Source organism: Paenibacillus sp. FSL K6-2393 (assembly GCF_038002545.1).
Lineage (GTDB): Bacteria > Bacillota > Bacilli > Paenibacillales > Paenibacillaceae > Paenibacillus.
Map to the genome: position 1 here is coordinate 3460288 of NZ_JBBOCU010000001.1, position 461373 is coordinate 3921660.

Here is a 461373-nt window from a genome sequence, read left to right on the forward strand (position 1 = left end):
CTCTTGAGGTTCCTGCGTCGCAGAAGCCCAGAATACAAGAAACTCATCTGCCATTTCATCATACACAGCTTCTGGTGCCCAGACACATCCAGCGCCCTCGACACCTAGTGTAACGTTCCATGGGGATGACCAGTATACGAGATCGCTGGATTCCCATACAATTACGTCACGGCTCCCGGCATTAACGGCTTGAGTCCATCCTTTGCCGCTTGCGATGCGGAGATCCGTAGCAATCAGATAAAATTTATTATCCTTGACTGAACGAACCAGAAACGGGTCCCGTACCCCCTTTTCTCCAAGGTCGGAAAACAGCACAGGTGAGCCGCCATTAAGGTCCTTCCAGTGAAGACCATCCTCGCTATAAGAGAAATAAACCTGCTCTCCATCTGGTTGTTCGCCAATAAAATGTACAAAGAGATACCCATCATAATTTGGAGTTGTTTTGGTCAATGGTAAAGAGCCTCCTGAAAATGAAATTGATTTTATATTAACAGTAATATAAAAATGAAAGCGTTCTACTTATGTTGTATCATACTTCAAAAACAGCGGGATGAGTATATTTTTGTAAATTCGCATGTTGCAGATCATGTGAATTTTTCCCCGGAACCATATTGTTCTGATTGCGATGTTTGACTTGCTCCTCATGCAAAGAAATTAAAGTTATCGCCGTATTTGTTTATTTTACCTCAGGTATACAAAATTCTTGGTTTTCATTTACAAATAAATGCTAATCTTCTTAATGATGAACAAATGAATATAGATTCATGCATTCATTTTTGTTGTTGAGATATTATGAGGAGGAATCATTGTGAAATTATCCAAAAGAGTATTACCAGCGGTAGCGCTGACTCTGGCTGTATCGGCTTCCACTCTCTTGTCTGCCGGACAAGCAAGTGCTGTTCAAGCTGTAAGTGTGGAGAAAAAACAAATTAAGAACATCATCTTCCTCATTGGGGATGGCATGGGGACCTCTTATACTTCCGCCTACCGTTACATGAAAGATGATCCTTCAACGAAGGGCATGGACAAAACTGTATTTGACCCTTATCTGGTTGGGGCACAAATGACCTATCCGGATGATGATAAACAAAATGTGACGGATTCCGCTTCGGCAGCAACAGCCATGTCGGCAGGTGTGAAAACCTACAATGCGGCCATTGCGGTTGACCCTGAGCAGAAGGAAGTCAAAACCGTACTTGAGCAAGCCAAAGAAAACGGCAAGTCCACCGGACTCGTGGCTACATCGGAGATCACTCATGCCACACCAGCTGCATTCGGTGCCCATGATATCAGTCGAAAAAATATGGATGCAATTGCGGACGATTATTATGATGAGCTGATTAATGGCAAGCATAAGGTGGATGTACTTCTTGGTGGAGGGAAATCCAATTTTGTACGCGAGGGTCGTGACCTGACGAAGGAGTTCCAGAAGGCCGGATTTAGCTATGTCACGGATCGTTCCTCTCTCCTTGCTGATAAGAATCAACAAGTTCTTGGACTGTTTGCGGACGGAGGTCTGGACAAGTTGATTGATCGTACTGCTGACACTCCATCATTGGCTGAGATGACCAATACAGCGATTGATCGTCTCAGTTCGAACGACAAAGGATTCTTTCTAATGGTCGAAGGCAGCCAGATCGACTGGGCAGGACATGATAATGATATCGTTGGTGCGATGAGTGAAATGGAAGATTTCGCAGCAGCATTTCAGGCAGCTATTGATTTTGCCAAAAAAGACGGTGAAACACTTGTCGTAGCTACTGCTGACCACTCCACGGGTGGACTTACGCTTGGAAAAGACGGAGAATACAACTTCTTCGTAGACCCAATCAAAGCTGCACTTCGCACGCCAGACTTCATGGCAACACAAATTGCAAAAGGTGCTTCGGTTGAAGAAACACTGAAAAGTTATCTGAAACTGGAGTTGAAGCCGGAAGAGATTCAATCAGTGAAAGAAGCAGCCAAAAGTGCGGACGTAACAAAGATTGATAATGCCATTGAAGCAATTATTGATAACCGTTCATTTACGGGCTGGACAACAGGTGGACATACAGGTGAAGATGTTCCGGTCTATGCCTACGGTCCGGCAAGTCATCGCTTCGCCGGTTTGATCGACAACACAGATAATGCCAATATCATATTTGATATTCTCAGCAAGCACCAATAATTCGACAATAATTCAGTAGTATACGATCATCCCTTCTCTTCTTTCATCCGAAGAGAAGGGATTTTTTTCATAAAATCCTTATTGATATGCCACTCTACCTTTTTATGAACATCCTCAACCGTAGCTGTTCTATACTTGGCTTTTTTCATGACCGAAACTTGTCCATTCACTTCGAGTAAGGCGTATGCCTATTCCGAATTTGCTGATATGCATTATATCCCATGGATTTGGTTACCTTATACAAAACCACTTGCATTGAAGGGAGAGAAATCCGATTAATGCAGTTAACGATTGGTTAAGGCAGCTTGCCCACAATTATATTCTCATTGTCATTGCTGCGGTGCTCTTTTTTGCAGTCAAAGCAGTCATTGGATTCTATACGTACAAGCATTATGATAAAAAATTGGATGCACTTACAGATAAGGTGGATCGCCTTCTGGAAGAGAAGACAACGGAGTGATGCGGCTTATGGTTAAACTACAGAAGTAACAAAGCTTTGGAGGAGAATTGCATGTTAGGAAACATTCTGCTGGGTATGGTCATTCCCATTATATTGGGTGTATGGATTCTGCGTCGGAACTTTACAATCCTTATTCTATATTATCCACTTGGTGTGGCTGTAGCAGCATGCATTAACAATATCGGGTTTAATTACTTCTGGAATATTCTTCCGAATACTCATAATCAATCCTTTGCTGCTCTTCCAATGGATCTTGGAGTCTATCCGATCGCCGGCTGTCTGATGATGTATACGATTTTAGAAAAAGGCGCCAAGCCATGGTTGGCGATCCTTGTTGCATCCTTGTCGCTGACATTAATCGAATGGCTTGCCAAAATAATGGGGCATGTCATTTACTTTAATGGATGGAACATTCTTTGGACCTTTTTGTCATACCTCCTGCCATTTGTTATTGCTTATGGTTACAGTAAAATATTGAGGTATACCAAGTGAAGTTTCACTGAAACTTTCGACTAAATAAGGCCGGACATATGATATGGGTTAACGCTGATGGGCATACGTGCATATCTTAACTCATATTTGTCATGGAGGGATTCGTAATGTATGTGGCATATCCTTATGGTTACAGGTACACTTTTACTCCGGTATGGGCAACATCATCAGCCGAAGCACTTGAATTAATCAAAACGGCTGTACAGGGAGAACGAAACGATGAGATGTTCTATGATTCACTGATTCAGTTGTCACCCGATGCTACTCAGGCTGCCATCATCACGAGCATCCGCAATGATGAACGAGGACATAATCAAATGTTCCGCCAAATGTACAAGGATCTGACAGGTCAGGAGATTTCGGGTGTAAGCAGTGAGCCAGTTGAGACGGTCCCCTCTTATCTTTCCGGATTGCAAAAGGCGTTTCAGGGTGAATTGGTGGCCGTGGAAAAGTATAGAAAAATATGGTTTGGTCTCCCTTATGGCATATATAAAGACACGGTGTGGGGAATCATCCTGGACGAACAGAAACATGCGGATAAATATAACAATCTGATTACCTATAATTTGCCAAGATAGTCATGTATGGGATATATAAAGCGCGGATTCTTTTTAAGATGAAAATTGAAATCAACAAAAACCAGTGAATAAGTAAAGCTCACTGGTTTTTTTGTTTTGCCGAGTCTCTCTTAATATAAGCTTGCTATCCAATGCACTCTTTCAAAATATCAGGTTCCACATGAACGTGAACAGTGTACACGTCATGCTCCTCCATCAACTCGTTCTCCACGTCTGTACAGATATCGTGTGCTTGTTGAAGATCCAGCTCAGCATGGACTGTTATGACAACGTCTACTACAACGTTATTGCCATAGTTCCGCGCTCTCACGTCTTTAACTGTCTCTACGCTATCAATTCCGGCAATCGTTTTTTTGTACTCCTGAATCAGTTCAACATCAAAACCGTCCGTCAGATGATGTGTGGCTTCCTTGAAAATGTCCCAAGCGGTCTTGCAGATCAGGAAACCTACAATGACAGCCGTTACAGGGTCCAGCCATGGGAGGCCGAACTGGGAACCCACGATCCCAATGACAGTACCGGTGCTCACCCAGGCATCGGAAATGTTATCACGAGCTGCAGCCATGACCGCCTGACTTTTAATACGTGTAGCAAGTCTCTTGTTATAGCGATAGACCACATACATGACAACCGCGCAGAAAATGCCTGTATACGCAGCGATGATATCCGGAGATTCATATGTACCCTGAAACACTGAACCAATGGCTTCAATCAGTACTTGTAAACCTACTGCCATCATAATGAAAGAAGCAACAAGTGACGCAACGGTCTCTGCTCTCCAGTGACCATATGTATGATCTGTGTCGGCTGGGCGTTGGGCAAGCTTCAAACCGATCAGTACAGCTATTGAGGCCACAATATCGGTGGCATTGTTTAATCCATCCGCCTTGAGCGCTTCTGATCCGGCCATATTGCCAACGATCAGTTTTAATACGGTCAAACATATGTAGGCGATAATGCTGATGATAGCTCCGCGCTCCCCCAGCTTTAGATTATCGTATTTAAGTTGATCCACATGATATCCTCCTGCAATCTTCAATTCAAGCACGTGTATGATGGTACCATTGAAGATTTGTGTGGGTCTAGAGAAACGTTTTGAGTGTGACGAAACATAATCTGAAAGCGGCAATTTTTTTACGAGCATCCAAAAAAGTTGGATTTGGCAAACTTAAGTGATCAATGGGTGGTAAGAGGAAGTTGGCCGACTGCCTTCCCTTGTAACCAAACTTTCTTGCACTTAGACATAAAGAGCCGAATGGATCGTTTTGATCCACTCGGCTCTTGGTGTTATTTTGCAATCATTTGTATAACATCACTTACCGTTGTTCCACTTCCATTCATAAATCACTGCCCTTATTCAGAAAGTGTCGGTTCATCTGGTGCTTCATTGGCAAGCAGTTCCGAATCACCAGAATGCCGTTCGAACATAACAGCGTCAACCCTCGTATAGATCATATCCGCAGGAAGCGTTGGCGGGTCTACCGTTGTAGGCGTAACCCTGGTTAATCGGACATACTCGCTGCCGTCACCCGTAAAGTCGAACATTCCCAGATTAACCCAACCTGATGAGCCGACCGTTGCATCCATATAGATGACCTCGGTACCCGTTTTATGCTTCACTTCCACTTTGACATTATTATCGTTTCCCGTCGTATGGACAAGTTTGTAGATCGAGACCGTATATTTCCCTTCTGGAAACTCGCCTTTCCACGTGGCTGATGATCCTTGAACTGTTGAATAGCGGGATTTAACCCCAATTTTGTATCCGGCTAAATTGCTTTGGCTCCAAGACCCTTCTGTCGTGTATAACCCTGTTGTATTTGTACTATCGACGATAACCGTTAGGTCCCTGATCGTGATGGTCAAAGGCGGTGTGGTTAAGGTCACTCCGTCAATCGTGACAGTAGCCCATACCTCAATGTGATCCGTGTCTCCATCAAGATTAAGAAGGGTCAACACCCCACTGCTATTCACTTCAGCCAGATCCGTACGATCAACGAAATACTGCACATCAGCCTGTGTAAGATCACCGATCAAACCGTTATCTAAATAACCGGTTACGCTCAGTTGTGCGGTTTGAGTCATCTGCAGCTCGTTCCGATCGGACATGATCACAGCAGACTCCAATTGCGGTATCCTGTTTGGGTCCACCCACATGATTGCATCGGCAACGACTCTGGATTTGTTGGCCTTATTGGTTAATTCCACGTACCCGCTATCGCCTGCAGCAAAAGGATAATCTCCCAGGTGCACCCAAGTACCATTCGCTGTTGTCTCATCAACTGTCACCGTTTCGGAGCCGCCGCTGTGATAAACGGTAAATGAGGCATTTGTTGCCCAATTTTCACTCGTTGCAGTTATCTGTGGAAGCTTGTAATACACACTGTAAGTGACACTTTCCGGCAGCTCAGGCCGCCATCTCATTTTGCTTGTCGCTGTGCCGGTCGTAGATTTGGCATACACATAGTTATCATAATAATAATCGTTAGCCGTCGTATCCCTTATCCAGACGCCTTCTGTCTCCGCCTCCGTATTATCCACAATGATGGTTGAACTATCCTGCCCATCGGGTTGGACTGGAGTTTCCGATACCTGATCCGGCAGATAGAGTGTCCGCTTACGGGTCTGTTTCCCCTCCGATTCCACGTAATACGTAAAGGTTTGGGATAATTCATTCACCCGTATCGACCATTCCATCGGATAGATCGTATCTGGGACGCTCGTATACGTGGCCCCGCCATCCAAGGAATAATGGATTGTCGCTGGTTTTGTCGTTTTGGCCTGCACATAAGCATCATAAACCGTTTCGTCAGGCTTAACGATCAGCATGCCTTTAACCGCATCAATTGGACTGTGTGTATCAAAGAAATAACTTGCATCCGATGTATCTGCCGTTCTGACCTGATGCAGCGGTACATCAATATCAAGTCCCTCTACAATGATCGCAGTGATTCCCTTGCCTGAAACCGTAGCTTGAATGATTCCGCCACTCATAACTGCTTGCTCTGGTGTACCATTGTCGCGGATGATCGATACGGTATAATCCTGTGCCGGGTTGAATCCAATGATTTGTTCATTTAATTCAATTGGGGTCTGAACTTCATCTGACGATGCGTTGCTTAACCCGATGTAGAATTTATCCCCGCTCTCACCCGTTATCCAATTCAATTGAGGATGGTTGGTCTTAATAATCCCCTTGGGCATCCATAGCCAAACGTCGGAGTTACCATAAAATTGACCTGGTTTATTCCCATAAAGGTGATATTTGAACCATAAAAAATTCGTTTCAAAAACGGAAGGAAACGTAATGCTCCCGTTTGATTTCAATGATTGTTCGCTGATCAAATAATCCATCGTTTGCCCGAGTTGCCCCGGAATATGGTGATAATAGATGGATGTAGCCCCGCTTGGGCCTTCCAGAGGAAAGTCCGGTTCAAGTTGGCTAACGGCGAAGCCTTTATAATAATAACCTGGATAACTGGAATATCGTCCAATAACCGCATTATGAGCAATATCCTGCAGCAGTTCATCCCCTGTATAAAGCGACAATCTCAGCATGAATGGAGCTTCCTGAGCATTCATCCGATAATAACCGGTTGTACTTCCTGCTTCAAACGTCAGTCCGCTCGGTGAAACAAGCCAACGCTCCGCTTGAACGCCTCCGGCAATATCTTCGGGAAGCTTAAGCCTAGGATATTGAAATTTACCACTTTCCGGCCAATGGAACGACTCCGCGTAATTATATGTCTCCGGCTGAGGAATCGTAACGTTACCTTCAGGAACTGGACGAGCAACAAACATGGTTGCATACCGTTTGGCTTCCTTATAGGCGGCATCCAAGTATTTGGGATCCTGCGTTTCCTCATATAGCTCCAAGATCTCCATCCACAGCTTGCTATAATAATAAATGAACTCATTTTTACTCACATCGACAGATGCAGGCGTATCGATATGTTGCGTGATATAGCTGTCGGCTGCATCCTTCGCAGCTTGCAAATACTTCGCATCTCCCGTCATCCGATACATCATCAGGGGTTGAATGACAGGCCCCCTGTCTTTCTGATCCGGGTCACGCACAAGGTACTCTTCCTGAGCGAGTGCACCAATTCCTGCCGAAGTGCCCATCATCTGATTGACAGCGGCTACGCTTGAAACATCGAACGGCAGAGTAGCCATTTTCCATAACGAAGGCACACCGTATACTTTTTTCTGCGTTGGCGACCAACCGATACCATTTCGCGATATGCCATACTGGACGGACGGCAGTGCTCTCGTATCGTATAGCTGGTCATCTCCAGTCAAATAGTAAGCTCCCAAAAGAACCGCATTTGAGCTTGTTCGGACGCTATCTTCGTTTTCGATATCGATAAAACCCTTGGCACGGCTCCACCACCCGCTGGGTGATGGGACATAATTCACAGAGTCGTCCCCTTGCGGCTCAATTTTAAGTAGATCAATCATATTAAACATCGCGTCAGTAAGCGATTTATTTGAAACATTTTCCCGGTATGCTGAATAATCGTATTCATTGCGAAGAATATCCACGTAGGACTCATACAGATTGCTTTTTTGAGCGATTAGCCCCATATGAAATTGATAGGTGTTTTCTGCGGTCATCTGCGAGTAAGTCCCCAACTGAGGGGCGTAAAGGATTGGCTGTACGCTGCCTTCGTTGTTAACAAGGCTCATACCCAGCCGTTGTTTTGTAACGCCTCCCGTCGGCTCAAATTCAACTGGTAACTCTTCCGAAGGTACAAATACCCCATACGTCAATGGATTTCCCGCACTATCATTCTTCTCAACCAGACTCATCGGAGCGCTCAGCTCTCTCAAGCTTGTTGATTCCACTGTACCTACCATTTTGGCATGTGACCTGAATCCATTTAACACTTCATTGATGCCCGAGGCGGACTCTGTCGTGAAGGACTGATATCCAATCACATAATTGCCGTCGCGGCGAGGTGTAAAGGCAAAGGAAACATCGGGTTTATCCCCTGCCATGGACCAGTTCACTTCAAAATCGTAATCACTGCCATGTGTAGAGTCGGTTAATACCGCGGTCTGGCTGTCGGGAAAATGGACCCCGTCGAATGTAATCCAGCGTTTGTTCATCGTATCATAGTAATTGGTTCGGCTCCCCGCATTCCCGTCCAATAAAACCCATTGTTCCTCAAGTCTTTCCGATTCATTATTGATTGGAACCCAGTTCCCTGTCTCCGTGTTTTTGTAGAACATGTCACGAACGATAGATTTACCTTCATCCCATGCTGCCTCATAAAAGGTTGCCTTGTAATTAGCATTTTCGATGCTGCCTTTCTCTGTGTAACTGAGATTCGCTAAGGTACGGCTTCTTAGCGGGGGCAGCGGTGGTGCTTGTTGCCGGATATTCCCCTCGAACTTGACTGCATCGGCCCGCGTAATAATTGTACCCGTAGAAGGCTGCGTTCGAGTCAGCCTGACAAATTCGCTATCATCACCACTAAACTCATACTCCCCCAGATCCACCCATCCAACCGATGGACCTGACGAAGGTCTAAGATCCATAAACTTAACATCCGTAACCCCGTTATGAACAATCTCAATTTTCACATTACTATCTGCTTTATCCGCCCAATCCAGCTTATAGAACGATATTCTCGCCGTCCCTGCTTCCAAGCGTGGATTCCAGGTGATGCTTCTACCTACAGCGTCTGTAAATTTGGAACTGGAATTATTGTATCCCTTCACTCCTGCACTTGTCGTCCAATAAGGAGCGGAGAACCCGTTACTGACGTTTCCTGAATCAACAGTGACGACATTATCAATTGTGAGGCTCCCATCATCAATGATAATTGTCTTATGTGGCTCTTTCTGCTTTATATTCCCTTCGAACTTGACCGCATCCGCGCGCGTAAGGATTGTGTTTGTGGTGCCGGTAGACCGGGTCAATTGAACAAATTCTTCGCCAACTCCAGAAAAATAGTACTCTCCCAAATCAACCCACCCTGCTGGAGCACCAGATGAGGGTCTTAGATCCATAAAGACTACATCCGTTGTTCCATTATGAACGATCTCAATTTTCACATTGCTATCTGCTTTATCTGCCCAGTCCAGCTTATAGAACGATATTTTCGCCGTTCCTTCTTCCAAGCGTGGATTCCATGTTATCGTCCTGCCTGCTGTACTTGTATATTTGGTGCTGGAAAGATCATACCCTCTCACCCCTGTGCTTGTGGTCCAATTAGGAGCCGAATATCCATTGTTCTCGTTACCTGCATCAGGTGTCACATCATCATTGATCTTGATACTCCCGTCATCGATAATAATTGTCTGATAAGGTAAGGTCTCCGCATAAGCGGCCCTTATTCCGATCAGGCTGAAAGGGACTACGATCGTCAACATGAAAACAATGAAGAAAAACAGCTTCCTTTTGACCATACAATTCACAGCCTCTCCTCGTAATGATAACGCTTCCATAAATGCATTGCCTTTTGCTCGAATGATCGTGAAAAGCACTTAACCTTATCCTTCTGCCTAAATCCCGTTCTGTCGTTTTCATCTTAGCATGTTACGTCACGGTGAAATTTCTTTCATTTTAAGAATTTCTTATACGATTTTAAGTAAAGTAAAAAAAGAGACCTACATCCTAATTGATTGCTCAGTTGCAGCCAAATAGAATATAGGTCTTCCAAGTGTTCCAAGTGAACCAATCAATTATAATGGCGGCTGCACCAATAACAACTTTCCAAGCTGAATGACCGTTTGATCATACCAAGCAGGATGCTGCCGAACATGTTCCATACTTCGTTCATTGCCACTTGCCTCAAACACGGCCGCTTTGTCAGTTTTCTCGTGATCGATCTCGAAGCGAACGGTATGTTTCCCATTTGGTAGCTCTGGCAAGAAAACATATTGATTTCGATTATGATCGTTATATGGTGTGAATCGATCAACAAGGAAGGGTTCCCTTCCATCCACCGACACCTTCAATCGGCCAGAATCCGGCCCCCCGATATCAAATAAGCCGATGTGGGTTCCCTCAAACTCCACTGTGAACGCCTCTCCGGGATCAACTGCTCGCCATAGACCGGGGAACAACCAATCATACTCACGCACTAAAGGAAAATCATCAGAGGTCATGTAAGACCACCCTGCGGAAAAATGAGTAAGACGAGCCAGTGGCAGCATGGTTGCATACACCCAAGGATTGGCCGGGACCAAGGGGTCCTGCGGCAAGTGATGTTCGACCTTTCCCACGTGATCTCGAAGCTCTCTCATTTTCTCAAAAGACCGAATGATTGTATCTGTGTAAATCTGATGTCCTTCGGGAATCGTTGGATGGATCGAATCATGCGTGAAAATAACAGCTCCGGGAATGGCCACGTCTGCCCTTGAGGTGAAAATGAGCTTTCCATCCGAAACCAATTGACTGACCGCTACGCCCAGATGAATGGAAGGAATACCGTAATAGTCGGCGATTTCCTCTTGCATAAGAGCGCCCTTCTGGTATTCGCCGGATTGAAATGAGGTCAAATCCCGCTCCTTAACCGTATATACAAACAGGATATCGGTAAACCGGTTCCGCTTGCGAATCTGTCGGACAATGCCTTCGATCCGCGCCTTGGATTCGGGAACTCCGCCATCGTTGCCAACAAATTCAACAAACACGAGATCAGGCTGATGACGAAGCACATCTGTCTCCAAACGGGCGCAGCCGAGGTCCGATCCTGTCCCATCAATGCCTGCATTCACAGCGCGGATATCGGCATGGGGATATTGCCCTCGCAGCCAATCCGCCGTCATGACCCTATATCCTACGGAACGTGTATTACTGCCGCCGAAATAAACGATGGTCACGCCTTCTCCATTTTCCAACTTCTGAATGACATTAGGCAGCCCTCTTCGTGGGAAAAATTCCTTCATCACGACTTCACCCGCCCTCACTTAGCGTTTTTAGGAGCAAAAAGTTTTACAGCAAACACTTCATAATAAGGCGAACTATACGTTGCACAGAAATCAAACCGGATTTGAGTTACACCTTTTGCAAACACCTGATGTTTGTTCAACGAAAGATAATTCCCACGGACTTTAATTTCACTCTCGGTTCCGTCTTCCAAAGTTAAGGTCACATCATAATCTTGGATCAGTGGCTCGATCGGATCGTCGAAATGTTCCAAATTCAGTTGTGAATTAAAAACAAGATGGATTTCATCCAGATTTTTAGGGCTTGCAAAACCAAATTCCAACCATTCCTGTCCTTCCGTACGTTCCGAAATCCAGCTGTTCGGCAAACCATAAGGTCTGGAAAAACCGTTGACGACATTTGCGGGATTATACATATCCTGGGATGGTATCAGGTCTTTGAAGCAAATGCTCTTATTAAGTTTCTTCAGCTTGGATGGCTCTTCCGGTCTATAAAGGAAGCTAACCGCTCCAGTCATTTTCTCTTCATTGCTGTGTACAGTGAGGTCCGCCGTACCTTCCAATACGATGTAGATTTTGTCGTCTTCTGGCTTCTTGCAGCTGAGGTCCAGTGTAATCCAGTCATCGTGACCCGCTGAAATCACCAAGTTGTAGCCCTTCAGCTCGCTGGTGGGAATATAGTTTTCCTTCCGATCACCGCCATACAGCTTCACTTGCAACGTTTCGGAATGCTCGGATCTATTTTTAATTTTGATCTGCACACTCTCAACCACAGATGTCTGAATCGGCAAGACCAAACATAGTGCTTTGTCCAAGGAGACCTCTTCGGTTGGATGAAGTTGTTCATAGCTTCGCTGAGACGAGGCACGAATCGTTAATCCGTCTGCGAAATAAGGGTCCAACGGCTCTTGAAGGCCTACAATCGTTTGCCCGTCTCGAAGCAGCTGCGCCTGAAGCTCACCCATATGCGCTTTGACTATGGATGCGGGGTCTGTCTCATATTTTGCGCATAACGCAGCAGCCGTTCCTACCGCCTGCCCCATACAACCACAGGTTGCCATGACCCTTGTAGACCCAAAAGCCACATGAGTAGCGCTTATATTACGGCCAGCGAACATGAGATTAGGAATATTGCGTGAAAATAAGCTGCGGAACGGGATATTATACAATCCCGGCACAAAATTCCACGCGGTAGCCGGACCCTCATCGTAGATGCCTTTATTCGCATGGAGATCCATATACCAGCCTCCGACGGATACCGCATCTTCGAAATGAGGCTTTGCTGTAAGATCATTCTGAGACAGCATGTGCTCCCCTATAAACCGCCTCGACTCCCGCTTTCCCGGGATCGGGCATACATGATCCAGGATGAGATTGTCTACATCATCAAACTCACCGCTATTTTTGATATAATCCCATATCCCGTATACCAATTTCCGCAGTTCCAAGGCGATGTCTTCATTATTCTTGATAATATCCATATGTCCGCCGTATTCCAGCCACCACAATCCGCCAAGCCCGTTGATTTTCCTTGGAAAAGATCGATGGTTTAATCCTTTTCTGATACTATCAAAAAAATCCAGCTTCGTAATATCATACGCAAAGCCTGGCCTTTTGTAAGGAACGGGATAGTCTACGTCACGGGCTTGAAACAGAATCGTATCGCCCATGGTGTAATGATCCGCCACTTCTGGAGCGAGCTCCTCCTTGTATTCATGCTTCGCCTCTCTTCCCCATCGGAAGTGAGCACCTGCTTGGTACCCAACAATTCCATCCCCGGAGCAATCGATATAGGTAGGGCTTTCAAAACGAAATTTTCTCTCTGAAGCCAATTGAAGGCCCTCCACCCATTTGATTCTGCCGTTCTCCATGCCCGTTTCATGCACACATGTATTCAGGAATAGAGAAATGTTAGGCTCATCATACACCATGTCGAGCAAAACCGTATCCGAAAGCGAAAGCATAAGTTTTTTGTTGTATAACGGATTATAATGAAAGATCTTCAGCTTGAGTTCTTCCACCAACCCGCCTTCGCGAGCATAATAGGATGGACTGTTTCCAAGATATGCCGACCCGTTGATATGAACTCTGACCTCGCTGCTCGCATTTCCCCCAAGCACCGGCCGATCATTGATAAGTGAAACCTGTAGCCCTTGGCGTGCGGCAGCAATGGCAGCACATATCCCGGCAATTCCTCCACCTATGACGGTTACATCTGCTTTCATAAGCTCCATTTTGATAACCTCCATGATTAGATACTCCTATCATGGTAATGGTTTTGGTCTGTTTTTTTTTACAGGATTTCGCGAAAAAATCATACATTTTTTGCATCCTTAGTTGGATTCCTACCGTGTCATTTTTATCCGATATTGTTTAGGTGTATCCCCCGTATATTCTTTAAACAGTTTGCAAAAATACCCTTCATTGACGATGCCTACTTCCTCGCACAATTCCAATAAAGAATAATCCCGAACGTTTAACAACTCGAGGGCGAGATGGATTTTTTTACGGTTGATGTAGCTGATCACGCCTTCATTCATTGTTTTTTTGAATAAGCTGCTAAAATACGATGGCGCTAAATTCACTTCCTCCGCAATGGTCTCCAACGTTAAACGTTGTTTCAAGTTTTTCTCTATAAAATGCATAGCACTCATAATTTCTGCACGATGTAACAGTTGGCCCGCATGCACATATTCGAATGTGAAGTCGCCAATATAGGCGAGCTGCTCCTGAAAAGCCATAAATTCCATGGGGAAGTCTGGAACTTCCGTGGCCATCTTATTCCCCGACTTAAATTTCACGGTAATGTCTCTGTACAAGTCTCTAATCATTGGCACCATGATGGACTTGTGGATTTTATGGTCCGTAACAAATTGCGACAGATCGGCAAGTGCATTATCCAGCTCTTCCTTGGAAATCTTCCTTTTAAGCCGTATAAGAAAATCAGCCAGCTTCTGCTGAAAGTCTGCTTTTTTGTCATTATGGTATTGGAACCGATGCATCGGTGTTTTTACGACTTTCTCGGTATGATAATAGAAATCCTCACTCACATTTTTAGCTTCCGTATACGCCTGTTTGATCGATTCCCAGCCCCTGTGCGGACTTCCAAAAGCAACCGATACCTTTTTATTCAAATATTGATGCAAATGAGAGACAATCTGCCCTCCCAAGGATAGGCAAGCATATTCCGTTTCCATATCACTGCGGTTATTTTCCCAGGATAAAAAGCCAATAAAACGATTATCCGACAGATCCGCAGCTACCCCACTACTACCATTCATCACCGTTTCTTCGATGATATTTGTAATCGCATACTTCAAGATGTTTTGATCTGCGGCCGCGTATTCGTTTCGGAAACTTTCATACGTATTCATCTCAACGATGAAGCAGCAATAGTTCGCTTGAAAGAAATGAAACTGCATGCGATTAGCAAAATCCGATGCCCGATGAGAAGGAATTTCACCTCGGATCAATTCGTTAAAAAATTGCTTGCGGACTCTGTATTTATTTTCAAGCACGGATACGTTTAACGAGTGAAATTCCGCTTCTTTTTTCTCAAACTCATTTAAAATTCCGGCTGCCTTATCCAACGCTCGATTCAAATCGGCTTCCCTCAGCGGAACCTTTACAATGTACTCCAATACGTTGGCTTGAATCGCTCGCTGAGCGTATTCGAAGGATGAATAGGCGGTCAGAAGTATGTATTGGGTATGGGGGAGCTCCGCCTTGAGCTGCTCAATCATGGAGATGCCATCCATTCGCGGCATTACAATATCAGATATAACGATATCGGGTTTAAGTTTTATGATCTCCTCGATCCCATTCAACCCATTATTCGCTTTGCCCACCAGAACAAAACGTCTATCCCTATGAGAGAGTTCATTAAAAAACAATTCCAATCGTTGAATGATCAGGTCTTCATCGTCAACAATGAAGCAGGTATAGTCTCTCCCCATTATGCATCTCCTTTTGGCAATTCTGCCGGGAATACAGCGCGTATACGGGTTATTTCCTTAGGTATGCTTATGATATCCAGCCCGAATTGATCTCCGTAGTGAAGTCTTATTCGACCATGAATATTGTTCAGCCCAATTCTTTTCCTTTTCAATTCCTCTTCACTTGGTTCTGAGATTAAAATATGTTTTATTTTATCAGCTGCAATTCCCTCACCTTGATCAACAACTTCGATGATGACGATGTCGTCCTCCCTGTACGCATGAATCGTAATAGGCCCCTCAATTCCCCCTCCGTTATAACCATGGAAGATACTATTCTCCACAAGGGGCTGCAGCAGCATTCGGAAAACCGGAAAATCCATTAACCCTGCTTCGATATCTTCAATCAAGTTGAAGTTTCGGTTATACCGAATGTTCTGGATCTCGATATAGTCCGCTACATTGCGTAATTCCTGGCGTAGGGAAACCTTCTCAGAAGCATCGTCTATCCCGTACTCCAATAATGAAATAAGCGACCCGATCACCACATCTACTTTCTCTATTTGTCCGAGACGTATCACATTGCTGATCGAACCAAGTGTGTTATACAGAAAATGTGGGTTAATTTGAGACTGTAACACCTGGATTTCCAGCTTCCGCTCAAGTTCATTATGAAGCTCGGCTCGGCGAATCAGTTCAACAATCTGCTGAAGCATACGATCGAATGCTCGTGAAAGATCACCAAACTCATCGTTTCGATTAATCGTTATTGTCGTTGTGAGGATACCTTGTTCCACCTGCTTCATTTTTGTTTTGAGCGTATAGAGTGGTTTTCTTATATATTTGGCAACCAAAAAAGAAATGAACAAACTTAAGAGAAGACCTGCAGCAAGAAGCTCAATATAATAGGTTTCCAATCTGGACAATGCTGCTTTTAAGCGTGATTCATCGTTAATCGAGATGATGGTCCAGTTGAATTTCTCCGTTGGTTTTTTTAAAAGGGAAACCGGAGTACCATCGTTGGTATACAGTTGAAGGTTTGTTTCTGTTGTATCCAGAATTTCTTCCGCTGACGTCTCTCCGATCGAAAAAGAATGATCTTGAATATTCAGAGGTCCTTTATTTTCAGAAAATCCGGCAATGATCTTACCTGACGCAGTCATCAGAGCCAGATTCATTTGTTCCTGTTTATTAATCTTGAACAAGGTTTCTTCAATGGCATTTAGATCCAAATCAACTGCAATGGCCATAGGAAACGGAGCACCGTTCAGATATCGAACCATCGTAACGGTCCAGCCGGAATACTTCGATTTGTAAGGTTCACTAACAAAGGTAGTCCTTCTATTCTTGTCAGCCGCATCAAATAAAGGTGCTCTTTCAGATAAAGGTTCATCGAATATTCGAGTAGGTGTACTTCCACCCAGAATGGATAAATCGTTTTTGATCAAATAAATATTACTGACATAAATACTGTTGAGTTCATACAGCTCTCTTAATTGCTTTTTAATCACTTCGGTATTGTTAATGTTGGCTTTCACTGATGTTTCAACTGAGAAGAGAATCGTCTGGAAGGAGGAAAAATTAACGGTGAAATACTGGTCTACCTTGTCTAATATTTGATTGGTGTAAAAAATGTCATTGGTTCTTATTTCCTTTTGCACATAGCGATAAGACAATTGGCTTATCAAGATGATGCAGCCTAATACAAAGGCAAACACGATAAAAAATAATTTTAAAGGCAAGCTGATTCTTCTTCGCATCGATCATCTTCCTTTTAGTTCCGTTTTAAACTAAGAATAGCATATGCTAATAAAGAGAGGGGCTACGAATAGCCACTCTCTCTTCGTTTATTTTTACTTGATAAGGCCGGCTTCTTTAAATTGCTGGATTGCTGTTTCCTTATATTTCTGCATGTCAAACTTGGTATCCAGCGTCTGGAGGAAATTGTCCCAGTTGGAAAGAGGCTCTTTGCCTGTCATAAATTTAACCAAGCTTTCATTAATGAAACGTGTGCGGTCAGCATCCAAGGTATCGCTTGGGTCAGGGGTCAATAAATTTCCGGGCAACGTTGGCCCCACATATTGCTGATTGTCCTTGAAAGCTTCCGCCGTCTTCGGATTCTGGAAGCTGAAGTACTCCGCATCATCACCACGGCGCGGCATTCTATAATGATCGACCCATAGGTACTTCTCTTTCATTTCCTTTGATAACTCGGAGGTTTTATTTTTGATCTTGCCGTCTACGACATCCCAATGGATGCCTTTAATTCCGTATGCAAAGTTTGGATAAGCTTCTTCATCCGTAAAGAGATAATTTAGCATGGACAAGATCCGAATGATTTTGTCCTCGTCCGCTTTTGCGGATATGGCCCATGAATTGCCCTGGAATGATTTTCTCTCTACAATTTGATCCCCGTAAGGACCTTTCATCGGAGGGATGACAATCCATTCCGGAACTTCTCCACTAATTTCTTTCATTTTCTGTTGATAATCCGGTTCCAGTCTGCGAGCATCTCTGATCATAAAGCCAACTTTACCCTTAAACATCTTTTGGTCCAACAAATCAGGCGAATTCATCGTCACCCAGTCTGGGTCAACCACCTTGGCTGCCATCATTTTATTAATGTAAGCAAGTGCCTCTTTCATTTTGGGATCGATAAACAGGAATACCGGTTCATTATCTTTTATCTCAACGGCCGAAGGAGGATTAACGCCAAACATCCACATCAAGCTATCAAAGCCGTAGGTTTGCAGATTGCCTTCTTTATTCATACCGCCAATGAATCCGTACGTATCATTTTTGCCATTACCGTCCGGATCTTTCTCTGTAAAGGCTTTCATAACTTCGAACAACTCGTCAGGTGTCGTTGGTACCTCCATATTTAGCTTTTTCAGCCAATCGTTACGGATGAAGAAGCTTCGACTGATACCGTTTACATTATCATAACCTGGAACTCCAATGGTTTTTCCTTGATAGGACATTGCCTCCCATGAGTCGGTGCCAAATCGTTTCTGTAGTTCAGGGAATTGGTCCATATACGGTGTCAAATCCGCAAGAACACCTTGGTCGTAATATTGCGCGAGATCAGCACGGCTCTTCAAGAAGATCAAGTCTGGAATATCCCCGCCTGCAATGAGTGTATTCAGTTTGGTTGTTGCTTGACCCGCTTGAGGAATCATCATATCCAAGTCGATGTTCATCTCTTCTTCCAACATTTGGCGTTGAATATCTTCATCACGTGGAGGTACTGGAGCAGCAGCATTAAAAGTACCTTGGTTAAACATTGAGATTTTCATTTTGGTTGCAAACTGGCCTTGAGAATTAATCGAAGTTGTCGATGTAATTTCTTCATTTCCCCCACATCCTGACAATAGCGTTCCAAGCCCTAAAATTGCCGACAGAATAGCAAATGAAATCTTTTTACGCTGCATATTGACCTCTCCTTTGCTTGTATATTATCACGGTTTCCCCGTAATAAGTTAGGTTGGAACACCTTTTAACCTTTAACGGATCCCAGGAGTACACCTTTGGTAAAATGCTTTTGCAAAAATGGATAAACGATTAATATCGGGACTGTAGTTACAACAACTGTAGCCATCTGCACAGCGAACGTACTGACAGCCCCGGAATTGGCGAGCGAATCAGCGCTTTGAGTTGCGACGTTAAGCAGGATGTTGCGCAATATCACTTGAAGTGGCATGTAGTTGGAATCATTGATATATACAATGGCATCAAAATAACTGTTCCAATGCCCGACTGCGTAAAATAGGGAAATGGTAGAAAGTACGGGTAAGGACAAGGGTAAAATGATCCGCCATAACGTCTGAAGCTCACTCGCACCGTCTACCCTCGCTGATTCCTCGATTTCACCAGGTAATTGCTCAAAAAAGCCTTTGATGATCACCAGATTAAATGCACTAATGAGATTTGGAATGATCAATACCCAAGGACTGTTTAACAATCCCAGAGAGCGGATTAGTAAATATGTCGGAATTAACCCTCCACTGAACATCATGGTAAACACAATGAAGAGTAAAAACGGACTTCTTCCGGGCAAATATTTTTTGGATAACGGATAGGCCGCGATTACCGTAAAAAACACATTTAACGCCGTGCCTACAATGGTTCGAAACAACGTAATTTTATACGCCTGCCAGATCCCATGAGAAATGAATACTTCTTTATAGGCCAGAAAGGTAAAGGATTCTGGTATAATCACAATCCCTCTTCTTAATACTTCCGATTCTGGTGTTACGGAGACAGCAACCACGTATAGAAAGGGTAGCACGCAAAGTAGGGATAATAAAATAAGAATTACATAAACGACGGTTTGCCAGACTTTTTCCCCGATTGTCAAATGGATCATTCTAAAGACCACCTCACCAAATTTGCCCATCGAATTTTTTGGCAAGCTTATTCGCTGCCAACACTAAAGCAAATCCGATGACAGCTTTAAACAATCCTACAGCAGTAGCCAAGCCAATCTTAAGACGCTCCAACCCTTCCCGGTATACCCATGTGTCGATAATATCGATCTTCTCCTGGTTAAAGGTGTTGGCAAACATGAATATTTGGTCAAAACCTGCATCCAGGATATGACTTAATTTCAGAATCAGCATCAGAATAATGACTCCTCGAATGCCAGGTAACGTGATATGCCAGAGCTGTCTCCATTTGGAAGCGCCATCTATTCGAGCCGCTTCATATAAGCTTGGATCGATTCCTGCCAAGGCGGCAAGGTACAAAATCGCCCCCCATCCAATATCCTTCCATACTTCAGATAAGATGATCAGCATTCTGCCCCAGGCAGGTTCCGTTAGAAACGAGATGGGTTCAACACCAAAATCCTTTAAAATCATGTTAAAGAGACCGTCGCCTGGGGCTAGTAATGCTACCATAATTCCATAAACGATGACCCATGACAGAAAATGAGGCAAATAAGTGATTGTCTGTACGATTTTTTTAAACCATTGGCTATACACTTCATTGAGGAGTAAAGCTAGTACGATGGGAGCGGAGAAACCGAACAATAGCTTATAAAGCGATATGATGATCGTATTTTTCATGATGTCCCAGAAATAAACGCCGTTCATAAAATCCGTAAAATTCTTGAATCCTACCCATGGGCTATCCCATAGTCCCAAAGCCAGGTTGTAGTTTTTAAAAGCAATCATGATTCCCGCCATAGGAATGTATTTGAATACCGCAAAGTAAATTAAGGCTGGTAATAAGAGAGCATACATCACTTTATACTTTTGTATCGTCCTTATCCATGTCTTTCGCTTTTTGGAGATGGGAATGGCGTCCGCTGCCAACTTTGCTTGCATTTCATCACCTCGTCTTTGTTTGTATTTGTATAATAGCACCCGCCTTTCGGATAAATTTCTGAAATATCAAGAATTTCTTATAAGATTTTAAGGAAGTGTGCCTGGGCTCGTTCCAACAGCTAATCCCGGCAAGTGAGACAAGAACTTGTTCCACTAAAATAAAAAAAAGCCGCTATAGTAGCGACTTTCAATGCCGTATTTATACTTCTCCCCAAAAAATCTCAGTTTCATAATCGAAATGAACAGTACCCACTTGATTATTTTTATCAAATAAATTCCGCAGTTCCGTCATCATTGGATCGTAATTTGCATGCCCGGGTACAGGGCTGTAAGAAGATGATAACAAACGGCCTTTCAATCCTTCGAAATCGAACTCCTGACTCATTCTGAATCGCATTTCATGCATTGAACCTTCCTTGAAAAAAGAGAGCAACATCGTCTGAGAAATATTTTTATGATTAACTTTTTCATAGTCGGTTCCATATGTATGGAGCAGTTGATTGTACTCTTCACGAAATGGAGTACCGTCTGTAAGACGTGAATTCCAGATGAGTATTACTCTCCCACCTGGCCGCAGAATTCTGCGAAACTCGATTTGGGCTGCAGAGCGATCAAACCAGTGAAATGCCTGAGCGCAGACAATAAAATCAACCGACTGATCAGGTAATCCAGTAGATTCTGCGGAACCTGCTATACTCTGGAATTGCGGATTACTTTCTAACATTTGCTCGGCGGCCTCCCGCATTGCCTGATTTGGCTCGACCGCAATTACATAACTTCCTCGTTCCAGAAGTAGTTTTGAGATGATGCCAGTACCTGAACCGATGTCTGCTATATTACTGTTCACATGTAAACCAACGACGTCGTACAAATAGTAAATAGCCTCTTTTGGATAACTCGGGCGGTATTTCAAATACGAATCGACCCGGCTCGAAAACCGTTCTCTATTGTTCATCGATTGTCACGCTCCCATTACTATTTTGACATCCTATATACTGGCCTCAGTAACAGCTTCAAAATCTTACTGCCCCAAAAAGCAAATACCGTCGTTCCGGTCCATGAGCTGCGCTTATCTTGGCTGTATTGATCGTTGATCATATAAGTCCGAGTCGAAATAGGACTCTTCAGACCGAACTGTTCCCATTTCTCGGGATCATTCGAACCTCCGAGTTTTCTAAGCATATTCGCCGATTCATGATCTATTTTAGCAGAAATTTGCTCGAATGCTTGGGTAATTTGCGCATGGAATTCATCGATCGGGTTGCGACTGGTAATGCTCTCGAGATGAATGCTTTCGCGAATGTAAGAAACGAATGCCAGATGGTCAGCCCAGAACTCGTCGATATAAAAAAGCCGTACCCGCTGCTCCGATGGGCTCATCGGTCTCTCGCCTTTCAATATTCCGAGCCGTTCCTCGTATAGAATTCGCCTCTGATCCTCCACCATATCCGAATAACAGTTCAATTCCCGCTGAATATCGAAGTTTTGGCCTATAATAACGCGCTGAATGTGCTCGATTTTGCTGTGGAGCGCCGGATCATCAAGAACCTCGTCCTGATTGGGAGCGCGAAACAGTTTATGAATGCCAAACCGAAGCATCAACTCGTCTTCCAGGCTAATATAAAATACGGAAGCTCCAGGGTCACCTTGGCGGCCGCAACGTCCGCGCAGCTGGTCATCAATCCGCATACTTTCGTTCACATATGTACCTATTACGTATAATCCGCCAAGCTTGGCAATTACTTCTGCCTGCGCGGGATTACCGCCGCCGAGACGAATGTCGACGCCGCGCCCTGCCATATTCGTAGATACCGTTACCGCGCCTATTTCTCCCGCTTTAGCGATGATTTCGGCTTCTTTTGCATCGTTTTTTGCATTCAGAACCTGGCAAGGTACGCCAGCAGCGGCAAGCTCCTCCGCTAGCATATCAGATTCCTCGACGCTTGACGTACCAATAAGAATGGGGCGTCCCACCCTATGGACGGAAGAGATTTCTTGTACAAGCGCCTTATATTTGGCTTCTTTATGGGTGTAAATTCGGTGCTTGTGGTCGATCCGTATGTTTGGCTGGTTTGGCGGTATTTGCACGACCTGTAACGCATAGATATCCTCAAATTCCATTGCTGAAGCGTGCGCCGTAGCCGTCATTCCGCAAATTCCCGAATACAGGCTAATAAAGTGCTGAATCGTGATCGTGCCGAGAATTCTACCACCGGCCTTCCACTGCAACCCTTCTTTGGCCACAAGGGCAGCTTGCAACCCGTCCGGCAAATATCTGTTCTCGGCCACACGGCCGGTGTGTTCTTCGATTAGCTCAATTACACCGTCCCGGACGATGTAATCGACGTCTTTTTTTAATAACGATTCCACATGCAGCGCACAATTCAATGACGTTAACCAATGACTGTTATGGCTATCGTACAAATTGCCGCATCCCAGCAGCAACTCCGCTTTTGCAGCACCGGCTTCATTCAAGTAAACGTTCCGTTGGAACTCGTCAAAATCGTAATGCTCACCTGGCTGCAGCTGCCGGGCCACTTCTGCGAAAAGATTGCCATCACTCTTGGAAGCACTCGAATCGCCACTAATGACTAGCGGCACCCGCGCTTCATCAAGAAGCAATGAATCCGCTTCGTCAACGATGACGTAGTGGAAAGGACGGTGTACGGTATCAGCCTCATTGAATGTTATTGTGTCACGCAAATAATCGAACCCTGCTTCTTTAGCCGTAACATAGGTTATATCCTTGGCGTAAGCTTCCCGTTTCTCGAACAGGCTCATGCCCGCTTGAACCGAGCTTACCGTTAACCCAAGAAAGCGATAGATCGGGCCCATCCACTCGGCATCTCGATTTGCCAAGTAGTCGTTAAAAGTAAGCACATGAACGCCTTTGCCTGTCAAAGCGTTGAGATAAACAGGCATAACGGCAGAGAGTGTTTTTCCTTCACCGGTATGCTGCTCGATCAAGAATCTCTCGTGCAAAGCAATCGCAGCCATAATTTGCACATCGTAAGGCTGTAATCCGAGTGTTCTCTTCGCAACCTCGCAGACTAGAGCATAAGCATCAACAAGCAGATCATCCAAAGGCGTGCCTGATCTTGCTTCTTCTTGCAGTCGAAGAGATTCTGCTTGCAGGCGCTGATCATCCCAAACTTCCAAATTCCGTTTCCTGATAAGCCCCACTCTGTCTCGATAATCTTTCAACAAACGCCGGGTATCCCGCTCTTTGAATTCACGTATCAACTTGACGACTACATTCATCGGAATTTGATTCCTCCTTAGTAGAATAAGTAGTGAAAAGAAAAGACTCCATACGGAGTCTTTTCTGTCGATGATTAACGCGCCACTCAAACTATTCGTTATAAGAGACAACTAGATTACTTCTCCGATGGGAGTGGTGTAAAGAGCAGATTCACCGGCAGGTTGCTTCCTGGTGCGGCAGAGAATAGAATGGTTACGCTCTCTCCAGTTGAACCGGTGCGGTAAAGCACGCTTTGTTCACTTGAATTGGCAACCGCAACGTTACCCTCGGCAATCGATACCAACTGATTGTTCACCAGAGCTACTCCGGAGTACTTCCCTCCACGAGGGTTAAAGGAGATAAGTGTACGCGGTGCAACATTGGTCAGCGTGATTTTGTATAATACGCCGAAATTACCCGCATTGGATGCGTCTGTGTAAGCCATCGGATCTGTTCCTACCAGATTGGGATCGCTTGAATTGTCACCAAGTGGCAGACGGGCAGGTTTGATTCCCACGTGCTCATCGTACTTTATAATGCGAGTCGCATTCGGGTACGTACCACGGTTGTGTACTCCGTCACGATCAAGCACAGGTAACAATGGCAGAGCCTCAAACGGATCTTTATTTTCTTCCACCAGGATAACGTTATAGTCTAGGGAATAATCACTATAAGCGTCCGAATAGAGAGAAATGACTTGTCCTTCTTTCATTGGCGTTTTATTAAGTTCTGTCAAAATCAGTTTGCTTTCCCCAGGTTGAAGGTACTCTTTCTTTTGATCCGCTCCAGTCTGAATTGACTTGAACCATTTATCAATAGACAATTTCCCAGCTACGGTAGCATACGGTGTAGGGCCGGCAAAGCCCATATTCTGTTGTTCAAATACTGCCGGATTTGGATTGTTATTGGTTGCAATCACATACATTTTTACTCTTTTGCCTGTATTGTTCACGTGGTGAATCATGAAACGGGTCTGCCCCGAAGATGATTCTTTATATACAATGCCTTCCGTATTCACAGTTTCCGGACTGTTACTGCGGATCAGCAAACTTGGCTCATCCATGTACGTATACGGGACTTTCTCCATCGTAGTCACTTCGCCGCCGTTAAAGGTGAATTTCTGTCCTACCGGCGTGAAAAGTAAATTGAAGTCGGTAAATGAATATAAGGTCTCATTCGTTATGGTAATGACTTTGGAATACGTGTTCGTAGCGCCGTGATTGTCAGTAACCGTAAGTGTCACCGTTTTTGGACCCGGTTCAAAGAACGCAAGTGAATTGTTCTCCCATACCGCTTTAACAATATTATTTTCATCATCTGTACTTTGGTCTGTGTATGTTATTTTTTCGCCCATTTTATACTGTTCTTTATCTGTGGCGAACATGGCTACAGGAGGAAGATTAGGACTCAATACTTCAATGGTAACGGAATAGGGATCACTCCATTGGCCGTTGGAATCCTGTACTTGATATGAAATCGTATATGTACCTGCTTGATCAAATGAATCCTGGCGACCAGTCCAGCGTTCGTCAACGATATCCATTCCATTGGGTGAACTGTTAGAAGTCACGTAGTCCACTTGATCACCCGCAAAGATTTCCTTTTGGGAAATGGTGAAACTTGCAACAGGTTTTGTATTTAGATTCAACACAACCGTTTTAGCCGACTGATTCACTTTATAGGTGATGTTCAGAGCTTGAGTAATGGAAGTTAACGGCACCATGAATGTACTTTTTTGCTGATACGCAGGGCCTTTCATCGTTCTGGTCTCTCCATTTACCGTATAGTCTTTGCTGTTAGTCTTGAATCGGAGTTCATCCTCACCACTAATAATGATGGTTTCCTTGGTTTTGTTATCGTATTTTACGCCGTATCCCACTCGGTCTACCAGTGCACGAATTGCAACATAGGATACACCGTTTTTTACAGCCATTGGCTGGCCCGCAAGATACGTTTTTCCATCCTGCTCCATTTTGTTGCTATTCATGTACAACGTCAGATTCCCACCTGCTGCTACAGGAGACGTTCCATCAATGGATGGTTGCTCTATTTGAGCAGGTGTAGCTGGCGTTTCCTCCTCAGGTGTTTCCTCTTGAACTACAGGTTTCGTACCCGTTTCGTTTGCAGTGCTCTCTCCCCCATCCAATGCAGGTTTTTCGCTATCTGTTTTAGGTGTTGCCTCAGTGCCGGTCGAGGTCTGAGTGTCCTTGGCTTCAGCGGGCGGAGTATTGGTAGATTTGTTATTGCTCTCCGTCTTCACTTCACGCTCTGCAATCGGCTGCTCTTGCTTTAACACCTCAACTGATTCTACATTGGCCGTGTTTACTGACGCGGTGTCACCTTGCGGTGCTGATTGCGCATTCACAGAACCGACTGCAAATGCTTGAAAAACGGCTAAAGCGGTAAAAATAGATAATTTCTTTTTCATATTCATGCGTTGTCTTTGGCTCCTTCTACTCTCTAGTAATTTATAACCCCTCAAAAAGTCATAATATTAGACGCTAGTTTTAGGAAAAAGTTTCTAATTGAATTGTAAATTATGGATTTTAGTACAGCTATTTTTTCAATGTTTGGTTATAAGTTCTTTGAATAAGAAGCGCCTATTGAATAATAGTCTTGATTTTGCACAAGATAATCCATGTCGCATTTTATAAAGAGGTGGATCAATGACCCCAACCAATCAGGCTTTCTCTGAATTAAAAATGAATATTTCTTATGTGGAACAGTCCCTCTACTGTACTGACGATTTGAAACAACAATTGCTTCTACTTAATGGTGTACACAGTGTGCTTCTCTATATCGATTCACTTGTAGATCAGGAGATCATTCAAACACATGTCTTAACCGCACTAAATGAGCAAGCCCATTCGGAAATCTACCCATCGTTCACCACAGTAGAAAATCGAAAAGATACGGATCTGCAACGTGGAATAGTCTCACTTATTCAAGGGAAATGTCTTTACATAATCGACGGGTACCCGGAGTTTTACATTCTCTCTACCGAGAAAATGTATGTCCGTAGCACAACCGAACCGGAAAACGAAGGTGTTATTCGAGGTCCGCACAATGGATTCGTAGAGCAGCTTTCGGTTAATTTGAATCTGATCCGCAGACAAATTATCAGTCCATCCTTAATCGTTCGATATTTTAACGTCGGCGAGAAGACACATACCAAAATTGCAGTTGTATATCTTCAGGACTTGGCCAATCCGGAGTTGGTGAACGAAGTCAAAGAGCGAATCACATCCATATCTTCAGATATGGTGCTCGCTCCAGGTTTTATTGAAGAATTTGTGGAGGATAACCCCTTCTCTCTGTTTCCCCAGCAGCTCAATACAGAAAGACCTGACCGGGTTATTGCCAACTTGATGGAAGGACGCGTCGCCATACTTGCCGAAGGAAGTCCGTCAGCTCTTATTGCTCCAGTTACGTTTTTTGCTTTTTATCAAAGTCCGGATGATTATCATGGTCGCTGGATTGTCAGTTCTTTTTTACGGTTAATTCGCATGATGAGTTTTGTCATTGCTTTTACATTACCTGCTGTTTATATTGCAACGATCTCTTTTCACTCCGCCATTTTACCGATCGAGCTGGCACACACAATCAAGAAATCATTGCAGAACATCCCCTTTCCTGCACTTGTAGAGGCAATGTTGCTTGAACTGATCTTTGAAGTATTAAGAGAAGCCGGGGTCCGACTTCCCAGCCGAGTGGGCCAGACCATCGGCATCGTTGGCGGTTTGGTTATCGGAGATGCTATCGTTCGTGCGGGGCTTGTATCCTATACAATGATTATTGTGGTATCGCTAACTGCTATCTCGTCGTTTTTGGTGCCTTCGCATGAGATGAGTTCGGCAGTCCGTATTCTCCGCTTTCCAATGATGATTGGAGCGGCGCTTTTTGGATATATCGGCATCGCATTTGGTCTGGTGATTCTAACCATTCACCTCTGTAAGATGGAAAACTTCGGATCGCCTTATTTTGCTCCAGTGGCCCCTTTCCGATTAGCTGACATGAAGGATGTATGGATTCGATTTCCCATTTGGGCGCTTCGCGGGCGTCCTCATGATGCCCGCCCACGGCGGCTGAATCAGCAGAAGTTCTCTAGGAGTTGGAAAAAACGTGAATAAGGAAACGACAATCACTCAGGGACAATTATTCTTGCTCATTTTGAAATTTGAAATTGGTGTAGATATTCTGTCCCTCCCTTACCGGATACATCTTCTCTCTAAAGGCGGTGGGTGGATCTCTGTTTTCCTTGGAGGGTTCCTGATCCAACTTGTCATACTGTTGTGCTGGCTTTTGATGCGAAGATTCCCGAGTTCGTCCATTTATCATATTGTAACGCTGATTACGGGTAAATGGATTGGCAAGTTGCTGATCATTGCCTATGTTGGATATTTCCTCTTGATGGGCACTTCTGTTCTGGTGAACGCTTACGGTGTGATTAACCGTTGGATGCTGCAGGATACGCCTCGGTGGGCTATATTAGCCCTCTTTTTGTTCAGCAGTATCTATTTGGTTCGGCAAAAATTACGAATCATTGCCCGAGTACTTGTACTCATCTCCTTTTTGGTCTTGCCCATGATGGTATTGATCAGTTATGGACTCAAGGAGATCAATCTGTTATATCTTTTGCCTTTAACCGAAGCAGGATGGTCCAATATCATTAGTGGATCAACCGAAACATTAATGGCCATGTTCGGATTCGAGTTTTTTCTCGTTGTATTTCCTATGGTTGAAGGTAGCAGCGGTGGCAAACTCAAGTCTGTTGCTTTAGCAAGTGCTGTAGTCGTGGTGTTGTATGCATTCACCGTGTTCATTTGTTCAACGGCGTTCAGCCCCCAGCAACTTGACCTAATGCCTGAACCGGTCATTTATCTGCTCCGCTCGATCCCACTCGGGACAATGGATCGGGCCGATTTCCTGTTCCTCCCTATCTGGTTAATTTCAATTTTCGGGGCCATATGTGGTTATTACTATACGGCATCCTATGGTATAAGTTATCTCTTCAAACAAAAACACCATAAAAAAGCTGTGCCTTATGTCGTTCTTGCTTCTTGTGTACTTGCTTATCTGCCACAACAGCGGGAAAAACTGGAGTTGATTAGTACGATAGCCAACAGATCGGCTTACTTTTTTCTGATGATCCTGCCTCTGCTCCTGTTGGTTCTATCTTATATAATGAAACGAAAAGAGAAGATAATATGAGTAAACGAGGCAAAATCCTCATCCTGCTGACCCTGCTCATGGTGATGACGGGATGTTGGGATCAGGATAGTTTAAAAGATGCAAGACTGGCTAATGCTTCGGCGTTTGACATCACCTCAGAGGGTGAAATTAAACAGACGCTTGAAATTGTCGATGATTCTGAGAGTCAACAAGGGGGCAGCGGTAATGAAGTCCACTCAGGCACCGGGAGATCCGTCCGTCAAAGCACGGATAGAATTCGCGCTAAAGTGACTGGTGATATCCGGTTTTTCAAATATGGGATGATCTTATACGGCAACAAACTCGCACAAAATGATATCTACCCATACCTGGACGTCTTATATCGGGAACCGGATTACCCAACCTCACATGTGAAAATTGCGATTGTGGATGGCGATGCCGGAGATCTGTTACACCATAAAAAAGTGGGCAGCATATTGATTGGTGATTTTATTACCAAAAAAATTAAGAGTCTGGAGGAATTATGTATTTTTCCGGAAATGACGTTAGAGACCCTTCTCCCTCCCATGCTCGATCCGGGACAGGATTTTACGCTGCCTTATCTACATAAGGATGGAGAGGAAATTGATGCTCGGGGAATCGCCCTGTTTCATGGGCAAAGGTTCAGTGGCAGTCTTAATACCGAACAGGCTCCCTTATACATTATTATGAGTGGTAAATGGAATGAAGCAGCGCGTTTTGTCAAAAAGATTCACCCTGGGCCTTCTAACAACCCGCGGAACTATGTCACTTACGAAGCGAATATCGAACAAATTAAGCGCAAACTCGCGGTAAAGGTGGCAAACGATAGCCAAATTGATGTGAATCTCCATATCGAACTTCCAGTAACGATCGTTGAGTATGCAATGAATCATCTTCAGGAAAAAGACACGATTGAACGTCTGAACCGCAAGTTATCCGATGACATGAGTCAGGACGCAGAACAAATTATCAAGACACTTCAGCAAAGTGGTTGTGATTCCTTCGGTATAGGCAGACATTTAATTGCCCATTACCCTGACTTGTGGAAAAGCCTAGACTGGAATAAACAATATGCCCAAGTTCGTTTTCACCCGGAAGTAAAGGTTACAATAGTCGGCAGCGGCGTTTTAAATTAATAACATGCTGTCGTGCAATTGGGAAAGCTCTCTTCCATTTGGAAGAGAGCATTATCCTTCATATTCAACTCAAAAGTCTTCAGATCTCCACGTCTTATCCATTCCTTACAACAGGAATCCACATTTCACCATATACCAAACCGTTTTTCTCTCCCATTTCAACTGTTGTATTCGGACCGCCAACATAGGCATAATCCTTTTCTACGGGGAGGGCTTGACCAAAGGCAACGCCAGTAAGCATATTACTGAGCGCATCAGCCGTCTCTGCTTCACCCTTCACAACAAGGTATTCTCCCTTAGGAAATTGGATTACTCTCGTTGCTTCTGGCAGAGATTGTTCTGTCATAACGCCAGCATAATGCATCATCTTGTTATTCACTGCTTCGTTTACAGCAAAAATGTAGTCATTAGTAGCTAGGGACTTTAATGTGTCCAGGCTTCCATCCTCTTTCATAGTGGACCAAAAATCCGCCTTCTCCTTGCTGATGCCAGCATAGTCTGTGTAGTCGCTTTTAAGCTCTGTTCCAATACCTAAAACGATAAAACTGTCTTTTTCTTCGAAATGATAATTACTCATGGTTTACACCGTCCTCTTTAAATTTTCAATTGATTTGTGTTTTCACTTGATAGGTTTATAATAACCTTAAATCATGTCAGAATATGATACTGTTTAGGGGGCCCAATGAAGAAAGTTGAACGCATAAATATCATCACGCGGTATATCAATAACCGTGCACATTTTACCATCTCTGAAATCATGCGAGAATTTAACATTTCTCGTTCAACAGCCATTAGAGATATCAGAGAAATTGAAGCCATGGGAATGCCACTTGTCGCTGAAGTTGGGCGGGACGGGGGTTATTTTGTCATGAACAACTCCCTCCTGCCCACGGTCCGGTTTACCGATAATGAAATCAAAGCGTTATTCATTGCCTTTATGGCGACTAGAAATCAACAACTTCCTTATCTGAAGAGTCGTCAATCTTTGGCTGAAAAATTATTGGGCCTTATCTCAGAAAATCAGCAAGATGACCTTGTGCATTTGAATCAAATATTGCTATTTGAAGGGACCAATCCCCATAATCCAGACTTGCTTGATCTGTCAGACCTGCCTCACCCTACCTTGGAAAAACTCATCCAAATTCTGCTTATAGAACGTTATTTGTTAGTTACTGTCCAAGAAGAGAAGAAAACAAAGTCCTATCCTATCGTTCTCTTGCACCTTCATCATCAAAAAGGACATTGGATCATTGAAGGTCTTGACTTGGAGGAAGAAAAAAGACGAATCGTATCAGTTGACAACATCATCCATGTCGAAGCATACCCGGCGAAAAAAAGACTGAGTACAAAAAAGATTGTAGAACAACTCAAACGAAATACACAGGAAGAAGTGATCAACCTTGTCCTGGAACTTGGTCCAAAGGCAATTGCGCAATTCAAAAAATACCATCCTTTAAAATTTTCAATGGCCTATACGAATCCATACCAGACTACGGCTCTCCTAAAGGCATTTATGAATGTTCATAACTCAGAAGAGTTAACCGAAATCACTAATTGGTTGCTTTTTCTAGGAGAAGATATCAAGGTGAAGGAGATTCCGAAAGAAGTCCTGGATGCTGTACAAGAGAGATTAAGCTTATATCAAATGAAGCAGTGAGCAGCCCCTCCTACCTAGTCTCTCCATTATCTAACAATGCCTTACCGGAATTCAGGCTGAGCGTTCAGTAAGAAAACCAAAAAAAGCCGCTATTTGAGCGACTTATAATGGAATCATATTCATATTCATTCATGTCTCACGCCATTGCTTGACGAGCTGTTCCTTCTATACTAAAAGTCAGCATTAGACTGGGCATGATTAGGTGTATGTTCCGAGATTTTTTTGACGAGTAGAAAATAAGTAACAATCGCAACAATACTGGTCATTAATAAAGTGAGTCCTAACGGGACGGCAGTGTCCTCACCTGCGATACCGACCAGAGGAGCAACCAGTGCACCGAGAAGAAAAGGAACAACGCCGAGCAATGCTGCTGCACTTCCGGCCATCTTAGCTTGACTCTCCATGGCAAGCGGGAATGCCGCTGTAGACGTAATGCCGATCGAGCATACGAAGAAGAACAACGGAATGACCAAAGCGAAAAGCGGACCATGAGCCAGGGTTACGACCAAAGCAGCCACACTTGCTATTATAGCAAGCCATAGTCCCGATAATAGCAGCGTCTGCTCAGGGATACGTTTGGCCAATCGACCCACGATTTGAGATCCGATGATCAAGCTGATGCCATTCGAAGCAAATAATATAGCAAATACCGTGGGTGTAACTCCATATATATTTTGGTAAATGAATGGGGTTCCCGCCACATAAGCAAAGACCCCTGCCGTCATGATCCCCTGTGCCAGCATGTAGCCTACAAATTTGCGGTCACGCAGAAGCATTCTGTAATTACCCAATTGCTGTTTGAAGTCGGGAACCATACGTCTTTCGACGGGGTGTGTTTCTTTTAAGCTCCATTTTGTCATGATTAATAAGAAAATCCCCAAGAATGAAAGGCAGATAAATACGCCAATCCAGGTTGTGAATGAAAGAACCCCACTTCCCGCGATGGGTGCTGCCAAAGGCCCCAAATTCCCTACAAGCAACAGCAAAGAGAAAAATTTAGTGAGTTCATGTCCACTATACAGATCTCTAGCTATCGCACGGGAAATGACAATTCCAGCCGAAGCGGCAAATCCTTGCGTGAAACGAAACAAAATCAATAGTCCGATATTCGGAGCAAAAGCACATGCCAAGGAACAAATAATGTAAGCTGCCATACAGATCAACAATGGTCTACGTCTACCGTACGCGTCACTCAAAGGACCCATAACCAGTTGTCCTACACCGAGTCCTAATAAACAAGCAGTAAGGCTAAATTGTACAAGTGATGCCGTTGTATTCATATTTTGTGCAATCTCCGGAAAAGCCGGTAAATACATATCAATCGTAAATGGACCTAATGTAGAAAATAAACCTAGTAGTATTGCGAGTCCAAAAACATTCCAATTCGTGCTCTTCGCCATAATAAATAAAATCTCCAATTCCTTATATAATTTGCAAGCCTAATCGGAGTATAAGACATAGAGTTAACTGTAGGTCAAGTCTTAAGACCATTAAAACCAAAAAAAGCCGCTTATTAAGCGACTTTGAATGGAAAACCATTAAATTGTGTAACTTTTCCGATCTGAACCCATATGACTCATAATCATTTCGGCAGCTCGCTTGTAACCGCCTGCCTGCCTTAGAGATTCACCAATGAGGTAAGCCTGCCGTCTATAAAGTGAATTGTGTAGTACTTCTGTTAATGCCTCTCTCAAATTAGTTGCACTGAGGTTATGTTTATTTAAAGTAATACCCGCGCCGAGCTCCTGTACCCGATTGGCGACAAGAGGCTGATCCGATGTTAATGGAATCATCACCATCGGAACGTTGTAATATAACGCCTCACTTGTGCTGTTCATTCCAGCATGTGTAATAAAAACATCGGTATGCTGCAGCATGTCCAACTGGGCAATGTATGGCTTGACGATAAAATTAGGAGGTATTTGATCAGCCAGTGGCCCCATATCCGTGTATTTTCCTGAAGATAAAACAACATTCACGGGTAGAACCCCTAATGCTTCAAAGCAAAGCTGATAGAAATCCAAATTCTTATTTAAGATCGTACCCATAGCAATGTACACGGTTTGCGGGTACCGTTCACGAAGCAGCTCAAACGAGAAGGTTGGAGCATCTTGACGTGTTATGATCGAAGGACCCGTGAAAATAAAACGATCATCCAGCTTTTCTGCCTGCGGCTGAAAATAACGGCTGGTGTACACAAGCTTTAACTGACCTGTATGTGCCGGAATCTCTTCCATGGCTGGAATACTCACTTGAAACTCTTCTGCTAACTCCGTTGTAATCTTCATTGTAGCCTCATAAAGCTCCTTCGTCTCCATCTCATTCAGAACTGAGCTAGACCCCAGAGGCTCCACAAAAGCAAAGGACGCAATCGAGCACACCGCAGGAATTCCCAGTTTTTCTGCAACAATAGTCCCTCCCCATCCCATCAGGGAATCAAAGATCATATAATCAAACTTTTGATCCTCGACCACCTTCAGCACATTGGGGATGATCCTCCGAATAATACTTACCATCATATAAATGAACTGATACGGATGCTTGTATTCCTGGGGTTTCAACACCGGATCATGAGAGAAGGCATCTTGTGGAAACGGATAGGTAATGATCTGGGCACCGGTTTGTTCAATTCGGGAACGGTACTCCTCCGTGCACACATAGATGACTTCCTCACCATTGTCTATCAACTGAGTAACTAATCCTAACGATGGATTCACATGTCCTTCAGCTGGAGTAATGACTACTAATACACGTGCCATCTTACCCACCTCCCAATGCAATTAGTCCCCCCGTTCTTCGTGATGTATTTTACGACGCGGTCGTCATCCGTTACATGGAGATGTTGTCCTTCACTTGGTTGATTGGATGATGTTCTTGATGAACGAGTTTGGTAATTCGTAGTGATGCCAAGAAACTTAACAAGACCCATAATAATTGCAGTGTTAACACGATCAAAACACCTGTCGATATGCCCCACTGTAACGTTTCGGACAAGGCAATCAGAGCGCCACCAACGCCAATGCTTACTCCCATATAGAAGGAATCCACAAATTGCAGATTCGCGGACATTTCGCCCTCTTTCCTGGGCAAGGCATGTTGTAAAGCAATGGCTGCCGTTGTAGGGTTGGCCAATCCAACACCAAACCCTGTAATCATTTGTGAGAGAAGAATGAGTATAATCCCGCCGTCCGTCAAAATAAGAGCCAGGATCACAAGTACAGTTCCAACGATCATAATCCCAATGCCCGTCATGACCCTGCCCTTTCGGGCACGACCTTGATCTCGTGCATCAAGCTTGGCTTGCAACCACGCTGCGGCGGACCAGCTCAGGGAACCTGCTGCTACAATGAGGCCAGCAAGGTCAGCTGATAACCCCTTCACTTCGGTTAGTGCCAAGATCACAAAACTTTCCGTTGTAAAATAACAAGCAACATATAGCCCTCTCGATACCAAAGTAGCAGGCAATCCTTTTTTTACCGAAAACGTCCCCACAGGCAGCAATTTACGCATTGGTGGAATCATGACAACTAATCCACCCAAAGTGAGTACAATACCTTTCCAATCGGTAATCATACCAAATCCTGTGAGTAATAGCCCCGTTCCAACGGCAAGCAGAATCGCATACATAATCTTTGAGTCGGTTGCTCGCGCTGGACCTGTGAGATCTTGCTGAAGCTGCAAATTACGGAAAGAACGGAATGTGAGACTGAGCGCTATTCCGATCAAGGGTAAAACAATCCAGAAAACATATCGCCACGAGATGTAGGAAGCAATAAGGCCTGCTGCATAAGGTCCGATTAAGGTAGGCAGGACAAATGCCATAGAGAATGCGGCCAGGATTTGAGTACGAAGTGTATCTGGATAATGTAACGTCACACAGGTATAAACACATGTGATCAGGGCCCCCGCTCCAAAACCTTGAAGGGCTCTTCCGGCAATAAGCATGTGCATATCGAAAGAGACAGCGGAGACTACAGTTCCTAACACAAAAACACTAAAAGATATCAGCATGGATGTAAAAACGCCGCGCTTGTCAATCTGCTGACCCATAACCAAAGTTCCAATGAGCTGAGATAACAAAAATGCGCTGAAGATCCAACCGTATAAATGAATGCCCTCTAAACTTTGTGCCATTTTCGCGGCAATCGTTGTGATAGCCAGTCCTTCGAAAGCTACGGTTGACAGAACCAGCATAATCCCAATTGTAGGCGCCCTGTACTGAGCATCAAAAATCCCAATCTGATTGTTGTTTGTCTTCTACACCTCCATAACTTGATGGATAATATGGTAAAATAAACCTTTAAATTCTTCCTGAATATACATCAAGTTTCATACTTTGTAAATTTAGATGTTTAAAAAGTAAGATCATGATTTAGAATAGAATTCCCATGTTCAATAGGAGATTTTGCTTGAAAATATGCCATTTTAATCACATTTTTTCACTTCACCACGATGATTGGCCATTCTGAAACTGGCCCCGCATCCACACGAAACTTTGGCATTTGGATTATTCATGGTGAATCCACCTAACATTCCACTCTCTTCATAGTCAATCTCAAGACCATCAATATATGGAATACTGTTTGCGTGAACCAATATCTTAAATTGCTTTTTATTTAACACAATGTCTTCTTCTGCCTGCTGTTCATCCACGATAAGGGTATAAGATAAACCACTGCATCCCCCTTCATCAACGCCTACTCTAAGGAAGGCATTTTGGATATCCGCACTTGATAAGATCTCAACGATTTTGTCCGATGCTATATCACTGACCTCAATGATCATCTTTATTCCTCCCGGTGGTATCATTTTGAAATTTGGTATCCCAGTCCATTAGACAGGGTATGAATGCAGCAAGAGCAGCTCCTTTTGGCGTAAGTTCATAAATAATTTGTGTAGGGCGTGTCAGTATTGTTCTTTTGACCAAATGATCATGTTGAAGACCCTTTAAACGTCTGGAGAGGATCATTTCGGAAATGGAAGGAATACTTTCGAATATTTCACCGAATCTCTTCGGGCCTTGAGACAGAGCACATAAAATATGGATCGTCCATTTCGTTCCGATGATACGATAAGCCGTAAATAGTTTATTCGGATCTTCAGTGAGCAATGGTCTGTACACCCACTTTCTTATTCATCCGCGTGGTGAGATCCGAGTGCTGGCAATGATACTCATGACGATCAACAAGAGATGGAAACCCATGGCTACAATTAAGCCGGATTGAAGTGACATCCCGCCTGCCTGACACACGACAAGAATGGAACCACCAATGCCAATCACTACGCCAGGTGTAAAAGAATCTGCAAATTGCAGATTGGCTGAGGTTTGGCCCACACCTTCTTCCCCCGTTTGAGAAAATGCGACAACACCGCTAATCGGATGTGCCAATCCAATACCAACTCCTGCAATGATCTGACCAATAACTGCAATGGTTACGGTCACAACAGGTACCCAAAATACGATGGCAATCCCTATCGCAAGCAGCAATACCCCCAGAATGATTCTCATATGACGTCCACTGCCCTGATCTGCCGCATCCCATCGTCCTTGCAGATACGCAATGATACACCAACTTAATGCAGCACTCGCGACAATTAATCCGGCCTGTGAAGGTGTAATTCCTTTCACGTCGATTAGAGCTAATACCAGGAAATTTTGTGTGCTGGTATAGGCAGCAAAGAACAACCCACGTGTTGCCAGAATTGCTGGCATACCTCTTCGCAACGTAAGTGTTCCCTTCGGAAGCAATTTACGGAGCGGAAATAACATCAATACCAGGCCAATCACAACTAAAACAAATCCCATAATGCTCGGTAACATACTTAGACCAACCAGGAAAATCCCTGTACCTAACGTTAAGAGTAACGCCATCCAAGTGGATGAAGATCCGCTCTCCCCTCCCGTCTTCTGCACTTTTAATTTCCTGAAGGCAGGTAAACTGAGCAACGCTGAAACCACCAGCACGGGTAAGATCCCCCAGAAAACAAAGCGCCAGGACCACTGATCTGCGATAAGACCGGCTACATATGGACCAAGCATGGACGGAAGAACATAGGCTGTACCAAATGCTCCAAGTATTTTGGCACGTAACTCATCCGGGTAACTTAAGGATATAGCCGTATACACACAAGTCATCATAGCTCCGGCACCCAAACCCTGCAGAGCCCGTGATCCTATCATGGTATACATATCGCCTGCGGTTGCGGCAGCGATCAGCCCTACGATAAACAACAGAAGTGCAAAAGTGAACGGTGCTGCAGGTCCTCTTTTATCAATGATCCGACCGACGACCAGCGTCCCGATAATCTGCGCAAGCAGATAGGTACTGAATATCCACCCGAACAGGCTAAGACCGTTTAAGTCACCAGCAATTGAAGGAGCAATGGTGGTGACGGATAGACCTTCAAATCCAACGGCCATCACTGACAAAATAATTCCTATGGACAATGCAAAATAATGCGGGCTGAAAATACTTTGATGATTAGACGACATGAAATGTGACCTCCAAGAAAATTGGTATGTATACATCGTATCCGGATACTTAGTAAACATTTTTGTTTATAATGTCTAAGCTACAGTTCGACTTTGACTTTGTCAACATTTTTGTTTAAAATGTAGTTAGTCATGTAGATTCAGTTGCGTCACAAGGAGGTGCACCATGAGCGGAAATCAAACTAAAAAGGATGTCTCGACCAGTACCCGGAGAGCAATTATTAATTTGTTAAAAGAGCGCGGAGGAATGGATGTTGTCACTCTCTCCTCTCAGTTTTCGTTATCCGGAATGGCTATTCGTCAACATCTAAATGCGCTAAAAGGAGAAGGATTGGTTACCACTGTGGAAGAGGCCCGTCCCATGGGTCGCCCCACCAAGCTATGGATACTAACTCCCGCGGCTAATCGTTTTTTCCCAAGTGGATATTCCGATTTATCCGTCAGCCTCATCAATTCAATGAAAGAAGCTTTTGGTCATGAAGGGCTGGACAAGCTGCTGGATGTTCGAAATAAAAATATGCAAGAACAATATCTTCAGCATCTTGGCGATGCATCAGGGGTTAGAGAGAGATTGGAGAAATTGGCCGAAATTCGTACGAATGAAGGTTATATGGCCGAGGTTAAGGAGCAGGATGATGGCAGTCTCCTACTCATTGAGAAGCATTGCCCCATCTGTGAAGCGGCCGCGGTATGTACCGGGTTATGCAAGAATGAGTTACATTTATTCAAAACAGTTCTAGGCGATAATGTTCATATTGAACGGGGAGAATACATTCTAGCGGGAGGAAGAAACTGCGTATACAGCGTTAGGCAAAATAAGCCATGACCAAAAGAGCAACCTCATTGGAGATTGCTCTTTTGTTTTGGATTCTGAACTGATTTGAACGATTCGGATTTCATTTCTCTAAATCATCCTTCATTATATTAGTTATTTCTAACTCTCACATAATCGTATATACCCGATTATGTAATTTTGAATTTAGGTAGAGTATAGTAAGAGTGTCAAAAATATACTCTAGGAGGCTACTGCCATGTCACAAAAAATCTGGATGAACCTGCCGGTGAAAGATGTTGTGAAATCCACTACCTTTTTCAATGAGATTGGATTCCATGGGGAGAATGTTGGCAACGAGAGAGCTCAGCTTGTCATAGGCTCAACAACGATTCTCCTGTTTCCGGACGCAACATTTGAGAAATTTACAGGTGCCAAAACCGCAGATACTTCCCATAGCGCAGAAGTGATATTTTCCATTGGTGCTGACAGCAGAGAAGAAGTTGATGCTTTTATTGAAAAAGTCGAGTTAGCTGGAGGAACCATCTTTGGCAAGCCGGGTGAAATAGACGGCTGGATGTACGGCGCGGGATTTGCCGACCTGGACGGTCACCGCTGGAACCTGCTATACATGGATGAGAGCAAAATGCCTAAGAACTAATATTAAAACGCCGGTCCTTGTTTAAGGTCACTGGCGTTTTTCTATAGTCTCTGTTATCTCAGTATCATCTTCTTGAGTTGCGAAACTCTTTTGGTGTTTTTTCCTCGTGCTTTTTAAAAGACTGAATAAAGTGGTTCACGTGATTAAAGCCTACTTTCTGAGCGATCTCGGTTATTGAATCATTTGTTGATGTTAAGAGAACTTTACTCTTATTAATCCGATATTTGATTAGATACTCGTATGGCGTCATATGAGCCATTTTCTTAAAACATCTGGTGCACTCTGAAATGCTCAAATGCGCAACATCAGCAATCTCACGAAGTGTAACCGGATGAGCGTAATTTTGGTGAATGAAACTGAGCATTAACTGTAGTCTTTCCTGCTGACGCTTCTCGCTTCTTGGGGTTTCCTCGGAAGGGATCGAAATGTTGGATATCAATATAAACCATAGTTGTACCGTTTTAATTGAAATTTCATATTGCCATCCCCATGTTTTCTCTGAATTAAACATCTCCCTCATTGCCCAAAGCATGTCTAATATCTGCGTTTCCCACTCCGAATCTCTTCTAATCACGAGCGAAACCAAAGAAGAATTCGTATAAGGAAGTACATAATTTTTTTCCATTGCACTGTCTACATGAAAGGCTAATAGCTTTTCGGGAAAATTGAAACTAACATATTCACCATCATGTGTCAGCTCTGTTGTGATATGAAGAATTCTCTTGTTGATCAGGATCGCCTGACCCGTTTCCAATGTATGATCAATTCCATTTATCTGAATAACCAGCTTCCCTTTTGTGACTAAAGTGATCTGTAGATCCTCGTGCCAATGCAGATCGTTGAACCCTCTGCCTTCGGGGATGCTTGTATGACGTGTATGTGTGTACATGATATAAGGAAACGAAAGATCGGAATACAAAATATCCTCATAAAGTTGCTTCACCATGCTATGAACTTCCTTTCTTTGACGATATATCTATATTAAAGAGTGATTTAATTGCACGAAATTCTCAAAAATAATGATATTATTATATCAAATCTTTGACTTATCACAAGAGCCTGTGCACAGACGACCGGATAAGAACTTTTGGAGGCTTATATGTGAAAGAAACTAAATCATCGCTGCTTTTTCATCCTTATGTATTGCTGTTTATTGCCATTTTGTCGGTATCCGTCTCTTCAATCATGATCAAGTCTTCCGATACTCCGACTGCTATAGCCGGTATGTACAGGCTGTATATATCAGCCATTATTATGCTTCCTTTTGTCCCCTGGAAAACGATCCGATACTTAAAAATGGATTTGAGGGATTGGAGCACAGTATTTCTGGCTGGCCTGCTTCTTGGTCTATATTTCTTGTTCTGGATGGAATCGCTGGTGTATACTTCAGTGGCCAGTTCCATGGTCATTCTGGCGCTGCAACCTTTGTTTGTGATGATCGGGTCATACTTTATGTTTAAGGAAAGAGCGAGTATACGTACCATTCTATGTTTGATTACCGCCCTATTCGGTTCGGTGATTATCGCCTGGGGTGATATAGGCGTTTCAAGAGAGGCTCTGATCGGTGACGCGCTGTCACTGGTAGGAACCATTCTGGTGTCGGCGTATATGCTGGTGGGACAGAAAGTGAGTCGGAAAATCGACGCGAATATATACAGTGTTGTTGTTTTTATTATTGGCGGAAGTGTCCTTTTGGTCTACAGTTTATTGAATAACTTTTCTTTAATCAATTACGAATCATCCGATTGGCTGTATTTCCTCCTACTTGCGATCATACCCACCATTTTTGGTCAGTACATTTTCAATCTGCTGCTCAAATCCATTGGTGCAACAACGGTTTCTGTAGGCATTATCGGTGAACCCGTTTTGGCCATTATGCTGGCTTATCTATTGTTGGGAGAAACCATCTCTGCTTTTCAATTTATAGGCGGATTAATTACCTTGTCAGGCATGCTGATGTACTTTGCCCTGAAATCCTACAATATCCAACGGCCTAAGTTCCTTCGCTTCAATCGATTCAGGAAATTAGGATAAAATGAACGTGCTGATTAAGAAGAAACCCACCGGAGTTTAATTCTCGGTGGGTTTCTTTATCACTTGTTCAATTCCCAACAAAATCAGCTTCAAGCCAAACTCGAAAGCTCCGTCGGTTCCCATCACCTCAAACATACCGTTCTTATACATCCTGCTGAACAGACCAGCTTCCTTCTCACTCATAGAATCCAGAAGATGTATCATCTCTTCACCCTGAAGTGCTTCCTGGTCCTTAAGGACGGCTGATATATTGCGCTGATGCTGATAATCGTCCAGTACGAAATAGAATACATAGTTGACAAGTGTAAGAACGGCCTGTAATTTCTGCTCTTGCTCTAGTGGTGTTGATTCCATGCAGAGCAACATGCGGTTGGTGAAGCGGATCATGTCCGGCTCGTGGGGCAGCGTCATCATCATGAGCTGTGTGGAGCACGGGTATCTGCTGAGCACACTCCGTACCGTCACCGCAAGCCCCTCCATCTGCTCCTTCCAGTCCCCTTCAGTGTGAAACTCGTCCAGAATAATTTTAGATATCTGGTTGGCGAGACGCTGGTACAGTGTCTGCTTGCTCTTAAAGTACCAGTATAGAGATGGAGCCTGAATCCCCAGTTTGTCTGCCAATCGTCTCATGCTGAATTTCTCGATGCCCTCTTCTCCAAGAAGCTCCCACGAAATTTCCAAAATCTTATCTTCCGAAATCTGAGGCTGTTGTTTTTTCATCGGTATCCACCCTTTTATCTAACAGTGTAAGTTTGCGCTTTACAGGTTCATAAGTTCATGATAACATCTAACACTGTAAGGTTCAATCTAACGATGTTAGATTGGATCAATATTAACGAAGAAAGTAGTGACCCACATGGATGCAGAAAACCTCCATTACTTTGAAAAAGCACCAATCGCCAAAGCCGTAGCTCACTTTGCTGTCCCAATGATGCTAGGCACGTCAATGAGTGTTATTTACTCCATCTTGAATGCCTATTTCCTTGGCACATTGGGTAATACGGCAATGTTAACTGCACTCGCACTAACTTTACCGTTATTTGCGGTTATTATGGCGTTAGGCAACTTAATTGGTATAGGTAGCGGTACATTCATCTCTCGTTTGCTGGGAGAGAAAAAAGTCGATGATTTGAAGCATGTATCTTCATTTGCCTTTTACAGTAGTTTAGTTCTCGGAATTATTGTGATGGCCGTTGGGCTCCCGCTGATCGAACCAATCGTTCATGGGCTGGGGGCAACGCCAGAGTCCTTTGGATTTACGAAAGAGTATGTCACGATTATGCTTATTGGTTCACCCTTCGTCATCTTATTCTTCACGCTGGAGAATATAGTGCGCTCAGAAGGTTCAGCAATCACCTCAATGATTGGTATGATTCTCAGTGTTGTTATAAATATTATCCTCGATGCGCTATTCATTTTTGTCTTCCATTGGGGTGTGATCGGGGTTGCATCTGCTACTGTTATCTCCAACTTGGTTGCGAGTACATTTTACGCTTTCCATATGAGTTATAAGAGTCAATTCTTAACCATCTCCTTGAAATGGTTCAAGGTGACCAAGGACATCCTGAGCAATGTATTGAAAATTGGAGTTCCCGTCTTTGTTATGAGTGTCTTCTTGGGTGCAATGTCGCTTATTCTTAATCTTTTTCTTGTTGAATATGGAGATCAGGCTGTTGCGGGGTATGGAATCTCATCACGTTTATTGCAATTTCCTGAGTTTATTCTGATGGGCTTGTGCGAGGGAGTTGTGCCGTTGATTGCCTTCTCATTCACAGCGAATAAATTACGCATGAAACAAACCATTGGATTCACGATCAAATCTATTTTGGCGTTAGCCGTCCTGTTTGGGGTTGTCGTCTATCTGATCTCTGACCACTTGATTGGTTTATTTACGACTGACCCGCAATTAATTGAAATGGGTAGCTACATTCTCCATGTGACCTTCTTATCCTTGTTTATTACAGGAATGACTTCTTTGTTTATGGGGATCTTCCAAGCAACAGCCCAAGGAACCGCGGCGTTTGTTATGTCCATCATTCAAGGGATTACACTAATTCCTGTCTTGTATATCGCTAATCAAATGAACGGCTTTCATGGAGTGATCTGGTCGCTCGTTATTGCGGATGCCGTGGCGTTCCTAGTTGGGGCCATCATGTTATATGCTTTGCGGACAAAATTGCAGCCGGATCTGGAACATTTGGCACAGTAATTTCGCAAATAGTTTTCAGAAAAATAACACTGCCCCAAGTTTGCTACCTATTTTCCCATCTTCGTCTCCTTTGATCGCTGTTTGCATAAATTAGCATCATAAGTAACAAGGGTCTTGGAGGGACGAACAATGAATGAAATATGCAAAAATGTTAAATCGACAGACACCAATCCGAATAAGTTCGGTTTTTATAGAGACATTATGGAATGGATTACTTCCGTTTCTCCCGGCGGCGAAGAAAAACTTGACCCTTTTGATTTTGGCGGAGCCGCTGAATTCAAGCTCCCCAAAACCCTTGAACCGGAGATTCACCGTTATTTGATGCCTTATACCCTGCAACCCCAAGGTGGGTATATTGCATATATATCGAATGGGCATGTTTGGGGAACATCAGGTGCTATCCTGGCATCCGACGGAAAACTGATCTTCGACCTTTCCCCGGAATATGATGTACGAAAAAATAGAATGATGACATTGGAAGAACACCCCGCTTTGCATCGCGAGATTTCTCCAGAACCTCGACATATCCAGGGGACTTCTGCCGTTTTAACTTTTTGCGGAAGTCATAATTATTTTCATTGGTTATATGATGTTTTGCCACGACTGGGTATGCTTCGGATGCTGAATATTCCTTTTGAATCTCTGGTCATGAATCCGAATCCTCATGGTTCTTTTGTGAAAGAAACGTTAGCAATGTTTGGCGTCTCGGATTCGGCCGTGATTCGTACTAGAGATGATCTGGAAATTCAGGCCGATCGGTTGGTTGTGCCTTCCCTGATGATGAATTCCCACTATCCGCCTTGGGCCACAACTATCCTTCGGACATTTATGCTACCCGGACGCGACACAACACTCCATTCCCCCGTTCGCATTTTCATATCTCGGTGCAAAGCCTCTGCCCGACGAATAGCTAATGAAGATGAAGTCATCCGCCGTTTAGAGGCGTACGGATTTATTCCAGTTTGCCTGGAGGATTGGACCATATCCCAACAAGTCCAGCTTTTTGCTTCCGCAAAAGCAATCGTTTCACCCCATGGAGCCGGACTGGCCAATCTTGCTTTTTGTACGAAGGGAACTCGTGTTGTCGAAATTTTTCATATCCGGCATGTTGTACCTACTTACTGGATGATCAGTAACCATAATCAACTTGATTATTACATGATGTATGGGCAAGAAGACGGGACAACACAGGAGCGTTTTCCGGGGTTGGAGGACTTCTACGTGGATCTGGATCGGCTGGAACAGACGCTTCGTTTAGCTGGACTAACTGAACATAGCTAAGTTTCTACACCAAAGCTAAAGGATGATCATATGTGTTTTAACTTGTTGGCTGTTCTGATAACAAAAAAACCACGGCACCAAGTTTGGCACCGCAGTATAAGGATCATTATGCTATTGGATTTGTTTCATGTAAGATTTGAATTCCTCGGCGATTTCTTTGTATTTCGTATGATGCAGGTAATGTGAACCTTCCATTGGGATCATTTTGCCCTGCGCGGATTGTTTCACTTGCTCCTCATGCAGCGGAATCCACTGCGGATTTTTCTCGTTATTGGAAAGAACAAAGAGAAGTACTGGCAGATCACGAGGATACGTGAGTTTTTCTCCATTTTTGAAATTGGAACCCAGATGTTTAAGCTCATCTACTAATGTCGGATTTGTCGAGACTTGATTCGAAATCAATTTCATCTGTTCTTTGGTATGTTCATCGTATGCGAGTGATGCATATGAATCACCACTCACTTTATTGAGTACTCTCATTAAGCCTGATTTTTGAAGGAATTTCATTAAGTTCAAAGGTAATTTAACATCCATGCCAGGTTGATTCGGAACACTGCTATCGATCCCCACAAAAGCAGAAACTTCATCCGGATACGTGTTCACATAAGTCGCCGCGTACAGTCCCGTGATGGAATGCCCCATCAGAATATAACGATCTATACCGAGCTGCTGTACAGCTTCATGAATTTCACTAACAATATTCTCGGTGGTTCTCTCCGTTTCGGTTTGGTCGCTTAACCCATAACCGAAAGGCTCAATTGCCACAACTTTGTAATCAGGCGTCAATTCATCGATTAACAATTTGAAATCAAGTACTGGCGACGGGGTCCCTTGTCCGGGAAGTAGCACGATGGTTTGTTCGCCGCTGCCTTGAATGGATACATTCATATTCTTCCCATCAACATTGACATATTGGCCGTACGATTCGATTTTCTTTTTCTCGGCCCCATTACTTATCGTATGAACGACAAACGTGATGCCCATGAACAGCACCAGCGCGCCGACTATACCACCTATAATTTTTAACCATAAGTTCCGTTTTTTACGGCCCTTAGTCCCCGTTGTTGTTACTTCCACTGTTTTTTCCAAATCAATCTTCTCCTGTCCTATATATCTGCAGAGTCGCTCTTGCGACATAGATATAGTGTAACCATGGAAGATGTCCCCTTCATGACGGGAATATGAACGGAGTATGAACAAGCAAAAATTATGTTGAGGCGCATAGACTACTGTGGATGTCACATTTCATGATTTTATAACGATTTACCAGTAAGTGATACTCGAAGTTCCTTCTCCTGAGACCTGGTTGTATAGTTCCAAACGTATAGCTCTAAATCTGATTTCTTAAAATCTTTATACACGTCCATATGTTTGTTCCCTAACTCTGAGAAAAAGTGGGGTACTAAGTAATGTTTTTCTTCTCCTTCAAGGAAGTAGGTTTGGTTAACCCCTCCAAATGTATTATCCGGGCTTTCTGACTCTACGTACAGATTACCGTCCTTGATATAATAGGTCCAGATGATAGGAAACCCTTCGTAATCGCTCGCAATAGTTTTTGGTTCAGTGGATATATCAGTTAGATGAATGGATGCACGACTACCTGCATGTTCATCTACCCTTTTCTTTGCGATTAAAGTCATTGGTTTGTCTACTAATGACTTAACATCCATGAGAAAATTGGATTGTTCAAAGCGCAATTCTGTTTGATTTGCATTCATTTTTCCATCAAACGATATCAAGCCATCCATGACCTTGCCGTCCACTTGAAGTTGATAAGTCCGGTACGGCAATCTGAAATATTCTTCATCATGATCGATCGTTAAGCGAATTTGTGTTGGTGTTACTACCATACCACTTATGCTTGCCTCATCAGCTAAAGAATGTATTGGAATATTCAGTTCTTTCTTAAAGGTGCCCGTATCCATTTCTTGACGAGATAAGAGTAGATTCAGGTTCCATGTGCCTTCTGTCCGTTGTTTTTCATGAGTGTATGTGAAGGTGAAGCGATCCCCTTCTTTGAACTGCTGCTCGTTATACATTTGTCTGCTGAAATAGTCACCGGATACTCCCTCCATGCCATACTCAGGATTCTCCGTTTCTTTAATAACCTCTTGTTGAGTATCATAAGCTCTGATTCCAGCCCAAGATTGTTCCTTCACCTCAGAATTAGAGAAGGTAACCTCAGAATTAATCATGATTTCGCCTTTAGCATATTTGAAGGACTGTACTTCTATTTTGTCGATACCATTCTTTTGTATATTAAACTGCTGCGTACTTGAATCTTTAGGATCAAGACGAATCTCTTGCTCAAGGTCTTCTAAGTAAAGAACATCAGAAATGGAGAACTGAAGATCTGATTGTTTCTCTTGCATAACCCAGTCTGTCTCAAAATATCCCTGATAAACGCCTTGTTCAGCATTCCATTTCTGATAATAGTGCCCTTCAATAGGTTGCCCATTACTATCTTTTAAGAGCATTTGATTATATCTGATTTCTTGTTTCTCAGTTTCCAATTCTGGCTTGATTGTGTATAGTAACACGGTCCGGTTGTCATCCACAAATGCATTATGCACCGTTAATGTAACTCCGTGGGCTGTTACGCTTTGTTCAATGAGCTGGCCATAACCAGCTTTAAGGGCCGACTCAATCCCTGATTTATTGGACAAGACATCGCTCCAATCATATTGTAAGGCTGCATATACAGGAGTGGCCATGACGGCTAAGGAAATACCCAGGACAATAGCTGCCTTCGTTTTCTGCCTTTGGGGTCTGTTATGAACATCATTAACTACTCGCAATTCTCCCGTTTGAATGCTATTAAACATCTTTTCAAAGTCTGGATACTCCACCTGTTCTGAGTGTATCAAATGATTCTTAACCTTGTATTCTACTGACTTCATAAGTGTTAACTCCTTTCATGTTAACTTTTTCGTAGAATTCAATTTTTTTTCGCATTAGCTTTAGAGCTTTGTATAATCTCGTTCGAACTGTCCCTTGTCGAATGTTTAAAGTCTCTGCAATTTCAGCTACGGAAAGATCACCAATATATCGGAGAGTCACGACACTGAGAAGCTTGTCCGGCAATTTCTGGAGCTGCTGCTCGAGTTCAGCAAAGGAAAGCTTAGCCATAACAGTAGTGTCAACCGGATCATTAGATAACACTTCTTGTTTATGCAGTAACTGCATTTTGTTTTGCTTCTCGCCCTTAACTTTGTTTCTTCTAATAATATTCAGACATTGATTCATGGCAATACGCATGATCCAGGTCCTTAGATGTGACACATTTCTCCAGTCTTGGCGGAACACGACAACAAAAACATCATGGCATACATCTTCTGCATCCTGCACGTTTTTGAGCATATACAGACATGTGCGATATACGTCTTTGTTGTACGTATGGAATAGTTCATGCTCGGTCACTTCCGGCACTCCTTTCTTGTTGGGATATAATATAGACAAAGCAGAGTCGGAATTTATTCACTTTTTCTTTGAGTAGTTGTACTTTGATTACAAGAATCATCTGTTTAACGGAAATAAAGCAGCTGCCACTCGGCAACTGCTCCTTTCCAAGCGTTTTTTTTGATGCAAAAAAGGAGAACTGCCATTACACAAGCAGTTCTCCTTAGGATAAGACAGTTTCTTAGTGGTCCAGGAACACAAGCTGAATGAAGAACAATACCGCAAAAATGTAGAAGATTGGATGAACATCTTTACCTTTTCCACGAAGCAGCTTAAGTACCGGATAAAAGATGAAACCTACGCCGATGCCTGTCGCGATACTATGCGTCAATGGAGTAAGGATGATAATCAGGAAGGCAGGAAATGCTTCTTCGAGATCATCCCATTTGATTTTGCTGATAACGTTAATCATAAAGTATCCAACAATGATCAGTGCCGGAGAAGTGATCGCCGGAATGCTTGATATTACACTTACGATCGGTGTGAAGAACAAGGTCAGCGCAAGCAGCACACTTACCGTTACCGCGGTCAGTCCCGTTCGTCCTCCTGCAGCTACCCCTGTGCTGGATTCGATGTAAGCCGATGTTGGGCTTGTTCCGAGCAAAGCACCACTGGTTGTTCCTACAGCATCTGCCAATAATGCGCCACGCGAGCGTGGAAATTTACCATCCTTAAGCAATCCTGCTTGTTCAGCAACGCCGAGCATCGTGCCCGTCGTATCAAACAGCGTGATCAGCAGGAACGTAAATATGATCGTATACAAACCATTCGAGAATACACCTGCCAGATCCAGTTGCAAAGCCGTTGACGCGAGGCCTTGCGGCATGGATACAATCGATTCCGGCATTTGGAATAGTCCCATGATCCAGGCAAGTATCGCTGTTACCACCATGCCGATGAAAAGGTAACCTTTCACATTATAAGCCATCAGCACAACGGTAATAATCAATCCGATAATGGTCAGATAAGCCATCGGCTCAGCCAAGTTCCCGATCGTAATCAAATTCGATTCTGAATCGGCAATAATGCCGGCATTTTGCAGACCTACCGTTGTAATAAACAATCCAATCCCTGCGGTTATGGCATGTTTTAAGCTAGCAGGAATTGCATCAAGCAACATGTAACGGAATGAAGTCAGTGATAAAATAATAAACAAGATCCCTGCTATAAATACGGCTCCCAGTGCAACCTGCCAAGACACACCATACCCTGCAACTACGCTATAGGCAAAGAATGCATTCAGGCCCATACCCGGCGCGATGACGATTGGATAATTGGACCATATTCCCATAATCAGAGTTCCCACAATACTAGCCAGTACCGTTGCTATGAATACCCCGTTAAAGTCCATGCCTGTGCTGCTGAGTATTCCTGGGTTTACGATAACTATGTATACCATTGTAAAGAATGTTGTAACCCCTGCGATAATTTCTGTGGGGATGGTCGTGCCTCGTTCTTTAAGTTTGAACCATTTGTCCATGGTAAAGCCAGCCTCCAACTTTCAAATTATACTCCAAAGCTAAAAACAAAAAATCCTAATCTTCATATAGGATTGTAATATTGTCGCTCCTATATTCGTTGTTAGGATTTAAAGATTCAACAGCTAAGCTCTAAACTAAACATAAAGATACTCATATCTGTTTTCAACCTGAAGTCCATTTCGTATTCTAATTAAAATTACATGCAATGTCAATGAATTAACGATTTGTTCACAGTTATTTACGAACTATACAGGCATTATATCTTGTGTTCATTCGTTTTTAGAATAATGTATATACGTAAGGCTCAATGTCTGCACATATAAAGAAAGACTGCCAGCAATGTTCACTGACAGTCTTTTGCTTAATTCGTAGTAGGTTTCTCTTCATATTCGCTGGATAATTCTTTAAGCGATTTGATTTTGCCATGGGGATGCTGTTCTTGCTTTCGTGACTTCCAGGCAGCTTCTTTTCGTTTCTTCTGGTCAGCCATACAAGATATCCTCCTCTGGAAACTGAGATGTATACTACTTCTTTATGATGTCATTCCTGGACAACTTTATTCTGCATGCATAGCTAATAAGAGAATTAGGCAAGCATATAAGACAAATTAGATATCGGTTTTTAGAGCAGGAATGCAATAATATAGACATGCCACAACTGGAGGTTAATATATGAACAAAGTAATTTTAAATAATGGTGTTGAGATGCCTATTCTCGGCTTTGGTGTGTTTCAGATTGCAGATGCAAACGAATGTGAACAAAGTGTTATGGATGCCATATCGGCTGGGTATCGTCTCATTGATACAGCTGCCTCTTATCTAAACGAGGAAGCTGTAGGCAGAGCGATTAAACGCAGTGCCGTGGCTAGAGAAGAATTATTTGTCACGACAAAACTTTGGGTTCAGGATACGGGTTATGAACGTACCAAACAAGCATTTGAAAAATCCTTGGAACGATTGCAATTGGACTATTTGGATTTATATTTAATTCATCAACCTTTTGGAGATGTACATGGTTCTTGGCGTGCAATGGAGGAGTTGTATCGTGAAGGAAAAGTACGTGCAATCGGAGTGAGTAACTTCCAGCCGGATCGTCTGATCGATTTGATTCTGCAAAACGAAGTAACCCCTGCTGTAAACCAGGTCGAAACTCATCCCTTCAACCAGCAGATCTTAACTGGACAATTCATGAAAGAAAATAATGTTCAGATCGAGTCTTGGGCACCATTTGCTGAAGGGAAAAATGACTTGTTCCAAAATGAGGTATTGCTATCTATAGGTGAAAAGTACAACAAATCGGTTGCTCAAGTGGTTTTGCGTTGGTTGACACAACGTGAAGTCGTTGTTATTCCAAAATCGGTGCGTAAAGAAAGAATCATTGAAAACTTCAATATTTTTGATTTTGAATTAAGCCAAGCAGATATTGAGTCGATTACTGCGCTAGATACCAAACAGAGCCTATTCTTCTCCCATAACGATCCTGAAATGGTGAAATGGATCAGTAATCGCAAACTAGATATTTAATCCTATCTATCCAATTTAACTATCTATTCCTTCTCTTCACGGAGAGGTCAAAAAATCCGATTCCGGCATCACGGAATCGGATTCTTCATTTATTGAGAGAATTCAGAAGCTAATTGGCAGGACCCAGATTAATCAAGCTGACCTCGGATAATGAGACGGTTGTGTTGCCATCTTGCACACCATCAATGTTACCCAGATCAAATGAAATTCGAGTATTCGCATAACTGGCTTCTGTTGCATCAAATGTAAAACTGAACTCCTGTTCTTCTGGAGTCAAATCAACTCGTGCCCCAAAGAAACCATGCCATTCATAGTTGGCAGCTGCGTCGACCCATCCAATTCCCAATCCCACTTTTCTGGACTTCTCCGCTTTGGCTTTAAACGTCAATTTGTATTTAAAACCTTGCTGTATGCCAAATCCTTCATTGATGACTTGACGATCCCATGCATTCTGTCCTGCATTACCAATCTTGGCATGAAGCTGTTGATTGCTAACTTGCATCTCAAGGTCCGCTGCATTACCGTCCGCATGGGTAAACCAGCCTTCCTTACCTTTGGAGAAGTCTCCATTGGAAATAAGATTAACATGAGCTGGTTGCCCTCCTTGATCTGCATTCGGATTAACTTCATATAACTGAATGTTATGGATGTTAATCGCGTGTTCACCTGTAGATAGTGGATATCCTAATCCAAATGCAAGCATAGCTGCCGAATCTAAGGTATCTCCCATGGTGAAGGTATAACTATACGACTTTTGATCTGCGGTTAATTCCACTTCTTCTTCAAAATACTTCACAAAATCCCCTGCATTCTGAGAAAGAACCGCTTGCATGGATTTAGGACTTGAAGCAGATGCCTCGAAGGTAAGTCGGTATGATTTATTTGCATCCAGTTTGATCTGACCTTGTTGCAACAAAGCATCCCACCAATGTTCACTTGTACCTGGCAAGTTGATCGTTAATCCTTCGCCCTCGTCATGTGAAGCTGTCAGATGATCAGGAATCAGCTCCCAATGATTCAGATCCGTTGCAAGCTGGCTGTTCTGAACTTTGTTTCGTGAAATATCCACCCAGCGTGTATTATAATCTGCTCCTTCAAAATTCACATAATAGGATTTGCCTGCTGCCAAGTTGACCCCTGGGAAATACACGGTTTTGTATGTTTGCCATCCCCCCGTGTCTCCCAGACTCAGTTCGGATTGAGCAACGATTGTCCCTTGTTCATCCTGAATACTGAACCGTACCTCAGAATCACTTTTCCCACTAGCCATTCGGGCAGACAGAACATATTCTCCCTCTTGGGCTACATCGATTTTATATTGCAGCAGATCTCCCTGATCCATGTAACTGACATGTTTTCCACCTTCTGCGGAGTCCTCCAGTTGTAAGCCCTGCATCTCCCAGGCTTCGGTTGCAGGGACATGTGCGTAGCCATTCACCAAAAGAGGTTTTCCGCGTTTTGTCAGTCGAACATTGTCTACATATACCTTACCTTCTGAACTGCCGAATAACAGTTTTAGCTCGGACTGGGCTATGGAGGTCCCATCTCCAATAACAATCTCTCCAGTATATGTCTTCATTTCTTGGCCCAAGGAAAGGTTTTTCCCCTGATGAATCTGCACGGAATGTCCATTGCTGCTGACCAGATCAATATCCATACTTCGCGGAGTATCTGCCTTGGCTTCTAAGGAGAAGCCGTACGTTGTATTCGCTTCCAGCTTCAACTCCGGCTGGTTCACAGACACCTGCTGTGGCTCACCATTCGTTTGAGTAACATCAACAACGAGTTGGCGTTCCATAATTGGGAATTTCAAAAAGTTGTTTACGCTGATCTGAGCCTTTGCACCTTCTTGAATGCTGCTTGACCAGAATCCCAGACGTTCTTTACCTTGATCAAACGTTCCATTGTAAATGAAGTTGCCATCAGGTAACGCGTTGCGTTCAACCGTTAGCGGATCAGCCTCACCCACCTCGATCAGCCTGACATTGGCAAACCAAACGCTTGTATCATCCAGCCCCAGATTAAATTCAAATCTGGCATTGTTATCCGATCCATCCCGCATATTGAAGGTATAGTCATAGGATTGCCAATCCGTCGTGAGTGCAAAGGTGTTATCACCGGAATAATTCGTCCAGTTTTTTTCATATTGATTCACTTTGGACATGATTGTACGGTTAGCAGATGCCTTCGCATCAAATTGTATCTTGTACTTTTTGTTTTTCTTGATGTACATCGGCATCTGAGTCAGTTGAACCGAGTAGTTTTCAGTACCCGATGCATCAATGGTAACTTCTGCTGCTTTCCCTTTCTGCTCATCCGTTACAACTTTGACACTGCCAGCTCCATCAGCATTTGTAATGAATTTCCACTGAAGAGGCACTCCATTGTCTGCAGACCCTTCCGAAAAACGATCATTGTAGATTTGATTGCCATCGGCTTGTAGTTCCCGCTGTTGCGCAGGCTCGATGGGATTTGTTGTTACATCAGGCCATGTGTCTAGATTTTTGTAAGAATATACACGCACAAAATCAACATTCATCTTTTCGGAAGTGAAGTTGCTTTCAGGTGAGCCCGGCCAGTCTCCGCCAACCGCCAGATTCAGAATCAGATAGAATGGACGATCAAATGGTGCAGGGAACGTATAATACTCGGGTTGACCCGCGGCCTTCGTTTGCCAGTTAGTCACTTCATGATGCAGTTTACCGTCTACATAGAAACGAATCATACCCGGCAACCATTCCACCTGGAAATCATGATAATCGTCAGCAAACGTTTCTCCCTTCGGAAGAGTAAGGCTTCCCTGATCGTGTCCATGGGAGCCGTCAGGCTTCACACTGTCATAATGCAATGTGCTATATACCTTGTTATTACTCTCTTTGCCACCAATTAGCTCCATAATATCGATTTCTCCAGAGGCAGGCCATCCACCATAATGTACTTCATCTGTTGGCATCATCCATATGGCAGGCCACATGCCTTTTTCAATAGGAAGCTTCGCACGTACAACTACTTTACCGTAGGTCCAGTCGCCCTTTCCCATGGAGATCAGTTTGCCTGAGCTGTAATCTTTACCGTTTTTCTCTCCTTTTTTCGCTTCAATCTGCAGTACACTTCGATTCTGATCTTTCGTAATCCGAGTGTTGTCCGGGCTGTAATATTGCATTTCATTGTTATAAACGAGTCCTGTATCCTGCACGGTCCATTTGGAAGAATCAATCGAAGGCCCGTTAAACTCATCATTCCAGACCAGCTCCCATTGATCATGCGGAATCGTTGTAGCAGGAACCGGTTTTTCACCCGCAGGATTGCTTGGTGTCGATGGGTTCGATGGTGTCTGCCCTCCTGGAGTAGATTGCGTTGGCGTGTTTGCCGCACTTGTTGAACCCCCAGGCTGTGACGATGCAGGTTGCTGAACTTCCCCTGTCATGGATGTACGCAGACCTTGTTTTGCTTTCTCTCCATTAATAACAACATCATTCGCATCAACACTTAATTGTTGGATCGTACCTTTGCTATCCACTCGGGTCTGGTTCGCACCTGCGAGAATATTCATGGTATCAATCAGACTATTAGAGGAGATATCCAGAATGGATTGTTGCATGACAACGATCTCCTGAATAGTACTTTCTTCCGTGATGGCAACTCTAACGGGTTCCCCACGTTTGTCAACGACTACTCGATTCAGCTTGGAGTTGCTAATGTCGATGGAATGACTGCCCCCGCCTTTAATAATGACACTTCCTGTAACTGTTACGCCCTGAAGAACAACAGATCCCTCACCAATGCCTTCTGCCAGCAGCAGATTTCCATTAACAATCATATTTTTTAACGTGACATCCGTTGAATTAATAATCAAGTTGCCATCTACCCGGGACTCATAAATACCAGGAGCACTTTTCACATCTGCAATCATCGCCGACAACATTGTCGCCGTCTCTGCTCGTGTAATCGGGGATTTGGGATTTAATTTCCCCTGAAAACCTTTGATGATGTTCTCGTTCACTAGATAGGTAAGCGCTTTCTTTGCATAGCTGGAAATATCATCTGCATCCTGAAATTTCAATTGTTCACTATCTTCATCTGTAGCCGCTGAAAGTTGAAAAGCTCGATCTACCATAACCGCTGCATCTTGGCGTGTAATCGGTTGTTGCGGTGACAGATGTTCACGGTCTGTTCCTTCGATGATGCCAGTACCATTCGCTCGTACCATCACGTCATAGTACCAATCGTCTGAAGTCATATCCGCATATGAGCCAGTCGCAGCATTACCGGTGAAACCAAACGCCCGATCCAGAATCATCACGAATTCAGCTCGGCTAATGACCTGATTGGGCTTAAATGTGCCGTCCGTATAACCTTTCAATAGATTCAAGTCCTGTATATGTGTAACTGCGGATTGTGACCAATGCCCGGTAAGGTCATTATAGGGAACAGAGGAGTGCAGGCTTTTCGCCTGCACATTTCCTACCTCCACTTGATTCTGTACACTTTCTGCCCCAGCAGTTGCTGGATAAACGAGGGTAGCCATTAAACTCCATGCCACCATACATGCCAATCCTCTTCTCATCTTACTTCCTCCCTCAGCTCGGTTATCCTTGCGTTGCATAGCCTATTCTTTGACTGCTCCAATAACAATTCCCTTTACGAAGAAACGTTGTAAAAACGGGTATACCATCAAAATTGGAAGTGCACCAATAAAGATCTGTGCTGCGCGTACGGTTCGCTGCGAGATATTCTCCAACATGGAAGGATCGACGTTGATTTTGCTGAGATCTTGCTGAACGATAATGGTCTGTAACAGAGAAGCAAGTGGATAATTTTTAATATCAGACATATAGATCATGCCGTCGAACCAGGAGTTCCACTGATACACCATCGTAAATAAGGACAAGGTTGCGATCGCTGGAAGCGATAGTGGTACGTAAACCAGGATCAATGTTTTGATATGACCTGCTCCATCCAAATAGGCGGCTTCTTCAAGCTCTTTGGGCAGACCACGGAAGAAGTTCATCATGAGAATAACGTTCCACACGGACAGTGCTCCAGGCAGAATAAGTGCCCAGATGGTATTCATCAAGCCAAGCTTCTGGATCAGGATGTAACTTGGAATCAAACCGCCACTGAACAATATGGTGAAAACAAAGAACCATGTATACAACGAACGACCTTTAAAACTGATATCTTCTTTCGATAACGGAAATGCGGTTATGAGCATGATGACCATACCAATGATCGTTGCAATTACAGTCCTTTTAAGTGATACGATCAAGGAGTTGATGAAGTTTGAATTCCCGAATGTTTTCACATATGCGTCGGTTGTGAACCCGATAGGCCAGAAGGTAACCAGGTTTGATGATGCTGGCGCCATACTGCTGAATGAAACAGCCAATATATGAATAATTGGTAAAATGCAGAGTATCGATAATATCCCAAGAAAAGTATAGTTAGCGATGCTGAATATGCGGTATCCTTTTGTTTTATAATACAAGCCCTTTTCTCCTCTCTAGAAAACTCGATAATTGGCCAGTTTGTAAGCCATTCTGTACGATATAACAATCAAAATGGTAGCTACCACTGATTTGAATAACCCCACTGCTGTCGCGAAGCTCATCTTCCCGTTCAGAATTCCGAGTCGATATACAAAGGTGTCAATGATGTCGCCTTTGTCATACACAAGTGGATTGTACAAGTTGAATACCTGATCAAAACCGGCGTTCAGGATATTGCCGATAGAGAGTGTCATCAGTACGATTGTAATCGGCATTAATGCCGGAATCGTAATGTGCAGCGTCTGTTTAAACCGGTTGGCCCCATCCACCTCGGCAGCCTCGTAAAGTGCAGGATTAATTCCTGAGAGAGAAGCCAGAAATACGATCGTACCAAAACCAAATTCTTTCCACACATCACTGAGGATCAGCGTTATTCGAAACCATGTACCGTCTCCCAGGAAGAAGATCGGTTCTCCTCCAAAGGCTACGACAAGCTGGTTGACCATGCCGCCCTGAGGAGACAGGATATCGAGCAGAATCCCCCCGAGAATAACCCATGATAGGAAATGCGGTAGATACACAAGCGTTTGACTCACTCTCTTGAATGCCGTCAAGCGCACTTCATTGAGCAAAATGGCAAACAGGAATGGAGCGAACAGACCTGCGATGATTTTGAAAAATGCAATGACCAGCGTATTCCAGATCACCTGACCTACGTCCGGATATAAAAATAAATATCGAAAATTATCCCAACCAACCCATTTGGATTCAGAAAATCCCAAGTATGGCTTAAAATCCTGAAAAGCAATTACAATGCCGCCCATCGGTATGTACTGAAACACCAGTGCCAGCAATACGGCTGGAACGAGCATCATATGCAAGGTCCAGTTCCGTTGCATATTCCAGCGCTGTTTAACCCTGGTGGAGCGCCGTTTATGCGGCGTTTCTAACGTATGTTCCTTCACTCCTGCATCCCCCATGTTCTAAATTTTGTATTTTACAAGTCATCGTGAACTTGTATATTAAAATTATAGCAATGGAAATTTGTGATCTATATCCTAATATTGCAACAACGATATCAATATTTTAATAAGATTAAGGAGGTTGGACTTTGTTCACACGCTTGAATGTCTTTACCAAAATTACTCTGTTGTTTGTGATGCTGCTTATTCTGGTGCTGTTTCTTTATACATACTCGAACCGGGAAAGCGTGCGTGTTATCGAACACGAGATTCAGAACAATACGATGAATCATCTCTCAACATTTGCTGATTCAGTAGAATCCAACATTTACCAATTATCGTTGTATGGGATGTCTATTGGGCAAGATTCGAGTATTCAGGAGTATCAACGCCCCGACTACAAGGACATTCCCTATGAACGTGTGAAAGTTGGAAGTGCTATTCTGGAAAAGATGAATCTGTACAACGCAGCAAGCAAATGGCATTCGACCATCACACTATACTTCCCAAGGATGCAAAAAGTGATATCAACGGATTATTATGCTTACATTCCGTACAGGGATGATGAGTTTAAGGAGCCTCTCTCGCAATCCTGGACCTATGCCGACAATCAATTTATCTGGTACACTACCGATCCAACGACAGCGATGGCGAGACCTGGCAAAGCCAGATTGATTACCAAAATCAGTTTTCCAGTTCACCACTTAACTGCACTTCTTAATCAAAACAAATTAAATAATAAAGGTGACCCGTTCATGTTCCATCCCGATTATGGATTAATCAGCAATAGTTCTGGAAAGGAAACCTTGAACGCAATCCTGCCTTCCCTGAAAGAAGCAAAACTGCAGGCCAGCGGTGGATTCAGTACAACGTTGAACAAAACGGAATATTATGTCTCCTACATTCAATCCAAGAGCCTCGGCTGGTATTATGTTGACTATGTGCCTATGCAGCAAATTTTGAAACCGATTACGAGCAGCCGGAATCTCTTCTACGCTTCAATTGCCGTTCTGATCGTGATGAGCGTTGTTGTATTATATACACTCTACCGAAGTGTGCAGCTTCCACTCTTACAGTTAGTGAAAGGGACGAATCGCTTGTCCACCGGGGACTTTTCCGTTCGGCTTCATCATTCTGCACGCAATGAGTTCAGCCTGTTATTTGCACGTTTCAACATCATGGCTCAACGAATTCAAGAATTAATCGAGAATGTATATGAGGAGAAATTACGAAGTCGGGAAGCCACACTCAAACAGTTGCAATCGCAGATTAATCCGCATTTTCTATATAACTGTCTGTTCTATATCAAGAACATGGCCCGAATGAAAAATGAAAAGGCCGTGGTAGCCATGGCACTGAATCTGGGGGAGTATTACCGATACATAACCAGGTCCGAAAAGGATCAAGCCACACTTCGTGAAGAGCTGACGATGGTCAAAAATTATTTGGAAATCCAGTCACTTCGTCTGGAACGAATGCATTTTACAATCGACGTGCCCCATGATATTTTAGATAAAACAGTTCCCAGACTAACCCTTCAGCCTATTATTGAGAACGCTATTATTCATGGTCTGGAGCCCAAATCGGTGGATGGTCAGATTAAAATCTATGCGGACTGCGAGGATGATGTGTACACGATTATCGTGGAGGACAGCGGGCTGGGCATGTCTGAGAAACAGCTTGATCATCTGAGGGATAATCTTCTTAAACCGCTGGATGAGAATATGGGATGTGGTACATGGAATGTCCATCAGCGTTTGTCTTTTCTGTACGGTGAAGGATCTGGACTATCCTATGAACAGTCTTCAATGGGTGGAATTAAAGTTAACATCACATGGCACGACAATACAGACAAGTAGGTGAACGACCCATGCTGCAAATATTACTAGTTGACGATGAACGTTCCGTCGTGGAAACGCTGGCAGAGACCATTCCGTGGGAAAGCTGCGGGATCGGTACAGTTCATGAAGCCTTGTCCGGTGCAGTGGCGCTGGAAATTATGGACAACCACGACATTGACATTGTAATTACGGATATACGTATGCCCGAAATGTCAGGCATTGCACTGATTACAGCGATTCATGAAAAGTGGCCGCATGTGCAGACGATTCTGTTATCAGGTCATGCCGACTTTGAATATGCGAAACAGGCCATTGCACAGGAAAGCTTTGATTACTTGCTGAAACCTGTTAGTGATGAAGATCTCATCGAATCCGTGCAACGTCTTGTTCATCGAATTAAAGAAAAGTGGGAAACCGCAGCATCTCATCAAAGAGCCTTACACGCCTTTCAGGATCATCTGCCATTGCTTCAATCCACGATGCTGCATGAGTTGCTGACTGGAAAAGTCTATGATCAGAAGACGCTGGCAGACAAGCTTGATCTGCTGGAGCTTCCCTACTCCGTAGGAGAAGATCTCGGCATGCTGATTATTCGTATGGAGAAACATCTATCCGATATGGCGCACGGTGACCTGGCCCTAATGGAATATGCGATATGTAATATTATAAGTGAAGTGATGCATAATCATTTTCATATCTGGCATACACGTGACGTGCACGATTACATTGTTGTTCTGGTAAGCATGAAACATTCCACAACGATGAGTTACAGCAGGAGTGAGACACCTCAGACATTGCTTGAACAGTATGCTGCCCAGATTCAAACCAATGTTCAGTTATACCTGAAAGGTGCAATCTCCATTTCCGTCTCCAGTTGGGGGAAGTTTCCCCACGAAATTGGAGAACTCTATGAGCGAACGGTTATGTCCATGCGTAAACGGATGGGTCAGGTGCAAGGTTTGTTTGTCACCGCTTCCGATGAAACGGATGCCAATCCTCTACATACGATCAGGTCACTGTATCAGCCACCAACGTTGATTAGCCTGCTCGAAGCTGGTCGCTTTGAGGATGTGGAACAGAAAATCGAACACATTTTTGAGGAACTGCTGCATTCCAATGAACATCATGATATTGCCGAGTCAACCTTTGAGGTGTATTTTGCTATTGCGGGCGCGTTTGCGTACATCATTCATAAAAATGGCAAACAAATCTCTTCTTTGATTCCAGCAGAGTCCTATCGTTACTTTCAAGCTCCCAGCTATTCCACTGCGCAGCAGCTACAGGACTGGTCGGTGCGTACACTTCATTACATACGAGATGATGCTGAACAAGAGCTTAGAGACAATCACAGCACCATTGTGCGCAGCGTCAAAAGTTTTGTCGACCTTCATCTGGCTGGTGATGTATCACTGCCTGCAATTGCTGACCATGTGCATCTGCATCCAGTGTACTTATCCAAGGTATACAAGGCGGAGACAGGTGAAGCACTTACTGCCTATGTGTACCGGTTAAGAATGGAGAAAGCAGCCTATCATTTGCGAACATCAACCGCCAAAGTGTTTGAGATTGCAGAACTTGTCGGTTACAACAATACCGCATATTTCATTCGAGTTTTCAAGAAATTTTATGATCTTACACCGCAAGAATATCGGGAAAATCTGCCGGTTTAAGAGAGTACACAGACTAGACTTGACGTTCTGGTATCTCTCTGGTTTCCCCTTCTCCATATCAAATACAAAAAGGCATTGCCGGAGATCTTCTCCTGCAATGCCTTTTTGGTGCTTATGTGGCCGCGATGATTCAATTCAGCCAGCCCTGCGTCATCCTATTTTCCGCTTTTCACGGAATCATACCACTCGTTAACTTCTTTCGTAATCTGATCCCCACCTGAAGACTTCCACTTCTCAACAAATGAGTCGAACGCATCAACAGAGGTTTTGCCATATACAATTTGAGAGAAGGTGTCTTTCTCCATCTTTGTCAAAATGTCATTGTTCATCTGCATTGTCATTGAAGGTGCACCGGTAAACATTTGATTGAACACGATATCCTTTTGATCCAAAACAATCTTGGCTGCATCAAGCATAGGTACTGGTACACCTGATTTGATTTTTTTCTCAAACGGTGTAGTTGCTTCTTCACCGCTTGCCAGCTTGGCAAGTGTTGTCATACTTAGATTGGGAATACGCGCTCCATCAAAAGTCAAAGTGTACTTCTCGGGAGCATAACCGCCCGTAAGACTTGCATCGGTTGATGGTTTCCCATCTACCATAACCCAATCGTATCCTTCCGCAAATCCATGCTCAAACTCATCGCCCTCTTTAGGATTTGCATAGTGATCAAAGAGATAGTTCTGATAGGTGAAAAAGGCTTCCGGATTTTTCATGTCTTTGTTAATTAGAACTACGCCATTTCCGTTTGACGTACCATGTCTTCCTGCTTGACCATTTGGACCGGAAGGAATGGGATACGCCTTGTATTCAGCCTCAGGATTGTTTTTCTTCACATCCTCCAGCGGCCAGGATGGCATCCAGTGAGGACCAACCACAATACCTGCTTTTCCGGCAGTAAATTCTTCTGCTGCTTTTGTCTCGTCATACACGCCGGCTTCTTCCGGGATATACCCTTTGCTCATCCAGCTCTGTAATTTGGCCAAAGCCTGTTTTGCACCAGGTGTAACGGAACCGTATTCAAGTTTTCCGTCTGCCGTCAGATTCCATTGGTTTGGCATTGTACCATAAGCGCCAAATACCCATCCAGCTTCTGACATCCATGTGTTCAGCCAGTTCTTGAAGCCAATGGTGAGTCCGTAAGTGTCCTGCTTCCCATTGCCATCCGGATCTTGATTCGTAAACGTTTCCATAATGACTTCAAGATCATCTATAGTTTTAGGTGCTTCCAGATTGAATTTCTTCATCCAGTCTTCGCGGATCCACATGACAGGATCACCATTATAGGAATAGTCCAGAATCGGAATACCGATCTTTTTGCCATCTTGCATGTATGGATACCATACGGAAGGATCTTCGTTTACGGCTGCTTTCCATGTGTCGCTGGCATATTTGTCAAACAACTCACCCGCATCGACAAATTTTCCGGACTCAATCAATTCACGCACCAGATTGAATTCGCCGCGATACGAAATAATGTCGGGCATGTCCGCATTGGAAGCCAGTGACAGGCGCAGTTTCGTCTCAAACGCATTATTGGTAGAAGGAGATATCCACTGGTTTTTCAACTCAATCCCGAGTTTCTCCTTGGCCCATTTTGTATGGACGTTGTTATCCTGATCCTCGCCTGACTTAAACTTCACGTCTGGACCCCATGGTCGTAAATACGTAATGGATACTGGTGGATCATACTTTCCATCTTTGAGCTCCAACGTTGTCGCTGGTGTACTCGATTCTGTTTTCTTGTCGCTCCCGTTACTACACCCACTCAAGGCTGCAGATAGGGCCAATACACCGATCATGACCAAACTGCCTACTCGTCTCTTTTTACTTGTGTCCAACTTCGTTCCCCCAGTCTATGTAATGTTGCTTACAGGTTAATCATAATGAATGTTTGATATTTATGCCCATACTAATATTGCAACATTTATTGCATTAATTTAGGATATTGGATATTGAATACATATATTGAATAAATACAATGCCAGAATATAGAAAAAGCAGCCGCTAACGGCTGCTTCAGTCTGCTTAATTACTCGTATATTTGACCCAATCGTACTCTGCATAGAGCGGATTGGCCCCGTTATAAGGACCGAGCCAGCTATCTACTCCTGTTCCATTCCAGAGGTTCATCATGATTTTTCCGGGTGTTTTAGGAATATTGCTGGTTGCCGTGTGTTTCAGTACACCATCAACATACCATTTGATATGTCCGGGCTGCCAATCAAATGCATACGTATGGAAACCTTGGGATGCATCAAAACCTAGATTGATAATCTTCTCATGATTACCAACTCCATTGGTGTAATAATTAAACTGCACTTTGGTTGTGTCTTTTCCTAAAAATTCGATATCAATCTCATCCCATTGGGTGCCATGTGCAGGGCCTGTGTATGTGAAAAATGAGGAAACTACACCTGTGTTCTTGGCAGGTTTCATACTGACTTCATACAAGCCGTACCCATACGTATTTGTGGTACGATACTCTCCGCAATCAAACTTGTTCTGTGCAGAGCTGGTCAAACCAAGCTTAAGCTTGCCGTCACTTGTGAAATTAACATTGTTAGCCCTCCACGTACAGTTAAACATGCTCCCATTGGAATACCCATCTGCTTTTTGCCACGTACTTGCGTTAAAATAGGTTAGAGGTTCCCAGAAAACATAACCCGCGAAAGCGCTTACTGAAAAAAACAAAGAGATGACACCAGTTACTACCAAAGTATACCAAGACTTCCTCTTCATCATACACCTCCATGAATGATTCCAACATGTACAAGCAGTACAATAATAGATAACGCTTACATGGTTGGTATTTCCATTTTATCTGGAAGTATAGTGGTACACTATAGCAAACTTCAAAGCAGAGATATTCAATTTTTAAGATCCTCGTTCTTGTATCTAATCATGTCATGTTAAGACTATGCCAGTTTCATGAACGGAAGATTATTGAATGAAGCGCCTGCCCTTCAGCATAGAAGGAATCAGGCGCTCCATCAAAACCATTTTTACATATATCTCAACATGTTTGTTAATTTATTCACCTAATAGGGTTTTATTTCGCACCAGCTCGTACCAAAATGTCTTCAATTTCTTCAAAGCCTTTATTTTTCGCATGACTGAGCGGTGATACGCCATCACGATCCGCTATGTTCACGTCTGCTCCGTGATCAATGAGTAATTGTATCGTCTCCTGCTGCTGAGTATTGCCATCGTTAAGAATGATCGCTTCGAGTAGTGCTGTCCATCCCAATTGATTCACATGGTCCACATCCACCGAAGTTTGAGTCAGTAATTCTTGCACTACATCCACATATCCATGCTCCGAAGCTGGAATAAGTGCAGTCCCTCCATATCGATTCGTTATCGCTGGGTCCGCTCCCGCCTCAACTGTCAGCTTCAAAATATCCAAGTATCCTTCAGCGCCAGCATACAGAAACGGGGTATTTTGCATATCGTCCTGTATATTCACATCTGCCCCCGCTTCAATTAACACTTTAGCCGATGTTAGATCATTATTGTAAGTTGCAATCATTGTAGCGGTTCGTCCACTCTGATCTTGAGCATTGATATTGGCACCTGCTTGAATCATTTGTTCGATGCGTTCAGTATCGCTGTCCTCTACTGCCTTGAACAGCTGCTCATCTGCTGAAGTCATGGCCTTTTCCTCCACGTTGGAGTCGTTTCTCATTTCAGGCACGCAGCCTTGAACGATCAACATACTGCTTATCAGGACAACGATAATCAGCGATTTACTCATACTGCCTCCTTTACTCCAGTGTCAAGGTGACCGAAGAAGCGATACTCCAATCCCCAACTGGGTTTATTGTATACGTAGTACCCAGAGTTAACTTCCCATCATTTGTTAGGTCGAACACACCCGTCGCACCTTTTCGACTTGAATATTTATAAATGGCCGTCAGAACATCCCCGCTAGGTGAAGTTAACGTTACACTTCGACCAGAGAACAGTTCATCCCCAGGGTCCTGGTCAAGCGTAATTTCAATGGAGGTTTCGCTCACTGCTTGAGCACTTGCAAACACCAACGAATCAAACGATTTCGCTGTAAATGAAGCATTTTCTAGGTTCGCCCAATCCGAAGTAACCGTATATGTGACACCTGATTTCAGCGTTTGACCCTCAGGCAAACGGAACTTCGGTTCTTGTTTACCATCTGTGGATTGTGTGAACGGAACATATCTGGCAACGATAGGCTCGCCACCTTCTGGCGTAATTACAACTTGTCTTGCTTGCATGGAAGAGATGATTTGATACGTTTTGCCTCCTGCTTGCTCTTGATCATTCAGCACAAATGCATTAGCTCCTCGACCACCGCTGTAAGCCGAAATGATGTAACCGTAATCCACTACACCGTTCACTTGCAGTGCTTCAATCTCGAATGTATCATTCGTTACTTGACTAGCCGTTGTCATGTTTATTTTCGTGCCACTACCTTCAAAGGACCCAGCGTCTTGCCCTTTGTAAGTCAGGTTGTACACTTCACCAGCATCTTGTACGGACGTTGGAACGATGTAAGTCGCAATTGACCCTGTTTTCAAACGGGGCATATTGGTTAACGTCAGCCCGCCACTAAACGCAAAGTCCGTTTGTGCCTTGGCAAAAGCTTCATTCGCTGCTGTCAGCGGTTTGTCAAAAGTTACAATTAACGTAATGGCATTCAGTGATCTAACGCTCTTGATTTGAGCTTGCTCCGAAGGAATAGCTTGGTGTGCGGTTTGTAACAACACTGCTGTTTCGCCACGCGTTGCTGAACCGTTCTCGGAGTAGAACACGCTCATCCAATGGTGAACGGACTTTACATCACGTTGCATTGCTTTAGATACGACTTGTTCGAGTTCAGCATCCGACACTTGAGTCTGCGGATTGAATTGTCCATCGTTAGCTTGCATGATGCCGAGTTCAACAAGCTTTGACGCATATGGCGCATACCATGCATTGGGATTTACATCCGTTAATTCTACGGCTTCTCCCGTCTTGCTCTCCAAATTAAATGTTTTGAAAACCAATGAAGCTAACTCCGCACGGGTAATTGCTCGATGTTCACCCATAGATTGATCTGCATATCCGTTCATGATCCCCAAGCTATTCAGATCCTTGATAGCAGTTTCAATCTGTTGTTGGGTAAGCTGTGTGGTTGTTGCCGCAATGTTAGTAACGTATGTAGCTGCATGTACTTGATTCGCAGTTAACGGGAACACTGCTGTACCTAATGCAGTTATGGTTAGAAATGTAGCGATTTTGCGGGTTGTAGAATTCATAGTTGAATTCCTCCTCTATAGGTTGTAGTTGCCTGTATCTATAGAATAGAGGACAAAAAGAAACTCCCAAGGACAAAGTTATTAACAAAATATAAACTGGGTCTAAATTTTCACGAAACTTATGCAGTAAACCGATAGCCCGCGCCCCAGACGGTTTCGATATACTCTGGATTTTTGGGGTCTGTCTCCAGCTTCCCACGCAGTTTGCGAATATGGACGGTTACCGTTGCAATGTCTCCGGTGGAATCCATGCCCCAGATCCGCTCGAACAGATCAGATTTGCTGAATACACGATTGGGATGACTCGCAAGAAATACAAGTAACTCGAATTCCTTGGTTGTAATCGCCACCTCTTCTCCATTAACAAAAACGCGGCGTGATCCTTTATCAATGTGAAGCCCGCGAATGTGGATTTCATCCTGCTCAGCTGGTTTGTTTTTACCAAGTAGTCTCTCGTATCGGGTCAAATGAGCCTTTGCTCGTGCAACTAATTCACTTGGGCTGAACGGTTTTGTAATAAAGTCATCAACTCCCAGATTAAATGTCCTGATCTTATCGATTTCTTCCTTTTTCGCGGAAACGACAAGGATGGGCACCTCCTTCACCTCGCGAATGCGCCTGCAACATTCGAAGCCGTCGAGTCCCGGAAGCATCAGATCAACAATGATCAGATTATAGTCCCCCTCCAGTGCCTGTTTCAGGCCTTCATCTCCAGTATGGCAGAGATCCACAGAAAATCCGTTGAGCTCAAAATAATCCCGTTCCAGTTCCGCGATCGTTGTTTCATCTTCAATGATCAAAATGTTTGCCATTACTCATTAGTCCCTCTCTTCATTCAGCCGTTTCAGCTTGATATATATGCTCGTGCCATCATTGGGCTGGCTTTCTGCCCAGATGAAGCCCCCATGTCCATCAATTATTTGGCGGGCTATTGCCAGTCCAAGTCCACTTCCGCCCGTTGAGGAATTGCGGGATTGTTCTGCACGATAAAAGCGTTCAAATATATAAGGCAGTGCCTCTTCGGGTATTCCCCTGCCATTATCTTTAAAGCCCATTGTAATCCATTTCTCATCAGCTTGAAGTGTAATCTCGAACCGTTTGTGTTCATTCTCCATGTATTTGAGTGCATTATCCACCACATTAACAACGGTACGTTTTAACTTCTCTGGATCCACAGCAGCCATGGCGGGACCAAACACCTGGTTAATCCAATCCAGGGCAACATCTTTATCCTCCAGATCATATCTCAGCTCTTCGATGCTATCTTCAAGGAAATCAGCGAGATCAACTGTCTTGAACAGGAAAGGTTCTTGGTTCAAGTCGAGCTTGGAATACAAAAACAGTTCATCCACCAGCTTATCCATGCTAACTGCTTTGGAGTGAATGATATTAACGTAACTCTCCATTTTCTCCGGAGTATTAGCCACTCCGTCACGAATACCCTCAATATACCCTTTGATATTGGTAATCGGCGTACGGAGATCATGCGAAATGTTGGAGATGAGCTCTTTGCGGTTTACTTCGTCCTGCTCTCGTAATGCATAGGAGAGCTGTAATTGATTCCGCATGCTCTCAAACGCTTCGCTGAGTTGACCAACCTCGTCATTGGAGTTTAGCTGAAGCTTAAAGGATAGATTGCCATCTTTAATATGTTCGGCTGAACTTCGTAGTTGATTCAATGGCTTAATGAAGCTGCGCGTGATCCAGCGGAACAGGAGTAGATTTGCAATGATGAGGACGCCAATAAGCAGGAATGACATCACAGGTAGCAGTTTGCGAGTAAGCTCCGCAAAAGGGCTTCTCTCGCGAATGACAAAGATACTCCCTCGTTCCCCGTCTGAATACTGAAAATCAAATTTTGCATACGCGTAAAATCGCTCACCAATATTGAAGGTGCTCCGAATCTGGTAATTGTTAAGATCATAGGAAGGAAGTGCTTGCTTCAGCTCTGGCTGGTTGAAGGTCAGCGATTCGAATATCTGGCTATTCTCACGTCTGACGTAGAGCCCTGACTTCTCAGCTCGAAGCTTCATATCATATTCACGCAGCAAAACCTTGTTCTGCAGGTCGTCCGGGTCATTTTTGGCCAGGAACTTCATCTCTTGAAAGATCGATTCTCCCTGTTCAGTCAGGGGGTTGATCTGATAATGTACCTTGTATATATCACGGAAACTCTGTAGATCCCCTGTGGCCGCAATCGTATACAGACTTGCCGTAAGCAGGATGAACAGTAGACTTATAACGAGCATGCCCGTGAAAGACAGCAGCATTTTTATTCGAATTGACATGGGTTCCCCTTCTCAAGCAAGCAATTGGATTAGTTAGTGCACATGTTAACACAAGATGGATTCTATTGCCCATATGTAAAAAAGAGCTTTCTTTATCATTATATATGTTGACAGTGATAATCGTTATCAATAATGTTGGAGTAAGGTGCACAACGATTTATCTTAGAATGACCGGCAAACACTTTTGAAATGAGGTACGTAATGTGAAAGTAGACGTTAATCAGTTAGCAGCGCATTTTGCACACATTCCTTTTCAAGTAGAAGGAGTATATCGATATGCTAGAAATCCAGGGGTTCCCCCGGCTGACTATACCGATTCTTTTCCTGGATTTGTATTTCCTCTTACAGGAAAAATACAATTTCAATTTGATGGTACGCCCTATATCTTTTCACCAGGAAAAGTTGTACATGGGGGCGCGAAAATGAAACTGGATCAAACCGTGTTTCATAGAACGGACTGGGAATACATCCTCGTTTTATACCGGATATGTAGTTCGGACCTCGAAGAGACAAGCTTTTCCCATCAGCATTTTGAATTATCAACGGGTCAGTCCCCACGTCTGATCGAATTAATCACGCGTCTTTGGCATGTGTATAATCAGCGTGGAGGTATTTCAAAGTTTCAGACCGAGATGCTGTTTCGCGATGTACTGAATGAGACTTTAATATGTGTTGATCATAGGCAAAATAGTGGTGAATCAGATGTTTTATTCGAACGGGTCTCTACCTATATCCAAGAAAACTATGATCAAAGTCTGACTGTCGCATCGCTTGCAGAACAAAATAACGTTAATCGAAATCGACTTTCCTACGTGTTTAGAAGACATGCGGGTATGGGTCCGGCAGAATATATATTGAAATATCGTATAAATATGGCACAGCAAATGTTATTGGCAAGTGATGCGTCTGTACAACAGATTGCCGAGACCGTTGGCATTGCTGACCCCTTTTATTTTAGCAGAGTGTTCAAGAAACAATGTGGTATTTCTCCTACGGAGTATCGTCTGAAGTTCATCAATAATCCATCCTGATTTCAATAGGCATCCATGTTATACAAAAGCTTAGATCAGTATACTGAAACTATAGGATTAATACACAGGAGGAATGACGATGCACTATCAAGCTATTCAATTGAATGAGGAATTCTCGAAATTAAACGATCTTTGGTCTCCCAAACTCATTGGTGAAATGAATGACTATCAATTTAAGATCGTTAAGATTGCTGGAGATTTTGAGTGGCATGTTCATGAGGAGACCGATAAGTTATTTTTTGTGCTCGAAGGGGAAATGATAATTGATTTTCGTGATGGGCATGTGAAGATTTCCAAGGGTGAGATGTATATTGTCCCTAAGGGAGTCGAGATCAAGCCTTCCGCCGAAAAGGAATGTCATATCATGTTGATGGAACCTGGAAGCAAAGTAAACACTGACTGGACTAAGGCCGAATAAGCGTCAGTTATTGGAACCAGGATGTCAATTTGCAATATCAGAGTCAGAGAGCCGATAACCGCGTAATAGGGTTATCGGCTCTGCGTCTGTACGGCTAGTTCTTTGACATGTATTAATTGACATATATTAATCAGTAGTCTCTCGGTTATGTCACTTGTTGCTGGTCTTCCTGATCAATTCCACACCATCGTATGCCAGGCTTTCCAAACTTGCTGCCTTCTGCAGTATGTAATGATCAAAAAAGTTCTTCGCATAGTCTGTAACAATATTTCGCATCTCCATAGCATCCCGTTCACCTCTGAGTTCCTCATTAAAACTGGTAAACACGATGTCACAGTAATCCAAATGTGCAACACGATCAACTGAGAAATAATAGGTCTCCATGCTATTGTTAGCGCCAATAATCGCATTCATATTATAGTTAGGTTCACAAAACAGTAGCAAGAAGGGTTTCTTAAGATCGCTGTCAAGAAGTCCAAACGCACCGCTATCCAAGCCAATCCCGCAGGCGAACCGGTCGTCATCCCGGCAAACCATCGCCGTCGTAGGCCCTCCATAAGAATGTCCGACTATACCCATGCCGATGTCAAGCAGCAATCTGCCCTTAAAGATGGAATTCAGCTCTCCAGAGTCCAGTTTGTAAAGATAATCGGCTACATACCTTACATCTGCTGCCTGTGATTCACTATACTCTGTTATCTTGGAAAGTATCGGTAGTGCAAGCACGTTACGGCACATCTCAATGGCAGTTTCATCGTCAGGACGCATCTCCATCTTACCAGCCAACGCCAGCATCTCCGGATCTTCACCAAACGCTGTAATGACATCCGAAAAATCCTTGGATACATTAAACAGGCGCCCATCTTTACGTTTATACATCGTGCTATTCTGATGGCCGATGCTTACCACAACATACCCCATGCTTGCCAAGTCTGTACAGAGCACTGTACCCCATTCTGGAGAACCGCCTCCACCGCAAACATAGAATAACACTGGATAGCGCTTTTCCTTCCCGGAGAGAGCAAGGTCGTCGTAACACTGGGTCTTGATATCTATAGAGAAAACATCCTTCAACGCAGTGACAAGTGGCTGCTCATTAAACATCCCGTAGACTTCAGGAAACATGTACGTTGATGTAGTTTTACCTTCGCTACTGTCAGACGGATAATACACAAAAGCGGTCAGTTCTCTTTTGGAGTAATCTGATGCCGTGTACTCAAAATCCATCTGGGTTCGACCGACAGTATAGCCGCCAATTGGTTCTGGAAATACGTCATAGGTTTTCATTTTCTTTCCCCCTTGAGATCGTTAACCATTTCAGAATATTTATGATCTTCAAGCAGTCCATGGCCCATAAATTCAGCAAAGTATTTGCTGATCTTATGTTGCAGCTTAGAGTCCTTAATATCGAATTCTCTAAAAAACAAGATTAAATTAAGCTGCATTGACTCAAACATAAAAGAAATCAGGTCGTCGTCAACATCCGGTCGGAGATATCCATCAACCCTCATTCGGCGTAAAATGTCCTTGATCATGGGGAATGACTCGCCCTTTAACACATTCACATATACTTTAAGCAAAATGTCCTCAGGAATATATGAAAATGTTTTAGTCAGTTTGATTTCCAACTCATTCAGCGGCTCGGTCACCATGCCATTAACGTTACCAAATAAGCCAGTGAGGAAATAGCTGTAAAGGGAATCTTCATTACTGTTACTAAAATATGCAGCTCTTTTCTGGGTCACATTACGTATTAATTGACAATAAAGGTCATCTTTGTCTTCAAAATATCGATAAAATGTTCCGGGGTGCATGGACAAACTATCCAAAAGCATCTTCATAGTTATATCCTCGTAAAGGTTATTAACAAAAAGATGCATAGCGCTATTCGATATTTCCTCGCGCCTTGCTTCATCTAAACGAAAGAAAGAATTTTTTGGCATAGATTACTCCTTAATGTGAAGTGTGAACTGATTCACACTATACTGATAATATATTCACAAGTCAAGCTGTCTTGAAAGATTAATATCACTATAAAAAGATTCAGGAAGAAATATGCTAGAGCCGCTGATCATCGTGATCAGCGGCTCTTTGAGATGTTTGTATTATTGTTCTTTAATTGGTGACGTATGAATATCGGATCAGATATATATTCAGCGAGGAAGCACTTCAAGCACCTTACCGCTTCCATCATCGATAATACGTATCTTATTGTCATCTATGAGTTGAATACTACCATCTGAATTCAAAATTTCATGCGGCTCCATTACCCCATGAGCAATGGATTTGCGAATCAGACCTTTATTTTTGAATACCAACGTGTAAAGATCGTAGTCTTCTGTTTTTCGATTAGTGTGTTCAATGATGACAATAAGTAGATTTTGGGGACTCCTCTTAAAATTTATCTTGAGATCATGAGTATTCACATTAATGTCCTTTATACCTAACGGAATTGAGCTCTTTTGTCCAGTAGAAGCATTCGTAATTTCAAGATCTCCTTTTGTAGCGCGAATGACATAGGTGTAACCCATGTCGCTACCATAAAAAGTATCGGTATAATTGCTCAGCCCAGTCACGGTTATCTTATTCGTCTTCGTATCTCGATGAGTCACTTCCCCGTCCAAAGCAGATGCAAGAAATCTAATGGGCACATAAAGGTGACTAATATACGACACAGGTTCTGTGCCCATATCTACTTTTTGACCATCCACTTCGGCAATTCTGCTTCCCAAGTGCACAACAATATGCTTCTCACTGCTCTTCAGTACGGCCGTCTTATCATCTTCCATCCCCCACACTAGGCCTGCCTTAATACCAAGTGAGAAAAAGCTTCCATACGTGACTCCATCCTTGATTAACGTCTCAACATGGTTAATACTACCGTCTGCCCACTGAATTTCCAAATCAACGTATTTGGATGCCGCTTCAGATTTTTGAGGCCCCAGTGGTAATAACACCGACATCACTAATGCAACGGCAACTACTTTTCTCATATGCTTCATCTTCACAGCGGCTCACCCATTCCATGTAATTTTTAACTATACAATAGTAACGTTAGATTCCAATAAAAGTTTGATCAGCTTGGAACAAAAATTGGGTCCCTGATAACAAAAAAAGCCGCTAAAATAGCGACTTTTAATGGTACTCATTTATAACCCGAGATCATCAGCGAGTCCTTCAACTCCTGTGAAGATGGAATCCCCGTAACCCCAGAAGTTGTTGAAATCGATAATGTAGATTTTTTTGTTTTTAACTGCGTTAATGTTTTGTACCTGTTTGTTGGCAAGCAGCTTTTCAATCGTCTGCTCAGGATCAATGCCACCTGCATACCTCGAAATAATCATTGCATCCGGATTAATCTCGATTAACTTCTCCAGACTGAGTGTGCCAGTTTCATTAATAAGCATATTATGCATATTGATTAATGACATTGCACTTTCAATAAACGTATCACCATTTCCGTTGTAGATTCCAATAGTTCCATCACCATTATCCGAAAATGATGCATAGTTGATCGTTTCAGAGCTAGCTCGGGCCGACAAGGCATTCTCGCGTGCTTTAAGCGTCTCAATATATGCCGCTGCATTGGCTTGTACGTTGAATATCTCACCTAATTCAGTAATATCCTGATACAGACTATCTAACGATGCATCAGGAACACTGGTGCTTTGTACGTACGTTTTAATCCCCATATCATTCAAGCTGCTTACTGTACCAACACCCCAGTCCGCATCCTCAAACAATCCACCACGCCCTACAACCAGGTCAGGCGTAGCCCCTATCGTCACTTCCTTACCTACATAGCCTTCAGCAAGCACAGGAATTTGTTTAAACTCGTCAGCAATATCTTCAGGTACACTACCAAACAACGCAGCTACACCTACAAGTTTGTCTGTCAAACCAAGGCGAATCATCAGCTCGGCTGCACCTTGGGTATTGGCAACTACTCGTTCAGGTGCCTTGTCAAACGTTTGATCCTTCTTCACCCATGTGCCGTTCTCTGTTGTATAATTTGAAACGGTTACCGGGTAAGTTGTTTCAGCAGGTGCAGAAGCGTCTGCGTCGGTTTGTTCCCCATTTGTTGCTGCATTCGTGGCGCTGCTCTCCGCAGCTTGTTGTGAGTTGCCATTTGCATCTTCGCTGCCACCATTGTTACTTGAACACGCTGCGAGCACCAGGATCATTGCAGTAATTAAACAAAGAAACATCCCTTTTTTAACGGATACCAACATGTAAATAATCTCTCCCTTTTGAATTCTATCTTGTCGTTTAGACCAATATGTAAAATAACTATTGTCAGTATACAGTAAATGTCGAAGCATGTAAATGAGAACAATAATCAATATCATTTGTCTGATGAATTAAAAGAGACCCTCATATGGTGCCTCTTATTTTGGGCTCACAGAAAAACCAAGTTCATCTCCCCTGTACGGGATTGAACTTGGTTCCTCTTTTACTTAACTATTCATTACGTGCCTGGTTAACCTTGGCGATAAGTTCATTAATAATTTCATCAGGTGAACGCTCATTCATCCATTGTTGGCCGAACATTTGGAACACTTTGATCATCGGGAAATCTGCCCAGAATCCCACAAACTCCTCGTTAAGATATACCTTGTCCGTAACGTGCTCGTTCATTTCATTCAGGCAATGCTCCAATTCCTTTTTCGCCACAGGATCACTCATCCACTCACTGAGCAGACTGAATTTGTGGAACGTGATTTCTTCCTTACCAAAGTCACAATGTAGACGTTCCGTAATTCGGAGATCTTTGGACGAGCTGCCAAGTGAAATTTGGAAAAACCCGGTCTCTGCCACCCAACGGTTATACTTGGTGTTGTAATATGAGAAATCTCTCTCTTCCAGTTCAAAAGTAATCTTGCGTTTTTCACCCGGCTCCAGTTCAACTTTGGCAAAAGCTTTCAATTCTTTCTCTGGACGGGTCCATGTGCACTCTTCATCGTGAACATACAATTGAACAACTTCTTTTCCCTTGCGCTTTCCGGTATTTTTCAATTGGAAGGACACAGTCACACCGTTATGGGTCTGAGCCACTTCCAGATCCGTATAGGAGAACGATGTGTAAGACAATCCGTGTCCAAACGGGAATTGAGGTGCCAGTTCTTTCCGGTCATAATATCGATAACCCACGAACAGGCCTTCGCGATAATACAGCTTGCCGTTCTCCCCGCGAATTCGCATGTGTGAAGGGGTGTCCGACAGTTTGACAGGGAATGTCTCAGAGAGTTTGCCCGAAGGATTTGTCTGTCCGAATAATACATCTGCAATCACTTTACCCATGCCTTGACCCGACAACCAAGAATGAATCACACCAGGTACATGCTGTACCCATGGACGCATCGCCAGCGCGGAACCGCTGCTCGTTACGACAATACACTTGGGCTGAACTGAGGCTACCGCAAGAATCAATTTCACTTGATGCTCGGGAAGATCAATGCCTTGCAAATCATGCATCTCCGATTCCGCATATTCTGGTTGGCCAACAAATAATACAGCAACATCGGAATTCATGGCTAATGACACGCTTTCCTTGATTAGCTCATCATTGATGGAGTCATCCTCCGGGTACCCTTCTGCATAATTCATGGTCATGGCATCGCCAGCCAGATTTTTTATCTCGTCCCAAGGAATATCGACTTTTGTAGGCGTTACCTTCGCACTGCCCGCTCCCTGAATTCTCGGTTTTTTGGCAAACCGTCCGATCACGGCAACTGACGAAATGGACTCCTGCCCTAGCGGGAGAATCGCGTTCTCATTTTTCAGAAGCACAATACTCTCGGCCGCCGCTTTACGCGCGAGTGCATGATAGTCCGAATCTGGAGAAGAATCCAAGTCTTTCTTACCCGTTACTCGCTCAACCAGTTTCAAAATCCGGCCCACGCTGCGATCCAACTGTTCTTGAGAAAGGCTTCCGTTCTGAACCGCTTCAATGATCGCTTTGGCATTGTAATGGGCGGGACCCGGCATCTCCAGATCAAGCCCGGCCTTCAGTCCGCGTATACGATCATTGACAGCTGTCCAGTCGGATAGAACAACACCTTCATAACCCCACTCTTCTCTCAAAATGTCATTCAGCAAATGTTCGTTCTCACTTGTATACGTTCCATTCAATAAATTATAAGAACACATAACCGTCCAAGGATCGGATTTCTTAATAATACGTTCAAAGGCGCTCAGGTAAATCTCGCGGAGCGTTCGCTCATCGATTTCCGAACTGGTTACCATCTTCTCGAACTCCTGGTTGTTACCCGCAAAGTGTTTGACAGAAGCGCCCACGCCTTCGCTTTGGATCCCGTTTATAAACGCCGCTCCAAGTTCCCCCGTCAAGTATGGGTCTTCCGAGTAGTATTCGAAGTTTCTTCCGCCAAGCGGCGTTCTTTTCATATTGACACCAGGTCCAAGCAGCAGCTCAACGTCCATGGTTTTGGATTCACGTCCCAGTGCCACACCGACTTCATACAATAAATCCGTATTCCACGAAGAACCGATGGCTGAACCCGTAGGGTAACAGGTTGCGGGTACATTTTCCGTTGTAATCCCCATTTCTTCATCGCTGTTTGTTTTACGGATGCCGTTTGTCCCATCGTACATATGAACTGGCGGAATGTTTAACCGCTCGATTCCTTTTGTCATCCACATATTCAATCCTGCGCAGAGTGAAGCTTTCTCGGCCAGCGTTAATGCCGTCAACAATTCATTGATTGATTTATCCATAGTACTCACCCTTCTAATATCAATTTTGTTCCTGTTCTTTCTTCAGTTCCTGTGCATCATACAGTTTGAAAAACGGAAACCAGACAATAAATACAATCACCAGGACGACCGCCAGCAAGATAAGCCCATTGAGTCCGGACATAATGTAGGTGGACAGGCCGATTGGCGTGTACCATAGCTGGAAGATCTGGCTCGGGATCCGTACCCAACCCCAGTCGAGAGCCAAGTACACAATCACCGGCGTGATAAGTGAGTTAATCCACATCGGCACCATGAGTAACGGATTAAAGGCAATCGGTGCTCCGTACACGACAGGTTCATTAATGTTGAACAAGGACGGGATAATCGTCGCCTTGCCGACAGATTTCAGTTTTTTCGAACGTGCCATCAGGAACCAAACAACTAACGGCAAAGTCGCACCCATACCGCCAATACCCAGCCAGCCGGAGAAAAAGGTTTCAAATGTGTTAATATTGACCGGATCTTGTCCCGCTGCGACAAGAGCTGCATTTTCTTCGATTGCAGGTATCCAGATTGCGTACCAGATCGGTGTCATGACCCACGGGCTTACGCCGAAAGAATACAGTACAACGCCAATGAAATTGAACAATAAAAATCCGGTTAAGCTTTGTCCAACGGCATTGATCGGCTCAAATACGTTCACGATCAGTCCAAAAATATCAAAATGAAGCTGATATACAAGCAACCATCCTGTTGTTAATACCAGGGCGATCGGGACGAGAAAATCGAACCAGTCCATAATGAATTCGGGAAGTGAAGACCCTTTTTTGAAGAACGAAAATTTGTTGCACATGATCATTACAAGAGCGACAAATACACCTACCAACAGTGCTGTAATCATCCCCGAGGGTCCAAATCGTTCAAGGATGAACTGAATGGTACCGTCTTCGTTTACTGTCGGGTTAAGCAGCATAACGAACAGAGATATCCCCGTCATTCCCGCCAGCAACTTGATTTTGTGTCGTTCTCTTTTTTCCATCACGACATAAGGCGTCAAAAAAGCAATAAACAACCCCAGCAAACCGAAACTGAATGTCGTGATGGGTGTCAGGTCCGGCATTCCCGGAATGAAATCCTGCAAAATCGAAATCAATGTAATAATCGAACCGATGAAAATCATCGGAATGGCGACCATGATGGCTTCTTGAATCGAAGAAACCCAAATATTGTTCGTAAACGCCTCCAATCTTGGCGCAAACGAATCTGTCATCCATTTCATGAAACGCTTCATCCAAAACTCCCCCTGTCTTCCTCTAAGCTGCCACAACCATAGTATATCGATTTGTGTTAACGCTTTCTTGTTGGAACTTGCCGCATCATGGTTCGTTTTTTGCCCAATCCATCACTATAGTTCTAGCTTGCCAGCCTGAACAAGAAATAAACAACAAAAAACATCCCTTCACTACTGAAAGGATGTCTTAAGAGCCTTTTTTTAATATTGCCTATCCAAAATGAGCAGCATTACCCCATGCGGTGGAAGAAAAATCTCTCTGCGCCAACTTTCATCTCTTATCATCTCTGTCCCCATCACGGGTCCACTCCTGCCGTTTAGATAGGCGATTTCTTCTTCCGTCAAGGAATATGGCGATCCCATGCGGGTCCACTCATCAAATACCGATCCATGCTCCCGATCCAGTTGATAACTGGTGCATTTATAAGGCCCCTCGAGATTGCTCAGGGTAAGTGCATAAGCTTTGCTGCCTTTTTCCTCAAATACGTCATAGCGGGTTGAACTGGATAATTCCGACCAATCTCCACTTGCAAACAGCTGGTCTACGTGAACATAGTGATAGAACAAAAATTGCATGCTTCCATCCCTTTTTCGGGTTCCGACATAACCGTCTCCCTTGACCATCAGCTCATCCCCAAGCTTTTGCATAAGCTCAAATGCATAATAGCTGGGTTTCTTCAGCCCATCTCGGTTAATCAGGCCAAAACCTCCGTAGAAAGGAGAAGCGGGAACGATACTTTCTTCGAATACATCAGTAAAGGACCAGAAAGCCATCGCTTTCACGTCACCAAGTGTGTTCATGGTGTGGTAAATGACAAACGGAGCCATGAACATGGTATCGTGCAGCAAGTTACGGTCATAAAGTGAAAAGTTCCATTCTGTGACATGAAGTTCAACATGACCGTACGATGACGCATTCATTTTTTGCCGCATAAGTGCAATACTCTCTTTATAAAAAGCAGGCGGCATGATTTGCGTTAAACGATCGTCTTCAACTTTTAGCTTGGGATACTCCGAATAGATGTGAAACGAATAAAAGTCGAGAGCCACTTCCCGCTTGCGGCAATAGGACAAAAATTCCTCAGCCCAGGTATCGTTCCAGAGAGATCCGTAACCCATAGCTGGCCCACCCACCTTCAGTTCCGGCAAAATCGATTTGATGGCATGAACGGTCGATTCGTAAAACGTAAAGTATTCTTCCTTGCTTCCTGCCCAACAAACACCCGCCAGGTCAGGCTCGTTCCATACTTCGAAATACCACTGCCTCACTTCTTCCGCCCCATAACGATTCAAACAATGGCGAACGAATTCACCAACAAGCGCCTGCCACTTGGCAGGGTCGGATGGCGGGCTAATATTCCCTCTCCACCAAAACAGCGTTTCTTTGGATCTCGCCAACTGGCTCGGCATAAAGCTTAATTCCACAAATGGCCGAACACCCTGATCCAGCAGGAAATCATACAACTTGTCCACATAAGACCAATTATAGAGGGGAGTGCCCTGCTCGTTCTCGCTGTACACCATCATCTCGTCATTGAAGATGCCGTGAAATCGAATATATTGAAAAGGTACTTTTACTTTCAGCGCGGAGAGCTGCTTCCGCCAATCTTCACGTAAACCTTCAATGGCTCTCCCAGCCGTCATGGTCATATTCCAGTGCTTTTCGTAGACAGACGACGTCTGATCCGCACGAATTTCAATATAAGTTTGGTCTGACAGATGTACAGACGGTATAGGAAGCGTGTCTTGATCAGCGTCAACCTTAACATCCAGATATCGATACAGTAAGCTAATCGCATTCAACGTTTCCATCTCGTAATAATCTCCGCTTGAAGACTCCTCATATGTTTTGGGTTTGCGGTTCACATTCAACTGATGGAGTTCCGGTGTACGAGAAGCTTCCCGATAGGAACCGGGCGTACAGCCGTACTTTTCCTTGAAGTATTTGTTAAACAGCTTCACATTGGCAAATCCGCAATCCAGCGCAATCTCCGAGATATTTTTATCGTTTGCTGCCAGCTGAGCCTGAGCCTTCTCCAAGCGAATGAGCGTCAAATACTTTTGGAAAGGTATCCCGATTTTGTCGGTGAAGAAGTGGGAGAAATAATGCAAACTTAAATGTTCGGAATGCGCCATATCCTGCAGTGTAATCTTCTCATTGTAGTGTAAATCAATATATGTGAGGACCCTGTTCAGTCTTTTATAGTCATAATCCCTGCTACCGTCTTCCAATGCGGAATTCGTTCCACTGGAAAAATACCTCTGCAGGCATCCGCATAACATCTGTAATCTGCCCATTGTGAAATTTTGATAACCCGGCGTTTTTTTGTTGATCTCCCATACCATTTGCGCAAGATATTGTTTAATACTTTGCAGGCGAGGAGCGTTTTGTTCCACGATCATAGCAGAGTTACAGGAGATAAACGCATTATTGTTCATCAACTCGGGACCGAACTGCAATGTTAATAACACATTGTCCTGATTGGTTCGTTCGATCTTGTGGACGGACATACTGTTAACCACAATCACATCATCTTCATGCAGTGTATATTGCTGCTGGTCCAGATACATGATGATTGAACCGTGGAGAACATATACAACTTCCACTTCCTTGTGCCAATGGAAATCAATATGTTTTACCGAGTTCACGAAGAGTTTCATAGGCAGATCGTCCTGATGTTGAATAAACTCATATAGATAGCGAATTGTCTGCACCTTCCTTCATACCGATTATTATAGCCACAGCATTTTGAAGATATCAACAAGCTAAACAGTAAGAACAAAAAAGCCGATCAATTAAGGTTCAATTGATCGGCTCTTCTATATAAATGTTCAAACTACCTATTCAACTAGATGGACTGCTATCTTACCAACCGCGGTTGGACATGCGCTCTTCTGGAGCCAATTTAGAAATTTCGATCCCTTTCATCGGGGCGCCCAAGTTTTTGGATACTTCGGCAATCAGTTTGTAATCTGTGTAATGTGTTGTAGCTTCAACGATTGCACGAGCGAATTTCTCAGGGCTATCGGATTTGAAAATACCTGATCCTACAAACACACCGTCTGCTCCCAGGTGCATCATTAATGCTGCGTCTGCCGGAGTAGCTACACCGCCTGCTGCAAAGTTAACGACAGGAAGTTTGCCGTTTTCATGAACTTCACGCAGTAACTCATAAGCTACACCCAGATTTTTTGCTTCAGCGTACAGCTCGTCCTTGGACATGTTTTGCACTTTGCGGAGCTGGCTGTTAATTAGACGCATATGACGAACTGCCTCAACAATGTTGCCCGTTCCAGGCTCACCTTTTGTACGAATCATCGATGCACCCTCACCAATACGGCGAAGAGCTTCTCCCAAATCTTTGGCTCCACATACAAATGGTACAGTAAACTCATGTTTATCGATATGGAACACTTCGTCTGCAGGAGTAAGAACTTCACTTTCATCGAGATAGTCCACACCTAGGGATTCAAGCACTTTGGCTTCTATGTAATGACCGATACGTGCTTTGGCCATAACTGGGATAGATACAACCTTCATAACCTCTTCAACGATGGTAGGATCTGCCATGCGAGCTACACCGCCTGCTGCACGAATATCAGATGGTACCCGCTCAAGAGCCATAACAGCTGTTGCCCCTGCCGCCTCAGCAATTTTAGCTTGCTCTGCATTCATAACGTCCATGATGACGCCACCTTTTTGCATCTCAGCCATTCCTCTTTTTACACGATCTGTACCTGTTTGCATGATTGTAGTCCTCCTAATTAACTTTTGGGTGGTTTTCAATAAAGGCATCGCTCTAATCTATGATTTAGTATAGAATGAGAATGGTCATATAAAAAGATCCAATATTTTTGGTTTTTATTGTACCACTTCAATGATAACTCTGGAGGTCCTATGCAATTTCATGTAGCTTACAGTTCATATTTGAACCGAAAATATACGAAGATGAAAGCTCTATATCATGCCATTCGTGATGCAATTCATGAAGGCAATCTTATACATGGTGAGAAGTTACCTTCAACTAGAGAGTTAGCTGCAACGTATCACATTTCCAGGGGAACCGTGAATCAGGTCTATGATACGTTGACTGCTCAAGGTTACATTCATTCAGAGCATGGAAGAGGAACCTTTGTTGCTTACCAGTTGGATTTGAACAATAATGCGTCCACCGTGAAAGCTTGTACGCATCACTTATCCGCCTGGGGAAATCGTATTCAGCAGTTTGAACAGCATTCGATTCAAAGAAATGCACCAGCCAATGCTCATACACATGATTTCAGAATGAATAGCGACGAAGTGATCGACTTTAGCAAATATCAACCTGATTTCTCCAAGTTTCCTTACGATGAATGGAATAATCGATTGTATGCAGAGATAAGGCAGCGTGAGCATCACCTGAAAACAACTTCTGCCATGGTTAGTTCAACCGGGGATCCAAAATTGAGAGAAGCCATTGCTGCCTATCTTCGAAGGATGCGGGGCATTCAAGTCGATCCGGATCATATTGCAGTAACTGCAGGCTCCATGCAAGCTATAGCTCTACTCACTCAATTACTTGCAGATCCTGGGGATTATGTAGTGACAGAAAGTCCTTGTTATGTCGGAATTTCTAAAGCCATATTGGCTGCGGGTGCAAAGTTGATTGAAGCTAATCTCGATGGTCAGGGCGTTGTGCCCCAAGACTGGGAAGCACGTATGTTGTTTGTCACGCCGTCACGACAATTTCCTACTGGTGAAATGCTCAGTCTGGAACGCAGACAAACCTTGCTGGACTGGGCACAGCGAAATGATGCCATGATTGTTGAGGATGATTATGATAGTGAATTCCGATATCGAGGAATGCATGTTGAACCACTGAAAACACTCGATAAAGCAGGACGTGTAATCTACCTGGGTAGCTTTACAAAAACCTTGCCTTTAGAAGTACGACTTGGTTATGTGGTTCTTCCCCCTACCTTGGCTGACACCTTTAGAAAGGCACAGGCATTATATGAGCCAAGACCCGTCAACCTGATCGAACAACGGGCATTAGCTGCATTCATGACAAGCGGTCAATATGAGCGTCATCTGCGCAGAATGAATCGATTATACAGTCGCAAATTCCATCTGTTACTCAAACTTTTGAACAAACACCTCTCTACATGGTTTGATTGGGTGGAGAATGAAGCGGGTCTACACGTGTTTGGTTGGTGGCGAGGTAATGTGACCACTTATGAAGCCTTTCGGGAATCAGCTAGGTCACAAGGTGTGGTATACTCAGAAGTCAGCAGTTCAACGTCTGTTGGTACGAAGTATGGTATCTATTTGTCTTTTGCACATTTGTCAGATGAACAATTACAGGAAGGCGTATCCAGATTAAAAAATGCCGTTACAACTGCATTGTGAGGTAAATCGTCTCCAAAGTGAGTACAAGAAGATCATCATTCGGAAGAGGGGCGATCATTATGAATTGGTTAAATGAACTTTACAAAATTAATAAGCAGGAACCGGACAAGGAAATCGAACGTTCTTTGGTTAACGCCATCTTCCGAATATATGACCGGTTCCCCCGAATCGGCCTTAGAGAGCGGATCGGACAGCAAGAAATGTCTCTCGATATCGCCGATGCTTATATCCATGGACATAATGCCATGATTGAAGCTGGTGTCGGAATTGGTAAGTCTTTTGCGTACCTGATCCCAAGCCTGCTCACGAATCAAATGTCTCAGAAACCAGTCATTATAGCTACCTCCTCCATTCAGCTCTCGGAACAGATACATAAAGATTTAAGGATCATTGGTAGTCGGTTGGGATTCTCAACGGTTCGCTCCGTCGTGGGAAAAGGCATGGGTCAGTATGCCTGCCGAAGTAGAGCAGCGGAATGGATCAGTCTTGATGATGCTAACTCCTCCGTGTCTACCCTTGCACAGCGCATATTAGATTATGAAATTGATGAAAGAGCCGATATTAAAGCTGGAATTAGTGATGCTGAATGGTCCCACGTTTCCGTGAATGATTGCAAATTTGAACGTTGTCATCATAAAACTGCATGTTTGTTTTACGATATGAGAGCGAAATTAAATGCAAAAGCTCACGAGATTGATTTTATTATCGTGAACCAGGACTTGCTCATACGGGATTTGATGAAGAAAAAAGAAGGAACCAAAAGCATCATCTCGGAACAGCCTGCTCTGATCGTCATTGATGAAGCGCATAATCTGGAAACTAAAGTTCGGGATGCCAGAACACTTGAGTTCACTTATCGGGGAATTTGCCGTATTCTGGATACCACGGTGCAGCTTCTCACGAAACAGTCCGGGGATAAAAGTCTCTTCTCACAATCCAAGTTCATCAAAAACTGCGCTGAGCGCATCTTCAAACAGGTAAACGCGGATCTGCTCCACCATGCCAAGCAGGATAACGACCGAATTAAAGTGTCAGAGATCAAAGGAATACCGTTGAACCAGGTCTCGAACGAATTAAAAGATCTCAGTCTACGCCTTTCCATTTTGACCTCACGCCACGAGCGGGAGATCGATGACGCTTTTGAAGCCATCAATGGGCTCATTACGCTCATCCATGTCTTGGCTGAAATAGAGGACAACTATCTCAGATGGGCAAGCAGTCCCCTGGGAGTAACCACAATCAGCATCTGTCCCAAAGATATAAGCCAATTTCTGAAATACGCTTTGTTTAATGGCAAGGTACCTGTAATCCTAACATCAGCAACGCTGTGCCAAGGCGGGGATACGCTGGAGGAACAATATTCTTATATGACGCACTCCCTCGGTTATAAGGGAGATTTCCTAGAGCGCCAACCCTCCCCTTTTGACTACACCAACCATGCCATGATGTATATTTCGAACAAAGTTCCCTATTATCACCACGATCAGCGCGAAAACTATCTTGAAGCAGCGTACAAGGAAGTGGTTCAACTCTGTAATCTAACTCAGGGAAGAACAATCATCCTTTTTTCAGCAAAAGAGGACATGAAGTACATTCACAAAAAGTTGATCTCAAGGGCTAATGAATATACATGGGCACTCCATGTTCAAAAAGAGGGATCTTCCCAGGACAGTGTTATCGCTGAATTCAGGAAAAGCAAAGGTGTACTCCTGGGTACAGGTGTATTCTGGGAAGGTGTGAATATCGAGGGGTCTGACCTGTCACAGGTCATTATTTTCCGTCTGCCCTTCCCTGTTCCATCGGATCCTGTTTATGAATATAAGGCATCTGTAACGGAGAATCCGTTCATGGAGGTGTTTGTACCGGACATGCTTCTTCGGTTACGGCAAGGAACGGGACGCTTGATCCGTAGTGAAACGGACCTTGGCATACTCAGCATACTTGACTCCCGTCTTAGCGCAGCGGCTAAAAAGAATTACCGGGAACAGGTGCTGAACACGTTGCCGTTCAAAAAAGTGACGGAGGATTTTGCGGTTTTGGAGAAATTTGTTCAAAATAAGGGGATACGACGAACGGATTAAAAAGTGTTACAACCAAACGATATAAACTGTTCAAATCACATGAAACGGCCCTTCCGCTCATAAAGTGGAGGGGCTAATTTCATGCTGTAGGATTTATGCTACAATATATTCCAGATCTACGATCACAAAGGAGGCATTACCATGGTTGAAAGACCAACTACAGATGAATATGCAGCTTATTATGAAGGGTACATCCAGCTTGTTCCTGAAGGAAACATCATTGAAATGTTGGAGCAGCAGGCCAACATCTTACAAAATTTGCTCTCTTCATTGACAGAGGAGCAAGCAAATTATCGGTACGCCGAAGACAAATGGAGCGTAAAAGAGGTCATCGGCCACCTTTTGGATAACGAACGCATCATGAGCAGTCGATTGCTTCGCATCGCCAGAGGTGACCAAGCGAATCATCCTGGCTACGATCAGGACGTGCTTATGCAGACCCACCCTTTCAATGCGTATACCCTGGCCGATTTGAGCGAAGAATATACCGTCACACGTCGCTCAACCATTCTTATGCTCCGTCGCCTCACCCCGGAAGCATGGCTCTGTAAAGGGATCGTCAGTGATAACACTGCTTCAGCTCGATCGATTGCATTTGTTATGGCTGGACATGAGCTCCATCATTTATCAGTACTTCGCGATCGCTATTCGTTAGATTTGAAATTATAAAATTCATTCAAAAAGACTTTGAACCTACATTCTCAGTAGGATCGAAGTCTTTTCTCATCAGTCGTTTTATCGTTCAAATTATCGTTCAAAATGAATCAGATGTGTATCCTCTCCCAAAGATAATGTGGAATAATGATTCAGAATAGGAATGTCTCCATTGAATTCAATGGGCAGGACCACATAGCTGGATTGGAAGTAATCCGATCCGTTCCAGCGATCTGCAAAGTATAGATACTCCTCTTCTGATCGCTTCAGCACAAATGCTGGTTGCGTTTGGTACGTCGTTTCATCGCCAAAATCGCTTAGCATCCCCCATGGTCCATCCATCGTATCCGCCATCGCGTATTTCCCTTGATTGGGGGCCCAGCCTGTGCAAAATGAGGTCAGCATATAATATTTACCGTTCCGCTTGAAGACGGCTGGCGCCTCTCGATATTCCCCCTGCCACAGCTTTCCGACAAGACTTTCAACATTAAGGTAATCTTCCTGCAGGCGATAGATGTGCAGGTCCGCATTGTCTCTGGCAGCCGAAATAAAATATGCTGTCCCGTCATCGTCCTGAAAGAGCGTGCAGTCACGTGACATATACCCGTACGGATTAAAGCTGCCATGATACACGAAATGGCTATCCGGATAATCTGATGTGGCTATGGCACATGCAGCATCATTGTAATTGTCACCATTCTCATAGTGAACCCAGAGGACAAACTTTTTTGTCACCGCGTTGAACAGCACTTTAGGCCGTTCGAGATTTACTTTTCCACCTTTATCGTTCACTAATCTCAGATTCGTCCGAACTCGAATGGGTGCAGCTGGCGTAGAGGTCGTCAAGATATGGTTCCGAAACTCCCAGTTGAATAGATCTTTGGAACGGTAACAACTCACATATATATCTTCTCTACGATCTTCACCATACCAGTAATAATAATCGTCATGAAACAACATATGTCCACCATGGGCATGGATCGGCTGACCACTTAAATCATTCCAGATGCCACCATTGGTTAGTTGATTATTCACACCGTTACCTCTCTTCTTTTAAGAACATCGTTAATTGGTGTCCGATCCAAATACCTTCACTTCCCAAAGTCTTGGCGTGTACCAATTGTTGGGATTGTTATGAAGTGCCGCATTTTGCATATTAATTCGTACATACCTGGCAGCAGTGCTCGATAGAGTATCTGATGTGAAACCGTAAGATGTATTATTGGTTCTATCCAATGCCACGGTCCAGTTTACATTATCCGTACTAGTCTCGATTTTATATTTGTAATAACCTTCGGAGCCTTTTTGCATCCACCAGGAGATTTGCACATTATTCAATTGCTGAACGGAACCAAGGTCGACCTTCCACCAATGTGGCCAGGAGCTGCCTGTGCCGATCCATTCGGTTTGATAGTTACCATCATTAGCATAACTTGCCGGGTTTGTGCCAGTAGCCGTTTGGGCTGTTGCCGGTTTACCTTGTGACAGCAGTTTCCCATTTTGAACGGGAACGACGACATCATCACTTGTGTTGTACAGGACTTGATCAAAATAATCATAAAATGCGTAACCATCGGAGAACCAAACGGGAAGCAAACGTTCCTCCGTTGTTCCATTTTGCGTGCCTGCCCAGCCGAACATCCAGCGATACGCAACCATAACCACGTTGTTACCCGTATCTGGCTTCACCCGCATGACGGAACCCGACTGCGCCGAGAAGGTTGACGTGTTGCCAATTGTCCGTAATTCAGACCAATTTCCGTCTATGCTATTTGCTGATGAATACAAGGGTATACTCGGGTACCAACCTGCCGCTTGGGAAGAGAACAAATAATAAATGCCATCTTTTTTGATCATCTTGGGCAGTTCCCTGTGTTGATTTTGATAAATAACAGAAACTTGGTGATCCACATCCAGCCAATCGGAGGTTAACTTATATAAGATGGTGTCCGAATTATTATTGGCCGTAGAGATCAGATACGCCGAATCATCGTCATCTTTGAAAATGGAGATATCCCGGGATTGGTTCCCTTCCGGCCGAAAGCTTTTGTGAAATGTAAAGTCTTCTCCAGGTGTAGCTGAAGCCACAGATACTCTGGCAAGCGTGTAATCTGTACTATTTTCATAGTGAGCCCAAAAAACGAATTTGTTTGTGGGCGCATGGTATAGAATATTAATCCCCTCAAATTTGGAGTTCGCCAGATCGGGATGATCCGTGTAGGACAGGACCACTTTGTCGTTACCGTAGGTGATATCATCTGTTGATGTCTGTTGAATCATTTCTCCAAATCCACCTGATGGCTTTTGAACAAAATTAAACCTGTAGTAGGTATCCCCAACTTTAAGTTCATTCGGGAGCATAAGCGTTGATTGCGTTGTGTTATCAAAAGTTGTGAGGTCTTCTGGAAGGCTGTAAGGGGTATATTCTGGCGAGACAGCGGAGGTTAACAAGGAAGTTCCGCCATATGCCTTCACTTGATACTTGTATGTGTTACCTATATTGAGTTCATAATCATCCGTCGTTGTACCGGTTAAGGTCTGTAATAACGTATAAGGCGCATTGTTCTCGGATCTGTATAACTCGTATGCAGTCGCTCCCTGGACAGGTGCCCAATGAATTTTGGCATTGGATACTTTGGATTCATTCTTCAGGACAAACAGTGTTGCAGCGATCTTGGTCTCTTCACCAGCAGTAGCGTGAACGGTTTGAGTTGAGGACGTTAAATGTACTGTTAACAACATCAATGCAATGACGATAGCCATCCACGATTTACCTTTGATCATGTCTCATCATCTCCTTTTTTTAGAAGACCAACCTCCCTGTTGCCGGAAGGCTGGTTCAGGTGAAACTAGACTTTATTTCAAATTCATCAGTGTCATTACATCCGTCTCGCTGGCTTGGTTGTACCATTCGTTAACTTCTTCGATAACGGTGTCTCCGCCTTTTTCATGCCACTGTTTCACAAAGGTATCAAATGCTTCAAGCGGCTCATTGCCATATATGATTTTGGTGAACGTCTCTTGTTCCATGGTAGTCAACTGTTCCCACACATTTTGCATCGTTGGTGTTGGTGGACCGTTAAACTCATTTGGCAGTAAAACATCTCTGTTTTCATACGAAATCCGATATCCATCCTGTGTCGTTTGATCTTTTGAAGCGCTTTGAATGAGGACGCCCGTGTCGGCTTTAACTCCATTCGCCAGATCGTAGTACGATTGGCCAGGACCATCAACACTCGGTGTATTTTTGGTAAATGCCATTTTCCCAACGCCCTGCACAGCCTCTAATGGCGTATTAAATTTCGTTGGATCAAAAGTGACTTCGTCGTTGACGATATCGTAATCGTATCCCTGCGCGTAGCCGTATTTAAAATCTCCCGTGCTGAACGCCGCGTCGTACATTTTATCGTAGTACAAGAAGAAGGCTTCCATGTTCTGAAAATCCTTGTTAAACATGAACACACCATCGTTCAACTGGGCGGATTGATAGGTCTTATCACCGTTCACACCTTGAATGGTCGGATAAGCACTGATTTTTGCACCCTCCACATTTTTCTCTACGTCCTTCACACTGTCGTAAAGCCAAGGACGACCAATGATGATACCAGCTTTCCCCTCCGTAAAATCGGACAGTGCATCCCATGCACCTTGGGTGGCCAATTCTTTGTTCAAGTACCCTTTTGCATACCAATCGCGTAACTTGGCAAGTGCCTCTTTGTTGCCAGGAGCCACAGATCCATACGTGAGTTTGCCATTGTCGTTATGCCATTGCCTTGGAAGATGTTTGCCCGTGTATGCGCTGAATATCATGACCGGATCGCTGACCCAGCCCGTATTGTAGGAATCTTTACCTGAAAAAGTAAAGCCGTATGTGTCTTTCTTGCCGTTCCCATCTGGGTCCTCGTTAGTGAACGCCGCGATGACTTGTTCAAACTCCTCAATCGTTGTTGGCGCTTTCAAGTTTAAACTGTCCAACCAGTCCTGGCGGATCAACATGACTTCACCTTCCGTCAAATTCGGCGCAATGGCCATCCCGTAGACCTTGCCCTCCCTAACCACTGGATTGAAGGTGGTCGGGTATTGTTTGTATATTTCTTTTATCCGGTCAGGCATGTAGGTTGAGATGTCTTCTGTAATCTCCTTGACTTGCCCCGACTCAATCAGATCATTGACCAGCATGGTGTCATAGACGGGCAGAACGTCTGGCAGCTTCTCGGAACCCGTCAACGCCAGCCGCAGCTTGGTATTGTATTGTGAAGCATCACCTCCCAGCAGGGTGGTTTGAATTTTGATACCCAGGTTTTGTTCGCCCCAGCGGGTCAATACATTGTCATTCAACGTCTCACCGTTGATGTACTTTCCAGCATTTTCATCCTGTTGTTTGGCGATGGTGATCGTAAACGGTGGATCATATTTTCCGTCCTTAAGCACCGATGCCGGTGCGGTCTCGGAAGCACTCTCCCCTTTGCTACAGCCAGCCATAAGAACAGCCGACAGCATAACCATACTTACCATTTTCCATAAATCGGTTCGTTTCTTCACGGAAACATGCCCCCTTCACTCATACTCAATTTGTTTTCTATATAAGCTCAACTAATTTCATATTTACACTGACACTCCGATGACAGAACAACCTTCCGATCGCTGTTATCGTGTAAATTTTAGTTGATCATATATAGATCGAATTTTTCGTCACAACAACTATTCTTTGACGGCTCCAAGTACAATCCCCTTCACGAAATATCGTTGTAAAAAAGGATAGACCAAAATGATCGGTAGTGTGCTGACGAAAATTTGAGCTGCTTTGATACTTTGTTCCGACATTGCAGCGACTTCAGACTGGCTCATCGCCATATTCTGCATATTGCTCTGCACAACGACCGTCTGTAAGAACGAAGCCAACGGATACTTACTTGCATCCGACATGTACAATATCCCGTCAAACCAGGAGTTCCAGTGCCCTACCATAATGAACAAGGATACGGTCGCGATGCCAGGTAGAGATAATGGTAAATATATTTTGCTGAGAATTACGAAAAAGGACGCTCCGTCTATGAAAGCTGCTTCTTCCAAGGCTTTTGGAATCGTTTTGAAAAAATTGACGAGAAGAATCAGATTATAAGCACCGAAAGCGCCCGGTAGCACAAGAGCCCATATGGTATCCTTTAATCCAAGGGCGGTGATCAATATGTAAGAAGGTATCAATCCCCCCGAGAAGAGCATGGTAAAGATAAAAAACCACATGAGCACGTTGCGTCCCCGGAATTCCTTAGACAGGGCATATCCTGCACAGGTAAGAATAAACATGCTGATGGTTGTACCTAATACGGTTCGAGTGATTGATGTTAGCATGGCACCGTTGAAATTAGAATTGTTGAACGTTTTTACATAGGCGTCCACATTGAACCCGACCGGCCAAAATGAAACCATATTACCGCTAATGGCCGCTTTGCTGCTGAGCGATTGTGCCAACAGATGAAGCAGTGGTAGAAAACACGCCAGCCCCGCCAGTATCATGAACGCGTAATTAAAATAGGAGAATACTCTATAACCTGTCGTCTTATGGTACATGATCCCTCTCCCTCCTTGTTAGAATATTTTGTAATTGGCATACTTATAGGCCAGCCTGTAAGAGACAACGATCAAGATCAAGCTAATCCCCGATTTGAACAGTCCTACAGCGGTTCCGAAGCCGTATTGCCCGTTTAACAAGGATGAACGGTAGACATAGGTGTCAATGATATCTCCCGTACTGTAGACAAGCGGATTGTACAGATTGAAGACTTGATCAAAGCCCGCATCCAGAATATTGCCCAGACTCAGCGTAGAAATGACGATAATCATGGGCAACATGCTAGGCAAGGTAACGTATCGAATTTGCTGCCTGCGTGTGGCCCCATCGATCTCGGCCGCTTCGTAATAAGATGGATTAATCCCTGCAATGGTCGCCAGATAAACAATCATGCCAAAGCCGAAGCTCTTCCACACATCGCTGATCACAACCGTGAATCGAAACAGATCAGGATCACCTAAGAAGTAAATGGGATCGTTCCCGAAAATCTGGGTCAAGATGTGATTGATTCCTCCGTCTAATCCGAGAATGTCGATCATCAACCCCGCGACCGTTACCCAGGACAAGAAATGCGGCAGATACACTAGTGTCTGTATACTTTTCTTAATGCCCATATTTCGGATCTCACTCAGCAGGATAGCCATAACGATTGGAACGATAATACCAACGATAATTTTAGAAACGGCGATAATTAACGTATTAACGATCGCTTGTGTGGCTTCTTTGTACTGGAAAATTCGTTCGAAATTATCTAACCCGATCCACCGGGAACCTCCGATGCCCAGCCATGGTTTGTAGTCCTGAAATGCCATGAGCAAACCTACCATTGGGCCATAAGAAAAGATGCATACAAACACAAATGCGGGAATACACAGTACGTACAAAGGCCAGCTTTTCTTGATTTCCTTTTTGAATGAACTTCGCTGGGAAATCTTTGTTTTTGTTTTTTTCGCGGATCTGGCGGGCACAATTTCGTTAATGTTGCATACCTCCTCTATGATGGCTCTTCGAAAGCGATCCTTGAAGATAAGCTTAACAAAAGCGCTTTCATTCCAAAATGCCAAAATTTCAAGATCATAACCCCGCCCTGAAGCAATTTAAAACCGCTTTCATTTATCACCGATGCTGCCCTTCCGCTTTTCGAAGGTTTGGCTTATATTAAAGTTAATCCGATCTGGAGTTTGAACTTCTACGTTTGGCGATATGAAAGGAAACACATATGATCAGAAAAATGTATATGAAGCGATTCATCTATTTCTTTGTTTTTTTTCTGCTGCTGACGTTAAGTTTGTTTTTCGTGATGAACCGATTGAGCTCCAAGACACTTGAAGAAAATCTGATTGGCGCTTCCAAAAACCAGCTTGATTATGTGAAAGGCATTCTTGACGGGATTATATACGAAGCTAACATGTACGGGGTTCAGTATGCGGCAGACAGTGATGTCCGGTTTTACCAGAGGCATGTTAACGAGCTGAGCAATTACGATTCCCAAATGAAGAAAAACGAAATCGTTGATCGCTTGCGGCAAACGCTCCTATCCAGTCGATCGATTGAATCGATCGGCATTTACTGGAAGTCTGAAGAAACGTTTCTGTCCACGAACAATACACCGGAAGCGAGACTTCCGTTCAAGGATGTTCATCAACGGGGATGGCAAATTGTCGGCAATAGCTTGTATTATTTTGCCCTCTACCCTTACACCCAAAAATCCGGACAAAATGAACCGACTCAGTACGTCGTTGGTGTAAAGCTGAATACCGATTATTTGAGAAATCTGCTGAAAAAGGCTGTGAACAACGACAGCTCAAACGCTTTTTTTTGGTTTAATTCCCATCAGTTATGGAGTGAGAAAGAAGTCGACAACGATCTATTGAAAGCGATTACTGAAATGCTTTCTCCACAGCCGGAGATCACTTTAAAATATGATTATCACACCAATTCGGACGATTACTATGTTCTTTCCCGATATATTGAATCAATCGACGCCTACCTGATTACATATACACAGACAAATGATTTTCTGCAACCGATTGACCGTAACCGTAAAGTATTTTTTGCCAGCATTTTAGCCGTTTTCACGCTTGGTTTGGTTGTAATCTTTACGTTTTACCGGAACTATTACCGTAATATTCGTTTGTTGGAAAGGAAGTTTTCACAGGTCGAACAAGGCAATCACAATACACGTATTACCGAAAATACGGATAGAGAGTTTTACAGCTTGTTTAGAAGTTTTAATCATATGGTTACCGAGATCCAGGATCTGTTTGTATCCTTGAAGACTGAAACGGAACTAAGACGAAGTGCGGAACTTCAACAACTTCAAGCTCAGATTAATCCTCATTTTTTGTACAACAGTTTGTTTTTCATCATGTCGGTGGCTCAGTTTTCACCTGATTCTGTCATGCGCATGAGCAAACATCTGGCTGAATATTATCGTTATTTAACCAAGTTGGACCGGCATGAAGTTACGCTGGAAAGCGAGCTTCAGTTTGCGGAACATTTCCTGATCATTATGGCTCTCAGCAAAAAAATGGAGTACAGCATTGATCTGCCACCAGAACTGGCCTCGCTTCCCCTTATGCCGTTGATCATCCAGCCAGTGGTGGAAAATGCGATTCAACATGGAATTGAAGGACAACAAGGTGCGCATCGGGTAACAATTGATGTCAAACAGACAGAGACTGCAATAACGATCAAGATCTCCGATGACGGAAAAGGTCTTTCGCTCGATAATATCCGCAGCCTGGAGGCTCGGCTTGAGAGTGATACCCCGCCTGAAGGAATTAAAGGCGTAGGGCTCTGGAATGTAAATCGACGTCTGAAAAATACGTATGGCGAACTTAGCGGGCTACATTTTACTACCAATGATTGGGGCGGCTTGTCCGTCCTGCTGCTCATCAGCATTCCCGAGGTGAAAGGAGATAGCTAATGCGATTATTAATTGTGGATGACGGTCATTATGTCGTTGAGTATATGAAGCACTTGCTCGATTGGAACACCTTTGGCATTGATCAGATCGAGACGATGACCAATTCGATTGAAGCAAGGGACATGTTGACTCAAAACCATATCGATATTCTGATCACTGACATCCGAATGCCTGAGGTCTCTGGTATTGATCTGCTTCAACATATCCACCAACATAACTTATCAACCAAAGTCATCATCCTTTCGGGCTATTCCGAGTTCGAATATGCGCAACAAGGAATCCGTTTAGGTGCGCTCGACTACCTGCTCAAACCTGTCGACAAAAATGACGTTGAGAAAGCCATGTCTAAAGCCATCAACAATATTACAAAGACACGTCCCGCTCAATTGATCGCATGGGAGAACTTTGATGGATTGGCGTTTCTGCTATCGTTGCTTGGTCATAACGAGACATTAAGTAAGGAATATGAGGCTTATACCAAATTTTTAGAGAAACGCCGTTTTTGCTGCTTTAAGCTGGAGGGTTTTACACAGGAACATGAGGATGTTATAAAACATGCTGTCGGAGACAAATTGGATCGTCTCGTTTGGAATGCGGGAACGCGACTGTTCGGTCTTGTTCCGGAAGAAGCTGCTGGGGAACTGACCATCAAACTGGAGCACTCGGTCGTGTCCCCTCCCTTTTCATTGACTGATCGAAACGTGACCCGTCAGATGTTCTACAGGTTCTTCCTTAATGAGGATGTACACTCAGAAGACTTCATAGGCATATTCAACCATTCTCCATCATGCGGTGATTGGGAGTCAGCCGGAAATATCATTAAAAAATATGATCAAATCCGTCTCCGAAAACAAAAAATAATCTTTCTCATGGAGACCATTCGATATGTATATCTGACGGATAAGGATCGCGATACCTATGAGACCGTGAATTGGATGTTCAACCAGTTACGGCATCCTGATGAACTATCGTCAACTCTCATGGATCGGGTCAGTCGGATCAGAAACAACAAACAGATGTCCATTCAAACCATCGTTGACAAAGTGCAAACCTATATCGAAGAGCATCTGTCACATGGCCTTAGCCTGGATGAACTGGGGAAAGTTGCACATCTCCATCCCGTCTACTTTTCCAAACTGTTTAAACAGGAGACGGGCGAAAATGTGTCAAACTACATATCCAGGAAAAGGTTGGAGAAGGCTTCTCAACTGCTTCAAGATTCGGAACTCCGTGTCCACGATATAGCGCAGATGGTTGGTTACCGAAAAAATCAATATTTTATCCAGTTGTTCAAAGTGGAATACGGAGTTACGCCCTATCAGTACCGCAGAAATATGTTCCATCAATGAAACTCTATAGATGCTGATATGATTTAGCTATACTGTCTGCTCTGTTCTTCAAGAGCAGATGTGGTCATTCACCAGGGCGAAACTAATTCTTGTCTTCAGCAGAGGACAAGAATTAGTACTCCTTGATCGATTCTAACGATCCTTTAATCTTGCCAGTCAACCAAAGCACAGCAGGAAACATAATGCCGAAAATCATGGCATAATAAGGCCATACTTGATTTAACTCGATTATGAATGAAATGTTTGGCCATATGAAATTGGTCATGGCTAATATGATCAGGATCAGGGGAATCAACAGAGAGTTAGCGTTACGAAGACGAAAAGCATCCGCGAGCCCTTGTGCGGAAATATACAGAAGTAGCACAAGGCGGAAAAAAATAGTAACGAACCAGACGATTGCCAGGATGATTTCGAATCGCTGAAGAAACTCGCCAATATTAATGGTTCGGTCAATAAAAAATGTAGGGAATGTCAAATCCGCTATTACACCAGCGCTGATGACTGTGATGATTTGCAGCATCATGAAAAAGTACATACTGCCGCTAATCAGAGCACTCACAATGACCGACTTTCTCCATTGTTTTGTATCCGAGAAGTGATGAACAAAAAAAAGATAGAGGATCGCTTCTGCATAAGGAAAAGCAAATAAATTGATGGATGCAAGAACGACAGGTTTCAAACCGTTTTCCAAAATAGGAAGAAGATTTTTTAGCTCGGCCTCAGGAAGAAGAGTGATTCTGACCAATAGATACAGGACTAGAAAGAAAAAGAACAAAACTTCTGCACACCGCCCAATAACGATTGGACCCGAGCGGACAGCGAGATATACGGCTATGAGCATAATGAAATATATGGCGTCATAAGGTGTTTCGGGCATTATAGATGTCGTCACAAAGTCGCCTAGATTTCGAAGTGTCATGATACACTCAAGAAAGGGAAAGGAAAAAATGAAAACTATGGCAATAGTACCGCCCAGAGGGCCGAAGAGGCAACGTAGATACTCCACAAAAGTTCTCCCTTTCATGTGCCTGGCGATAGAGGTATACAACGGTATCAACATCAGATGAAAGGCCAAGGAAATGGGAATGGAAAGCCAAGCATCCTGTTTAGCAACAGAGGTAATAGCCGCTGGCAGCACTAAGTATGCACTTCCTATTTGATACAGAGCAAACCATGTAATGGCCTGGCGAACAGTCAGCTTGGTATTCACTCCGAAGTCCCCTTCTATGATAATATTGTTGTAATGAACTCGCTTAATGGTTGGAATAGAATCCGAATTCCTACCAGTGGACTCGGCAGTTCAATATGCGCTATCCTCAGAACGTTTAATATAACTCCAACAGCAAAGAGTACCATGCCACATACGATTTCACGTATGTAGTGCTTCTCCTTCAATGCTCGAAATTCAATAACCATTGCGACAAAAGATCCTACAAGTATTACATATAACATATACATCCACTCCTAATTGTTCTGATAGGAATCGACGGAATTGGTAATTTTCCCGACACGGTTCAAACGATAACGAAGATTAACATCGACCTGGAGATGTTGAAATTTTCTGGTCCAGTCCTCTTTCCATTTATGCCACTCAGATGGGTACTTTCGATGAAAAGCCTCCCCGAACCCGAATATATCGGAACCGATATGCTGTGCATTTTGAATGCCTTCCTTTAAGATTTTTTCCTGTTCTTCTCTGCCTGCCACTTGAAACTCATTAAACGTCTTTTCATCCTTCAGGTCAGCATTACACGTAACCTCTCCGATGTTGGCTTCTGTATCCACTACAAGAGTAATGTGTGGCTCATTGTTTTTTATTTTTGGAATGATCTTTACGTTGTTATGAATGACTTCAAAAGCAAACTTCCCTTTGGAATTCGGACAGCCAACGGAAGCAACTGTACTGGAAACTCGATTGGATATGTAGGTAAAAGCCTTACTCTTGGATTCTTCTATCCAGCCAGTCAAACGGTCACCCTGAAAAACGCCAATTCCGGTAAATAAATAATTCACATGTTGAGGTGATTTTTTCACGTTATCGATGGTAAGACCTTTATTCAGATTGTTCAATCGAATGCCTGTAAGAACAGGCTCGATGCCCTCTTTCGTTAAACGCTGAAGAAGATCTTTGACATCGACCGCGGAGGTGGGTGCCCATGTTTTCTCAGATACTTTCAAAGCCTTATACATATCCATTGCAGGTAAAACCTCGGTTGGAGCTACAAAAGAAACGGCATCCTTCGCTGAACTTCCCCTGACAATGGCCAAATGGAAATCAGGCCGAACTTCATGATCCCGGAACAGAAAATCCAATGGCTTCTTAATGCCTTTTCTTGCTGTGTTCTCGTCAAAGATTACAAACTTCAAGTGTGACATGTACATTTTCCGAGATGATTCGGTTGTGAGTTTGCGAAGGGCTTCAAATAGCGTGTCAGCACGGCTGGAAAAAACGATTGTTGGCGACCGTTCCATAGCCCGATTACGAGACATTTGAGAAGGGTCAACAACTTGCAGACTGATCTCATATTGATCATCCACTGTATCAATACCCAAAGCTATCACGACGGAAATTTCGTTCAGCTCCTTACTGTTCCAACAACCCGTAACAACGACCATCAGCAATATGTAAATAAGAGGTTTTAAAATTCTGGATCGGTACGAGATCATGGGGCCTACTCCTTTTGTTTTTTGTGTTGCTTTGTTTTATTCCTGAATGGAAAACGTAATACGGCATCACTTTGCTTTAACGAATTGTAATTCGCCGAAGGACTCATATACGGCACACCTAATGAATGAAGGCTATTCAGATGTACAAAGAGTATGAGCATACCCACAGTCAAACCATACACTCCGTAGATCGCGGCTAACCCGATAAACACAAATCGCAATATCCGGATTGGAATGGCCATGGTGTAAGAGGGTATGACAAAGCTTGAAATAGCTGTAATGGCAACGACAATGACCATAACAGGTGAAACAATGTTTGCTTCTACGGCAGCTTGGCCAATAACGATGGAACCGACAATGGAAACTGCCTGCCCGACTGTTCTTGGCATTCGCAGGCCTGCCTCTCTCAGAATTTCAAAAATCACTTCCATGATTATTGCCTCTACAAATGCCGGAAAAGGTACTCCTTCACGCTGCGCGGATAAACTTAATAACAGTACCGTTGGAATCATATCCTGATGGAACGTTGTCAACGCAACATATATGGCTGGAGCCAACATACATATTCCCAGGGAGATGTATCTTAATATTCGAATAATACTGCTGTAAATATAAGATTGATAATAATCCTCTGCAGATTGAATGAAATCAACAAACACCGCAGGGGCAAGGATAACGAAGGGAGTTCCATCTACAAATATCGCAATTTTGCCATCCATGACTCCTGCTGCAATAGAATCTGGACGATCCGAATTATAGAAAATCGGAAATATAGTAAACTGTTTCTTCTCTGTGAGGGATTCTTCGAGATATTCGCCTTCAAGCACACGATCTACGCTTATGCTTTTTAATCTGGATATCAAGTTCAGAACCATGTCCTGATCAGCGATCCCGTCCATATACATGACCGATATGTCCGTCTTGGTTTTTTCACCAACTTTGACGTTGGTTAGTCGCACTCTTGTATCTTTAACCCTGCGGCGAACCATTGTTGTATTTGTGCGTAACGTTTCCGTAAACGATTCTTGCGGACCTCTGATAACAGGCTGTGCCTTCGATTCTGTAATGCTGCGTTCTTCCCATCCTGGCAAAGAAATAACTAATCCTTCATCGATCCCATCCAGTAACAATAGAACTCCGCCTGAAAGGATTTGATCCAACGCATCTTCAAAGCTCTGAACCAAACTTGCTTCGCCGACATCCAGAATGCTATTTTTCAAAAATGGTAAAGACATCTCATCGCTATCAGAATAGGCGAATTCATGCAATGGACGAATCACATTGTCTTGTACCTTCTGCATGTCAACCATGCCATCCAAATAAAACAGAGCGGCGTGATTCCTTCCAATAGTGATCTCACGAACAACAAAATCAGAACTGTTTCCCATGAAGTCACAGATAAGATCGATATTGCGAACGATTTGTTTGGAAAAATTGGGTTGCAACTTCATTTCACAATCCCCCTTGATTATGTATTATTGGTACTAATTCGAAATATAATCATTGAGTTGTAAGTGCAATGTCCTTCTCTGACTGAATTAAACCCGAAAAAGAAGTCGCAAATTTTGCGACTTCTCTTACTAAACATTATTTGATTGCCACAGATGGCAAAAGCAAATAAGCGACTATATAATCGGTTCTTCTTGATGGATTAACCGTGGACTTGCTGTTTATGGCTTACTAAAACAGTTGGCCCAGAAAGTCCCAGATGCTCTCGTAGCGTCATCCCCTCGTACTCTTCACGGAACAAGCCGCGACGCTGAAGCTCAGGAACGACGTGCTCAACAAAGTCATCGAGATCACCTGGCAGAACCGGCGGCATGATATTGAAGCCATCGCAGCCGTATCCATTGAACCACTCTTCCATGAGGTCGGCAAGCTGCTCCGGCGTTCCTACGAATTGCATATGACCACGGGCACCGAGAAGCCTCCGTCCGAGTTCGGCAATGGATAATTGCTCTTCACGTGCAAGGTCCATAATGAGTTGGACGCGACTTTTCATTCCGTTGCTTGCTTCGACCAGATCTGAAATGTCCGGTAGTGGACCGTCGGCAGGATATCCGCTGAGGTCTGTTTGAAGTATGCCAGACAGCATCATTACCGCTTCTTGGGGATCGATGAGATCTAGCAACTCCCGTTCCTTGTGTCGGGCCTCCTCTACAGTTGAACCGAGGATCGGCGACAACCCCGGCATAATGAGCAAGCTGCCACGCTCACGTCCAACAGCCAGAAGCTTCTCGTTCACCGTGCGATAGAAATCTTGCGCAGCAGTGAGTGACGTCTGTGCCGTGAAGATCACCTCTCCAACTTTTGCAGCGAAATCCTGACCTGGATCCGAGGAACCGGCCTGAATAAGGACGGGGTAACCTTGCGGTGGACTTGGCACGTTCAAAAGCCCTTGCGTCGAGTACCATTTCCCTTGATAATCTGCGATACGCAGCTTGGATTCATCGACGAACGTACCTGATGCCCGATTCATAACGATTGAATCCTGTGGCCAGCTGTCCCATAATGCCGTAACGACGTCAACAAATTCCTGCGCCATCTCGTAACGTGTTCCGTGTTCAGGATGCTTATCTCGTCCGAAGTTCCGAGCTTCCGTGTCAACTTGGGACGTGACGATATTCCATCCGGTCCTTCCCCCGCTTATGTGGTCGAGCGTAGATAAACGGCGCGCGGCATTGAACGGCTCGTTATAGGTCGTCGACAGGGTTGCTGTCAACCCGATTTTATCGGTTACCATGGAAAGTGCAGAGAGTAGAGACACCGGGTCCAGCATGCCTGCAGCAGCCCGGCTGGGGTAGATCAAGTGCAGCAAGTCCGCAAAAAAAATCATATCAAACTTGCCTTTCTCAGCTGTCTGGGCAATCCGCTTATACCAATCGATATCGAACATCTTCTCTACCCCTGATTCCGGATGACGCCATCCGGCATGATGATGTCCAGTAAAATATATAAATGCACCAAGATGAAGCTGGCCCTGTCGTTTTTTCGTCATATCCGTTCCTCCGCTTTCATTCTAGATATCTATAATCAGCCTTTATATGTGTTATTCCATCGAAGGAATCTTCTTTCTACTAGTCTGACTGCCGAATCCGAGAGTTTACCAACCAAGGCGAACAGAATTATACCCACGAAGACAACATCCGTCTGTGCATATACACGTGCGTCTTGTATCATATAGCCGACTCCTGCGCTTGAACCCATCATCTCTGCCACGGCAAGCAATAACCAGGAGGCACCAACAGATAACCGAATGCCAAGCAGAATGTTTGGCAATGCCGAGGGAATAATTAACCTGCATAAAAGCCTGAACTTAGAATATTGCAAGATGCGGGTAACCTCATAAAGCTTTCGATCCGCACTGCGGACCCCCAAATGTGTATGGAAATAGAGCGGAAAAAACGATCCGATTGCAATGAGCAGTACTTTGGATAATTCCCCTACACCGAACCACAGAATGAACAACGGAATAACAGCTAACAACGGAACCGTCCGAAGCATCTGTATCGTCGGGTCAAGCGTCTGTTCAGCCCATTTGCCTAGACCAGTAAACACACCAAGTATTAATCCTGTAGCGGCTCCAAGTAAGAATCCTCCGCTTGCCCGAATAGTGCTGGTTGTGAGATGCTGCGTCATATCGCCGGTTACGCACAGTTGCCAAAATGTCCGCGCAATGCGGGATGGAGCTGGCAGTGCCGAGTCAGACAACAGTCCAAGAGCAGATCCCACCTCCCATAAAGCTAATATAATAACCGGTAACACCCAACCATACAGCCAATTCGGCATTCTCCAGTGGCGTTCCCTTCCCATCCCCATTTCTTTCTCATTAGCCTTCGATTGTAATGTCACATCGTTCAAACTCATAATCTGTTATCCATCTCCCTCTATGGAATCCTGCCAACGCAGCGATTTTTTCTCTGCCAACCTGACCAGTGAATCGGTCACTTTGCCAACAATCGCAAAAACAATAATGCCGACAAAGATGACAGACGTTAGCGAGAAGGAGCGTGCGTCATTGATGATGTAGCCGATCCCGGAGCTTGAACCCATCATCTCTGCGACAACCAGCCCAAGCCAGCTAACTGCAATCGAAAGACGTACGCCTAAAAACAGTGAAGGTAGTGAGGCAGGAATAATCAGCTTGGTAATGGTTTGAAATTTCGTGAATTCCAACACACGTGCTACTTCGAACAATTGACGATCCACCGAGCGAACACCCAAAAAGGCATTCACATATAAAGGAAAGAATGCTCCCTTGGCAATGAGTACGATCTTTGAAGTCTCGCCAAATCCGAACCACAGAATGAACAATGGCGCAACAGCCAAGTAAGGCAGTGTCCGAAGCAGCTGAAGCGACGGATCTAGCAATCGTTCTGCCTTTAACGAAAACCCGACCCATAATCCTGCGGCTAATCCCAGGCCACCGCCAAACAAGAACCCTAGTGCCGCTCTACCCGTCGAGATGCGCAGATTGGTCAGCAGTTCTCCCGACGAGATCATGCGTCCGAACTCAGCTACGATGTCCTTCGGAGGCGGAATTAACACCGTATTTACCCACCCACTCGAGGATGCAATCTGCCAAATGATTAATATCGCTGCCGGTACCAACATCCCGATCAGGAGATGAATAGTCCGAAAAATAAACTTGTTTCCCGATATTTGCATAACCGCACCCCTACTTTTATTTAAGAGCTTCTTCAATGTATTGGTTGTCGAACACGTCAGCCACGTTGATTTCCTTGCGGATTGTACCTAATTCAAATTGAAAGTTTGCAGTGTTCTGCTGATCCGCGATTGTTTCGTCACTTACCGGGATATTGATCATTGCCGCCCGTGATTGCATGCCCTTCACCAGCTCAATCGGAATGTTTCGTTCGTCGGCATAGCGCTGAAACGCTTCCTCTTGATGACTAGCTTCCCACTGGCGGGCCTTCTCGAATGTTTTTAAATATAGCGTAACAAGCTCCGGATGCTCATTCGCAAAATCCGAACGGACCAATTGGAAAGATGGAGATAGTACACCTTCGCTCTCCCCATCAGCCAGCACTTTTCCTTTGCCGCTTAGTGCATTCAGGGTAATGTATGGGTCCCAGACGGCCCAGGCATCCAATTTTCCACTTTCGAAGGAAGGCTGGGTTTCATCAGGTTGTAATTGAATTTCTTGAATATCGGAGTTTCCTAAACCAGCCTTTTCGAGTACTAGATAAAGGAAGTTGTAGGCGTTGCTGCCCTTCGTGACGGCGACCTTCTTGCCCTTGAGATCCGCAATGTTTTTGATCGGACTATCCTTCGGCACAATGATCGCTACATTGTTCTTGCCATCAAGTAGCTGTGAGATGATTTTGAAGTCGATACCAGCTGCTTGTGCAGAGATTGGGGGCATATTGCCCATGCCAGCAAAGTCCAGATGATTAGAGGCCATCGCTTCAATCATTGGAGGACCGCTCTGGAACTCCAACCACTCCACTTTTACCCCCAGCTCTCCAAATGCATCCTCAAACCACTTCTGTTCTTGTGCTTTACCGAACAAGCCGCCCTTGCCCTGTACACCAATCTTCACCGTGACATCATCATCGGATGCATTCGATTTCGAATTATCTTCAACTAGCTTGGCATTCTTGCCATTGCTGGCGTTGTTATTTTCATTGCCGCATCCCGATACAACCAGTATCAGAACAAGTATGGCTGCAAACCAACCCAATTTTTTAATCATCTATTCGCATCCCCTTTTATGAAAGTAGATTCGTTAATACGTATCCAATTAAATGCCAGCGCCCTTGTCTATCAAGGGAGAATGTTCCACTTTTTCGAACTCGCCTAGAACGCGGGAGCGAAGTTCCTGGAATGAACTCCCACTGCGTTTACGCGGATAGGGAAGGTCTACATGAATTACATTGCGGATATGACCTGGGCGAGGGTTCATAATGACGACTTTCTCTCCAAGAAATACCGCTTCGTCCAAGTCATGCGTAACGAACAACATTGTCGTCCGGCTGTTCTGCCAGATATCCAGCAGCGCTTCTTGCATGTGTGTGCGAGTGAAGGCATCGAGTGCTCCAAAAGGCTCGTCGAGCAGCAGAATCTCCGGTTTGCGCAACAAAGCCCTTGCAATAGCCACCCGTTGAGCCATTCCTCCGGACAACTCCTTCGGATATGCTTTCTCGAATCCCTTTAGACGAACCAATTCAATTAGCTCTTGAACTCGATGGCGAACCTGAGCATTGCGAAGCGAGAGATTGGCCGCGATATTCTTCTCGACCGTCATCCAAGGGAACAAACGTGGCTCCTGAAAAATAAACCCTTTATCAACGCTTGGTCCCGTAATGGCCATTCCGTTCAGTTCCACTTTTCCCTCATATGTCGTATCCAACCCGGCCACAATCTTGAGCAATGTACTTTTGCCGCAGCCACTGGGTCCGATAAAAGTAATAAATTGTCCCCGCTCAACCTGCAACCCTATATTGCTAAGCGCTAGAATCGGCCCGGTAGGAGCAGCGAACGTTTTGTTCAACCGCTCAATATTCAGCATCAGATGTAACCTCCAATTTAAAATAATTTTTCGGATCTATTTACTTGGTTTTATGGTTATAAAAAAAGGCCTTCTGCTTGTATATCTTTCCCCACGAACGATCTCTGGTTATCCAGTCGAACTCTCGTTCACAAACCGAGCAACCACTCGGTTTGTTGGGGAAATTGTAGCAGTGGCCTGTATCTGTTGTCAATCATTTCTTTTGGAGACTTTTGGAATTATGTAGAGATCACGCATATTTTCATATTCGAAACCTTGTTCGCTTGTGATCCCGAACCCTTTACCCCTCATGTCTTGCAGTAAATAAAGAGACGATGGAACGCGCTTGCGCACGAATCGGAACTTCAGCGCCGGGCATTTTTTGCAGCGTCAGTCCTTGAATTAAACTTACAAAATAATAGGCAAGCTCCAAGGGGACACCACTGACGATGAGCCCTTCCTTTTGCCCCTGTTCCATTATGTTCGCGACAGGACCAAGGTTATTCGTGAAACGTTCTGTAACTTCTCTTCGAATCTCTTCGGAGGAAGATTCCGAAAGCCGCGCTGTGTGGATAAGAATCGTGTAAGCCCAATTGTTTTCCAGCGCGAGCCATGACTCAGACAATAGTAAAAGTTTATTTAGAGCATCACCTGATTGCTCAGCGAGTTGGGAGACATGTTCGCCGTAACGCGTCTGACCTCTTCTGAGAATTTCGCTGATAATCTCGTCTTTGGACTTAAAGTAGTGATACATGTTCCCAATGCTCATGTCTGCTGCCGCTGCGATGTGGTTGATGCTTACTGAACCGATTCCTTTGAATGCAATGATTTCCAAAGCGGAATCAAGGATGTGATTGATTCTTTTTTCCCGTTGTTGTTGGTCTTTCTCTATGTTTCTAGGTGACATTAACGTTGCAACCCCTTTCTGAATTTCATTATAGCATAGCCGTTTTACAGGCTGGATTCATCCGGGAAGCTTTCAGAGCATCTTCGGTCGTGTTGTGAAAGATATGTCCGATCACTCAGGACCGCAGAAATGTGATCCGTCAATGAAAAAACCCAACTTCCACTCTTAGTTCACAGAGTGTGTTGGGTCTTTTTAGCGCAATTAATGGGTTAAGTCAATCACTTTATCAAAGCAATATGAATCTCTGTCATAGCCGTTATGCTCATAAAAAGCATGAGCGTTGGTTCGCTTCATTCCGCTACATAAAATAATACTTGATATTCCCCGTTCTTTAGCATAATTTTCAGTCTGTCTTAGTAGTTTTGTGCCTATCCCTCTATTTTGCAGCTCTCTTTTAACAGCAAGAGCTTGAATATGTAGATAACCTATTGGAACTCCTACAGATAATGACTGTACAATAGTTACAAAACCCACGACATCATTATCTATTAGTGCAACAAATGTTTTGTAATTCCCGGCCTTATTCATCTCTTCCATAGTCACTCGGAAGTCTGCATCATTAACATTACGAATTTCAAGTACATCATTCCATAAAAAAACAACTTCAGCATAATCATCTAATATAATTTCTCGTATTTTAATATTCATACTAAACCCCCTCAAGATAAAATAATCGGACAATCTCCCCTATACCCTATTGGTGATAAGGTTCTCCGCGCTGTCTGTAACGGCAAGTTTTAGGGCCATCCTTTGTGGGGATGACCTTATATTATAATCTAAATTTTTTCAGTTGTCTTCTTCGTTAACGCCTGCATTCCACTCGTATTGAAGCATTATTTTTTCTTCACGGGTATCCAGATTTCTCCTGAAACATTCCCATGCCGTGCCATTCCATAATACATTTCGAAAGTAGGGCCCTCAACCTGTTCGTATTCAGATGTCGGAAACCACTCAGAATAGATTCGTACCCATAGTTTTTGCATATCACACTGCGGCTCCGGGAAAATCGCCCACGTTAATGCTGGGACAGCAAGTTTTGTGAATCTTTCCGGAATCTCAAGTCCCTTAGGTACATGATAACAGATCATGTATTTGAAAGATTCTTTAGTGTGATCATAAAGGGCCGCATGTAACATGGTATCACCAAAACGTCCCAATAAGTCGTTCATATGATCAACGCTGCCATCATCATCACATTTTATACGAAATTGAGGTACTTCACATAATGCCATGAAGATTTTTAAAGGCCCGTGCAAACGCCTCCGGCGAATCATATCCATATTTCATTGCTACATCAATAACCTTTGAATCTGTTGTCTGCAGTTCGAATGCTGCCAACGTCAACCGTCGACGTCGAATATACTCCGATAACGATACGCCAGTAATAAATGGAAACATCCTTTGAAAATGATAGGTAGAGCAACAGGCTCTCTGTGCGATTTTATCAAATGAAATAGTGTCCGCTAGATTTGTTTCGATATATTCCATGGCACTATTCATCCGGACCAACCAATCCATCGTATTCCCTCCCGTCAAGGTAATTTTATGGGAAATAAATAATGAATACCTTGCAATTTCTGCACGAAAAAGTCAGTAAAAAACTTGCCCCTAACTTATGATACGGTTCACCGGGTCATCACTGGAGTAATCAAGAACAAACTAGACATGAGCGAATCATCTGGAAGTACAACGATGGGACTGGTTTTCCCGGTGTATCTTATTCGGACGCTCGCGCAATCCATGTTGCGAAGTATATCAAAAAAGAACTTTCCATTTAGTGATATCATAAATTCTTCCCCACACATCTCTAACAATGGAATTTCATTCTGAATATCTCCAACATCAGCTGTTTTGGACAATAGTTTCAATGTGGCTGCATTTGCTACTAGTCTAATCACTTGTGCACTAGCCATTACAGTCACACATTCAACTGCTCTCAACAGACATGCTTTATCAACTGAGATTTCACACATATAAGATTGAGGAATTACATTCTTTATGGATGGAAACATTCCCTCAATAAGAACAGATTCCACCTTCAGTCCATTTGTCATGAATTTAACTAGGTTATTACTCACTTCGATTTCGGTCGTTTCATCTGCTTTGTTTAACATTTTTGATATTTCATAGAGATTTTTCGCTGGAAGACAGCGTGTGAAATGTCCGCTAGAACTGCATAATCCTGACAAAGGGCTGTACCCTGTCATGCTCATGACTCACAGGAGAGCCCCTATAAAACAATTACGTATAGACACCTTTTTTATATATTCAACTGGATTTCGGGAATCGAAGTTTCGCTTTATGCTCGGGAAGAAAGAAGCTTTTAGGGAACGACCACCAAATTGAGTACTCGGTTGTTGTCCAAAGTTGAATACGGAGTTACGCCCTACCAGTACCGTAGAAATATGATCCATCAATGAGAGCGAATAAATAGTTTCATCAAATTGATATAAATCGGGTTGACCATGTAGCCATTCGGACTTACGGAATATCTCTTACCCGTGTCCAATCGTCGTATTTGTTCCATTTCCTTCTCATTCAACTCAAAGTCGAATATTTCATTGTTCTCTTTTATCCTTTGAGGATTCGATGATTTGGGGATGACAATAATTCCACGTTGCAGATGCCAGCGCAAAATGACTTGTGCAACCGATTTCTGATGACAAAGGGCAATTGCCGCCAGCTCCGGATGCTCCAGCAGCGCTTTGCTTCCCTGCCCCAACGGTCCCCAAGCCTCATGCAGAATCCGATGTCGAACCATATAATCATGCAATTCGTGTTGTGGAAATTCCGGATGGGTCTCGATCTGATTTACCATCGGCGAAATCCGGGAATGTTTCTTCAGATGCTCCAGATGCCGGATCTCGAAATTGGCTACACCTATAACTTTGATTTTACCTGCGTCGTATAACTCTTCCATCGCCTTCCAGGCGTTCACGTATTGAGGACCGGCAAAATGAATCAAATACATATCGAGATATGTTACGTTCAGCTTCTGGCAAGTCTGCTCGAACACCTTTTTCGTCGCACGGTACCCCAGGTCTGTCGTCCATACCTTGGAGGTGATGAAGAACTCCTCCCTGGGAATGCCGCTGTTTTGGATGACCCGACCTAGCGCCGCTTCATTACCATAAATTTTGGCCGTATCGAAATGGCGATAACCCATTCGAATAGCCTCCTCGACAGTCCTCTCGAAGGTCCCCCCGTCTTTGATCTTATATAGGCCGAACCCGAGTTGAGGAATGCCCACTCCGTTTGCCGCTACGACTGTCTGATTCATTCGGAACTCCCCCTCCCCGTGTTTCCTATTTGTTGTTCCGATGCTTGTTCTTCGCATTGTGCTAGCAACTTTTCTATTTGGTTCACCAGGTTTTTCAACAATTTCAACTTGCTACCGGAGTCAAGGCTGTAATAGTTGAGAGTTCCTTCTTTACGAACACTTATTATCTGTGATTCTTTCAATATTTTCAGATGATGTGATACGGTCGGTCGGGAAAGGTGAGTCTTCATCCTGATCTCTCCTACGCGCATGCCGGGTTTTTGCGGCCCTTGAATCAAGGCTATGAGGATGGCTTGCCGAGTCTCGTCTCCGATCGCATTCAACACCTTCTGATTGTTCTTAAATTCGATAGCAATCGTGGTCGCAAGTTCCTGATCCAAGTAAAATATCCCCTTCCATTTAGAACGTGTAATACTTTTGTAGATACAGCCTATCACAATCTCGGATTCGGCTGTACATCGGGAAAGAAATTCAAGAACCTATTTTTCCCATGACTTAAGACAAACGATATATGTCCAGATGGAAACTGTTCCAATGTAATGCTTTAGCTGCCTCTCGGTTCTCCGAAAAAATGTGCTCCTAGTTATGATGCTGTTTGAACATTAGCAAAAGAAGAAGCCCCCCAGACGAATGGAGTGGCTTCTATAAATTGAACTTATTTATTCTTCTGTGCAATGATGATATAGACAGGTTGGTTAGCAACTTGCGTCGGTGAGTGGATCGTATTAATAATTGAGAAACCTGCCTTAATGATTTCCTCCTCCATTTCCTTCGATGAAACTCTTGAACCAGTAGGCATTTGTCTTTTAATACTCTGTGAATTTCACCCAGTACGAAGGAATCTAATTACATAAATCATTATTGAAATAAGTTCGTTCCCCTCAACCCTTAAGATAGGAAATTACATGGATAAAACAAAAAGCCGCTGCTTTAGCGACTTTGAATGATATTATAAAACCAACGATCCAAACTCTTGAATACCTCATCTCCAGCAGAGTATCCTAAGCAAAATATTTCCCTGAGTGCAAATCTTCTATTTCTTGAGAAAGTCTTCTAGTATGTAACTTCATATAACATTGAGCTTTTTGCAAAATATCTGTATGCCCACCTAGATCATACAAAATTGTAGTAGATAACACTTGTACAATATAAAGGCTTGTTTGAGTTGCCATCCATTCAAAAAAATTGAAAAACTTCTCAATTTGCTCTTTGTCATCATTTTTACGAAGTAATCCATCAACATAAGTAGCCACTTCATCACCAAAAAACACATGTCCTAGAAACTCTTGATTTAATTCCAAATGTTCTATATAACAATCGTGGAATTCAGGAAAAAGTTTTAAGAATTGATTGATTAAATTGTCACTGTCCATTCTCCAACCTCCATACTTACCCGTAATCACTGTTCTTTTGGTTTAAAAAACATCTTGCCAACCATAAGTCCCATAGCAGTTGAACAGATCAGATATCCAAAGAACAAGAAAAGTAAATAAACACCATGAAGATCTGCGGGAATCTGTTTTAAACCTTCAAACCATGCAAAACGAAAAGGATAAAAAATGACTACCCAAATGATCAGCAAGAAAAGAAGAAAATTAATTATTTTTAGCACAATAATGATCCTTTCAAGCTTGAGTGGAAACAGTTGAATGTATATGCTTCATCTTTCATTTCGCATTACCTTACCACAGTCCGCACTATATTAGTTAGCTTATGTATTAGGGTTGATATATGTTGGATCTATAAATAATTACTAATTATAACAGGAAACATTAGGGGGATAGCTTATTCTTCAGTCCAACGTTAAGTGTATAATTCCTGTCTTGATTTAATTTTAGGAAGATGATTAGGAAGATGATCGTTACGGCATAAAGAAGCCCTCTCTTTTGGTAGAACGAGCTTCTTTTTGCGTTTCACGATAACACTTTATGCTTACTGGACACCAGGCGCGTTTTCATGCGTAACTAAGTTCGATCTTTTCTTCTTTCTTGGCTGCCCTTTCCAGGACAGATAAGTCCAAATCCGTAGGATATACTCGACAGGACCATTGCTAAATTTCTTGAGATATAGCGGACTGAGCCACATTTGAATGCCGTAGACAGCAAGCGCAATAATTGCTCCGATAAACACACCAGCACGACCAAACAGTCCCAGGCCGTATCCATAGAAAATTGTCGTACAGATTACGCTCTGCATCAGGTAATTCGTCAACGAGAGACGGCCAACCGCCTCAAATCTGTACATCAGGCTGGAACGGCGACTTCCCGCATACAACAGTGCAAATGCATAAATGTATCCGAGTGCAAGCAACGTTCCTCCAAGCGTCCCCCCGATTCCGATACCGAGCCAACCTTCCGCACCCAATTGTGGCGCCAATACACCGTATGCTTTGAGTATCAAACCTACTGGAATTAATAACGAGGCACGGCGAAGATACATAGTCCGCTTCGTTTGGGGATCGCTAAACGTGCCGCTTCTGGCAGCGTGCATGCCGAGCAAGAACATCGGTACTGTCATGAGTGGGGCTAACAGCAGGATCAATAGGGCAAATGACACCTCCAAATCCCCGCCGAATGGATCGCCGTTATTACTGAAATTCCTGATTTCCGCGTATGTGCCGCTACCGTATACATCCTGACTTTGAATGATGTAGTTCTCCATATGAATGGACTCAATCGCCAGCGGGTTCATCGGATTAGATGCCGGGAGGCCAAGTATGCCCGCTCCCATGAGTAGCAGTACCGACCAAATGAGCAGCGTTTTGGGCTTCCGATTAAGGAACATGAGCAGGAAGAAACCGAGTACACCATAAAATGTCAGGATATCCCCTTCCCACAGATAGATGATGTGCAGTAAACCGATTCCAAACAGTAGTAGAAAACGGCGTGCCAGATGACACTTTGGTCGTAAATCTCGTGATTTTAGGCTTTCTGAGAGCTTAACCATTCCAAAGCCAAACATAAATGCAAAAATCGGCATAAAACTGCCCACTACAGTGATCAGCAGGAATGAGAGGAAAGCCTGATCTGCTCCGCCAATCCCGAACAGTTGGGGTTTACTCTGGCCATACATTCCATATTGGAAAGCCAGCATATTCGCCAGCACAATGCCGGCCAGACTGAATCCACGCAGTCCATCAATGACTTGAACGCGCTTTTTTGATGTGCTCAATCAATCACCTCTGTCTATAACATAAAGATCAGATCTAAATATACGTTAAATCCTTCCATAATTTCAACATAAATTAATAAGCGAACGTTTATATTTTGATTTACTTTGACGTACCAATAAAACAAAAACAAAAAAAGTCGCTAAATTTAGCGACTTTCAGTTTGAACACCTTAAAGAGTGACAATAATCGGACCATTTTTAGTAAGAATAATGGTATGTTCTATTTGAGCTACATAGCTGTTTTTAGTAACAAAGGTCCAGCCATCACCTGTTTGTTCTACTTCTTCTTCTGAAGTTGAGATAAACGGCTCGAATGCAATAACCATACCTTCTTTTAACAATTCATCATCCGATGGATCATTATAATTGTAGATGTGGTCAGGTGCTTCATGTATTCCACGTCCAACACCATGTCCTGTAAGGTTTTTAATAACCGTTAATTCATGCTGTCTGGCAGTTTGAAATACGGCTTTTCCGATTCCGCTTTTTTTGGAGCCTGGTTTTGCTTTTTTAAGACCTGCTTCAAATGCCAGTTTAACAACGTCGCATATTTTCGTTAAGACTTCTTCACCTTCGCCTACGACAAACGAGAGTCCCGTATCTGCAAAATAACTGTTCTTGGAGCCAGACACATCAATATTGACGATGTCCCCTTCTTGAATAATCCGATCTCCCGGAATACCATGCGCCACTTCTTCATTAACACTAATACAAGTAAATCCCGGGAAATTATATTCACTTTTTGGAGCAGAAACTGCGCCAGCTTTCTCAAAAAGCTCTCCTGCCAAATCATCAAGTTCTTTAGTCGTTATGCCTGGGATGGTTCTTTGAACCAATTCATCTCTAATAGAAGCTACAATTTTGCCAATTTCCTTCAAGCCATTAAAATCTTCTTCTGTTTTTGCGATCATTTTTTCTACCTCACTATCTTTTATCACTAATTGATTACATAAGTATTTTTTTGATTGAACATTAGATAATCATATCCAAAGCTGCAAAGCTTCGCAACTTTTTTATGCGGAGGTACCAGCCAGAGTCGAATACAGCTTGAGCGATTTAGGTAATACGCTGAGGCCCATCATTAGTGTGATGGAAACATGGGGAATGGATTATAAGAAGCTCAATGAGGATACTTCGACCGTACAGACGTATAGGATTACGGACAGTAGAAAACGAGCGCATCCATGTTCAGGGTGCGCTCGTTTTCTTGATGGTGCCTTTTGTGGAATTGTAAAAGTACATCCTTACTTCCTCTTTAATAGCGTAGCCACACGCTCATCTCACCAGCCAGACGATTACCCCACAGATAATAGGGTATGGCCTTGAATCGTACAGCCTTTGTCTGCTTAATATAAGAACGGTACAGCTTCTCATCTGACCATGAAGAGCTGTCGTCAGTCACGAAACCATCCCCTTCTACCACGATACAACCACCTAGCAAATCTGGATCAGCATACGCGGTTAATTGTGGCTCCGAAGCCAACGCGAGCGAAGTTAGCGGTGCCCCGTTGTCTGCTTCTTCTACGCAATAAACGAGCGGGCCGCGTTGAATCGCCACCTTGCCTGCATCTGCCCGAATTAAAGGGTGCGCAGCAACTAACTTCGGCTCAATCGGAAGCAGCCACTCCACTGTATTTCCATCTGACCAGCTGCGATTTATTTTCGCGTAACCATTCTCAACATGAATATCTTGCTTTTCACCATTCACTTTCAAGGTGGGCTGTCCGTTCTGGAACCAATCCGGTATACGCAGTGCAAGCTCGAACTCCGCACATTCGCTATCCTTGGGAAGCTGAACCGAAAATTCAACGTGGCCGTTCCAAGGCAGCTCGGAGCGTTGATGCAATGTTATTGTGGTGTCGGCAAGCTCGAACGAGGCTTTACTTCCAATATACAAATGGGTATAGATCGTTCTGCCATCCTCAGACACGTCGTAAATATAATCGTCTAACGAACCTAGCAACCGTGCAACATTTGGAGGACAACAGGAGCAACCAAACCATTTTTGTCGGACGGGCTTTACGTGATGTTTATCTGGATTTTTGAGACTTGCTTCTGGCCAAACTTCAAGTGGATTGACATAAAAGAAGTGTTTCCCATCCATAGACATGCTACCCAGCACGTTGTTGTATAGCGCTCTCTCCAACACATCCGCATATTCACTTTTAACTTCCAATTGAAGCATGCGTCGTGCCCAGAAAATCAAACCAATTGAAGCACAGGTCTCCGCATAAACGGAATCATTCGGAAGATCGTAGTCAAACGTAAAGGCTTCCCCGAGGTGTGTAGAACCAATGCCTCCGGTAATATACATTTGTTTGCCTGTTGTATTCGACCAAAGTCGTTCACACGCCGCCTTCAGTCCCTCGTCACCTGTTAGTCGCGCAAGATCAGCCATCGCCGTGTACATATATACTGCCCGAACGGAGTGTCCAACAGCTACCTTTTGCTCACGAACAGGAAGATGAGATTGATAGACCTCAAGATTAGGCGCTCCCAGTGACCAGATGTTTGTTCGGCTTCCGCGTTCCCATTCCTCGATAAAATAGTTGGGCTGCTTACCCCGTTCATCTATGAAGTATTGGCTTAGATTCAAATAACGTTCTTCTCCCGTAACACCGTATAGCTTAACCAGAGCCAATTCAATTTCCTGATGACCGCAGTAAGCCCTTATCTGTCCCGGCTTGGTTCCGAACATACGATCAATCAGATCAGCGAATCGGCATGAGATGTCTAGTAACTTACGCTTCCCCGTAGCCTGGTAATACGCAACTGCCGCTTCAATTAAATGACCCGCACAATACAGCTCATGAGCTTCATAAAGATTGGTCCATTGTTTCCCAGGTTCTTGGATCGTGAAGTAGGTATTCAGATAACCATCGTCATGTTGGGCTTGGCGGATCAATTCGATGGATTCATCAGCGATCTTCTCTAACCTCTGATCTGGATGATGACGGAGCGAATAAGCAACGGCCTCTAACCACTTGTAAAGATCACTGTCCTGAAATACCCATCCGCCAAACTCTCCTTGCTCCAAGCCTGCAGCAATACGGAAATTTCGAATGGCATGACTAGGCTCAGCGTCCTCTACCCTATCGTTCAGAGCTTCCCATTGATAGGGAATAACCGTTTCTCTTACAAGATCGGAATATGTATTCCAAAATTGGTCTTGAATTTGGATCTGGTTCTGTCCCATTATACACACCTCAAAAGTATAAAATTTGACTCTTTTCAAAGTCGAGTATATGCTTTTTCTTAAAGTGAGAATAGGAATGGAATGAGCATTTTTCTATACAAAATGACACTAAAAAATGAGGTTGATTCATTGAATGAAGAATTAATTATTGCCTTACAAACCCCACCTCTTCCATATTACTGGGAATCTGGTCGTTCAACGTTCCGTGCAGGCGACCGTCATCCTAATCGAAGAAATTTCGGTCTGTTTGATGTATTGCTCGTGGTTGATGGGGAACTACATATCGGTGAGAATGGGACGGAATGGACACTTGGTACAGGTGATGCACTGGTATTACTACCTGAAGGTGAGCATTACTCGTTTAGGCCCTGCGAACAGGAAACAACATTTTACTGGGTTCATTTTGAGCATGGGAACTGGCATCAGATTCCCTTAATCGAAGAATGGGAAGCGGTAATTCCGTTATCGCCATTCGATAAGCCAAAATCAATACGGATTCCTAAGAAAACTACGGTGCTAAGTCCCCAACTCGCATTCGATCTAATGCAGAAGCTGTTGGAACTGCCGGTAGGTGATTCCTTCTGGGAGAAGCAGCAACTGTTATTCCGCTTTCTGGCTACACTTGAAAATGGCATCTCAGATATGGCCAAAACACCTGCTTCACGGCTTGCCGAGAACGTAGCTGTTTTCATCCAGCAACACTACCAAGAAGAGATCACCAATGAAACACTCTCATCAGCGCTACACTTCCACCCTAGCTACATCGTTCGCTGTATGAAAATGAAATACGGTGTCACACCGGTTCATTACTTATTACAATTTAGGATTGAGCGGGCCAAGCAGCTTATGGTTTCGACGGAATGGTCGATAGATCGTATAGCCGCTGAAGTGGGTTTTCAATATTCCCCTTACTTTTCTACCTGCTTCAAGCGAAGTGTTGGAATATCTCCCCTCCAGTTTCGCAAGAAATATCTGAACTAGCTGTTCACGGAGACGCTTTTGGCCCACTCAGCGACTCGCCGACTACTTTCTTCTTCCGATAAATCTTCAATCCGGGTCAGAATAGACCAGCGTACACCAAAAGGGTCTAGTATACTTCCGAATCGATCACCAGACGCAAAGTTAATAATCTCTTCTCTTACTTTCGCCCCTCTGGATACGGCGGTTGCAATGGTTTCATCCACATTAATGACATAAATCCCTAAAGAATAACATGCATGATCTTGATCTGGGGGCAAAGCCAATTGATATGCCGGGTTCGCTGCTCCCAGCTGTAAAAAACCATTTCCAAAATCTAATTCGGCATGAACAATAAACGTATCACCATTTCCATCTGGATGCTCAGTGATATCCTTCACCCTTGCATTGAAAACAATTTTATAGAAATGAATTGCTTCAGAAGGATCCTTCACTGTTATAAATGGGGTAATCGATGTAACGCCGTTAGGTGTACCCTTCTTTGTATATTTTCCTGAAACTGCCTTGTGTTTTGTCTGTTCACTCATATGTCTACTCCGCCTTCCTTCTCAGTAATCCGAGATTGTCATCATTATAAAACAACTTCACTGACATCTACTGTCAGTGAAGTTGTTAAAGTTGATAGTATTCCATTAACTCGGATACAACAGCAACAAGTCGGTCCTTCACACGCTGTGGTTCGATGACTTGAATGGATTTCCCATAGGATAGGAGAAAATAGGGGACGTATGTATCAATTGATTTTTCATCAAATAAAAAGATGGCTTGATTAGAAGTCCGCTCTTTCAGATAATGTCCCATAAACCAATGCAGCCCCAAGTCATCCAATGCCTCTGATCGGCCTTTGATAACCAAGGAAATTAACCCCTCTTTTCCCCCTACATCAGGTAACAAATTTTGCAGAAAAAATTCACGGGCTGAAAAAGCTTGCGAACGCTTAAAGCGGATCGGAGTAAGCTTGATTTGCAGAATACGATCTGCCCGAAAGCTGCGGAACTCATTTCTCAAGTGGCAAAACGCAATGGTATACCATTTATTATTCCAGTAAACCATTCCATACGGGTCTATTACTCTATTCTTGGGTTGTTCATCACGGCTTCTGCGATAATCAATTTCGACAGACCAATCATTAGCCACGGCTTGCTCCAATTCCGCCAAGATCGGCTGAATGGATGGGTCTCCCATACGATTGATAACGTTAAATCCGGCTAAATGACGACGAAGTGTGTTTTCCTGATCCTGATTTGAATACATTTTCAATTTGGATGTTGCATTGTCCAATGCCTCACTCAAAGGGTATCCAGCTTCTTTTGCAAACACAGCAGCTTGGAGGAGTGCCTTTTTTTCTTCAATATCAAATAAAAGAGGTGCTTTGATATGCTGATTCAGCAAGCTATACCCGCCGTTGTGACCTGTATCGGAAATGATCGGAACTCCACTGGCACATAATGCATCAATATATCGATATACGGTTCTTATATTGATTTCTAACTTTTCGGACATTTGTTTTGCAGTTACTTTGGTGCCTGAATTCAGCATCCATAGAATGGCTAACATATTATCGTTCTTTGGCATAACCTACATCCTCATCTTCAAATCATTATTGGATATCTCTACATTATATCAGTACAGCATATTTTACATAAAACATCTGCGTTGGGCGATACTACCTAGAAATATATTCTCCGGTTTGGAGCGAAGGCCAAATGAAGCAAGCCACATCTAATATTAATACCTCCGAGGTAATTATTGTAGTTATCAATTCAATACTCGGAGCTGGAATTCTAACACTCCCTCGCACAATTAGTAAAGCAGTAGGAACACCAGATGTATGGATTTCTGTCATTTTATCAGGATTAATTGTAACCACAATCAGCATCCTCCTTGTAACCTTGTGTCGTAGATTCCCCGGTAAAACGGTATTCGAATTTATACCCGAAATCACAGGTCAGTGGATTGCTTATCTATTGGGACTTTTAATTATCGTATATTTTGTTGTTCTTTGTTCATTCGAAGTTAGAGTCATGGCCGAAATTACAAGTATGTACATCCTTGAGCGCACGCCTACTTGGGTCACTATTATGGTCAGTCTGTGGATTGGTATTTATATGTTAACGGGTGGTCTTAAGGTCATCATCCGGGTCTTTTCAATCGTGTTGCCCGTTACGCTTGTGTTGTTAGCGCTGGTTTTCCTTTTAAGCACCAAGATGTTTGAACTTAACAACCTAAGACCACTCCTGGGCGATGGATTCATGCCTGTGTTGAAGGGTCTTAAACCTTCGTGTCTGTCCTATTCTGGATATGAAGTTTTACTCATCATCACAGCTTACATGGTGGACGTGAAAGCGAGCAATAAAGCTGCTATATACAGCATACTTAGTTGTACGATCATATATTTGGTCACGATTGTCACCGTTGTAGGAAATTTATCTTTGCCAGGAATTCAAACACGAATGTGGCCAACGTTCGACATGGTTCGAAGTTTTGAAATCGAGGGATTTCTTTTTGAGCGTTATGAATCGCTGTTCATTGTGTTTTGGCTGATGCAGATCTTTGCAACCTATGCTTTTAAACACTATTTTGCGGCAATCGGGATCCGAGATTTGTTTCGTCTCAAAAATATTACGAGCATACAATTCGCGATGTTGCCAGTCTTGTATGTAATTGCTTACTTGCCTAAAAACCTGGAGGAAACGTTAGCCTTGGGTGATTTTCTTGGCAATATGTCCATTTTTTTATTTGGCTTGTTACCACTGCTACTGCTGATCATTAGTTTTGTTCGTAAAAAAGGCGGGAAGCAGGCTTCTAGTGAAGCACTTAAGGCAAGCTGAATGTTTGGTTTTTATTGTATGTAGACAGTAAAAACAAGCAAAAAAGCCGCTAAAATAGCGACTTTTAATGGGAGTATATTTTCTACATTATTTATTAAAAGTAACCTTTTCTGTTCCGCCTTCAAAAATGATGGATGTGTCTCGCGGCTTCGATTCCGCAACTTTACGGCCGCCTCTGTAGGAATAAAGTACGCTGGCTTGTTTGCGAACAGCCTCATATTCGTTCTCTGCTTCAAGTACGATGAAGTTAGCAGGTTTACCTTCTTCAATACCGTATACATCCTCAATGTGTAACGTTCTTGCGCTGTTTTTCGTAATGAGGTCAATTGAATTCACGATCTGGTCGTAACCAAGCAACTGCGAAGCATGAATCCCCATGTGCAGTACTTGCAGCATGTTGCCTGTACCGAGCGGATACCATGGATCGAAGATGTCATCGTGACCAAAGCACACATTCAGACCTGCTTCCTGCAACTCTTTGACACGCGTCAGCCCTCTTCTTTTTGGATACGTGTCGAAGCGTCCTTGCAGGTGAATGTTAACCAGCGGATTGGAGACAAAGTTCAGATCTGCCATCTTCAGCAAACGGAACAACTTGTACGTATAAGCGTCATTATATGACCCCATCGCGGTTGTATGACTTGCCGTTGTGCGTGAACCCAGTCCACGTTCATAAGCTTCCTTGGCTACAACTTCAACGAAACGGGATTGCTCGTCATCAATTTCATCGCAATGGATATCGATAAGACGATCGTATTTTTCAGCCAGATCAAACGCAACTTTCATTGAATCAACGCCATATTCCCGTGTGAATTCGAAGTGTGGAATGCCGCCGACCACGTCAACGCCCATTTTCAGTGACTCTTCCAGCAATTCTGCCCCGTTTGGATAAGAGTGAATGCCTTCCTGTGGAAAAGCAACAAGCTGGATGTCCATATATGGAGCCATTTCTTCTTTTACTTCAAGCATCGCTTTAACGGCGATCAAGCTTGGATCGGTAACGTCCACATGAGTCCGTACATGCTGGATACCTTGTGCCAACTGCCACTTGAGTGCTGTTTTGGAGCGTGTTTTGACATCTTCATGTGTCAAGAAAGCCTTGCGCTCTGACCAGCGTTGAATGCCTTCGAACAGCGTTCCGCTTAGATTCCATTCCGGCTCGCCTGCGGTGAGCGTTGTATCGAGATGAATATGCGGCTCAATGAACGGTGGCAGCACAAGCGATCCGTTGACATCCAGGACTTCCTCATTGTCGGTCACTTCCAGCGATTGTGTGATTCGCTCAAACTTCCCGTCTTTCACAACAATATTCCATAGTCCTTCTTTACCCCGCAATTTTGCGTTCTGTATAATCATTTATTTTCCCCATTTCTTTGGATTCTTTGGCTGGAACAATCAGCATCAAGACGATATAGGCTACTCCTGTACCAAGCAGTGCGTTCAATGGTGTTACGCCAGGAGCCAGTTGGGCGAATGCCACGCCGATGGCCCATGCGACCATCGCTACCCAGTTTACATTTTTGAATGACATGTCAGCAAATGGCTTATAGTTTCTACGTTTTACAATGAAGTAATCTGCGATAATAATAGCCCCGATGGATGGTACCGCCGCGCCCAGTACGTTTAGGAAACTGACGAAGTTGTTGTACATCCACATGGCGAATACGGTACCCACAATGCCGTTTACGATGACGAAAAATTTCTTTGAGATTTTGGTGATGTTCGCAAAACCAAGACCCGAAGCGTACAGTGCATTATCGTTGGTCGTCCAGATATTAAGCCCCAGAACGATGATTGCCGGGATGATCAATCCTTGCAGGAACATGACCTCCGAGATATCGGCCAGGTTATAGGCCATCGCACCAACTGCACCGAACAGAAACATGAGTGAGTTACCCAGGAAGAATGCAATCACTGTTGCGGTAACTGCCTGTTTCGATGTTCGGGAAAACCGGGCAAAATCGGGTGTCAGCGTTCCGCCGCTTATGAATGATCCAATACAGATCGTTAATGCCGCCGCCGCGGTAAGCGACTGAGTCGGCGTGTAATCAAGCAAGCCTTGCAGACCACCCAGCGAACCTGCACCTTCGAACATGGAGTAACCACCGAGAATGGCAATCGCAGGAACCGCGATATATCCGAGAATGACGAGTGACTTCATGCCGAAAATGGCTGATGCTGTCATGGCAAGTCCGAACACGATAATTAACAGGTACACGTTCCAGTCCATGGCTTTGGCGACCGGAATCGCGAACATGGCTACGCCTACTCCGAACCATCCGACCTGTGTGAAGCCTAGCAGGAACGAAGGTAGATACGACCCTTTTGCACCGAACGCATATTTAGCGAGCAAATGTGTGGACAGGCCCGTTTTGGCGGCGATATGTGCCAGTGCCCCTGTGTAGATACCGAGCACCAGATTACCTGCAAGTACGATGCCAATAAACTCCATGAACGTCAAGCTGACGCCCAACGTGCCTCCTGCCAGCATGCTTGCAGAGAAGAAAGTGAAACCGAGCATGACGGATAACGTCTTCCAAAAGTGGTTTCTTTGCGCTTTCGGCACAGCTTGCCATGAAAACTCTTGATCTTGTTTGCTCATCAGAATACCCCCAACATAAAGTGTATCTGATACCAAAAAAAGCAGAAAAAAGAGGCTACTCGTCAAGTTATATACACTGACAAGTAGCCTCTTTTTGCATCATAACCCGCGCGAAGACACAGAGCATCCCATGACGGAATAAGCCCTTGATTCTCGCGTGATTATGAAATCCGCTGCCCTTGCCAGCCTCTCTGGACTGAATTAAAGGTACCAGTATTCAATTACATACTATTATTTTGGAAAACTCTGCAGTTGTCAATGTCATTATTATCCAACGATTATTAATTCCTTATACAGCAAGCTGTTTTTGATCACGCATACTCCGATGACAGCACACCTGCGGATTGAAAATAATGCAACGAACAAATAGATGCACGCATTGACATTTGTACAAATAAATTCACTGCGTTTTTTTCATTGTAAGCCCCGGAAATGGCACCTATAATTACATGTAATTGATAATGGTTATCAATGAGAAAAAGAGAACTCAGGGGGAAACAATGATGAACAGTGCAATTAAGAAACACCTATTGATATGGGGAGCATGCTTTCTTCTTCTATTCGTCCTTGCAGCATGCAGCCGTTCGGAAAGCGCTCCTTCACAAGAACCTGTGAAGACCAACGAGCAAACGACAAAAAGTTATACAACCCAAACAGACGAAGTGATTGAAATACCCACTCAACCACAACGAGTTATCTATCTTGGTTCAACACTTGGAGATCTCCTTGCAATGGACATCCCCATCGTTGGAGCCAATCTGATTCATGCTTCAAAAAGCTATATTGTAGACCGATTAGAAGGTATTGAGGATGTCGGGAACCCTGGTGATTTGGAGGTAATAACGGCTTTGCAGCCTGACTTGATTTTGAATGGTTATAACCAAGATGCTGACCGGAACGCCGCTTTTTCAAAGATTGCGCCTACGATTCCGTTCAACTCGGCGTTACCATTTACAGAACGCGTACGCGAGCTTGGCAACATTTTTGGCAAACAGGATGAGGCAGAGCAATGGATCAGCAGATTTGATACAAAAGCGGAAGCGATGTGGGACAAGCTGAATGTGGCAGAGGGCGAGACAGCGACCATCTTCTTGCAGTTGGGTAAACAGCTTTATGTGATGGGGAATCGTTCCTTGGGTGTAGTCATGTATCGCGAGCACGGATTTGCAATTCCGCCAGCAATTCAGCAAAACATTATCGACAAGGACCTAACATTCGTCGAACTTTCGGAAGAACTAATGCCGGACTATGCAGGAGATCACCTCTTTGTCCTTACGCTGGATAATGACGAAAGCCGAGCTGAATCTGAGCGCTTGTTACAAAGCACTTTGTGGAAAACGTTGCCTGCCGTTCAGCAAGGACGTGTCTATACAGCATCTGCCGATTGGAATACCGACAACCTGCTGGCACTGGAGCAATTGCTTGATGAATTGCCAAAATGGATGAATCGATAATAACGCATTGATGATGGCGTCAAAATCCTCCAAACCCTTTGGGCTGTGGAGGATTTTTTGATTCTGTAAACTTATACTGCGTGTAATAAGGTCTGTAACGAAACATTCTCTAACGTGTAAAATGTGGTAAACTAGTGATTGAGAATTATTATCACTAGATCGGAGTGCTCCAGAATGCAAATGGCTTCCCTATACATCCAACTGCAGCAGCATGATCTGCTTCAGCTCACACCACTGCAGGAAACCAATCATCATAATCCATCAACCAAGAGCAAGGCTGCCAATGAATATACATTGCTTATTGCTCTGGATCATGGAATTCGGCTGTTAACAAACAACATCTCCCAAGATCTGAGCCAAGGCAGTTGTATTCTGCTCCCTACTCAGCAATCCTACATTCTCAAAACGAAAAAAGAGCAAACGCATGTAGCCCGGTTTGTCTTTCTTGCTTTTCAAGTGGATCAATCGAATCTGCTTCCGGCTTGCCCCCCTCTTATTCTGGGCTTTTCTTACAGGCTATCTCTTTCTACTATAAAACTTGCGTTGGCAGGCGAGGACTGGATCTCTCCTTCTCCTTTGCAATCCAACAAGAAAAATCGGTTGCAGGAGAAGAAATATCCCCCTACGCATCGATCAAAATTAGCAGTTACTCAGGCACGGCTGCAACTGATACTTGGCCTGATGGCTCAGCTTGAAAACGTCCCTCCGCCAGTACAAAATGATCAAGCGGTACAGCTTACACTCAGCTATATGGAGCAGCACTACAACGAAGATCTAACCGTAGAGTTCTTGGCCGAAATGGCCGGCATGGTTCGATGGCAATATAGCAATTTGTTTAAGGTGATGACTGGTAAGAAACCAACGGATTACCTGGCAGAGCTTAGAGTCCAGCATGCCAAAAAGCTACTGTCCAGTTCTACCGATACCTTGCGTGAGATATCCAGACAAGTCGGTTTTAAGGATGAGTATTATTTCAGTCGGCGTTTTCATCAGCTCACAGGACACCCTCCACGGGAATACGCGAATATACTAAGACGGACCAGGCAAAGAACGATAACCGATTCCCTCGGCAGGCAGATTTCCCTCCCCAATGAGGCTATGCGTATCGTGGCCACAGGTACCAATACCCTTGGAGAGTTGCTTGCTATAGGTATCCGTCCAGTCGGTGCGGGTATAACTACAATGAAATCACAAGTCATATATCGGAACAAACTGCTTCAGATCTCTGACATTGGACTGCAAGCCGCACCGGAACAAGTCTCCCTGCTGAAGCCTGATCTTATACTGTTAGGCAACTATAGTGAGCAGCAGTTACCTCGACTGGATGCCATTGCACCTACCATCGTTTATCACGAATCAACCAGCACTTTTGAGCGTCTTCGTTATATTGCGGATCTTTTCGATCGAAGCAGAACGGCTGAACAGTGGATTGACCGCTATGAGGAAAGTGTCAGGAGGATACGGCGACAATTGGCGGATGATTATATTGCAGGAGAACGAGCAACTGTCTATCTGGTGCTGGGTAAAAACATATATGTTATGGGACAGACGGGATTTGCCGCTACCGTGTATGAATCACTTGGCTTTCGACCCACTGAATCCGTAAATCAACTGATCATTAATGGCAGACCTTGGATACAAATTGATTACAATAAAATCACACAATACGGTGGAGACCGAAACTTCGTGATGGTACCTCAGGAGGAGATGAATGTAAATATACCTTCTCCGCTACAAAGTTTGGTTGGCATGTTGGCACCCAGTAAAGTACATATAGTAGAAGCTGGCTGGAACTACGATGATCCCCTTACCCGTGAGAGGTTATTGACGATTCTACCCTCTATTTTTGCTAAGGATGGACTCACACCTATGCTAGTAAATGAAAAAAAATAAACCGTGAAGCACGGTTTATTTTTTCAAAACATTTTCTCCATCTTACGATATGTGTCCAACAACCTCTGGTAATACTCTTTCGTATTCCTTATATAAAACATAACGATTAACACCTCTGGAAGAGTTAAGTGCTTCATGCGCGTGCTGAATAGCGGTATCACGGTTTTCTGCTTTGAGTTCAATACCCGCGAGCAATGTTGATCGCATCCACTGTTTTTTAATGGATTGAAGTCTTTCACGCGCATCTTCACTTTTCCCGTCTTCCAAGAGTAGAATGGTTTCGTAATATGTACGGTAGTCCGATAAGCCGATATGAGGTACAGCTTGCCGAATGGCAAACATATCCTTGCGATATAATCCGTAAGCTGCCTTGAACTGTGCTTGTGTTGTTCTTCGCTTATATTTCTGCATAATTTGCTCCATAACTAGTTCTACCTCATCATCAAGTCTGTTTGCAAGAACATAAATAATGTATGTCCCAGGTGTATTTTGCTGCTTGGATAAAAAGGACTCTAAACGATCTATACGCTTATCAAATACTAAAGGATAAAAAACATGCTTAATAAATGCGATAAGAATGGTAACGACTACAACCCCCACAATCAGAAATAGAGGATATTCGTTTATTTGCATAAACAAGACAAGCATCAATACAACCAAATAAAACCCGAATTCCCACCAAGAGTACCTCATAATGAATCTCCTTCTAATAGAAAAATAACCAGCAAGTCTATATTATATCAAATTTAATTCCCCTTTTTGTATAATCTTAGGAAACAAAAATCACGAAGAATATTCTATCTGTCGCAAAATCAAGCCTGACTAGATTTACTGATACAACAAAAAAGCCGCTGTATTATCGACTTTCAGTTGAAATAATTGAATTTATTTTTTTGCACGTAATAGTTCTTCAAAAGCTTTTATATTCGTGTCAAAATCAGGAACGGTTTGAGTTTCTTCAGCAGATTTGACCAGTTTTACAACCAAATCATTATAAGGCGTCGCAATTCCGGTGCCTTCTGCTCTGCTTGAAACAACCCCGTTAATATAATCAATTTCCGTTTTGCGGTTCTTCTCCAGATCTTGAAGCATACTTGCTTTGAGCAATCTGGAGGGCTCCATCCCGTAACGTAATGTTTTCACCCGTTCAGGGATATCTTCTTCGCTGTTCAGTTCGAGTGAACTGATGTCGAATCCATTCATTTTAACCAATGTGACCCCATTGGCACGAGCAACTTTAATCGTCTCGTCCGCAATGTGAGCTGCACTTACAATGCCGGCTTCATGATCGATGATCTCCCCATATTCACCATTTAATGCAGCAGACAAACCACTGAATGCATTGTTGATCAGCAATTTGGACCATTTGGTTCCAACCAGGTTATCGGAAATATGTGTTCCACCCACAAGATCCAACACCGATTTCACGCGTTGAATTCGTTCGGTGATTTCACCATTTAATTCGCCAATCTGAAAAGCATACTGTTTAAATTGAGTGTACTCGATTGTAAGACTTGATACACCTGGTCTAATAAACGTAGCGCCAAATTCAACGGAGCCTGCAATGACGCGTTTTTCACCAACAATAGACGCGACTTTTTCTTCCGGAATCCCGTTCTGCAAAGAACACACCATACTGTCTTCTTTCAAGAATGGAAGTAATTCCTGAAGAATGGAATCGTTGTAGAGTTGTTTGGTTAAAAGTAAAACGAGGTCATATTGTCCTGATTTCTGATCAGGAGTAATTGCTTTTACTTTGGCCTGAAACTCTGTGGTACCCGTCACTTTAGCACCCGCTTGATTCAAAGCATCTACATGTTCCTGATATGCATCAATTAACTCAACGTCCATTCCGCCATCCGCAAGGTATGCGCCTACGATGGTTCCCAAAGATCCTGCTCCTACAATTGCAATTCTCATTATATTTTTCCTCCTTATTTCTCTTCCAGGTAGTTGTATACAGGTTGTGCAGCGTTTAAGGTTAAGTTGGTAAGAATATGAGAAGCGGACACAACTTCCAACACAGGCAGATCTGCAAGAGGTGCCAATGCATGTTCGAACAATTGAAGCCGGGCAGGTCCTGTCCAAGCTTCTTTCACTTCGATGTCCGTAATTTGAGTACGGGTCAGATCACATATTCTTAAATTCCCGGTATAGTCCGTAGCAATCTTAATCATAAAATTAGGTCGGCATATTTCACGTTTGGCGATATCCTTATCCATCTCCACGTGTTTATAGCCCATCGTAGCCGTGGCTACACGCAGTGTTCCATAATCAAGTGTGCCAACAAGTGTATCTGAATCGGTATACAACTTGGGTGCACCCAGCTTTTTCGGATAGGCGGTGAGCTCTCGACCACTGGCTATTGCGGGGAAATTGTCTACGTACATCGAATGCACATAATCGCCTTCCTCCCCATTGAATTGCACAGGGATAACTTGTCCAGCTTCGGTATAGGCACCCAATCCAGAAACATCCGGCATCCACATCACTTCGAATTTAACCAAAGGTTCCGTAATTTCCAGTGGTTCTGGTACGGCTGCCCGCAACGCTTTTTCATCGGTTCGGTAAATAATATTCAAGTATTCACGATTCACGAATTTGTACGGTGGCATCGGGTATGCCGGTGCCGTTAGTGGTGTATTCAGATTTTTAGTTATGTTATTCACATCGATTTTCATCAAAGACACCTACCTCATAAATTTAGTTAAGTTTTGTTATATAAAAATTTGATCTGTATCTCATAAAAAAATTCTACATCAATATTTAAATTTAATATAATACATAATAAGTACTATATATATTTATCAGAATAAATAAGGAGTGCGCTTGAATGGAATTGCTTCAACTCAAATACTTTCAGACCGTTGCCTATACTGAACATATCTCCAAGGCAGCTGCACAATTGAATATCGCTCAACCTTCCCTAAGCTTGACGATTAAAAGACTTGAGGATGAACTGGCTACCCCCCTATTTCATAGGAGAGGACGAAACATTCAATTGAATTCCTCAGGTGAGATTTTATTGAAGCATGTAAACCGGATTTTTATTGAAATTGAAAATGCAGAGATGGAGATTAAAGCGGAGGAACAGCAAATATCCAATACAATCAAGATCTCAATTACGAATACCCGATTTCTCACTGGCCTCATTAGTGACTATATTAACGCTTCCCCCGAAACCAAGCTTCATCAGGGTATTGGAACCCGCAGTGAAATTATTACAGGTTTGAAGAAAGGGGACACGCATCTGGGGATTACGGGGCATCCGATTCAGGATGAGGAGATTGAGAGTGTTGTCCTGGTTGAGGAGGATATTGTTCTGGTTGTGCCCACGGACCATGCATACGGTGGAAAGACAAGCATTTCATTAAGTGTTGTTGCAAATGATCCCTTTATTTCCCTTGCCGATAATAAGGAGTACAGCCGATTTACCACCATGCTCTGTGAAAAAGCAGGCTTCCTCCCCAATCATGCATTTGAGGTCGATTCTCATACGCTGCTTGAAATTATCAGCCTTAATCAGGGTGTTGCATTAATTCCGATCTCCGTATGTAGAACACTAGGGTTACGTTATGTAAAAATTGCAGATGATTCAGCTATATATCCCATTAGCCTATCCTGGGTCAAACAAAAATGGTTATCTCCTGCTGTAAGAGAATTTCGTAATTTTATTACTTCGTATTATGAAGACCATGCTGGCTTGTTTAAAGTGGAATAGGATTTCTTTATACATGACAAACGATAAAAACAAAGACCAGGTTAGTTCCTTGGAAGGAACCGACATGGTCTTTTGTCGTTATCGTTCTTAGCTATACTGCAGTCTATCCTTGTACCAAACGTCCGGAATCATCTTACGCTCCAGTTCCAACAATTCATGGATGATCTTGTCCGCGTCACTGATGGAACTTACCAGCGGGTCGGTGAGCATCGCCCTTCTCAGCTTCTCGTAGCTCTGTTCCAGAACAGCTTCAACCGTAAGCTCATGCGTATCCAGTACAAGTTCTTGCATACCTCTAATTCCGCGAGGCATCTCGCCTACATGGAGTGGCTTCACTCCATCCATATCTACATCGCACAGTAGTTCCAGGAACGAATCGTTATTCATATTGGTTACAGCGCCTTGATTGAGCGTATTGATAAAGAACTTTTTGCCCAAATTCCCCACCATATTTTCGATGATATCTGTCGCATGATCCGGTCCGAAGGTGCTCATGTAATTGGCAATCGGGATGTTTCCTGTAAGGAAGTCATCGACTTGCTGCCACATTTCATCGTGACGCTCATATCTGTCCTCTGTCTCCCAGATCGATAATGGCGGGATGGTGTCCGCAGTTTTGCCAAGACCCTGCCAATACCGAACGTATTCCTTCGTATGCGCCGTACAAGTGGGAATGATTCCAAAAATATCATACAGTTCATAGGTGATCGCATCGTTAAAAAGAGCTTTTGCGCCGCGATCACCGCCGTTATTCTCGTCACCTGCCATCTTGCGCATGGCTTCTGCGATCGTGGGCATCACATTTTTTCCTTCATACTCGGCTTTGAGCAGCCAAGTGAAATGATTGACACCCGCGATTCGAAAATCGAATTTCTGGTTGATCTCCTCAGTGAACTGGCTATTGTCTCCAATGATACCCGCTCTTACGGCGTAATAGGCTTTCTTATGCGGCATATGATGACTATCGCACAGCGCAAACGATTTAAGCTTCGGAGCATATCGATGTAATGCGATGCCATGAACGGTAGACGGGTTAATATAATTGATCACCCAAGCATCCGGACACAACTCCTCAATGTCTGTGGCGCATTCCATAATAACCGGCAGTTCCCGCATCGCGCGAAAGATTCCGCCCGGGCCAATCGTATCGCCAGAACACATGCGAATCCCATACTTTAGAGAAACCTGGCAGTCGATGCCCCGATATTTCACCGATTCTTCCGCAAAGCTGAGCACAACGAAGTCGGCTCCCGGAAGCACCTGTCTTCGGTCCACTGAACCCTCAATCTTTAGGGAGACGTTGTTCTCCTTGGCGACCATTTCCGCTAGTTTTACCATTTTCGAGAGCCGTTCCTCGTCCGTATCCACCAAACCCAACGTTCCCTGATTCAAATATGGGGAGTGTACCATCTGCCAGATGGACTGCCGACCAAAAAACAGGCTGCCCGCCCCAATAACAACTACCTTTGGATGCTGTGTACTTGTAGCATTCATCAATAACCCCTCCTCGTAACGATATAAATTCATTATAGGTGAGTGGGCTGGAATCGGAATGTGTGATAGTTTTCAATACATGTCATATCGTACGGTAGTTAACAAGAGATAATTCCTTTGATATGATAGTGAAAAATAAAGGATGTCATAAAGTAGAGAGGAATGAGTTGGGTTAGATGCATGCCGGAACTGTAAATATGAGTGTAATCGACGAACTTTCAGAGTATATCACACTTCGCATGAGCTCTTATTTGGAACAAACGCACGACAGTAATTGGACAGAGCACAAGTCTCATTCCGATTATGATCTGTGGTTCATTACAGCAGGCTCCGTCCAGATTACCATCGATGAAATCGAGCATATGGCAGAACCGGGTGACGTGGTGTTTTTTTATCCGGATATGCCCTATATGGCTTCCACGACCGGAGAGTTTTGCCGATTCGTTTACATGCACTTTGATTTCAGCATCGCTGAGCAAAAAAGAATTCTCGGCGAGTTTCAGCTCCCGGGCATTGTACCTGGTAATCTGATTCGAGAGGAATCAACGCTGTTCACCTCGTCCTATCGAAGATTCAAGCAGAGCAGCGGCGCTTCCGCCAGTCCACTTTACTTGAAAGCCTCTCTGCTTCTCGTCATCGCCAAAATTTTGGAATTACACGGGCAAGGCTTATATCACGGTGAGTTTCTGAAAGACCGGAAACTGAGGAAAATCGAAGGAAGTCTGGAGGTTCTACAGAATGTGTTCTCATACGTGGATGAGAATCTGCATCGTGCCATCCGAGTTAACGAACTTGCAGATATTGCCGGCGTCTCTGAGAAATATTTTATTTCTTTGTTCAAAAAAATTCTCGGTATAACACCTGGGCAGTATATCAATCAGATCAAAATGAACCGGGCCAGAGACTATCTGTACGAGAAAAAATATACGATCCAGCAAATTGCCGGATTTCTGGGTTATCCCGATCCCTTTACGTTCTCCAAAGCATTCAAAAAATTCTACAACGTGCCTCCTTCCAAATTTGAATAACATGCCGCAGTCAAACAAAGAGGCAACCGGTCGATCCGGCTGCCTCCATACTTGATGAATCATTGGTTATTCAGGGTTTAGTTTACGTACAGGTCCCTTCAGCGTCCCTCATACTCAAAAGGAGCTTCAGTGGAATACATCTCATGGAAAAATCCTTTATACGGTATATCCTCTTCCAGACATTTAATGAGATACAACAGTGCTTCGTCAGCTTCCGGTTCTTCGCCAGCACGCTGCATTTCCTCAAATTGACCTAGAATATTCTCCAAGAGAGTAACTTGAATAAATAAAGGCAGCTTCTCCAACATCGAATCTTCGATCTTGGTCTCGGAAGTATATCCAGCGAGGGCATTTTGAAAATAGTCATCCATGAACTGTCTGCGTTTATCCGCATCCGGCTCAAATTGAACCCAGCCGACTCCGTGTGTCCATAGATCGGCCAGATCATACATATACCAACCAAAGCATGAATTATCAAAATCATACACGGTGATCTGACCGGTATCAAAATCGATCGAGTAATTTCCATCGTTATAATCAAAATGGATCATGCCAAATGTCTCTTGGTTTGTATCCAAACCTTGTAAGGTATTCAGGAGCTCAACCATCTTCTCCTTAAGCAGAGGGAATGATTCAGGTACCAGGTTATCGATATATTCACCGCTGTAATTGTCAATCAAATGATGCCGGCGATGAACGGGAGTGTACCCTTTCGATAGCTGATGCATTTTCCCCAGAACTTTACCGCTATTATAATAGTATTCGGTAAGTGGGACCCCTTCACGATACTGATAATGGTTCTCTACCAGCAACTTTCCCTTGGCCTTCACAAACATACAGACAAAGAATGTATGCTCATCATAAGTGATCTCTTCTAACAAAAAGCCCTTTTTCGAGCTAACTACATTCGAGACACTTGCACCGTGCTCAAAGAGATACCGGACATACTCCAGTTCGGCAATGTAATCTTCCCGCTTTCTGTCAGGCAAAAAAGACACCCGTAGAATTAGCGATTCACGCCCCTCTTGCTCGCATGTGTAAACGACATTACGTCCACCCTCATGAGGCGGAATAAGCTGAATATTGTAACCCTCCAGGTCAAACAACTCGGATACCAATGCCAGTACATGCGTATTGCTGATGATAACAGCTTCGTTAAAATTAATAATAATCTCCTCCAGTAAACATTGTTTGGACGGTTTCCCGCACTGCAATGTCCACAAAAGGAATCTCTGTAACGCAAATATCCTTTTGTGAACCTAAAGCATAATCACCTTGTTAGACATTGAATTCACTCCTCTTGTTTGAATAAAACAATTTTACATAATTATCCCTTATTTGACTAGTACAAAATAAAGACCGCCCATATGGGCGGCGTGTAAAATTTTTTTATAATTACAGCGTTTCTCCGTTTGTTTCAATAACTTGTTTGTACCAGTGGAAGGAGTCTTTGCGAGTTCTTTCAAGCGAACCTTTGCCAGCATTGTCTTGATCTACATATATGAAACCATAACGTTTGCCCATTTCAGAAGTCGAGCAGCTAATGATATCGATAGGCCCCCAGCTAGTGAAACCCATCAATTCCACGCCGTCCGCGACAGCTTCTTTCATCTGCTCAATGTGGCTACGCAAGTAATTGATGCGATAAGGGTCATGGACTGCCCCGTCCTCTTCCGGTGTGTCGATAGCACCCAGCCCGTTCTCAACGATGAAGAGCGGCATACGGTAACGATCATACAATCGGTTCAGGGCGACGCGAAGACCAATCGGATCAATAGGCCATCCCCATTCGGTAGCTTTCAGATGAGGGTTTTTGATCTGACTTACCAGCATACCAGAGTTGCTGTTGTCATTGGGGTCATATTTTCCGATATACGTCATGTAATAACTGAAAGCAATAAAGTCCACGGTATTATCCCGAATAATGGCATCGTCGTTAGGAGCTTTAACCAGTTCAATGCCGTTTTCCTCAAAATATCTTTGCATATAGGATGGGTATTCGCCTCGTGCCTGCACCTCTGGGTAGAACAGGTTCATCTGATCTTCCTTCATCGTCTGCAACACATCTTCCGGTTTGCTAGAAGCAGCATACGTTTCCAGACGGCAGATCATGCAACCAATCTGAGCATTTGGCATCTTCTCTTTACCACTTTTGACAGCCAGTGAGCTTGCTACAAATTGATGATGAGTTGCCTGATAGGCTACTTGCTCTGGTGTACCCTTAATTTTATCTTCCAGAATGCCGCCGCCAGTATACAGACTTGTCAGCATCATATTCATTTCATTGAAGGTAATCCAGTATTTCACTTTGTCTTTGTAACGGTCAAACAGCGTATTGGCAAATTTCAGATACAGATCGATCATCTCGCGGCTTTCCCAGCCGTTGTACTTGCGGGTTAACTCTACGGGCATCTCGTAGTGAGAGATCGTTACAAGCGGCTCAATGCCGTATTTCAAGAGTTCGTCAAGCACGTTATCATAGAAGGCAAGACCAGCTTCATTGGGAACGGCTTCTTCTCCTGTAGGGAAGATCCGTGTCCAGGCGATCGAAAGACGAAACACTTTGAAGCCCATCTCCGCAAACAAGGCAATGTCTTCTTTGTAGCGGTGGTAGAAATCCACGCCGTTCCGTTTCGGGAAATATACGTTGGTGTTACCGCTCAGATATTCTTCTAATTGAACAGAATCCACGTCGAAGGTGAAATCCTTGCCATTGCGCTCCTCATGAGGAACGAATGGAGCCATGTCTGAGGTAGAGAGTCCTTTGCCGTCTGCGTCATATGCACCTTCCAGCTGATTGGCAGCGGTAGCTCCGCCCCATAAAAATCCTTTAGGAAATGAGTGTTTAATTGTTTTTGTCATGTTGTTTCTCTCCTTTTTTTTGTAAATGGTATTCATGAAGCTGTTAACGAACGGTGAGGAGAAGCAATTCATTCATTGGAATCACCCCCTTCACCTGAACAGGTACTACATCGAGGTAATCCGGCGTATTGGTTACGATGACTGGTGTCACAAGGTCAATACCCGCACCCTGAATGCCATCCATATCAAATTCCAGAAGTAAATCACCCTTCTTCACTTCTTGTCCGGCAACAACCTTCACGTCAAAAAATTTCCCTTTGAGCGATACACTGTTTAGTCCAACATGAATGAGAATGTCAATTCCACTGGATGAGGTCAGCATAATCGCATGTTTACTTTTGGCAACCAACGTGACGGTTCCGTCAAAAGGAGCTGTAACACGTCCATCCTGCGGACGAATTGCAATACCTTTCCCGGTCATTTCCTCAGCAAACGTTTGATCCGGAAGCTCTGAGAGCGGCACCAATTCACCAGTGAGCGGGCTGAACACCTCCCCCTTCTTTTCCTCGATGGAATGTACTGTGACAGGTGTCACCGTTTCTTGAGAAAAGGCAGTAGTTGTATTCAGTTCCTGTTCGGTTAATGTTTGTGCTGAGTCGGACATGGCGGAATTGCGTGTATTTGGCTCTTCCCACTTGAGCAGCAAAGTCACTACGAAAGAAACGCTAAAGCTGATGCCAATTCCGATTAATGCATACCAGAAATTAGACATGCCACCATTCGGGCCAATATATAACGGAAGTGAAAGCAATCCTGGTACAGCAAAACCGAAGCATTTCAGACCCACTGCGGTAATAAAGCCACCTCCTGCTGCCCCACCAATGAGTGAAGCGTAAAACGGTTTTTTCAGCTTCAAGGTGACACCATACAGTGCGGGTTCAGTAATACCAAGCAAGGCTGATATGCCACTGGATAAAGCAATGGATTTCATTTTTTTATCTTTGGTCTTGAGGAAAACAGCCGTGACTGCACCAGCCTGACTCATATTGGTTATCAGGTTGATCGGTAGCAAAAGCACGTCATATCCAAGTTTGCTCAGATTCTGCAATGTGCCTGGGAAGAACGCATAATGCATACCCGTCATAACAATCAGAGGCATGAGGCCGCCGAGAATAATGCCGGTTAACGGACCTGAATGGGCAAAGAGCCAGGAAGTACCCATTTCCAGATAGATGCCCATGTAATTCCCTAGGGGGCCAATCGCAATTAATAGAATTGGCACCGTGATGACTAGCACAATCATCGAGGTAAAGATGACTTTGACAGGACCGGGAATAAAACGATCGACCCAGCGATGTACATAACTCAGAAGCCACACACCCAGAATAATGGGAATAACGGACTGGGTATAATTCACAATGGACACGGGCAGCGAGAGAAAACGAATTGGTTCAAGCTGGTTTGCCAGATACGCATTCAGAATCGTTGGATACAATAAAGTACCTGCAAGCGTCAGGGCGATATATTCATTCACTTTGAACTTGCGGGCAGATGATAGAGCCAGAAGGAAAGGCAAGAAATAAAAGGCCGCATTAGCGATTGAGGACAGAACTTGATACTCACCGCTTTTCTCCTGTATCGCGCCAAGTGTAACGAGCAGTGCCAGAATCCCCTTTAACATCCCGGTACCTACGATGGCAGGCAGAATCGGAGTAAAAATGCCGGAGATTGTATCCAAAACAGCATTAATCCCTTTAGAGCGCGGCGCGTCTGTTTCAGGCTTTGATATGCCACTATGCTTCATCTGATCCTCGATCTGCTCATATACGGCTGCAACCTGGTTACCAATTACCACTTGAAACTGATCGTTCTGAAACTGTGCACCGAGCACGCCATCGAGTGCTTTGATCTGTTCCAATTGAACTTTGTTTTGCTCTCGAACATTGAAGCGAAGTCGTGTGATACAATGCCAAGCTTGCGTAATATTTTCCTGTCCGCCCGTTAATCGAATAATTTCTTTGGACAACTCCCGGTGATTCATGATGCTTCCTCCTTTTTTGGCGAAAAAAAACCAAATGTATTACCGGCCCGCCGCAGATGCGGAGTCGGAAACATTTGGTGGTGCCTGATCGAATCAGTAACACTCCATATTCAATTCATATTGATGATGGTATAACTTCAAACAGGTTGTATTGAGATTAATCCATATCGGTACGGGATGTCACTCTCTCGATGTGTATCATGAGATATACCATCTCATCGGGAGTAATCACGAATCCGCGTTGCCTCTCCATCGCCTCCTTTATTTTGAGTGCGCATTGGAAGCTGATAGGATATCGCTCCGACAATACATCATATAGAAATTGCTGATCTTTAAAAGAGAGCACTTCCCGGTTCAACTGACGTACAATGAAGTATCTCAGATGGGTGATGAACCTGGAAAAATCAGCAGATTCCTGATTCAGTACCATTCCGAAATGTTCCGTCATGATCCCTATAATGTCGTTAATCATCTGTGTAATTTTAATTGTTTGGTTCATGCTGCCCGAGTCGAATTGAGAGTTCACGAAATGAAGGGCAATAGAGCTTGATTCACCAGATGGCAGTGAGACCAGAAAAGCTTCATTGATTTTTTGAACTGCCCATTCTCCGGCACGGTATTCGGCAGGATATAGATGGCGAATGTCCCAGTGAAGCGGATTTTGCACATCCACGCCTTTTTTGAAACGATCCAGCGCAAAATGAATATGGTCCGCCAGTGTTAACAGGATCGAGTCATTCAGCTTTTTTCCAATCAGCGTCTTGCCTTCTTCAATAATCTGATCCGTAATGTCGATGACTTGCAGAGGGATATCGCTGAGAAATTGCTCGACTCGCTGATATTTGTCATTCGAGCCGATTCTGAACATTTTCTGGATCTGGCTCTGCTCAATCGGCTGTCCTTTCACTTTTTTGAAGCCAACACCCGTTCCGATGACAATGACTTCGCAACCTTCCGTGTCTTCCGCCAGGGCGATGTTATTGTTTAACGATTTTTTGAACCTCATGATGTTCTCACCCCCAATATACAAAAAGCACCACCATGATCCAGAACACAAGTCAAACAAACTTGTGAAATCCAGATTGTGGTGGTGCCTGATCGAATCAGTGACACTCCTTATTTAGCTGTATTCTATACCAGCCATGTAATCGTTGTCAATACCATTACTCTGGAATTGTTATGCACTTCGTTCATATGGAGATTACCTCTATATAAACTAACATGAAATCGCATATCCTATTCATCCGAAGTTTGGTTTTCCTGAGCATTATAATAGTACCGAATCAGGATATCCTGATCATAGTTGCCAAAACCTTTGCCAAACAGGGTAAGCCCACCTCGGCCAGCTACTCCCTCTTCCGGCTTCAATCCAAACGTCCAGTAGGTGGAAGAATCCAGTTGCAGATCATGGATACGCACATCCGAGATGCGCTGGCCATCCATAAACGTCCCTTCTCCGTTAATGCGCAGTACTTTCAGTACACCATACTGGTTGACGTCCAATTTCCACCATAGCGGTGTATGCTTGCCTTTCCGATCCCCAAAGTCCCCTGGGCTTGTCCATGTTCCCAAGTGATTGCCATTAAGTGAGAAGCGAATGTCGGAAGGCCAGTTTTCATTGACTTGGGGTGCTTCCGAACTGAGTTCGAGTGAAATTTCAATTTCCTGGAGATGCTGTTCTGTATTGAGATAATTGGGAATCTTATATTCCAGAAAACCTCGTGCCATCCAAAGGATTCCCGCGTTCACCCGATCCGGATCCATGAAGCAGGCTGGTGTGTCATATTGTCCAATCATTTGCGTTGTTGTTGCAATGCCACAGGTGGGCCAAGCTTCGTAATCCGTATACTGACCAACCGGAATAGAGACTTCATGGTAAGGAGCATCTACTGGGTCAGGAGAAAGATTGATAGTCATAAATTCTTGCAGAATAAAGCAGTATTTATACGTTCCACCGTTCTCGCGCTTCATGCGGCTGCCTACGATGCCCGCTTTCTGCAATTTGCTTACATGTGTACTAACGATGGCTTTGCTCAGGTACAGCTCTTTGGCAAGCGCATTAATATGCATCTCCCTGTTTTGCAATAATAAACGAACGATATTTAAACGGGCCTCGCTGGCGAGCGCCTCATATATGATCAAGGACGGGGCATCCGTGCCAAGCATCATGACCTTCACTTCCTTATCTCTATAGAATTCAATATATTATTGATTTAGGATTCGTTTTTTAGCGAACCCTGCGAAATGAACTTGCTCAATATAATAGCATTATGATACACATTAGATAATAAATCAATCCGTTGATTTTGCTTTTATGCGAACTCATCTCGAAATAAAGTTTATTACACACCTAAAATTAATTCTATGGAGGTTTTCCCATTGCTTACATCCAAAATGCTTATTGATAAAGACTTTCAGATTGCTGAAGTAGATCCACGTGTCTATGGTTCATTTATAGAACATCTGGGACGGGCCGTATACGGCGGTATTTATGATCCAGGTCATCCCACGGCAGATGCTCAAGGTTTCCGTCAGGACGCCATTGAAGCGATCAAGGCTCTGAACGTACCCATCGTTCGGTATCCGGGCGGCAATTTCGTATCCGGTTACAATTGGGAGGACGGCGTCGGTCCGGTAGCGGAGCGTAAACGCAGACTTGAACTGGCATGGTGGACGATTGAAACAAATGCGGTAGGAACAAACGAATTTGCAGATTGGGCCAAACTGGTTGGAACCGAAGTCATGATGGCTGTAAATCTGGGTACTCGCGGCATTGATGCGGCCAGAAACCTGGTCGAATACACCAACCACCCATCTGGCACATACTGGAGTGATCTGCGTATTTCTCATGGTTACAAGGAGCCGCATAAATTCAAAACGTGGTGTCTAGGCAACGAAATGGATGGCCCTTGGCAGATTGGTGCGATGACCGCACATGAATATGGACGTATTGCCAATGAGACCGCTAAAGCGATGAAATGGGTAGACCCGGATATCGAGCTTGTGGCCTGCGGCAGTTCCAGCCGTGACATGAGTACATTTGCAGATTGGGAAGCAACCGTGCTGGATCTCACCTATGAAAATGTGGACTACTTGTCCCTGCATCAGTATTACAACAACAACAAAGACAACACGTATGACTTCCTGGCGACATCGCTGGATTTGGATCAATTTATTGATAGTGTTGCTTCGATCTGTGATTTTGTACAAGCCAAAAAACGCAGTAAGAAAAAATTGATGCTGTCCCTGGATGAATGGAATGTCTGGAAATCCATTGGCACAAGCCGTATGGAAGAACGCTGGCAGATTGCTCCTCCTGAATTTGAAGATGTATACACGCATGAAGATGCACTAGCCGTGGGCTGTTATCTGATTACCATACTCAAGCACGCCGACCGTGTAAAAATGGCTTGCCTTGCTCAGTTGATTAACACCATTGCACCAATCATGACCGAGAACAACGGAGCGATCTGGTTCCAGACGACCTATTTCCCGTTCATGCATGCATCCAACTTCGGACGTGGTACGGTGTTGCGATCCATCACAACTTCACCTAAATATGATTCCAAAGACTTTACAGATGTGCCTTATCTCGAAGCAATCAGTGTGCATGATGAAGAGAACGGCACAATCACAATCTTTGCGGTGAATAGACATCTGGATGAGCAAATGGAACTGAATGTGGACCTGCGTTCCTTCGGAGAAACGACATTTGTGGAGCATATCGTACTGGAGAACAACGACTTGAAAGCCACTAATACCAAAGAAAACCCACGTAACGTTGTTCCTCACAACGGCGGATATACAACGGTTGACCAGGGTAAAGTGCAAGCAGTCTTGAACAAAGCATCATGGAACGTGATTCGCCTCAAAACCAAACAGGCATAAAGGCTTAATAACATCGGAATAGAATCGGTTTCCACTCTGCAATACAGCATTTCTTTTCGCACCGCGTGCAGCTCCCTGCGCGCGGTGCTTTTTGCTGCATGAGGGTAGTCGGCCCAACTACATAGTTGCAAAGTTAGACGTTTGGCGCGTATTGGAAACCTCAGTTTTTATTCCTCGCAACGAACGAATTTAACGAAAACAGGAGAAGCTATGCTGCAGAATCAGCCCCTTTTTCACACTATATCTTACATTTTGCAGCGAATAGGGTTTGTCATGTTCGTTAGAATTTTAATGGCATGATATTGACCCGAATAAGGTTTCTGAGGTTCGTTAGCACTGAGCAAGCATGCGAAATCGAGCTGGTTCGAACCTCATATACAGCATAAGGAAATAAGCCACCCTCCGTTTGCCGTACGGAGAGCAGCTTGCAGTTAAGCATCTAGCGAAGAAGCTGAAACAGAACAGAGAAGAAGATAAGGAACAGAACAGAAAGAGATCAGATCACCCATTACACTAGCAATCCTTCCTTCCCAAATGCAACGAAGGTTGTTTTCTATTTCACGAATTCATTTCAAGTATTAACCTTGTTGTGCTTCCTCTTCACCTTCGGCTTCTGCCGCAGCTTGGCTTGCTGGAGTCATCAATCCTTGAACTGCCCCCATAAATGGCTGAATCTGCTTAATCATGCCATACCCCATTTTGACCACAGGTGTAAATTTCTGGATCATGCCAAACAACCGCATACCACCGCCTAACATACCTCCAATCGAGCCTGCACCGCCAAAGCCACCTAACAATGAACCTAGCATAGGCATGAAAGATGATACCTGGGCTTGCCTAGACGTTGAACGAGACATCGACCGGGATCGCACCTGCGACTTACGAGTGCTGTTCCCCCGTTTACGGTTCCGAGAGGATGCTGTTTTTCTCGTAGCCCCTGCTTTAGGTTTGGTTTTGCGAGCACTGCCTTCAGATGAGGGTGCTGTGATTGCGGCCTGAGTAAGCTTTCCGCCCCCGGTAAGCAGTACGCCTTCGCTGTTAACGCCAGAGATGTACCCGACGTACGTTTCGCCATTATGAAGAGTCACGCAGACTGGGCGATCCTTGAGCCGTTTCACCCGGACGTGTATTTCACTGGTTTTAGCCATGGAATTCACCTCACTTGACTTGATCTACTTCAGTCTACGCAATGGGTGGACGACTTGCCTGTGCGAATAGTACATCCGTGTGCCGAAATTGAAAAATGACCAGCGCTTCATTGGATAGAAATACACAGCAACGAGATAATGCTGGAAATTTTTAGATTGGAGTAATTATTGATGGGAAAATTGCTTTGTGGAACCTTTGCCATCTCCTACCTCAACCTCCGTATATGCTCCGTTCTCTCATTATTTCATTTAATTCAGTCGCACGTAATTTAGCCGGTGCAGACTTCGCTTTGTTTTTTGAGTCCAAATCGTTTCTCCACAAGCCACAATGTGTGATTCAAATGTATTCTATCTTCATTCATCGTGATCCGGTGACGTATGTATGATAAGTTCAGGTGCGGCGTTATATCTTTCCTACTCTTTAACCAGCATATAACGCTCGACGTCGTTCGAGGCATTCACAGCTTCCTGAGCATACTGAATTGCTCGCTCGCGATGACCCAATCTGCGTTCAATTTCTGCAAGCAGCGCATATCGCATCCATTGCTTTTTAATCAAAAGCAGGTGTTCCCTGGCCTGTTCAATCTGCCCGTCTTCATTGTGAAATAGTTTGAGGGGCCTAACTCTTTCGGTAAGCAACCTTGTGAAAAGCATTGATATAACGAAACAGTGCCTCACCATCATCAGGCACATGCGTTCTTCTGTCCAGTGGCAGCATCATTGCCTGATATGGTTCTGGCACCATTCTATATTGATGGACATAGGAGGTCAGGATGAATCCGTTGCGTTGCCAGAACTGAATGCGTTCCTGATGAGCCCCCGTTGTCCCGGACTCCGCCTCGATAATTATCCCTTTGATCTCATGTTCCCTTAATGCCCAGGCTCTGAGCTGCTCCAGCATCCAGGTTCCTATGCCCAACCCGCGCAGCTTCTGATCAACTGCGAGGTAGTCAATGATCAGAATGCGGTCCACAGCCTTCCCCTCCAGTCCAGTAACAGCCATTGCAACCACTTTTCCCTGATGCACGCCCGTGTGTAAATAACCAACCCCTCGGTCCAGCATACTGCGCAGAATCACTTTTGTCTTCGCACCGCTTTGAAAGGCCTCATGATAGATCCGCTCCATCCGTGCCCACATTGCTTCATCCCACTCCTCTATAGTAGTAAACTCTAATTCCAGCATCTCGTTCGCCTCCAGAATTTTATTATACTGACTTCAAGACATGTAAGAGATATTCCTTCCGATTGAATCGGATGCGGCGAGAACAGAATTTCAGTCGTTCCATTGGAAGGAATACCGATATCATCGCCAACCAAACCTTTAACATCGAATGAAATGAATAAAAGAACGCGATAATAGCGACTTGAATATAAAATCGGTGCTCAACCTGTTCTCTTTATAACGCCAATTTGGTCAGGAATTGTTCAATCTCGTCCATATACCCAGCGGTGGTAATACTTCTTGGAGCAAACAGGAATCTCAGCCCTATTCTCCATTCCGAGCCTGCAATGGATGTAGGAAGCATCGAATGCTCCGTATTTTGAAAAATCTTCTTGTGAAGCAAGTACGACGGCTTGACTTCCTGACGATATGCACGCTCGGTATCCTTGATATCGACATTGACGTCATCTTCTCCAAGCAATAGCAGGACTGGTGTTTTGAAATTGTGCAAATCCTCCGTTGCATCCACTGTGAAGTTTTTACTCACAAAGTTCCAACGATCCTTGATCATCTGCTCCTCACCTTGACGTGCAAGCCTAATGTATTCCTCATAAGAACCATGACGTTTCAACACATCATTGATCTTGTTATCGTAATCCACCTGTGCTTGTATCTCATTGGCCGAAAATCCATCCTGGGCCATTTGACTCCGTGTGTTGTATTCTCCCTGTCTCAGCCAATTGATCGCTGGAGAAACAAGAATACTAAATGCGAGATTTTCCTTGCCTGCAAGCTTGGGAATGACCCACCCCGCCTGACTCGCTCCCCATACACCAATTTTGGAAGCATCAATCATCGGTTGCTCTTTCGCCCAAGCGATAGCCTGCTCGGCTTCAACTACGCGATCATCGATGCTTTGATTCAGCCAGTTGCCTTCGGAACCACCTATGCCGCGTTTGTCCAGCGACAACGAAGCGTATCCTATGGAAGCAAGGCGCTCCCACAATGGCTTATATCCATCACTATGTGTCGAATCAATCGGACCATCACCATGGATGAAAAGCACGAGTCCCAACTTGCCTGATTCGTTCTCAGGCAGAGACAGTGTGCCTGTCAGTTTGCCTTGTGGGGTTTGAATTTCGATGTGTTGTTCGACCATACTGTAGTCCTGTTGCACAATAATGTACGTTCCTGTACCAACAATTAATAAAATGAAGACGAGTAGTGAAATCCAGATTCTTTTACGTTGAAGCATGATATTCTCCTTTGCGGGTCATATAATTCCACTGTTGTTCACCGAGAAGCATGCCGGTCATCCAGCTTTTTGTACTGTTTTGTGTGTGAAACTGCAGACGTTCGTACATCTGAATGGCTTTCAGGTTGTGACTTGCCACATGCAGACTGAGATACGACATCTGCGGGGATTGCAGCATGTATTGCTGCGCCCATGCGAGTAATTGTCTGCCGATTCCCTTGCTCTGATGTTGTGGATGCACAACGATATCCTCGATGTAACATTCCTGCGTCACAGGTTCGTGTTTCAGCAAATGAATTCCCGTTAACATCAGAAGGCGTCTCCAAGCGCCGATGTGATTGCAAGCGTACCACACCTGGGAAGCTCTCACCTTTCCAGCGATCTGTTCATGAGAGTCTGACTTCCACTTCAACGACATCGTGCCCACAATAACATCGTCTTCTCGTGCGACCACGCGCAGATTTCCAGTATCTTGGGGAACATGATGCAGCATCTGCTCAAAGGCTGTGGCCAGATCTGACAAAGACATTGAAGTGGACCTCTGGAATTTATGTCCAAATCCATAAGCCATTAGTTCGCTGGCTATTTTGTAACGATCAGGCTGGATGCGTTCAATCTGAACGAGATGTGTCATAAGGCAACCTCCTGTTCTGTTGTGATCTGTGACAGTAATTCATAATGAAGCTTGTCGGGTGTGAACAACGATAAATACGATTTTTCCACCATGAGTAGTGGCCCCTGACAGACATATCCCACCTCTTCGGCGTTAGCATAAAAATGCTGAATGTGAGCAACCAGTTGTTCTTCATTTTCCACAAAAAGATGACAGGAGAGATACGTACCCGCTGGCAGCATCAGATGATGCATTCCTTCCTGAGTGGGAGTGTACATGCCTATGAGGCCGGACGAATCGTAGACATAATGGAGATCTACTTCAAACAGATTGGTGATCTTGCCTTTGTGCTGTACAAGTGTCTGCGCATTCAGCGTGGCAGTAGCCTCCATCTCAAACCATAGCGATAGCGGCGTGGCTTCGCGCTGAATGATGTTATATGCTGTCTCCACCGGATCTGCAAGATGTGCTTTTTCCTCCAATAACTTCTCCATAAAATGCTTGGTCTCCTGAAGTTTCTTAATCTCGGCTTCGGTATCGGTCAATGCCTGATGAAAGAGCAGTGTGATCTCTTCGGGAGTCAGACGTGTAAGACATTCTTTGATCACTTGAACGGACAGCCCCATCTTACGCAGCAATAAAATATGGGCAAGCCTGTACACTTCATCCATGCCATACATTCGGTACTGATTATCAGCTGTGTAAGCTGGATGCAACACTCCCTTTTCCTCAAAATAACGAATTTGATGTACCGATACGTGCATCAGCTTGGCCAATTCGCTAATTGTAATTTCAGCATTCACTGTCATCTCCACCTTCGCTGTTCTTTCTGTACATAGCATAAACCTTAGGTCAGACCCAAGGTCAAGCCTCGTTTTCAATTCAAATCAGTTTTTTCGCAGATGTACAAAAAAAGCAAGTCATATCGCTGACCTGCTTTGGATTTGATTTCTATTTTCGAGGCGGTATTACAATGAATGTAATCATATTATTGGGGGGGGATGAAGTGAATTAGAAGATTTTCTCTTCTTACTTATAATATTGCCGTTCCTGTAAGCGTTAATCAGCATAGGGATTGCAATCAGTAAACTGACGATCATCGGTACGATGGAGGCTTCAAGCCCGAAGCTTCCTCCAGTCAGAAGTGTTGAACCTGTCATTTGAACTTCAAATAAACCGTCCAATGCCATGCCCGAAACTGGAATACCTAACATGCCCTCAAACGCATTCCAGGCAAAATGGAGTCCCATGACAAACCACAGGTTTCGCCGCCACAGGAATCCTGCCCCCAGTAACACACCTGCCTCTATGAATATCGCAATAGAGCTCCAGATAGTGGCTCCAGGGTTAGCGAGATGGGCTAAACCAAAAAAGAGCGAAGTTACGGCCAACGCGATCCAGCTTCCGATCAGTCTTTCCATCGCTTGCAGGAACAAACCACGGAACACCAACTCTTCTACAATAGCCGCACTAATCGCCAAAGCGAATATGGGCGTGATGGAATGTTCGGTAGACCATGTGAACGTATATCCCCCAAGCAAAACAATGACACCGACAGAAACCCCAATAAAAATCAGTCCAACAAACGCACCAAAAATGGTCTCGGTTCCTGCCCTTTTTCTATGTATTTCTTCAACATTGCGCTGACCTGCTAGAAATCTCATGATAAGCCAGTATATAGCGATGGAAAGAACACCTCCAGCCAGTGCCAGCACAATAGATATGAAGCCATCCGAACCAATAAATATTCTGCTAAATATTGAGCCAAACACTACCAAAATAAATGCTCCTGCAAACATCCATACCAACGGAAACTGAATAATTTTCCTCATCTGAGGTCCAACACTCCTTACTTGAATGGTTTGAAGTCTCGTGATCAAGTCTCCCTATAGCTTATGATGTGCTTATTAGTATCAGCTCTGGTCTAGGTCAAAAGTAAGTTTAGTTTAAACTTATTTATTACTCAATGATACACAAAACGGGCAAGCCACATATGTGACCTGCCCGTTAGATTCACTCCATATAGCCTGCGAATATTTAAATCGCACTGGATCAAGGCTCATCTCAATATTGATAATACTCTTTCCGTAAAAATGTGCTAATTCAATTTCTTGTTATTTCCTCAGATATGCTCAATATACATCTCATTCAAAATATGACCCACACGATATGTGTGCTCTGCCAATTCAGATTTCACATATGATTCAACATCAGTCTTTTCGATATTGTACATGACCTCCATTTCTCTAGAAAAAAGAAGGTGTCCCTCATTGATTTTCTGCTCCAACGAAGTTATCTGTTTTGGTTTCAGATCAACATCCAGCACCTGCTGAAGTGCTTGCACATATGTTTCAAGAGAACGCGCTCCGACAATTTTCAACCCTTGGTTCTCTTCATTCACAATGATAATTGATGGGAAACCTCTAACTCCCAAACTAGCGACACTCTCAAAGTCTTCCTCTAATAACTCTTGTACAGATTGCTCTGCAGCCGCCTCAACCACTTCTTTTCCATTCAAACCCAGTTGATTGACGATATCCGTCAGCACATCATCTTCTCCAATATTTCGATTAAATACAAACACGGCTTCACGCGCACGTCTTAAGAAGTCCTGCTCTTTACCAGGGTGCGTACTCTGAATGACCTTAAATACGCGAGATGGCGGATAGGAAGAAAGTATTGGATTATCGTGCCATAAGGAACCGTCGATGGGCATGCGTGAATGTTCACCCACTTCCTTCCAATGCTCTGCAACATCTGAAGGTTTCTGAATCCCGTTAGCGCCATCCGAGAAACCATTCCAGTTAGCCAGTAGCCCACCCATTTTAATTTGCAGCGTAAAATAATGACCGTATTCCTCAATAAACCGATGAAGCACAGGCTCAAGCGCCCAGCAGTGAGAGCAGATCGGATCTGTTGCGTAATAAAGAGTTATCCTTTTCTCAACGTGATTCAGATTGATTTCTTGCATCGCCTCTTCTTCGCTCACACCACACACGCCTGTTTCCAGATCACACATCATAGATTCGTTACTCACGTGTATCCCGCCTTTATCTTGTCTTATGAATTGATTTTCTTGTGTTAGTTTGATTATAATGTCTACAATCTTCTGAACAAGTACAATTCTTTTTCTGACTTAGTATCAAAAAGTATACTATTGGAGGGTATCAAGTGAAATACGAGTTTAATTTCGATCAGTTATGTCCAGCGACTTATGCATTTCAGGTCATTGGAGGCAAGTGGAATCTTCCGATCCTGGCAATCCTCAGTGAAAATGACTGTATACGTTACAATGAATTAAAAAGAAGACTGCCTGGCATTACCGGAACGATGTTAACGAACTGTTTGAAGGATTTGATTCATTACGGCATCGTGCATCGGGAGCAATATAACGAGGTGCCACCGAGAGTGGAGTATTCGCTCACAGAATCAGGCAAGGAATTGGTTCCTTTAATTGAATCCATGGTAATATGGGGTCAGAAAAATATGACAGCAGGCGTGAAGCAACAAGATATATAACTCCTGGCCTAATTTAACCCCTTACCATAGATGTTCATTTTTGAATCGCTCTGTACACTTTGTTCAACGGTAAAAAGGCTATTTCACTGGACTATCATGTCCTTTGAAATAGCCTTTCCTTTATAAATACAAGACGGCCGCTTGTTTACGACGTGTACACATCTAACTATTCAGGTCGTCATCTTCCTCATTTCCTAAATACATAACCGTTTTTTCTCCCTCAACCAATCTAATGATCTGCTTTCGTAATTTTGAAGGAAATAAAGGTAGTTCGTTTATATTTTTAATCTCGAGCCATTCATATTCCACTTGATTTTCGTCACTTGGCAGAATAGAACTATCTTGGTCCATCAAACCTATGTACTCGCATAAAAAAACAAAATCTACACGATGAAGAGCTTCACCGTATACCCCTTCAATGACAAATTCGAGTGATAACGGTTCTACATCTATTCCGATTTCTTCCGCAACTTCACGCTTCACAGCATCCGTCAGGGTTTCACCTGCATTCTGGCTCCCACCAGGCAGGATGTAGATGACTTCATCATTATCATCCTGCTTCATTGCAAGCATTCTCCCGTCTTTAATGATCAATGCTTTTGCAGAATTTCTAATCTTTCTTTCCATTGCTAATCCCCCATATATATCTGTATCATGTTGTTGAAGGTTGACTCCATTTAACTCCTCGATCTCCATGAAGAATATTTTAACACATACATCTAAACAAATTCTGAACAATCAAATCAACTCACTCTTGGCGACCTCCATGAAAGCAGCCATAGACGGAGAGATCCATTTTTCCCGATGCCAGAGCATTTGCGCAGAAAAAGATACATCTGATAAATCCCACGGCAGAGCAACCAATTCCCCATCGCTCAACTCTTTCTTCAAAGCCATTTCAGGTAATAAAGCGATCCCTAGACCAGCCACAACACATTGTTTAATGGCTTCTACACTATGAAACTCCAGCTCTGTCAGAGCATCCGCACCTTTCTTCGTTATGGATTGGTCAAAATGAGTGCGATACGAACAGTTCTTTTCGGTCAGTAAAAAATGCTGTTTGTGGAAGTCATCAATGACCAACGCGGAACGCGATGCTAACATATGATCGGGAGAAACCACCATTTGAAAGGTCTCATCCTTTAAAAACTCTGACTGAAGGTCTTTGGAATTCATAGGCTCATCCAATACAAAAACGACATCGGCATGCCCTTCTCTCAGACTCGATTTAAGCTCTTGCCCAGACAGGGGGCGGAACAATAACCGCACACCAGGATAGTCCGCTCGGAAGCGTTTGAACAAGGCTGGAAGAAGATATGCACACAGCACTTCATCTGCTCCGATCACAACCGTTCCCGCCAATTCTCCGTGCTGACTGGATATGCACTTTGCTTCCTCTACATCGTTTAATATCTTAGTGGCGTAAGGCAGAAACTGTTGGCCAGCATCCGTTAACACGACCTTTTTGCCTAATCGATCCAGCAATTTCACCCCAAGCTCTTCTTCCAGCGATTTGATTTGCATGGTTATGGTAGAGGGTACATAGCTCAATAATTCAGCAGTTTGACTAAAGCTGCAGGTCGATGCAAGTGTCCAAAAGGTTTTTAGCTGGCGTATTTCCATGAATCAGGCACCTCCTAAGTTCAAAATAAATGAATGATATGTTCGATAACGTTTCGTTGAATTGATAATAGACGTATTGTAGAGTGAAATCAAGTTATTACTATTTTATAAGGAGAATCAATCTATGAACAATTATGAAACATATAACCTTGGAGATACATTACTTCTATCGGGACAACAGCTCCCTCAAGCCTTTATCGCTTACAAGACCTATGGAAACTTAAATGCGGCAAAGGACAATGTTATTGTTGTCCCAACATGGTTTGCTGGAATTCACACAGATAATGAATGGTTAATTGGAACAGACAAGGCACTGGACCCCAGTCGTCATTTTATCGTTGTGCCCAATATGTTGGGTAACGGATTATCGTCCTCTCCAAGTAATACCCCTGCCCCATACGATAAGGACAACTTTCCCCTCATCTCCATGTATGACAATGTGCGCGCCCAACATCAACTCATCACTCAAAAATTTGGTATCTCCAAAATTAAACTTGTTGTGGGCTGGTCTCTGGGAGCCATGCAGGTTTATCAATGGGCAACCAGTTATCCTGAGATGGTCGAACGTATTGCCCCCTTCGGAGGAACGGCAAAGAGCAGACCGCATACACAGTTGGTATTCGAAGCAATGATCGCGGCGTTACAGGCAGATTCAAATTATGAAAATGGTAGATATGAGCGCCCTCCGGTTGCCGGTCTCGCAGCGATGGGAAGAGCTTATGCTCCATGGGGGTTCTCGCAGGCGTACTATTTGGAGAAATTGTACCAATCTGAGGGTTACGACACCTTGAAATCTTATGTAGAAGATTACTGGGATCAGGTATTTCTTCCCTTCGATGCTAACGACTTGATTACCATGTTGCGTACAGGAATATATGGAGACATTAGCGATAATCCCGTAGATGACGGCAACTTCGAACAGGCATTAAGCAAGATCACTTCTCCTGCACTCGTTATGCCAGGATCAAGTGACTTGTTCTTCACACCAGAAGATAGTGCGTATGATGCTCAGCATATGCCAAACGCTGTGTATCAACCTATAGAGTCCAAGTGGGGACACTGCTTTGGAATCGGAGCAAACGAAGAGGATTCAATCGTTATCGATCGTCATTTAAAGCAATTTTTGGAGACATGAGTAAAAAAAGAAGGAGTACAAAGTAAAAAAAGTGCACAAAGCTCATTTATCTTTTCTCCGCTACGACTCAAAAGTAAAAAAAGATACCGCTTCTCGTCAATAACCTTTATATCCCGTTCCCCCTTTCTCGTTTAGAATATTTTCAAGAAAGCGTTATTGAAATATGACTGATAAGGGGGAAAAGAAATGAACAAGAAAACGAAAGCCTTAGTCTTGTCTGTGTGCATGTCAACCTTATTACTCGCAGCCTGTAGCAATGGAAGCGGTGCTGATAAAGGTTCAACGACGGACACGGATTCCAACGAGGCTGGGACGACAACCATTCATACCGTAACATCAGAATACTCTTCTGCAAAATATCCAAAGGGCGACGATATCACCAACAATGTATGGATTAAGCGATACAAAGAGAAGTTTAATATCAACGTCAAAACAGACTGGGTTAGCGATGAGTACGATACCAAATTGAATTTGGCTATCGCATCGAACGATCTTCCTGATGTATTCAGAGTTAATCCATCACAACTGAGACAGTTAGTCGAAGCAGATATGGTCATGGACCTTTCCGAGGTCTTTGATCAACACGCTTCAGATCGTCTCAAAGGTTACATGGAAGCAGATGCAGACAGTTACGAGTCTGGAAAGAAGGACGGTAAGCTGTACGGGATACCACAGATGCACTGGGGATTAATTGAACAACCAGACTTCATCTGGATCCGGAACGACTGGAAAGAAGAATTGGGAGTCCAAGATCCGAAATCTGTGGAAGACATCAAAAATATCGCATTAAAATTCATGGATAAGCATGGCGGTTATGGTATAGCGGTAGACCAATCGTTGGATTACCTCAACCTGCTCGCCATTGCATGGAATGCGCATCCGGATATGTGGATGGAGGATAGCAATGGAAAACTCGTGTACGGCTCCGTGCAGCCTGAGATGAAAAATGCGCTGGCTGAGTGGTCAGAATGGTACAAGCGAGGCATCATTGATCCGGAATTTGCAATCAAAGACTTTAATGCGATGAACGCGGACATTGTAGCCGGCAAAGTGGGCATGCAGCCTTATTACCAGTGGTGGGGTTATAATCCGGGTGTCGATACGGTATCCAATCTGGGTAAGGACGCCATCTTCTACCCTTATATCATCCCTACTGTTGATGGGAAAGAAGCCAAACAATCCATTTTCTTCGCCAACAACAATTATATCGTCATGAAAAAGGGATTTAAGAGCCCTGAAGAAGTGATCAAAATTTTGAACGACTATGCTTATATTGTGGATGAAGGCAATGGCAAGGAATCCACAGAAACGTTATCCGCCTTGCTGGACAACGATATTGCCCATGTTGTTGGAGCGTTCCGTGTACTTAATCCGAATTCCGATTACGAGCAATTTGAGGCGGTCTCCGCTGCCCTTCAATCCAAGGATACCAGTGGGCTCACGACGTCGGGTATGTGGCAAAAATATAACAACAGTGTGGAATTCATGGAGAATGCAACCCCAGGAGCAGTTGGTGATTATTTGCAACAAGGGGCTCCAAAGAATGCGTATGGTCTTGCCAAGAAAGTACTGGACAGCGAGAACTATACAAAGACGGCCCTATGGGGTGTTACGCCAGAAATACTTTCAAGCTACGGCACAACCTTGGATGATATCCTGACCGAAGGTTTCACCAAGATCATTATGGGTAGCGAAAGTATCGATTATTTCGATGTTATTGTCCAGAATTGGCGCGCAGCCGGGGGCGATAATGCAACCCTGGCAGTTAATGAAGCCTACGGGAAGAAATAATCTCGTTTGTCACAAAGAGGGGATGAGGGGATCTCTCCCCTTTATTTGATAGCGATTACATTTGGCGTACGATGAACGGAGGAATATGAATGTTGAGAAAATGGAAGCAGCAGAGTCCTTACCATCTCATGTTGATTCCAAGCCTGGTCTTGGTCTTCATCTTTTGTTACATCCCTTTCTATGGACTTATTATTGCATTTCAGAAGTACAATCCGGGTCTCGGCTTTAACTCGCCATGGGTAGGATGGGATAATTTCACCCACATATTTAATCAGCCGAACTTCGTAAGAACGATCTGGAATACATTGTACATGTCTGTCTTTAAGATTATCGGTGGTATAATCGTACCCGTAATTTTCGCATTACTGCTTAACGAGGTACTCCACAGTGGAATCAAACGTACATTTCAAACACTTGTCTACATTCCGAACTTCCTCTCTTGGGTCATTATGGCCGGCATCATGCTGGATATCCTTAGCTCCGACGGCATTATCAATACATTTCTAAGTGTATTTGGTATTGCACCGATCTCCTTTCTTGGCACACCTTCTATTTTTCCTTGGACGATGATTGTCAGTGACATATGGAAAGGTTTCGGGTTTGGCACGGTTGTTTATTTGGCAGCCTTGACCAGTATTGATCCGGGGCTTTACGAGGCCGCGGTGATCGACGGAGCGAAACGGTGGAAGCAGACCATCTACATTACGTTGCCTCTCCTCATGCCAACCATTGTTTTAATGACCGTACTTTCACTTGGAAACGTACTCAATGCTGGCTTTGACCAGATCTATAATCTCTACTCCCCTGTTGTCTATCAGACCGGTGATATTATTGATACCTATGTCTACCGTCTGGGAATTCAGCAGGCACAGTATTCAATTGGTACCGCTGTCGGGTTATTCAAATCGATCATTTCCAGTGTTCTGGTTGCCGTATCGTATATCTTGGCTTACAGAGTGGCTGGTTATCGTATCTTCTAAGAAGGAGGAACTCACATTATGATCTATGATAAAAGTATGAGCAGGCGTGTATTTCTTATCATAAACTACACCATATTGCTTCTAATCTCTCTCCTATGTATCCTGCCGTTTATCAACCTGCTGGCTGTTTCATTCAGCAGCAGCGCGGCTGTATCTGCGGGGAGTGTTACGTTCTGGCCTGTGGAATTTACGACAAAAGCCTATGAATTTGCATTAACTGGAGGATCATTTTTCTCCTCTCTCTGGGTAGCCATTCAACGAACCGTTATCGGAACGTTGGTGAATCTGGTTCTGATCGTACTCACAGCTTATCCCCTCTCCAAATCCAAACAAAAATTGATGGGGCGTAATATCTATATGGGATTTTTCATAATAACCATGTTATTCAGTGGAGGACTAATTCCAACCTATCTCGTGGTTGTCAAAATGGGACTAATCGATTCCATCTGGTCTCTGATACTGCCTGGGGCCCTCCCCGTATTCAGTATGATTATCCTCATGAATTTCATTCGGGGGCTGCCCGAGGAAATTGAAGAATCAGCAATTATCGATGGTGCTGGGCCTGTACAGGTATTGCTTCGTATTCTACTACCACTTCTCAAGCCCGCTCTCGCTACGGTTGGTTTGTTCAGTATCGTTGCCCACTGGAATTCGTGGTTCGATGGCATTATCTATATGAACAATCCAGACAATTATCCATTGCAAAGCTACCTCCAGACCCTCCTGCAAAGTTTTGAGCAAATCATGCTGAAATCTGGGTCAGATTATACGCAGCTGTTGTCCATGATGAACGCCAGAACGGGGCGCGCCGCTCAGATGTTCTTGGGTGCCATTCCGATTTTACTCGTGTATCCGTTTTTACAAAAATATTTTACCAAAGGTTTGGTGCTAGGTAGCGTCAAAGGGTGAACAAAAGGGCTTGCAGTTCATACTGCGAGCCCTTTGTTTATATCTAAACTTATTTTTATGATCGTTGTACCGCATTATGAGATGCTTAAATGAAAGCATGAATGACTATTTGGCTTCTATGATGGCAGGCAGCAGAATGGAGAAAATGGTACCTTCACCTATTTTACTCTCCACCTGTATTCCATAGGGTTTCCCAAAATGGAGTTGAATCCGCCGCTGTACATTATGCAATCCAATCCCATTCGTTCCCGTACTTGCACCGGGCTTCTCTTCCAATAGATTCTGCATCGTATGATGATCCATACCAACGCCATTATCGCAGATTTCGATTACAACTGTATCCACCCGCAGTTGAATCCGAATGGTAATGATTCCGTCTTCCTCAAGCTCGGCCAGACCATGAAAAATCGCGTTCTCCACAATGGGCTGCAGGATCATTTTGGGCATGTGATAATCCAACACTTTATCCTCAATCTCATACCTCATCTGAATACAATCATAGTACCTGACATTCTGGATCGTTACGTAATTCGTTATATTATCGAGTTCCTCACGAATGGTTACGAGGGTTCCATCGGATTTTGTTGCATAGCGGAGCATCGAGATTAGTGCATCGGTCATTTCCACGATTTTATCAGCCTGCTGCATCGAGGCAATCCATTTCACCGACCCAAGGGTGTTATACAGAAAATGAGGCTTGATCTGGTCATGGAGCGCACGCATCTCGGCCTTGGCTTTCTCTATTTCTTCCTGCTGCATCCGCTCGACCATTCGCTTCAATTCGTGTGACATTCTGTTAAATCGAATGGATAAATGTCCAATCTCATCTCTGGAGCCAATAGGTTCAACTTGTTCAAACTGCCCTTTCTCGACTAGAGCGATATTCCGTAGCAGTTTTTTAATGGGAGTTGTGATCACGTGAGATAAAAAGATGGATATGACGGCAGCAAAAAGAACAATGACTATGGCAAGCGTCACCAGATTACGGCCCAATATTTTGCCATCAGCAGTCAGCTCATCCAAAGGCATATATAAGTAAGTTGTCCATTTTTGCTGACTAAGGGGACTGGTCACCACAACATTTAGTGATTCAGGCGGACGAACGTTGTCCCGGAACAGTGTCCCGATTAATCGTTCGTTCACGTTGTATACGATTTTGTCATCCTCATCAACGATCATGAATCTGGAGCGCAGTCCTTCCTGCAAGTTTCGGTTGACGATTTCAATGAATTTGATATCAATGCTGACAACAATCACGCCAAGCAGTTTTCCACTAGTCACATCATGAATTTTGCGAGCGTGTGACACTGCCAGTATTTTATTCTCCAATTGCTCATCGATTCGTGTTGTGAGGGTAATGGTTCGATCCTTATCATGCATGAACTTTTTAAACCACAATTCGTTTGCTACTTTGAAGTTTGGATCAATTGGTTGATGTGGACTGACAAAAAGGTCTTGCCCCCCGTTCATATTGTAGAGGTAAATGGAGAATACGCGATCTTTCATCATGATGTAATTCATCAGAATATTGTATGCGGCAATCTCATGTTGTTCATCACCCTCTCGCAGGAAATCCTGGATCGGAAAACTCCCTTCATGAGTCGCAGACAGATTGTCACTAAGCCCATTGCTGGCTAGCAGCGAAATTTTCTCAATCTCCTTGAGGAACTCGTCAATGCGAATATTCGTCTGTTTGGCCAGATCGTTTAGCAACGTTGTATAGTTCTGTGCCAACAACCGCTCTGAGGAGTAATACGAATTGATTGTCATCACCAATACCGGAAGGATAATGACCGTCATACAGATCACCATAATTTTGTACTTGATTCGGAAGGGCCGAACATGCTTCATATGCTGCACCTCTATTCACCGATTACATTCATCCCTGCTGTAATTCTCGATATTCCTCCGGAGTGACACCTACCGATTTTTTGAAAATCTTACTGAAGTACGTGTAATTATGGTAGCCCACCTTTTCTGCGATTTCATACACTTTCATTCCTCTGCTCATTAGATACGCCTTCGCATGTTCAATTCGAACTCGGGTCAAGTACGTGATAAAGTTCTCTCCTCGTTCCTGTTTGAACACGCGGCTGAGATAAGACGGATTCACACTGATTTGGCTAGCGATACTTTGCAGTGAGATATCTTCCGCATAATACTTGTCGATCAATTCAGTGGCGAGATCGGTGTAAGTGCTTTCCTGTTTGATTTGGGAATCGGTATGGAAGTAATACGCAATATGAGCAAGCATATCTTGGTGGATATCCTCCCAATACTCCCCCTTTAGAACAATTTCATAGGGTGATTTCTCTGTTAAAGAAGGTGCACCTCTTTCCGTAGCTCGGGATAGATGGGAATGTATCGTTTCCATTACCATGATATATTGCTTGCGAATGCTATTCTCATCTGCTCGTAGCTGTTCCAGATTGGATCGGATTCCTTCAAGGAACTCTTCCGCCTTTTGGTTGTCTTTGCTTACCCACAACTTCAACAAATCTCGTTCTTGTTGCGGGCTCAAAGCCCCCTTAACTTCATGTCGATCTGGGGATTGAACCATATGCTCGTAATACAATACCTGGTTGCTACCTGTGAAGAAACCTTGTTGTAGAGCCATTTCCGCCTCTTGGCAGGCCTTCCTGATGTGAAGGAAACCGGAAGTCATTCTACTTACCCCAGCCGTGAGCGACAGATTCATAAAATCCTTGATCGAAGACAGCAATTTATTACATAGTTTATTCAAGTCGGCGTGTACAGATTGGCTCTCAGGAAGTACATTAACGATCACCCAATATTCAGAGGAACTTTCAACAAAAATCTCTTTCTCCCACTTCGATGGAATGATCTCTTCCATAATATTAAGAATTGAAAATCGGAGCAGCTTTTCCCCCTTCTCTACATATTTCCGCTTTGCATCCTCGTAATAATTCACGATGAACTTCATGACAACCAACTGGTCCGAACGTATACGAAAATGCAATTCTTCCGCTTTGGTGACGATATCTTCCTCACTGATGAATCCGCTTACAATATCTTGGAAGAAACTATCCTTTAGATATCTTAGGCTCTTGGAATAGTCCTGTGTTATAGAGGGTGTGTTGGTTGGGTGAACATGTTCACTTTGCAGTTTCTGTCCAACAGTGCTCAGGAGGTCAATAAGGGAGGATTCGGTGATCTCGCTTTTAATCAAATAATCTGAAGCACCAAGTTTTAGTGCCTCTTTCACATAATGAAATTCGTCAAAATTACTCAGGATGACATACTTACAGGTTTTCAGTACGCAGGAGGCCTCTTGTATAAGCTGCAGCCCATCCATAATCGGCATCTTGATATCCGTAATGATTAGATCAGGCATCACTTCAAGCGCAAGGCTTAATGCCTCTTTCCCATTTCCCGCTTCACCAACAACATAGAAATTGTACTCTTCCCAATTCAGCATGGAACGAATTCCAACCCGCATGAGCAATTCATCATCTACGATCATCAGTTTATACATGATATCCCCCAACATGAACCATTTTTAGATATTTTACCATTAAACGAACTCTTGCAAAGATGTCTAGCGAACCTTATTGCATTGCGGGTATCATAAATATCACTTTTACAGAACGTATGTTCCTGTTATAATCAGATTATCGTATTTGATGTAGCATAAAATGACCGTATGGAAAGGATACATATCATGAATTTATACAAGTTTGAATTAACGGTGAACGGATATCTATTACGTGTTCATTTCAGCGCATCTGAAGAAAGTGGGTTAAAATGGTGCAAACGAGTTGCTTCTGAATTCCAGAATAACGTTGCCAATCTGGAGATCAAGGTTGATATACATAAAAAGCAGAAACAAAAGCATGCACGGGAATATCAAGGAAAGCCATATCTGTATGATAGGACACTAAGGAAAAAGCCGCTTGCGAAGAAAAATAAAACGGCTGAATCATCTGTTGTTATGTAAAGGGGACTAAAAGACTTTAAGATTCTCATACTCTTGTCCTTCCTATCCTTCAAGACTAAAGATAAAAGCCTGCTCCTATGTGGAACAAGCTTTTATCCGTGTCAGTTGTACTATAATGCCAAGAAAGATTTTTGTTCAACGTTTAGGGCGTGTCTGAAAACTCCGAAGGAAGCAGATTTTGCCGAATTTTCGTTCCAAGCCAGAAAGTTTTCCGCAGGCGTGCCGGGGCACGTCAAGGGAAAGTGACGCAGCAGGGGGCGAAAAGGCGATAAAAGATGCACTTCAGCGAGTTTTGAGACACGCCCTAGTATCTCTCTAATTCCTTAAATATCATATAACGATGGACACCTCTGACAGCATGCATTGCTTCGTGTAATTGCTGAATCGCAGTCTCGCGTTGTCCCGCTTTTAGTTCGATCGCTGCAAGAAGCGAAGATCTCATCCAGACCTTGTTAATGGATTTCAAGTGTTCCCTCGCCTGCTCGCTTCTTCCTTCTTCCATAAGCAAATACGTTTCATAATATGTACGATAATCCGATCTACGCATATTCTGCACCGCAGTACGAACAGCTACCAAGTCGTTGTGATAGGAGCCGTAAGCTGCATTATATACTGCTTGTGTCCTTTTATTCGTGTCCTCATTTCTGATGCGCTCTATTGTGTGTTCCAATTCATCATCAAGTCTGTTTGCAAGAGCGTAATAGATATAAAGCTTTGGGGTATTCTCCTGTCTGCGTAGAAAAGCCTCCACGCGCTCCATGCGTGTTTCCCAACCAAGAGGATAAAAAATACGAATGGTAAACATGATCAGAGTAGCGGTGAGAACGACCCCAAGTATCCAAAACAGAGATTGGTCATTCATCTTCATGTACACAACAATTAAAAATACGGCCAAATAAAAAACAATATCCCACTTATATTTTCCCATCATCCATCTCCTTCATAGACATAAAAAAACTATTATATCAAAACAAACCCCAAGGAGTATATGTACTGCATCCTTTGGGGTTTAGTTAAATTTATAAAAATTGATTTATTGAAATTTTCTTCATTAACGACAACCGACAGCATTGTCTACTCAATAGACTGAAATTCCTTTCACGCCCCGGCGTCTCCAATCATTTGTCGTTCAATTTGTTTCATTTCATAAAAATAGCCTTTTTGCTCCATCAGCTCGGAGAAGGAACCCGATTCCACAATCATGCCTTGGTCCATGACCACAATCCGATCCATCTCTTCCAATCCCGTCAGCCGATGGCAGATCAGGAGAAGTGTATCTTCGGAGGCCTGTGCAAAAAGATGCTGGAGCACACGTTGTTCTGTGACGTAATCCAGTGAGGACGTCGGTTCGTCCAGCAGCCATAACCGTCCTTTGCGTAGCATCGCCCGTGCCAGAGCCAGCCGCTGCTTCTCGCCATCTGACAGGTTCTCCCCTTTTTCATACACCATATCGGTCAACAACTTATTCGGCAGTTGCACTTTCTCCAGCACAGCCGATATTTGTTCATCCGAATGTTCTTCTCCATTCAGCAGCAGATTATCCCGGATGGTTCCCCGGAAGAAATGACTTTGCTGCAACACTACATTCGCTCTTTGCCAAATGCTCTCTTCATTCAGTTCCTTCACCGGAACATCGTTTAACCGTATATCGCCAGACGTTGGTATACGCAGCTTGAGTAACAAATCGATAATTGTTGACTTACCTGACCCGCTCGGCCCGACAATCGCTGTTTTGGAGCCTGCTGCAAGTTGCAGGGAGAGCTCCCTCAGCGCCGGTCTCCATTCCCCTTCATATTGGAAGTTAACACCGGATAGTTCAATCGAAACCGCCTGATCGGCTGACACTTCACCGCTTGGCTGTACAGGTTGCACATCGGAGCTTGGCACCGTTTCCGCCAGTCGCTGAGCGGCGTGTTCACTGTCCTGCTTATATAGAGGTAATATAGCCATTGCCGCAGCTTCTTCGAACACGGTCTGCGTGGCCAGGATCAGCATGGCGAGAAATACACCGGCAAATGCTCCATTCACAATTAAAAAGGCGCTCAGTGCCAGCACTCCCCATGTAACAAGATACGTCACAAAAACGTGCATGGATTGCCCGCGCAGCAAGTGCGAAGCGGCTTGCCTCTGTTCCGTTGCCAATGCAGCGGAAGCCCGCTGAAGCTGCTGCTCACGCTGTTCCAATTGGCCGTATACTTTCAAATCCCTGAAACCATACAATACTTCGGTTACTTCCGTGGACAGCAAGGCACGTTGCTGGCGGACACGTCCGTGTATTTTTCGCTGACCTAACAAGACAATACCTGGTACAACAAATGCCGTGATCAGCATACCTAGTACTAACAAACACGCAATCCAGATCGAAAAGGCCGAAGTGAACAGCATGGTAGCCAAAAACACCATAACGACCATGATGGGTGGATACGCGACCCGCAAAAAGTAATTTTGCAAGCTTTCCACATCACCCACGATCCGCGCAAGCAGATCCCCGCTTCTGTTTTTGTTCAATATACCTGGCGTTACCGGGATCAGTTTGGCAAAAAAGGACGTCCGCAAGCGGCTCAGCATGGAGAATGTTGCCCTGTGGGAATACAAGCGTTCTCCGTAGCGGCTCGCCGCTCGAAGGAAACCAAGCAGTTTGACCATGGAGGTGAGTACAATTAAGGTGTACAACGGTGGCGCAAATACCGTTTGCGATATCATGTAACCACTCGCGGAAAAGAGAGCTACACCTGCTATGCCGGCGATAAATCCGCCCAATATCGAAAGCAGAATATCCTTGCGCTCCTGAATCATCGCTTTTGACAGAATCGTCAGCTCATTCATACTAACCCTCCTTTCCGTTGTACATCCACCATCTCCGCATATTGAGGCAGGCGCGCCAGAAGCGCTTCATGATGTCCTGAATCCACCAACACCCCATTGTCCATAAACAAAATGTTGTCTGCATGTTGAATTGTATATAAACGGTGCGCCACCGTAATCATCGTTGCCGTTTTGGCTAATGCCGCAATGGATTGTTGCAATACCCGCTCGGTGTGCAGATCCAGTCCTACGGTGGGTTCATCGAACAAAATGACAGCTGGTCGCTTCAGAAAAGCACGTGCCAAAGCAAGTCTTTGCTTTTCCCCACCAGATAATCCCCGGCCACCTTCACCAACAAACGTATCCAACCCCTGCTCCAATTGTGCAACAACGCCAGCAAGTCCTGCTTCCTCTGCTGCCTGCTCAATTTCAACTCTGGAGACGTTCCGACCCGCGCCAATCGCGATATTTTCGGCAAAAGTACCTGTAAAAATATACGGATGCTGTGTAATGTAGCTAACACGTTCAAACCATGCAGCCTCATCATGTTGCAAAAGCTGGCTTCCGTTAACCAGAACTGCTCCCGAATCTGGTTTCAGCAAACCAGCAATGAGATGGAGCAGCGTGGTTTTACCTGATCCACTTTTGCCTACAATAGCGATCTGTTCTCCCGGTCCAATCGAGATCTGTCCTGTCTCAAGTCCAAAGGAATCAGGGGTGTATTGGAATCGGAGATGGTCCAGTTCAATGGTTGGTGGCATTGGAATCAACTCGGCACGAGCTGTACGAAGCTCTTCCGTCTTTGCAATTGCATCGACATCGGTTAATTCGCTTTGATCCGATCCATCTTCAGGCTCCGTTTGTGTGCTCTTGATATTTGTTTCTTCAAGCATTTGTTCCACCTTGCGAATGGCCCCCATGCTGGTTCGCCCGCTGTGAAAAGCCGTTCCCGTATTCTTCAACAAACTGTAAAACTCAGGGACGAGTAACAACACGAGAAATGCCGTGTGGAAGCTCATCGATTTGAAAACCAGTAATTGAATAGCCAGTTCAAGCGCGACAATACCAATGCTTAACATCACGATCGATTCCAGCATAAACGTATTTGTAAATGCAATCTTCAAAATGCCCATGGTAGCATCACGATACCCCAGACTGCTGCGTTCAATTTCCTGTTGCTGACGTTTAGCCCGTCCGAATATTTTTAACGTAACCAGTCCCTGAAGTGAATCCAGAAATGTACCGGAAAACTCAGCCAGTTGCGCGTATTTTTCTTCTGATTTGTTCTTCGTTTGGAGCCCAACCAAGATCATGAACAGCGGGATAAACGGTGCCGTAAACAGCATAATCCAGCCTGTGTTGGCGTGCTGCGTAAATGTAACAACCAGAATCAGAATCGGGATCATCGCGGCTTCCATCATACGCGGCATGTACTGACTGAAATAACTGTCGGCTTCATCCACAGCATCCAAAGCAACACTGACCTTTCCTCCCGTCTGTCCACTCAGGGTTGAAGGCATGGAAGCGCGGGTCAGGTTCTGCAACACAGATGCTCGCATATTCGTCTTGGCGCGTGCTGCCATATGCAAGCCCACTTTCCCATTACCATACGACAACAGTGAGCGTACAGCCATAACAACCAGTAATAGGACAAGCAACAGGACCACTGATGAAAAGGAAGCTTTCTCTACAAAGATTCGCTGGACTGCTTCAGCCACCAAGGTGGCCTGGCTTACAATAGCTACACCAAGGGCCAGCGAAATGATCGCAAGGAGAAGCCTGTTTTTTCGTTGTAAAGACATTTGCTGCGAGATCAGATTGAATTTGGCTCTCCTCTTCATTGAACGCTCCTCCTTTATTTTTTCCCTTTCACATAATCCGCATCAAACAGAAACAATTTGAAGACCAGAATCAGAGAAGGAATTAACAGGCACAGACCACCGATAAACACAACGACGAGTGCAAAGCCCATTGCAGGTGATGTGGCGCTGCTCTGAATGGTGATGAATGGATCCAGAATGTAAGGATATTGCCCAATCCCGTAAGCGAAAAAGGCTGTGAAAAATTGCAGCATGATGCATATAAAAGCTAAACCGTAACGCCGTCCGTTATATAACAGCCACATGGCAATCATGAAAAACGCAACGGAAAGCGCCAGCAGCCACCATAAATCCATCATATTTTGAAAATGACGCTCATTGTGTTGACCCAAATATATAAATGCAGTCAGCGCGAGAATAATGGTCGGTGTGCTCCAGAACAAAGCATAGTTCCGCATCAGCTTCAATGCCGAATGGTCCTCTGCGCGAGAAGCGTAAAATGTGAGAAATGATCCGCTAATGAACAATACGGACACGATGGCTAGACCAACGATGCTCCACGATAATGGATTCGTAAACAGCGCCCAGTAATCCAGGGAAACGGTATCCCCTTGCTTCAAAATAAAGCCACCTTCTGAGAGGGTCAGTGCCACTGACAATGACGCTGGAATAAGCAACCCGGTAGCCCCGTATAAAAACAGATATACGACGTTATTTTTGGAACCATAATTCTCGAAAGCATAGAACGACCCACGAATAGCAAGTAAAATGACGGCAATACTTCCCGGAACAAGCAGCGCGGAGCCATAATAGTAAGCAGTATCCGGAAAGAATCCAACGATGCCAATATAGAAAAAGACAAAAAATACATTGGTGATCTCCCAGACCGGTGATAGATAACGGGAGATCAGACGATTAATCAGGTGATCCTGCTTTGTCAGGCGTGCATAAAAGGCGAAGAAACCTGCTCCAAAATCAATAGAAGCTACAATAAGATAGCCGTACAAGAACAGCCAGAGTACGGATATACCAATCAATTCATAACTCATCAGGCCTGATCCCCTTTCTTGGCTGATTGATCATGCTTCTGTTCCAACCATTTCTCCATCTCAAGCTCCGCAGGATTATTATTGAACAGACGTCTCAATACGAGAACACAGATGACGCCGAGCACGATGTATAGAAGCAAGAAGACGAAAAATAAAATTCTTACACTCGGTGAAGAAGTAGCAGCCTCTTCCACTCGCATATAACCTCGGATGATCCATGGCTGCCGCCCGATCTCTGCATAGAACCAGCCCATTTCAACAGCCAGAAAAGCAAGCGGTGCACTAAGTGCAACCATACGAAGCATCCACTTGTTAAACTGATTACGTTTCTTCCAAAACACAAACAGGAAGTACAGACTTGATATAGCAAGTAGAGCAAATCCAATTCCAGCCATTAGATCAAACAAATAATGCACAAGTAAGGGCGGGTGTTCATCTGGTGGAAATTCATTCAGCCCGGTAACCTCGGCGTTAAAGTCTCCAAAGGCAAGGAAACTGAGCAGTTTCGGCAAATGAAGAGCGCCTATAATTTCATGTTCTGCATTCAGCCATCCCAAAAAAATCAAATCCGCTCCGCTTTCCGTCTCGAAATGCCACTCGGCAGCTGCGAGCTTCTCCGGCTGATGCTCAGCCAAAAACTTGGCAGACACATCTCCAGCTAAAGAATTTAATAAACTGAATACCAGCACAACGGCCATCATGAGATTCAAGCCTTTTTTGTGGTAGGCCGACACTCCTTTTCTCAGCATCGCAAAGGCTGCTATTCCGGCTAACAGAGCAGCTCCTGTCAGATAAGCCGAGCTTAATACATGGAATACTTTGGAGAACGTCGCCGTATTCAACATCGCTTGCACGGGGTTCACTGCCATGAATTGACCTGCTTCCATGACAAAACCTTCAGGCTGGTTCATGAATCCGTTCACTGTTGTAATAAAAACAGCAGACATGCCTGCCCCGGCGACAATCGGAATAGTCAGCAACCAGTGGATATACGGATTTTTGAACCGATCCCACGTGTACAGATAAATGCCCAGGAATATCGCTTCAAAAAAGAATGCGAACACTTCCATAAATAGTGGCAGTGCAATGACATTCCCAGCCAGCTTCATAAAATTCGGCCATACCAAGGCCAACTGCAGTGATATCGCTGTGCCTGTCACGACACCTACCGCGACAGAAATGACAAACCCTCGTGACCACCTCTTTGCCATAAGTATGTAATGGTGATCCTTCTTCCGAATGCCGATGAACTCTGCAATAGCAATCATCAAAGGTACACCGACACCCAGCGTTGCAAAAATCACGTGGAATCCCAGCGTCAAACCAGTCACTAGCCTGCTCCATAACACCGTATCAATAGCCATTCTTTGTGTTGCCTCCTTTCAAACTCTGTTCATTTTTTTAACATTCAATATCAGCTTCGGCCAAGCTCAATGCAGAGTTGCGAAAAATTTCACAAAGTTAGGTATGACGATATCTTGCCACACCTTTATTGCGTTTACTCCTGTTGGCTCCAGCATTGGATGCCTATTAAAATCTGATATTGATGCACTTAAAGTACTAACCAAGCCTATTAATCAAAATTATTATATCTTTATTTTTACCTAATTCAATCAAAGACACGTCTTCTACCCTAAACGTTCAAGAAAGGATCAACTCTTTCTGACAACTTGGTGAAAAACAAAAAATACACCCAATGGAGCTATTGATTCATTGGGTGTAAACGTGCTATTGCACGGCAGATTCGCTATTTTACTTGCTTACTTGCTCCGGACTCTCCGCACCTGCTTCGCGATGTACGCTCATGATGATCAGTGATGCAGCTAATATCGTAAGGATGATTCCAAGCATCTGAAATCCTGTCACATTGAATGTATCCCCCATGACAATCCCAATTAATAACGACGATAAGATGGTTCCCAGGTAGCGTGATGTATTAAAAATACCCGATGCGACTCCGATCATTTCTTTGGGTGTGCTTTTGAACAGAGCTGCTTGCATGCCGACCGCGTTTAGGCCGTTACTTATTCCAAATAAAGCTAAGGCAACAATGACAATGAAGATTGGAGAAGTTTCGTTCATAATAACGATCAATATAGAGCCAAATGTCATTAAAGAAGCGGATACGATTAGAGCTGGCCGTGATCCTGATCTGTCAATCCAGCGCCCTGCGATCGGTGCAATAATGACTGAACATAACCCCAAAGCTAGCATGCTCATTCCTGTATGAACTTCATTGAGATGACGTACCTGCTTCAAAAACGTAGGAACTCCAAAAAAAAGTGCGTAAAACAGGATGTTCACCAGCATGTATTGCACATTCACCCAAGTCATCTCGGGATATGAGGCAAACGTGCGCAGAGGGATAAAAGGCGTGCCTGCTTTTAATTCATGTCGGATGAACATGACGAGTACGATTAACCCGATCCCCCCTGTCAGCAGATGCCATGTTGAAATATCTCCTGTGGAACTTACTGAAAGTAAACCGATGAGCAGAGTCACCAAAGCTACCGTAAACATCAGGATACCTGGTGCGTCAATTAACGCAAGCCATTGCCGAATGGACATGTGACCAGAGATAGACGGAGATTGCTCGTCCTTCGGGATTGTTTTCCAGGCGAACCAAAAGCTTGCCATGACAAACGGAATATTAACGAAGAATATGCTCTGCCAGTCCCACCAATGAATCAATACTCCACCAACAAAAGGTCCAACTGCAGCCGCTCCTGAAAGGAATATAGCCAAGGTGGACAAGGCGGAGGCTTGTTTTTCAGTCACGTTCATTCTGACAATCGCCATTCCAACGGCCACCATCATGCTTGTGCCAATCGATTGAACGATCCGGAATACGATGAGCCACGAAAAACTGGGAGACCACGGAGCTAGCATGGACGATACAAAAACAATAACAAGACCCATGAGGAAGATCTTCCTGCGGCCAAACAAATCACTACACTTGCCCATAACGGGTTGAGCGACAGCACTGGCAATGTAAAATGATAAAATAATCCACGAAACGGCTGTAAAATTAAGTTGATACACTTGTTGTAGCCTGGAGATTGCCACCGAAATCATGGAGGAATTCAACGGATTCAACATAATTCCAAGTCCAACAGCTAACATCAATCCTTTATTTCGAACGTTCATTGGTGCACCTCTCTCTCTCTTCTGCTGTTATCTTACTTGAACGTATTCATTTATTCCAACGCATTATATGTTATGATTTGATGAACTAGAAGGAATGAAGGAATGGTGCAAATGGAACTTCTTCAACTAAACTATTTCCTGACGGTGGCCCGATGCGAACATGTTACGGAAGCTGCGGGAAAGCTTCATGTCACGCAATCCTCCCTGAGCAAAACGATACAACGATTAGAGGACGACCTTGGAGTCCCTTTATTTGATCGAATCGGGAGAAAGCTGCGACTAAACGACTTTGGAAGAACATTTCTTCAACGAACTGAAAAAGCCTTATTTGAATTGGAACAAGGAAAGCGGGAAATCGCTGACCTCTCCAACCCGGATCAGGGTACACTGCAATTGGCGGTGACTACGGCAAGCACATTGCCAGGCATACTGCGGGAATTCCGAAAAAACAAGCCGGATATTCAGTTCCATGTGCAAATGGTTTCGTTAGAAAACATGTCCAGACTTCTACATCGAGGCGAGGTGGACTTTTGTCTCTCCTCCCCTCCGATTCAAGGTGACGATATCGAATGTCAGTTATTATATGACGATCCGATTGTAGTCGCTGTTCCTATGGGTCATCGATATGCAGACCGAACCAGCATTCAATTAACCGAGCTTAAGGACGAGTGGTTTGTTGGGGTGAAGCAAGGGTATGGGGTTCGTGATATGGTAGATTCCGTATGTCAATCCGTTGGTTTTGTACCGAAGTATGTGTATGAAGGTGATGAGCCTGCAAGATTAACAGCCCTTGTTGAAGCGGAGATCGGTCTCGCGTTTATACCTAGCACAGCCAGAAACCCGCATGAGCGCATTAGATATCTTCAGGTAGAGGAACATCAACTCGTTCGGGAAATCGCTCTACTTTCGCACAAAAACAGGTATATTTCCAAAGCCGCTTTAGAGTTTCGCAGCGTAGTTATGGACTATTTCAATGCTATGCCACGAGCATAAATTCAATCCAGAGGAGATGTCATTTTGATATTAAAACCAGAAAAATTTGATCATATTTCAGAGACAGAACGATTAATAATCAGACCACTACAGAAAGACGATTATGAGAATTGGTTGAATGAATTTGAAAATCGCTTGCCCTCCCAGCACCGCCATGATAAAGGGAAAATGGATATGAGTGAATGTACACCGGATTGGTTTCACGATCTGGTCGATCGACACCAGGAGTTAGCGCGTACAGATGCCGTTTATGTATTTGGTGTCTTTAGAAAAGAAGACGGTACACATCTGAGTATGATTGATATTGCTACCTTGGCAAGAGATCATTTTCAATGGGGAAGCTTCGGATACACGATCCATAATCAGTATTGGCGAAAAGGTTATGGGAAAGAAGCAGTGAATGAAGCACTTCATATTGCATTCGAACATTTGAAGTTCCACCGCATAGAAGCCCATATCAATTTGGATAATACCCCTTCAGTAAAGTTAGCTGAAAGCGTGGGTATGGAATTTGAATGTGTACGTAAAGGTTTCATACATGAAAATAATGAATGGACCGATCACTTGGTGTATTACAAAAATTCTATTTAATCTAATCCGACCGATAATCAAAAAGCGAACAAAGCACTTGCGTGCCCTGTTCGCTCTTTTGGTGCAGCCAGATTGCTGTCTTCGCCTTACTCGCCCAAGCTGTTCCAGAATGATTGGAACGCGCCTTTCTCCACTTCCAGGAATGCCGGAACATTACCGTAACGCACCAGACCATCACCAAACAGAACCAGTGGGACCTGCGTTTTGTCTTCCAGTGTGAGATAGATGATCTTGCGATCCTCCTTGCCGTAGAGGTTCTCTTCCAACTCCGGGCTCGTTGCGATCGGTTTGGCAGCATTTAGCGATGAGATAAAGCTGTCCAGTGCTTCATCCGCTGCTAACGGTTGAAGCTGCTGCAATCCATTATTCCAGCTATTAAACGTCTCCCATTGCGCCGAGGCGATGTTGCCTTCGAGATGAAGCTTGCCGATCAGGTCGGCACCAGTACCAATGGTGATCCCGTTGTTCTTGTCAAATAGTTGAGCATACACCTGACCATCAATCTCGGTGTATGACATGATGCGGAAGTCCTTATCGTAGCCATTGACCGCATAGATGTCTGCTTCGCCAATGTTGGAAGCAAGCTCCGTGTATTTATCCTGACCGCTCAGCTCATTGATACCGCCAGTTGTTGTACCCAGTTTATCGCCGCGCAGGCTGAGCGCATTGGTGCTGTCAAGCAATGTTGGGGACTGTGTATATACATTTCCTCCATAAACAACCAGTTGCATCATATCAGCCATCGCGCCTTTACCTTGTGAATCCGGCAGCTCCATCTTCGGAATCACAATCGGATCGAACGACGCGCCTGGAGTCACCGCTGCCACCTGTGGTGTGGGTGCGGCTGGCCCATTGAATTGTTGCCATACACTTGGCGCAGCCAATCCAATGCTGGCAGCGATAACAACACTTGCTGCAATGTATAGTGATTTACGTTGACGTTTTGGTCCCTGATGTTGCGTGTTTAAGGATTGCTCTACCCGTTTTTTCATTTGCTCGTTTGTTTTCATATGATCCACCGCTTTCTTGTAGTTTTGTTTGAATTGTTCTTCGTTCATTCCAGTTCCTCTCCTTCCAGCTCCAGTTTTAACAGCTGTCTTCCTCGTTTTAATCTCATTTTCACTGCTGATTCGCTAATCTCCAGGATCTCGCTGATTTCTCGGATCGGATAATCTTCGTAATAATACAGATGAACCACCGATCTATACTTGACGGGCAGTGACAGCACAAGTTCGATCAGCGCGTGATCTTCAGGGTTGTCTGTTGTAAGAGGATCTACTCCCTCCAGCTTGACCTCCCGTTTGCGCCAGCCTCTGCCTAATAAGGATTTGCAATGATTGGTGATGACCCGGATCAACCATGCTTTCTGGTGCTCCGCATCGTTGAACGTAGGGGCTTTTTCTATTAGTTTGATGAAGGTATCCTGAGTGGCTTCCTCCGCGTCTTCCCGTCTGCCGAGGTGCACCATGGCAATCCGGAACAGCGTATCTGCGTATGTCTCATAAACTTTCATCACATGATCGCCCAGCTGGGGCACTGATCGCTGCATGGTTGTTATGCCCTCCTTTATACCTCTAACACTCTTACGGACGGCATTTGGTCACATTTTGTTTTAGGATTTTTTTATTGATCCATTTCATTCAAAATGCAAAAAAAGAAAGCAGCTCCATGGAGAGGAGTTGCTTTCTTCATCTTCGTCTTTATTTTCATATAAAATGCATATCGTATCCCCAACTAGAATTTCTTCTGTAAAAGTTCGATATTATCTTCCAAGCTGCTATCTAGCTCTACGCCTACCTTCTGCAGTTTGTTTTGGTAATATGTCTTCACATCATCCCATTTATAGTACGGATAGGTCTTTGTTTCAATCGGGAACGCAATTTCTTCTTCATTTCTAAGCATCTTTACAAGAACATCCTTACCATTGGAATACAGAATCCATTGGATGTTTGCTCCCATCGGTGAGATGACCGATCCGTTCCAGTTTTTGGTTACCTCCTGCGGTTTGTCGATACTAACATTAGCTCCGGCGATATCCAGAAATGAAGATAGTGGAATAATGGTTTCTGCATGAGCAAAACGAAATACACCAGCCGTGTCTTTCTGCTGAATGGACTGGTCGGTAGACACGATCAACTCTTTGACCAGAGGTGCAATGATATTTTGCGGCAGATCCGTTGACGTTAAAGATGGACCTTTTTCATAAAAGCCATTGATATTATCAACGCTCTCGTACCATTTCAACTGATTAGCCGTGAAATACCGCCCGAATTCGAAGTCACCTTCTCCTTTAATATTCGAAGAAATGATGTAGAGTTCATATAGATTAGAAGCAGCCTCGGTTGGGTTGCTGAGCTTCACTTTTCCTTTCTCATCCTTCAATTCAAACTCTCCAGAATTCAGCCGTTGATAGAAGTTTTCAGAGAAAAATTGCAAAAGGACCTCTTTTGCATAACGCGTTCCAGTGTTCTGTGTGACATAATCCTCATATAATTTAACCCAGTCTCCATCTTCTACATACTCGTTATACTTCGTAGCCAAGTCGTAGGGCCGTAGATAGGGGTCTTTCCCTTCTTCAAAGGCTGAAGCCAGAATGTCTACCTTGTTATCTCCCAAGCTTTCCTTTAACCCGTCAATAAACTGATCTCTGCTCTGCGGCGTTCGATCTTTGAAGGTTGCCTGAGCAATCACTTTTTTATCCGATGTAAATAGTTCTTTGAAATTCTGCCCAACTCTGGCCCCTATTCCTTTCAGTTCTTCTCCACCCGTAGTGGATAACAATCCATAATGATCTTTTTCAACCTTCATCAGATTGCCAATTTCCTTCTTCAGCTCTTTGCCCAGATTAGTGATCTGCCCGTCCTTTTCAGCGATGTCGAGCAGTTCAAAGAGTGTCTTGTCGTACTTGGAACTGGATAGATGTCTGGAACCATGTCTCCCTATGTAGTTAATAAATATGGGTTCATATCCACTAGGAGCTTTTGTATAACTTGTTTCCTTAAAAGGATATGGCGTTTTGGTACCGCGGTATCCCTGCTGATCGTTCATTTTTTGTCCAACAAACACCGATTGGGTGTTGTTATCCCAGTCTACCTCTTGCCCCAAGGCTTCCCCAATCGCTCTTGCAGGTACATAAGTGACTCCATTGTAGAGAAACGATTCGCCTTCCACCCTTTGACCGTTCACAACCACGTTAGCCGATTGTTCGGACACTTCGATCATGCGTTTGGAGCCTGCGCCATATACGTCAAACACACTTACAGACGTTAAAATGGCGAGTGATGCTACTGAAATCCCGATTTTTTTGATCATCATAATGAATAGTCTTCTCCTTATTTCGCCTGATATTGGTTTATTTTCGCTCATCATACTATAGGTGAGAAGTGTCTGCGCAGTATCCATCCTATGTTAATTGATTGTAAAAGAATACATATAAATATTGAAGCAAAGTCTCATACGACAAAAAAGAGCCGCTTATTTAGCGACTCTGAATCAACATCACAGGCTATCTTGCTCCGAGACACATGAACAAAATAGTCATCACATGTCTCGCATTATCATAGCGCCCTGTATATTTTTATATCTATCCCTGACTCCGTCGGATGACCTTCTCCAATAAGTGTCTCACGGTTCAAGAAGGATAAGGCTTTGCTGTCTGTAATCATTTTGGGGGAAGTACGAAATAAAGCAGTTTTCAGCGTTTTATCAATATTTCCGTTGTTTTCGATATAAATTTTGCAGGAATGCCCTGTGTAATCCTTGCCTTGGATCATGTATCTTGCCGATAGAGTATGCGGATCACCATCCTTCCCGATGATCTGCGTATCCACTCCTCCACCCAGCACAGTTCCCTCAAAGTACTTTCCGGTTACGCTGCCTGTAAAAGTAATCATAACAACCGAATCATCTTCGCTATTCTGTAAATCAAATGATTTCTCAATGTTCACATGTACCGTAAACAATTCCTCTAATTTCACGTGTTCCCACCTCCATGTGAATTCAATTATAACTCTACTCACTAAAAAAAAGATTTACATATTTCCTTCAAATCATTTAAAATGATTTACACAATGTAAAGGTTAACAAGATGTAAATGAAGGGGTTAATGACGTACATGAGTACATTACCAAAATCAGTTCGCTTTCCACTGTTCATTCTGATGTTAAATCTGTTTATCGCTTTATTGGGGCAAGGGATGCTCATCCCCATATTGCCGGAGTATTTGAAGCTTTTTCATGCGGGAGGCACAGTAGCAGGATTTTTAGTTGCAGCCTTTGGTGCCGCTCAATTCTTCTTTTCACCTCTCGGAGGACAACTGTCTGATCGATTTGGACGCAAAAAGTTGATCATCGCCGGTATGTTTCTGTCTGTCATTTCAGATATCATATTTGCGCTGTCGACGTCATTACCGTTCCTCTATGTCGCACGGTTTATCGGTGGAATCAGTCTCGGTTTAATGGTTCCTGCCAACCTCGCATATGTCGCCGATATTACAACGCCAGAGACACGTGCAAAAGGCATGGGCTATTTCGGCGCAGCTATGAACTTGGGGATGGTGCTGGGACCTGGTCTGGGCGGTCTCATCGCCGAGATGGGTATTCGCATGCCCTATTTCTTCGCAGCGGGTCTGGGACTGATTGCGGCACTGATGACGCTGCTATTGCCTGAGACACTTCCACCGGAGAAACGAAACGTCTCCATCCGTCTTCAAAAAGGAGATCACTTGGGCAAGAAAATCTGGAGTTCATTTAAAGTCCCCTATTTCAAATACTTGATTGTGCTGCTCGTTATGACCTTTGGCCTTATGAGTTATGAGACGGTATTTGCTCTTTTTGCAGAGCAAAAATACGGATTCGACGCAGCTACGATCTCCATCATTATTACCTTGGGTGCGATTATCGGTATCATTGTGCAGATCTGGCTTTTAGATTGGTTCGTACAGAGAATCGGTGAAGTTAAGTTGATCCGTCTCTCCTTAATAGTCACACCCATAGCTTTATTGTTAATGTTAATTAAGGTCAACCTAGTTTTTCTGCTGTTCTCTTCTGCCTTATTCTTTGCCTTTAATTCGTTTTTGCGGCCTTCGGTCAGCACGTTAATATCCAAAAATGCAGGAGATCGGCAAGGTTATGCATCGGGTCTGAATACTACATTTTCCAGTCTCGGAACGGTGATTGGCCCGCTGATCGCAGGGCTATTGTTTGACAAAAACATAAACTTCCCGTATATTTTTGGTGCAATTATGCTACTCGCTTCTCTCGGACTGACCTTGAACGCATTTCGTTCGAAGAAAGGACAATTGTATACAAGTGAATGAAAACTGGCATCAACAATTGGGAAACAAACATCGTGATGATTTGATTGCAGCAGGTAAGGAGCTTTTTTTGAAATATGGATTGCTTCAGGTGAAGATTAAGGATGTATGTACAAAAGCTGAACTTAGTAGAGTGACCTTTTATAAACATTTTCAGTCTATGGATGAGCTTCTTCTAGCCATTCAGATGCAACTGATCGAACATTTAACGGATGAGGTTAGCCGTGCTTCAACGAAGGACTTGAACGGGCGGGAACAACTCACGGTTATGTTGAATGCATGGGTTGTTTATGCCGAGAATCATCCAGACTACATCCGGTTTATTCAATTATTTGATATCAACTATGAGATGTATGATTTTAGTCCTGAATTAAGAGAAGAGTATGATAAGTTCAACCAGAACGGGAAAGAAAAACATTTCCTGATGGGCGCTTTATCCCAAGGTGTTGTTGACGGCAGTATTAAGAATCCGTCCCCTCCGTTGGATCTGGCTCAGTTTATCTTCACAACGATGATGGGCATGCTCCAGCGCATGGTAACTATTCGTGCTGCTCATGATAATTCATTGGATATGCGAATGACGGAGCAATTTGTGAAGATGCTGCTCCATTTTGTTTGTAGTGAAGAAATACCTGAGTAATGGCATGGTAGATGGATCGATAAAACAAAAGTTTGAAATAAAAAACGGATTCCGTATGCTGGAATCCGTTTTTTATTCATTAATTAAGCGTTAATCCTTTAGTACGGGCAATTGTCCTCCAGCTTTCAGTTGACCAAGCAATACTTTGATCCCGGCAGACGTATTGGGCTCCTGCTTTCCATACACAGCAATTCCTGAGCGCACGTTTTGCAAATAGATCGTTTCGTAAGGGTTACCGAGTGAGAACAGCGTGTATCGCTGATTACTCTTGTTCATCGCATTAATCAAGGTTTGATAATCACTCCAACCGAACTGGCTGGCCACGTTACGGAATTGGTAAGAAGCAAGAATGACATAATTCGCCTTGCCAATTGCCTGGAGCGTTTCATTCATTTTGCCTTGACCAACAAGTGATATTTCAGTTTTTAACGACAGATTATTAGCGGCTTGCAACAGTTGCTTCTCCAGCTGTTTCGCCTGTTCCTGCTCAGCTGCAACAATAACAACCCGGTCGCCTTGTTTAATTGGATCAGGAAGCACACCTTCGCGACTGCTGAGTACAGTGACCGCCCGCTCTGCGATTGTCTGCTCCACTGCTCGGTGTGCCTTCGATCCGATGATACCGTTAAGCTGAGTTAGCTTTTGCGCAAGAGTTTTACTGTCTTCAAACAAACCATATTTCGCTTTCATCTCCAAGATTCGTTTCACAGATGCATGTATGGTTTCATCCTTGATCGTTCCATTGTTCACCGCGTTCACCAGTGTTTGATGGGCCGCTGCTGAATCTTTTGGCATAAGGATGATATCAACACCTGCGGAAACGGCGCGTTCTACCGATTGATTCTCCCCAAAATGCTCCGCAATTGCATTCATGGTAAAGGCATCCGACACGATGAGTCCTTCATATCCCAGTTCTCCGCGAAGAAGTCCTGTCAGTACCTTTTTCGATAAGGTGGCAGGAATCGGCACACGTTCACCATCTTTGAGCGAAGTAACATGTTCGTTGTCTATGGCAGGGAAAGCAATATGCGCGGTCATAATCATCTCTACACCATTTTTGATTGCAGCCCGAAACGGTTTTAATTCTACCGCATCAAGCCGTTCTCGGTTATGGGCCAACACAGGCATACCAAGATGGGAATCTACTGTTGTATCTCCATGTCCCGGAAAGTGCTTAACTGCCGCCATCACCCCTGATTGCTGGAGCCCTTTAATCGTTGCGAGACCAAGCCGTGTCACCAAATCCGCATCCGAGCCAAAAGACCGTATACCAATGATGGGGTTATCGGGATTGCTGTTGATGTCCAGCACTGGCGCAAAATTGATCTGCAATCCCAGTGCCTTCAGCTCCTCCCCAGTTAGCTGACCAGCTGCTTCGGCTAGCGTTGCATCTCCAGTTGCGCCAAGCGCCATTTGACCTGGCAGGTTCGTGCCGCCTGGTATTCGCTTAATAACGCCTCCTTCTTGGTCGATGCTAAGAAATAGAGGAATGTCACCTGCTTCTCTTTGTATATCATGTGTGAACGTTGTAAGCTGCCTCGCGTCAACAATATTTTTGTCAAAAAGAATAAGCCCGCCCAAATCTTGATCATGGATACTGCGTTTCAGCCCTTCATTAACGGTCGTCGTCGCTTTACCATTCCATTGCCTAATGTCAGGCATAAGCATCTGACCAACTTGCTCGCTTACCGTCATATAGGATATCAGCTTATCCCAATCTTGTGTCCGAATGGCCGCTTCACGTTCGAAGCGAATTACTCTGGCCATAAATACGGCATATTCAGCGCGCGTGACAGCTTGATTCGGACGGAAGGTGGCATCTGAATAACCGCCGACCAAGCCGTTTGAACTCATAATAAGAATGGGTGCTGCTGCCCAATGCTTGTCCGTATCTGTCCATTTTGCGGGGTTCTTACCTTCCACGAGTGCATATGCCCGTGTAAGGAAGGCCGCAGTCTCTGCGCGGCTAAGTGGTGCGTCCGGACGGAAGGTTCCGTTAGGAAAACCACTTGCAAGTCCATTTTTAGCAGCTATCATGATTTCTCGATGGAAAGGGTGTGTCGTTGGAACATCCGAATAGGTTGTGCCTTCCACTGCTCTCTGAAGCTGATCTGGATAAAGCTCCCGCACCATAAAAGTGACGGCTTGTGCCCGTGTCACAAGTGCCTCAGGCTTGAAAATCCCATTGCCGTATCCAGCCACTGTTCCCCGTTTCGCCATATACGTGATGCCATCCTCTGCCCACTTTGAATACTTTAGATCAACAAACGTTTCTTCTGCAGCTGCCGTTCCCACCCCTATAAGCATAGAGCCGACAACGGCACCAATAATCGTCATCCATTTTACATGCATTTGTTTCACTCCTGTTGTATTCTATGGATGAATAGACGCTACTACGATACAGTTTGTTGCGTTTTCATACTTCTATGAAATGATGAAACTTTACGTTGAAGGATTTTTTGTCCCCCATGTTAATGCTGATCAGTATCCGTCATGTACTTGACTATCCCTTCACACCGCCAATTGTCATGCCCTGTACAAAGTATTTCTGCAAGAACGGATACACCATCAGAATAGGAACGCTTGCAATAATGGTCATGGTCGCTCGAATTGATGTTGGCGTAACCGCCGTTGCATTGCTCTCGGCAGACTGATAAGCATCACTTGCTGACGAAGTCGCTGAGGTCGTTGAAGTTTGCAGAATCTTCATCAATTCATATTGCAACGTGCTTAATTCTTTATTGGAAGAGTTGTACAGGAATACATCGAACCAAGAATTCCATTGTCCCACAGCTACAAAGAGTGATACGGTTGCCATTGCAGGAATCGTTAGCGGCAGGACAACGCGGATAAATGTTGTGAACTCCCCTGCCCCGTCAATACGGGCTGACTCTAGAATGCCTTCAGGAAGACCTTCAATAAAAGAACGGATGACAATCATATTGAAGACACCAATTACACCCGGAATGATATATACCCAGAAGGAACCGATCAATCCAAGGTCCCGAATCAGCAGATAACCGGGGATTAACCCCCCGCTGAAGTACATGGTGAATACAAAAAACATCGTAACAAACTTGCGAAGTACAAATTCCTGACGACTAACCGTATACGCGAGCATGGCTGTACAGAAGACGGACACCACGGTTCCAATGACCGTACGCAGCGCCGAGATCAGAGTGGCGTGATAAATATCGGATTCGCCAAAAATGTATTTGTAGTTGTCCAGTGTCCATACACGAGGCCATAGATATATTCCACCTCGAATGGCATCGTTTGCATTATTGAAGGATACGGCAATCATATTAACAAAGGGATAGATCGTCACAATCATCAGACATACCATGAAGATCATGTTAATGGTGTCAAACGCTCGATCCCCGGTGCTGCTATTCCGCAAGCGGGATGTGTTTCCTTTTCGCATGGCATAGGCCTCCTTTTAGAATAGTCTGCTCTCTCCCATTTTTTTCGCTATATAGTTCGCTGAGAAAAGGAAGATGAAGCTGACCACAGTTTTGAATATGCCGGCTGCTGTACCTAAGGAAAAGTTCCCCATCCCTAATCCATATTTCAGTACAAAGATGTCCAGATTCTCCGAATAGTCCATATTCATCCCGTTACCCAGCAAATATTGTGGTTCGAATCCGGATTCAAGAATACTTCCCATGTTCATGATCAACAAGATCACAATAACCGGTTTCAAGCCAGGCAGGGTGATATATAACATCCGTTTGAAGCGACTGGCGCCATCAATCTCGGCAGCCTCATATTGCGCAGGATCAATTGCCGTAATCGCTGCCAGATAGATAATGGTGTTCCAACCGACATCTTTCCAGACCTCAGTTGCCCCCAGAATACCCCAGAAGTATTCACCTTTCCCCATCCATAGTACCGGACTGTCAATCAAGTGAAGCTTCATCAGCAACAGATTAATAATTCCGTCTGGTGACAGGACGGTTAATACAATGCTGGAGGCAACAACCCACGAGATAAAGTGAGGCAGATAACTGACAGTTTGCACAAAACGTTTAAATATGACATTTTTAAGCTCATTTAATAAAAGGGCCAGTGTAATTGCTGTCACAAATCCCAACACCAGTTTAATGGAACTCATGACGAGTGTATTTCGCAGTACCCGGTAGAAGGTATTATCTTCAAATAACGTACTAAAATGGTGCCAGCCTACCCACTGCTGATCGGAGAAGGACCTCGCTGGTTTGAAATTCTGAAAAGCCATGGTCCATCCCCATAACGGCAGGTACTTGAAGATAAAAGCCCAGATGACAAACGGTATACACATCCAGGCAAGTGTTCGTTGTTGCACAAGACGTTTGAAGAACGAATGTGCTCTGGTTCCCTTCGAATTCGAGGCTGGCGGCATCGAGTTAAGGGAGACATTAGGTTTCTCCACGGTGAACCTGCTCCTTTCCTATGCTGTTCATCATGCGAGGAGAAAGCGGAGTTTATGCTCTTTCGTCTCTCCTGCGCAAGTAACAGTTTGTTTTAAAGAGATTGTTCAAAAAGTCCGCTTTTGAACACGCATTTAAAGTGTTCGTATTACCATTTTCCTGCTACACGATCCTTCACAACTTTGGTAATGGTCGCTTCATAACCAGCTTTGTCCAATTTGTTCAATTCGGCCATGTAGGCATCCCACAGCTTATCAAAATTCGATGGTGCTCCCAAGATCATTTCCGGTAAGTATTTACGTTGTAGATCATCCGATTTGGTGGTGAAGATCTGTTCAGGTGATCCTTGTTCAAGGGCGATGGACCATGCGGGGAACCATGGCCGCTCTTCCGGTTTGTTAAATAATTCACTAAAGGTTTGGATACCGTAGGCTTCAAGGAACTTCTTGTCTCCCTCGGTGTAAGATGCAGCGGCTACTTCTGGCTGGTTGCCAGGGCTATAAGCGTTACCATCGGTAAGTGTAGATTCACCGCCATATCGAGGCCAGTCTGATCCGAAGTAAGTGAACCCGAATTTACGGCTCAGCTCCAGATCATCATGGGCTTTGCGTTGATCCTCATTTGCAAAATAAAATCTGCCCTTATCATCCACACTGTACGTCTCGTCCTTGATTCCCCATTGCACCAGCACCTGATTCTCTTCCTTCAGCAAATTATCGAAATATTTAATGATACGAACAGGGTCTTTGGCATTCACCGAGATGCCTGTTGCATAGTTGTTGACAAAGCCCGGAGGATCAACATACTGATCCTTAATTCCTTCATCAAACACAATCGGAAGTGGTGCATAACGTTTCTCATCAATGCCTGCCGAGAGCAGGTTTTTCGACGCGTCTCCAACCTGCCAGCCATAATTGAAGTATCCTAACACACGACCCGAAGTCAGTTTGGCCAAATACTGGTCTTTATTCATCGTAAAGGATTCCGGATCAAGCATGCCTTGAGCATTGATTTCATTCAACTTCTGAATCCATTTTTTCTGGGCATCTGTTCCGGCGACAACTTTTGCCTCATGGTTAGTCATGTCCACCATGACACTGCCATCGTTCGGATAACCGGCAAGATGCATCGCTGGATTTTGCAGCGTGAAGAAGTTATTAGCCACACCCGCAAGTGACACAAATCCGATTGTCTCTGCACCGTCGACAGTTGGATGTTTTTCCTTATAATCCTGAATTAGATCAAAATATTCATCCAGTGTAGTGATCTTGGGATAATCAAACTCTTTGAGCACAGATCGCTGAATCCAGAAAGCTCCTCCGCCAACATTTGGACTACCTGAATACTCACCCTGATTAGCCGTATAAGGCAGCGCATAGATTTTTCCGTCTTCGGCATTTTTCATTTTATCGAAGTATGGTCCATACACCCTTTTGATATTAGGGCCGTATTCCTCAATTAGATCATCCAGCGGAATATAGGCACCGGCATCCAGTAACTTGGACATCTCACCACTGGAGCTAATGACATCAGGATAGTCTCCACTGGCAATCATGACACCGGCTTTTGTAGCACTATCACCTACCAGATATTCCATCTTCCAGTCCACACCCGTCTGCTCTTGCAACGCTTTACCGATGGTTGTTTCGCTTGCCAGAACATCCTTCTTGCCTGGAGAGAACATGTAATACGAGAACGTGACTGGACTGTTCTCATCATCACCTGTGGTTGAAGGCGCTGATGACGAACTGTTCTGACTGCACCCAGCCAGCAAAGCTGTTAGTAATACAGCTAAACCCGCTGTTCTAAATTTTGGTTTTAACATGTGAATATTCCCCCGTTCCGTGTTTTCTCTTATGGATTACACTCACCATTTGCCAGCTACACGATCCTTAACTGCCTGTGTTATCGTAGCTTCGTATGTTTTCTTGTCGAGTTGATTCAATTGACTCATATATTCATTCCATGTGTTCTCGAATGTGGAAGGCGAATCCATAATCATTTTGGGTAAATATTTCTTCTGGAGGTCTTCTGCCTTGGTGATAAAAATCTGTTCAGGAGAGCCTTGCTCCAATGCAATGGACCAAGCAGGAGACCAAGGACGCTCATCCGGTGTGCTGAATAGTTCTGTGAATGTCTCCACACCATATTTCTCTAACAACAGCTTGTCACCGTCCGTGTAACTAAAGGTAGCCACTTCTGGTTGATTGCCTGGTCCATAGGCGTTGCCATCCTCCAGTACGGAGTTATTACCGTAACGAGGCCAGCTGTAATTAAAATAGTCAAAGCCGAACTTACGACTTAATTCCGGATCTTCATGTGCCTTGCGTTGGTCATCATTTTTAAAGTAAAAGCGGCCCTCATCATTCACACTATACGTCTCGTTCTCAACACCCCATTGAACCAGAATCTGGTTTTCTTCCTTGAGCAAATTATCAAAATATTTAATAATTCGCACGGGATCTTTGGCATTTACCGTAATTCCGACACCATAGTTGTTCACAAAACCTGGTGGGTCCACAAACTGGTCTTTGACACTGTCATCAAATACGATCGGTAGAGATACATATCGTTTATCGTCAATACCAGCCTTCTTGAGGTTATTCGTTGCGTCTCCAACCTGCCAGGAGTAACTGAAGTATCCCAGCACCCGACCGGATGTCAGCTTGGCGAGATACTGATCCTGGTTCATTGTGAAGGATTCGGGATCAAACATCCCCTGTGCGTTAACCTCGTTCAGCTTCTGAATCCATTGTTTTTGATAATCAGATCCGGCTACCAGTTTGGCTTCATGACTCTGCATATCCACCATCACACTGCCATCGTTTGGATAACCTGCAAGATGCATGGCCGGATTTAGCAGGGTGAAGAAGCTGCCCGACTCACCCGCAAGTGTGGCGAAGCCGATGGTTTCTTTTCCATCGATCTGCGGATGCTTTTGCTTGTATTGCTCAATCAAGTCAAAATATTCGTCCAGCGTTTTGATCTTGGGATAGTTGAACTCTTTTAACACAGCACGCTGAATATAAAAGCCGGTCTGGAAGTTAGGCTCTGACACATAACCGATGTTGGCAGTATATGGCAAGAAATATATCTTTCCATCCTCCTGTCTGAATTTGTCCATATAAGGCCCGTATACCCGCTTGATGTTAGGCCCGTATTGATCGATCAGTTCATCCAGCGGGATAAAAGAGCCCGCATCCATCAATTTGGCCATTTCACCACTGGAGTCGATGATGTCGGGGTAATCCCCACTCGCAATCATTACACCTGCCTTGGTTGCACCGTCGCCGACCAGATATTCCATCTTCCAGTCAACGCCCGTTTGTTCCTGTAACTTCTTGCCAATGGTCGTGCTGCTTGCCAGAATGTCCTTCTTGCCACCGCCAAACGTGAAATATTTAAAGGTGACCGGGGTGTTGTCATTACTGTCAGGATAAGAGGCTTCCGGGCTGGCTTTATTACAACCTGCCAGGGTTACAGCCAGTAAAATGGCCAGACCTGTTATAATGTTTCTTTTTCTAAACATGTAGCAAATGCCCCCTTAAAGTAATGTTTTTGTCTTTAAGCCTTCTCAATATATCAAGATAGCGCTTTCAAAGTTACCCATGAAAGTGTACCTCCTACTTTGAAAAGTATATCCTTCATATTTAGTCGCCTGGCATGGCTGATGGATCAAGTGGAAGCTTAATTTGGATACGCGTACCTTCTCCTTCCCATGTCTGGATGTCGAATGTAAAGTGATTTTTATAACAAAGTTTTAAGCGACTATACGCATTTTTCATGCCAACATGCTCTCCCATATCGGTGTTTTGATCCAGGTAACTTAGCAACTCTTCCAATTTTGCTTGTGACATCCCTATACCGTTATCCGTTAGTCTGATATGGAGCTGGTCATTTTCCATTGAAACAAAGAGTTGAATGATGCCTACACCCGGAGATGACTCAATTCCATGAATACTTGCATTCTCAACAAAGGGGAGGATAACCATCTTGGGGATTCGGTACATCAGTACCGCAGGATCTGCCTCAATGGTATATTGGAGTTTTTCGCCAAAGCGGTATTTCTGAATTTGCAAAAAACTCTCGATGAGTTCCAATTCTTCCTTCACTGTCACATCATTCTGATTCCAACTAATCGACTTGCGAAACATCTTGGCCATGTTATGCACGATTTTGGCAGTCTCTTTCTCGCCTTTTATGAGGCTCCGCATACGTACCGACTCAAGGGTATTAAACAAAAAATGAGGGTTGATCTGACTATGAAGTGCATGAAGCTGCGCTTGCTGCTGCTTTAACTCCAGGTCTTTCTTTTGGATGTCAGCGAGATATACCTCATGAATCAGGTTATGGATCGTCTCGGTCATTCGATTAAATTCCATCGTAAGTTGACCTATTTCATCTCTTGCATCTTCAGGCGGAATCGTCTGGAAATTTTGTGTTTTTACTTTTTTCATATGTTTCAGAATACGTACCAGCCTGACATGGATGGATCTGGACATCGCCGCGATGATAATAGAAGGCAGGACAAAATTAATGCAAGCCAGCCATACTACGAAGGAACGGGACTTTCGCACCTCCTTCAACACAATTTCTTCATCCATTACTCCATGTAGGGACCAACCTTCCAGATAGTTAATGCCTGTATACGTAAGTTCAAAGGGAATCATTTTGTTCGGAAACTGGATCTCGCTGTAACGTTTCCCTATCTGAGCTTCTGCTGTAGGATCATTTGAAAATTGGATGTGTCCCCCCGGATCAAGAAGATACACTTTTCCATCAAATCCGCTGTTGTGAAAATACTGCTTGATCATATCCATATTCAGGTCAATTTTAAGTAACTGCTCTCTCCCCCCTGTGTCCAGATTGTCGAGCCGTTGAACCAGACTTATCATCTGATCCGATGAGATCAGTGCTGGATAAGGGGCGGTGTATGCCTGAAATTGAACGTACCAGTTAGAGCTTCGGACCACGTCAGTTAAACGATCAATATAACCGGAAGATAGAATGGTAGAATTATCGGTATACACTTGATACCAGCGAATTCCCTGATTCAATTGACCGGAGAATTGCCCTTTTAGATAGGAATTATAAGCGTCAATGTACTCAAAATGACTTTGAAATGAACGGGAGATGGTGTCATTGAATACAGGGTCAGTATATAACGAATAAGAGAGGCCGACGCCCTGATCAATGGTTACCCGCAGGTCGTTCTTCAGATTGTTCAAGGCCATGCCGGCATCACGAGTTTTCTGACTGCGAATATTGGCGGATGTGACATTGTAGAACACCACATTGGTAACAACGATGGGAATAAACACAGATAAGACATACATGAGCAGTAACTTATCTCGAAGCTTCATGTAATTCAGGTTCCATCTTGGCATTGTGCACCTCGCTCCTCATTTGCCATAAGGAGATTGCGATACTCTGTAGGCGATAACTTAACCAATTTCTCAAACTGGGTTACAAAATAATCCGCATTCTGAAATCCTACGCGTGCAGCGACCTCGTACATTCTCAGATCCGTCTGGCGCAATAACTTCTTCGCTTCATGAATCCGCAGGTTCAGCAGATAGTCATTGAAATATTGATTGTAGCTTTTGCGGAATAACCGCCCAAGATAAACGGGATTCATGTAGAAGAGCGCAGCAATGCTTTTGAGATTGATGTTCTCGGTATAATTTGCATCAATATATCGTTTGATTTTGCTGATATCCCCTTTGGATTGCTCCATCCGCAAATGAGAGACATATTCCTCGGCTTCCTCCAGGGCGATAAGAAAAGCATTCTTCAATAGTCGTAAATTCCAACCTTCATGACTTTGTTGTGCCAACTCCTTTAGCTGCTGCAACCCTTCATCATTCCCACCCATTTCGTGGACCACAGCGAGAATACCCGTTATACAACGCAATAGAGAACCCGATACAGCCTGAGGAGAAAATCGATTCATATGGAACCGTTTGAATTTCTCTTCTACAATGTTGTGGTAAGCAGGCCTATTACCCTCTTCCAGGCTCAAAATTAATTGATCCACCTCGTCCTGGTATACATTGAAAACAAACAGCGGTTTGTCTTTGATCTCCGTATAACGCACGATACCACCAGTTTCAGCATATTTATGCTTGGCTGCTTCTTCAGCCGCCATAAGGGATTTCGGGACATCGCCAATTTCTTTGACGAGTGTTCCTGCGTAAAGGCCGATGTCCAGATTGAGCTTTTTGCTCAGTGTTATATGAATACTATGCAGCTTATCCTGTAACGCCGAGCCTCCTTGATCGTGTTGAGGCCACAACAGTAATAAAGCAAACATGCCGCGTTGTTGCTCACTGATGAACATTTTGCATATATTACTTTCCAGAGCATGTACTGCTTCACGTAGCTGTTCGATGGTGATTTTAATTTCGCCTAATCCTGTCTGAAGTTCAATCAACGTCATAAGCAGACTGGAGCTACGATTGATCCCGAGCATCTCGGCATATCGATGTTCATCCTCCTTCTGTACATGGCCTTTGATCATATCCTCCAGCATGATGTTACTGGCTTGTCCCTCACCCAAGAGGATATGTTTTCTTTTATTGCAAATGAGTTTAGCTGACTTCTGCAACGTCGCTGTCAGTTCTTCATCATCAATAGGCTTCAGGATATAGTCATGAACACCGTACCGGATTGCCTGCTGTGCATATTTGAAGTCATGATAACCACTAATGATAATGAACACAGGTTCCAGATGTGGCATTTTCTCTACGGCACGTATAAGTTCCAGTCCATCCAGGATTGGCATACGGATATCTGTTATAATCACGTCTGGTTGCAGGCATTCAATCAGATTTAATGCTTCTACACCGTTCTCTGCCTCTCCGATAATCTCCATATTAAGATCCATCCAATTTATGAGTTCATACAGCCCCTTTCGTACATACATCTCGTCATCTACCAGTAATACTTTTAACATCCGTGTGTCCCCTTTCCTCCAACGAAAATAAACCGCCGCTAGCATGTCTCCCTATCGGCGGCATCTAATATGGTGACTGTTGTAGTTATTGCATAATAAATTCATTCATGGCGCGCATAATCCCAATAGTCGCCAACGAGGCCTTCAATGATCGATCCACTGGCCCATGGCATCAGGCAAAACCAGGTGCTGGCTGGCGTACCATCCGCATATTTTTCAGTGACCGGTCCTTCCGAATGACAGAAGCGTTCTACTTCGCGCCGTGAAAATCAGATCCATCTTTTCCTCCAATCGCGTTGCACACACCCGATTGTAAACGCTTGCAATTATGTATCCATCATGCTAGGATGGTTACATTTTATAGGTTCACGTCTGCAATTTCATTGCATAAACAGCTATATTTATTGCGCGAAACGACAAGGAGGTCATATATCTGATATGAATGAGACTTCAGAATACCTGTTTGATAAATTTTATTTGCATTGAGCAAAAACACGCCAACTCTTGCCTATATCTTATCTCAGCCAAGAAAAAGAGCGAAGACCGGCAATTTTGTCAGCCGGTCTTCGCTCAGGTAAACGTTAACGCCCTATTAATTATTCCAGTTATTTCCTTTTAATTCAATCAAAGTATTGGGGCCTGGAAAGGTTAATTCTATCTTTTGGTCCAGATAGGATACGGTTACTCTTGATTCTGCAATAGAGCGAATTCTGGTATTGAATAGACGACCATTTTCCCATTCCAGATCTATTTCAAATCCGCCACGAGCCCGAATACCACGAATATATCCTTTTGGCCACGCTGCCGGCAAAGCAGGTAACAATCTGATTACTTCGTTATGACTCTGGAGAAGCATCTCTGCTATACCTGCAGTACCTCCAAAGTTCCCATCAATTTGAAATGGAGGATGGTCACAAAACAGATTGGGTAATGTGGAGGAACGTAGAAGTTCCACGATGTTATCGTGTGCAAGTTCCGACTCCTCTAATCGTGCCCACATGTTGAGAATCCACGCCCTGCTCCATCCTGTGTGTCCACCACCGTGTTCCAGTCTTCTGTCGAGTGTTACACGAGCTGCCTTGGCCAGATCAGGCGTTGATAGCAACGTAATTTGCGTTCCAGGATGCAAAGCGAATAAATGGGAAATATGTCTGTGTCCAGGTTCCATTTCATCATAATCGTTACTCCACTCTTGGATCTGGCCATGTTTGCCAATGGAGGTCTCCGGTATTTTGGTTAAAGCACTACGGAGCACATCTCCAAATTCCTGATCTTCTTGCAAGATCCGGGTACTTTCAATGCAACGCGTGAAGAGTTCTCTAATAATCTGATTGTCCATTGAAGCACCAAAACATAAAGCTCCCGACTCTCCATTATCTAATATATAGCGATTTTCCGGTGAGGATGAAGGACATATCACCCAATTACCGGAAGGATCCTCTATTAGATAATCCAGAATAAACATAGCCGCATCTTTCATCGTGGAGTAGACTTTTTTGAGAAACTGAACATCCTTATTGTATTCGTAGTGGTCCCATAGATGTAATGAAAGCCATGCTCCTCCCATGGTCCAAAACGTCGATGTCATGCATACATCCTGCGGAGCAGCGTCTGCCCAGATATCCGAGTTGTGATGAGCAACAAACCCCTTGCATCCGTACATGGTTCTAGCGGTTTCCTTTCCCCGGACTTGCAGTCGATCTATAAAATCAAACAATGGAACGTGACATTCAGACAGATTGCAGCTTTCTGCAGGCCAGTAGTTCATCTGTGTATTAATATTAATCGTATATTTGCTATCCCATACAGGAAGCATGTCTTTATTCCAGATCCCTTGAAGGTTTGCCGGTAAAGAACCTGGACGGCTGCTTGAGATAAGCAGATAGCGACCAAATTGAAAGTATAGACCCATCAGTTCCGGATCATGCTTACCAGCTCTAAGCCGCTCAAGGCGCTGATCGATTGGAAGTTCGGAACATATCACATCTTTATTTTTATCTTCGAGATGTATATCCATCTTTTCGAATAAGGATTGATAGTCCAAGACATGATCAGCGAGCAGTTCGCTATATGGTTTTGCGGAAGCAGCATCAATTCTGCGGAGGCACTCCACTTCGAGTTGTTCCTTGGGTACTCGGAAATCCGTGCAAGCCGTGATTAGAATAGTCGCTGAATTACCATCCTTCAGAGAAAGCTGACCGCTTGAATAATGAACCTGCCCCCCTTCAGATATAAGGCGAATCCCGCAACAAAATCGAATTCCTTCTTCTCCCCCACTTCTTCCCCGGATGATCAAGTCATGCGTTCCACGCTTCTCGATCCGGTCCAGATAGGATTGGAAACCAACAGGATGCTTAAGAATATCGGAATAGGGTGTTGATTCCAGAACGGTTCCCCTGCCAAAAATAGTGGAGAAAGATAACTTTCCAGGCACGCTAGATTTGAGATGAACAACGAGCACTTGATCCGGGTAGCTAGAAAAATAATCACGGCTGTACATGGATTGATCTGCGGTATAATTCACGTTTACCTTGCCTTGTTCCAGATCGAGATGTCTTTGATATCCATTCGGTTCATGTTCACTGTGATCCATAGCGATATAGAAGTCCCCTAATGGCTCATAATGCCTTTGCCCGTCAGGAACACCCACCAGCGTATCTGCTGCGAGTTCTTCTGCTTCCCTAATCTTACCGTCAAAAATCAGGCTTCTGATCTGAGATAAAGATTCAAGTGCTTGAGGATTATTCCGCTGCATCGGTCCACCATACCACAGACTATCTTCATTAAGCTGAATTCTCTCGATCTGTGTTTTCCCAAAAATCATGCCTCCAAGAGTTCCATTTCCGATAGGCAATGCCTCTTCCCATGTTCCAGCAGGTTGATTAAACCAGATATTTTTGGTCTTCACGTTAAAACCTCCAACGAATTATAATTCCTCACATTTTTCATGTTTAGTGTGTTCCGTTTGTATGTTCTTTCAGTGTACTGTAATCTCTTAAGCATCTAAATGAACAAAATTAACTTGAATTATCACAATCTTATCCCAGCATTAGAGGTGTAATCGTAAATTCCGAAACTGACAGTACAAATTCTTTGTTCTGGACAAGGACATATAGCTATTGGCAATAAAAAAAGCCGCTATAATAGCGGCTCTGTTTCGTTCATTTCAGCTAGTTTACATGAAGCTTGGCATAAGTTATAAGATATTTCGCTCCATTTGTTGCATGAATTGCCTCAATATCAGCCGATCTTCCGAAGAAATGGATTGAAGGAGTTTCTCTTGCTGCTCTTTCCATTTATACTCAACCGGTTTTTCTAATTCTTTGCCCTTATCGGTTAGAAAGATACGCATGATCCTTGCATCCTGTACATCACGTTTGCGATATATAAATCCGTTCTGTTCCAGTGATTTGACCATGTTTGTAACCGTTGGTGGTTCGCATTTCATATGTTCACTTAGTTGCATCTGTGTTACCCCATCACCCAACCACAGCCGATACAACAAATTATCTTGTCCTACATAGAGATTAAGTTCCCGAAGAGATTCACTATAATTTCGTCGCATTTGGGAGGAAATTCGGTCTAAAGACTGTCGAATTTCACAATCTACTGTATCTGTCATGAACGATCCCTCCCTAACATCCGAATTATATTTAGCAGACTAAATGTATCATGGAGATATATAGGTGTCAATTCACCTTAGTTTCGTCTTTAAAAGGGGCTTTTCCTATCCAAGTTTCACCCAAAAGATTGGTTTAGTCCTTATTTTTTGGCAAAACCTTGCTTGTTCAAATAGGCCATCATTTGCGGTTGAATACTTCTCTCGAGGTGATCCTGGATATGGTCACTCCATCCTTTTACTTTTTTTACGGTGAAAGGAGCTCTCGTCGGACGATTCTCATAATACTTCAGCATGGTCTCATCATAGATTGCTAATTTCTCTTGATCCATTGGTTGGTATTGATTATCAAGCAATACCATGGATTGAGGGAGCCGAGGTTTCAGTTCCGGCTTATCTCCAGCTGGATTCCCGATACATAATCCCACCAGAGGGATAACATATTTAGGTAAATTCAATACGTCAGATAGTTCGCTTATATTGGCTCTGACCCCACCAATGAACACTCCGCCAAGTCCCATCGATTCAGCCGCAGTTAACGCATTTTGTGCCATCAGGCCGGCATCGAATGAACCAATCAACAGAAATTCAATATATTCAATATCCACATCCGGAGCGATTTCATGATTTCGGTTGAAATCAGCACAGAAGACCCAGAATTCTGCCGCTTCTTCAATATAGGGTTGATCGACACAGAGATGTCTGAGTTTTTTTCGAAGTACTGGATCTGTGATGCGAATAATAGATACCGCCTGAAGAAGACTGAACGATGAAGTTTGATTCGCTGCCTGAAATATTGCATCTATTTGTTCCCCAGTTAGGGGTTGAGATGTGTAAGAACGAAACGATGTATGGTTATGAAGCAATTCGATTGTGTTATTCATTAAAAACCTCTCCTTTATTCGTTGATTCCATTTTCCTGCAATCCGTATTCGTAAGGAACGCCCATATTCTCGCGTAGTGTTTTTCCTTCATATTCCTTATGGAACAAACCGCGTTCCTGCAAGATAGGTACTACCTGATTCACAAAATCTGCAACGCCATCAAAAGATACATCGGGCACGACTGAGAATCCGTCACATGCTTCAGCCAAAAACCATTCTTCCAAGAAGTCAGCAACCTGTGTCGGGGTGCCCGCAACGACCGGATGATAATTGATGACCCCGTGAGCGAGAACATCCCTTACAGAGAGTCCTTCTTTTAATAACTTTAAGGCTCTCGGAGAACGTGGGTCCATGGGATTGGCATATGCATTTTTCAACAAATCTCCCGCTAAAGGTTGATCTATATCTACGGAGTTTACCGATAAGGGTAAACCAACCATGGATCCGAGGTAACTTACCCTGCTGGGGATTTCCTGAGGATTGAAGCTCATAAGCTGTTTCCGACGATCCAGAGCTTCTTCCTCCGTTGAAGCCAGAGAAAACATAAAACCTGCAAACATTTTGATATCATCGGGGTTTCGACCGAAACGTGCAGCACTTTGCCTTATGGCTTGTCTGTGTTCACGGGCAGACGTAATATCATAAGGATTAGCGTACACTCCCGAAGCATATTTCCCAGCTAATTCTAATCCTTCACCTCCTCCTCCTGCCTGGAAAATCACTGGCTGCCCTTGCTCAGAGGGCGGAATGGGCAAAGGACCACGAGATGCATAATAATGACCCTGAAGGTTTATAGGCTGGATTTTGTCCATATCCGCAAATTCCCCTCCTTCTACATTTAACGTCCAAGCGTCTTGTTCCCAACTCCCCCACAAGGCCTGAACAATTTGTATGCTTTCATGTGCCTTGTCATAGCGTTCTTGGCGATTTTCAACCCGGGCACCGAAATTAGCCGCCGCTAGGGGGTCGGATGTGGTAACTGCATTCCATCCCACACGTCCATGACTGATAACATCCAGTGCTTTGAACTGACGTGCAATGTTGTAGGGATAATTAAATGTTGTAGAGAGGGTAGCAACAAGCCCGATGTGTTGTGTCTCTCTTGCTACTGCCATCAGTGCCAACATGGGGTCCATAGGGGACATAGGCGTCTGTGGGCCTAAATTGTTGGATAATCCTGGAGTGTCAGCGATGAAAATCATTTGAAATTTTCCTTGTTCAGCTAATTTAGCCCGTTCTACATAACTATCCATATTGGTGTAAGCTGCAGGATCCGTGCCAGGCATTCTCCATGCGCTAAATTCGGCTCCATAACCCGAAACCATCTGTAAAGCCAGTTGCATTTCACTTCTTTTTTTCATAACGATTTTCTCCTTCGTTCTGGACAGGCACAGATATGTGTGACCTTTCTATAGTGTGAAAAAAATTTAGCTTGCTAAATATATTTATGGATCAATTTGTTCCGTTTAGTGAGGGTTATAGATATTGACGTTCACCTGTCTGAGCTGATTTCTCGACGGCATCCAGTAACTGATGAAGTTTCACCGCATCCGCGAAAGTAGGTGCTAAGGTAGTGCCTTCTTGAATATCTTTGGCAAACTTACGATAAGCCTGCGCCATGTTCAGAACAAATCCGGAGTCGTTATATAGAGAATGTGGAGCCGAGTAATAGGCATCGGGAATGGTTAGTTCACGAAGCTCGTTGTCCGTAGATCCTGCACCGCGTAATTGATGTGATCCGAATTGAATGGATGCAGGGGCGCTCAGCACAATCGTGCCGTTGTCTCCGAAAATTTCAAGTGTGAGTCCTGTCTGATGTTTGACTCCACCTTGAATATGAACACTGGCTGCTGCCCCATTAGTCAATTTTCCTGTAATCATGATCTGATCATCCGTTGTTTTCTTGATGACTTTCTGAATATCTACCAATTCTACTTCTGGAAACTGTTGAGCTGTGGTGGCAGACAATTCTGTAAAGTCCCCAAGCATGTATGTGAAGGCATCCAGATTATGTCCCCCTACAATGGTCAGCAAGTTCCCTCCAACTTTCCGGTCATACAAGTACGCACTCGACTTGTCACCAACGCCCCCCATACCATCAATGGAGATCTTCAGGTTGGCAGATAACACTTTACCCACATAACCTTCTGCCAATAAATTTTTTACATATTGAACGGCCGGGGCTTGTCTAGCCTGTAATCCAATCGCATTTGGCAGTTGTGCGGACGCTATCCATTCCTGCATTTCCAAGGCTTCATCTGTATTTGACCCCAGTGGCCATTCACAATAGATTGGTTTGCCAGCAGGCACGATGATTTTAACGGCATTATAATGTTCCTTGACGTTAATACTGACAACGACCATATCCACATCAGGATGCTGAGCCAACTCCTCCATATTATCAAAGCCGTGATCTGCATAGAAAGCTTCTGCGCTTTTCTTTGCACTCACCATATTACTTGTCCCAACCGCTGTAAGCTCGAACTCATCCAGGTGCTCAATAGCTGGAATATGTGTGCCACTCGCCCATCCGTTATTAATTGAAGCACCTATGATACCTGTACGAATTTTTTTATTCATTGTTAAACATCTCCCTTGTTAAAATTTACAGTATGATCGAATATCGGTTTGTCTCCAACCCTTATCAGTCACTCATTTCTATGATATATTTATTTAGCTTGCTAACTATTTAATCGAGATAACATTCTTATTCTTTCACATTTTAGGTAAACTAAAATTGTTTTGGTGTTGACACCATCATAGGTGTATTTGTTTTGTTAGCAAAGAGGGCAATTTAAATGAACATAGTACATCTTTTTGTACCTTTGGATCAGGAGTGATATGAATGAGAGTTTGCAATGAAGGATTTGAACAAGAGTTTATAGATGGGAAAAGTGACATGTACGCCATAGCTTTTACTCAGAATGTCCTTTCTGGGCGTTGGAAATATTTTATCTTATGGTACCTAAAAGACGAAACACGGCGATATACGGATATCAAAAAATTCCTTGGAGATCTGTCTCAAGGCTCCCTTACAAAGCAGCTTAAAGAGTTAGAGAATGATGGTGTTATTCAACGCGATGTATATCCGGAAGTTCCTCCGCGAGTTGAGTATTCGTTAACAGACAAGGGAATGAAGTTACTACCGATCCTTGAAAAGATGGAGGACTTTGGCAAAGAATACGGCTAAGCAACTTAAACTAGGCTTCCATATCACTTATCTTTGTTAAAGGGGGGATGATATGTTTTTCTTCTTTTTCTTTCTGTTGCTTGGAATGGTTGGTTTTTCCTTTGGGGTTAGAGCACTGAGACGACCGAATTCATGGCCTTTTAATCGTACGAAGGATGAACTCCATGAATACGATAGGATTGGCATCAAGTTTAGAGGTATTTTTCTCCTTGCTTTTGGCACTGTTCTGACTATCGCCTCTTTCAGACTTCTACTTATTTAATAAAATCCAAAAAAAGCCGCTAATATAGCGGCTCTCAATCGAATATAAAATACCCCACTATGATTAAGATAATCGACATCCCGTACAGTAATAGAGGAAAAAACGTATTTTTTCTTATGTTAATTGTATAGACAAATAAAGTTGCTATTGTAGCAACTTTATTAAAAGACATTTTTAGATTTCTTAAACATTTTCAGGCTCATATATTCCGTAACCATTCTTGCCATTCTTTTTAATCTTGTACATGGCTCCATCCGCATGCCTCAGAAGTTCGGAAGGCTCCTGTCCATGCTTGGGAAATAGGCTGATACCAATACTCATCGAAAGGTTGATATAGTTTCCAGCAATTTTGAAATGGGTACTGAATGCAGCTTCCAATCTTTTGGCGATGACTTCAGCATCGTGATCATCTTTCAGATGGCTTAAAATGATGAATTCGTCCCCGCCAAGCCTAGCTACAGTGTCCGCACTTGGAATTGTTTCGCTTAATCGTTTTGCCATTTCAAGCAACACTTGATCACCAACATGGTGTCCATATGTATCATTCACTTGTTTAAACCCATCAGCATCCACAAACATGACGGCTAATTTGTTATGGTTTCTTTTGGCATTACTGATGGCCCAGGCAAGACGGTCATTATAAGCAAGACGATTAGGGAGACCTGTAAGTGGATCATGCAAAGACAAATGTTTGCTGATTTTCTCGGAGATTTTGATTTTGGCGTACTCCGTCTCCAGTTCTTTGATCAGATTTTTAAGTTTATATACCCTGGTATTGGTGTTTGTCATGTCAGTAATCTGAATAAGGGCATAACTCCGATCTTCATGATAGAGCGGTTCAACATGCATATTTTGTCTGAATAAGTGTTCATCCTCTTCTTCATTAGGAAGAATGAAGGCCTTATGTAACGCGCTTGAGCAAAATCTGCTCTGTCCATGATACAGCGCATTTTGCAAAATATTTAAATACATGTTCGACTTAAACCGTGGGCAGACCTCAAGCAGATTCAAGCCTATTACCTCTTCTACATTCTTGCCAGTAAAGCGCTCCAACCAGGCATTCCACACAACAACTTTCAAATGCCTGTCCACGATCATTATTCCCATATGGGCTTTGTTCAAAGCTTGTGAAATAAGATTATCCATTGTCCGCCTCCAACAAAGCGTCCATTTTGGCCAGCAGGCTCGATATGGAGTTCATACTTAATGCTATGACAATGATACCTGTCACATCCGTATCGGCAAGTAAAAACGAGGTATGTAAAACCAGGACATAAACTTCATTTTGAAGCAATATTTGTTGATCGGAATTGGTGACATAGATCAGTTCAATATCAGGCAGGACGTATTCCAGTTTGATCTCCAGGAAATTACCGAATTCTCCAATAATGGCGTTAAGCAGGACATTGCTAACTTCCTTCAAAACGTCCAAATCCGTGTCCATCAGGTTCGGATCGTTCGGTATAACGCTCTCACCCAGTTCTCCAAGACAGATGTTTGCCAATACTTTAGCCTGCTCAACAGGAAACATCAGAAATGCTTTTCCCTGAAATTCATATCCAAACTGTAAGGATGACCTAAACAGGTGACCTTCACTAAAGAAAATGTTGTATCTTCGATCTCCAGGATCAACATCGGATATAGAGATTAGTTCCACTTCTGGAATATTCAAAACGATACGCTTGTCTACAATCTCTGACAACATGTTAGCCGCTTGTCCCACGTAAACGTTCACTAGTTCAGTTAGCAAATCCTTCTGTAAATCATTCAGCATGATAGGCCGCCTGAATCAGTTGAATCATGGTAGTTGCCTTCTCGGCGGTTAAAGGTTTATTCAAAAAACCAGAAATGCCTAACATTTCAACTTCATCCCTAGTTGTCTTCTGAATATCTGCAGATAAGATAATAATTTTGACATTGCTATCCGTTTCTCGAATCATTCGCAGCATTTCTTGTCCGTTCAAACCAGGCATTAGCAGGTCGGTGGTTATAAAATCAGGTTGAAATTCCTTGAATAGGTTGTATCCTTGCTCTCCATTGTTAGCAATCTGAATCTCGCATTCTGGAATATGATCAACAATCAGCTTTGTAAGTAATTTCTGTACGAAAATGGAGTCTTCCACAATTAATACTTTCATTTTCTCTTCAGTCTCCTTGATAAAATGGTAAGAGCTCGGGATGGTCAGGCGCTGTGGACAGTTCTTGATATAGGGCTTTCGCGCGCAGTGGCACCCTGAAAAGAGACTGACTGGTGAATCAAGTAAATATAAATTATAGTAACTTTAATTTAATTGTCAACAACATTATTGAATAAGTTAGATTCGTGTACAATTGACATACTACGGTCCGCCGTTTAAAAAACATGAAAAAACGGTCACCTAGTGACCGTTTTTGATCGGTTATCTGGAACTGCATTAAGTTTACTCTTTTACCCCTCCAAGCTGCAAGCCATGAACGAAATACTTCTGCAAAAATGGATATACAACTAAGATGGGTAATGCGGCAACAATCGTAATCGCTGCCCGAATAGATACAGGTGTGACCATGTTGCGCGCAGCGCCAAGATCTGCACCATTGGCGACGGCTGCACTGCTGTTGGAATTCATAGAAGATGATAATAGTTTCATCAACTCATATTGCAGCGTGCTTAGGTTTTGTTTGGAAGATGCATACAGAAACGTATCAAACCAAGAATTCCATTGACCCACTGCAATGAACAGTGCAACAGTAGCCAGAACCGGTTGGCACAGCGGTAGAATAATGGAAATGAATGTTCTGAAATCTCCAGCACCATCAATTTTGGCGGATTCGATCAATCCCTCGGGTAGTGTCTGGATATAGGTTCGAATAACAATCATATTAAAGGCACTGATCAGCCCAGGAATAATGTACACCAGGAAGTTGTTTAACAAATGCAAATCTTTCATGAGGAAGTAAGTTGGAATAAGACCTGCACTAAAATACATCGTAAGAACAACTGTAATGGTAATGGGCTTTCGTAATATATAATCTTTTCGGCTTAGTGTGTAAGCCAGCATGGAGGTTAAGAATAGACTTAACACTGTCCCCAAAACCGTTCTCGCCACAGATATACCAAAGGCGCTGAAGATGGTCCCTCCTGCAAATACTGCTCTGTAGTTCTGATCTGTCCATACCCGAGGCCACAGATAAATCCCACCCCGGATGGTGTCATTACCGGCATTGAATGATACGGCGAGTGTATTCACAAACGGATACAGGGTAACAATCGCGATTGCGATCATCAGTATACCATTTAACGTATGGAAGACAATCGGTTCAAGCCGAGATTTATTGATTCCCATCTCTAGTCCCCCTTATATTAATCGGTCTTCCCCGAGCCGTTTGGAAATTGAATTCGCCGCAAAGATCAGCGTGATACTAACTACTGTTTTGAAGATACCTGCCGCAGTAGCCAAAGAATAATTCCCGATCTGTAGTCCGTATTTCAGGACAAATATATCTATCGTCTGTGACCAGTCGACAACCACACCATTACCTAACAGATACTGAACCTCGAATCCAGCTTCCAAAATCCAGCCCATATTCATGATCAGCAAAATGATAACAATGGATTTGATTCCGGGTAAGGTCACATACAGCATTTTCTTATATCGGTTCGCACCATCAATCTCTGCCGCTTCATAGAGGGAAGGATCGATAGACGTGATGGCCGCCAAATAAATAATGGCATTCCAGCCAACTTCTTTCCATACATGGGATGCGCCTACAATGCCCCAGAAGTATTCCGGAACGCTAAGCCACATGATAGGTTCTTGAATGATATTCAGCTTCATGAGTACCACATTCACAATCCCACCATCTACAGATAGTGAACTTGCTACGATACCTGTCACAATAATCCATGAGAGAAAGTGAGGTAAATACGATATTGTTTGAATGGTTCGTTTATATAACTTATGTTTGATCTCATTAAGTAAAATGGCAAATATAATTGCTGTCGCAAATCCGAGTACCATATTGATTACGCTCATCGCAATGGTATTACGAAGCACGTTAAGAAATGCATCGTCTGTTAGCAAAAACTTAAAGTGTTTGAGTCCGACCCATTCCTGCTGGGTGAAACTCTTGGCAGGACTGTAATTCTGAAAGGCCATAACCCAGCCCCAAATGGGATAATACGAGAATACAAGAATGTACGCAACGATGGGCAATGACATGAACATGAGTTGTCTTTGTCCGCGCAATCGTTTTAACAGTGGTGCTTTGGTAACGACTGTACGGGTGGTTTGCTCTGGTATGGCTCCAGGCGTGTTCGCCATCTTTCACTCCTCCTATTGGCTTGCAGCGACTTTATGCATGATGTCCTCGGAAGGCACTCACCTGAGTAATCCTTTGGTTGATACCTTCCGAGAGAATCATTGCCGCATTTTTTTTATTTAACAGACCAGTTCTCGATTCTCCATTTCAGTTGTTCATTAATCCGGTCTTCATAGGATTTGACATCGATTTTCTTGTAAGCGTCTACATATTCAGTCCAAATGTTATCGAACTCATCCGGTTTTGACATGATCGCCTTAGGCAAGAATTTCAACGAAGTGTCTGTCATTTGTTTGTTCGCTACCGCAGCATCAGAGCCTTCTTTCAGATCGACCTGCCATGCTGGATAGTACACTGGATTTTCTGGTGCAGGAGAGAAGAAGTCGCTCCACGTTTTGAAGCCATATGCATCCAGAAGTTCTTTATCTTCCGGTTTGAGGTTGTCATAGAATTCCTCAGGTTGGTTGATCGCTCCAATTGCATTGCCATCTTCAAATGTTCCTTCGAGCTTTGGTGCAGCAGCGTAGAAACCTTCAGCTTTGTTAACCAATCTCCATGCCGGATCATCCTGCTCTGTCCGTTGCTCTGGTGTACGATAGAATCTTCCCTCTTCATTCACTTGATAGTCTACACCCTCTTCACCCCATGACAAGAGCTTCTGGTACTTCTCGTCCATAAGCTTATCGAGGAATTTGATGAGTGCGACTGGGTCTTCGGCATCTTTACTGATACCAAAACCATTGTTCAAGTTAATGACCGGACGATCCAGATAATGATCTGTGATACTTGTATCATAGACAAGCGGGAAGCCTACGTATGTCTGGCCAATTTTCCCCTGCGCTACGAGTGGGTCTTCGCCGGCTTGGAAATTCCAGTGCTGGTCGAACATACTAAGCACACGTCCCGAAGAAATTTTGGCCAGATATTGATCGTAGTTCTGAACAAAGGCTTCTTTATCCAGCAATCCCTCGTTATACAGATTGTTTAGTTCTTTATAATACCGTTTGGAGATATCTTTGTCGGCAAAAACGGTTGCGACTCCACTATCATCTACAACTACGCCCCCGTCATTGGGGTGACCCGTAAGATGTTCAGGTGGGTTAAGCAAAGGGAACGTCCGCCAGTCTGAAGCCAATGTAGTGAAACCAATCGTCGGTTGACCATCAATAGTTGGATTCTTGGCTGCATAATCACGGATCAACTTTGTGAAATCATCCAACGTTTTAGGAGTCGGGTACCCGGCATCCTTCAGTATGGACTTTTGAATCCAGAATGCAGGACCAGAATAATAGTTACTAATGAACTCCCCTGTATACACACCATAGTTAGGCAACCAGTAAATATGTCCATCACTGGAGTCTTTCATCCGGTTCCAGTCTTTACCGAAATGTTTCTTCAGATTAGGTGCATGCTCTTCAATGAGATCTTCGAGCGGAATAACCGCACCGGCTGATACCAATTTGGTATCTGCTGTGATCAAGTCAGGGAAATCGCCACCGGCAATCATAACGCCGAGCTTCTGTTGAAGATCACCCACAAGAAACTCCATCTCAAGATTGACGCCGAGTTCATCCTGGATCTTCTTGTAAATTCGGTTATCTTTAGCTGGCGCCTGATTTGGCGTTCCGATAAAGGCCGTGATGTTCAGTACCTCTTTCCCATCCTTTGTAGTCGTTTTCTCATTGTCACCGCTGCATCCTGCAAGTGCCAAACTCAAAGCCAGAACGAGTGATACGGAACCCCAAAGCTTCTTTTTCTTAAGTCCCCCCATGTACTTGCCCTCCTTGGAAGTGGTATGTCTTACTGTTTTTAGTATGAAGAAATGTATGCGGTTACAAAATATATACATTTAAGGTCTACCCCCCTGTAATTGTAGGTCTTATTCAGGAGGGGTTCTTCTTTTTCATGGATCAATTCGCATACTTTTGCCTGTATTCTACTGGTTTCATGGCTGTTCGTTTTTCGAAGTGTCTGAGAAAATGCTGGTAACTGCGGTACCCAACTTGCTCCGCAATCGCACTTGATGTTTGATTCGTCTGCTGGAGCAGACGCTTCGCTTCTTCCATTCTTAGATCATGTACTACCTCGATTACACCCTTACCATACTTTCGCAAAAAGGATTGCCCTAAATGGACAGGATTCACGTAGAATCGTTCTGCGAGCTCCTGGATCGTAAATGTCTCCCTGTAATGCATCTGCACATATTCAGCAACTGTTGCCTGGATGCCGCCCATTTGCCTCTCCCGGAAAATAGCGAGTTCTGACTTGCATTGCAAACAGAAATGTTCCAGATTGTTAGCAACCTCTTCTATATTTCGATGGCCCTTCTCCAGAATTCCACTCGCCAATTCGTTCATTAGAGCATTAGGTTCTCCTCCTAATTCTCTACACAGGGACAATCCGCGGAATATAATATGGGTAGAGAAAATATGTACAATCTCTGGCGCAGCCTTCATCTGTATAAACAGTTCAAAAGCACTCCGAATCGCAGACGAGAGTTCCTCTACAGAACCGTTTTCAAGCAAATCGCAAATGTGGTCCACTTCTGATAGTGTTTCCGGATCAAACTGCCAATTCTCCAGCTGAATATCTTCGGCAAACAAAAGACGCTCTTGATTAAAAAACCAATAACGCCCAACTTCCTGAGCGGAGCGGAAGGATTCAGATAAATGCTCCAGTTTGTTGACCGTTAATCCAACCGCGATATGAATATCTTCGCAGCCGTTATGTTGCATGTTGTTCATCAAACGCTGGGTAAAAGCTTTAACTGCTTCAAATGTCTCATTCCTATCATTCGTTTCCTCCCCCCATACAAGTCCCAATGAGTCTCTTGTTCTGTCTATCACATAACAGCAAGTTGTTTCTTCAGCCGTTTGTTCGGCTACTGAACAGACTTCCTGAATATCTCCCTGAAAGGCTATCCGCAGGTATGCCCAATGGGACTTGTTTAAACGAGGAAGGATCTCTGACATCTCTTGCTCCGATATATTTTGCTTATCCTTAATCAATGCAGACAAAAACGCTTTGATCCTTTGCTCGTTTGCATGTTCCCGAATACGCTCCTGGTTTTCACGCTCCTGCAATTGCATACGGAGACGGACCAACATATCCTCTGCTTCTGTACTGTCAACCGGTTTGGTTAGATAGTTGGAGACACCTAATCGAATAGCTTGTCTGGCATAATTAAAGTCACTGTATCCACTCGTGATGACAAACAGCACAGACTCATGTTCCAATCGTCGTGCTTCTTCTACAAGTTCCAGCCCATTCATCACAGGCATACGAATGTCTGTCACCACGAGATCAGGTCGATCTTGTTCCATCATACGAATGGCTTCCTCACCGTTGGCGCACACGCCTCTGATTTCAAAACCATACTTTTCCCAATTGATCAGAAGCTGTAACCCTTCAATGGCATAAGGTTCATCATCGACTAACAGTACTTTGTACATGAGAGTTTACCTCCTATTTCCTCTGTTCCAGCTTGGAGATCGGTATCCGGTACCCTGCAATAGTTTCCTTTCCAGGTACACTGCTTAGATCAAATATCGCATTTCCTTCATAAAAGAGTTCCAACCTGCGGTAGACATTGCGGAGTCCTACATGCTCGCCGTTCCTGGGTCTTTCAGAACGGATATCTCGCAGGAGCTCGGTTAGTCTCCCTGCATCCATACCGATTCCATTATCGATCACTTGAATAACCAGTTCAGACGTGTTTCGTCTCGCCGTTATCTTGATCTCCCTTCCATTTTTCCGCGCCTGCAAGCCGTGTTTGCAGGCATTTTCGACGAGCGGTTGAATACTCATTCGTGGAATAAGCAACGAAGCTGCATCAGGATCAACCTCGAAGGTGTAATCAAACAGCTCTCCAAAGCGAAACTTCTCAATCTGGAGATAAAGATTCGTAAATTGCAGCTCTTCTTGCAAAGGAATCAGATTGTCAGAATGACTGAGCAACTGTCTCATCAGTTTGGACAGACTTTTAATAATCTCAATTACTTCTGTATATCCATTCTTCGTACTAACGACCAGCAAGGCATTTAATGTGTTAAATAAAAAATGGGGATTCATCTGACTCTGGAGCATGGACAATTCTGTCCTCACTTGATCCAGCTCCAGATCTTTTTGACGGATTTCCAGTTTATATACGTCATTAATCAGCGTATGAATTTTACCAATCATGATGTTAAATGTACGAATAAGCCCGCCAATTTCGTCGCGGCCTTCGTGAATTTCAATCAGATCGAATCGTTCGTTACGAACCTTCTCCATATGTCTGGATAGCTTGCGAATCCGATAGTGGTAGGAACGCAAAATAATATAGATCAATACAGAGGGGACCACGATACTTAATGCGAGTAACCCCAAAATTGATTTAAAGGCTTCTTGCAGCAGGTGGTCAAGGTGACGCGTATCAGCAACTCCAATCAATTTCCAACCCTTTAGGTAGGCTAGATTCCCCAACGATTTTTCGAGCGTGTAAGCAGAATCCCCAGATTCCTTGAGCATTGATTCATTATCAGGGGGGGATAAGTCGGTTTCGCTGAACTCTCCACTTGAAACGACAGTTCGATTGTTGCTGTCCACCAGACGCAGCTGAAGACTGTCTGATTCACGATTTAAAATGCTATACACCCGGCTAAGTTCCAGATCAATCTTGGAATACTTGTTGTAATTTGCATAGGAAGTATAGGTGTCCATTTTGCCAATCACACTGATTCTTCTTCCCGCGTTAAATCCGGATGGCTCAATATAATCAACGACAAGAATGCCTCCACTGGTGGATTTCAGCTGTTTCAATCCAGGGAGTACATTCTTGTCTTTCATTACAATATAATGACTGCCCGTCTGAATGGTATCGTTATCCGTATAAATACGCACCTCCAGAATATTCGCTGACATATACCGTGTTAATTTATCACGCAGGAATGCATGGTAGACGTTGTAATAATCAACGGGGGAGTGATAGGTCCGATCCAGTGCCTCATAGAGCGAATCGTCTGCTGCAATAATTCGACTCAGGGCAACGCTCTCATCAATCATGCCAAGCAGTTCCCCCGCAGCCCTGTCGATGGATTTACGCAGATTTTCCTGTTCTCTAATCTTGATATCCGCAGAGGTGCGTTGATAAAAGAAGATATTAATCGTTATTACAGGAAGGAGAATACTAAGTACATAAATAAGCAGAAATTTGGATCGGAGAGGAATATCATTAACCTTACTGAACATCCAGAATTTATGACGCATATGATCACCCTTGGTTTTTGTTTTTATAGACTGACGGAAGCTCCCCTGTATGCGCTCTGAACTTTTGGGTGAAATATTCAGCATCATGATATCCTAGCCTGAATGCAATGTCAGTGATCTTCATATTGGTACGTCGCAGGAGTTTACGGGCCTCCTCAACACGAAGCTGGTGTACATAGTCACTGAAACTGACCCCCATCTCCCGCTTGAACTGTTGACCCAGATAGGCAGAATTCACGTGAATACGATTAGCTACATCTTGTAATTTAATTTTACTTCGATAGTGTTGCTTCAATTCATTCACTGCTTCTGCAACCAGCCCTCCCGTACCCGTCTTTTGCTTCAATTCAGACTGGGAAAGTTGCTTGGACAGTCGAACACACAGGTCTTGCAATGTGCCGGAAGACCAACTCGCAGCCTCATGCCATTCTTTTTCACAGAGTATTTCTCTGCAACCCTCTCTTTTTCCATATTTACGTAGCAACTCCCCATGGATATATCGAATGACATGATGTATCCATTCCAACGAAACCTCTGCTTTCTCACTCTTCTCTAACAGTGCACTCACTGCAATATCGATAGAATACGTATTTTCTGATTCAATCAACGCCAAGATCTCTTTGGAGATGTTCATCATTTGCTCTAAATCATATTCTTCGCTTATCCGATATTCATTAAGATGATTCTCATCGGTTTCATCTGTAACCATGACTCCATTTTGCTGTTTTTGCTCATTTCTGCGTTTGTCCAGAGGTTCAATCATTTCCATAAGGATTTGGTGAATTTCCTCGGGAACAAGAGGTTTAAGCACATACTGATCGACCTGATACCGTATGGCTTGCTTCGCGTAATTAAAATCCGAGTATCCTGTAACGATAACAATTTTAGAGGTATAGGCGAGATCTTCTCGCAAGGTGTGAATCAAACCAAGACCATCCATAACAGGCATTTGAATATCAGTGACGACAAGATCCGGTTCAACCGAGTTGAATAAAGCAAGCGCTTCCTCCCCATCCGTTGCCGTTCCGCAGAGTTCATATCCACAAGCTCGCCAGTCAATCATCGTTCTCCATCCTTCTAGCATAAACGGTTCATCATCTGCGACAATGACCTTGTACATTAGCTCACCTCTCTTTTATCCTTGATCAGCTGCATGTATTTTATCTATATCTATAGGTAGATTCCAGTTGTTCTAGAAACGCTAAACAGCAGAACAACAGCAGGATTGTTGTCTGCTCGTACAACTTGGAGTACAAAATTTCCACCAGACCGTACTATAAAAACGCTCCGATTGTAGCGAAGCGTCGGGATAACAATTCAAGTGTAACGCTTACATTTTGGTACAACAACCTGTTAAACTATAGGTTTTCACCCGACAAATTATAGGTTTAGCTCAGAAGTAATCTATTGTCAGGAAAAAGATTTTTCATTCTCCACGTACAATACGGAATCCTTGATCGGGACCAAAACCATTTGCATCAAATTTGCCTCGAAATGATATTTCATTGTTATTGACACCGCCAATCCAGCCTCCGCCTTTTACAACTCGCCAGGATTGATTGGGACTTTCCGAATCACTGTACCAGTCCCAGCACCATTCTCTCACATTCCCAGACATATCATAGATTCCTAACTCATTTGCCTTCTGAGTTCCGACTTTTTTGGTTTGATTACGGTTGCTCTCAATAGCGGGCCAGCTCCAGTCACCCGTCAGAATCTTCTCGCCGGCATTTACCCAGTACCAAGCAACTTCATCAGGATTATTACTTCCGCTGTATGTGTAATTTAAGCTCTTTTGACCCCCGCTTGCAGCGTATTCCCATTCCGCCTCTGTGGGTAAACGGTAACCGTTGGCGTCCTCGTTGATCGTTACAGTCCATTTTATATTGTCGTTTTCGTTGTGGTTATTCGTGTCCTGATTGTCTTTGTCTATATTGTAATAAGGTTTCAGGTTTTCTTTTATACTTTTTTGATTACAGTATTCCACTGCGTCATACCAGCTGACCATTTCAACAGGCAGGTCATCTCCCTTGAAGCCAGAAGGGTTTTCCCCCATAACCTCCATCCATTCTTTTTGAGTTACTTCGTATTTGCCAATATAGAAGGAATCCAGCGTTTCATTTTTATCAATCTGACTCGGCTTACTACTCTTGAAGGCTCCCCCTTCGACAAATACCAAGTCATCGTTTAATTTGGTATTACTTGCTGAACAAGCACTTAGACTAACAACTATAGCGATTAAAATTAACCATACCAGCTTCCTCATTCAATTATTCTCCTTTACTAAGCTTAAATCCGGCAACGTCGAGGTCGGTTAGTCTAGAGAATAACGTTACTCAACGCTACCGGAAAATTGAATTCAAATGCAGGTGCAGACGTTGAACTGCATCACATCATTTTTACCAAACCGTCACGTTTGCGCTTCCGCTGCTTTGATAACCTTCTGTTGCCATCACCTGATAGGACCAGCTGTTGCCTAAGTACATCCCTTTGCTCGCCCATGCATTCACATGATTACTGAACGTGATGGTAGAATTGACTCCGATCGGTCTCTTGGACTGTCTTACACTCCAATATTGAGGGAAAGTCTGCGTACCATCAATGGAAGGTGCATTATATCTCATCGTTGTATAAATGTCGTATGTGCCACCATCACTAGTCATTGAGCCCTTGTACGTGCCAGTCGGACGATATGTTCCCCAGCTATCCACCACGTAGTATTCAATGAGTGCGCCTCTTGTCCAACCATAGAAGGTCAGATATCCGTTACCTGATGGAGAAAATACACCAGCATTGTAATTGACTACTCGATTAGGTGTACCGTATGTCCACCCTTTCCCGACAACAAAGTTCCCGGTATTTTGCCAATTCACGCTGTAATTCCCGCCCGATCCATTCACGGCGTTGACCGTTCCTCCGCCATCTGTCCAATTTTGCCAATAATCTGTTGCTGCGCTCGATGTTGCTGCGAAGACACCAAAACTCATGGAAGCTGCAAGAACAACGGTTAACAATTTTTTGCTAAATTTGAACATAGATAATACCTCCTGATATTTTAATAGATTAGGTTGATGCTACAATCCGATATGAATGTTCTTCAGCAAATTCACTTGAAAAGACGTTGCGAAAACAGATACAGATCGTTCTTCCATACGGGCCAATCATGTCCTCCACTTTCCTCATGCCAAATGTGAGGGACTCCGTGTTGCGCCAAATATTGGTGAACCCCAAGACTAATCTCTATAAGATTGTCCTGTTCACCGCAAGAGATCCATAACAGCGAGAGTAATGAAGGCGCTTTCGAAAGATCAGGGACAAGTAGCTCCGGACTTCTGGTGTTTGGGGCTGCGGAGAAAGCACCGATCCATGCAAAATGGTCTAGATTACTTAATCCGATATTTAAGGATTGACCTCCACCCATGGATAAACCAGCAATCGCCCTTTTATCCCGGCTTTTATGCAAAGGGTAGTTCGACTCCATGTAAGGTATCAAATCGTTGAGCAGATCGGATTCAAACCGTTTAAATGCTTTGATTTTCTCAGGTTCAAACAGGTCTCCTTCAGCTCGGTCATTCGACATTGCACGACCGTTGGGGAAAACAATAACCATTGGCTCAAGCAAGTTATCGTTGTACAGATTATCGAGAATAATTTGGGGAGAACCATGAGTATGCCATTCGGTTTCGTCTCCACCAATACCATGCAAAAGAAAAAGTACAGGATACATCGTTGTCGAAGAAAATTCTGGTGGGGTGTACACCATCGCTTTACGGGAAGTGCCAACCGTGGTGGAAGGATACTCTACCGTCTCCATGACTCCACGTGGTATATTCTCCCGATACTGGTCATATCCCGTTACTGCTGGTGAGATCAATTCCATTCTCTTTTCCTCCGAACATATGAGTGACTATCAGTCTTCAGTTAATCCACATAGCCAAAACCCAGAATGGTGAAGCATTTATGTTCATGACCTTCCGCCATTTCGATCTCGATGGAGTGCTCCCCCACATGCTCTTCGTTAAGCAGAAGTATGGCATGGCAATGGGTCCAGTTCACTTGACGCGGATCGACTTTTTGGACGAATACCCCATCTACCTTGATATGTGCAGTTCCGAATTCGTCGTTACCAGAATCCTTGAAGATCAGAATGAGGCTTTTGCACTGCAAACTTATCCGAAAGCTGCTCTGATCCTCTTTTTCCTCTCCTGTACGCATCCAGTTATGGGGGAACTGAGGTGTACCATAGTCATGAGCATCCATCTCAGCCATCTGCAAATCCGTGTCTGTTTTACAAAAAGAGCCTGCATCGATTCGGGCAATGTGATTGCCGGTTTTCCGATCCAACAGCTTCACATTAACAAATTCATTTCCAATTAGCGGAGCTTTTTCAATATCATGATCTTTCTCATCCCACTCAGAACGATTCGTCACGTCGAACAAATATTCCAAACAATCGGCCATAATTCGATGCCCTATGTTAGTTGGATGATATATATCATGGAAAAATTGCTTTTTGGAAATAACGTTGCCTTCACCTTTTGTCTTGTTGAACTGATCTACGACAGCATCTTTCACACTTACCATTGGCAGATCATAATGCCAGCCTACCGGAGCGAGACGATCCTGTAGATTCCAGTCATTTTCGAATACACTGAATAACAAGATGACCGCTGGCTTGTTATCGGCAGTAAGTGCTTTGAGTACCAGACTCTCGTAACATTTACCTTGGGTTTCATCATCTGCGTCATTGACTGCGAATTCGATTATGACAATATCCGGCTGAACGGCACCTCCCCTCAGCACATCACGATCATAACGTACAATCCCCAGTTCTGATGGAGTTCCACCCACACCTGCTTTAATCAGATGAATCGGACTATCCTTTGAAAGCGCAAACATAAATTTGAACGACTCATACGACCGATAAGCGTAACTTTGGAGATGAATAGGTACTGCACCAGCACCATGGGTAATGGAGCCTCCAATATAAGCGATAACGACAGGTTCGCCGTTTTTTGCCTTCTCAATGGCTCGTTTTAATCTGACATTATTTCCTTTGTTCAGAAGAGATCGGCCAATCATGTCGCGATATCTATGTGACTCAAAATCAATTGCGGGCTTGACTGCCGACGCTTTCACTCCAACTGGATCGCGCGGTGCAGTGAATTCCGTGTTTTCACCTGCATCTCCTGAATCCGGGAGCATAAATCACCATCACATCCTTCCGGTTAGATTCTGACCATCCTCAAACAACATTTAAAGGATCACAGCTTGTATTATTATTAGATCAGATGTGATCCTTCTCCCAAAGTGTATCCCTTACATAATTTTACAACAACCTGACAAAGTATAGGATTTTAACCAATATATCATTTTAAGTTGAGTACAATGACATGCAGATCAGAACACCTATAATTTTTCATGTAAACGCTTTAATTTGTATACTATTTCCATGTTATAATTTTGAAAAACCGCATTGATGAAGGAGGATACTCATGAATATCACGGGTCAAGGCGCGTGGGATACGGGTACATATACAAATCTGTTTTTGAAGCTAGGTTACGATGAGAATGAGATCACGAACAGATTGGAAGAAACATGGAACGAGCTGTTTTATGGCGATGAAAATACTCGAATATATTACCCCATGGGTGAGGACAAAGGATATTTGCTGGATACCGGTAATCTCGATGTTCGCTCTGAAGGTATGTCTTATGGCATGATGATGGCTGTTCAGATGGACAGAAAGGAAGAATTTGATCGACTCTGGAATTTCTCACACACGTTTATGCAACATAAAGAGGGACGTTATAAAGATTATTTTGCCTGGCATTGCAAGCCTGACGGAACCCGACTCTCGCAAGGTCCTGCTCCTGATGGTGAGGAGTTTTTTGCCATGGCGCTTTTTTTTGCCTCCAACCGCTGGGGCGATGGCGCTGAACCTTATGATTACAAGGCACAAGCCCGCAAGATCCTTCGTGCATGTATACATCAGGGCGAAGACGGCGAAGGCGATCCCATGTGGGACCCGGAAACAAAACTGATCAAATTCATACCAGAAACACCGTTTAGCGATCCCTCCTACCATCTGCCTCATTTTTATGAACTATTCGCGAAATATGCGGATGAAGAAGATCAGAGCTTCTGGAAAGAAGCGGCGGCCGCCAGTCGTGCTTACCTTCATACAGCCTGCCATCCCGTAACCGGACTTTCACCTGAATATGCGAACTATGACGGCTCTCCGGCTCCAATACAGCCGCATGGTGATTTCAGACATTTCTACAGTGATGCCTACCGTGTTGCTGCAAATGTAGCGCTGGACTGGGAATGGTTCCGCAAGGATCACTGGCAGATCGAACAATCCAATCGGATTCAGTCCTTCTTCAGTGATATTGAAATGTCCGATTATCGTCGTTATACAATAGAAGGTGAACCTTTCGACGAACCTTCACTGCATCCTGTAGGTTTGCTGGCTACCAATGCCATGGCTTCACTGGCTGCGGACGGTCCACATGCTGACACATTCGTTCGCAAGTTCTGGAACACCCCTCTGCGTCAGGGAGAGCGACGTTATTACGACAATTGCTTGTATTTTTTCAGCATGCTGGCTCTAAGCGGAAGATATCGCATGTACTAAACCAAGGGAATGTGCGCGAACCGTTGAATCTGTCCTGTGAATATTTGGCTTGCAGGACAGGTTCAATCATAGAATTTTAAGAAGGATGCATTGAAATTTACGATTTAATCTATATCAATAAAAAACGTTCCCGGCTCGCATATATTGATTGCGAACCGGGAACGTTTGGGTGTGCAAATACAGACATTAACTTTTCCCGCTCTGTATGATTCAGATACTTTAATTATTTGGAAACAGAAGAAGTATCATAGGAAGACTGCATAATCTCCAGATATCGATTAATGTTCAGTCCCTCCAGCCCTTTCACATATTCATCCCAATCCTTATCCAGATTTTTGGCGCCTGTAATAAATTGCAGGGCGTTCTGATCGATGTAATCCTTGAGATTGGTCTGCATCATGCTGGCTTCATCAGCAAGGGACGGATCTACCCACAATGCCCAATGAGGGAAAACCTCTTTCGGTTCCTTGCCCTCCATTAACAATGTCGCCTCATAGAGCCGTCGCTCATAACCATCATTGGCATAGATGTCTGTCCCCTGTACTTCGGCGTCCCGATATGCACGGTGATGATTGTACTGACTTAATGCAGCCCAACTGTCATTACGAGGTTCTTCTCCAGAAGGAAGCGGAATGGCTTTATATAACGGCTCAATCTGATCATTGAGCGCCACTTCTCCTTCTTGTGGTTTGCGCCAGCTTACGCCCTCTTCTCCCAGATATGATGCCATGGTCCCTTCTTGGGTATAGAAATAATCCAGCAGCTTTATGGCCGCGATCTGCGTTTCCTCACTGGCTTTGTTTGTCAGTACAAAGGACGCTCCGGGATCAATCGGATAGTTGTACGTAGCATAAGCAGCATTGGGTCCCTTCAATGGAGGGATGGGATTGTAATCATTCCCGTAAGGTGAACCTTCGGCAGTCGTTACGAATAACGATGGATGCATGGCTGCCCCGGCACCCAGAAGCTGTGCGTCGGCGTTATCGCCAATTTTTTTGAAGGCCCCGACATTTTGGGTAAAAGCCCCTGGATCAATCAACCCTTCATCGTACAGGGATTTAATATAGGCAAGTCCTTCTTTCCACTCCGGTTTGTTCACTACGGTCTCCACTTTCCCCTGATTGACAATCAGATAATTCCGATCGTCGTCATAGATAAAACCGTTCATCAAGTACGGAATAATGTGCACACCGAAATTTTCAGTCGAACCGCTTAGCGGTACTTCGTCGGCTTTACCGTTCCCGTTCGGGTCTTTCGTTTTAAATGCCCGAAGCATTTCCTTAAATTCTTCTGTCGTCGTGGGTTCGGTCAGGCCCAGTTGTTCCATCCATTTGGTGTTGACCCACATCTTGTTCGGGTATGAACAGTGAAAACATTCATTTAGACCCGTCAAACCATAGATATTTCCGTCGGGAGCAGTGTTCATGGCCCGATAATAGTCATTGCTTTCAAGCACTTTTTTAATATTAGGAGCATGCTCCTCAATCAGATCATTCAGCGGCAAAATAACCCCCTGCTGACCAAACTTCAACAAGTCTGTCTGGGAGAATCGATCTACCCAAGGGATGAGCAGATACAAGTCCGGATAATCACCGGAAGCCAGTGAAATCTGTCTTTTCTCCGCTGCACCGTCGAATGGAACCGTAGTCCAGTTGAACTGAATATCAAACTTCTCTTCCATTTTCTTCGTGAATTTGTTAGTGGACAGGTTGGTATCCGAACCCTGGTGAGCAAACACATTAATGGCTGTCTTGCCTGACGGGTCGCTGCCTTCCCCGTTCCCCTTATCAGAACTTGAACATCCGGCAAGTACCAACGAGGTAAACAGCATAAAGGTAAGAATGATGAATCCCGCTTTTTTCAATACAATCCTCTCCCTCATGAATAGATAGAAAAAATGAACTTATCCTTTAACTGAGCCAATCAACATGCCTTGCACGAAATACCGTTGAACAAAAGGATAGATGATTAGCACCGGCAAGCTGGCCATCACAATTAACGAATACTTCATGAGTTCAGCCATCTGCTGCTGTTTGATCATTTCCGATGCATCCATGTTCCCCGTACTGCTGTTCAGAATAAGAATACTGCGCAATATCAGCTGTAGCGGATAGAGCGACTGTGATTTCAGGTAGATGAGGGCGTCAAAGTATGCATTCCACTGACCGACAGCGTACATAAGTGACAACACGGCGATAATCGGTTTGGCGAGTGGCAGGATAATACTGAAGATAAACCGGATGTCACTGCAGCCATCGATATCTGCTGCTTCGGACAATTCTTCCGGTATCGAGTTCTGAAAAAAGGTACGGGCAATGATGACTTGCCATACCCAGACGGCATTGGGAATCAGCAACGCCCAGCGGGTATCAATCAGTCCCATGGTTTTCACCACTAGATAGGTAGGGATCAAACCTCCCGAGAACAACATGGTGAAGGTAATAAACATCATTAACGAGCTGCGACCAACAAACGTTTTTTTGGATAATGGATAAGCAATCATAATGGTCAGTGCCACGCTGATGAAGGTGCCGCAGGCTGTATAGAAAAGGGAATTGGCATAACCGGTAAGGACTTGATCATTCCGCAATACAGACTTGTAACCGTCGAACGTCAGGTCAATGGGCCACAACCAGACTTTTCCCGAGGAGACGGCAGCAGGGCTGCTAAGCGAAGAACTCACAATATAGATCAAGGGATACAGCACGGCAATGAGCACGACTGTCAACATGAAATAAACAACTGTTATAAATACGCGGTCTCCCCAGGATTCACGAATTGTACTGCTGCTCTTGATCCGCGAACGACCTGCATTTGTCTGTGTGTTAGACATGGGTTGGTTCTCCTCCTTTCGCTCCCGTTACCATAAGCTTGTATTGGACAGTCGCTTGGCGACCGCGTTTACGATTAATAGAAGAATCAGGTTAATCACCGAGTTGAACAGGCCAACCGCAGTAGCGAAGCTGTAATTGGCATTCAGCAATCCTATTTTATAGACATACGTGGAGATGATCTCCGAAGCAGACAGGTTGAGCGGATTTTGCAACAAATATATTTTTTCGAACCCAACAGCCATGATATTCCCTACACTCAAGATCAGAATGATGACGGCTGCCGGAAGTAGTCCAGGCAGATCAACATTAATGATTTTCTGTATACGGTTGGCTCCGTCCACTTTGGCCGCTTCATATAGGGATGGATCAACACCTGCCAGAGCAGCCAGATATATCACAGCGGAGTACCCCATCCCCTGCCACACATCGGAGAATACGTAGATGGATCTAAACAGTCCGGGCTCACCCAGAAAATTCACCGCTTCGAACCCAAGGGCACCGGCAATCGTGTTGACAATACCCAGCCTAGGAGACAGAAAGAGCATAATGATGGAGACCATAACAACCGTAGAGATGAAATATGGAGCATACGTCACCATTTGTACTGTTTTTTTGAATCGTATGTTTTTGATTTCGTTCAGCGCCAGCGCCAGTAATATAGGAATTGGGAAACCAACGATCAGGCTGTAAAACGAAATGTAGAGCGTGTTCTTGATCAGCATGACAAACGCCGGATTTTTGAAAAGTAATTCGAAATACTTGGTTCCGGCCCACGGACTGCCCCAGATCCCCTTGATGACGTTGTAATCTTTAAATGCCAAGACCGCATTCACCATGGGTATATACTTGAAAATAATAAAGTAAGCAATCGGTGGCAGGATCAGCAGATACAGCTGCCAATGTCGCCTCCAGCTTCTGGATAATGCTTGCTTCAAGGCAAACGGTTTACTTGGTTTCTCTACGGACTTTGATTCACTGGTCATTGTGGTTCTCAGAATCATCCCCCCATTCTTGGCTCCAAATCGTGCTGAACTGCAACTCGTCTTGGTAGCGCTTACTTTTTGAGTAATCATAAGATTGCGCTGGGGATGCGTAAAGGTACAGTTACGCTGAGAAAGTACAAAAGGCGAATATAGTTCTCGAGAAACAACCTACATTAACCGCTATGAACGTCCATTTTCCGAAACACACTCGGAGAAATGCCGCGTACCCGCTTGAAAGCTCGGCGGAATGAATGTGCACTATTATACCCGGTGGCCACCGCGATCTCGTCAATGGTCTGACAGGTGGAGTGCAACAAGTTCGAGGCAGCATCAATGCGTACCCGTTCTACATAATCGGAAAGATTCTCTCCCGTATGTTCTTTGAACAGTTGGGATATAAACTTCTCGGACTTGCTCATGTGCTCGGCAATCCGATAGATCGTCAAGTTTGCATCCCCATAATTATGTTGGATAAAACAAATCATTTCGTTTACAGTATCCGCATGTGCTCCTGCTCTTCTTCTCTGGAAATCACCACAGATATCTTCTGTTAACCGTTTGAATTTTGCACGCAGCGAAGTAATCGTTTCTGTCATCTGAATGGATATCACCCGAGTTTTATATTCCTCCAGCAGGGAGGCATCCAGCTTGAATTTTGGTTCGTCCAACTTCAGAAAAGTCCCCTTCAGCTCCATGATGAACTGCTGTGTCATCTCGTAGGACAGTTCTCGCTCCTCTAAATTACGAAGAAACAATTGCTCCAGAATGCGTATCGCCTCTTCAGGCTCCCCGACTTTGATTGTGTTCAGCAGTCGCTGTTCAGACTCAATCGGATAATAGAACATTTCATTTTCCTTCATCGTATCTTCAAATCTCACCAGATGATCTGTTCCCATATGAATGGCATAATCCAGAGCTTGTTTGGCTTCGTCAAAGGAGCGCCCTGCATCATTCCAGACCTCGTAAGCTGCACCTGTGCCAATTGTTGTGGATATCCGATGCTCCCGGTAGATCACTTCCATCAACGTGTTCAGCTCTTTTTCACATCTCCCAACAGCTTCATTCAATGGGTTTTCATCCAATGGACAGGCAAAAGCGATCTGGTCAGTTCCCCAATCCGTGATCAGCAGTTGCCCATTCCACTCTGTAAGTACTTGTTTGACGAGCAGCCTTGCAACACCCAGTTCATGAATAATTTCTTCACTGTCTGGATTGGCATATCCGTTTACCTTCACTAAGCCTGCCAAGCCCTGGCTGCTATGAAGAGAAATGTGCGCCTGAGATGAGATAACCTCCAGCTCAAGTGAGGTATAAACTTCTCCGGTTAACAAACGTTTGATAAAACCGTCTCTCAATAACGGAATCTGCTCATTCATGGCGTTTTTAAGTGAGTCATTATTTGCAATCAGATTGTTAATATGGCTTGCCAAAAAATCATATTCATTGCCCCGTCTGCCTGGCGAATCGGTGATTTGTTCCCGAAAAGAGGCCAATAATCTGTAAACGGGTGCACTATTTCGATAGGCCAGAACCAGCCCAATTAACAGACCCAAGGCAATGGTTGCCAAAGTAAACGCCAGCGTGACTTGTTTGATTTGGTCCGCTTTTGTCATGAGTGCTTTCTCCGGAATCCCTGCCATGTAATTCCATCCATTTTGACTGGACTGTATCGATATCAGCAGCCGACCATCACTTCCAGGCTGTACATTCTGCACGTTCAGCTCCGTTTCCGCAGCGTTAGCTTCTCTCTGGCGACTCTGTGCCATTTGCTCGGCTTCGGCTTGTTCAATGCCAAGGGAGAAAATGATCCGCCCTTCCGCATCGGTGACGAGAGTCCAGCCGCCATATTGATCCACAATATTTTGAGTAAGACTGGCCATCTGATTCTGATCAATCATGACACCAATCGTCGCTTGCGGTTTGTTAAAGCTGTTCAAAGGCAGAGACTGCAGAAACGTAATGGCGGGAACGTCTGCAAGCACAGTGCCGAGTATTTCACGTTTATAGTTTCGAAGCGGTATGATTTCATTAAAGTGTGGTTGTTTGAGAATTTGGTCATGCCATTGTTCAAACGTCATACCGTCCAGCTGATTGGCAGCATAATAATGCTCTGGACGATAATACACGGTTCTTGGTGTGATGATGGCATTGTAGTTGGGAATGTGAATGAAGAAATGGGACAAGTAATCATTGGTACTGCTGTACATGGAGAGGCTCCGCTGCATACGGTTCATACCGTAGACATTGTAGAGATCATGCGGCTTTGGGCCAGCAATTAAATTTTGCAAATCGGGATTGGCGGCAAGCTGTCTGGTAAAAGCTTCGACTTGAAGAAGATTTCGCTCAATGATCTCTTTGCCAAGACTCAGTGACTTCAAGCTGTTCTCAATGGAGCTGGAACGAGCCGCTTCAATGGAAGCTTGGTAAGAGGCATATCCCGCGATTTGAGGAATCATCAGGATGATGAGATACGAAATAAGGAATCGGCGGAACACGGGTGAAAATTTGGACCATAGGAGCTGCATATGTACCCTCCCTTTTTTATCAAGCGCTTACATTTCTCTGTGATAAGGTAGCTGTTCCATGATACACCGGGCATTTCTTCCTGGTGAAGGTACAACTTCTTCCTTATGGTACATTTACATACTGCAGCGTACAATGCTTGCATGAAAATAATTGTCACTCTGCGGGTTAGCGCACAAATATAGTTGTATTTTACCTTCGCATGACATCCATCCCAAAGTATCAAAAATAAACGCAAAAAACCTCCCCAAGACATGAAATGACTTGGGGAGGTTTTGTTTAACATTGTGCTTATTAATTGCTAACGGCAACAAATTTCCATTGTTGGTTTGTAGCACCTGTGTAGGTGTTCTGCTGCAGCTTGGCACCATCCGAAGTAGAAGCGTTTGCCACTTCAATCGCTTTGTTGCTGTTCACGTTGATGATACTCCAGTACCCGTTACCAAGATCGTTGACCTTAAAATGCTGAGCGGTTGTGTTCAGATTGCTCATGAGCTGGACCACTTCCCCATTGGTGTTGGTACCGTTGCGAATGTCGATAACTTTGTCCGGTGAGTTCACACTTGTCAGTGTATAGTTGCCGTTACCGATCGAAGTCAGAACCCACTTCTGGGGGTTACCGCCCAGATCGCTCCATTGCTGGAGCTGAAGATTGTTTTCGTTTAGACCACCTGGGACATCAATAACCTTGTTGGAATGCCGGGCTACAATTTTATAGGTTGCTCCGGATACAAGACCTGTTGTTGGTCCACCTGTTCCACTGCCCGGGTAAGTCTGAGCACGTTCATGGTACCAGTTAAACAGGAATCGTCCCATGGCACTCCGTGAAGCATCTCCATCCCATTTCAGTCCAGCCGTTGGGTCGGCAAAGGAGCTTCGTGGTCCTTCACTTAGAATGAATCCGTTCATATGAGCTGCAATGCTGACATTGCCTGCGGCGTTGAAGATTGTTTTGGTATTGGTACCAAAACCTTCATTGCTGCCATTAAACAAGTTCCAATAGGCCGAATCGCCAGGTTTGTTTTTGAACCAGGTTACCTCGGTAATGTTAATCGGATATTTGTCAGCGGCTGCCTTCACGTTGGTATTCCACTGGTCTTGCAGGATAGAGAAGTTGTCATATGCGCCATAACCAGGGTACCAGTGAACCGCATATCCATAGTTATTGAGCGGATCAGTCAATGGATGGCTTGCCGTCAAGCTGTAAAATTGGTTGTATCCCAGACCTGCCGCCCAGATGACATTGTCCGCACCTTTGCTGCGAATTGTTGAAATCATGGAATTTTGGAAATTACGCAAGTCATTCCAGTGATCCACAAAGTCATTTTCCCCGTTGTATCCACCCCAATGTCCATTGGCATAGGATTTCACCGGTTCGTTGATCAGTTCGAAGTGAACGTTGTCTGCACTTTTGATCTCCGGGCGTGAAGCGAGATAACCCCAGATTTCGTTGAATTTTTGCAGGTTGGCAGGTGTTGTTGCCTGATCATCCTTCAATGTGAAGTCCAGTCCCAAGACAACATAGACACCTTTTGTTTTGGCATATTGAATGTACGGAATAATTACATTTTGCGTAACGGTCTGCACACCGGCAAAGTTATATGTACCAGCAGCCACATCTCCCATGTCCTGACGATCGATGAACAGACGTACCTGATTCATATTCCAGCCATGATTGCTTCCGTACTTCGCGCTGGTGTCAGCAAAAGTATCGGTAATGTCTTTCAGATAAGCCAGTGTAGCTGCATGACGGTTATTGCCGTGCAGATTGAGATAATAATTGCTGTCCTGATATGTCCAGTAGGCACCTGAGGGTTGATGCCAACCGTTCAGTAGCACAGGCTGGTTGTTGCTGTTCACCAGGTTTTTGCCGTTTACGTGAAGCTTGCCCATCGGCATGCCCACCCATGCTTCGGCACGGCTGCCTCCCCATGGAGCAATTGTGATCAATAAAGCCAGAATGAGTACAAGTTTACAAGATGTCATGAACTTCTTCACTTTAATTCCTCCTGATCTGATATATTGCCTTGCAATAATGCGAGGTAAGCTCCGTCAGAATATCTCTGATCAAACAGATCGCTCAGGTCGGCGCCCGCTCCCGCAGCCCGTTCCACACCAGCAGGGGGATCCTGCGCAGGGAAGGATCGCGGTTCGGCTGTGAGCAGACGCTCATGAGGTCGTTACATGCCCCCTTTTCACAGATGGAATGTTGCATGAAGTTCCTCCTTCCTCTTCCAGACTGATCCCACTCCAAACGTACAGGAGAAATTAACTTAACCCACGATTCCCGTACGCTCTACACTCTCTACGAAATATCGTTGCACAAACAAATAGATGACGATCAAAGGCAGAATGGCAAGAAGGATTCCTGTATCCTGGATCATGCTCAGATAGAACGGATCGGCCTGGGAAGCTGCACCGTCAGTAACCTGCTGGGCCAGATTATACGGAAGGGACGATAACTGGGTCGACATGACTTTACTTGAAGTCAGATAAGTCGTCGTATAAAAGCTGTCGTTCCACTGCCATACGAAGGAAAACAGCATGACTGTTACCATGGACGGAATGGCATTGGGCAGCATGATTCTTGAAAATGTTCGCCCGATGCCCGCGCCGTCCACATAGGCCGCCTCCTCCACTTCCTTCGGAATACCTCTGAAGAATTGCCGGAAGATAAAGATGTACAAGCCGGCCTTAAGTGAATTGGCCGTAATCGCCGTCAGAATAAACGGCCAATAGGTGTTTAGCAAATTAACGGGTTTGCCGGCTATAAGCGTCATAAGCCCCATGAGATCAAAGCTTTTCAGATTCAGGTATACCGGAATGAGAATGGTCGTTGGCGGTACAAGAATCGTCAGAATTACACCAGCAAACAGCAAGTTGCTTCCCCTGAATTTCAGTCTGGCGAATCCGTATCCTGCAAGTGCACAGGACGCTGTAGTCAGCAGTGTAGTCGTTGCAGACAGGGCAAACGTATTAAACAGCGTTGCCCAGTAATCCATGACGCGTATCGCCTCTTTGAAATTGTCGATGGAGAAGTTCTGTGGAATCCACACCACCACTGCCGAATACAGATCACCTTTAGCTTTGATGGATGTGGAAACCTTCTGAAATATGGGAAACAGGATAACGAAGGAAAGCCCGGTAATCAGAACAAATCGGATCATGGCCCACAGCCAGCCTTTCCAATGCTCCAGCGATAATAATCGTGATGTTGTCACGTGGGACACCCTCCTTTCTAATCTTGATAGAAGACTCGCTTCGAGAAAATGATGGATACGATAACCAGAATGATGGCAATGGCCAGAAAGTAGACCCATGCCATGGCAGAACTTAATCCAAAGTCAAATTTGACGAAGCCGGTATCCCGGATCAGTTCCGTCATGGCGTTATTGGCAAACGAATCAATGATCGTATAGATCGCATTGACAAAAATAAGCGGGCTGACCATCGGGAACGTAATTTTCCAAAAAGCTTCATAACCCGTCGCCCCTTCCATCTTCGAAGCCTCATACAGTTGAGGGGAAATCGTCTGGATCCCTGCCAAAAAGATCAAAATCTGTACACCGGATTGACTGACGATCTGATAGATCCGATCTACGGCGCTGCTCAGATACGTGACGATCCAATCGCTCACTCCGGCGTTAACCATCAGATTTTCGAGTTCAAATGTCCCGAGTGAGCTTCCACCTGTGCTGCTCTGATTAACTGCTTCAATCAGGCTGGTGCTCTCCAGTGTCATAATCACTCCCGATGCCAGAATAACGGGCAGGAAAAAGATCGACCGTGCTACAGCCCGGCCCCTGAACTTCTGATTCAGGATGACGGCAAGGAACAGACTGAATATAACGATAAGCGGTACGTTGATGAGAACGTCTGTAATCGCCTCAATTAACGCACGGTTAAAGCTTGTATTGACGGTTAGCGCCTGAATGTAATTCGCAACACCGTTGAACTGAATCGCTATGCCTTCCGCGTTAGCTTGAATTGTACTCATGCTGTATCGCAGAGAGGCTAACAGCGGGATGAAGAAAAACAACACAAAACCAATGAGCCAGGGAAGCACGTAGATTACGCCCCACATGGCTTTCTGCTGAGCATACGTACGACTTCCCCATTTCCATTTCAGGAGCGTCTTCATATTTGCTCACCACCAGTCACATAGCTTTGGGCTTCCACTGTATCGTTGTTAACTTCTACAGGGAAGTCGTTATAATTGACGATTACGAACCCGCCACCTTCATATGTTGTCCGGAAGACGCCCTCCTCCAGGGATTCATGAGATATCATGGAACGCCCGGCAAACGGTTGGTTCACCTGGTTCACCTCGTTGTAGATTTCGGCAGCCAGATCGATCCATTGTTCATAATTCGCCGCGTAGAGATCATCATAATCCGTTTCTTTCACAACATGGTTTGGCGCATTGAACCATGCAAAGTAAGGGCTGGCTCCATATTCAATCAGCTTCAGCACATATTGCCTTGCATTGGTATATGTGGAGAGATTGTATGGCGTCCCCGTATAACCGATGCTGCCGTGTACAACGAGCTGATAGAACGGAATCTCTTCATCCTCCAGCTTGAAACGACTGCTGGTCATAGGTGCATCTGTCAGACCAGTTACATACGGCAGGGCATAAGCGTTCCCGCCTTCAGCAACAAGCGAGCCAGCCTGCTGCCCGATCTGTTCCAGTGCCTTCTTCACGGAGCCGAGCGCTTGTGTTCGGTCCACCAGCTTTTTCGGATTCATATCGCTGTTTAACTGAGCTGCCAGATCATTCAGGCTTAGCGACAGTCCATCCTTTTGAAGGGACCTCAGCTCATCTAACATGTCTGCCGTCACGTCCTCCAGCATGTTGGGCGAAAGCACATAGGATGGTGAACGATCCCGGTCCCGCCTCTGGATGGCCTGGTTCATCGGATACAAGACCGCCGGTTCCTGAGTTAATGTGCGTGAAGCTTCTTTGGACGGTTTAAACCCTTTTTTGGATTGCACATTCAGCAGAGCAATATCGGGATAGAAACCGATGCCCGCTTCTTGTGTGTATGCGCTGAATTCCCGCAATCCCTTTTTCCCGCCTACCGCGCCGTCTACTTGGATGGAATCCGGCAGTCGATGATGAAGTCCGCCGTTAAGCCATCCTGCATAGCGCACCTGAATATTGGATACATTCTTCTCCGTCAAGGCGGAGAGAATGTTTTTGGCTTCATCAAATGTGGTCAAAGCCTCCGTTGAATCATACGGTATGCCCAACATATGCTGTCTTGTTGTCATGCCACCGAACAGTTGCAGATAAAAGGGAACGTTACTCTGCTCCTTGCTGGCGTTCAACTCGGGAAGTCCGCCGTTTTGCATCAGATAATCCCGATAGAGAGATGCAAGCCCGGAGTACGAGGCCTTATCCGCCCCCACAAAAGCATATCGAACGACGAAATCAGACACAGTCGGTTTCTTCTGGAATTTCGGAAGTGTACGAACCATATCACTTGCCTGAAGCGTCACATCGCTCTTGTTCACCACATAGAAGCTGGGATATACGTTGTTGTAGCTGTTCAGTTTGCCGCTGATATCGGCATTCACAACTGCAACGGCATCCCCTTCTTCAATAATGCCCAGGAAAGCTCCCTCTTTCCGAATCAGTCCAAATACCGGCAACCTGGCTCTGGCTTCATTCGAACTTGCTTCCCGTAGTTTCATGGTCATATCCGGTCCGTATATATCTTGTTGATAGGCAGGATACTGCAGCTTGCCATTGTTAAAATGGATCAGCGCTCCCGAACCGTCCGGCACCAGTATGGAGCCCTCTTCTTCTGAACCCCCGGCCCCGAAGTAATCCATTACAGATATGCTGTTGATCGGATATTCCTCCGGAAAATGAATGCCTGAGGACGGAACACGCACGAGCAGATCCTCTCCATCCAGCTCATATTCCATCGTAAGCATAAACAGCCGTGGTCCACTTCGTTCCTCTTCAATGCCAAACTCGGCATGATCCTGAGCCAGATCCTCCGATGTGTAACCGGCTGTGTCAAAAGCCTTCAAGGCCCGTGACAATTGCAATCCTTGCATCGCCTTATCAATCCGGACGTAAGCGCCTTCATCCTTATCTTCCGCATAACCGACCTTCAAGGCCCGCTGCCCGGCCTTATCTAGCTGTGCAAGCAGCTTTTGTTCAAATCGCTCCTTGCTGATCTTCATCGGCAAGTCTTCTATGGATCGCTCAGTGCTTCCAAACTGGTAGTGGACCCGCACGCCGCTTGGCAGCACCTCGTAGCTTATCTGCTTGTGTGCAACACTATCCGTGAAGGAATTCACGGTGCTGCTCTGTCCAAGGCTGTTGAAGAAGCTGAGCTTCGTTTGTGATGACAAAAGGTCTTTGTTTATCCCGGCCGCAACCCCATCCTGCTCACGATCTGCAGGATTGCTGCGCCAGATCTGGCCGCTCTGCGTGTGAATCACTGCAATCTCGGCAGTCTCTTCGTTAATGAACAACTGCAGCGCAGCATTCTGCGCAATGCCTACCATGCCGGGAAGGCGGACATCGCTGAAAGATGATTTCAGTTTCTCTCCGGGAGGCAGGGAGGGAAAGTCCGTCGGATCAGCGGCAGTCACTGTCTCGTGAGCGAGCGGTGTTGGCGAGAATTGACAACCGCCAAGAAGCAGACTGCCCGCGAGCAGCATTCCTGTTATTTTTTTGGCTACGGTATAATTCATAACAATTTCCTCCTCCCTTAGCCCCGAAGCACTAATTCCTGATAGATGGTTACGACAAACGATACAATCTGCTGTACAAGACTGAAGAATAACAGGCACAGAAATGCCATAAATGCCATTGCTACAAGTGTCAGCAGCATCGTGAGCACCGTTTTGGCTGGTGTGTACTGATGAACCGTCATATTCCCCACAAATAACAGATATACTGTCCACGCAACGGCGAGTGCATTGGAGAAATAATAAAAGGCAGTTTCCTGCGCAGAGATCACAAGACTCAGCCAGATCCATGGGAAATGAATGAGGAACAACGGTACCAGTGCAAAACACGTTGACATGAAAATTTCGGAGAACTTGCCTTCCCCGTCCATCAATGTGGTTAACGACCAGTTAGCCACACACCAAAACAGTACCGGTATAATGACATATAGCATTTCGAGCAGACTGTTCAGGTACTTTGGATTACTGAGATTAATGAGAAAACCGCTGTACTGGGCATGCAAAATTTTGGTGATGACCAGAAGCACCAGGATCATGAAAGCAATCAGCAGTGAGTTTCTCTGGTTCCGTTCATATTTCAATTCCCAGTATCCGTCAAACGGATGAAAAATCAGATGCAGCGGGTACTGGTATAGTTGCTTACTTGATGCCTGCATTCGTAGTCCTCCTTTTCTGCCTGCGAACGATGACGACGGTGACAATCGCAGCGACAGCCAGGAATATACCGGACATCATCCATGAAAAATGCTCACGCATCAGCTCTTTGCGGTACAAAAGAAAAGCTTTGGAATACCCTTTGGGCTCCATGCTGCGCTTGAAATATTTCGCAGACTCGGCGTATTCCTTCTGACGAAGCAATGCTTTGCCAATTCCCGCATACGCATATTCCAAGTTAGCGTTCATCTCGGCAGCTTGGGCAAACAGCACCGAAGACTGATCTTCATCACCGTTATAGTAGCTGCGCACCGCTTCGTGGAGCGTACGTCCGTATTCAGTTGTTTGAAAGACGGTGATTTCACCCAGCGCTTTATCCAGAACTAACATCCGGTCTCCCGCACGTTCCAGAGCAACAGGTGTATTAAATTGGCCCAGCCGGTTCCCGATGCCGCCATAAATATGGAGCAGGTATCCGTCTCCATTGTAGGTGAAGATTCGGCCCTTGCTGGAATCCAGTACGGAATACATGTCACTGTCACCCACATCGACATCAATCAGGCGGGATGGTCCTGCTTCCTGGGTATACAGCAAATCCCCCTGCGGAGTCTGATAGCCTTCTCTGCGCAAAATGTCTGTACCCTGGGCATTCAGCTTCTTGACCGGATCTTTACCGCGATCCCCGCTAGTGGCGTAGATAAAGCCCTCTTCATCCATATCCAGATTGGTAAATTCCGTTGGAGTGAACATCACCATCTGACTGCGCTGCTCCCGTGTTGCAAACCGTTTCCACAGATATTCCACCGGGTCCACCTGAACTCTGTTCGCTCCAATGAAGGAAGAGAACGTACCGTCGGCGCTGAACTCCATGAATCCATCAAATACGCCTTCGGCCATGACGTAGATACGCTCCCCTTTGTCCATAACAATCCGCATCGGTTTAAACTGGAAGTCTGCTTTTAACAGATCCGATTTTGGTTCAGACACGATCTTGACCAGCTTCCCCTGTTCATCCAGATGTACCACCCGGTGATTATCCGAATCAGCGACCAGCAGATGGCCTTTTTCCGTGACGTACAATCCCTGTGGATTTTTAAAATGATCTTCCTTGCCTTCCTGCTCAAATGAATCAATCGTCCGTACCAGCTTGAAGTTGCGATCCATCTCAATGATGCGGCCATTGCCCGAATCGAGCACAAAGACGTGCTGATTGGAGGTAACATGCATGTCGCTTGGCTCTTTCATGGGAGTTGTGTTCAGCTTCTTACCGGTGATAATGGTTGTTGCCTCATATGCCGCCGGTGCCGGAACTGCGTCACCCCAGAATGAATAATGATACGCATCCGTTTTACCGTCTGCACTCACGTAGGGCGCCTCTTGAACGAACAACAGGAGGCAGATCATGCCCATGATGATCGATTTACGTTTTTTCCATGTGCTTCTCCGCACCTCGCTGCCTCCTTTCTACTCTTTCATGCCCGAAGTGGCCATCGTCTGCATAACACTGCTCTGAGAGATGATAAACAGGGTGATCGGTACGATCATCAGCAGCAAGGCAACAGCCGCACCTACACCGGCTCTTGCAATCCCTCCCTGCACAATCTGACTGAGCGCATAATGCAGCGTTTTGAGATTTTCACTGTAAATGAAACTCCCACCATCCGTTCCCCATAACGCTGGAAACTGCAGGATCATGAGCGTGAGCCATGCCGGCTTCACATTGGGCATCACAATGCTCCAGAATATCCGGTATTCATTGGCTCCGTCGATTTTGGCTGCCTCCAGCAAAGCATCAGGAATCTGCTCCATGAACTGTTTCATCAGAAAAAGTCCCAGCGAGAACGCAAGTGATGGCACAATAATGGAGGCATGAGTGTTAATCCAGCCAAGCCAGGACATGACCATGTAGTTCGGAATCGCCGTAACATGCGGCGAGAACATCAGGGACAGAATGACAATGGTGAACAACACTTTGGAACCCGGAAAACGATACTTCGCCAGCGGATAAGCCGCTGCAGATGCAAGAAGGATATGCCCCGCTGTGCCAAGTATCGTAATGAGCAATGTGTTGGCAATATAGCGGGATAACGGCACCCACGAATTGCCCATGAGGTTGATCAGATCGGCAAAATTCTCCGTTGTCGGATTGTTCACCCAGAATCGTGGTGGGAAAATAAACAGCTCATCAAGCGGCTTGAATGCATTGTTGACAGCATAGATGAGCGGAAGCACCATAAAGGAGCCGAACACGCCCAGCAATGCAAATAACATCAGGCTGACGGTAAATGACCGATTAAGCCTTTTTGGCATGCCAAACACGGCACGTACTTTGCTGGTCATCGTCATTCACCTATCTTTCTAAGCATTTTTTGCGTGAGAACGTTTGTACCCAGCATCAGGGCAAACAGGACCGTTGCAATGGCCGAGGCATACCCCATCTCGAAACGAATGGTTCCGAAGTCCATCAGATGCGTGACAACTGTGTGTGCCGCATAGTTTACGCTCGGGAAACCTGCCAGTGCGATGGAGATCTCAGCTACGGCGAAGGAAGCAGTAATCTGCATTACCGCACCAAACATCAGCTGCGGTCTCATCGAAGGCAAGGTGATGTACCAGAGCTCCTGCCAGCGGTTTTTGATCCCGTCTACGGTTCCTGCTTCAACCAGAGAACGATCAATGGTTTGCAGTCCTGCAATAAAGGCCAGGAAGCTGGTTCCCAGGCTCAGCCACAGCTGTACAATAATGACGATTGCCAGTACATACTTCTCATCTGCGAGCCATTGGATCGGTTCCAGTACGACGCCAAGGTGCATCAGGAAGCCGTTCATATACCCGTAGCTGTCACCAGAGAAGATGATCAGCCAGATGAAAAAGACGTTGCCCGATATGGATGGAGCATAGAAAACCAACGTCATGACCGCCCGAATTTTAGGAGACAGCTCATTGATGATCCACGCAAACAAAAAGCAGGCAATATAACTGATAGGGCCTGTAATTACGGCAAAAAGGAGCGTGTTTTTGAGCGCGATCAGAAATACGTCATCGTTCAGGAAAAGCCGGGAATAGTTCTGCCAGCCGACAAATCGCGGCAGCTCCAGCATATTGAAGTGAAAAAAGCTGAGCCCGAGTGAAATGCCGACCGGAATGACAGTAAACATGAAAAAAATCAGCATAAACGGTGCCATCAATACATAATAATGCCTGCTGAGATACAGATCCCGCTTCAATAGGGACCACCAGCCGACCTGGCGGGTATGGACGGCAGGAGCGGCGGCTGTCTTGGTAGTTTTAGCTTGCAACCGTTACCCTCCCTTTCCTCTATTTCAGATTAAATTCCTTGCGTTTTAACTCAATTTCATCATCAATGTACAACACATAGTCCGATAAGGCTTCACGCGGATTTTCATTTGCATTGACCACCTTGCGGAAGGCGTTGTCCAGATGTCGTCCCGTGAAATAACCTCCAGGAAGCTGCGGGATTCCCTGCACCCATTCCCATTGTTTCTCCAGATTTTGATAATCCTTCACAGGCCAAGGCAATTGCTTCAAGGCTTCGATATTGGCCGTCGGGTAACGGGCAGCCGCTCCCATAAGACCTTCCATTTCTCTCCCGTATTCAATCTGGGTCTGATCATCAGTCCACCACTTCATGAACTTCCACGCCGCTTCCTTGTTGTCGGCATTTTCGAGCATCATCACCGCACTCGTAGCGCTGGCCACTTCATGCCGTATGGACCCATCCGGAAGCTGTGTACCCGGAACAATCGTAAAGTCCCAGAGATTGCGGATTTCCGGAGCCATAACCGTCAGCATGTTATACGTGGTGTAATCAGCAATCCCGATCGGCATTTCCCCGGTACGGAAGCGGTTCGGAAAGTCGGCTTTGAGCGGAAACTTGTAATTGGTATAAAATTGCGTCCAGCGTTTGAACGCGTCCATTGAAATCTCCGAATCCAGCGCACTTTTCTTCTGGTCTTCGGTATAGAACGTTCCGTCATTCTGATATAACAACATCGCAAAGGTTGAATTCGGAACCAGGTTGGCATTGTTCAGCGTATCCTCTATCGGCAGATAAAACTCCATGTTATGCTTCTGCAGCACGGCGATGGCGTTATATACGTCTTGCCACGTTTTCGGCGGTTCGAGGCCCAGTTCATTCAGAATATCTTTGCGGTAAAAGAGCATTGGAAAATGCTGCTGCTCCGGAAGGGCATATACCCCGTCGTTGTAGCGGTAAGGCGTCAATCCGCTTTCGCGGAACCTGCCCGAAATTTCCTCGAAATCGGGGAACTGGCTCAGATCCGCTGTTGCATTCCTCATCGCATAGTTCACCGGAATGTCTTCGCCCATCTGCATGGCAACATCCGGTCCTTCCCCCGAAAGTGTTGCGGGCAGCAAAATATTAGGCGGAACGAGACGTAACTGCACGGACACATCCGTATCCGGGGTAAACGAATCGTCGATCATACCTTTCAGTACTTGGGCCTGATCTCGTCCGGTTGTGATCCATACGGTGATGGCATCCTTCTTTTGTTCCACGTTACCAATGCTGTCGTAATCTTCGGTATACGAGGCAACATATGCACCCAGTTCGTGCTTCACCTGCTGGATGGTGCTCGCTTCCGCTTTTGGCAGCGATTCACCCGGCGGAGATACGACAAGGTAATCCAACGTAATCGGCTGTTCACGTACCGATAGAATCCATGTGCCGAGACCGCCTACGTTAATTTTGAACGTATCCAGCCGTTTGGGAACCGTCTCTGGTCTGGCCGCCATATCTTCAAGCTGCAATACCATGGCGTGCAGTACAGCCACTTTGTCACTTTGCTCACCCGTGGCCTTTTCCAGGTAATCTGCAACGGAGCGCAAGGTGTCAGCTTGTCGTTCAAACACCTCCGTCATCTCCGGAATACGCCGTTCCAGCTGGTAATCCCGCAGTGGGTCCGGACTGTTGGAGGTGATCATTAATATTTTGCGATACATCTCATTCAGTTCCAGCACGCTGGATTCAACGGTCCGCAGCAGCGGAGCGATGTCGCCAAGTGTAACCGTCATTCGGATTCGGTGTTTTCCTTTTTCCAGATGAAACTGATATGGCTGATCTTCTCCCGATCCCAACACCTGAGTTTGCCAGGCAGGGCTGTAGTTAAATCGAATGCGTTTCATTTCCTTAAACGGAACTTCGCCGTTAATCGTCAGACTGCGGGTGGCATAGATGCCACGCAATTGATCCTGCTTCACCTTAAGCGCCAGTTGATACAGTCCGTCTTCAGGCACGTCAATTTCCCATTCAATCCATTCGCCCGGCAGTTTCCAGTTAATGCCCCCGATGGCGTTCATCCGAATTTTCGATACATTATAAGGCTCCAGTGAAGGACTTGATCGGTCCGAGATTGGTGCCAGTGTAGGGGATGATTTGCTGACAGCTTCCTCCCCCTGTACTTTCAGCATGACAGGAGCCGCTTGTTTCAAGCCAAGTGAGGCATAGGTCTGCTCCAACTCTGCATAGGAAGGAACTTCGCCTTCTTGGTACAGCTCGATATAATCAATCGCCATGCTCTCTCTTAATGAAGTGAGCGATAACTGCTGACTGCCTTTTTCAAAATAAAACTGAAACGGTTCCTCGAAGTACCCTGCACTGTCCTTGAAGGAAGTCAGTTGCCATTCGGGCTGTTCCACTTGTCTTGGTCTAAGCTCGTTGCCACGATCGTCCTGCCGGACGTTATCCTCGCGATTCCCCCATACCCTGTCAAACAGAAGAATATCGGCCCCTCTGAACGGGACCTTACCGTTAAGCTCAAGCCTGCGTTCGATCCCGGAGCTTTTGCCTTCTACGGGATAATAGTGAATGCGAATGTTGTACAAACCGCTCACTTGAACGGGAACATCCCAGCGAATGGTTCCAGTTTCCGGCGTAATTACGGCACTTCCGTCTAATCCGGCGTACCCTTGCACAATTTCAAATTCCCCATCCTCTGCCTGAACATAAGATTCGCCTTCGATGCGTACAATTTCATCCGGTTTGGCCGTATTGTCATGAGCAGTCAGATAATGCTCATAACTGAATGAATCCTCGGTTCCCGATACCGCCTCAAAGTCCTCAAGCGCATGTACGGTTCCCGGATTACGATCCCGCGATGGATATAGTGTCCATATGGAGAGCACCAAGGCCAGGACAAGCACCAGGATTAGTCCCTTTTTCTTACGTGACCGCATGTTTGAATGTATCCCCTTTCCTGTAAGCGTTGAGAGAACTGAACGATTGACTAACCCGGACAGACCGCACCTTCACTGGTGCGTTCTGCCCGTGTAAAGTAATACTTATTTGTAAACCTCATCAATCGCAGCCTGGAAAGGAGCCTTGTATTTCTCGATCAGCGTAGATACGGACACCCCTTCTTTGAGTTCCCCATCAAAGTCCCAGAACGGCAAGGACGGGAATGTGTTATGGTCGAGAACCAACATACCTTCCGCGACCTCTCTGGCGTTGTTGATATCTGCTTCATCGGTCAGATGTGTCTCCAGTGTGGATTGTCCCGGATACTCATAGATCGAATCGATCTCGTTAATTTTCTCCCAGATGTACATCAGTTGTTCCGGATTCTCGACCGCTTTTGGAATTGTTATAGCCTGGTAACGTGACTCACCGGAGTGATACGCTGTTGCACTTGGACCTTTTGGAAACGGTACAAAACCAATATCGTAGTCCTGCATATCCGTCATAATACCTTCGACTTCGTACATAGCACCTGAATACATCAAGGTGTTGCCTTGACGGAAGAACGTGGATGGCTCTGTCCAATCGCCGCCCTCAGAAGCTCTGCCGACCTTCTCGGTAGCCAGTTTGGACAGGAAGTTCAACGCTTCTTTTGTTTTTGGATCTTCCAGGTTCTGCTTATCTTCTTTGGTCAGAGAAGCCTCGTTGGAATACAGAATCGGTTCCAGCAAGCCCGTTTGAGCGAGTCCCCAAGTATCCAGCTTGCCATCATTGTTTCGATCCTTGTTCGCTTGCTTGGCAACACTGATGAATGTATCCCAGTTCCATTCATCGGCATCTACATACTCTTGAAGTGGCTTCAAGCCGAGTTCTTGCATGAGTGTGCGATTATAGAAAATTCCGTTGATAAACGAGGACTGGTCCTCAGTAAAGCCGTAACCTTTACCTTCATACTGCATGTATTCCTTGGTTGTTTTCTGGTTGAATACCTTGTCGTTTTTAATATAATCATCCACCGGCCATAACAGATCCTGTTTGGTCAATGCCGGAATCGCATAGTTTTTGCCCAGTCTCACCAGATCGCCAAGCGGTTCACCGGCCATCAGGGAAGCAACTACTTTTTCCTGATATTCACCGAAATCGATGGAAACATATTCAATATTAAAGTTGTGTTTTTTCTTCAGCGCTTCGAGATTCTCAAGGCGTTGAATGTTGTCCGGGTTGTTCCCCTGTATTTCCATGTCCCACCAAGCAACAACCTTGATGGTTCTGCCGCCCATGTCAAAGTCCATTTCTGGCGTGGAGTTTTCATTCTTTGGCTCGGTTTCCGCGGGTTTTTGTTCCTCCTGTGGTGTTGTCTTTTCCGGCTCGGGTTGAGCGGTAGGTGCAGAACTGCATGCAGCAATCACCAACAAGACCGCAAATACCAGGCTTAGTAGCATGAACTTGTTTTTTCTCATCGTCTTCCCCCCTGATTGTCGTTTGCTATCACAGTGTATCGTCCAAATGAAAGCGCAAACAACCTGCCAGAATACAGATGTTTACCCGGGCTGAATATAGATTTGCGTAATTTTACTCAAGCAAATTGCATTATAGGTTTTAATTGGTAAAGAAATGCACTGTCTACAAAAATATGCACATTGTATGCGCTTTCTTTTATTACCATAATGAAATTAAGTCAAATTTCAGTTAACCTAGCGCATTACAATTCAGCAGAAGGTGAGGTATTGCTTCATGTATGATATTTTACTTGTGGATTTCAGCCGTCGTTTGTGCGGGGAGTTGCAACAGATGTTGCTACGGAGCAAAGCTCAATATACTATCGCAAATTGTGTGTTCTCATCGGCCGAGGCTTTGACCGCATTGTCAGAACGAGACTTTTCCCTTGTTATGGTACATACAGAGAGGTTTGATACCGCGGGGCTCTGGTTATGCAACGACATTCGAAAAAAAAGTCAGATACCTATTCTCCTTATGGGTGGAAGAGATCACTTCAGGTTCGTACGCAAAGCCTTGACGTATCAGGTAAATGATTATCTCCCGTATCCTGTTAGTCCCTCTTCTTTACTTAACAGTCTGCATGCACTTAGATCTCACCTTGAAACCGACCCGGCACACAAAACGTCGTCGTTCTTCAAAACACCCGTTCAAATGAATGGTAAACCCATGCACTCCAGTCATGTTATTCGTATCGTCAAGGCCTATGTACGGGATCATTTGAGTGATGAAATCACGCTGAAGAAGATCTCTGACATGCTTCATTTTAACTGTGCGTACCTTGGACAGAAGTTCAAGCTGGAAGAGAAGATGTCTTTCAATGATTATATGCTCCAGCAACGTATGGAAAAGGCCCAGCAGTTGTTGTCTTCTACGAATTTGCGAATATATGAGATTGCTATTGAGGTAGGTTATAAGGATATTGACTGGTTCTATAAAAAGTTCAAAGCGTATGCCGGATCGAGTCCCAATGCTTATAGAAGACAAAAAATCCACACGGCCTAAAGGTGGATTGCCAAATCGGTTTGTTTATTAATTAGATAATAACCACAAAAAAACGCAGGATGTATTCTTCTTCCTGCGTTTTTTTGTGGTTGTTTGGGTTTGGTCAATTCCAGAGTATTCACCATTAACGTACCAAAAGGGATTCCCGGTATTCTTGGGGAGTCATTCCCGTTATTTTCTTAAAAAGTCGGGTAAACGAATGTGCAGCCTCATACCCCACTTGAAGTGCGACCTCACGTACCATAAGATTTGTGTTCTGAAGCAATTCTTTGGCTTTCCGTATTCGGCAGTCGTCAATGAACTCTGACACATTTATTCCCATTTCCTGCTTAAAAAATCGTGACAGATAGGATGGATTAAAATGATGAAGTTCTGCCAATCTCACCAGAGAAAGATCTTTCTCCAGGTTCTCCTTGACGTAACTGCATAAGGAATGAATTACAACGTTAGCGCGTTCCTGTTCATTTGATCTTTTGTAGCGTACCAGTTCATCGGCAGCACGATATAGAAATTGTACTGCATCCTTCATGCATGTATACTCCCCTAAGTGCAACAAGCTTCGTTGATCCGGGATCTTCTGTTGAAGACCCCAGCGATTGATCGTTGAATGCAATAATAAGGCCAGATTGTAGTATGTCTCCATAGCACGTTCCATCGTAATATCCTGTTGCAGCAGTTCGCCTGCAAGCTCCTCAAATATATCGTAAAATGGCTGAATTCTTCCCGTTTCCAAATATCCTGACATAATCTCGATCCGGTTTGAGATCCGCATGGATTCTTTGGGTACATCAGATGAGAGATCATTGCGATGATCCGTGAGTACCATGGATACACCATCCCCAATTTTCATCCACTGGAGTAATCGCAGACGTTCATATTGTTTGGTTAACTCGGACCAATTGCAGCTTCGACTACTTAATGAAAAAGCAATGGATACGCCAAGTGATACCATGCATGCTTCCTGTACCAGTTCCAGTGTACCTTCTAGAAATCGCACAAGTTTATCATTTGGCAACTCTTCCTCCTGCTTCGGCTGAAGCAGCCAGATCGTATCCCCATAATGGTCCGTTACACTTGCGCACACTGTACGTTCATTCATCAGAGAAGAGCCGATAATGCGCACAGATTCTTGAACTTGTGAGAGGTCCGAACCTTTTTCTGGCAGATTATTGAACCGACCCAGTATGAGATAAACAGGCGAGTTGATCTGTAATCTTATATCTCGTTTGGATAATTCGTCCTGCATATCCATAGTAGAATCTATAACCGCTGTACAATCTTGAAGTAACTTCCGCAAATACTCTTTTTGCTGTATCAGTGCAAGCTGTGAGTTGACTTTATGAGAATGTTCCAACAACTCAACCATGCTGTGACTTCGCCGGATCTCTTCCATCACATCTTCTACAACAGACATCACCTTGTCATAACCTTCCGTTTTGAGCAAGTAACGCACGTTAGCCATCTGAAAAGCTTGATATGCATAATCAAAATCGCTGTGTCCTGTCAGAAAAATGACGCGACAATTCGGCCAACTGGCTTGAATCCGCTCTGTCAGTTCCAAGCCACTCATGCCCGGCATGCGGATGTCCGTTAGAACAATGTCAATTCTCGAACGCTGCATCCAGGACAATGCTTCTGTTGCAGAGTAGGCTTTACATACGTCAAGCTGGTCGGGTATATGTCTGGCGAACGTTTCATAGAGACTATCCGTAATAATCTCCTCGTCATCTACAATTAAAAGTCGATACATTCGTTCTCTCCTTCTTTCCACTGGATTCGAATTGTGACTTTTAACCCTTGCAGTTCACTTCTGGATAGGAAAAGGCCACTTCCTTCTCCATACGTCAGGATCAGACGCCGATGAATATTTATTAACGCGGTCATTTCGTCTGTACCTCCGTCCTTATGCAAGCGTTGTTGAAGAGTTTGAATGTGTTGCTCTTCCAACTCATTACCATTATCCTCTACGGTGATCTCGGCATATGAACCTTCCATATTAAACCCAATAATTAGAAGTCCGGAGTCCGTATTCTTTTCAAGGCTGTGTTCGTAGGCATTCTCAATAATGGGTTGAATAATGAGTCTGGGAACTTTAATATGTTCCATCTCAGCAGGTAGTGACCCAAAATCAACTTTGATTCGTCTGGAGAATCGTAATTGTTGAATCTCTGTATAGATTCGTGAATGCTCAACTTCCACTTTCAACTTCACATGATCGGTTTCATTCCGGGTAATGAACCTGAAATACTCTCCGAGCATATTCGTGAATTGCTCAATACGTTCGGTTTCTCCTGTCCTTGCGAGTGAATTCAGAATAAAGAAGCTATTGTACAGAAAATGAGGATTAATCTGCGATTGGAGCTGTTTCAACTCGGCCCGCTGCATCATCAGCGTTTTCTTAAAATCACGGTCGATAAGGGATTGAAGATTTTCAATCATTAGATTGAAACGGGTGTAGAGGAAGCCAAATTCATCCTTTCGGTTATGCGCAATGGGGACATCAAGCATGCCTCCCTCCATTTTTTTGAATCTTTTCACCAACAACAGTAACGGGATATGAATCAACTTGTAACTTGAATAGAGATACGCCGTGATGGCAACAAATGATGTAATTGCAAACAGCCAAGCCCAATGATAGAACTTGCTAAGTGGCTTGGTAACAATTGCCTCAGGTAGATATGTAGCTACGGATAAGCCCAGGGAGTCCATATGCAACTGACTAACATGGTACATGGTGTCCCCCACCTTCATCCGAAAGCCATCAAGTGTACCCTTTACACTGTGCTCACGGTAATTCGCGAGAATAACACTAGCTTGATGTTTATCTGTGATGGCATGCCCCGTTTTGTCCTCAATCAGAAAAGTTGAACTCTCCGGGTACAAATTAAGCCGTGTGAGTTCATTCTGAAAATGGTATGTATCCAGCTCCACCTGAATGACAAAAAGCGGGGGTTCTCCTCTCGTGCCTGTCAATCTGACGGCACTTAAGTTCAAGGCGTCCTCTTTCACAGTGAAACGTGTACCTTTTCCTTGCATGCCTGAACTGAAATATAGATATGAACTTTTATTGAAATCATCGATGCCTTGGATCGCGGATATACTCTTGCCAACAGAAGGGATATGTACATGAACGTTTTTGATATAAGCAGTGCTATTCTTGAATGAAGCGAGTCGTTCAGTCAGGTAATTTAATGTATCACGCCGCTCAACCTGATCCATCATGTCCCAGAGAATGGCCAAACGATTGAGTTTTCGATCCTCAACGATATCAAACTGCTGTAATTCCATCCATTCTATCTCTCTGTTTAATTCCACCACATATTGGTTCAACCGTCTTTCCGTTGACAACGATATTTCCTGGCTTGCATTGTCATAACTCCAATGATACAGATACACGCCAAGAAGAATAAGGGGGAGCACAAATACCAGATAGGTGATTATTAATCGCGCAAATATACTGTTAAACCATGATTTAGCAGGGATCTTGATCAATGCATTCACCTCCAATGCCAAAGGCTGAGTGGGTTCCTTGTAAGAATAAAGTGAACATTAGCGCTCCTTTGGCTTGCTGGTGCGAAACCACGCGTTAACCTCCGATGTGATCTGATCTCCCCCCAGCTTGCGCCAGTTCTCAACGAATTGATCAAACTCATCTATCGACCTGCCTAGAATAATGTTCATATAGGCTTCAAGCTGAAGATCCCGAAGAATAATTTGTCGATCAACCATCGTGTCCGTAATTCCGCCCGTGAATTGATCATAGAGAAGTTGGCCGTTCTTCTCGTAAGAATCTGCAATGCTAAAAGCACCCGAAGGCCCATAGGTTTGTTCCCAGCCCCATCCGCTCTCTACATCTTCCAATTCATAGGCCACAATGCGTTTGTGAATGGCGAGAGCTTCATTCTGCAGAGCCGAGAAGTCTCCTGTATTTCTGGCATCCCGAATTTGTTTGTATGCATCTATATTTTTATTACCGGGAAAAGGAGTTACTGGTGAAAGCATCCACACAGCTCGGGAGTCGTCATTGTAGTATGTTTCATACTGTGCCTGATCCCCCCAGTTGATGTCCAGATGCAGATTCATGAGCTTTACAACAACTTCCGGATTAGAGAAGCCCTTTTTTACAGCAAAGTATTGCCCCGTGTTGGAACGTAGCGGTACGAACAGACTCCGGTCCGACTTGGCAACAATGGGATATGCCTGCCATTCTACATCTATACCTGTATCACGGGTGCTCTGAAGCATAAAGGATGTCCACTGTTCGCCGTAGAGCATCCCTATTTTTCCATCCTGAACTAAACGAAACGCCTTGCTTCCACTTTTATAGCCAAAATCCGGATCAAGTTGGCCTTCACGATACAACGTTTGCAGTGCTTTCAGAGCCTCTCGAACTTCAGGCTGTATACCTCCATAAGTGAGGTTTCCTTCTGCATCTTTAACCCATATATTAGGGTAGGCACCGTAGCCTGACATCAAGCCTGCAGCTCCCATAACTGGATCCCAAAGATGGTTCGTTAGCGCAAGTCCGTACGTATCCTGCTCTCCGTTCCCGTCGGGATCCCCTTCTGTAAACGCTTTCGAAACCTGGAGAAGTTCTTCCATCGTTTCAGGCGGCCGTAGCCCCAAATGCTCCAACCAATCGGTTCTAATCCACAGGTACTGCGCAGTCTCAATCGAGGAAGATGATTCGGGAATAGCCATGAGTTTGCCATCAATGGTTGCCGCATCAAATGCTCCTCTTCCCTCCGCCTCCAATATACTCTTTGTAAGTGGGGAAGCATACTCTTGGTACACATGGGTTAAATCTTCGATCATTCCAGCGTTGCTCAGTTGTCTAAGTTGATATGGATTAACTTTCACTACATCTGGAAAACGTCCTGCAGCAAGGGAGACACCCAACTTCTGATTGTATACATCTCCATTAGCAATCCAGTCATAGTGAATTTGAATACCTAGCTCTTTCTCGTACAAACGAGTCCAGCGATTATCCAGTATCGTCTCACCGGGTAACTGACTAATCATGCGCTCAAGGTCATCTCCGGTTTCCCTGACAAAAGAGACTACGATGGGAGGAGAATACTTTTCATACGTAGCGGGAAATTGAATCTGCTGCCCCTCTTGCTGCGGATGATGTTGTTTGGTATTACCTTCGGTATGACCTGCTGGTATGGACACAGCAAGGAACAGAATGAAGGTCCATCTTGTTATGTCCAGACATCTCTTATACATGACGACATGCCCCCAGTTCGGTTTGAACAACTCTCTTCTCTCTGTCAATTATGAATCCATATCATTGTACAACAACTTGTACTCATTGAATACGAAAAGCCGCCGTTGGGCGGCTTTTACATATTTCATTGTTTCTCATCAGGATGAATCACACGATATTCGAAATTCGAAAAGTCAGCTGTTCCTCCAGCTAATTCAGTTGAATATACAAACAACCCCGTTCGGCAACCCATAAAATGATCCAGTTTATATATCATTTTGTGGACAATCCCTATATTTCTCCATTCAACCCCATCGAAATAGGCAAAAGAGCACTCATCCAGATTGTTCTCAAAATTTCCGAATGCTTTCAGTTTAACGACTGGATCGGATACCGGGATACGTTCATGTTCAGTGGCTGGCTTCTGGTCGATCAGATTGCCAAATATGGTTGAATCCTCACTATCTCTGGCATGCATGACCAAGTAAAACTTGCTATCCTGCTTCGTAAGAGCGATCATACCGTAGGAACCGATTAGAAAGCACAAGCCGGCATAATCCCCATCATTCAGACGACTGCCGTCAAGCGTAACCATTGCTTCGCAAGCGGGCCCCATTGAACGCTGGGTTAGTGTGTTTACCGCAAATGTCAGATTTGGGCTGATCTGTCCCGTTCGAACACGATACACCCCCGGTTTCTCTGTAACGGACCAGAGTTCATGATTAGGTGTATGATTCCATTGCCAAAAATCACGGAGTCGGATGTTTCCATCTTCTTCGGGTTGATAATTGAAACTGTCGCTACCTACTAACGGGTTATAACGGTGCTCTGGTCTTGTGCTTGGGATATCAATCTGTTTCGGCGCTTTGCTTGCAAAGACCGGTTTACCTTGATCAAAGTGTAGCGGAACCAAAACAGGAACCCGGCCAACAGCCCCATGATCCTGAAACAGCATGGCATACCAGTCTCCATCCGGCGTATCTACAATCCCGCCCTGAGCAACACCTGAATTGAAATAATCCATATCGTCATTAAATACTTCTCCACCAGTGAAGACATCTTCCAGAGAGTCTGCCATATAAAACGCCTGTGTTCTCCGTCCGGAAGCTTTCGTTATATGAATTAGGAACACAATATATTTACCATTGATCTTGTAAAAATGTGCTCCTTCATAACCAAGGTGATGAGGCTGCTCGTCTTTTACGATCAAGCGATGCACTCCACCAGGTTTGGGCCCGGACAGATCAGAGCTTAATTCGGTCAGATAGATCTCGGTATTACCGTACACGAGATATGCTCGTTCATCATCGTCAAAGAATAAGGAGCAATCATGGTAGAACCCTTCCACGATCTGCTTCTTCCAAACTCCCGAGATGGAGGTCGATGTATACAAGTATGTCTTACGAGTATCATTCGCAACAAAGATCACATAGAACATCCCTTGATGATAGCGGAGCGATGCAGCCCACATGCCTTTACTGTAAACGTGATGACCATCCACCAGCCGTTGTGCAGGCGTATCGTCCAATGTGTCGTATACATATGTGGCTACTTCCCAATGGATCAGGTCATATGAACGCAGGATGACACATCCCGGCATCATGTGCATGGTTGTACTGACCATATAATATGTGTCCTCTACACGAATAACGTCAAGATCCGGGTAATCGGCCCAAATAATCGGATTCGGATACATGCTTCAATTACACCTCATTTTTTCTATTAAACTTCCATTCTCTTAAAAGGATGGTTGGGCTGTCTGTTGAACTTTTAAGCTTAATATACAAGTCTTGCACACCTTTCGCACCCGTAACATTAGTTGTTAGTTCCATCCATTGAAGGGATTCGGTCGCAGGCGGAACAATGATTTCTCCAATTAACAGTCCGTCTGCACGATCAAGTCGAAGTTCTAACGTACCTTCGGTTCCTTGATTCGCAATCGTGGCTGTGAAGGTTGTGGGTCCTTCACTTTCAAAGTCCACCTTGGATATAGCTATCCAACTGTCATTCTGCAGCTTAGCGGGCATGATATTCGAATCGGATGCAGAACTCTCAGCAGAGTCAAGATATTGCTCTGTTGTTACTCTGCTGCTCCAGCCAATCGTCGAACCACTTACCCGCTCATAGGGATTGAAGCACTTGATCTGATCTACGCCCTGATAATCTGCATGTACCTTCTGAATCCTACCCGTGGCCTCATCATGCTCAACTCGATTCAGATGTGTTGAACGGTAACCATCGGGAATATTCATGGCCTGACTTAATGTCTGAGCATGATAGGCAATGTACCACTGATCGGCCAGTTGGAATATAGCATGATGGTTATTGCCGCCAACATCAAAAAAGTGGCCTGGATTCTGGAGCAACGTCCCCTGATATGTCCATGGCCCCATCGGCTGAACACTGGTCATATATGCAATTTCACCAGGTGGTGGGCTGCCCTCTGGCCGATTACCTTCCACAAAATTGGAGCAATACGTAAAGTAGTAACTATTATTATATTTATGTATCCCAGCATCTTCAAACATATAAGGCGCCTGAATCACCTTTGCTATGCCAACAACGCTGATCATATCGTCTCCCAATCTCATCACTCTTGCCGTATCAGGTCTTTCTGCTTTTCCCTGCGGAATACCACCACCAAAGTATATGTAGGCCTGATGATCATCATCTACAATGACAGCCGGATCGAATAACCAGGTTACTTCCTCCACTCCCGGTGTTTCTCTTGTAATAAGTGCTTTTCCTATAGGGTCTATCCATGGACCTACAGGTGTCGGTGCAGACAGTACACCTATTCCACTGGCATTGTTGGCGAAATAAAGAAAGAAACAGTCCTTGCCATCCAGTATTCGATGAGCAGCTGCCGGGGCCCAGGATTGTGAAGCCCATGTTGCTGCGCCTTGAGGTCCAGCAACTCTGATCTCCCCATGATCGGTCCAGTTGATTAAGTCATCCGAAGAAATGACCGTAATCCGGTTGATTGAACTGTAGCTGTTTTTCTGAGGAAGACCGTCCTTATCATATTCCAGCTTATCACTAGTCATATATAAGTAGACTCGATTGTTAAATACCAAAGCATAGGGATCGGCTCCGAATTTGTGGGCCACCAGAGGGTTACCGTTGGGACGAAGCTTTCCAATCTCCCCTGGAATATTCTCCAGATTGGCAGCTTGGTCTTGCTTTTGTTCACCAGCATGTGGTGTAGAATGATGATTCATGGAAAGAATCCCCCTATAATCGTTTTTAGTTGTGCCTTTTGACAAGAAAGCGTTTGCAATACAAAAGATATCATGATAGGATGATTACATTTTAAGGTAAGCTGAGTACAATTTCATTGCGTTAACCGCTCTATTTATTGCGTGAAATGACGGGAGGTACTTCATGAGTGGATCCTCTGAGTGTTTTTATGATCCCATCCAGCCTGAGCTCTTATATCTACACAGCATAACGACGTATAAGCTGGAAACGATCTATCATCGCCATAATGCATACGAGATCTACCTGTTTCTTCGTGGCAACGTTCACTTTTATGTAGAAAATCGATGTTACCATGTACAGCGGGGGGATTTGCTCGTGATGTCACCCGAGGAGATGCACCGCGCCTTTATTCTGGATGAATCTGACTATGAGCGAATTACCATTAATCTCAAAAAAACCTACCTTTATCAGCTGTCTACACCATCAACCAATCTGCTGTCATGTTTTGATCATCGCCCCAAAGGAACAGGCAATATCATACATTTGGACGATCATAGCTTGAACCTGATGATGCAATGGACCAACGAACTGGAAGGATTGCTTGCTTCGGATGCTTATGGTACGGACATCAAAATTAATGCAGCCGTAGCCCAATTGTTGGTCCTAATTAACGTCTGGTTTCACAACAATTCTTTTGTTCCCAATGACATCATGCCTGAGCTGGTTCGTGAAACGATGGATTATATTGAAATACATCTCAATCAAGATATTACACTTCGCAAACTCGCCGAAGTGTTCTACATGAACAGTACTTATATCAGCCGTCAGTTCAAAAAGCATACTGGATTGACCATCCGTTCCTACATTTTGGGTCGTCGTATTGAACGGGCCAAATTCCACCTGTCAGAAGGAATGAGTATTACGGATGCATGCTTTCAATCGGGCTTTAGTGACTATGCCAATTTTATTCGCAGTTTTACCAAAATGGTCGGCATCTCCCCCGGTAGATATATCAAACAAAGACGTGATGCAATGGAAGCTTTGCCAAAATAATGATGAGCTTATTCAATGTAAATTAAAAAACATCAAGCCATCTTGCATAGCTCGATGTTTTTTAAGTTCTTGATATACTTCAGATCTGCAAACAGTGCATTACTGTGATTATATCCGCAAGTTAATTGATCTCTTTACCTGTCCACAATCGAACGCGATCTTTAATCCACTCCGTATACTGCTGTTCCATGCCTACTGCACCTGCATTATCAAGTTCGGTAATCATATTGTCGTATATGCCTTCAAAGGCACTTGGAGAGGATGTAATCGCTTCGGCGATCCGTTTCTGAATAATATCCTGCGTTTTCTGGTACACAACGTTATAATCGCCGCTATCCGAAGGAATCGGCATATTGTAAGCAGCGCCCCACTCTTTCACCGGGAACTCCTCTTCGGAAGGGAACAAGTCCTTCCATGTCGTGATGCCATAACCTTTCAAAGCTTCTTTCTCCTCATCAGAATAACTTTGCTGAATCTGTTCTGGATAATTCGTTGTATAGTAATTATCCGTTGAATCTTTAACGCCATCCCCGTAGTGAGCACCAAAAATGTAATACAAGCCTACTCCGGTTTCTTTGGTGAATGTGTTATTGTCTTTGTTTTTACGTTCCTGTACATCGGCCGGGATGGTGCGAACACCGTCTTCCACGTTATATTGCTCGCCTTCAACGCCCCAGTTTCTCAATACTTGCCCTTCTTCAGAAGACATCCAATCCAAAAATTTGATGGCACGGACAGGATCTTCACAATCGACTGTTATGCCAATGCCATAACCATCAAAGCCGATATTTTGGAAATCTTTCCGCTGAAAACTCTCATCTAACGTTACCGGATAGAATCCGTAGGTCATATCGTCTTTTCCTGCGCTTTTCAAAGCATTTTCCGCATCACTGAATCCCCAGCTTGGATCAAGCAAGGATAACACGCGACCACTGGCGATTTTGGACTTATACTGGTCATCCTTCTGAACAAAACTGTCCTTGTCCAGCAAGCCTTCATTGTACATCTTGTTCAACCACCGGAAATATTCCTTCTCCTCGGGACGTTTGTAATGCAGAACGGCTTCGTAGGTATCCGGATTGATGAAATATTCACCATCTCCAGGTCCTCCAGTAGACATGACAGCGGGATCAGTAACTGTGATCATTCGCCGCCAGCCATCTGCACTAAGCGTCAGCGGAATTGTGGGTTGGCCATCATCTGTGGTCGGATGTTTCTTGTAATATTCACGTAGCACTTTTTCGAAATCGTTTAAGGTTTTGATCTCAGGATACCCGAGTTCCTTGACTACACGATGTTGAATGGCAGTACCATTCGTCGCATCGAAGCTGACTTGATCGATCGCACCATTCGTTGGAATCCAATAGATTGAAGGATCGTCATTGCTGTATTTCAACCGATTGAAGTGCTCACCGTAAATCTTTTTCAAATTGGGGGCGTGTTCTTCGATCAGATCCGTCAAATCAATCATTGCCCCGGCATCAACGAGTCTGGTCAAGTTACCTTTGGGGAAAATCAAATCCGGATAATCGCCGCTGGCAGCCATCAGGGAAATGCGGTCGTTTCCGCCTCCGCTCGAAATATCGAATTCTGCATCAATACTTACACCGGTTTCTTCCGTAATTTTCTTCCCTACAGCATCCTGCATTTTGTTCCAGTTGGGACTTGCATCTGCGCCGAAGAAGGTAAATGTGATCGGGCTGTTGGGGTCACTCGTATTTGATTCGGAATTCTCTCCAGCGTTTCCGCAACCGGCGGAAACTAACACAACACTTGTTACGAGACATGCTCCTAGCATTTTTGAAATAGCTCTCATTATTTTTCTGCCCCCTAAATGGTGTTAGTCGTAATAACCAATCCAGACATTACGATGGTTCACTTTGAAATAGTATACGCTTACATATTCGACCGTTAATAAACGATTACAATCCTGCCTACCCTATTCCATGTTTAAAGTATAAGGAAGTCTAATAACCCCAACCTTGATTATTAAGCCATGAAAATAGCATGATCTAGACATAAGTCTCAGTAAAAATGTGAAGACCAAAAAAGCGATGGTTGCCCATCGCCTCATAAAGCCAAACCTACATTTCAATAATATAATTCCAACGTAAATCCTTGGATCTCACCTTCCACATCCCGCAACAATTCCATGAGTTGGTCAGCGTAATCTCCAAGAATCTCTTTGCTTTTCTCAAAACCAATCCATTGAACAGTAAGCGGCATGCTTACAGCCCCAGTCAAGACATCCCATAGTGCGTCCAAATTGCCTCCATAGCTCTCGTCTAACTCAAGCTGGTTTTGCAAAATTTGATGAAGCTCTTCCTTGCTGTGAAAGTCGTTTCCGTTAATCTGAATGATGCTCATATCATTTCCTCCGTTTATTTTAACTGTTCAAATGACTTGTAATGATCTGTCGTCTGGTAGATTAAACCGTCATTCGAGTATAGAATTCGGTCGCTTCCGCGCCGTCCTCCTGAGTAATTTATATCCGCTTCGTACCATATCCGGCCTTTTTTGTTGGGGAGTAATCCTTCCCGGTTCCTGAACACGTCGCCGCCGATGCTTTTGCCTGGAGCGACTTCATGTAAATTCCCTTCACTTGGTTCCCAGCCCAATTCTCTGGCCTCTTTCTTGGTAATGTAATTTGGCGGGAGTTCATTGTGCTCCGAGATATAATTGGCAACCTCATCAAATCCCATATCCTCCGAAACTTGAGGTGATCCGAGATCAAGCACCGACTCTGACGTACAACCTGAGAACAATAATGCAGCGAGGATGATCACTAATGTGTAAGCAAATTTTCTGAAAAACATAATCTTTTCTCCTTTTGATGTTCTTGCTCTTGCTGCCTTCCGTTTTGCTGCTATTTCGATGACAACGCTTCTAATGTTAACGATTTGTGGTAATTAAAGCAATTCTATAAGTCTATTATGGAGTTGAAATTCAATCATTAAAGGCTGTTACCCTGCTCCATTGAAGCATTACTCTTATTCTACAACAAAAAAAGTCGCTAAAATAGCGACTTTAATCGTACCACGATCATTACCATTCAATACATTCATTTAATACATTATTTTAATTTGCCCATCCAGTTCTCAAGGGCTATAACTACCTCTTCCAACTGCTTTTCTTCCGTAATTGCAGGTTGATTATCTCCTTTTTGCATGCCATATGAGCCAAATTGACCGTGATTTCCACCCTCAATACTCACATATGTCGTGTCTTCCGGAAGATTTGCTTTGGAGTTCTCCCAGTCTTCCCTGTTAAGCACTCCGTCATCCGAGCCTGTAATCTGTAAGATAGACAAGTCCGTATTCTTCAAGCTACCTCCTTCATCTGCATAAGAAGCCAAGAAAAAGACGCCTTCCAACTTCTCATTGTGCTCCGCAGCATATCGTGATGCAAATGATCCACCCAATGAATGGCCGCCAATTACAAATGCTTCATTGGGATGTTCTTCGATAAAGGAATCAGCCTTGTTCTGACCGAAAATCGCCAAGTTTATTGGCATGTTCGCGATATATACACGGTGTCCCTGTTCTGCCATTTCTCTGGCAAGTGGAGAATAACTTTCAGGTTCAACCAGACCACCTGGATAAAAAATAATATTCGGTTTGGTTATCTCTGTACCCACGGGTTCAAATCGGTAACCGTCCTTAATCTTAGTGACATTAACCTGAGCATCACTTGTCATCGCCGTTTCCGCTTGTTCAGAAGGACTATACGTAACCGAATTGAGATATACGAAAACGCCGGCCACGATGATAACGATGGACAGGATCGTCCACATGATTATCTTTTTCCATTTGTTTGTACGTTGTGCTGTTTTCAACCTTAAAACCACCTTAGTATGAGGATAATGATATGTCTTTTTTAACTCTTCATAATTATACTTACCGGTAAGTATAATTACAAGTTGATTTTGCTTACTATCGTTATTTGTCATAAAATATTCATGGAGGGAAGTCTAATGACAGAAAAATCACACAAACGATTGCCTGGAAGACCCAAACATGGCAACGACGATATCTCAATTCAGCAAACCATTATTCAAACTGCTTCAAAGTTATTCATGGAGTATGGCTACGAAACAGTCACGCTTCAGCAGATTGGCAAAACATGTAGCGTATCAAAACCAACCATTTATTATCATTTCACCAGCAAACCAGAGCTTTTTAAGGTTGCTTTTACAACAATGCTACAGAATGTGAGCCGGTTAACCTCGCATATCCTTGATCAAGCCGAGAATCTGGAGTCGGGGCTTGTGCGATTGGCAGAGGCCAGACTGGGCAATCCACATGCGGAGATTGAAACCATGCTCAGAGAAGCTGAGCCTTTTCTTGAACCAGCTCAAATTCAGGATATACGAAACGCGGAGCATCAGATTCACGAAGTGTTAGCCTCCCATTTCCAACGGGCAATGGATGAAAACAGACTGCGGACGGACGATCCGTTTTTCCTGGCAGAGACCTTCTCGACTATGATGTTAATGGGGAATCGGGAAGATAACCTGCATAAATATGGTTCCAACTTTTCGCTTGGCCAGAAGCTAGTAGATATTTTCATTCGCGGAGCGCAGTAAAAATTTCAGGGCAATAAGGAGAGCTGACATGAATATCCCTAGAGGAACCTATGGGTTTCGATTCGCCGAAGACAAGGAGCTCCAACTGTGTGTACTGTACGCGGCTGGATGTGATTCAATAACCGATCCTTCTTATCATTGGGATGGACTCGAACGTTCGGACGGGCCTCTCCTGTTATTCCAATATACAATCTCGGGTGAAGGTGTATTTGAGTCGAACAATCGCATTCATCATGTTACCGCAGGACAAGCTTTTTTGGCAGAAATTCCAGGAGTTCATCGCTATTACTACCATTCAGCATCAAAAGAACCTTGGGCGTTTCTGTTCCTGCTGTTCAGGCCCACTCTTATTCTGCCCCATTGGCGAAAATTTCTTCGGGAAGCTGGAGAAGTTCCCTATCTTCCCGCTGATTGTACACCTATCCGACTGTTGCGGATGATCGTGACTGATGCGGCGGCAGGCAGAATCACCGATCCTCTGATCGCATCATCCAGCGTATATCAGTTCATGACAGAATTAACCCGATTACAGAAAACAACGTTGCGCAACAGGGAGAATTGGTCTGAAAACATTCAAATAGCCGTTGAATACATAGAAAACAACTACTCCAAGATGATCAGTATCGATCACCTTGCGGAGCATGTTTCCCTTTCCAAATATCACTTTATACGTCGCTTTTCCTCCAGTACAGGTTTGACGCCTGGTGCTTATCTGACCCGTGTACGTACCGAGAAAGCAATGGAACTGCTGCGCGGAACTACGCTTAGCATTGAAGTCATCGCCGAGCAAGTCGGTTATTCCAGCGGAAGTTATTTTATCAAAGCCTTTCGCAGCATAACCGGCGTTACGCCAGGTGAATTTCGTAGTGGCGGAGAAAGCCTTGTGTACCGTAAATTGTTCTTCGACTAACCGCAATATTTTGCTATTTTATACTCAACATTACTGTAGATATTAATAAAATCCTTTATTATGATGAATTGAGCGAGAGCAATAATTAATCCATAAAGGAGCATTCCCATGAATCATACGCTTGCAGCATCAACTCCACCGCTTGGCTGGAACAGCTGGGATTGTTACGGCGCGGCCGTTACGGAAGACGAAATTCGTGGCAACGCCGAGTACATGGCAGAACATCTTAAAGACTTCGGCTGGAGTTATATTACGGTCGACATTCAATGGTACGAGCCTTTGGCCAATTCTTCGCAATATCGTCCGTTCGTTCCACTCATCATGGATGAATATTCGCGGCTTATGCCTGCCGAGAATCGGTTTCCCTCCGCTGCAGGTGGACAGGGATTTAAGCCATTAGCCGACTACGTTCATAGTCTTGGGCTGCAATTTGGCATTCACATCATGCGCGGTATTCCACGTCAAGCTGCACATGCGGCTACTCCGATTCTGGGTACAACCGCCACTGCGCGCGATATTGCTCATCCAAATTCCATCTGTCCGTGGAATACGGATATGTACGGTGTTGATAGCTCAAAAGAAGGCGCACAAGCCTACTACGATTCGCTTTTTGAACTGTATGCACAATGGGGCGTTGACTTGGTGAAGGTGGACGATATTGCTGCTTCAAGGCTCTATGACACCCATCAGCCTGAGATCGAAATGATATCCAAAGCGATTGAGCGCTCCGGTCGGCCCATGGTACTAAGTCTCTCTCCTGGCCCTGCCCCGGTGGAATACTCAGAATTCTTAGCTGATCATGCCAACATGTGGCGTGTCACCGACGATTTCTGGGACCTTTGGCCGCTGTTATTGGATATGTTCGACCGCTGCCGGACGTGGCAGGGCGTTCCCCAAGCAGGTTGCTGGCCAGACTGTGATATGTTGCCTTTGGGTCATATCGGTATCCGTTCTGTAGACGGTGGTGGAGCAGATCGTTGGACTCGGTTCACGCCTGATGAGCAATTGACGATGATGTCACTGTGGAGTATCTTCCGCTCCCCGCTCATTTTTGGTGGTGAACTGCGAGATAATGATGACTGGACACTATCCCTGTTGACCAATCGTGAGGTTCTGCGAATGCATCGCGAGAGTTATGGAGCCAAAGAAGCCTTACGTAAAGAAGATCTTATTGTGTGGACTGCCCAGCATGCGGATGGTTCCTCTTACGTCGCTGTATTCAACATCGGTGAGAATGCTCTACCTGTGGATCTATCCATTGATGAGGTCGGACTGTCCAGCATTACCGAAGGTACCGAATTGTGGAGCCGAGAAGCAGCTGAATTTACAGAGAATTCCTTAGTTACTACTGTACCTGCGCACGGCGTGCGTCTCTATCGGTTTTCCTAAGTTTGCAAAAGAAAAAGAGAGGTCTGTCGTTCATTAGACAGGCCTCTCTCTCATTTCATGTTCATCGTTAAGATGCACTCGAATGATGAACAGTTTTGGACTTACGCCCAAATTGCAGCATATATAGCATGGTCATCGCAATAACAAACAAAGCGAGCACAATAAAAATATTACTGTAAACAAAAGCTGTCTTATCTTGAATCAAAGGGTTCAGTTGAAGCGTGGTTTTTCCCCCGTCAAGCACCTTTCCTAGGGCAGCAGTAGACACAGACACTGCAATGAAGTTAAACATGGATAGCAACCCCATCCCGATTCCAATTTGCTCTTTGGGAAGCGTCTGAGCAATGGTATTTGAGATCGCAATTTGCATATAAGACTGACCCAGAACACCAAAAACAAGAAAAAAGGAAATCAAGACAGGTGTAGCACCTACAACTAATGATAGGCTTATGAAACCAACAACAAGTAGTGAAGATGCCGTATACAGTAGAAAAGGATTCCCTTTTTCATCCGCAAGCCTTCCACCTTTGCGTCCGAGGAGTGCAGCTACGAGCGCAGAAGGTAGCATAATGACACCTGTCAATGCTGGGGATAGACCATGTACTTCCGAGAGCAATTGTGGCGTAGTAAATGGAATAGCAGGACTGATTGCGATCAGAAGGAATGCAATTCCCATTCCAGCTGAATATGCTTTGTTTTGAAAAACAGCGGGTTTCACAAACGGCACTTCCGCATAACGAATGCGCATGATGAACAGTATTAATAAGACCATCCCGATTAATAGGAACCATGCATTAGATTGGGTTAATGCGAGCAAAAGTGTAGCAACCGTTCCTGCTAATAACGCTCCGCCCAAATAATCCATTTTTTCACTGCCGCCTCTTTCATCATCCATGTATTTTCGATAAAAAGGTAGCGCAGCAAGAGAAAGCAATGGGATTACAAAAAGAAATTGCCAACTTAAAGCACTCGATACAAATCCGGCTACGATCGGAGCAAGAGCATTTCCAAGAGCGATACCAATGGCGGAGGTACCCAACGCTTGCCCGCGTTTCTCCGGTGCGAAGTATCGAACGGGAATAATCATGGCCAATGCAGGTATGACCGCTGCACCAGCAGCTTGTACGATCCGTGCAACAATAACCATCCAATACTCTGTAGCCACAATCCCCAGAAGAGAGCCTGCTGCCAATATCCAAAGACCAAATGAAATTAGACCCTTTATGCTGTATTTATCGGTAAGTTTCCCGTAAGTAACTGTACCTATCGCATATACAATCAAATACCCTGTAACGATCCAACTCGCTTGAGAAGCAGTAAGTTGGAACTCTTTGCCAATCACAGGTAATACAACATTAAACATCATTCCATTCATGACTGATATGATCAGTGTGAAAACAAGAACACGGAGCAATAACGCTTCTTTATTGGTGTTCATCATACTCTCCTCAATTCTTTTGAAAATAAATTGTCTGTCAGTACTTACTGTCATTAAAAACTTTAAAAAAACTAGGGAGTTAATGCCCTAGTAAACGTCCACACACTCTCTGTAATGATGCCTTCCAATGAGAGCCCTGGAAAAAGCACATCTTCTTCGAGATTATTTATGAATACGCCATAATTCAATGACATGAATGAAAAAGCTTGCAGTTCAGGATTGATTTGAACCAACTTTCCTTTATCAAACATGATATTAAAGTAATTGGTTAGAATCTCCAAAAGTTGTTGAGGATGCTTTACCGTTCTCTCTCTATAACCGGGTAGATGCTCTACTTCCTTCAGGCTAATCATAAACAATTTGCGGTTACGGTTCATGATAGTATGATATGTCTTGCTGATCAGCAACAAATCTGTATACAGATCCCATACGAGTTTTTCATTGAAGATCCTTGTCATCTCTTCTGCATAATGATATTGGTCAAAGGCAGTCTCTAACAAGTTTTGTTTGGTTCCAAAGTGCCGAAACAAGGTTTTTTCACTTAGTCCGGCTGTTGTAGCTATTTCCTGTGTCGTCACACTTTTATAGCCTTTTTTTGAAATTAAATCGATGGCCGTCAACATTAATTTTTCTTTACTGCTTAGATTGCTGCTAATGGACATGTCTATATCCCCTCCTTCCTGAATGTCAGTAACCACTGTCATTGATGCAATAATAACTAAAGAGTTTTTTGTTGTCAAGGTACGAATCGACAAGCTACCTTCATGATGCCCTTCTGTTCATACTTCCGTTTTCTTGATGGAGACGACGGCTTTTCCTTTCACACGACCTTCTCCAATATCCCGAATGGCTTGAGCCGCTTCACTTAATGCGTACTCCCGATAAACAATCGGCACGACTTGGCCTGATTCAACAAGTTCTTTCCATACCTCTTGATCCTCATGATTCGGTTTATGAATGAGAAGTATTATTTGCTTATAATTAAGCCTGGCAACAATAGGAGCTGACATCAGATTGAGAAGAATTTGCCACATTTGACCTCCAATCATCACATATCTGCCCCCCTTAACTAATGCACGTTTCACAGCAAAAACCGAATGCTTGCCAATAACATCCAGAATCAGGTCGTATTGCACTCCTTTTGCAGTGAAATCAGCTTTCCTATAATCCAACACATAGTCAGCTCCCACAGCGAGTAACATATCGAGCTTTTCAGCACTGTCAACGCCAGTCACCTCAGCCCCAAGCAATTTGGCATATTGGATGGCAAATGTTCCGACTCCGCCACCGGCGCCATTAATCAGAACACGCTGTCCCTTTTGCAGCTCCCCCCGATCACGTAGACCTTGCAAAGCCAGAACGGCTGCCTGAGGAATAGCTGCTGCCTGCACATAGTTGATACCCGCAGGTTTGGGTGTCAAGGCATTCTCAGCCGCACATACATATTCCGCGAATCCACCCCAGCCGCAACCGGAAAGATCTCCGAACACCTTGTCTCCTGGTTTGAACCGTGTAGCTGAAGCTCCAACGGCGATTACACGCCCTGCGACATCTGCGCCAAGAATTCGATAACGAGGCTGTCGGACCGCGCCGATGCGGTTAACGAATGGCTTCCCATGAAGGAGATCCCAGTCCCAGGAGTTTACCGAAGTGGCATGGACCTCAATTAACACTTCATGATCCTTGGGCATAGGGATGGCTAGTTTTTCTAATCGAAGGACTTCTGGTGTTCCGTAGGTATCATATACCAATGCATTCATGGTGTTATTTCCCCGTTCTTGGGGTAATCCAGCATTATTCGTTTTTTCGCCCATGATCAGTCTCCATTCGATAGACATATGTGTATCCATGGTCCATTACGCATACCCAATCTTCCTGTCGAACAACGGATACGTTGAATATATTCAGCGGTTTCATTTGTTGAAGATTTAGAATGTTGAAATGATTAAATTGCGAGATCATCCATGGCTTGAACAGCTAGCCGGAAGGCTTTAATCCTTCTCTCCAGTAGAGTCTTTTGAGGGCTACCTTCTTTGGACTTGAGATACATGCTCTCAAGGGATGGAAACAATCCAATCAAGACAAGGCGGGCTTCTGCTATATCTTCCTTGGTGTATGAATGAGCTTTTTGATTCCAGACATTTTCCAATAACGCTGCGCCGATACGCAGAGCTTTGAGGCGTTTTTGTAATAAGGTAGTATTTGAACTTTTCTGGATCATATTTGCTAGAGCATTTTCCGATTTGCGGATGGTTGATTGAAAGGCTTTGATGGATTCCAGTTGAACTTCTTGTGACACATTTTCCATGGAGTACAGACCTCGCTTTCTTCGCTTATTTGGTTGATCTTTTAAGAAAGGAGCGCTACCTATAATATCACCTCATAAATATAACAAAAAAAGCCGCTTAAAATAGCGACTTTCAATGTGTTCATTCTCGATTCAGTTCTAGAGTACCTTCTCCAAAAAGCTGATCGTCCGTTCATTCTTCGGATTTCCAAATATCTCTTCCGGAGTGCCCTGCTCGACGATATAACCACCGTCCATGAAGATCACACGATCAGCTACTTCGCGGGCAAAACCCATCTCATGGGTAACGATCATCATCGTCATGCCTTCGCTCGCGAGGTCTTTCATAACACCAAGCACTTCTCCTACCATCTCAGGGTCGAGCGCCGAAGTTGGTTCATCAAATAACATAACGTCCGGATTCATGGCAAGCGCACGAGCGATAGCTACACGTTGTTTTTGTCCACCTGACAGTTGTGTTGGGAAGCTCTCTGCTTTATCAGACAGACCCACACGCTCAAGTAATTTGAGTGCTGTATCACGCGCCTGCTGGGCATTTAATATCCCGAGTTCTCTGGGCGCAAACATGATGTTTTTAAGTACACTAAAATGAGGGAACAAGTTAAAATGTTGAAATACCATGCCAATATTTTCACGAGCCTTGTTCAGGTTGGTTTTAGGGTCATTCAGATCCTGATCATCCACGATAACCCGGCCTGCCGTAATGGCATCTAATTGATTGATACAGCGCAAGAAGGTACTTTTTCCCGAACCGGAAGGCCCGATGACACAGACAACTTCTCCTTCGTTGACCGCCACATCAATTCCCTTGAGAACCTGATTTGTGCCGAAACTTTTCTTCAAACCTTCAACTTTTATTTTAGCCACGACGAACCTTCACCTCCAGATAATCAGCAATTTTGGTCAATGTGATGATAACAATCAGGTACATAACCGCAACCGTTAACCAAATATCAAAAGAGGAGAACGTTCTTGCAATAACAATTTTACCCGATTGTGTCAACTCTACGAGACCAATAACGGACAAGATTGACGTATCCTTCAACGTGATAACCATCTGGTTAATGAAGGACGGAATCATAACCCGCACTGCCTGCGGAATGACGATCTTTATCATCGCTTTGCGATAAGGAAGGCCCAATGAACGAGCAGCTTCCATCTGACCACGATCAATCGATTGAATCCCGCCTCGGATAATCTCGGTTACGTACGCCCCTGCATTCAGACTAAGTGTCAGAATCGCCGCCAGGAACAATGGCATCGTGAAGCCCATCGCCTGTGGAATCCCGAAATAGATAAAGAATGCCAGGACAATCAGCGGAATGCCGCGGAAGATATCTACAAATACAGTGGCAACACCACGAAGGAATTTGTTCTGTCCCACCTTCATAAATCCGAAAATCAAACCAATGATAAACGCAAAGAACAGGGACACAATCGTGTATAAAAGTGTGTTTCCCAGACCTTTAAAAAGTGCAGGAAGAGATTTCTGGATTAGCTCCCAGCGACCTTGATTAGCAACAGTCGGAGCGTTCTCACCAAGATATGTCTCGGTAATGCGTTTATACTCACCGTTAGCTTTGATATTGGCGAGACCTGTATTAAACATCTCCAGAAGCTCCTGGTTTTTCCCCTTGCTTACTGCAAAACCATAAGGAGCGCCATCTTCTTTGTCGGTAACAATTTTCAAACCGTTGTTCTGATTAACCCCATAGGCCAGTACAGGATAATCTTCAAAACAGGCTACGGAATTACCGGTTTTTACATCCTCATACATTTGGTATGACTCATCGAACGGAACGATCGTAAATCCATACTCTGAAGCAATGGACTCTGCAAAACTAAACCCTTCTGTTCCGGTTTTCACGGCTACCTTCTGCCCACGAAGGTCTTCATAACTCTTAATTGTGTCATTGTTGGCACTAACACCCATAACGACACCTGATTCAAAATAAGTATCAGAAAAATCAAATTTTGCTTTTCGCTCATCCGTAATACTCATCCCTGCGATCACACCATCGACTTGATTCGCCTCAAGTGCCTGTACAGCTGCGTTAAATCCCAGGGATTTGATTTGATACTTGAAATTTTGATCTTTGGCGATGGCATCCAGCAAATCCATGTCGATACCAACAAAATCACCATTCTCATCTTCATATTCGAATGGAGCAAATGTGACATCAGTTCCGATAACATAGGTTTTACCGGAATCGGACGCTGCTGCAGCGTTCCCTACCCATCCTGATAGACCGCTCACCAGGAGCAGCATCAGTGAAAGTATAAAAAATGAGATCTTCGTTGTTTTCATGTGTCCTCCCCGTCTCGGTGTTGTCCGAATAATCATTATTTTCTTTGGAATCGGTATTACTGTTATGCTTTTTGTCGTTCTTCTGCCCATTTGATTGTTATTATTTACTGTATATTAACAATCAATGCTTTGCCTTTCCACTTGCAACATTTTCCTCCATCATTTTTTTCCAACCAGTAAAAGTCCTCTTAATACTTACCCTTTAGGTAAGCTTTACGAAACCCAATATTACATTGTGAATCTGAAAAAAGGTACATTTACTTTAAAACGTATTATTTAAAATTTAAAACTCAAAAAAAGCCGCGATTTCCGCGACTTTTTATTGTACAGTTTTTTATCATCTATTAATTTGATCTGGTTGTCAATACAATCTCGAACTTCGAACCCACTTCACCCGCGAACACAATGGTTCCGTTCTCAGGCAGTACAATTTCGTTTTGTCCACTGACCACTGTATGATTCATCCCTACACCCGCTTGGTTGTATACAGAAAATGCGCTGTTTGCAGGCATCTTGACGGTCATTTCTTTACCTGCAGCTGATGCTGGAATCGAATACCATGTGGCATGACCATTCGCCTGAATCGTTGTCTTCGATTGTTTTCCCGCATAGATCGGTTTGATGATGTCTTGAGCAGCATAAACGTTGCCTCCAGCTGTAACATATTCCACGCCATTTTCCTCATAGAAATTAAACTCCATCGTGTCACGGCCCGCTAATCCAGGAATTTGCAATTGGTTCACGGCTTGGTTAGCTCCAACAATTTTGTTGGTGTAGATATAACCAGGCAGCTCATTAAAAGTATGAATGGGAATCATCGGCATCGCTGCGTTGTACAGTGTTGATGTGTATTTTTCATTGACCAACACGTAGGCTTTGCCTTCCCGTTTCTGCCATGCGGCCTTTACTTCTGCAGACAATTCATTGGTTTCAAGCTTTTCTGCTTTATATTCCGACGAAGCAACTTGTCCAAGTCCAGGAATAGACTGATACAAGCGAGACCACAAATATGTGTTCCCATTGACTTCCTGAACGAACTTCAGCTTTTCCGTAGCCGCATCATTAACAAATGAGCCATCATTGGTGTACGTATAGGTCTGATCAGGACTGTTAGGAGAGGACAGATTAGATAGCGTTAATTGCCCATCATCTTTTACGTCCATCTTCATTAACATGTTTGCCCCACCAGCGTATATGCCAGTGTGCTGTGTAAGTTCCTTCGGCATGGTTGTTTTCACCGGTGCATCATAAGACTTCTCCGGCTTACGCTCTGGAATGATATTTTTCTCCTCAAGCGCGCCAAGCAACAGCTCAGTTGCCAGCAATTGATCCGTTGAGCTATGACCACCCGAAGAGGTTACCGCAGCAGCCATATTATACTCCGGAAGTACAATCAAGGAGGAATGATAGGTTATGGTATTGCCGCCTTTGCTTACTGCCTGGATGCCGTAATCATTAAAAGGAAACAGGTTCACGCTATCCCAGCCCAGGCCGTAACCAATAGACGAATCGCCTTCTTCCGGCCACATACCTCTCTTGTATTCTTCTTGCTCCATGGCCTCTACGGATTCCTCCGAAAGAACACCTTTAACCTCACCTGTAAAGATTTTCGAGAACTGAACCAGATCTTCAGCAGTGGAATAGATGCCTCCCGAGGCAATCATATTTGTAGTCTCTAATGGGAGTTGCTCCTCATGCAAAGGGGCATATGTTGCTGCCATCTGGCTAAGGTCCACAATATCCTGCGGTGTTTTGGTATGCGCCATACCAAGAGGTTCGGTTATGTACCGGTGCATGAAAGTTGTGAAGCTCATGTCACTAACCCGCTCAACCAGAATCTCAGCTAATGTAAAACCGTCATTACTATACACCGAGTATGCGCCAGGATCGGCCTTCAAATGTTGCGTCGCCAATTGTTCCAGTAACGTATCATGCGCGTAGGTATCATTATCTCCAAACAGTATTGCACTGTTACTTGACGTTCCGAGAAGTCCGGATGAATGATTCAGTAACATGCGTGGTGTAATCTGTTGGTAACGCTTGTCTTTCATTTTAAAGTCTGGAATATACTTCACGACAGGCTCATCAAGATCGATCTTGCCCTGATCAACGAGCTTCATTACGGCGGTGGTGAGCACCATTTTACTGGTTGAACCAATGCCATACATGGTATCTGAAGAAAGCGGGATGTTGTTTTTCAGATCATTTTTGCCTGCCTGACCGGAGATCACAATCTCGCCATCATCCATCAGCGCGTACTGCACACTTGTCGTAGCGTATGATTCAGTGAGTACCTTGGCCTTTGCACTTACTGCTTTTTTAGTTAGATCATACGTAGGGCTACTACCGTTACTGGTAGCGGGTGTGGCCATGGCCGACATTGGGGACATCATTGCAAACACCAAAGTTATGGCGGCGATAGAAGTTCGTTTCTTTCGTGTCAATCTCATCTTCTCCTGTCTAGTCTATGGATTAGGAATCTCTGTGTTCGTACTCCCGTAGTGTAACCGAAGAAGATGAACTGTCTGTGGCTTGAATATGAATCGAGTATGAACCAAGCAGGACCAACCCAAATAGGTTGGACACACGGTAAAAATCGCTTTAGTCCAGCTTTTTTTGTTTGCAAATTAAACTTTTGCTATAATGGTATATCAATCAATGGAGTGCCAATAACATGGCTAAGTACATAAATAAATGCAGTCCATAATTCAGCATGAGTAATGGAGTTGAAGCAATGCTAAAAGTTAATCGGAATGACCAACGCCCGATCTGGCAGCAACTTTTGGATCAAGCGATTCATAATATCACAACCGGGAAATGGCAACCAGGCGAATTGCTACTCCCCTCACGCGAACTTGCTCAATTAATTGGTGTTTCACGCTCAACCATACAGATTGTGTACGAGGAATTATTCAGTCGAGGGTATACGGTAACCTCCCGACGAGCCGGGACAAGAGTTAGTGATTGGACATATGCACCTCGTTCATCAGAAGACGTCACGATGCAAGGGCCTATTCCGCCCGAACTGCCTACACTAAACGAATCGATTGGTCATCTGCATAGTTGGTTTGGCAATAGAGACAATCGCAAAATAGAAATTGATTTTAATCCCCACGAGCCTTATCTGGATGAAAGTTTCACAAAAGCCTGGAGGCAATCCTTTTTACAAGCTTCCACTGAACCTAATCTGGATCTTTGGGCTTATGGTGATGCCAGAGGGTTACTGGCGTTAAGAGGACAGATTCAGCGTTATTTGTCACTTGAACGAGGCATTCATATCGATGTTAATCAAATCTTGTTAACCTCAGGTGCACAACATAGTATTGATTTAATTGCCCAGGCACTCTTAAGTGAGGGAGACAGAGTTTCCGTAGAAGATCCCGGCTTCCCTGCCGCTTGGATGGCGATGAAATACCGAGGGATGCAAGTCGACCCCGTTCCGGTTGATGAGTATGGATTATGTGTAGATCGTATTCACCCACAGACAAAACTCGTATTTGTCACACCTTCTCATCAATGCGCCGTTGGTGTTATTATGTCGGAGCCACGCAGGCAACAATTGATGCACTTGGCAGCTCATCATCGATATTGGATTGTTGAGGATGATTACGATAGCGAATTTAGGTACCGTGGAGATCCGCTTCCGACTATATTTAGTCAGCAACCTCAGAATACGCTTTATATGATGAGTTTTTCCAAAATGGTTGCACCAGGCATTCGACTATCCGCTATCATTGGCCCCAAAATAGCTATCGATCGCCTTACTCAAGTTCATGAATTAACCTATCGTCATCTGCCGATTATGGAACAATTAACGCTAACTCATTTTATTGAACGTGGTCATTTCATGCGCCATATGAGAAGAGTTCGGAACATATATCGACGCAGACACGAAGTCATGACCAAAGCCATTGTTGCTTCTGGGCTAGGCTCACGATTTACATTAAGTGGTGTGGAAACGGGATTACATATGCTTCTTGAATCTGAAACGTCATTTGACGAAGAAGCGCTGACGAATGCTGCCCTCGATCAAGGTGTACGCGTGTATCCGCTTAGTAAATATTGCTTGGATAGTCACCGAAAAGGATGGATATTAGGTTTTGCGAAAGTGGATGAGAAGCAGATTGAGGAAGGCATACACCGGCTTGCAAAGATTGTACTATGATGGAGAACATGCTCTCCACTCGGATTCGAAAGGATGTTTTTGTAATGAAAATTTTAGTATTGGGAGCCACCGGACGGGTTGGAAGTCATTTCGTCTCTAATGCCCTACGTTCCAATCATCATGTAACTGCACTGGTTAGAAGCCCGGAAAAGGTACAAATCAGCGATGACAATTTTGTTCTGCATCAAGGAAACGCTTTAGTCAAAGAGGATATTCATCACGCCATACAGGGTGTGGATCTCGTTGTTAGTTCCTTAAGTACCGACGGAACGACTACATTATCGCAATCCATGGGACATATTGTTGAGGTTATGGCTCAGGAGCGTATCAAAAGAATCATTACCATTGGTACAGCAGGAATATTGGAAAGTCGAACGGATTCTGGCTTGCTACGTTTTCAATCCCCTGAGTCCAAACGTAAGTCCACGCGAGCCGCTGAGGAGCATCTGGAGATGTACAACATTCTCAAGGCTTCAGAGTTAGAATGGACCATCGTGTGTCCTACCTACTTATTTGATGGAGAATCTCTCGGTAAATACCGGGTTGAGCGTGACTATTTGCCTGACGGCGGAACTTCTATATCTGTAATCGATACTGCGGAGTTTGCTTATCAGCAATTAATGTCTGATGACTATGTACAGTCTCGTGTAGGTATAGCCTACTAAAGAGCGTGTCCTAAATCTCACTTATGGTACATCTCTACTGTTCAAAAAAGTAAGTTTTAATCTAAGCAAGCAAAATAAGAGCCTGCAATTGTTATCCAGTGGTAACAATTGCAGGCTCTATCTGTGTCTGCTGTTGAGCTATTTAAGCCCTTCATATAAAGGGAATTGCGAAGTCATTTCGCGGACACTGCCTAATATTTGATTTTTTACATCCGAGTTCTTTGGATTTTTAAAAGCAAGCCCTATCAGCTGAGCAATTTCTTTCATTTCCCTGGATCCAAGCCCTCTTGAAGTCATAGCCGGAGTTCCAAAACGAATACCGCTTGTAACCAAAGGACTTGCCGTATCGTGAGGGATTGCATTTTTATTCGCCGTAATCCCTACTTCATCCAGTAAAGCTTCGGCTTCTTTGCCTGTAAGGCCCATAGTTCGTAAGTCAACCAACACGATATGATTATCTGTTCCTCCAGATACAAGAGTGAGCCCTTCATTCATCAAAGTTTCTGCCAATACATTGGCGTTATTCAGAACACCTTCAATATATGTTGTGAAATCGGATTGCAATGCCTCGCCTAATGCCACCGCTTTCCCCGCGATAACGTGCATGAATGGCCCACCCTGGGTTCCCGGGAATACAGCTTTGTCGATCGCCTTTGCCCACGACTCCCGGCACAAAATGGCTCCCCCTCGTGGTCCTCGTAAGGTCTTATGTGTGGTAGTTGAAACAAAATGTGCATGTGGTACCGGGTTAGGATGCAAACCTGCCGCAACAATTCCTGCTATATGCGCCATATCTACAAAGAAAAGAGCTCCCACTTCGGCGGCAATCTGGGCGAATAATTCAAACTCAATGGTCCGCGGGTATGCACTTCCACCTGCAACAATCATGCGTGGACGATACTTATAAGCAAGTTTACGTACTTCGTCAAAGTCAATGCGGCCCGTCTGTGCATCGACACCATATGGAACAAAATTGTAAAACCTACCTGAAAAATTAACAGTACTTCCGTGTGTTAGATGACCACCTTGGGATAGATTCATGCCAAGTATTGTGTCCCCAATCTCAACCGAGGCAAAATATACTGCCATGTTGGCCTGAGAACCGGAGTGAGGCTGCACATTCGCATGTTCAGCGCCAAAAAGTGATTTAAGGCGGCTATTTGCTATTTCTTCGACTGTATCGACATGCTCACACCCGCCATAATATCTTCGGCCAGGATACCCCTCCACATATTTATTGGTCAATACCGAACCTGTTGCTTCCATCACAGCTTGACTTACAAAATTCTCTGAAGCAATCAGTTCTATCGTATCCCGCTGCCTTGCAAGCTCTTGCTGGATAGCATTTCCTACGACTTTATCGTGCTTCTCCAAATGTTTCATGAACATCTTCCTCTCAATATTACGGTTATCTATTCGTTCCAAATTGTTTTTTGGGAAATTTACTATTCATCAGTAGATGTGCCATCATTCCTGCAAACAGTCCCCAAAATGCACCACCAACACCAAGCAAAGTCACATTCGCTGCTGTCGCCAAAAAAGTAATCAATGCAGTTTCACGTCCCTTAGGGTCCGTTAATGCATTGGCAAGACTGCCACCGATGGTTCCAAGTAAGGCCAATCCCGCTAATGTTGCAATAAAGGTAGCAGGAAGAATCAAAAACAGAGCAGCCAATGTTACGCCAAAAATACCGACAAAAATATAAAAAACACCACAGGCAATACCTGCAATATACCGCTTCGTTGAATCCTCATGTGCATCTTTCCCTGTACAAATCGCTGCTGTAATAGCTGCCACATTAAAAGCATGTGATCCAAATGGGGCTGCTAGAAGCGAACCCAAACCTGTTACAGCTAAAATGGGATTGGCACTTGTCTTGAATCCATCATTACGCAGAACAAGCATTCCGGGCATATACTGCCCTGTCAAGGTAATAATGAACAGCGGTAGCGCAACGCCAAGTAAAGCATTTAACGAAAATGCTGGAACAACAAATACAGGCGATGCTACAGCCAATTGGATTGTACTGAAATCTGTTTTCCCCATGCATATCAAATAAATCAAACCGACCGCCAATATGCCAACAATCGCGTAACGGGAAGTAAACCTTCTTAGCACGATATAGGCTGCAAACAGTACAATCACAAGCGAAGGATCTACCTTCGCCCCTCCAAAGGCCGATATTCCAAACTGTAGTAAAATACCTGCTAACAATCCGGAGGCGATGCCTGGGGGAATCAATCGAACGAAACGTTCAAACATGCCTGACAAACCTAAAATAATAAATCCGACTGCTGCAATCATGTAAGCGCCAATAGCTTCTGGATAAGGGGTTACCGCTAATGCTGAAACGAGGAACGCCACACCCGGCGTAGACCAAGCTGTAATAATCGGTTCCTTGTATCGATAACTGAGCCAAATTCCTGTTACTCCTACCCCAATCGAGATGGACCAAATCCAGGAAGCGGTCATTTCCGGGCTTAAACCAGCCACTTTTGCAGCTTGAAACACAAGAATAAATGTACCGCCATAATTAACAATTACGGATATTAAAGCGGCGATCACCGGCGATATCAGATCGCGACCACGTATCGAAGGGGATACTGTCTTCATATTTAACACTACCTCTCACTTAATCATCGATGCGTGTGTTTTCATTCCAGTAATACTCGTCCGGTAAGTAACGTTGACCAAATACACTTGTCCCTACACGTATCATTGTAGCTCCTTCTTCAATGGCGACTTGGAAGTCACCAGACATACCCATCGATAAAATATCCATTTCTACGCGTGGAATATTTTTCTCTTTAATCTGTGTACGGATCTGGTTTAACAATCGAAAACAATGTCGTGTTTCTTCGTTTGTCGCATTCAGTTTTCCAATGGTCATTAAACCTTTCACATTTAATGTCTCGAATTGAGACAACTGTTCTACAAGCTTGACGGCTGTTTCTGGAGAGGCACCAAATTTACTTTCTTCGTAGGACGTATTAATTTGCACAAGAATGTCTAAGGTCTTATTCTCTTTGAGAAGCTGGTTATGTAACGCTTGACCCAGTTTCAGACGATCTACGGAATGGATGAGCGTAACATATTTAACAACGTCCTTTACTTTATTAGTTTGCAGATGTCCGATAAAATGCCATTCCACCTGCTTGCTTTGTTCCATGAGTGGGAATTTGTCTCGGAGTTCTTGAGCTTTGTTTTCTCCAAACAGGACCTCACCTGCTTGAATAGCTATTTGTAATTTCTCTAGCGGTACCGTTTTGGTCGCGAGCAACAACTTGATGTCCTCTATGTTGCGACCTGAAGCTTGGCAGGCCAATGCCATTTGCTGTCTTACAGTTTGAAGATTTTCTCCTACTAGATGTTTCATGTCAGCCACCTTCTTTCTATTCCAAACAGGAATGAATAATTGAGATTAGCTCCTCCTTATGTATTGCGAAGACTGTGTGGAACGTCATGCTAGTATAGCAACGCATGGATTGGATATAAATATCCAAAAACGCTACTTTTGAGCAGTCCAAAACGACAAAGTGGACATTAATTCAATTGGGCTTCCTTTAATATGCTTTTAAAAGTCAATAATCTGATTGATGTGATGCCCGCACGCTTCTTCTGAAATGAAAAAAGCCGCTAATTTAGCGGCTTGGTTTAGTCCTATGTTCATGTTCAAAACGAAGATACATGTTTTATGATGATTTACTCATTCACATTTTCCTTGGTTACCAGCTTCAATTCAGCGGGAATGGAAGACTCCACCTGCTTGCCACTGAGCACATCCAGAGCTGCTTGCAGCGCCAGTTGGCCAATCAGCACAGGCTGCTGAGCGACTGTTGCCGTCAATTTCCCATCCTTAATGGATTTGATTGCATCATCATTGCCGTCGAATCCGATGACCGGAATGTCTTTACCTGAGCTTTGAATCGCTTCAATCGCACCAAGTGCCATCTCATCATTATGGGCAAATACTGCCTGCACGTCAGGATTACCCTGAAGCAGATTCTCCATGACATTTAATCCTTTGGACCGATCGAAATCAGCAGATTGTTTGGAAACTACATCAAGTTGCTTGTCAGCCACTTCATGGAAACCTTTACCCCGTTCTCTTGTTGCGGAAGCGCCAGGTACACCCTCAAGTTCAATGACTTTTGCTCCCTCACCCAGTTGTTCAACAAAGTATTCAGCTGCCATGCGTCCACCTTTAACGTTATCAGATGCCACTAGTGCCGCCACTTCGCCTTTATCTGCGGAGCGATCCAGCGTGATTACAGGAATGCCCACACTATTAGCGGATTGAACCGCTGTGGAGATCGCTGCAGAGTCCGCAGGGTTAATCAGAAGTGCACTAACGCCTTGCTGAATGAGATCATCCACATCATTGGTTTGTTTGGCCGAATCATTCTGCGCATCCACCACGATGACCTGTACTCCCTGTTTTTTGGCTTCAGCCATGACTCCATCCTTCAGTGATACAAAGAATGGATTGTTAAGTGTAGATATCGACAAACCTATTTTCTTCTGTCCGTTACTTTTGTTTGGGTTAGGTTTGGCCCATTCCGGTGGCTCCAGAGAGCACCCGGCCAGAACGATGATCATCAGCATACTTATGAGTGTTACAGTCCACTTTTTCATATTCGCTTCTCTCCTTATGCTGTTTTCTTGCGGTCCAGCAGGACGGCAATGGCAATGACGATACCTTTTACAACCATTTGATAAAATGAGTTTACTTCAAGCAAGTTCAATCCATTATTCAACACGCCGATAATCAGAACACCGATCAGTGTACCAACGATGCGTCCGCGTCCTCCAGCAAGACTTGTACCACCCAATACAACTGCTGCGATTGCATCCAGCTCATAGGATGTACCTGCTGTTGGTTGCGCTGAATTCAAGCGTGATGTCAAAATTGCACCTGCCAGAGCAGCCAGCATACCTGTCAGGGAGTAGATCATAATTTTCACGCGATTAACTTTGATACCTGAGATAATAGAAGCTTTCTCATTACCGCCGATGGCGTACGTTTTGCGGCCAAAAGCCGTTTTATGCAAAACAATCCATAGAATCATGAAGGTAATCAGCATCGTGATTGCAGGCACCGGAATGCCTAGCAGGTAACCACGGCCGAACAGTTGGAACAACAGATTATCCCCGAGTCCTGTAATTGGATTACCATTCGTGTACACCAACGTCAGTCCTCTAAATATCGTCATCGTTGCCAATGTAGCGATAAACGGAGCCATTCTGCCTTTGGTAATCATCAGTCCGTTCACCATACCCATGACACCACCGAGTGCTACACCGATAATGATGGACAAGATCGGGTCCAGGCCGGACAACATCATGTTTGCTACAAAAGCACTGGATAAAGCCAGGATCGAGCCGACCGACAGATCGATTCCACCCGTCAGGATAACAAACGTCATACCGAAAGCAATCAGCGCATTAATCGAGACTTGACGCAATAAATTTAAGATATTAAGCGGTTCCAAGAAACTTGGATTCAACACCGATACGATGAGAATAAGAATGATTAAACCGAGCAGCGGTCCTAATTTTTGTATCACACTTGAGAAACGGAAGCCGCTTTTAGCCGTTTTGTTTTCCTGCATTGTTGTCATATCACTGTCCCCCTGTGGCCAATGTCATAATGTGTTCTTGTGTTGCTACTTCCCTTGCAACCTCGCCACTGATGTGTCCTTCATGCACAACTGCGATTCGATCGCTCATGCCAAGCACTTCAGGTAGCTCCGACGATACCATGATGATTGCAACACCGCGGTCTGTCAGTTCATTCATCAATTCATAGATTTCGCGCTTCGCTCCGACATCCACTCCGCGTGTGGGTTCATCCAGGATAAGTACGCTTGGACCTATACCAACCCATTTCGCGATAACCACCTTTTGCTGGTTACCCCCGGATAGATTCCTTGCTGCCGTTTCGGAGGATTGTGTTTTGATCTGTAGACGTTTGATCAATGTATCTACGAAGTCTTGTTCTTTCGAAGCTGAAATGAAACCTTTGTTTGAGAAACTGAACAGATTCGTCAACGCCATATTCTCTCGAATAGAAAAGTCTAACACCAGCCCCTCATCCTTGCGGTCTTCTGTAATAAACCCGATTCCATGTTTCACTGCATCTGCCGGTTTACGAATGTTTACTTTTTTCCCGCGGATGAAGATTTCACCGCTATCCAACGTATCCAGACCAAAGATGGTTCTCATGATCTCTGTTCGTCCCGAACCCATAAGTCCTGAGAAACCGAGGATCTCCCCCGCTCTCACGGTGAAGTTAATATTCTCGAACAACCCTTTGCTGCTTGCATTCCTTACTTCCAGGACAACTTCACCATAAGAAGGATTCCGGACAGGGTAACGCTCGGTAAGTTCACGACCTACCATTTTCCGAACGACTTCATCAAAGCTTGTCTGTGGAATGGCTTGGGTGTCTACCGTTCTTCCGTCACGCATGATGGTAATCCGGTCACAGATCGTGAATATCTCCTCCATTCGGTGAGAAATATACACGATGGATACGCCTTCCTTCTTCAGCGAGCTGATTACACCAAACAACTTCTGGATCTCGCGCTCCGTAAGTGCTGCTGTTGGCTCGTCCATAATGATGACCTTGGCATCAGTCATTAGTGCTTTGGCAATCTCGATCATCTGTTGCTGCCCGACAGAGCACTCTCCCGCAGGACGTTCCAGTGGTATGTCTACAGAAAGTTTAGCGAACTGTTCTTTGGCGAGCGCTTTCATTTGTCTTGTATTAAGCAACCCGATGGATGATGTCAGTTCCTTACCGATAAAGAGATTATCCAGCACCGTCATTTCAGGCCATACGTTCAGCTCCTGATGTATGAATGTGATACCCAGTTTCTCGGCTTCCTTTGGACTTGCAAAATAGTTTTCTTCTCCGTCTATGGTGATGATTCCCTGATCACGCTGATGAAGACCAATCAGAATGTTCATCAGCGTGGATTTGCCGGCTCCATTCTCCCCCATCAGGGCATGAACCTCACCATCTTTTAGTTCAAAATCCACTCCGCTCAGCACCTGATTCGTTCCAAACGCTTTATGAATGTCTTGCATCTGAATGTGCATTACGTAACCTCCTTTTAACCGAAATGGACTCCCGATTGTAAAATGCAATTGGCATAGGGTGTGGCTTCACCTGTGCGGATGACCGCTTTCACCTGCCGAGTTAATGCTTTGAATTGTTCATGGCTGACGGAAGCATCGATGGCTTCTTCACCGAATTTCTCCGTGATGAATTGCATAGCTGCGGGATTGCCTTCGCGAATTTCTTCTGCCACAATAACTTTCTCAATAACCATATCTTCTGCGATAACCTCTACCACTTCGCGAAAACTTGGTGTTCCCAATTTAAGGGCTAGATCGATTTTGATTACCCCGTCAGGTACTGGTAGACCTGCATCCGCAATCGCAATCATGTCCGTATGGCCCAGATCAGACAAAATCTTGGAAATGTGACTATTCAACATGCCATTTCTTTTCATTACAAGCTCTCCTCTACTTCATCACGCGTTGGCATACCGCCCTGCGCTCCGAACTTGGTGACGGACAACGATGCAGCCCGATTAGCGAAGCGTATACTCTCTTGCAACGCTTTTCCTTCAGCTAAAGCAACTGCAAATGCGGCGTTGAACGTATCTCCTGCCCCAGTAGTATCGATAGCCTCAACTTTATAAGTTGGGACTAGAATTTCCGCTGTGCCATCAAAGTAACGTACACCTTTACTACCCTCCGTGATGAACAACTTGTTAGGATACTGACGCAATGCCTGTGCCGGACTCATGCCCTGAAACAAAATCTCGGCTTCATGCTCGTTCGGCGTGATATATGCGGCATTGTCGATCACTTCTTGCGGTAATGTTCTCGCCGGTGCGGGATTAAGCAACAGCGGTGTTCCGAATTCTGCACATAATGTACTTACATGAACAACCGTTTCCTCCGGAATTTCCTGCTGAATCAGCACGATATCTGCGTTTCGAATTACTTCAGCTGCCTCATCGACATATGCAGGAGTGACTTCTCGATTGGCCGCTTCAACCACTACGATACTATTATCACCTTCTGCCAGAATGATATGAGCCGTTCCGCTTTCTAAATGTGTAACCGGTTTCACATTTTGCGTATTTACAGCATTTGCTCTAAAGTTCTCTAAAATATCTTTGCCAAAAGCATCGTCGCCTACCCGGCCGATCATCGCAACCTCGGCACCCAGTCGTGCAGCGGCAACAGCCTGATTGGCTCCCTTACCGCCAGGGACCGTTTTGAAGCTGTCGCCAAGAACGGTTTCACCCGCCCCCGGCCGTCTTGACGAAGTAACAACCAGATCCATTGAACTGCTTCCTATTACACATATTTTAGCCATCTGATTTCACCTTTCTCGTAGTGCCCCGTTCGATGAAACTTACGGGCAACTGTATGTTTTTGTTCTCTATTGCAGCTTGTTCGACAAGCTGGATAAGTAATCCCGCCGCTTCTCTTCCCATCTCGTATGCTGGCTGATGGATGGTGGACAATGCCGGCGATAACAGGCTGCTCATCGGAATATCATCGAAACCAATCACTTGTACGTCATCAGGAACTTTTTTTCCGATTCGTGATGCCTCATGCAGTACTGCCATGGCTGCGATGTCATTGCTGGCAATGACCCCGTCTGTGTCCGCGTACTTCCTGAATAATTCTTCAGCCCATACACCCGCCTCGTTAATTGAAAATGAGGTTGTCTGGATTACCTGGTAGTCTAACCCAGCATCACGGATGATTTCAATCGCTCCTTCAAAGCGATCTTGAGCGGGTCTGATCTGTGACGGTCCTTGCATAACCGTGATTCGGCGACTGCCGCGTTTGATTATCTCCCTTGCAGCTAGTCTTCCACCTTCCCTGCCGTCCGCATACACGGATGGACGATCGAGTGAAGTTCTGTCCAGAAACACAACGGGAATCTTCAGGTTTTCATATATTGAAGAATGAGGATAGTTCGTTGAAGAGATTACACCGACCACATTGTTCTGGATAAACGTCTGGATGTAATCCTGCTCCTTCCGTTCATCCTCATCACTATTTCCAAATATCAGTCTGTAATCCTGTTCCTGCATCCTGTCCTCTACACCGCGGGCCAACTGCGGGAAGTAAGGGTTCGCAATATCCGGCAACAACAGGCCTATCAGTTTGGACTTGCGCTTATATAATGAGCGGGCCACTTCATTTGGCGAAAAGTTAAGCGCCTTCACAGCATCTTCCACTTTCTTGCGTGTGTCGGCATGAACATAACCTCTATCATTAATGACTCTGGATACGGTGGCAACAGATACGCCAGCCAGTTGAGCTACGTCTTTAATTGTTGTCATAAGTTGCTCTCCTCTATGTGTAACCGGTTACAGACATTAAATTATCATATTATTTTCAATTTGACAAGCGTTTTCATTCTGGAAATTTCTCCAAGTATACATGAATGTGCACTGGAATCCATCTGTATCATGGTTTCTTCCTGTTCTGGAGGAGCGGTTTATTAATTATCATTACAAACATTAGCGATATGTGATATGGTCAGTGAGGATATTAATAGATTCATACATACATATGTACATGAAATGTGAGGAGAAGATCGAAAGTGATAGAGAGAAATACCCTTGAGAAACCGAGTAAATTTAGTGATCCTATTTTTGTCATGCTCGTTGCAAGCCTGTGTTGTTTGTTATGGGGAAGTGCGTACCCATCCATCAAACTTGGATATATCGCGTTTAACATTCTTCCGGAAGATATTGCTTCCAAGTATGTATTTGCAGGATACCGATTTACACTGGCGGGCTTGCTGCTCTTGCTCCTGTCTCGTATCGTTAGAAAAGAGAAGCTCCAATTGTCCAGACCACAGTGGACAAGCCTCATCATGCTAGGTATATTGCAAACCGGTTTGCAATATATGTTTTTTTACGTTGGTGTAGCCAATACAACGGGTGTCAAAGGCTCCATTATGAATGCAACGACGACCTTTTTTAGTGTTGTTCTGGCCCATTTCATCTATAAAAACGACAAGTTAAGCAGAAATAAAATCGTTGGCTGCTTGCTTGGATTTGTCGGTGTGATCATCGTAAACTTCCATACGGATCTGCTTGCTTTTTCCTTTTCGTTCACAGGTGAAGGGTTTGTTATTATAGCTGCACTTGTTTTTTCCGTTACGGCCCTTTACGCAAAACGTCTCACTGCTACGATCGATGTTCTGATTATCACAGGTGTCAGCTTATTCGTCGGGGGATTGGTACTTACGCTATTAGGTCTCTTACTCGGTGGTCGGGTTACCCATTTCACCCTGGAATCCACCAGTAACTTGATTTACTTGGCCTTGCTGTCATCCGTTGCATTTTGTCTATGGAATCTGCTTCTCAAATACAATAAGGTCGGAAGAGTGTCTGTATACAACTTCCTTATCCCTGTGTTTGGAGCATTATTATCGGCTTTATTCTTAGGCGAAACGATTTTCGAGCTAAAAAACCTGGCTGCATTACTGTTCGTGTCGGTCGGCATTTATTTAGTCAATCGTGTGCGTTCTGTGCAAAGCTCTAATAACACTCCAATAAAATAGACTACAGTCCATCTCATGGAAATCAAAAAAGCCGCTATTTAGCGGCTTTTTTTGTAAATAAGAATACGACACACTTTTGTTTCTTGCGATGTTATAGCTTAATATATACTCGTAAAGTCAATCAAGTCCTCTTCTTCCTCATAATTGAATACAATGGCGTGATTACCCAATTGGTATACCATCTCATAACCACCAACGACTTCATTGTAATACTCTGAGGAAGGTTTCCCCATCCATATTTTCACATTCCATGGTGACAGATTCTGCTTCTCATTGTACAAATCAAAAACGGCAATACGTGATTTATTGGTAAGCTCGTGCATGTATGAATCAAATCCGACGCCGAATTTAGAATAATAATAGAACGCTCCCCATTCCTCATTTGAACGAGAGGTTGGTTTCCCCAGCTTTTTTTGCGCATTTTGAAGCGTCATGCCAATCTTGATGTCCGTCCGGCCTGGTAATGCACCCTTTAAAGCAGCATCCTTCAAGCTTTTCAGGTAAGCGCGATCGCCAACACCCGAGTTCGGCCAAGCTTTTGAACGGAGGTTACGCGTATCTTCCAGACGCAATTCCAATTTGTTCACATTCAGCTTAAACGTATTAACTCCATAGACAAATTGCAGGTTGTTGTAATTTTTGAACTGTACTCGGGCACCTGAAAGAGTACGAATTCCATCATCTCTGCTTGCAGAGTAGGAATCGTCGATTTTTTTACCCTTATTATCAACATATGTTACACGGCGCAATTCCCCGGAACGAACAATATAGGTTTTCACTTCATTAAAATTAGAAGTTCCCCAATCGGTAATCATCAGCATGTCTGGTGTACTAGCCTCTTTACTCTTCACAACGAAGTTCCAGGTTTGAGGCAAAATAATCGTATTCAGATCCAGTTTTGCTGCTTGGACTGTTCCGTATGCTGCACCTTTTTTCAGCAAGGCTGCACGATACGTTCCTGAATAACTCTTGTCGCCTTTTTTATTGTTTGTCCAACCATTTTCTTCGGTCAGCGTGCTCTTCTGTTCATCATAAGCGAAAATATAAACGGTGTAAGCCGTTTGCTTGGCATCACGAAGTGTAAATGAAAGCCGGCTCATACTTGCGAGCTGTTTGGCAGAGATTTGTTCTCCCTTGGCAGCAGCATTGGGTGGTAACAGGAGCAATGCGCTCAGAACATAGCCGATTAAGGTAAGTAAGGCCAGAGAAGCCCATTTTGCGTTGTGTTTAGGGTGTATCATCGTTGACTCTCCTTTTAGTAAAAAAATAAAAATCTAGCAGCTCTTTTCTAATTTTAAATCGTATACCATCTCAACTTTCAAACAGGTACTTGCTAGAGTCCTAATCTTGATCAAGCTATGTAATTAATATAAGTTAATGTTCAATAAGCATATCCTCCTACTAGTACTATTTTCCTAAGAATGATAACATACCCTTTCTAATAAAGAAATATATAACAATCTAAATCAATAGTTTTCGATCTATATAACATAAAAAAGCCGCTAATATAGCGGCTCTTCAAGTAACTACGAATACGATATGAGTTATAGGCAGGAGTATACCACATTACGTAAGCGTCGTTGAACATATGGTTCCTGACTGTTGAGCAGATGCTGGGCATACATGACCGTAAGCTCTGAATCCGGATCAATAATGGCCATACAACCAGCAGCACCACTCCATCCAAATTCACCCAGTGGGCTCAGCGAACCACTGCCTGCTTTGGAGATATGTGTACGAACACCTAGTCCATAGCCGTATCCATACATATGATCCCACGAATAATCACCGCGAGTCATCTCGTTCAGGTGATCCGTTCGCATCAGTTCCACTGAAGCTTGTGACAAAATGCGTACACCTTCAGGACTTGTACCAAACCCAGTAAGTGCCTTCAGAAAACGTGCATAATCACTAACGGTTGACAATAACCCAGCACCGCCGCTCTCCAGCTCGGTACCCACACGGAATCCATTACCATCCATACGTACAGCCTTTTCAAGCTCATCATTATAAGCATACTGCGGAATCAGGCGCTTCTGCTGCTCATCGTTCAGATTAAACGCTGTATCATTCATACCCAGTGGTCCGGTGATTTCGTCCCGGAGATACGTACCAAAGCTTTTACCACTGACCACTTCAATCAAGGCTCCCAGCACATCATGGCACATGCTGTAATTCCAGTGTGTTCCTGGTTCAAACAGCAGTGGTTCTTTCGCAAGCGCTCTCGCAAAGTCACGTGTCGGCAATGTTCCGTCGGTTCTTTTGACGGCTTCCTGAATGCTTGGATTACCCACGTCATAAGAGAAACCGGCAGTCATGGTGAACAAATCGCGCACTGTAATGGCTCTTGTCGCCTTTTCCAGCCGAATCTCACCGTTCGCCATCGTTTTCTTCACCGTCATATCAGCATACTCTGGCAGATAATCGGACAGTGGATCACTTAACAGCATTTCACCTCTTTCCACCAGTTGCAAGCCTGCAACGCAGGTCATGATTTTGGTCATGGAGTATAGATTGAAGATCGCTCCATCACCAATGGGCGTTTTCTCCTCCAGATTGGCGTAACCATTACGATAATGGAAAACGGTATCATTTCGATGCATCACCAGCACCTCTGCCCACGGTATACGCCAGGATGTAATGCGGTCAATAAATGAAGCAAGCGGTTTAAAGTCCATTTTTTCCCGTCCTTCTATGTAAAATCGTTTATCATATTGCGATGTGGTCCATATTCAATCCCACAATCGACATATTAATAATATACGACCTTTTACAACGATTGACCACCACCTATATACTCTCCTATGTGCAATTACAATACATATTCTTTGTGCATCACACTGCTCCACACGAATAAACCGATCCATGAAAGGATCGGCTTATGTTGTAACGTTTTAGACTTCGCCGCGTCTGTTCTCAACCGATTTCATACGGTTTTGATCATCTGGTACCCGGTCAACACTGAACTCTTGACCAGCTTCAACCTCACCATGACCAGAAATATTCCGCGAAAAATTAGTGAACTGTCTTTTTTGTTCATCCAGCTCGTGTTTTTGCTTCAAAAGCTCTTGCGGGTCTTGTTTTGTCACTATGCTAACCTCCCATACATGAAATCATGCATTGTATCCGCACTATAGAAGTTTTCCATAAGAGAGCTGTACTTATGCATGAAATACCGATTCCTTTCATAATATGAGTCCATACATTCACCAAACATTATATAGAAACTGTGTGACATAAAGGAGAGAACAACAGATGAAGCGGATCCTCTTGTCCTATCCTCTTAGTGTAAATACTCCCGTTTATAAAGATAACCCTCCTGTTGAGATTCAGCAGCAGTCCAGCATAGATCAAGGAGATCTGTATAACCAATTTATCATCACATCTCTCGACCATAATGGAACTCATATTGACGGGCCTTGGCATTTCAATCCGCAAGGTCTAAAAATAAGCGAGATTCCAATAGACTACTTTATCTTTACTCATCCAACAATCCTCGATATTCCCAAAGGAGATGATGAACTTATTACAAAAGCTGACTTGGAGCCGTATGAACACCAGATCGCTGGCTCTGATCTACTGCTCATACGCACAGGTTTTGGAAATTTTCGATCATCTGACCCTGTTCGTTATAGTGATCATAACCCAGGGTTTGCAGCAGATGCTGCAAGTTACCTGATGGTTTTTGATTCATTGAGAGCAGTTGGAATGGATATGATCTCTTCTGGGTCTGTGATTCATGTGGATGAAGCTATCACTTTTCATCAGATTATGCTCGGGAAAGGTCGGGTTGATGGCAAGTTCATTCTACTTATAGAGGATATGAATTTAAACCATGATTTATCTGGAATTGAAAAGGTATATGCTGTTCCATTGTATATTGAAGGTGTTGACAGTAGCTTCAGTACAGTTTTTACGGAAGCTTGATTTTTTTTATATACATATGGTAAAACAAAAACGCGCTGGCAAGAGTATTCCTCCTGTCAGCGCGTTTTTGTATGTTAGTGAATATCTTTCTTTTTGAAATTACCACCTCTTACTTCAGCTACATCGTATACGACTACAAAAGCAGTTGGGTCAATTTCGTGAATGATATCTTTAATTTTACTCTCTTCCATCCGGTTAATGACACAAGTAATTTCCTTGAATTGCTCATTAGAGTAGCCACCGTAAGCCTCAGTATACGTTGCTCCACGGCCTAAGCGGTCCCGAATGGTTTCAACCATAATCTCAGGTTGATTCGTAATAATTTTAAACGTTTTGGAGCCGCTCAAGCCCTCTTCAACAATATGTATTACTTTAGAAGCAATAAAATACGCAAGTCCTGACAAGATCGCACCTTGCAGACCAAACACGGTAGAAACGACAATAAATACAAACATGTTGAGGAACAGAATGAGATCACTGGTTCCAAAAGGTACTTTTCGCGAAAGGAGTACAGCCAGCATATCTATGCCATCCAATGCGCCACCATTACGTAATGCAAGTCCCATACCAAAACCGATAATAATCCCGCCGACAACCGTAACAAGCAAGGTATCACCTTCAATGATAGTTGGTACATGGTGCATCAGACTCGTACTGATTGCCAGTGAAGCAATACCGATGATCGAATATAACGCAAAGCTTTTTCCGATTTGCTTGTACCCGAGCCACACAAATGGAATGTTAATAATCCCGATGAGCATCCCCAGTGGTAATCCGAACAGCTGTGATCCTACGATACTCAGACCTGTGACACCACCATCTGAGACATTATTCGGGATCAATATGGCTTCCAGGCCATATGCCGTTATAAATCCCCCAATGATAATCAATAATACTTTGGAGAGAATCTTTAACTTGTTTGACTTTTGTTTTCTGTTTTGATGCATTGCATTTCCCCCTTGATGAACAACCGATAAAAAACAGTCTATAATAAAAATCACTGTTTTGGCAATAGAACGTCATTTGTGTGTGTTAGTTCATTGTCCGATGAGCGTTCGATACGACGAAATTTTATGCTCAAGCATCTCATCTGCTGTGTTAAGTATGTGCATCTGTTTTTGAATCGACTCTTTATGCTCCTCCAGCAGCTTTAAACGATCCGCCGCCGTATGCTCCCCTTCCTGAAACAAGGACGCATATTTCTTAATGATAGCAATGGGCATTTGAGTCTCTTTTAATTTGATCACAAATTGTAGCCACTTCAGGTGTGACTCGTTGTATCGCCTGTCTCCACTGGCATCTCGGAGAGGAGTTACAATCTGTTCCTTCTCATAATAACGCAACGTATGTGCACTGATATGGAGTAATTCTGCCACTTCACCTATGGTATGCATGGTTAACCTCCCCTCCATTTTCCCGCTTGACTTAGAGTAAGCTCTAATCAGTATAATCAACTCGTGGTCACATCACAATAAAAAATGAAATCAGATTCAGGAGGAATTCCCATGAAATATACAGTGATTACCGGTGCCAGTTCAGGCATTGGATATGAAGCGGCTTTAGCTTTTGCAGCTCGTGGCAAAAATATGATCCTGGCTGCACGCAGAACCGATGAATTGGACAAATTAAAAGCAAAAGTAGCTGAAATCAATCCAGATCTGGATGTTGTCATTCGTACAGTGGATCTGTCTATTGCCGCTAATGTGCATGAATTCTATGAAAGTCTTCAGGCTTATTCCATTGAGACTTGGATCAACAACGCCGGATTCGGGAATTTCGCTTCCGTTGGCGAACAACACCTGCCAAAGATTGAGCAGATGCTTCATCTTAATATAGAAGCTCTTACGATTCTTTCTTCCCTGTATGTACGTGATTATGCAAATGTTGATGGCACACAGATCATTAATATCTCCTCTGGTGGTGGATATACGATTGTAGCCGATGCAGTAACCTACTGCGCAACCAAGTTCTATGTTAGTGCCTTTACGGAAGGACTTGCGCAAGAGTTAAAAGGTAAGAACGCAGCGATGCAGGCCAAAGTCCTCGCTCCGGCTGCAACCGAGACGGAATTTGCGAAACATTCCTTTAATGTAGATGAGTTTGAATATGAAGGCAGGGTTCCCAAGTTCCATACGGCGGAACAAATGGCTGGATTTTTGCTGGAGTTGTATGACAGTGAGAGTGTAGTGGGCATTGTGGATGGGTTAACATATGACTTTGAACTAAGAGAACCGATCTTTCCGTACGCTGCGAGAGCAGCCTCGAAACCACAACATTAACCCGAAAACTGAAGTCGAAGCTAAGTCGGCTCAATACCAGTAAACATTCATCTAACCTCGATGATAAACATCATTAAATCTAATCATTAAACATCATTTAACGTTAAAAAGGGAACCTGTCTCCAGGTCCCCTTCTTTGTTTTATTTTCAATTCTATATTAATGTTTACTATATAATGAAGTAATTATGCCAGCCTCATTTTGAAATCCTGATATCCGAATTCGCGAACAACTTCGCAATCGCCGTCTTTTCTTTTGACTGCAATCGCTGGAAGCGGCATGCCGTTGAACGTATTGGTTTTCACCATGGAGTAAATCGCCATGTCCTCGAATACCAGACGGTCGCCTTCCTGCAAAGGCTGATCGAATGAGTAATCCCCAATCACGTCACCAGACAGACAGGTTTGTCCACCTAGGCGATACAGATGAGCCTTCTCACCCACTTCTCCCGAACCGATCAGCGGCGGGCGATATGGCATTTCCAACACATCCGGCATATGACACGTAGCTGAAGTATCCAGAATAGCGATGTCCATACCGTTTTTATGGAAGTCAAGCACAGAGGTCACCAGATAACCCGCGTTCAGCGCAACAGCTTCTCCCGGCTCCAGATATACTTCTAGGCCATAGTCGTTCTGCATACGCTTGATGCATGCTTCCAGTCTTGGAATATCATAATCTTCACGTGTGATATGGTGCCCACCACCGAAGTTGATCCATTCCATTTGTGGCAGCCATTGTCCGAACTTCTCAACAACTGCGTTCAGCGTAGTCTCCAGATCATCTGAATTTTGCTGACACAGTGTGTGGAAGTGCAGTCCGGAGACACCTTCCAACAGATCTGCTTGGAAATCCTCTTGTTTCGCGCCAAAACGCGAACCCGGAGAACACGGATCGTAGATCTCGTGTCCTTCTTGAGTAGAGCATTCAGGATTGACGCGCAAGCCGACCTTACGGCCAGCTTGAAGCGCCTTATCCTTGAATTTTGCAAGCTGTGAAAAAGAATTAAAAATAATATGGTCGCAGATGGAGAGAATCTCGTCGATCTCTTCTGCGCGATATGCCGGAGCAAAGACATGGTTCTCTTTGCCCATTTCCTCGTGGCCCAGGCGTGCTTCATACAAACCACTCGCCGTAGCGCCGCTCAGGTATTCTCCAATCAGCGGATACATCGCAGTCATGGAAAATGCTTTTTGAGCGAGCACGATTTTGGCACCTGTACGCTGCATAACACCGTTCAGGATTTTCAGGTTTCTCTCGATAAGCGCCTCGTCAACAACAAAACATGGGGTCGGTAATTGCTCGAACCGCATTTTAACGAACAAGCTCCGATTCTTTAACTTCTTCTGGCAGCTCATCAACGAGTACCGGGTTGAAGTCTTCTACCCATGGGAGGCCCCATTTGTTCAACTCTTCCATGAATGGATCTGGGTTGAACTCTTCTACATTGTATACGCCTGGTTTGTTCCATTTGCCTGTCATGACCATTGCTGCACCGATCATAGCTGGAACGCCTGTTGTGTAAGAGATCGCTTGGGAACCCACTTCTTTGTAACACTCTTGGTGATCACAGATATTGTATACATAATATGTTTTGTCTTGACCATCTTTTTTACCTTTGAAAATACAACCGATGTTTGTTTTACCTACAGTACGTGGTCCAAGGGATGCTGGATCAGGCAGTACTGCTTTCAGGAATTGCAGTGGAATAATTTGTTTACCTTCATATTCAATAGGCTCGATTGAAGTCATGCCTACATTTTCAAGAGCTTTTAAGTGAGTCAGGTAGCTTTGACCAAATGTCATGAAGAAACGGATACGTTTCAGACCTGGCATGTTTTTTGCCAAAGATTCCAGTTCCTCATGGTACAACAGGTACATGTCTTTCTCGCCAACTTCTTTGAAGTCGTAGACACGTTTGATTTCCATCGGTTTTGTTTCAATCCATTCACCATTCTCCCAGTATCTTCCGTTCGCAGATACTTCGCGAATGTTGATCTCAGGGTTGAAGTTGGTTGCGAACGGATAGCCATGGTCGCCGCCATTGCAGTCCAAAATGTCGATGTACTCAATTTCGTCAAAGTAGTGCTTCAGGGCATAAGCGGAGAATACGCCTGTCACGCCTGGGTCAAATCCACTACCGAGCAATGCAGTAATGCCTGCTTGTTCAAAACGCTCTTTGTAATCCCATTGCCAGCTGTATTCAAACTTCGCTGTATCATGTGGCTCATAGTTTGCTGTGTCCATGTAATTTGTTTTAGTTGCAAGGCAAGCATCCATGATTGTCAGATCTTGATACGGCAAAGCAAGGTTCATTACGATATCCGGTTTAACTTCGTTGATCAGAGCGATCAGTTCGTCAACATTATCAGCATCTACTTGTGCTGTCGTGATTTTTGTTTTTCCGCCGTCCAGCTTGGCTTTGAGCTCATCACATTTGGATTTTGTACGACTCGCGATGCAGATTTCCTCAAAAACTTCGCTGTTTTGAACGCATTTGTGTACTGCCACGGAAGCAACGCCGCCGGCGCCGATGATTAGTGCTTTTCCCATTTTACATTCTCCTATCCCAATATGTATTTTTTTTTATTGGTTTAATACGATGACAACAACAAGACAACAAAAAAAGCAAGGTGAAAAATGCCCGCAATCGCGCATCATCACACTTGCTTATCGATATACATCATAAAAAAGACGTGAAGTCTCCATGACCAAAAAAGTTCACAAGAACTCCTTTGGCGGAAAGCTCCTTCATGTATATCAATATTGGATCAGAGTCTATATAGCAAATAATTCGCCTTTACCACTCTTATTGACCGTTTCACAAGTTGATGTGCAATTGCACTGGTTGTAAAGTAACCAACTTATAAAATTTGAGCTTTGAACTCAATCAATAAAGCAACGTAAGTTGCCAATCGGCGTTTGACCCGGCTGTCCGTATGGCCTTAACTTCCTGGTGAAGTGGTCAAAATTATCTGCTGGAAAGCTCTAATTCATATTGATAAATTAACTTCCCAAAATCACAGGTCTTACACTATCAGACGTTGAAAAAAAAATCAAGCAATTATCAAAAATTATTTTTTTGACCGGATTACGACTTGGAATGAAATTGATATCCCTCGAAGACTTTCAAGCCCTCTGTATTAAGTAATTCCCCTGTTACTTCAGGCTTTTGAGGACTTTTGTCAAATACTCCTTCACACGCGATCATGATGTTGCCACCAGCAATTTCCGCTAATTGATCATGGGCCGAATGGTTCGTTTCCTTCTTTGCGAGCTTGCAGAGCAATCTCAATGGTTTTATGCATAAAAAACTCATCTTTATTCATATAGTTTACCTCTACAACAAAAAATTATGTACTCATTTTATCCTTCACATTAAGGATCGTTCAATGACACGGCTAACCTCTATTCATTCCATTCTATCATCAATACAAATAAAGAGTATGACGAAAATTCGTCATACTCAGTGAGTCATACTAAGTTCATCTATTAAAATTTAACAGGCAAAGATGCCAATCCTTGTGATGACAAAGCAGAGTGCCAATGAATCTCTTCCTGAGGAATGCTGAGCTGAAGATCCGGTAGTCGACGTAAAAGCGTAGTAAACGCCACGTCCCCCTCCACACGAGCAAGAGGAGCGCCAAGACACATATGGATGCCGTGTCCAAAGGCCAAATGCCGTTTTATTTTGCGTTCAATATCCAATTCTTCCGGATCAGTGAATTGCTGTTCGTCCCGATTCGCTGATTTCAGGAGGGGAATCACAACATCTCCTTTTTGAATCAATTGTCCATCCAACTCCGTGTCCTGTGTTGCATAACGAGGACCTGAAGAAGTGGCGGGTCCGTTATATCGTAACAACTCCTCCACCGCAGAAGGAACCAGATTAAGATCTCGTTTCAGTTGTTTCAGTTGTTCGGGATGTGTCAGAAGAAGATAAGAGCCGGTTGCAATCAGATTGGACGTTGTCTCATGTCCAGCAAATATTAATAACGTGATCATGGATATTAATTCATCTTCATTCAATCGATCCCCCTCCTCCTCAATCGCAATTAATTGACTGATGAGGTCATCAGAAGGTTCTACTCGTTTGTTCGCCACAAGCTGTGAGGTGTACTCTGCAAATGATCGCAAGTGCTGCGCTACTGCAGGGTCCTGTTTACCAAAACCAAGACCTTTTGCAATGGCTTCAGACCATACATGGATTTGAGGTCGGTCTTCCTGAGGTATACCCAACATCTCGGAAATAACGTTGATTGGGAAAGGATAGGCATAGTCTTTTACAAGATCCATCTCTCCTTTTCCTTCGAATTGGTCAATCAACTCATCGGCAATTTCCTGGACGCGTGGACGCAGGCTTTCCATATATCTTGGAGTGAATGCTTTGGAAACCAGGCTACGCAGTCTACGGTGATCCGGTTCATCAACAAAGAGCATCGACTTTCCGGTAAAAAAAGTCTGGGGTTCCGACGAACCAAGCTCGCCTGAGAGATTCTTTCGAATATCATTGCCACTATCAATAGAGTTCATATCTACCGTAAATCGAGAGTGATCTTTCAGCACTTCCATGGCAACGTCCATCCGAGTTACAATCCAGGTTCGCCCTGCTCCACCCATTGGATTAGGTATAGGAACAACGGAACCTTTGGCACGCATCTGTGCAAACATGGCAAATGGATCTTTACTATTTTCTTCGCTAAATAAATTAAATTCTACTTTTTCTGAGGTCTGGTTATTCGAATGATTCATTATAATCTTCCTTTCGAAGTGAAGTTATTCAAATCTATGGAAATATATGTTCATTTCGATTATATACTACTAGTCTATTTATTTTCAAATATTATAGATTTAACGGCAGTAAACAACTGTTATAACACTATTTCATTTATATACGATTAGTATAATATTTATAATTACAAGCATAAAAAGTATAAAAAAAGAGGTCGGCTATTAGCCAACCCCCATATTAATTACGTTGTTTCACCAGTTCCAAATACCACCAACAGGCTTCACTCACTCTATTGGCTTCCGATTGAAACGCACTGGATTTGTACTCTTTGTGAAACGCTTGAAGTACCACTTCGATTACAGGAATATTTAAATCCTCTTGATCCTGTAATAACGCTAAAAGCCCCTTCGAAAGTTGCTTCAATGCTGCAGATTCCTTGGATTTTTGAACACGGTTGTTGAACTCATCAAATTCGATCAATACATTATCGATGTCCAGACCCATATCATGGTTACGCTCATCGGCATTCAGGAAATAGAGAGACTGAAAGTCGAAAATATGTTCATTTCTCTGGTGCATTGTTCTTAGGATCACTTCAATGTACGTTAGTACTTTTGGAACCACTTCGCTCCATACCGGTTTTTGCGTATTTAGACTTCTTGATGTGTTGGCAATCTGATGTAATATGCCATAGCACAATATTGCCCCTTCGTTGGCATATAAGCTAATATCGTTTCCGTACACCTGAATCAAGCGTGTGGACAGCCATTTTAGGTGAACTGTAGCCAGTTTGGCTGAGTTGATCTCCCCGGAATAAAAGCCCGTCCAATATAATTCCCATACTCGCTCTTTATTAGGTACAGACATAGGAATCGCAATCTGGTCTACGAGCAGATCATAATCCGATGTATAGTGATTTTGTTCAAGTTCTTTGCGAATGAAAACATCCTCTTGCATGCGCTGATCAATAATCGAATATAAACAGTCTTCTTTGGAACTGAAGAATTTGTAGAATGTGCCTTTGGATACACCTGATTGATCCAGGATCATCTGGATTGTTGTATTTGCATAGCTATGCTCTAAAAATAGTGCAAGTGCTGTTTCCAATAAACTTTGTTTACGACTACTCATGTCTCGTTATCGCCCCAAGTTTTTCTATTGATTTTAACACTCATTCCTCAGGAGTTGAAGTATTGATTCGCACTATAGCCGTCATATAAAATAATTGCACAATGAGTAAATTTGCACAATGGGCAACTTGTTGATATGATAAACCTCACAAAGTGCATATTCAGTAAGTGTGCTCTTCTTAAAAAGAATTAAACCATAGTCATTGGTATTGGAGGTGAACGCATAAGCGGAGAATGATGATTAAAAGAAACTTGCGACATTTGAAGAAAGAAGCCACTGAAAAAGCACTTGCTAGTGCTGCATTTGAACTAACCCTTGAACATGGGCTTGATGGCTTTACGGTCGAAGATATCGTACATCAGGTGGGTTGTTCACGTAGAACATTTGCAAACTACTTCACATGTAAAGAAGAAGCCGTAGCAAGAGGTGCAATATCCGTTCAGAATACAACGGAACTCGAAGAGTTACTTACCGAAATGCCCGACAATGTCTCCTTGCTTGACGTACTGTATAACCTGATCAAGATGCAGCTTACAACAGAACTAATTGGAAGACTTCATCAGCTGCTCTCGCTATCCCAGACTTATCCCGTGCTTGAACCGCATTACCTTGGAGCCATGCACCGGATGCAGACGCAGGCACAAGATACCTTATTAGACTTATCTAACGGGAAGTATGACGAGATCTATACTTATCTTTTGATCAACGCACTATATGGAACAATACTGCCATTAATTGATGGAAGACTCAATGTGTTGCTGCCCGGACAAGTCATTACTGAAGATACCAAGCCCGGCGCTTTAACCTTCGATCAATTTTTGGAAACCACGTTTAATCATTTACGGGCAGGATTCGAACATGCCAACCATCCACATTCATCATAGAGGGAGTGTAAAATAGAGAAATGTCTACATTATTATACAGAGTGGGGAAAACCGCTTTTAGCAAACCTGCCTACTTCATCATTGGCTGGGTTTTAATTCTGGGAATTGTCATCTCCATGATCAGCATCAATGGTATTCACATCAGTTCTGAAATGAAGATTGAAGGCACAGAGTCACAGAAGGTTTTGGATCAATTGGCAAAAGAACTGCCAGCCGCCTCCGGCGGTCAAGGAAGTGTTGTGTTCAAAGCTCCAGACAACGAGCGTTTGGATACGCCTGAACGTTTGGCGGCCATGATGAAAGGTGTTAATGAAGTTTACGGATTAGACAAAGTCATTAACCCTGCGGACTATGCAGCTGAAGCAGGTAATTCGGGTGCTCAGGCGGAAATGGCTCAGAATGCTCAGGCTACTGATACGGCGCAATCCGCAACAACCACGCCTCCTCCCTATGGACCTTTGATGGTGGATGGTGTTCCTGTACCTGGAATGCTGATCTCTTCGGACGGCAGCATTGCACTGTTCCAGTTCCAATTTACAATTGAGCAGTCTGCCATAACACAGGATGTATTTGATTCCGTTATTCAATCTGTTATGACGGTAGAGCAAGGAACCAATATTAAGGTGCTGCCGGGCGAAACGCTCAAAACGGTATCGATTGGAGTCGGCTCGGCAGAGATTGTCGGACTGGTCATTGCTGTCATTGTATTGCTGATCACCCTTGGCTCCGTTGTTGCAGCAGGTCTACCTCTGATCACTGCACTCCTCGGTGTTGCCATTGGAGTTGGTGGTGCGTTCTCCATCTCCAAATTCATCGAAATGCCTAGTGTCACTTCCGTCCTAGCTCTCATGGTTGGATTGGCTGTCGGAATCGATTACGCTCTCTTCATTGTTAATCGTCAACGTCGAATGATTATTGATCAGGGCTTGAGTGCAAAAGAAGCAACAGCAAGAGCCATTGGCACATCGGGCAGCGCAGTATTTTTTGCCGGATTAACCGTCATTATTGCACTGTGCGGTATGCTTGTCATCGGTCTCACATTCTTGTCTACGATGGCTTTGGTCGCAGCTGCCACCGTACTCATCAACGTATTTGTTGCTTTAACCCTGTTGCCAGCTTTACTCGGATTGGTAGGAGAACGCATCTGTTCCGCCAAAGCTCGTGAGAAAAGCACGAAACATCCTAAATCCACTAGCCGCGGAGTCGCGGACAGATGGGTGAAATTCGTTATCAAAAATCGTTGGGCTACCATTATCGCCATCATCGTCATTCTTGGTTTTGCCGCGACGCCGATTACCAAAATGGAAATGGGTATCCCTGGCGCTTCCTCAGCGAATCTGGATACAACAGCAAGACAAAGCTATGATGCCATCTCCGAAGGCTTCGGAGAAGGATTTAACGGGCCACTTATTCTGGTCGCAGAGCCTAATCAATCATCCGCAAAAGTTACACCGGAACTCTTGGGCGGTCTGGTGATGGAACTCCAAGGACAGAATAACGTTGCACAAGTCACACCGCTTGGTATGACAGAAGATTTAGCTATTTTCAGTCTCATTCCAAAAACGGGTCCTAACGATAATCTCACTAAAACACTGGTCACTGATCTACGCGCGGCTGATTCCAGCATCGCACAGACCTATGATGTGAAACTTGGAGTTACTGGACTTACAGCTGTAAACATCGATATGTCAGCCAAACTGGCGCAGGTGTTCCCTATTTATGTAGGTATCATAATCTTGCTCTCGCTGATCATCCTGTTACTCGTTTTCCGTTCGATCATCGTTCCCATCAAAGCAACAATTGGTTTCCTGCTTAGTATCCTGGCTACATTCGGGATCACAACTGCTGTATTCCAATGGGGCTGGCTGCATTCGCTCTTTGGTTTCGATACAGGCGGCCCGCTGCTGAGCTTTATGCCGATCATCGTGACAGGTATCCTGTATGGCCTGGCGATGGACTATCAAGTCTTCCTTGTTAGCTCCATGCGGGAATCCTATGTGCATGGTCATCGCGGGACCGAATCCGTTGTTCATGGATACAATCAGGTAAGTCGCGTGGTTGTTGCCGCAGCAGTGATTATGGTCTCTGTATTTGCAGGATTTATCTTCACTGATGATGTCATGATCAAGCAGATTGGTTTCACTTTGGCTGTAGGCATTCTGATTGATGCTTTCATCATCCGTATGGGCTTGGTCCCTGCCATCATGGCTATTTTCGGAGACAAAGCTTGGGCACTTCCAAAATGGCTGGATCGCATTCTGCCAAACCTGGATGTTGAAGGCGAGAAGCTGATTGCTTCCCTGAATGCTGAAGAGCATGCCAACACGAAGTCTGGATTAAAATAATCATTCCACTACAATCATAATGGTAATACCACGTTTACTCATCACGACTACATTCACCAATACAAAGACCTCCTCTGTTTTTATAAACAGGAGGTCTTTTTTCTTTTTCACATTTTATGCGGTTATGTCTTCAATATGGATAGTATAGGACGGGGATTTAGAAGCATTAACAAACGCCGCAAATAACTTTTGACTATAGTCATCTACTTTGTAGCTGTACTCTGGATGCCATTGCACAGCCAAAACAAATGAACGGTTTGGCATGACCACGGATTCGATGAGTCCATCTTCAGCGACAGCCACGGCAGTTAACTTATCCGACAACACCTTGATTCCCTGATGGTGATAACTGTTCACTTTTATCGTATCTGTTAGCAAAATATCGTATAGGATATTATTTTTCTCAATATGTACATCATGTACAAGATTCGTATACGGCGGACTTTGCTTATGATTAACGAACTTGTTCCCATGAAGTTGAAGACTAGTCGGAATGTCTTGATACAACGTTCCACCCAAAATAACGTTAAATAGCTGTAGTCCACGGCATATGCCAAAGGCAGGCTTATCAAGCTCAATTACCTTTTGTAATAATATCGACTCCATCATATCGCGTTCAATACATAATTCTCCACAGGTAACCTCCGCACGCTCATGATACAGCTCAGGATTGAGATCATGTCCCCCGGTAAACAGGAACCCATCGAACTCATTAGCCAACCTTGCTATGATCTCGGTATCTGTTGTCAAAGGCAGCATCATTGGAATTCCACCTGCTCCCTCTATGGCGTTCATATAATCTGGAAGCATCCAGTAACTTTTTTTGTCAGTATCATATAAAGGCAGTACACCAATCATCGGATTTTTCATGGCTTTACCTCCCAGCTTTTCATTCATTTTATCAGATCTCTTCCTATACAAATTCACTGAATTATTGCATTATCCTACCTCTATCATCTGCGAAGACGTTTCATCCCGAATGCTGGAAAACTAAAAAACAAACAAAGCCGCTATAACAGCGACTCTGTTTGTACTTCGAATACCACGAAAATGGATTCATCTGATTAGTTTAAACATCATCTCATCTAAGCGGCTTTTACTGTGGATGTTTCGTCTGTATTCACTTGGATTGAACGTTGGCATATCAGGGTAACGACAAAAGCCAGCAAAGCAAGCATCACAGCAACTGGAGGCACCCACTGGACACCACCCATATTGACGGCGATTCCCCCAACGCCGGAGCCTAACGCTATACCCACGTTCGCTGCCACAGGCAGGAGTGTAGATGCAAATGCTTTTGACCCCGGCGCGATCGTTCCAGACACATCAAACAAATATAACTGGGATGCCGCGCTCATGGAGGATGACAGACAACCAACCAGGAACAGGAATGTCAAACCCATCCACAGATTGGAAACGGTAAAACTCAGCCCTAGGAAGATGATGGCTTGAATTACGAAAAGTCGCTTGAGCTTGGGCAGGAAGTCACCCTTGGCTATTTTGGCACCAATCCAGTTACTCAGGATACTGCAGGCTCCATAGATCAGGAGTATGGCACTAATCCATTGTACTGGCACACCCATCGTCTCACTCAGGAGTGGCGTAATGTACGTAAAAACGACGAAAATACAGCTGTTTCCCAGTACAGGGATCAGACAGGCAAGCAATATGCGTGGCTTCACAAAGAGAGACATCTGATCACTGAACGAACCGGCAATCGTAGTTGTTTGGCGTGGCAGAATACGGAACATGAACAGCAATGGTACAACACCTATGCACGCCGTAACAACAAACGTCATGGACCAGCTTAGATGTTGTCCGATAAATGTACCGAGTGGAACACCTAGCACATTTGCAATTGAAAATCCGCCCAAAATCCAGGCAATAGCTTCCCCTCTTCGCTCCCGGTTCACTGCGTCACTTACGATTGAGATCGAGAGTGATATCGTAAGTCCACAAGCAACAGCCGAAACAATACGAATGGCCATTAGAGAATAAAACGTTGTTGAGAACACGGTCAACAGATTTAATGCTAGGACGATTGCAAATCCAATCAATATGGAACTTCTTCTGGATATTTTGGCCAAGAAGGCTACAGCAAACGGTGTACCCACCGCGTATGCAATCGCAAAACCGGAGACAAGCATACCCGCGGCAGCAAGCGATATCTTCATGTAACTTTCAATTTCTTTCAACACACCCACAATGACATACTCGGTTGTTCCCAGTACAAAGCTAACAAGCGTAAGCGTTAAAATAAGCAGGTTCTCTCTATTTCTAGTCATAAATCAATTCTCACTAATCCTTTCCAATGTTGCAAGCGCTTCAATTCTGTCTACGATCATTAATTCATGTATTTTCTGCTTTCCCATCCCTCCACTTTCGATATATAGTACATTTTGGATAGTGAAATTGTACTGTCAGATACGCCATGCCGACAATCAAGGTTGTTGTGGTTTTGTTCCAAAACATTATATATGTTGTCATTTCAGCACAGACTTTCATTACATATTTTGAAGGGAAGACATAGATGAATACACATCACGAACCCGTCCAACTGCATCCAAATCGAGATTGCACCATTATTTATGTAGGCAAACTGGCCGACAATCCCCATTGGAGCTTTCCGACTCATAAACATGACGATCTGCATGAGATTATCTACGTAACTGAAGGCAAAGGATTGTTCACCATTGACGGCACCAAACACTGGGCTCAAAAAGGTGACATGCTCATTTATAATAAGGGTACTCTTCACGAGGAAAAGTCCAATCCTGAATTCCCGTTATCCACCTTTTATTGCGGCTTTCGTTTTACAGAAGGCACTCACACCCTTGGGGATTGGGTCATCCCTCCCTCTAACAAACCGATCATTCGAGCAAACCGATATTCCGATGAGCTCCATTCGTTAATGCAGACTCTCTTCAATGAATTTTCAATCCGGGAACATGGTTATGAATCTATCTCTGGGCATGTCCTGAAAGCCATACTTCTGATCATCGATCGGCAGTCCCGTCAACAGCATCCTATTGGGGAGCGTAATGGGAGTAACAACCTTGCTGAGAGCATTAAAGACTATTTGGATACCAACTATCGTCAAAACATTAAACTTAAAGAATTAGCAGATCAATTTCATATCGATTTTTATTACTTAATTCATATGTATAAAAATCACTATGGCACTTCTCCCTATCATTACCTGATTCAACGAAGAATGGGGGAAGCTACCCGATTATTAGTATCAACCAACAAAAAAATATGGGAAATCGCCAAACTGGTCGGTTACGATAACCCCAATTACTTTACAATTTTATTTACCAAAACGGTTGGTGAATCACCACGAAGTTTCCGAAAAAAGAATCAAAAGGATATGTTCGGGGATGAGGCCTCACATTCTTACTAATCTCTCTAGTCTCTCTAAGCGCAGAAAGGCGCTCCATTTGGGGAGCGCCTCTAGGCCTTGCACATCTCTTACATATCTCTTTACACATTTACTTATTTCTACTCTAGAGCTTAAATCGGCGAACCAACTCTTGCATGTTCTCAGCTGTTTTGGATAGCTGTGCAGAGGATGCAGATATCTCCTCCATTGCCGCCATTTGCTCTTGGGCTGCTGCTGAAGTCGTCTGAGCGCTATCTGCCGACACTTTAGAGATATGACTCATCGCGGCAACTGTAGCCGAAACTTCTTCCGTGCTGGCTGACAACTGTTCGGAGACAGCGGAAATATCCTGAATTTGATCCACGATATGCGTTGTATATTGTTCAATGTTGGATATGGTTGCGGAAGCTTCTTGGCTGATCCGCATGCCTTCACCAACTTGATTGCGAACTTTATCATTCATAAGAGATGTGGATTTGGCAATCAGATCGAGCATTTTGCCAATGGTAGCGCCAATGTCGTCCGCACTCTGTTTGGATTGCATCGATAGCGTGCGCACCTCACCAGCAACGACAGCAAAACCTTTACCGTGTTCCCCTGCTCTTGAAGCTTCAATAGAGGCATTCAGTGATAGAAGGTTGGTTTGCCGAGAGATATCCGCAATCGCTTCATTCATTCGATTGGCTTCGGCGGACAGACTGGACAGCTCATTAATCAATGCCGAGGTTTCTTCAACAGCTCCGAGAATATGTTCCATTTGTTCTCCGACCTGGTTTATGGTTTTCCCACCCTTAGCAACAGCGCGCTCCGTCTCTTCAGCCGAATCAACTATGGCACTCGCAGATTCTGCAATTGTACTGATGCCTCTCGCCATCTCTTCTACGGCATTTGCGGTTTGTTCCGAATTTTCCGCCCCAACGATAGCTGATTCCGCAGTCTGCTGCATGGTTTCAGCCACATGTTGAACCGATTGGGTGGTTTGTTCTGTACTTTCCTGAATCATTTGGGAAGAGTGGCTTAACAACGATGACGTCTGATGAAGTTCAGCAACCACCGATTGAAGGGAACTGGTCATTTGGTCAAAATCATTTGCCAATATACCAAATTCGTTTTCGGTTTTAAGATTCACTCGTTCCGACAGATTCCCTTCGCTTACACTGCGGGTGGCCTTTCGCAGTTTTTGCATAGGTACAATAAAAGATCTCAGAATGAAGAAAATAATTACACCGGCAATCAATACAGATACAGCAATGACCGTTAGACTCGACACCATGATGGGTTTCGCTGCGGCGATAAAATCTTCATGGCCCATCAAAGCAATGACATTCCAACCCGTCAAAGCATTAACACCGTTATATACCTCCAGATCATACGCCAGATCCGTTCTGACAAATTGGGAATATGCCATCGGTTCATCGGAACTTGAAGCCGTATTTGGATGGACTGGAATTCCCTCGATGAGTGCTCCGCCGAGCTCTCCTCCCCCACCTTTTACAATGGCACCAGACCAAGCTGCGATGGTTCGATTGGAGTCAACCACAATGAGGCTCCCATTACCTCCTACATCCACATAAGATATTTCTTTTGCTAATCGCTCCAGATCAAGTTTAATACTTGCTACACCTTGTTGATTTGAAAGAGCCTTTGAAATTTCTACATAAATCTTCCCGGATACCGGATCTTTCATAATACTCGAAAAATAGAGTGATCCATTGTTACTTATACCATTGGTGTACCATTCTGTGCTGCGTGGATCAAATGTTGCATCCTCTACTGCTGGAGAAGATATAACACTGCCTTGGTCGTTGCTTACGGTAATGGCAAGAATATCAGGATATGTATCAGCTAACTGGTCGATTCCTACTTGTAGTGCTTCGTTGTTCGCCTGACTGGGATCGGAGCCATACATACTGTCTATATAACTCAATAATGCTGCTTTTTCCCCTACCAGATTGTTAATATGCTGTCCTGCCATCGTTAATATGGTATTGATGGGCTCTGTCATTTTTTGTTGCACCTGATCTTTGGCACTATGATACGAGAAATAACCGATAAGTGCAGTGGGGATAATAAGCACCGCAAGGAAAGCTGCAATGAGTCTAGTACTCATTAATCGTAAACTGGCTCCTCCTTTCCTATAAAATGACCTTTTTTTCTTTTTCTTTTCCAAAGTGAATCTTCCTCTCTTTATCCATTTTTGGTAGAATCAATCGGCAAGTAAACGCAAAAAAACCCATATATATGCACACCCAAAGAAACTTTGAGCGTAAATATACATAGGTATTGCCTGAATGAATTCAGTAACAAGCCGTATTTGTTTAGTATTATAACATAAATAAAAAGGGTTTGTTAACTATGATTGGGTCTTTATACCAGACATCTGTTGTTTATAATCCGTAGGACTTAGCCCCGTATACTCTTTGAACACCTTCGAGAAATAGTGCTGATCGCTAAACGACAGCAAATCGGATACTTCCTTAAATTTCATGTCCGGTTGACTTTCCATCAGTCTGCAGGCTTCCTGAATGCGAAGCTGGGTGTAATACTGAACAAACGTGATTTGCGTTGCATTTTTGATCACTCTGCTGACGTACGACGGGCTAACGTGAAACTTCATGGCAATGTCGTTGATAGACAATGGAGAGTATTTATTTAGTTTTACGTAATCGTCAATCTGTTCGAACAGGATCGCCTTGCTTTTTCGAACGTGGGATTGCAGCATATCAAAGCACTGTCCCGTCCATTCCGTCAGTTCCCGGCAAAAATCGGCATAGGACTGTGCCTGAGCGAATTGTCTTGACCGAAGCTCCAGCCCCAATCTCATGCCCGAGCCCTGTTCCTCGTATAGATGTGCAAACGTGTCTACAATCAATCCGATAAACCGCTCCACCTCGGTCATATGTACATTTTCCTCTGCCCATCGATTCAGCAATTCGGATAATTTAAGAGCAAATCGTTCTTTCTGCCGAGCCTGTATCATCTGTACAAAAGCAGATTCCTGCACGGGATCCAGACAGCCTGTCTCAGATCTGGCCATCGACACCGGATTCCCGGTATCCAGCACTATTCCTTGTTTCAACCGTTGCTGCTCAGACAAAATGGACGACATGCGGTGATAGAGCTCCGGCAGATTACCAGACTCAGCGAATAGAAGTTGTCCTCCAATGATTGCATCGATGTCATGCGCAACCAAATGCCGTCGCAACGATTCAAGACATTCATGTACGGAAGAGTACACCTCAAGTGCACTCTTGTTAACAAAAGCAACAAATTGATATGGGGTTTGACTGGTGTACACACGACAAGGATGGAATGCAAAAAAATCCTGCACTATACCCTCAAGTTCCACCTCCACCCATCGTTCATGCCCTGCGGTAAAAGGCTGTTTGCTCATAATGATCATCATCTGGCTGAATAAAGGCGGAAACTCCTCCCCCTGTTTCGGCGTAGTCTCACATTGGGGATGAATGATTTCCTGCAAATCCAGCAGTTCCTTGGACATCTGTTGATCAAGTTGGTCAATTACCCGACCCATGACTTCTTCAAGCGCCTCTCGCTCGACAGGTTTTAACAAATAGTCAAACACTTGCAGGTTCAATGCTTTTCTTGTGTATTCAAAATCGCTGTACCCACTAATTAGAATGACCTTCAGATCCGGGTTGGCAAGCTTGGCTTGCTCAATCAGGGACAGGCCATCCATTTTTGGCATTCGAATATCTGTCAACAGCAGATCAATCGGTTCCTGCTTTAACGCTGCCAAGGCTTCCTCTCCATTCGTTGCCGTAGCCGCTACACGAATCGGGAAGTTGAGCGTTTCCAGGAGCATTTTAATATTACGTAATATCGGTTTGCTATCCTCAACGATCATAACGTTATACATCGCCTATGCCTCCTAGTTAGTAAAAATCCTTTGTCAGTGAGCCGATGATTTGAATCGTTGCTCCATGTTGCTCTTCCGCATGATTGTTAAATATATTAATGAAGAGCCGGTTGTTATACATTAGTTTGAGTCGATTGACGCTATTGATAATCCCCATGTTACCAAGGGCTGTGGCACGATTGGCCGTCTGGTTCATTCCGGAATCCGATGCCTGAATACTGGCTAAAATCTCCTGGATCTTATCCGGTGGAAACCCCTCTCCGTTATCCTTAATTTCCAAAGCCCATAATCCGTTATATTGCTTCACGGTAATCTGGATACGCCAAGGCGGCGCGGTGTTGGCAAAGGCATGTTCAATGCAGTTTTCCACAAACGGCTGAATGACCAACCGTGGCAACCGGATTTCGTTCGCCAGCTCGTCTGCATGGATATCCCACTCCAGATCCTCTTCGTACTTTTGTTGTACAAGGGATAGATAATGTCTTGTATGTTGGAGCTCCTCAGCCAAAGTCACATGCGCGTATGGTGAAGAGACAATATAACGCAGACTGTCCGAAAGATGTTTGCACATATCCGATACAACTTTGGTCTTCCCCTCTTGGGCGGCAATACTGATCAGGTATAGAACATTATGAATAAAATGAGGTGCAATCTGGGCTTGCAGCGCCGAATTACGCGCCTTTACTTCTTCATGAAGCGCCGACTTTTCCCGGTCAATCGATTGCTGCAGCCTCTCCATCAGATCCTGAAAGGCTTCATTCAGCAATAAGAGATCGTTATTCTTCGGCGTTTCATCCACTTTCAGATTCATATTGCTGTAATTCATGCGCCAGATCTGACCGCGCAGCTTGCGGATAGGCAGCAGCAGGTTACGTGTCGACAGGAAGATATACACAAACGAAACCAGCATCAGTGCTGTAATCAGCAGAATGGACATCGTCTGAACCGAATGGATCGAACCCAGGACAGATTTTTTGGGCGTTATGATATACGTGATCCAACCTGTACTGGGTGAAGTGGAATGCGTGATATAATTGTCGTTTTTGTCCACATCCAGTCCCTCGTCTGATGAAGGCTTTGTCCAATTGGCAAATATCACACCCGCTTCCGAGCCCGTCATCTGCTCCCCTTGTTCATTCAGAATATAGACATCGCCAGCGGTAATACCCTCCGTTAGATTCTGTATATAGGCCTGTTCCATCTGGATGCTAAGATAACCGTACACCTTGCCGTTCTGATCATTGATCGTGCGCACAAAGGAGATCGTATCGTCTTGACGCAGCAGAACAAAACCACTTTCCGTCCAATCTCGTCCGATCTGACTACTCTCCATCATGGTGTTCAGGATTGCGGGAGGATTGTCCGAACCCAGATATGATGTCAGGAGAACCCCGTGATTGTCGTAGATGGACATGTCCTTGATATTCATACTCGGCCCGATGGCCTGAAACATGATGTCTTTGATGATCCGAATCTGCTTCAGCCTTTCATAATTACTATGCGCTGAGGAGCTCTTGTCCATGGCTGCAAATATATTTTTGCTGGATAATATTCGCTGTGACATCTGGTTCTGTTGTTCTACGTAGAGATCAACTTGCTCTCTTACCTTCGTAGCTGTAACGAGCGTATCCTGCTCTGTTTTCAGTTTGAGCGGGCGGACAACGATCACATTCACATAAACGATAAAACAGCCCAGCACGAACAAAAGCAGAGCCAGAAATGTCAAAAACACCTTTGTTTGCAAACTGAATTGAGTTGCTTTATGTATGAGCTTTGCCATTCTCAGAGATGCCCTCCTGTTCTGACATGATGTGAAATCCCTTACATTCATGTCTACTCTATCACGGTATTTCATGAAATGATAGCGATTTCAAGTTCAGGATTTTACACATCAACGTTCAAGCACAGACATGTACCGGGGCGAGAAAAGAATCTATAATCGGACTTGTAAACGGATTCACTAAACGTTTTAGAGGGGGATTTGCATTGAAAACAATAAAAAGAAAAAAGGCGATTTCTATTATTCTGGCCAGTTTATTATCGGTCTCATTAACGGCATGTGGATCAGGAGGTACGGATTCCGGCACAGCTGCTGGCGGGGACAGCAAGAGTGGCAAAGTTACATTGGAGCTGGCCATCTCTAAAAGTTCTCAGGACTCTGCTTTCATCCAGCAGGACATTCTTGATGCATTCGAAAAACAAACGAACATTCGTGTCAATTTGCAGCTGATTCCAGCGGAACAAACAACAACGGTACTGCAAACCAAACTGGCTGTAGATGAAACGCCTGACATTATTCAGTACAATCTGGCGAGCGCAGTCACAGACCTAAACCTTGAACGTAACTTCGAGATTCTGGATAACGAGCCTTGGGCGAGCAGAATTGTGAACAAAGACGTCCTCTCTTCTGGTGGTCATCTCTACAGCTTCCATGTCAGCCAAGATACGGGGATGCAAGGGGTCGTTTATAACAAACAAATCTTTGAAGAACTCGGGTTATCGATTCCAACCAACTACGAAGAATTCCTGGCAATCTGTGAAAAAATCAAAGCAAGTGGCATTACACCTGTATTCATGCCTTATAAAGATGCCTGGGCTGCCAACATCTGGCCTGCTGCAGCTTTTGCCGATTTTGTAGCCAAAAATGAACCGACTTTTTTTGATGAGTTGAACAGCAATAAGAAAATATGGTCTGATATCCCGGAATTCAAAACATTCCTGGAACAACAATACGAGATTTACACCAAAGGGTACACCAACACGGATGTGCTTAGTGACAGCTATGACATGGCCGTAGGTAAATTCCTGAACAAGGAAGTTGCCATGATGTTTATGGGCGATTGGTTAATTGAAGGCGTTGCCGAGCAGGATCCAAACATGGAACTGGGCGTATTCCCGATTCCATCGTCGGATAATGCCAGTCTGGGTGCAAGTCCACTGGGCGGACAACTGTTCATTCCGAAGAAATCCAAACATCTGGATGAAGCCAAACAGTTCCTGGACTATATTGCTTCCAAGGATGTCGCACAACAGATCGTCGATTCCAAAGGATACGTATCCAATTTCAGTGACGTCACCACACCAGAATTGCCGGCTTACAAGCAGGATATTGTAGACAACTATATTACGCCGAAGAAAACCGTGCTGACAACGGATGCTTTCATGCTGGTTGATCGCAGCGAACTGTACCGATTGTTGCAGGATCAATTTGCAGGCGGATTGTCACCTGAAGAAGTACTGAAATCCTGGGATGAGAAGTTCAGTCAGCTAATGCAGGATAAAGGTGTAGAAGGTTTCTAAAGAGTGAAATATAAGGCAGCATAACAGATCGACCGTTATGCTGCCTGGTTATAACGGAGTGTGAGACATGAAAAGGACTAAAAATCTGTACTCGTATTATATGATATTTCCCGCACTGATTATCTACTCCATCTTTTTCGTTGTGCCTGCTCTCGCCGCTTTCTATTATTCATTCACGGATTGGCGGCTGGATCGGCTGGAGCTGAAGTTCATTGGGTGGGATAATTTCCAGAAAATTTTCTCGGACAAAACGCTTATTCTGGCGCTGAAAAACACGGCGATATTTGCAATTGTCACCGTTGTTGGCAAAAATGTCATCGGCTTATTGCTGGCTGTAGGACTTAACATGCGATTAAGAACAAAGAACCTGCTGCGTGCGATCTTCTACTCCCCTTCCATTCTCAGCATCCTTGTGATCAGTATTCTGTTCACTCCCATGTTGCGTACCGAAGGTACAATCAACAATTTGTTGGAATCTGTAGGGTTACATTCATTAAGCCAAGCTTGGCTTACTAACCCATCGATTGTTATCTGGACAATTGCCATCGTATCAATCTGGCAGAGCGCCGGGTTTCAGATGGCTATCTATCTGGCTGGTCTGCAGTCCATTTCTCAAGAATATTACGAAGCCGCCAAGATTGATGGCGCAAGTTCGTGGAGAAGTTTTTTCAAAATCACACTCCCACTCTTGCTGCCCGCGATTAACATTAACCTGATGCTGACATTGATCGGTGGACTCAAAGTGTTCTCCGAAGTATATGTCATGACCGGTGGTGGCCCGGGTAACGCTTCCCAGGTCGTAGGTACGATCATTCTGCGATCTTTCGGCGAAGGAAACTGGGGACTCGGTACCGCGGTCAACACACTTCTCTTCGTGGTCGTTACCATTATTGCTATACCGCTATTGATCTTCATGCGGCGTAAGGAGGTTACGGAATAACATGGGCTATACACGCAAACTCGCCATCCGCAACTATATCGTGGAAGGTTTCCTGATTCTGGCCTCTCTTATCGTTCTGTTGCCGCTTGTCATTCTGATCTTTGGTTCTTTCAAAACCAGCGCCGAAGTGCTCAGTTTTTCCCTGAGTTTCCCGGAAACATGGCAGTTCTCGAACTATGTTCGTGTCTTCCAGGAAGGTGGACTGTCGCGAGCGTTCTTCAACAGCATTTTGATTACTGGCGTATCTTCCATCATTAATATCGTTGCTTCTTCGGCAGCGGCATTCATTCTGGCACGTCGGGAAACCAAATTATCCGGCACGATCTACATGTATTTCTTCATGGGATTGATTGCGCCAATGTCGATTATTACGACCATACGTGTTGTACAGGGATTGGGATTCTACGGCAGCATCACAAGTGTTATCCTAATCTACGCCGCGTTAAATACAGCCTTCAGTGTATTCTTGTATAGTGGATTCATCAAAACCATTCCACGAGCACTGGACGAAGTGGCATTTCTGGAAGGAGCAAGTGTGTTCGGGGTGTTCTTCCGCATCGTCACACCGCTCATTCTGCCCGTTAACGCAACGGTAGCCATCATGGTGTTCATGTCCGTCTGGAATGACATCACGATTCCGGTATACTTCCTGACAGACAGTTCCACATGGACGATGCCACTGTCGATCTACAATTTCTACGGCAAATATAGCCGGGACTGGAACCTGATCTTTGCCAATCTCGTGCTCACTTCGTTGCCTGTATTCATTCTGTATCTATTTGGGCAAAAATATATTGTCAGCGGCCTCACAGCCGGTGCAGTTAAAGGCTAAACCTTAATTGTCACCGTTCTTGAGGGAATAGAATTGGAGTATTCATGACGTACTCAACCCCCACCATATCTGGTGGGGGTTGTTTATTTATAGCGAGAAAATGTATCTACACCTCTCTATTTTTGAAACAATTGTGGGTAAAGGGCTGCAACACCACCAGCAAGACCCTGTTGTACATTCCGACTGGTATCATCAGCAAGAATCTCGTAGAGATCCGCTTCGATGGAATCTATTGCAATTTTGGCAATATCCGTTGGGCTCGTTTTTGGTGCGTCGATACCTGCCGTCATATCCGTATCCATGAACGCTACGTGCAATCCGGCAACGCTAACGTTCTTAGGGGCTAATTCCAGACGTAATGCATTCGTAATTCCCCACTGAGCGGATTTTGCAGCTGAATATGCACCTGAGTTACCAAGGCTGAGCCAAGATAGAGCGGACAGGATATTCAGTATCGACCCTCCCCCATTCTTCTCTATCACCGGTGCAAACGCACGAATCATTGAAAGCGTCCCGAATACATGTGTATTGAATTCCAAGTGAATATCGTTCAGCTCACCCGTGAGCAGAGAAGCACCCGTAGCGGAACCAGCATTATTGATTAGAAGGGTTACATCACTAGCTACCTCAGCTGCAGCCATGACAGATTGTGAATCAGTAATATCGAGTTGCAGTGGAATAACCCCCGGCAGATCAATGGATTCAGGGTTTCGTGCGCCAGCATACACTTTGGTTCCCCTCGCCAGCAGTTCAAGAGCAAGTTCCTTGCCCAACCCTCGATTAGCCCCACTTACTATAGCAACTTGTTTGGAAATATTCATTTATTATTACTCCCTCTCATTGAGAATGTATTCATTTTTGAGCTGTTATGGGAATGATCATTCTCATAACTCTCAATAACAATCTATCACATCGGGAACGATCAGTAAAGAATAACTTTTATGTTTCATGTCTTTATAAAAAGAAGATGCCCGATAACCTTTGAAATAAGGCTCCGAGCATCTTTCTTTGGTCCTTCATTGAGAACGGATTTACATATGGATTATGATTTTATGTCATACAGATTCGCAGGTAACGCCTGCACAAATGGTGACCAGTCACTCACTGTATATAGATGAAGTCGGTGCATGGCCCGTGTGCATGCCGTATACAGAAGCTTGCGATCATATTCCTGGCTGTAAGCAACGGGTGAAGCATCATAGATCAGGACAGCATCGAACTCAACGCCTTTGGCGAGATACACAGGAATAACCATGATTCCTTTTTCAAAAATCTGTGTGTCCTTGGTTATGAGTTGTATCCCTTCGCCGCCTTGACTTTGCAACCTTTCATAGGCATCACGACTTTCAGCCGCGGTTTTCGTAATCACAGCGATGGAATCAAACCCCTCCGCCTTAAGCGCGGCGATGTCTGCGAGAATCTGTGTACCACGCAGATTTTCGTCCTTCAATTTTGTTAAAAGAGGCTTCTGATCTCCCCTTTCAAACGGTCTTATCTCTTCTCCCCCTGGTAACATCTGTCTCGTGAATTCAACAATCTCTTTGGTTGAACGATAACTGCGTACAAGGCGTATCAATGTAGTTTCGCCTTCTCCGTAAAGGTGAACCAGTGGCGAGTTGGATGCTGCCAAATCCGTAGCCTGCATAAAGATCGCTTGCCCGAAATCCCCCAGCACCGTCATGCGGGCACGAGGAAACAGCTTTTTAAGATATTCATATTGAAACGCCGAATAATCCTGGCCTTCATCAACAAAGACATAACGAATCTCTGTGTTCGTCCGGACGCCTTCGATCATCTCTTTTACATATAAATACGGAGTAGCATCCTCATGGAACAGCTTGTTCTGAAGGATCATGGCCTTGGTCTGTTTACAAATCTCAGGCCAGTGCTGTGGGGGGATTGCCCCATTCGTTTGTTCTCGATAAGCGGCTTCATCTACAAATAGTTGTTCGTATATGCCTTTCACATCCACGAACTGGAATTTCCGCACACTCTTTCTTAAAGGTTTAAACATGTCTTTCACCAGTTTCTGACGAAGCAACTCCTCTTCCTGCACTGCAAAGTTAAAGGCACCCTCATCTTGCACTGCCTTGTTATTCCCGTTATCTCGTGCTGCGTATTTTTCCGCCACATCAAACACAGGCTTTTCTTTATGCAACATGCGGAAAGCTTCCGCGTACTCTTCTGTGTCCAGATAATTCAACTCCTCCAGAACCCAGTCTGCTTCCCGTTCCAGACGTTCCAGAGAAACGAGTTCTCTCAGCAACCATTCCTGCAAAAGAAGAATACGGTTGGACATGGTAAGATTTTGATCCAAACTGTAAAATTGAGTCTTAATTCGGTCCGCAGTGATAAATTCACGTCCCCGAAATTGAATGCCGTTGAACCGCATGCCCTTCCGCCCCAGCCACTTACCGTAGTTTTGGAGCACTTGCAGGAATGTCTCGGAAGCTTTGTACTTAATCGCCTCCAGACGAGCTTCATATCCCGGATCTTCTTGGGCTGTCAGCACATATTCAATCTGATCAAAGGCATCCTCTGGTCGTAAGGAGGAATCCAGCCAATAATTCAGATATTCCTGGAAAGTCGTCTGCTGCATATTTTCTTCGCCAAGTTCCGGGAGCACGGTGGAAGTATAACTGGTAAACATCGGATTCGGGGAGAAAAGTACAATCTGATCTGCTTTGACGGTCTGGCGGTGTTTGTATAGTAAGTAGGCCACTCGCTGTAACGCAGCGGACGTCTTGCCACTGCCAGCTGCCCCTTGAACGATAAGCATTCGGCTTCGGTCATCACGAATAATGGCGTTTTGTTCCTTCTGGATCGTTGCTACAATGCTCTTCATTTGTGAGTCTGCACCCTTGGCGAGCACTTGCTGCAACAATTCGTCACCAATCGTCTCAGTTGAATCAAACATGCTATGAAGCTTCCCCTGTTGAATCTGGAATTGACGCTTGAGCTCCATCTTTCCTTCAATTCGTCCTGAAGGTGTGTCATAACTTGCTGGCCCAGGAGAGTGGTCATAGTACAGACTCGCAATTGGCGTACGCCAGTCATAGATTAGAAAGTTCAATCCATCTTCATCCATGAAGGATGATACGCCGATGTAGATCTGTTCAGTCAATGTCATGCCTTTTTCCTTATAGTCGAAACGGCCAAAATACGGCGTTGGAAGCAGTCTCTTTGTATTTTTCCATTGTTGTGTTAACAGCTTGTGCCCGCGCTCCCTCTCGGCCAACACTCTGGACTGCTGATTAATGGTATAGAATGCATCTTCAAAATCACTGTACGAACTCGTATTGATCGTCACTTCTTCCCAGAACCGTTTACGAATTTCGGCAGCCTGTTCATGCAGTCCGGCAACCTTCGGTTCTAACTCGTCGAGTCTTGCCTGAAGCTTGTTCCTCACCTGTACTAATCTTTCCTCTTCCAACTTCCAATCGTTTGTTTTATCCATGAATAAGTCCACTCCCTTTTCCATTTATTAGGACTAAAAAAAGAGCATTGACAAATCGGAATGTCGGATGTAAAATTAAATTAGGAGAAATAATGATTCACCCTTTATATTCAATAGAATTGTCAATTGCGCTATAGATTATATCATGGCTTTTTTTCACGTTCAATGCTTTTTTTCTGTTCTGTCTGAGTTGAAAAATAATTTATATTAAATAGATGTCCCTTGAGCTACACTGGGGGCATCTTTTTTTATGTCCTCTATCTAACAGATTCTAGGATTGGATTCTGATAGGATTAGGCAAAACTTTGATAGAAATGTGGTACACGCTGGTTCATTCGTTATGACATAATAATGTGTAAATAGATCACCATACAGGTGGCAATAATAAACATTAGAAAGGATTTGAACATAACATGGAATATACGAAACTTGGTAACACAGGCTTGGACGTATCTCGATTTTGCTTGGGATGTATGGGATTTGGGGACGCCAGTAAATGGGTTCATGAATGGGTATTGAATGAAGAAAATTCTCGCCCCGTGATCAAAAAAGCGTTGGATCTAGGCATTAATTTCTTTGATACAGCGAATATATATTCTCTGGGTACAAGCGAGGAGTATCTTGGTCGGGCGTTAAAAGATTATGCAAATCGGGATGAGGTTGTCATTGCTACCAAAGTACACGGACAAATGCATAAAGGACCCAACGGTTCTGGCCTTTCCAGAAAAGCCATCCTGAGTGAGATTGATAAAAGCCTTAAACGATTGGAAACCGATTATGTGGATCTCTATATCATTCATCGTTGGGACTACAATACGCCTATTGAAGAAACCATGGAAGCCTTACATGATGTGGTGAAGTCGGGTAAAGTGAGATATATTGGCGCTTCAGCCATGTTTGCATGGCAGTTCCAAAAAGCATTACATGTAGCAGAGAAACACGGTTGGACCAAGTTTGTCTCCATGCAAAACCACTTGAACCTCATCTACCGTGAAGAGGAACGTGAAATGTTGCCTTTATGCAAGGAAGAAAAGATTGGTGTAACTCCCTACAGTCCTCTTGCTTCAGGCAGATTAACCCGTGACTGGTCCGTATCCACGCTTCGATCCGAGACAGACCAAATTCAGAAATCCAAGTACAATGCGACCAGTGATGCAGATCGACTTGTTGTTGAACGAGTTGCATCCATTGCAGAAAAATACGGTGTCCCTCGCACACACATTGCACTTGCGTGGTTGCTACAAAAAGACACTGTAGCGGCTCCAATTATCGGTGCCACCAAAATATCGCATTTGGAAAATGCGGTAGGCGCTCTTTCCGTTAATCTGACCTCAGAAGATGTTACGTTCCTTGAAGAGCCCTATGTACCTCACCCTGTTGTAGGTGCTCAATAATCGCTTTTGCTTAAAATATAGAAGACCTCATCTTTCCGTATCCGGAAGTTGGGGTCTTCTTTTTATCGCGATTTATTTACGCCAAAATGTTGAACATTCTGCCTTATCCGCTATATTGAACTCAATCATTCTCTCAAGTAACTCAAAATCAATCTCCTGTTTCCACTTCATCCGTATCAATTCTTTGGTATGATCGTAACCCGCCTGCGTGATCTCTTCCGAAAAACGATTAATTCCTGCCTTCTCGGGAGCAACAGCCAAATGTTGCTTGGATACACTAAAACCAATGATGAAGGTCTCATGGTCGGTAAACATCGGTTGGTTCCAGGCTATTTTTTGTTTTAAATTCGGGAATTTTTCAGTGACCCAGTTCAAGACTTCTTCCGTTCGTGCCTGGTGTTCCGGGTTATCGATGCGTGCTATAAATTCTGCAAAGGTCTCCATTGGTTCCCCCTATATCATGAAATATACTATTTAATTTGCCCCATTCAAACTCATTCTATCATGAATATCAAATTCAAAAACCCTTATCTGCCCGATAACTCAACAAAAAATGAGCAGCCTGCTAGACTTTAAATGTTTTCCTTTATCCAAGAACGCAACTTATTCGCATAGAAAGCGCGTTCATCTGGATCGGACTGAGAACCATTTGACAGATACAGTTGATCATTCACGTATCTAGGATAAACATGCAGATGATAATGCCACACGTCTTGATTGCCAGCAGGTTCATTATGTTGCCGTGTCGAAATCCCATCACATCCATATGTACTTTTCATTGCAAATGCTGTAAGCTGAGCCGCGCGGTGAATTTCAACAGCGTATTCCGCGGGGAGTTCAAAGATGTTTTCGAAATGTTGATTCGGAATAATAAGAACATGTCCTTTATTGTTTGGCCACCATTTGCCTGCTATAAATGCCGTTACCTTTTCATTCTGATAGATGATATCCCTTTGTTTAGTTCCCTGATCAGGTCGCTCGATACCCCAAATACGACAAAATGGACATTCGTACCCTTCAGGCTGATGTGAAAATGATGCTGTCATCTTTCTCATTCCACTCCTTTCATATTTTTCCAACTTGTTATTAGACGCAGGTATCTTCTGTTCGTTGCGATATTCTGCCCGTTAGTTTAACGTCCTGTTTTAAACATGTATAACTTACTTGGTAAATTGTACAGATGGATCTATTCCCTTTTTTTATGATAATATTTCTAATGTTGTTTACATAACAAAACATTATGGGGGTTTATTTTAATTGCAGAAAAAGACAGTTTTAATTTCATTGAAAGAACTATTAATTCTCGTAGCTGCAGAATTTCACTTCACTGTTGCAAACGAAAATCAAATCAACGTTGCACGATGAAGAAAAAAGATTCTAAAATCATCGTTATCGTTGTCGTTTTATTGATTATTGCTTCAACTTTTGTTTTAATTGAGAACTCAATCATCAAGAAAGAAAATGAGGTTAATTCGAATTATTATACTGGTTTTGTTTCGAGAGTTCAGAAATTGTATGATACACTTTCTCAAACCAGTGAGGTAGAGTCTAATGGAGAAATTGAGCAAATGTTTGATGTTTATGCTTCCATTATTTTAGTGAATGACCGATTAACTCTTCTAAAAGAAAATGCTAAAAACTTCTCTGAACTAAATCTTCTTATCAATGACTTTTTAATATTTAGAAATGAATATGGTTATCTTGTAAAGGATCAATTAAAAGGTAATCGTGCAGATTCTGAAGTACTTATAAAAGTGGTCAAACAGATCAAATTATTCCTGAATGACTTGCCAATAGAGTACCAGAATTCCAAGGAATTTTCTGATAAATTTAATGCAGCTACTGATCATATTAAGCCTTTATTACATCTTAATTTTTAATCTATTTGAGCCGCCGTTGCGGCTCTTTTTCTGCTTATAAATATAATTTTAAAAGAATTGTTAAGATTAAATATGAACTTTCACCAAGAAGGCGAGCTATAAAGCGCCCCTACAATTAACAAAACAGAAAAGCAGCTGACCTTATCGGCAGCTGCTTACTTCTATCTTTTAACTAGCACACTCACACTTACATGGTGCTAATATCAATAACAAAGCGATATTTCACGTCGGAAGCCAGTACACGCTTGTAAGCTTCGTCAATCTGGTTAGCGGAGATGACCTCAATGTTAGGCGCAATATCATGTTCTGCACAGAAATCGAGCATTTCCTGCGTCTCACGAATGCCACCAATCATGGATCCTGCGAATGAACGGCGATGACCAATAAGAGAAAATACATTAACAGCTAAAGGCTCTGCAGGAGCACCCACGTTCACGAGTGTACCATCCAGCGTGAGCAATGAGAAATAAGCGTTAATGTCAATATTCGCACTTACTGTGTTAATCATCAGATCAAATGTGCCTGCAAGTTTCTCGAATGTTTCCGGTTCACTTGTGGCAAAGTAGTGATCTGCACCAAATTGCAGTCCATCTTCTTTTTTGCTCAAGGATTGGGAGAGAACCGTTACTTCGGCACCCATCGCATGTGCAATTTTGACAGCCATATGACCAAGACCACCCATACCTACAACGGCAACCTTCTTACCTGGGCCAGCTCCCCAGTGATGAAGTGGTGAATACGTCGTAATACCGGCACACAGCAAAGGTGCAGCAGCATCAAGTGCAATGTTATCAGGGATGCGAACGACGAAATCCTCTACGACAACAATATGAGTTGAATATCCACCTTGCGTAGGCTCACCGTATTTGTCTACTCCAGCGTAAGTTTGAATATTTCCTTTGAGACAGTATTGCTCTTCACCTTTGCGACAGTTAACGCATTCACCACAAGAGTCCACCATACATCCGACCCCTACTCGGTCACCGACCTTGTATTTGGATACTCCGGTTCCTACATCCGTTACAATCCCGGCAATTTCGTGTCCAGGAACGAGTGGATAATTCACAGGACCCCATTCACCGTGGGCAGTATGGATGTCTGAATGGCAGATACCGGCATATTTAATCTCGATTAATACATCATTGGTATCCAGATCACGTCGTTTAATTTCAGCACTTCTGAATTGTTGGTCTGGTCCGTCAACGGCTCTGGCTTTAGCTATAATCAATGGGATAACCTCCTAGTAATTTAAAGTTCAAAGTTATCTTACCCCCTCTAGTTAACTCTAGGTCAAATGTTTATCTTATTTTTTTATCTCCAACGTACTTTGACATCCAGTTATCCAACATGTTAGAATTCACTCGGATCAATCCTAGAGTTAACTCGAGGTCTACCCCAAGTAGAAAGGAATTCATTCTAAATGCCCTATTCAATCGGTGAAGTTGCCAAAAAATTAGACCTTACGGTATATACATTGCGTTACTATGATAAGGAAGGACTCATGCCTTTTGTAGAACGTACTACGAGCGGAACACGGTTGTTCAAAGATTCAGACATCGACTTTCTAAAGATCATTCAATGTCTGAAGCTGACCGGGATGCCTATTAAAGACATTAAGGACTTCATTGTATGGTGCTCTGAAGGGGACTCCACACTGAAGCAAAGATATGACATGTTTACGGAGCGAAAAGCTATTGTGGAAGCACAAATGGAGGAACTAAGAAGAACCATGGAAGTCATCGAGCACAAACGCTCCTACTATGAAACAGCTTTGGAGGCTGGGACCGAAGAGATTCATAAAATTAAACCGATAGAAAATGCCATCACCAATTGATGGTTTAAGCTTTCTCTTTTCTAAAATTAGCGCAAAAAAAAGGAGCTTGAAGTCCTCTAACGGATTTCAAGCTACTTTTATGGGTACGTCTCTGCTCATCTTTTCTCCAAAATTTTCATCGATACACCGATAATCCGGTTTAATTTTTCCTTATCGGTCGAGGTTCTCGCCATGGCTCTGATGCCAACGGAAATATTGTGCAGGTACTCTGCCATTTCCTTCGCATCATGATCAGAGGAGAATTCTCCCTCCCGCTGTCCCCATTGAATAATCTGCTCGAACATTCGCTCAGCTTCGCTAAAAGATTCAAGAGATCGGATGTCCACGTCCGGATCACGTGTGCCTAACTCTACCGCCGAGTTCACGATCAAGCAACCCGATGGTGTATCCTCTGCTTCACTGATCATAACATCGAAAATTTTATGCAGTGCTTCCACTGCCGTCTTGGATGCCTTGATTTCTGCAAGTAATGTGGTGCTGACCTTACCGCTGTAACGATCCATTGCCTGCAAGAACAGCGAATGTTTGTCGTCAAATGTATCATATATACTTCTGCGATGAATTCCCATATGCTCAACCAGGTCACTCATCGACGTTTTCTCGTAACCTTGTTCCCAGAAGATCTTCATTGCTTTATCCAACACTTCGTTCACTTCAAACTCTTTACTTCTAGCCATTCGACTTCCCTCCTAAAATCAATCTAACACATCGGGAACGATCAGTAAATAAAAGATGCAGATACCTCTTTTCATTCTCATCTGATCATGTATTAGCTGATCCGTAAGTGTATATCTTCTGTACTTGTTGTATATCATGACCTGTGTACTTGTGAATATGTAACCAACAATCAGCATGTCTTATCCATTCACATCAAATGTTTGCCTATTCCTATCCGTTTTCTACCGCCCAGGGTCTATATACGATAGAATGTAACTTATTATGTTGTGTCGAAAAAGGAGAACTACGTATGTCTGATCAAATACACGAACAACAAAACGAATTAGCCACACTCATTGACCGTTTGTCTGACAAGGACGGGGTGCACCCTACGGCTATCCCCTCATTATTTTTAATCCGCGAATCCGTTGTTACTGAACCTATATTTAGAGTGAATGAACCATCCTTTTGCATTATCGTACAGGGTGAGAAAGAGGTCCTGCTGGGACAGGATCGTTTCCGATATGGTCCAGGAAGTTATATCGTGGCAACCGTTGACTTGCCGGTTAGTGGACAAGTGATTCAAGCCTCGTCTGAGGCTCCCTATCTGGCCCTGAAACTTGAATTCACATCCAGTGAGATTCTGGAAGTATTGAACCATTCTGATTTCCCGGCAAGACCGCGGAAAACGACGAGACGTGCGATGTTTGTCAGCCAAGCTGAGCCGTCTTTGCTGGATGCAGTCGTCAGGTTAGCCCGTTTGTTGGAAGATCATTCGGAAGATATCCCACTACTCGCTCCTTTGTTCAAAAAGGAGATTCTCTATAAAGTTCTGAAAGGCCCACATGGGATTGCCCTGGAACAAGCTACCATGGAGGGAAGCCACACCTATCGAATCAGAGACGTTATTGAATATATTATGAATCACTCTGATAAGAATTTTCGGGTTGAGGATCTGGCGGATTTGGCGAATATGAGTACTGCTTCGCTGCACAGACACTTTAAAGAAGTGACTGCTATGAGTCCGATTCAGTTTCAAAAACAACTGAGACTGCAAGAAGCTCGGCGCTTGTTATTATCCAAGTCCACCGATGCAGCAGATGTAGCATTTCAGGTAGGTTACGAGAGTCCTTCCCAATTCAGTCGTGAATATTCTCGTATGTTCGGATATCCGCCCAGAGAAGATATTAAACGCTTGAGAGGCAGAGCCGATGAAACGACTACCATCTCTTGACTGGTTACTGGTTAGTATCGTTCCTTCATCTTGCTTGGGTTAACCGCAGAAAGGACTCCTTCTGTTTTGTCAGAGGAGTCCTTTCTTATTCATGTATTAATGAAGATCATTAATCGTTAAATTATCAATAATTAAAAACCAGTCGTATATTGTTTTGGAACTTCCGTTGTCTTGCGCAAAGCAGTCGCAGCTTCCAAGGCCCAGTAAGGATTTCTTAACAGACCTCTGCCAACTGCAACGAGATCAGCTTCTTCATTGCCGATGACTGCATTTGCCAACGTAGGATCATCGAGTCTTCCAACAGCAATCACAGGCACATCAAGAGCCTCTTTGATTGCTTTAGCGAGAGGTACTTGATAAGCCGCGTGAGTTCCTGGTCTGCCCCATGCAGCAATAGGTCCCTCGCCACCAGATGAGATGTCAAATACGTCAACGCCTGCCTGTTTATATGCTTTGGCAAACTCGGAACTTTCGTTAATGCCATAACCACCTTCTACATATTCTTTGGCTGAAATACGCATCATCAAGGGCATATCCTCGGGCATCTCTGCCTTCGCAGCCTGAATAATCTCCCGGCCGAATAAAGTTAAATCTTGACCATATTCATCTTCTCGCTTGTTTGTTAGTGGAGAATGGAATTGATGAATTAAGTAACCATGTGCACCATGAATCTCAATTGTATCAAAGCCCGCTTTTACAGCACGAGCTACAGCACTCCGGAATTTTTCAACCATTCCTTTAACTTCATCCGTTGTGAGCGCTCTAGGTTGCTTGGAATTCTCATCAAAGGCGATCGCGGATGGAGCAACTGGAACTTCGGCATCTTCTGCTTTGCGGCCCGCATGAGCAATCTGAATACCGACCTTGGCACCATAACTGTGACACGCATCGACGATCCGCTTCAGAGCTGGGATCTGTTCATCCGACCACAGTCCAAGATCATAATCTGAGATCCGGCCATCCGGTTCCACATCTGTCATTTCAATGATAATGAGACCTGTTCCTCCCACGGCACGACTAACGTAGTGCATATAATGCCAATCTGTTGCAATACCATCTTTTTGCTCAACTGAATATTGGCACATTGGAGCCATTACGACACGGTTTTTAAGCTCTAGGCTTTTAAAAGAATATGGACTAAACAAATCTGTCATCAAAATAAAACTCCCCTTTTCATGAATCACGTATAATAAAAATGCATGCGCAAGCATCGAATCAATGCCTACAATTAATAACTCCGTATGATTTAGAACTCACATTTAACTTTTACTTCATCACATAAAGACATTCAAATCCATGCTTTCGCAAAATACGGACAGCCTTTTTGGATTGAAGCATACCAGGTGACATTATAATTACGTTATCTTCTCGAAGAAGGTATTTTTCCCATGTGAAAGCAAGCCGTCCCAATGAGATGTTAATCGTATCCGGAGTAGGATTAGCCATATAATCCGTCGCATCTCGAATATCAATCACTTTATACTGCCGAAAATCACGCTCATGTCTGAGAAATACTTCATAATCTATATATTCAAGATTGCGCAATGGCCAAATTTGACGTACAACGATGAAGATACCTAATATGAAGGTCAAAAGCATCAACATAATCATTGTAAAGCCCTCTCTTAACTCTTCTCATATCGTCGAAAATTTTGTTTTGCATCAAAGCCTAATCAATGCCTCAGATATTGTATCCTCACCAGCGATTAGATCAAATGAACGCTTGTAGGTATTCTTCTCACTCAAACTGGCCAAAATCACATGAGCTACATCTTCACGAGCAATGTTACCGGTTGTGATATTCTCGGCAGCAGAAATTTTACCTGTTCCTGGTTCATTCATTAGAATCCCTGGACGTATAATGGTATATGTTAATCCACTGATCTCTAACAATTTATCAGCATAGTGCTTCGCTGCATAATATGGAAGGGTGTTATCATGCCAGTTCTCACGATTATTGGCTTGGATCGCACTCACCATAATAAATCGATCAATACCCGCTTTTTGAGCCGCTTCAATAGTTTTCCCGGCACCATCCAGATCAATGAGGAGTGTTTTATCATATCCCGTTGTACCACCAGAGCCAGCTGCAAATACAATTGCGTCACAACCCGTTGCAGCAGCTGCAAGTGAGTCAACCTTACCTTCCAAGTTGGCAAGCACCGTTTCCACACCCTGTGCTGCAAATGAATCTACCTGTTCTTGTTTTCGTACCATGGCAAGAACGGTGTGTTCTTCACTATTCTTCAAAAGATGAATAAGCTGTTGACCAATCTGTCCATTTGATCCAACGACGAATACCTTCATGTTCAAATACCCCCTTTATACATGAATCACCGCATCCACATTAAATTCATGCGCATGCATTTAATTTAATGGATATTTTAATGAGTGTCAAGTCTTCTTATAGGGTAAATGATTACATTACCCTATATTCACCCTAGCCTTAGAACAATTCTTTAGTGAGGTTCTCTAATCGAGTCTCAAATCCATCCTGTTCCAATTCAGTTTGCAAGACCTGATTAAACGTTTGAAGTGCTTTCTTGTATTTATTCTCTCCAAGCTCCGTAATACGAGTGTAAATGCCACGCCGGTCATCTTCACATGCATGTCTTTCCAGAGCCCCACAGTCTTTGGCTTCCATCCTAACGACGAGCCTGGAAGTAGCACTTTGGCTCAACCCCACTAGTTCTTGAAGTTGCTGTAGGCGTAATTCCTTACCCTCCGCATTATATATGAAGTTTAACACATAAAATTCCTTCAAAGATAAGTCATATTGTTGAAGCAGAGCTTGTTCCAGCTTCTCGTTCAGATGGGTATGAATGTTAGAGAAAGCCAACCAAACATTCAAACGTTCACTCTTTTGCTGCAATCTGGATCACCCCACTTGATATTTAATGTTCATCAGCTGTTATCCTATTGTATCAAGCTTAATTACATTGGTCAAAATCCATCCAAGATCGACGTATATAACATTCTAATCTCATAAGAAGAGCATTTCCCCATCTTGTAACGATTTTTGGAAATGCTCCAGTATTACCATTTATGCAGTAATCTTACTTCGCGGTAAGCAGGCTATCGGAAATAAATTGCAGCTGACCTTCCAACGTTAATGGATCGTTGTATGAGTCTGAGGTCGGGTCAAGCTGGAACACATGATTTGCCTTCACCGCAGGCAAGTTCTTCCATAATGTATTGTCATATACAATCTTGGGATCAGTTTTATCTCCCGACCACGGGCTGGTAAAGATGATATCACCTGCATACTCCGGTAATAGTTCCATGGAGATTGAAGCCCATCCAGTTCCGCTGTCAATCGCTTCAGCTTGGGCCTTGGCTGGTGCCTTGAGACCAAACTCCCCGTAAATAATTTCACCGCCTCGACCATAGTTATGACCGAATACAAATAATCCTTTGGCGTATGGATTCAGTATGGAAACGGTGCGATCGCCTACAGCTTCCTGGACCTTGGGCTTCAGTTCGTTGATCTTCGCTTCCCATTTAGCATTCCAAGCTTTAGCTGCGTCTTCTCTATTAGTGAGCTTACCCATTTCAAGCATTAGATCCTTGAAATTGCGCTTACCATATGCAATCTGTACAACAGGCGCAATCTGCTCCAGCTTGTCGATGCCCTCTGTTCCAGTGTACACGATAAATAAGTCCGGTTTTAAACTGATTAGTTTCTCTGGTGTAGGCTCTTCACCCAGATCGCTGGTGCCCGCTGCTGCAAGTTGATCCTTGATATATTTGTTGTTCATCGCTCCTGATAAAGCGCCAACTACCGGTGCATCCAGGGCAACAAAGTAGCCTGTCGAAAATGATGTCAAATCAATAATGCGCTTAGGATTCTTCGGTACCTGTACTTCGCCTGCATCCGATTGATATGTAACAAGTTCCTCTTCGGCAGTTGCCGCTTTATCAGCTGAAGAAGCTGAATCCGAGTTCGTCTTGGTTTCAGTCTCCGCAGCTGTATTCGTGCTATCACCGGTTGTACTATCGGTCGTCGCAGACTGACCACATGCACTAAGTACAATCAGCAAGATAAGTGCCATCATGATCCATATTGATTTTATCTGTTTACGCAAAATAAACCCACCTTTTCGTTGATATTGATAATCGTTATCAACGATATCATGCTCTGCAGGATTTGACAAGCTATGTTTATTTCCCTCTCTCTATGAACTCTAACTTGCAAGTCACCAAGTTAAACAGCTATCATCAATAGAGTAGACAAGTCACTTTTATTAAAAAGAGAGATCATTGGAAAGCCAATGAAACGTATTCAAGGAGGACAACATGGAAGAGATTATATTGTGGTTAAAGTATTTATTTTTAGGTATTGTTCAAGGTGCAACGGAGCCGATTCCCGTCTCCTCAAGCGGTCATCTGATCATCGCCCAGAAACTGATGGGCATCAAGCAGAATGGATTGTCATTTGAGATTTTAACAAACACAGCATCACTTATCGCTATTATTTTTATTTTCCGGGAAGATATCAAAAAGTTGATTATTGGTGCATTGGGTTACCTGCGTACTCGTAAAGAAGAATATCGAGCAGACTTCATGTTTTGCTTATACATAATTATTGGTACGATCCCTGCTGCGGTCGTTGCGGTCCTGTTCAAAGATCGGATTGAAGAAATTTTTTCATCCGTATATACCGTTTCCATCGCGCTATTAATCACCGGGGTTGCCTTGTGGCTTATTCGTAATCTTCGTGGTCGCAAGCAAGATGGTGATCTGTCTACGAAAGATGCATTGTTGGTAGGACTGGCTCAGGCGGTCGCTCTTATTCCGGGCATAAGCCGCTCAGGGGCAACTGTAATTGCGTCCATCGCTGTCGGCATGAAACAGGAAACCGCTTTGAAGTTCTCCTTTATGCTGTACATTCCCATAAGTATTGGTGGACTCATTATGGGTGTATCCGACATTGCCAATGATCCGAATCGATCACAACTCGCTATTCCTTATCTGATCGCATTCATCACGACACTTTTTGTCACCTATTTCTCCATGAGATGGTTTATGGGCATTATGGCCAAAGGCAACCTGAAATACTTTTCGTATTACTGTTTTGCCGCAGGAACATTGTTACTAATCTTCTTATAAAAATAGACTTCTCACACCAAAAGGAACAACCAGCGATGGTTGTTCCTTTGTTGTATAGTGGCAGAGCCTTAATGACCTATAGCAAGAGCTAGACGGTCAAGCGCGTAGCCTTGTTACTTCTGTTAACCAGCTCTGTAGCCACGAACATGACACTGAACAGAATCAGCAGGATCAGGGGTACCATTGACATTCCCCATTGGCTGGCTATGAGTCCCATACCTAACGGGATGAGTGTTGAACCTGTATAGGCACTGGCCATTTCAAGTCCAATTACACTTGGGGATGCCTTCTCACCGAAGCGTTCCGGTGTCGCATGAACAATGCTTGGGTAGATCGGTGCTCCGCCCAATCCCACGATAAATAAAGCACCTGCGGCAACCCAGTACGGTACCGGCATAACCAGGATAACCAATCCGAAGCATCCAACGATTCCACCATATCTAATGAGATTTTTGCTGGATACATGAGTCGAAAGAAAACCTGAGATTACACGGCCCAAGATAATGCCAATGAAAAATAGAGAGGAAAGTGCTGCGGCAGTACCTGGAGAAACTCCTTTGCTAACAATGAAGAAAGAAGCCATCCACAGACCGGCAGCAGTTTCGGAACCATTGTAACAGAGCATCGCAAGCATCGACATTTTCACGCCGGGGATACGTATGGCCTCACGGTTGCTTACTCGTTTCTTCTCATCACCTGAACCATCTACTCTTCCCTTCTCAAAAATCTTCCATAGAGACAAAGTTGATAATAAGATCACCACGATCCCAAGCAAAATCAACCCCACAGTAACGTATCCTGCACGCCAGTTGTTTGCTTGATTCAGCCAATATGCCATAACGAGTGGGCCTGTCACTGCGCCAATTCCCCAGAAACAATGCAACCAGTTCATATGCTTGGCTTTGAAATGCAAGGCTACATAACTACTTAGTGCCGCATCCACCGAACCTGCACCTAAGCCGAGAGGGATCGCCAGAATCAGTAAAAACACAAAATTCTCAGAGAATGAGAATCCCAACAGCGCGATCGTTGTTGAGAGGATACTGAATAATGTGACTTTACCCGTTCCGAACCGGTGTAACAATCGGCTGGCGGACAGACTGGACACTACTGTACTAAATGAAATGATTAGCGATATGTAACCAGCCATTTCTGTTGTCGCATGTATATCGTTTTTCATAACGGACCAGGCACTGCCAAGTAAAGCATCAGGTAATCCCAGCCCTATAAATGCGAGATAAATAATGATTAACAATAACGTGACCATCTGGGTGTCTCTCCTCAGTTTGTTTAATTTCTGATTCGCTTTGAACCACCCATATAATAATATTGATATTTTTATCTGTAATCTTCCTATATTTTGACTCGTTATATCAGTATTCTGATATATTTTTGTTATCCTACATCACTGGTTCAAAATAGGAATTTCTCCAAGCAAATTCTTCAAGTTAATGACATCCCACGGCATATGCTCAGTTATCCCTAATCCCACCACATCTGTTTCTTTAGACAGTTCTTTGATCAGATGAAGCAAGTGAGGTAATTGCATGGTTCCCGCCGGTGAAAACACATAAGGTTCCCCTGGTTTGGCGAATAACAATGAACGGAACATGTTGGGATCAAGCACATCCAGATCAAGGTGAATTGCCAGATGTTTGAACCCAGTCTCTTTAATCCACTTCTTAATCGAATCCATGCCATGGGTTAATTCTTCAGTTCCAGCCGTTCGGATACCCAATCTTTGAATTACTTCGGTTTCCTGTTCCGTAGGGGTTGTCAACCCGGCCATGAAGACATGTTCAGGCTTCAAGGGGACACTCACATGTTTGGCAAACTCCGGATCGCCTTCCCCAAGAAGGTTCCCAAGCGGTAAAGTATGACCGTTGTCATAGCCCTCGTATCTAACCAAATCACCATGTGCATCAATCCATATCAAACCAAGTTCTCCGCCATATCGTTCATTTAAATAAGCAAACGGGGCTTGTTCAACCAAACAGTCACCGCCAAACATGACAATGCGATCGGGCTGGTGAGCTTGAATAATATGCTGGGCAGCCTGCAATTGCTGAAGTAGCTGTGTTCTGCCTTTTATCCCGTTCTCGCTTACCAGAGATGTTCCATCATAAGCCTCAACAGGAACATGAATGAGAGGTTGATCATTGTCAGGTGCAAGCCATGCAAGCAGCTCAGCTCCAAAAGAGTAGTTAGGATTATCTCCACCTTGCCATTGTGGCATAAGTAAACGTATTGTTTTTTGAGTCATCGTAAATCCCCTTTACTTCAAAGTAAGGTTAGTATAAACTGAGCCCAAACAAATAAATAGTACGGTCTTTTAGGATAGGTACTACCCGGAAGGATAGTGTGAATGATGAGTATGGCTGAATACCACGGTAAAGTTTAAAAATATTCAAGATACCCCTTTTGGATACACGTTGTCCGTTATTGGTGGCAAATGGAAAATGGTGATTATGTATCTTCTGGCTGATAACCAGCCTGTCCGCTTCAATGAACTTAAAAGACAGATCGGCGCCATCACGTATAAAACGCTGAGTTCACAGCTCAAAGAATTGGAAGCAGATGGTATGGTGGAGCGGAAAGAATATCCCCAAGTCCCTCCTAAAGTCGAGTACCGTCTGACAGCCAAAGCTGAAACGTTATTGCCCGTTTTGGAAGGACTATGCGAATGGGGTGTCCAACACCAAGAACCTTCGATCAATAATAGCGCAACGGATTAAACGCTTTTGTCTGTATTTTCAGATGAGATAATTGGAGTAAATGCAGTATGTTAAAATGCAAAAAGTCGCCAATCGGCGACTTTTTTACTTTTATCTTGTGTTCCTCTGTCCGTTCAGCAAATAAAAGCTGTAATTCGTAGAATTATACTTTTTCGTGTACCAGATCTTTCTGGTAGGCCAACACTCTGTCCCAATTTCCACTGAAAACAGGAATTCGGTAATACCCTACACGCTCATACAGCGCTGCAGCTTCTGGTTGCAAGGGACCTGTTTGCAGTTTCAGATTGGTATAACCAAGTTCGTTTGCAAGACGCTCTGCCTCGGCCAATATCGCCTGGGCAATCCCTTTACGGCGGTAACCACTGCGTGTATACATGCGTTTAACTTCTACAGATGTTTCATCAAGGGGTCTAAGTGCTCCGCAACCAACCGGATACCCGTCGATCCTGGCAACGATAAAGGCCGCACGTGGCACCTCAACGTCTGACAGTTGAAATCCCGCAGTTCCATCACCGCCATATAACAAACCGAGTTCTTCACTCAGTTCCTTGATCAATAGTAGCGAATCCTCGCTCCGAATATCTTCAGCTGCTGCATGCACGATATGTGTCATCCCACATACCCCCTTTATCTTATTGGACTTATTGGTTTAAATGATATATCTAAATTATCATTCCCAACAGCAAGCGTCAATTCCCCCATTCATTGAATATTTCTATAAGTACACCCTATAAATACCCGAACGTATCTTATTGCCGTCTTTATTCGTTTACATAAGAAATATAACGAGCAATGATGTATATGAATTTCAACTCTCGGAGGTCTGATATTATGGAAATTTCAAAGGGAATAACGATGCTTCAGCTTAATTTCGAGGGGAATATAATTCACCCTGTTCTGATATGGGATGAAGAAATGGTTGTGTTAATTGATACCGGATTCCCTGGACAATATGACGATTTGCGTATCACACTCGAAAAGATTGGTGTGCCGATCAGCCGACTTAAAGCAGTGATTTTGACGCATCAGGATGTGGACCATATCGGGTGTCTTCCCGAGATTTTGCAGGAGTGTGGCTCACAAGTCAAGATATATGCGCATGCGCTGGATAAGCCATATATTGAGGGACAGCTCCCTCTTCTCAAAGACGGTCACCTTGAGCATCCTCCAATGGGCAAAGTAGATGAAACGGTAACTGATGGTCAGGAACTGCCGTTTTGCGGCGGAATTCGTGTTATTCATACACCTGGTCATACACCAGGTCATATCAGTCTATATTTGATGGGCAGCAAGACGCTCATCGCCGGAGATTCAATGTATAGTGTAGACGGCAGGCTTGGAGGCATTCATGAACCTACTACGCTGGATATCGAAACGGCTCGTTGCTCCTTGAAAAAGTATATGGAACTCGACATTTCATCTGTGATTTGTTACCACGGTGGACGAAGTCATGTGAATGTAAATGAACAGATCTCAGAACTTACTCAAGGGTTATAAATAGTAAATTTGCTGATCCGCGAATGGTTACCGTCTAAACCCAGAAACCATTCTTAGCATAGTCTTCCTATTGTTTGGCATACTGCAAAATGGCTGTAGCCGCACGAATTCGCAGCTCTTCTTCTTCACTGTGTAACGCTTCTCTCAGCACCTGGAGAGCTGTCTGAATCGTGGCTTCATCTACCCCTGTTGAGAGAGAGTTGGTTGCTTCGGCTGCTATACTGACTGCAAGACCTCGATCCAGCTGTGCTTGTGATATGGGATACTCAAACTTCGCAAGGATGGCTGAATCATTTTGCAGTGCCTGCACTTTGTCATTCAGCTCAGCGAGAGGAATACGACCCAACCATGTAACTCCCCGACGGTGACAGATCAAGTCGTTTTCTGTGCCAGCGGAATCGTCGTAATAATAATCCCCGATATCCCCAACATACGTCCATTCATCATCGCTAATTAATACATAATCTCCATCCTGCATGAGGTTAGCAAACATATGTAGTGTCGCGTGTGTGCTCGCCAATTCTGCTTCATCCAAGCTATAGTGTTGAACTAACTGTTCCTTCCATAACTCCGGGGGCGTTTGCTCCAGATCCCCTGTACCTGACCAAGCAATACCAATATAATTGTCTTCCAGAAATGATGCTACTCTGTTGATCCCATGCACAGTCGACTGGATATGATACAGGTTCATGCGTACCGCCTTCCTTTCAATCATTCGTATGAACATAGTTAACCATTGTAACATTAGTGGTGTCTATTTCAAACGTAATGATCTCTTTCCCATATGGGGGGTTATGTGGACCGTAGAAAGTTCTGACTTCCAGAACGGTTCGAAAGTTATAACCACCTTGTGTGCGCCTTTTAAGTTCCAATACGTGGATATCATATAGCCGGTAGCTAGGTACCGGCATATGATTTTCCTGATAATAGTTGGTAATCTCACAGGCAATTTACCATACTCATCCACCTTTTTACTTTCTATTATCCCGAGCGAATGCAAAAGCATACAAAATATGATTACGATCTATTAATTATCCTTAGCTGAGTTGGAAGGTTATTCTGTCATCGGAGTGGCAAGTGTAAATACTCGTTAATTCAACTTATGAAGCATACACCTTTGGATATAGCCTCAGGCTATAACTAGGTATAATTTAATGGAATTACATTATAACTCTGAATCTGTGATAAATTTTGTGTAACATAAAAGCAGAGGGGTTTTAAACGATGACAAAAAGCAGTGTATTGGGATATCCGCGTATTGGTGCTGATCGGGAATGGAAGAAAGCGTTGGAAGCGTTCTGGGCAGGTAAGCTGGAGGAAACAGAATTTCACGCACGTTTGCAGGAGATTCGTATCGATCATTTGCGCAAGCAACAAGCGAAAGGCATCGACATCATTCCGGTTAATGACTTTAGCTATTATGATCATATCCTGGATACGGCTGTGATGTTTGGCATTATTCCTAAACGTTTTGCTTATGATGGTGGCTCGGTTCCGTTGTCCGTATATTATGGCATTGCCCGGGGAACGAAAGATGCCGCAGCAAGTGAAATGACAAAATGGTTTAACACCAACTATCACTACATAGTACCTGAACTGGACGGGGCTTCCCCAACTCTGACGGAAAACAAACCACTTCTCGCTTATCGTGAAGCAAAACAAAAACTCGGCATTGAAGGTAAACCGGTTATTGTTGGACCGCTAACCTTCCTGAAGCTCTCCAAAGGTTATGATAAATCCGAGACAGATGCTTGGTTGGACCGCTTGCTGCCACTTTACACTCAATTGCTTCAAGAACTTGCAAGCGAAGGCGTTCAGTGGGTGCAGATCGATGAACCTATCCTGGTAACCAAATTAAGCAATGAAGACGTACAGCGTCTGAATAAAATATATAAAACATTTGCCGCAGCCGTTCCAGGCCTGAATATTATGTTGCAAACGTACTTTGAATCTGTCGAAAACTACAACGATATTGTTGCACTGCCAGTTCAAGGTGTAGGACTTGATTTTGTACACGGACTCTCTGGTAACACACAATCCATTCGGACAACCGGTTTCCCGGCAGACAAAGTGTTGGGTGCAGGTATTATTGATGGACGTGGGATCTGGAAAGCTTCCCTTCAAGCAAAACTGAACTTGCTGAATGAATTAACTGAGTTCGTGACACCTGAACGTATCATCGTGCAATCATCTTGCAGCCTTCTGCATGTGCCAGTTACAACAGAACGTGAGGTAAAACTTACATCTGAACTGAAGAATGCTCTTGCATTTGCAGATGAAAAGCTGGATGAGATTGTTCTTTTGACTACAGCCTTATCTTCACCAAGTGCAGAGATTACCGCCAAAATAGACGAAGCTGAGCTTACCCTTCAAGCGCTTCAGCAATCCGAAGATCGGAACCGTATCGCTGTACAGAAAGCCGTTGCTTCTATCAGTGTTCAACAGCCAGAGCGCTCCCGTCCTTTTGCAGAGCGTCATGAAGCCCAACAGGCCAAATGGCAATTGCCACTCTTCCCGACAACAACGATTGGTAGTTTCCCACAATCTGCTGAAGTCAGAAAAGCACGTCAGTTGTGGCGCAAGGGTGAGTTGAACAACGAACAGTATGCTGCCTTCATCCGGGATCAGATTGATATCTGGATCAAGATTCAGGAAGAGATCGGAATTGACGTACTGGTGCATGGTGAGTTTGAGCGTACCGACATGGTTGAATTCTTTGGCGAGAAACTTGCCGGTTTTGCCTTTACACAGTTCGGCTGGGTACAATCATATGGTTCCCGTTGCGTGAAGCCACCTATCATCTTCGGAGATGTTGCGTTTACTGGTGAAATGACGGTTGAAGAAACGAAATATGCCCAATCGCAGACTGAGCGTCCTGTCAAAGGCATGTTGACTGGCCCGATTACCATCATGAACTGGTCATTCGTACGCGAAGACATTGCTCGTGAGCAGATTGCCTATCAATTGGCGTATGCGTTGAGACAGGAAGTCGAAGCACTTGAACAGGCAGGCATTGGTATGATCCAGGTTGACGAGCCGGCTGTTCGTGAAGGGCTTCCTTTGAAAGAAAATGAACAAGCTGATTACCTGGCTTGGGCAGTCAAAGCGTTTCGTATCTCCACGTGCACGGTGCATGAAACGACTCAAATTCATACACATATGTGCTATTGCGAATTCCATGACATGATTGATTCCATTGAAGCTATGGATGCGGATGTTATCTCCATTGAGACATCCCGTAGTCACGGTGAACTGATTCATAGTTTTGAAGAAAATACGTATGAGCTCGGTATCGGTCTTGGCGTATATGATATCCATAGTCCACGTGTTCCGAGTGTAGATGAAATGAGCAGCATGATTGAACGTGCCCTGCGTGTTCTTGATCCGAAGCTGTTCTGGATTAACCCGGACTGCGGATTGAAAACCCGTGGACAAGAAGAAACGGTTGCTTCTCTGCGCAACATGGTTGATGCAACCAGAATCGCTCGTACCAATCACGCTTCAGCTGCTGTATTGTAATCGGCTGCAAAGCAGCATATCTTCAAAAGCAAAAGTAGCAAAGGCGGACACCCCTTCGTTAGATGGGTGTCCGCCTTTTTATGTTATATTTTTGTAGTTACTTTTAACATACATTCATCTACTCCAAATTTGGGCGATCTCTAGCGTTCCTGCCCCTTTTATCACCATCCAACGCTTACGACTAGATACTCTCTTCCAGCCATTGCTGCAATGGTATATCTTCGGTCAGTTCACCGAGCAGTATGTGACGGAACTCCCCATCCCTATCAATGACCATTGTTGCGGGCAAACCCGTTATACGATACATACCTGATATGTTGCCCGTCACATCAATGATCACCGGAAAATCAAACGCCTGCTTATCCATAAACTCACGGATCGTGCCCTTCGATTCCCCCACGTTAACAAACAGGGTTTCCACGTCGTTCTGATAGTCCTGAGCGATCTGGTGAACGAGCGGCATCTCCCTTACACAAGGTGTGCACCATGAAGCCCAAAAGTTAATCATCACGGCTTTGCCCCGATAATCCGACAGCTTGACTTGTTCTCCTGCTGAATTAACCGCTGTGAACTCAGGAGCCACGGCACCAGCTTCAATGGCGTTACCTCGCCGAGATTCGGGTGTCGATACATTTTCGAAAATGGCCCATGTACCTGCTAACAATGCGATCACACCAATCAAAATTGTAAGTGTACGTCTGCTTTTAAAACTCTTTTTCTGCAATATACTCACCTTCACTTTAAACCAAGACTTTGATGAAATGCTGCTGGGAGCGAACCGAATTGATCACAAAAGTCATGAGTGGAGCCCTCTCCAACATTACGTCCATGGTTCATGAATATTACCTGATCCGCAATATCGTCTGCAATCTCCAGCTGATGAGTCGAGAACACGACCATGTGACCATCCTGTTTTATTCCCTTGAGCAGCTGAGCTAATTCCTGCATCCAAAATGGGTCCAATCCATTTGTTGGCTCATCCATGATGAGCAGTGGTGGTTTGGACAGTACAGCCTGGGCAAATAACACACGTTGGCGCATGCCTTTGGAGAAAGTCGTAACCCGGTTTTTCTTTTGATTTTCCAAACCTACCATGGTCAGTACTTCCTGTACTCTCTCCTTGGGAACTTTCCTCAGAGAAGCCCAGAACAGAAGCATCTCCTCCGCACTCAGTCCTTGATTAAATTGATAATCATCCGGCATATATCCAATCTGCTCTGAATAACGCTTGCGCTCCTTCAACCATCGCACATTGTTCACCGCAACCTCACCGGAGGTAGGCCGAAGAATTCCAGCGATCATACGCAGCACCGTGCTCTTTCCTGCGCCATTCCCTCCACAGAGGGCTAGCACTTGGCCTGAAGTAATGCGAAAGGAGATATCCTCAACAATCGGTTGCTTTTTAATGGATTTGCACAATCCCATCACTTCGAGTCCCACTTTATCCATGAGAACGCCCCCTCTCCCAGATCGCATATACCGCCAGGACAGAGAAGGTTATCCAGAATAGGCATATCCCGATGAAGATCCAACTGCCACTTGGTTGCTGCACCCACTCCACCCATCGATAATATTCTGGTCCAAGAATGGAGCCGCCTCCAAGTTTGATCACGACATACAAGCGCACCAGCTCGGCCGGATTGATGAGCGTTAGTATAACCAGCAGCGGTTTTACCCACAGATAAGGCATCAGTCCCAGCACAGAAAGCAATAATGTTGGCCACCCAATGACAGCGAAAAACCATACGGTCACGGCGATCGTCAAAGCCTGCCACCGATTGCGCGACAACGAACCGATAAATAGCGCCAGCGTTAGGAATAACAACACCAGTCCACAGGAAAATGCCACAAAAAGAAGATATGTCACGGCATCCAGTGGATTCCCGATTACTCCGCTAATGACCCCCATCAGGCCGTATCCAAACGCAACAATGGTGATCAAAACAATCGACAGCCCGAGATACTTGCCCACAATAAAAGACATCGTGCCGATGGGATACGTGGATAGCAGCTGCCAGCTACCGTCTTCCTTTTCCGATGTTAATGAAAAGGAACCGAGGAATAGCGTCATTAATGGCAAAAGGTAGAGAATGAGATTTAACATCGAACCTGTTGTTCCCGAATATCCTTCAACCAGATTCTGTGAATTTAGAAGTAACAAGCTTAAGCTAAATGTGCAAAAAAGAATCAGAAACGAATATGCCCAAGGATTGCGAAATCCCATTTTCACTTCTCGTCTTGCAATCTGTATCATATCTGACATCATTAATCACCATTTTCTATTGTCATTCCTAGTGGCCTGACTCTTCTTTCATCTCACCTTCCTGATGCATCTCATTACCGTCTCCTTCTTCACCATGTCCGTGCTCACCATGCCCATGTTCACCCATCATGTCCATATTCTCTGTGTTCTGTTTCCAGTCATGGGAGGCAAGATCCTCAGCGGTCATAATGGTTCCGACACCTTGCTCTGCAATGAAAGCTTCAGCCGAAGGCTTGTCCTTAAAGTTAAGAATTCCATAAGCCATAGGCGTACGCAATGAAGCGTCGTACACATACGTGGCTTTACTGTATTCAATCCATTCCTTGTCATTATAATCACGTACATAGTCCATGCCGATGTTATCTGTGCCATTTTCTGTTTTCCACTGGTTCATGCAGCCGATGTCATCGAACTTGTAATTTTGGCCGTCTTTCGTAGTGAGCTGTGTTGCATATGCATCGTCCTTCACCTGCATTTTACAGATCGCACAGATATCCACGTCTTCATTGATCGGCAATGCCGCGTATTTTGTTCCGCAAGCGGTTAACAATACCATGCCAAACATAAGTACCATAACCATGGACCATCTTCTGTTCAAGCTTTTGTTCATTTTCGTAATACCCCCATATAGATGATTATAAAAGTAGCCATACCCAACAGAACTAACCCGAGCATCCACACCACATTGGAACCTGCTACCCTTTCCACTGACATGTTCAGATCAGATCCCGTATCCATGCTCATTCGTGGCGAGTCGTCGGTAGTCCATTGTTCTCTGCCTTCTGTAAACAACTCACTCAGAAAGACCATACCCGGTGATTGGAAAAAGAGCTGATACGCTGAATTCCGACTGACCAGTTGCTCATAAAAAGGATTGATGGCATAGGATATTTCACTGATCCCATCCTGATTCAGATCGAGCCCCTGAAAGGAATCCCAGTAATTCTCCATCATGATATTATTCGGGCTATCCAGCGCTGAAGCTTCAATAACATTGGATACCAATTGGTTACCTGTAAACTTATTAGCTTCTGCCAGAACAAGCTGGATGCCAACAAAATTCCGAAGCACCGCATTGCCACGGATTTCATTGCCCGATGACTCTGCAATATTCATGCCGACACGATTACCCTCCACCACATTGTTATGAATTGAGGATTGATGCACGTCATACAATAAAATCCCTTGGGAATGAACATTAGTACTCTGTTTGCGAAAAGAATTGCCCGAGATTACCGTATTCTTGACGCCCATAATCATGGCACCTGTCATGTTCTCTTCTCCGGTATTATCCATGACAGAAGAGCCGTCAATGTACATACAGTGGATGCCATACCTTGTATGTAACAGCCTGTTATTTTGCACGATAGACTTGCGACTGTTCTCCAGATAGATTCCATCCCTCATGCCGGTGATCTCATTGGCTTCAATGTAGCTATCATGGGAGTTGTACAGATCAATGCCATTTCCCTTCTGGCCACTGGAAGCAGAATCAGCCCCCATCCAAGTAATGTTGTTCCGCTGAATCGTTGCATGACTCGAATTTCGGATGATCATCCCGTACCCCTGGGTCTGAATATGCAGATCCGTGATCTCACTGTCTTTCCCTTCAATCTGAATGGCTGCAGTCTGTTCATTCGTATCATGTTCAATTGTAAAACCGCTCAATTTCACCCGATCCGAGCGAATCATTATCGTAGAGGTGGCTTCCGCATTAACAACTATGACCGTAGGATCACCCTGAATGGTGATGTTCTTGTCAATCGTCACGGGTCCAGAATAACGACCTGATGCAAGTTCAATGACTTCTCCAGGTGCAGAACGGTCAATCATAGGTTGAAGGGGAATGAGATCACGATGTCCCGAAGAGGCCATGATTGCACCGTGCGGAAGAGATAGTAGGAGCATCATCATTCCGCTTAGAAAAATTAAACCCGTAACCCAACTCTTCTTACAACTGTTGAATGCACCCAATCCTGCCCAAGGATTACTCATGATTCAAACCATGCAATTCAGGCTTCTTGTTCAAGTTGCTTATTGCTGTGGCAATGTATTCAACGGGTCTTACGTTAATCCAAAATATACGTTGGTTGTACACACCATCCCTCCATTCCACTTAAAATCAACTCTCCATGTTCCTCATCCATTGAAGCAACGTAATAAATGAAGCGTTATCACAATCCTGATCACAGTGTACTTAAAATGATATTTATTCCATATAGCTCAATTAGGCTATAGACGCTACATTTTTGTGTCGATATTGTGATGTAAATCAAAAAAAAGCCGCCATATAGGCGACTTCTAAGTAACATATTATTCAAATGGATAGGTCCAAAATGTTTCTCTGCCAAAACGTTTCTTGATTTCTTCATTATTCAGCTCACGATTTCCTACAAGCTCTGCTGCCTGGAATTGTGAACGATGGGCACGAATGGACGCCATTTTCCGATCCAAAAATTCGGATACGTCAACAAATACATCCGGTTTGCCAATGTACTGTTCCTGATTATTAGCGAACGCAACGCAGTGAACAATCGGACGTTCATCCACAGGAAGTTTAGCGATTGTACGTATAACAGCGGCTCCTGTTGCATCATGATCAGGATGAACACTGTACCCTGGATAGAACGTAATGACCAGCGTGGGGTTTAACTCTTTAAGTAGCGACATGATGGTGTCTTCCAGTAACTGTGGGTCTTCGAACTCCAGCATTTTATCGTGGAAACCGAGCATCCTGAGGTCCTGAATACCAATCGCTTCAGAAGCTTCGATGAGTTCCTGTTTACGGATGGCAGGCAACGTCACTCGGTTGGCAAATGGAGGAATCCCCATGTTGCGCCCCATCTCGCCAAGGGTTAGACAAGCATAGGTTACATGGGCACCGCCATCTATGTATTTGGCTAACGTTCCCGATACAGAGAAAGCTTCATCATCTGGATGTGGATATACCACCAAGATGCGCTCATGCTCATTGTGTGTAGTATTCATGGTTATTCAATCCTCCGCTTTCATCAGAACATCTCTCGGCTTAATTGTAACGCCACAACTAGTTTACCTTGGCTGTCGTGACCGGCAAGAATCAGTCTTTCTTGTTCCTGCTCATCAATATGTGTAAGACCTTCGGCGTAAAGCCATCCCTGCGTTGTTTTCAGACCAACACGGTATGGACCTGTACCTGAAATGGACCCCTGCGTATATCGTATGGCCGCATTAGTAATGAATGCCGATGCTGGATGTTTTGTACTGTCCATGTGTTGTGCGTAAGCACCTGACGTAAGTTCTAGATGTACGTATAAGTCCTGATCAGCAAAATTATTGATCCGGAGCTGAATATCTTGAGGTTTAATTGGTTGCATAGCGGCCTCCTTGTCTAATGTAATTGTACGAATTTCATTTTAACATAACCTGAAGAGAATATACATGGAGTGACCCTGTCGCCTCTTATAGAACATTCTCATGATGATTCAGGTTTGAAAACAAGAACAGATTTGCCCGTTTTTTTCTCTTTTTATTCATGGACCATATCTATATTATGAAGTGTAGGCAAAAACGCCCGTGATGAAGAACCTTTAATCTTAAATGAATCTTGCTCCAACATGTTTGGAAAGGAGTTAAACTCGACTTGAAATCTCTAATACAACTACTTCATTTTGGCTATCATCAAGCAATGAGTTGCATATTTCCCGTAGCGATCTTTGGAACACTGGCCCTGTCCAGCGTAATTCCTATTCCTTTCCTTCATCGATATGATGCCATTCTGCTCGTATTATTTGCTGTGCAATACCTGATGTATCGAAGCGGCTTGGAAACCCGAGATGAAATCAAGGTCATCTGTGTATTTCACATTATTGGCTTGGTGCTGGAGATTTATAAAGTATGGATGGGATCCTGGTCTTACCCTGAGCCAGCTTACACCAAAATCCTGGGTGTCCCTCTGTATAGTGGATTCATGTATGCAAGTGTAGCCAGTTTTATGTGTCAGGTGTGGCGAAGACTGCGAATGGACATGACCGGATGGCCTGGTTTTGTACCTTCCATGCTGCTCGGAGCAGCCATCTATATTAACTTTTTCACTCATCATTTTATTCCCGATTTTCGCTGGTGGTTGACGGCGCTTGTATTTATTGTCTTCTGGAAAACCTGGATTATTTACCGAGTACGAGCAACGACCTATCGAATGCCGTTATCGCTGGCTTTTATCATTGTTGGTTTCTTCATCTGGACTGCTGAGAACATCGCTACATTTTTCAATGCCTGGAAATACCCTGATCAGCATGATGCCTGGCAACTGGTTAGCTTTAGCAAAATCAGTTCGTGGTTCCTGCTGGTCATCATCAGTGTCATCATCGTTGCGCAGCTCAAATATGTGAAGGCCAATCGAACCGCAGATGATCCAAAATCCAGTTAACTATTTATTCTCTAACCGTAAAACAGCAGCAATCTTAGACTCGTACATAAAGTCTTCGAATGCCGCTGTTTTTTACTGTGCCAATGCAACTGGAGATATACATTACATATGTCCCCCACCTGATCGGTAACACTTTCATTTGACAAAAGCGACATTGGTGTCATAAAATGATCCAAAAGCGACATTGGTGTCACTTTTTTTGATTCTATTACATCGGGAGGAAGCTATGACTCAGAAATCGTTGTCCAAAAAAATGATGATCCTTGCAGGTGCACATCAGGTATTTGTGCGAAAAGGATTCCATGCTGTCACGATGACAGATATTGTGGAGCAATGCGGAATTAGCCGCGGCGGTCTCTACCGATATTTCAACTCTACAGAGGAGATATTCAGAGCCTTACTGATGGAGAACAACAAACAGACGCAAGAAGCTTTCTCAGCTCAGATGAAAGCACATATGCCATTTCAGCAGATCATGGATGCATTCTGGACAAGTCAACGGATCGAGCTAACTGAAATCCATGACAGTATTATGACCGCTGCGTACGAGTTTTTCTTGTCACACTGCAATGCAGAGGATCGTGAGTTGCTGCACCGCCAACAGGATCATAGCATCACGGAGCTCAGTCGACTGATCGACTATGGGGTCCAACGTGGTGAAATACAGGTTGAGGCAAGCCGCACGGCTGCTGCTCATATTGTTATTTTCCTGGAGGGACTACGAGTGCTTGCCCTGTCTACCGATCTAACTGAAGATTTTATTCGCGAACAGCTTGATTTCATCCAAATTCATCTTTATGAAAGAAGTGTGTAAGATGAACATTGCCATCTCCGTTCAGAACGTAACGAAACATTTTAAGAAAAATGAAATCATACTAGGCGAAATCAGTCTGGATCTCGCTGAAGGTGAGTTTACAGCCATCATTGGCCCAAGTGGCTCCGGAAAATCCACGCTGCTAAATCTAATGTCAGGACTGCTCAGACCCTCGAACGGTCACGTCTTCATCAATAACCAGGACATTACTGAACTGAACGAGGATGCACTTGCCGATTTTCGCAGACTGCATCTGGGGCACATTTTCCAACACTACCATCTGCTCTCTCATCTTACGGTTCGAGAAAATATATACATTGGGCTCTCTGGAACTAGTGAACACCACACGGTTGAGGAGCTTGCTGCACTTCTGGGGATTGAGGGCATACTGAATCAGTTTCCCGGTCAACTGTCTGGTGGGCAACAGCAGCGGGTAGCCATCGCACGTGCATTAATTAAAAGGCCTCGTATCTTGTTCTGCGACGAAGCCACGGGTGCATTGGATGAGACGAACAGCAAAAATGTGATAACCCTTCTTCATCTTGCTCGGCAGCAATATGGAGTGACCATTGTGTTCATCACCCATAACCCTGAAATTGCCAAGACTGCTCAGCGCGTAATTACAATCAAGAACGGCTCCATCTATCAGGATCGTTTGAATGAGCACCCCATTACTGCTTCGCAGATGCATTGGGCATAGATATACTCACAATGGGAAGGCGGAAGACTAATGCGCTATCTTAACAAGCATGTGTACCGTGTATTGAAGCAAAACCGTGGATACACCATCCTCTTGTTTCTCATGGTAGTGCTGACTTCGTTTATGTATTTTTTTGTGGAATTCTCGGTGGATCGTAATCAGGTTCATATTCAAGAATACGCTGAGACACAACATTTGGAGGATTTCCGCTTCCAATTGCAAGAAGATGCAGATCGTTTACATGTTTTAGAGGAGATACATACAGAAGCTATTATCGAAGAAAAAAGATTCAAAAAAGTTACACAAGACAGTACAAATTATTATCTACTATCTCCACCCAAGAAGCTTAATGTACCTTATCTATCGGAAGGCCGACTACCGGTAGCTTCTACGGAAATTGCCCTAATGCCGCAGTATATGGATAAGCATGCCCTGACTATAGGAGATTCGATTACCATTAAAAACCGTGATCTCACTATTGTTGGTTCCATGTTTTTGCCAGACTATCAATCGTTTATTCCTTTTAATGACCTGAAACAGGATTACAATCAAGCGACATTTGGAGTCGTTACTCCTGATGTGTACCATGAGATAAACGGACAGGAAGAGCGCTATTATGCAGCTCAGTTCAAACCAGATGTGGACTCCGGCTCAGCTGAAGTGCGTATAAGTAGTGATCCCGCCTTCTCATATTTGGCTTTCGATTCTGGACTTGAGAGCAGCACCGAACCACTGACCGCAATCGATTCCAATCAAAGTCTGGCCCAGAGCTTTCTCTTCTTGTTTACACTCATTACTTTGTTTATCTTCTACATGTTCTACACCCGTTTCGTCCGTCTTCACCGTCAAGATTTCGGTTGCTTCAAGGCAATGGGATATACGGCAAGACAGATCAGCCACGCATTACTCGTTTATTCACTGATCCTATCGACAGCAGGAGGACTCGTCGGGATGGTTTTGGCTTTCTTCGGTTCCTCTGTCCTAATCCATATGTATGCTCAAATGTACTCCTTCCCCTTCTGGGAACGAGGCCTTGAACTCCGTTCTATCTTGTTTGGGCTTTTGATTCCTATCATCGGAACGGTGCTGGTCACCTGGATGTCTATCGTTCCTTTTTTGCGCCAAGAGACCTTTCATGTCATGCATAACAAGATTAAGCCTCTTCCGAATGGAAGATTAACCACAGCTCTTCAATCCGTAATTAGCCTTTTGCCGGAACGATTAAGGCTTCCTCTGCGCGTCGTGCTTCGCAAATGGAACGCCATTTTCTTAAGTGCAGCAGCAATTTTTCTGATGACCTTGTTATTTATCATGAGTTCTTCGTTGTATCAATCAAGTGGTGCCGCCCTGGAATCACAGACGACAGGCATGCACTACAGGTACGATATCCGTTATCCCAATCTGAAGGAAGATGAAGTAACATCGCATAGGTCCAGCATGTACTACCTCAGACAGTCCGTACAGCTCGTGGAAGTTGATGGACAAAAACTCTCAGGAGAGTTGGTCGGCATGGATGATCAGGGAACACAGGTGCAACTTATGAATCATGACAACACCCCCATTCTGCCTGCTGAGCTGGATGGTATCGTGGTGAGTGAGGCGACCAGTTCGTTGTATGACATCCAATCCGGAGATACCGTTCAACTGATTATTAATCATCACCCCCATAACGTCTCAGTCCGTGAGATTAGCCGAAATGGTGAAGCAGATACGATCTATACATCCAAAACACAATTAGCGAGGTGGATGAACGTTAGCCCCTCCATGCATAACGGGGAATACAGTAACGATAGTTCTCAGGATTCAAATGCACGAGTGGTCACTGCCGAGGACAAGTTAGCTGCTCTGCGTAGCGATGCAGTATCGAGCCAATCCAGTGCTGTCATTAATCAAGTGGCAGGGATTCTTGTCGGTTTCCTGCTGATATATCTAGTCATTCTGCTTAACGTTCAGGATAGCCATAAGGATATGCATATCCTTCGATTGCTTGGATACAACCATCGAGACATTAATCGTATGCTCATTGATGTATACAAACCGCTATTTGTCCTGCTGTATCTGATTGCTGTGCCCGTTGCGATCCTGGCAGCACGCGCAATCTTGCGCATGATCTCATTACAGACCGGGGATTATATCCCGTTCCAGATTCACTGGTGGATTCTTATCCTGATTCTCATACTGATATTGCTTCAATATCAGTTGGTCGTCTCCTTATTTAAAAGAAAAATGTTCCAGCAGTCGCGAGTCATGGAGTTCGCCGATAGCCTTGGCAGTTATTAGATTGGTTAGATCCCTATGAAAAATGCCGCCAGATGGCGGCATTTTATTCATTATTTATCCCAAACATTTTTCTCTCCAGAGTGAGTTCCCCACCAACTTCAATTTCAAGCTCATAGATGCCATTATCATCAAGTTCACATAAGCAGGCACTTCTGCTGATCATCTCGCATCCGTTCACCCATTCAGGAATATGAAGCTTCGTATTGATCCGCCGGTCCGCGACAAGTTCTGCCCGGAAGAAGCCCGAGCTCCGGTTCCATGTACAGGACATTCGACCTCCTGGTATGCACCAGTCATGAATGGAACCCCGTACCCACCGTTCTGGCAATGCCGGCAGTAACTTGATCCACTGTTCTGACACATAGAGCAGCATTTCCTGTACTGCATTAACCCAGCCCATATTGGCATCCAGCTGAATCGGAGCAGCGGGCATGGACATACATACCCCCATATTACGCCAGTCATTATGCAAGGTATACCCATTACTCAGTACACAGGAGCGCGCAAGAATATCGAGACTTTCCAGCGCCCGCTCACCATTGCCAAGTCGAGCATATATAGACGACATATGTGCAAGGGACCAACCACTCTGAGCACCAAGCCTTCTCTGATCAACTGCTGTCTCGAACGCTTGGAAAAGTTCTGGCTGTTCTTCACGGGTGACCTCCTGTCCTGGAAAAACAGGATACAGGTGTGAAAGATGACGATGATCACGTCGATCTTCAAACGCAGGATGCAGCCATTCTTTCACAGCTCCCTCCGCTTCAATTAGATAGTCGGGCATATGCTCCAGCATGGCTTCCCAGCACGGAATCTTAGTCGCATGCACTCCAGTTAGTCGACTGGCTGCAATGACATGCTGTAGCAGTTCTTTAATAATGGCAATGTCCATGGTGGCGTTAATGGCTGTAGGCATAGGGTGGGTCAGTGGCTGTCCATGCTTAGGCATAAAATTCTCAGGTGTATTCTCTGGCGAAACAGACGGGTATATCTTATATTTGCCGTCTTCACCCAGCACCAGAAAATCTTCATAGAACTGAAGGGCCTCCTTCATGAAGGGCAAGGCTTCCTCCAGCAGAAACTGCTTATCCCCAGTAAACTGATAATGTGCATAATAATGTCTGGCGATCCATCCTGCTGCTCCCGTCCAGTTCATGATTACGGGAACAATCTGGTTAGGCACCCCGATACCCGGTGTTGTTCCAGCGGGAATGTAGATTCCTCGGCAGCCATATAACTTGCGAGCATTGTCCCGAAAGTCATCCATTAATCCGTTGTAATAGCGGAACAACGAACGATTCAGATTGGATAAACCACCTACGTCAGTGTGCCAATACATCATTTGCACATTCTCATTCGCCATATTGTGGCCCCAGATCAAGCGATAATCACCACCCCACAAGCCGTATAATCCAAATGGCAATCCGCTATGTTCAGAGGTTCCGCTGATAAACAGATACCGACCATAGGCCCACATCTTGCGCACGAACCCTGTAGGTGCTTCACCTTCATAGGCTTCCAGAAGCAAGTCTTCATTACAGCGTCCGTCATCTGTTTTATCATCCAGATCAAGCTCAGCGGACCGAAACAGCGGTTGATGCAGTGAGATATGCCGATCCAGCAACGTATTGTAGTCGCTCTCAAGCGATGCGAGTTCCTGCTTCAACCGTGTCCATTCCTGCGCTCGTCTGCCCGTAGTAAACATTTTAACAAGCACAAGCACTTTTCCAGAGGTCTGGAAATGAAGTTGCCTGCTAAGCATGTCTTTGTTAGTTTCGCTTTCCTTTTGTTGATCATGACTCGCACCAGGTATTTCGTTCAATTGGATCAGTCGCAGCACCGCTCCGTAGTCCTGCCCATCGTCATTTCGTCCCCCATAGCACAGATAGTCTCCACTATCATCCCGATCAATTCTTATCGTTATAGACGACTTTAGTATGTTGAACTCGTCATCTTCTCTTACCCGGTCGCCCTGCGGGAATTGAAGGCCTATCGTCCCCGACATCAATGAATGCTCAGCCGAACCTGTTCCCTGCGCATTTGCTCCATCTTTCACTCTATGAGTCTCGATCTCATAGACAACACAATCGTCTGCACGCGAGACGAACAGACTTCTTGTATAGTTGTCACTTCCGTCCTGCCAGCGCACATGAACTTCCCCTGTGTCCATATCCAGTTGCCGCCGGTATTTGCGAAAAGCGTTATTACACTTCATTTTCACCGTCATTGTAGCCAGTGGATATCGGGAAGACAACTTGGACGCGTAACCTTCTGCTTGCAGTGTACGGGTCAGATGCCAGCTTGCCTCTAAATATCGTTCCTCATCCATTAACTTACGAGTTTCTAATAAGGTATGACTGACATCGGGCAGCTCATCTTTGCGCCCCCAATGCCATAATTCACTGTGCTGCAAGAGCACAGTTTCAGTCTGAATTCCACCTTGCACTGAAGCACCAAGCTTACCGTTTCCGGAAGGAAGCGCTTCTCGCCACAACCCTTGCCACCAGGAAGAAGGATATTTCAGCAACATCTTGTTCCTGTCCGGCCGTATGCCTGTAGTGTCTGTGTGATCAGTGTGTTGGTTCACGCTTTTTCCGCCCCAAGTCTCTCCATCTCAATACTGGCTAGCAAGAACGGGGCTACGCCCATCTGCACATCGCTAACGACCTGTTCACTGATGTAATATTCATAAGAACCGTCCCGATACTTCTTCCCACCGAGTCCGGCACCATGACAGATGTGGTGAAGATGCACCCCTTTTTCATCTTCAGTGACTAACTGCTTCAATATTCCAGCATAGGCATGATCAACGACTTCACGGTCCAGTTCAGCCAGATAATGTAACCGGAGGCCTTTCGCGAGTGCATAGGTCAACATACAGGAAGCAGAGGCTTCCAGATAATTGCCGGCTCTTCCGTTCTGATCCATCACTTGGTACCAGAGTCCACTATCATGATCCTGAGCATGGGCAATCGCGTATGCCATTCGTTCAAATATGCCCATAATCTGTCCGCGCTGTGGGTGATCCACTGGAAAGTGCTCCAGTGTATCTACCACGGCCATTGCATACCATCCCATGGCCCGGCCCCAAACATGAACGGATCGACCAGTATCTTGAGCGCACCAGCGTTGTTCCCTGCTCTCATCCCAGGCATGGTGTAGTAAGCCATTACGCGGATTACGGGTCTTTCGCTCGATCAACAAAATCTGTCGTGCCACTTCATCGAAGCTCTCGGGATGATCGAAGGTGCTCGCATATTCCGCCAAAAAAGGTGAAGACATATAAATGCCATCCAACCACATCTGAAATGGATATATTTTCTTATGCCAGAATCCACCTTCACTTGTCCGTGGTTGTCCTTTAAGCTGGTCAACCAGGTGCAAAATTGCTTTAGCATATTTTTCATTGCCGGAATTCTTCCACTGGTTGAACAGATTTTTGCCTTCATTGATCATATCCAGGTTGTAATCATTTAACTGGTAGGTCCGAATGGTGCCGTCATTCTCGATGAGGTCATCCATGTGACGCTGAACAAGTTCCGCGTAGCGGGATTCTTGATTCCATTCGGCGGCGCGTTCCAGTGCCATCAACGTCATCCCGCCCACATAGCCCCATTTGCCTGCAATCTTGGGATGATTGCCATTCTGGCATTCGGAAAGCAAGGTATCTGCTATTTTGACAGACATTCTCCGTTCTTGTGTCACTGACTTTGTCGAAGTTCCAACCATATCGAAATCCTCCTTCTGATGGATTATGCCATCTGTACCGTTCAATCGGGGTTCAACGTTCTGATGATTACATCAAAGGATTAAGACCTTCCCACTTCACAGTCCAGCTACCATCCCGTGGAAATCCCGGATTCACTTGTTCTCCCGCTCCTGCCCAGCCGGCGGCCATCATGGCGACAGCGGTTAGGAGACCACCGTTCCCGGGAAGATATGCCCACAACCCTGATCTCTGATAGTTGTGTCCATTAGGCAAATACGTGTTCTTCGTGGCATCCATCATCAGGAGATCCACTGCAAGCTCTGGTTCATTCAATCTGGCTGCTGTCATCGCGCACATCGGAAAATCCCAACCCCAGGCGGATTCCCAGTCCCAGCATTCTTTGACCCTGAGCAACGTATTTCTCATGATCTCCGGATCGATTAATGAACCTGGCAATAGTCCAAGTGCTCCAACCATCGAGGGATGATCATGGTTTTTAACGGTGTAAGTGTCCAGACAATTCTCGTGTGCGAGATAAACTCCGTTCTCATGTCGAGGTTTAGCCATGTGCGAAGCCACTCTTCGCCAGTCTGGATTGGCTGGATGATTCAAACGCTCTGCCCAAAGGATGGCTATCTCCAGACCGAATTTCCAGTACTCCAGTTCATAGGGCGGATTCAAACTATCGTTCATGGCGTGATTCTCCTGCGCAGGAATAAGCGGCGGACCTAACACATACGCTTGCCTTTTCCCATCCCAATGGGCATAGGACACCATAAAGTCAGCCGCTTCAAATACGATATCCTTATACCGTGTTAACATGGCAGGATCAGGCCGCGACAGATAACACATCTCAGCTAGTGCCATGGGATGTGGTTGCTGCCAGATCAATCCCGGAGCTACTGGCGACGGAGTCTGATGCCCGTTATAGCCCACCATTTTGGGCCATCGCGCACCGACATAACCTTGAGAGCGTGCCAGTTCGCGTGCTTCTGGCAGGATGGTCAGGTACCAGTCCATACTCTTGCACAACAGATCGGTCCGATTCCAGAGCGGAAAATGCGCTGCATGCCACCAATGCATCTCCAGATGCATTTTTCCGAACCAGCTGTTGTACATATATCCAGTCTCTTGTGGTGGCATGGACCCACCACTGTGCACCGCACTCAGAAACTGGGATAGGACCACTCTACGCTCCAGTTCAGCGGCACGCGGATCTGAACTGCCTTCAAAATCAATCACTCCGCCATCATTCCAGAACTGATTCCAGTGGACCGAGCTTGATCGCAATACTGTATCTGCTGGCAAGGTTTCCGGCTTATGTGCAGCAAAAGATACACTGCACGACCAGATGTCCGAGTCTGGTGCGGCCTTGGGAGATAGTGTGAATTCATGAGTTCCCGTCTGTTCCAGTTGGCCTGCGTCCCAGATCCATTCCAATGTATACTCATCTTCATCCAGCACACGTTTTAATGATGCGGAAGTCGAAGTGGCCGATGTCAGCACAGTAGAATGTCTGTCATGTTGCTTCCAGTCGGGGAATACTGATTTTGACCAGCTCCGGTGTGTCATATCGGGCGCTGGAAATACAACAAACAGTTGCAGACGCTGCTTACGGATTAATTCGGATTGTACACAAATGGCGATACAATCGAGCCGTGGGTCACAGGCTGTCTCTACACTCACTTCTTCCCCCTGCACGGTAAATTCACTGTGCAGAATTCCGGTCCATAGATTCAATTCCTGACGTACCGGGACGACATGGGTGACGTCCGTCTCCTGACCATCTTCTCCTAGCAAACGAAATGAAATGCGTCCAAGCTGAAGTCGATGCGGGTTCTGCCTAAGCCAGTGATAGGCTTCTTCCTTGTCTTCGGGCTTCATGGGGTATGGCACTTTGCGGCCATATGTCTCAAATGCCTGATAGACAATATCCTCATCTCCGAATACATGATGACCACCCGTATAATGCCAACCCCAGTTGGATTGTGTACCAAGAGGTATTTCATACAGATCTGGATACGTTTGAAGTCCCGTAAAATCAGCACTGAATGCAAATTCTCCATTACCTACAGATAAAGGCGATCTGGGCTCAAGCTGTGTTAATACCGGATGATTCCTGGTGATGACCGATTGTCGATCCATCAATGGCTCTGCCTCCTTGTCATTCTATGGGTTCAAGTATGGATCAAGATTCCTGTAGTACACCCCTGCGGCTTCGCATTATCTCCCTGTACTTTCCCGGTGTAATGTCTTTGTATTTTCGATACACACGAATAAAACTGTTCTCATGCTGATAACCCACCATCGTTGCGATCTCGGAAATTCTATAATCCGTATCCAGCAATAGTTCACAGGCACGTTCCATGCGAAGCTTAGTGAAATATCCGTGGATGGTATCGCCCATTTCCTGCTTGAACAACTGACTTGCCAAACTGCTTCCGATCCCAGCATGCTCGGCAATCTCCTGAATGCTTACCGAGTCTTCCAGATGGTTGTTCATAAATGCAATCATCTGTTGGCACAGTATGAAATCCTTGCTAAGCATAAGGCTACCGAACCAATCAGCCAAACCTTCGATCTGGCTTCGCAGCACTTCACAGACAGCCTCCAGATGCATGGTCTGCATATCCACCATTTCGAGTCCGCAACCTTCTGTCTCGCTCTTCAGGCGAGTTCGTTCAAGTGTAGCTGCAACAGCTTCAAGAAAGGCCAGCGCTGATGAAGGGTGCCATTGCTCGTGCGTCATTCGACCAACTATCTTGTCAAAAGTCCTCAGGGCTTCTTCACCCCTGCCTGCTTCGACGGTCTCCGTCAGTTGAGTCATGAATTCAAGTTCTTCCAATGTATTCTCGGTCGGTTGCAGACCCGAGATCTCTTCAAACGAAATAACTCGTTCATACCCCAAGTAGAATCTGTAATCCAGCGCACTCTCCGCCTCATACATGGCTCGCTGAAGTCGCATGAATCCGTCGTGCCCCCCGCTTACGCCGCTCGACACCTGAAACTTGAGCAAGCGAGGAATCATGCCAATCGTCTCTCGTATTGCTGTCGCTACGCTCTTGCTACCGCCAGAATGAATCGGTTGCAGCATCACGAGCATCCGGTCTCTGCCCAGATCGGCTGATAACACCCGCCATTGTCCAGACAACAGTTCAGCTATGATATTACCAATGGCAAATTTCAGCAGGGAGTGATCTGACTTCTTAAAACGCTCACACCAGGCCTTATAATTATCAATCGACAACATGGCAATAGAGAGTGGCTCATCGCTCCAATCCTTGAAATAACGGCACCATTTCTCGCTAATTTCCCGACTTCCTGTCATATGTCCGTTATAGATATCCGTCAGAAATTTGGATGAAGCTTCCGGAAGGGTCTGCCTGAGATTGATGGCCTGCTGAGCATGATCCGTTAGCAGTTGCCCCGTTATTTTCTCCAGATCAATCTGCTCCGGATGGATTCTCTCCTGGTCGTACCCGCTGAGCAGTTGTCTCATGCGTCTTACCGGTCTAAAAGCAGCTGCATTGTAAACTGTGATCGTAACCGCTCCTGCTACAAGAGCCAACAAAGATACGATAAAAACAATATTGCGGATCTTCTGTGCATTAGCGAGGAGACTGTCTTGTGATATCACGGACAGATAACGCCATCCGGTGTACGGTGAAATGGTCTGTGAAGCCAGTAAAAGCTTACCTTCATGTTTAAACTCGCCAAGCTTTTCACCATCCAATTGGGCGAGTACATGACTGACCGCTTCCTCTCCGACGGCATAATTGCCGAGATCATATAAAGGCTGGTTGTTGGTGTCGAGGATGAAACGATGGCTGTCAAGGTCGGAGACGGATGAGAGCAGCATGTGCTCGAACATCTTCTCTGTCTTGAAATTAACTGCGATAATCCCTTTCAACTCGCCAGCGATCATTATTTTTCGATAAAGTGTAATTTGCGGCATGGACACACCAGACGATGTGGAAATCTCACGTTGCTTGACCAGCATGGGACGATCTTCAAGTTCATCGGCAACGCTAACCCAATCCGAATCCGGGAAATTAACTTTGCTGGAGCTGTAGCCTTGTGGGAACGCAACAATGCTCTCCCGATTCATATCAAAAATGTAAGCGCTCTTAATAAAGGACGTACTACTGATTAAGGTTTCCAGAAATTGTACCAGTTCCGTAATATTGCGGTATGATCCCTGTACTTCATTGGTGAGAAATCGGTATACATTACTGTTCAGTGCAATTTTCACCGCAATCTGATCACTTTCCCGGATCACTTCATCAATATCATTCATGCTGATACGCAGCATCTGGTGTTGCGGCTCACTTAATTCCTGCTGTAACACCGATTTGGAAGAATAATACGTCGTCATCCCCACCCCAATAATAATCATGAAGACAACAACAGTCAGAATCAGCAGCAGCCGGGTCTGGGTATTGGTGACATTGAATTTTAGCCACTTTAAGAAGGAAAGGGTCACAATTATCCCACCTCATATGCAATATACCGATATTATACCGTTCCCATATGCCCAATACGACCCGGTCCAACAGCCTATTTTCTCCCTCTAAAAAGATGATTTCTCCAATTTCTCGGGTGTTCCGACCCTTTCCGTAGCGAAAACCGGCGTGTTTGTCTGCCATTCTTGCATGGCAATAGTTTCAAGCCCAGCAAGAAGTACAATGCCGATCCCATGGGTATCATTCAGATTCCAACCCAGTTCATGCTTATAATAGTGATTCGTGAAGGAGTAGCTGGAGCCACGACATACGCCGTATACATTGCCTCTTTTATCAATTGTGCGTTCTGAAAGCCCCTTCCACCCTCGCTCCACCGCTTGTGCATAGGGTTTCGGATCTAACAGCCAGCCCATTCGAACACCCCGGGCATACGCATAGATGAACATGGAGGTACAGGATGTTTCCTCATATGATTCGGGGTCCGTTAATACCTGATGCCACAATCCGTTTCTGCCCTGCAATGGCAAGTACCCTTCACACAATTCCCTGTAGAACTGAATGAGAACTGTATAGGATGGATGCTCATGAGGAAGGGCCGTCAGCAGCTCCGATATGGAGAACAGCACCCAGCCGTTGCCTCGGCCCCAAGGGGTCCGTGTTGGCTCACCTCGCTCCACATCGAATACATGTGACATAATTTGCAGCTCTGGAATGTACAGATACTTTTTATACAAAAGAACCTGTCTTGCCGCTTCATCCAGCAGCTTATCGTCACCCGACCATTCGGCGTATCTACACAGGAACGGGATGCTCATATACAGATCATCACACCACATCGTGTTATCCATTGATCTGGAGACACCAATCTTGCGGTATAAAGTGCCATCTTCCAGACGGGACTGTTGATGCAAAATATAGTCAGCGATATGAGCTGCCGTCTCTGAAACGCCGTCCAACTTGCGTTCCCGATCGGCAAGCAGCATGGTGGCGCCGAAAGATCCACAGTCGTCCAGGCTGTCGATATGGGAGAGCTGATTATTCAGCCCAGCTGCACCATAATGTTCTCTGTCCCATAAGGAGTAGCTGAAACGTGAAGAGGCAAATTCAATGTGATTCAGCACGTAATCTCGAATATCCGATCGTTGACCCACTTTGCCAAGCTGAAGCAATCCGTATAACGTGACGCCCAGGGGATAGTTCCATCGGCCGAACCATTCATTTTCCAGAAATGGACGTACCTCTCCGTATGGCAGCTCTGTTCGCCAGTATACGTCTTCACCTGTTCCGCTACGAGTAGTCCGCTTCATCTTCTGGCAGGAAGCCAGATCAATCTCCTGTTCCGCTTGAAAAGGACCCAGGTACAGCCACTTGCCTCTATGCCCTTTCACATCCAGTGCGGGTGTCAACATCTCATCTGTAGTTGCATCCATACGGAATCCCCAATCCCGGTCTCCACATACACAGTTCGCTGTCAGATCTTGCACAGCAGCAGATAATGGCAGTTCGAAACGGAAAAGTCCGGCTTGCTCTTGATGGAATACTACCTTACCCTCCACCCAGAATTCAATCGGGCTGTAGGCCTCACCGGAGATCAGCACAGTCTCCTTCCCACAATTGGTACCATTTATCTTCGTCCATGCATACGCAGACATGCCGCTGGTCAGTCCATACATCCGTGCCAACTGCCCATAAGGCGATGCCTTCTCGGGGTCTTCCTCCCGAGGCAACCAGTTAACGCCAGTGGCCTTCTCTCGCATGGGGCCAGAAGGAATTTCCTGCAACGGAAAATCCAACGACTCGCTGTAGAGCCAGCCTTCTTCCCCATCTCGTTCGAGCGAAGGTACAATGAAGTGAAGTGGTTTGTTCTTCCGGGAGCCAGTGCCAAACTGGCCACCTCCCCCATTTTCGCCTGATTTGAATTCAAGAACGAAGTGATTCCAGCCTCTGACCAGCCCACATTTCAGTTTCAGAACAGGTATCGCTGGATATTCCTCTTCAGGTGCAGAACCATAGATCAGCACGCCATTATGAAACAACCTAACAGGTCCGAAGCAGGTGATATGAAAAACAAATTCCTGATCACTGTCACTCCACAGTTTGGCCCATGCATAGACCTGTTGTCCTTTGCTCATGTGGGGAAATAAATCGCCCAGCGGGAAGACGTAGCGGTGATCATCGGACTTGCGCACAAGTCCTGGCCTACTCACTCTGTAGACCGGGGGATGCGGAGGATTGGCGCCAATATACCTTCCCGCAATGCTCATCAGGGCGTGCATATCGTCTTCACCACTGTGATAAGCCATACTCTCCTCCGGTTCAAAATACACAGGTCTGCTCATGTCACTTCTCCCTCCCTTTGTGTGTGGGCACTCTGCTGTTCCAACCACCCAGCACTTCATCTATGGAAATAGGCCGATGCTCTTCCACAGATCGCCACACTGCTTCTCCAGCGGCAACGGAATAAGCGCCGTCTTCAGCGCCAGACAGAATTCGGTAAGGGCGTTTCTTATCTTCGCCGAGGAAAATATCCTCCAGCAGCAGTGGATCTCCTCCTCCATGTCCGCCTTCACGATGAACAACATGGATCGTTTCTTTTGAACCAAAGAGCGGAAAGTAATCGATCGTCTGGACGGGTGTGGGAAAAGGCGTCCGGGCCGGCATATGATACTCCAATGTTTCTAGCCTGCCCTTCGTACCATTTATCGCCAAACGGTACCCTTCGTAAGGAAGTGAGAAATTGACCGAATAACTCATCAGCGCGCCGCCGCTATATTTCACGGTTGCGGCATACGTGTCTTCAATCTCAATCGTGGAATCGAAGATACACTGGTCGGGACGGTATGAAGTGTACGGAAACTCCTGCTGGCTTGTTGTACCGAGCTGGTTCAGATGGTCATCCGGTACCCGGATCTGACGACTGCGGGACGTCCAGCGGGAATAATAGGCACAATCTTCTGAGACATGACATGTTCGGCAATGTCTTCCGTCCTCCTGTGCCGGATTCCATTCACCTTCAGCCCCGTAATAGTTCAGTGCTCCATAGGCAAAAACTTCAACTGGCTTTTGATTGATCCACCACTGGACCAGATCAAAGTGGTGGGTACTTTTATGGACCGACAGACCGCCCGAGAATGCCCGTTCACGGTTCCACCGTTTAAAATAACTGGAGCCGTGATGGGTATCGATATACCAGTTAAGGTCGATGGAAGTGACGCGACCGAGTTTCCCCTCCTGAATTAATTCCTTGATACGCATGTGGATCGGCATATACCGATAATTGAACGTTACGGTAACGTTGCCCTTACTCCTTGCTTCTGCTTCCAGAATGCGTCTGGCATCAGCGCCTGTAGTCGTCATCGGCTTTTCGGTGATAACATCGAGATCCCGCTCCAACGCGGCGACAATATAGTGGGCATGAGTATCGTCCCTGCCAGCCACGATGATACAGTCAGGCCGAGTCTCATCGACCATGACCCCAAAATCCGAAGCGCCATATACCGCTACTTCTGTGTGCTCAGGAAAACGGTCGCGATAGACTTCAAACCGTGCAGGATCGCTATCCAGCAGGGCGACAACCTCTGAATTATGAGAGAATAGCTCATGAATTGGTTTTGCAAATTGTCCCAATGCTCTGCCGCTGACCCCGCATAGGGCATATCTCTTTTTCATTTTCTCACCTTCTCATACCATTCCTGTACACGCTGGGTGACCACTTCGCCCCCGGAAGCATTCCATTTCTTCACATATTCATCATAAGCCTCGATCGGCAGCTCGCCGATGACAATCTTGGTCAATACCTCTTGAAACAACTTGTGAGACTGGATATCAGGAAAACCTTCATACACAGAGGCTGGCAGACCGTCACCGGCAATTTGCCGCGCATCAGCAGTGCTGACTTCGAACATGTCTTTGACCATTTGCTGCTGATCTTCCGGATATGTCTCTTCAATCCGCTTGTTCATGTCTTCTGCTGTGGTCAGATTCTTCATACCCAAGGCAAGCGGTTTGTTGTCAGCAGGTGGAAGAATGACTTTGCGTCCATCCTTGACTTCATGCTGCTCACCTTCAAGACCAAAGCGACCGAACTCATCATTTTCAGGATTGTAGAAGAAATCCAGCAGTTTCAGCGCATTTGGCGCATTATCCTGTTTGGTGGCTGGGATCATCCATTCCGGTTCACCCATGCTTTTCTGGGTGACAAAAGCTTCAAACCCTTCGGCTTTGGGCAACGGCATTGCTGCAATGTAGGCATCTGGAGCCTGGGTCAGCATCGCATTGTACCGATCTCGCACATTTGCAGGCAAATGGTACCAGCTGCCTACGAGGTTATTATTGATTTTGGCCTGCCACACTTCCCCTTTGTTCAGGAAGGTTTCATTGTCCAGCAGTTTTTCCACATATAACATGCGAATGAACTTGATTGCTTCCCGCATATTGTCGGTAGTCCCTGCGTACTGGATTTTTCCATCGTATTCATCCCATTCGGGATACCCTTCCCACATCGCTACCCCGTACATCGCAAACAGATGGTCCATCCATCTGCCGAATTCCCTCCCGCTTGTTGGCAGTTCATCCGGTTTGCCGTTGCCATTCGGGTCCTTGTCACGGAAAGCTGTGAGCAGCTCGACATATTCATCAGTGGTCTTTGGCATCTCCATGCCCACCTTATCCACCCAATCCTGACGAATTAATGGTGCACGTTCAGGCACAAGGAATACCTTGGGCACATAATAGATTTTGCCGTCAGGGGAAGCGGAGCGTACGATATCCCAAGCTTCCTGAGGAATACTTTCCCACACATGCGGTGCATATTCAGGTAGCAGTTCATCCAGTGGTAACGCGCCTCCCTGCTGAATCAGTGTCTGCTCAATGCCTCCAATCGGACGCAGGATATCTGGCAGTTCATCCGAGGCAATCATCAGGTTTAAGTATTCGGATGGCTCCGAACCGGGAGGCGTTGTAATGAGTTCATACTGGACTCCCGTCTTTTCAGCAATGTATTTCACATGTGGATTATCCGCAGTTGGCAAGCTGCCAACGCCCATATGGCTTTTGAATACTTTGACTTTTACAGCTCCACCACTGCCTTCGCCGTTACCAACGTCATTTCCGGAACTTGTAGTAGCAGAGCCACAACCAGCGACCAACAGCATGGCTAGACTGAGCATTAGCGGCATCATCTTGCGACTCAGTTGTTTTCTCATGGAATCATCCCCCTGAACATGGTTTATTCTTTCAGTGATCCGAGCAATGAACCTTTCACAAAATACTTCTGTAGATAAGGATACACCAAAATAATGGGAACGCTTGCAAAAAGTATCGTCGCTGCCTTTAACGTGGTTGTATTGAAGTTGTAATCCCCAAGAAACATATTTACTTGGGCCAGTTCCTCCGGGCTGGTTAAATACGCTCGTAGCTTCATCTGCAAAGGCCAGAGCCCTGGATCACGTAGAAACAGTACCGCCCGCTGGAACGTGTTCCAGTATCCCACCGCATAGAACAGACTGACCGTAGCCAGAACCGGCTTGGATAGCGGCAAATAAATCTGAAACAGGATCCGGAAGTCATGGCAACCGTCGATTCGGGCCGTGTCATCAAGTTCTTTGGGCAAGCTCATGAAAAAGGTACGCAGAATGACCATATTAAATGTGCCAATTACACCAGGAATAATCAGGGACCAGATGGAATTCATCATGCCCAGCTCCCTTACCGTCAGAAAGAATGGAATCATCGGGGCATTGAAAATCATCGTAATTACGATGCCCAGCATCACTTGTTTGCGAATCATGAATTCTCTGCGCGATAACGGAAAAGCGGTCAACACTGAAAACAACATACTAAGCGCAGTACCCACTACCGTAATGAATACGGTTACACCGAACGATTGCCATAAGCCTGAGCTTTGTAGAATGTGTTTCCATGACGCGAAAGTAAAGCCGACGGGCCACAGAAATACTTCTTTGGAGTCTGCCGCAACCGGCGAACTCAGGGAAACGGCAAGCAGATGTAGCAATGGAAGGAGCATCGTAAAGGCCGCAAGCGTCAGGAAAATGTAGTTGGCGGTTTGGAACAGCTTTTCTCCAATCGTCTGCTTGATCATTACCACAACCCCTCTCCTGATTTTCTCGCTAGCCGATTGAAGACCCAGAGCAGAATAAAGCCAATCACCGACTGAAATAGACCAATCGCTGTTGTTACGCTATATTGCCCTTGCAGGACACCAGAGCGGTATACGTACGTTTCAATGATATCCCCTACCGAGTAGGTCATCGGTGTCAGCAGGTTATAGATCTGATCAAAGCCAAGTTCCAGGAAATTGCCGATATTCAGCAGGAACAGGGTTAAGATCGTCGGGAACAACGCAGGCAATGTAATGTAGATCGTTTGCTTCCAGCGGTTCGCTCCGTCCATCACTGCCGCTTCATATTGCGTGGGATCAATGCCACTTACCGCAGCGAGATATATAATCGTTCCCCACCCTACCTCTTTCCAGATGGAGGACAGGACAACAATAGGTCGGAAATATTGCTCCTGCTGCATATACAGGATCGGCTCGAACCCGAACCATCCACGGACAGCGTTTACAAAACCACCCGAGGCTAGCACCTCAAACACGATCCCCCCGACAACAACCCAGGAGAGAAAATGAGGCAGATAAAACAGACTCTGCAAAAAGCGTTTGGCAAGCATTTTTCTCACTTCGTTGAACAATAGCGCTAGCAGGATGGGAGCAGGAAATCCGATCACCAGTTTGTATAAGGCAATCAGAGCTGTATTCCGAAGCACGTGATAGAAATCCTGATACGTAAAAATAAATTTGAAGTTATCCAGGCCAACCCATGGACTACTCCATATACCTTTCATAATCTGAAAGTTCTGAAATGCAATCACGCTTCCGCCCAGTGGAATGTACTTGAAAATAATATAGAACAAAATGCCGGGCAGGATCATGACATACAACATCCAGTGTTTTCGAATGTTACGCAGATAACTTGGTTTGACGGGTTTGTTGACTGTAACCCCGGGTTGCAACGTTGATGTTTCGGACAGCTCAGCCATACGATCGCGGGCCCCCTTTGACAGAATGATGGTGAATGACGAGCAGGCTCCTCTGTTCACATGTTAAGGGAGAGCGGGGTCAGCAACAATCGTTCAATCAGCCATAGCATGAGCCAATCGCTTGCGTGACGCGGGTTTGCAGGATCGGTTCATTCACTGGCGGAATGGTTGGTACTACATTGGCAACAAAAAAAAGCCGCCAAGGGCGACCTCTGAAGCGATTATGGTGTTGTTTACTTTTCACTTTATGTCCTTAATAGTCCATATCTCATTTCCCCAGAGTTAACGATCCGCTGTCATTGGCATCTTTAATTTGTTCATGGGTAATGAGTTTCCCTTCTTCGTTAAATCCCTTAATAATATATGGGATAGCCGCTGACGGAGGAAGGAAAACATACCAGATTAGATGTCCATGACTCACCTCAACCAGTTTCGCTTCGGTCTCAATCACTTTTCCACCTTCCTCAGTCTCTACATATAAACGTTTAATGGATGAATCTTTAATATTACCAAATAACATCGGAAACGGTGCCGATACTTTTTCCAACTTCGGTATGCTCATATAATGCAACGCATACTTGGATTCATCTGATTCATTAATGGAATATCCTCCACCCCATACCCATTTCCATCCGAAAATGTTCTTGCGGGTATACTCCATCTGAAGATTACTGTTGTTTTCCCGATCCTTTTTTTGTGTGAACAAAATCATGCCACCGTTTACAGCCTCCTGATGAATGAATTGGGAGGTATAAAACTCACCTCTAAATTCCTGAACTGCCCTCTCAGGACTGTTCGCTATAGGAATATGTATAGGTTCACTTAATCCCCAAACCTTGGATATCCGTTGATCGGCTAGCCCGCCAGCACGTTCATTCATATACATATATGCCAAGATTGACAGGGGCGATAGTAAAATTACCATTGCAGTGATTAGCAGAATTCTCCTGTTACGCTTGAACATCTCCATGTACACTCCTTATGATAACGATGAAATATTAAATACAATCACTCTGATATTACCATAATTAGCATGTGAGTTCTTGTTTGAGTATAATTCGTACAATTAAAAAAGGCCGCCAAGGGCGACCTTTCAAGTCATTCATCGAAGCTATTCTCCCAGAAAGATTACTTCGGTTTCCAATTCAACTTGGAACGTATCATATACTTTCTGCTGAATAAATTGGATCAGATCCATATAATCCTGGGCAGTGGCGTGATCCACATTTACGATAAAACCTGCATGCTTCATGGAAATTTCAGCGCCTCCGATGCGCGTGCCCTGCAAGTTACAATCCTGAATCAGTTTACCGGCAAAATGCCCTTCGGGTCGTTTAAATACACTTCCACAAGAAGGGAACTCAAGCGGCTGCTTGGATTCTCTCAGGAACGTTAATTCCTTCATTTTGCTCGCAATATCTTCCTTGTTTCCTTTTTTGAGCCCGAATTCGGCCTCCAGTATGATATAGTGATCCATCTTGAAGAGACTATTTCGATAACCAAACTTCATCTCTTCTCGCGGGATCTCCAACACCGCGCCATCTTTGGTGATCACAGTTGCACGTTCAACAACATCTGCGATCTGACCGCCATAAGCACCGGCATTCATGTAAAGTGCGCCCCCCGTGCTGCCGGGAATACCACAAGCAAACTCCAAACCGGTCAAGCTATGCTCCAAAGCAAGTCTGGATACATCAATGATATCAACGCCGCTTTGCGCAATCATGCTGTCCTCACTCACTTTAATTTGATTGAAGTGGCTAAGAGAAATCGTTACTCCCCGGATGCCCCCGTCTTTAATAATGACGTTTGAGCCTTTTCCAATGACCGTCAGAGGTAACTGATGTAAGTTGGCAATTTCCACGATTTTAGTGATTTCGTCTATCGTTGTTGGATGGATGAGAATATCTGCGTTGCCACCTATTTTAATAAACGTGTGATTTTTTAGCGGTTCATTGAATTTCACTTTTTCCAAAGGTATCTGATGCTCAAAAATATTCATGATTTTCTCTCCCTGAATTCATAAAGAAATGATTGCACCATCGCGAAAATGAGATGCTCCTTCTTTATTATATGCTAAATAGGAGATTTTGTTTGAAATTATGTTGTTTTCATTATAATTAATCGCATTCTCTTTAGATTTTGAAATTTTCCGTAAGTTCCTGAAGACGTTATGCCATGCGGGCCAGATAAGAAGAAGATGAGCTGATCTCCTGCATGGAAGCAAGCTGTTGCTCTGTTGCCGCAACTACATGATTATGAGAGTTCTATGTCTGTTTGAGTCAGCTTGACCGATAGATCCCATAAACGAAGAGCTTGCTCAGGGTCGATAGCATACTTCTTGACCCCATAGAAACCTCCATCCTCTGGAGCCAATTCACTGATGTCACAATCCTCACAGTAGACACCGCCTTTTCCCTCAAGCTGAGGTGAAGTTGCTGCCCAGACTTGCGTCGCTGCCCCCTGCTCAGGTGTTTTGAAAGCAGGATTGGCCACTTGTCCAGATTCATCAATCCAGCCCAGAGCAATCATTTCCTCTTTTGGCATATGACGCTGTAGTGGTGTCATAATTCCGCCTGGATGAACTGAGAAAGCCCGTACTCCGTGCTCTGCACCTCGACGATCCAGCTCAACGCTGAATAAAATCGTTGCTGTTTTGGACTGTCCATAGGCAGGGAATTTCTCATAGCCATGTTCAAATTGGATGTCATCCCAACGAATCGGTGAGAAATGATGTCCCGCTGATGCCAAGGAAACAACACGTGCTCCCCCCTGACTTGCCAGTGCTGGCCATAACAGATTAGTCAGGGCAAAGTGGCCCAGATGATTGGTTGCAAATTGTGCTTCCCAGCCAGGACCAACCCGCGTCTCCGGGCAAGCCATGATGCCCGCATTAAGAATCAGCATGTCAATGTTCCGATCACTCGCCAGAAATCGCTCGGCAAAAGTACGAACGCTGGATAAATCAGCGAGGTCCAATGCATCTATTTCAACACCTTCCAGACCAGAAAGTGCTTCCTTCGCAACCGCTGGACGACGTGCAGTCACCACTACACGGGCCCCCGCATTAACAAGCGCACGTGTCGTCTCCAACCCGAGACCCGAATATCCACCCGTTACAATAGCAAGCTGTCCTGACAAGTCCAGATCTCTCAATACATCCTCCGCTGTACTGTTATGATTGAAGCCAGAGTCCATTTTATGTTGTAAAGTTCTAATATTATTTTCCTGTGTCATTCTATTCATCTCCTTGGCAATATTTCTTCTTCTTCAAAGTCTACACCCTAGAGCGTACTCTAAGTCAAATGGAAGTGAATACATCACCTCGCAACTTCTCCGTGCAATCTGCAAAAGTAAAAAAAGCCGCCAGTTGGCGACTTTCGTTGAAAAGATTATGGTCATCTAAGTTACGAATCACCCTGAACGGTGGATAACGAAACAAGGACCGGGCTGGCGAAATCAGAAGCCTCTTCTCCTTTTGGATTATGAAGACGGAATAGAAATGCATCCCCTTCTTCTGATTTCCAGACCATATAATCGCTAATGCCTTTTTCACCAGAGGCCTGAAGATAGAGCTCGGCATAACCAAGCGGGTGTTCTACCAGTTCTCCACTATAATCGGATACCTTACCGGCTTTTTCTAATTCTTCTTTACCCGCTGTCTCCAGTTCTGCCAGATTATACTCCGAAGGCAGTGGTTCAATATCCACATAATAGTCAGCGTTACTAGTCAGTGACAGACGGCCTTGAGCAGCATCAAATGTGAATTTCTCAAATACGTACAAGGAAAATCCTTCTCCTTGTTGCAAGGTCGCTTCTAGTGATTGATTGCCATCTGCGGTCAACATTTCAAAACTTTCGGACTGTGGGCGCTCTGTTTCATTCGCTTCTTCTGTTCCATCTGTTTCAGATGGTTGTTCATTTCCTGTTGAAGGTGCTGGAGCAGATTCACCTACTGGCATTGATGGTTGAGGGCTAGGCAAAGGTCCATTACTACCAGAGCAAGCTGCAAGTGTTAGAACTATAACGATTAACGAGATACTCATCATAATAGAACGTGGTTGAAACATCAGGTTCATTCCTCCCTGTCTATATTCTGCGCTTACATGTTATTACCCATGGCAGAGACTCGGAACCCATAGGTCCAACCTATGAGTTTATCCATAATCAGTATTTCCCTTGATCCCTTCCAGTTTGTAAAATATGGAGAAAACCTCAAGGAGTGATGAGCACATGGAATTCTCAGTAAAGCAGCTGTTTGATAAGGTAGCCCAAGATTATGATGTGCAGCGAAAGCAGCTTATCCCTTGTTTTGATGATTTTTATGGAATGGCCCTGGATCTAATGGAAAGCCCGCTCGATTCTCCACGTATTCTTGATCTGGGTGCAGGAACGGGACTGCTCTCCGGATTGGTCCTGCAAAAGTATCCCAACGCGCGATTAACCCTGATCGATATTAGTGATCAAATGCTTGAAGCAGCACGTCGAAGATTTGCTGATGCAAACCAAGTACAGTATGTGATCGGGGATTACTCCAAGTACGATTTCACCAGTTCCTACGATATGATTATTTCCTCCCTGTCTATTCACCATCTGACCCACGCTGACAAGAAAAAGGTGTTTGAAACTGTACATAGGCTGTTAGAACCAGGTGGATGCTTCATCAACGCAGATCAGGTTCAGGGAAGAACCCTCGATACGGACACCTATTACCGCCAGCGCTGGTTAGAATCGATTCATCAAAGTGGTTTGTCTAAGGAAGCCATCTCGGCTTCGATCGAAAGACGCAAGGTGGATATCAATGCCACACTGGAGGATCAATTGATGTGGTTGGAGGAAGCGGGGTTTCGTGTGGCAGATTGCATGTACAAATACTTGGACTTTGCAGTGTTTTATGCGCAAAAATAAAAAAAGACCGGATTATGAGCAAGTTATGCCTTGATCCGGTCTTCATACATATTTTTCATTCTGAATCACTTATTTCAGCGATGCTGGCAGCTTAACGCCGAGAAGTTTGCCTTCGGCTTGGATGATGATCATTCCGTTTGTCTTCAATGTCGTGTTATGCAAATCTCCCCCGGTAGCGACTCGTAAAGCTGGCTGACCCGTCATCATGTTGAGGGCAAGCAGGGTGCCGTTACGTTGCGCTCGATACATTCCTTTACCGTAAACATCAATCTGAGAAACCGGGGCATCACCATGCCACTGAACCTCCTGACCATTAGCCAGCTTAATGCCTTATAAACATAACGTGTGGTGGGGCCAAACAGTTACCAGATTGTTAAATTATTCTAAAAAAATCAAAAAAAAGCCGCCATAAGGCGACTTTCTGAATACGACATTATTTATATGACAAGTTATGAATGTGATTTTGTAACGCAGTCCCTGCTTTACTTTAATTCAATCTGGAATACATCACCGGCATCCCCACCAAAAACGATAAAACCACTTTTCGGAAGCTTCGTCGATTCCTGATTGGTTGCTACAGAGAAGTCAACCATTTCCCCTTTATCATTATACACTGCGTAACCTCCGGTCTTCGGAGAATCCACCGTGATGGATTTGTTACTCGATCTGGCGTCGATCGCATACCACCGGGCTTGACCGTTTGCCGGAATAGTTGTAATTCCTTTTTTCCCACCAAAGATTGGAGTAATCGCATCCTCGGCAATGTATTCTTGCCCATCCTGGATCAAAATCTCGGCGCCATTCTTCGTGTAAAATTGCAGATCAAACGCGTCTCTTCCGTTCATCACAGGAATCTGGGCGATATTCTCTGCGTTGTTTGCATCCATGATTTGCGTGCCATTAGCATAGCCATTTTTGGCATCAACAGACAGGTTCTTGATCAGCATCGATGGAAGCAGATAAAAGATCGACGTTATTTTTTCATCCAGTGCATAATACTTCGAGCCGTCACGAGCTGTCCATTTCTCTTTCGTTGCTGCGTCAAGCGCATTATGATCCAGTTTTTGATAATCATACGTGTTCATTGCCGTTTGACCTATGCCGGGTAACGTAATCATACCCTGAACTTTAACATATACCTTGTCATTACGTTCCTTCACAAAACTAGCTTTCACACTGCCATCCGCACTTGTAAAATGTTCGTCGCCTGTGTACACATAGTTCTGCTCAGGAATAATTCCTCCCAGCAAAGCAGGCAGTTGCATCTCACCATCCTTAATCGCTATATCCAATGTCTCTCCTACCGTACCATAGAGACCGGAGTACGAATTTAATTCTGTTGGCATCTTCACTTTGACAGGTGGTGAGAATTTCTGATCAGGCTGAACATCGTCGATGATGCCCTGATCCTCGAGAACGTCCAGCAGCACTTTGCTGGCAAACATCTGATTGTAGACGGAAGATCCGCCAGATGATAGAACCGCCATTGAAATATCATGTTCGGGTATAGTGATTAACACGGCGTGGTACAACATGGTATCCCCGCCTTTGGCAAGCGCGGTAATCCCATAATCACTGAAAGGTGCAAGGTCAACCGAATCCCACCCCAAGCCATAATTGATCGTATTTTGCTCATCAGATACCCATATGCCATTACGATATTCATGAGATTGCATAGCCTTCACAGCAGATTCGGACAGAATATCCGGTCTGTTCCCCATTAAAACCTCTCCGAATTGACTCAATTCTTCTGCGGTAGAGTACACTCCGCCTGTGCCGATAATGTTTGCATTTTCGGTAGGCATCTTCATCTCAAGTGTAGGCCAATAGGTTTCGGATAATTGCGCTCTGTCAAAGGAATCTAGTGGTGTCTTCGTTGATTCCAACTTCAACGGCTCACTGATGTACTTGGCGATATATTCGCTGTAGCTTAATCCACTCACCCGTTCAACCAGGATTTCAAGCAATTGAAAACCGTCATTGGCGTAGACGGAATATTCGCCAGGTTTGGATTTCAGTTTTTCGGACTGAAGTTTAAGCAATAACTCATCATGATTGCGGGTGTCATTATCGTCAAACAACATGCTGTTTCCATAATGTGTACCGTAAAGACCGGATGAATGATTCATCAACATGCGCGGTGTGATTTGAGTATAGCGCGCATCTGCCATTTTAAAGTCCTTGATATACGAAGTAAGCGGCTCATCCAGATCTACTTTACCGGAATCGACAAGCTTCATGGCGGCTGCCGTAACAACCATTTTGCTAACCGAGCCTATGCCATACATGCTATCCTTGTCTACTGGCTTCTGTGATGCCTTATCGTGCAGTCCTACACTATCTGATAAAATGTATTCTCCTTCATCCATGATCGCATATTGCACACTGGTGACACCGTACGTTTGCACCATCTCCTTGGCGATCTGCTCCGCCCGTGCCTCAATCGTTGTACTGTTATTCGCCTCTGCGCTGACATCTGCCAGCGGTGTAATTACAAGCACCGCTGTACATAAAAGACTAATTAATTTTTTCATCCCATGTCCTCCCTCAAATGTTCTTATGAATGAATTCATCATATCCGGGAAGAGACTGTTCGAACGTAAACGGACCCTGAATGGAAAAAAACAACCCCTGAACGGCAGGTTCAGGGATTGTCGGTGTGGAACGGAAGCACGACCATGTTGTTAAACTTCCGATGCTGTTGCTCTATACTCATATGTCCACCATATTTCTCGCACATTCTCGATATATTGGTTAGACCGATTCCATGGTACTCCGGATTAGGCTTTTCACTTTTCAAGTCAACTATCGGCTGCTCCACATGATTCATAATCTGGATGACAAGTGCAGATGATGTGGAGTGAATGGCAATGAGGATATATCGATCCTCGGCCTGTCTAACCTTCTTGGAGGCTTCAATTGCGTTATCAAGCATGTTACCCAGCACCACACACAGATCATATCGATCGATCTGGATATGTTGCGAGTGGAGCTGGATTTTGGTGTCAATTTTGATCCCGTTTGCCTGCCCCATAGCCAAGGTATTTGTAACGAGTGCATCAATGACCAGATTGCCGGAGTTCACCCGCTGATACGCACCTTCAATGGTATTTAATGTAGACTTGATATGGTCACCTGCCGCCGCCAGTTCGTTACGTTGGATACATTCATCAATATACAGAAACTGCTGATTGATATCATGGATGATGGATTTAATGTTTTTGAAACTGTGAACGGTCTTCTCATAGTTGGCATCCTGGTAGTCCATCTGACGCTGTAACTGGGTGTTTTCATGCGCAAGCTGTACCTTTTCCACCATATTATCGAATACATATACAATGAACACGTTGAGAAATAGAGAGCCTAGTACAGAAAAGACGTAGAATATGTTTTTTTCACTATATATGGAGGCCACATTGATCTGATAGATTGTAATAATGGGTACGATAAGAAACAGCAAATAATAACGATAATGCACGGCAAAACTTCTGCGTTTAGCCACTAAACGCACAATTTGAATAACAATGAACATCATACTGCAACCAACCAGCATCACCTTGGAGAGAATCCAGTGGTTTTCTCCGTTGAACTGTTCCCATGAAATGAATTCTGTGGATTCCAAAACTCCGAGAATATATACAGCTATCGTATTTGCCATTGTAATCAGAACCGCATACAGGATGGTAAAAACAAGCTTGATTTTGAACTCCACTTCATAGGATTGTGCCAGACTGAAGATTAATAACAGAGCAACAGCAGTAGAAACGATGTCAGAGAAGGAAGAAACCAAATAAAAATAATCCAATAAGATAAAAACGATGAAATAGATCGCTCTGCGCGGCTTTCGCCTGGACTTGCCCAACACAGAATCAAAATAAAAATTCGCCTGAAATGCCATAAGTAAGGTCACAAAGATGATGGAAAAGATCATATAGCTATCCATATCACTGAATCCTCATGATCATATATTTGGTGTAGGCATCCTTGATTTCTTTTACCTTGGATCGACCTATGGGCAGTTCCGTTCCATTCAACATAACGACTTGAGTGCCGGAAAACTTCTGAACATGCATCAGGTTGATAATAATCGAGCGATGAATCTGTAAGAAACCATGGTCTTTCAAACCAGTAGCATAGCTGGATAAAATGCCTTTGGTCTCATGTACATTTTCCTGTGTCACAAAATTCAACTTGTTCTTGATTGTTAAACTTTTGACGACCTCAATCCAGAGAATATCATCATATTTCAGCAGCAGTTCATCATAGTCTGATTTGATTAGTACATACTTTTTGTCCAATGCCTGAAAATATTGACACAGCTTAATCATCTTTTCCTCGAAAACTTGCGGCTGGATTGGCTTGATCAGATATTGAAAGGTGATGACATCAAAGCTCTCCACCATATATTCCGGGTAACTGGTCAGAAACATAATCTGTACATCCAGAAACTTCATGTTTCTGATCTCTTTAGCGGTCTGAATCCCGTTCATTCCGCCCATCTCCACATCCAAGATGAGAATATTGAATGTGTCCCCAACCTCTCTGTAGTGCGAGAGCAGTTGTTCACCAGATGTGAATAGGCTAATTTGAAAATCAAAATTGGTTTTTAGAGATAAGGAGACCAGCATCGTTTTCACACGTTCTCGTTGCTGCTCCTCATCATCACAGATTGCAATATTGAACATGGGGAACATCCGCCTTTCATCGACATCGACTCTGAATTTCACTCTCGAATATACTATTTTAGCATAGGTTTCGGAGTCGAATTGGGATGAAATGCAATATTCCGACCCTAAAACGCAGATCAACAAAAAAAGTCGCCACATTGGCGACTCTTGAGCTTGAAACCTTCTCCAGCGAGACCTATGAAAAGTCCGGTCTGTTATTCTGTTTTTTTGGGCATAGCATGGCGGTAATATCGTATTACCTTGCGATACATCGTCTTGTCCTTTAATTGATTGAATATATATGGGTCAGGTTTGACATTCACTTCAATAATCCAGGGTTTCAGACTGTGGTCAAGGCCGATATCTACACCAATTTGCTTTAGATACGGGTACTTTTTTTTCATATGACGAGCTATGCGCAGGCTAAGCTCATTCATCTCATGAACCAGTTCATTCCTGCGTTTTGTTGATGCATGTGATTGTAATAGCTTGTGAATATCCATCGGTGTACCACCACTATGATAATTGGTTACGATTTTCTTTGGATGACCCAGTCGGCCGATGATTCCGGTCGCTTCCCAATGTTTGGTCGGGCTTAGCTGTATCATGACTCGGATGTCAAAACGTCTGTTATTGTGCTTAAGAAGATGGATTCCTCTCTGTATCAGATAACTTCTTTTATTCACCAAACGAGTCAGACTGTTATAAAACGATTCAAAGCTGTCAAACGTCAGGCGTTTTTGCTCTATCTGATAGACAAAATGTTGATGACTTTCCATCTCGGCCTTAATAACACCCATCCCGAAAGTACCTCTCTCGGGTTTGACATAGACCATTCCATATTTGCTGATCATGGATTTCAGATTCGTTTTATTATATTTCTGTGTGTCGGGTATAAACGGTTTAATTAATTCATTATTAATGATCAATTTTGTTTTTAACCACTTGCTTCTTAACGGCTGCAATTTATCAACTCCCATGCGTAAACTCTCCCTTCAGCAACCGCATCGTAGCCCGCTGTTTGATCAAGATCCTGCATGCATTATATGTATTACCGATAAAGGAGCCCTCAACAAAAGCCCCTATTCGTAAAAATGTATATTTGCACATGCCCTGACCAAAACACTTTTGCACACATACCATATACTGAGTCATCACGATTTGTGCAAGGAGTGAGAAGATGTCCGTCCAGCCTGGAATCCGGTTGAATAATGCACCTAAGATTGATGTTCTTATACCAGCGATCGAGAAAGATTTGGCTACCCTTCCCCTCGTCATTGATAACATTCGCCGTTATGTAAAACATCCCATTGGAAGCATATATATTGTTTCTCCGGTCAGCACCAAAATCAGAAAACTTTGTTCCCTTAAAAACTGCATTTTTGTTAATGAGCGATCCGTCCTGCCTATAACCAAAAACGACATACACTACCAGTCCTCCCGATGGAATCGGTCAGGCTGGTTATATCAGCAGTTGCTCAAAATGAACGGAGATTCCATTGTGAAGGCAAAGTACTTTCTAGTCATGGATGCGGATACCGTACTGATTAAACCTCATTCATTTCTTGTAGAAGGCAAAACAGTATTTTACTGCCGTGACTGGAGCCAGCCGGAATATTTCAATACCTACCGCAAGTTGTTAGGCATGAAAGCTCCGCGCCCCCGCTCTTTTGTCACCCATTATATGCTGTTCGACAAATCAAAACTCGCTGCCTTAAAACAGAAAATTGAAGCGGTTCATAAGCTGCCATGGTACAAAGCGATCATCTCCAATATCAATAAGAAGAAACAGTTTGGTTTCTCCGAGTATGAAACGTATGCCAATTTTATGTATACGAAAAACCCAGGCAGCATGGTCCTTAGAAGTTCCATGAATAAAAGTCTGAATGTGAACGCTTCTTCGTTAAAAGAGCAACAAATCCGTAATCTGGCTCTTAAATACCGTTCTCTTTCCTTTCATAAACGGAAAATCTATAGTAAAGCTCCCTGAGCTTAAGGAGGAAGCCCATGCATATCGTACTGCTGTGCGGCGGCTCTGGCAAAAGGCTCTGGCCTTTATCCAATGAGCTTCGCTCCAAGCTATTCATCGATATACTTCCATCACCCGCTGGAGGTAGGGAATCCATGATCAGCAGAGTATGCCGCCAGCTTGATGGTTCATCCCTAACGGATTCAACGCTCATTATTTCACATCAGGACCAGGCTAATATTACGGCTCGACATACTCAAGGCAAAATACCAGTCATCGGTGAACCTTATAAACGAGGCACTTTTACTGCGGCGGCCTTAGCGACGTTATATCTGCAATCCTTCCGAATGGCCAAAGATGACGATGTGATCTGTATCGCGCCAGCTGATGTGTTCGCAGGTGAAGATTTTTTCAGCAACTTCCAATTACTGCCGGACATATTGAAACATTCTCAAGCCGATATCGCTTTAATTGGGACAAGGCCTACACATGCTTCAGAACAGTATGGTTATATCCTGCCGGGTGGGGAAGAACGTAATGCTTATGCGCCCATAACACAATTTATAGAAAAACCCGAAGCCACCATTGCTGAAACTCTGCTACAACGTGGGGCACTATGGAACTGCGGTGTGTACGCATTCACCGTCGCGTTTATGATTTCCCATATAAAAAAAATGGGGCTGCCGGTTCATTATGATCAATTGTCGTCCCTGTATGAAGCGTTGCCTGAACGCAGTTTTGACAAGCATGTTGCAGAAACGGCGCAGCGGGCCGTAGTCCTGCCTTATAAGGGAGTATGGCAGGATATCGGAAGCTGGGATACGCTGTGCACACAGTTAGATTCCCATGTAATCGGACACGGTGGAATCTCGGGTTCTTCCTCCGATTCCTATATTATTAACGAGCTTCCCTACCCCATCCAAGTCATTGGTGTGCCAGGTATTATCGCTGCCGCAAGTCCGGACGGCATTCTCATTGCCAACAAAAATAATTCAAATGAAATTAAAGCGCAATTGGGTAGTTTGCCACTAAAACCGATGTATGGTGAAGCAACCTGGGGCAGCTATCGTGTCATTGAGAGTTTGGTAGAAGATGAGAATACAACTGTAACCACATTAAACATAACGGTTCTACCGGGCAAACATATCGGATTGAACTTGCACCGGGCAGGATGTAGAGCGGGGACGGTACTTGCAGGCAGTGGTCAATTGCTTATCAACGGACAGGTCATGCAAGTGAGTATGGGCAATCAGTTCGCGATTACCAAGGAGAGTCTCTTTTCTATTCTGGCTGAAACGAGGATGGTGATCCTTGAGGTCCGGATCGGGGTAACAGAGATTAAAGACAACATACTTTTTGAAGAAGAAGATTGGAATGTAATCCTAAAAAGTGCAGGTTCATTTAACGCTTAATGGGAGAATAAACCGATTCAATCTGCGTGTCATATAGCCCCTTCCATTCGCGGAAGGGGCTCATTGGCATAATAAAGGGAAACCTGACACTTCTTCTCCCTATATCTTAGTTAAACAACTTGCGAAGTTCCTCTACTTCCAGACGTGCAACTGGCTGGTAAGCGGAACTTTGTACATAACGCTGGAAGCTGTATAACAACTGTCTGCCCTCCAATGTAGTCATCAGACGCTCCAGATTCAGCGCTCCCATCAGCACTCTCCCCTTCCGGACCCGACACTCCATCAACAGGCCGAGCTTGTGGTTTCGCTCAAAATTGTCAATGGTCTGCACGATCGGATTCAAGTCTTTATCCAACTCATCCAAGATGATCGATGACGACTCGGACACGATGCTCCACCACGGATAAGTTGAGTGCTCCTCTGTGACAAAATGTTCGAAGGCCGGATGGTCCTGTTGAATCAACAAGCCCATTGTGCCCACAGGAACTTCTCTTTTCATATTCTCTGATATGGAACGAAACATAGGATAAGACCAGAAATCGGTGCTATAGAAACCTTGAATCGCATGTTGAATCTGGTCGGGATTTGGGAAAAGCATGATATCCTCTCCCTGCTCTAGCAACACCAGCGCTGCTTCGGAGAGTTCGGTAAAGAGATTTAATCCGGTCAATTCCACGTCCAGTTGGCTCGGGTAGGCCCAAAGGTCATAGGACTTACGGATATCCGTGCCCGGAATGGACAGTCTAAGCTCCACTTTGGTCATATTGGAGACTTCAGGAATGCGAATGCTGAGATCCGCGACATTCACATAATGTTCTCCATGAGTCGCTGGCAGGTCTGCTTTCCCTTCCAATAGGACGCTTCCTTCGATCTGCTCGCTTTGAATTTCCCACTTCAATTGAAGTCCATCCAATGCTTGTCTCCGAAAGTAACTTAGTTCAATGCGTGCTTCGAACAATTCACCCGCTTGATAATTATATTTGGGGAATCTCGCGAGCAGCACAGCGTCGGAACAAAACGTTCTCCACTCCTCCGGTGTAATCATGCCCTTGGAATCCATGAATGCGTCCAGTACACCCACCAGCGCTGTCCCCTGACCACTGAAATCCTGGAGATCCAGCAGTTGGAACCCGGCTAGTTGCTGCGAACGAAAAGCCGCTTCCAGTTCTTCCTTGTAACATGCGACCGCGAGTTTACCAGAGGCACTGAAGTAGGCTTCCGCCAGATGTCCCAGTCCTTTGGCATTCAGACGCTCTCGAAACACTTCGAAATTCTTGGCTTTGAGAGAACCCGTATACTTGTTGATTTCCTCGAAATCAGGAAACGTGGCGTACTGTCCAATTTCATGCGAGATGATCGGGACATGTGAGACGAGTTGTTCCGTCCCGGCTTCGGCTTGCACTGTTTTGGAGCCTGTTCCATATTGAATCTGAATCTCTTTGTTCACCGTTTGCCCAGAAGGATCAGCATCGCTACCTTGCGTCGGCACAATGTTCGAATCGTAATCTTTCAACGTGTTTGGCAAGTCGGTCTGCACGTGACCAAGCGGAGCATCACACATCGCATACGAACCTCTGAACAGGCGCTCTTTGGAGAAACGAACCCCGCAGAAGAATTCACTTTCCTCCAGAATGTCCGGCACAAACTGAAAGTTATTCGAACCTTCGGTGTATAGATGACGATGATCATATGCTTTGTATGCCTTCAGGATTGAATTCAATCTGTCCTTGCTTCCCCATAGTTCATTCCCCATGGACATCATGACAAACGAAGGATGATTACCAAAAGCACGCAGCATGGCAAATCCTTCGCTAATCAAGTAATCCTGCTCGGCTTGATTATGCCCATCCGAAGATTCATCCGTAATGGTTCCCCAGAACGGAAGCTCAGGCTCCATGTAGATGCCGAGCAGATCCGCTGCAATAAAAGCAGCCTCCGGAGGACAACAGGTATGGAAACGGTAGTGATTGATACCGTAGGACTTGGAGATAGCGAGAATACGAACCCATTCATCCACATCTGTTGGCGCGTATCCCGTGAGCGGAAAGATCAGCCCGTCATGTTTGCCTCGAAGAAACGTTTTGCGACCATTAATGGTGAATTTGTCTCCAGCAGCCCGGAATTCCCGTAATCCCGTCCATACTTCGGTGGAATCCAGCACTTCGCCGTCCTGATCTTGCAGATGAATATGAAGTTGGTACAGGTTAGGTTCATCATCACTCCATAACATCGCATCTTCGCCAATCTTGTACGTCAGCTGTATTTCCTGCGAATCCGGGGCGAAAATCTGTTCCTCGGTCGTATACACCGGATCTGCACTGACTGCAACAGCCGAAACCACGATTCGTACTTCTTGCAGGTCACCAACAAGTGCTGCCTTGATCTCGAAAGATCGAGTCGCAAGATCGGGATAGACCTGAACATTATCCAGGAAAACACACTCGAAAAATTGAAGTTCCAATTTCCCGGTGATGCCGTTCCAATTCGTCTGCGTGTCTTCGGATGTAAGGTGACCACCTTTGGTTGGATAATTGGTATTATCCACTCGAATGGTAATTGTATGAGTCCCAGCGGTTAGCCCTGCCTCAATCTCGTAACGGTGAGGTGTGTTCAGACTGTTTTGTGTTCCGCATTCCACCCCATCGATCCAAACTGTGGTTACTCGTGTTCGTTCCAGATGCAAGAAGCAACATTTGCCAGCCAAGTGTTCGGGAATTTCAATCTCTCGTGAAAACCAGGCATAACCCTCAAATAAGTACTCATCCGTCAGCGCACCGATTAACACATTCTCGTTTTTCTTGCCCTTGGTCGCATGAGAGGTAGTATTTGGCAATGTAATAACGTCTGAGAAATTCAGACCACGCTCCACCTTATGCTCATCGAGTTGGAGTTTCCATATGCCTTCCAGATTTATTGCAGCAATCATGATAATGTCCCCTTTTAGATTCATATAATCGATATAAGTAATCGCTTCCAAGATACAGAAACCGTTTTCGAAAAACATACCTGTATTATAAACTCGATTGACGCCCCTCGCATAGATCATTTACAAATAAAAAAGTCGCCAATACTGGCGACTTCTTATGGTTACATATGCTGTATCCTGAACAAATTTAAAATATGGTGGGAACCATGCCTCCGTCCATACGGATGGGAGAGCCTCTAAAAGCTGAAGCATACGGACTGCATACAAAAGCTGCGAGTCTGCCGATTTCACTTGGCTTGATGAATCGCTGCAATTCAGACTGAGGCAGATTGCTCTTCATAAAATCTTTCTCTTTTTCCTCGAAAGTCAGTGACTCATCAGGGTATATGCTCTCAATGATATCACGCACATTCTCGGACAGTGTTGGACCTGGCATGATCGTATTGATCGTAACTTCAGTTCCTGCTGTCAGTTTGGACAAACTTTTGGATAATGACAGCAACATTGATTTGGTCATGCAATATTGGGGCATCTGGCCTGAGGGCATAAGCGCCTCTTCACTTGCGATGAAAATAATACGTCCGTCATTGTTCTTCACCATTTTAGGTAAATAAAATTGGGATAAGCCATTGGCAGCTAGTACATTAATACGGAAATATTTCTCCCATACTTCATCGTTCACGTCTTCATAACTCATGATCTCATATATGCCCATGCTATTCACTAAAATATCAACCTCAGGGAACTTCTCAAATAAAGCTTGTCTTTGCTCCAGATCCACAAGATCAGCCGTGGCCTTTTGCGGAGAGGTCTCCGGAAAAGTAGACTTGATTTCGCGAACGATTCGTTCCACCTCTTCATCATTGCGTCCATTAATCAGAACATGAACACCTTCTCGGGCGAGCTCTATGGCAATTGCTTTACCGATTCCTTTTGTTGATCCTGTAACTAGTGCTGTTTTCTCTTTTAGTCCCATATCCATCCTGCATTTCTCCTTCTTGATTACAACTATCCGGCAGGTGCTTCTTGAACATTGCCAACAGCTTCATGCACCGGATAGATATAATATTACGCAGTCTGAAGGGCCTAGTAACTAGCACTTTGCGCCAGAATTATTGCCTGACACGCCAATTAGAAGGTGTATCCCCTTCCCAGGTCTTGAAAGCACGATAGAACGAATTCTGATCTTCATATCCAACCAGAAATGCCACTTCTTTGATATCGAGCGAAGGATCTGCAAGGTACTCTCGGGCCTGCTCACGTCTGGCCTCTGTTAATAATTGCTTGAAGTTTGTGTTCTCCTCCGTCAGTCGCCGCTGCAAAGTACGATCACTCATGCGAAGCTCTTTGGCGACCGTCTGGATGTCAGGGCGCTTTCCTATGAGGCTGCGTTTCATCATCCATTTGACCACTTCAGTAACGGAACGATTGCTCTCTTGTTCGTCCAGCGACCGATCCAGAGCCGGGGTCAGAATCTCCAGTAACTCCTCGTTATACGATAGAAATGGAAGACTCAGATCTTTTCGCTCCAGCGTCAGCCGATTATGGTTAGAATTCGTATCGACTTGACAGCCGAAGTAAGCCTCAAGGGTGGATAAGTCACCCATCGGTTGGGAGAACTCAACCCGTTTTGCAATCAAAGGCTGAACTGTGCCCCTCCGTCCAAGTTCGATCAGAAATGCCAGCGTAATACCGACCAGTAATGGCGGACCTGGTTGCCCCTTATATAACCATTCGAGTTCAATGATACATTCCTCCCTTGCTTCGGTAATCTGCAAACTCTCGGGAGGACACATTTGCTTGTAACGCACCATGCGATTCAATGCATCACGATAATCACGAGCATGGTACATTGCCAGTACAGGCGGAGGATACTTCGATATTTCATATCCGGTTGCAAGTTTGATGATGCCCTCGGCGGTGTCCCCAATGAGATCAGAGTACGCCTGCCAGATTGCAAAGTATTGAGATTGGGTCACTACAGGTCTATTTATTGTCTCAAGAGATAGTTGTGCTGTGCGAGCGATGTCGTCAGCACCAATCCCTAATTGATGTAATCCAGCCCAAAATCCTGGGTGAACCTTAATTCGATCATTCGGTTGAGGTTGCATGTATACAGACTCCTTTAACTTGTTCCATTTTTAATTCTGATGTCTAATTATAGAACGGATGTATCTATTTTTGAATCTTACCTCAGCGAGCCATTTTCCATTACAATAAAATAAATTGAAGAGGCCCTTGCTGTTCAGCAGGGACCTCTTCTACTCTTCTAGAAATCTTTAACCGTCTCAATCGCATATTGCGGCAGAGGATTGCCAGGTAAGGTTATTTTGGTGATTGCAATCAGTTGTTTATCTGACATGAACAGCTTTAGGATGGTTCCTTTGGTCGTTAGTGTACCTGTCACTTTAAGTGTTTCCGTATCATACTGTTTAATCATGCGATCTTTTCCTGTGAAAAAGATTTCCTTATGCGCTGAATGTACAGCTACATAGTCAAACGGATCGATTGCAGTCGCATATTGCATATTACTTGCAGAGTTATTGGTAGCGGACAAAACCGTTCCAGCTCCGTTTAATACATACTTACCATCAGGTGTAATGCCAATAACCGTCGAGAACTTGTATTCACCGTGATAAGGAGAATCTTGATTGCTACTAAACTTGCCATCCATTAACCGAAACATCTCAATATCTCTTGGCGAAGTGTCTGAGTCAACAGCATAGATCCGATCTTCCGATGGATGCAGGACCATGTGACTTCCTTGTCGTATGGTTGCACTGGAGATCTCCTTCTTTGTCGCCCGGTCATAACTAATGATAGAGGTCCATTGCCCGGAGCCCGAATTAACGTAGACATGACCGGAATGATCTACCTCAATTTCGTATGGATCGATACGGGTATCCCACTGATCTTTGATTTTAAGCGTGTCTGCTTCAAGTACAACGATCTGACCTCCCTGCTGCTCTTCAAAGCGGTATGAACTGTAATCAGCATTGCTGAAGATGACATAGATCTCACCATTTGCGTACAGAAGCTTTCTTGGAGGAGTACTGAATGAAGTGGACTCTGCCAGAACCTTATTGTCGGCGTAACGATAAGCAAAAATAGTCGATTGGTTTTCATCAATTGCAAAGATAACGGATTGATCCGGATATAGAGTGGCTTCACGTACCGTTCTCCCCATAAGATGAACATTCTGGCTAACAGTTGATGGCTGTTCTACAGTTGGATCTTGTTCCGTCACTGCTGTTTCCCTGAATTGATCTTGGTTAAGCACATGAATAGACGAAAAGGATAGTGCCGTGTATTTCTTGATCCAGCGGGATGCATAATCAATTGGAATAGCAAAGTTCAAATCCCCTTTTTCTATCCCCATTGTATTTACCCCAATGACTTCACCTTTCATATTAAGCAATGGTCCTCCGGAACTGCCGTTGGTGATGGGAGCCGTAGTCTGTATTAGCCTATCACTGCCGTAGTTTCGAATACCGCTAATGATCCCTGTCGAAATCGTGTTTTGAAGTCCTTCAGGATTACCTATGGCTACTACAGGCTGTCCCGTAGTAATTTTAGTCGTTAGTCCTACATGGAGTGGAGGAATATTCGTACGCATTGATGTTTTGACTATAGCCAAATCGACATTCTCATCCGCTGCAACGACTCCTTGTACTTCATAATATTGATCCTGACTCGTCTGGATCATATAACTGCTGGAATCAGCAATGACGTGATAATTGGTTAAAAATAATCCGTATCCGATCGATATGGCACTACCGAATCCGAGATAATTATCATCCTTGTCATACGACTCCAACATGACTACACTCTGTTCCAGACGGGCAACTTGTTCTGTGGACAATGTTTTACCTGTGTATGGATCTTTCGAATAAGGAGCAAGTACAAACTTTAAGTAATCAACGATTTCCCTATCCCGTTTTACATTAAGAATAGTGGTATTACTTACGATGATAATGCCGCGGTCAAAAAACACCTTTTTACCAAACGCTTCGCTTACGGCCCTTAACGGGATGAACACTCTGCCTTCTTTGTATTGTGCGGGAGCATCCAGAGTGAAAGATTTTCCATTAATGAACATCTTGCTGCTGCCTAATGTTACTTTGATGGATTTACCTGGGGCTTTAATTGTAGCTGTGGACGTTTTCGAATCCCATGCCACTTGTGCTCCCAGACTCTCACTTATGAAACGGAGAGGCAGCAGTGTCCGGTTATTTTTAACCAGAGGAACGATATTAAAATTGGTTTGGTCAATCAACGTGTCCGTATTATCAACGACTGCGTTTGGGCTGCCAAGCGAGAGAATGATAGCCCCTTGGAATGCGGCGTTAAAATCAAACGTATCTTCTTCAGCGTAACCTGTTACAGGTGTACATGATAAACCTAAAATAATAGCTAACATTAAAACAAGTGTGCGTTTCATCATTTTCTTGCTGTCTCCTCATGATGTCAGATGATGGGCTGTTGCCTTTGACAGTTTACAGCAATTCTACTTATTCTTCCTCTGGTATTATATTGTTTTTATTTACATATATCGGATGATCATGGAGTCAGAGTGGAACGCTGGGAACAAGACTTCATTAAAGTTCCGGGTAATACGAAAACACGACTGCCCGTAAATGGCCAGTCGTGTTCAAGTCAATCATTCAGTATATTATGAAAGAATGCACATTTTGTATGTTCAGCTACTCGTTCAACGCAGTTTTGATCAGGGCATTCACCCGTGAGTTAAACAGCAGACCGATATGGGATACGAGGGAAACCGAAACGTTGTTCGCCCCGTTCAACCGGGAAAGTACCGGGGACACAATCGTGTCACTGGTGGAATAGATCGAAGTCACCTTTATTCCACTCGGAGCTGTCGTTGTGGTCAATCGATTAGCCCCGCCAAGTGTAATCAACTTATCCACTTTGGAAGCGCCTCCACGGTTAAGTATGTAATAGAGACTATTAGCTCCACCCATGCTATGAGCTATAATATTCACTTTCGTATGACCCGTTTGGTTTAGAACATCATCTACGAATCGACTAATTGCTGCGGAGTTCAACAGCTGGTTTCCTTGTTTGCTAGGAAGGTCAATCGCGAATAATTCGTCTCTTGTCCACCCTTGGCTACGCAAATAACTCTCAATTGCTGTAAAATTGCTATCTGAACCGGTCAATCCATGTACCAATACAATAGGTGTACGTGCCGTAGCTGCAGAAGCCTTTGAACTCGATCCTATTCCAGTTATTGATAAGGCAAGGATCATACTCATGAATACAACAAGTATTAATTTGGTCTTTTTCAATTCAATCACCCTCCTGTAAAATGTTTTATATTCCATATATTACAATCTAACATATGGAATATAAATGAACCTTTAGTCTCATTTTTACAGGAATGTCTAAATTAGACTACAACTAACATGATTACATTTTTATCAAACCCTAGTTCTCTATTTCTTATCCTTCAACGATATCTGCACGTAGATCCGTTGCAATCTCAATCATTTTGGGTACAATAGCTTCGTTAGAAATAGCTACATACAGATCCCCCATATACAAACGAAAAGCAATCTGTGCACCCTCAAGGTCCCACATAAAAAAATCCCCCTCGATGGTCATGGTGCTCTCAGCTCCTACAATGTTAAGAACCGGTGAATAGGTAAAATCGGGTTGGGATTCGAAGTAGAGTTTGCACTCTTCCAGTGAGATGGATTGTTCCGCATTACTTTCTTGCATGGATCGGGTAATTCGAAAACGCTGATTCATTTATTTGCCTCCAAAACTTTATTAATATATACATGTTCCACAGCAATATATTTTCTCATTTCCGTCTTCCACTGTCAAAACCATACATGCTCTATTCTTTCAATTCATATATACTGAATACAGTGCACAACGAATTTCTACAATCAGGAGGAGTCAAATCAATATGTTGAAAACAGAATTCATTGATGTACTATCCATTGTCTCACATAAATTATATGATTCAGCTGCTAATGTCATGGACACGGCAAGCAGGTTAATTCCTGCAAATACGTTTTGTATTGCCCAGTTGGATCATCTATCCACCAAGGTTCTGAACGTATATAATCGCGACAAACTAATCCTGGGTGAAGGGCTGGTCGTTGATAACGCCGAGTCATACTGTGCACTTGTGACTGAACATTCCCAAGGTCCGTTGGTGATCAATAATAATCTGACTCATCCATTAACCAGACATATGGACGCAACCGAATTTGTAGGTGGCTGCTCATTTGTCGGTGTGCCCATACATAATGAGAACGGAGAAATTTACGGCTCCCTTTGCTCATTTGATCAGGATTTCTATTCCTATCAACAAAAGGACGTGGATTTATTACTCTCCTTATCTTCATTTTTCACGAGTCTTCTTGAGATGGAAACAACTCTGCAACAGTTAAAACAGGCGGAAGAGACCGCTGCAAAAGTGCTTGAAGAAAAGAAAAATTTGCTGGCCGTTCTCAGCCACGAAATCCGAACGCCAATGAATGGTGTTCTTGCCATGGCCAATCTGTTGCAATCGACCAGGCTGAGTGAGGATCAATCGTTATATGTTAATGTCATTGAGTCAAGTGGCGCCAGCCTTCTGTCGATGATGGATCAGATTCTGGACTACTCCAAAGCAGAAGCTGGTGCGATCTCGCTGGAGATCAAGCCCTATAGTATTACCGAAACAGTTGATCATGTATTACAATTATTCTCTTCTGAAGCACAGAAAAAAGGAATTCGTTTGTATGCAGAGTACAATATTAATGATCATCTGATCCTTATGGGCGATCAGCACAAAGTTCGTCAGATTCTAATCAATCTCGTTGGGAATGCACTTAAATTTACGGAGAGAGGTGAAGTATGTATCTCTACTGAGGTATCTGCTGATACAGAAGGTACTCTCCATGCATCCTACGAAATAAAGGATACGGGCATTGGCATCCCACAGGATCGTCAGGATCTGTTATTCAAATCCTACTCCCAGATTCATGGTAATTCAGGAAAGTATGGCGGAGCAGGGCTTGGCCTGTCCATCTGTAAACAACTCGCTGAATTAATGGGCGGCGTTGTATGGCTTAAAGATTCCAGTGATTTGGGCAGTCAGTTTGTCTTTAATATTTCCAGCGCGTCACCAACGTCCATGCAAATCTCTGAATGAGGAATATATTATTCTATCTGAAACAGATAGGAGGTATATATGTTGACACAATTTCTGGATGCAAGATCATCGCAAAATGCTGCGTTGTTTAATTCCATTTCCATACCGATTCCAGTGATTAACACGCCTCAGTTATTCGCCCAGATTGGTCTGCAGACTGCCGGAGCGGGGGCCAACCCCAGGGTTTCCCTAAAAGGGACTATTACTGTGCAATTACCGCTCGCCCTTTTTCAAGTAAGAATTACTATTGTTAGAGGTACAGTGGCTACCGATCCGATCGTGTACTCCGCAAACTTCACTTACGGTCTGAGCGGCCTGCTTACTCCTGAAGTGATTGTCTTCTCTGCCAATGACTATAATCCTCCGATAGCTTCACAAATCACGTACACCGCATTTATCAGTACAAACTTGCTAGGAACTGTTCGTGTTGGCCCTGAGAGTTTCGACGGATTTATCGTTTCAGATTAAAATGAACACCTCCACCCCCATACTCTTAATCTGTTTGTTCATAAAGATTAAGGTATGGGGGTGTTCCAATTTACATTGAATCAGTTTCCAAAATAAACATCCAGCTTCCCCGTAGGCGGCGTTGTAGCCATCCAGGTGGCTGCCAGGTTATCCGGAGCAAATGTAGCTGCAGTAATATAGTCTCCAATCAATACTGTGGGCATTGGAGAGTTACCATTTGGATTAAAGGATGTCGTTGTGATCCTACGGTTGGTGAAGCTCGCACCTCCATTGAATGATTCTGCCACAAAAACGTCCAGCAAGAACCCGTCTATTCGATTGGTGTAATAAATAACTCTAATTGTTCCCGCAAAGGGTGATACGGTAATCGACGGAAAAAAATTCTGGGTACCTGGAGGAGCGCCTGTAATACTGATCGGGTCTGACCACAGGAGGCCATCAGGAGATTCACTGAGTAATACATCGGTATATCCAGCTCGCGCATCATTCCATACGGCATACACGGTTCCACTGTTAGGTCCAACGGAAATATCTGCTCCCAGACTTAGGTTGGTCTGCACTCGAAAAGCATAATTGGGCACAGGTAAAGGCGAAGGTGCCGGTACTACGGATGAAATAAACGTTGCCTGTCTTTCAAGAGGAGGTTGATATGTAATGCCCCCATCGTACGAAATACGTAATAACGCGGATGGACTGGCAGGACCCGTAATGATATATCCCGCATAGACTTGACCTGAGAATCCAACAGCCAGTGCAGCTCGATCGTGTATTCCTCGGGGATTCGACTGTCGATCAGGCGGCTCCCAGGAGATCCCCTGCGTGAGCGACCTTTGCGTAAAGATCGCGGAAGAAGTTGTCGCGAGCGGCGTATACCCGACATATGCATGGCCTCGATAAGGGCTACCTGGAGAACGATCAACAGCTATGAAAGGCTCATCATTATGAACAATAGTACCGAACCCCGCTTGGACGATAACCGGTGGCTGCCACGTGAGTCCATCATCAAAAGAAGTATAACTCGCAATCGTCCCATCATTGATCCCGTTAAACAAATGTACGGTAACGATAAAGGTATTCGGAAACGTATAGTCTATCGTAGGCGCCTCTGCTCCTGCATACCCTGCCGGTTGAGGAAGCACAGTGGTGGTCCAGGTACTGCCTCCATTGATGGAACGATAGAAACCAGTCAATGTTGGCCCGGTACTGGTATCCACAGCTACCACGCACATGATATTCGGATTCAGCGTATTAACTGCAATTGAGGGTTCAAATTGACTGCCTGCCAAAGCCCCGGTAATATTCACAACTACCATCTGCTCACCTCGATTCCTTTAAGGGATATTTGTGAATCGGTCAATTAATGTCATCTCCGATTGAAGCACACGCTGGATGATCTGACCTGTAGAATTAACACCGTATACATGGATGATCGTACTTGTAGCACTAAAATAATCGCTTTGCACCTCGTAAAAAGCAGCATTGATCAATGGATAGATTAAACTTCTCGTCGCTTGGGGAAGTAATTCAAAAAGATCATGACCAATTGGTATGCGTGCAGCTTGGGTGGTGTCCCATCTGAAAATTTCCAGCTCAATACTGACAGGCACATTAAGGGAATCATTAATGCAAGTCACAATGAGCTGAGTGGATTGGGTCTCACCCGAAGTTGGATTGTAAATAAAGCCTGTAGAGTTTGGCAAAAAGCACACTCCTTCCGCAATATATAGTAATGTATATTACGATTCTTGCCGCTAGTATGACTAAACTTCCAACTCTTATATTGGAACGATATGAAAATTTTGTTATGCTACATATGTTAGATTACTAGATTCTGTTCAAAATATAATTCTACTATTATGTACGGAGTTGGAGGACACAAACGATGCTTATTAAAAGAGCAGGAAAAATCGCTGCGGTTACTGTAATTGCTCTCTCTATCCTTGGAAGTACCCCCAATATCGGTGGAGCCTATGCTGCGCCGGCAATCTCAGTTCAATTGGATGATGTGCCCCTGAAATTTGATGCAGCTCCACGTATTGATAGAGGTGTCACTTACGTTCCGTTTCGGACGGTCGGGGAAGCCCTAGGTATTGATATTATCTGGAACAGCAAATTACAGACGGTAAAAGCGACGAACACTGTTAAAGGACAAACTACCGAGGTAATATTACAAGTTGGCAGCACCACAGCGACCGTAAATGGAAAAAAAGTTACACTGGCTGCAGCACCCGTTCAGCGGGAAGGACGAGTACTTATTCCATTAAGTTCATTCAGTAACCAATTCGGTGTACAAGTAAGCTGGAATCAGGCAACCAAGACGGTCTCCCTTGTCTCCCCACAACGCGAGATGCACCTGAGAGCCTTCTATGCATTACAATCCTTTCAAGAAAAGGATCTCATTACTTCCATGAATTCTGTAGCATTTGGCTGGAGCCGCATTGATCGTGAAGGTCAGTTTACGCTCCAGGGGGATGAGTACCGTCTCCCTACTGCTGCGGGTGATATTACGCCGCAGTCCATTGTTGCTGACGCAGCAGATCAGCGTATCCAACCGCAGCTCATGGTGTATGCTTTGGACGGAAACGGCGAACTGACCAAAGTTCTGAGCGACAGCAGCCTGCGGCAGAAATCGATTGAAGGCATAACTGCTGCTGTCGCAGAGCATGGTTTTGGCGGAGTTGTTCTGGATTTTGAAGGACTGGGCTTTAAACTGGATGCAGAAGAACAACAGAAGCTGCTCAATGCTTACGTGAAGCAATTAAAGAGTTCCTTACCCCAGGGCACAGCTTTATCTTTGGCGGTACCACCGCTAAATAGTGCTTATAAAGGTTATGATTACAAGACACTTGCCTCTATTGCAGATGATCTTATTATTATGGCCTATCAGTATAATCCGGTTGGCACCAAATCTCAGGTACCTGAGCCAAATAGTCTTGTAGATCAGGCAATTCAATTAGCCATACAGGCCGGTGTCCCGAAGAGTAAGCTTCTGCTCGGTATCAGTCTAAGCAGTGAAACGCCGTCCTCTGTTGATGATAAGCTGGGTCTCGCCAAACGTTATGACCTCAAAGGAGCCGCATTCTGGCGTCTGGGTCTGTTCCGTTCCTACAATACCAAGATGGAAGATGCCGTGAATGCTTCTGTGATCAAAGAGTAAACTTTCTGACTGGATACAGCTCACTTAAATAAAAGAAGGACCAAGCCTCTGGCACGCAGAGACTTGGTCTTTCTTGGTCCTTATTTTTCCCATCATCTTACTTTATAAATTGATCCACACTTCCAAATATAAGCTTCACAAACTGGGTAGGACCAGGCAAACGGGGCTGAAAGAGAAGAATAATCCCAACTACTGCCGCCACAGAAGTAAATCCCGCGCTCACTATTCTGGCTCGCTTCTCTTTGCTGCTCTTCCACTCTCCATACACTATCGCAGTCGCCAGCATCAAAATTCCAAGGATTGAGCCTAGTTTCATACAATCACCTCTCTTTTCAGGCTTGTACAAGTTCCGATTCTGTTCAACTCTCGTCCTCATTAGGTATACCCTGTGGTCCTGTTGATTTTCCGGTACGTACTACATGTGCATCTACTTTGACTTCCACGTCCATATCAGGATAGATGGTTTCCCAGTTCTTCTCCTGCGCTTTCCATTGATTCGGATAATATCTACGGAATTCAACTGCGAATTTGAAGAAATCGGAGCGCAGCTCTTTCTGGGACATATCTAAAGCATCATGAGCCAAAGATGTGAGCTTAGCCGACCATTCCTTTTCCAGTTTAGTTAATACAGCGGGATCAGTCAGATTGGCATCCGTCGTATTTAACACCACTTCTCCCCTGGTTTGGATGTCGACCCTCATACTCCACTGTTTGTTTACAATTCGCGGTTTCAAGGAAGTTTTATTTTCAATGAGTCTTATCGAGAAAGACCCCTCTAACGGCTCAAACTCAACAGGCATGATAATGCTGTTCAGTTCTTTTGCAAGTAGTAACACACCTACGCTTAGTGGTTCTTTGACCGTCTTGACATAACGATCCTTCTTATACAAGCTCAGACCTTTCACATATGGCGTAGTTGTCAGTTTATCCTGATCGGGCTCCGGGGGTAAGATTAACATGCGAGACAAAATGGCGGAACTGCTCGGACCTTCAATAGATTTAGCCAGTTCAAGCGCAGTAACACGTGTACCTAACTTCAGATTGGCCATCTCACGCAACGATTCAGCAGAACTTCGCTCCAGTGGATCAAGTAACGCAAGGATATCTTTCGCAGCCTTATCGCTGGAAAAGACATATGCATGCTCCCTGAACTGAGGGTAACGCAGGAAAAAATCGATGTACTCGCGGATACCGCGTTTGCCGGCTTGCTCACTAATGATTATGACTTCGCAGTGGCCCCAGAACATATTCCGGGGAACTTTACGTTGTAACCGATTCAATGCCTCGGCAATTGTACGTCCTTCCGCTGTTCGAATCATTGTAACCCCGCTTGGACTACCTCCACTCCCACTGCTATCTCCTGCACTCGCCTTTCGCGGAATGAAAATCTGTGAAGTCAATTGTACTTTGCCATCTTCATAATCTATCCCTGTAGCCAGCACGATAGCCAAATCGTTAATCTCGATGCGATCCCAGCATCCACTTAAAAGCACACAACACAATATTGGCATTAGTAGTACTCTATATAATCGCAAGTGCTCCTCCCCCATCAATCAGGTGTTCGCTCGATTCTTCCGAAAATGTGTCCACCCTTTCTTCAGCCAGGCGACACCGTAGATCATAGCCGGAAGGATTAATAAGATGCTGATTGTATACAAGTTGGCTGAAGCACTAACCAGACTGGAAATACCGGATCCACCGGACACAACCCAGTAAGCAAATACCATGCACAGGAACGAAAGTGGACCAACGACAGGTTTGTAGTCTCGCAAACCAAACCATTCCGCGGTTGATGTAGCAAAGATATATAGAAATACGGAAATTTTAACGAAAATACCGAAAATCCAGATGGCAATAATAAGGGACTCGATATGCTGCAGAAAGTCCGCAATGGTTATGTATCTTGCTGCGATCATGACCGGAAATACAAATGTATCCGTCAAATCACCAATTAAAAACAGGCAAAACAGATTGGTAACTGTCATTGCAGTTGTTGTAAACACAAGGGAACCCAGCATGACCCGGGTTATTCGTTTTTTTTCATTCACATAAGGTAGCAGAAAAGCCAACACGATATATTCACTAAACCATGCAGCAGGTGCAGCAGCCCCCGTAATAATGGGAATTGGACCCTTCTCCATAAAAGGAAACAGCTCGGCAGGATTCAGTTCACCAATCAATAATATAAAGATCAAAGCCAGCAGCACGATCAGCAGGGTAACAAACACCTGAGCGGTTCGTCCGACAACTTCAATCCCGAGTCTGACATTAATCGCACATACAACAACCATGGTACCCATCACAACAAACAAAGGTGTACGTGGAAGTGCATTATTAACAATGAATTCACCGTATTCCCGAATAATCAAGCCCGTTAGGTGGGGCAAGAAAGCGATATATATCAGACCGAATAACTTGCCCGGAATCCGACCAATAATCAATACGCTGGATTGAATGAGTGTTTTTCCAGGGTACAGACGATCAAGTCCAACGGAAATACCAATAGCAGCCAATCCAACAATAGAACCTATAATTGGAGTCATCCACATGTCATGTCCTGCATAGTGCATTGTAATTCCAGGCACAGACAGGATAGCCGTTGCGAGAATGGCGGGAAAGACCATAAATGCCAATTGAGTCACCGATATTTTCCCTTTGTCAGTCAACATATGTCATCCCGCTCCCTTGTTTGCTCGAAATGTAGATTGTTCTAGTGTGGTTTGTTCCTTGGAGATGGACGCCACCATACATCCTTAAGTTCCTTAGCCATCGTAGGTGCTACCGGTGAGAGATAAGGTGTTCCAAATGAACGAAGACTGCTTAGATGAATGACAACCAAGATGACTCCCAACATGACACCCGTGAGTCCCAGCGTTCCCGCCAGAAACATCATGGGAAAACGTAGTAGACGAGTCGCGATGCTGGCAGCATAGCGGGGTATCATGAAAGAAGCGATACCGGTAATCGCGACAATGATAATCATGGGGGCTGAGACAATTCCGGCACTCGTCGCCGCTTGCCCAATAATTAAGGCTCCCACGATACTGACCGCTGATCCGACCTGCTTCGGCAATCGGACGCCAGCCTCACGCAATGCTTCAAAGGCAATTTCCATAATGAGCGCTTCCACCAATGCAGGAAAAGGGATCTCTTCTCTCGCCCGAGCAATACTGAGAAGTAATACGGTAGGAATCATCTCCTGATGAAACGTAGTAATCGCTACATAAGCCGATGGAAGCAGCATGGATAAAACAAAAAAAATGTATCGCAGCCAGCGTACAAAAACACTCATGAACACATTTTGATAATAATCTTCGGGAGATTGTAACATTGAAAAAATGGTCACTGGCGCGATAAGGGTAAACGGCGTTCCGTCAACGAGAATAGCAAACCGACCTTCCAGCAAGTTGGAAACAACGACATCCGGACGCTCCGTCGCAATCATCTGTGGAAATGGTGAATATCGCTCATCGATAATGCCTTCTTCAATGTATTGACTCTCCAGTACGTCTTGGAGCTTTAAATCGGCAAGTCGTGTCTCCACTTCCTTAACAAGTTTGGGGTCAATAATCCCCTCCATGTATACAAGTGAAATACTGGTGTTTGTACGATCTCCCATGTTACGTGTATGAATCTTCAATGCAGGTGTCTTGAGACGTTTGCGCAGCAATGACAAATTCATGGTCAACGATTCTGTGAACCCATCCCGTGCACCACGCACGGTCGATTCAGCTAACGGTTCCTCCGTTGAACGATTTGCAGCTTGGTATAGAGGGTATGTAGTTCCGCCTATTGAACCGTCCAGCAGTAACAGAGCTTCCCCCTCTAATATGGCCTGTACTGCTTGAGTCGTCGTTTCAACATGCTTAACAGAAGCTAGGGGAACTTGCGCAGCTTTGATCCCCATTTCCTGAATGGGCGTTAGTACCTGTCGTTCCAGCCGCTCCGTATCGCATACACCAACACAATATACGCATAACGCTGAAGTAAGACACGCCGTTTGGAATGTATGAAATATAACGTCCGAGCAACCCGCAAAAACGGAGCGTAACATTTCTTGATCAATAACAAGTTGTCCGGTTAATGGCAGGTCCTGTTGTGTTATCGCTGATGTGTCCATGACGCCTCCCCTTTCCGTGAACGCTCCGTCCAGATATTCTCAGTTAAAGGTATCCTTTACTTATCAGATGGGATATATACGCAAAATAGTGAATGCCAAAAAAGCCGCCCTCATGAGCGACTCTGATGATATAGAACGCTATTCATTCCTATGAATCCGTTGATCTTGCTCTTTGAAATTCCCTATTTTCTATTTATCACTATCCTTTCACAGCACCCAAAGCAACACTCCCAATAATCTGTTTGGAAAATATAGAGAATACAATGATAATAGGCAGGATTGAGATCGCTACACCCAAATACAAAAGCCCATAATCCATTCCATAGTACCCCTGCACTAGCGCAACCAATACCGGAAGTGGATATTTATCCAGGGAGAAAAATAGTACCAGCGGTGTCAGGAAATTATTCCATGATCCGATAAACGTGAATATGCCAAGGGCGGCGATCGCCGGCCCCAGAATAGGCAGTACAATCTGATTAAACGTCCGGAACTCACCGGCACTGTCCACTCGCGCAGATTCAATAATCTCATCCGGGATGCTACTCTCCATGAACTGCTTGATAAAAAATACATTAAACGCGTTAGCCGCAGCAGGCAAAATAATTGCGGCATAACTATCCAGAAGTCCCATCATGCTGAATAGACGATATACGCCAATCAAAGCCAGTTGACCCGGTACCATCATGGTTGCTAAAAGAAACAGGAACAATCCGTTTCGTCCTTTGAATTTAAATTTGGCAAATCCATACGCGGTCAAAGCACCAATATACAGAGATAACACCGTTGATGATCCAGCAATGAATATACTGTTGGCAAACCCACGCCAAATGTTGATTTTCGATACCATGTTCATATAATTATCTACTAAAAACGATCCGGGAAGAAAGGTGAATGTTGAAGCAATCGTTGCATTGTTATGTGTTGAATAGATGAGCATCAGATAGAATGGAATAATGCACAGCACGGCAAGACCAATCAATAACAGATAGATGATGATCTTGCCTGCTGTCAGTCGCCTTGTGGTGGCATATTGCTGAATCGCTGCATTTGGTTGTTCAACTGATTTTGCAGTTTGCATGAGAACTCCCCTCCCTATGAACGGCTCTTCCGCTTGGTCATGATGAAGGATGCAACGGACAACAGTATGATGATAATAAACAGACAAAATGCGATTGCAGCGCCGTAACCAAAACGCGTGCTCTGAAATGCGACATTATAGAGATACATAATGCTTGTCATGGCTGCCCGGTCAGGCCCCCCATTGCCATTGGTCAGTGTAAATGGCTGATCAAAAATCTGAATGCCGCCAATAATGGATGTAATCATCTGAAACAGAATAATTGGACGGAGCATTGGCACGATGATATGAATGAAAATATGTTTCTTTTTCGCTCCATCCATCTGGGCAGCCTCCAGTAGCGACGGATCTATCCCCTGAAGACCTGCAAGGTAGATGACCATGGAATAGCCAAAGTATTGGAAAAAGAGAATCGAGGACACAATCAGACGCATAAACCAGGGATCATTTTTCCAGTTAATTGGATCTTGTATTATGCCGGTCTGCACCAAAAAATGATTCAGTCCGCCAGACTGCCAGTCAAAAATCAAGCTCACAAGCAATCCAAGTGATGCAGCCGTAACGATGTTGGGAAAAAAGTATACGGCTCTGAAAAAGTCCCGTCCTTTGAGCAGCTTATCATTCAAGATAAAAGCCAACACAAGTGAGATTGTGAGCTGTGGAACGACAGATACGCCCCAGATGAATAACGTATTAAACAAGGTTTTGTAGAACAACGGGTCTTGTATTACGGCAACGTAGTTACCGATCCCTACAAAGTCAGGTGTCGTGATCCCATCAAAGTTGGTGAAACTGATGTAAAGTGAATATAAAATGGGATACAGCCCAAAAGTGGTGAAAATAATAAAAAACGGAGCAATGAAGTAGTAGCCGTAATGGTCCTTGCGAATCGTTTTGGCAAACATGTTCTATCCCCCCAGTTATCATCGGATGTGTATATTCATTCGCTCGCTTATAAGCTAATCCACTTCCAGCTCCGGAAATCTCAAGGTAACATCACGTTTGATTCGCTTTACGACTTCTTCTTTTGTCTGAATGTCCTTATTGAGATATAACTGGAGTACAATCTTGTAGATATCATTGTTAATCGTGGCATCATATTTGGTGCGTTCGTATACAGGTACCCGTTTTGCAGCCTCCGAAAAAAACTCGAAATGCTTCTGTCCTCCCAAGTAGGACGATGAGAGCGACTGGGCAAGTTCATCATTCACAACCATGTTGCTGGTGAAATAATCCTGTTCTTTCGCTAACTCGGACAGAAAGTCGTGGTCAAAGTTATAGAACTCAATAAACTTCCAGGCCAGATCCTTTTTGTCACTTTTACTATACATCGCTATATAAGTTCCGCCTGCACTAAACGCTGACGGTCCCTGAGCCAAGCCCCACATGCCTTCGGTATCCGGGGCGTTTGCCTTGAACGTATATTGCAGTGCCCAGGTTGCCCCGGGATAGAACATGACCTCTCCTTTTTGCATGGATGCAGCGTAACCTGCACTTCCATCTTCATACTCGGCAAGTACATTCCGCTCACGTGCTTCACGTACAAGATCGAGCACTTCCAAGTAAGTTGGATCGATGACAAGTTTGCCGTCTTTCACCCAAGGTATACCATCATATGAATTCGATATAGCATTCCAATTCGCCAATGCATGTACTTTATTCCCGCTAAGTTGCTGTACCTTCTCTCCAATCTCGAAGATCTTCTCCCATGTATCGATCTGTGAACCCACCTGCTCAGGATCATCGGTGCCCAGATATTTTTTCGCCAAATCCCGACGATAATAGATGCCCCCTGGTGTTCCCTGATAACCTATCGCTCTGACATTTCCCTCACTGTCCTTTTCATTGGCCTGAACAAAAGCATATTGTTCCTCGATAAGTTCATTGGCGTTATACGGCGAAGCTGATAAATTCTCCAGATATGGAACGTCAATCAGCTCTCGAATATTCGCATTTTCAATCATAAATACATCTGGAGCCTTCGAGGTTGTCTGTAGCGCAGATTTCAGCTTGGTGATATAGAAATTACCGGGGATGTTGACAAAGTTCACTTTGATGTCAGGATATTTCTGTTCGAATTTCTCGATGGCGTACCCTGCTTCATCTGTAAAACTCCACACGGTAATCTCCTGTTGTTTGGTTTGATTCGATGGACTGAACTGACAACCAGCTAACAACATCGCTGCACATACAAATACAATAGTTGGCTTAAACCACTTCTTCATAGGCCCCCTCCTTCAAAAAGGAAACGCTTACAATTTATTAGAGTATATTGATTTTGGAGAGGGCTTTCTCCACAAATATTGTGCATTATCCTCCATATTTTGTCATATTCGTACGATGTTTCTTACGAAACTCGGAGGGTGTACAGTCATTATATTTTTTGAAAAGACGATTATAGGAGTTAACATTGTTAAATCCATGTCCGATCGCAATCTCCAGAATCGTATCCTGACGGAACAATAATGCCCACTCTGACTTGATAATTCGAAAATGATTCAAGTATTCCATCAGTGTTACTCCCTTGATCTCTTTGAACAGTTTGCAGACATGGAACTTGCTGAATTTAATATGTTCCGCTACCTGTTCCAGCTTAATCGGCTCAGCATAGTGCTCCTCCAAGTATTCACAGACCGATTCAAGGAATTCAAATTTTTTGGAAGAAGTACATGCCCATCCTGAAGATGAAGATTCATCGGTGGTAACCGGTACTTTTGTACGTAATAAAAGTATGATGAGATCATACAACCTGGATACCATTAACCATCGGTATCCAGGCTTCTGATTTTTCTTCTCGGTAATGATGTCATCTATATATTGAGTCAGATTGCTCTGACTTCCCGTATCCGAGGGAATAACTGTTGTTTTGTTGAAAAGTTGTCCGAGATCCTGAATTTCGGCTTCAGTGGTGAAACTCCCGGTTAACAATTCGAGTCGGAACAAGATAATGGTCAAATGTTCGGTCCCCGGCAAAAAGCAGTGCACATCCCCTGGTTTGATCAGCAGCACATCCCCTTTTTCCAACTCACACACGTGGTCGTTCACGCCAATTCTGGCGCTCTTTCCATTGACGAGAACCAGTTCAACCTCATCATGCCAGTGTGCAGCATAATTGAACTGATTTCCTGTATGAATTACCCGAATGGGAAAACCTTCTTGCATGTGGCCTGTCTCCAAAAAAGTGGGTACGCCCATCGTATCAACCTCCATTTATTTCCAACAAAAAATACTCCTCGTCTTTATATTATGCATAAATGGCTACTCTCCTTTCTTTTTAAGTATTTAAAATTCTATAGAATGCAAAAAAACTCCTCAACTCAGTTTGAGGAGCCGAACAGAATCACGTTCCACGCATTGGATGTCCAGTGTATATAACGTCTCTACGATCTCTCCGTTCAGCAGTTGGAAGAGAACATGACCTGCAAGCTGGCCTGCATCCCTCTTCGGCTGACGAAATGTGGTTAGAGGTGGATTCATGTATTGAGATGCAGGTATATTGTCAAAGCCAATTACGGATAACTGCTCAGGTATTGAGATATCATGCTCCCTGAAGGCTTCCAAGCCGCCGATCGCCATTTCATCATTTGCAAAAAATACAGCGGATGGCAACTCTCCTTCAAGCAGTTTCTTGGCTGCATTGTAGCCATCTTGCTTCATGTATTGTCCGCCAATTTTCCATTCGGGGTTCTCTTCGATGCCTGCCTCCTTCAAGGCTTTCAAATAACCTTGATAACGATGGAGATTACATTCCGATTGTGACGGGCCACTAATATAAGCTATTGTCCGATGCCCTTTATCGATCAGATAACGGGTAGCCAAGTAACCACCTTGCGTATCACTCATCAAAACCTTTACAATATGTTGAGCATCCAGATCCCGATCCATGACAACAATCGGAAAGCCTGCTTCAGATGCTTCAACAAGCAACTGATCTTGAATATTCTGAGCGATAACAATAGCTCCGTCAATTCTTCTTTCACGAATGTAACGATGGGCTGTCGACTTCTCTCCACCCAACGAACTACATACGATCATATCGTATCCATGACTCATGACGACGGTTTCTATTCCGTTCACCAAATCCGAGAAATACGGACTGGACATGTCATGGACAATAACACCAATGGTTTGTGTACTATTTCGTTTTAATTCCGATGCAGGACCATGCCTAACGTAATTGAGTTGAGTCGCTGCCTCAAGTACTCGAAGTCTTGTTGGCTCACTTACATTCCCTTTATCGTTGAGTACACAAGATACGGTCGAACTGGCTACACCAGCCATCTTGGCTACATCTTTAATCGTTGTCATCATATATACTCCTCAAAGACAGTTTCATCTGTTTAGTCCATTATGGCAGTAACACAGCAATACACACGGGATAGTTCACTAGCATTTTAACACGTCAGTCCAGTCATGTCTCTTAGCAAAACATCAACTACGAAAAAACATATTAAAGAAACCGAGGTGCCTTCATGAGATTTAGTGAATATGTAATAGGTCAGCGCTACGAAACCACATCCTTGGCATTATCCAAGAGTGATATTATTGAGTTTGCCACAATCTATGACCCACAGTACATGCATTTGGATGAGGAAAAGGCCAAGCAAGGCCGCTTCGGCAGTTTAATTGCTTCTGGCATGCAAACGATGAATATCTCCTTTAAATTATGGATTGAGGTTGGGGTCTATGGAGAGCATGTTGTGGCGGGCACCGGGATGAATAACATTCAATTCCTGAAACCTGTCTTTCCGGATGATGAACTTCATGTCATTGCAGAAGTCATTGGACTGTCTCCCAGACGAAAAGGAAATGGGATTGTTACGGTGCTGCTGAGTACTTTCAATCAAAAGAATCAAAAGGTATTTCAGGCAGAATTAAGTGCATTAATCGATAATTAAGGCTGAGAAAAAGCCAAAAAAGCCGCAAATTGGCGGCTTTTCGTAGATGTATCACATTGAAGCATTTTTAAGCGTTATAACCTTTCAATACCTGCCCCAAAATCTCTACGCCCTTGACAATCTGTTCGTCTGACGGGGTTGAGAAATTAAGTCTGATGGCATTACAAGGGTCTTGCTCGTTCACCAGGAATGCATTTCCCGGTACAACCGCAACCCCTTGAGCTGCCGCTGTCTTGGCATAATCAAGCATTGGCACATGTGCTGGCAGATCACACCAGAGGAACAGTCCACCATCCGGTTGGGTATAGGTAATGGACTCACCCATATGCTCTTGCAGGTTGTCCATCATCAATGTTGCTTTTCTCCGATATACCTCACGAATGCTGTTAATGTGCCCCGCGTAGTCATACTCCGTCATGAACTTGTATGCCAGAATCTGTGGAAGCATGGCTGTATGTACGTCTTCTCCCTGTTTGGCAACAACCATCTTCTCCACAACTTCATGTGGTGCTTGTACAAAACCGACACGCAGTCCCGCCGACAGAATTTTGGAGAATGATCCAACATAGATGACCAGCCCCTCATCATCCATAGATTTGATGGTTGGCACATCTTCTCCATTGAATCGAAGTTCTCCGTACGGGTTATCTTCCAAAATCATAACGCCATACTTCTTGGCCAGCTCGTATATGGCTTTACGTTTCGCAAGACTTGTCGTTACGCCGGTCGGATTCTGAAAACTTGGGATCACGTAGATCAGTTTCACATTTTTCTCCGTTTGCAGCGCCTCTTCCAACTTCTCGATATCCATACCGTCCATCTCCATCGGAACGCCAGCAAGCTTTGCACCGGATGCCCGGAAGGAGTTCAAGGAACCGATAAAGCTCGGACTCTCACAGATAATTGTATCCCCTTCATTACAGAACACTTTACAGGCAAGTTCAATCCCCTGCTGCGCTCCAGATACAATGAACAATTGATCGGCTGCAGTCCCTGTATCAAACCCTGTCTTCAAATGTTGAGTCAATGCTTCCCTGAGGGGAACATATCCTTCCGTAATTCCATATTGCAGAGCCGTGACCGGGTCATGCTCCAGAATGGTTTGGGTGAACGTGCGAATCGCCTCAATAGGAAAGGTTTCCGGAGCGGGATTACCCGCAGCGAATGGAATTACATTTTGACCCGAAGAAGCCTTCAGAATCTCTCGAATAATGGATGGTTGCAGTGCTGCGATACGATTGGAAAATGAATAATTCATCTTAAATAGTGCCTCCCGACATTTCATCTGACTTAGTTCTCTATCATTACATTAGATTCTATTATACGAGCATTTCCCAAATTTCCAAACTGTCTCGACAAAATTAATGTTTATACACCAAAAAAGAGGCCGCCGTCAGCAACCTCTTTTGCATAAGTATTGAGCAAAGTTTCAGCCTATTAGCGCGCTGCGTTCATCTCGGATAACCGTGTGGCCTTCACAACATAAGCGGCTAGACCTGGGATCATCCGAGCCAGACCGGGATAGAATTTATTGGTTTTGGCAAAAGCCAGCTTTTGAATTCTTCTTGCGCGTCTGAGCAATTGGGTGAATTCCCGGCTTGCTTCCAGCGTGTAATTACTCTGCCAATCGGCATGTTCAATGTCACCTTGCAGGTACTTGTCAGTCCACCTTGCACACAGGAGTGAAGAGCGAAGGGCAATGGACATTCCGTCTCCACATAAGGGTGGTATCATCAGCATGGCATCCCCAATATGCGGATATTTAGACCACGGCTCAGGAACGTTGGACAGATGCAAGGGCGCAATCGACACTTGCGTTCCATCTACAGGCATTCCTTCGGCTAAACGGGCTGCCAAACTCACGTTTGTCAGGGATGCCGCCTGTAAAATATCGTTTACAGACTTGCCACTTCCCTGGACCGTATCCAATGTCAACAATGCAGCGACATTCACAATGCCATCCTCAATTGGGGAAATGCCCACGTAACCACCTTGGCAAAAATATAACTCTACCCGTGCGGGAATCTCTATCCCGCTGAAGTGGGACTTAACGCCAACGTATACGGTTTGGTCCCGCAGATCAGGTGCGGAAGCCATCCCGCGCGGCTTTTTGGTCCCATGTGCTCCGATGACGGCTTTGGCTCTATAGCTGATCCGCTCATCTCCCTGTTTCACCTGAACCTCATAACTGGCATCCTCAAGCTGCTCGATGCTCGTTATGGTCGCTTTGGTCACAATCTGGGCTCCGGCCTCCAGAGCCTTCTGATGCAAAATCTGGTCCAGCTCATATCGACTTATTCCATATGCAAATCCCGGCAGCGGTGCTTCGATCACTCCGCCTTGTGGCATAACGATTTTGGCATGATCCATGGTGCTGGGTTTCTTCGACCGGTCCAGAAGGTGAATATCCAGAACTTCTAACATCTCCTTGGTTTCGGGTGACATGAACTCACCGCAGGTTTTGTGTCGCGGGAACTCCTGGCGATCCAGCAAAAGGGTCCGATGTCCTTTCCCTGCCAGTTGCATTGCACATGTACTGCCGGCAATTCCGGCTCCGATGACAATCACATCTATCGATTTCGACACGTAAGATCACCTGCCTTTCGTGGGAATAACAACAGAGTAACGGAATAATGGCTTCCATTCATAGGTCATCGTATCATGATTTAGCCGTTGTTTAAGTTCCTTCCAATCCCTCCCTGTAAAACCTTTGGCTACGGAAAGAGGCCCATCATGACGAATATAACGATTGCGCGAGATCATCCGTGTAGTAATCCAGACCGCCTTATAGGATACGGGGTGGCGGTGAATATCATTAATGACGACACCGTATCTGGATGCTCGCAGCATATGAGAAACCATATCAACCAGCTGATCTCCGTCAAAATGATGCACGAACTGGGAACCTGTCACAATATCTGCTGAAGCATCCGGCAGTTGTGTAAGATCGGCACGTTGTACCCGGACTCGGGGTTCGTCACGGAATAGTTGTCTCGCTTCCTCACACGCTTCTTCCGTCAGATCAACCAGCGTAATTTCCAACTGAACACCCTGACGATCTGCCCATTGCAGTAGTTTCTGGTTCACATCTCCTGAACCTGCCCCCACATCCAGTAGAGTCAGCTTATCCGGCCTGCCGACCGAGTTCCACAACTTCTCTACACCAGCCAGAGTTGGGCCAGGTGCTGCAAATATTTTGTTAAGACGTCTCAGATGTCTAAGCGCTTCACGCAGCTCCTCCCCTCCCAGAGAGAAATCATCCATCAGTTCATCTTCCTTGGCTCGAATGGACAATGTTCTAAAAAAGGACATGATCGTGCTCCTCCATCACTGAAGATAATGAGGGTACATAAGTGAATTTCATCAACTCTGCGGTGAGTCCCGGTCCAAATGCCATGGCTACACCATCTGTAGAGGATTGAACCTGTGCCTTCATGTCCTCACGCATCGCGTTCAGTACAAACAGAATGGTATTGGAAGATAAGTTACCATACGTTCTGAGGACATCCCTGCTATACTTTGTTTGCTCGTCTCGCAGTTTCATTACATTCTGCACAGAGTCCACAATCCCACGTCCTCCCGGATGAATGGCCCACAGTTCAGGAAGCTGTTCACTTTGCAATAAGAGACCCAGTTCCTCTTCCAGATAAACAGCGAGCAGCTTTGGAATACGAGGGGATAGATACAGGTCATACCCCAGATTCCCCACCTCCCAGGTCATATCTTCAGTCGAATCCGGAAGAAGCACAGAATAACCCGTTCCCAGACTCAGAACATTCTTGTGCTGAGATTCTGGTGTGCCCACTACACAAGAAGAAGCAGCGTCTCCGAAGAATGAAGCTGCAAACAGCGCTTCCCGATCTTGTACGGGCTGAAAATGAATGGTGCACAACTCTACACAGACCACAAGGACCTGTGATCCGGGAGCTCCCTGCACGACATCTCGTGCCATCTGAATGGCTTTCAACCCTGCCGCACACCCCTGAAAGATCAGCGGCAGTCGATTAACTCGAGCAGACAAACCCAAATGACGGATGAGCATAACATCAAGACCCGGCAGATATTGACCGGTGCAGCTGACCGTGATGATATGCGTGATACTCTTTGGAGATACGCAAGAATCCTCCAGGGCTTTCTCTGCCGCCTCAATTCCGAGTGGAAGCGCCTCTCGCTTGTATGTATTCATTCGTTCTTCGGTTGTCGGGATGTCTGATCGCTCACCAGAGGGCAGATAACGGCATTCTTCCAGTGAACCCAGATAGCTCGGTTCCACGGTATATCGTGTTTCAACACCACAGGACTTGAATATTCGTCTGGCAAAACGGGCCAAATCTGGCCGATCCTGAAGAGAAGAAGCGATTAGTTCTGCAATATCTGACTGCGCTACGGGGTGAGCAGGTAGAGCCGTTCCCATGCCAAGAATCGCGATATCGGATGGACTGTTATATTGGTTCATAATAAACCTCCTGGTATTGGTCATTATTTCCTCTAATTTAACAACTCTTACCCTTAACGATATCGTTATAATCTCAATAAGGCTCCTAATCCAGTTTATTAACACATCCTCAAGCTCAGAAGCTTGGTTTCATCAAGCCATTGAAGCAGTCACACCAATGAATGAAAAAAAGCCGCCATTAGGCGACTTCAAGGTATCTTTTTAAATAACTTTCTCAAATAATTTCTAACCACTTCTCAACGTCGTTCTGATGTACGTTATTTGGAAAATGCTTCTCTGATCTTGTCACTCATCCGGTACCAGGCATCCTCAGCCATCTGGAGATCGCCAAAATGCGTAAATCCGTGAGCGGCTCCCTCGTACTCCTTAAGAGTCACCTTAACACCGCTTGCTTCCAGCCTTGCTGCATATGTTCTTGCTTCTTGGGCCAGTGAATCTTTCTCCGCGGTAATAATCAATGCTTCCGGGAGACCCTGCAATGATGTTGCGAGCACAGGTGAAGCCAACGGGTCTTGCGCATCTTCTGGCGTTTCAAGGTACATGGCATTAAACGTTCTGGCGATCTCGGCTGGAATGGCTTCTTCAAAACTCGGTTTCTCGGCCGGATCTGTAGCCACATCCAATACGGCATAATCCATAACTTGCAGAACAATTGGCAGCTCGCTACCACTTTGCTGGTTCAGTAAACACACTGCTGCCGCAAGATTACCACCAGCACTATGCCCACCAATGGCGAATAGAGATGGGTTCACCGAGAAGGATTCCGGATTGCCATGGACCCACTGTACAACGTCGTAACATTCATGGACTGCCGTTGGGAACTTGTGCTCCGGTGCAAGACTGTAATCGATATTAACGACCACACAATCAGCACGATCAGCGATCAGGCGACACCATGGATCATCCATCTCTGCTTGTCCCAAGATGAAACCACCCCCATGCATATTGAAGAAGACCGGCATAGGTGCGGTATGTTCCCTATCCGGTGTATACACGAGTACACGCGTATCACCTTTGGTCGTAGGGATCATGACATCTTCTACTGTAACAGCATACGTGGAACTGGGTTGAAGAGCTGCACCTGTACCGACGACATTTTGACGCATACGTTGTACCATTTCCAGTTGTTGTTGTTGATCCATAGATATCACTCCTTTAGTGGATTGCCAATACGCCTACTTCCGTTGTCACTTAAGTATAGATGACATTCGTCTATTCCGTCATGTGCAATTCATTCGATATGTATTGATCAACATGCTCAAACGTGGACCAAAATTACCTTCCCCTGCTCTTAATGCTTCAATGTTAACATTCAGTGCCAGGAGATCGGTTTGGGTCCGTGCTTGTTTCCTGTTTTTTCTGGAACATCATCCAGACCCCCATCAAACAAAATAAAATGCTGCACCCCATGCCAAACAAGCTACTGGTTTTTAATGCAAGAGGTGAGCCTTGCATGGTAAGTAATGTCGCTTGGGTCACCACGATGGATACCATCGCATCGGTGAAGTTAATCATTTTTAATGTAGATATGATCGGGTTATGGAGATGACGGTTCGCCCAGGTACCATACACGGCAAAAACCAGCTTGGTAAAAGCCACTGTAGATACGATATACACGATGTTACCCTCATATATGAAGGCATCGCCGATTAGATACATTCGCAGGCAGACCAGTGAATAGGACATGCCCAGAAAACACAGGAAAAGACCACCGCGCTTATAGACCGTAAGCTCTAATGTATATCTTTCCTTTGGAGACTTCATCCTTTTGGCAACTTTATATTTTTGAAGCACCTGTCCTTTGGCTACACACAGAATCAGATAATATACCGCATTTGTAATGAACCATCCGGAAAGCAGATATATTCCCAGGATTAACTTGCCTATTCCGATCAAAGCATTGATAACAAGGGATACAACGTTGATCATGGCTGTTCGATCTTGTTTATTTCCAAGGTAACGGTCCCACACGGACTTCATGTATGTCTTCATTTCCATATGATATTCAATCTACTTGGCCAGCAGACCAGTGGCTTTTTTACATACCTCATAATATATATTTCTTCTTTCTTACCTTATTAGCGAAGCTCGGCACGTCCTTTATACGATACATAAATGTGTGTTAAATCAAATAGAAATGTCTCACGATTCGGCCAGAGATTCCCGAATCCTTTTCGGAAGGGATTGGACAACCATATCATACGAGTGATCGATCATGACGTAGACATCCTCATCGGACAATGAACCATCCAGCGTAATGGTATTCCAGTGTTTTTTGTTCATATGATATCCCGGTTGAACTGCTTCATGCTGCTCTCTCAGGTTCTCTGCAATAATGGGATCACATTTTAAGTTTAAGAGACCGTGCTTTTCTTTGTTTTCAAAAATAAGCGCGAACATCTTACCCGCAACCTTAATCGCGACTGGATCAGGCCCAAATGGATAATCCTTGGTCGCACCTTTCTTCTTCAAACTGTATTCAATCATCGTATCCTTCAAGTCAGTACCTCCCTTTCACCAGTGGACGATATAATGATACCGAATGTAAGTTCGTATGTAAATAAGCTTGTTGCACATAAAAGCACATAATAAAACCTCCTCCATATCAATGGAGAAGGTTTTATCTGGATTTATTTAGATCTTAATTGGCTCTATCATTCCTAGTTTTGCTGCTGCGGCTGAAGGAGCCATGGTTTGATTTACTGCTACTGCTGTTTGATCTACTGCTATTCGGTCTACCGTCGTTTGAACGACTACTGTTTGATTTACCACTCTTGGCAAACCATTCGGATTTGGGCTTGCGCGCCGGGTTAGCTTTGGACTTCGCCGGTTTGCCTGCAGCCGATTTGTTGAACGAAGGTTTACTGCCTGCTGCTTTGCTGGTTTTATCAAACACAGGTACACCTGTCATTGGATACGGATGACCTTTCACTTCAGGAATCGTCTTTTTGATTACTTTCTCGATATCCTTCAGGAATGGAAGTTCATCCTTCTCACAGAACGAAATTGCCATCCCGCTTTTGCCAGCTCGACCTGTACGGCCAATACGGTGAACATACGTTTCCGGGATGTTAGGCAGGTTAAAGTTAATGACATGTGACAGTTCCTCCACGTCAATTCCTCTTGCCGCGATATCCGTCGCAACTAATACACGTGTTGCACCACTCTTGAAGTTGTTCAGTGCCCGTTGTCTCTCGTTCTGAGACTTGTTGCCATGAATAGCCTGTGCCGTAACGTTCACTTTGGCCAAATCACGTGTAACCCGGTCAGCGCCGCGCTTCGTGCGTGTGAACACCAATGCCGTGACGATGGATTTATCCTCCAAAATTTGGTTCAACATATGTTGCTTCTTGCCGTTCTCCAGCAAATATATAGACTGCTCAATGCGGTCTACTGTTGAAGATACCGGTGTGATTTCTACTTTGACTGGATCAACCAGCAGGGTTTTAACCATTTTGGTGATTTCAGGAGGCATTGTAGCTGAGAAGAACAGCGTCTGCTTTTTGTTCGGCATTTTGGCAATAATTCTTTTCACATCATGAATGAAGCCCATGTCCAACATCCGGTCTGCTTCATCCAGAACAAGAATCTCAACCATCTTCAGATCAATACGTTTCTGATTAATCAGATCGTTCAATCTGCCAGGTGTTGCGATAATAATATCTGCACCTTGATTCAGCGCACGCTCTTGTACTTTTTGCGAAACGCCGCCAACGATTGCCGTACAACGAATGTCCGTATACCGGCTATATACCTTGATGTTATCCGCGATCTGAATAGCCAGTTCTCGTGTTGGTGTCAAAATTAATGAGCGAATATGTCGTGCGGACTTGGGTCCTTTGGATCTTTCGCTTAATAATTGAATGATCGGCACCGAGAATGCTGCTGTCTTGCCTGTTCCTGTCTGTGCACATCCCAGCAGATCTCTGCCAGCTAATACAGCTGGTATGGCCTGTTCCTGTATAGGGGTAGGATTAGTATAATTTGCTTTGCTTAACCCTTCCATAATAGAGGGGATAATATTTAAGTCCTTAAATGTCATGTTGTCTCCTTCATTTACGCACATCTATCAATAAGACGCATCTTTTATTTCACACGTAACGTATAAGGATACCATTAAAAACGTAATCTGTACATTATCTTTTTAATATCAATTTGTTTAACTGACCAATTTAAGACCGACTGCCGATCCAAGCACCATAGCGATAAACAGAATTCTTAGGGCATTTCGAGGTTCTCCGTAAAACACCATGCCAAGAATAGCACCGCCGGAAGCTCCGATTCCCGTCCATACCGCATATGCTGTCCCCATCGGAAGAGTTTCCATCGCAAGGGACAGGAACAGGAAACTCAATCCAAACCCGGCTACCAATAGAACCAGTGAAATGAGATTACGGTCTTTGTGCAACTTGTTTATCATCAGCACTCCGATCATCTCAAATACCCCTGCCAAGATAAGAAATACCCAGTTCATTATAGCTGCACCTCCTTATTCTTCTCTTTGCTCAGCATTTTAAGCCCGATTACGCCGAGTAAAAGTACACCAATGAGTACCATTTTTCCGGTTTGGATAGGTGCATTAAACAGAAAAATCTCTGCAAGCACTGTACCTGCGGTACCCAGGCCAACAAATACTGCATACACGGTTCCCACAGGCAGTGTCCGCGAAGCTGCAATCATCAAGGAGAAGCTAATGATAATTGCAACCAACGTAAACCCCCATTCCAGCAGACCACTGGCATGTTTCAATCCAATGACCCAACCCACTTCAAACAATGCAGCAATCACAACTGACATCCACGTTTTATTCATTCCTGCTACTCCCTTTCTCTGATTCATTTTTTTACACCTAGTATGGGTACATTAGCGTAAAAACAAAAAAAGCCCGGGAAACAAACTGCATGTAGCAGTTCATCTCCCAGGCTTTTATCCCTCCGTGGCACAACCAACAGGTTGCGGGTTTTCTCTCGGACCAGACCGACACATCCATCGCGGAACCCTAGAAAACCTGTTTTTATTCTAATGTGTCTCCAATTATACACACTTCCACTATCTTGGCAACCCTGATATTATGATCATGTTATTTATTTGATAATCAAACCCATTAATCCTACAAATGTGGCGGCTTGATGTGGTGAAATCACACAACCGTGGAGATCTTCCATGGTCAGCACCAAGGAGTCAAATTCGCAATCGCTAAGATCCAAATCCTTCATTTTGGTCCCCGTTAAGGAAGTTTGGTCGATGTTACATTGACTGAACTCCATTTTTTGCAGTGCCAGATAGGCAAAGTCCGCACCAATCAAGGCACATTCCGAGAAGGAGACCTGTTTCAGATGGGCAAAACGGAAGTTGCTGTAGTCACCTAGACCATGAAGGAAACTGACATTTTGCAATCGACTATTGGAAAAATCAGTTCCGACAAACTTGCAGTTATGCCATTCGATCCGATGCATGAAGGCACTAGAGAGGTTGACATTGGAGAAGTCGCAGTGTTCGAACCGGACATCGGTGAATTCGAATTGTTCCAAGGTAGACTCCGAGATTGTCACATGTCTAAATACAACATTTTCAAAGGAAACCTTACTCGCTTCCTGTTGATCCAATGTAATGTTCTCGATCAGTTTGTGTTTGTACTCCACTTTGGATTCCAGGAATGCAATCGTTTCCGGTTCGAGCAACTGCTCCTGAATCTTGGGTTTGTCCATTTTCATCCCGTATTCCCCTATTCTTTAATAGCTACAACTCGCAGTCGGCTTCTGTCCAGATACCACTGTCCATCCCTCATCAGTTGTGGCCGCACTCTTTTCTCGACAGCTTCCATAATAACATCCTGTTCCGCAGGTGTGATACCACTGAATAAATACTCCGCGAAGCTGGTCAACCACTTTCTGACACCTGGCTTAAACGGGGTAAATTGGTCAACGTGCTGCGCCAGACGAACTCGAAATCCGTGTTGTTCTAGTAGATTAGCATATTCGCCAATGGTCGGGTGATACCATGGATTCCGTCCTTCCCATTTGTATCCACGGGCATTCAGTTCTTCCCTTACCGCTGTTATTAATATAGCCGTGTTGCCACTTCCAGCAAACTCAGCCACGAATCGTCCTCCCGTCTTGAGCGCTAACTGTATGGATTGTACTACAGCTGGAGCATCCTTTATCCAATGCAGAACGGCATGAGAGAAGACCGCATCAAACGTTTCTTCTGTCCGATAATGACAAGCATTTTCGACTTGAATATTCATATCAGGGTATTTCTGTTTAGCTTGCCTAATCGTCACTTCTGAAAAATCTATACCTGTTGGCAGCGCTCCTGCGGCTGCAATTTTGGCTGTCAGATCCCCATTGCCACAACCCACATCAAGAATACGTTCACCTTGGGATGGCTGGAGCAGGGATAAGATAGGTGTTTCCTGTAACGTTGCAAAAGGAGCGGAATGACCACTCCATGATTCGTTCGCTTGACCGGATGAATGTCCGTTATTCATAGAATATAATCTCCTTTTTCAATTAAGGATCTAATGTATCTATAATAACTTTAATATAAGAGAACTGTCAATTCACTCATCAGATAACTATAAAAAAAGCCGCCGAATGGCGACTTTAACATTAAGAATTCGGATCAACTGAGAATGCCTGTTACCGGATGCGGTACATACACTTCTTCGAGGAAACCGATCTCTTCCACAGTCAGCTTCACCGTAAGGGCTGCCATTGCATCCTCCAGATGGTGAATTTTGGTCGCCAGGACAATCTCATCCCGACGCGCAAAGTCCTTCAATGCACGTCCAACAATTTCCTCACTGGTTCCATCCGAATAGATATTGGCCGTATCGAAGAAATTAATACCAGCATCCAACGCCTTCTGGATGAACGGTCGACTCTGCTCTTCATTCAGGGACCATGGAGCCATTCCGCGTTCCGGTACACCGTAACTCATGCAACCTAGACATAATCTGGAGACATCCAGACCGGTACGTCCTAATTTCACATATTCCATATTTCACACTCTCCTTCAATTTGTTCTGTGAATGGATGTTGTCTCGACCTCTTCGGTAACTAGCTCTAACCAGCATGTGAAGTATATCTCTCGATGTACGGAATTTTCTTCGAACTTGATCTGTGATTCGAGCCTGTCAATCAATATTTGCCTCACATGGTTTGATAACCACTTCATCACCTTACTCACCCAACTTTTCGAATAAACTTTAATCGCTTGGCTCTGTTAACATACTCTTAGTATGCCGAGTCATGGGCTGCAAGCGGTATATCAATCGTCTTAATTGATTGCCTGATCCTCTCAGGCCCCCTTTTGGTTCTGTACGGTAAGCTTTATAATTTAAGTAGGTTAAATCCGTGAGGAGGATACGTATGACCGAAGAATTATTTCTACCAAAACAGGAATTGAGTGACCTGATCGAACGCCATTCCAATCATAACGGTGCAATGGAAACGGCGGTTCCTTCCTTGTTTGTCTATCACCATTCCAAGATTAGTGAACCCGCATACAGAGTGTATAAACCTTCATTATGTGTGATTGTTCAAGGGTTGAAAGAAGTATTGCTCGCACAGGAGCGTTATGAATATGGACCTTCCAATTACCTGATTGCTTCCATGAATCTCCCGGTCATCGGGCAGATTATCAAGGCATCCGCTGATGCACCCTACTTAAGTCTCAAGCTCGAATTCACACCGAACCAAATTCTCGAAGTACTTAACGAATGCAATATCAAGGTAACATTCAACGAAAACGCCAGACGAGCCATGTTTGTAGGTCAGATGGAATCGTCCATTCAGGACGCTGTACTCCGACTTGTTCGTTTGCTGGATACGCCGGGAGAGATTCCGTTTCTGGCTCCGTTGTACGTTAAAGAAATCCTGTTCCGCCTCCTTCAAGGGCCTTACGGAGGAGAACTGGCGCAGATTGCGGTTGAAGGTAGCAGCACTTATCGGATCAGAGAAGCGATTGAGTACATCGTTCATCATTGGGAACAGCCATTTCGCATTGAAGATCTGGCTGAGACCGCCAGTATGAGCGTCTCTTCATTCCATCGTCACTTCAAAGAGATTACAGCTATGAGCCCATTACAATTCCAGAAACAATTAAGATTACAGGAAGCCCGGCGACTTCTGATGGCCGAATCTGCAGATGCGGCAGATGTAGCGTTCCGGGTTGGTTACGAGAGTGCTTCCCAATTTAGCCGCGAATATGCACGCATGTTCGGTGCGCCGCCAAGAGCCGATATCCGACGGCTGAAAGAGAAATACGACATGGCCTTGAGTGAGTAACCGAGTATATACTGCCTATCTCACAAAAAGACAAACCAAAAAAGGACAACCACAACGGGTTGTCCTTTTTCAGTATCAGAATTCTGCGTAATTGCTTTTGGATTATTCAAATACTCGTATTTATGAGAAGGAAATCGGAACTGTTCTCCTTCATTTTTGAACAAGATTAGACCAATGCTTCGACCCGTTCTGGCACGTGGATCTCTTCGTACAATAATTGAGTGATATCACGAGTCAGTGCATCCACATTCTCTTGACGAGTTGCCCAGCTGGTGCAGAACCGCACCGCACTGTGTGTATCGTCAACTTTTTCCCAGAAGGAGAAGGTATAACCGCTGCGTAATTTCTCAAGCAAACGATCAGGCAGAATCGGAAACTGCTGGTTGGTTGGTGAATCGTACAGGAAGCGTACCCCCTGCTGTTCAAGTGAGTCATGAATTCTCAAGGCCATATCTACGGCATGGCGAGAAATGTCGAGGTAAAGACCATCTTCGAACAACGTTTCAAATTGGATTCCCAGCAATCTGCCTTTGGCAAGCAGGCCACCTTTTTGTTTGATCATATAACGAAAATCTGGTTTCAGTGCATCATTCAGGATGACAACCGCCTCTCCCATCAATGCGCCAATCTTGGTTCCCCCGATGTAAAATACATCACACAAGCGTGCAAGGTCAGCAAGTGTCATATCGCAATCGCGTGAAGCGAGTGCATATCCAAGACGTGCTCCATCCACGAAAAACGGAAGACCACATGCTCTGCTCACTGTATGCAATGCTTGCAGTTCTGCCTTGCTGTACATCGTTCCATTCTCCGTTGGTTGGGAAATGTAGACCATTCCTGGTTGAACACAGTGTTCCGGCGACGATTCATTCATGTGCGCATCATAGACTGCTCTAACCTGCTCAGGCGTGATCTTTCCGTCCTCGCTTGGAACTGTGAGCACCTTATGTCCCGTAGCTTCAATAGCTCCCGTCTCATGAACCGCAATGTGTCCCGATGTCGCAGCAATCACTCCTTGATATGGACGCAAAATAGATGCAATCACCGTTGTATTTGTCTGTGTACCGCCAACCAGGAAATGAACATCAGCGTGCTCATTGTCACATGCCTGACGAATAAGCATCCTCGCCCGTTCACAATGCTCATCCGTGCCATACCCGCTCGTCTGTTCCATGTTGGTTTCCATCAGTCTTTGTAAAATTCGTTCATGCGCACCTTCGTTATAATCACATTCAAATCGTATCATCGTGTTGTCTCTCCTGCCTTCTTGTTCAACTTCTCTTGTATGTTCATCATGGAGGTGTATACCTCTTGAATCTCTTCTTCATTCAATTCTTGCATCAGCTTCAGGATCTGTTGATCGGATCGATCATTCAATTGGGCATACAGTTCCTCACCCTTGGCTGTCAGACGAATAAGACTGACCCGGCTGTCGGCAGCAGAATCCACTTTCACCAGCAGTCCTTCCTTGGACAGCTTGTTCACAATTCGGCTCATGTAACTGCGATCAATGGTCAGTGTATCTACCAGATTGTTCGCAATGCTCTCTCCCCGAATTCCAATCTCAATAATGACCCGGACTTCTGCAAAGGAATACCCTGTTCCGAGAATATGCTTGTCGAGTACACCGAGTATGTTGGTATAAAAACGGTTAAAACGTCGCATGTCAGCCAGTATATCTGGATTTATGTACTGAGAGTTGATGTCAAACCCTCCTTTTTAGTGGACATTGTCAACATTATAATAATCACGTTAGTGGACGTTGTCAACATTATCTTTTGCATAGCATTTGATAACTTCATTTTTAATATCCTATCAATAAAAGAAACCGCGCATATGCGCGGCAAGGTTTACTTCATTTAGATACTTGATCCAGATACTTAGTCAGCTGCTTAAGTTTCTATATAAATTGACTAAACATTTACATAAAACGGAGAGGACAGAAAGAACCTGAAGAAGCGAAGCGTTCGCCTTTATCCCCGGATTTCCCCTTTAGATAAGAGGAATAAAAAAATCTGGGGATAACAGCGATCGGAAGGTTGTTCTGTCATCGGAGTGGCCAATGTAAATTCAATTTATATGGATTAAGAGTGACTATATTGCACCTGATGAAGACGGCTGTATATCCCTCCAGCGGCGACCAATTCCTCATGGTTGCCCTGCTCAGCGATACCATCTGTGTTTACTACGATGATTCGATCTGCATTCTTGATAGTTGTCAGTCTGTGTGCAATCACAAGTGTTGTTCTGCCCACCGACAATTCAGCGAGTGATTGCTGGATCAGTGCTTCCGTTTCCGTATCCAGCGCAGAGGTTGCCTCATCCAGAATAAGAATGGGCGGGTTTTTCAAAAACATCCGTGCGATGGACAAACGCTGTTTTTGCCCTCCCGACAGTTTAACACCACGTTCACCAATAATGGTATCCATGCCATCAGGCAACGTGAGGATCAGTTCCTCCAATGAGGCACGACGGGCGGCATCCCAGATTTGTTCATCCGTTGCACTCAAATCCCCATAAGCAATATTCTCCTTAATGGTACCCGAGAACAAAAATACATCCTGTTGAACGATTCCGATATGCTTGCGCAAGGATTGAAGCTTAACGTTACGAATGTCGACGCCATCTACAGTGATACGTCCCTCTTCTACCTCATAGAATCGGGGAAGCAGGCTGCAGATCGTCGTCTTGCCTGCACCCGAAGGACCAACAAAAGCAACGGTTTCCCCTGGTCGAACAGACAGACTGATATCACTCAGAATACGCCGACTGGATTCATATCCGAACGAGACGTTCTCAAAGCGAATATCACCTTTCACACTTTCGAATTCAACGGCGTTTTTGCTATCCGCAATTTCAGGTTCTGTATCAATGATCTCCAGATACCGCTTGAAACCAGCGATGCCCTTTGGATAACTTTCAATGACGGCATTGATTTTCTCAATCGGACGGAAGAAGATATTGGATAACAGCAGGAAGGCCATAAAGTCACCCATATTGATTCTGCCATCGATATAAAACCAAGCCCCGCTGATCATGACAAACACCGTAACCAGTCGCATCATCATATAACTGACCGAGATACTTTTCGCCATCGTTTTGTAGGCAAGCAGTTTGGTTTTACGGAAATTCTGATTATCCACCGCAAAAAGTTCTTTCTCATGTTCTTCGTTGGCGAACGATTGCACAACACGCATGCCACCAACGTTATCTTCAATGCGTGCATTGAAATTGCCGACGTCTCCGAAAAGTCGCCGATACGTTTTCGTCATCCGCCCGCCAAATACGATAATGACCCAAGCCATAATTGGGATAATGATAAAGGTAAGCAGCGCAAGCTCAAGATTAATGTTAGCCATCAGCCAGAACGATCCGATTAATGTCATTACTGCGATGAATACATCTTCAGGTCCATGGTGAGCAACCTCGCCGATATCATTCAGATCATTCGTAAGATGACCAATTAAGTGGCCTGTTTTACGATTATCAAAGAAACGGAAGGACAGCTTCTGCAAGTGAGCGAACATCTTCTCACGCATGTTGGTCTCAATATTAATGCCAAGCATATGTCCCCAGTATGTAACGACATAGTTCAATACGGTATTAAGTGCATAGATGGATAACAACACAATACAGGCAAGCAAAATAAGAGGCCAATCCTGACCTGGCAACAATTCATTAATGAATTTGCTGACGGCAAGGGGGAAAGCCAACTCCAGAAGCCCTGCGAGTACAGCGCATCCAAAATCAATCAAAAACAGTTTTTTATAGGGACGATAATACGAAAAAAAACGACGAATCATACTTATTCACTCTCACTCTCCAGATCCTTATTGGGACTTACATCTTCATTTTGCAGCTCGAAAAGATGGATATACTCGTCGATGACCTGATCAATAGCTTTCAACTCCCCACTGATCATCGGGCGAATATGTTCATACTCCTCCTGACCAAGTTGTCTGGCGAGCGTTGTTCTTCGATTCTGCATTTGTTCCAGAAATACAAGAATCCGGCCGCGACGGAATGTTTGCGCTCCATGGCCCCGTTTCCCCTGATGTTCACCATGTCCTCTGCCACGTCTGGAACGCTCTCCACGTTGCTCATTGTCACTCACATCACGTTTCGGACGTTCACCTTGACGTACACTTCCATCCATCTCTTCGATAGGACGATCTCTCATTTGTGCCACCCCCATTACGTGTATACATATGTATACAACGTATTCATGTATACGATTGTATACGTGATAATAAGGGGTGTCAACCTAAATTTTCCAATAAAGTAACTACACTTGTATGTTCACCATCTCCTCAACAGAAAAAAGCCGCGATTTCGCGACTTCTTTTGTTTTTCACTATTTTTACTCCTACGAAAATCATCATCTTTCACTGCACCAAATCTATTGTTACTATTTCAATGAAATTTCAAATGTGGAATCCACGTCACCTGCAAATACAATGCGGCCGTTTTCTGGTAAAACAACCTCATTCTGACCGCTGACTACGGTGTGATTAATACATATACCCTTCTGATCATATACGGCAAAGCCGCCAGTTGCAGGCATTTTAACCGTCATGACTTTTCCTTTCACCGTTGCTGGTATCGAAAACCATCTGGCATATCCATCTGCTTGAATCGTTGCTAGAGATTGTTTACCCGAATAGAGTGGTTGTACCATTTCCTCACTGGCGTATATGCTACCAACCGCTGTAATGTACTCTACTCCGTTCTTTTCAGCAAAATAAATCTCCTTTGTATCACGTCCAGCCATGCCAGGGATTTGAAGCTCCGTGACTGCTTCGTTTGCTCCAATAATCTTAGTGTTGGATATATACCCCGGGGTCTCTTTGTCCAAATGAATCGGGAGAATTGGTGCTGAATTGAGATAAACCGTTGATGTGTATTTCTCATTCACCAGGTAATATTTTTTACCTTCACGCTGCCCCCATGAGGCCGTAATATCCTGGGATAATTCATTGACTTCCAGCTTCTCCGCTTTATATTCTGAGAAAGCCAACTGACCAAGTCCTGGCAAGGATACAAAAGATCGAGACCACAGATAAGTCCTTCCATTCTTCTCCTTAACAAATTTCAACTTTTCCGTGCCTTCATCGTTAACAAAAGTACCATCCGCTGTATAGGTGTATGTTTGAGCCGGATTACTTGGAGCTGTGAGTGTGGATACAGTCAGTTGTCCAGCATGATTCATTTCGATCTTCTTAACCGAATTATTGGCACCATATATACCAGCATACGTAGATATTTCTTCAGGCATATCGGCCTTCACTGGCACGCCAAATGATTTTTCCGGCTTCCGTTCTGTAATAATCCCCTTTTCCTCAAGTGCGCTGAGCAATAATTCACTCGCAATGAACTGATCTTTGGCACTTGTCCCACCAGATGAAGTAACGGCTGCAGCCAGATTGTATTCCGGCAATACGATTAATGATGAGTGATAAGATATGGTATCTCCACCTTTGGTTACTGCTTTGATGCCGTATTCACTGAATGGGTACAGATTTACACTATCCCACCCTAGCCCGTAAGATATAGACGTGTCGCCACCCTCCGGCCACATGCCTCTTTTGTATTCTTCTTGCGGCATGGCTTCGACTGACTTACTGGAAAGAATGTCTTGGACCTCTCCCGTGAAGATTTGTGAAAACTTCACAAGATCTTCAGCGGTGGAATAAATGCCTCCAGTAGCGATGACATTATAATTCTCTTGTGGAAGCTGACCCTCAACCAAAGGAGAATAGATTCCTGCCATTGCTGCCGGGTCAACCACATCCTGTGGTGTTTTGGTATGTTTCATGTCCAAAGGTTCCGTAAAATATTGATGTATAAAAGTTGTAAAACTCATGCCGCTAACACGTTCAACCATAATCTCGGATAACGTAAACCCATCGTTACTATACACGGAGAATGCGCCGGGATCTGCCTTCAGGTTTTGACTCGCCAATTGCTCGAGAAACGTATCATGTGAGTACGTATCATTATCCCCGTACAATGTGGCATTGCTGCCAGTGCTGCCCAGCAGACCGGAAGAATGATTCAACAGCATGCGTGGTGTGATTTGTTTGTAGCGATGATCTTTCATCTGAAAATCCGGTATATAGTTCACAACAGGCAGATCCAAATCAATCTTGCCTTCGTCAACTAACTTCATAACAGAAGCTGTGAGGAACATTTTACTAGTTGAACCTATGCCATAGATCGTATCCGGCGTCAGAGGCACCTTGTCCTTTAGATCGTTCTTGCCTGTCTGACCGGACACCACAATCTCGCCACAATCGATTAATGCATATTGCACACTGGTCGTATCATACGTCTCGGTAAGGATCTTCGCTTTCTCCGCTACTATTTTCTTGGTTGGTTCATACGTCAGATCGCTGTTGTTACTCGTAGCTGGTGCGGCCATGACTGACATTGGAGCTAACATCGTTAACACCAGCGTTAAGGCGGTGATTGAAGTGCGTTTTCCCTTTTGTCGTCCCATTCACATCATCTCCTGAGTTTACATGTTTGTTTTGGTTGATTAGAGCTCTTCTGGGTCTACAAATTTCACCTCCGGATACAAGTCGTTCGGTCCCTGAATCAAATCTCCACCGGTACCTTTCAGTTGCTTGTTAAAGAAATCGAGTACATATTCGTTTACGATGCTTGATCCTCTTTTACCATTGATGTCTCCTGTGATCCCGGACAGTTTAACCAGCTCCGAATAGAATTGAAGGTCCGTGAAATTGAAGTGCTGGGTTCCTTCTACATAGATCACATTTCCCCCATGATTGATAACATTTTTCATAATGTGCAGCTCATCTGAAAGAAATTTAGTTACTTCATCATCCGAATTTCTATCCACTTCAAAATTGGCTAACCAGTCTTCAAAACTTCCTGATCGGATGAACATAAACGGCTTGTTTATATCATCTCTATTTTCCACTTCATATAGTGACCCATCCATATTAACCCCGGCCTTGATTCTCTGATCTAAATACGTTGCATTAAACGCGGTTGCACCCCCAAAAGAATGCCCCATCGCGCCTATGTTATCTAAATCGATCTTTCCTTTAAACTGACTTTCGATTGCACCTGAATTCAGCTTTTCGATTTGATCGATTACAAACTCCACGTCTTTCGTCCATATATTCCCTGTTTTTGTACGTTCATCTAGTGTAGTCGTACTTTTTTTATAATCCGTTACACGGCCATCTGGAAAAAGCGTAGCAAAGGTGCTATACGTATGATCGATGGTGACCACGATAAACCCATGACTGGCCAGATTCTCCGCCTGTGATGCTTGTAGAACTCTACTGGTTCCCATACCATGAGATAGCACTACCACGGGATAAGGACTTGTGGAAGGTAATATTTCTACATTTTCATAAGAGTTGGTGTGACTATACTTCAAGTAGTCGAGTACAAATTCGGGCATTTTTAAAGAAGCAGAGAAGCTCTGAATATACTTTTTGAACATTTCTTTATTATTTGGAAACAGCGTGTCACGCTTGATATTATTCCTATTTTCAGTAGGGTACCAAACTTGAACCATTAGTTCCCTCTTATCGCTTTGATCTTCAGTGAAGCTTTCGTCTCTGTTCTGGTCCGTTAAATGAAATGTTTGAGTTCCCACTTTCTCTGGACCATCCGGCTTCGGCAAATTAAAGACAGGTAAGTATACAGACAAGGCAGTAGAAGCAACCAGCAGAATGACAATCAGGGAAGATAAACTATATTTCAAGAACTTCCCTATTTTTAGATTCATCATCTTTTCGGAATGTCTGAGTAAAACAATAATTATGAATAGAGCCGTCATGATATATACCAAAAGCAACTGCCATCTGTATCCCTCAACTAACAATTGAACTACGAGTATAACGCTACTTCCTATCCCCAAACCCAATCCTGTTTTCTTTGCACTTCTTTTAATAAATAGTAGGTCTACGAGTAAAGCAAAACAGGATAGAACTAACAGTATCTCAAATAATCTCATGTTGAATTCCTCTCTCTTTCATCACGGCAACGGCCGAAACCATATTTATTTTGCTTCGTTCATAAATGCTCTTACATCTTCAGCAATTTTTTTGAATTGAGTATGATGTAAATAATGTGAACCATCCATAGTGATGACTTTCCCATGTACTGAATCTTTGATCTGCCCTTCATGCAACGGAATCCATCCTTCAACACCTTCATTATTTGCTTGTACAAAGAGAAGAAGTGGAAGGTCTTTAGGGAAGGTTAAACCTCGAGCACCTTTGAAATTGGAATAAATATGATCCATCTCATTTAATGACGTGGGATTATACATGTTTTTATTTGAGATCATTTTCATCTGCTCAACTGTGTGATCGTCAAATGCCAGTCCCTCATAGGGGTCTGCATTTACTTTCATCATTAATCTTAAGAGACCTGTATTTCTGAGAAGCGCAAACGTTTTTAATGGGAACTTCGCATCTGTAATACTAGGTTGGGTGGAAACACTACTGTCGATACCGACAAAAGCAGTCACCTCACCCGGATATTTGTTCACATAATCAATGCCGTAAATGCCTGCAATAGAGTGACCCATAAGCATGTACTGATGAATATCAAGTTGTTGCAGAGCTTCATGAATTTCACTTACGATATTCTCTGTGGTTCTTTCTTTTTCAGTTTCATCACTTAATCCATAACCGAATGGCTCAACAGCAACCACTTTGTAATATGGAGATAATTCATCAATAAGCAGCTTGAAATCAAGCGCTGGTGTTGCTGTTCCATAACCGGGCAGAAGCACAATCGTTTCCTTGCCTTCACCTTGAATGAGCACATTCATATTTTTCCCGTCTACAGATACATGCTGACCGTAGGGCTCTATCTTTTTCGCCTCTGAATTACTACTAATCACATTTGTGATATAAACAATACCTAGAAATAGAATAATGGCAATTAAGATTGCGCCCAGTACTTTAAGTATAATATTTCGTACCTTCTTGAGCCTGGTTCTGTTCTTGGCTTTTTTTCCTTCTGGTAGTGTCACTCTGATCTTCTCCTGTCTTGAACTGTTTGTTCGGTTGTCTTCTTTGCTGCTAATGAAATCTTATCCAATGAAAATGTACTCCCCGTGACGTCAATATGAACTGAATATGAATAAGTCAATCAATATTTATTGCTGCGTCATAAAACTCCTGAATTTTTCAGCGATTTCTTTGGCATGGGAACGGTATAAATAATGATTTGCTTCGAGTAGCATCACTTCACCACGCACAGAATTCTCTATTAACTTCTCATGTTCAGGAACCCAATTCTCCGCTACCGGATGATTCTTTTGAACAAAGAAAAGAACCGGGAGATTAACAGGCAACGTTTGCTGTTCAGCTGCTTTAAAGTTGGAATACATGCTTACAATCTCGTTTAATTGAGTTGAATTAAACATGTTCTTTTGTATCAAAATGTTCAATTGTTCTTTGGTTTGTTCATCATACGGTAGCCCAGCATATGGATCATCACTCATTTTTAATTGCAAACGTGGGAAACCCAAGTTACGGTACCATGTAATCGGTACGATTTCTGATGCTTCAACCTTCTGTTCACTAATCGCTGGAACACTGGTGTCCAGCCCAACGTATGCACTTACTTCATCTGCATATTTGTTCACATAGTCCAGACTATAGAGCCCTGAAATGGAATGACCCATTAAGATATACCGATCAATATGTAGACTTTGCAGCGCTTCGTGGATTTCACTGACGATATTTGCTGTGCTGCGTTCCTTGTCAGTCTGATCACTCAATCCATAACCAAAAGGTTCAACCACAACGACTTTATAATAGGGAGATAGTTCTGAAATAAGTGGCTTAAAATCAAGTGCAGGTGACGCTGTTCCAAAACCCGGCAGAAGCACAATCGTTTCCTCGCCTTTGCCTTGAATAAACACATTCATATTTTTCCCGTCTACGGATACATGTTGACCATATGGTTCCATTCTTTTTTGCTCCGAATAACTGCTGATTTTGTTAACGGTATACACGGTAGCTACAAAAAGTAGGATTACGATAACGATTGCGGCAAACACTTTAAACAAGATGTTTAACACTTTCTTTATTTTGCTTTTACTCTGTACTTCTTTCTCTACATGTTGATTCACATTCATCTGCTCCTATCCTCATCTGTATATTGGCCTAACAGGCCGCTAATTCAAGCCTAACTAACAAAGATGTACTCCCAATGACCTTAATATGAACGGAATATGAACAAGCAAAAAAAATGCCATGTAGTAACATACAAGGAAGCTTGCATGTTACACATGGCATAAAAATTCGGTTTAAATACTCCGTGGATATTCTAATTCATTCACCTATCCTGTGAGCCTAACTATCCGTTGGTGGATGGATGGGCAACGTGATAATAAAGGTCGTACCTTGACCAGGTTCGCTTTCCACTCCGATGTCACCCTGATGAAGCGATACGATCTGTTTAACGATTGCTAGTCCCATACCACTCCCGTCGTATTTACGACTGTGGGAACGATCTGCCTTGAAAAAGCGGTCGAATATACGCTTCTGGTCTTCCAGGGGAATTCCAATGCCCGTGTCGGATATTCGAACAGTCACATTTTTGAAATCCTCTTCGATACGGACTTTAATCATACCGCCATCCTTGGAAAACTTGATGCTATTTCCTATGATGTTTGTCCATACCTGATTTAACTGGTCGTGATCAGCCGTTACCTTCACGTTCTCCAAATCAAGCTCGAAATGAATGTTGCGCGCAGACCATTGCGGCTGAAGTGCCACAATGACCCGCCGGATCTGTTCATCAAGGCTTAAGGAATTGAGCCTTAGTTGCTGTGACTGCGATTCAAGCAAACTCAGCTTGAGCAGGCTATCGCTCATTTTGGACATTCGTTTCGCTTCAGAGATGATAATATCCAGGTAACGGTTTCGCTCTTGTTCTGAGAGGTTTACTTGCTTCAGTGCCGAAGCGTAACCGGATATCGAGGTGAGCGGAGACTGAACCTCGTGTGAAACATTTGTAACAAATTCCCTGCGCATCTGCTCCAACTGCTTCAGATCATGCATCATTTCTTCAAAGCTGCGAGCCAACGTACCAATCTCAGTCGTTTGCTTAATGTTCAACTTGACGTTGAAATCTCCAGCTGCAATTCGTTTGGTTGCTTGGGTCAACTTCTTGATCGGTCTCACCAGATATACAGAAGCAACCAGGATTAACAAACTTCCTGTCATCAACGAACTGATTGCAAAGATCAAGCCCCACTTGACCACAAACGTGGCTGAGGGAGGTGAGAGTGTTTCCAAAAACATCGCTTTGGTTCCCATCTCCGTTTTCAAAGGCAACCCTAAAATCACCGTAGCGATCCCATCCCTCGTATCTTGAACAACGCCCCCAGCTAATACTTTCTTTAGTTGCTCACTCGTCACAGCAGCAGACTTATGTCCGTTAAGTTTTCCGTAAGACTCGAACTGACCGGAAGCTTCGTAAATTCGGATATGATAGGAATTGAGCTGCTTCATTCCACTTACATACAAGTCCGCTTCACGTAAAGGCAGGGTCTTATAAATCTGCACAACGTCTTGGCCAAAATTACGCAAGTTAATTTGAGCGTTTTGGTTCAATTTGTCCTCAAATATCCAGGTAGACACAAAAAATGAAATGACCGTACCAGCGATGACAGACCCCAGAAAGGTCAGGACCACACGAATATATATGGATCGGATCATTCATGGACCTCAAGTCTGTATCCTAGCCCACGCACCGTTTCAATCCGAAAGTCAGGTGTAGTCGCGAATCGTTCGCGAAGGCGCTTAATATGTACGTCTATTGTTCGATCATCTCCGGCGTAGTCAATTCCCCATATCTGATCAATCAACTGCTCACGTGTGTAGACTTGTCCTGGTGTTCCAGCAAGTTTATACAATAATTCAAACTCCTTAAGTGGTAACGTAAGCGACTCCGTACCTCTTGTCACCTTATACGTCTGACGATCCAGAATGACGTTGCCAAAATGGATTGTGTGTGTAGAGCCAATTTTGTATCGTTTCAGCAATGCTCGGACACGAGCGGTAAGCTCCAATGGATCAAACGGTTTGGTCAAATAATCATCCGTCCCCAATTCGAATCCTTTCACTTTCTCCCAAGTCTCTCCTCTCGCGGTCAACATGAGTAGCGGGAGGTCGGGATTCGCTCTTCGGAGTTCCTTGCACAGTGCCCAACCGTCCATAACAGGCATCATAATATCAAGCACAACCAGATCCACTGGAGTTTCGCCATACACGGTGAGAGCTTCCTTACCGTCGGCAGCTTCCACCGTTGTGAATCCATCGTTTTTTAGAAATAAACAAACGAGTTCGCGAATGTTCGCATCGTCGTCTGCAACGAGTATAGTAGCCATAGTTTTTTTCTGTCCTCTCCGTTACGTTTAAATATATAGTTCAACTTCTATAGTAAATAGTAAAACATCGTGCTTATAGTAAGTCCACAGCAAACATCGTATGTTCTTTCAACATTCCCTGGATTGGCACAGGCTGTGACCCATTCTCCTTGAATCCTGCTTTTTGAAGAACACGGATGGAGCCTGTATTATCAGGTACAGCGCCAGCTTCGATTCGAGTAATTTCAGTTTCGTGTTTGGCAAACTCCAGCACACACTGCAGGGCTTCGCTCATATACCCTTTTCCTTGATGTAGAATATCCGTCACATAACCAACGATCCATTTTGGGGTAGAATCCAATATGATCTCAAACAAAGAAATTTCACCGACGAGTTCATCCGTTGTATGTAGAAAAAGTCCAAAAGAATAGCGATTTCCTTCTTCTCTCTTCTTGTTCCAGCTCTCAATAAGTGACCTTTGCCCTTCCAGGCTGTAGAAAGAATCATCCCGATTACTCGCTGTGATTTTCTCGATTTCCGTACGGTTACGAATCTGTAGATCCAGAAGCAAAGAGGCATCTTCCACATTCCAAAATCTTACATAGATACGTTCTGCACTATATTTCATTACATTATTCCTCCTCTATTACATTAGGTGAAATGGGCTGAAATTTCCCTGTCATATCCCCCCGTTTGCCGTCAGCGGATTGTACTTTGATTATATCAGGTCATTATAGGAGTACGAGCGAATCAACGAGAATTGTTTCGCCAGAAAATGCGGGGAATAAGGCATATCATTACGCAGCCAGGCGACAATGGTACCAATCAGGGCCGAAGAACCGTACCAGATTGCGATTTCTTTGTGAATGCCGGACTCTTCCAGTTCATCCTCCATCTCCACCCGATCAATCTTGGCTTTGACCAGCGTACTCAACAATTTGAGCAGTCGTTCGGTAAAAATCGGTGTGCGCTTTGTAGCAAGTACCACCTGATAAAACGAGGCGTTCTCTGCAAAATGCTCCAGTAACTTGACCAAAACAGGCCAAGCCTCTTCCGTCCTTTGTTTCTCAAAATGAGGAGCATATTCATCCACGATCCGTTCAATATGCTCGATCATCTCATCGGCCATCTTCTCCATCATATCCGTAATATCACGATAGTGCAGGTAGAAGGTTACCCGATTGATCGTCGCTCGTTCGGCAATTTTGTTGACTGACAACTTCTCAATATCCATTTCCTGCAGCAATTCAACAAATGCACCTCGAATTAACTGACGTGTTCGCAATATTCTTGGGTCCACGGCTGATTTCTTCTCGTCTTTCACGTGTATCCCTCCTATCAAATTTTAAACATTACAATTTTAAACGATCAGTCGTTTATTTTTGATTTACACAACAAATTCATTTTATTTGTAAAATAAACGACGAAAACACGTCATAACGTAAATTGTAATCTGTCCGAATATGTATATAATTCAATAAATACAATGTAAACTATACAACACGTTGTAAATTTAGTCACGCGTGGATTGAAAGGATGAAAAGGATTGAGTCAGGCTAGAGTACAAGAAGAATTATCCGTAAAGAAAGGCCCCATCCTGTTTATCATGATTTTGGGAGCCTTCCTTGCAACGTTGAATCAAACGATCATGAGTGTCGCTACACCGGAACTGATGGGTGATTTTAATATCTCCGCCGCAACAGCACAATGGTTAACGACAGGTTACATGCTGGTGAACGGAGTGCTGATCCCCATTACGGCCTACTTCATGCAACGCTTTTCAACCAAGCAATTATTCCAAGCTTCCATGTTTATTTTCCTGATTGGTACCATCGTATCCGCTCTTGCAAATAACTTTGGCACACTGCTGACAGGACGTATGATTCAGGCAGCGGGTGCCGGCATTATCATGCCGCTCTTGATGCACGTTATTTTGACCTTGTTTGCCCCTGAAAAACGAGGTTCTGCGATGGGTATGGTTGGCTTTGCCATCATTTTTGCCCCTGCAATCGGGCCTACCCTTGCCGGTTATATCCTTGAGAACTACTCTTGGCAAACGATGTTCTACGGCATGATTCCATTAACTCTTATTGTCATTGCCTTTGCGTTTGTATACCTGAAGAATGTATCCGAACGGGTCAACACAAAGTTCGACACAATCAGTGTGGTGCTGTCCACGATCGGATTTGGCGCATTGCTCTACGGGTTCAGCAGAGCAGGAAGTCTGGGATGGTCAAGTGCAGAAGTTCTAATCTGCATTGCGGCAGGAATTGTTGCCCTTGCTCTGTTTACCTGGCGTCAGCTCGTTTCTGAAACTCCGCTGCTTGATCTGCGGGCTTTCAAGTACAATATGTTCTCCCTGACCACGGTCATCAGTATCGCGATTACAATGATCATGTATGCTGACATGATGTTGCTTCCCCTGTATCTCCAGAACGCACGTGGTTACACTGCACTGGAGTCCGGATTATTACTCCTTCCGGGTGCTCTTGTCATGGGCTTCCTGATGCCTGTAGCCGGAAAATTGTTTGACCGATTTGGAGCAAAATGGCTGGCTGTTATCGGGATGGTGATCACCATCGTGACGACAATTGGTTTCATCGACTTAACGGATTCAACCAGTTATGGTTACCTGGTATTAATGTCAACCGGCCGCCGAATTGGTATGGCTCTGCTCATGATGCCGATTCAGACTGCGGGGCTTAACCAACTGCCACCAAGACTTGGTGCACACGGTACTGCTATCTCCAACACCGTCAGACAAGTGGCTGGCGCTGTAGGTACTTCATTGCTCGTAAGTGTCATGACCTCCCGTACAACTGCACATGTACAGGATATGATAGCGACTGGTGCAGCCAATGGTCTCAGTCAAAAACAGCTTGCTACAGAATCCATGATCCAGGGTATCAATGATGCTTATGTTGTTATCATCGGTATCGCTGTTGTGGGATTGGTTCTTTCCTTCTTTATCAAACGTACCAAACAAGCCAAAGAGGAAGAAATCAAACAGGTGGTAAGACAAAAAGTTTCTATGAATTCAAATTAAGGTGTCCAGCTTCATACTTGCTTGCATAACAAAGCGGCAGATCAAGACGTTTACGTCTGATCTGCCGCTTTTTAGGTTGTATCCCGTATGATTACTTCTCACTCGCAACGATCTTCACTGGCAGATGGGTCAACGACTGCCCCGGAGCTGATGTGGCCAGATTATTCTCCAAATCAAAGGAGTCTACCGGTTCAATCCGAGCAATCTTCTCCACAAATGCTGTCAAGGCAATGCTGAGTTCCATTCTTGCCAGTGGGGCCCCTAGACAAAAGTGTGGGCCATTACCAAAGGTAAGATGTCTTTTGTTATTACGACGATGAATATTCAGCTCAAAGGGCTCTTCAAACATCTGTTCATCCATATTGGCTGCACTCATCCAGGAGATGACAACATCTCCTTTTTTCAAATCCACTCCGAGCAGTTGATTATCCTGCTTCACTGTCCGATGTCGCTTGGCATTATGGAACCGATAACGAAGCATTTCTTCCACTGCGAGCGGAACCCATTCGGGGTTCTGCCTGAGTTGGCCATACAAGCTCGGGTCATCGTAGAGGAAGGAATAGAACGTATTTGAAACCATATGGCTTGTTGTCTCTATACCGGCTCCAAGCAGAAGCATGGTCGTGCGAACAACCTCATCCTCCGTGAACTTCTCCCCCTCAACATCAACGTTCAACAGATCGGTAATGATATCCTCACCAGGATGGGTCCGTTTGTGTACCACAATGGGGTACAGGAATTGATAGTACTCTTGCGCTGCAGTTTGTTTTTTCAGTTCACTCTCTTCAGCAGTCTTCGGATTGGTAGGTTGAAACAGAATATCTACCCAGTTCTTGAAGCGATGACTGTCTGTGAGAGGGATACCGAGCAGATCAGCCATAACCATCGAAGGCAGCGGAGCAGCCAACGCTTGAACAATATCAATGGTCGTATTTGGCTCAATATCGGCTACCAGCTGCTCTGCAATGTTGCGAATGCGTGGCTCCCAGTTCTTCAGACTACGCGGTGTAAAAGCAGCAGATAACAACGAACGACTTTTTTGATGACGGGGAGGATCGATACTTGATATGTTTAATTTGTCTGGAGGCGTGCCTTCATTGTTCTTTGCTCCAACGGCAATGGTTGTCCGGGTTCCTTCGGCTGAAAAATACTCATGATTACTCAGAACCTGCTTCACATCATCGTATCTGAACACATTCCAGGTGTCTGTATCTTCGTGATAGTACACAGGATGCTCGGACAGCATTTTTCGAAACCAGTGAAGTGGGAAAAACTCTTCAGATCTGGACTGAAACCCCGTGATGTCCTCAACGCGTATCATTTCTTTATACATTTGGAACCCACCTCTCAGCATAGTTTCGTGATTGGTTACATGGGTACCTGAATTGACAGTTCAGCACCCGATTCCATTTTATACCATACGTTCATTTATTGATATAAACCATTTGAAATAAATCAGAAAAACCCCTTAATATAAGGAGTTTTCGTTTTATACGTATCGTATATTATTTCTGTCGGTGTTTCAGAGAGATCAGCGATATATACCGATCAATCGCCTAGTTTCGCCAATGCTTCCTGTAGCTGATCCAGCTGTGCAGACAAGGTTTCAATCAAGTTCTGCGTGTGGCGTGCCTTCTCCATTAAAATTTGCTCTTCAGAACTGTCTTCCGATGCATTACCGATTGGTGTTGACTTCAATTCCGACAATTCGCGTTTGTATGTTTCTTGTTTCTCCAAAGCTATGCGCAGTTCTTCTTTCGTTGTACCGATCTGATGTTCCAGATATATGATGTCGGACGAATTCGCCCCATCGGATAAACGTTGTGAATATGTCATAGTTCACCTCTTTCAATTTCATCCATTGCTTTGCTAACAGCATAGGGCTCAATATCGATATCCAGCTCCATGCCGAGAGCTAGTTTCGCCAGTTGACTCCCGATAAAAGGACCCATGGTCAATCCAGAGGCTCCAAGTCCGTTCGCTGTAATCAGACCTTGCCAGCCTGGGACAGCCCCCATTACTGGCAGAAAGCCAGGTGTGAACGGACGGAACCCAACTCGTACTTCCTGGAATGTACTGTCTGCAAGACCTGGCGCCAGTTCCAGGCCTTTATTCAAAACTTCCTTCATGCCCCCTGCGGTTACTCTTGTATCATAACCCTCCACATCATTTTCATGAGTGGCACCAATCACAATCTTCTGTTGATCAAAGGCCAAGAGATATTGGTCAGAAGGTGGCATGATTACAGGCCAGCGGCCTGTATCCTCCCCATCCGTGACATGTAGATGCATAATTTGCGCCTTTTGATAATGCACTTTAAAGTGTATGCCGAGCGGCTTCAGCAGTTCGTTGGCCCATGCACCTGAACAGACAACGACTTCATCTGCCAGGAAACTCCGATCATTAACACTCACACCAACGACCCGATTTGCTTCGAATTGAAGCGTGGCGTCTCCATGGATCACTTCCGCTCCATTTCGCTGTGCAGATCGGATCAAGGCATCGCGAAGCGCCCTTCCATCTATACGTGCAGCACCGCTGATATGTACCGATTGATAACGTTCATCCAGCAATGGAAAACGCTCACGGGTTTCTTTGGCATCAAGAGGTGTAATGTCGCCAATCTCCGGTGCATCTGCTTTGCGAAGATGGGCCCGTTCTTCCATCTTGTTGATTTTGTCCACATCCGTATGAATACTAAGCGCGCCCACTTGAGCATAACCGGTTTCCATTTCTCCTTCGCCTTCAAGCTCCGCTATGATGCCAGGATAGAACCGCGCACCAGCCTTGGCGAGCTGATACCAGTCCTGATTACGTCGCTGTGACAGCCATGGACAGATGATCCCAGCAGCTGCATCCGTTGCCTGTCCTATATCTTTTCGGTCTATGATGATGACCTCTGCGCCATGTTTGGCTAATTGATAGGCTGTTGATGCCCCCAGAATACCCGATCCAACTACGATGACTTTCTTCATGTTTGCATCCCTTTCCTTAATCACTCATCCGTTATAGCGTATACTGTTTCGCATTCTGTTGGCAAGGCAGGCGTACTTTTAGATCCATAGATAGAGGCTGATCAGACTACAGTTCATACTCATTCATCCAATAAATATTTGTTGAAGCATTTATATGAAAACGTTTTATATATCGTCCGTCATTCAATTAAAATTATTCCATTTATGTAATATAATTCTTTCTAGGTTTCTTTTAACTCTGTAACCACGCCACTTACGCACATGATCCTTTAACGAAAAGAGGAATAACACAACGATGCCGAAACCTAGCATGGGGAATCCGCTGGATACCGATATGCCGCTCATGATTACAGGGCAAAACCAGTTGACCGTTGATGAATTGATGAATTGGAGCGACCATTCACGGGATTACAGCATTGTACAGTGCATCGGAGGAACAGGGCGAATCGCAGCAAAGAATCATGAATTTTCGATCAAAAAAGGGACCGCTCTCATTTTGTTCCCGGAGGTAACCTACCGTTACCACAATCTGAGTGATTCATTGCGATTTGATTGTCTGTCTTTCAATGGCTATTTGTTGCCACGGTTCTTGCATACCTTGCAGATCGGGGAGCTGCGCGCCTTCAAGCCGGATGGAATGCTTCATATCCTGTTGCGTGAAATTACGTTGGCGCTGCAGTCCCGGCACAAGGATCGAATCTGGCACGTCTCCGCATTACTGTACATGCTTTTGGTCAGATTAACCATTGAAGGTGAACGCTATAGTGCTTACGAACGTTCTGATGCCCGACTAAGATTGGATGAACTCATTACTTTTATCAAACAAAATTATCATCAGGATATTTCTCTCCCCATGTTGGCTGAGCAGATGGACGTTACCGAGCAGCACCTCAATCGAATATTCAAAAAAGAATTTCAAATGACTCCATTGGAGTATCTGATGCGATATCGGTTGTTGAAAGCCAAGGAAATGCTCATCGAAAATGACGCTACAACCGCTCATGAAATAGCCAAAGCTGTTGGTTTCAACAGTGCCAGTTACTTTGGATCAGTGTTCAAAAAATACGAAGGGATCTCCCCTATCGAGCTACGCAAGCAGTATCTGGATTAAAGCGCCTCCATATCAATCTCGGCCAGCGAGGATAACCGCAGTTCATGCATGGCGAATTCCAGACCACACGTTACCTCGTTAGGCACGATGATACAACGAATACCTGCTGCATTGGCTGCCTTCAAGCCATTAGGTGAGTCTTCGAACACAATCGCTTCGGAAGCTTCGATCCCAAGACTCCGGAGAGCAAGAAGGTAAAGTTCAGGGTCCGGTTTCACTCGCTTCACATCCTCGGATGTATGAACGACTGTGAAATAATCAAAAATGCCTAATTTCTGCAAGTAACCATGCACCCAGTCCCGTGTGGAGCTGGAAGCAACCGCAAGCTGAATCCCCTTCTGCCTCGCAGACTGAAGCAATTCATACACCCCCGGAAGAATGGCGGCCTGTCCCAAATAGACTTCGTATTTCTGTTCAGAGAGCAGTTTGATATGATCATGATCTATCTTTTTTTGGAGCGCCTGCTCCAGATATAGAAATGGATGAAACTCCTCAAAGGTTGTCCCCACATTTTTCGACCATAGCTCCAGACCAAGTTCCACTCCGTGCTCTTCATAAATATCGCGAAATGCATAATACCAGGGTGTCTCTGTATCCACAATGAGTCCATCAAAATCAAATATAAACGCTTTTATCATGAACCTGTTCTCCCTCCAATGATCGGCCGGGGGAGCGGATTAGAAACGTGCGGTCAAGTCCGGATGAGTAACGTTCACGGATAAAAAGTGACACGTACAGCCCGTTCCAGTTGGCGATTGTACAACTAATCCAGCTCGAAGTTCCCCTTGTATCGGCATGCCGAAATAACGAATTAGTTTCCACTCATCCCCATCGGGTGAATAAAAGAATGATATGCAGTCCTCTACTTTGCGTATACGCAGATAAGGATTAAGTACGGAGACTTCAACCGAATTGCAATCATCGGATGAACCATCACGTGTCACCACCGACACGATGGTAGGCACTTTTCCATCATACTCAAAACAAATTTTGCACCAGTTAAGATCATCCGCCATCACCATCAGACATCCGGAATCGTATTGATTTTTCATATCAACGGTTAATTGGGTTGTAATTTCAAAATCGCCAGGCACAGGCATGGACAAGAAAGGAGCAGTTGCACGAATGTGTTTGCCCGCAGGGTCCTGGAAAAAGTCGGTGTCCGCATTTGCCTCCACCAGCACACCTCCCTGATCTGTAAAGGACCAGCTTTCGGGCTCGTTCATCCAACTCCATTGCTTCCGCGCTTCTGTTGTCATTACGTTAGTCATTTTTAGCAGCCTCCCAAGTTAAAATATGTTCTAGCGGTAGTTCAAAAAGTACGCTTTTGATTACTAAGGATGCCTAGTGGCATCATCAGCATCGAATATGGCATTCAGCCGAAATAAGTGTGGGCTTACGAAGTATGTTTCCTTCGGAAACATTGCGGTTGCTCACGTAGTTTTCCTACGCTCCGCTACTCCATTTCTAGCTTCATCCCATCTTCTCGGTACTGAAAACCGCTCTTTTTGAACATGCATTTACTCATTTTTTCTGTACTACATATTCGCTCCAAATACAGTAAACCCCTTTTTCTACATATTTTTGTAAGGTTCCAGCACTTGGGAGTGCTTTTGCGGATCTGGCAGGAAGAACATAATGACCATGAGTACGATGTATAGACCAAGAATGACACTGAACAACAGGGTTGGATTGTGATGATAGAGCAGGCCCGTCAGGTAACCGGATGGAATGGCTGTAAGCGTCATAACTGTCTGCACGGCCGAGAACATATCAGCTTTCTCATGCGTACCCAATCGGTTCATCAATAGGGAGTCCCGGTACGTCTGCAAAATGAAGTTACCCGCAGCGAGCACGATTAGCGTGAGAAACAACATTCCTATATTCCCCACAGGGATCAATAGAAACAGAATGGCTCCGGCGGTGCTAAGCACGATGGAAAAACCAACATACTTTTCTTCCGAACGCCGTTTCAGTCGCGGAATGATGACCAGATAGAGCAGCATGACGGTTACCGCAGTCACTACTGGGATAAACGAAATGACACGGTCATCAAATTTCAACTGTTCCTTGAAGAAAATAACCTGAAAGAAATTCAGCTGCAGAATCAGATTGGATAACACCGTAATCAGAATAATCGGAAAAAGTCTCCGTTTGTAGAACGATTTGCCGAACAGGCGCAGACTGGAACCCAAGCTCTGAAGTACGCGGGTTTTACTATGCAATCCCATAAGTTCCTTGCCGACCTCGGTCTCATCCGTGTATCGGTTACGAATGAAAAACATGGCGGTCATGAGGATGCCCCCGACAAAGTAAATGCTGGCCAGTGTTGGTACAATACCAAAATCAGCAATGACAACTCCGGCAATCGGCGTAAGTACCCCAGCCCCTGTAATAATCATGTTGAGAATGGCAAACACTTTGGATCGTTTGTGTTCCTCCACATCCTCTATGATTAGACAGTTAAAGGCGACCGTTACAAACTTGGATGTTGCATTCAGTAAATAAGCGATCAGGAACAGCCAGAAGTTCTGGGAGAAGGCCCAGATAAACATGGGAACACTCCAGGCAAGCAGATCAAAGATCAGCGTTGTTCGTTTTCGTCCCAGTTTATTTGTAATGGAACCCGCAAACAATTGAAAGATAAAGGCAAAATAAAGATTCACCGAATTGATTAAACCGATTTCTATGTCCGAAAGTCCGGCTTCCTTCATATATAAAGGAGCGTAGAAGAGAACGATCGTGCCCGGAATGGCCCATACCGGTTCGAGTAAAATGGAGTAGCGTGGATTCTTCGGCAAATCTTGAAGCAATTTCAATCGATATCCCTTCCTTCTGCGGTTTTTACCGCTGCGAATTCCAACCTTTCGCAGCGGCAAACCCGCCAATGTCTACATGCTTATAGTACCTCTTATAGGATAAGAGCTGTTTTGACCGAATTCATCGGCAATTTCTCTCCAGTATGCATGTCATAACCAATGGTTCCATTAAAGGCCTGTTCATAATCACTCAGCAATTCCTTGGCGGTCACCATCTGTTCCAGTTCCGGGATACTTTGGGCAAATTTCAGTGCCGTACTGATCATCGAGTGATTAGCAACCGCGCCAATGATACTAATGCCATCATTAATCACGGCTGTTGATTTGAACGTCACCTCATAGCTGTCGTCATATCCCATAGGAATAATCTTGCCGCCTTTGGCAATCAGCTCGAACCCTACATGAAGCTGGTTACCAACCGCGTCCACTACAATATCAAACTTTTTATTATTATTGATCTCGTATACTTTATCCAGTGTCAGATCCTGAGGATAGAACACATGATCAGCGATCCCTGAAGCGAACTCTTTGCGGTATGGATCAACTTCCGTGCCTACAGTAAGCCTTGCCAATCGTTTGCTAACAAGCTGACACAGGGAACCGATTGCACCCGAACCGAGGACCAGTACGGAGTCACTTGGCTTAGTCCCTGCTTTCATGAACGTCTGAAGTACACATCCCAGTGGTTCGATCATCATGGCCGTTTCCCAACTCATGGAATCCGGGATGGCATAGATATACTTTTCGTCCCCGACAAAATATTCAGCAAAGGTTCCGTGTGTCGTCATCCCTACTTGATAGTCATCAAAATTCTCGCAGTAGATGAACAGACCCTCACGGCAGTATGAGCAGGTACCGCAAGATTGCGTGGGATCAACCAATACCCGATCACCGATCTTGAAACCACGAACATCGTCGCCCACCTCAACCACTGTGCCTACGCCTTCATGTCCAATGATCGTTCCTTTATTCGCCGGCACTTTGCCTTTGACAATATTCAGATCTGTCCCGCAGATGCCGGAACCATAGATTTTAATTTTTACCTGGTTTGGCTTTTGAATGGTTGGCTCCTCAATCTCCTGGTAAGTCACCTGTTTAAGATCCTGATATACGAGTGCTTTCATTTAATAATTCCTCCTAGTCGATTTTCAATTATGATCTATGGATTAAGCTTCAAACGTTTTCGAAAGTTGCATCGCATGAAGATGTTCCTGCTTCTGAATCTCTTTCCAGTCTGACAGGATCTGCAACAGCGCTTCCTCGACCCACAACAATTCTTCCCGTGTATGGGCATCGGAGAAAATAAAGTAACCCTTGGTGAAAATGCCGAAGTGAGCCATTCTCTTCACCATAAACTCGCGGAAAGGATCTGTCTGGAAGTTATCTTCAGCCAAGGATTGAATGCAGAAGCTTGCATACGTCCCTCTCACTTCCAATTGATCCGTCAATCCGAGTAACACAAGTTCAGATTCCAGACGATCCATGATCCGGGTTGCTGGATCACGCCAGGTCGGCCATACTTTCGCATTTTTCATTAATCGTTCACAGGCAATGGCTGCCGCGAGCGCTGTTGTTTCGCTGGAATGGGCATTACTGAATCTGACCTGTCCTGACAAGGACATCAGGTGCTCAGGCCCCATAACCGCTGCGAGCGGTAAACCGTTGGCCATACCTTTAGAGATACAGAGCAGATCAGGCCAGATGTCATATTCTCCTGCTGTAGCCTGCTTGCCCATTCGAATACCGGAAGTGACCTCATCAAATATGATAATGATGTCCAGAGAGCGACATAGGTTTACAGTTTCCTCCAGCGCGTCCCTTTTCCACTCGTTGGGGCATAGAACAATACATGCGATATCCTCGGGAGATGAGGTAATCTGGGCCTCAATTCGCTCCACAGTAGGTTTGTTGACCCAGATCGTTGAACGCTCGATATCCACCGGGATGCCACGTTCTTTCGTCTGGCCACCATAATAGCCGTAGGCAGACCAATCGTGCCACCCATGATAAGCCGTCGCAATAACCTTGCTCTTACCACTTGCAGCACGAGCCAGACGTACAGCTCCACTCACTGCATCGGCCCCACTCTTGGTAAAGCGAAGCGATGGATAACGACCCTCGAACCGCTCCAAAATCAACTCGGCGCATTCAAGCTCAATGTCGGCAGGCAAAGAAAAGCTTGTCCCTTTTTTCAACTGGTGAATGACGGTTAATTGGACTTCATGTCTGGCATGGCCCCATGGCGCCGTACCCATGGCCATCTCGCAATCCAGCCATTCATTACCGTCGATATCTGTAAATCGGGATTTGTAAGCCTCTGCACAACATACGGGTGTATGCCCGGGAAATAAACGTTCAGGTGCTTTGGCTAAAGTGCTGCATCCGCTCGGAATTACCTTTTCGACTTGTTCCAACCACTCCAGATTACGGGTAAATCTTACGGCACGATCGAGCGTGCTCTCTTTTTCTTTCACCTTAAGTACCTCCCTGTTTATTTTCGTTGTGAGTGAATTACCGAACTTTGGTTCCAGGCCAGCATCCATCGTAGATGCGATCCATTGTGATCACATTGCCATACAGGTCAATGATCAGATCCTTGGCTCGATGAGCATGTCTCATCTCAATCCAGTAGCGGTTCTCCAGCAAACGGGCGAAATTGTCCACCAAAAACAGTAACCGGTTCTCACTATGAATCAGTTCCTTGCCCAGTACCTGTGGCAGCCAGATGGCTCCATTGGAATTGAAGCGGTTTGAATAGTCACGTACTTCGGCTACATTTGCAAATTCAGCTTCCTCCAGCTTGGTCCAGAATGTATCGGCATCACTTCGAACCTCGGCAAGGTCAATGCCAACAATCGGCAGATGCTGGTATTCCCCTTGGCTTTCCAGCTGTGTTTTCAAATGACTGAAAACGAAAGGCCACACATCAGCCTCAATTTGACCGCCCCACTTTTTCCAGAAGCGTGCCAGATTGTTCTTGCGGTTGAAGTTGCGGTGAATGCCGCTGCTGCGTTCCCAGTGATACGCCTGAATATTCGGGTTAATGACCGTATCATATCCGGCAGCTCGTGCCCGCATCTGATAATCAAAGTCCTCGTATCCGTTAAAGAACTTCTCATCGAGGTTGCCGATGGTCTCATACACCTCCCGCTTCATGCCAAACATGGCGAACACCACCAGTTGAACAGAGAAGGTTTCTTTCGGGATATCATCAGGAGATGCGTTCAGGAACAGGTGTCGGCCGATGGTGTCCGCAAAAGCAATGCCGCAATGCTGCACGCCTCCTGTTTGCGGATACAACAGAACCCCTCCAATCATGCCAATCGTAATATCGCTATCCAGTGTCTCTTTCATCATCGGTTGCCAGTTCGGTTGAAGAATGGTGTCAGAATCCAGGAAGAAAATGTACTCCCCCTTGGCAAGACTCAGTGCGCTATTAATCGACACGGCGCAACCGAGTGGAAAATCATGCTGAAGAATCTCGATGGTCACACCTTCACTTACTTCTTGCTTCAGTTTATCCAGATGTTGAAAGACTGCTGAGCCGGAACCATCGTTGATGAAAATAATCTGAGTGGATGGGCTTACCGTCCGGAGTAACGAATCTGTGAACAGGTTCAAAATGTTATAGTCCTGGTTGACTGGCACAATAATGGTGTAAAGCATGGAATCCCTCCTGATTTGGGTTGATGGAATGAGTACATAAGCTGATTCGAACTGCACAATTGCAGGTAGTTCTGTCCGGCCCCCTCGTTTGAATATTTTGTCTTTATTTGGTAATGATTTGAATCTACTAGAAATTTATATCATTTTTTGTAAACTGGAAATCTTAAATTCTGAATCCTGTTAATATTTGAATCTCAGTAAAAATCAAGTCTTTGATGCTTGCGCACTGAGAAACGCTGTTGTGAACGCAAAAAAAACACCCTCAAAGAGTCTGCGTATCTAACGATACGATTGATTCTTTTGGGGTGTTTTCGTATTTAGATCTATTGTTTTTTACTTCAATTGGCGCTGACCTAGTGTTGCTTAAATCCATGATAAAACGTGTCTATTACAAGCGCAGGGGCTGCTTTTCTCGCGATATGACCACTTACAACCTGCTGCCACGTCAGGAACATGATGGAATACAGCACATCAACAATCCAGGTTTTATCAAGATCGGAGCGGAAGTAACCTTTCTGTTGTAACAGACCGACCGCATGCAGTACAGGTTGTCTCAGTTTCATATCTGCTCCCTCAATCTCGGGATTATAGTTAACGGTGGTGTCATGAGCCAGAAAATATATTTTGTCGCCTAATGGAATCAGCGCCTCGATCAGCTCAGGTATGTATTTTTCACAGTGCTCTTCATCCAGTTGAATTTGTTGCATGGTCTCACTGACCACCTCGATTGCGCGTAATCCCAGATGAACCATCAGCTGTTCGCGGCTTTCCACATATCGATGTAACGTAGCGATCCCGATTTTTGCAGATTCTGCAATTTCATTCATGGAAGCATTCGGTTTTTCAATCAGCAACTTGGTGGCCTCGTCCAAAATGGAATGAAGCCTGGTTTGTTTGATTGTAGTCATTTCCTTTTTCATTCTATTACACCTCTTGGCGAGTATAGTTCAACAATTGATCTGATCATCCATCATATGATTGGATTAGACTATAAAATTATAGCATACTTCCTCACGAGTAAAACTAAAAGCCGCCATTTGGCGGCTCTTAGCATCGTTATCTTTCCCGTTACTTACAGTTCGATGATTCTCGTTGCAATATTTGTACAAAATTCACGATCATGCTCTACAAAAAGCAGGGTTGGTGAGTATTCCAGCAGCAAGTCTTCGATCTGCATACGTGAAATGACATCTACAAAATTGAGCGGTTCATCCCAAATGTGCAGATGAGCTTTCTCACTAAGACTTTTGGCAATGAGCACTTTCTTTTTTTGACCTGCGCTAAACGTTGAGATATCTTTCTCCAATTGCATTCTGGAAAAATCCAACTTTCGAAGTATCGATTTAAACAGACTTTCATCAATCCCCTGTGTGGCCGCATACTCAGATAAATATCCTCCGAGATCGGACGTGTCCTGCGACACATACGAGATTTTAAGCTGATGATCCTTACGGAAAAGACCTGTATAAGGGATATCTTCACCACAGATCAGTTTGAGAATGCTTGATTTGCCAGATCCATTTTTACCGTACAGGGCAATACGATCCCCTTGTTCAACCGTGATACTGACATCCTTACACACCGTATTGGAGCCGTATGAGATCGACACATGTTCCAATTCAACAAGTTCATGCTTGTGAAAATCCAGCTGATGAATCTGTAGACGTTCTGCACTCTCGATATTTTTGAGAAGTTTGGACTTCTCCTGAATTGCAGATTGCTGCCTTTGTTCGATATTTTTGGAACGTTTCATCATTTTGGCAGCCTTGTGCCCAATATATCCTTTATCCACCTTGGAACCGGAATTTCTCGTACCATTTTTGGTTTTTTCAACTTCATGTGACCATCCACCGGTCCGTTTGGCTGAATCGGATAAACGTTTGATATCCTTTATTAATTTCTCATTACTCGCAAGTTCAAACTGATCTTGCCTTCTTTTATTTTCCCACCAAGCGGAAAAATTGCCTTTCTGAATCTCGATGTTACTCTTATTGATGGAAAGGATATGGTCCACGCTGTGATCCAGAAAGGATCGATCGTGAGATACCAAAATAAATCCACTCTTGCTGCGGAGATAATCACCTACAATTTGTCTCGCATGAAGATCAAGATGATTGGTAGGTTCATCAATGAGCAGAAACCGATTATCCTTCAGGAACAAAGCAGCCAGCATCACCTTTGTTTGTTCTCCGTTGGATAACGTATCGAAAGGCCGATACAACACATCTTCTGACACTTTCAACAGGTTAAGCTCGCGCACAACTTGCCAGTGCAGATATTCAGGATGAATCTCGCCGATGACATCGACGGTCATAGCTCCCTTATTCTCTACTTGGAAAGGAAAATATTCAAAGCTAACATTCGCAGAGATATGTCCGCTGTATTCATATTTGCCGAGTAACAGATTGAGGAAGGTTGTTTTGCCTCTGCCGTTCCTTCCGGTAAAACCCAATTTCCAATCCGAGTCCAACTGAAAACTAACATTTTCAAATATATTATCGTAACTGCCATCATAGGCAAAGGTCAGGTTGGTAACGTTAATTAAAGACATACAGATCATCCTTCTTATGTGAAATATAAAAGTAAACTGACGGGATTTCACCATTAAACATGGCATGGATTCCCTCACTTTAATATTTGAACATAATCAGAATTTAGATTCGCTTATACAATAAAGAAACCTGGCGATAAATCATTTAGCGCCGAGTAGATCTATGCATAGGAGGACAAAGTGTCGGATTCTGATTAGTAATATTGTGAACCATGCCACTGTTCATGTTCGTTGACAGGTCCACATAAACATCTACAACCTCTAATTCCGTCATCACTCCATCACCCCTTTACAAGCTCACAATTTGAATACAGAAAACTTAACATGGAATACAACATGGGTCAAGGCACCCTTCTCCCATATTGGCGCGTAGGGATTAATATAAATATCCTAAAAAGTCGAGTTCCCCTTCACCCCATGGCATGCTTCCCACTTCTTTAATCATTAACCCCTCTACCTTTTGAGTCCCAACTCCAACTGTGGTTAAGGTTTCATGATCAATTTTCAACCACTTACATGTGTTGCTCACCGTTTTGAATCCATTTTTGATGTACAATTCCTCATGATCCGCAAATAATAGGACAAAATCAACACGCCCTTTGGCCAACCTTTCCACTTCGGATATTAACAAAGAAGCGATTCCTTGAGAGCGAATAGCCGGGGAAACACACAAATCGATTATCCCCAACACTCTTATCGGTGTTCCATTCAAATTCATCATCCTGTAATCTAGTCCGACATGCCCAACTAATTGGTTATCAGGGGTAAATGCCAACACTCTGCCATGTGGTATTTGCTTAAAGAACAATCTGTCTTTTGGATAAACCTCTGGAAAACTGGCAACAAGTAATTCTTGAAGAAGAGCTGACCATGCTTCACTTAGATCCACATCATATGTTTTAATTAATTTCAGAAAAAATCCTCCTAAATCAAGCCATTCTGTTTTTTGCTTGTGTTATCAGCCGTACACACCTCTACGTAAATTTTGATGATGTACTCATCGGGATTACTTTCTGCAAAATAAGTGAGCAGGTCCAGTGCATACACATGACCACAGACTTGCAGTCCCTCTTTTTCTATCTCCTCTTTCATGAGGGAATACGTCTCCGGCATGCTTTCGTATGAACCTCGATGATTCATGACGGCATACATCCCTTTGGGCTTAATCCATATCGTTTCCCCTGAAATGGGAGCTTTTATTTTGTTGCCAAAGTAATCCGGATAGTATTCTCCTGCCTCATAGTGCTCCTGACGTAAGATCGTCCATACCGGAAATTCATAGTCGATCATCTGTTCATCACAATGGGTCCTGTATTCAATGAACTTACGGAAGAATTCCTTATCCCCATCCCCTTGCTCCAGTTGAACAGCAATAAAATACTCCAGCTCACATTGTTCAATATGCAGCCCTTCAGGAGAAGCATCCGTGGCTTGTTTCGTCATTTCAATGGCACCACTTAGCAGCTTTTGCATACGTTTGATTCGTTGTTGCTCCAACTCAAGTGCCTTTAATTTCTGTTCAAATAGCTCAATTAACAATGGTGTATTCTGATTTTGAATAAATGACTTAATCTCTTGGAGTGAGCTTCCTGCCTTCTTCAGCACATGTATGACATCCAGCACATACGTTTGTTGCATACCATAATAGCGGTAGCCCTTGGCATTGGTATATTCAGGCTTTAACAGCCCAATCTCGTCATAATGAAACAAGGTATGTTTGGTCACTCCGCAGATCTTGGCAAATTCACTGGTGGTAAAGTGTTGTGCGTGATGTCCAGCCATCTTAGGGCCCTCCGTGTACATATGTGGTCTAAGTTATAAAAGTATAAATGCATTATAGTGTGTAAATAAAGATTTGACTATAGGGTTACCCGATAGTTTAGTCTAAAATTGTAAGTTATTCATATCGCCGGAGGGAAACATGTCAAAATTCAAACGTTGGATGATTCTTGTTATTGTCTCAAGTGCGCTATTACTCATTGTGATGGATATGACCATCCTGTACACCGCTTTACCCAGCTTGACCCATGATCTCGGTGCATCTGCTTCGGAGAAATTATGGATTCTGAACGGTTACTCCCTTGTCATGGCGGGTCTTCTTCCTGCAATGGGAACACTCGGGGACCGTGTTGGTCATAAAAAAATATTTACCCTGGGCTTGCTCGTCTTTTCTGCTGCTTCTCTTGCTGCTGCCTTTTCTCCAGTACCGGCTGTACTAGTCATGAGCAGAATTCTTCTAGCTGTAGGTGCATCCATGATGATGCCAGCGACATTGTCGATTATCAGAGTTACGTTTACGAATGAGCGAGAACTCGCACTGGCGATCGGCATATGGGGTTCCATTGCATCAGGTGGTGCTGGACTGGGACCGATTGTTGGTGGACTGCTTCTTCAACATTTCTGGTGGGGCTCTGTGTTTCTAATTAACCTGCCTATCGCTATTCTTGCGTTTGTATTCGCCTTGAAAATGATTCCTAAACACCATGGGGATGCGTCGAAAAAGTGGGACTTCACCAGTTCCATCCAGATCATGATTGCCATGGTTGGAATTATCTATTCCATTAAGGAATTCACAAGACGCGAAGGATCCCTCACACTCGCTATCATTGCTGCTGTGATCGGTCTTCTGTCCCTGATCATCTTTATTCGCCGTCAGAATAACAGTACGACTCCACTGCTGGATCTGTCCTTGTTCAAAATTCCAAGATTCAGTACCGGCTTTATTACCGCACTGGTTGGCTTATTTGCACAAATGGGTGTGCAATATATGGTCACTCAGCGGCTTCAGCTGGTGGAAGGCATGTCACCTCTTCAGGCTGGACTATTCACCGTATCCATACCTGTTGCAGCACTCATTGCCGGACCTGTTACGGGGGCCATTATGCACCGTGTGGATGTTGTATATATCAAAAGCTTCACTCTCTTCATCGCTGCCCTTGGCATGGGGACGTATCTGATGTATTTCAATGCTGGGTTCACTGGGCAAATTATCGGTTTGGCACTGCTTGGTGCAGGTCTTGGATCAGGCATGACCGCTGCATCACATTCCATTATGAGTTATGCCCCACCTCACAAAGCGGGTATGGCAGCATCCATTGAGGAAGTAGGTTATGAGCTGGGCGGAGCATCCGGTATTGCGATTATCGGCAGCATGTCGACCTTGTTCTACACACTGGCAATGAAGATTCCTACGGGAGTTCATGTGCCAGCCAATGCGAAGGACAGTCTGGATGAAGCGCTTATCGCTGCCGAAAGCTTGCCTGCTGCGTCTGCTGAATTGCTCAAAAATGCCGCCTTTGCTGCATTTGACCAATCCTTCTTTGTTGTCATTGCAGGTGTGACCGTATTTCTGTTCATTGCTGCTCTGATTATGAGCTGGGTTGCCGTGCGCTTGAAACGAGCACAAAAACGCAGCGTTAAAACGTAATGAAATTCACTTCATGAAACAAAGCGAGGTATATAGAATCATGTGGTTTCCGATAACCAATGGATTTATTATTTTATTAGGTATATTTGCGATTTTTCTGATCGTTAGAAATTTGTCAAAAGAAGAGGATTAACTGCTGACTGTCGATAACTTAAACAGCTTGTTACCATTTCCAATTAAATTAACGTCAAAAACCATTACCTGATTTGTTTCAGGTAATGGTTTTTGATATGCCTGATAACCGAAGCTCACCACCCTGCGGCACCTCACGGAAGGTAAGCATCCTGTACCTCAACTTTGCGTTCATTCCCCATCGCAATGTATCTTACGTTAATGACATTTCCTTTCTGAAAGTGGGGAATATGTGTGATTGGAATATAAGTCTCTACAATTGTTGGGAAGGTGCGGCCGTCAACTTGGGTTACAGTCAAATCCAATCGCACGCCAGGCCTTCCATCCATACTGGATGATGTCTGTACAATATCATGAATTATTGCTTCTGTTGGAATTCCGTCCATCAGAATGCTCTTGCGAAGGTGATGTTTCTCTTTATTGTTACTTAGCAGTTTAAATGCCATAATCGTAGTGATCGTGCCTGTTATAAGCCCAAAGACAACAATAGCAATAAGAATAATTAATGTGACTGTCATGATAACCTCCTTTTATTTGAAACTTATGTTAACTACTTCTTGTTTAGATCTCTTATTCCTGCCTATTTTCTTTGAATCGGAAATGCTTCAAACTCAAAAAAGCCGCCTTAAGGGCGGCTTCATGCTGTGTATGTTCAACTCAACTTAGTCTACTTTCGCACCATACGAGCGTACAAACAGAACCGCTTGTTCGCGATCCAAACGTACGCCTTTGATATCCAGTGATTTCAGATCGATGCCTTCCAGGTTAGCCCCTCTTAAATCGGCCCCTTGCAGCTTGGCTCTGCTTAATACAACTCGGGTAAGATCACAGTCTCTCAAATCCGCTTTGGTGAAATCCGTGTCCGTAAAGTCAGCCTCAAAGAAACGAATTCCTCGCAGATCCTGTTTCCCCAAACGTGTATGTCTCAGATTTGTGTAGGACCAATCGCCGTGACTTAGTGTGATGCCATCCATCTGCGCACCTGAAAAGTCTGAACCTGTCATCTTGCAGGAGCTGAATTTGGAAGCAAATAGATTCGCACCACCGAAGGTGCAGTTTTCAAAAGCGGATTCTGTATGAATCGAACCATTCATCGAAGCCCCTTTGAAGTCACACTCGATAAATCGACAGTTTCTCGTTTCGATTTCTTCCATAGAAGCGTTCATAAATGTACACTGTTTGAAAACACAACTTATAAGTTCTCCATAGCGCAAATCACGTCCCTCAAAATGTACTGCTTCATATTCCTGATCCTTATATTGATACACTGGTTACACCCCACATTGTATATTTCTCCGTCTTTCTTCATTAAAAGAACTTTTTATACTATACCACACCCCTGTCAAGTACCTGCTTAAACCCATACAAAAGTCAAGTTACTTTTTTTATGAGAAAAATCTGAAAACTAAAAAAGGGGCGCATAAAGCGTCCCTCCAGCACACACTTTTAACTGTTCCAATGTGGGCTTATTTATGTGAAACTCTCCAGTTAGCTGCTTTTTTCTATTCGTATTAGAATGCACTACACCAGTATTTTGGACATTCGGTACAGGGATAACGACGGTTTATTGATTTCCCCTACTCTCTGGTATCCCAAACGCTCGTAGAGTTTAATAGCTAGTAGATTTTCCTTTTTAACCGTAAGTGAAGATTTGGACAGACCTTGTGTTATAGCTTGCTCCTCAGCAAAATGAATGAGGTGTGTCCCTACTCCTAGTCCTCTGCTTTCAGGCAACGTAGCCAATGTTCCGATGTGGTACTCGTCGTTCTCCGCTTCTTTTAATGTCACCATGGAGTAAAACTCTTTCCAATGTTGGAGATTATACTTAATCAGGCTCCATTTACGAAGTTCAAACAGTTTGGAGAACGTTGGCAAAGCGAGTTTGTTCATTAAAGTGGTTGGATAACACATGATCATGCCCAGCGTTTGGTTACCCATTTTGGCTTCATAAGCGTACTGGTGACTGAATCGGTTCTGTTTCGAGCGCCATAACTTGTTGAATGTTTTTTCTATAATGCCTTTATCCTTGGTACCTGCAAGCGAATATGCCATATATTCAAGTGCCATCTGATTTAGTTGCCCGCCGACTAAAGACTGTGGACTGGCTTTTGTTATGGAAATCTTATTCATCGCTGTCACTCCTCTAGGTAGTTGAAGTTGGACTAAAGCTTGGCAGCAGGTTGGTTGAATGATACCCCCTCGACGATCACATTCACCGTATCAATGGTTAACCCGGTCAGCTGTTCCACATGTAATCTCACATTGTTTTGCAATTCCCTGCAGACTTCATGTACTTTCGTTCCATAACGAACCACAACCTTTAAGTTAATCTCCAGTCTGGATTCTATCTTGCGAATGGCAATGCCATTTTGCAGACTTTTCCCACTCCACTTTTTGGTGATGCCTTCTACAAGTCCTGTCGACATGGAGGAAATCTCACTGGTGGTATTTGCGATCTTGCCGACAATTTTGGAGATCACATCATCCGATATTTGAATTTTTCCCAAAACATTTTGAATGGACATCCTAGGTCCCCCTCTTTATACCTGAATTTTTTGATAGATTAAAGTATCATTTAATAAAAATATAAATCATTCGGAGTCCGATTTCAACTTTTGAATTCATTCACTCACATTTCTACCTGTACATAGCAAAAAAACCGCGATCGTCGCGGTTTCTTCTTGGTCCATATTAAGGGAACTTCAATTGAATATGGACAGGAATGCGGGAGGATAACCCACTCTCTTTGCTGCCTTCTTCTGCTGCCTCTGTTTCTTCTAGTTGCACGATCCACTGCCTGCCAATTAACGATTGTAGCAATTCAATCTCTTCTGCGGTCAGTTGAATATGCTTCAGTGACAGTTCATCTTGAACATAGTCCCGATCCACCTTACGGTCAAACCGGAAATCGAGCAATCGTTTCAACCCGTTAATATGCAAAAACTTGAACTCATAACCTTGACGTATCGCCTTTTCCCAATCGTCTCCGATATCAGCTGCTGTCTGTAGTCTTTCATCAAAATCCATCGCGGATTCCTTAACCAGAGGGAGCAACCGGGAAAAGTCTCGACGTTGTAAACAATCAATAATCACTTCTTTTGGTTCCCCACTAGTCAGAACATTCTCTACAAGAAGCCCTACAGGAATGGACAGCTGAGTCCGACTCATCGCTCGCCCTCCTCATTCCCGAGGTACTGATTGAACCAGGCATTCACCTGTTCGAAGCTATCGATACGTAATGAAGGTTTACCGCTTTTGAGCAAACTGTGGTTGGAACCTGGATAACGAATCAGTTTGGTCTTTTTACCATATCGTTTTAGCGTAGTATATAATTCCTCCGCTTGTGCAATCGGTGTCCGATAGTCCTGCTCTCCGTGCATGATCAGAAGTGGCGTCTCAATGTGGTGTGCATGAGCAAGAGGTGAGCGGGACCACAGGAATTCAGCGTTTTCCGCCGGATTACCACCGATGACTCCCTCGACATAGGAAATACCGATATCACTCGTTCCATACATGGACAACCAGTTGGAGATGCATCGCTGAGTTACAGCCGCCTTGAATCGGTGGGTATGCGCTACAATCCAGTTGGTCATCACTCCGCCATAACTGCCACCTGCCACACCCAGACGTGAAGCATCAAGGAAATCGTATGTAGCCAAGGCATAATCAACAGCTTCCATCAGATCCCGGTAATCCCCTCCGGCAAAGTCGCCACGGCAAGCTCTGGCAAATTCTTGCCCGTATCCCATACTTCCGCGAGGATTGATCCACAGCACAGCGTAACCTTGCGCAACGAGTGTCTGCATCTCATGACTATATGTTCCCGTATACATTGCGTGGGGTCCACCATGAATCTGCAAAATCAGTGGCAGTTTCCCATTGGTGTCACGTATTGCCGGTGTGGCTAACCAACCTTGAAGCGGCCATCCATCGGAGGACGTAAACTCTACACGGGCTGGCACATTTACAGCCAATTCAGCCATGAATTCATCATTTCGCCGGGTGAGTCTGAACATTTCTCCACTGTCAATATCCACGCGATATAACTCTCCAGGGTGTTCATCCGTTAACGCAGCGATAATCAGCGACGTACCATCTGGTGTTAAGGTATACTGATACACATCCTTTTCACCAGGTCCCGTCACAGCTTGATAATTCTCATCATCTTGAATGCGATACACGTCCACATTCCCGTTATGCGTTCCGAGTACATATACACCACGTTCCGGATGATGGGCATCCGAGATTGGAGAAGGAGACGCACCTGCTGACTTCATATCCCCCAGCGCTGCGTTACCCATCTGCATATCTAATTGCGGTGCAATTATCCTGGGTTCACCTCGATGAACGGGGACAGCGTATAAGCTGTTGTGGCTCCCGCTTCCATATTCACGATCACTGGCGATCAGGATCAGCTGCTGCCCGTCGGAAGAATAGGAGAACTGGCTTATCGCCAGACTGGAATCCGTCACTTTGAAGAGATCATGCTCTCCCAATCGAATGCTGTATATATCCGTAAAGTACAGCATATCCGCATCAAGCTCCTCATCCTCTACTTGCTTCGAAATGAAAGAAAGCTGCAGGCTATCTGGCGACCATGCGGGAGCACTGATATTCCATAGCCCGGAAGTCACCTGCGTGATTTCCCCGCTTTTGAGCTCATATACAAACAAATGGCTGTATTGACCGTCCCACCAGCCAGACCCTTCCGCCTTCGGCGTTGTACGCTCAAAGACTTTACCTCGCAGCACAGGTACAGACTCCTGTTGGGCGTCTGCTTTCTTCTGTTGATCCTCCGGTTGCACTTTGCTGGTAAACGCAATGTACTGCCCGTTCGGCGACCAGATATAACTCGATATTTTACGTGCGGGAGATATCAGCATGACCGGCTCTTTTTGATCTGACTGAAGCGTCCATAGTCCTTTTCCACCATCCACTGAGCGAATGAATGTGAGCTGTGTGCCATCCGGCGACCACGCAGGTGAGGAATCCTTTGTCCCATCCGAAAGTGCAATATCTTCATCACCATCGAGGGAGATTCCTCGAATTTGCGTGTTATATTCGTTTTTATCCTGATCTATGGTCTGTTCCACATAAGCCACTTGCCCGTTCAGACTGATTACCGGCTGACTTATCCAACGATAGTGAACCAGATCCTCCGGCATAATTGGTCTTTGATTCATAATGATGGCTCCCTTCTCCGTTTATTTATGGGTTGTCTCCGTACGTGGATCAAGCACATCACGCAGCCAATCTCCAAGGAAAATAACACCGAGTACGGTAAATGTAATGGCTAGTCCCGGGAATGTAGCGACCCACCAGCTAGTTGCAACGTATTGTCTGCCATCACTAAGCATCCCTCCCCAGGATACATCGGGTGGTTTGATACCCAGACCCAGGAAACTGAGTGAAGCTTCCATAATAATTGTCGTGCCGACATTCATACCACAGATCACGATAAAAGATGAAAGGATATTCGGCAAAATGTGTTTCAGAATCAATCTTCCATTCTTCGCGCCAATTGATCTGGCTGCATGAACAAAATCCCGCTCTTTGATACTTAGTACTTCACTTCTTACCACACGGGTGAATGGAACCCAGTTCGTCACCCCGATGACAAAGATCAACGTTGTAATACCCGGGCCAACAATCGCCATCACAACAAGCATGAACAGGATGGTTGGAATCGCCATGAATGCATCACCTACACGCATGATGACGGCATCCAGCCATTTCCCGTAGAATCCGGATACCAGCCCCAGAATCGCGCCAATGATTCCTGACACAATCACGGCACCCATACCCACGATTAAGGAAACCCGGGCACCGTATACAATACGGCTCCACATGTCTCTGCCGAGATTATCGGTACCCAGCCAGTATTCGGCCGTTCCACCCTCAAGCCATGCTGGTGGTTTAAGTCGGCCCAGCGGATTCACCGCTGCTGGATCATGACTCGTCAATAGAGGTGCACCTATGGCAATTAACACAACCAACAATACAAGCACAGCACCAAACATTCCGGTCTTGCTGATGATCAGTTGTTGCCAGATATAACGAAATCCCGTTGGTGCACGCCCATTGTCTTGTTCCTGTTCTGTACCCGGAATTGGCATTTCATTGCTGCCTGTCATATGATTGCACCTCCTTCTAGTCGTATTTGATGCGCGGATCGAGTAACCTGTAAGCTACATCCGTCAAGATGTTAATTACTACAACGATAAAGGCAATGACAAACACCGCGGCCTGTACAATCGCCATATCATGTGTGTTGACTGCAACGACCAGCAATTGACCCAGTCCAGGCCAGGAGAATACCGTTTCCGTAATCAAGGTTCCCCCGATCAGACTTGTAAACTGCAAACTCATAATCGTCACGACCGGAATTAGTCCATTCCGAAACGCATGTTTCACAATGACAACCATTCGGCCTAGCCCTTTGCTGCGGGCTGTTCGAATATAGTCCTGGTTGAGAATCTCCAGCATGCTGGAGCGAATCAGTCGGGTCATCTGCGCAGCCAGTCCAACGCCAAGTGTAAATGCCGGTAAGATCAGATGTGACAATCCTCCGCGACCCGATACCGGCAATACGCCCAGCATGACGGAGAACAAGAGGATAAGCATAATCCCCATCCAGAAGTTTGGCATCGCCTTACCAATGACGGATATTCCTGAAATAATGAGATCGGTAAACGTATTGCGTTTGACAGCTGAGATGACGCCAAGTGGCACTGCCATAAGTACGGCAAAAAACATGGCGGCTACCGCCAATTCAAAGCTGGCAGGCAATCTCTCCAGCACCAGCTCTAACGCAGGCTGATTGTAGCGAAAAGACTGACCAAAGTCTCCCTGTATCGCACTGCCCAGAAACTTCACGTATTGCGTATATAAAGGCTGGTCCAAACCAAGTGCCTGCGTCAAGACAGCACGATCTTCAGCGGTAGCCGTTTCAGGCAACATTAGCGCAACCGGATCACCAGTGACTCGAACCAAAATGAACACAATTAATGAAACAATGAACAGCACCGGAATGATCTGTAGTAATGACTTAAGTACGTATTTGCCCATTCCTTGTTCACCTCCCTTTTAAAAAAGAACGGCAGGAACATGGTTATCCAGTCCCTGCCGTTCACGGCCTATCTTTTCAATGACCGGTTGTTATACCCGATGTTACTGTGCAACAGGTGTAATCTCGTCAGCATAGAACATCTCGTCACTGCGCGGCGCGAAGTTCACTTTAGCATTTGTTCCGTAGACACCTTCCATTTGGTACAGATATACGGCTGGGCGTTCTTCAGAGAAGATCTGTTGTACTTGCTGATACTCTTTCTCACGAGACGCAGGGTCCATGTTCACCAATGCAGATTGAAGCAGTTTCTCTACTTCAGGATTGTTGTAATCCGACTCGCCTTTTGCTTCTTCCAGCATATAACGATTGTAGTTGTTCGAAGCATCGAACAAGGAGTTACCAATACCAATCATGAAGATTTCTTTGAATGATTTGGAGCTGTAACGTTCACTGAATGCACTTGCTTCCAGGACATCCAGGTTGATTTTGAATCCGGATTGTTCCAGCATCGCTGCAACAACTTCAGCCTGTTCTTTGTACTGTGCAGAAACGGAGATGGTCATCTCGGCTTCACCTTCCGCATAGCCAGCTTCTTGCAGCAACTGTTTCGCTTTTTCTTGATCATAAAGTGACGTTTTGTACAATGAAGGATCCGCACCGAAGTTGCCTGGTGTTACGGATGTGCGGGTTACGATACCTGCTCCGCCGGCAATGCTGTCCACGATTCCTTGTTTGTCGATAGCCAGGTCAATGGCTTCACGTACTTTCGGATCAGCCGTGATGCTGCCTTCTGTCTGACGGAAGATCAACTGAAGTACACGCTGGATTGGCGCTTTGACAATCTTTTTATCTGCTTCGCCTTCGATCCGGGCAATGTCAGTGGACGGAATGGAAGACGCCACATCTACACCACCAGCAAGCAATTCGGATACACGTGTGGAGGCTTCAGGAATAACGCGGAATACCACTTCATTCCATTTTGGTTCACCATCGAAGTAGCTCTCGTTTTTCACAAGTTCCACACGATCATCTTTGGTCCATTTACTGAACTTGTAAGGGCCTGTGCCTACCGGTTGTTTCAGGAAAGCATCGAATCCTTTGTCTGCAATATATTTTGCTGGCAGAATGCCTGCTCCCATTTTGGACAAACGATTCAGGAGCAACGGATCTGGACCATCCGTGATGATGTCTACGGTATAGTCATCCACCGCTTTAACTTCTACGATATTTTTGAAATAACTGTTTTGTTTCAGTGTCTCGTCCTTGGCTACGCGCTCCAGCGTGTATTTTACATCTGCTGAAGTGAATGGATCGCCGTTGTGGAAGGTCACACCTTCACGCAGCTTGAATCTCCACGTTGTATCATCAACCTGATCCCATGATGTCGCAAGTCCCGCAACTTTTTTCTGTTCACTGTCATTTTTGATCAGATAATCAAAAACGTTGACCAGAACGGCCTCACTAGAGGTATTGTTGTTGTTGTGCGGATCAAAACTCTCGATATCGGTTGCCGCAGCAACGGTCAGTGTTGTACTTGCGCTTCCACTGCCTGTTCCTTCTGTTGCGGAACCATCATTCGTGCTTGTCGTTTTTCCTCCGCAAGCGCTGAGTACCATTACGACTGCCAGTAACGTGATCCATAAGCCTGTCCATTGTCTTTTTTTCATTGTGATTGCTCCCCCTCAGAAGTTGTATTCCTTGCCAAAAATTCAAGTGCTACTGCAGACAACATGCCCACACCATATGGCATTGCTGTCTCATCGAGATCAAACATTGGATGGTGGAGCGGATAACGAGTACGTTCCTCATCATTCCCAGATCCTAGTCTGAAAAACACACCCGGAATCTGTTCACAATAAAACGCAAAGTCCTCGCCCCCTGTGGAAGGTTTGATATAGCTCCATCCCTTCTGCGCATTAACCTGATCACAGGTTTCTGTCAGCAGGTCAACCATGCCGAGATCATTCACGACAACAGGATATCCATCACCGTAGACGACTTCGCATCCTGCTCCAAAAGATTCGCAGACCCCTTTGACAACCTGCTCGATCAAAGCTGGCATCCGCTCACGAATGGCAGGTGAGAGTGTACGAACCGTACCGATCATCTCAACTTCCGGGGCGATGGCTGTTCCCATATAACCTCCGGTGATTTTACCAATCGTGACTACTGCCGGTTCAAGTGGATCAACCATCCGACTGACGATATTTTGCAAGGCGGTGATGACCTGAGCGGATACCGCGATTGCGTCAATGCCCTCATGGGGACGAGCTGCGTGGCCACCCTTGCCAAACACCTTGATAATCAAGGGATCAGCTGATGCAAAAGCAACGCCCTGACTTACACCCAAGGTTCCCGTGTCCTGTCCAGGTGTCATGTGTAATCCTGCGATGGCATCAACCTTCGGATTCTCCAGAACACCGTCCTGGATCATGGCTCTTGCCCCTGCAAGTCCCTCTTCTGCTGGCTGGAAAATGAATTTGATGTTGCCTGATTTCGGTCTTCCAAGGCCAGTAAGCAATTGAGCGGCTCCCATAAGGATGGAGGTGTGAGCGTCATGTCCACACAGATGCGCTTTGCCTTCCACTTGCGAGCGGTATTCCACCGCTTTCTGATCCTGGATTGGCAGAGCATCCATGTCTGCGCGCAAGGCAAAGGTTGGTCCATCGCTCTCTCCGCGAAGCAGACCTGTAACCCCGGTCTGTCCCACATTGCGTGTAACTTCCAGCCCCAGGCTTTCGAGATGCTCAGCTACGATAGCGGATGTGCGATGCTCCTCGTAGCCGATTTCCGGATGCTGATGTAAATCTCTGCGCCAAGCACTTAACTGGGCTTGTAGTGGCTGAGCCAGCTGTATTAGTTCTGAACGATTCATTCGCTGTCATTCCCTTCATTTTCATCTGATTCAGAAACCAAACGGGCATAGATTGCATCCGCCGAGAATTCGATATGCCTTTTCATCGTCTCCTTAGACTTGATGCTATCATGGGCTTTCAATGCTTCAAGAATCTCCATATGTACACCGTGATTGACGGTACGTATCCGGTCATCATAAGGCATCAAGTCGAGCGCCGGATTAATTTTCGTCCGGATCTGTCTGACGGCTCTCTCGCAGTATGGATTCCCCGAAGCCTTGGCGATGGTCAGATGAAATTTCACATCCAGCGCCCTGAACCATTCCCTTGTGCAGTCTGGCTCTATACTTTGTTCCATATAGCCCTCAAGCAACTCCAGTTCGCCTGCGGTGATCCGCTCAGCAGCGAGAAAAGCTCCCTCCGGCTCGATGATGGTTCGATATTCAAACACCTTCAGCATTTGTGACCAATCCCGTTTAATTTCTTCTCTGGTCCGTTTATGCGAATTGGCTGTCAGAGGCAGTACAAATGTTCCACCTTTGGCACCCACCCTTTTCTCAATCAAGCCTTTCTCTTCCAATGAAGAGAGTGCCTCGCGAACGGTAATGCGGCTTACGTTAAAAATCTCTGCCAGATCTCGCTCGGCTGGAAGCTGTTCTTCACTCATTAATTCTTTCAAAATAATGGCTTCTTCCAGTTGTTCTCTAATGAATTCACTTACCTTTTTGGTGGATACTTTCTCAAAACGAAATGAAAACGTACTGGACATCTAAACACTCCGATCTGTATATGGTCTAGACCTTATACCATTAATATAATTCCGACTAAACTTATATGCAATACTTTTTTTCAAGTAAATTCATATTTTTTTCTCACCACCTCCAAATTAAAGCATTTTGGCACAAAAAAGACGCATCTACACGCAGCAGATGCATCTTCCCTTCGTTATTTACACGAGCCACTACGATGACAGAATAACCTTCCGATCGCTGTTATCCCCGGATTTCATTGAATCCCTTTTTGAAAGGGGTAAATCCGGAGATAGCGTATGCTTCCGATGTAGCTTTCTTTCAGAAAGCTTGTAGGCGAACGCTCCGCTTCTTCAGGTTATTTCTGTCCTCTCCGTTTTGTGTAAATGTTTAGTTTAATATATCTAACTCTGTCCTCTATAACTTTTTATTAGCATAGGGTCTGAAATCCTCTGTAACCGCAAGTTTCTTGCTTCCCTCCAGGTAAAAGCTGTCATCCGCTCTCCAGGTATGACTTTTTTTGTTCTGTCTACGGTGATAGACATAATTGTAAGGAGAGGTCGCGTACGCTTTGAATCCTCTTTTCCTGCATTGTCTCAGGAAGGTTACATCTTCCCCTATTGAACGGTCCGTGAAGCGGACTTTTTTCAAGATTTCTCTTTTAAATAGAATAGTTCCCCCTTGAACAAATTCAACCGGTTTATTTTTTTCAGCCGGAGATCTGACCAACAATGTTTTGGATGCGCCCAAATAAACGAGACACGAATGTTTTCCAACAATATCACTTTTGGTCCGTTTAAGTTCTCTCACCTGCTCTGTTAAATAATACGGCGAATAGTAGTCATCATCATCAAATTTGGCAATCAACGAAAAGCGTGCCCTTGTCATGCCGGCGTTCAGGCTTTGTCCTAATGAAATCCTCTCCGGAATTTGATATACATGAACATTGGCAAGATTTCGAACGCGGTTTTGGTATAATGCCAGATTCATACTGTCATGATTCAGGACAATGATCAGTTCTTTACTTTTATAATGCTGCCGACTGTAATTTTGCAGGATGTTGTCAAAAAATTGCGGCCGATTGGTACATACCACAATGGAAACACCATGACTCGTTTTGTGTTTAGTCAAGACATACCCTCTTTTCAGCTCAGTTTTCTCTCATCATATGTGCCGAAATAGAGTCTGGTATGGACCAATAGCTAGTGATCAAAACACCAAAAACCCTCTGCCCACAAAATAACGGGACAAAGGGTTTGGTAATCTATTGTTTTCTGTCTGTTCTAAGCTTCGTTATTGTTATTCAAATATACAGCCTTGCCTGTGCGAGCAGATTCATAAAGTGCTTCCAGGATTTGAGATACAACCAGCGCTTGTTTTGGTGTAACGACTGGCTCCTGATCGTTCTCAATCGCTTCAATCCACTTTCTCATCTCCACATCCGGTGCGCTCTCGCTCTTACCATCGTAGAAAGCTACCCCGCCTGCACTCAGTTCAATCTCATTGGTATATAGACGGCTGAATTTCTCGCCATTGATGCGCAGTCCGTTCTTCATATCCGCACCCGCTTCGCTGCCGCTCAAGCTACATTTCGCTTCATCCACGTCTAGTGAGTTCAGTGCCCAACTGGATTCCAGCATGATCGTTGCCCCATTCTCCATCACAATCATGCCAAAGGCCGAGTCTTCGACGGAGAATTGTTTCGGGTCCCATGGGCCCCAGGCATTGGCCGCATTTTCACGTTGTGAAAGCTCATGATAAGTCGTGCCCAGCACAACCTTTGGTTGATAGTTATCCATCATCCAGAGTGTCAGATCAAGTGCGTGCGTACCAATATCAATCAGTGGACCGCCACCTTGTTTCTCCTCATCCAGGAAAACACCCCATGTCGGTACTGCTCTACGTCTAATCGCATGTGCTTTGGCAAAATAAATATTACCCAGATCACCAGCTTCGCACACCTTCTTCAAATACTGACTGTCTTCTCTGAAACGGTTGTTGTATCCGATGGTCAATTTCTTGCCGGTACGCTCCGCCGCTTCCAGCATGAGCTGTGCTTCAGCAGATGTCTTCGCCATTGGCTTTTCACACATCACGTGTTTGCCTGCCTCCAGAGCAGCAATAGAAATCTCGGCATGAGAAATATTCGGTGTAAGCACATGCACAATATCCAAAGACTCATCCTTGAGCAATTCCTGATAATCCGTGTAGACTTCGGCTTCAGTAGTGCCATATTTCTGTTTGGCTTCATCTGCACGTTCCTGAACAATATCGCAGAAAGCCACCAGTTCAACATTATCCAGTTTACTCAGACTTGGCAGATGTTTACCATTCGCGATTCCCCCACAGCCAATAATTCCGATACGATATACTTTACTCATATATATTCACCCTCACTTAAGTATTGGTTGTTTCATTTTACGAAAAGCCGACGGGGTCATCCCCAGACGTTTGCGAAATACAGCATGCAAATAGTTGGCATTATTGAATCCTGAAGCAAGAGCGATCTGTTCAATGGATACGTTACTTTCTTCCAGATTGCGGCACACGGCGCGCAGACGAATATCCTCCAGCACACGGCTGAACGGCATCTCCGGCTGTACTTGGTAGAAGATTCGCTGCAATTGTCTGCTGCTGATATGAAGTTTCTCTGCTACATGTTCCAGCGTGACCACTGTAGGGTGATTCGCCTCCATATATTGCACTGCATACTCATAACGATACACCGACATATCCCGCACAGGGGCTTCTGGTCGATTCCCCCCGGTGTCGTATGCTCGCACGGTTTTGAGTAATATGCTGATAACCAGTTGCTTGATCGACGTATAATAACCTAACAATTTCTGATCACATGCCTCATAGGCTTCCAAAAAACAATGCATCGCCCGATGATAATCATTCACCGGAGTAAGCGGAAGCGTTCTCAGCTTTTCAATCGTTTCCTCGGATTCTGCTGCTTCCCAGGGATCGACATGTTCTCTTGGCTTGTGAACGATATCCACATGAAGACACAGTTCATCCATGTCCTCTTTGGCATCCGCCTCCTGATAATGAACGACACCCGGTCCAGTCAAATACAGCATTCCTTCAGAGAGAGCATGTGTCTGCTCATCGAGTATAACTTTGCCTTTACCTCTTGGGATAAAATGAAACTCAAACTCCGCATGATTATGGAAATCCACAACTCGGCCCGCTGGAAAAGAAGTCAGATGAAATCGCATCACGCGAATCTCATAATGTCCCCAAACCATTAGAATATCCAGTCTCTCCAGGAGATCCTGCCGTTCAAGCATTTTCTCATAAGGATTCAGGCTCAAGATTGCATACCTCCTTAATAAAACCTAACCCTTCAACTCATTGAGAGCTATTCTACGTTCTTCCTTGGCAGAGAGATTCGCAGCTTCCATCATACGGGTCAGCTCCATAGCGATCTGCACGTTTTCAGTTGCATCCGTATCATTCTGTATATGTGCAACCCACTGATTGAATGCGCTTTCTCTTTTGTCTGCCAAAGGAAGTTCTGTCCAGTCATCATATTTCCCCTGTGCTGCTTTTGTACGAATCAATAACTTGTCATCAGGTGTTCCATACAGAAGTGTACCTTCCGTACCATGAACCTCAATCGTAAACGGAGAATGGCTGTTCACAAAACCAGCTTCAACAACGCCGACTGCTCCGGAATCCGTAAACAAGGTTGCAACTGCATTATCTTCCACTTCTTTGCCTGTAATGTATCCGAAGTTCGCATTAACCGCTGTTACTTCCTGACCCAAAAACAGTTTGGCGAGATACATTGGATGGCAGCCCAGATCAATCAGCGCACCGCCCTGACAATCTTTCAGATCATAGAAGTGTTCAGGCAACCAGTTCGAGATCGCTCCATCATGCGATAAACGCGCTCTAACATACGTCACTTTGCCAAGTAATCCTTGGTCAAGTACATCCTGAATGGTTAGTGTGTATCCTGCATTCAGACGTGGTAAGGAAACTGTCATCTTGACCTTGTTTGCCTTCACCTCATCAAGGATTCTGTTGGATCCTGCCTGTGTCGACGCAATAACCTTCTCCGTGAAGATATGTTTACCTGCTTTTGCAGCAGCGGTGATCACCTCTTCATGGATGCGGGTTGGCGCATCTACAATAACGGCATCGATGTCATCCTTGGCCAGCATATCTTCGAGTGAAGCATAGTATGGTACGTTTAAGCGTTCAGCGGCTTCCTGTCCCCGCTTGGCATCTTCATCCCACACAGCGGCGATGACTGTATCCTCATGTTCCTGTGCCTGCTTGATGTAATCCCATGCGTGTACATGCCACAAGCTAATTTTTCCAATTCGAATGGTCAATGTGTCTTACCTCCATACTATATAATATTCTGACATTTATCTATAATTTATCACAGACTTAATCTATTTTTAATAGAAACTCACGACAATTAATGTACAAAATCACGACATGAATATCTTCTTTTAAAATCATTCATAAAAAAACCTCAAAGGATTCTTGATGATGATCTCTTCTCTTCTATCCATCTTTTTCTCGAAACGCAAAAAAGCAAAACTCCGTAAAGGAATTTCACTTTAGCTATCAGTTGAGAAAAAAATCCTATAAAGTTTAAGGGCTACGGCGTACCGTTTCACCACTCAATAAATTAACTTTTTGATCATTGATTGAAATCGTGTGGTTATCGACCCATTCCAAGTCTACCTGATCCGTCTTTCCCTCATAATAAAATACTCTTTTAAACCAAAGTGGGCCTTTTAATTCCCCCATAACGCCAAACGATCCCATGGCTCCAGCGTCAGTTTTATAGAAACTTATTGTATAGTGCTTATCTGGTGAATGCGTAGTCGTTAGTAATTGTTTTGATCCTGAAAATATCGATGTAAATGACAAAGCACCCAAAAGGATGAAGATCAATACTAAGGATAGAACCGTTGAGATCCAACTTCTTACCTTAGTAGACTTGTTCGATTTATCTTTGAAACCAAGTAAAGCTAAAGCCAGTCCTAAAATAGAAAGAATTAGTATTACAAAGTTTGGAGGACTAACTAGCCATTTATTATTCATATGAGAATATAGTGAGTACATCGAAACAAAGTACAAAATCAGGACTAAAAACAAAGCAATCCAGCTCATTTTTTTCACTAAAATTGAACCCCCTCTTCCCACAAATAGATTACACTTAGTGAACCTGAATGTGTCACCCATCTCCATCCCTGAATAAATACAGAATTAAATATTATGTATGAAAAGCCACCAAAATCATTCATTTTAAATAGGACACTCGTTTATTAATCAATCATCACAAAATCTACTGAATAGCACAATAATACCACATTTTTCTATCTTGGAAATTAATTATTTTATTGGATAAAAAGAACTTATAGGGAGTGATAAAGCCGTTATAGCCTTCAATAAGACAATGATTTGACTACCAAAAACCTCCTGTCCACACTACCGTGAACAGGAGGTTTCTTATAGCTATGCTGTTCAAAAATCAACTCAGCGTAACGCGTTCCCTTGTGTAACAATCTTGTACCCCGATACCGTTTGGCTTTGCCCCTCCAACGTGTCCTTAACCCGTTCCAGCACATCGCTCTCATAAACGGAGGCAGTTTCGAATCCAGTTTGTACGTTCAACTCAACCGGTTCGGAGTTTAGATTATACCAGCGAGCAATCAAATCTCCGGTTTCCTCTGCGATCTTCAATGTGGAGAAGGCTAGTGACGAACCTTGTGCATTCCATGCCAGCCATTGCTTCGACAGAGGCAGTTCAACCTTTTTCCCATCAGCACCGGCATGACTTTCTCGCTCAAACGTGCGTGCTAGTGCCCCTAGCTGTACAGTCGTCCACGGAATCGGATACACGTATGCGGATGCACATGCACCTGACTGTGCAGCATCGCCCGCAAATGGAATCATCGCATATTCTACACTCTGATGTCCCAGACATTGGGCTTCCGGTGTTTCAAACACACCCCAATCTCCCAACTCCGAAGAGGCACGCAACAGCGTAACCGCAATCGTGCTGCCTTCTTTATGCTGTAAAATCTCATATTCATTCAGCCCTTTGTTTGCAATCATCAACCCTTGATTACCATCAGTCACATGTACAAACGCTTGCTGATGCTGCGCATTACTCGGATTCACCCATTCTTTGGCCGGTGTGTTGGAGCGTTTGGCAACCTCAAATATGGAATCTGCATAATGATCCTCTGTCACCAGTCCTGATGGAAAGAGTGCACGCAACCGATGATCCTTGGCCTGATTGTTAAAGTCAGATTTTACTTTGACCATATTACTGCCTGCTTCCAGTGTATATGTTGTCGTAATCACCAACGGAACAGTGTTCTTGACTCGCTGCGCCTTCCGTTCTGTAAAAGGAACCATCTGGCGCTTCTCCAGTTCAAACAGTTCATCTGCTCCAGCAGGAATATCCCAGCGTAATACACTCTCTATGACTGCACGATACGGAGATTGCTCCACAATCCGCAGGTCTGCCTTCAGATGCTCCGTGGTCAGCGTTGTCTCTCCCTCAGGTTGACGGTAGACATATTCATTGCCGATATCACCGGTATTCTCATATGAATTCAACCCCCTGTAAACAGCACCAGAGACTTTATCTTCAATCGTTGCCGTACCATTCTCTTCAACCGTCACCCGCAAATGACCGTTCTCCATCATCATTCCCTGAACCTGGATGAGTTCACTTGTTGTATCGGGCACTTCAGCAATCTCAGCAATCTCTGCTTGCTTCTCTACTGGTATAAGAGCATATGTCTTATATCCCAGCGAAGGTACATCCACCGCCTGGAAAGTCACTCTTACTTTACGAGCCATATAAGGCTGTCGGAAGCGATCCTTCGGAAGTTCATAGCCGAAATGTGCACCCAGATCCTTGATTTCTGCCGAATACGTGCGTCCATCTGAATCGACCAGCTGATACGCTGGTAACGCATCCTCTTCCAACTTTTGCGCAAGGGCTTGAGGATTAGGACCTTCCGGGAAAAATGCTTTGTCCACAATCAGATCCATCTCAATGATTCCATTTCGATTCCATCCACTCGTGTTGAACACAGTGAACAGCACTGCTTCCTCTCCCCAAGCCTCAGCAGGTTGCACACGAATGGACTCAGCAATCGCCTGCGCGCTCTGGGAAACCAATTTCTCTGCAAGTTGTCTGCTCTTGGCGAAGCGGGTCACCATCTCACGGTGAACCTCATCGACACTGCATCCGCAGATGCTATCATGTGGGTGGTTCTGCATCAGCATCTTCCATGCATGTGTCAATAGATGGTGCGGATAATCTTTTACCCCGGCTATATGGGCCATGGCGGCCAGTGGTTCGGCTACTTTTTCAAGCAACGTCTGCCCCTGCTGATTCAACTGTTTCAGATAAACCCTTGCGGATGCCGTATTCACCAGTGTTCCCCAACCATCCGTGTGCTGACTGCGAAGTTCGCCCTCAATAGTCGCCAGATGCTCGGGGACTTCCTTCGTAACCGCCTCAATGTAATCGTCAAAATTGGAGTGGATAAATTCCACATCAGGATACAACGCAGCCGCCGTACGTAAGGCCTCGGGCAGATCCGTCTGGATCGGCTGATGATCACAACCATTCATGAACAACAGATGTGGGGTCGAGGCGAATTTCTCGGCATCTTCCAGATTTTTATCCCAATACGCTCGGGCTTTCTCCGAATCAACCGGAACTTCCATCCCATTACAGTACCAATTCGCGAACAAAATGCCGAGCACTTCCGAACCATCCGGCGAACGCCAGATCATCTCGGAATAGGGAGATTCATAACTGTCTGCATCCACCACGGCATTATTGAATCCAGTAGGCTTTACCCCGCGCCCGAAGATCGCGTTATGAATGTCCGCCTGTTGCAGAATTTGCGGTGCCTGTCCCATATTCCCGAAAGAATCCGGGAAGTATCCCGTCTTGGATATCACACCCAAAGGTCGAGCATCACGATGACCGATGAGCAGATTACGCAAGTTGGCCTCGCTGCTGGTCAGAAACTCATCCTGTAACACATACCATGGCCCAAAATGTATGCGTCCTTCGCGGATATAACGGTCGAGCCTCTCCTGTTGTTCGGGCCGAACCTGCAAATAATCTTCACGAATAATCGTTTGCCCATCCAGATGGAAATAACGATATTCCGGGTCCTGATCAAGTGTGTCCAGCAGTTTATCCATCAGCTCAATAAGAAGAACATGATGATGTTCATAAGGCATATACCATTCACGGTCCCAATGGGTATGCGAGATGAGATGTGCCGTCTTTTTGGTTGTCATGTTGCGTACCTCCTGTCATTAACCTTTGGTTGCCCCGCCCATGCTGAAGCCCTTGGACATGTAGCGCTGGGAGAAGATGTACAGCACAACCGAAGGCATCGTATAAAGTAGTGAGAATGCAGCCAATCTGCCGTATTCAACCATGCCGTGGCTGCCGAAGAATTGATAGATCGTGACCGATGCCGGAAGTTTCTCCGGTGTCTGGAGCAGGATATATGGCACGAAGAAGTTGCCCCAACTTCCCGAAAAGGTAAATATCGCTATCGTTGCAATACCGGGCAACATCAATGGCGCTACAATTCGTCTCAATCCGTTCCATACGGACGCACCGTCAATCCATGCCGATTCTTCCAGATCAATCGGCACCGAATCCATGAAGTTTTTCATCATCCAGATGCCGTACGGAAGTGAGGATGCCGTCAGGAACAACATTGTGGCGATGATGCTATTTTGCATTTTGAAGAACAGAAACATCTGAAATACCGGAACCATCACGGCAGTAATCGGAAGAGCTGTCATGAACAGAATGGATAACAGGAAGCTTTTTTTGAATCTCATTTCGTAACGGGATAAAGGATACGCAGCAAGCACCGATACCAGAACAACCAATATCGCTTGCCCTCCCGACAGAATAAGGCCTACACCGAATGAACGAAGATTGCTCGAATCCCCAAGTACATCCTTGAAATTTTGAATGGTCCAGGTACTGGGCATTTTGATGCCCTGCTGCGCGTTCGGGTCAAATGAAGCCAGAATGATCCAGAGCAGCGGCAATAAAAAACAGAGCCCTAGAAAAACTAAAATCCCGTACTGGATTTTGCGTTGAAGCCCATGTTTGACCATAGGGATCGAACCTCCTTCATGGTTACACTTTCACTTTCATGGATCGCATGTAGAACAGGCTGGCGATAATACCAATGAACAACAGAACCAACGAGATGGCTGTGCCGTATCCAAACTGATAGTTCACAAAGGCCTGGTTATACATGAAAATCGGTAAGGTTTGTGTTGAAGTACCCGGGCCACCACCGGTCATCGTATAGATCAGCGTGAACACACCCAGTGTCTGTAGTGTAACCAACATCATGTTGGTCACGATGGACCCTTTTACCATTGGAATCGTAATGTGTCTGACAATCTGGAACCCGGTGGCACTGTCAATAATCGCAGCTTCTTCAACTTCCTTCGGGATATCATCCAGTGCCGACTGATAGACCATCATCGAAAAGGCCGTTCCGTGCCAGATATTTGCGATAATGACACTCACCATAGGGAAACTGAACAACCAGGAGACTGGATTTGCCCCAAACCAGCCGAGGATCTGATTCAATGAACCATTGTCACTGAAAAAAGCCACCATACAGAATGCCACGACAATCTCGGGTGTCACCCAACCGGCAATGACGATGATGCCGATGACCCGACGGAACGTCACATTTTTCTCCTTCATTAGAAGAGCCAGAATGAAACCAAGCAATACCTGACCAATCACTGCGGAGAAGATGAGAAAGACCAGCGTGCGCCAGACACTAATGCGAAAGTCAGGATCATGGAACATATTAATGAAATTCTGGAATCCAACAAACTCCAAACTCTTGGCTGCCGCCCCGGTCAAAGCCATGTTCGTAAAGGCAAAGCAGATCGTCAGAATGATGGGAACAATGAAAAACACAAGTAATAACAGTACGGAAGGCATTAGAAACAGAAATGAACCTGGTGCTTTCCTTTTCATAAGTCACTCTCCATTCGAACCGGAAAAAGGGGAGATTGTGCCTCCCCCTCCGAATATATCGATATCCTTATTTCTCTTCGATGCTGTCCGCGCCAAGGGAACGCGATACGTTGTCCTTCAATTGCGTAATTCCCTGTTCCGGCGTCAGCTTGCCAGAGGCAATACTCTCAACAATGCTTTGCAATTGTGCGGATACCGCTGCATATTGATCGTTCGCTGGACGGAAGTGGGCCACATTCAAGAGTTCCTGTGCTTCTTTGGTATATGGACGATCCGTATAACCTTCAACTTCAGTGGAATCATTACGCGGACTGAGGCTGCCTTCCGCTACAACACGAGCAGTCGCATTTTCCTTATTCATCAGGAACTCGATAAATTTCCAAGCCTCTTCCTTGTTCTTCGCTTGTGCAGGAACAGACCAAGCCCACCCTCCGGACATCGTAGTTGCTCCAGGCTCTTCCCCATTTTGTGTTGGGAATGGTGCAAAGCCTATTTTCTCTTCGACGTTGGCAATTGGAGCAGCACCGTTCTCGGCCCATGTCGAACCTGCCCAGCTACCATCTACAGCCATCGCCAGTTTGTCTTGTGGGAACTGTTGCTGGAATGCAATACTGCCAGCTTGTCCATTCAAGGCTACCTGCATGGTCGGACCTGTTTTATCCGTGTTAAACACTTGATCTATGAATTTGAAAGAATCCAGAAGGCCCGGGCTGTTAACTACCCATTTCTTGGTGGTGTCGTCGTACAGCGTATCCGCCGTACCATAGAGCAGCATTTCCAGTGTTTGCATGGTGACACCTTCACCGTTTGCTTTGCCCACGATCATATTAAGCGGTGTCACACCTGGCAGTTTTTGCTTGATGGTACGTGCTGCTTCGAGTACTTCTGCCCAGCTTGCAGGTTTGAATGGAACTTCCAGACCAGCCTGTTGAAACAGTTCCTTGTTGTACCAGATTCCGCGTGTATCCGAGGTAGCCGGAACGCCATACACTTTGCCGTCTTCTCCGGTAACCCCCGCCTTCAGGTTGTCGATGATATGTTCTTTCCAATCGGGCCATCCCTGAACCTGTGTATCCAGCGGCTCCAGATATCCGGCAGCAGCATCGGATTTGATGATGGATGTATCTTCGGCAATGACATCTGGCGCCGTGTCAGGCGATTTCATCTGCAAAACCATTTTGGACGTATAATCACCCTCACTTGCCAATACAGGCGCGATGTTGATTTTGATATCCGGATTTTCTTTCTCGAATTGATCCACCAAACCTGATTGGAAGAACTTCGTAAGTGTATCTTCCGATCCTGAAGAACGGAACGATACGGTTACTTCCTTCTTGCCATCACTGGTTGTGCCTGTACTTGAACTTCCGCCTGAACAGGCTGTAGTTAGAATGAGCAAGGATGTCATAACTGCTGCTACCGGCATTTTCAATGATATTTTTCTCATGATTCGCTCTCCTCTTTGTCGGAATTCAACGAACTCCGAACGTTATGATGTACTCGCAGGTTATCTCTTGCTTCCCTATCTATTTCTGTACGCGGAATCCGCAATAATCCATAATCAGTTCACTAAAGAGCATGTTGGACCATGAAAACCATGGACGTGTATATTCATGTGGATTGTTGGCTGAAAAACCTTCATGGGTCAGTCCGGTATCCGCATCCGTCTTATGGATGAGCTGAAGCAATCGTAGTTTTTCATTGCGATCCTCTGTAGTCAGCCCCTGCATCGATAACGCGATATGCCAGATGTACCCTTCCGGTGTATGCGGACTACCGATTCCCGCTGCAGCTGTTCCCTCATAAAAATACGGGTTGTTCGTGGATAAAATGAAACGGCGTGTATTCTGATACACCTCGTCGTTCTCCTCCACATATCCGAGATAAGGCAAAGACAGCAGACTTGGCACATTGGCATCATCCATCAGATTGTGATTGCCTTTCCCATCCGTTTCGTACGCATATATGGTTCCATATTCCGGATGTTCAACGGTGCCATAATCCTGAATACCTTTGTTGATCTGTTCCTCCAACTGCTGAGCAGTCGCTGCCAGCGTTTCATCCTCGAACACCGCTTCAGCAATTTCCTGAAGATATCGAAGCGCCACAACAGCGAACATATTGGATGGAATCAGATAACCATATTCACAACGATCGTCGCTGGGACGGAATCCCGACCAGGTCATGCCTGTGTAGGCTGTTTCAGTACCTCGTCCCTCTCGGGTGAGCGTATCGGTTTCGGGAGCATCCAGACGTTGGAACGTGTAGGGTGATTTCGTCTCATGATGCTGTTCCACTTGCCATAACTGCATGATGATCTGGGCTGCTTTACGGAACGTATCATTGAATTGAGTTGTTCTTCCCGTGTTCTTCCATAAGAGATAACTGAGCTGAATCGGATAAGCCAGTGAGTCGATCTCATACTTCCGTTCCCAGATCCAATCATTCATCTGCGTCAGGTCTTCCTGATGTCCTTTTCCACTCTCCGTCTCATTAAAAGCGTTTGCATAAGGGTCCAGGAGAATATAATTCAGTTGACGTTCAACCAGTCCAGCGATCATGTCGGCGATATCTTCATCCTCTGAAGCGAGAACCAGATAAGGTCTGACCTGAGCAGCAGAATCACGTAACCACATGGCAGGGATATCTCCTGTAATCACAAAAGTTGTTCCATCTTCTTTGCGCTGAATTGTGGTCGCCATCGTATTGGTAAAACAGTTTTTGAACATTTGGTTAAGTTCCGGATGGTCCGGCATACGTTTGTTAACCTGATCAACCATGTCGTATATCGAGGGGGAAATTTCTTGATTATTTCTGGGTGTCAGCATGTTGTCCTCCTTATGTAATCCAGTTTGTTAACCGCTTTCATCATCCTAAAACGAATATAATGTTATGTCAATATATTTATTTGTATATTAGCATGTTATTCTCATTTCACCGCACTAAATAGTATACCAATTAAGTTAATGTTCCCCTTTTTATCCACAACAAAAAGAGACCTCGTTTCCACGAAGTCCCTCTTTGAACACAATGATTATAAAGCCGCTAAAACTAACCCTTTTGTTTCACCATACTTGTTGATTTACCCTTCACCAAGCGGGCAGGCAAAACAACTCTGTTCACTGCCATTTCGTTGTTCTGCATACTTTGAAGCACCATCTCGAATGCCTGTTTCCCCATATCAAACTGGCTTTGTCGCATGTGTGTTACACGGCTTCCTTCGGCAGCGTTTGGACTGTCAAAACAAATGATGGACATATCTTCCGGGATCTTCAGACCAAGCTGATCGGCCGCCTGTTCTGCAAGTAAAGCAATATGGTACTCCGCAGCAAAGAGTGCAGTAATCTGGGGGTATTTCTGTAAATGTTCCACCAGTGTCTCCACATCACGGACCTCGACTTGAGGATCAAACACACTTGGCAGTGTCGAAAGAAAAGATTCTAACCACAGTTCCCTGTTCACCAGCACTCCTTGATCATGATGAGCCTCAATGATGCCTTCAATTCGTTCTTCAATCGGTGTCGTGTTCGCCGGAGGCTGTGTCAGAAAAGCGATATGTCGGTGACCGAGATCGAACAAATAATTCATCCCTTCTCGCGCCGCGCCTACGTTATCCGTACTTACAGATGAAGCCGGAATACCTTTGAGGTAACGGTCAATCAGGACAAACGGGAATTTGTTAACAACCAGTTTAAGAATTTCATCGCTGAAATATTCACCCTGTGCCGGGAAGATAATCAATCCATCCACTCCCAGTTCCAGCAGTTCCTGAATACTCTGTTCCTCCTGCTCGGGAATCCCGAAGGATCGTCTAAGTACGAGAAAACAATCATGCTCTCGCGAAGCTTCTTCCATACCATACAACAGTTCTGTACCGTACATATCACTGAAGTTAGTAATGACCAGACCAATGAGCAGCTTCTTCTCCGGATCTTTAACCGCAGCACGCGGAGCAGGTCTGTTAGGTCTTTCTTGCAACACATCTGCCGTGTCGGCTACAAAAGAACCTCGTCCCGGCTGACGAACAATTAATTGTTCACTCGCCAGCATCTCAAGCGCTTTTTTAGTTGTAATCCGGCTAACTCCGAATTCATCACATAATTCCTTCTCCGAAGGAACACGTTCACCCACTTGATATTGATGAAGCTGTATCCGTTCGCGCAAGGATTCAAAGATCTGTTCATACATCGGCTTGGATGCCGAATCTTTCCCCAATACAAGCACCTCCATAAATACCCATACTTCTCATGTTCTACATCCTAATATATCATGTTATATCATTAATGTGAAGAAAGGAGACAACTCACCTGCTGTCATGTGAGAGCAAAAGAAAAAGCATCCCAATGGATGCTTCATTTTCTAAAGTTCATTATTAAATTTATTTGGCATAGATAACCATAGCCGAGTAATGATTTATAACGTAACCTCCGTTAGTAACGGATACTTCAGAATACTTGATATCCACTGCATTCACAGTATTGATCCCATTTAAAAATTCATTCATTTCTTTCTCCAACTCTACAGTACTTGTATTTTCAAATATTCTCACTTGTGTTCTCATCGTTCATCTCCCTAACCATCTAATAATGACTTAAGGGATATTATACGTCTTTGATGCATTTAGGTCGCATATCAAACTTCGCTGTGTATCAGGGATAAATGATTTGATAGCCGAGTAATCTTAGGCGTCAGATATGAATTGATACAAAAAGAAGCCGATAAACCCTGATACCTCGGCTTATCGGCTTCTTGCTTAGATGGTCAAAACGTAGTTATCATCCATTTCACACTTTGCATAATTAAGGTTGCAGACCCTCAGCAGACGGTGGATCTACTTCTGTTTCAGTCTCTTCAGGGCTCAAATCTGGTTCTGGAACTGATTGTTCTTGTGCTGCGCTGACGAACAATCGTCCAGCTGCTTCAGCCTCTACTTTGTTGCCTGCTGCATCCTGAGCTCGAATCACAATGACTCCAGCATCCAGAACAAGGGATGAAGGTGTTGTGTACGTACCTGTGTAACGACCAGGTTCAGTCTCCACCAATGGAATCTCTCCTGCCCCTTGGGCATTCAGATTCAAAGGAAGCTGAATCCGGAAAGAGGCTTGCAGACCAGGTTTACTGTCAAATGAAACGGTAACACTCTCTCCTGATGTGATTCGAACATCCTCAGCCGGAGTAATATTCGTAAGTTCTGGCAACGCCGTTTCCACATAGACGGTGCGTGTTACGGTTGTTTTGTTACCAGCGATATCGGTTGCTGTAATGGTAATTGTGTTCTCGCCTTCATTGACCAATACACGGTGACTGAAACTTCTGTCTTTACCCACTTGTACGGTTTGTCCGTTAACGGTTACCTTATCGAGGAATTGTTCCACGACATTACCCGTTACGTGAACAACTTCTGCATTGATGCGATCCCCCTGAGCTGGCGTAAGAATCGTCAATTGTGGTTTTGTCTGATCCAGAATAATGACAACGGGGAGTGAACGGTCGGTAGTTTTTCCGTCCACCACTGCCTCCGCAGTAATCGCATTAATGCCAGAACGGAGTTTCACACCGTATGAGAACTTCCCATTTGCCACCGTTGTGGTGCCAGCTAGATCCTTGCCGTTGTAGATCTTGATTTGAGCTCCAGATGCTGGAGACGTTCCCGACACAGTGAAAGTCGATTGATTCGTATACGTGTTTGCAGGTACTGTGAGCACAGGTGCATTTACCGGATATCTCACGACTGCTCGAATCATGTAGTTGCCTTCTTCTGCAGGTGCAGTGCTCCAGGCCCCACCTACACGCTGCCAGCTTCGACCTGCATTCGTACCATTCTCATCGGTAGCCAATCCCGGAGCACCAGTTCCGGCTACACTCTGTACATACACGATATAGAAATCACCCGTTACGATCACTGGTTCCGGGAATTCAACGGATGTCCATTGATCGTTACGAAGTGCAGTACCATCGAATGGTCCAGCCAGCTGTCGTCCCGGAGCTCCACCGGCACCTGATGCATCATAGACGGCATATTGGAACGCTGTACCTCCTGGTACGGGCCATTCGGTGTTCCAGAAACGGAACGATGCACCCGTAAGCTGTGCAGTTTCCAGCTCAGGTGTCATTCGAACCGCCCAAGCATTATCCGCAGCTACAAAAGCTCTTGCATTTTCTGCTGTTCCATCATCATAAGCAATTTCCCCAGGGAAACCGATGAATGGTTTCAAGGCAACATTTGCCTCAGCCGTACCATTACCAGGGACAGTCACAGTAACCGTTTTACTGTAATAATCAGCAGCCCGGATGGACAGGGTATAGCTTCCTTCCAATACCTGAATAACAAAGCTGCCATCTGAACCTGTGCGAACTTCACCTACCTTGGCATCTTCCACCACGAGAACGGAAGCATCAGCCAGTGGTTGTCCTGTCCGCTCATCTGTTACAACACCTTCAATCTGTCCATGCGGGATTGCCTCCAGATTAAAGTTGGCTTTGGCTCCACTGCCATCGGTGATCGTTACCTGCTGAGTTCGAGGATAATATCCATATGCCTCCGCTTTTAACGTGTAATCACCTGCAACGTGTGTGAAGCTATACTTGCCTGTAGCTGAATCTGTCTTCACCGAACGTCCGGTTTCCAGTACGGTAACCGTTGCACTTGCAGGCAGGCTTTGTGGATTAACCGAACCTGTTCCTGGTTTTTCAACTTCCGGTTGTTGCTGTTTCGTTTTGTTGAATTCCGCTTTGTCTGTCCGCGAAATTTTGTACCATGGATTATCATAGGACGGTTTCGGTTTGTCACTGTTAAGCACAACCGCACTGTCCTCCGTTACCGTCTCCGCAGCAACACCCAGTACACGGAAATCATCAATGAACCAGCCTGTCTTCACAACACTGTTGTCTGAGGTCAGACGGAACCGGAATTGAACTTCATTACCGGTAAGTGCATCCAGATCATAAAATACGGGTGTCCATTGTTTACCGTTTGTACTATGTGAGAATTTGCCCAGTTCTGACCATGTGGTTCCACCATCCTTGGTGACTTCCACATACCCATAGTCGTATCCGCTCTCAATCTCGTACCAATGATTAAACGTGAGTGTTCCTTCGGATACATCCGTCAAATCAATGACCGGAGATACGAGTGAATAGTTGGAGCCATTCTCGTACGTATTGTCTAGATCGGTCGCCCAGACATTCGGTGGAGAAACCGCGCTGGCAGGTCCCGTTACCGGAATGCCGCGTTCCCACTCATCTTTGGTTCCTGAATGAGTCCAACCATTATCATCACTACCATCGAAATGATCGATGTAGATATCTTGTGGCACTTCTACTGTAATGGAGACCTCGTTCGATTTGTCACTTTCATTGCCACTATAATCAAGTGCGGCAACGGTATAGTAATACGTCGAATCTGTCACCGTAGCCGTATCTGTAAACGTTGTTCCTGTTGCAGTTCCAATGGATTCATAACCTGTACCTGCGGTTGTGGAGCGATATACCACATAGGATTCGAGATCCTCATCGCTCGGACCAGTCCAGCTCAAGGCTACATTACCAAGAATATCGGCCGTCGCAGACAATCCGGCAGGAGCGCCCGGAGCAATCTCATCCAGTTCTTCTACAGCGAAATCATCAATGTACCAGCCAGCCTTTTGCACTGAATTATCACTCGTCAGATTGAACTTGATGAACACCTGCTGTCCCGCGTATTCGCGAAGATCCACATATTGTGTCTTCCAATTGCCACCTGTACCCGTGAAGGTTAACAGCTCTTCGAACACATAATCGCTATCCTCGGAAGCGATGTATACCTTGCCGAAGTCGATGTTATTCTCCAGGTCATACCAGTGCTTGAAGGATAATAACGCACCTTCTGGACTCTCGGTTAGATCAATAGGCGGCGCAAGCAGATATGCATTGCTATTCGCCACATAAGTTCCTTGCAGATTGGTTGCAATCACCTTGTCACCGGAGTATGCACTTCCAGGACCACTGCTTGGTGCTCCCCATACCCAGGTACTTCCGGTTCCGCCAGTCGTGAAGCCCAGCTGATCTTCTTCAAAATCCTGAAGATATCCTGGCTGAACACCATTAGAGACAGCCACTTTATATACCTGACTTTCGAATCCGTTGTTGCCGTAATCATTCACGCGGATATAATACTCCACACCTTGCGGTTCAATAAGAAAAGCAGGGATTGTCGCTGTATACGTCCCATCTTTGTTATCTCCAGCAATTCGATTCATCGGCAGATAGACGTACTGGTTGGTACCTGTCGTTTTGGCAAAAGCCTCGACGGAGACTACCGCGACGTTATCTGTCACATGAGCGGTTAATGGTATATCAATGCCTGTAAAGGCTGAATTGACAGGGGTATGTGCCAGGACTGGCTCTTCCAGATCATCTCCGGCTGTAACCACTCTGCCGGATACCGTGCCGATTCCTTCGAGTACAGAACCCACAGCATCAAGGGCATTAATAATGCCGTGACCGTAGCCGTTATTAGGAGATGTCGGATACTGACTATCCGTTCTCGGTGTGGCTGTATCTGTAATGATCTGCTCCAGCTGATCCACTGTAAGGGAATGATTGGCCTGAAGCAGCAGTGCAGCAAGCGCAGTTGTATGTGGGCCTGCCATAGACGTTCCGTTCCAGCCTCCCTCATATACACCGCCCGGAACTGCTGAACGGATATTCACACCAGGGGCAGATACTTCCGGTTTGATCTCATCATACGGGGATGGACCCAGCAGGGAGAACGAAGCCAGATTTCCGTTGATATCGGTTGCTCCTGTAGCAAAACTTTCAGGATAGTTGGCCGGGTTAGCAACAGAACCAGGTCCGCCAGGGTTACCCAGTCTCACATTTCCTGCGGAGAATTCCGGGAAAATCTGAGCATCTCGCCAGGCTTGCACCATCGGTCGGAACCATTCATCCAGTCCTGCGCCTCCGCCCCACGAGTTGTTTACCACATCCGGTGCAAGTTCAGGATGCAGATTGCCTTCCGCATCGACTGGCGCGATCAACCACTGTCCGCCATCCAGAATAATGGCATCCGTTGTTTCCGGATTGAATATCCGCACACCAATCCATTTCGCACCGGGAGCAACCCCGATCTGATTGGTGCCATCTGCTTCAGAGCCAACCATCGTACCCATCGTGTGAGTACCATGTCCGTCTTCGTCCGCAGGGAGGGAAGCATTACTGTGCGGATCATACCAGCTCAGTTCGGGATCAACGATATTGCCCGAAGCATCCAGGCCCCGCCATTTGCTGCGAAGTGCCGGGTGTGTATAATCCACACCACTGTCCAGATTGGCAACAACAATCCCTGTTCCATCGATGCCCCGATCCCACACGGCTGGCGCATTGATGTAATCCAGGTTCCATTCCACGTTTTCAGTCGCAAGCTTGTCCTTGGCAGCATGCTCCTTGTCTTTGACTCCGACTGAAGAGTCTTTAGCTGGCGTTTGGACAGCATCTTTGCCTGATGCCGCATTCGCCGGTTCTTTACTCACTTCGGCTTTCTGTAAGTATCGTGTCTCATTCGGTAGAATCTTCTCCACCTCAGGCAGCAGCGCAATCTGTTCCATGACTTCTTTGGTACTCGTTACTGCCAATGAATTGACAATAAAATAGCTTTTATATTCTTTGACCTTACCCAGGTCAACTTCCTTTTCCAGATAAGTTTCCAATGGATATTGTGTACGCGAGGCTGTTTCTCGCAGAGAGCTGACGACCGAATTACGAACGGACAGCTTTGTGGCTGAAGCCGTTTGTTTGGCGATGGTCGCCTTTTCCAGGGCCTGTTTGGAGACTGCTGCTGTATCCACCTGTTCCTTCATTTTCACCAGATAGGTAACATATTCACTACCTTCGAATTCTTTGGTCAATTTGGCGTTTACTTTGGACTCCGTAACTTTGGCAAGTCCAGATTTCATATCCAATTTGGATGATGTGGAGTTTTCAGCTGAAACCGGATGAATGATCGAAAATGCAAGGAGAAGCGAGAGCCCCATGGAGATGGGCTTGCGTAACCGATTAATCTTTATCAAACTTTTCCACTCCTTTTACCCGGTTTTTTAATTTAGTCTGGTACATATGCCCTTCTCTGCAGAATAAAACGTTAAAATAACCTTTATTGCGGACGAAACAGATACCCTGGATTTCACATAAAGCCTCACCTCCTTTACAGGTCTGGTTAGGGATCAATATGAGTCAGAAGAGATAACAGATCAGTCTATGTTTTTTTACTTGGAAGTTTAGGAGATTGAATGAATCGGATTAAACCATGTGAGTGAATAGTTTGGGTGTTTGAATAATGCAATGAGAGTGAATGTCGATAAGCATTCATGTGGAAGGGTAATCTGGAGCGTTAGCAGAACGCTTGCTAAGGAGTGGTGGATATGACTTTCGATCGTGATTCGAGTGAGTAGTTAAACATTTTAATTACATATAATAGTCGATTAGGAATTTAATTGGATTTTATTGGTATAGTATAAAATCATTATTCGATATATACAAGCACTTTATTGAAATATATAGAAAATAAGTCTATTTAATGCTTTTATGTGTCTCATGTCGCTTACACATTTCAGCTTATTTTTCGTATTCCTGCATGTTTTTGATGAATAATAGTTTGTAGTAGTTCTATATAACCAAGACCTGATACTCAAAATTTCAAATCAAGAAAAAGAACGACATGAGAACTCTCATGTCGTTCATATCAAAATTTATATCTCATCATGTAATGTTCACGCCGCCACTTGCATAGCC

At 44.5% G+C, this 461373-nt stretch carries 381 protein-coding genes, 3 pseudogenes and 1 riboswitch (2 of these 385 cut by a window edge); of the genes and pseudogenes, 82 read left to right on the forward strand and 302 right to left on the reverse strand.

Annotation, left to right across the window (positions count from 1 at the left end):
- Nucleotides 1-450, reverse strand: partial view of a family 43 glycosylhydrolase gene (locus tag MHI14_RS15350; protein WP_341130689.1) — the 5' portion only. The gene continues 1365 nt to the left of window position 1, outside the view; 450 of the gene's 1815 nt are visible here — the first part of the coding sequence; it begins with the start codon at nucleotides 448-450; its stop codon lies beyond the left edge, outside the window.
- A gap of 352 nt (nucleotides 451-802) precedes the next feature.
- Here MHI14_RS15350 and MHI14_RS15355 point away from each other — a divergent pair, with 352 nt between their 5' ends.
- Nucleotides 803-2167, forward strand: a complete 1365-nt coding sequence (locus MHI14_RS15355; protein ID WP_341131706.1) for an alkaline phosphatase — start codon at nucleotides 803-805, stop codon at nucleotides 2165-2167.
- Between the two features lie 26 nt (nucleotides 2168-2193).
- On the opposite strand, the gene MHI14_RS15360 is transcribed toward MHI14_RS15355, so the two are convergent.
- Nucleotides 2194-2316, reverse strand: a complete 123-nt coding sequence (locus tag MHI14_RS15360; protein ID WP_276323991.1) for a hypothetical protein — start codon at nucleotides 2314-2316, stop codon at nucleotides 2194-2196.
- Nucleotides 2317-2678: 362 nt separating this feature from the next.
- Here MHI14_RS15360 and MHI14_RS15365 point away from each other — a divergent pair, with 362 nt between their 5' ends.
- Nucleotides 2679-3119 carry a CBO0543 family protein gene (locus MHI14_RS15365; RefSeq protein ID WP_341130690.1) on the forward strand — a complete coding sequence of 147 codons (441 nt, stop codon included), beginning with the start codon at nucleotides 2679-2681 and terminating at the stop codon, nucleotides 3117-3119.
- Between the two features lie 107 nt (nucleotides 3120-3226).
- The gene (locus MHI14_RS15370; protein WP_341130691.1) at nucleotides 3227-3697 is read left to right on the forward strand and encodes a ferritin-like domain-containing protein; all 471 of its coding nucleotides are present in this window, start codon (nucleotides 3227-3229) and stop codon (nucleotides 3695-3697) included.
- 124 nt (nucleotides 3698-3821) lie between these two features.
- On the opposite strand, the gene MHI14_RS15375 is transcribed toward MHI14_RS15370, so the two are convergent.
- The 12 genes from MHI14_RS15375 to MHI14_RS15430 all read right to left on the reverse strand — a co-directional run bounded on the left by MHI14_RS15375 (nucleotide 3822) and on the right by MHI14_RS15430 (nucleotide 26536).
- On the reverse strand, nucleotides 3822-4712 hold the full coding sequence (locus MHI14_RS15375) for a cation diffusion facilitator family transporter (RefSeq protein WP_341130692.1): 891 nt from the start codon (nucleotides 4710-4712) through the stop codon (nucleotides 3822-3824).
- 338 nt (nucleotides 4713-5050) lie between these two features.
- Nucleotides 5051-10078 (reverse strand): golvesin C-terminal-like domain-containing protein, encoded by a 5028-nt coding sequence (locus tag MHI14_RS15380; RefSeq protein WP_341130693.1) that lies wholly within the window; start codon nucleotides 10076-10078, stop codon nucleotides 5051-5053.
- Between the two features lie 312 nt (nucleotides 10079-10390).
- Nucleotides 10391-11599, reverse strand: coding sequence for a GDSL-type esterase/lipase family protein (locus tag MHI14_RS15385; protein WP_341131707.1), 1209 nt, complete (start codon nucleotides 11597-11599; stop codon nucleotides 10391-10393).
- A gap of 17 nt (nucleotides 11600-11616) precedes the next feature.
- Nucleotides 11617-13848: an FAD-dependent oxidoreductase gene (locus MHI14_RS15390; RefSeq protein WP_341130694.1), complete on the reverse strand. Its 2232-nt coding sequence runs from the start codon at nucleotides 13846-13848 to the stop codon at nucleotides 11617-11619.
- 96 nt (nucleotides 13849-13944) lie between these two features.
- Nucleotides 13945-15555 (reverse strand): response regulator, encoded by a 1611-nt coding sequence (locus MHI14_RS15395; RefSeq protein ID WP_339783799.1) that lies wholly within the window; start codon nucleotides 15553-15555, stop codon nucleotides 13945-13947.
- A complete protein-coding gene (locus tag MHI14_RS15400; RefSeq protein WP_341130695.1) occupies nucleotides 15555-17294 on the reverse strand; it encodes a sensor histidine kinase in 1740 nt (579 codons plus the stop codon). Before MHI14_RS15400 ends, MHI14_RS15395 begins: the two co-directional genes overlap by 1 nt.
- 93 nt (nucleotides 17295-17387) lie before the next feature.
- Complete coding sequence (locus tag MHI14_RS15405; protein ID WP_341130696.1) at nucleotides 17388-18965, reverse strand: extracellular solute-binding protein; 1578 nt, start codon at nucleotides 18963-18965, stop codon at nucleotides 17388-17390.
- A gap of 65 nt (nucleotides 18966-19030) precedes the next feature.
- The gene (locus MHI14_RS15410; protein ID WP_017688329.1) at nucleotides 19031-19900 is read right to left on the reverse strand and encodes a carbohydrate ABC transporter permease; all 870 of its coding nucleotides are present in this window, start codon (nucleotides 19898-19900) and stop codon (nucleotides 19031-19033) included.
- 13 nt (nucleotides 19901-19913) lie between these two features.
- Nucleotides 19914-20861 (reverse strand): ABC transporter permease, encoded by a 948-nt coding sequence (locus MHI14_RS15415; protein ID WP_091030155.1) that lies wholly within the window; start codon nucleotides 20859-20861, stop codon nucleotides 19914-19916.
- A gap of 199 nt (nucleotides 20862-21060) precedes the next feature.
- Nucleotides 21061-21816, reverse strand: a complete 756-nt coding sequence (locus MHI14_RS15420) for a class I SAM-dependent methyltransferase (protein ID WP_341130697.1) — start codon at nucleotides 21814-21816, stop codon at nucleotides 21061-21063.
- A gap of 20 nt (nucleotides 21817-21836) precedes the next feature.
- Nucleotides 21837-24122: a preprotein translocase subunit SecA gene (locus MHI14_RS15425; RefSeq protein WP_341130698.1), complete on the reverse strand. Its 2286-nt coding sequence runs from the start codon at nucleotides 24120-24122 to the stop codon at nucleotides 21837-21839.
- Between the two features lie 116 nt (nucleotides 24123-24238).
- Nucleotides 24239-26536, reverse strand: coding sequence for a copper amine oxidase N-terminal domain-containing protein (locus MHI14_RS15430; RefSeq protein ID WP_091030161.1), 2298 nt, complete (start codon nucleotides 26534-26536; stop codon nucleotides 24239-24241).
- A gap of 232 nt (nucleotides 26537-26768) precedes the next feature.
- Between MHI14_RS15430 and MHI14_RS15435 the strand changes: the two genes are divergently transcribed.
- The 3 genes from MHI14_RS15435 to MHI14_RS15445 are packed head-to-tail and all read left to right on the forward strand — an operon-like array spanning nucleotide 26769 to nucleotide 30431.
- Entirely contained in the window at nucleotides 26769-28232 is a 1464-nt protein-coding gene (locus MHI14_RS15435; protein ID WP_341130699.1) for a spore germination protein, read from the forward strand.
- Complete coding sequence (locus tag MHI14_RS15440; RefSeq protein WP_341130700.1) at nucleotides 28225-29313, forward strand: GerAB/ArcD/ProY family transporter; 1089 nt, start codon at nucleotides 28225-28227, stop codon at nucleotides 29311-29313. Before MHI14_RS15435 ends, MHI14_RS15440 begins: the two co-directional genes overlap by 8 nt.
- Entirely contained in the window at nucleotides 29310-30431 is a 1122-nt protein-coding gene (locus MHI14_RS15445) for a Ger(x)C family spore germination protein (RefSeq protein WP_341130701.1), read from the forward strand. Before MHI14_RS15440 ends, MHI14_RS15445 begins: the two co-directional genes overlap by 4 nt.
- A gap of 94 nt (nucleotides 30432-30525) precedes the next feature.
- Here the strand turns inward: MHI14_RS15445 and MHI14_RS15450 are convergent, their stop codons facing one another.
- A complete protein-coding gene (locus MHI14_RS15450) occupies nucleotides 30526-31008 on the reverse strand; it encodes a GyrI-like domain-containing protein (RefSeq protein ID WP_091030176.1) in 483 nt (160 codons plus the stop codon).
- A gap of 105 nt (nucleotides 31009-31113) precedes the next feature.
- On the opposite strand from MHI14_RS15450, the gene MHI14_RS15455 reads away from it, so the two are divergent.
- A complete protein-coding gene (locus MHI14_RS15455) occupies nucleotides 31114-32088 on the forward strand; it encodes a helix-turn-helix transcriptional regulator (protein WP_341130702.1) in 975 nt (324 codons plus the stop codon).
- 170 nt (nucleotides 32089-32258) lie between these two features.
- On the opposite strand, the gene MHI14_RS15460 is transcribed toward MHI14_RS15455, so the two are convergent.
- The 6 genes from MHI14_RS15460 to MHI14_RS15480 all read right to left on the reverse strand — a co-directional run bounded on the left by MHI14_RS15460 (nucleotide 32259) and on the right by MHI14_RS15480 (nucleotide 38581).
- Nucleotides 32259-33488, reverse strand: a complete 1230-nt coding sequence (locus MHI14_RS15460) for a multidrug effflux MFS transporter (RefSeq protein ID WP_341130703.1) — start codon at nucleotides 33486-33488, stop codon at nucleotides 32259-32261.
- A gap of 138 nt (nucleotides 33489-33626) precedes the next feature.
- Complete coding sequence (locus MHI14_RS15465; protein ID WP_341130704.1) at nucleotides 33627-34847, reverse strand: macrolide family glycosyltransferase; 1221 nt, start codon at nucleotides 34845-34847, stop codon at nucleotides 33627-33629.
- Nucleotides 34848-34917: 70 nt separating this feature from the next.
- Nucleotides 34918-36282 (reverse strand): MFS transporter, encoded by a 1365-nt coding sequence (locus MHI14_RS15470; RefSeq protein ID WP_341130705.1) that lies wholly within the window; start codon nucleotides 36280-36282, stop codon nucleotides 34918-34920.
- 231 nt (nucleotides 36283-36513) lie between these two features.
- Nucleotides 36514-36873, reverse strand: a complete 360-nt coding sequence (locus MHI14_RS15475) for a HesB/IscA family protein (RefSeq protein WP_341130706.1) — start codon at nucleotides 36871-36873, stop codon at nucleotides 36514-36516.
- Nucleotides 36863-37210: a winged helix-turn-helix transcriptional regulator gene (locus tag MHI14_RS31135; protein ID WP_445259829.1), complete on the reverse strand. Its 348-nt coding sequence runs from the start codon at nucleotides 37208-37210 to the stop codon at nucleotides 36863-36865. Before MHI14_RS31135 ends, MHI14_RS15475 begins: the two co-directional genes overlap by 11 nt.
- A gap of 12 nt (nucleotides 37211-37222) precedes the next feature.
- Nucleotides 37223-38581: an MFS transporter gene (locus tag MHI14_RS15480; protein ID WP_341130707.1), complete on the reverse strand. Its 1359-nt coding sequence runs from the start codon at nucleotides 38579-38581 to the stop codon at nucleotides 37223-37225.
- A gap of 166 nt (nucleotides 38582-38747) precedes the next feature.
- Here MHI14_RS15480 and MHI14_RS15485 point away from each other — a divergent pair, with 166 nt between their 5' ends.
- Nucleotides 38748-39407, forward strand: a complete 660-nt coding sequence (locus MHI14_RS15485) for a helix-turn-helix transcriptional regulator (protein ID WP_341130708.1) — start codon at nucleotides 38748-38750, stop codon at nucleotides 39405-39407.
- 205 nt (nucleotides 39408-39612) lie between these two features.
- Entirely contained in the window at nucleotides 39613-40014 is a 402-nt protein-coding gene (locus tag MHI14_RS15490) for a VOC family protein (RefSeq protein ID WP_289389175.1), read from the forward strand.
- Between the two features lie 64 nt (nucleotides 40015-40078).
- Here the strand turns inward: MHI14_RS15490 and MHI14_RS15495 are convergent, their stop codons facing one another.
- Nucleotides 40079-40960, reverse strand: coding sequence for an AraC family transcriptional regulator (locus MHI14_RS15495; RefSeq protein WP_341130709.1), 882 nt, complete (start codon nucleotides 40958-40960; stop codon nucleotides 40079-40081).
- A gap of 155 nt (nucleotides 40961-41115) precedes the next feature.
- Between MHI14_RS15495 and MHI14_RS15500 the strand changes: the two genes are divergently transcribed.
- The gene (locus MHI14_RS15500; protein WP_341130710.1) at nucleotides 41116-42048 is read left to right on the forward strand and encodes a DMT family transporter; all 933 of its coding nucleotides are present in this window, start codon (nucleotides 41116-41118) and stop codon (nucleotides 42046-42048) included.
- A gap of 36 nt (nucleotides 42049-42084) precedes the next feature.
- Here the strand turns inward: MHI14_RS15500 and MHI14_RS15505 are convergent, their stop codons facing one another.
- A complete protein-coding gene (locus MHI14_RS15505; protein WP_289389171.1) occupies nucleotides 42085-42768 on the reverse strand; it encodes a TetR/AcrR family transcriptional regulator C-terminal domain-containing protein in 684 nt (227 codons plus the stop codon).
- Between the two features lie 136 nt (nucleotides 42769-42904).
- On the opposite strand from MHI14_RS15505, the gene MHI14_RS15510 reads away from it, so the two are divergent.
- Nucleotides 42905-44257 (forward strand): MATE family efflux transporter, encoded by a 1353-nt coding sequence (locus tag MHI14_RS15510; RefSeq protein WP_341130711.1) that lies wholly within the window; start codon nucleotides 42905-42907, stop codon nucleotides 44255-44257.
- Between the two features lie 129 nt (nucleotides 44258-44386).
- Complete coding sequence (locus tag MHI14_RS15515; protein WP_341130712.1) at nucleotides 44387-45538, forward strand: glycosyltransferase family 61 protein; 1152 nt, start codon at nucleotides 44387-44389, stop codon at nucleotides 45536-45538.
- Nucleotides 45539-45649: 111 nt separating this feature from the next.
- On the opposite strand, the gene MHI14_RS15520 is transcribed toward MHI14_RS15515, so the two are convergent.
- From MHI14_RS15520 to MHI14_RS15540, 5 genes are all read right to left on the reverse strand, one after another.
- On the reverse strand, nucleotides 45650-46627 hold the full coding sequence (locus MHI14_RS15520; protein WP_339309503.1) for an alpha/beta hydrolase: 978 nt from the start codon (nucleotides 46625-46627) through the stop codon (nucleotides 45650-45652).
- Between the two features lie 164 nt (nucleotides 46628-46791).
- The gene (locus MHI14_RS15525; protein ID WP_341130713.1) at nucleotides 46792-48438 is read right to left on the reverse strand and encodes a DUF4179 domain-containing protein; all 1647 of its coding nucleotides are present in this window, start codon (nucleotides 48436-48438) and stop codon (nucleotides 46792-46794) included.
- A complete protein-coding gene (locus tag MHI14_RS15530) occupies nucleotides 48413-48967 on the reverse strand; it encodes an RNA polymerase sigma factor (RefSeq protein ID WP_341131708.1) in 555 nt (184 codons plus the stop codon). The genes MHI14_RS15525 and MHI14_RS15530 overlap by 26 nt, the downstream gene beginning before the upstream one ends.
- 211 nt (nucleotides 48968-49178) lie before the next feature.
- On the reverse strand, nucleotides 49179-50477 hold the full coding sequence (locus MHI14_RS15535) for an NCS2 family permease (RefSeq protein ID WP_017688352.1): 1299 nt from the start codon (nucleotides 50475-50477) through the stop codon (nucleotides 49179-49181).
- Nucleotides 50478-50839: 362 nt separating this feature from the next.
- On the reverse strand, nucleotides 50840-50968 hold the full coding sequence (locus MHI14_RS15540) for a DUF6254 family protein (RefSeq protein WP_219845137.1): 129 nt from the start codon (nucleotides 50966-50968) through the stop codon (nucleotides 50840-50842).
- A gap of 181 nt (nucleotides 50969-51149) precedes the next feature.
- Here MHI14_RS15540 and MHI14_RS15545 point away from each other — a divergent pair, with 181 nt between their 5' ends.
- On the forward strand, nucleotides 51150-52001 hold the full coding sequence (locus MHI14_RS15545) for an aldo/keto reductase (protein ID WP_339309500.1): 852 nt from the start codon (nucleotides 51150-51152) through the stop codon (nucleotides 51999-52001).
- A 109-nt stretch (nucleotides 52002-52110) separates the two neighbouring features.
- Here MHI14_RS15545 and MHI14_RS15550 read toward each other — a convergent pair whose 3' ends face one another.
- The 3 genes from MHI14_RS15550 to MHI14_RS15560 are packed head-to-tail and all read right to left on the reverse strand — an operon-like array spanning nucleotide 52111 to nucleotide 58455.
- A complete protein-coding gene (locus MHI14_RS15550; protein WP_341130714.1) occupies nucleotides 52111-56568 on the reverse strand; it encodes a carbohydrate binding domain-containing protein in 4458 nt (1485 codons plus the stop codon).
- Nucleotides 56569-56610: 42 nt separating this feature from the next.
- Nucleotides 56611-57489, reverse strand: a complete 879-nt coding sequence (locus MHI14_RS15555) for a carbohydrate ABC transporter permease (RefSeq protein WP_076210648.1) — start codon at nucleotides 57487-57489, stop codon at nucleotides 56611-56613.
- 15 nt (nucleotides 57490-57504) lie between these two features.
- A complete protein-coding gene (locus MHI14_RS15560; RefSeq protein WP_091018939.1) occupies nucleotides 57505-58455 on the reverse strand; it encodes an ABC transporter permease in 951 nt (316 codons plus the stop codon).
- A 146-nt stretch (nucleotides 58456-58601) separates the two neighbouring features.
- On the opposite strand from MHI14_RS15560, the gene MHI14_RS15565 reads away from it, so the two are divergent.
- On the forward strand, nucleotides 58602-60311 hold the full coding sequence (locus MHI14_RS15565) for a sensor histidine kinase (RefSeq protein ID WP_341130715.1): 1710 nt from the start codon (nucleotides 58602-58604) through the stop codon (nucleotides 60309-60311).
- An 11-nt stretch (nucleotides 60312-60322) separates the two neighbouring features.
- Nucleotides 60323-61963 carry a response regulator gene (locus tag MHI14_RS15570; RefSeq protein ID WP_017688357.1) on the forward strand — a complete coding sequence of 547 codons (1641 nt, stop codon included), beginning with the start codon at nucleotides 60323-60325 and terminating at the stop codon, nucleotides 61961-61963.
- Between the two features lie 155 nt (nucleotides 61964-62118).
- Here the strand turns inward: MHI14_RS15570 and MHI14_RS15575 are convergent, their stop codons facing one another.
- The 6 genes from MHI14_RS15575 to MHI14_RS15600 all read right to left on the reverse strand — a co-directional run bounded on the left by MHI14_RS15575 (nucleotide 62119) and on the right by MHI14_RS15600 (nucleotide 69527).
- Nucleotides 62119-63765, reverse strand: coding sequence for an extracellular solute-binding protein (locus tag MHI14_RS15575; protein WP_445253372.1), 1647 nt, complete (start codon nucleotides 63763-63765; stop codon nucleotides 62119-62121).
- 226 nt (nucleotides 63766-63991) lie between these two features.
- Nucleotides 63992-64705 carry a beta-glucanase gene (bglS, locus tag MHI14_RS15580; protein ID WP_221821745.1) on the reverse strand — a complete coding sequence of 238 codons (714 nt, stop codon included), beginning with the start codon at nucleotides 64703-64705 and terminating at the stop codon, nucleotides 63992-63994.
- Between the two features lie 310 nt (nucleotides 64706-65015).
- Complete coding sequence (locus tag MHI14_RS15585) at nucleotides 65016-65720, reverse strand: ankyrin repeat domain-containing protein (protein WP_341130716.1); 705 nt, start codon at nucleotides 65718-65720, stop codon at nucleotides 65016-65018.
- A 10-nt stretch (nucleotides 65721-65730) separates the two neighbouring features.
- Nucleotides 65731-67239: an S-layer homology domain-containing protein gene (locus MHI14_RS15590; RefSeq protein ID WP_341130717.1), complete on the reverse strand. Its 1509-nt coding sequence runs from the start codon at nucleotides 67237-67239 to the stop codon at nucleotides 65731-65733.
- 119 nt (nucleotides 67240-67358) lie between these two features.
- Nucleotides 67359-68051 carry a response regulator transcription factor gene (locus MHI14_RS15595; RefSeq protein WP_047843050.1) on the reverse strand — a complete coding sequence of 231 codons (693 nt, stop codon included), beginning with the start codon at nucleotides 68049-68051 and terminating at the stop codon, nucleotides 67359-67361.
- Nucleotides 68052-68057: 6 nt separating this feature from the next.
- Nucleotides 68058-69527: a sensor histidine kinase gene (locus tag MHI14_RS15600; RefSeq protein WP_341130718.1), complete on the reverse strand. Its 1470-nt coding sequence runs from the start codon at nucleotides 69525-69527 to the stop codon at nucleotides 68058-68060.
- 203 nt (nucleotides 69528-69730) lie between these two features.
- Here MHI14_RS15600 and MHI14_RS15605 point away from each other — a divergent pair, with 203 nt between their 5' ends.
- Nucleotides 69731-70558: an AraC family transcriptional regulator gene (locus tag MHI14_RS15605; protein ID WP_340962503.1), complete on the forward strand. Its 828-nt coding sequence runs from the start codon at nucleotides 69731-69733 to the stop codon at nucleotides 70556-70558.
- Nucleotides 70559-70637: 79 nt separating this feature from the next.
- Nucleotides 70638-70976, forward strand: a complete 339-nt coding sequence (locus MHI14_RS15610) for a cupin domain-containing protein (protein WP_340962502.1) — start codon at nucleotides 70638-70640, stop codon at nucleotides 70974-70976.
- Nucleotides 70977-71126: 150 nt separating this feature from the next.
- Here MHI14_RS15610 and MHI14_RS15615 read toward each other — a convergent pair whose 3' ends face one another.
- The 8 genes from MHI14_RS15615 to pdxS all read right to left on the reverse strand — a co-directional run bounded on the left by MHI14_RS15615 (nucleotide 71127) and on the right by pdxS (nucleotide 82714).
- A complete protein-coding gene (locus MHI14_RS15615; protein WP_341130719.1) occupies nucleotides 71127-72263 on the reverse strand; it encodes an alpha/beta hydrolase in 1137 nt (378 codons plus the stop codon).
- Nucleotides 72260-72919 (reverse strand): TetR/AcrR family transcriptional regulator, encoded by a 660-nt coding sequence (locus MHI14_RS15620; RefSeq protein ID WP_341130720.1) that lies wholly within the window; start codon nucleotides 72917-72919, stop codon nucleotides 72260-72262. The genes MHI14_RS15615 and MHI14_RS15620 overlap by 4 nt, the downstream gene beginning before the upstream one ends.
- Nucleotides 72920-73129: 210 nt before the next feature.
- A complete protein-coding gene (locus MHI14_RS15625) occupies nucleotides 73130-73969 on the reverse strand; it encodes a copper amine oxidase N-terminal domain-containing protein (RefSeq protein ID WP_341130721.1) in 840 nt (279 codons plus the stop codon).
- A gap of 156 nt (nucleotides 73970-74125) precedes the next feature.
- Nucleotides 74126-75208, reverse strand: a complete 1083-nt coding sequence (locus MHI14_RS15630; RefSeq protein WP_289389145.1) for an ABC transporter substrate-binding protein — start codon at nucleotides 75206-75208, stop codon at nucleotides 74126-74128.
- A 229-nt stretch (nucleotides 75209-75437) separates the two neighbouring features.
- Nucleotides 75438-77711 (reverse strand): beta-glucosidase, encoded by a 2274-nt coding sequence (locus MHI14_RS15635; protein WP_341130722.1) that lies wholly within the window; start codon nucleotides 77709-77711, stop codon nucleotides 75438-75440.
- Between the two features lie 19 nt (nucleotides 77712-77730).
- On the reverse strand, nucleotides 77731-78963 hold the full coding sequence (locus MHI14_RS15640) for a PTS sugar transporter subunit IIC (protein ID WP_062834547.1): 1233 nt from the start codon (nucleotides 78961-78963) through the stop codon (nucleotides 77731-77733).
- A 201-nt stretch (nucleotides 78964-79164) separates the two neighbouring features.
- Nucleotides 79165-81678, reverse strand: a complete 2514-nt coding sequence (locus MHI14_RS15645) for a GH39 family glycosyl hydrolase (RefSeq protein WP_341130723.1) — start codon at nucleotides 81676-81678, stop codon at nucleotides 79165-79167.
- A 151-nt stretch (nucleotides 81679-81829) separates the two neighbouring features.
- The gene (gene pdxS, locus MHI14_RS15650) at nucleotides 81830-82714 is read right to left on the reverse strand and encodes a pyridoxal 5'-phosphate synthase lyase subunit PdxS (RefSeq protein WP_200869424.1); all 885 of its coding nucleotides are present in this window, start codon (nucleotides 82712-82714) and stop codon (nucleotides 81830-81832) included.
- 147 nt (nucleotides 82715-82861) lie between these two features.
- Between pdxS and pdxR (MHI14_RS15655) the strand changes: the two genes are divergently transcribed.
- From pdxR (MHI14_RS15655) to MHI14_RS15665, 3 genes are all read left to right on the forward strand, one after another.
- The gene (gene pdxR / locus MHI14_RS15655; RefSeq protein ID WP_091030255.1) at nucleotides 82862-84352 is read left to right on the forward strand and encodes a MocR-like pyridoxine biosynthesis transcription factor PdxR; all 1491 of its coding nucleotides are present in this window, start codon (nucleotides 82862-82864) and stop codon (nucleotides 84350-84352) included.
- A 59-nt stretch (nucleotides 84353-84411) separates the two neighbouring features.
- Entirely contained in the window at nucleotides 84412-86433 is a 2022-nt protein-coding gene (locus tag MHI14_RS15660; RefSeq protein ID WP_341130724.1) for an ATP-dependent DNA helicase, read from the forward strand.
- Nucleotides 86434-86574: 141 nt separating this feature from the next.
- Complete coding sequence (locus tag MHI14_RS15665; protein WP_091030261.1) at nucleotides 86575-87102, forward strand: DinB family protein; 528 nt, start codon at nucleotides 86575-86577, stop codon at nucleotides 87100-87102.
- A gap of 78 nt (nucleotides 87103-87180) precedes the next feature.
- On the opposite strand, the gene MHI14_RS15670 is transcribed toward MHI14_RS15665, so the two are convergent.
- From MHI14_RS15670 to MHI14_RS15690, 5 genes are all read right to left on the reverse strand, one after another.
- Complete coding sequence (locus MHI14_RS15670) at nucleotides 87181-88122, reverse strand: family 43 glycosylhydrolase (protein WP_076317845.1); 942 nt, start codon at nucleotides 88120-88122, stop codon at nucleotides 87181-87183.
- Nucleotides 88123-88152: 30 nt separating this feature from the next.
- Nucleotides 88153-89871: a discoidin domain-containing protein gene (locus MHI14_RS15675; protein ID WP_341130725.1), complete on the reverse strand. Its 1719-nt coding sequence runs from the start codon at nucleotides 89869-89871 to the stop codon at nucleotides 88153-88155.
- 72 nt (nucleotides 89872-89943) lie between these two features.
- Entirely contained in the window at nucleotides 89944-91629 is a 1686-nt protein-coding gene (locus tag MHI14_RS15680; protein WP_341130726.1) for a hypothetical protein, read from the reverse strand.
- Between the two features lie 159 nt (nucleotides 91630-91788).
- Nucleotides 91789-92658, reverse strand: a complete 870-nt coding sequence (locus tag MHI14_RS15685; protein WP_017688372.1) for a carbohydrate ABC transporter permease — start codon at nucleotides 92656-92658, stop codon at nucleotides 91789-91791.
- Nucleotides 92659-92676: 18 nt separating this feature from the next.
- Complete coding sequence (locus tag MHI14_RS15690; RefSeq protein ID WP_341131709.1) at nucleotides 92677-93561, reverse strand: ABC transporter permease; 885 nt, start codon at nucleotides 93559-93561, stop codon at nucleotides 92677-92679.
- A gap of 317 nt (nucleotides 93562-93878) precedes the next feature.
- Between MHI14_RS15690 and MHI14_RS15695 the strand changes: the two genes are divergently transcribed.
- Entirely contained in the window at nucleotides 93879-95588 is a 1710-nt protein-coding gene (locus MHI14_RS15695) for a sensor histidine kinase (RefSeq protein WP_341130727.1), read from the forward strand.
- Nucleotides 95588-96937, forward strand: a complete 1350-nt coding sequence (locus MHI14_RS15700) for a response regulator transcription factor (RefSeq protein WP_341130728.1) — start codon at nucleotides 95588-95590, stop codon at nucleotides 96935-96937. Before MHI14_RS15695 ends, MHI14_RS15700 begins: the two co-directional genes overlap by 1 nt.
- A gap of 112 nt (nucleotides 96938-97049) precedes the next feature.
- On the opposite strand, the gene MHI14_RS15705 is transcribed toward MHI14_RS15700, so the two are convergent.
- The 17 genes and pseudogenes from MHI14_RS15705 to map form a co-directional block, all read right to left on the reverse strand.
- Entirely contained in the window at nucleotides 97050-98147 is a 1098-nt protein-coding gene (locus MHI14_RS15705) for a GerAB/ArcD/ProY family transporter (RefSeq protein WP_341130729.1), read from the reverse strand.
- 254 nt (nucleotides 98148-98401) lie between these two features.
- Complete coding sequence (locus MHI14_RS15710; RefSeq protein WP_091030279.1) at nucleotides 98402-99604, reverse strand: Ger(x)C family spore germination protein; 1203 nt, start codon at nucleotides 99602-99604, stop codon at nucleotides 98402-98404.
- 5 nt (nucleotides 99605-99609) lie between these two features.
- A complete protein-coding gene (locus tag MHI14_RS15715) occupies nucleotides 99610-101055 on the reverse strand; it encodes a spore germination protein (protein WP_341130730.1) in 1446 nt (481 codons plus the stop codon).
- Between the two features lie 200 nt (nucleotides 101056-101255).
- Nucleotides 101256-102602, reverse strand: coding sequence for an LLM class flavin-dependent oxidoreductase (locus tag MHI14_RS15720; RefSeq protein ID WP_341130731.1), 1347 nt, complete (start codon nucleotides 102600-102602; stop codon nucleotides 101256-101258).
- Between the two features lie 35 nt (nucleotides 102603-102637).
- Nucleotides 102638-103471 (reverse strand): ABC transporter permease, encoded by an 834-nt coding sequence (locus tag MHI14_RS15725; RefSeq protein WP_341130732.1) that lies wholly within the window; start codon nucleotides 103469-103471, stop codon nucleotides 102638-102640.
- A 6-nt stretch (nucleotides 103472-103477) separates the two neighbouring features.
- Nucleotides 103478-104272, reverse strand: a complete 795-nt coding sequence (locus MHI14_RS15730; protein ID WP_341130733.1) for an ABC transporter permease — start codon at nucleotides 104270-104272, stop codon at nucleotides 103478-103480.
- 16 nt (nucleotides 104273-104288) lie between these two features.
- On the reverse strand, nucleotides 104289-105320 hold the full coding sequence (locus MHI14_RS15735; protein ID WP_341130734.1) for an aliphatic sulfonate ABC transporter substrate-binding protein: 1032 nt from the start codon (nucleotides 105318-105320) through the stop codon (nucleotides 104289-104291).
- A 48-nt stretch (nucleotides 105321-105368) separates the two neighbouring features.
- On the reverse strand, nucleotides 105369-106136 hold the full coding sequence (locus tag MHI14_RS15740; protein WP_091030291.1) for an ABC transporter ATP-binding protein: 768 nt from the start codon (nucleotides 106134-106136) through the stop codon (nucleotides 105369-105371).
- 280 nt (nucleotides 106137-106416) lie between these two features.
- Nucleotides 106417-107022 (reverse strand): TetR/AcrR family transcriptional regulator, encoded by a 606-nt coding sequence (locus MHI14_RS15745; protein ID WP_091030293.1) that lies wholly within the window; start codon nucleotides 107020-107022, stop codon nucleotides 106417-106419.
- Between the two features lie 201 nt (nucleotides 107023-107223).
- Nucleotides 107224-107670, reverse strand: coding sequence for a GNAT family N-acetyltransferase (locus MHI14_RS15750; RefSeq protein WP_249910639.1), 447 nt, complete (start codon nucleotides 107668-107670; stop codon nucleotides 107224-107226).
- A 185-nt stretch (nucleotides 107671-107855) separates the two neighbouring features.
- Nucleotides 107856-108540: pseudogene (locus MHI14_RS15755) on the reverse strand (AraC family transcriptional regulator).
- A 107-nt stretch (nucleotides 108541-108647) separates the two neighbouring features.
- Nucleotides 108648-109235 (reverse strand): DNA polymerase III subunit beta, encoded by a 588-nt coding sequence (locus tag MHI14_RS15760; RefSeq protein ID WP_341130735.1) that lies wholly within the window; start codon nucleotides 109233-109235, stop codon nucleotides 108648-108650.
- Between the two features lie 200 nt (nucleotides 109236-109435).
- A complete protein-coding gene (locus MHI14_RS15765; protein WP_339309475.1) occupies nucleotides 109436-110302 on the reverse strand; it encodes an aldo/keto reductase in 867 nt (288 codons plus the stop codon).
- The gene (locus MHI14_RS15770; RefSeq protein ID WP_240768013.1) at nucleotides 110299-110682 is read right to left on the reverse strand and encodes an ArsR/SmtB family transcription factor; all 384 of its coding nucleotides are present in this window, start codon (nucleotides 110680-110682) and stop codon (nucleotides 110299-110301) included. Before MHI14_RS15770 ends, MHI14_RS15765 begins: the two co-directional genes overlap by 4 nt.
- Nucleotides 110683-111303: 621 nt before the next feature.
- Entirely contained in the window at nucleotides 111304-111675 is a 372-nt protein-coding gene (locus MHI14_RS15775) for a DUF7674 family protein (RefSeq protein ID WP_341130736.1), read from the reverse strand.
- A 559-nt stretch (nucleotides 111676-112234) separates the two neighbouring features.
- Nucleotides 112235-113473 (reverse strand): DUF418 domain-containing protein, encoded by a 1239-nt coding sequence (locus tag MHI14_RS15780; RefSeq protein ID WP_341130737.1) that lies wholly within the window; start codon nucleotides 113471-113473, stop codon nucleotides 112235-112237.
- A 170-nt stretch (nucleotides 113474-113643) separates the two neighbouring features.
- The gene (gene map / locus MHI14_RS15785) at nucleotides 113644-114384 is read right to left on the reverse strand and encodes a type I methionyl aminopeptidase (protein ID WP_341130738.1); all 741 of its coding nucleotides are present in this window, start codon (nucleotides 114382-114384) and stop codon (nucleotides 113644-113646) included.
- 73 nt (nucleotides 114385-114457) lie between these two features.
- Between map and MHI14_RS15790 the strand changes: the two genes are divergently transcribed.
- Nucleotides 114458-114799, forward strand: coding sequence for a winged helix-turn-helix transcriptional regulator (locus MHI14_RS15790; RefSeq protein WP_341131710.1), 342 nt, complete (start codon nucleotides 114458-114460; stop codon nucleotides 114797-114799).
- Here MHI14_RS15790 and MHI14_RS15795 read toward each other — a convergent pair.
- Nucleotides 114729-116669 carry a glycoside hydrolase family 127 protein gene (locus tag MHI14_RS15795; RefSeq protein ID WP_341130739.1) on the reverse strand — a complete coding sequence of 647 codons (1941 nt, stop codon included), beginning with the start codon at nucleotides 116667-116669 and terminating at the stop codon, nucleotides 114729-114731. The genes MHI14_RS15790 and MHI14_RS15795 overlap by 71 nt on opposite strands.
- A gap of 129 nt (nucleotides 116670-116798) precedes the next feature.
- Here MHI14_RS15795 and MHI14_RS15800 point away from each other — a divergent pair, with 129 nt between their 5' ends.
- Nucleotides 116799-117650, forward strand: coding sequence for a helix-turn-helix domain-containing protein (locus tag MHI14_RS15800; RefSeq protein ID WP_341130740.1), 852 nt, complete (start codon nucleotides 116799-116801; stop codon nucleotides 117648-117650).
- Here the strand turns inward: MHI14_RS15800 and MHI14_RS15805 are convergent.
- Nucleotides 117647-118174 carry a VOC family protein gene (locus MHI14_RS15805; protein ID WP_341130741.1) on the reverse strand — a complete coding sequence of 176 codons (528 nt, stop codon included), beginning with the start codon at nucleotides 118172-118174 and terminating at the stop codon, nucleotides 117647-117649. The two genes, MHI14_RS15800 and MHI14_RS15805, sit on opposite strands and share 4 nt — an antisense overlap.
- A gap of 85 nt (nucleotides 118175-118259) precedes the next feature.
- On the reverse strand, nucleotides 118260-119222 hold the full coding sequence (locus tag MHI14_RS15810) for a helix-turn-helix transcriptional regulator (RefSeq protein ID WP_341130742.1): 963 nt from the start codon (nucleotides 119220-119222) through the stop codon (nucleotides 118260-118262).
- 131 nt (nucleotides 119223-119353) lie between these two features.
- Here MHI14_RS15810 and MHI14_RS15815 point away from each other — a divergent pair, with 131 nt between their 5' ends.
- Nucleotides 119354-120478, forward strand: coding sequence for a GerAB/ArcD/ProY family transporter (locus tag MHI14_RS15815; RefSeq protein ID WP_133384823.1), 1125 nt, complete (start codon nucleotides 119354-119356; stop codon nucleotides 120476-120478).
- A gap of 87 nt (nucleotides 120479-120565) precedes the next feature.
- Here MHI14_RS15815 and MHI14_RS15820 read toward each other — a convergent pair whose 3' ends face one another.
- Together MHI14_RS15820 and codB are read right to left on the reverse strand one after the other, a co-directional pair.
- Nucleotides 120566-121834 (reverse strand): cytosine deaminase, encoded by a 1269-nt coding sequence (locus MHI14_RS15820; RefSeq protein ID WP_133384822.1) that lies wholly within the window; start codon nucleotides 121832-121834, stop codon nucleotides 120566-120568.
- A complete protein-coding gene (gene codB, locus MHI14_RS15825; protein ID WP_133384821.1) occupies nucleotides 121803-123080 on the reverse strand; it encodes a cytosine permease in 1278 nt (425 codons plus the stop codon). Before codB ends, MHI14_RS15820 begins: the two co-directional genes overlap by 32 nt.
- A 611-nt stretch (nucleotides 123081-123691) precedes the next feature.
- Between codB and MHI14_RS15830 the strand changes: the two genes are divergently transcribed.
- Nucleotides 123692-124534 carry an ABC transporter substrate-binding protein gene (locus MHI14_RS15830; protein WP_341130743.1) on the forward strand — a complete coding sequence of 281 codons (843 nt, stop codon included), beginning with the start codon at nucleotides 123692-123694 and terminating at the stop codon, nucleotides 124532-124534.
- A 174-nt stretch (nucleotides 124535-124708) separates the two neighbouring features.
- Entirely contained in the window at nucleotides 124709-126427 is a 1719-nt protein-coding gene (locus tag MHI14_RS15835; RefSeq protein ID WP_341130744.1) for an AraC family transcriptional regulator, read from the forward strand.
- A gap of 42 nt (nucleotides 126428-126469) precedes the next feature.
- On the opposite strand, the gene MHI14_RS15840 is transcribed toward MHI14_RS15835, so the two are convergent.
- The 3 genes from MHI14_RS15840 to MHI14_RS15850 all read right to left on the reverse strand — a co-directional run bounded on the left by MHI14_RS15840 (nucleotide 126470) and on the right by MHI14_RS15850 (nucleotide 129108).
- Entirely contained in the window at nucleotides 126470-127120 is a 651-nt protein-coding gene (locus MHI14_RS15840) for a hypothetical protein (protein WP_341130745.1), read from the reverse strand.
- 192 nt (nucleotides 127121-127312) lie between these two features.
- The gene (locus MHI14_RS15845) at nucleotides 127313-128347 is read right to left on the reverse strand and encodes a ketopantoate reductase family protein (protein WP_341130746.1); all 1035 of its coding nucleotides are present in this window, start codon (nucleotides 128345-128347) and stop codon (nucleotides 127313-127315) included.
- Nucleotides 128348-128361: 14 nt separating this feature from the next.
- Nucleotides 128362-129108 (reverse strand): acetoacetate decarboxylase, encoded by a 747-nt coding sequence (locus tag MHI14_RS15850; protein ID WP_341131711.1) that lies wholly within the window; start codon nucleotides 129106-129108, stop codon nucleotides 128362-128364.
- Between the two features lie 152 nt (nucleotides 129109-129260).
- Here MHI14_RS15850 and MHI14_RS15855 point away from each other — a divergent pair, with 152 nt between their 5' ends.
- Nucleotides 129261-130148, forward strand: a complete 888-nt coding sequence (locus tag MHI14_RS15855) for a LysR family transcriptional regulator (RefSeq protein ID WP_133384815.1) — start codon at nucleotides 129261-129263, stop codon at nucleotides 130146-130148.
- An 87-nt stretch (nucleotides 130149-130235) separates the two neighbouring features.
- Here MHI14_RS15855 and MHI14_RS15860 read toward each other — a convergent pair whose 3' ends face one another.
- On the reverse strand, nucleotides 130236-131642 hold the full coding sequence (locus MHI14_RS15860; RefSeq protein ID WP_133384814.1) for a family 4 glycosyl hydrolase: 1407 nt from the start codon (nucleotides 131640-131642) through the stop codon (nucleotides 130236-130238).
- 197 nt (nucleotides 131643-131839) lie between these two features.
- On the opposite strand from MHI14_RS15860, the gene MHI14_RS15865 reads away from it, so the two are divergent.
- Entirely contained in the window at nucleotides 131840-132670 is an 831-nt protein-coding gene (locus MHI14_RS15865; protein ID WP_240768011.1) for an AraC family transcriptional regulator, read from the forward strand.
- 98 nt (nucleotides 132671-132768) lie between these two features.
- Here the strand turns inward: MHI14_RS15865 and MHI14_RS15870 are convergent, their stop codons facing one another.
- The 5 genes from MHI14_RS15870 to MHI14_RS15890 form a co-directional block, all read right to left on the reverse strand.
- Nucleotides 132769-133893 carry a phosphotransferase enzyme family protein gene (locus MHI14_RS15870; protein WP_240768010.1) on the reverse strand — a complete coding sequence of 375 codons (1125 nt, stop codon included), beginning with the start codon at nucleotides 133891-133893 and terminating at the stop codon, nucleotides 132769-132771.
- A gap of 172 nt (nucleotides 133894-134065) precedes the next feature.
- Nucleotides 134066-135532, reverse strand: a complete 1467-nt coding sequence (locus MHI14_RS15875) for a glycoside hydrolase family 1 protein (protein WP_091030355.1) — start codon at nucleotides 135530-135532, stop codon at nucleotides 134066-134068.
- A 43-nt stretch (nucleotides 135533-135575) separates the two neighbouring features.
- Nucleotides 135576-137513 (reverse strand): beta-glucoside-specific PTS transporter subunit IIABC, encoded by a 1938-nt coding sequence (locus MHI14_RS15880; RefSeq protein ID WP_341130747.1) that lies wholly within the window; start codon nucleotides 137511-137513, stop codon nucleotides 135576-135578.
- A 157-nt stretch (nucleotides 137514-137670) separates the two neighbouring features.
- The gene (gene licT, locus MHI14_RS15885; RefSeq protein ID WP_036615740.1) at nucleotides 137671-138519 is read right to left on the reverse strand and encodes a BglG family transcription antiterminator LicT; all 849 of its coding nucleotides are present in this window, start codon (nucleotides 138517-138519) and stop codon (nucleotides 137671-137673) included.
- Between the two features lie 230 nt (nucleotides 138520-138749).
- Nucleotides 138750-139682, reverse strand: coding sequence for an ArsR/SmtB family transcription factor (locus MHI14_RS15890; protein WP_133384811.1), 933 nt, complete (start codon nucleotides 139680-139682; stop codon nucleotides 138750-138752).
- Between the two features lie 225 nt (nucleotides 139683-139907).
- On the opposite strand from MHI14_RS15890, the gene arfA reads away from it, so the two are divergent.
- Entirely contained in the window at nucleotides 139908-141401 is a 1494-nt protein-coding gene (arfA, locus tag MHI14_RS15895) for an arabinosylfuranosidase ArfA (RefSeq protein WP_165980277.1), read from the forward strand.
- A gap of 578 nt (nucleotides 141402-141979) precedes the next feature.
- Here the strand turns inward: arfA and MHI14_RS15900 are convergent.
- The 8 genes from MHI14_RS15900 to MHI14_RS15935 all read right to left on the reverse strand — a co-directional run bounded on the left by MHI14_RS15900 (nucleotide 141980) and on the right by MHI14_RS15935 (nucleotide 148616).
- Nucleotides 141980-142549: a hypothetical protein gene (locus MHI14_RS15900; protein WP_091030364.1), complete on the reverse strand. Its 570-nt coding sequence runs from the start codon at nucleotides 142547-142549 to the stop codon at nucleotides 141980-141982.
- 414 nt (nucleotides 142550-142963) lie between these two features.
- The gene (locus tag MHI14_RS15905; protein WP_341130748.1) at nucleotides 142964-143107 is read right to left on the reverse strand and encodes a hypothetical protein; all 144 of its coding nucleotides are present in this window, start codon (nucleotides 143105-143107) and stop codon (nucleotides 142964-142966) included.
- Between the two features lie 61 nt (nucleotides 143108-143168).
- Nucleotides 143169-143732: a GNAT family N-acetyltransferase gene (locus MHI14_RS15910; protein ID WP_341130749.1), complete on the reverse strand. Its 564-nt coding sequence runs from the start codon at nucleotides 143730-143732 to the stop codon at nucleotides 143169-143171.
- A gap of 214 nt (nucleotides 143733-143946) precedes the next feature.
- Entirely contained in the window at nucleotides 143947-144966 is a 1020-nt protein-coding gene (locus tag MHI14_RS15915; protein WP_133384808.1) for an alpha/beta hydrolase family protein, read from the reverse strand.
- Nucleotides 144953-145600, reverse strand: a complete 648-nt coding sequence (locus MHI14_RS15920; RefSeq protein ID WP_133384807.1) for a GNAT family N-acetyltransferase — start codon at nucleotides 145598-145600, stop codon at nucleotides 144953-144955. Before MHI14_RS15920 ends, MHI14_RS15915 begins: the two co-directional genes overlap by 14 nt.
- Nucleotides 145597-146421 carry a helix-turn-helix domain-containing protein gene (locus MHI14_RS15925; protein WP_341130750.1) on the reverse strand — a complete coding sequence of 275 codons (825 nt, stop codon included), beginning with the start codon at nucleotides 146419-146421 and terminating at the stop codon, nucleotides 145597-145599. The genes MHI14_RS15920 and MHI14_RS15925 overlap by 4 nt, the downstream gene beginning before the upstream one ends.
- A gap of 141 nt (nucleotides 146422-146562) precedes the next feature.
- Nucleotides 146563-147411 (reverse strand): CPBP family intramembrane glutamic endopeptidase, encoded by an 849-nt coding sequence (locus MHI14_RS15930; RefSeq protein WP_341130751.1) that lies wholly within the window; start codon nucleotides 147409-147411, stop codon nucleotides 146563-146565.
- Nucleotides 147412-147701: 290 nt separating this feature from the next.
- Complete coding sequence (locus tag MHI14_RS15935) at nucleotides 147702-148616, reverse strand: DsbA family oxidoreductase (RefSeq protein WP_133384805.1); 915 nt, start codon at nucleotides 148614-148616, stop codon at nucleotides 147702-147704.
- Between the two features lie 134 nt (nucleotides 148617-148750).
- On the opposite strand from MHI14_RS15935, the gene MHI14_RS15940 reads away from it, so the two are divergent.
- Entirely contained in the window at nucleotides 148751-149098 is a 348-nt protein-coding gene (locus tag MHI14_RS15940; protein WP_036615751.1) for a winged helix-turn-helix transcriptional regulator, read from the forward strand.
- Nucleotides 149099-149260: 162 nt separating this feature from the next.
- Here the strand turns inward: MHI14_RS15940 and MHI14_RS15945 are convergent, their stop codons facing one another.
- Entirely contained in the window at nucleotides 149261-149725 is a 465-nt protein-coding gene (locus MHI14_RS15945) for an NUDIX domain-containing protein (RefSeq protein WP_165980276.1), read from the reverse strand.
- Nucleotides 149726-149836: 111 nt separating this feature from the next.
- Nucleotides 149837-150721 (reverse strand): LysR family transcriptional regulator, encoded by an 885-nt coding sequence (locus MHI14_RS15950; RefSeq protein WP_133384803.1) that lies wholly within the window; start codon nucleotides 150719-150721, stop codon nucleotides 149837-149839.
- A 124-nt stretch (nucleotides 150722-150845) separates the two neighbouring features.
- Here MHI14_RS15950 and MHI14_RS15955 point away from each other — a divergent pair, with 124 nt between their 5' ends.
- The 4 genes from MHI14_RS15955 (at nucleotide 150846) to MHI14_RS15970 (ending at nucleotide 155536) form a co-directional block, all read left to right on the forward strand.
- Entirely contained in the window at nucleotides 150846-151856 is a 1011-nt protein-coding gene (locus MHI14_RS15955; protein WP_091030390.1) for an alpha/beta fold hydrolase, read from the forward strand.
- 186 nt (nucleotides 151857-152042) lie between these two features.
- Complete coding sequence (locus MHI14_RS15960) at nucleotides 152043-153647, forward strand: extracellular solute-binding protein (RefSeq protein ID WP_133384802.1); 1605 nt, start codon at nucleotides 152043-152045, stop codon at nucleotides 153645-153647.
- A gap of 89 nt (nucleotides 153648-153736) precedes the next feature.
- On the forward strand, nucleotides 153737-154627 hold the full coding sequence (locus MHI14_RS15965) for an ABC transporter permease (RefSeq protein ID WP_036615758.1): 891 nt from the start codon (nucleotides 153737-153739) through the stop codon (nucleotides 154625-154627).
- Nucleotides 154628-154645: 18 nt separating this feature from the next.
- A complete protein-coding gene (locus tag MHI14_RS15970; RefSeq protein WP_036615762.1) occupies nucleotides 154646-155536 on the forward strand; it encodes a carbohydrate ABC transporter permease in 891 nt (296 codons plus the stop codon).
- A gap of 105 nt (nucleotides 155537-155641) precedes the next feature.
- Here MHI14_RS15970 and MHI14_RS15975 read toward each other — a convergent pair whose 3' ends face one another.
- Nucleotides 155642-157387 carry a cache domain-containing sensor histidine kinase gene (locus tag MHI14_RS15975; RefSeq protein WP_133384801.1) on the reverse strand — a complete coding sequence of 582 codons (1746 nt, stop codon included), beginning with the start codon at nucleotides 157385-157387 and terminating at the stop codon, nucleotides 155642-155644.
- A 28-nt stretch (nucleotides 157388-157415) separates the two neighbouring features.
- Complete coding sequence (locus MHI14_RS15980) at nucleotides 157416-159032, reverse strand: helix-turn-helix domain-containing protein (protein WP_165980173.1); 1617 nt, start codon at nucleotides 159030-159032, stop codon at nucleotides 157416-157418.
- Between the two features lie 186 nt (nucleotides 159033-159218).
- Here MHI14_RS15980 and MHI14_RS15985 point away from each other — a divergent pair, with 186 nt between their 5' ends.
- Nucleotides 159219-159494 (forward strand): hypothetical protein, encoded by a 276-nt coding sequence (locus MHI14_RS15985; RefSeq protein ID WP_133384799.1) that lies wholly within the window; start codon nucleotides 159219-159221, stop codon nucleotides 159492-159494.
- Nucleotides 159495-159798: 304 nt separating this feature from the next.
- Here MHI14_RS15985 and MHI14_RS15990 read toward each other — a convergent pair whose 3' ends face one another.
- The 6 genes from MHI14_RS15990 to MHI14_RS16015 all read right to left on the reverse strand — a co-directional run bounded on the left by MHI14_RS15990 (nucleotide 159799) and on the right by MHI14_RS16015 (nucleotide 168315).
- Nucleotides 159799-160422 carry a hypothetical protein gene (locus MHI14_RS15990; RefSeq protein WP_091030402.1) on the reverse strand — a complete coding sequence of 208 codons (624 nt, stop codon included), beginning with the start codon at nucleotides 160420-160422 and terminating at the stop codon, nucleotides 159799-159801.
- Between the two features lie 170 nt (nucleotides 160423-160592).
- Nucleotides 160593-162320 carry a thiol reductant ABC exporter subunit CydC gene (gene cydC, locus MHI14_RS15995; RefSeq protein ID WP_133384798.1) on the reverse strand — a complete coding sequence of 576 codons (1728 nt, stop codon included), beginning with the start codon at nucleotides 162318-162320 and terminating at the stop codon, nucleotides 160593-160595.
- Nucleotides 162317-164140 (reverse strand): thiol reductant ABC exporter subunit CydD, encoded by a 1824-nt coding sequence (gene cydD, locus MHI14_RS16000; protein ID WP_339309455.1) that lies wholly within the window; start codon nucleotides 164138-164140, stop codon nucleotides 162317-162319. The genes cydC and cydD overlap by 4 nt, the downstream gene beginning before the upstream one ends.
- 14 nt (nucleotides 164141-164154) lie before the next feature.
- Nucleotides 164155-165168: a cytochrome d ubiquinol oxidase subunit II gene (locus MHI14_RS16005; protein ID WP_339309454.1), complete on the reverse strand. Its 1014-nt coding sequence runs from the start codon at nucleotides 165166-165168 to the stop codon at nucleotides 164155-164157.
- Nucleotides 165168-166532, reverse strand: a complete 1365-nt coding sequence (locus tag MHI14_RS16010) for a cytochrome ubiquinol oxidase subunit I (RefSeq protein ID WP_339309453.1) — start codon at nucleotides 166530-166532, stop codon at nucleotides 165168-165170. The genes MHI14_RS16005 and MHI14_RS16010 overlap by 1 nt, the downstream gene beginning before the upstream one ends.
- A 388-nt stretch (nucleotides 166533-166920) precedes the next feature.
- A complete protein-coding gene (locus MHI14_RS16015) occupies nucleotides 166921-168315 on the reverse strand; it encodes an MFS transporter (RefSeq protein ID WP_339309452.1) in 1395 nt (464 codons plus the stop codon).
- 111 nt (nucleotides 168316-168426) lie between these two features.
- On the opposite strand from MHI14_RS16015, the gene MHI14_RS16020 reads away from it, so the two are divergent.
- Both MHI14_RS16020 and MHI14_RS16025 read left to right on the forward strand, forming a co-directional pair.
- Complete coding sequence (locus tag MHI14_RS16020; RefSeq protein WP_341130752.1) at nucleotides 168427-169308, forward strand: LysR family transcriptional regulator; 882 nt, start codon at nucleotides 168427-168429, stop codon at nucleotides 169306-169308.
- Between the two features lie 24 nt (nucleotides 169309-169332).
- A complete protein-coding gene (locus tag MHI14_RS16025; RefSeq protein ID WP_341130753.1) occupies nucleotides 169333-169899 on the forward strand; it encodes a GNAT family N-acetyltransferase in 567 nt (188 codons plus the stop codon).
- An 86-nt stretch (nucleotides 169900-169985) separates the two neighbouring features.
- Here MHI14_RS16025 and MHI14_RS16030 read toward each other — a convergent pair whose 3' ends face one another.
- From MHI14_RS16030 to MHI14_RS16045, 4 genes are all read right to left on the reverse strand, one after another.
- Nucleotides 169986-170957, reverse strand: a complete 972-nt coding sequence (locus tag MHI14_RS16030; RefSeq protein WP_341130754.1) for a hypothetical protein — start codon at nucleotides 170955-170957, stop codon at nucleotides 169986-169988.
- The gene (locus MHI14_RS16035; protein ID WP_339309444.1) at nucleotides 170954-171448 is read right to left on the reverse strand and encodes an RNA polymerase sigma factor; all 495 of its coding nucleotides are present in this window, start codon (nucleotides 171446-171448) and stop codon (nucleotides 170954-170956) included. The genes MHI14_RS16030 and MHI14_RS16035 overlap by 4 nt, the downstream gene beginning before the upstream one ends.
- A 185-nt stretch (nucleotides 171449-171633) precedes the next feature.
- Nucleotides 171634-173214 (reverse strand): histidine-type phosphatase, encoded by a 1581-nt coding sequence (locus MHI14_RS16040; RefSeq protein WP_341130755.1) that lies wholly within the window; start codon nucleotides 173212-173214, stop codon nucleotides 171634-171636.
- 242 nt (nucleotides 173215-173456) lie between these two features.
- Complete coding sequence (locus MHI14_RS16045) at nucleotides 173457-173876, reverse strand: DUF3237 domain-containing protein (protein WP_341130756.1); 420 nt, start codon at nucleotides 173874-173876, stop codon at nucleotides 173457-173459.
- Between the two features lie 137 nt (nucleotides 173877-174013).
- Here MHI14_RS16045 and MHI14_RS16050 point away from each other — a divergent pair, with 137 nt between their 5' ends.
- Together MHI14_RS16050 and MHI14_RS16055 are read left to right on the forward strand one after the other, a co-directional pair.
- Nucleotides 174014-175216 (forward strand): MFS transporter, encoded by a 1203-nt coding sequence (locus MHI14_RS16050; RefSeq protein ID WP_341130757.1) that lies wholly within the window; start codon nucleotides 174014-174016, stop codon nucleotides 175214-175216.
- 16 nt (nucleotides 175217-175232) lie between these two features.
- Nucleotides 175233-175853, forward strand: coding sequence for a TetR/AcrR family transcriptional regulator (locus MHI14_RS16055; protein WP_341130758.1), 621 nt, complete (start codon nucleotides 175233-175235; stop codon nucleotides 175851-175853).
- Nucleotides 175854-175943: 90 nt separating this feature from the next.
- Here the strand turns inward: MHI14_RS16055 and MHI14_RS16060 are convergent, their stop codons facing one another.
- The 7 genes from MHI14_RS16060 to MHI14_RS16090 form a co-directional block, all read right to left on the reverse strand.
- The gene (locus MHI14_RS16060) at nucleotides 175944-178205 is read right to left on the reverse strand and encodes a glycoside hydrolase family 3 N-terminal domain-containing protein (RefSeq protein WP_341130759.1); all 2262 of its coding nucleotides are present in this window, start codon (nucleotides 178203-178205) and stop codon (nucleotides 175944-175946) included.
- A gap of 151 nt (nucleotides 178206-178356) precedes the next feature.
- Nucleotides 178357-179277, reverse strand: coding sequence for a carbohydrate ABC transporter permease (locus MHI14_RS16065; protein WP_215077816.1), 921 nt, complete (start codon nucleotides 179275-179277; stop codon nucleotides 178357-178359).
- 15 nt (nucleotides 179278-179292) lie between these two features.
- The gene (locus tag MHI14_RS16070; RefSeq protein ID WP_341131712.1) at nucleotides 179293-180234 is read right to left on the reverse strand and encodes an ABC transporter permease; all 942 of its coding nucleotides are present in this window, start codon (nucleotides 180232-180234) and stop codon (nucleotides 179293-179295) included.
- A 176-nt stretch (nucleotides 180235-180410) separates the two neighbouring features.
- Complete coding sequence (locus MHI14_RS16075; RefSeq protein ID WP_341130760.1) at nucleotides 180411-182087, reverse strand: ABC transporter substrate-binding protein; 1677 nt, start codon at nucleotides 182085-182087, stop codon at nucleotides 180411-180413.
- 42 nt (nucleotides 182088-182129) lie between these two features.
- Nucleotides 182130-183791, reverse strand: coding sequence for an ABC transporter substrate-binding protein (locus MHI14_RS16080; protein WP_341130761.1), 1662 nt, complete (start codon nucleotides 183789-183791; stop codon nucleotides 182130-182132).
- Between the two features lie 121 nt (nucleotides 183792-183912).
- Nucleotides 183913-185625: a sensor histidine kinase gene (locus MHI14_RS16085; protein ID WP_341130762.1), complete on the reverse strand. Its 1713-nt coding sequence runs from the start codon at nucleotides 185623-185625 to the stop codon at nucleotides 183913-183915.
- 5 nt (nucleotides 185626-185630) lie between these two features.
- Entirely contained in the window at nucleotides 185631-187217 is a 1587-nt protein-coding gene (locus tag MHI14_RS16090) for a response regulator transcription factor (RefSeq protein WP_341130763.1), read from the reverse strand.
- A gap of 107 nt (nucleotides 187218-187324) precedes the next feature.
- Between MHI14_RS16090 and MHI14_RS16095 the strand changes: the two genes are divergently transcribed.
- Nucleotides 187325-187483 carry a hypothetical protein gene (locus MHI14_RS16095; RefSeq protein WP_341130764.1) on the forward strand — a complete coding sequence of 53 codons (159 nt, stop codon included), beginning with the start codon at nucleotides 187325-187327 and terminating at the stop codon, nucleotides 187481-187483.
- A gap of 326 nt (nucleotides 187484-187809) precedes the next feature.
- On the opposite strand, the gene MHI14_RS16100 is transcribed toward MHI14_RS16095, so the two are convergent.
- From MHI14_RS16100 to MHI14_RS16120, 5 genes are all read right to left on the reverse strand, one after another.
- Complete coding sequence (locus MHI14_RS16100) at nucleotides 187810-190125, reverse strand: glycoside hydrolase family 95 protein (protein ID WP_341130765.1); 2316 nt, start codon at nucleotides 190123-190125, stop codon at nucleotides 187810-187812.
- Between the two features lie 288 nt (nucleotides 190126-190413).
- Nucleotides 190414-190839, reverse strand: coding sequence for a MarR family winged helix-turn-helix transcriptional regulator (locus tag MHI14_RS16105; protein ID WP_091030461.1), 426 nt, complete (start codon nucleotides 190837-190839; stop codon nucleotides 190414-190416).
- Nucleotides 190840-190979: 140 nt separating this feature from the next.
- Entirely contained in the window at nucleotides 190980-191720 is a 741-nt protein-coding gene (nfsA, locus tag MHI14_RS16110) for an oxygen-insensitive NADPH nitroreductase (protein WP_341130766.1), read from the reverse strand.
- A 14-nt stretch (nucleotides 191721-191734) separates the two neighbouring features.
- Nucleotides 191735-193081, reverse strand: coding sequence for an NtaA/DmoA family FMN-dependent monooxygenase (locus MHI14_RS16115; RefSeq protein ID WP_249910686.1), 1347 nt, complete (start codon nucleotides 193079-193081; stop codon nucleotides 191735-191737).
- A 115-nt stretch (nucleotides 193082-193196) separates the two neighbouring features.
- The gene (locus MHI14_RS16120; RefSeq protein ID WP_341130767.1) at nucleotides 193197-194300 is read right to left on the reverse strand and encodes a Gfo/Idh/MocA family protein; all 1104 of its coding nucleotides are present in this window, start codon (nucleotides 194298-194300) and stop codon (nucleotides 193197-193199) included.
- A gap of 265 nt (nucleotides 194301-194565) precedes the next feature.
- On the opposite strand from MHI14_RS16120, the gene MHI14_RS16125 reads away from it, so the two are divergent.
- The gene (locus tag MHI14_RS16125) at nucleotides 194566-194910 is read left to right on the forward strand and encodes a winged helix-turn-helix transcriptional regulator (RefSeq protein WP_074095086.1); all 345 of its coding nucleotides are present in this window, start codon (nucleotides 194566-194568) and stop codon (nucleotides 194908-194910) included.
- A 445-nt stretch (nucleotides 194911-195355) separates the two neighbouring features.
- Here the strand turns inward: MHI14_RS16125 and MHI14_RS16130 are convergent, their stop codons facing one another.
- From MHI14_RS16130 to MHI14_RS16190, 13 genes are all read right to left on the reverse strand, one after another.
- Complete coding sequence (locus MHI14_RS16130; RefSeq protein ID WP_341130768.1) at nucleotides 195356-196318, reverse strand: sensor domain-containing diguanylate cyclase; 963 nt, start codon at nucleotides 196316-196318, stop codon at nucleotides 195356-195358.
- The gene (locus tag MHI14_RS16135) at nucleotides 196311-196946 is read right to left on the reverse strand and encodes a hypothetical protein (RefSeq protein WP_017688455.1); all 636 of its coding nucleotides are present in this window, start codon (nucleotides 196944-196946) and stop codon (nucleotides 196311-196313) included. The genes MHI14_RS16130 and MHI14_RS16135 overlap by 8 nt, the downstream gene beginning before the upstream one ends.
- A complete protein-coding gene (locus MHI14_RS16140) occupies nucleotides 196936-197310 on the reverse strand; it encodes a response regulator transcription factor (RefSeq protein WP_036615858.1) in 375 nt (124 codons plus the stop codon). The genes MHI14_RS16135 and MHI14_RS16140 overlap by 11 nt, the downstream gene beginning before the upstream one ends.
- 282 nt (nucleotides 197311-197592) lie before the next feature.
- Nucleotides 197593-198495, reverse strand: a complete 903-nt coding sequence (locus MHI14_RS16145) for a carbohydrate ABC transporter permease (RefSeq protein ID WP_017688457.1) — start codon at nucleotides 198493-198495, stop codon at nucleotides 197593-197595.
- Nucleotides 198496-198507: 12 nt separating this feature from the next.
- On the reverse strand, nucleotides 198508-199473 hold the full coding sequence (locus tag MHI14_RS16150) for an ABC transporter permease (RefSeq protein ID WP_084174602.1): 966 nt from the start codon (nucleotides 199471-199473) through the stop codon (nucleotides 198508-198510).
- Between the two features lie 113 nt (nucleotides 199474-199586).
- The gene (locus tag MHI14_RS16155; protein WP_091030480.1) at nucleotides 199587-201242 is read right to left on the reverse strand and encodes an extracellular solute-binding protein; all 1656 of its coding nucleotides are present in this window, start codon (nucleotides 201240-201242) and stop codon (nucleotides 199587-199589) included.
- A 139-nt stretch (nucleotides 201243-201381) separates the two neighbouring features.
- Nucleotides 201382-202923 carry a response regulator gene (locus tag MHI14_RS16160; RefSeq protein WP_341130769.1) on the reverse strand — a complete coding sequence of 514 codons (1542 nt, stop codon included), beginning with the start codon at nucleotides 202921-202923 and terminating at the stop codon, nucleotides 201382-201384.
- Nucleotides 202924-202936: 13 nt separating this feature from the next.
- Nucleotides 202937-204700, reverse strand: coding sequence for a sensor histidine kinase (locus MHI14_RS16165; RefSeq protein ID WP_341130770.1), 1764 nt, complete (start codon nucleotides 204698-204700; stop codon nucleotides 202937-202939).
- Nucleotides 204701-204722: 22 nt separating this feature from the next.
- A complete protein-coding gene (locus MHI14_RS16170; protein ID WP_133384778.1) occupies nucleotides 204723-205838 on the reverse strand; it encodes a response regulator transcription factor in 1116 nt (371 codons plus the stop codon).
- A 306-nt stretch (nucleotides 205839-206144) separates the two neighbouring features.
- Entirely contained in the window at nucleotides 206145-206984 is an 840-nt protein-coding gene (locus MHI14_RS16175) for a formylglycine-generating enzyme family protein (protein WP_091030487.1), read from the reverse strand.
- 133 nt (nucleotides 206985-207117) lie between these two features.
- Entirely contained in the window at nucleotides 207118-207753 is a 636-nt protein-coding gene (locus MHI14_RS16180) for a glycoside hydrolase family 11 protein (protein ID WP_091030490.1), read from the reverse strand.
- A gap of 71 nt (nucleotides 207754-207824) precedes the next feature.
- Nucleotides 207825-208598: an alpha/beta hydrolase gene (locus MHI14_RS16185; RefSeq protein WP_091030491.1), complete on the reverse strand. Its 774-nt coding sequence runs from the start codon at nucleotides 208596-208598 to the stop codon at nucleotides 207825-207827.
- A gap of 41 nt (nucleotides 208599-208639) precedes the next feature.
- The gene (locus MHI14_RS16190) at nucleotides 208640-209923 is read right to left on the reverse strand and encodes an SGNH/GDSL hydrolase family protein (protein ID WP_341130771.1); all 1284 of its coding nucleotides are present in this window, start codon (nucleotides 209921-209923) and stop codon (nucleotides 208640-208642) included.
- Between the two features lie 290 nt (nucleotides 209924-210213).
- Here MHI14_RS16190 and MHI14_RS16195 point away from each other — a divergent pair, with 290 nt between their 5' ends.
- Nucleotides 210214-211356, forward strand: coding sequence for a glycosyl hydrolase family 8 (locus MHI14_RS16195; protein ID WP_341130772.1), 1143 nt, complete (start codon nucleotides 210214-210216; stop codon nucleotides 211354-211356).
- A gap of 223 nt (nucleotides 211357-211579) precedes the next feature.
- Here MHI14_RS16195 and MHI14_RS16200 read toward each other — a convergent pair whose 3' ends face one another.
- The 14 genes from MHI14_RS16200 to MHI14_RS16265 form a co-directional block, all read right to left on the reverse strand.
- Complete coding sequence (locus MHI14_RS16200; protein WP_371129066.1) at nucleotides 211580-213187, reverse strand: ABC transporter substrate-binding protein; 1608 nt, start codon at nucleotides 213185-213187, stop codon at nucleotides 211580-211582.
- A 72-nt stretch (nucleotides 213188-213259) separates the two neighbouring features.
- Nucleotides 213260-214189 carry a carbohydrate ABC transporter permease gene (locus tag MHI14_RS16205; RefSeq protein WP_133384775.1) on the reverse strand — a complete coding sequence of 310 codons (930 nt, stop codon included), beginning with the start codon at nucleotides 214187-214189 and terminating at the stop codon, nucleotides 213260-213262.
- A gap of 27 nt (nucleotides 214190-214216) precedes the next feature.
- Nucleotides 214217-215071 carry an ABC transporter permease gene (locus MHI14_RS16210; RefSeq protein WP_341131713.1) on the reverse strand — a complete coding sequence of 285 codons (855 nt, stop codon included), beginning with the start codon at nucleotides 215069-215071 and terminating at the stop codon, nucleotides 214217-214219.
- A gap of 275 nt (nucleotides 215072-215346) precedes the next feature.
- On the reverse strand, nucleotides 215347-217698 hold the full coding sequence (locus MHI14_RS16215; RefSeq protein ID WP_341130773.1) for a helix-turn-helix domain-containing protein: 2352 nt from the start codon (nucleotides 217696-217698) through the stop codon (nucleotides 215347-215349).
- Between the two features lie 292 nt (nucleotides 217699-217990).
- Entirely contained in the window at nucleotides 217991-219694 is a 1704-nt protein-coding gene (locus MHI14_RS16220; protein WP_133384773.1) for an RICIN domain-containing protein, read from the reverse strand.
- Between the two features lie 275 nt (nucleotides 219695-219969).
- Nucleotides 219970-220917 (reverse strand): carbohydrate ABC transporter permease, encoded by a 948-nt coding sequence (locus MHI14_RS16225; RefSeq protein WP_091030510.1) that lies wholly within the window; start codon nucleotides 220915-220917, stop codon nucleotides 219970-219972.
- Nucleotides 220918-220934: 17 nt separating this feature from the next.
- Nucleotides 220935-221837, reverse strand: a complete 903-nt coding sequence (locus tag MHI14_RS16230) for a carbohydrate ABC transporter permease (protein ID WP_341130774.1) — start codon at nucleotides 221835-221837, stop codon at nucleotides 220935-220937.
- Nucleotides 221834-224410, reverse strand: coding sequence for a DUF5696 domain-containing protein (locus tag MHI14_RS16235; RefSeq protein ID WP_341130775.1), 2577 nt, complete (start codon nucleotides 224408-224410; stop codon nucleotides 221834-221836). The genes MHI14_RS16230 and MHI14_RS16235 overlap by 4 nt, the downstream gene beginning before the upstream one ends.
- Before the next feature lie 17 nt (nucleotides 224411-224427).
- Nucleotides 224428-225063, reverse strand: coding sequence for a YIP1 family protein (locus MHI14_RS16240; RefSeq protein WP_091016287.1), 636 nt, complete (start codon nucleotides 225061-225063; stop codon nucleotides 224428-224430).
- Nucleotides 225047-226510, reverse strand: a complete 1464-nt coding sequence (locus MHI14_RS16245; protein WP_091030516.1) for an NHL repeat-containing protein — start codon at nucleotides 226508-226510, stop codon at nucleotides 225047-225049. Before MHI14_RS16245 ends, MHI14_RS16240 begins: the two co-directional genes overlap by 17 nt.
- A 15-nt stretch (nucleotides 226511-226525) precedes the next feature.
- On the reverse strand, nucleotides 226526-227401 hold the full coding sequence (locus tag MHI14_RS16250) for a carbohydrate ABC transporter permease (protein WP_026081082.1): 876 nt from the start codon (nucleotides 227399-227401) through the stop codon (nucleotides 226526-226528).
- Nucleotides 227402-227403: 2 nt separating this feature from the next.
- A complete protein-coding gene (locus MHI14_RS16255; RefSeq protein WP_341130776.1) occupies nucleotides 227404-228360 on the reverse strand; it encodes a carbohydrate ABC transporter permease in 957 nt (318 codons plus the stop codon).
- 19 nt (nucleotides 228361-228379) lie between these two features.
- Complete coding sequence (locus MHI14_RS16260; protein ID WP_289392554.1) at nucleotides 228380-231277, reverse strand: extracellular solute-binding protein; 2898 nt, start codon at nucleotides 231275-231277, stop codon at nucleotides 228380-228382.
- A 105-nt stretch (nucleotides 231278-231382) separates the two neighbouring features.
- Nucleotides 231383-232738 (reverse strand): extracellular solute-binding protein, encoded by a 1356-nt coding sequence (locus tag MHI14_RS16265; RefSeq protein ID WP_036670945.1) that lies wholly within the window; start codon nucleotides 232736-232738, stop codon nucleotides 231383-231385.
- 274 nt (nucleotides 232739-233012) lie between these two features.
- Between MHI14_RS16265 and MHI14_RS16270 the strand changes: the two genes are divergently transcribed.
- Nucleotides 233013-233780: a helix-turn-helix domain-containing protein gene (locus MHI14_RS16270; RefSeq protein ID WP_036670943.1), complete on the forward strand. Its 768-nt coding sequence runs from the start codon at nucleotides 233013-233015 to the stop codon at nucleotides 233778-233780.
- 124 nt (nucleotides 233781-233904) lie between these two features.
- Here the strand turns inward: MHI14_RS16270 and MHI14_RS16275 are convergent, their stop codons facing one another.
- The 5 genes from MHI14_RS16275 to MHI14_RS16295 form a co-directional block, all read right to left on the reverse strand.
- Nucleotides 233905-235530 (reverse strand): response regulator, encoded by a 1626-nt coding sequence (locus tag MHI14_RS16275; RefSeq protein ID WP_341130777.1) that lies wholly within the window; start codon nucleotides 235528-235530, stop codon nucleotides 233905-233907.
- Complete coding sequence (locus tag MHI14_RS16280; RefSeq protein ID WP_091030525.1) at nucleotides 235515-237272, reverse strand: sensor histidine kinase; 1758 nt, start codon at nucleotides 237270-237272, stop codon at nucleotides 235515-235517. The genes MHI14_RS16275 and MHI14_RS16280 overlap by 16 nt, the downstream gene beginning before the upstream one ends.
- A 57-nt stretch (nucleotides 237273-237329) precedes the next feature.
- Nucleotides 237330-239009, reverse strand: coding sequence for an extracellular solute-binding protein (locus tag MHI14_RS16285; RefSeq protein WP_289392548.1), 1680 nt, complete (start codon nucleotides 239007-239009; stop codon nucleotides 237330-237332).
- A gap of 125 nt (nucleotides 239010-239134) precedes the next feature.
- The gene (locus tag MHI14_RS16290; protein ID WP_341130778.1) at nucleotides 239135-240685 is read right to left on the reverse strand and encodes a glycoside hydrolase family 43 protein; all 1551 of its coding nucleotides are present in this window, start codon (nucleotides 240683-240685) and stop codon (nucleotides 239135-239137) included.
- Between the two features lie 7 nt (nucleotides 240686-240692).
- Entirely contained in the window at nucleotides 240693-242210 is a 1518-nt protein-coding gene (locus MHI14_RS16295) for a glycoside hydrolase family 43 protein (RefSeq protein WP_133384764.1), read from the reverse strand.
- Between the two features lie 163 nt (nucleotides 242211-242373).
- Between MHI14_RS16295 and MHI14_RS16300 the strand changes: the two genes are divergently transcribed.
- On the forward strand, nucleotides 242374-243243 hold the full coding sequence (locus MHI14_RS16300) for a helix-turn-helix domain-containing protein (RefSeq protein ID WP_341130779.1): 870 nt from the start codon (nucleotides 242374-242376) through the stop codon (nucleotides 243241-243243).
- 121 nt (nucleotides 243244-243364) lie between these two features.
- Here the strand turns inward: MHI14_RS16300 and MHI14_RS16305 are convergent, their stop codons facing one another.
- From MHI14_RS16305 to MHI14_RS16320, 4 genes are all read right to left on the reverse strand, one after another.
- Nucleotides 243365-245059 carry an ABC transporter substrate-binding protein gene (locus MHI14_RS16305; protein ID WP_341130780.1) on the reverse strand — a complete coding sequence of 565 codons (1695 nt, stop codon included), beginning with the start codon at nucleotides 245057-245059 and terminating at the stop codon, nucleotides 243365-243367.
- A 275-nt stretch (nucleotides 245060-245334) separates the two neighbouring features.
- Complete coding sequence (locus MHI14_RS16310) at nucleotides 245335-245610, reverse strand: barstar family protein (RefSeq protein WP_091030540.1); 276 nt, start codon at nucleotides 245608-245610, stop codon at nucleotides 245335-245337.
- A gap of 14 nt (nucleotides 245611-245624) precedes the next feature.
- Nucleotides 245625-246059, reverse strand: a complete 435-nt coding sequence (locus tag MHI14_RS16315) for a ribonuclease domain-containing protein (protein WP_091030542.1) — start codon at nucleotides 246057-246059, stop codon at nucleotides 245625-245627.
- 257 nt (nucleotides 246060-246316) lie between these two features.
- Nucleotides 246317-247078, reverse strand: coding sequence for an alpha/beta hydrolase (locus MHI14_RS16320; RefSeq protein WP_133384761.1), 762 nt, complete (start codon nucleotides 247076-247078; stop codon nucleotides 246317-246319).
- Nucleotides 247079-247216: 138 nt separating this feature from the next.
- Between MHI14_RS16320 and MHI14_RS16325 the strand changes: the two genes are divergently transcribed.
- The 3 genes from MHI14_RS16325 to MHI14_RS16335 all read left to right on the forward strand — a co-directional run bounded on the left by MHI14_RS16325 (nucleotide 247217) and on the right by MHI14_RS16335 (nucleotide 250127).
- Nucleotides 247217-247828: a TetR/AcrR family transcriptional regulator gene (locus MHI14_RS16325; RefSeq protein WP_341130781.1), complete on the forward strand. Its 612-nt coding sequence runs from the start codon at nucleotides 247217-247219 to the stop codon at nucleotides 247826-247828.
- Between the two features lie 28 nt (nucleotides 247829-247856).
- Nucleotides 247857-248738 carry an AraC family transcriptional regulator gene (locus MHI14_RS16330; protein ID WP_249910708.1) on the forward strand — a complete coding sequence of 294 codons (882 nt, stop codon included), beginning with the start codon at nucleotides 247857-247859 and terminating at the stop codon, nucleotides 248736-248738.
- Between the two features lie 108 nt (nucleotides 248739-248846).
- On the forward strand, nucleotides 248847-250127 hold the full coding sequence (locus MHI14_RS16335; protein WP_341130782.1) for a glycoside hydrolase family 27 protein: 1281 nt from the start codon (nucleotides 248847-248849) through the stop codon (nucleotides 250125-250127).
- A 67-nt stretch (nucleotides 250128-250194) separates the two neighbouring features.
- Here the strand turns inward: MHI14_RS16335 and MHI14_RS16340 are convergent, their stop codons facing one another.
- From MHI14_RS16340 to MHI14_RS16370, 7 genes are all read right to left on the reverse strand, one after another.
- Nucleotides 250195-251565, reverse strand: a complete 1371-nt coding sequence (locus tag MHI14_RS16340) for an MFS transporter (RefSeq protein WP_340967786.1) — start codon at nucleotides 251563-251565, stop codon at nucleotides 250195-250197.
- Between the two features lie 71 nt (nucleotides 251566-251636).
- Nucleotides 251637-252227 carry a TetR/AcrR family transcriptional regulator gene (locus MHI14_RS16345; protein ID WP_091030556.1) on the reverse strand — a complete coding sequence of 197 codons (591 nt, stop codon included), beginning with the start codon at nucleotides 252225-252227 and terminating at the stop codon, nucleotides 251637-251639.
- Between the two features lie 117 nt (nucleotides 252228-252344).
- Nucleotides 252345-253415, reverse strand: coding sequence for an NAD(P)-dependent alcohol dehydrogenase (locus MHI14_RS16350; RefSeq protein WP_341130783.1), 1071 nt, complete (start codon nucleotides 253413-253415; stop codon nucleotides 252345-252347).
- Nucleotides 253416-253510: 95 nt separating this feature from the next.
- Complete coding sequence (locus MHI14_RS16355) at nucleotides 253511-253873, reverse strand: hypothetical protein (protein WP_289392536.1); 363 nt, start codon at nucleotides 253871-253873, stop codon at nucleotides 253511-253513.
- 138 nt (nucleotides 253874-254011) lie between these two features.
- Nucleotides 254012-254740 (reverse strand): amino acid ABC transporter ATP-binding protein, encoded by a 729-nt coding sequence (locus tag MHI14_RS16360; protein WP_091030560.1) that lies wholly within the window; start codon nucleotides 254738-254740, stop codon nucleotides 254012-254014.
- Nucleotides 254733-256181 (reverse strand): amino acid ABC transporter substrate-binding protein/permease, encoded by a 1449-nt coding sequence (locus MHI14_RS16365; protein WP_076327609.1) that lies wholly within the window; start codon nucleotides 256179-256181, stop codon nucleotides 254733-254735. The genes MHI14_RS16360 and MHI14_RS16365 overlap by 8 nt, the downstream gene beginning before the upstream one ends.
- 344 nt (nucleotides 256182-256525) lie before the next feature.
- Nucleotides 256526-258631, reverse strand: coding sequence for a serine hydrolase domain-containing protein (locus MHI14_RS16370; RefSeq protein ID WP_091030563.1), 2106 nt, complete (start codon nucleotides 258629-258631; stop codon nucleotides 256526-256528).
- A gap of 284 nt (nucleotides 258632-258915) precedes the next feature.
- On the opposite strand from MHI14_RS16370, the gene pdxR (MHI14_RS16375) reads away from it, so the two are divergent.
- Nucleotides 258916-260346, forward strand: a complete 1431-nt coding sequence (gene pdxR / locus MHI14_RS16375; RefSeq protein WP_133384755.1) for a MocR-like pyridoxine biosynthesis transcription factor PdxR — start codon at nucleotides 258916-258918, stop codon at nucleotides 260344-260346.
- Between the two features lie 44 nt (nucleotides 260347-260390).
- A complete protein-coding gene (locus MHI14_RS16380) occupies nucleotides 260391-261011 on the forward strand; it encodes an NAD(P)-dependent oxidoreductase (RefSeq protein ID WP_133384754.1) in 621 nt (206 codons plus the stop codon).
- A 138-nt stretch (nucleotides 261012-261149) separates the two neighbouring features.
- Here MHI14_RS16380 and glyA read toward each other — a convergent pair whose 3' ends face one another.
- The 9 genes from glyA to MHI14_RS16425 all read right to left on the reverse strand — a co-directional run bounded on the left by glyA (nucleotide 261150) and on the right by MHI14_RS16425 (nucleotide 270392).
- Nucleotides 261150-262394, reverse strand: coding sequence for a serine hydroxymethyltransferase (glyA, locus tag MHI14_RS16385; RefSeq protein WP_133384753.1), 1245 nt, complete (start codon nucleotides 262392-262394; stop codon nucleotides 261150-261152).
- A 25-nt stretch (nucleotides 262395-262419) separates the two neighbouring features.
- Nucleotides 262420-263625 carry a benzoate/H(+) symporter BenE family transporter gene (locus tag MHI14_RS16390; RefSeq protein ID WP_133384752.1) on the reverse strand — a complete coding sequence of 402 codons (1206 nt, stop codon included), beginning with the start codon at nucleotides 263623-263625 and terminating at the stop codon, nucleotides 262420-262422.
- 19 nt (nucleotides 263626-263644) lie between these two features.
- On the reverse strand, nucleotides 263645-264388 hold the full coding sequence (locus MHI14_RS16395; protein ID WP_133384751.1) for a YggS family pyridoxal phosphate-dependent enzyme: 744 nt from the start codon (nucleotides 264386-264388) through the stop codon (nucleotides 263645-263647).
- A gap of 326 nt (nucleotides 264389-264714) precedes the next feature.
- Nucleotides 264715-265647: a ribose ABC transporter substrate-binding protein RbsB gene (gene rbsB, locus MHI14_RS16400; protein ID WP_133384750.1), complete on the reverse strand. Its 933-nt coding sequence runs from the start codon at nucleotides 265645-265647 to the stop codon at nucleotides 264715-264717.
- 14 nt (nucleotides 265648-265661) lie between these two features.
- Nucleotides 265662-266624, reverse strand: a complete 963-nt coding sequence (locus tag MHI14_RS16405; RefSeq protein WP_371129067.1) for an ABC transporter permease subunit — start codon at nucleotides 266622-266624, stop codon at nucleotides 265662-265664.
- Between the two features lie 10 nt (nucleotides 266625-266634).
- Complete coding sequence (locus MHI14_RS16410; protein ID WP_133384749.1) at nucleotides 266635-268116, reverse strand: sugar ABC transporter ATP-binding protein; 1482 nt, start codon at nucleotides 268114-268116, stop codon at nucleotides 266635-266637.
- 14 nt (nucleotides 268117-268130) lie between these two features.
- Nucleotides 268131-268532, reverse strand: coding sequence for a D-ribose pyranase (rbsD, locus tag MHI14_RS16415; protein ID WP_133384748.1), 402 nt, complete (start codon nucleotides 268530-268532; stop codon nucleotides 268131-268133).
- Nucleotides 268532-269410: a ribokinase gene (gene rbsK / locus MHI14_RS16420; protein WP_133384747.1), complete on the reverse strand. Its 879-nt coding sequence runs from the start codon at nucleotides 269408-269410 to the stop codon at nucleotides 268532-268534. Before rbsK ends, rbsD begins: the two co-directional genes overlap by 1 nt.
- Complete coding sequence (locus MHI14_RS16425; protein ID WP_341130784.1) at nucleotides 269403-270392, reverse strand: LacI family DNA-binding transcriptional regulator; 990 nt, start codon at nucleotides 270390-270392, stop codon at nucleotides 269403-269405. The genes rbsK and MHI14_RS16425 overlap by 8 nt, the downstream gene beginning before the upstream one ends.
- A 263-nt stretch (nucleotides 270393-270655) precedes the next feature.
- Here MHI14_RS16425 and MHI14_RS16430 point away from each other — a divergent pair, with 263 nt between their 5' ends.
- Nucleotides 270656-271624 carry a DMT family transporter gene (locus MHI14_RS16430; protein ID WP_091030590.1) on the forward strand — a complete coding sequence of 323 codons (969 nt, stop codon included), beginning with the start codon at nucleotides 270656-270658 and terminating at the stop codon, nucleotides 271622-271624.
- A 98-nt stretch (nucleotides 271625-271722) separates the two neighbouring features.
- Here MHI14_RS16430 and MHI14_RS16435 read toward each other — a convergent pair whose 3' ends face one another.
- The 3 genes from MHI14_RS16435 to MHI14_RS16445 all read right to left on the reverse strand — a co-directional run bounded on the left by MHI14_RS16435 (nucleotide 271723) and on the right by MHI14_RS16445 (nucleotide 274713).
- Nucleotides 271723-272865 (reverse strand): DUF4309 domain-containing protein, encoded by a 1143-nt coding sequence (locus tag MHI14_RS16435; protein ID WP_341130785.1) that lies wholly within the window; start codon nucleotides 272863-272865, stop codon nucleotides 271723-271725.
- Nucleotides 272866-273168: 303 nt separating this feature from the next.
- Nucleotides 273169-274302, reverse strand: coding sequence for a serine hydrolase domain-containing protein (locus MHI14_RS16440; RefSeq protein ID WP_341130786.1), 1134 nt, complete (start codon nucleotides 274300-274302; stop codon nucleotides 273169-273171).
- 216 nt (nucleotides 274303-274518) lie between these two features.
- A complete protein-coding gene (locus MHI14_RS16445; protein WP_017688524.1) occupies nucleotides 274519-274713 on the reverse strand; it encodes a hypothetical protein in 195 nt (64 codons plus the stop codon).
- Nucleotides 274714-274879: 166 nt separating this feature from the next.
- On the opposite strand from MHI14_RS16445, the gene MHI14_RS16450 reads away from it, so the two are divergent.
- A complete protein-coding gene (locus MHI14_RS16450) occupies nucleotides 274880-275551 on the forward strand; it encodes a cyclase family protein (protein ID WP_289392519.1) in 672 nt (223 codons plus the stop codon).
- Nucleotides 275552-275625: 74 nt separating this feature from the next.
- Here the strand turns inward: MHI14_RS16450 and MHI14_RS16455 are convergent, their stop codons facing one another.
- Complete coding sequence (locus MHI14_RS16455) at nucleotides 275626-276498, reverse strand: YitT family protein (protein ID WP_036670902.1); 873 nt, start codon at nucleotides 276496-276498, stop codon at nucleotides 275626-275628.
- A 90-nt stretch (nucleotides 276499-276588) separates the two neighbouring features.
- Complete coding sequence (locus MHI14_RS16460) at nucleotides 276589-276945, reverse strand: MerR family transcriptional regulator (RefSeq protein WP_036670900.1); 357 nt, start codon at nucleotides 276943-276945, stop codon at nucleotides 276589-276591.
- A 111-nt stretch (nucleotides 276946-277056) separates the two neighbouring features.
- Here MHI14_RS16460 and MHI14_RS16465 point away from each other — a divergent pair, with 111 nt between their 5' ends.
- Nucleotides 277057-277830 carry an SDR family NAD(P)-dependent oxidoreductase gene (locus tag MHI14_RS16465; RefSeq protein WP_341130787.1) on the forward strand — a complete coding sequence of 258 codons (774 nt, stop codon included), beginning with the start codon at nucleotides 277057-277059 and terminating at the stop codon, nucleotides 277828-277830.
- Nucleotides 277831-278014: 184 nt separating this feature from the next.
- Here MHI14_RS16465 and nspC read toward each other — a convergent pair whose 3' ends face one another.
- From nspC to MHI14_RS16485, 4 genes are all read right to left on the reverse strand, one after another.
- Entirely contained in the window at nucleotides 278015-279142 is a 1128-nt protein-coding gene (nspC, locus tag MHI14_RS16470; RefSeq protein WP_133384741.1) for a carboxynorspermidine decarboxylase, read from the reverse strand.
- Nucleotide 279143: 1 nt separating this feature from the next.
- Nucleotides 279144-280382, reverse strand: coding sequence for a saccharopine dehydrogenase family protein (locus MHI14_RS16475; RefSeq protein WP_017688530.1), 1239 nt, complete (start codon nucleotides 280380-280382; stop codon nucleotides 279144-279146).
- A 939-nt stretch (nucleotides 280383-281321) separates the two neighbouring features.
- A complete protein-coding gene (locus MHI14_RS16480; protein WP_341130788.1) occupies nucleotides 281322-282581 on the reverse strand; it encodes a cytochrome P450 family protein in 1260 nt (419 codons plus the stop codon).
- A gap of 217 nt (nucleotides 282582-282798) precedes the next feature.
- Nucleotides 282799-283692: a TetR/AcrR family transcriptional regulator gene (locus MHI14_RS16485; protein ID WP_341130789.1), complete on the reverse strand. Its 894-nt coding sequence runs from the start codon at nucleotides 283690-283692 to the stop codon at nucleotides 282799-282801.
- Nucleotides 283693-283928: 236 nt separating this feature from the next.
- On the opposite strand from MHI14_RS16485, the gene MHI14_RS16490 reads away from it, so the two are divergent.
- Nucleotides 283929-284576 (forward strand): TetR/AcrR family transcriptional regulator, encoded by a 648-nt coding sequence (locus MHI14_RS16490; protein WP_341130790.1) that lies wholly within the window; start codon nucleotides 283929-283931, stop codon nucleotides 284574-284576.
- Nucleotides 284577-284596: 20 nt separating this feature from the next.
- Complete coding sequence (locus MHI14_RS16495; RefSeq protein ID WP_339309400.1) at nucleotides 284597-286921, forward strand: MMPL family transporter; 2325 nt, start codon at nucleotides 284597-284599, stop codon at nucleotides 286919-286921.
- A gap of 114 nt (nucleotides 286922-287035) precedes the next feature.
- Here the strand turns inward: MHI14_RS16495 and MHI14_RS16500 are convergent, their stop codons facing one another.
- On the reverse strand, nucleotides 287036-287791 hold the full coding sequence (locus MHI14_RS16500) for a gamma-glutamyl-gamma-aminobutyrate hydrolase family protein (RefSeq protein WP_341130791.1): 756 nt from the start codon (nucleotides 287789-287791) through the stop codon (nucleotides 287036-287038).
- 215 nt (nucleotides 287792-288006) lie between these two features.
- Nucleotides 288007-289206: an MFS transporter gene (locus tag MHI14_RS16505; protein ID WP_341130792.1), complete on the reverse strand. Its 1200-nt coding sequence runs from the start codon at nucleotides 289204-289206 to the stop codon at nucleotides 288007-288009.
- A gap of 245 nt (nucleotides 289207-289451) precedes the next feature.
- On the opposite strand from MHI14_RS16505, the gene MHI14_RS16510 reads away from it, so the two are divergent.
- Complete coding sequence (locus tag MHI14_RS16510; protein ID WP_249910725.1) at nucleotides 289452-290324, forward strand: helix-turn-helix transcriptional regulator; 873 nt, start codon at nucleotides 289452-289454, stop codon at nucleotides 290322-290324.
- Nucleotides 290325-290427: 103 nt separating this feature from the next.
- Here the strand turns inward: MHI14_RS16510 and MHI14_RS16515 are convergent, their stop codons facing one another.
- The 3 genes from MHI14_RS16515 to MHI14_RS16525 form a co-directional block, all read right to left on the reverse strand.
- Nucleotides 290428-292413, reverse strand: coding sequence for a methyl-accepting chemotaxis protein (locus MHI14_RS16515; RefSeq protein ID WP_341130793.1), 1986 nt, complete (start codon nucleotides 292411-292413; stop codon nucleotides 290428-290430).
- 243 nt (nucleotides 292414-292656) lie between these two features.
- On the reverse strand, nucleotides 292657-294183 hold the full coding sequence (locus MHI14_RS16520) for a response regulator transcription factor (protein WP_341130794.1): 1527 nt from the start codon (nucleotides 294181-294183) through the stop codon (nucleotides 292657-292659).
- Between the two features lie 16 nt (nucleotides 294184-294199).
- On the reverse strand, nucleotides 294200-295963 hold the full coding sequence (locus MHI14_RS16525) for a sensor histidine kinase (protein WP_341130795.1): 1764 nt from the start codon (nucleotides 295961-295963) through the stop codon (nucleotides 294200-294202).
- Between the two features lie 206 nt (nucleotides 295964-296169).
- On the opposite strand from MHI14_RS16525, the gene MHI14_RS16530 reads away from it, so the two are divergent.
- From MHI14_RS16530 to MHI14_RS16540, 3 genes are all read left to right on the forward strand, one after another.
- Nucleotides 296170-297483: an ABC transporter substrate-binding protein gene (locus MHI14_RS16530; protein ID WP_341130796.1), complete on the forward strand. Its 1314-nt coding sequence runs from the start codon at nucleotides 296170-296172 to the stop codon at nucleotides 297481-297483.
- Nucleotides 297484-297550: 67 nt separating this feature from the next.
- A complete protein-coding gene (locus MHI14_RS16535) occupies nucleotides 297551-298423 on the forward strand; it encodes a carbohydrate ABC transporter permease (protein WP_036670879.1) in 873 nt (290 codons plus the stop codon).
- Nucleotide 298424: 1 nt separating this feature from the next.
- Nucleotides 298425-299255, forward strand: coding sequence for a carbohydrate ABC transporter permease (locus MHI14_RS16540; RefSeq protein ID WP_017688542.1), 831 nt, complete (start codon nucleotides 298425-298427; stop codon nucleotides 299253-299255).
- A 116-nt stretch (nucleotides 299256-299371) separates the two neighbouring features.
- Here MHI14_RS16540 and MHI14_RS16545 read toward each other — a convergent pair whose 3' ends face one another.
- Together MHI14_RS16545 and helD are read right to left on the reverse strand one after the other, a co-directional pair.
- Nucleotides 299372-300076, reverse strand: coding sequence for an SDR family oxidoreductase (locus MHI14_RS16545; RefSeq protein ID WP_133384730.1), 705 nt, complete (start codon nucleotides 300074-300076; stop codon nucleotides 299372-299374).
- A gap of 221 nt (nucleotides 300077-300297) precedes the next feature.
- Nucleotides 300298-302712: an RNA polymerase recycling motor HelD gene (gene helD, locus MHI14_RS16550; RefSeq protein ID WP_341130797.1), complete on the reverse strand. Its 2415-nt coding sequence runs from the start codon at nucleotides 302710-302712 to the stop codon at nucleotides 300298-300300.
- A gap of 413 nt (nucleotides 302713-303125) precedes the next feature.
- Here helD and MHI14_RS16555 point away from each other — a divergent pair, with 413 nt between their 5' ends.
- Entirely contained in the window at nucleotides 303126-304106 is a 981-nt protein-coding gene (locus tag MHI14_RS16555; protein WP_341130798.1) for an aldo/keto reductase, read from the forward strand.
- Nucleotides 304107-304178: 72 nt separating this feature from the next.
- On the opposite strand, the gene MHI14_RS16560 is transcribed toward MHI14_RS16555, so the two are convergent.
- Both MHI14_RS16560 and MHI14_RS16565 read right to left on the reverse strand, forming a co-directional pair.
- Entirely contained in the window at nucleotides 304179-304550 is a 372-nt protein-coding gene (locus tag MHI14_RS16560) for an iron chaperone (RefSeq protein ID WP_133384726.1), read from the reverse strand.
- A 128-nt stretch (nucleotides 304551-304678) separates the two neighbouring features.
- The gene (locus MHI14_RS16565; protein ID WP_341130799.1) at nucleotides 304679-305152 is read right to left on the reverse strand and encodes an HIT family protein; all 474 of its coding nucleotides are present in this window, start codon (nucleotides 305150-305152) and stop codon (nucleotides 304679-304681) included.
- A 315-nt stretch (nucleotides 305153-305467) separates the two neighbouring features.
- Here MHI14_RS16565 and MHI14_RS16570 point away from each other — a divergent pair, with 315 nt between their 5' ends.
- Complete coding sequence (locus MHI14_RS16570; protein ID WP_341130800.1) at nucleotides 305468-305986, forward strand: hypothetical protein; 519 nt, start codon at nucleotides 305468-305470, stop codon at nucleotides 305984-305986.
- A gap of 187 nt (nucleotides 305987-306173) precedes the next feature.
- Here MHI14_RS16570 and MHI14_RS16575 read toward each other — a convergent pair whose 3' ends face one another.
- Nucleotides 306174-307214: an NAD(P)-dependent alcohol dehydrogenase gene (locus tag MHI14_RS16575; RefSeq protein WP_341130801.1), complete on the reverse strand. Its 1041-nt coding sequence runs from the start codon at nucleotides 307212-307214 to the stop codon at nucleotides 306174-306176.
- A 192-nt stretch (nucleotides 307215-307406) separates the two neighbouring features.
- Between MHI14_RS16575 and MHI14_RS16580 the strand changes: the two genes are divergently transcribed.
- Nucleotides 307407-307820 carry a MerR family transcriptional regulator gene (locus MHI14_RS16580; protein WP_133384724.1) on the forward strand — a complete coding sequence of 138 codons (414 nt, stop codon included), beginning with the start codon at nucleotides 307407-307409 and terminating at the stop codon, nucleotides 307818-307820.
- Between the two features lie 95 nt (nucleotides 307821-307915).
- On the opposite strand, the gene MHI14_RS16585 is transcribed toward MHI14_RS16580, so the two are convergent.
- Nucleotides 307916-308497, reverse strand: coding sequence for a TetR/AcrR family transcriptional regulator (locus MHI14_RS16585; protein ID WP_341130802.1), 582 nt, complete (start codon nucleotides 308495-308497; stop codon nucleotides 307916-307918).
- 290 nt (nucleotides 308498-308787) lie between these two features.
- On the opposite strand from MHI14_RS16585, the gene MHI14_RS16590 reads away from it, so the two are divergent.
- Nucleotides 308788-309711: an AraC family transcriptional regulator gene (locus MHI14_RS16590; protein ID WP_341130803.1), complete on the forward strand. Its 924-nt coding sequence runs from the start codon at nucleotides 308788-308790 to the stop codon at nucleotides 309709-309711.
- 131 nt (nucleotides 309712-309842) lie between these two features.
- Here the strand turns inward: MHI14_RS16590 and MHI14_RS16595 are convergent, their stop codons facing one another.
- The 5 genes from MHI14_RS16595 to MHI14_RS16615 all read right to left on the reverse strand — a co-directional run bounded on the left by MHI14_RS16595 (nucleotide 309843) and on the right by MHI14_RS16615 (nucleotide 313796).
- The gene (locus tag MHI14_RS16595) at nucleotides 309843-310865 is read right to left on the reverse strand and encodes an NADH:flavin oxidoreductase/NADH oxidase (protein WP_249910734.1); all 1023 of its coding nucleotides are present in this window, start codon (nucleotides 310863-310865) and stop codon (nucleotides 309843-309845) included.
- A gap of 112 nt (nucleotides 310866-310977) precedes the next feature.
- Complete coding sequence (locus MHI14_RS16600) at nucleotides 310978-311322, reverse strand: rhodanese-like domain-containing protein (RefSeq protein ID WP_091030648.1); 345 nt, start codon at nucleotides 311320-311322, stop codon at nucleotides 310978-310980.
- A 51-nt stretch (nucleotides 311323-311373) separates the two neighbouring features.
- Complete coding sequence (locus tag MHI14_RS16605) at nucleotides 311374-312018, reverse strand: SDR family oxidoreductase (protein ID WP_341130804.1); 645 nt, start codon at nucleotides 312016-312018, stop codon at nucleotides 311374-311376.
- A gap of 139 nt (nucleotides 312019-312157) precedes the next feature.
- Complete coding sequence (locus tag MHI14_RS16610) at nucleotides 312158-312583, reverse strand: MarR family winged helix-turn-helix transcriptional regulator (protein WP_017688556.1); 426 nt, start codon at nucleotides 312581-312583, stop codon at nucleotides 312158-312160.
- Between the two features lie 184 nt (nucleotides 312584-312767).
- Entirely contained in the window at nucleotides 312768-313796 is a 1029-nt protein-coding gene (locus tag MHI14_RS16615) for an ABC transporter substrate-binding protein (RefSeq protein ID WP_341130805.1), read from the reverse strand.
- A gap of 211 nt (nucleotides 313797-314007) precedes the next feature.
- On the opposite strand from MHI14_RS16615, the gene MHI14_RS16620 reads away from it, so the two are divergent.
- Nucleotides 314008-314820 carry an undecaprenyl-diphosphate phosphatase gene (locus MHI14_RS16620; protein WP_036608062.1) on the forward strand — a complete coding sequence of 271 codons (813 nt, stop codon included), beginning with the start codon at nucleotides 314008-314010 and terminating at the stop codon, nucleotides 314818-314820.
- A gap of 88 nt (nucleotides 314821-314908) precedes the next feature.
- On the opposite strand, the gene MHI14_RS16625 is transcribed toward MHI14_RS16620, so the two are convergent.
- Both MHI14_RS16625 and MHI14_RS16630 read right to left on the reverse strand, forming a co-directional pair.
- On the reverse strand, nucleotides 314909-316087 hold the full coding sequence (locus tag MHI14_RS16625) for an MFS transporter (RefSeq protein ID WP_341130806.1): 1179 nt from the start codon (nucleotides 316085-316087) through the stop codon (nucleotides 314909-314911).
- 138 nt (nucleotides 316088-316225) lie between these two features.
- The gene (locus MHI14_RS16630; RefSeq protein ID WP_341130807.1) at nucleotides 316226-317083 is read right to left on the reverse strand and encodes an arginase family protein; all 858 of its coding nucleotides are present in this window, start codon (nucleotides 317081-317083) and stop codon (nucleotides 316226-316228) included.
- A 105-nt stretch (nucleotides 317084-317188) separates the two neighbouring features.
- Here MHI14_RS16630 and MHI14_RS16635 point away from each other — a divergent pair.
- A pseudogene (locus tag MHI14_RS16635) lies at nucleotides 317189-317555 on the forward strand (winged helix-turn-helix transcriptional regulator).
- Nucleotides 317556-317697: 142 nt separating this feature from the next.
- On the opposite strand, the gene MHI14_RS16640 reads toward MHI14_RS16635, so the two are convergent.
- A complete protein-coding gene (locus tag MHI14_RS16640; protein WP_091016394.1) occupies nucleotides 317698-318168 on the reverse strand; it encodes a GNAT family N-acetyltransferase in 471 nt (156 codons plus the stop codon).
- 218 nt (nucleotides 318169-318386) lie between these two features.
- On the opposite strand from MHI14_RS16640, the gene MHI14_RS16645 reads away from it, so the two are divergent.
- Nucleotides 318387-319052 carry an MBL fold metallo-hydrolase gene (locus tag MHI14_RS16645; RefSeq protein ID WP_341130808.1) on the forward strand — a complete coding sequence of 222 codons (666 nt, stop codon included), beginning with the start codon at nucleotides 318387-318389 and terminating at the stop codon, nucleotides 319050-319052.
- Between the two features lie 67 nt (nucleotides 319053-319119).
- Here MHI14_RS16645 and MHI14_RS16650 read toward each other — a convergent pair whose 3' ends face one another.
- On the reverse strand, nucleotides 319120-319743 hold the full coding sequence (locus MHI14_RS16650; protein WP_341130809.1) for a hypothetical protein: 624 nt from the start codon (nucleotides 319741-319743) through the stop codon (nucleotides 319120-319122).
- 16 nt (nucleotides 319744-319759) lie between these two features.
- The gene (locus MHI14_RS31140; RefSeq protein WP_445670369.1) at nucleotides 319760-320002 is read right to left on the reverse strand and encodes a DUF3888 domain-containing protein; all 243 of its coding nucleotides are present in this window, start codon (nucleotides 320000-320002) and stop codon (nucleotides 319760-319762) included.
- A gap of 274 nt (nucleotides 320003-320276) precedes the next feature.
- On the opposite strand from MHI14_RS31140, the gene metE reads away from it, so the two are divergent.
- Complete coding sequence (gene metE / locus MHI14_RS16655; RefSeq protein WP_341130810.1) at nucleotides 320277-322571, forward strand: 5-methyltetrahydropteroyltriglutamate--homocysteine S-methyltransferase; 2295 nt, start codon at nucleotides 320277-320279, stop codon at nucleotides 322569-322571.
- Nucleotides 322572-322752: 181 nt separating this feature from the next.
- Here the strand turns inward: metE and MHI14_RS16660 are convergent, their stop codons facing one another.
- The 7 genes from MHI14_RS16660 to MHI14_RS16690 all read right to left on the reverse strand — a co-directional run bounded on the left by MHI14_RS16660 (nucleotide 322753) and on the right by MHI14_RS16690 (nucleotide 328190).
- Entirely contained in the window at nucleotides 322753-323244 is a 492-nt protein-coding gene (locus tag MHI14_RS16660; RefSeq protein ID WP_341131714.1) for a TlpA family protein disulfide reductase, read from the reverse strand.
- Nucleotides 323245-323306: 62 nt separating this feature from the next.
- Complete coding sequence (locus MHI14_RS16665) at nucleotides 323307-324020, reverse strand: ABC transporter ATP-binding protein (RefSeq protein WP_341130811.1); 714 nt, start codon at nucleotides 324018-324020, stop codon at nucleotides 323307-323309.
- Nucleotides 324013-324834 carry an ABC transporter permease gene (locus MHI14_RS16670; RefSeq protein ID WP_341130812.1) on the reverse strand — a complete coding sequence of 274 codons (822 nt, stop codon included), beginning with the start codon at nucleotides 324832-324834 and terminating at the stop codon, nucleotides 324013-324015. The genes MHI14_RS16665 and MHI14_RS16670 overlap by 8 nt, the downstream gene beginning before the upstream one ends.
- Before the next feature lie 28 nt (nucleotides 324835-324862).
- Nucleotides 324863-325444, reverse strand: a complete 582-nt coding sequence (locus tag MHI14_RS16675; protein ID WP_341130813.1) for a nitrous oxide reductase accessory protein NosL — start codon at nucleotides 325442-325444, stop codon at nucleotides 324863-324865.
- Nucleotides 325441-326829: a right-handed parallel beta-helix repeat-containing protein gene (locus MHI14_RS16680; RefSeq protein ID WP_341130814.1), complete on the reverse strand. Its 1389-nt coding sequence runs from the start codon at nucleotides 326827-326829 to the stop codon at nucleotides 325441-325443. Before MHI14_RS16680 ends, MHI14_RS16675 begins: the two co-directional genes overlap by 4 nt.
- Before the next feature lie 318 nt (nucleotides 326830-327147).
- Complete coding sequence (gene bshB2 / locus MHI14_RS16685; protein ID WP_036608086.1) at nucleotides 327148-327822, reverse strand: bacillithiol biosynthesis deacetylase BshB2; 675 nt, start codon at nucleotides 327820-327822, stop codon at nucleotides 327148-327150.
- A 23-nt stretch (nucleotides 327823-327845) separates the two neighbouring features.
- Nucleotides 327846-328190 carry a YojF family protein gene (locus MHI14_RS16690; RefSeq protein WP_289392489.1) on the reverse strand — a complete coding sequence of 115 codons (345 nt, stop codon included), beginning with the start codon at nucleotides 328188-328190 and terminating at the stop codon, nucleotides 327846-327848.
- A 266-nt stretch (nucleotides 328191-328456) separates the two neighbouring features.
- On the opposite strand from MHI14_RS16690, the gene MHI14_RS16695 reads away from it, so the two are divergent.
- The 4 genes from MHI14_RS16695 (at nucleotide 328457) to MHI14_RS16710 (ending at nucleotide 333036) form a co-directional block, all read left to right on the forward strand.
- Nucleotides 328457-329242 (forward strand): DUF817 domain-containing protein, encoded by a 786-nt coding sequence (locus tag MHI14_RS16695; RefSeq protein WP_341130815.1) that lies wholly within the window; start codon nucleotides 328457-328459, stop codon nucleotides 329240-329242.
- Nucleotides 329243-329468: 226 nt separating this feature from the next.
- Nucleotides 329469-330056 carry a TetR/AcrR family transcriptional regulator gene (locus MHI14_RS16700; protein WP_341130816.1) on the forward strand — a complete coding sequence of 196 codons (588 nt, stop codon included), beginning with the start codon at nucleotides 329469-329471 and terminating at the stop codon, nucleotides 330054-330056.
- Nucleotides 330040-330756 carry an ABC transporter ATP-binding protein gene (locus MHI14_RS16705; RefSeq protein ID WP_341130817.1) on the forward strand — a complete coding sequence of 239 codons (717 nt, stop codon included), beginning with the start codon at nucleotides 330040-330042 and terminating at the stop codon, nucleotides 330754-330756. The genes MHI14_RS16700 and MHI14_RS16705 overlap by 17 nt, the downstream gene beginning before the upstream one ends.
- A gap of 30 nt (nucleotides 330757-330786) precedes the next feature.
- Nucleotides 330787-333036: an ABC transporter permease gene (locus MHI14_RS16710; RefSeq protein WP_341130818.1), complete on the forward strand. Its 2250-nt coding sequence runs from the start codon at nucleotides 330787-330789 to the stop codon at nucleotides 333034-333036.
- Between the two features lie 43 nt (nucleotides 333037-333079).
- Here the strand turns inward: MHI14_RS16710 and MHI14_RS16715 are convergent, their stop codons facing one another.
- The 13 genes from MHI14_RS16715 to MHI14_RS16775 form a co-directional block, all read right to left on the reverse strand.
- The gene (locus MHI14_RS16715; protein ID WP_445670370.1) at nucleotides 333080-335566 is read right to left on the reverse strand and encodes a glycosyl hydrolase family 95 catalytic domain-containing protein; all 2487 of its coding nucleotides are present in this window, start codon (nucleotides 335564-335566) and stop codon (nucleotides 333080-333082) included.
- 53 nt (nucleotides 335567-335619) lie between these two features.
- Nucleotides 335620-336765 carry a glycoside hydrolase family 88/105 protein gene (locus tag MHI14_RS16720; RefSeq protein WP_341130820.1) on the reverse strand — a complete coding sequence of 382 codons (1146 nt, stop codon included), beginning with the start codon at nucleotides 336763-336765 and terminating at the stop codon, nucleotides 335620-335622.
- Nucleotides 336766-336832: 67 nt separating this feature from the next.
- Nucleotides 336833-338890 (reverse strand): glycoside hydrolase family 65, encoded by a 2058-nt coding sequence (locus tag MHI14_RS16725; RefSeq protein WP_341131715.1) that lies wholly within the window; start codon nucleotides 338888-338890, stop codon nucleotides 336833-336835.
- A 43-nt stretch (nucleotides 338891-338933) separates the two neighbouring features.
- Complete coding sequence (locus tag MHI14_RS16730) at nucleotides 338934-341228, reverse strand: helix-turn-helix domain-containing protein (protein WP_341130821.1); 2295 nt, start codon at nucleotides 341226-341228, stop codon at nucleotides 338934-338936.
- 87 nt (nucleotides 341229-341315) lie between these two features.
- Nucleotides 341316-343547, reverse strand: coding sequence for a glycoside hydrolase family 88/105 protein (locus tag MHI14_RS16735; RefSeq protein WP_341130822.1), 2232 nt, complete (start codon nucleotides 343545-343547; stop codon nucleotides 341316-341318).
- Between the two features lies 1 nt (nucleotide 343548).
- On the reverse strand, nucleotides 343549-344877 hold the full coding sequence (locus MHI14_RS16740; RefSeq protein ID WP_091030711.1) for a Gfo/Idh/MocA family protein: 1329 nt from the start codon (nucleotides 344875-344877) through the stop codon (nucleotides 343549-343551).
- The gene (locus MHI14_RS16745; RefSeq protein ID WP_091030714.1) at nucleotides 344874-346412 is read right to left on the reverse strand and encodes an extracellular solute-binding protein; all 1539 of its coding nucleotides are present in this window, start codon (nucleotides 346410-346412) and stop codon (nucleotides 344874-344876) included. Before MHI14_RS16745 ends, MHI14_RS16740 begins: the two co-directional genes overlap by 4 nt.
- Before the next feature lie 23 nt (nucleotides 346413-346435).
- Nucleotides 346436-347305: a carbohydrate ABC transporter permease gene (locus MHI14_RS16750; RefSeq protein WP_083679484.1), complete on the reverse strand. Its 870-nt coding sequence runs from the start codon at nucleotides 347303-347305 to the stop codon at nucleotides 346436-346438.
- Between the two features lie 2 nt (nucleotides 347306-347307).
- Nucleotides 347308-348267 carry an ABC transporter permease gene (locus MHI14_RS16755; RefSeq protein WP_091016421.1) on the reverse strand — a complete coding sequence of 320 codons (960 nt, stop codon included), beginning with the start codon at nucleotides 348265-348267 and terminating at the stop codon, nucleotides 347308-347310.
- A 268-nt stretch (nucleotides 348268-348535) separates the two neighbouring features.
- Entirely contained in the window at nucleotides 348536-349192 is a 657-nt protein-coding gene (locus MHI14_RS16760; RefSeq protein ID WP_341130823.1) for a hypothetical protein, read from the reverse strand.
- A 186-nt stretch (nucleotides 349193-349378) separates the two neighbouring features.
- Nucleotides 349379-350287 (reverse strand): UDP-N-acetylmuramate dehydrogenase, encoded by a 909-nt coding sequence (gene murB / locus MHI14_RS16765; RefSeq protein ID WP_430982046.1) that lies wholly within the window; start codon nucleotides 350285-350287, stop codon nucleotides 349379-349381.
- A 236-nt stretch (nucleotides 350288-350523) separates the two neighbouring features.
- The gene (locus MHI14_RS16770) at nucleotides 350524-351504 is read right to left on the reverse strand and encodes an SDR family NAD(P)-dependent oxidoreductase (RefSeq protein WP_249910757.1); all 981 of its coding nucleotides are present in this window, start codon (nucleotides 351502-351504) and stop codon (nucleotides 350524-350526) included.
- A 170-nt stretch (nucleotides 351505-351674) separates the two neighbouring features.
- Nucleotides 351675-352337: a hypothetical protein gene (locus MHI14_RS16775; protein ID WP_249910758.1), complete on the reverse strand. Its 663-nt coding sequence runs from the start codon at nucleotides 352335-352337 to the stop codon at nucleotides 351675-351677.
- 163 nt (nucleotides 352338-352500) lie between these two features.
- On the opposite strand from MHI14_RS16775, the gene MHI14_RS16780 reads away from it, so the two are divergent.
- Nucleotides 352501-353175: a class I SAM-dependent methyltransferase gene (locus MHI14_RS16780; protein ID WP_339309361.1), complete on the forward strand. Its 675-nt coding sequence runs from the start codon at nucleotides 352501-352503 to the stop codon at nucleotides 353173-353175.
- A 69-nt stretch (nucleotides 353176-353244) separates the two neighbouring features.
- On the opposite strand, the gene MHI14_RS16785 is transcribed toward MHI14_RS16780, so the two are convergent.
- The 5 genes from MHI14_RS16785 to MHI14_RS16805 form a co-directional block, all read right to left on the reverse strand.
- Nucleotides 353245-353424, reverse strand: coding sequence for a hypothetical protein (locus tag MHI14_RS16785; protein WP_341130824.1), 180 nt, complete (start codon nucleotides 353422-353424; stop codon nucleotides 353245-353247).
- Between the two features lie 233 nt (nucleotides 353425-353657).
- A complete protein-coding gene (locus tag MHI14_RS16790) occupies nucleotides 353658-355709 on the reverse strand; it encodes a serine hydrolase domain-containing protein (protein WP_341130825.1) in 2052 nt (683 codons plus the stop codon).
- 110 nt (nucleotides 355710-355819) lie between these two features.
- Entirely contained in the window at nucleotides 355820-357118 is a 1299-nt protein-coding gene (locus MHI14_RS16795) for a GHKL domain-containing protein (RefSeq protein WP_339309358.1), read from the reverse strand.
- Nucleotide 357119: 1 nt separating this feature from the next.
- Nucleotides 357120-357860 carry a LytR/AlgR family response regulator transcription factor gene (locus tag MHI14_RS16800; RefSeq protein ID WP_105598657.1) on the reverse strand — a complete coding sequence of 247 codons (741 nt, stop codon included), beginning with the start codon at nucleotides 357858-357860 and terminating at the stop codon, nucleotides 357120-357122.
- Between the two features lie 197 nt (nucleotides 357861-358057).
- Nucleotides 358058-358822: a YheC/YheD family protein gene (locus MHI14_RS16805; protein WP_105598656.1), complete on the reverse strand. Its 765-nt coding sequence runs from the start codon at nucleotides 358820-358822 to the stop codon at nucleotides 358058-358060.
- 200 nt (nucleotides 358823-359022) lie between these two features.
- Here MHI14_RS16805 and MHI14_RS16810 point away from each other — a divergent pair, with 200 nt between their 5' ends.
- The gene (locus MHI14_RS16810) at nucleotides 359023-359832 is read left to right on the forward strand and encodes a DUF6492 family protein (RefSeq protein ID WP_341130826.1); all 810 of its coding nucleotides are present in this window, start codon (nucleotides 359023-359025) and stop codon (nucleotides 359830-359832) included.
- Nucleotides 359833-359849: 17 nt separating this feature from the next.
- Nucleotides 359850-361223, forward strand: a complete 1374-nt coding sequence (locus MHI14_RS16815; protein ID WP_341130827.1) for a sugar phosphate nucleotidyltransferase — start codon at nucleotides 359850-359852, stop codon at nucleotides 361221-361223.
- A 106-nt stretch (nucleotides 361224-361329) separates the two neighbouring features.
- Here MHI14_RS16815 and MHI14_RS16820 read toward each other — a convergent pair whose 3' ends face one another.
- The 6 genes from MHI14_RS16820 to MHI14_RS16845 all read right to left on the reverse strand — a co-directional run bounded on the left by MHI14_RS16820 (nucleotide 361330) and on the right by MHI14_RS16845 (nucleotide 369921).
- Nucleotides 361330-364149 carry a glycoside hydrolase family 2 TIM barrel-domain containing protein gene (locus MHI14_RS16820; protein WP_341130828.1) on the reverse strand — a complete coding sequence of 940 codons (2820 nt, stop codon included), beginning with the start codon at nucleotides 364147-364149 and terminating at the stop codon, nucleotides 361330-361332.
- Nucleotides 364150-364336: 187 nt separating this feature from the next.
- Entirely contained in the window at nucleotides 364337-365131 is a 795-nt protein-coding gene (locus tag MHI14_RS16825; protein WP_341130829.1) for an SDR family NAD(P)-dependent oxidoreductase, read from the reverse strand.
- A gap of 130 nt (nucleotides 365132-365261) precedes the next feature.
- Nucleotides 365262-366260: a helix-turn-helix domain-containing protein gene (locus MHI14_RS16830; protein WP_341130830.1), complete on the reverse strand. Its 999-nt coding sequence runs from the start codon at nucleotides 366258-366260 to the stop codon at nucleotides 365262-365264.
- 158 nt (nucleotides 366261-366418) lie between these two features.
- Entirely contained in the window at nucleotides 366419-368569 is a 2151-nt protein-coding gene (locus MHI14_RS16835) for a stalk domain-containing protein (protein WP_341130831.1), read from the reverse strand.
- Nucleotides 368570-368852: 283 nt separating this feature from the next.
- A complete protein-coding gene (locus MHI14_RS16840) occupies nucleotides 368853-369464 on the reverse strand; it encodes an esterase/lipase family protein (protein WP_341131716.1) in 612 nt (203 codons plus the stop codon).
- Between the two features lie 148 nt (nucleotides 369465-369612).
- On the reverse strand, nucleotides 369613-369921 hold the full coding sequence (locus MHI14_RS16845) for a hypothetical protein (protein WP_221819423.1): 309 nt from the start codon (nucleotides 369919-369921) through the stop codon (nucleotides 369613-369615).
- 163 nt (nucleotides 369922-370084) lie between these two features.
- Between MHI14_RS16845 and MHI14_RS16850 the strand changes: the two genes are divergently transcribed.
- Both MHI14_RS16850 and MHI14_RS16855 read left to right on the forward strand, forming a co-directional pair.
- On the forward strand, nucleotides 370085-371320 hold the full coding sequence (locus MHI14_RS16850) for a GAF domain-containing sensor histidine kinase (protein ID WP_341130832.1): 1236 nt from the start codon (nucleotides 370085-370087) through the stop codon (nucleotides 371318-371320).
- Between the two features lie 39 nt (nucleotides 371321-371359).
- On the forward strand, nucleotides 371360-371788 hold the full coding sequence (locus MHI14_RS16855; protein WP_445670342.1) for a hypothetical protein: 429 nt from the start codon (nucleotides 371360-371362) through the stop codon (nucleotides 371786-371788).
- An 80-nt stretch (nucleotides 371789-371868) separates the two neighbouring features.
- On the opposite strand, the gene MHI14_RS16860 is transcribed toward MHI14_RS16855, so the two are convergent.
- Together MHI14_RS16860 and MHI14_RS16865 are read right to left on the reverse strand one after the other, a co-directional pair.
- Nucleotides 371869-373101 carry an exo-alpha-sialidase gene (locus tag MHI14_RS16860; RefSeq protein WP_341130833.1) on the reverse strand — a complete coding sequence of 411 codons (1233 nt, stop codon included), beginning with the start codon at nucleotides 373099-373101 and terminating at the stop codon, nucleotides 371869-371871.
- A gap of 18 nt (nucleotides 373102-373119) precedes the next feature.
- Nucleotides 373120-373488: a hypothetical protein gene (locus tag MHI14_RS16865; protein ID WP_249910773.1), complete on the reverse strand. Its 369-nt coding sequence runs from the start codon at nucleotides 373486-373488 to the stop codon at nucleotides 373120-373122.
- A gap of 182 nt (nucleotides 373489-373670) precedes the next feature.
- Between MHI14_RS16865 and MHI14_RS16870 the strand changes: the two genes are divergently transcribed.
- Nucleotides 373671-374945, forward strand: a complete 1275-nt coding sequence (locus MHI14_RS16870) for a stalk domain-containing protein (protein ID WP_341130834.1) — start codon at nucleotides 373671-373673, stop codon at nucleotides 374943-374945.
- 97 nt (nucleotides 374946-375042) lie between these two features.
- Here MHI14_RS16870 and MHI14_RS16875 read toward each other — a convergent pair whose 3' ends face one another.
- The 9 genes from MHI14_RS16875 to MHI14_RS16915 all read right to left on the reverse strand — a co-directional run bounded on the left by MHI14_RS16875 (nucleotide 375043) and on the right by MHI14_RS16915 (nucleotide 384454).
- Nucleotides 375043-375261, reverse strand: a complete 219-nt coding sequence (locus tag MHI14_RS16875; RefSeq protein ID WP_341130835.1) for a hypothetical protein — start codon at nucleotides 375259-375261, stop codon at nucleotides 375043-375045.
- Nucleotides 375262-375304: 43 nt separating this feature from the next.
- Nucleotides 375305-376456, reverse strand: a complete 1152-nt coding sequence (locus tag MHI14_RS16880; RefSeq protein ID WP_341130836.1) for a Ger(x)C family spore germination protein — start codon at nucleotides 376454-376456, stop codon at nucleotides 375305-375307.
- Between the two features lie 42 nt (nucleotides 376457-376498).
- Nucleotides 376499-377614: a GerAB/ArcD/ProY family transporter gene (locus tag MHI14_RS16885; RefSeq protein ID WP_341130837.1), complete on the reverse strand. Its 1116-nt coding sequence runs from the start codon at nucleotides 377612-377614 to the stop codon at nucleotides 376499-376501.
- 41 nt (nucleotides 377615-377655) lie between these two features.
- Nucleotides 377656-379065: a spore germination protein gene (locus MHI14_RS16890; RefSeq protein ID WP_341130838.1), complete on the reverse strand. Its 1410-nt coding sequence runs from the start codon at nucleotides 379063-379065 to the stop codon at nucleotides 377656-377658.
- A gap of 199 nt (nucleotides 379066-379264) precedes the next feature.
- A complete protein-coding gene (locus tag MHI14_RS16895; protein ID WP_341130839.1) occupies nucleotides 379265-380146 on the reverse strand; it encodes a carbohydrate ABC transporter permease in 882 nt (293 codons plus the stop codon).
- Nucleotides 380147-380160: 14 nt separating this feature from the next.
- On the reverse strand, nucleotides 380161-381051 hold the full coding sequence (locus tag MHI14_RS16900; protein ID WP_341130840.1) for a carbohydrate ABC transporter permease: 891 nt from the start codon (nucleotides 381049-381051) through the stop codon (nucleotides 380161-380163).
- A gap of 54 nt (nucleotides 381052-381105) precedes the next feature.
- Entirely contained in the window at nucleotides 381106-382371 is a 1266-nt protein-coding gene (locus tag MHI14_RS16905) for an ABC transporter substrate-binding protein (protein ID WP_289392457.1), read from the reverse strand.
- A gap of 85 nt (nucleotides 382372-382456) precedes the next feature.
- Nucleotides 382457-383341 (reverse strand): AraC family transcriptional regulator, encoded by an 885-nt coding sequence (locus MHI14_RS16910; protein WP_289392456.1) that lies wholly within the window; start codon nucleotides 383339-383341, stop codon nucleotides 382457-382459.
- 117 nt (nucleotides 383342-383458) lie between these two features.
- Nucleotides 383459-384454: a LacI family DNA-binding transcriptional regulator gene (locus MHI14_RS16915; RefSeq protein ID WP_341130841.1), complete on the reverse strand. Its 996-nt coding sequence runs from the start codon at nucleotides 384452-384454 to the stop codon at nucleotides 383459-383461.
- Nucleotides 384455-384618: 164 nt separating this feature from the next.
- Here MHI14_RS16915 and MHI14_RS16920 point away from each other — a divergent pair, with 164 nt between their 5' ends.
- Complete coding sequence (locus MHI14_RS16920) at nucleotides 384619-385044, forward strand: MaoC family dehydratase (RefSeq protein WP_091016472.1); 426 nt, start codon at nucleotides 384619-384621, stop codon at nucleotides 385042-385044.
- Nucleotides 385045-385111: 67 nt separating this feature from the next.
- Here the strand turns inward: MHI14_RS16920 and MHI14_RS16925 are convergent, their stop codons facing one another.
- The 13 genes and pseudogenes from MHI14_RS16925 to MHI14_RS16985 all read right to left on the reverse strand — a co-directional run.
- Complete coding sequence (locus MHI14_RS16925) at nucleotides 385112-386302, reverse strand: aminotransferase-like domain-containing protein (protein WP_341130842.1); 1191 nt, start codon at nucleotides 386300-386302, stop codon at nucleotides 385112-385114.
- Nucleotides 386303-386481: 179 nt separating this feature from the next.
- The gene (locus MHI14_RS16930; protein ID WP_341130843.1) at nucleotides 386482-387630 is read right to left on the reverse strand and encodes an NAD(P)/FAD-dependent oxidoreductase; all 1149 of its coding nucleotides are present in this window, start codon (nucleotides 387628-387630) and stop codon (nucleotides 386482-386484) included.
- A gap of 6 nt (nucleotides 387631-387636) precedes the next feature.
- Entirely contained in the window at nucleotides 387637-388356 is a 720-nt protein-coding gene (locus tag MHI14_RS16935) for a methyltransferase domain-containing protein (RefSeq protein ID WP_047842870.1), read from the reverse strand.
- Complete coding sequence (locus MHI14_RS16940; RefSeq protein WP_341130844.1) at nucleotides 388343-389500, reverse strand: type III polyketide synthase; 1158 nt, start codon at nucleotides 389498-389500, stop codon at nucleotides 388343-388345. Before MHI14_RS16940 ends, MHI14_RS16935 begins: the two co-directional genes overlap by 14 nt.
- Before the next feature lie 257 nt (nucleotides 389501-389757).
- The gene (locus MHI14_RS16945; protein ID WP_341130845.1) at nucleotides 389758-390642 is read right to left on the reverse strand and encodes an alpha/beta hydrolase; all 885 of its coding nucleotides are present in this window, start codon (nucleotides 390640-390642) and stop codon (nucleotides 389758-389760) included.
- A gap of 163 nt (nucleotides 390643-390805) precedes the next feature.
- The gene (locus tag MHI14_RS16950; protein ID WP_340967712.1) at nucleotides 390806-391480 is read right to left on the reverse strand and encodes a hypothetical protein; all 675 of its coding nucleotides are present in this window, start codon (nucleotides 391478-391480) and stop codon (nucleotides 390806-390808) included.
- Nucleotides 391481-391642: 162 nt separating this feature from the next.
- A complete protein-coding gene (locus tag MHI14_RS16955) occupies nucleotides 391643-391999 on the reverse strand; it encodes an MmcQ/YjbR family DNA-binding protein (RefSeq protein WP_341130846.1) in 357 nt (118 codons plus the stop codon).
- Between the two features lie 142 nt (nucleotides 392000-392141).
- Nucleotides 392142-393542 carry a DEAD/DEAH box helicase gene (locus tag MHI14_RS16960; RefSeq protein ID WP_091030807.1) on the reverse strand — a complete coding sequence of 467 codons (1401 nt, stop codon included), beginning with the start codon at nucleotides 393540-393542 and terminating at the stop codon, nucleotides 392142-392144.
- A gap of 117 nt (nucleotides 393543-393659) precedes the next feature.
- Nucleotides 393660-393974: a DMT family transporter gene (locus MHI14_RS16965; protein WP_091030808.1), complete on the reverse strand. Its 315-nt coding sequence runs from the start codon at nucleotides 393972-393974 to the stop codon at nucleotides 393660-393662.
- Nucleotides 393974-394312: a DMT family transporter gene (locus tag MHI14_RS16970; protein WP_133384669.1), complete on the reverse strand. Its 339-nt coding sequence runs from the start codon at nucleotides 394310-394312 to the stop codon at nucleotides 393974-393976. The genes MHI14_RS16965 and MHI14_RS16970 overlap by 1 nt, the downstream gene beginning before the upstream one ends.
- A gap of 101 nt (nucleotides 394313-394413) precedes the next feature.
- Nucleotides 394414-394514, reverse strand: a riboswitch (guanidine-I (ykkC/yxkD leader).
- A gap of 70 nt (nucleotides 394515-394584) precedes the next feature.
- Nucleotides 394585-395214, reverse strand: a complete 630-nt coding sequence (locus tag MHI14_RS16975) for a pentapeptide repeat-containing protein (protein ID WP_341130847.1) — start codon at nucleotides 395212-395214, stop codon at nucleotides 394585-394587.
- Nucleotides 395215-395225: 11 nt separating this feature from the next.
- A complete protein-coding gene (locus tag MHI14_RS16980) occupies nucleotides 395226-395990 on the reverse strand; it encodes a methyltransferase domain-containing protein (RefSeq protein ID WP_341130848.1) in 765 nt (254 codons plus the stop codon).
- Between the two features lie 239 nt (nucleotides 395991-396229).
- Nucleotides 396230-396502, reverse strand: a pseudogene (locus MHI14_RS16985) (aldo/keto reductase); the annotation flags it as partial.
- 371 nt (nucleotides 396503-396873) lie between these two features.
- Between MHI14_RS16985 and MHI14_RS16990 the strand changes: the two are divergent.
- Nucleotides 396874-397791 (forward strand): AraC family transcriptional regulator, encoded by a 918-nt coding sequence (locus MHI14_RS16990; RefSeq protein ID WP_341130849.1) that lies wholly within the window; start codon nucleotides 396874-396876, stop codon nucleotides 397789-397791.
- 166 nt (nucleotides 397792-397957) lie between these two features.
- Here the strand turns inward: MHI14_RS16990 and MHI14_RS16995 are convergent, their stop codons facing one another.
- From MHI14_RS16995 to MHI14_RS17050, 12 genes are all read right to left on the reverse strand, one after another.
- Nucleotides 397958-399037, reverse strand: a complete 1080-nt coding sequence (locus MHI14_RS16995) for a threonine aldolase family protein (RefSeq protein WP_341130850.1) — start codon at nucleotides 399035-399037, stop codon at nucleotides 397958-397960.
- Complete coding sequence (locus MHI14_RS17000; protein WP_036670809.1) at nucleotides 399034-399456, reverse strand: MarR family winged helix-turn-helix transcriptional regulator; 423 nt, start codon at nucleotides 399454-399456, stop codon at nucleotides 399034-399036. The genes MHI14_RS16995 and MHI14_RS17000 overlap by 4 nt, the downstream gene beginning before the upstream one ends.
- Nucleotides 399457-399875: 419 nt before the next feature.
- Complete coding sequence (locus MHI14_RS17005) at nucleotides 399876-401594, reverse strand: ABC transporter ATP-binding protein (protein WP_124114575.1); 1719 nt, start codon at nucleotides 401592-401594, stop codon at nucleotides 399876-399878.
- A gap of 2 nt (nucleotides 401595-401596) precedes the next feature.
- On the reverse strand, nucleotides 401597-401971 hold the full coding sequence (locus MHI14_RS17010; protein ID WP_341130851.1) for a hypothetical protein: 375 nt from the start codon (nucleotides 401969-401971) through the stop codon (nucleotides 401597-401599).
- 228 nt (nucleotides 401972-402199) lie between these two features.
- Nucleotides 402200-404290 carry a serine hydrolase domain-containing protein gene (locus tag MHI14_RS17015; RefSeq protein ID WP_341130852.1) on the reverse strand — a complete coding sequence of 697 codons (2091 nt, stop codon included), beginning with the start codon at nucleotides 404288-404290 and terminating at the stop codon, nucleotides 402200-402202.
- 39 nt (nucleotides 404291-404329) lie between these two features.
- Nucleotides 404330-405784 carry an alpha/beta hydrolase family protein gene (locus MHI14_RS17020; protein ID WP_341130853.1) on the reverse strand — a complete coding sequence of 485 codons (1455 nt, stop codon included), beginning with the start codon at nucleotides 405782-405784 and terminating at the stop codon, nucleotides 404330-404332.
- Between the two features lie 45 nt (nucleotides 405785-405829).
- Nucleotides 405830-406813: an alpha/beta hydrolase gene (locus tag MHI14_RS17025; RefSeq protein WP_091030829.1), complete on the reverse strand. Its 984-nt coding sequence runs from the start codon at nucleotides 406811-406813 to the stop codon at nucleotides 405830-405832.
- A gap of 126 nt (nucleotides 406814-406939) precedes the next feature.
- Nucleotides 406940-407926, reverse strand: a complete 987-nt coding sequence (locus MHI14_RS17030) for an alpha/beta hydrolase (protein WP_091030831.1) — start codon at nucleotides 407924-407926, stop codon at nucleotides 406940-406942.
- Between the two features lie 217 nt (nucleotides 407927-408143).
- Complete coding sequence (locus MHI14_RS17035; RefSeq protein WP_091030833.1) at nucleotides 408144-409514, reverse strand: sensor histidine kinase; 1371 nt, start codon at nucleotides 409512-409514, stop codon at nucleotides 408144-408146.
- Nucleotides 409511-410185 carry a response regulator transcription factor gene (locus MHI14_RS17040; protein ID WP_249910796.1) on the reverse strand — a complete coding sequence of 225 codons (675 nt, stop codon included), beginning with the start codon at nucleotides 410183-410185 and terminating at the stop codon, nucleotides 409511-409513. Before MHI14_RS17040 ends, MHI14_RS17035 begins: the two co-directional genes overlap by 4 nt.
- 73 nt (nucleotides 410186-410258) lie before the next feature.
- The gene (locus tag MHI14_RS17045) at nucleotides 410259-410792 is read right to left on the reverse strand and encodes a GNAT family N-acetyltransferase (RefSeq protein WP_339309335.1); all 534 of its coding nucleotides are present in this window, start codon (nucleotides 410790-410792) and stop codon (nucleotides 410259-410261) included.
- 90 nt (nucleotides 410793-410882) lie between these two features.
- Nucleotides 410883-411488, reverse strand: a complete 606-nt coding sequence (locus MHI14_RS17050; protein ID WP_062834267.1) for a TetR/AcrR family transcriptional regulator — start codon at nucleotides 411486-411488, stop codon at nucleotides 410883-410885.
- 282 nt (nucleotides 411489-411770) lie between these two features.
- Here MHI14_RS17050 and MHI14_RS17055 point away from each other — a divergent pair, with 282 nt between their 5' ends.
- Nucleotides 411771-413210 carry a DHA2 family efflux MFS transporter permease subunit gene (locus MHI14_RS17055; protein ID WP_341131718.1) on the forward strand — a complete coding sequence of 480 codons (1440 nt, stop codon included), beginning with the start codon at nucleotides 411771-411773 and terminating at the stop codon, nucleotides 413208-413210.
- A gap of 91 nt (nucleotides 413211-413301) precedes the next feature.
- Here MHI14_RS17055 and MHI14_RS17060 read toward each other — a convergent pair whose 3' ends face one another.
- The 3 genes from MHI14_RS17060 to MHI14_RS17070 form a co-directional block, all read right to left on the reverse strand.
- On the reverse strand, nucleotides 413302-414543 hold the full coding sequence (locus tag MHI14_RS17060) for a cytochrome P450 (protein ID WP_341130854.1): 1242 nt from the start codon (nucleotides 414541-414543) through the stop codon (nucleotides 413302-413304).
- 215 nt (nucleotides 414544-414758) lie between these two features.
- Nucleotides 414759-415046, reverse strand: coding sequence for a hypothetical protein (locus tag MHI14_RS17065; RefSeq protein WP_091030847.1), 288 nt, complete (start codon nucleotides 415044-415046; stop codon nucleotides 414759-414761).
- Nucleotides 415043-416185 carry an NAD(P)/FAD-dependent oxidoreductase gene (locus MHI14_RS17070; protein WP_341130855.1) on the reverse strand — a complete coding sequence of 381 codons (1143 nt, stop codon included), beginning with the start codon at nucleotides 416183-416185 and terminating at the stop codon, nucleotides 415043-415045. Before MHI14_RS17070 ends, MHI14_RS17065 begins: the two co-directional genes overlap by 4 nt.
- A gap of 295 nt (nucleotides 416186-416480) precedes the next feature.
- On the opposite strand from MHI14_RS17070, the gene MHI14_RS17075 reads away from it, so the two are divergent.
- Complete coding sequence (locus MHI14_RS17075) at nucleotides 416481-417296, forward strand: AraC family transcriptional regulator (protein WP_091030852.1); 816 nt, start codon at nucleotides 416481-416483, stop codon at nucleotides 417294-417296.
- Here the strand turns inward: MHI14_RS17075 and MHI14_RS17080 are convergent.
- From MHI14_RS17080 to MHI14_RS17125, 10 genes are all read right to left on the reverse strand, one after another.
- A complete protein-coding gene (locus MHI14_RS17080; RefSeq protein WP_341130856.1) occupies nucleotides 417293-417934 on the reverse strand; it encodes an HAD family hydrolase in 642 nt (213 codons plus the stop codon). The genes MHI14_RS17075 and MHI14_RS17080 overlap by 4 nt on opposite strands.
- 39 nt (nucleotides 417935-417973) lie before the next feature.
- Nucleotides 417974-418567: a DUF1349 domain-containing protein gene (locus MHI14_RS17085; protein ID WP_341130857.1), complete on the reverse strand. Its 594-nt coding sequence runs from the start codon at nucleotides 418565-418567 to the stop codon at nucleotides 417974-417976.
- 303 nt (nucleotides 418568-418870) lie between these two features.
- Nucleotides 418871-420115 carry an MFS transporter gene (locus tag MHI14_RS17090; protein ID WP_091030860.1) on the reverse strand — a complete coding sequence of 415 codons (1245 nt, stop codon included), beginning with the start codon at nucleotides 420113-420115 and terminating at the stop codon, nucleotides 418871-418873.
- A 92-nt stretch (nucleotides 420116-420207) separates the two neighbouring features.
- Nucleotides 420208-421239, reverse strand: a complete 1032-nt coding sequence (locus MHI14_RS17095) for a zinc-dependent alcohol dehydrogenase (RefSeq protein ID WP_036608226.1) — start codon at nucleotides 421237-421239, stop codon at nucleotides 420208-420210.
- Nucleotides 421240-421281: 42 nt separating this feature from the next.
- A complete protein-coding gene (locus tag MHI14_RS17100) occupies nucleotides 421282-422589 on the reverse strand; it encodes an aminotransferase class III-fold pyridoxal phosphate-dependent enzyme (RefSeq protein WP_341130858.1) in 1308 nt (435 codons plus the stop codon).
- Nucleotides 422590-422626: 37 nt separating this feature from the next.
- The gene (locus MHI14_RS17105) at nucleotides 422627-423781 is read right to left on the reverse strand and encodes a glycosyltransferase family 2 protein (protein ID WP_091030866.1); all 1155 of its coding nucleotides are present in this window, start codon (nucleotides 423779-423781) and stop codon (nucleotides 422627-422629) included.
- A 353-nt stretch (nucleotides 423782-424134) separates the two neighbouring features.
- The gene (locus MHI14_RS17110) at nucleotides 424135-424701 is read right to left on the reverse strand and encodes a TetR/AcrR family transcriptional regulator (protein WP_091030867.1); all 567 of its coding nucleotides are present in this window, start codon (nucleotides 424699-424701) and stop codon (nucleotides 424135-424137) included.
- Between the two features lie 152 nt (nucleotides 424702-424853).
- Nucleotides 424854-426332, reverse strand: a complete 1479-nt coding sequence (locus tag MHI14_RS17115) for an Lsa family ABC-F type ribosomal protection protein (protein WP_341130859.1) — start codon at nucleotides 426330-426332, stop codon at nucleotides 424854-424856.
- A gap of 376 nt (nucleotides 426333-426708) precedes the next feature.
- Complete coding sequence (locus MHI14_RS17120) at nucleotides 426709-427221, reverse strand: GNAT family N-acetyltransferase (RefSeq protein WP_240767999.1); 513 nt, start codon at nucleotides 427219-427221, stop codon at nucleotides 426709-426711.
- A gap of 35 nt (nucleotides 427222-427256) precedes the next feature.
- Nucleotides 427257-428114 carry a MerR family transcriptional regulator gene (locus MHI14_RS17125; RefSeq protein WP_165980164.1) on the reverse strand — a complete coding sequence of 286 codons (858 nt, stop codon included), beginning with the start codon at nucleotides 428112-428114 and terminating at the stop codon, nucleotides 427257-427259.
- A gap of 139 nt (nucleotides 428115-428253) precedes the next feature.
- On the opposite strand from MHI14_RS17125, the gene MHI14_RS17130 reads away from it, so the two are divergent.
- Nucleotides 428254-429759: an MFS transporter gene (locus tag MHI14_RS17130; RefSeq protein ID WP_341130860.1), complete on the forward strand. Its 1506-nt coding sequence runs from the start codon at nucleotides 428254-428256 to the stop codon at nucleotides 429757-429759.
- A gap of 266 nt (nucleotides 429760-430025) precedes the next feature.
- On the opposite strand, the gene MHI14_RS17135 is transcribed toward MHI14_RS17130, so the two are convergent.
- The 25 genes from MHI14_RS17135 to MHI14_RS17255 form a co-directional block, all read right to left on the reverse strand.
- Entirely contained in the window at nucleotides 430026-430409 is a 384-nt protein-coding gene (locus MHI14_RS17135; protein WP_133384648.1) for a hypothetical protein, read from the reverse strand.
- 144 nt (nucleotides 430410-430553) lie between these two features.
- Nucleotides 430554-431159 (reverse strand): pentapeptide repeat-containing protein, encoded by a 606-nt coding sequence (locus MHI14_RS17140; RefSeq protein ID WP_341130861.1) that lies wholly within the window; start codon nucleotides 431157-431159, stop codon nucleotides 430554-430556.
- A gap of 253 nt (nucleotides 431160-431412) precedes the next feature.
- Entirely contained in the window at nucleotides 431413-432021 is a 609-nt protein-coding gene (locus MHI14_RS17145) for a GNAT family N-acetyltransferase (RefSeq protein ID WP_133384647.1), read from the reverse strand.
- Nucleotides 432022-432053: 32 nt separating this feature from the next.
- A complete protein-coding gene (locus MHI14_RS17150) occupies nucleotides 432054-432416 on the reverse strand; it encodes an Asp23/Gls24 family envelope stress response protein (protein WP_133384646.1) in 363 nt (120 codons plus the stop codon).
- A gap of 166 nt (nucleotides 432417-432582) precedes the next feature.
- A complete protein-coding gene (locus tag MHI14_RS17155) occupies nucleotides 432583-433059 on the reverse strand; it encodes a hypothetical protein (RefSeq protein WP_133384645.1) in 477 nt (158 codons plus the stop codon).
- Nucleotides 433056-435074: a S9 family peptidase gene (locus MHI14_RS17160; protein ID WP_341130862.1), complete on the reverse strand. Its 2019-nt coding sequence runs from the start codon at nucleotides 435072-435074 to the stop codon at nucleotides 433056-433058. The genes MHI14_RS17155 and MHI14_RS17160 overlap by 4 nt, the downstream gene beginning before the upstream one ends.
- A 21-nt stretch (nucleotides 435075-435095) precedes the next feature.
- Nucleotides 435096-436025 carry an ABC transporter permease gene (locus MHI14_RS17165; protein ID WP_036670788.1) on the reverse strand — a complete coding sequence of 310 codons (930 nt, stop codon included), beginning with the start codon at nucleotides 436023-436025 and terminating at the stop codon, nucleotides 435096-435098.
- A 16-nt stretch (nucleotides 436026-436041) separates the two neighbouring features.
- Nucleotides 436042-436959 (reverse strand): ABC transporter permease, encoded by a 918-nt coding sequence (locus MHI14_RS17170; RefSeq protein ID WP_017688654.1) that lies wholly within the window; start codon nucleotides 436957-436959, stop codon nucleotides 436042-436044.
- Between the two features lie 102 nt (nucleotides 436960-437061).
- The gene (locus MHI14_RS17175) at nucleotides 437062-438627 is read right to left on the reverse strand and encodes an ABC transporter substrate-binding protein (protein ID WP_341130863.1); all 1566 of its coding nucleotides are present in this window, start codon (nucleotides 438625-438627) and stop codon (nucleotides 437062-437064) included.
- On the reverse strand, nucleotides 438624-439835 hold the full coding sequence (locus MHI14_RS17180) for a M20 metallopeptidase family protein (RefSeq protein WP_289392404.1): 1212 nt from the start codon (nucleotides 439833-439835) through the stop codon (nucleotides 438624-438626). The genes MHI14_RS17175 and MHI14_RS17180 overlap by 4 nt, the downstream gene beginning before the upstream one ends.
- Nucleotides 439832-440584 (reverse strand): FadR/GntR family transcriptional regulator, encoded by a 753-nt coding sequence (locus MHI14_RS17185; RefSeq protein WP_091030905.1) that lies wholly within the window; start codon nucleotides 440582-440584, stop codon nucleotides 439832-439834. The genes MHI14_RS17180 and MHI14_RS17185 overlap by 4 nt, the downstream gene beginning before the upstream one ends.
- 397 nt (nucleotides 440585-440981) lie before the next feature.
- Entirely contained in the window at nucleotides 440982-441695 is a 714-nt protein-coding gene (locus MHI14_RS17190) for a glycosyltransferase (protein ID WP_091030906.1), read from the reverse strand.
- A gap of 152 nt (nucleotides 441696-441847) precedes the next feature.
- Entirely contained in the window at nucleotides 441848-442945 is a 1098-nt protein-coding gene (locus MHI14_RS17195) for a Gfo/Idh/MocA family protein (RefSeq protein ID WP_133384640.1), read from the reverse strand.
- 12 nt (nucleotides 442946-442957) lie between these two features.
- Nucleotides 442958-443881 (reverse strand): AraC family transcriptional regulator, encoded by a 924-nt coding sequence (locus MHI14_RS17200; protein WP_341130864.1) that lies wholly within the window; start codon nucleotides 443879-443881, stop codon nucleotides 442958-442960.
- Nucleotides 443882-443905: 24 nt separating this feature from the next.
- Nucleotides 443906-444910 carry a Gfo/Idh/MocA family protein gene (locus MHI14_RS17205; protein WP_341130865.1) on the reverse strand — a complete coding sequence of 335 codons (1005 nt, stop codon included), beginning with the start codon at nucleotides 444908-444910 and terminating at the stop codon, nucleotides 443906-443908.
- A gap of 268 nt (nucleotides 444911-445178) precedes the next feature.
- Nucleotides 445179-445703 carry a DUF5412 family protein gene (locus tag MHI14_RS17210; protein ID WP_341131719.1) on the reverse strand — a complete coding sequence of 175 codons (525 nt, stop codon included), beginning with the start codon at nucleotides 445701-445703 and terminating at the stop codon, nucleotides 445179-445181.
- Between the two features lie 366 nt (nucleotides 445704-446069).
- Entirely contained in the window at nucleotides 446070-448874 is a 2805-nt protein-coding gene (locus tag MHI14_RS17215) for an alpha-mannosidase (RefSeq protein ID WP_341130866.1), read from the reverse strand.
- A gap of 18 nt (nucleotides 448875-448892) precedes the next feature.
- Entirely contained in the window at nucleotides 448893-449717 is an 825-nt protein-coding gene (locus tag MHI14_RS17220) for a carbohydrate ABC transporter permease (RefSeq protein ID WP_076211825.1), read from the reverse strand.
- A 22-nt stretch (nucleotides 449718-449739) separates the two neighbouring features.
- Nucleotides 449740-450606: a carbohydrate ABC transporter permease gene (locus MHI14_RS17225; RefSeq protein ID WP_036608294.1), complete on the reverse strand. Its 867-nt coding sequence runs from the start codon at nucleotides 450604-450606 to the stop codon at nucleotides 449740-449742.
- A gap of 67 nt (nucleotides 450607-450673) precedes the next feature.
- Complete coding sequence (locus tag MHI14_RS17230) at nucleotides 450674-452053, reverse strand: extracellular solute-binding protein (RefSeq protein WP_341130867.1); 1380 nt, start codon at nucleotides 452051-452053, stop codon at nucleotides 450674-450676.
- Nucleotides 452054-452132: 79 nt separating this feature from the next.
- Nucleotides 452133-453434 carry a glycoside hydrolase family 125 protein gene (locus MHI14_RS17235; protein ID WP_341130868.1) on the reverse strand — a complete coding sequence of 434 codons (1302 nt, stop codon included), beginning with the start codon at nucleotides 453432-453434 and terminating at the stop codon, nucleotides 452133-452135.
- Between the two features lie 223 nt (nucleotides 453435-453657).
- A complete protein-coding gene (locus MHI14_RS17240) occupies nucleotides 453658-454830 on the reverse strand; it encodes a GntR family transcriptional regulator (protein WP_339312842.1) in 1173 nt (390 codons plus the stop codon).
- A gap of 154 nt (nucleotides 454831-454984) precedes the next feature.
- The gene (locus MHI14_RS17245; RefSeq protein WP_341130869.1) at nucleotides 454985-455167 is read right to left on the reverse strand and encodes a sporulation protein Cse60; all 183 of its coding nucleotides are present in this window, start codon (nucleotides 455165-455167) and stop codon (nucleotides 454985-454987) included.
- 238 nt (nucleotides 455168-455405) lie between these two features.
- On the reverse strand, nucleotides 455406-460652 hold the full coding sequence (locus MHI14_RS17250; protein ID WP_341130870.1) for a S8 family serine peptidase: 5247 nt from the start codon (nucleotides 460650-460652) through the stop codon (nucleotides 455406-455408).
- Nucleotides 460653-461340: 688 nt separating this feature from the next.
- Nucleotides 461341-461373: the final stretch of an exosporium glycoprotein BclB-related protein gene (locus MHI14_RS17255; protein ID WP_289392395.1), read on the reverse strand. The gene runs 1386 nt beyond the window's last position; only the last 33 of its 1419 coding nucleotides appear in the window; the start codon falls outside the window, past its right edge — the gene reads right to left on this strand; it ends in the stop codon at nucleotides 461341-461343.

Bases quoted from the DNA above. Each gene is read 5' to 3' on its own strand.
- MHI14_RS15360 (WP_276323991.1), bottom strand. From the start codon at position 2,316: ATGAAAAAAGCCAAGTATAGAACAGCTACGGTTGAGGATGTTCATAAA.
- MHI14_RS15365 (WP_341130690.1), top strand. From the start codon at position 2,679: ATGTTAGGAAACATTCTGCTGGGTATGGTCATTCCCATTATATTGGGT.
- MHI14_RS15370 (WP_341130691.1), top strand. From the start codon at position 3,227: ATGTATGTGGCATATCCTTATGGTTACAGGTACACTTTTACTCCGGTA.
- MHI14_RS15380 (WP_341130693.1), bottom strand. From the start codon at position 10,078: ATGTTGACGATCGTAGTCCCTTTCAGCCTGATCGGAATAAGGGCCGCT.
- MHI14_RS15385 (WP_341131707.1), bottom strand. From the start codon at position 11,599: ATGAAGGAATTTTTCCCACGAAGAGGGCTGCCTAATGTCATTCAGAAG.
- MHI14_RS15390 (WP_341130694.1), bottom strand. From the start codon at position 13,848: ATGGAGGTTATCAAAATGGAGCTTATGAAAGCAGATGTAACCGTCATA.
- MHI14_RS15395 (WP_339783799.1), bottom strand. From the start codon at position 15,555: ATGGGGAGAGACTATACCTGCTTCATTGTTGACGATGAAGACCTGATC.
- MHI14_RS15400 (WP_341130695.1), bottom strand. From the start codon at position 17,294: ATGCGAAGAAGAATCAGCTTGCCTTTAAAATTATTTTTTATCGTGTTT.
- MHI14_RS15405 (WP_341130696.1), bottom strand. From the start codon at position 18,965: ATGCAGCGTAAAAAGATTTCATTTGCTATTCTGTCGGCAATTTTAGGG.
- MHI14_RS15410 (WP_017688329.1), bottom strand. From the start codon at position 19,900: ATGATCCATTTGACAATCGGGGAAAAAGTCTGGCAAACCGTCGTTTAT.
- MHI14_RS15415 (WP_091030155.1), bottom strand. From the start codon at position 20,861: ATGCAAGCAAAGTTGGCAGCGGACGCCATTCCCATCTCCAAAAAGCGA.
- MHI14_RS15420 (WP_341130697.1), bottom strand. From the start codon at position 21,816: ATGAACAATAGAGAACGGTTTTCGAGCCGGGTCGATTCGTATTTGAAA.
- MHI14_RS15425 (WP_341130698.1), bottom strand. From the start codon at position 24,122: ATGAATGTAGTCGTCAAGTTGATACGTGAATTCAAAGAGCGGGATACC.
- MHI14_RS15430 (WP_091030161.1), bottom strand. From the start codon at position 26,536: ATGAATATGAAAAAGAAATTATCTATTTTTACCGCTTTAGCCGTTTTT.
- MHI14_RS15435 (WP_341130699.1), top strand. From the start codon at position 26,769: ATGACCCCAACCAATCAGGCTTTCTCTGAATTAAAAATGAATATTTCT.
- MHI14_RS15445 (WP_341130701.1), top strand. From the start codon at position 29,310: ATGAGTAAACGAGGCAAAATCCTCATCCTGCTGACCCTGCTCATGGTG.
- MHI14_RS15450 (WP_091030176.1), bottom strand. From the start codon at position 31,008: ATGAGTAATTATCATTTCGAAGAAAAAGACAGTTTTATCGTTTTAGGT.
- MHI14_RS15455 (WP_341130702.1), top strand. From the start codon at position 31,114: ATGAAGAAAGTTGAACGCATAAATATCATCACGCGGTATATCAATAAC.
- MHI14_RS15460 (WP_341130703.1), bottom strand. From the start codon at position 33,488: ATGGCGAAGAGCACGAATTGGAATGTTTTTGGACTCGCAATACTACTA.
- MHI14_RS15465 (WP_341130704.1), bottom strand. From the start codon at position 34,847: ATGGCACGTGTATTAGTAGTCATTACTCCAGCTGAAGGACATGTGAAT.
- MHI14_RS15470 (WP_341130705.1), bottom strand. From the start codon at position 36,282: ATGCTGGTTCTGTCAACCGTAGCTTTCGAAGGACTGGCTATCACAACG.
- MHI14_RS15475 (WP_341130706.1), bottom strand. From the start codon at position 36,873: ATGATCATTGAGGTCAGTGATATAGCATCGGACAAAATCGTTGAGATC.
- MHI14_RS15480 (WP_341130707.1), bottom strand. From the start codon at position 38,581: ATGTCGTCTAATCATCAAAGTATTTTCAGCCCGCATTATTTTGCATTG.
- MHI14_RS15485 (WP_341130708.1), top strand. From the start codon at position 38,748: ATGAGCGGAAATCAAACTAAAAAGGATGTCTCGACCAGTACCCGGAGA.
- MHI14_RS15490 (WP_289389175.1), top strand. From the start codon at position 39,613: ATGTCACAAAAAATCTGGATGAACCTGCCGGTGAAAGATGTTGTGAAA.
- MHI14_RS15495 (WP_341130709.1), bottom strand. From the start codon at position 40,960: ATGGTGAAGCAACTTTATGAGGATATTTTGTATTCCGATCTTTCGTTT.
- MHI14_RS15505 (WP_289389171.1), bottom strand. From the start codon at position 42,768: ATGAAAAAACAACAGCCTCAGATTTCGGAAGATAAGATTTTGGAAATT.
- MHI14_RS15510 (WP_341130711.1), top strand. From the start codon at position 42,905: ATGGATGCAGAAAACCTCCATTACTTTGAAAAAGCACCAATCGCCAAA.
- MHI14_RS15515 (WP_341130712.1), top strand. From the start codon at position 44,387: ATGAATGAAATATGCAAAAATGTTAAATCGACAGACACCAATCCGAAT.
- MHI14_RS15525 (WP_341130713.1), bottom strand. From the start codon at position 48,438: ATGAAGTCAGTAGAATACAAGGTTAAGAATCATTTGATACACTCAGAA.
- MHI14_RS15535 (WP_017688352.1), bottom strand. From the start codon at position 50,477: ATGGACAAATGGTTCAAACTTAAAGAACGAGGCACGACCATCCCCACA.
- MHI14_RS15540 (WP_219845137.1), bottom strand. From the start codon at position 50,968: ATGGCTGACCAGAAGAAACGAAAAGAAGCTGCCTGGAAGTCACGAAAG.
- MHI14_RS15545 (WP_339309500.1), top strand. From the start codon at position 51,150: ATGAACAAAGTAATTTTAAATAATGGTGTTGAGATGCCTATTCTCGGC.
- MHI14_RS15550 (WP_341130714.1), bottom strand. From the start codon at position 56,568: ATGAGAAGAGGATTGGCATGTATGGTGGCATGGAGTTTAATGGCTACC.
- MHI14_RS15570 (WP_017688357.1), top strand. From the start codon at position 60,323: ATGCTGCAAATATTACTAGTTGACGATGAACGTTCCGTCGTGGAAACG.
- MHI14_RS15575 (WP_445253372.1), bottom strand. From the start codon at position 63,765: ATGATCGGTGTATTGGCCCTATCTGCAGCCTTGAGTGGGTGTAGTAAC.
- bglS (WP_221821745.1), bottom strand. From the start codon at position 64,705: ATGAAGAGGAAGTCTTGGTATACTTTGGTAGTAACTGGTGTCATCTCT.
- MHI14_RS15585 (WP_341130716.1), bottom strand. From the start codon at position 65,720: ATGAGTAAATCGCTGATTATCGTTGTCCTGATAAGCAGTATGTTGATC.
- MHI14_RS15590 (WP_341130717.1), bottom strand. From the start codon at position 67,239: ATGAATTCTACAACCCGCAAAATCGCTACATTTCTAACCATAACTGCA.
- MHI14_RS15595 (WP_047843050.1), bottom strand. From the start codon at position 68,051: ATGGCAAACATTTTGATCATTGAAGATGAAACAACGATCGCGGAACTG.
- MHI14_RS15600 (WP_341130718.1), bottom strand. From the start codon at position 69,527: ATGTCAATTCGAATAAAAATGCTGCTGTCTTTCACGGGCATGCTCGTT.
- MHI14_RS15610 (WP_340962502.1), top strand. From the start codon at position 70,638: ATGCACTATCAAGCTATTCAATTGAATGAGGAATTCTCGAAATTAAAC.
- MHI14_RS15615 (WP_341130719.1), bottom strand. From the start codon at position 72,263: ATGAAAACCTATGACGTATTTCCAGAACCAATTGGCGGCTATACTGTC.
- MHI14_RS15620 (WP_341130720.1), bottom strand. From the start codon at position 72,919: ATGCCAAAAAATTCTTTCTTTCGTTTAGATGAAGCAAGGCGCGAGGAA.
- MHI14_RS15625 (WP_341130721.1), bottom strand. From the start codon at position 73,969: ATGAGAAAAGTAGTTGCCGTTGCATTAGTGATGTCGGTGTTATTACCA.
- MHI14_RS15630 (WP_289389145.1), bottom strand. From the start codon at position 75,208: ATGTTGGTATCCGTTAAAAAAGGGATGTTTCTTTGTTTAATTACTGCA.
- MHI14_RS15635 (WP_341130722.1), bottom strand. From the start codon at position 77,711: ATGGATAAATCAATCAATGAATTGTTGACGGCATTAACGCTGGCCGAG.
- MHI14_RS15640 (WP_062834547.1), bottom strand. From the start codon at position 78,963: ATGAAGCGTTTCATGAAATGGATGACAGATTCGTTTGCGCCAAGATTG.
- pdxR (WP_091030255.1), top strand. From the start codon at position 82,862: ATGCAATTTCATGTAGCTTACAGTTCATATTTGAACCGAAAATATACG.
- MHI14_RS15660 (WP_341130724.1), top strand. From the start codon at position 84,412: ATGAATTGGTTAAATGAACTTTACAAAATTAATAAGCAGGAACCGGAC.
- MHI14_RS15665 (WP_091030261.1), top strand. From the start codon at position 86,575: ATGGTTGAAAGACCAACTACAGATGAATATGCAGCTTATTATGAAGGG.
- MHI14_RS15675 (WP_341130725.1), bottom strand. From the start codon at position 89,871: ATGATCAAAGGTAAATCGTGGATGGCTATCGTCATTGCATTGATGTTG.
- MHI14_RS15685 (WP_017688372.1), bottom strand. From the start codon at position 92,658: ATGTACCATAAGACGACAGGTTATAGAGTATTCTCCTATTTTAATTAC.
- MHI14_RS15695 (WP_341130727.1), top strand. From the start codon at position 93,879: ATGATCAGAAAAATGTATATGAAGCGATTCATCTATTTCTTTGTTTTT.
- MHI14_RS15700 (WP_341130728.1), top strand. From the start codon at position 95,588: ATGCGATTATTAATTGTGGATGACGGTCATTATGTCGTTGAGTATATG.
- MHI14_RS15710 (WP_091030279.1), bottom strand. From the start codon at position 99,604: ATGATCTCGTACCGATCCAGAATTTTAAAACCTCTTATTTACATATTG.
- MHI14_RS15715 (WP_341130730.1), bottom strand. From the start codon at position 101,055: ATGAAGTTGCAACCCAATTTTTCCAAACAAATCGTTCGCAATATCGAT.
- MHI14_RS15720 (WP_341130731.1), bottom strand. From the start codon at position 102,602: ATGACGAAAAAACGACAGGGCCAGCTTCATCTTGGTGCATTTATATAT.
- MHI14_RS15725 (WP_341130732.1), bottom strand. From the start codon at position 103,471: ATGAGTTTGAACGATGTGACATTACAATCGAAGGCTAATGAGAAAGAA.
- MHI14_RS15730 (WP_341130733.1), bottom strand. From the start codon at position 104,272: ATGCAAATATCGGGAAACAAGTTTATTTTTCGGACTATTCATCTCCTG.
- MHI14_RS15735 (WP_341130734.1), bottom strand. From the start codon at position 105,320: ATGATTAAAAAATTGGGTTGGTTTGCAGCCATACTTGTTCTGATACTG.
- MHI14_RS15740 (WP_091030291.1), bottom strand. From the start codon at position 106,136: ATGCTGAATATTGAGCGGTTGAACAAAACGTTCGCTGCTCCTACCGGG.
- MHI14_RS15745 (WP_091030293.1), bottom strand. From the start codon at position 107,022: ATGTCACCTAGAAACATAGAGAAAGACCAACAACAACGGGAAAAAAGA.
- MHI14_RS15750 (WP_249910639.1), bottom strand. From the start codon at position 107,670: ATGAATATTAAAATACGAGAAATTATATTAGATGATTATGCTGAAGTT.
- MHI14_RS15760 (WP_341130735.1), bottom strand. From the start codon at position 109,235: ATGAGCATGACAGGGTACAGCCCTTTGTCAGGATTATGCAGTTCTAGC.
- MHI14_RS15765 (WP_339309475.1), bottom strand. From the start codon at position 110,302: ATGAATCAGACAGTCGTAGCGGCAAACGGAGTGGGCATTCCTCAACTC.
- MHI14_RS15775 (WP_341130736.1), bottom strand. From the start codon at position 111,675: ATGGACAGTGACAATTTAATCAATCAATTCTTAAAACTTTTTCCTGAA.
- map (WP_341130738.1), bottom strand. From the start codon at position 114,384: ATGATCGCAAAAACAGAAGAAGATTTTAATGGCTTGAAGGAAATTGGC.
- MHI14_RS15795 (WP_341130739.1), bottom strand. From the start codon at position 116,669: ATGGGACAGAACCAGATCCAAATTCAAGACCAATTTTGGAATACATAT.
- MHI14_RS15805 (WP_341130741.1), bottom strand. From the start codon at position 118,174: ATGAGTGAACAGACAAAACACAAGGCAGTTTCAGGAAAATATACAAAG.
- MHI14_RS15810 (WP_341130742.1), bottom strand. From the start codon at position 119,222: ATGCCAAAGAACGATAATATGTTAGCCATTCTATGGATGCTGAATTCA.
- MHI14_RS15815 (WP_133384823.1), top strand. From the start codon at position 119,354: ATGAAGCAAGCCACATCTAATATTAATACCTCCGAGGTAATTATTGTA.
- MHI14_RS15820 (WP_133384822.1), bottom strand. From the start codon at position 121,834: ATGATTATACAGAACGCAAAATTGCGGGGTAAAGAAGGACTATGGAAT.
- codB (WP_133384821.1), bottom strand. From the start codon at position 123,080: ATGAGCAAACAAGATCAAGAGTTTTCATGGCAAGCTGTGCCGAAAGCG.
- MHI14_RS15835 (WP_341130744.1), top strand. From the start codon at position 124,709: ATGCAAATGGCTTCCCTATACATCCAACTGCAGCAGCATGATCTGCTT.
- MHI14_RS15840 (WP_341130745.1), bottom strand. From the start codon at position 127,120: ATGAGGTACTCTTGGTGGGAATTCGGGTTTTATTTGGTTGTATTGATG.
- MHI14_RS15845 (WP_341130746.1), bottom strand. From the start codon at position 128,347: ATGAGAATTGCAATTGTAGGAGCAGGATCTTTGGGAACCATCGTAGGC.
- MHI14_RS15850 (WP_341131711.1), bottom strand. From the start codon at position 129,108: ATGAAAATCGATGTGAATAACATAACTAAAAATCTGAATACACCACTA.
- MHI14_RS15855 (WP_133384815.1), top strand. From the start codon at position 129,261: ATGGAATTGCTTCAACTCAAATACTTTCAGACCGTTGCCTATACTGAA.
- MHI14_RS15860 (WP_133384814.1), bottom strand. From the start codon at position 131,642: ATGAATGCTACAAGTACACAGCATCCAAAGGTAGTTGTTATTGGGGCG.
- MHI14_RS15865 (WP_240768011.1), top strand. From the start codon at position 131,840: ATGAGTGTAATCGACGAACTTTCAGAGTATATCACACTTCGCATGAGC.
- MHI14_RS15875 (WP_091030355.1), bottom strand. From the start codon at position 135,532: ATGACAAAAACAATTAAACACTCATTTCCTAAAGGATTTTTATGGGGC.
- MHI14_RS15880 (WP_341130747.1), bottom strand. From the start codon at position 137,513: ATGAATCACCGGGAGTTGTCCAAAGAAATTATTCGATTAACGGGCGGA.
- licT (WP_036615740.1), bottom strand. From the start codon at position 138,519: ATGAGGTTCAAAAAATCGTTAAACAATAACATCGCCCTGGCGGAAGAC.
- MHI14_RS15890 (WP_133384811.1), bottom strand. From the start codon at position 139,682: ATGATGCTTGGCACGGATGCCCCGTCCTTGATCATATATGAGGCGCTC.
- arfA (WP_165980277.1), top strand. From the start codon at position 139,908: ATGCTTATTGATAAAGACTTTCAGATTGCTGAAGTAGATCCACGTGTC.
- MHI14_RS15900 (WP_091030364.1), bottom strand. From the start codon at position 142,549: ATGGCTAAAACCAGTGAAATACACGTCCGGGTGAAACGGCTCAAGGAT.
- MHI14_RS15910 (WP_341130749.1), bottom strand. From the start codon at position 143,732: ATGCTGGAATTAGAGTTTACTACTATAGAGGAGTGGGATGAAGCAATG.
- MHI14_RS15915 (WP_133384808.1), bottom strand. From the start codon at position 144,966: ATGCTTCAACGTAAAAGAATCTGGATTTCACTACTCGTCTTCATTTTA.
- MHI14_RS15920 (WP_133384807.1), bottom strand. From the start codon at position 145,600: ATGACACATCTCGTTCAGATTGAACGCATCCAGCCTGATCGTTACAAA.
- MHI14_RS15925 (WP_341130750.1), bottom strand. From the start codon at position 146,421: ATGCTATGTACAGAAAGAACAGCGAAGGTGGAGATGACAGTGAATGCT.
- MHI14_RS15930 (WP_341130751.1), bottom strand. From the start codon at position 147,411: ATGAGGAAAATTATTCAGTTTCCGTTGGTATGGATGTTTGCAGGAGCA.
- MHI14_RS15945 (WP_165980276.1), bottom strand. From the start codon at position 149,725: ATGGAAAGAAAGATTAGAAATTCTGCAAAAGCATTGATCATTAAAGAC.
- MHI14_RS15950 (WP_133384803.1), bottom strand. From the start codon at position 150,721: ATGGAAATACGCCAGCTAAAAACCTTTTGGACACTTGCATCGACCTGC.
- MHI14_RS15955 (WP_091030390.1), top strand. From the start codon at position 150,846: ATGAACAATTATGAAACATATAACCTTGGAGATACATTACTTCTATCG.
- MHI14_RS15960 (WP_133384802.1), top strand. From the start codon at position 152,043: ATGAACAAGAAAACGAAAGCCTTAGTCTTGTCTGTGTGCATGTCAACC.
- MHI14_RS15965 (WP_036615758.1), top strand. From the start codon at position 153,737: ATGTTGAGAAAATGGAAGCAGCAGAGTCCTTACCATCTCATGTTGATT.
- MHI14_RS15970 (WP_036615762.1), top strand. From the start codon at position 154,646: ATGATCTATGATAAAAGTATGAGCAGGCGTGTATTTCTTATCATAAAC.
- MHI14_RS15975 (WP_133384801.1), bottom strand. From the start codon at position 157,387: ATGAAGCATGTTCGGCCCTTCCGAATCAAGTACAAAATTATGGTGATC.
- MHI14_RS15980 (WP_165980173.1), bottom strand. From the start codon at position 159,032: ATGTATAAACTGATGATCGTAGATGATGAATTGCTCATGCGGGTTGGA.
- MHI14_RS15985 (WP_133384799.1), top strand. From the start codon at position 159,219: ATGAATTTATACAAGTTTGAATTAACGGTGAACGGATATCTATTACGT.
- MHI14_RS15990 (WP_091030402.1), bottom strand. From the start codon at position 160,422: ATGGGAAAATATAAGTGGGATATTGTTTTTTATTTGGCCGTATTTTTA.
- cydC (WP_133384798.1), bottom strand. From the start codon at position 162,320: ATGAATGAGCTGACGATTCTGTCAAAAGCGATGATTCAGGAGCGCAAG.
- cydD (WP_339309455.1), bottom strand. From the start codon at position 164,140: ATGAAGAGGAGAGCCAAATTCAATCTGATCTCGCAGCAAATGTCTTTA.
- MHI14_RS16005 (WP_339309454.1), bottom strand. From the start codon at position 165,168: ATGAGTTATGAATTGATTGGTATATCCGTACTCTGGCTGTTCTTGTAC.
- MHI14_RS16010 (WP_339309453.1), bottom strand. From the start codon at position 166,532: ATGGCTATTGATACGGTGTTATGGAGCAGGCTAGTGACTGGTTTGACG.
- MHI14_RS16015 (WP_339309452.1), bottom strand. From the start codon at position 168,315: ATGAACGTTCGAAATAAAGGATTGATGTTAGCTGTTGGACTTGGAATT.
- MHI14_RS16020 (WP_341130752.1), top strand. From the start codon at position 168,427: ATGGAACTTCTTCAACTAAACTATTTCCTGACGGTGGCCCGATGCGAA.
- MHI14_RS16030 (WP_341130754.1), bottom strand. From the start codon at position 170,957: ATGAACGAAGAACAATTCAAACAAAACTACAAGAAAGCGGTGGATCAT.
- MHI14_RS16035 (WP_339309444.1), bottom strand. From the start codon at position 171,448: ATGCAGCGATCAGTGCCCCAGCTGGGCGATCATGTGATGAAAGTTTAT.
- MHI14_RS16040 (WP_341130755.1), bottom strand. From the start codon at position 173,214: ATGATGATCAAAAAAATCGGGATTTCAGTAGCATCACTCGCCATTTTA.
- MHI14_RS16050 (WP_341130757.1), top strand. From the start codon at position 174,014: ATGAGTACATTACCAAAATCAGTTCGCTTTCCACTGTTCATTCTGATG.
- MHI14_RS16060 (WP_341130759.1), bottom strand. From the start codon at position 178,205: ATGCATGTAAAATGGATGACGATTATTGGTGCCGTTGTCGGCTCTATG.
- MHI14_RS16065 (WP_215077816.1), bottom strand. From the start codon at position 179,277: ATGCGAAAAGGAAACACATCCCGCTTGCGGAATAGCAGCACCGGGGAT.
- MHI14_RS16070 (WP_341131712.1), bottom strand. From the start codon at position 180,234: ATGCCGCCAGCCTCGAATTCGAAGGGAACCAGAGCACATTCGTTCTTC.
- MHI14_RS16075 (WP_341130760.1), bottom strand. From the start codon at position 182,087: ATGTTAAAACCAAAATTTAGAACAGCGGGTTTAGCTGTATTACTAACA.
- MHI14_RS16080 (WP_341130761.1), bottom strand. From the start codon at position 183,791: ATGTTTAGAAAAAGAAACATTATAACAGGTCTGGCCATTTTACTGGCT.
- MHI14_RS16085 (WP_341130762.1), bottom strand. From the start codon at position 185,625: ATGAAGCTTCGAGATAAGTTACTGCTCATGTATGTCTTATCTGTGTTT.
- MHI14_RS16090 (WP_341130763.1), bottom strand. From the start codon at position 187,217: ATGTTAAAAGTATTACTGGTAGATGACGAGATGTATGTACGAAAGGGG.
- MHI14_RS16095 (WP_341130764.1), top strand. From the start codon at position 187,325: ATGGCGCGCATAATCCCAATAGTCGCCAACGAGGCCTTCAATGATCGA.
- MHI14_RS16105 (WP_091030461.1), bottom strand. From the start codon at position 190,839: ATGACAGATACAGTAGATTGTGAAATTCGACAGTCTTTAGACCGAATT.
- nfsA (WP_341130766.1), bottom strand. From the start codon at position 191,720: ATGAATAACACAATCGAATTGCTTCATAACCATACATCGTTTCGTTCT.
- MHI14_RS16115 (WP_249910686.1), bottom strand. From the start codon at position 193,081: ATGAAAAAAAGAAGTGAAATGCAACTGGCTTTACAGATGGTTTCGGGT.
- MHI14_RS16120 (WP_341130767.1), bottom strand. From the start codon at position 194,300: ATGAATAAAAAAATTCGTACAGGTATCATAGGTGCTTCAATTAATAAC.
- MHI14_RS16125 (WP_074095086.1), top strand. From the start codon at position 194,566: ATGAGAGTTTGCAATGAAGGATTTGAACAAGAGTTTATAGATGGGAAA.
- MHI14_RS16130 (WP_341130768.1), bottom strand. From the start codon at position 196,318: ATGGATAATCTTATTTCACAAGCTTTGAACAAAGCCCATATGGGAATA.
- MHI14_RS16135 (WP_017688455.1), bottom strand. From the start codon at position 196,946: ATGCTGAATGATTTACAGAAGGATTTGCTAACTGAACTAGTGAACGTT.
- MHI14_RS16140 (WP_036615858.1), bottom strand. From the start codon at position 197,310: ATGAAAGTATTAATTGTGGAAGACTCCATTTTCGTACAGAAATTACTT.
- MHI14_RS16145 (WP_017688457.1), bottom strand. From the start codon at position 198,495: ATGGGAATCAATAAATCTCGGCTTGAACCGATTGTCTTCCATACGTTA.
- MHI14_RS16150 (WP_084174602.1), bottom strand. From the start codon at position 199,473: ATGGCGAACACGCCTGGAGCCATACCAGAGCAAACCACCCGTACAGTC.
- MHI14_RS16155 (WP_091030480.1), bottom strand. From the start codon at position 201,242: ATGGGGGGACTTAAGAAAAAGAAGCTTTGGGGTTCCGTATCACTCGTT.
- MHI14_RS16160 (WP_341130769.1), bottom strand. From the start codon at position 202,923: ATGTACAAAGTACTGTTAGTCGATGATGAACCTTATGCCATTGAAGGG.
- MHI14_RS16165 (WP_341130770.1), bottom strand. From the start codon at position 204,700: ATGTTCAGTAAGGTTAATGATATTCCTCTCCGATCCAAATTTCTGCTT.
- MHI14_RS16170 (WP_133384778.1), bottom strand. From the start codon at position 205,838: ATGTACAAGGTCATTGTCGCAGATGATGAACCGTTTATGCTAGAAGGA.
- MHI14_RS16175 (WP_091030487.1), bottom strand. From the start codon at position 206,984: ATGAGGAAGCTGGTATGGTTAATTTTAATCGCTATAGTTGTTAGTCTA.
- MHI14_RS16180 (WP_091030490.1), bottom strand. From the start codon at position 207,753: ATGTTCAAATTTAGCAAAAAATTGTTAACCGTTGTTCTTGCAGCTTCC.
- MHI14_RS16185 (WP_091030491.1), bottom strand. From the start codon at position 208,598: ATGGAATTGATCTCACCAGCAGTAACGGGATATGACCAGTATCGGGAG.
- MHI14_RS16190 (WP_341130771.1), bottom strand. From the start codon at position 209,923: ATGCTCCCGGATTCAGGAGATGCAGGTGAAAACACGGAATTCACTGCA.
- MHI14_RS16195 (WP_341130772.1), top strand. From the start codon at position 210,214: ATGAATATCACGGGTCAAGGCGCGTGGGATACGGGTACATATACAAAT.
- MHI14_RS16200 (WP_371129066.1), bottom strand. From the start codon at position 213,187: ATGCTGTTTACCTCGTTGGTACTTGCCGGATGTTCAAGTTCTGATAAG.
- MHI14_RS16205 (WP_133384775.1), bottom strand. From the start codon at position 214,189: ATGTCTAACACACAGACAAATGCAGGTCGTTCGCGGATCAAGAGCAGC.
- MHI14_RS16215 (WP_341130773.1), bottom strand. From the start codon at position 217,698: ATGCAGCTCCTATGGTCCAAATTTTCACCCGTGTTCCGCCGATTCCTT.
- MHI14_RS16230 (WP_341130774.1), bottom strand. From the start codon at position 221,837: ATGAAGACGCTCCTGAAATGGAAATGGGGAAGTCGTACGTATGCTCAG.
- MHI14_RS16235 (WP_341130775.1), bottom strand. From the start codon at position 224,410: ATGAATTATACCGTAGCCAAAAAAATAACAGGAATGCTGCTCGCGGGC.
- MHI14_RS16240 (WP_091016287.1), bottom strand. From the start codon at position 225,063: ATGCAGGCATCAAGTAAGCAACTATACCAGTACCCGCTGCATCTGATT.
- MHI14_RS16250 (WP_026081082.1), bottom strand. From the start codon at position 227,401: ATGACCAGCAAAGTACGTGCCGTGTTTGGCATGCCAAAAAGGCTTAAT.
- MHI14_RS16260 (WP_289392554.1), bottom strand. From the start codon at position 231,277: ATGCGGTCACGTAAGAAAAAGGGACTAATCCTGGTGCTTGTCCTGGCC.
- MHI14_RS16265 (WP_036670945.1), bottom strand. From the start codon at position 232,738: ATGAGAAAAAACAAGTTCATGCTACTAAGCCTGGTATTTGCGGTCTTG.
- MHI14_RS16270 (WP_036670943.1), top strand. From the start codon at position 233,013: ATGTATGATATTTTACTTGTGGATTTCAGCCGTCGTTTGTGCGGGGAG.
- MHI14_RS16275 (WP_341130777.1), bottom strand. From the start codon at position 235,530: ATGTATCGACTTTTAATTGTAGATGACGAGGAGATTATTACGGATAGT.
- MHI14_RS16285 (WP_289392548.1), bottom strand. From the start codon at position 239,009: ATGTATAAGAGATGTCTGGACATAACAAGATGGACCTTCATTCTGTTC.
- MHI14_RS16290 (WP_341130778.1), bottom strand. From the start codon at position 240,685: ATGTATCCGAATCCGATTATTTGGGCCGATTACCCGGATCTTGACGTT.
- MHI14_RS16295 (WP_133384764.1), bottom strand. From the start codon at position 242,210: ATGAATCATCATTCTACACCACATGCTGGTGAACAAAAGCAAGACCAA.
- MHI14_RS16300 (WP_341130779.1), top strand. From the start codon at position 242,374: ATGAGTGGATCCTCTGAGTGTTTTTATGATCCCATCCAGCCTGAGCTC.
- MHI14_RS16305 (WP_341130780.1), bottom strand. From the start codon at position 245,059: ATGAGAGCTATTTCAAAAATGCTAGGAGCATGTCTCGTAACAAGTGTT.
- MHI14_RS16310 (WP_091030540.1), bottom strand. From the start codon at position 245,610: ATGAGCATCATTCAGATTAACGGAAACGACTTTCACAGCAAGGAAGAG.
- MHI14_RS16315 (WP_091030542.1), bottom strand. From the start codon at position 246,059: ATGTTTTTCAGAAAATTTGCTTACACATTAGTGATCATCCTCGCTGCA.
- MHI14_RS16325 (WP_341130781.1), top strand. From the start codon at position 247,217: ATGACAGAAAAATCACACAAACGATTGCCTGGAAGACCCAAACATGGC.
- MHI14_RS16330 (WP_249910708.1), top strand. From the start codon at position 247,857: ATGAATATCCCTAGAGGAACCTATGGGTTTCGATTCGCCGAAGACAAG.
- MHI14_RS16335 (WP_341130782.1), top strand. From the start codon at position 248,847: ATGAATCATACGCTTGCAGCATCAACTCCACCGCTTGGCTGGAACAGC.
- MHI14_RS16340 (WP_340967786.1), bottom strand. From the start codon at position 251,565: ATGAACACCAATAAAGAAGCGTTATTGCTCCGTGTTCTTGTTTTCACA.
- MHI14_RS16345 (WP_091030556.1), bottom strand. From the start codon at position 252,227: ATGTCCATTAGCAGCAATCTAAGCAGTAAAGAAAAATTAATGTTGACG.
- MHI14_RS16350 (WP_341130783.1), bottom strand. From the start codon at position 253,415: ATGGATACACATATGTCTATCGAATGGAGACTGATCATGGGCGAAAAA.
- MHI14_RS16355 (WP_289392536.1), bottom strand. From the start codon at position 253,873: ATGGAAAATGTGTCACAAGAAGTTCAACTGGAATCCATCAAAGCCTTT.
- MHI14_RS16365 (WP_076327609.1), bottom strand. From the start codon at position 256,181: ATGAAAACAACGAAGATCTCATTTTTTATACTTTCACTGATGCTGCTC.
- MHI14_RS16370 (WP_091030563.1), bottom strand. From the start codon at position 258,631: ATGAGATTGACACGAAAGAAACGAACTTCTATCGCCGCCATAACTTTG.
- pdxR (WP_133384755.1), top strand. From the start codon at position 258,916: ATGCTAAAAGTTAATCGGAATGACCAACGCCCGATCTGGCAGCAACTT.
- MHI14_RS16380 (WP_133384754.1), top strand. From the start codon at position 260,391: ATGAAAATTTTAGTATTGGGAGCCACCGGACGGGTTGGAAGTCATTTC.
- glyA (WP_133384753.1), bottom strand. From the start codon at position 262,394: ATGAAACATTTGGAGAAGCACGATAAAGTCGTAGGAAATGCTATCCAG.
- MHI14_RS16390 (WP_133384752.1), bottom strand. From the start codon at position 263,625: ATGAAGACAGTATCCCCTTCGATACGTGGTCGCGATCTGATATCGCCG.
- MHI14_RS16395 (WP_133384751.1), bottom strand. From the start codon at position 264,388: ATGAAACATCTAGTAGGAGAAAATCTTCAAACTGTAAGACAGCAAATG.
- rbsB (WP_133384750.1), bottom strand. From the start codon at position 265,647: ATGAAAAAGTGGACTGTAACACTCATAAGTATGCTGATGATCATCGTT.
- MHI14_RS16405 (WP_371129067.1), bottom strand. From the start codon at position 266,624: ATGCAGGAAAACAAAACGGCTAAAAGCGGCTTCCGTTTCTCAAGTGTG.
- MHI14_RS16410 (WP_133384749.1), bottom strand. From the start codon at position 268,116: ATGCACATTCAGATGCAAGACATTCATAAAGCGTTTGGAACGAATCAG.
- rbsD (WP_133384748.1), bottom strand. From the start codon at position 268,532: ATGAAAAGAAATGGCATGTTGAATAGTCACATTTCCAAGATTTTGTCT.
- rbsK (WP_133384747.1), bottom strand. From the start codon at position 269,410: ATGGCTAAAATATGTGTAATAGGAAGCAGTTCAATGGATCTGGTTGTT.
- MHI14_RS16425 (WP_341130784.1), bottom strand. From the start codon at position 270,392: ATGACAACAATTAAAGACGTAGCTCAACTGGCTGGCGTATCTGTTGCC.
- MHI14_RS16435 (WP_341130785.1), bottom strand. From the start codon at position 272,865: ATGATACACCCTAAACACAACGCAAAATGGGCTTCTCTGGCCTTACTT.
- MHI14_RS16440 (WP_341130786.1), bottom strand. From the start codon at position 274,302: ATGGACTTTAAACCGCTTGCTTCATTTATTGACCGCATTACATCCTGG.
- MHI14_RS16450 (WP_289392519.1), top strand. From the start codon at position 274,880: ATGAAGCGGATCCTCTTGTCCTATCCTCTTAGTGTAAATACTCCCGTT.
- MHI14_RS16455 (WP_036670902.1), bottom strand. From the start codon at position 276,498: ATGCATCAAAACAGAAAACAAAAGTCAAACAAGTTAAAGATTCTCTCC.
- MHI14_RS16460 (WP_036670900.1), bottom strand. From the start codon at position 276,945: ATGCATACCATAGGTGAAGTGGCAGAATTACTCCATATCAGTGCACAT.
- MHI14_RS16465 (WP_341130787.1), top strand. From the start codon at position 277,057: ATGAAATATACAGTGATTACCGGTGCCAGTTCAGGCATTGGATATGAA.
- nspC (WP_133384741.1), bottom strand. From the start codon at position 279,142: ATGCGGTTCGAGCAATTACCGACCCCATGTTTTGTTGTTGACGAGGCG.
- MHI14_RS16475 (WP_017688530.1), bottom strand. From the start codon at position 280,382: ATGGGAAAAGCACTAATCATCGGCGCCGGCGGCGTTGCTTCCGTGGCA.
- MHI14_RS16480 (WP_341130788.1), bottom strand. From the start codon at position 282,581: ATGAATCATTCGAATAACCAGACCTCAGAAAAAGTAGAATTTAATTTA.
- MHI14_RS16485 (WP_341130789.1), bottom strand. From the start codon at position 283,692: ATGAGTAGTCGTAAACAAAGTTTATTGGAAACAGCACTTGCACTATTT.
- MHI14_RS16490 (WP_341130790.1), top strand. From the start codon at position 283,929: ATGATTAAAAGAAACTTGCGACATTTGAAGAAAGAAGCCACTGAAAAA.
- MHI14_RS16495 (WP_339309400.1), top strand. From the start codon at position 284,597: ATGTCTACATTATTATACAGAGTGGGGAAAACCGCTTTTAGCAAACCT.
- MHI14_RS16500 (WP_341130791.1), bottom strand. From the start codon at position 287,791: ATGAAAAATCCGATGATTGGTGTACTGCCTTTATATGATACTGACAAA.
- MHI14_RS16505 (WP_341130792.1), bottom strand. From the start codon at position 289,206: ATGACTAGAAATAGAGAGAACCTGCTTATTTTAACGCTTACGCTTGTT.
- MHI14_RS16510 (WP_249910725.1), top strand. From the start codon at position 289,452: ATGAATACACATCACGAACCCGTCCAACTGCATCCAAATCGAGATTGC.
- MHI14_RS16515 (WP_341130793.1), bottom strand. From the start codon at position 292,413: ATGAGTACTAGACTCATTGCAGCTTTCCTTGCGGTGCTTATTATCCCC.
- MHI14_RS16520 (WP_341130794.1), bottom strand. From the start codon at position 294,183: ATGTATAACGTTATGATCGTTGAGGATAGCAAACCGATATTACGTAAT.
- MHI14_RS16525 (WP_341130795.1), bottom strand. From the start codon at position 295,963: ATGGCAAAGCTCATACATAAAGCAACTCAATTCAGTTTGCAAACAAAG.
- MHI14_RS16535 (WP_036670879.1), top strand. From the start codon at position 297,551: ATGAAAAGGACTAAAAATCTGTACTCGTATTATATGATATTTCCCGCA.
- MHI14_RS16540 (WP_017688542.1), top strand. From the start codon at position 298,425: ATGGGCTATACACGCAAACTCGCCATCCGCAACTATATCGTGGAAGGT.
- MHI14_RS16545 (WP_133384730.1), bottom strand. From the start codon at position 300,076: ATGAATATTTCCAAACAAGTTGCTATAGTAAGTGGGGCTAATCGAGGG.
- helD (WP_341130797.1), bottom strand. From the start codon at position 302,712: ATGGATAAAACAAACGATTGGAAGTTGGAAGAGGAAAGATTAGTACAG.
- MHI14_RS16555 (WP_341130798.1), top strand. From the start codon at position 303,126: ATGGAATATACGAAACTTGGTAACACAGGCTTGGACGTATCTCGATTT.
- MHI14_RS16560 (WP_133384726.1), bottom strand. From the start codon at position 304,550: ATGGAGACCTTTGCAGAATTTATAGCACGCATCGATAACCCGGAACAC.
- MHI14_RS16565 (WP_341130799.1), bottom strand. From the start codon at position 305,152: ATGACAGCATCATTTTCACATCAGCCTGAAGGGTACGAATGTCCATTT.
- MHI14_RS16570 (WP_341130800.1), top strand. From the start codon at position 305,468: ATGAAGAAAAAAGATTCTAAAATCATCGTTATCGTTGTCGTTTTATTG.
- MHI14_RS16580 (WP_133384724.1), top strand. From the start codon at position 307,407: ATGCCCTATTCAATCGGTGAAGTTGCCAAAAAATTAGACCTTACGGTA.
- MHI14_RS16585 (WP_341130802.1), bottom strand. From the start codon at position 308,497: ATGGCTAGAAGTAAAGAGTTTGAAGTGAACGAAGTGTTGGATAAAGCA.
- MHI14_RS16590 (WP_341130803.1), top strand. From the start codon at position 308,788: ATGTCTGATCAAATACACGAACAACAAAACGAATTAGCCACACTCATT.
- MHI14_RS16595 (WP_249910734.1), bottom strand. From the start codon at position 310,865: ATGACAGATTTGTTTAGTCCATATTCTTTTAAAAGCCTAGAGCTTAAA.
- MHI14_RS16600 (WP_091030648.1), bottom strand. From the start codon at position 311,322: ATGATTATGTTGATGCTTTTGACCTTCATATTAGGTATCTTCATCGTT.
- MHI14_RS16605 (WP_341130804.1), bottom strand. From the start codon at position 312,018: ATGAAGGTATTCGTCGTTGGATCAAATGGACAGATTGGTCAACAGCTT.
- MHI14_RS16620 (WP_036608062.1), top strand. From the start codon at position 314,008: ATGGAAGAGATTATATTGTGGTTAAAGTATTTATTTTTAGGTATTGTT.
- MHI14_RS16625 (WP_341130806.1), bottom strand. From the start codon at position 316,087: ATGGTCACGTTATTGTTAATCATTATTTATCTCGCATTTATAGGGCTG.
- MHI14_RS16630 (WP_341130807.1), bottom strand. From the start codon at position 317,083: ATGACTCAAAAAACAATACGTTTACTTATGCCACAATGGCAAGGTGGA.
- MHI14_RS16640 (WP_091016394.1), bottom strand. From the start codon at position 318,168: ATGACACATATCGTGCATGCAGCAGCTGAAGATATTCGGAGCGAGGAT.
- MHI14_RS16645 (WP_341130808.1), top strand. From the start codon at position 318,387: ATGGAAATTTCAAAGGGAATAACGATGCTTCAGCTTAATTTCGAGGGG.
- MHI14_RS16650 (WP_341130809.1), bottom strand. From the start codon at position 319,743: ATGAACCTGTATCATATCCAGTCGACTGTGCATGGGATCAACAGAGTA.
- metE (WP_341130810.1), top strand. From the start codon at position 320,277: ATGACAAAAAGCAGTGTATTGGGATATCCGCGTATTGGTGCTGATCGG.
- MHI14_RS16665 (WP_341130811.1), bottom strand. From the start codon at position 324,020: ATGGATAAAGTGGGACTCGAAGTGATGGGATTGTGCAAATCCATTAAA.
- MHI14_RS16670 (WP_341130812.1), bottom strand. From the start codon at position 324,834: ATGTCAGATATGATACAGATTGCAAGACGAGAAGTGAAAATGGGATTT.
- MHI14_RS16675 (WP_341130813.1), bottom strand. From the start codon at position 325,444: ATGAACAAAAGCTTGAACAGAAGATGGTCCATGGTTATGGTACTTATG.
- MHI14_RS16680 (WP_341130814.1), bottom strand. From the start codon at position 326,829: ATGAGTAATCCTTGGGCAGGATTGGGTGCATTCAACAGTTGTAAGAAG.
- bshB2 (WP_036608086.1), bottom strand. From the start codon at position 327,822: ATGAATACTACACACAATGAGCATGAGCGCATCTTGGTGGTATATCCA.
- MHI14_RS16690 (WP_289392489.1), bottom strand. From the start codon at position 328,190: ATGCAACCAATTAAACCTCAAGATATTCAGCTCCGGATCAATAATTTT.
- MHI14_RS16700 (WP_341130816.1), top strand. From the start codon at position 329,469: ATGACTCAGAAATCGTTGTCCAAAAAAATGATGATCCTTGCAGGTGCA.
- MHI14_RS16705 (WP_341130817.1), top strand. From the start codon at position 330,040: ATGAAAGAAGTGTGTAAGATGAACATTGCCATCTCCGTTCAGAACGTA.
- MHI14_RS16710 (WP_341130818.1), top strand. From the start codon at position 330,787: ATGCGCTATCTTAACAAGCATGTGTACCGTGTATTGAAGCAAAACCGT.
- MHI14_RS16715 (WP_445670370.1), bottom strand. From the start codon at position 335,566: ATGTTGCTGAAATATCCTTCTTCCTGGTGGCAAGGGTTGTGGCGAGAA.
- MHI14_RS16720 (WP_341130820.1), bottom strand. From the start codon at position 336,765: ATGGTTGGAACTTCGACAAAGTCAGTGACACAAGAACGGAGAATGTCT.
- MHI14_RS16725 (WP_341131715.1), bottom strand. From the start codon at position 338,890: ATGGATCGACAATCGGTCATCACCAGGAATCATCCGGTATTAACACAG.
- MHI14_RS16735 (WP_341130822.1), bottom strand. From the start codon at position 343,547: ATGAGCAGACCTGTGTATTTTGAACCGGAGGAGAGTATGGCTTATCAC.
- MHI14_RS16740 (WP_091030711.1), bottom strand. From the start codon at position 344,877: ATGAAAAAGAGATATGCCCTATGCGGGGTCAGCGGCAGAGCATTGGGA.
- MHI14_RS16745 (WP_091030714.1), bottom strand. From the start codon at position 346,412: ATGAGAAAACAACTGAGTCGCAAGATGATGCCGCTAATGCTCAGTCTA.
- MHI14_RS16755 (WP_091016421.1), bottom strand. From the start codon at position 348,267: ATGGCTGAGCTGTCCGAAACATCAACGTTGCAACCCGGGGTTACAGTC.
- MHI14_RS16760 (WP_341130823.1), bottom strand. From the start codon at position 349,192: ATGGTAATTTTACTATCGCCCCTGTCAATCTTGGCATATATGTATATG.
- MHI14_RS16770 (WP_249910757.1), bottom strand. From the start codon at position 351,504: ATGACACAGGAAAATAATATTAGAACTTTACAACATAAAATGGACTCT.
- MHI14_RS16775 (WP_249910758.1), bottom strand. From the start codon at position 352,337: ATGTTTCAACCACGTTCTATTATGATGAGTATCTCGTTAATCGTTATA.
- MHI14_RS16780 (WP_339309361.1), top strand. From the start codon at position 352,501: ATGGAATTCTCAGTAAAGCAGCTGTTTGATAAGGTAGCCCAAGATTAT.
- MHI14_RS16785 (WP_341130824.1), bottom strand. From the start codon at position 353,424: ATGTATCGAGCGCAACGTAACGGCACCCTGCTTGCCCTCAACATGATG.
- MHI14_RS16790 (WP_341130825.1), bottom strand. From the start codon at position 355,709: ATGAAAAAATTAATTAGTCTTTTATGTACAGCGGTGCTTGTAATTACA.
- MHI14_RS16795 (WP_339309358.1), bottom strand. From the start codon at position 357,118: ATGGATAGCTATATGATCTTTTCCATCATCTTTGTGACCTTACTTATG.
- MHI14_RS16800 (WP_105598657.1), bottom strand. From the start codon at position 357,860: ATGTTCAATATTGCAATCTGTGATGATGAGGAGCAGCAACGAGAACGT.
- MHI14_RS16805 (WP_105598656.1), bottom strand. From the start codon at position 358,822: ATGGGAGTTGATAAATTGCAGCCGTTAAGAAGCAAGTGGTTAAAAACA.
- MHI14_RS16810 (WP_341130826.1), top strand. From the start codon at position 359,023: ATGTCCGTCCAGCCTGGAATCCGGTTGAATAATGCACCTAAGATTGAT.
- MHI14_RS16815 (WP_341130827.1), top strand. From the start codon at position 359,850: ATGCATATCGTACTGCTGTGCGGCGGCTCTGGCAAAAGGCTCTGGCCT.
- MHI14_RS16820 (WP_341130828.1), bottom strand. From the start codon at position 364,149: ATGATTGCTGCAATAAATCTGGAAGGCATATGGAAACTCCAACTCGAT.
- MHI14_RS16825 (WP_341130829.1), bottom strand. From the start codon at position 365,131: ATGGATATGGGACTAAAAGAGAAAACAGCACTAGTTACAGGATCAACA.
- MHI14_RS16830 (WP_341130830.1), bottom strand. From the start codon at position 366,260: ATGCAACCTCAACCGAATGATCGAATTAAGGTTCACCCAGGATTTTGG.
- MHI14_RS16835 (WP_341130831.1), bottom strand. From the start codon at position 368,569: ATGTTAGCTATTATTTTAGGTTTATCATGTACACCTGTAACAGGTTAC.
- MHI14_RS16845 (WP_221819423.1), bottom strand. From the start codon at position 369,921: ATGAATCAGCGTTTTCGAATTACCCGATCCATGCAAGAAAGTAATGCG.
- MHI14_RS16850 (WP_341130832.1), top strand. From the start codon at position 370,085: ATGTTGAAAACAGAATTCATTGATGTACTATCCATTGTCTCACATAAA.
- MHI14_RS16855 (WP_445670342.1), top strand. From the start codon at position 371,360: ATGTTGACACAATTTCTGGATGCAAGATCATCGCAAAATGCTGCGTTG.
- MHI14_RS16860 (WP_341130833.1), bottom strand. From the start codon at position 373,101: ATGGTAGTTGTGAATATTACCGGGGCTTTGGCAGGCAGTCAATTTGAA.
- MHI14_RS16870 (WP_341130834.1), top strand. From the start codon at position 373,671: ATGCTTATTAAAAGAGCAGGAAAAATCGCTGCGGTTACTGTAATTGCT.
- MHI14_RS16875 (WP_341130835.1), bottom strand. From the start codon at position 375,261: ATGAAACTAGGCTCAATCCTTGGAATTTTGATGCTGGCGACTGCGATA.
- MHI14_RS16880 (WP_341130836.1), bottom strand. From the start codon at position 376,456: ATGCCAATATTGTGTTGTGTGCTTTTAAGTGGATGCTGGGATCGCATC.
- MHI14_RS16885 (WP_341130837.1), bottom strand. From the start codon at position 377,614: ATGTTGACTGACAAAGGGAAAATATCGGTGACTCAATTGGCATTTATG.
- MHI14_RS16890 (WP_341130838.1), bottom strand. From the start codon at position 379,065: ATGGACACATCAGCGATAACACAACAGGACCTGCCATTAACCGGACAA.
- MHI14_RS16895 (WP_341130839.1), bottom strand. From the start codon at position 380,146: ATGCAAACTGCAAAATCAGTTGAACAACCAAATGCAGCGATTCAGCAA.
- MHI14_RS16900 (WP_341130840.1), bottom strand. From the start codon at position 381,051: ATGTTTGCCAAAACGATTCGCAAGGACCATTACGGCTACTACTTCATT.
- MHI14_RS16905 (WP_289392457.1), bottom strand. From the start codon at position 382,371: ATGAAGAAGTGGTTTAAGCCAACTATTGTATTTGTATGTGCAGCGATG.
- MHI14_RS16910 (WP_289392456.1), bottom strand. From the start codon at position 383,341: ATGGGCGTACCCACTTTTTTGGAGACAGGCCACATGCAAGAAGGTTTT.
- MHI14_RS16915 (WP_341130841.1), bottom strand. From the start codon at position 384,454: ATGACAACGATTAAAGATGTAGCCAAGATGGCTGGTGTAGCCAGTTCG.
- MHI14_RS16920 (WP_091016472.1), top strand. From the start codon at position 384,619: ATGAGATTTAGTGAATATGTAATAGGTCAGCGCTACGAAACCACATCC.
- MHI14_RS16925 (WP_341130842.1), bottom strand. From the start codon at position 386,302: ATGAATTATTCATTTTCCAATCGTATCGCAGCACTGCAACCATCCATT.
- MHI14_RS16935 (WP_047842870.1), bottom strand. From the start codon at position 388,356: ATGTCCTTTTTTAGAACATTGTCCATTCGAGCCAAGGAAGATGAACTG.
- MHI14_RS16940 (WP_341130844.1), bottom strand. From the start codon at position 389,500: ATGAACCAATATAACAGTCCATCCGATATCGCGATTCTTGGCATGGGA.
- MHI14_RS16945 (WP_341130845.1), bottom strand. From the start codon at position 390,642: ATGGATCAACAACAACAACTGGAAATGGTACAACGTATGCGTCAAAAT.
- MHI14_RS16950 (WP_340967712.1), bottom strand. From the start codon at position 391,480: ATGAAGTCCGTGTGGGACCGTTACCTTGGAAATAAACAAGATCGAACA.
- MHI14_RS16960 (WP_091030807.1), bottom strand. From the start codon at position 393,542: ATGACATTTAAGGACTTAAATATTATCCCCTCTATTATGGAAGGGTTA.
- MHI14_RS16965 (WP_091030808.1), bottom strand. From the start codon at position 393,974: ATGAACTGGGTATTTCTTATCTTGGCAGGGGTATTTGAGATGATCGGA.
- MHI14_RS16970 (WP_133384669.1), bottom strand. From the start codon at position 394,312: ATGAATAAAACGTGGATGTCAGTTGTGATTGCTGCATTGTTTGAAGTG.
- MHI14_RS16975 (WP_341130847.1), bottom strand. From the start codon at position 395,214: ATGAAAATGGACAAACCCAAGATTCAGGAGCAGTTGCTCGAACCGGAA.
- MHI14_RS16980 (WP_341130848.1), bottom strand. From the start codon at position 395,990: ATGAATAACGGACATTCATCCGGTCAAGCGAACGAATCATGGAGTGGT.
- MHI14_RS16990 (WP_341130849.1), top strand. From the start codon at position 396,874: ATGACCGAAGAATTATTTCTACCAAAACAGGAATTGAGTGACCTGATC.
- MHI14_RS16995 (WP_341130850.1), bottom strand. From the start codon at position 399,037: ATGATACGATTTGAATGTGATTATAACGAAGGTGCGCATGAACGAATT.
- MHI14_RS17000 (WP_036670809.1), bottom strand. From the start codon at position 399,456: ATGCGACGTTTTAACCGTTTTTATACCAACATACTCGGTGTACTCGAC.
- MHI14_RS17005 (WP_124114575.1), bottom strand. From the start codon at position 401,594: ATGATTCGTCGTTTTTTTTCGTATTATCGTCCCTATAAAAAACTGTTT.
- MHI14_RS17010 (WP_341130851.1), bottom strand. From the start codon at position 401,971: ATGAGAGATCGTCCTATCGAAGAGATGGATGGAAGTGTACGTCAAGGT.
- MHI14_RS17015 (WP_341130852.1), bottom strand. From the start codon at position 404,290: ATGGGACGACAAAAGGGAAAACGCACTTCAATCACCGCCTTAACGCTG.
- MHI14_RS17020 (WP_341130853.1), bottom strand. From the start codon at position 405,784: ATGAGATTATTTGAGATACTGTTAGTTCTATCCTGTTTTGCTTTACTC.
- MHI14_RS17030 (WP_091030831.1), bottom strand. From the start codon at position 407,926: ATGAATGTGAATCAACATGTAGAGAAAGAAGTACAGAGTAAAAGCAAA.
- MHI14_RS17035 (WP_091030833.1), bottom strand. From the start codon at position 409,514: ATGATCCGATCCATATATATTCGTGTGGTCCTGACCTTTCTGGGGTCT.
- MHI14_RS17040 (WP_249910796.1), bottom strand. From the start codon at position 410,185: ATGGCTACTATACTCGTTGCAGACGACGATGCGAACATTCGCGAACTC.
- MHI14_RS17045 (WP_339309335.1), bottom strand. From the start codon at position 410,792: ATGAAATATAGTGCAGAACGTATCTATGTAAGATTTTGGAATGTGGAA.
- MHI14_RS17055 (WP_341131718.1), top strand. From the start codon at position 411,771: ATGATTTTGGGAGCCTTCCTTGCAACGTTGAATCAAACGATCATGAGT.
- MHI14_RS17060 (WP_341130854.1), bottom strand. From the start codon at position 414,543: ATGTATAAAGAAATGATACGCGTTGAGGACATCACGGGGTTTCAGTCC.
- MHI14_RS17065 (WP_091030847.1), bottom strand. From the start codon at position 415,046: ATGACATATTCACAACGTTTATCCGATGGGGCGAATTCGTCCGACATC.
- MHI14_RS17070 (WP_341130855.1), bottom strand. From the start codon at position 416,185: ATGAAGAAAGTCATCGTAGTTGGATCGGGTATTCTGGGGGCATCAACA.
- MHI14_RS17075 (WP_091030852.1), top strand. From the start codon at position 416,481: ATGCCGAAACCTAGCATGGGGAATCCGCTGGATACCGATATGCCGCTC.
- MHI14_RS17080 (WP_341130856.1), bottom strand. From the start codon at position 417,934: ATGATAAAAGCGTTTATATTTGATTTTGATGGACTCATTGTGGATACA.
- MHI14_RS17085 (WP_341130857.1), bottom strand. From the start codon at position 418,567: ATGACTAACGTAATGACAACAGAAGCGCGGAAGCAATGGAGTTGGATG.
- MHI14_RS17095 (WP_036608226.1), bottom strand. From the start codon at position 421,239: ATGAAAGCACTCGTATATCAGGATCTTAAACAGGTGACTTACCAGGAG.
- MHI14_RS17105 (WP_091030866.1), bottom strand. From the start codon at position 423,781: ATGCTTTACACCATTATTGTGCCAGTCAACCAGGACTATAACATTTTG.
- MHI14_RS17110 (WP_091030867.1), bottom strand. From the start codon at position 424,701: ATGAAAAAGGAAATGACTACAATCAAACAAACCAGGCTTCATTCCATT.
- MHI14_RS17115 (WP_341130859.1), bottom strand. From the start codon at position 426,332: ATGTCTTTAATTAACGTTACCAACCTGACCTTTGCCTATGATGGCAGT.
- MHI14_RS17125 (WP_165980164.1), bottom strand. From the start codon at position 428,114: ATGGCTGGACATCACGCACAACACTTTACCACCAGTGAATTTGCCAAG.
- MHI14_RS17130 (WP_341130860.1), top strand. From the start codon at position 428,254: ATGTCAAAATTCAAACGTTGGATGATTCTTGTTATTGTCTCAAGTGCG.
- MHI14_RS17135 (WP_133384648.1), bottom strand. From the start codon at position 430,409: ATGACAGTCACATTAATTATTCTTATTGCTATTGTTGTCTTTGGGCTT.
- MHI14_RS17145 (WP_133384647.1), bottom strand. From the start codon at position 432,021: ATGAATAAGATTTCCATAACAAAAGCCAGTCCACAGTCTTTAGTCGGC.
- MHI14_RS17150 (WP_133384646.1), bottom strand. From the start codon at position 432,416: ATGTCCATTCAAAATGTTTTGGGAAAAATTCAAATATCGGATGATGTG.
- MHI14_RS17155 (WP_133384645.1), bottom strand. From the start codon at position 433,059: ATGAGTCGGACTCAGCTGTCCATTCCTGTAGGGCTTCTTGTAGAGAAT.
- MHI14_RS17160 (WP_341130862.1), bottom strand. From the start codon at position 435,074: ATGAATCAAAGACCAATTATGCCGGAGGATCTGGTTCACTATCGTTGG.
- MHI14_RS17165 (WP_036670788.1), bottom strand. From the start codon at position 436,025: ATGACAGGCAGCAATGAAATGCCAATTCCGGGTACAGAACAGGAACAA.
- MHI14_RS17170 (WP_017688654.1), bottom strand. From the start codon at position 436,959: ATGGGCAAATACGTACTTAAGTCATTACTACAGATCATTCCGGTGCTG.
- MHI14_RS17175 (WP_341130863.1), bottom strand. From the start codon at position 438,627: ATGAAAAAAAGACAATGGACAGGCTTATGGATCACGTTACTGGCAGTC.
- MHI14_RS17180 (WP_289392404.1), bottom strand. From the start codon at position 439,835: ATGAATCGTTCAGAACTAATACAGCTGGCTCAGCCACTACAAGCCCAG.
- MHI14_RS17185 (WP_091030905.1), bottom strand. From the start codon at position 440,584: ATGTCCAGTACGTTTTCATTTCGTTTTGAGAAAGTATCCACCAAAAAG.
- MHI14_RS17195 (WP_133384640.1), bottom strand. From the start codon at position 442,945: ATGAGTAAAGTATATCGTATCGGAATTATTGGCTGTGGGGGAATCGCG.
- MHI14_RS17210 (WP_341131719.1), bottom strand. From the start codon at position 445,703: ATGAGCTGGATTGCTTTGTTTTTAGTCCTGATTTTGTACTTTGTTTCG.
- MHI14_RS17215 (WP_341130866.1), bottom strand. From the start codon at position 448,874: ATGACAACCAAAAAGACGGCACATCTCATCTCGCATACCCATTGGGAC.
- MHI14_RS17220 (WP_076211825.1), bottom strand. From the start codon at position 449,717: ATGGTCAAACATGGGCTTCAACGCAAAATCCAGTACGGGATTTTAGTT.
- MHI14_RS17225 (WP_036608294.1), bottom strand. From the start codon at position 450,606: ATGAAAAGGAAAGCACCAGGTTCATTTCTGTTTCTAATGCCTTCCGTA.
- MHI14_RS17230 (WP_341130867.1), bottom strand. From the start codon at position 452,053: ATGAGAAAAATATCATTGAAAATGCCGGTAGCAGCAGTTATGACATCC.
- MHI14_RS17235 (WP_341130868.1), bottom strand. From the start codon at position 453,434: ATGCTGACACCCAGAAATAATCAAGAAATTTCCCCCTCGATATACGAC.
- MHI14_RS17245 (WP_341130869.1), bottom strand. From the start codon at position 455,167: ATGAGAACACAAGTGAGAATATTTGAAAATACAAGTACTGTAGAGTTG.